399 protein-coding genes, 6 rRNA genes, 3 pseudogenes and 7 riboswitches (1 of these 415 running past the window's edge) are annotated in these 461,373 nt (G+C 47.3%); of the genes and pseudogenes, 104 read left to right on the forward strand and 304 right to left on the reverse strand.

Annotation, left to right across the window (positions count from 1 at the left end):
• Window positions 1-266: 266 nt before the first annotated feature.
• The 3 genes from MKY28_RS21960 (at window position 267) to MKY28_RS21970 (ending at window position 3,703) form a co-directional block, all read left to right on the forward strand.
• Window positions 267-473 (forward strand): DUF2536 family protein, encoded by a 207-nt coding sequence (locus MKY28_RS21960; RefSeq protein ID WP_076329555.1) that lies wholly within the window; start codon window positions 267-269, stop codon window positions 471-473.
• Between the two features lie 315 nt (window positions 474-788).
• Window positions 789-1,652 (forward strand): GNAT family N-acetyltransferase, encoded by an 864-nt coding sequence (locus MKY28_RS21965; protein WP_340937014.1) that lies wholly within the window; start codon window positions 789-791, stop codon window positions 1,650-1,652.
• A 395-nt stretch (window positions 1,653-2,047) separates the two neighbouring features.
• On the forward strand, window positions 2,048-3,703 hold the full coding sequence (locus MKY28_RS21970) for a leucine-rich repeat domain-containing protein (protein WP_340937015.1): 1,656 nt from the start codon (window positions 2,048-2,050) through the stop codon (window positions 3,701-3,703).
• Window positions 3,704-3,812: 109 nt separating this feature from the next.
• Here MKY28_RS21970 and MKY28_RS21975 read toward each other — a convergent pair whose 3' ends face one another.
• Window positions 3,813-4,394 carry a TetR/AcrR family transcriptional regulator gene (locus MKY28_RS21975; protein ID WP_017690637.1) on the reverse strand — a complete coding sequence of 194 codons (582 nt, stop codon included), beginning with the start codon at window positions 4,392-4,394 and terminating at the stop codon, window positions 3,813-3,815.
• 149 nt (window positions 4,395-4,543) lie between these two features.
• Between MKY28_RS21975 and MKY28_RS21980 the strand changes: the two genes are divergently transcribed.
• Complete coding sequence (locus MKY28_RS21980) at window positions 4,544-5,485, forward strand: ketopantoate reductase family protein (protein WP_101314752.1); 942 nt, start codon at window positions 4,544-4,546, stop codon at window positions 5,483-5,485.
• A 125-nt stretch (window positions 5,486-5,610) separates the two neighbouring features.
• On the opposite strand, the pseudogene MKY28_RS21985 reads toward MKY28_RS21980, so the two are convergent.
• The 19 genes and pseudogenes from MKY28_RS21985 to MKY28_RS22075 form a co-directional block, all read right to left on the reverse strand.
• Window positions 5,611-6,021 (reverse strand): annotated as a pseudogene (locus tag MKY28_RS21985) (class I SAM-dependent RNA methyltransferase); the annotation flags it as partial.
• Between the two features lie 32 nt (window positions 6,022-6,053).
• Complete coding sequence (locus MKY28_RS21990) at window positions 6,054-6,296, reverse strand: AIPR family protein (protein WP_340937017.1); 243 nt, start codon at window positions 6,294-6,296, stop codon at window positions 6,054-6,056.
• Between the two features lie 371 nt (window positions 6,297-6,667).
• The gene (locus MKY28_RS21995) at window positions 6,668-7,702 is read right to left on the reverse strand and encodes a hypothetical protein (protein WP_340937019.1); all 1,035 of its coding nucleotides are present in this window, start codon (window positions 7,700-7,702) and stop codon (window positions 6,668-6,670) included.
• Window positions 7,703-7,748: 46 nt separating this feature from the next.
• Window positions 7,749-8,702: a class I SAM-dependent methyltransferase gene (locus MKY28_RS22000; RefSeq protein ID WP_340937021.1), complete on the reverse strand. Its 954-nt coding sequence runs from the start codon at window positions 8,700-8,702 to the stop codon at window positions 7,749-7,751.
• A gap of 5 nt (window positions 8,703-8,707) precedes the next feature.
• The gene (locus MKY28_RS22005) at window positions 8,708-9,556 is read right to left on the reverse strand and encodes an FkbM family methyltransferase (protein WP_339197009.1); all 849 of its coding nucleotides are present in this window, start codon (window positions 9,554-9,556) and stop codon (window positions 8,708-8,710) included.
• A 40-nt stretch (window positions 9,557-9,596) separates the two neighbouring features.
• Window positions 9,597-10,409: an ABC transporter permease gene (locus tag MKY28_RS22010; RefSeq protein ID WP_017690645.1), complete on the reverse strand. Its 813-nt coding sequence runs from the start codon at window positions 10,407-10,409 to the stop codon at window positions 9,597-9,599.
• A gap of 4 nt (window positions 10,410-10,413) precedes the next feature.
• Window positions 10,414-11,223, reverse strand: coding sequence for an ABC transporter permease (locus tag MKY28_RS22015; RefSeq protein WP_017690646.1), 810 nt, complete (start codon window positions 11,221-11,223; stop codon window positions 10,414-10,416).
• A complete protein-coding gene (locus MKY28_RS22020; protein ID WP_340937022.1) occupies window positions 11,201-12,205 on the reverse strand; it encodes an ABC transporter ATP-binding protein in 1,005 nt (334 codons plus the stop codon). Before MKY28_RS22020 ends, MKY28_RS22015 begins: the two co-directional genes overlap by 23 nt.
• A gap of 32 nt (window positions 12,206-12,237) precedes the next feature.
• Window positions 12,238-13,416 carry a radical SAM/SPASM domain-containing protein gene (locus tag MKY28_RS22025; RefSeq protein ID WP_036668361.1) on the reverse strand — a complete coding sequence of 393 codons (1,179 nt, stop codon included), beginning with the start codon at window positions 13,414-13,416 and terminating at the stop codon, window positions 12,238-12,240.
• A 42-nt stretch (window positions 13,417-13,458) separates the two neighbouring features.
• Entirely contained in the window at window positions 13,459-14,553 is a 1,095-nt protein-coding gene (locus tag MKY28_RS22030; RefSeq protein ID WP_036668363.1) for a radical SAM protein, read from the reverse strand.
• Between the two features lie 27 nt (window positions 14,554-14,580).
• Window positions 14,581-15,696: a UDP-glucuronosyltransferase gene (locus tag MKY28_RS22035; protein ID WP_340937025.1), complete on the reverse strand. Its 1,116-nt coding sequence runs from the start codon at window positions 15,694-15,696 to the stop codon at window positions 14,581-14,583.
• Window positions 15,697-15,740: 44 nt separating this feature from the next.
• Window positions 15,741-17,099: a hypothetical protein gene (locus tag MKY28_RS22040; RefSeq protein WP_340937026.1), complete on the reverse strand. Its 1,359-nt coding sequence runs from the start codon at window positions 17,097-17,099 to the stop codon at window positions 15,741-15,743.
• Window positions 17,096-17,347: an acyl carrier protein gene (locus tag MKY28_RS22045; RefSeq protein ID WP_036668367.1), complete on the reverse strand. Its 252-nt coding sequence runs from the start codon at window positions 17,345-17,347 to the stop codon at window positions 17,096-17,098. The genes MKY28_RS22040 and MKY28_RS22045 overlap by 4 nt, the downstream gene beginning before the upstream one ends.
• A 21-nt stretch (window positions 17,348-17,368) precedes the next feature.
• Window positions 17,369-18,301, reverse strand: a complete 933-nt coding sequence (locus MKY28_RS22050; protein ID WP_327196763.1) for an NAD-dependent epimerase/dehydratase family protein — start codon at window positions 18,299-18,301, stop codon at window positions 17,369-17,371.
• A 377-nt stretch (window positions 18,302-18,678) separates the two neighbouring features.
• On the reverse strand, window positions 18,679-19,734 hold the full coding sequence (locus MKY28_RS22055) for a hypothetical protein (RefSeq protein WP_340937027.1): 1,056 nt from the start codon (window positions 19,732-19,734) through the stop codon (window positions 18,679-18,681).
• Window positions 19,735-19,783: 49 nt separating this feature from the next.
• Entirely contained in the window at window positions 19,784-21,277 is a 1,494-nt protein-coding gene (locus tag MKY28_RS22060) for a class I adenylate-forming enzyme family protein (RefSeq protein ID WP_340937028.1), read from the reverse strand.
• Entirely contained in the window at window positions 21,274-21,489 is a 216-nt protein-coding gene (locus MKY28_RS22065; RefSeq protein ID WP_164783195.1) for a phosphopantetheine-binding protein, read from the reverse strand. The genes MKY28_RS22060 and MKY28_RS22065 overlap by 4 nt, the downstream gene beginning before the upstream one ends.
• Before the next feature lie 1,402 nt (window positions 21,490-22,891).
• Window positions 22,892-24,673, reverse strand: coding sequence for a 23S rRNA (uracil(1939)-C(5))-methyltransferase RlmD (rlmD, locus tag MKY28_RS22070; protein WP_340937029.1), 1,782 nt, complete (start codon window positions 24,671-24,673; stop codon window positions 22,892-22,894).
• Window positions 24,674-25,218: 545 nt separating this feature from the next.
• The gene (locus MKY28_RS22075) at window positions 25,219-26,100 is read right to left on the reverse strand and encodes a diacylglycerol kinase (protein WP_017690659.1); all 882 of its coding nucleotides are present in this window, start codon (window positions 26,098-26,100) and stop codon (window positions 25,219-25,221) included.
• A 525-nt stretch (window positions 26,101-26,625) separates the two neighbouring features.
• Between MKY28_RS22075 and MKY28_RS22080 the strand changes: the two genes are divergently transcribed.
• Window positions 26,626-27,342, forward strand: a complete 717-nt coding sequence (locus MKY28_RS22080) for an NPP1 family protein (RefSeq protein ID WP_340937030.1) — start codon at window positions 26,626-26,628, stop codon at window positions 27,340-27,342.
• 181 nt (window positions 27,343-27,523) lie between these two features.
• Here the strand turns inward: MKY28_RS22080 and MKY28_RS22085 are convergent, their stop codons facing one another.
• On the reverse strand, window positions 27,524-27,940 hold the full coding sequence (locus MKY28_RS22085; protein ID WP_340937031.1) for a DUF4395 domain-containing protein: 417 nt from the start codon (window positions 27,938-27,940) through the stop codon (window positions 27,524-27,526).
• A gap of 71 nt (window positions 27,941-28,011) precedes the next feature.
• Window positions 28,012-28,938 (reverse strand): ketopantoate reductase family protein, encoded by a 927-nt coding sequence (locus MKY28_RS22090; RefSeq protein ID WP_340937032.1) that lies wholly within the window; start codon window positions 28,936-28,938, stop codon window positions 28,012-28,014.
• Between the two features lie 168 nt (window positions 28,939-29,106).
• Between MKY28_RS22090 and MKY28_RS22095 the strand changes: the two genes are divergently transcribed.
• Window positions 29,107-29,676: a TetR/AcrR family transcriptional regulator gene (locus MKY28_RS22095; protein WP_340937033.1), complete on the forward strand. Its 570-nt coding sequence runs from the start codon at window positions 29,107-29,109 to the stop codon at window positions 29,674-29,676.
• A 146-nt stretch (window positions 29,677-29,822) separates the two neighbouring features.
• Here the strand turns inward: MKY28_RS22095 and MKY28_RS22100 are convergent, their stop codons facing one another.
• Both MKY28_RS22100 and MKY28_RS22105 read right to left on the reverse strand, forming a co-directional pair.
• A complete protein-coding gene (locus MKY28_RS22100; RefSeq protein WP_340937034.1) occupies window positions 29,823-30,608 on the reverse strand; it encodes a sirohydrochlorin chelatase in 786 nt (261 codons plus the stop codon).
• Between the two features lies 1 nt (window position 30,609).
• Window positions 30,610-30,900, reverse strand: coding sequence for a YerC/YecD family TrpR-related protein (locus MKY28_RS22105; RefSeq protein WP_017690665.1), 291 nt, complete (start codon window positions 30,898-30,900; stop codon window positions 30,610-30,612).
• A 454-nt stretch (window positions 30,901-31,354) separates the two neighbouring features.
• On the opposite strand from MKY28_RS22105, the gene MKY28_RS22110 reads away from it, so the two are divergent.
• Window positions 31,355-31,990, forward strand: a complete 636-nt coding sequence (locus MKY28_RS22110; RefSeq protein WP_340937035.1) for a tyrosine protein kinase — start codon at window positions 31,355-31,357, stop codon at window positions 31,988-31,990.
• A gap of 133 nt (window positions 31,991-32,123) precedes the next feature.
• The gene (locus MKY28_RS22115; RefSeq protein ID WP_340937036.1) at window positions 32,124-33,212 is read left to right on the forward strand and encodes a DNA alkylation repair protein; all 1,089 of its coding nucleotides are present in this window, start codon (window positions 32,124-32,126) and stop codon (window positions 33,210-33,212) included.
• A gap of 394 nt (window positions 33,213-33,606) precedes the next feature.
• Here MKY28_RS22115 and MKY28_RS22120 read toward each other — a convergent pair whose 3' ends face one another.
• The 5 genes from MKY28_RS22120 to MKY28_RS22140 form a co-directional block, all read right to left on the reverse strand.
• Window positions 33,607-34,068 carry a DIP1984 family protein gene (locus tag MKY28_RS22120; RefSeq protein ID WP_076320034.1) on the reverse strand — a complete coding sequence of 154 codons (462 nt, stop codon included), beginning with the start codon at window positions 34,066-34,068 and terminating at the stop codon, window positions 33,607-33,609.
• 128 nt (window positions 34,069-34,196) lie between these two features.
• The gene (corA, locus tag MKY28_RS22125; protein WP_340937037.1) at window positions 34,197-35,156 is read right to left on the reverse strand and encodes a magnesium/cobalt transporter CorA; all 960 of its coding nucleotides are present in this window, start codon (window positions 35,154-35,156) and stop codon (window positions 34,197-34,199) included.
• A 349-nt stretch (window positions 35,157-35,505) separates the two neighbouring features.
• On the reverse strand, window positions 35,506-36,495 hold the full coding sequence (locus MKY28_RS22130; RefSeq protein WP_036606054.1) for an inorganic phosphate transporter: 990 nt from the start codon (window positions 36,493-36,495) through the stop codon (window positions 35,506-35,508).
• A 14-nt stretch (window positions 36,496-36,509) separates the two neighbouring features.
• Window positions 36,510-37,130: a DUF47 domain-containing protein gene (locus tag MKY28_RS22135; protein WP_017690670.1), complete on the reverse strand. Its 621-nt coding sequence runs from the start codon at window positions 37,128-37,130 to the stop codon at window positions 36,510-36,512.
• A 317-nt stretch (window positions 37,131-37,447) separates the two neighbouring features.
• Window positions 37,448-38,521: a DUF3048 domain-containing protein gene (locus MKY28_RS22140; RefSeq protein ID WP_340019217.1), complete on the reverse strand. Its 1,074-nt coding sequence runs from the start codon at window positions 38,519-38,521 to the stop codon at window positions 37,448-37,450.
• Between the two features lie 337 nt (window positions 38,522-38,858).
• Between MKY28_RS22140 and MKY28_RS22145 the strand changes: the two genes are divergently transcribed.
• Together MKY28_RS22145 and MKY28_RS22150 are read left to right on the forward strand one after the other, a co-directional pair.
• Window positions 38,859-39,401: a DoxX family protein gene (locus MKY28_RS22145; protein WP_036606056.1), complete on the forward strand. Its 543-nt coding sequence runs from the start codon at window positions 38,859-38,861 to the stop codon at window positions 39,399-39,401.
• Between the two features lie 155 nt (window positions 39,402-39,556).
• The gene (locus MKY28_RS22150) at window positions 39,557-39,769 is read left to right on the forward strand and encodes a hypothetical protein (RefSeq protein ID WP_017690673.1); all 213 of its coding nucleotides are present in this window, start codon (window positions 39,557-39,559) and stop codon (window positions 39,767-39,769) included.
• Between the two features lie 177 nt (window positions 39,770-39,946).
• Here the strand turns inward: MKY28_RS22150 and MKY28_RS22155 are convergent, their stop codons facing one another.
• From MKY28_RS22155 to MKY28_RS22165, 3 genes are all read right to left on the reverse strand, one after another.
• The gene (locus MKY28_RS22155; RefSeq protein ID WP_017690674.1) at window positions 39,947-40,732 is read right to left on the reverse strand and encodes a DODA-type extradiol aromatic ring-opening family dioxygenase; all 786 of its coding nucleotides are present in this window, start codon (window positions 40,730-40,732) and stop codon (window positions 39,947-39,949) included.
• A gap of 102 nt (window positions 40,733-40,834) precedes the next feature.
• A complete protein-coding gene (locus MKY28_RS22160; RefSeq protein ID WP_036606057.1) occupies window positions 40,835-41,665 on the reverse strand; it encodes an alpha/beta hydrolase in 831 nt (276 codons plus the stop codon).
• Between the two features lie 253 nt (window positions 41,666-41,918).
• The gene (locus MKY28_RS22165) at window positions 41,919-42,152 is read right to left on the reverse strand and encodes a hypothetical protein (RefSeq protein ID WP_047840502.1); all 234 of its coding nucleotides are present in this window, start codon (window positions 42,150-42,152) and stop codon (window positions 41,919-41,921) included.
• Between the two features lie 188 nt (window positions 42,153-42,340).
• Here MKY28_RS22165 and MKY28_RS22170 point away from each other — a divergent pair, with 188 nt between their 5' ends.
• Window positions 42,341-43,378 carry a hypothetical protein gene (locus MKY28_RS22170; protein WP_340937038.1) on the forward strand — a complete coding sequence of 346 codons (1,038 nt, stop codon included), beginning with the start codon at window positions 42,341-42,343 and terminating at the stop codon, window positions 43,376-43,378.
• Window positions 43,379-43,404: 26 nt separating this feature from the next.
• Here MKY28_RS22170 and MKY28_RS22175 read toward each other — a convergent pair whose 3' ends face one another.
• Together MKY28_RS22175 and MKY28_RS22180 are read right to left on the reverse strand one after the other, a co-directional pair.
• Window positions 43,405-44,310: an AraC family transcriptional regulator gene (locus MKY28_RS22175; RefSeq protein WP_340937039.1), complete on the reverse strand. Its 906-nt coding sequence runs from the start codon at window positions 44,308-44,310 to the stop codon at window positions 43,405-43,407.
• Between the two features lie 287 nt (window positions 44,311-44,597).
• Window positions 44,598-47,759, reverse strand: a complete 3,162-nt coding sequence (locus MKY28_RS22180; RefSeq protein WP_340937040.1) for a copper amine oxidase N-terminal domain-containing protein — start codon at window positions 47,757-47,759, stop codon at window positions 44,598-44,600.
• Between the two features lie 316 nt (window positions 47,760-48,075).
• Between MKY28_RS22180 and MKY28_RS22185 the strand changes: the two genes are divergently transcribed.
• Window positions 48,076-49,044 (forward strand): hypothetical protein, encoded by a 969-nt coding sequence (locus MKY28_RS22185; protein ID WP_340937042.1) that lies wholly within the window; start codon window positions 48,076-48,078, stop codon window positions 49,042-49,044.
• A gap of 149 nt (window positions 49,045-49,193) precedes the next feature.
• On the opposite strand, the gene MKY28_RS22190 is transcribed toward MKY28_RS22185, so the two are convergent.
• The 24 genes from MKY28_RS22190 to MKY28_RS22305 form a co-directional block, all read right to left on the reverse strand.
• On the reverse strand, window positions 49,194-49,796 hold the full coding sequence (locus MKY28_RS22190) for a GNAT family N-acetyltransferase (protein ID WP_340937044.1): 603 nt from the start codon (window positions 49,794-49,796) through the stop codon (window positions 49,194-49,196).
• The gene (gene ilvA, locus MKY28_RS22195) at window positions 49,796-51,088 is read right to left on the reverse strand and encodes a threonine ammonia-lyase IlvA (protein WP_036606060.1); all 1,293 of its coding nucleotides are present in this window, start codon (window positions 51,086-51,088) and stop codon (window positions 49,796-49,798) included. The genes MKY28_RS22190 and ilvA overlap by 1 nt, the downstream gene beginning before the upstream one ends.
• A gap of 292 nt (window positions 51,089-51,380) precedes the next feature.
• A complete protein-coding gene (locus tag MKY28_RS22200) occupies window positions 51,381-52,271 on the reverse strand; it encodes an alpha/beta fold hydrolase (RefSeq protein ID WP_340937045.1) in 891 nt (296 codons plus the stop codon).
• 366 nt (window positions 52,272-52,637) lie between these two features.
• Window positions 52,638-54,929 (reverse strand): beta-glucosidase family protein, encoded by a 2,292-nt coding sequence (locus MKY28_RS22205; protein ID WP_340937046.1) that lies wholly within the window; start codon window positions 54,927-54,929, stop codon window positions 52,638-52,640.
• Window positions 54,930-55,146: 217 nt separating this feature from the next.
• Window positions 55,147-55,752, reverse strand: a complete 606-nt coding sequence (locus MKY28_RS22210) for an alpha/beta hydrolase (RefSeq protein WP_036668429.1) — start codon at window positions 55,750-55,752, stop codon at window positions 55,147-55,149.
• Between the two features lie 14 nt (window positions 55,753-55,766).
• On the reverse strand, window positions 55,767-56,717 hold the full coding sequence (locus tag MKY28_RS22215) for a ring-cleaving dioxygenase (protein WP_445255229.1): 951 nt from the start codon (window positions 56,715-56,717) through the stop codon (window positions 55,767-55,769).
• Window positions 56,718-56,970: 253 nt separating this feature from the next.
• Window positions 56,971-58,053 (reverse strand): hemolysin family protein, encoded by a 1,083-nt coding sequence (locus MKY28_RS22220; RefSeq protein ID WP_036606063.1) that lies wholly within the window; start codon window positions 58,051-58,053, stop codon window positions 56,971-56,973.
• Between the two features lie 284 nt (window positions 58,054-58,337).
• Window positions 58,338-59,675 carry a hemolysin family protein gene (locus MKY28_RS22225; RefSeq protein ID WP_340027613.1) on the reverse strand — a complete coding sequence of 446 codons (1,338 nt, stop codon included), beginning with the start codon at window positions 59,673-59,675 and terminating at the stop codon, window positions 58,338-58,340.
• A gap of 719 nt (window positions 59,676-60,394) precedes the next feature.
• Complete coding sequence (gene purD, locus MKY28_RS22230) at window positions 60,395-61,660, reverse strand: phosphoribosylamine--glycine ligase (RefSeq protein ID WP_340027614.1); 1,266 nt, start codon at window positions 61,658-61,660, stop codon at window positions 60,395-60,397.
• A 130-nt stretch (window positions 61,661-61,790) separates the two neighbouring features.
• On the reverse strand, window positions 61,791-63,338 hold the full coding sequence (gene purH / locus MKY28_RS22235) for a bifunctional phosphoribosylaminoimidazolecarboxamide formyltransferase/IMP cyclohydrolase (protein ID WP_091019800.1): 1,548 nt from the start codon (window positions 63,336-63,338) through the stop codon (window positions 61,791-61,793).
• 294 nt (window positions 63,339-63,632) lie between these two features.
• Window positions 63,633-64,250 carry a phosphoribosylglycinamide formyltransferase gene (gene purN, locus MKY28_RS22240; protein WP_307414985.1) on the reverse strand — a complete coding sequence of 206 codons (618 nt, stop codon included), beginning with the start codon at window positions 64,248-64,250 and terminating at the stop codon, window positions 63,633-63,635.
• Entirely contained in the window at window positions 64,250-65,290 is a 1,041-nt protein-coding gene (purM, locus tag MKY28_RS22245; RefSeq protein ID WP_340027615.1) for a phosphoribosylformylglycinamidine cyclo-ligase, read from the reverse strand. The genes purN and purM overlap by 1 nt, the downstream gene beginning before the upstream one ends.
• 440 nt (window positions 65,291-65,730) lie before the next feature.
• Window positions 65,731-67,209, reverse strand: a complete 1,479-nt coding sequence (gene purF / locus MKY28_RS22250; protein WP_340937047.1) for an amidophosphoribosyltransferase — start codon at window positions 67,207-67,209, stop codon at window positions 65,731-65,733.
• Window positions 67,194-69,437: a phosphoribosylformylglycinamidine synthase subunit PurL gene (gene purL / locus MKY28_RS22255; protein ID WP_036668395.1), complete on the reverse strand. Its 2,244-nt coding sequence runs from the start codon at window positions 69,435-69,437 to the stop codon at window positions 67,194-67,196. Before purL ends, purF begins: the two co-directional genes overlap by 16 nt.
• Window positions 69,415-70,104 carry a phosphoribosylformylglycinamidine synthase subunit PurQ gene (gene purQ / locus MKY28_RS22260; protein WP_036606071.1) on the reverse strand — a complete coding sequence of 230 codons (690 nt, stop codon included), beginning with the start codon at window positions 70,102-70,104 and terminating at the stop codon, window positions 69,415-69,417. The genes purL and purQ overlap by 23 nt, the downstream gene beginning before the upstream one ends.
• Window positions 70,105-70,108: 4 nt before the next feature.
• The gene (purS, locus tag MKY28_RS22265) at window positions 70,109-70,354 is read right to left on the reverse strand and encodes a phosphoribosylformylglycinamidine synthase subunit PurS (protein ID WP_017690695.1); all 246 of its coding nucleotides are present in this window, start codon (window positions 70,352-70,354) and stop codon (window positions 70,109-70,111) included.
• A gap of 595 nt (window positions 70,355-70,949) precedes the next feature.
• Window positions 70,950-71,822: a phosphoribosylaminoimidazolesuccinocarboxamide synthase gene (locus MKY28_RS22270; RefSeq protein WP_340937048.1), complete on the reverse strand. Its 873-nt coding sequence runs from the start codon at window positions 71,820-71,822 to the stop codon at window positions 70,950-70,952.
• Window positions 71,823-72,073: 251 nt separating this feature from the next.
• Entirely contained in the window at window positions 72,074-73,372 is a 1,299-nt protein-coding gene (purB, locus tag MKY28_RS22275; protein ID WP_036668399.1) for an adenylosuccinate lyase, read from the reverse strand.
• Window positions 73,369-74,571, reverse strand: coding sequence for a 5-(carboxyamino)imidazole ribonucleotide synthase (purK, locus tag MKY28_RS22280; protein ID WP_036668401.1), 1,203 nt, complete (start codon window positions 74,569-74,571; stop codon window positions 73,369-73,371). The genes purB and purK overlap by 4 nt, the downstream gene beginning before the upstream one ends.
• Window positions 74,568-75,053, reverse strand: a complete 486-nt coding sequence (gene purE, locus MKY28_RS22285) for a 5-(carboxyamino)imidazole ribonucleotide mutase (RefSeq protein WP_339258764.1) — start codon at window positions 75,051-75,053, stop codon at window positions 74,568-74,570. The genes purK and purE overlap by 4 nt, the downstream gene beginning before the upstream one ends.
• A gap of 194 nt (window positions 75,054-75,247) precedes the next feature.
• A riboswitch (purine riboswitch) is annotated at window positions 75,248-75,349 on the reverse strand.
• 270 nt (window positions 75,350-75,619) lie between these two features.
• Window positions 75,620-76,054, reverse strand: a complete 435-nt coding sequence (locus MKY28_RS22290) for a universal stress protein (RefSeq protein WP_047840488.1) — start codon at window positions 76,052-76,054, stop codon at window positions 75,620-75,622.
• A 222-nt stretch (window positions 76,055-76,276) separates the two neighbouring features.
• Entirely contained in the window at window positions 76,277-76,540 is a 264-nt protein-coding gene (locus MKY28_RS22295) for a DUF1294 domain-containing protein (RefSeq protein ID WP_017690702.1), read from the reverse strand.
• Between the two features lie 126 nt (window positions 76,541-76,666).
• Window positions 76,667-76,804, reverse strand: coding sequence for a hypothetical protein (locus MKY28_RS22300; protein ID WP_017690703.1), 138 nt, complete (start codon window positions 76,802-76,804; stop codon window positions 76,667-76,669).
• A gap of 74 nt (window positions 76,805-76,878) precedes the next feature.
• Window positions 76,879-79,008 carry a DNA topoisomerase III gene (locus tag MKY28_RS22305; RefSeq protein WP_340937049.1) on the reverse strand — a complete coding sequence of 710 codons (2,130 nt, stop codon included), beginning with the start codon at window positions 79,006-79,008 and terminating at the stop codon, window positions 76,879-76,881.
• A 370-nt stretch (window positions 79,009-79,378) separates the two neighbouring features.
• Here MKY28_RS22305 and MKY28_RS22310 point away from each other — a divergent pair, with 370 nt between their 5' ends.
• Window positions 79,379-81,313, forward strand: coding sequence for an amidase family protein (locus MKY28_RS22310; protein WP_340937050.1), 1,935 nt, complete (start codon window positions 79,379-79,381; stop codon window positions 81,311-81,313).
• Window positions 81,314-81,487: 174 nt separating this feature from the next.
• On the opposite strand, the gene MKY28_RS22315 is transcribed toward MKY28_RS22310, so the two are convergent.
• A complete protein-coding gene (locus tag MKY28_RS22315; protein WP_340937051.1) occupies window positions 81,488-82,495 on the reverse strand; it encodes a ketoacyl-ACP synthase III in 1,008 nt (335 codons plus the stop codon).
• A gap of 300 nt (window positions 82,496-82,795) precedes the next feature.
• Between MKY28_RS22315 and MKY28_RS22320 the strand changes: the two genes are divergently transcribed.
• Complete coding sequence (locus tag MKY28_RS22320; RefSeq protein ID WP_340937052.1) at window positions 82,796-83,350, forward strand: NADPH-dependent FMN reductase; 555 nt, start codon at window positions 82,796-82,798, stop codon at window positions 83,348-83,350.
• A 181-nt stretch (window positions 83,351-83,531) separates the two neighbouring features.
• Here the strand turns inward: MKY28_RS22320 and rrf (MKY28_RS22325) are convergent.
• From rrf (MKY28_RS22325) to guaA, 6 genes are all read right to left on the reverse strand, one after another.
• A 5S ribosomal RNA gene (rrf, locus tag MKY28_RS22325) occupies window positions 83,532-83,648 on the reverse strand.
• A 74-nt stretch (window positions 83,649-83,722) separates the two neighbouring features.
• A 23S ribosomal RNA gene (locus tag MKY28_RS22330) occupies window positions 83,723-86,648 on the reverse strand.
• A 313-nt stretch (window positions 86,649-86,961) separates the two neighbouring features.
• Window positions 86,962-88,514, reverse strand: a 16S ribosomal RNA gene (locus tag MKY28_RS22335).
• Together the 16S, 23S and 5S rRNA genes form the textbook arrangement of a ribosomal RNA operon.
• A 774-nt stretch (window positions 88,515-89,288) precedes the next feature.
• Window positions 89,289-90,665: an NCS2 family permease gene (locus MKY28_RS22340; RefSeq protein WP_047841443.1), complete on the reverse strand. Its 1,377-nt coding sequence runs from the start codon at window positions 90,663-90,665 to the stop codon at window positions 89,289-89,291.
• A gap of 171 nt (window positions 90,666-90,836) precedes the next feature.
• Window positions 90,837-90,936: riboswitch (purine riboswitch) on the reverse strand.
• A 401-nt stretch (window positions 90,937-91,337) separates the two neighbouring features.
• Entirely contained in the window at window positions 91,338-91,589 is a 252-nt protein-coding gene (locus MKY28_RS22345) for a hypothetical protein (RefSeq protein ID WP_338707740.1), read from the reverse strand.
• A gap of 241 nt (window positions 91,590-91,830) precedes the next feature.
• Window positions 91,831-93,369 (reverse strand): glutamine-hydrolyzing GMP synthase, encoded by a 1,539-nt coding sequence (guaA, locus tag MKY28_RS22350; RefSeq protein WP_340937053.1) that lies wholly within the window; start codon window positions 93,367-93,369, stop codon window positions 91,831-91,833.
• 168 nt (window positions 93,370-93,537) lie between these two features.
• Between guaA and MKY28_RS22355 the strand changes: the two genes are divergently transcribed.
• The gene (locus MKY28_RS22355) at window positions 93,538-93,738 is read left to right on the forward strand and encodes a hypothetical protein (RefSeq protein WP_076320370.1); all 201 of its coding nucleotides are present in this window, start codon (window positions 93,538-93,540) and stop codon (window positions 93,736-93,738) included.
• Between the two features lie 10 nt (window positions 93,739-93,748).
• On the opposite strand, the gene MKY28_RS22360 is transcribed toward MKY28_RS22355, so the two are convergent.
• The 4 genes from MKY28_RS22360 to MKY28_RS22375 all read right to left on the reverse strand — a co-directional run bounded on the left by MKY28_RS22360 (window position 93,749) and on the right by MKY28_RS22375 (window position 99,754).
• Entirely contained in the window at window positions 93,749-96,112 is a 2,364-nt protein-coding gene (locus MKY28_RS22360; protein ID WP_340937054.1) for a DUF4129 domain-containing transglutaminase family protein, read from the reverse strand.
• Window positions 96,099-97,364 carry a DUF58 domain-containing protein gene (locus tag MKY28_RS22365; RefSeq protein ID WP_340937055.1) on the reverse strand — a complete coding sequence of 422 codons (1,266 nt, stop codon included), beginning with the start codon at window positions 97,362-97,364 and terminating at the stop codon, window positions 96,099-96,101. Before MKY28_RS22365 ends, MKY28_RS22360 begins: the two co-directional genes overlap by 14 nt.
• Window positions 97,361-98,350: an AAA family ATPase gene (locus tag MKY28_RS22370; RefSeq protein ID WP_076217185.1), complete on the reverse strand. Its 990-nt coding sequence runs from the start codon at window positions 98,348-98,350 to the stop codon at window positions 97,361-97,363. The genes MKY28_RS22365 and MKY28_RS22370 overlap by 4 nt, the downstream gene beginning before the upstream one ends.
• A gap of 102 nt (window positions 98,351-98,452) precedes the next feature.
• Entirely contained in the window at window positions 98,453-99,754 is a 1,302-nt protein-coding gene (locus tag MKY28_RS22375; RefSeq protein ID WP_340937056.1) for a polysaccharide deacetylase, read from the reverse strand.
• A gap of 240 nt (window positions 99,755-99,994) precedes the next feature.
• On the opposite strand from MKY28_RS22375, the gene MKY28_RS22380 reads away from it, so the two are divergent.
• The 6 genes from MKY28_RS22380 to MKY28_RS22405 all read left to right on the forward strand — a co-directional run bounded on the left by MKY28_RS22380 (window position 99,995) and on the right by MKY28_RS22405 (window position 106,124).
• Window positions 99,995-100,642 (forward strand): DedA family protein, encoded by a 648-nt coding sequence (locus MKY28_RS22380; RefSeq protein WP_340937057.1) that lies wholly within the window; start codon window positions 99,995-99,997, stop codon window positions 100,640-100,642.
• A 133-nt stretch (window positions 100,643-100,775) separates the two neighbouring features.
• Window positions 100,776-102,290 carry a spore germination protein gene (locus tag MKY28_RS22385; RefSeq protein WP_340937058.1) on the forward strand — a complete coding sequence of 505 codons (1,515 nt, stop codon included), beginning with the start codon at window positions 100,776-100,778 and terminating at the stop codon, window positions 102,288-102,290.
• A 20-nt stretch (window positions 102,291-102,310) separates the two neighbouring features.
• Window positions 102,311-103,513, forward strand: coding sequence for a Ger(x)C family spore germination protein (locus MKY28_RS22390; RefSeq protein ID WP_340937059.1), 1,203 nt, complete (start codon window positions 102,311-102,313; stop codon window positions 103,511-103,513).
• Between the two features lie 6 nt (window positions 103,514-103,519).
• Entirely contained in the window at window positions 103,520-103,756 is a 237-nt protein-coding gene (locus MKY28_RS22395; RefSeq protein ID WP_047841432.1) for a hypothetical protein, read from the forward strand.
• 18 nt (window positions 103,757-103,774) lie between these two features.
• The gene (locus tag MKY28_RS22400) at window positions 103,775-104,899 is read left to right on the forward strand and encodes a GerAB/ArcD/ProY family transporter (protein ID WP_340937060.1); all 1,125 of its coding nucleotides are present in this window, start codon (window positions 103,775-103,777) and stop codon (window positions 104,897-104,899) included.
• 97 nt (window positions 104,900-104,996) lie between these two features.
• Window positions 104,997-106,124: a GerAB/ArcD/ProY family transporter gene (locus MKY28_RS22405; RefSeq protein WP_340937061.1), complete on the forward strand. Its 1,128-nt coding sequence runs from the start codon at window positions 104,997-104,999 to the stop codon at window positions 106,122-106,124.
• A gap of 91 nt (window positions 106,125-106,215) precedes the next feature.
• Here the strand turns inward: MKY28_RS22405 and bcp are convergent, their stop codons facing one another.
• The 4 genes from bcp to MKY28_RS22425 are packed head-to-tail and all read right to left on the reverse strand — an operon-like array spanning window position 106,216 to window position 109,359.
• Entirely contained in the window at window positions 106,216-106,680 is a 465-nt protein-coding gene (gene bcp, locus MKY28_RS22410; RefSeq protein ID WP_036668208.1) for a thioredoxin-dependent thiol peroxidase, read from the reverse strand.
• 45 nt (window positions 106,681-106,725) lie between these two features.
• Window positions 106,726-107,511, reverse strand: a complete 786-nt coding sequence (locus MKY28_RS22415; RefSeq protein WP_036668209.1) for an ABC transporter permease — start codon at window positions 107,509-107,511, stop codon at window positions 106,726-106,728.
• A 5-nt stretch (window positions 107,512-107,516) separates the two neighbouring features.
• Entirely contained in the window at window positions 107,517-108,311 is a 795-nt protein-coding gene (locus tag MKY28_RS22420) for an ABC transporter permease (protein ID WP_036614077.1), read from the reverse strand.
• A gap of 1 nt (window position 108,312) precedes the next feature.
• A complete protein-coding gene (locus MKY28_RS22425) occupies window positions 108,313-109,359 on the reverse strand; it encodes an ABC transporter ATP-binding protein (RefSeq protein WP_036668210.1) in 1,047 nt (348 codons plus the stop codon).
• A 212-nt stretch (window positions 109,360-109,571) separates the two neighbouring features.
• On the opposite strand from MKY28_RS22425, the gene MKY28_RS22430 reads away from it, so the two are divergent.
• Together MKY28_RS22430 and MKY28_RS22435 are read left to right on the forward strand one after the other, a co-directional pair.
• The gene (locus MKY28_RS22430) at window positions 109,572-110,615 is read left to right on the forward strand and encodes an LCP family protein (RefSeq protein WP_036614081.1); all 1,044 of its coding nucleotides are present in this window, start codon (window positions 109,572-109,574) and stop codon (window positions 110,613-110,615) included.
• A gap of 130 nt (window positions 110,616-110,745) precedes the next feature.
• A complete protein-coding gene (locus tag MKY28_RS22435; protein WP_340019192.1) occupies window positions 110,746-112,065 on the forward strand; it encodes a glutamate-1-semialdehyde 2,1-aminomutase in 1,320 nt (439 codons plus the stop codon).
• Between the two features lie 211 nt (window positions 112,066-112,276).
• Here MKY28_RS22435 and MKY28_RS22440 read toward each other — a convergent pair whose 3' ends face one another.
• Window positions 112,277-113,671, reverse strand: coding sequence for an aminotransferase-like domain-containing protein (locus tag MKY28_RS22440; RefSeq protein WP_340019191.1), 1,395 nt, complete (start codon window positions 113,669-113,671; stop codon window positions 112,277-112,279).
• Window positions 113,672-113,830: 159 nt separating this feature from the next.
• On the opposite strand from MKY28_RS22440, the gene MKY28_RS22445 reads away from it, so the two are divergent.
• The 4 genes from MKY28_RS22445 (at window position 113,831) to MKY28_RS22460 (ending at window position 118,697) form a co-directional block, all read left to right on the forward strand.
• The gene (locus MKY28_RS22445; RefSeq protein WP_340937062.1) at window positions 113,831-114,766 is read left to right on the forward strand and encodes a DMT family transporter; all 936 of its coding nucleotides are present in this window, start codon (window positions 113,831-113,833) and stop codon (window positions 114,764-114,766) included.
• 220 nt (window positions 114,767-114,986) lie between these two features.
• Window positions 114,987-116,093 (forward strand): GerAB/ArcD/ProY family transporter, encoded by a 1,107-nt coding sequence (locus tag MKY28_RS22450; RefSeq protein ID WP_340937063.1) that lies wholly within the window; start codon window positions 114,987-114,989, stop codon window positions 116,091-116,093.
• Complete coding sequence (locus MKY28_RS22455) at window positions 116,074-117,543, forward strand: spore germination protein (RefSeq protein ID WP_340937064.1); 1,470 nt, start codon at window positions 116,074-116,076, stop codon at window positions 117,541-117,543. Before MKY28_RS22450 ends, MKY28_RS22455 begins: the two co-directional genes overlap by 20 nt.
• Window positions 117,540-118,697: a Ger(x)C family spore germination protein gene (locus tag MKY28_RS22460; RefSeq protein ID WP_340937065.1), complete on the forward strand. Its 1,158-nt coding sequence runs from the start codon at window positions 117,540-117,542 to the stop codon at window positions 118,695-118,697. Before MKY28_RS22455 ends, MKY28_RS22460 begins: the two co-directional genes overlap by 4 nt.
• 86 nt (window positions 118,698-118,783) lie before the next feature.
• On the opposite strand, the gene MKY28_RS22465 is transcribed toward MKY28_RS22460, so the two are convergent.
• From MKY28_RS22465 to MKY28_RS22530, 14 genes are all read right to left on the reverse strand, one after another.
• Window positions 118,784-119,200 (reverse strand): sensory rhodopsin transducer, encoded by a 417-nt coding sequence (locus tag MKY28_RS22465; RefSeq protein WP_340937066.1) that lies wholly within the window; start codon window positions 119,198-119,200, stop codon window positions 118,784-118,786.
• Window positions 119,201-119,856: 656 nt separating this feature from the next.
• Window positions 119,857-121,065, reverse strand: a complete 1,209-nt coding sequence (locus MKY28_RS22470) for a rhamnogalacturonan acetylesterase (protein ID WP_445670933.1) — start codon at window positions 121,063-121,065, stop codon at window positions 119,857-119,859.
• A 105-nt stretch (window positions 121,066-121,170) separates the two neighbouring features.
• Window positions 121,171-122,010, reverse strand: a complete 840-nt coding sequence (locus MKY28_RS22475; protein ID WP_076333843.1) for a carbohydrate ABC transporter permease — start codon at window positions 122,008-122,010, stop codon at window positions 121,171-121,173.
• A 2-nt stretch (window positions 122,011-122,012) separates the two neighbouring features.
• Window positions 122,013-122,915, reverse strand: coding sequence for a carbohydrate ABC transporter permease (locus MKY28_RS22480; RefSeq protein WP_036614094.1), 903 nt, complete (start codon window positions 122,913-122,915; stop codon window positions 122,013-122,015).
• 139 nt (window positions 122,916-123,054) lie between these two features.
• Window positions 123,055-124,338: an ABC transporter substrate-binding protein gene (locus MKY28_RS22485; RefSeq protein WP_340937068.1), complete on the reverse strand. Its 1,284-nt coding sequence runs from the start codon at window positions 124,336-124,338 to the stop codon at window positions 123,055-123,057.
• A gap of 221 nt (window positions 124,339-124,559) precedes the next feature.
• The gene (locus tag MKY28_RS22490) at window positions 124,560-126,113 is read right to left on the reverse strand and encodes a response regulator transcription factor (RefSeq protein WP_101315100.1); all 1,554 of its coding nucleotides are present in this window, start codon (window positions 126,111-126,113) and stop codon (window positions 124,560-124,562) included.
• Window positions 126,088-127,875, reverse strand: coding sequence for a sensor histidine kinase (locus MKY28_RS22495; protein ID WP_076254942.1), 1,788 nt, complete (start codon window positions 127,873-127,875; stop codon window positions 126,088-126,090). Before MKY28_RS22495 ends, MKY28_RS22490 begins: the two co-directional genes overlap by 26 nt.
• 250 nt (window positions 127,876-128,125) lie before the next feature.
• Entirely contained in the window at window positions 128,126-129,448 is a 1,323-nt protein-coding gene (locus tag MKY28_RS22500) for a stalk domain-containing protein (RefSeq protein WP_340937069.1), read from the reverse strand.
• A 388-nt stretch (window positions 129,449-129,836) separates the two neighbouring features.
• Complete coding sequence (locus MKY28_RS22505) at window positions 129,837-130,127, reverse strand: hypothetical protein (protein ID WP_076216730.1); 291 nt, start codon at window positions 130,125-130,127, stop codon at window positions 129,837-129,839.
• Window positions 130,128-130,356: 229 nt separating this feature from the next.
• A complete protein-coding gene (locus tag MKY28_RS22510; protein ID WP_197997992.1) occupies window positions 130,357-131,220 on the reverse strand; it encodes an inositol monophosphatase family protein in 864 nt (287 codons plus the stop codon).
• Between the two features lie 107 nt (window positions 131,221-131,327).
• Window positions 131,328-132,329 carry a UV DNA damage repair endonuclease UvsE gene (uvsE, locus tag MKY28_RS22515; RefSeq protein WP_074093415.1) on the reverse strand — a complete coding sequence of 334 codons (1,002 nt, stop codon included), beginning with the start codon at window positions 132,327-132,329 and terminating at the stop codon, window positions 131,328-131,330.
• A gap of 155 nt (window positions 132,330-132,484) precedes the next feature.
• Complete coding sequence (locus tag MKY28_RS22520; RefSeq protein ID WP_036614107.1) at window positions 132,485-132,808, reverse strand: hypothetical protein; 324 nt, start codon at window positions 132,806-132,808, stop codon at window positions 132,485-132,487.
• A 30-nt stretch (window positions 132,809-132,838) separates the two neighbouring features.
• On the reverse strand, window positions 132,839-133,939 hold the full coding sequence (locus MKY28_RS22525) for a D-alanine--D-alanine ligase (RefSeq protein WP_340937070.1): 1,101 nt from the start codon (window positions 133,937-133,939) through the stop codon (window positions 132,839-132,841).
• Between the two features lie 137 nt (window positions 133,940-134,076).
• Complete coding sequence (locus tag MKY28_RS22530; protein WP_445670906.1) at window positions 134,077-135,075, reverse strand: amidase domain-containing protein; 999 nt, start codon at window positions 135,073-135,075, stop codon at window positions 134,077-134,079.
• Between the two features lie 383 nt (window positions 135,076-135,458).
• Here MKY28_RS22530 and acnA point away from each other — a divergent pair, with 383 nt between their 5' ends.
• Window positions 135,459-138,173 (forward strand): aconitate hydratase AcnA, encoded by a 2,715-nt coding sequence (acnA, locus tag MKY28_RS22535; protein ID WP_036614112.1) that lies wholly within the window; start codon window positions 135,459-135,461, stop codon window positions 138,171-138,173.
• A gap of 110 nt (window positions 138,174-138,283) precedes the next feature.
• Here acnA and MKY28_RS22540 read toward each other — a convergent pair whose 3' ends face one another.
• The 7 genes from MKY28_RS22540 to MKY28_RS22570 form a co-directional block, all read right to left on the reverse strand.
• On the reverse strand, window positions 138,284-138,598 hold the full coding sequence (locus MKY28_RS22540; RefSeq protein WP_339285386.1) for a hypothetical protein: 315 nt from the start codon (window positions 138,596-138,598) through the stop codon (window positions 138,284-138,286).
• Between the two features lie 35 nt (window positions 138,599-138,633).
• Complete coding sequence (locus MKY28_RS22545) at window positions 138,634-139,032, reverse strand: hypothetical protein (RefSeq protein ID WP_253505535.1); 399 nt, start codon at window positions 139,030-139,032, stop codon at window positions 138,634-138,636.
• A 214-nt stretch (window positions 139,033-139,246) separates the two neighbouring features.
• Complete coding sequence (locus MKY28_RS22550) at window positions 139,247-139,456, reverse strand: hypothetical protein (protein WP_340937073.1); 210 nt, start codon at window positions 139,454-139,456, stop codon at window positions 139,247-139,249.
• Window positions 139,457-139,469: 13 nt separating this feature from the next.
• Window positions 139,470-140,030, reverse strand: coding sequence for a VanZ family protein (locus MKY28_RS22555; protein ID WP_340937074.1), 561 nt, complete (start codon window positions 140,028-140,030; stop codon window positions 139,470-139,472).
• Between the two features lie 28 nt (window positions 140,031-140,058).
• Entirely contained in the window at window positions 140,059-140,922 is an 864-nt protein-coding gene (locus tag MKY28_RS22560; protein ID WP_340937075.1) for a M15 family metallopeptidase, read from the reverse strand.
• 98 nt (window positions 140,923-141,020) lie between these two features.
• Complete coding sequence (locus MKY28_RS22565; protein ID WP_340937076.1) at window positions 141,021-142,109, reverse strand: HAMP domain-containing sensor histidine kinase; 1,089 nt, start codon at window positions 142,107-142,109, stop codon at window positions 141,021-141,023.
• Entirely contained in the window at window positions 142,102-142,797 is a 696-nt protein-coding gene (locus MKY28_RS22570; RefSeq protein ID WP_036614121.1) for a response regulator transcription factor, read from the reverse strand. Before MKY28_RS22570 ends, MKY28_RS22565 begins: the two co-directional genes overlap by 8 nt.
• 84 nt (window positions 142,798-142,881) lie before the next feature.
• Here MKY28_RS22570 and MKY28_RS22575 point away from each other — a divergent pair, with 84 nt between their 5' ends.
• The 4 genes from MKY28_RS22575 (at window position 142,882) to MKY28_RS22590 (ending at window position 146,231) form a co-directional block, all read left to right on the forward strand.
• Window positions 142,882-143,832, forward strand: a complete 951-nt coding sequence (locus MKY28_RS22575; protein WP_340937077.1) for a helix-turn-helix transcriptional regulator — start codon at window positions 142,882-142,884, stop codon at window positions 143,830-143,832.
• A 73-nt stretch (window positions 143,833-143,905) separates the two neighbouring features.
• A complete protein-coding gene (locus MKY28_RS22580; protein ID WP_340937078.1) occupies window positions 143,906-144,724 on the forward strand; it encodes a zinc ribbon domain-containing protein in 819 nt (272 codons plus the stop codon).
• A 466-nt stretch (window positions 144,725-145,190) separates the two neighbouring features.
• A complete protein-coding gene (locus MKY28_RS22585; protein ID WP_155985120.1) occupies window positions 145,191-145,358 on the forward strand; it encodes a hypothetical protein in 168 nt (55 codons plus the stop codon).
• Between the two features lie 183 nt (window positions 145,359-145,541).
• Entirely contained in the window at window positions 145,542-146,231 is a 690-nt protein-coding gene (locus MKY28_RS22590; RefSeq protein WP_340937079.1) for a hypothetical protein, read from the forward strand.
• A gap of 381 nt (window positions 146,232-146,612) precedes the next feature.
• On the opposite strand, the gene thiC is transcribed toward MKY28_RS22590, so the two are convergent.
• Both thiC and MKY28_RS22600 read right to left on the reverse strand, forming a co-directional pair.
• The gene (gene thiC / locus MKY28_RS22595) at window positions 146,613-148,397 is read right to left on the reverse strand and encodes a phosphomethylpyrimidine synthase ThiC (protein ID WP_340938014.1); all 1,785 of its coding nucleotides are present in this window, start codon (window positions 148,395-148,397) and stop codon (window positions 146,613-146,615) included.
• Between the two features lie 417 nt (window positions 148,398-148,814).
• Window positions 148,815-148,928, reverse strand: a riboswitch (TPP riboswitch).
• A gap of 149 nt (window positions 148,929-149,077) precedes the next feature.
• Window positions 149,078-149,821: an IclR family transcriptional regulator gene (locus MKY28_RS22600; RefSeq protein ID WP_017690772.1), complete on the reverse strand. Its 744-nt coding sequence runs from the start codon at window positions 149,819-149,821 to the stop codon at window positions 149,078-149,080.
• Between the two features lie 359 nt (window positions 149,822-150,180).
• Here MKY28_RS22600 and MKY28_RS22605 point away from each other — a divergent pair, with 359 nt between their 5' ends.
• Window positions 150,181-151,206: an alpha/beta hydrolase gene (locus tag MKY28_RS22605; protein WP_036614129.1), complete on the forward strand. Its 1,026-nt coding sequence runs from the start codon at window positions 150,181-150,183 to the stop codon at window positions 151,204-151,206.
• A gap of 156 nt (window positions 151,207-151,362) precedes the next feature.
• Window positions 151,363-152,643 (forward strand): Fe-Mn family superoxide dismutase, encoded by a 1,281-nt coding sequence (locus MKY28_RS22610; RefSeq protein ID WP_340937080.1) that lies wholly within the window; start codon window positions 151,363-151,365, stop codon window positions 152,641-152,643.
• Window positions 152,644-152,790: 147 nt separating this feature from the next.
• Here MKY28_RS22610 and MKY28_RS22615 read toward each other — a convergent pair whose 3' ends face one another.
• From MKY28_RS22615 to MKY28_RS22650, 8 genes are all read right to left on the reverse strand, one after another.
• Entirely contained in the window at window positions 152,791-153,015 is a 225-nt protein-coding gene (locus tag MKY28_RS22615; protein ID WP_036614132.1) for a hypothetical protein, read from the reverse strand.
• Window positions 153,016-153,085: 70 nt separating this feature from the next.
• Window positions 153,086-153,940, reverse strand: a complete 855-nt coding sequence (locus MKY28_RS22620) for a lipoate--protein ligase family protein (protein WP_340937081.1) — start codon at window positions 153,938-153,940, stop codon at window positions 153,086-153,088.
• Between the two features lie 189 nt (window positions 153,941-154,129).
• Window positions 154,130-154,723 carry a GTP cyclohydrolase I FolE gene (folE, locus tag MKY28_RS22625; RefSeq protein ID WP_036614134.1) on the reverse strand — a complete coding sequence of 198 codons (594 nt, stop codon included), beginning with the start codon at window positions 154,721-154,723 and terminating at the stop codon, window positions 154,130-154,132.
• A 57-nt stretch (window positions 154,724-154,780) separates the two neighbouring features.
• Window positions 154,781-155,044: a YneF family protein gene (locus tag MKY28_RS22630; protein ID WP_017690778.1), complete on the reverse strand. Its 264-nt coding sequence runs from the start codon at window positions 155,042-155,044 to the stop codon at window positions 154,781-154,783.
• Window positions 155,045-155,209: 165 nt separating this feature from the next.
• On the reverse strand, window positions 155,210-156,241 hold the full coding sequence (locus tag MKY28_RS22635) for an HD-GYP domain-containing protein (RefSeq protein WP_017690779.1): 1,032 nt from the start codon (window positions 156,239-156,241) through the stop codon (window positions 155,210-155,212).
• Window positions 156,242-156,256: 15 nt separating this feature from the next.
• Entirely contained in the window at window positions 156,257-158,137 is a 1,881-nt protein-coding gene (gene queG, locus MKY28_RS22640) for a tRNA epoxyqueuosine(34) reductase QueG (RefSeq protein ID WP_340937082.1), read from the reverse strand.
• A 172-nt stretch (window positions 158,138-158,309) separates the two neighbouring features.
• Complete coding sequence (gene lepB / locus MKY28_RS22645) at window positions 158,310-158,894, reverse strand: signal peptidase I (protein WP_340937083.1); 585 nt, start codon at window positions 158,892-158,894, stop codon at window positions 158,310-158,312.
• Between the two features lie 347 nt (window positions 158,895-159,241).
• Window positions 159,242-159,667 carry a GNAT family N-acetyltransferase gene (locus tag MKY28_RS22650; protein WP_017690782.1) on the reverse strand — a complete coding sequence of 142 codons (426 nt, stop codon included), beginning with the start codon at window positions 159,665-159,667 and terminating at the stop codon, window positions 159,242-159,244.
• Between the two features lie 420 nt (window positions 159,668-160,087).
• Here MKY28_RS22650 and MKY28_RS22655 point away from each other — a divergent pair, with 420 nt between their 5' ends.
• A complete protein-coding gene (locus tag MKY28_RS22655; RefSeq protein WP_036614138.1) occupies window positions 160,088-160,699 on the forward strand; it encodes a superoxide dismutase in 612 nt (203 codons plus the stop codon).
• A gap of 136 nt (window positions 160,700-160,835) precedes the next feature.
• On the opposite strand, the gene MKY28_RS22660 is transcribed toward MKY28_RS22655, so the two are convergent.
• From MKY28_RS22660 to acpS, 6 genes are all read right to left on the reverse strand, one after another.
• Window positions 160,836-162,557 (reverse strand): glycoside hydrolase family 3 protein, encoded by a 1,722-nt coding sequence (locus tag MKY28_RS22660; protein WP_340019170.1) that lies wholly within the window; start codon window positions 162,555-162,557, stop codon window positions 160,836-160,838.
• Window positions 162,550-163,899 (reverse strand): MFS transporter, encoded by a 1,350-nt coding sequence (locus tag MKY28_RS22665; protein ID WP_340937084.1) that lies wholly within the window; start codon window positions 163,897-163,899, stop codon window positions 162,550-162,552. The genes MKY28_RS22660 and MKY28_RS22665 overlap by 8 nt, the downstream gene beginning before the upstream one ends.
• A gap of 15 nt (window positions 163,900-163,914) precedes the next feature.
• A complete protein-coding gene (locus MKY28_RS22670) occupies window positions 163,915-164,700 on the reverse strand; it encodes a tyrosine-protein phosphatase (RefSeq protein ID WP_338707710.1) in 786 nt (261 codons plus the stop codon).
• Between the two features lie 157 nt (window positions 164,701-164,857).
• On the reverse strand, window positions 164,858-165,514 hold the full coding sequence (locus MKY28_RS22675) for a TetR/AcrR family transcriptional regulator (RefSeq protein ID WP_340937085.1): 657 nt from the start codon (window positions 165,512-165,514) through the stop codon (window positions 164,858-164,860).
• Window positions 165,515-165,749: 235 nt separating this feature from the next.
• Window positions 165,750-167,114, reverse strand: coding sequence for an A/G-specific adenine glycosylase (gene mutY, locus MKY28_RS22680; protein ID WP_338707708.1), 1,365 nt, complete (start codon window positions 167,112-167,114; stop codon window positions 165,750-165,752).
• A gap of 29 nt (window positions 167,115-167,143) precedes the next feature.
• Window positions 167,144-167,542 (reverse strand): holo-ACP synthase, encoded by a 399-nt coding sequence (acpS, locus tag MKY28_RS22685; RefSeq protein WP_036614140.1) that lies wholly within the window; start codon window positions 167,540-167,542, stop codon window positions 167,144-167,146.
• A 250-nt stretch (window positions 167,543-167,792) separates the two neighbouring features.
• Between acpS and MKY28_RS22690 the strand changes: the two genes are divergently transcribed.
• Window positions 167,793-168,608, forward strand: coding sequence for an alpha/beta hydrolase family protein (locus MKY28_RS22690; protein WP_340937086.1), 816 nt, complete (start codon window positions 167,793-167,795; stop codon window positions 168,606-168,608).
• A 126-nt stretch (window positions 168,609-168,734) separates the two neighbouring features.
• Here the strand turns inward: MKY28_RS22690 and nadE are convergent, their stop codons facing one another.
• The 3 genes from nadE to MKY28_RS22705 form a co-directional block, all read right to left on the reverse strand.
• Window positions 168,735-169,544 carry an ammonia-dependent NAD(+) synthetase gene (nadE, locus tag MKY28_RS22695; protein WP_017690787.1) on the reverse strand — a complete coding sequence of 270 codons (810 nt, stop codon included), beginning with the start codon at window positions 169,542-169,544 and terminating at the stop codon, window positions 168,735-168,737.
• A gap of 139 nt (window positions 169,545-169,683) precedes the next feature.
• On the reverse strand, window positions 169,684-170,118 hold the full coding sequence (locus MKY28_RS22700) for a BrxA/BrxB family bacilliredoxin (protein ID WP_017690788.1): 435 nt from the start codon (window positions 170,116-170,118) through the stop codon (window positions 169,684-169,686).
• Window positions 170,119-170,340: 222 nt separating this feature from the next.
• A complete protein-coding gene (locus tag MKY28_RS22705; RefSeq protein WP_340937087.1) occupies window positions 170,341-172,017 on the reverse strand; it encodes a two-component system sensor histidine kinase NtrB in 1,677 nt (558 codons plus the stop codon).
• A 213-nt stretch (window positions 172,018-172,230) separates the two neighbouring features.
• On the opposite strand from MKY28_RS22705, the gene MKY28_RS22710 reads away from it, so the two are divergent.
• Window positions 172,231-173,499 carry a BaiN/RdsA family NAD(P)/FAD-dependent oxidoreductase gene (locus tag MKY28_RS22710; protein WP_036668236.1) on the forward strand — a complete coding sequence of 423 codons (1,269 nt, stop codon included), beginning with the start codon at window positions 172,231-172,233 and terminating at the stop codon, window positions 173,497-173,499.
• A gap of 143 nt (window positions 173,500-173,642) precedes the next feature.
• Here the strand turns inward: MKY28_RS22710 and MKY28_RS22715 are convergent, their stop codons facing one another.
• The 3 genes from MKY28_RS22715 to MKY28_RS22725 all read right to left on the reverse strand — a co-directional run bounded on the left by MKY28_RS22715 (window position 173,643) and on the right by MKY28_RS22725 (window position 176,139).
• Window positions 173,643-174,026 (reverse strand): hypothetical protein, encoded by a 384-nt coding sequence (locus MKY28_RS22715; protein ID WP_127550857.1) that lies wholly within the window; start codon window positions 174,024-174,026, stop codon window positions 173,643-173,645.
• Between the two features lie 112 nt (window positions 174,027-174,138).
• Window positions 174,139-175,386, reverse strand: coding sequence for an ABC transporter permease (locus MKY28_RS22720; protein ID WP_340019165.1), 1,248 nt, complete (start codon window positions 175,384-175,386; stop codon window positions 174,139-174,141).
• Window positions 175,387-175,407: 21 nt separating this feature from the next.
• Window positions 175,408-176,139: an ABC transporter ATP-binding protein gene (locus MKY28_RS22725; RefSeq protein ID WP_340019164.1), complete on the reverse strand. Its 732-nt coding sequence runs from the start codon at window positions 176,137-176,139 to the stop codon at window positions 175,408-175,410.
• 186 nt (window positions 176,140-176,325) lie between these two features.
• On the opposite strand from MKY28_RS22725, the gene MKY28_RS22730 reads away from it, so the two are divergent.
• Together MKY28_RS22730 and MKY28_RS22735 are read left to right on the forward strand one after the other, a co-directional pair.
• On the forward strand, window positions 176,326-176,619 hold the full coding sequence (locus MKY28_RS22730) for an AbrB/MazE/SpoVT family DNA-binding domain-containing protein (protein WP_340019163.1): 294 nt from the start codon (window positions 176,326-176,328) through the stop codon (window positions 176,617-176,619).
• A 1-nt stretch (window position 176,620) separates the two neighbouring features.
• Complete coding sequence (locus tag MKY28_RS22735; protein ID WP_076329864.1) at window positions 176,621-177,013, forward strand: type II toxin-antitoxin system death-on-curing family toxin; 393 nt, start codon at window positions 176,621-176,623, stop codon at window positions 177,011-177,013.
• 80 nt (window positions 177,014-177,093) lie between these two features.
• Here MKY28_RS22735 and MKY28_RS22740 read toward each other — a convergent pair whose 3' ends face one another.
• The 3 genes from MKY28_RS22740 to MKY28_RS22750 form a co-directional block, all read right to left on the reverse strand.
• Window positions 177,094-179,034: a hypothetical protein gene (locus MKY28_RS22740; protein ID WP_340937088.1), complete on the reverse strand. Its 1,941-nt coding sequence runs from the start codon at window positions 179,032-179,034 to the stop codon at window positions 177,094-177,096.
• A 49-nt stretch (window positions 179,035-179,083) separates the two neighbouring features.
• Window positions 179,084-180,433: a hypothetical protein gene (locus MKY28_RS22745; protein WP_340937089.1), complete on the reverse strand. Its 1,350-nt coding sequence runs from the start codon at window positions 180,431-180,433 to the stop codon at window positions 179,084-179,086.
• A 207-nt stretch (window positions 180,434-180,640) separates the two neighbouring features.
• Window positions 180,641-181,972 carry an MFS transporter gene (locus tag MKY28_RS22750; RefSeq protein WP_340937090.1) on the reverse strand — a complete coding sequence of 444 codons (1,332 nt, stop codon included), beginning with the start codon at window positions 181,970-181,972 and terminating at the stop codon, window positions 180,641-180,643.
• A gap of 347 nt (window positions 181,973-182,319) precedes the next feature.
• On the opposite strand from MKY28_RS22750, the gene MKY28_RS22755 reads away from it, so the two are divergent.
• A complete protein-coding gene (locus MKY28_RS22755; protein ID WP_017690799.1) occupies window positions 182,320-182,781 on the forward strand; it encodes a MarR family winged helix-turn-helix transcriptional regulator in 462 nt (153 codons plus the stop codon).
• Window positions 182,782-183,240: 459 nt separating this feature from the next.
• Here MKY28_RS22755 and MKY28_RS22760 read toward each other — a convergent pair whose 3' ends face one another.
• From MKY28_RS22760 to MKY28_RS22770, 3 genes are all read right to left on the reverse strand, one after another.
• The gene (locus MKY28_RS22760; RefSeq protein WP_340390569.1) at window positions 183,241-184,746 is read right to left on the reverse strand and encodes an MDR family MFS transporter; all 1,506 of its coding nucleotides are present in this window, start codon (window positions 184,744-184,746) and stop codon (window positions 183,241-183,243) included.
• Window positions 184,747-184,793: 47 nt separating this feature from the next.
• Complete coding sequence (locus MKY28_RS22765; RefSeq protein WP_036614167.1) at window positions 184,794-185,366, reverse strand: GNAT family N-acetyltransferase; 573 nt, start codon at window positions 185,364-185,366, stop codon at window positions 184,794-184,796.
• A 199-nt stretch (window positions 185,367-185,565) separates the two neighbouring features.
• On the reverse strand, window positions 185,566-185,862 hold the full coding sequence (locus MKY28_RS22770) for a hypothetical protein (protein WP_076254765.1): 297 nt from the start codon (window positions 185,860-185,862) through the stop codon (window positions 185,566-185,568).
• Window positions 185,863-186,047: 185 nt separating this feature from the next.
• Here MKY28_RS22770 and MKY28_RS22775 point away from each other — a divergent pair, with 185 nt between their 5' ends.
• Window positions 186,048-186,545, forward strand: coding sequence for a GAF domain-containing protein (locus MKY28_RS22775; protein ID WP_036614172.1), 498 nt, complete (start codon window positions 186,048-186,050; stop codon window positions 186,543-186,545).
• Between the two features lie 151 nt (window positions 186,546-186,696).
• Here the strand turns inward: MKY28_RS22775 and MKY28_RS22780 are convergent, their stop codons facing one another.
• The 7 genes from MKY28_RS22780 to MKY28_RS22810 all read right to left on the reverse strand — a co-directional run bounded on the left by MKY28_RS22780 (window position 186,697) and on the right by MKY28_RS22810 (window position 195,008).
• Window positions 186,697-187,509 carry a MerR family transcriptional regulator gene (locus MKY28_RS22780; protein ID WP_101315046.1) on the reverse strand — a complete coding sequence of 271 codons (813 nt, stop codon included), beginning with the start codon at window positions 187,507-187,509 and terminating at the stop codon, window positions 186,697-186,699.
• A 369-nt stretch (window positions 187,510-187,878) separates the two neighbouring features.
• On the reverse strand, window positions 187,879-189,303 hold the full coding sequence (locus MKY28_RS22785; protein ID WP_340937091.1) for an aldehyde dehydrogenase family protein: 1,425 nt from the start codon (window positions 189,301-189,303) through the stop codon (window positions 187,879-187,881).
• 246 nt (window positions 189,304-189,549) lie between these two features.
• A complete protein-coding gene (locus MKY28_RS22790; RefSeq protein WP_282319500.1) occupies window positions 189,550-189,972 on the reverse strand; it encodes a universal stress protein in 423 nt (140 codons plus the stop codon).
• A gap of 18 nt (window positions 189,973-189,990) precedes the next feature.
• Window positions 189,991-191,211, reverse strand: coding sequence for an MFS transporter (locus tag MKY28_RS22795; protein WP_036614180.1), 1,221 nt, complete (start codon window positions 191,209-191,211; stop codon window positions 189,991-189,993).
• 230 nt (window positions 191,212-191,441) lie between these two features.
• A complete protein-coding gene (locus MKY28_RS22800; protein WP_101315043.1) occupies window positions 191,442-191,894 on the reverse strand; it encodes a helix-turn-helix domain-containing protein in 453 nt (150 codons plus the stop codon).
• A gap of 191 nt (window positions 191,895-192,085) precedes the next feature.
• A complete protein-coding gene (locus MKY28_RS22805) occupies window positions 192,086-192,442 on the reverse strand; it encodes an SdpI family protein (RefSeq protein ID WP_076254810.1) in 357 nt (118 codons plus the stop codon).
• A 205-nt stretch (window positions 192,443-192,647) separates the two neighbouring features.
• On the reverse strand, window positions 192,648-195,008 hold the full coding sequence (locus MKY28_RS22810; protein WP_340937093.1) for a heavy metal translocating P-type ATPase: 2,361 nt from the start codon (window positions 195,006-195,008) through the stop codon (window positions 192,648-192,650).
• 345 nt (window positions 195,009-195,353) lie between these two features.
• Here MKY28_RS22810 and MKY28_RS22815 point away from each other — a divergent pair, with 345 nt between their 5' ends.
• Window positions 195,354-195,725 carry an ArsR/SmtB family transcription factor gene (locus tag MKY28_RS22815; RefSeq protein WP_036614212.1) on the forward strand — a complete coding sequence of 124 codons (372 nt, stop codon included), beginning with the start codon at window positions 195,354-195,356 and terminating at the stop codon, window positions 195,723-195,725.
• 151 nt (window positions 195,726-195,876) lie between these two features.
• On the opposite strand, the gene MKY28_RS22820 is transcribed toward MKY28_RS22815, so the two are convergent.
• The 11 genes and pseudogenes from MKY28_RS22820 to MKY28_RS22870 form a co-directional block, all read right to left on the reverse strand.
• On the reverse strand, window positions 195,877-197,037 hold the full coding sequence (locus MKY28_RS22820; protein ID WP_036614215.1) for an AI-2E family transporter: 1,161 nt from the start codon (window positions 197,035-197,037) through the stop codon (window positions 195,877-195,879).
• A gap of 309 nt (window positions 197,038-197,346) precedes the next feature.
• Complete coding sequence (locus MKY28_RS22825; protein WP_051449565.1) at window positions 197,347-198,381, reverse strand: LLM class flavin-dependent oxidoreductase; 1,035 nt, start codon at window positions 198,379-198,381, stop codon at window positions 197,347-197,349.
• A gap of 159 nt (window positions 198,382-198,540) precedes the next feature.
• The gene (locus tag MKY28_RS22830) at window positions 198,541-198,852 is read right to left on the reverse strand and encodes an ArsR/SmtB family transcription factor (RefSeq protein WP_036668255.1); all 312 of its coding nucleotides are present in this window, start codon (window positions 198,850-198,852) and stop codon (window positions 198,541-198,543) included.
• Between the two features lie 113 nt (window positions 198,853-198,965).
• On the reverse strand, window positions 198,966-199,547 hold the full coding sequence (locus tag MKY28_RS22835) for an NAD(P)H-dependent oxidoreductase (protein ID WP_036668256.1): 582 nt from the start codon (window positions 199,545-199,547) through the stop codon (window positions 198,966-198,968).
• 167 nt (window positions 199,548-199,714) lie between these two features.
• Window positions 199,715-200,158 carry a MarR family winged helix-turn-helix transcriptional regulator gene (locus MKY28_RS22840; protein ID WP_327196762.1) on the reverse strand — a complete coding sequence of 148 codons (444 nt, stop codon included), beginning with the start codon at window positions 200,156-200,158 and terminating at the stop codon, window positions 199,715-199,717.
• 160 nt (window positions 200,159-200,318) lie between these two features.
• Window positions 200,319-200,996, reverse strand: coding sequence for an NAD(P)H-dependent oxidoreductase (locus MKY28_RS22845; protein ID WP_036614223.1), 678 nt, complete (start codon window positions 200,994-200,996; stop codon window positions 200,319-200,321).
• 211 nt (window positions 200,997-201,207) lie between these two features.
• Window positions 201,208-202,953: a methyl-accepting chemotaxis protein gene (locus tag MKY28_RS22850; protein ID WP_340937094.1), complete on the reverse strand. Its 1,746-nt coding sequence runs from the start codon at window positions 202,951-202,953 to the stop codon at window positions 201,208-201,210.
• 195 nt (window positions 202,954-203,148) lie between these two features.
• A complete protein-coding gene (locus tag MKY28_RS22855; protein ID WP_340937095.1) occupies window positions 203,149-203,607 on the reverse strand; it encodes a DUF523 domain-containing protein in 459 nt (152 codons plus the stop codon).
• A 59-nt stretch (window positions 203,608-203,666) separates the two neighbouring features.
• Window positions 203,667-204,950, reverse strand: a complete 1,284-nt coding sequence (locus tag MKY28_RS22860) for a hypothetical protein (RefSeq protein ID WP_340937096.1) — start codon at window positions 204,948-204,950, stop codon at window positions 203,667-203,669.
• Window positions 204,947-205,525 carry an RNA polymerase sigma factor gene (locus MKY28_RS22865; protein WP_340937097.1) on the reverse strand — a complete coding sequence of 193 codons (579 nt, stop codon included), beginning with the start codon at window positions 205,523-205,525 and terminating at the stop codon, window positions 204,947-204,949. Before MKY28_RS22865 ends, MKY28_RS22860 begins: the two co-directional genes overlap by 4 nt.
• Before the next feature lie 231 nt (window positions 205,526-205,756).
• Window positions 205,757-206,492, reverse strand: a pseudogene (locus MKY28_RS22870) (class I SAM-dependent methyltransferase).
• 162 nt (window positions 206,493-206,654) lie between these two features.
• On the opposite strand from MKY28_RS22870, the gene MKY28_RS22875 reads away from it, so the two are divergent.
• Window positions 206,655-208,010: an MATE family efflux transporter gene (locus MKY28_RS22875; RefSeq protein WP_340937098.1), complete on the forward strand. Its 1,356-nt coding sequence runs from the start codon at window positions 206,655-206,657 to the stop codon at window positions 208,008-208,010.
• Between the two features lie 156 nt (window positions 208,011-208,166).
• On the opposite strand, the gene MKY28_RS22880 is transcribed toward MKY28_RS22875, so the two are convergent.
• From MKY28_RS22880 to MKY28_RS22935, 12 genes are all read right to left on the reverse strand, one after another.
• Window positions 208,167-208,520 carry a FlxA-like family protein gene (locus MKY28_RS22880; protein WP_340937099.1) on the reverse strand — a complete coding sequence of 118 codons (354 nt, stop codon included), beginning with the start codon at window positions 208,518-208,520 and terminating at the stop codon, window positions 208,167-208,169.
• Between the two features lie 272 nt (window positions 208,521-208,792).
• Window positions 208,793-208,909: ribosomal RNA gene (gene rrf / locus MKY28_RS22885) — 5S ribosomal RNA — on the reverse strand.
• Between the two features lie 73 nt (window positions 208,910-208,982).
• Window positions 208,983-211,908 (reverse strand): 23S ribosomal RNA (locus MKY28_RS22890).
• A 310-nt stretch (window positions 211,909-212,218) separates the two neighbouring features.
• Window positions 212,219-213,771, reverse strand: a 16S ribosomal RNA gene (locus MKY28_RS22895).
• Between the two features lie 536 nt (window positions 213,772-214,307).
• A complete protein-coding gene (locus MKY28_RS22900; protein WP_340937100.1) occupies window positions 214,308-215,528 on the reverse strand; it encodes a TraB/GumN family protein in 1,221 nt (406 codons plus the stop codon).
• 1,108 nt (window positions 215,529-216,636) lie between these two features.
• Complete coding sequence (locus tag MKY28_RS22905) at window positions 216,637-217,062, reverse strand: MarR family winged helix-turn-helix transcriptional regulator (RefSeq protein ID WP_340901849.1); 426 nt, start codon at window positions 217,060-217,062, stop codon at window positions 216,637-216,639.
• Window positions 217,063-217,154: 92 nt separating this feature from the next.
• Window positions 217,155-217,499 (reverse strand): DoxX family protein, encoded by a 345-nt coding sequence (locus tag MKY28_RS22910; RefSeq protein WP_036668601.1) that lies wholly within the window; start codon window positions 217,497-217,499, stop codon window positions 217,155-217,157.
• A gap of 573 nt (window positions 217,500-218,072) precedes the next feature.
• Window positions 218,073-219,368, reverse strand: coding sequence for an ABC transporter permease (locus MKY28_RS22915; protein WP_076329709.1), 1,296 nt, complete (start codon window positions 219,366-219,368; stop codon window positions 218,073-218,075).
• Entirely contained in the window at window positions 219,361-220,263 is a 903-nt protein-coding gene (locus MKY28_RS22920) for an ABC transporter ATP-binding protein (RefSeq protein ID WP_036668607.1), read from the reverse strand. Before MKY28_RS22920 ends, MKY28_RS22915 begins: the two co-directional genes overlap by 8 nt.
• 20 nt (window positions 220,264-220,283) lie before the next feature.
• On the reverse strand, window positions 220,284-221,180 hold the full coding sequence (locus MKY28_RS22925; protein WP_047840261.1) for an ATP-binding cassette domain-containing protein: 897 nt from the start codon (window positions 221,178-221,180) through the stop codon (window positions 220,284-220,286).
• 15 nt (window positions 221,181-221,195) lie between these two features.
• Window positions 221,196-221,585, reverse strand: a complete 390-nt coding sequence (locus MKY28_RS22930) for a GntR family transcriptional regulator (RefSeq protein WP_036613231.1) — start codon at window positions 221,583-221,585, stop codon at window positions 221,196-221,198.
• Between the two features lie 89 nt (window positions 221,586-221,674).
• Window positions 221,675-222,388: a hypothetical protein gene (locus tag MKY28_RS22935; protein ID WP_036613234.1), complete on the reverse strand. Its 714-nt coding sequence runs from the start codon at window positions 222,386-222,388 to the stop codon at window positions 221,675-221,677.
• Between the two features lie 200 nt (window positions 222,389-222,588).
• On the opposite strand from MKY28_RS22935, the gene MKY28_RS22940 reads away from it, so the two are divergent.
• Window positions 222,589-222,918: a hypothetical protein gene (locus MKY28_RS22940; protein ID WP_100526983.1), complete on the forward strand. Its 330-nt coding sequence runs from the start codon at window positions 222,589-222,591 to the stop codon at window positions 222,916-222,918.
• A 110-nt stretch (window positions 222,919-223,028) separates the two neighbouring features.
• On the opposite strand, the gene MKY28_RS22945 is transcribed toward MKY28_RS22940, so the two are convergent.
• The 9 genes from MKY28_RS22945 to MKY28_RS22985 form a co-directional block, all read right to left on the reverse strand.
• On the reverse strand, window positions 223,029-223,400 hold the full coding sequence (locus MKY28_RS22945; protein ID WP_339299073.1) for a hypothetical protein: 372 nt from the start codon (window positions 223,398-223,400) through the stop codon (window positions 223,029-223,031).
• 142 nt (window positions 223,401-223,542) lie between these two features.
• The gene (locus tag MKY28_RS22950; RefSeq protein ID WP_036613174.1) at window positions 223,543-224,007 is read right to left on the reverse strand and encodes a DUF420 domain-containing protein; all 465 of its coding nucleotides are present in this window, start codon (window positions 224,005-224,007) and stop codon (window positions 223,543-223,545) included.
• 26 nt (window positions 224,008-224,033) lie between these two features.
• Window positions 224,034-224,966, reverse strand: a complete 933-nt coding sequence (gene ctaG / locus MKY28_RS22955) for a cytochrome c oxidase assembly factor CtaG (protein WP_340937101.1) — start codon at window positions 224,964-224,966, stop codon at window positions 224,034-224,036.
• Window positions 224,967-225,074: 108 nt separating this feature from the next.
• Complete coding sequence (locus MKY28_RS22960) at window positions 225,075-225,395, reverse strand: cytochrome C oxidase subunit IV family protein (RefSeq protein ID WP_340937102.1); 321 nt, start codon at window positions 225,393-225,395, stop codon at window positions 225,075-225,077.
• Window positions 225,396-225,398: 3 nt separating this feature from the next.
• Window positions 225,399-226,025, reverse strand: coding sequence for a cytochrome c oxidase subunit 3 (locus tag MKY28_RS22965; protein ID WP_047840264.1), 627 nt, complete (start codon window positions 226,023-226,025; stop codon window positions 225,399-225,401).
• Window positions 226,022-227,872, reverse strand: coding sequence for a cytochrome c oxidase subunit I (ctaD, locus tag MKY28_RS22970; protein WP_370511460.1), 1,851 nt, complete (start codon window positions 227,870-227,872; stop codon window positions 226,022-226,024). Before ctaD ends, MKY28_RS22965 begins: the two co-directional genes overlap by 4 nt.
• 71 nt (window positions 227,873-227,943) lie before the next feature.
• Entirely contained in the window at window positions 227,944-228,996 is a 1,053-nt protein-coding gene (gene coxB / locus MKY28_RS22975; RefSeq protein WP_036613183.1) for a cytochrome c oxidase subunit II, read from the reverse strand.
• Between the two features lie 565 nt (window positions 228,997-229,561).
• A complete protein-coding gene (gene map, locus MKY28_RS22980) occupies window positions 229,562-230,323 on the reverse strand; it encodes a type I methionyl aminopeptidase (RefSeq protein WP_036613186.1) in 762 nt (253 codons plus the stop codon).
• Window positions 230,324-230,456: 133 nt separating this feature from the next.
• Window positions 230,457-230,645: a hypothetical protein gene (locus MKY28_RS22985; RefSeq protein ID WP_017690840.1), complete on the reverse strand. Its 189-nt coding sequence runs from the start codon at window positions 230,643-230,645 to the stop codon at window positions 230,457-230,459.
• A gap of 399 nt (window positions 230,646-231,044) precedes the next feature.
• Here MKY28_RS22985 and MKY28_RS22990 point away from each other — a divergent pair, with 399 nt between their 5' ends.
• On the forward strand, window positions 231,045-231,320 hold the full coding sequence (locus tag MKY28_RS22990; protein ID WP_036613189.1) for a hypothetical protein: 276 nt from the start codon (window positions 231,045-231,047) through the stop codon (window positions 231,318-231,320).
• A gap of 192 nt (window positions 231,321-231,512) precedes the next feature.
• Complete coding sequence (locus tag MKY28_RS22995) at window positions 231,513-231,851, forward strand: DUF4870 domain-containing protein (RefSeq protein WP_036613192.1); 339 nt, start codon at window positions 231,513-231,515, stop codon at window positions 231,849-231,851.
• A 96-nt stretch (window positions 231,852-231,947) separates the two neighbouring features.
• On the opposite strand, the gene MKY28_RS23000 is transcribed toward MKY28_RS22995, so the two are convergent.
• From MKY28_RS23000 to MKY28_RS23010, 3 genes are all read right to left on the reverse strand, one after another.
• Window positions 231,948-232,760 carry a DUF418 domain-containing protein gene (locus MKY28_RS23000; RefSeq protein WP_179087977.1) on the reverse strand — a complete coding sequence of 271 codons (813 nt, stop codon included), beginning with the start codon at window positions 232,758-232,760 and terminating at the stop codon, window positions 231,948-231,950.
• A 720-nt stretch (window positions 232,761-233,480) separates the two neighbouring features.
• Window positions 233,481-234,842 carry a nucleobase:cation symporter-2 family protein gene (locus tag MKY28_RS23005; RefSeq protein ID WP_076329702.1) on the reverse strand — a complete coding sequence of 454 codons (1,362 nt, stop codon included), beginning with the start codon at window positions 234,840-234,842 and terminating at the stop codon, window positions 233,481-233,483.
• Window position 234,843: 1 nt separating this feature from the next.
• Complete coding sequence (locus tag MKY28_RS23010; protein WP_036613196.1) at window positions 234,844-235,431, reverse strand: xanthine phosphoribosyltransferase; 588 nt, start codon at window positions 235,429-235,431, stop codon at window positions 234,844-234,846.
• Window positions 235,432-235,488: 57 nt separating this feature from the next.
• Here MKY28_RS23010 and MKY28_RS23015 point away from each other — a divergent pair, with 57 nt between their 5' ends.
• Both MKY28_RS23015 and mscL read left to right on the forward strand, forming a co-directional pair.
• A complete protein-coding gene (locus MKY28_RS23015) occupies window positions 235,489-235,635 on the forward strand; it encodes a hypothetical protein (RefSeq protein ID WP_157116037.1) in 147 nt (48 codons plus the stop codon).
• Between the two features lie 96 nt (window positions 235,636-235,731).
• Window positions 235,732-235,831, reverse strand: a riboswitch (purine riboswitch).
• A 271-nt stretch (window positions 235,832-236,102) separates the two neighbouring features.
• A complete protein-coding gene (mscL, locus tag MKY28_RS23020) occupies window positions 236,103-236,597 on the forward strand; it encodes a large conductance mechanosensitive channel protein MscL (RefSeq protein WP_340027718.1) in 495 nt (164 codons plus the stop codon).
• A 242-nt stretch (window positions 236,598-236,839) separates the two neighbouring features.
• On the opposite strand, the gene MKY28_RS23025 is transcribed toward mscL, so the two are convergent.
• A complete protein-coding gene (locus tag MKY28_RS23025; RefSeq protein ID WP_017690846.1) occupies window positions 236,840-237,142 on the reverse strand; it encodes a hypothetical protein in 303 nt (100 codons plus the stop codon).
• A 79-nt stretch (window positions 237,143-237,221) separates the two neighbouring features.
• Between MKY28_RS23025 and MKY28_RS23030 the strand changes: the two genes are divergently transcribed.
• Window positions 237,222-237,917: an NUDIX hydrolase gene (locus MKY28_RS23030; protein WP_340937104.1), complete on the forward strand. Its 696-nt coding sequence runs from the start codon at window positions 237,222-237,224 to the stop codon at window positions 237,915-237,917.
• Window positions 237,918-238,186: 269 nt separating this feature from the next.
• On the opposite strand, the gene MKY28_RS23035 is transcribed toward MKY28_RS23030, so the two are convergent.
• Both MKY28_RS23035 and MKY28_RS23040 read right to left on the reverse strand, forming a co-directional pair.
• Window positions 238,187-238,993, reverse strand: a complete 807-nt coding sequence (locus MKY28_RS23035) for a TrmB family transcriptional regulator (RefSeq protein ID WP_340937105.1) — start codon at window positions 238,991-238,993, stop codon at window positions 238,187-238,189.
• Window positions 238,994-239,066: 73 nt separating this feature from the next.
• Window positions 239,067-239,879 carry a zinc ribbon domain-containing protein gene (locus MKY28_RS23040; RefSeq protein ID WP_340937107.1) on the reverse strand — a complete coding sequence of 271 codons (813 nt, stop codon included), beginning with the start codon at window positions 239,877-239,879 and terminating at the stop codon, window positions 239,067-239,069.
• Between the two features lie 349 nt (window positions 239,880-240,228).
• Here MKY28_RS23040 and MKY28_RS23045 point away from each other — a divergent pair, with 349 nt between their 5' ends.
• The gene (locus MKY28_RS23045; protein WP_340937108.1) at window positions 240,229-242,808 is read left to right on the forward strand and encodes a UvrD-helicase domain-containing protein; all 2,580 of its coding nucleotides are present in this window, start codon (window positions 240,229-240,231) and stop codon (window positions 242,806-242,808) included.
• A 245-nt stretch (window positions 242,809-243,053) separates the two neighbouring features.
• The gene (locus MKY28_RS23050; protein ID WP_278297065.1) at window positions 243,054-243,422 is read left to right on the forward strand and encodes a hypothetical protein; all 369 of its coding nucleotides are present in this window, start codon (window positions 243,054-243,056) and stop codon (window positions 243,420-243,422) included.
• A gap of 90 nt (window positions 243,423-243,512) precedes the next feature.
• Here the strand turns inward: MKY28_RS23050 and MKY28_RS23055 are convergent, their stop codons facing one another.
• Complete coding sequence (locus tag MKY28_RS23055; protein WP_340937109.1) at window positions 243,513-244,583, reverse strand: Gfo/Idh/MocA family protein; 1,071 nt, start codon at window positions 244,581-244,583, stop codon at window positions 243,513-243,515.
• Window positions 244,584-244,630: 47 nt separating this feature from the next.
• Window positions 244,631-245,107, reverse strand: coding sequence for a GNAT family N-acetyltransferase (locus MKY28_RS23060; RefSeq protein WP_340937111.1), 477 nt, complete (start codon window positions 245,105-245,107; stop codon window positions 244,631-244,633).
• 249 nt (window positions 245,108-245,356) lie between these two features.
• Between MKY28_RS23060 and MKY28_RS23065 the strand changes: the two genes are divergently transcribed.
• Window positions 245,357-246,421, forward strand: a complete 1,065-nt coding sequence (locus MKY28_RS23065; RefSeq protein ID WP_340937112.1) for a copper amine oxidase N-terminal domain-containing protein — start codon at window positions 245,357-245,359, stop codon at window positions 246,419-246,421.
• 603 nt (window positions 246,422-247,024) lie between these two features.
• On the opposite strand, the gene MKY28_RS23070 is transcribed toward MKY28_RS23065, so the two are convergent.
• The 11 genes from MKY28_RS23070 to MKY28_RS23120 all read right to left on the reverse strand — a co-directional run bounded on the left by MKY28_RS23070 (window position 247,025) and on the right by MKY28_RS23120 (window position 262,184).
• Window positions 247,025-247,426, reverse strand: a complete 402-nt coding sequence (locus tag MKY28_RS23070; protein ID WP_091038316.1) for a RidA family protein — start codon at window positions 247,424-247,426, stop codon at window positions 247,025-247,027.
• A gap of 234 nt (window positions 247,427-247,660) precedes the next feature.
• The gene (locus MKY28_RS23075) at window positions 247,661-248,635 is read right to left on the reverse strand and encodes a M15 family metallopeptidase (RefSeq protein ID WP_340937113.1); all 975 of its coding nucleotides are present in this window, start codon (window positions 248,633-248,635) and stop codon (window positions 247,661-247,663) included.
• Between the two features lie 407 nt (window positions 248,636-249,042).
• Window positions 249,043-249,855, reverse strand: coding sequence for a hypothetical protein (locus tag MKY28_RS23080; RefSeq protein WP_340937114.1), 813 nt, complete (start codon window positions 249,853-249,855; stop codon window positions 249,043-249,045).
• A gap of 46 nt (window positions 249,856-249,901) precedes the next feature.
• Entirely contained in the window at window positions 249,902-253,105 is a 3,204-nt protein-coding gene (locus MKY28_RS23085; RefSeq protein WP_340937115.1) for a DEAD/DEAH box helicase, read from the reverse strand.
• 227 nt (window positions 253,106-253,332) lie between these two features.
• Window positions 253,333-253,752, reverse strand: a complete 420-nt coding sequence (locus MKY28_RS23090) for a chemotaxis protein CheW (RefSeq protein WP_164783412.1) — start codon at window positions 253,750-253,752, stop codon at window positions 253,333-253,335.
• Window positions 253,753-254,377: 625 nt separating this feature from the next.
• The gene (locus MKY28_RS23095) at window positions 254,378-255,325 is read right to left on the reverse strand and encodes an aminopeptidase (protein ID WP_340937116.1); all 948 of its coding nucleotides are present in this window, start codon (window positions 255,323-255,325) and stop codon (window positions 254,378-254,380) included.
• A gap of 93 nt (window positions 255,326-255,418) precedes the next feature.
• Complete coding sequence (locus MKY28_RS23100; RefSeq protein WP_340019111.1) at window positions 255,419-257,410, reverse strand: alpha/beta fold hydrolase; 1,992 nt, start codon at window positions 257,408-257,410, stop codon at window positions 255,419-255,421.
• A 60-nt stretch (window positions 257,411-257,470) separates the two neighbouring features.
• A complete protein-coding gene (locus tag MKY28_RS23105) occupies window positions 257,471-258,037 on the reverse strand; it encodes a TetR/AcrR family transcriptional regulator (RefSeq protein ID WP_036607516.1) in 567 nt (188 codons plus the stop codon).
• Between the two features lie 489 nt (window positions 258,038-258,526).
• Window positions 258,527-259,825 carry an ABC transporter substrate-binding protein gene (locus tag MKY28_RS23110; protein WP_036607334.1) on the reverse strand — a complete coding sequence of 433 codons (1,299 nt, stop codon included), beginning with the start codon at window positions 259,823-259,825 and terminating at the stop codon, window positions 258,527-258,529.
• A 641-nt stretch (window positions 259,826-260,466) separates the two neighbouring features.
• Window positions 260,467-261,303, reverse strand: coding sequence for a carbohydrate ABC transporter permease (locus MKY28_RS23115; protein ID WP_036607337.1), 837 nt, complete (start codon window positions 261,301-261,303; stop codon window positions 260,467-260,469).
• Window positions 261,303-262,184 carry a carbohydrate ABC transporter permease gene (locus MKY28_RS23120; protein ID WP_340937117.1) on the reverse strand — a complete coding sequence of 294 codons (882 nt, stop codon included), beginning with the start codon at window positions 262,182-262,184 and terminating at the stop codon, window positions 261,303-261,305. Before MKY28_RS23120 ends, MKY28_RS23115 begins: the two co-directional genes overlap by 1 nt.
• Before the next feature lie 143 nt (window positions 262,185-262,327).
• Here MKY28_RS23120 and MKY28_RS23125 point away from each other — a divergent pair, with 143 nt between their 5' ends.
• Both MKY28_RS23125 and MKY28_RS23130 read left to right on the forward strand, forming a co-directional pair.
• Window positions 262,328-264,157, forward strand: coding sequence for a sensor histidine kinase (locus tag MKY28_RS23125; RefSeq protein WP_340937118.1), 1,830 nt, complete (start codon window positions 262,328-262,330; stop codon window positions 264,155-264,157).
• Window positions 264,158-264,162: 5 nt separating this feature from the next.
• Window positions 264,163-265,791, forward strand: coding sequence for a response regulator (locus MKY28_RS23130; RefSeq protein WP_340937119.1), 1,629 nt, complete (start codon window positions 264,163-264,165; stop codon window positions 265,789-265,791).
• A gap of 75 nt (window positions 265,792-265,866) precedes the next feature.
• On the opposite strand, the gene MKY28_RS23135 is transcribed toward MKY28_RS23130, so the two are convergent.
• Both MKY28_RS23135 and MKY28_RS23140 read right to left on the reverse strand, forming a co-directional pair.
• A complete protein-coding gene (locus MKY28_RS23135; RefSeq protein WP_036672096.1) occupies window positions 265,867-266,061 on the reverse strand; it encodes a hypothetical protein in 195 nt (64 codons plus the stop codon).
• A 72-nt stretch (window positions 266,062-266,133) separates the two neighbouring features.
• Window positions 266,134-267,099, reverse strand: coding sequence for an arsenic resistance protein (locus MKY28_RS23140; RefSeq protein WP_340937121.1), 966 nt, complete (start codon window positions 267,097-267,099; stop codon window positions 266,134-266,136).
• A 224-nt stretch (window positions 267,100-267,323) separates the two neighbouring features.
• Here MKY28_RS23140 and MKY28_RS23145 point away from each other — a divergent pair, with 224 nt between their 5' ends.
• A complete protein-coding gene (locus tag MKY28_RS23145; protein ID WP_017690869.1) occupies window positions 267,324-268,082 on the forward strand; it encodes a tryptophan-rich sensory protein in 759 nt (252 codons plus the stop codon).
• 117 nt (window positions 268,083-268,199) lie between these two features.
• Here the strand turns inward: MKY28_RS23145 and MKY28_RS23150 are convergent, their stop codons facing one another.
• The 4 genes from MKY28_RS23150 to MKY28_RS23165 all read right to left on the reverse strand — a co-directional run bounded on the left by MKY28_RS23150 (window position 268,200) and on the right by MKY28_RS23165 (window position 272,297).
• Window positions 268,200-268,574, reverse strand: a complete 375-nt coding sequence (locus MKY28_RS23150) for a RidA family protein (protein WP_340937122.1) — start codon at window positions 268,572-268,574, stop codon at window positions 268,200-268,202.
• A 148-nt stretch (window positions 268,575-268,722) separates the two neighbouring features.
• Window positions 268,723-269,379, reverse strand: coding sequence for an oxidoreductase (locus tag MKY28_RS23155; RefSeq protein ID WP_445670934.1), 657 nt, complete (start codon window positions 269,377-269,379; stop codon window positions 268,723-268,725).
• 136 nt (window positions 269,380-269,515) lie between these two features.
• Window positions 269,516-270,673, reverse strand: coding sequence for an MFS transporter (locus MKY28_RS23160; protein WP_235193865.1), 1,158 nt, complete (start codon window positions 270,671-270,673; stop codon window positions 269,516-269,518).
• A gap of 208 nt (window positions 270,674-270,881) precedes the next feature.
• The gene (locus tag MKY28_RS23165; protein WP_340937124.1) at window positions 270,882-272,297 is read right to left on the reverse strand and encodes a sensor histidine kinase; all 1,416 of its coding nucleotides are present in this window, start codon (window positions 272,295-272,297) and stop codon (window positions 270,882-270,884) included.
• A 240-nt stretch (window positions 272,298-272,537) separates the two neighbouring features.
• On the opposite strand from MKY28_RS23165, the gene MKY28_RS23170 reads away from it, so the two are divergent.
• Complete coding sequence (locus MKY28_RS23170; RefSeq protein WP_036607365.1) at window positions 272,538-273,191, forward strand: phosphatase PAP2 family protein; 654 nt, start codon at window positions 272,538-272,540, stop codon at window positions 273,189-273,191.
• Between the two features lie 4 nt (window positions 273,192-273,195).
• Here MKY28_RS23170 and MKY28_RS23175 read toward each other — a convergent pair whose 3' ends face one another.
• From MKY28_RS23175 to MKY28_RS23200, 6 genes are all read right to left on the reverse strand, one after another.
• Entirely contained in the window at window positions 273,196-274,707 is a 1,512-nt protein-coding gene (locus MKY28_RS23175; RefSeq protein ID WP_036607368.1) for an HD domain-containing phosphohydrolase, read from the reverse strand.
• 191 nt (window positions 274,708-274,898) lie between these two features.
• On the reverse strand, window positions 274,899-275,882 hold the full coding sequence (locus tag MKY28_RS23180; RefSeq protein WP_340937125.1) for an anti-sigma factor: 984 nt from the start codon (window positions 275,880-275,882) through the stop codon (window positions 274,899-274,901).
• Window positions 275,879-276,475 carry an RNA polymerase sigma factor gene (locus MKY28_RS23185; protein WP_036607374.1) on the reverse strand — a complete coding sequence of 199 codons (597 nt, stop codon included), beginning with the start codon at window positions 276,473-276,475 and terminating at the stop codon, window positions 275,879-275,881. The genes MKY28_RS23180 and MKY28_RS23185 overlap by 4 nt, the downstream gene beginning before the upstream one ends.
• A 1,133-nt stretch (window positions 276,476-277,608) precedes the next feature.
• Window positions 277,609-277,920 carry a hypothetical protein gene (locus MKY28_RS23190; protein WP_017690878.1) on the reverse strand — a complete coding sequence of 104 codons (312 nt, stop codon included), beginning with the start codon at window positions 277,918-277,920 and terminating at the stop codon, window positions 277,609-277,611.
• Window positions 277,921-278,183: 263 nt separating this feature from the next.
• Entirely contained in the window at window positions 278,184-278,291 is a 108-nt protein-coding gene (locus MKY28_RS23195; RefSeq protein ID WP_017690879.1) for a hypothetical protein, read from the reverse strand.
• A 43-nt stretch (window positions 278,292-278,334) separates the two neighbouring features.
• On the reverse strand, window positions 278,335-278,439 hold the full coding sequence (locus MKY28_RS23200; RefSeq protein WP_017690880.1) for a hypothetical protein: 105 nt from the start codon (window positions 278,437-278,439) through the stop codon (window positions 278,335-278,337).
• A gap of 442 nt (window positions 278,440-278,881) precedes the next feature.
• Here MKY28_RS23200 and MKY28_RS23205 point away from each other — a divergent pair, with 442 nt between their 5' ends.
• On the forward strand, window positions 278,882-280,006 hold the full coding sequence (locus MKY28_RS23205; protein WP_340937126.1) for a PsbP-related protein: 1,125 nt from the start codon (window positions 278,882-278,884) through the stop codon (window positions 280,004-280,006).
• 179 nt (window positions 280,007-280,185) lie between these two features.
• Here the strand turns inward: MKY28_RS23205 and MKY28_RS23210 are convergent.
• A pseudogene (locus MKY28_RS23210) lies at window positions 280,186-280,359 on the reverse strand (thiamine-binding protein); the annotation flags it as partial.
• A 242-nt stretch (window positions 280,360-280,601) separates the two neighbouring features.
• Here MKY28_RS23210 and MKY28_RS23215 point away from each other — a divergent pair.
• Window positions 280,602-281,123 (forward strand): stalk domain-containing protein, encoded by a 522-nt coding sequence (locus tag MKY28_RS23215; RefSeq protein ID WP_256720230.1) that lies wholly within the window; start codon window positions 280,602-280,604, stop codon window positions 281,121-281,123.
• Window positions 281,124-281,257: 134 nt separating this feature from the next.
• Here MKY28_RS23215 and MKY28_RS23220 read toward each other — a convergent pair whose 3' ends face one another.
• Window positions 281,258-281,584: an MTH1187 family thiamine-binding protein gene (locus tag MKY28_RS23220; RefSeq protein WP_076319483.1), complete on the reverse strand. Its 327-nt coding sequence runs from the start codon at window positions 281,582-281,584 to the stop codon at window positions 281,258-281,260.
• Between the two features lie 773 nt (window positions 281,585-282,357).
• Between MKY28_RS23220 and MKY28_RS23225 the strand changes: the two genes are divergently transcribed.
• Together MKY28_RS23225 and MKY28_RS23230 are read left to right on the forward strand one after the other, a co-directional pair.
• Window positions 282,358-284,676 (forward strand): ribonucleoside-diphosphate reductase subunit alpha, encoded by a 2,319-nt coding sequence (locus MKY28_RS23225; RefSeq protein ID WP_074093315.1) that lies wholly within the window; start codon window positions 282,358-282,360, stop codon window positions 284,674-284,676.
• 209 nt (window positions 284,677-284,885) lie between these two features.
• On the forward strand, window positions 284,886-285,917 hold the full coding sequence (locus MKY28_RS23230) for a ribonucleotide-diphosphate reductase subunit beta (protein WP_036607380.1): 1,032 nt from the start codon (window positions 284,886-284,888) through the stop codon (window positions 285,915-285,917).
• Between the two features lie 111 nt (window positions 285,918-286,028).
• Here MKY28_RS23230 and MKY28_RS23235 read toward each other — a convergent pair whose 3' ends face one another.
• A complete protein-coding gene (locus tag MKY28_RS23235) occupies window positions 286,029-286,433 on the reverse strand; it encodes a toxin-antitoxin system TumE family protein (RefSeq protein ID WP_340937128.1) in 405 nt (134 codons plus the stop codon).
• Window positions 286,408-287,115 carry a hypothetical protein gene (locus tag MKY28_RS23240; protein WP_340937129.1) on the reverse strand — a complete coding sequence of 236 codons (708 nt, stop codon included), beginning with the start codon at window positions 287,113-287,115 and terminating at the stop codon, window positions 286,408-286,410. The genes MKY28_RS23235 and MKY28_RS23240 overlap by 26 nt, the downstream gene beginning before the upstream one ends.
• Before the next feature lie 212 nt (window positions 287,116-287,327).
• Here MKY28_RS23240 and MKY28_RS23245 point away from each other — a divergent pair, with 212 nt between their 5' ends.
• Both MKY28_RS23245 and MKY28_RS23250 read left to right on the forward strand, forming a co-directional pair.
• A complete protein-coding gene (locus tag MKY28_RS23245; protein ID WP_340937131.1) occupies window positions 287,328-288,302 on the forward strand; it encodes an SMI1/KNR4 family protein in 975 nt (324 codons plus the stop codon).
• A 21-nt stretch (window positions 288,303-288,323) separates the two neighbouring features.
• Window positions 288,324-289,358 carry a phosphotransferase family protein gene (locus MKY28_RS23250; RefSeq protein ID WP_340937132.1) on the forward strand — a complete coding sequence of 345 codons (1,035 nt, stop codon included), beginning with the start codon at window positions 288,324-288,326 and terminating at the stop codon, window positions 289,356-289,358.
• A gap of 184 nt (window positions 289,359-289,542) precedes the next feature.
• On the opposite strand, the gene MKY28_RS23255 is transcribed toward MKY28_RS23250, so the two are convergent.
• The 17 genes from MKY28_RS23255 to MKY28_RS23335 all read right to left on the reverse strand — a co-directional run bounded on the left by MKY28_RS23255 (window position 289,543) and on the right by MKY28_RS23335 (window position 307,371).
• Window positions 289,543-291,354 (reverse strand): S9 family peptidase, encoded by a 1,812-nt coding sequence (locus MKY28_RS23255; RefSeq protein WP_340937133.1) that lies wholly within the window; start codon window positions 291,352-291,354, stop codon window positions 289,543-289,545.
• A gap of 107 nt (window positions 291,355-291,461) precedes the next feature.
• Window positions 291,462-292,268, reverse strand: a complete 807-nt coding sequence (locus MKY28_RS23260; protein ID WP_340937134.1) for a 4'-phosphopantetheinyl transferase family protein — start codon at window positions 292,266-292,268, stop codon at window positions 291,462-291,464.
• Between the two features lie 30 nt (window positions 292,269-292,298).
• Complete coding sequence (locus MKY28_RS23265) at window positions 292,299-293,522, reverse strand: M16 family metallopeptidase (protein ID WP_340937135.1); 1,224 nt, start codon at window positions 293,520-293,522, stop codon at window positions 292,299-292,301.
• On the reverse strand, window positions 293,515-294,822 hold the full coding sequence (locus MKY28_RS23270; protein WP_340937136.1) for a M16 family metallopeptidase: 1,308 nt from the start codon (window positions 294,820-294,822) through the stop codon (window positions 293,515-293,517). Before MKY28_RS23270 ends, MKY28_RS23265 begins: the two co-directional genes overlap by 8 nt.
• A 25-nt stretch (window positions 294,823-294,847) precedes the next feature.
• On the reverse strand, window positions 294,848-295,825 hold the full coding sequence (locus tag MKY28_RS23275; RefSeq protein ID WP_339196795.1) for an LpxL/LpxP family acyltransferase: 978 nt from the start codon (window positions 295,823-295,825) through the stop codon (window positions 294,848-294,850).
• Window positions 295,826-295,827: 2 nt separating this feature from the next.
• A complete protein-coding gene (locus MKY28_RS23280) occupies window positions 295,828-297,009 on the reverse strand; it encodes an arginase family protein (RefSeq protein ID WP_340937137.1) in 1,182 nt (393 codons plus the stop codon).
• 27 nt (window positions 297,010-297,036) lie between these two features.
• A complete protein-coding gene (locus MKY28_RS23285) occupies window positions 297,037-298,425 on the reverse strand; it encodes an MATE family efflux transporter (protein WP_340937138.1) in 1,389 nt (462 codons plus the stop codon).
• Window positions 298,426-298,443: 18 nt separating this feature from the next.
• On the reverse strand, window positions 298,444-299,412 hold the full coding sequence (locus MKY28_RS23290) for a hypothetical protein (RefSeq protein ID WP_340937139.1): 969 nt from the start codon (window positions 299,410-299,412) through the stop codon (window positions 298,444-298,446).
• A complete protein-coding gene (locus MKY28_RS23295; RefSeq protein WP_340937140.1) occupies window positions 299,405-300,562 on the reverse strand; it encodes an acyl-CoA dehydrogenase family protein in 1,158 nt (385 codons plus the stop codon). The genes MKY28_RS23290 and MKY28_RS23295 overlap by 8 nt, the downstream gene beginning before the upstream one ends.
• Window positions 300,562-301,284, reverse strand: a complete 723-nt coding sequence (locus tag MKY28_RS23300) for a hypothetical protein (protein WP_340937141.1) — start codon at window positions 301,282-301,284, stop codon at window positions 300,562-300,564. The genes MKY28_RS23295 and MKY28_RS23300 overlap by 1 nt, the downstream gene beginning before the upstream one ends.
• Window positions 301,285-301,299: 15 nt before the next feature.
• Entirely contained in the window at window positions 301,300-302,256 is a 957-nt protein-coding gene (locus MKY28_RS23305) for a 3-oxoacyl-[acyl-carrier-protein] synthase III C-terminal domain-containing protein (protein WP_340937142.1), read from the reverse strand.
• 20 nt (window positions 302,257-302,276) lie between these two features.
• Window positions 302,277-303,155: a hypothetical protein gene (locus tag MKY28_RS23310; protein ID WP_340937144.1), complete on the reverse strand. Its 879-nt coding sequence runs from the start codon at window positions 303,153-303,155 to the stop codon at window positions 302,277-302,279.
• Window positions 303,155-303,415: an acyl carrier protein gene (locus MKY28_RS23315; RefSeq protein WP_036672144.1), complete on the reverse strand. Its 261-nt coding sequence runs from the start codon at window positions 303,413-303,415 to the stop codon at window positions 303,155-303,157. Before MKY28_RS23315 ends, MKY28_RS23310 begins: the two co-directional genes overlap by 1 nt.
• A gap of 18 nt (window positions 303,416-303,433) precedes the next feature.
• Window positions 303,434-304,720 carry a diaminopimelate decarboxylase gene (lysA, locus tag MKY28_RS23320; protein WP_340027755.1) on the reverse strand — a complete coding sequence of 429 codons (1,287 nt, stop codon included), beginning with the start codon at window positions 304,718-304,720 and terminating at the stop codon, window positions 303,434-303,436.
• Complete coding sequence (locus MKY28_RS23325; protein ID WP_340937146.1) at window positions 304,721-306,109, reverse strand: preATP grasp domain-containing protein; 1,389 nt, start codon at window positions 306,107-306,109, stop codon at window positions 304,721-304,723. It abuts the gene before it with no gap.
• A complete protein-coding gene (locus tag MKY28_RS23330; RefSeq protein ID WP_340937147.1) occupies window positions 306,048-307,058 on the reverse strand; it encodes a 3-oxoacyl-[acyl-carrier-protein] synthase III C-terminal domain-containing protein in 1,011 nt (336 codons plus the stop codon). The genes MKY28_RS23325 and MKY28_RS23330 overlap by 62 nt, the downstream gene beginning before the upstream one ends.
• Window positions 307,059-307,179: 121 nt before the next feature.
• Window positions 307,180-307,371: a hypothetical protein gene (locus MKY28_RS23335; RefSeq protein ID WP_091018551.1), complete on the reverse strand. Its 192-nt coding sequence runs from the start codon at window positions 307,369-307,371 to the stop codon at window positions 307,180-307,182.
• A 185-nt stretch (window positions 307,372-307,556) separates the two neighbouring features.
• Between MKY28_RS23335 and MKY28_RS23340 the strand changes: the two genes are divergently transcribed.
• Window positions 307,557-308,807 carry a helix-turn-helix domain-containing protein gene (locus MKY28_RS23340; protein ID WP_340937148.1) on the forward strand — a complete coding sequence of 417 codons (1,251 nt, stop codon included), beginning with the start codon at window positions 307,557-307,559 and terminating at the stop codon, window positions 308,805-308,807.
• Between the two features lie 128 nt (window positions 308,808-308,935).
• Here MKY28_RS23340 and MKY28_RS23345 read toward each other — a convergent pair whose 3' ends face one another.
• Window positions 308,936-309,139 (reverse strand): hypothetical protein, encoded by a 204-nt coding sequence (locus MKY28_RS23345; protein ID WP_340937149.1) that lies wholly within the window; start codon window positions 309,137-309,139, stop codon window positions 308,936-308,938.
• A gap of 135 nt (window positions 309,140-309,274) precedes the next feature.
• Window positions 309,275-309,694 (reverse strand): metallothiol transferase FosB, encoded by a 420-nt coding sequence (fosB, locus tag MKY28_RS23350; RefSeq protein ID WP_100526939.1) that lies wholly within the window; start codon window positions 309,692-309,694, stop codon window positions 309,275-309,277.
• Window positions 309,695-309,849: 155 nt separating this feature from the next.
• Here fosB and MKY28_RS23355 point away from each other — a divergent pair, with 155 nt between their 5' ends.
• The 4 genes from MKY28_RS23355 (at window position 309,850) to MKY28_RS23370 (ending at window position 315,538) form a co-directional block, all read left to right on the forward strand.
• Window positions 309,850-310,749, forward strand: a complete 900-nt coding sequence (locus MKY28_RS23355; protein WP_340937150.1) for a glucose 1-dehydrogenase — start codon at window positions 309,850-309,852, stop codon at window positions 310,747-310,749.
• Window positions 310,750-310,873: 124 nt separating this feature from the next.
• Window positions 310,874-312,484 (forward strand): gamma-glutamyltransferase family protein, encoded by a 1,611-nt coding sequence (locus MKY28_RS23360; RefSeq protein WP_340938020.1) that lies wholly within the window; start codon window positions 310,874-310,876, stop codon window positions 312,482-312,484.
• 367 nt (window positions 312,485-312,851) lie between these two features.
• The gene (locus MKY28_RS23365) at window positions 312,852-313,859 is read left to right on the forward strand and encodes a BMP family lipoprotein (protein ID WP_340937151.1); all 1,008 of its coding nucleotides are present in this window, start codon (window positions 312,852-312,854) and stop codon (window positions 313,857-313,859) included.
• A gap of 26 nt (window positions 313,860-313,885) precedes the next feature.
• The gene (locus MKY28_RS23370) at window positions 313,886-315,538 is read left to right on the forward strand and encodes a methyl-accepting chemotaxis protein (RefSeq protein WP_340937153.1); all 1,653 of its coding nucleotides are present in this window, start codon (window positions 313,886-313,888) and stop codon (window positions 315,536-315,538) included.
• 1,000 nt (window positions 315,539-316,538) lie between these two features.
• Here MKY28_RS23370 and MKY28_RS23375 read toward each other — a convergent pair.
• The 4 genes from MKY28_RS23375 to MKY28_RS23390 form a co-directional block, all read right to left on the reverse strand.
• Window positions 316,539-318,218, reverse strand: coding sequence for an NAD(P)H-hydrate dehydratase (locus MKY28_RS23375; protein WP_340937155.1), 1,680 nt, complete (start codon window positions 318,216-318,218; stop codon window positions 316,539-316,541).
• A 202-nt stretch (window positions 318,219-318,420) separates the two neighbouring features.
• On the reverse strand, window positions 318,421-319,053 hold the full coding sequence (locus tag MKY28_RS23380) for an NAD(P)-dependent oxidoreductase (protein ID WP_149846246.1): 633 nt from the start codon (window positions 319,051-319,053) through the stop codon (window positions 318,421-318,423).
• A gap of 319 nt (window positions 319,054-319,372) precedes the next feature.
• Complete coding sequence (locus MKY28_RS23385) at window positions 319,373-319,801, reverse strand: GNAT family N-acetyltransferase (protein ID WP_340937159.1); 429 nt, start codon at window positions 319,799-319,801, stop codon at window positions 319,373-319,375.
• A gap of 28 nt (window positions 319,802-319,829) precedes the next feature.
• On the reverse strand, window positions 319,830-320,648 hold the full coding sequence (locus MKY28_RS23390; protein WP_036672166.1) for an imm11 family protein: 819 nt from the start codon (window positions 320,646-320,648) through the stop codon (window positions 319,830-319,832).
• Window positions 320,649-320,828: 180 nt separating this feature from the next.
• On the opposite strand from MKY28_RS23390, the gene MKY28_RS23395 reads away from it, so the two are divergent.
• Window positions 320,829-321,716: a hypothetical protein gene (locus MKY28_RS23395; RefSeq protein WP_340937160.1), complete on the forward strand. Its 888-nt coding sequence runs from the start codon at window positions 320,829-320,831 to the stop codon at window positions 321,714-321,716.
• Between the two features lie 893 nt (window positions 321,717-322,609).
• Here the strand turns inward: MKY28_RS23395 and MKY28_RS23400 are convergent.
• Entirely contained in the window at window positions 322,610-325,321 is a 2,712-nt protein-coding gene (locus MKY28_RS23400; protein WP_340937161.1) for an S-layer homology domain-containing protein, read from the reverse strand.
• A gap of 364 nt (window positions 325,322-325,685) precedes the next feature.
• On the opposite strand from MKY28_RS23400, the gene MKY28_RS23405 reads away from it, so the two are divergent.
• Together MKY28_RS23405 and MKY28_RS23410 are read left to right on the forward strand one after the other, a co-directional pair.
• Complete coding sequence (locus MKY28_RS23405) at window positions 325,686-328,007, forward strand: helix-turn-helix domain-containing protein (RefSeq protein ID WP_340937163.1); 2,322 nt, start codon at window positions 325,686-325,688, stop codon at window positions 328,005-328,007.
• A gap of 293 nt (window positions 328,008-328,300) precedes the next feature.
• Entirely contained in the window at window positions 328,301-329,899 is a 1,599-nt protein-coding gene (locus tag MKY28_RS23410) for an extracellular solute-binding protein (protein WP_340937164.1), read from the forward strand.
• A gap of 90 nt (window positions 329,900-329,989) precedes the next feature.
• On the opposite strand, the gene MKY28_RS23415 is transcribed toward MKY28_RS23410, so the two are convergent.
• The 6 genes from MKY28_RS23415 to MKY28_RS23440 all read right to left on the reverse strand — a co-directional run bounded on the left by MKY28_RS23415 (window position 329,990) and on the right by MKY28_RS23440 (window position 337,070).
• Window positions 329,990-330,229 (reverse strand): YezD family protein, encoded by a 240-nt coding sequence (locus tag MKY28_RS23415; protein ID WP_036607453.1) that lies wholly within the window; start codon window positions 330,227-330,229, stop codon window positions 329,990-329,992.
• A gap of 156 nt (window positions 330,230-330,385) precedes the next feature.
• Window positions 330,386-331,261, reverse strand: a complete 876-nt coding sequence (gene cysW / locus MKY28_RS23420) for a sulfate ABC transporter permease subunit CysW (protein ID WP_192135517.1) — start codon at window positions 331,259-331,261, stop codon at window positions 330,386-330,388.
• A gap of 67 nt (window positions 331,262-331,328) precedes the next feature.
• Window positions 331,329-332,165 (reverse strand): sulfate ABC transporter permease subunit CysT, encoded by an 837-nt coding sequence (gene cysT, locus MKY28_RS23425; protein ID WP_127547780.1) that lies wholly within the window; start codon window positions 332,163-332,165, stop codon window positions 331,329-331,331.
• Between the two features lie 87 nt (window positions 332,166-332,252).
• Window positions 332,253-333,332, reverse strand: a complete 1,080-nt coding sequence (locus MKY28_RS23430) for a sulfate ABC transporter substrate-binding protein (protein WP_036607530.1) — start codon at window positions 333,330-333,332, stop codon at window positions 332,253-332,255.
• A gap of 481 nt (window positions 333,333-333,813) precedes the next feature.
• Entirely contained in the window at window positions 333,814-335,691 is a 1,878-nt protein-coding gene (locus tag MKY28_RS23435) for a rhamnogalacturonan lyase (protein WP_445670907.1), read from the reverse strand.
• 323 nt (window positions 335,692-336,014) lie between these two features.
• Window positions 336,015-337,070: a lactonase family protein gene (locus MKY28_RS23440; protein ID WP_340937165.1), complete on the reverse strand. Its 1,056-nt coding sequence runs from the start codon at window positions 337,068-337,070 to the stop codon at window positions 336,015-336,017.
• 202 nt (window positions 337,071-337,272) lie between these two features.
• On the opposite strand from MKY28_RS23440, the gene MKY28_RS23445 reads away from it, so the two are divergent.
• Entirely contained in the window at window positions 337,273-338,133 is an 861-nt protein-coding gene (locus tag MKY28_RS23445) for an AraC family transcriptional regulator (RefSeq protein ID WP_340937166.1), read from the forward strand.
• 145 nt (window positions 338,134-338,278) lie between these two features.
• Window positions 338,279-338,962: an S-layer homology domain-containing protein gene (locus MKY28_RS23450; protein ID WP_076329675.1), complete on the forward strand. Its 684-nt coding sequence runs from the start codon at window positions 338,279-338,281 to the stop codon at window positions 338,960-338,962.
• A gap of 115 nt (window positions 338,963-339,077) precedes the next feature.
• Here the strand turns inward: MKY28_RS23450 and MKY28_RS23455 are convergent, their stop codons facing one another.
• The 3 genes from MKY28_RS23455 to MKY28_RS23465 all read right to left on the reverse strand — a co-directional run bounded on the left by MKY28_RS23455 (window position 339,078) and on the right by MKY28_RS23465 (window position 340,432).
• Window positions 339,078-339,704 carry a nitroreductase family protein gene (locus MKY28_RS23455; protein WP_076329674.1) on the reverse strand — a complete coding sequence of 209 codons (627 nt, stop codon included), beginning with the start codon at window positions 339,702-339,704 and terminating at the stop codon, window positions 339,078-339,080.
• A 65-nt stretch (window positions 339,705-339,769) separates the two neighbouring features.
• Entirely contained in the window at window positions 339,770-339,952 is a 183-nt protein-coding gene (locus MKY28_RS23460) for a hypothetical protein (protein ID WP_047840337.1), read from the reverse strand.
• Window positions 339,953-339,967: 15 nt separating this feature from the next.
• A complete protein-coding gene (locus MKY28_RS23465) occupies window positions 339,968-340,432 on the reverse strand; it encodes an RrF2 family transcriptional regulator (protein ID WP_047840338.1) in 465 nt (154 codons plus the stop codon).
• A 430-nt stretch (window positions 340,433-340,862) separates the two neighbouring features.
• Here MKY28_RS23465 and MKY28_RS23470 point away from each other — a divergent pair, with 430 nt between their 5' ends.
• On the forward strand, window positions 340,863-341,594 hold the full coding sequence (locus MKY28_RS23470) for an MBL fold metallo-hydrolase (RefSeq protein ID WP_340937168.1): 732 nt from the start codon (window positions 340,863-340,865) through the stop codon (window positions 341,592-341,594).
• Window positions 341,591-342,163, forward strand: coding sequence for a TetR/AcrR family transcriptional regulator (locus tag MKY28_RS23475; protein ID WP_340388728.1), 573 nt, complete (start codon window positions 341,591-341,593; stop codon window positions 342,161-342,163). The genes MKY28_RS23470 and MKY28_RS23475 overlap by 4 nt, the downstream gene beginning before the upstream one ends.
• A 1,199-nt stretch (window positions 342,164-343,362) precedes the next feature.
• Here the strand turns inward: MKY28_RS23475 and MKY28_RS23480 are convergent.
• Genes MKY28_RS23480 through MKY28_RS23490 form a run of 3 tightly spaced genes read right to left on the reverse strand, consistent with a single transcriptional unit; the run spans window position 343,363 to window position 347,125 of the window.
• Window positions 343,363-344,493 (reverse strand): hypothetical protein, encoded by a 1,131-nt coding sequence (locus MKY28_RS23480; RefSeq protein WP_340937169.1) that lies wholly within the window; start codon window positions 344,491-344,493, stop codon window positions 343,363-343,365.
• Window positions 344,494-344,547: 54 nt separating this feature from the next.
• A complete protein-coding gene (locus MKY28_RS23485) occupies window positions 344,548-345,990 on the reverse strand; it encodes a glycosyltransferase family 2 protein (protein WP_340937170.1) in 1,443 nt (480 codons plus the stop codon).
• A complete protein-coding gene (locus tag MKY28_RS23490; RefSeq protein ID WP_340937172.1) occupies window positions 345,971-347,125 on the reverse strand; it encodes a HEAT repeat domain-containing protein in 1,155 nt (384 codons plus the stop codon). Before MKY28_RS23490 ends, MKY28_RS23485 begins: the two co-directional genes overlap by 20 nt.
• Window positions 347,126-347,342: 217 nt before the next feature.
• Here MKY28_RS23490 and MKY28_RS23495 point away from each other — a divergent pair, with 217 nt between their 5' ends.
• Entirely contained in the window at window positions 347,343-347,828 is a 486-nt protein-coding gene (locus MKY28_RS23495; protein WP_036607484.1) for a CcdC family protein, read from the forward strand.
• A 120-nt stretch (window positions 347,829-347,948) separates the two neighbouring features.
• Here the strand turns inward: MKY28_RS23495 and MKY28_RS23500 are convergent, their stop codons facing one another.
• The 5 genes from MKY28_RS23500 to MKY28_RS23520 form a co-directional block, all read right to left on the reverse strand.
• Window positions 347,949-348,962 (reverse strand): NADP-dependent oxidoreductase, encoded by a 1,014-nt coding sequence (locus MKY28_RS23500; RefSeq protein ID WP_036607487.1) that lies wholly within the window; start codon window positions 348,960-348,962, stop codon window positions 347,949-347,951.
• A 174-nt stretch (window positions 348,963-349,136) separates the two neighbouring features.
• Window positions 349,137-349,883, reverse strand: coding sequence for a type I methionyl aminopeptidase (gene map, locus MKY28_RS23505; protein ID WP_036607489.1), 747 nt, complete (start codon window positions 349,881-349,883; stop codon window positions 349,137-349,139).
• Between the two features lie 646 nt (window positions 349,884-350,529).
• A complete protein-coding gene (locus MKY28_RS23510; RefSeq protein ID WP_036672183.1) occupies window positions 350,530-350,778 on the reverse strand; it encodes a hypothetical protein in 249 nt (82 codons plus the stop codon).
• Window positions 350,779-350,938: 160 nt separating this feature from the next.
• Window positions 350,939-351,760 (reverse strand): serine/threonine protein kinase, encoded by an 822-nt coding sequence (locus MKY28_RS23515; protein ID WP_340937173.1) that lies wholly within the window; start codon window positions 351,758-351,760, stop codon window positions 350,939-350,941.
• 135 nt (window positions 351,761-351,895) lie between these two features.
• Window positions 351,896-352,582 (reverse strand): hypothetical protein, encoded by a 687-nt coding sequence (locus MKY28_RS23520; protein WP_051447040.1) that lies wholly within the window; start codon window positions 352,580-352,582, stop codon window positions 351,896-351,898.
• 546 nt (window positions 352,583-353,128) lie between these two features.
• Here MKY28_RS23520 and MKY28_RS23525 point away from each other — a divergent pair.
• The gene (locus MKY28_RS23525; protein ID WP_091018489.1) at window positions 353,129-354,082 is read left to right on the forward strand and encodes an L-lactate dehydrogenase; all 954 of its coding nucleotides are present in this window, start codon (window positions 353,129-353,131) and stop codon (window positions 354,080-354,082) included.
• Between the two features lie 164 nt (window positions 354,083-354,246).
• Here the strand turns inward: MKY28_RS23525 and MKY28_RS23530 are convergent, their stop codons facing one another.
• From MKY28_RS23530 to MKY28_RS23555, 6 genes are all read right to left on the reverse strand, one after another.
• On the reverse strand, window positions 354,247-356,955 hold the full coding sequence (locus MKY28_RS23530; protein ID WP_340937174.1) for a PAS domain S-box protein: 2,709 nt from the start codon (window positions 356,953-356,955) through the stop codon (window positions 354,247-354,249).
• Window positions 356,956-357,596: 641 nt separating this feature from the next.
• Entirely contained in the window at window positions 357,597-358,331 is a 735-nt protein-coding gene (locus MKY28_RS23535) for an ABC transporter permease (RefSeq protein WP_340937175.1), read from the reverse strand.
• A gap of 1 nt (window position 358,332) precedes the next feature.
• Window positions 358,333-359,049, reverse strand: a complete 717-nt coding sequence (locus MKY28_RS23540; RefSeq protein WP_340937176.1) for an ABC transporter permease — start codon at window positions 359,047-359,049, stop codon at window positions 358,333-358,335.
• Window positions 359,046-359,960 carry an ABC transporter ATP-binding protein gene (locus tag MKY28_RS23545; protein ID WP_047840345.1) on the reverse strand — a complete coding sequence of 305 codons (915 nt, stop codon included), beginning with the start codon at window positions 359,958-359,960 and terminating at the stop codon, window positions 359,046-359,048. The genes MKY28_RS23540 and MKY28_RS23545 overlap by 4 nt, the downstream gene beginning before the upstream one ends.
• Before the next feature lie 80 nt (window positions 359,961-360,040).
• Entirely contained in the window at window positions 360,041-361,576 is a 1,536-nt protein-coding gene (locus MKY28_RS23550) for a HAMP domain-containing sensor histidine kinase (RefSeq protein WP_340937177.1), read from the reverse strand.
• A gap of 26 nt (window positions 361,577-361,602) precedes the next feature.
• Window positions 361,603-362,286, reverse strand: coding sequence for a response regulator transcription factor (locus tag MKY28_RS23555; RefSeq protein ID WP_340937178.1), 684 nt, complete (start codon window positions 362,284-362,286; stop codon window positions 361,603-361,605).
• Between the two features lie 227 nt (window positions 362,287-362,513).
• On the opposite strand from MKY28_RS23555, the gene MKY28_RS23560 reads away from it, so the two are divergent.
• Window positions 362,514-364,268: an alpha-glycosidase gene (locus MKY28_RS23560; protein ID WP_340937179.1), complete on the forward strand. Its 1,755-nt coding sequence runs from the start codon at window positions 362,514-362,516 to the stop codon at window positions 364,266-364,268.
• A gap of 140 nt (window positions 364,269-364,408) precedes the next feature.
• On the opposite strand, the gene MKY28_RS23565 is transcribed toward MKY28_RS23560, so the two are convergent.
• From MKY28_RS23565 to serS, 30 genes are all read right to left on the reverse strand, one after another.
• The gene (locus MKY28_RS23565; protein ID WP_051449824.1) at window positions 364,409-364,921 is read right to left on the reverse strand and encodes a helix-turn-helix transcriptional regulator; all 513 of its coding nucleotides are present in this window, start codon (window positions 364,919-364,921) and stop codon (window positions 364,409-364,411) included.
• Between the two features lie 54 nt (window positions 364,922-364,975).
• Window positions 364,976-366,190, reverse strand: coding sequence for a YhgE/Pip domain-containing protein (locus tag MKY28_RS23570; RefSeq protein WP_340937180.1), 1,215 nt, complete (start codon window positions 366,188-366,190; stop codon window positions 364,976-364,978).
• Window positions 366,191-366,378: 188 nt separating this feature from the next.
• Window positions 366,379-367,317: an L-serine ammonia-lyase, iron-sulfur-dependent, subunit alpha gene (gene sdaAA, locus MKY28_RS23575; RefSeq protein ID WP_340937181.1), complete on the reverse strand. Its 939-nt coding sequence runs from the start codon at window positions 367,315-367,317 to the stop codon at window positions 366,379-366,381.
• On the reverse strand, window positions 367,307-367,996 hold the full coding sequence (gene sdaAB, locus MKY28_RS23580) for an L-serine ammonia-lyase, iron-sulfur-dependent subunit beta (RefSeq protein ID WP_074093257.1): 690 nt from the start codon (window positions 367,994-367,996) through the stop codon (window positions 367,307-367,309). Before sdaAB ends, sdaAA begins: the two co-directional genes overlap by 11 nt.
• Before the next feature lie 138 nt (window positions 367,997-368,134).
• Window positions 368,135-368,271, reverse strand: a riboswitch (glycine riboswitch).
• A 4-nt stretch (window positions 368,272-368,275) separates the two neighbouring features.
• Window positions 368,276-368,400: riboswitch (glycine riboswitch) on the reverse strand.
• 134 nt (window positions 368,401-368,534) lie between these two features.
• Window positions 368,535-371,468 (reverse strand): hypothetical protein, encoded by a 2,934-nt coding sequence (locus tag MKY28_RS23585; RefSeq protein ID WP_340937182.1) that lies wholly within the window; start codon window positions 371,466-371,468, stop codon window positions 368,535-368,537.
• A gap of 77 nt (window positions 371,469-371,545) precedes the next feature.
• Window positions 371,546-372,577: a phosphotransferase enzyme family protein gene (locus MKY28_RS23590; protein WP_340937183.1), complete on the reverse strand. Its 1,032-nt coding sequence runs from the start codon at window positions 372,575-372,577 to the stop codon at window positions 371,546-371,548.
• Between the two features lie 184 nt (window positions 372,578-372,761).
• On the reverse strand, window positions 372,762-373,517 hold the full coding sequence (gene pstB, locus MKY28_RS23595) for a phosphate ABC transporter ATP-binding protein PstB (RefSeq protein ID WP_036616781.1): 756 nt from the start codon (window positions 373,515-373,517) through the stop codon (window positions 372,762-372,764).
• Between the two features lie 12 nt (window positions 373,518-373,529).
• A complete protein-coding gene (gene pstA, locus MKY28_RS23600) occupies window positions 373,530-374,417 on the reverse strand; it encodes a phosphate ABC transporter permease PstA (RefSeq protein ID WP_026081329.1) in 888 nt (295 codons plus the stop codon).
• A gap of 2 nt (window positions 374,418-374,419) precedes the next feature.
• On the reverse strand, window positions 374,420-375,355 hold the full coding sequence (gene pstC / locus MKY28_RS23605) for a phosphate ABC transporter permease subunit PstC (RefSeq protein WP_017690972.1): 936 nt from the start codon (window positions 375,353-375,355) through the stop codon (window positions 374,420-374,422).
• 115 nt (window positions 375,356-375,470) lie between these two features.
• The gene (locus MKY28_RS23610; protein ID WP_340937184.1) at window positions 375,471-376,397 is read right to left on the reverse strand and encodes a phosphate ABC transporter substrate-binding protein PstS family protein; all 927 of its coding nucleotides are present in this window, start codon (window positions 376,395-376,397) and stop codon (window positions 375,471-375,473) included.
• Window positions 376,398-376,883: 486 nt separating this feature from the next.
• Window positions 376,884-378,809: a PTS fructose transporter subunit IIABC gene (locus tag MKY28_RS23615; RefSeq protein WP_340019046.1), complete on the reverse strand. Its 1,926-nt coding sequence runs from the start codon at window positions 378,807-378,809 to the stop codon at window positions 376,884-376,886.
• Window positions 378,810-378,824: 15 nt separating this feature from the next.
• Window positions 378,825-379,703, reverse strand: coding sequence for a ketose-bisphosphate aldolase (locus tag MKY28_RS23620; protein ID WP_340019044.1), 879 nt, complete (start codon window positions 379,701-379,703; stop codon window positions 378,825-378,827).
• A 17-nt stretch (window positions 379,704-379,720) separates the two neighbouring features.
• Window positions 379,721-381,586, reverse strand: a complete 1,866-nt coding sequence (locus MKY28_RS23625; RefSeq protein ID WP_340019043.1) for a BglG family transcription antiterminator — start codon at window positions 381,584-381,586, stop codon at window positions 379,721-379,723.
• Between the two features lie 308 nt (window positions 381,587-381,894).
• Window positions 381,895-383,187, reverse strand: a complete 1,293-nt coding sequence (locus tag MKY28_RS23630) for an arsenic transporter (RefSeq protein WP_340019042.1) — start codon at window positions 383,185-383,187, stop codon at window positions 381,895-381,897.
• A gap of 180 nt (window positions 383,188-383,367) precedes the next feature.
• The gene (locus tag MKY28_RS23635; protein ID WP_340019041.1) at window positions 383,368-385,461 is read right to left on the reverse strand and encodes a methyl-accepting chemotaxis protein; all 2,094 of its coding nucleotides are present in this window, start codon (window positions 385,459-385,461) and stop codon (window positions 383,368-383,370) included.
• A gap of 173 nt (window positions 385,462-385,634) precedes the next feature.
• A complete protein-coding gene (locus MKY28_RS23640; RefSeq protein WP_340019040.1) occupies window positions 385,635-386,693 on the reverse strand; it encodes an EAL domain-containing protein in 1,059 nt (352 codons plus the stop codon).
• Between the two features lie 212 nt (window positions 386,694-386,905).
• The gene (locus tag MKY28_RS23645) at window positions 386,906-389,179 is read right to left on the reverse strand and encodes a bifunctional 2',3'-cyclic-nucleotide 2'-phosphodiesterase/3'-nucleotidase (protein ID WP_435303348.1); all 2,274 of its coding nucleotides are present in this window, start codon (window positions 389,177-389,179) and stop codon (window positions 386,906-386,908) included.
• 478 nt (window positions 389,180-389,657) lie between these two features.
• Window positions 389,658-390,074 carry a pyridoxamine 5'-phosphate oxidase family protein gene (locus tag MKY28_RS23650; RefSeq protein ID WP_017690978.1) on the reverse strand — a complete coding sequence of 139 codons (417 nt, stop codon included), beginning with the start codon at window positions 390,072-390,074 and terminating at the stop codon, window positions 389,658-389,660.
• A gap of 462 nt (window positions 390,075-390,536) precedes the next feature.
• Window positions 390,537-390,995 carry an NUDIX domain-containing protein gene (locus MKY28_RS23655; protein ID WP_340937185.1) on the reverse strand — a complete coding sequence of 153 codons (459 nt, stop codon included), beginning with the start codon at window positions 390,993-390,995 and terminating at the stop codon, window positions 390,537-390,539.
• Between the two features lie 86 nt (window positions 390,996-391,081).
• On the reverse strand, window positions 391,082-391,855 hold the full coding sequence (locus MKY28_RS23660; RefSeq protein WP_340937186.1) for a LamB/YcsF family protein: 774 nt from the start codon (window positions 391,853-391,855) through the stop codon (window positions 391,082-391,084).
• Window positions 391,855-392,886: a 5-oxoprolinase subunit C family protein gene (locus MKY28_RS23665; protein WP_340937187.1), complete on the reverse strand. Its 1,032-nt coding sequence runs from the start codon at window positions 392,884-392,886 to the stop codon at window positions 391,855-391,857. The genes MKY28_RS23660 and MKY28_RS23665 overlap by 1 nt, the downstream gene beginning before the upstream one ends.
• Entirely contained in the window at window positions 392,883-393,599 is a 717-nt protein-coding gene (gene pxpB, locus MKY28_RS23670) for a 5-oxoprolinase subunit PxpB (protein ID WP_340937188.1), read from the reverse strand. The genes MKY28_RS23665 and pxpB overlap by 4 nt, the downstream gene beginning before the upstream one ends.
• A 73-nt stretch (window positions 393,600-393,672) precedes the next feature.
• A complete protein-coding gene (locus tag MKY28_RS23675; RefSeq protein ID WP_340937189.1) occupies window positions 393,673-394,251 on the reverse strand; it encodes a histidine phosphatase family protein in 579 nt (192 codons plus the stop codon).
• Window positions 394,248-394,838 carry a DUF1572 family protein gene (locus MKY28_RS23680; protein ID WP_340937190.1) on the reverse strand — a complete coding sequence of 197 codons (591 nt, stop codon included), beginning with the start codon at window positions 394,836-394,838 and terminating at the stop codon, window positions 394,248-394,250. Before MKY28_RS23680 ends, MKY28_RS23675 begins: the two co-directional genes overlap by 4 nt.
• 67 nt (window positions 394,839-394,905) lie before the next feature.
• A complete protein-coding gene (locus tag MKY28_RS23685; RefSeq protein WP_036616752.1) occupies window positions 394,906-395,235 on the reverse strand; it encodes a DUF952 domain-containing protein in 330 nt (109 codons plus the stop codon).
• Window positions 395,236-395,286: 51 nt separating this feature from the next.
• Window positions 395,287-395,844: a GNAT family N-acetyltransferase gene (locus tag MKY28_RS23690; protein WP_340027788.1), complete on the reverse strand. Its 558-nt coding sequence runs from the start codon at window positions 395,842-395,844 to the stop codon at window positions 395,287-395,289.
• Window positions 395,845-395,872: 28 nt separating this feature from the next.
• The gene (locus MKY28_RS23695; RefSeq protein WP_340937191.1) at window positions 395,873-396,280 is read right to left on the reverse strand and encodes a ribosomal maturation YjgA family protein; all 408 of its coding nucleotides are present in this window, start codon (window positions 396,278-396,280) and stop codon (window positions 395,873-395,875) included.
• A gap of 4 nt (window positions 396,281-396,284) precedes the next feature.
• Window positions 396,285-396,836: a GrpB family protein gene (locus tag MKY28_RS23700; RefSeq protein ID WP_340937192.1), complete on the reverse strand. Its 552-nt coding sequence runs from the start codon at window positions 396,834-396,836 to the stop codon at window positions 396,285-396,287.
• Between the two features lie 392 nt (window positions 396,837-397,228).
• Window positions 397,229-398,335, reverse strand: coding sequence for an Ig-like domain-containing protein (locus MKY28_RS23705; protein ID WP_340937193.1), 1,107 nt, complete (start codon window positions 398,333-398,335; stop codon window positions 397,229-397,231).
• Window positions 398,336-398,608: 273 nt separating this feature from the next.
• Window positions 398,609-399,907, reverse strand: a complete 1,299-nt coding sequence (serS, locus tag MKY28_RS23710) for a serine--tRNA ligase (protein WP_340937194.1) — start codon at window positions 399,905-399,907, stop codon at window positions 398,609-398,611.
• 387 nt (window positions 399,908-400,294) lie between these two features.
• Here serS and MKY28_RS23715 point away from each other — a divergent pair, with 387 nt between their 5' ends.
• A complete protein-coding gene (locus MKY28_RS23715; RefSeq protein WP_340937195.1) occupies window positions 400,295-401,530 on the forward strand; it encodes an MFS transporter in 1,236 nt (411 codons plus the stop codon).
• A gap of 423 nt (window positions 401,531-401,953) precedes the next feature.
• On the opposite strand, the gene MKY28_RS23720 is transcribed toward MKY28_RS23715, so the two are convergent.
• Entirely contained in the window at window positions 401,954-402,463 is a 510-nt protein-coding gene (locus tag MKY28_RS23720; protein WP_340937196.1) for a hypothetical protein, read from the reverse strand.
• Window positions 402,464-402,637: 174 nt separating this feature from the next.
• On the opposite strand from MKY28_RS23720, the gene MKY28_RS23725 reads away from it, so the two are divergent.
• From MKY28_RS23725 to MKY28_RS23755, 7 genes are all read left to right on the forward strand, one after another.
• Window positions 402,638-403,024, forward strand: a complete 387-nt coding sequence (locus tag MKY28_RS23725) for a VOC family protein (RefSeq protein WP_340937197.1) — start codon at window positions 402,638-402,640, stop codon at window positions 403,022-403,024.
• Window positions 403,025-403,040: 16 nt separating this feature from the next.
• A complete protein-coding gene (locus MKY28_RS23730) occupies window positions 403,041-403,796 on the forward strand; it encodes an NAD-dependent epimerase/dehydratase family protein (RefSeq protein WP_340019026.1) in 756 nt (251 codons plus the stop codon).
• A gap of 144 nt (window positions 403,797-403,940) precedes the next feature.
• Window positions 403,941-404,053, forward strand: a riboswitch (TPP riboswitch).
• 306 nt (window positions 404,054-404,359) lie between these two features.
• Window positions 404,360-405,400, forward strand: a complete 1,041-nt coding sequence (locus MKY28_RS23735; protein WP_338707625.1) for an ABC transporter substrate-binding protein — start codon at window positions 404,360-404,362, stop codon at window positions 405,398-405,400.
• Window positions 405,401-405,624: 224 nt separating this feature from the next.
• Window positions 405,625-405,915, forward strand: a complete 291-nt coding sequence (locus tag MKY28_RS23740; RefSeq protein ID WP_017690996.1) for a thiamine-binding protein — start codon at window positions 405,625-405,627, stop codon at window positions 405,913-405,915.
• Window positions 405,915-406,673: an ABC transporter permease gene (locus MKY28_RS23745; RefSeq protein ID WP_036616724.1), complete on the forward strand. Its 759-nt coding sequence runs from the start codon at window positions 405,915-405,917 to the stop codon at window positions 406,671-406,673. The genes MKY28_RS23740 and MKY28_RS23745 overlap by 1 nt, the downstream gene beginning before the upstream one ends.
• 38 nt (window positions 406,674-406,711) lie before the next feature.
• Window positions 406,712-407,620, forward strand: a complete 909-nt coding sequence (locus tag MKY28_RS23750; protein ID WP_340019022.1) for an ABC transporter ATP-binding protein — start codon at window positions 406,712-406,714, stop codon at window positions 407,618-407,620.
• Between the two features lie 81 nt (window positions 407,621-407,701).
• Window positions 407,702-408,532 (forward strand): TatD family hydrolase, encoded by an 831-nt coding sequence (locus tag MKY28_RS23755; RefSeq protein WP_340937199.1) that lies wholly within the window; start codon window positions 407,702-407,704, stop codon window positions 408,530-408,532.
• A 320-nt stretch (window positions 408,533-408,852) separates the two neighbouring features.
• On the opposite strand, the gene nfsA is transcribed toward MKY28_RS23755, so the two are convergent.
• The 14 genes from nfsA to MKY28_RS23825 form a co-directional block, all read right to left on the reverse strand.
• Window positions 408,853-409,596, reverse strand: coding sequence for an oxygen-insensitive NADPH nitroreductase (gene nfsA, locus MKY28_RS23760; protein WP_340937200.1), 744 nt, complete (start codon window positions 409,594-409,596; stop codon window positions 408,853-408,855).
• Complete coding sequence (locus MKY28_RS23765; protein WP_340019019.1) at window positions 409,589-410,188, reverse strand: TetR family transcriptional regulator; 600 nt, start codon at window positions 410,186-410,188, stop codon at window positions 409,589-409,591. Before MKY28_RS23765 ends, nfsA begins: the two co-directional genes overlap by 8 nt.
• A gap of 155 nt (window positions 410,189-410,343) precedes the next feature.
• Window positions 410,344-411,504 (reverse strand): YhgE/Pip domain-containing protein, encoded by a 1,161-nt coding sequence (locus tag MKY28_RS23770; RefSeq protein ID WP_340937202.1) that lies wholly within the window; start codon window positions 411,502-411,504, stop codon window positions 410,344-410,346.
• 352 nt (window positions 411,505-411,856) lie between these two features.
• Window positions 411,857-414,343, reverse strand: a complete 2,487-nt coding sequence (locus tag MKY28_RS23775) for a heavy metal translocating P-type ATPase (protein ID WP_445670935.1) — start codon at window positions 414,341-414,343, stop codon at window positions 411,857-411,859.
• A gap of 216 nt (window positions 414,344-414,559) precedes the next feature.
• Entirely contained in the window at window positions 414,560-414,760 is a 201-nt protein-coding gene (locus tag MKY28_RS23780; protein ID WP_017691004.1) for a copper ion binding protein, read from the reverse strand.
• Window positions 414,761-414,820: 60 nt separating this feature from the next.
• The gene (locus MKY28_RS23785; RefSeq protein ID WP_017691005.1) at window positions 414,821-415,219 is read right to left on the reverse strand and encodes a metal-sensitive transcriptional regulator; all 399 of its coding nucleotides are present in this window, start codon (window positions 415,217-415,219) and stop codon (window positions 414,821-414,823) included.
• A 124-nt stretch (window positions 415,220-415,343) separates the two neighbouring features.
• Window positions 415,344-415,832 carry a GNAT family N-acetyltransferase gene (locus tag MKY28_RS23790; RefSeq protein ID WP_340937203.1) on the reverse strand — a complete coding sequence of 163 codons (489 nt, stop codon included), beginning with the start codon at window positions 415,830-415,832 and terminating at the stop codon, window positions 415,344-415,346.
• 123 nt (window positions 415,833-415,955) lie between these two features.
• A complete protein-coding gene (locus MKY28_RS23795) occupies window positions 415,956-416,141 on the reverse strand; it encodes a hypothetical protein (protein WP_017691007.1) in 186 nt (61 codons plus the stop codon).
• 589 nt (window positions 416,142-416,730) lie between these two features.
• Complete coding sequence (locus tag MKY28_RS23800) at window positions 416,731-417,489, reverse strand: nucleoside phosphorylase (protein ID WP_340937204.1); 759 nt, start codon at window positions 417,487-417,489, stop codon at window positions 416,731-416,733.
• A 1-nt stretch (window position 417,490) separates the two neighbouring features.
• Complete coding sequence (locus MKY28_RS23805) at window positions 417,491-418,162, reverse strand: sulfite oxidase-like oxidoreductase (RefSeq protein ID WP_340937205.1); 672 nt, start codon at window positions 418,160-418,162, stop codon at window positions 417,491-417,493.
• 46 nt (window positions 418,163-418,208) lie between these two features.
• A complete protein-coding gene (locus MKY28_RS23810; RefSeq protein WP_076332630.1) occupies window positions 418,209-419,132 on the reverse strand; it encodes an ABC transporter permease in 924 nt (307 codons plus the stop codon).
• The gene (locus tag MKY28_RS23815; RefSeq protein WP_017691012.1) at window positions 419,116-420,183 is read right to left on the reverse strand and encodes an ABC transporter permease; all 1,068 of its coding nucleotides are present in this window, start codon (window positions 420,181-420,183) and stop codon (window positions 419,116-419,118) included. Before MKY28_RS23815 ends, MKY28_RS23810 begins: the two co-directional genes overlap by 17 nt.
• Window positions 420,180-421,679 (reverse strand): ABC transporter ATP-binding protein, encoded by a 1,500-nt coding sequence (locus MKY28_RS23820; protein WP_127551676.1) that lies wholly within the window; start codon window positions 421,677-421,679, stop codon window positions 420,180-420,182. Before MKY28_RS23820 ends, MKY28_RS23815 begins: the two co-directional genes overlap by 4 nt.
• 332 nt (window positions 421,680-422,011) lie before the next feature.
• The gene (locus MKY28_RS23825; RefSeq protein WP_017691014.1) at window positions 422,012-423,043 is read right to left on the reverse strand and encodes a BMP family lipoprotein; all 1,032 of its coding nucleotides are present in this window, start codon (window positions 423,041-423,043) and stop codon (window positions 422,012-422,014) included.
• A gap of 276 nt (window positions 423,044-423,319) precedes the next feature.
• Here MKY28_RS23825 and MKY28_RS23830 point away from each other — a divergent pair, with 276 nt between their 5' ends.
• The 3 genes from MKY28_RS23830 to MKY28_RS23840 all read left to right on the forward strand — a co-directional run bounded on the left by MKY28_RS23830 (window position 423,320) and on the right by MKY28_RS23840 (window position 427,718).
• On the forward strand, window positions 423,320-424,741 hold the full coding sequence (locus MKY28_RS23830) for a hypothetical protein (protein ID WP_340937208.1): 1,422 nt from the start codon (window positions 423,320-423,322) through the stop codon (window positions 424,739-424,741).
• 242 nt (window positions 424,742-424,983) lie between these two features.
• Window positions 424,984-425,574, forward strand: a complete 591-nt coding sequence (locus MKY28_RS23835; protein ID WP_340937209.1) for a DUF5317 domain-containing protein — start codon at window positions 424,984-424,986, stop codon at window positions 425,572-425,574.
• Between the two features lie 311 nt (window positions 425,575-425,885).
• Window positions 425,886-427,718, forward strand: coding sequence for a bifunctional diguanylate cyclase/phosphohydrolase (locus tag MKY28_RS23840; RefSeq protein ID WP_340937210.1), 1,833 nt, complete (start codon window positions 425,886-425,888; stop codon window positions 427,716-427,718).
• A gap of 133 nt (window positions 427,719-427,851) precedes the next feature.
• On the opposite strand, the gene MKY28_RS23845 is transcribed toward MKY28_RS23840, so the two are convergent.
• Window positions 427,852-428,019 carry a hypothetical protein gene (locus MKY28_RS23845; RefSeq protein WP_017691019.1) on the reverse strand — a complete coding sequence of 56 codons (168 nt, stop codon included), beginning with the start codon at window positions 428,017-428,019 and terminating at the stop codon, window positions 427,852-427,854.
• A 305-nt stretch (window positions 428,020-428,324) separates the two neighbouring features.
• Between MKY28_RS23845 and MKY28_RS23850 the strand changes: the two genes are divergently transcribed.
• The 4 genes from MKY28_RS23850 (at window position 428,325) to MKY28_RS23865 (ending at window position 432,899) form a co-directional block, all read left to right on the forward strand.
• On the forward strand, window positions 428,325-429,155 hold the full coding sequence (locus MKY28_RS23850) for a sensor histidine kinase (protein ID WP_340937211.1): 831 nt from the start codon (window positions 428,325-428,327) through the stop codon (window positions 429,153-429,155).
• Between the two features lies 1 nt (window position 429,156).
• On the forward strand, window positions 429,157-429,813 hold the full coding sequence (locus MKY28_RS23855) for a response regulator (protein WP_036616682.1): 657 nt from the start codon (window positions 429,157-429,159) through the stop codon (window positions 429,811-429,813).
• 207 nt (window positions 429,814-430,020) lie between these two features.
• A complete protein-coding gene (locus tag MKY28_RS23860) occupies window positions 430,021-431,736 on the forward strand; it encodes a copper resistance CopC/CopD family protein (RefSeq protein ID WP_340937212.1) in 1,716 nt (571 codons plus the stop codon).
• Between the two features lie 386 nt (window positions 431,737-432,122).
• Window positions 432,123-432,899, forward strand: a complete 777-nt coding sequence (locus MKY28_RS23865) for a YcnI family copper-binding membrane protein (protein ID WP_340937213.1) — start codon at window positions 432,123-432,125, stop codon at window positions 432,897-432,899.
• A 227-nt stretch (window positions 432,900-433,126) separates the two neighbouring features.
• On the opposite strand, the gene MKY28_RS23870 is transcribed toward MKY28_RS23865, so the two are convergent.
• The 8 genes from MKY28_RS23870 to MKY28_RS23905 form a co-directional block, all read right to left on the reverse strand.
• A complete protein-coding gene (locus tag MKY28_RS23870) occupies window positions 433,127-433,399 on the reverse strand; it encodes a hypothetical protein (protein ID WP_017691024.1) in 273 nt (90 codons plus the stop codon).
• A gap of 51 nt (window positions 433,400-433,450) precedes the next feature.
• Window positions 433,451-434,743 carry a hypothetical protein gene (locus MKY28_RS23875; protein ID WP_340937215.1) on the reverse strand — a complete coding sequence of 431 codons (1,293 nt, stop codon included), beginning with the start codon at window positions 434,741-434,743 and terminating at the stop codon, window positions 433,451-433,453.
• 31 nt (window positions 434,744-434,774) lie between these two features.
• The gene (locus MKY28_RS23880) at window positions 434,775-435,056 is read right to left on the reverse strand and encodes a hypothetical protein (protein WP_017691026.1); all 282 of its coding nucleotides are present in this window, start codon (window positions 435,054-435,056) and stop codon (window positions 434,775-434,777) included.
• A gap of 397 nt (window positions 435,057-435,453) precedes the next feature.
• Entirely contained in the window at window positions 435,454-437,670 is a 2,217-nt protein-coding gene (locus tag MKY28_RS23885) for a peptidase domain-containing ABC transporter (protein ID WP_051447441.1), read from the reverse strand.
• Window positions 437,663-441,010: a type 2 lanthipeptide synthetase LanM family protein gene (locus MKY28_RS23890; protein ID WP_340937216.1), complete on the reverse strand. Its 3,348-nt coding sequence runs from the start codon at window positions 441,008-441,010 to the stop codon at window positions 437,663-437,665. The genes MKY28_RS23885 and MKY28_RS23890 overlap by 8 nt, the downstream gene beginning before the upstream one ends.
• Before the next feature lie 104 nt (window positions 441,011-441,114).
• Window positions 441,115-441,297: a type A2 lanthipeptide gene (locus MKY28_RS23895; protein ID WP_074093209.1), complete on the reverse strand. Its 183-nt coding sequence runs from the start codon at window positions 441,295-441,297 to the stop codon at window positions 441,115-441,117.
• A 277-nt stretch (window positions 441,298-441,574) separates the two neighbouring features.
• Window positions 441,575-442,957 carry a sensor histidine kinase gene (locus MKY28_RS23900; protein ID WP_340937217.1) on the reverse strand — a complete coding sequence of 461 codons (1,383 nt, stop codon included), beginning with the start codon at window positions 442,955-442,957 and terminating at the stop codon, window positions 441,575-441,577.
• Complete coding sequence (locus tag MKY28_RS23905; protein ID WP_340937218.1) at window positions 442,957-443,670, reverse strand: response regulator transcription factor; 714 nt, start codon at window positions 443,668-443,670, stop codon at window positions 442,957-442,959. Before MKY28_RS23905 ends, MKY28_RS23900 begins: the two co-directional genes overlap by 1 nt.
• Window positions 443,671-443,823: 153 nt before the next feature.
• On the opposite strand from MKY28_RS23905, the gene MKY28_RS23910 reads away from it, so the two are divergent.
• The 4 genes from MKY28_RS23910 to MKY28_RS23925 are packed head-to-tail and all read left to right on the forward strand — an operon-like array spanning window position 443,824 to window position 446,620.
• Window positions 443,824-444,744 (forward strand): ABC transporter ATP-binding protein, encoded by a 921-nt coding sequence (locus tag MKY28_RS23910; protein WP_370511453.1) that lies wholly within the window; start codon window positions 443,824-443,826, stop codon window positions 444,742-444,744.
• Window positions 444,744-445,493: an ABC transporter permease gene (locus MKY28_RS23915; protein WP_076319552.1), complete on the forward strand. Its 750-nt coding sequence runs from the start codon at window positions 444,744-444,746 to the stop codon at window positions 445,491-445,493. The genes MKY28_RS23910 and MKY28_RS23915 overlap by 1 nt, the downstream gene beginning before the upstream one ends.
• A gap of 12 nt (window positions 445,494-445,505) precedes the next feature.
• The gene (locus MKY28_RS23920) at window positions 445,506-446,237 is read left to right on the forward strand and encodes an ABC transporter permease (RefSeq protein ID WP_036616664.1); all 732 of its coding nucleotides are present in this window, start codon (window positions 445,506-445,508) and stop codon (window positions 446,235-446,237) included.
• A gap of 29 nt (window positions 446,238-446,266) precedes the next feature.
• Complete coding sequence (locus tag MKY28_RS23925) at window positions 446,267-446,620, forward strand: YxeA family protein (protein WP_036616662.1); 354 nt, start codon at window positions 446,267-446,269, stop codon at window positions 446,618-446,620.
• An 85-nt stretch (window positions 446,621-446,705) separates the two neighbouring features.
• Here MKY28_RS23925 and MKY28_RS23930 read toward each other — a convergent pair whose 3' ends face one another.
• Window positions 446,706-447,962 carry a DUF445 domain-containing protein gene (locus MKY28_RS23930; protein WP_076253896.1) on the reverse strand — a complete coding sequence of 419 codons (1,257 nt, stop codon included), beginning with the start codon at window positions 447,960-447,962 and terminating at the stop codon, window positions 446,706-446,708.
• A 333-nt stretch (window positions 447,963-448,295) separates the two neighbouring features.
• Here MKY28_RS23930 and MKY28_RS23935 point away from each other — a divergent pair, with 333 nt between their 5' ends.
• The 3 genes from MKY28_RS23935 (at window position 448,296) to MKY28_RS23945 (ending at window position 450,764) form a co-directional block, all read left to right on the forward strand.
• On the forward strand, window positions 448,296-449,123 hold the full coding sequence (locus tag MKY28_RS23935) for an aldo/keto reductase (RefSeq protein ID WP_340019005.1): 828 nt from the start codon (window positions 448,296-448,298) through the stop codon (window positions 449,121-449,123).
• A gap of 274 nt (window positions 449,124-449,397) precedes the next feature.
• Window positions 449,398-449,916 carry a sigma-70 family RNA polymerase sigma factor gene (locus MKY28_RS23940; protein WP_036673127.1) on the forward strand — a complete coding sequence of 173 codons (519 nt, stop codon included), beginning with the start codon at window positions 449,398-449,400 and terminating at the stop codon, window positions 449,914-449,916.
• Complete coding sequence (locus MKY28_RS23945; protein ID WP_340937219.1) at window positions 449,913-450,764, forward strand: hypothetical protein; 852 nt, start codon at window positions 449,913-449,915, stop codon at window positions 450,762-450,764. Before MKY28_RS23940 ends, MKY28_RS23945 begins: the two co-directional genes overlap by 4 nt.
• Window positions 450,765-450,914: 150 nt before the next feature.
• On the opposite strand, the gene MKY28_RS23950 is transcribed toward MKY28_RS23945, so the two are convergent.
• Entirely contained in the window at window positions 450,915-451,376 is a 462-nt protein-coding gene (locus MKY28_RS23950; protein WP_017691032.1) for a cupin domain-containing protein, read from the reverse strand.
• Between the two features lie 257 nt (window positions 451,377-451,633).
• Here MKY28_RS23950 and MKY28_RS23955 point away from each other — a divergent pair, with 257 nt between their 5' ends.
• Window positions 451,634-452,485, forward strand: a complete 852-nt coding sequence (locus tag MKY28_RS23955; protein ID WP_340937220.1) for an AraC family transcriptional regulator — start codon at window positions 451,634-451,636, stop codon at window positions 452,483-452,485.
• Between the two features lie 151 nt (window positions 452,486-452,636).
• Here the strand turns inward: MKY28_RS23955 and MKY28_RS23960 are convergent, their stop codons facing one another.
• Window positions 452,637-454,250, reverse strand: coding sequence for a glycoside hydrolase family 28 protein (locus MKY28_RS23960; RefSeq protein ID WP_340937221.1), 1,614 nt, complete (start codon window positions 454,248-454,250; stop codon window positions 452,637-452,639).
• Between the two features lie 481 nt (window positions 454,251-454,731).
• Here MKY28_RS23960 and MKY28_RS23965 point away from each other — a divergent pair, with 481 nt between their 5' ends.
• From MKY28_RS23965 to MKY28_RS23980, 4 genes are all read left to right on the forward strand, one after another.
• On the forward strand, window positions 454,732-455,460 hold the full coding sequence (locus MKY28_RS23965) for an amino acid ABC transporter ATP-binding protein (protein ID WP_051449904.1): 729 nt from the start codon (window positions 454,732-454,734) through the stop codon (window positions 455,458-455,460).
• A gap of 39 nt (window positions 455,461-455,499) precedes the next feature.
• Complete coding sequence (locus MKY28_RS23970) at window positions 455,500-456,330, forward strand: transporter substrate-binding domain-containing protein (RefSeq protein ID WP_036673119.1); 831 nt, start codon at window positions 455,500-455,502, stop codon at window positions 456,328-456,330.
• A gap of 101 nt (window positions 456,331-456,431) precedes the next feature.
• Window positions 456,432-457,154 (forward strand): amino acid ABC transporter permease, encoded by a 723-nt coding sequence (locus MKY28_RS23975; RefSeq protein ID WP_036616642.1) that lies wholly within the window; start codon window positions 456,432-456,434, stop codon window positions 457,152-457,154.
• Between the two features lie 111 nt (window positions 457,155-457,265).
• Window positions 457,266-457,916: an amino acid ABC transporter permease gene (locus tag MKY28_RS23980; protein ID WP_339190173.1), complete on the forward strand. Its 651-nt coding sequence runs from the start codon at window positions 457,266-457,268 to the stop codon at window positions 457,914-457,916.
• 524 nt (window positions 457,917-458,440) lie between these two features.
• Here MKY28_RS23980 and MKY28_RS23985 read toward each other — a convergent pair.
• The 3 genes in view from MKY28_RS23985 to MKY28_RS23995 are tightly spaced (at most 58 nt apart) and all read right to left on the reverse strand, a layout consistent with a single transcriptional unit that may run on beyond the window.
• Window positions 458,441-459,778, reverse strand: a complete 1,338-nt coding sequence (locus MKY28_RS23985) for an FAD-dependent oxidoreductase (protein WP_340938030.1) — start codon at window positions 459,776-459,778, stop codon at window positions 458,441-458,443.
• Window positions 459,779-459,836: 58 nt separating this feature from the next.
• The gene (locus tag MKY28_RS23990) at window positions 459,837-460,691 is read right to left on the reverse strand and encodes a carbohydrate ABC transporter permease (protein ID WP_340937222.1); all 855 of its coding nucleotides are present in this window, start codon (window positions 460,689-460,691) and stop codon (window positions 459,837-459,839) included.
• Window positions 460,675-461,373: the 3' portion of a carbohydrate ABC transporter permease gene (locus MKY28_RS23995; RefSeq protein ID WP_340027812.1), read on the reverse strand. It continues 216 nt past the right edge of the window; 699 of the gene's 915 nt are visible here — the last part of the coding sequence; the start codon falls outside the window, past its right edge; it ends in the stop codon at window positions 460,675-460,677. Before MKY28_RS23995 ends, MKY28_RS23990 begins: the two co-directional genes overlap by 17 nt.

Consider the following 461,373-nt stretch of genomic DNA (forward strand, 5'->3'; position numbering starts at 1 on the left):
TTGCAATTCACATTATGCTGTCCTTGCTTCTTCACTTATACCATGCGAATGAACTTCCTTCAAACAGCAGTATCTGTTATTACTTCCATTAGATCTTCAGATTAACGGAACTTCGATGATTTCAAAATTGCCCTTTCCCGATTTTATCACGTCTTTATTAGATTTTCAGCCCGATTGCTCTTGCCGAACTGGAAAAGCTCCTCTAAAATGAAGCTCGACAGGCTTTTAACCTGCAAATCGAGATTTTAAGGAGGCCTGGATGATATATGGAAATTTCACTGGATATGATCAAAGACAAAGTCGAATGCTTGCAGGCTTATGACTTCCGTGAACTGGAACGAGCGATCGAAGAACGAATCGGAATGAACAAAGCATTAATGCTGCGCGTGAAGCAAGTTCAGCATCAAGTAACGTTTGACCCTTTTCGCAACAAGATGTTATATAGTGCAATCGTACATTTTGCCGTAAATTGATGGACCAAGATTTTCAATAGTGAAAAACAGTTCACTGACGCAATTGCATTTAAGCATATCCTATAAAGCATGCAAAAAAGAAGACGCGAATTCGCTCGCGTCTCTTTCCATATCAAACTCCACTTTCTCTTGTTAAAACTCCTGCTTAAATAACATCGCCAAGTTTGTTTAAAACGCGTTGTTAAAAGAGGATTTTTGTCACCTGTAATTGTCACCTGTAATCATACTTTACATAGTTAAATACGGGATCGTACCACTTTACAAACAGTCATTTTTGAGGATTAAGGGGAGAATACCATGCAAGAATTAATATTTATGAAGAATTATAAAAACAATGAAGTACTGCGCAAGAGTTTTTTCGAGCTTGCTATCAACACGTTTGATATCAATTTTGAAGATTGGTATCAACAAGGATACTGGGGCGAGCGTTACATCCCTTATTCATATGTCGATGGAGACCAGGTTATTGCCAACGTTTCTGTTAACATCCTTGAGCTCATCATTCACGGTGAGAAGAAAAAAGCGATTCAAATCGGCACGGTGATGACACATCCTGATTATCGGGGGAAAGGACTCTCTACACGTTTAATGAATAAAGTTTTAGAGGAGTACGAGAACATGTACGATTACATGTACCTTTTTGCCAATGAATCGGTGCTTGATTTTTACCCCAAATTCGGGTTTAAGCCTGTGGAAGAACACCTTTTTTCAATGAATTATACGGTAAAAAAATCACCTGAGCCTGCGAACATCCGAAAACTAAATGTAACTAACGCGGAGGATTTACGTCTTATTCAAAAATTGGCATCGGAAAGATTGCCTGTTTCTCAGCATTTCGCAACCCATCATGCTCAAGGAATACTCATGTTTTATTGCCTGAATGTCTTTAGTGATGATATTTATTACTTGGAAAACGAAAACGTCATTGTTATTTATCAGAAAGAAGACAATCATATTGAGCTCTTCGACGTTGTTAGCTTAAACGAAATGAATATGAAAGATATCTTGGATAAGATTGCAGATGAAGATACAGAGAAAGTAACCTTTCATTTCACTCCAGATGCAACAGATGATATCGTTCTAAAAAGTTCGATCACCAATGAAGGTTTATTTGTAAGAACTCATGGTGAACATCTCTACCCTGTGCACGTTAAACATCCGATTACATCTATTGCTTGATGATTTATTTAATAAGACCTACCACCTGACCATATTAAAAAAAGATCAAAAAGGAGCAGGATTCCCCTGCTCCTTCGTTATGTGAAACTTCTTTCTCTCATCAAACGTAAATTCACAAGGTATAATGAAATCAAATGACCGTTCAGCATGATCTTATGACCATCATAATGAAGGAGGGGACATTCGTGGCGTTTATCCCGCTAAACTGCCCCAATTGCAACGGAAGAATTGAATACAAGAAGGATGAGGTTTTAAAGTGTCCCTATTGTGAAACAGAACTTTTATTGAAGCAAAATCATGTCTATTACGTAGACCAGACCATTAATCATTACCACGGAACACCCCCTAAAGCACCGCTGAAGCAGACTGCCTACGTAAAGGTAATGCTGATACTGATGTTAGTCCTAACTGGCGCGATCGGTACATATTTTTATTATAGTAATAGCCCCACCCATCCAAAAACAGAAGCCAATCTGTCTGTGCGAAAGATGCCCGAAAGCGAGGTTCTGCTCTCATTTTTGCGAGATATCTTCGATAAAGGGTCCGCCTTGCCAACAGAGGAGGAATTGGCTCGTATTCGCTATTTAACCGTAGAGCATTCGGAGAATGATCAGTGGAAGTTTACATATAGCCTCTCCGATCCCTTCAGCGATGAACAGGCCGAGAAGATCACTTATATTACTCAGGACAAGAAACTGAATAGCCAGCGGATTGATCAGCGAGATTTTGAAGCTTTTAAGGGACTGACGGCATTGGACCTGACGAATACCTATGAAATATCCCAGACGGACCAAACCACTCTGGCCCATATGCCGGGATTAAAAAGTTATGCTGGCGCTTTTAACGAATCCTTCAGTACATTTTCGGGCTACTTTGGCGACAAGTCTAAAATTACGGAGCTTACCACTCAGCTTCGCAGCAATCAGGAATTGGCTATGTTGCTGGAATTCCCCAATCTGAACTCTTTATCCATTACCTATGTGGATGAGTCCGTAACAGATTTTCACTTGTTAAACCAATTGCCAATCAAGTCCCTGTCGCTCACCTTTGTCGATGAACTCGGATGGTTGTCGTCCATGACCGGGTTATCATCCTTGTCTATACAGTACAGTGAAACCACAGACCTGCAGCCGCTGTATGCCTTGACCCAGCTTCAGGAGCTTCAGTTGTCCTATTTAACGAATGTAAAGTCCATCGACTTTGTGCAAAATATGCCTGCTCTACAAACGTTAGATATTGAAAATGTAAACTTCTCCAGTCTGGAGCGCTTGACCGGCAAAAACTCTATTACTACACTACGCCTGGCTTCTCTAAGTGAGCTTGGCTCCGTAAAGGCCATAAACAGTCTGCCCTCTTTGCGGGAATTAACGTTGTCCGGCTACTACGAGAATGCGGAAGCGCTGACACTGCCTAAAGTAGAGCGAGTGGAAATTCCAAGCTCCTTTCTCCCCGGGCTAAAGGCCCCGGCTACAACCAGTCTGACACTCCGTGGCGGAAGTGGGGAATTGAACTTGGCTGCGCTGGGGAAATTCCCGAAACTGGAGCAACTCTCGCTCTGGGAGATCGATGAAATAACCCGTCTTGCCACCCTGGACGGCTTGTCCCGCCTAGAGACTTTAAACATTTACGACTCGTCACTGTTCAAGGAAAGCGATGCCCTATTTCGTTTGAAGCAAGTGAAATCTTTGGTGTGCTCCGAGTGTAGGCTGAACTTTGAACAAAAGGCGGCCGCGGAGAACAGCGTACTTGAACATTTGATCTTAAACCAGTCATATTTTAGCATGAACAATACCTCTGTTACTGAAATTGATCAAATGATGCCTTACTTTGCCAAAATGTCCGCTCTACGTTCCTTCACTCTGCAAGACAGCAACTTGGCTTCTCTCGAATTCATGAGTAACTGGCAGGCCATAGAAGAGCTTCATCTCGAGAACAATGCCATTTCCAATATCGAGACCCTAAGCCAGCTGCCTGATCTGAAAAAGGTATATCTATCCGGTAATTCCGTACAAAACAAATCCGTGCTTGGTGCGGGTGTGCATGTGTATTAGACTACTATAATTAATGGATGATATTGAAACAAAGACAAGAAGGGGTTCGAGAATTATGTATAAATTCTCGAACCCCTTCTGTTTATGTTTAGCTTTCTAACCATCATCGCTACACTCCAGAACGCTGCGGATTGACCGTGCCAAAGATATGATACGGTGTTATCCCCTTTGAAAATAGACTATCGATCAGTTTGATCAATTCCTCCGACGATAGATCTTTGTCGTTGCGTATCCAAAGACGAAACATAGATATTAATGTTGAAATGTAAAACTCAATGATATATGGTGCCAAGACATCATCTGTTGGAAAATCCACAATCAATCGCTCAAAGGGAATTTCTCTTTTCAAGCGTTCCACAAAATGAACAGAACCATAGTCGCCCAATATAGCTTTAAGAACTGAAATCTCCTCTGCATTTTCTAAGCATTGAAGTGCATCTTGAATAGTATGTGTAGAAAACTCTCTGCCTGCCATTTCCTCCTTAATGGATTTCAAAATACGCTCTTCAACGCAGTCCAACAACTCATAGATATCTGTAAAGTATTGATAAAATGTACTCCGATTATATCCTGATTGGTTAGCAATCTCTTGAATAGATATTTTTTCGATGGGTTTTTGGCTATATAAATCGCAGAATACATTTATGAATGTCTGCCTTGTTTTGTCCGTAATTTCAGGTTGCTTTTTCATTATTTGCCTCCGTTTGCTGTTCGATCAATTATCCGACAGATATTAAAAATCTGATGGTTGATGACCGTATAGTGAATCAATACAATAATATTATACAACACGTTGTTGGATCATCAACAAGGATGAATATTGATTATTAGGAGGCTAAGATGAGAATTTTATTTTTCGGTAGAGGTGTAATATCAACCCAATACGCGTGGGCTTTCGAAAAGGCAGGCCACACCGTTGAGTTTTACGTTAGAAAAGGGAGAAAAGAAACCTTCGGAAGTCATATAGCGCTTGAAATGTGGGACGCACGAAGAGCGAAACGGTTAATCAAGGAAAACTGGAAAGTCAAGCTGCATGAGGAGATAAGCCCAAATTACGATCTTATTATTGCGAGTGTCAACACGAAACAACTTCCCGAAGCAGCACAATTACTATCGACTACCGCGGGTAACACCCCGATCCTTATATTCAATAATATTTGGCAGGATTTAAAATCATCGATCTTGCCCTTGTCTATGAACAATGTTGTCTTTGGTTTCCCAGGAGCAGGAGGCGGCATTGAGGACAATAAGCTTAGGGGCGGCTTCTTAAAAACGATATTTCTGGAAAAACCACGTGTAGGCACGGAACAGATAAACAACAAGGTCAAAGAACTATTTGAAAGCGCCCATTTTAAAATCAATTGGATAAAGGATATGCAAAGCTGGCTATGGAATCACTTTGCCGTGAATGCGGCGATGGAGACCGAGGTGTTAAAACGGGGAAGTTTTCCAGCACTTATGAATCATCGTGACTCATTCGCAAATGTTGGTAAGAATATGCGGGAAATGGCACCTGTACTTAAAGCAAGAGGCGCAAAGATGGACGCGATTACTCTACTGTTGACCAAAATTCCATCAGCACTTCTCGGCACGCTGTTTAACAAGGTTATTTTTACAAAGGGCAGCTTACCGCGACTTTTCATTGAATACAACAATAGTAAAGCCGGTTTTGCAGTACTTGAAGTTGTGAGAGAAGCAAAAAAGTTAGGTATACCTTCACCACGTCTTACTGAGGCATTTGCAAACACTGAGCAACAACACAAAGCTATTGAAAAAGGATAAACTGGAAAACTTGATATTGTTCAGACCAACATCAACTCTACTAATGGTTATAACAACTATAGCCCGAGCTTTAGAAGCTTCGGGCAAAGTAATTTATTAAAACAGGTAAATGTAGCTTCAAAACACTACACCCTAACCAACATCGCTACACTATCCACATGCACCGTATGTGGGAACATATCCACCGGCGTTACCTCAACCGTGCGATATCCACCATCCTCAAGCACACGAAGATCACGTGCCAACGTACTCGGATTACAGCTCACATACACCACTCGCTCTGGCTTCATCTCCAGGATCGTTTCAAGTAAAAGTGGATCACAGCCCTTGCGCGGTGGATCAACAACGATCACGTGGGCTTCAATGCCTTGTTCTTTCCAGCATGGAATAACGTCCTCGGAAGCACCAACTTCGAACTTGACGTTACGCATCTCGTTCAGCATCGCATTACTACGCGCATCTTCAATCGCTTTGGGCACGATCTCCACCCCGTATACCTGATCCGCATGTTGCGCCAGGAAAAGAGAGATCGTTCCACTCTGTGATGTAATCTGCGAAAGAAGCAAAACTATTGCGCCCCCTTGGATACAACATCTGGCTTTTTAAGCCAAGAATTTTCACTCTTAGATAGAGAGGTTTTTTCAATGAGTTGAGTTTTCGGATTTTCGAGCTGAAATTTAGTTTTTTCTGTTTTTGTCAGATATGCCTGTTCGATGAGATATTCTCCACTTACTCTTTCATAAAACCAATGTGTTCTGCGTTGTGACCCTCCTATATTTGGAGCCCACACACGCTGTGAATTGCTTTTCATTTCTTTATAATATGGATTATTTGAGAAAAAGTCCTTACATTTTGCTCAAAAAGCCTCTGTCCGAATTAATCATAGATCTTTACAAGATCATCACCTGTCATAAATGAAAGATAAGACGGCCTCGTTGAACTAACGGGACACGGTAGTTCATAGGGAAATACATCTCAACTATTAGTCTTTCCTGACCAACAGTGAGTAACACTCCACATGACTAGTGTGCTGTAACAAAATCAAAACAAAAAAAACGGCATCTCAGCCGTTTGTGTTTAAAGTGTTGATGCAGACAGCGGCGGCGGTTTTCATACGATGAAAAGACACATGCACAGTATGCCTGTTGATGCGGCTCATTTCTAGCAATATTAGATGTGATTTTACCTGAAAGCCTTTAACATTAAAAATAATTGATTATGAAAATGTACTTCATTCGTATATATTTTTGTAAATAAACCAATGCACTTGTCTATGATTTCCCCAGTGAACTTTTGGGACATGATGGCTTTATTCGAATAGATCCTTACTGTCTTCCAGTCATGAATAATTTGGTCCAATAACGGGTCAAGCGTATGTTTTGCATTGATATGATCAATGTTGTACTTATAGAGAGTATTTAACCTGTATTTCTCAGAACATTTTCTATAAATAGTACTGCTCAGTGTTTCTATAATCGTTTCATTTTTTATAATGAGCTCGTAATTTTCTGCCAACAACAGTATATTATTCAAACTTTCCGTTATTTCATTTTGATACCTGCACATATTTTCTACGAATGTATTGATGGTTGTGTGTGCTAAATTCTTATTGTTCAAGATCTCATGATTACCGGGGGGCACTAGCGCATATTCCCAAAAATAGTCTGGCATCTTTACGTGTTCCGAAGTCATACATGACCATTTAAATTCTGAAAATGGCAGAGAATATTGTCTGTATTCTGTAATATCATCAACCGTATATATTTCCTCGTTCGTAAGATTGAAGCCATAGACAAAAACAGGGTGCAGTCCATGTTTTTTGTTATAGTAAAAGTCTCTCCCGCGTTGATAAAATAAATCAATAAATATGGAAATCGGATGACCACTTGAAATAGAGTTTATGATCTCATCTTGTAACGTATCTAGTTCAGGGGATTTTTTACGAATAGAGATCCCCATTTCCTCAAGGATTTGATCTCCCTCCTCAAGATCCAACACCTCTAACTTGAAATATCCTCTTGTTTGTATTTTTTGTTTATCAAATCTATAAATACTAATAACATTATTCAAAATCGGCAACTCATCTTTTTTAAAATATCTGGCAAGCGTTAACAACAAATTGTAGCCGCAATTAAAATAAGGAAAATTATGATGAGGATACATTTTTGTCATGCCGTCGAAGGGCTGAAAGGTGTCCAGGGAAATAATTTCTTCCATACAATATTTCTCCTATACTAAAATTATTGTTGATATTACGGCTATATTACCTCTTAACAAGGTTCATCATACGGTATTGCCGCGTTCCAGCCTTCATCTCTTCATATTTCTTCGAGCCGGGCAATGCGATGAATTCATTGATATCTCCAATATTCGTGCTCGCTTTGGCGTTGCTCGCAATCCCTTGTGTGCCAGTACGCTGCTTCGCACTCTCATCACATGATAGAAGAACATTCGAAGTCACATCCTGATTGCGGATTACAGACAGGCCTGCTTCCTCTAACAGCCTGATGTTCTGCGCTACCTGATCTCCCAGCATCAGCTCCGTATACAGAAATACGCCGCCAACTCTCATTATCCGGTACACCTCTTCATAGAATCGTGATCGGTTCGGATAGGCATGTGCGGATTCCATATTTAACACCACATCGAAGCTCTCGTCTGCAAACGGTATATTCTCCGCATCGCCGACGAGATAAAAAGATTCACCCCCTCGGGATTTGGCATTGCAATAGGCAATATTCGCCGGGCAGATGTCGAGACCGACAATAGACAGCGGCTTGAAATATTTAGACAGAGCTGCTATGTTCCCTCCCCTGCCGCATCCGATGTCGATCATCTGCCGCTCCCGAATCGCCGTCCTGCCCACTGTCTCAAGCAGCAGCTTGACCGAGTTTCTATTCCATGCATCGTCGGGCTCAATCACCGCATGTTGCTCATTCCCGTGCGGGACGTAACCATAATTTAAGAAGGTTGCGAATCGGCCTATACCGGACAACGCAAGAGAGTGCGAAATCTCGCTATAATCCCGAATTTCAGCCTCTTTCCGGCTCCATTCGGAAGGGTGGACAAACTGCTCACGCCGGTCGAGCATCGATACATAACGGTCATCGTTCGTATATACCGCATCGCAGCTGCAGCATTGCAGCAATGCCTCCGACTGGACCAGCACGCCCTTGCAGCTGGAGCATACCAACCTTGCATGTAGATGTTGTAGCATGACTATCACCCAGCCGACGTATGCATTTGATTCAACGCGTACACATTATAGTAATTTGGTATATTCAAATCTGCGTAGTAATCGATCACGGCATAGAAGCCGTTGGTTTGGAAGATGTTCTCGAGCCTGCTGATCTGCTCTCCGTCCAGTCCGTGTACCTCCATTACAATTTGCCTGATTTTGCCCCAATCTTCCGGTTCGATTCCTTCCAGCACCTCGAACTCACTTTTTTCCACGTCGATTTTGAGCAGATCAATTTGGTTCAGATCATAAAAACGGATCATTTCGGATATCGTAGTTAGCTTGCAACGATAGATTTGTTCATTCAGAAGCTTCGGCGACATAAGATGATCAACAAAGCGGTTTAGCATTCGCCGGTCAGCGAAATTATCTTCGTAATGGTTGATTAACCCGTATCGGAGATCCTGATCGTGGTTCTCCCTGTATTTGATCTGGACAGAGTCCGTGGACATCGTAGGAAAATAGGCAAACTCCGCTTCCTTGATCTCATTGGAAAGCCCGACGTTAACCGTCGTTACGCGAGGCAGCGAGCTCGTATTCATCTTCAAGAGTTTAAACGTCGGAGGCAGTGGCTCAAAGGCATACACCCTGCAGTCGCTCTTGCTGCTGACATATAGGCTGAACATGCCGATATTAGCCCCGACGTCCAGGACCGTGCCATGATCCGGAAGCGTAATACCGTGCTTGAAATACATCTCCTTGTGGAAAATCTCGTTGTAGAGAAACTCGGTCTCTCCTTCGTTGTTTTGATAGATTTCAATCCCGTTGTGCAGCCGTTTCTTTGTAATGGCCTCTGTCTGCAATGGATGACGCTCATGCTCCGTCTTGCTCATTCAATTCACCTTCTCAACAATTTGTTTGTAGGGCATTTCTCTAACTGCTGGCGCTTTCATAGCGTTTGACGGCCAGCTTCCAGAACAGCCTGACCACTAGAAGCGATATAACGGGAGCTACAAAAATCCATATCCCAAGGAACAAGTCCAATCGATCGATCAAATAAACCGACGGCATGTTGGTGATGAACAAGATCGGCACAACATACAGCCCTATTCTCCGCAGCCATTTGGGGTATATGTACATCGGCATATTGTTCAAATCCCAACATTTGTCGAGTATTTCGAAGATCGAACCGGACTTCACCGTCCAGAAGGCAAGGATTTGCGGAAGTAGAAGCACTGAATAGGTCACGATCGTGCTACTCAAGATCACGCCGATATATCCGGCCACGTGGATCAAGCTTGGCTCGATGTCAAGACGCCGCCAAGCCAGTACGATCATCGTGATCCCGGCGATCAGGTTCGGGATCGGAAACGCGAAGTTAACGTGCCGGAATGAAATCATGAACTGCAGCGAAAGCGGCTTCGTCATATACAAGTCCAGCGTCCCGTTGCGGATATGGCCGGCGAATCTATAAAAGTTATCCATAAACAGTCCTGTATAGATTGCGATCATAATCGTATAGGTCCCCGTGAAGATCAACATCTGGTCAGGAGAAATGCCATTGATTTCGATCCCGAGCTGGAAAACGAACAAGATATAGATCAGCTTGGAAAACAGAAATACGGTCTCCATGATCAAACCGGAGTAGAAATTCGCTTTGTATTCCATGTAACCGACCAAGCTGTTCTTTGCGAAAATAAAGAACATACGTACATGCTTCCGAAACTCCGTCAAGCTGATACTCACAGATCTAACCTCCAACGGCTACATATTTCCTCATCCCGGAATCCCACGACAACTTCGAAATCATCATAAGAACAATTACCCAGACCGCTTGTAAGAGGAGTCCGCGCACGATTTCATGAATCGCCATGCTGCCATTGATGATGTTAACTGGGAAGAATACGACATATTGAAACGGTAAATAGCTGGAGATTCTGGCAAACGTATCTCCGAAAATATTAAGTGGAAAGATGGCACCACTGAGCAGATAGACGCCTTGGTTGAACGCGATATAAACGCCCCAAACCTCGGTAATGATGAACGCGAGAGCACTAATCGAATAAAAAAGCAGGAAGTTGATGAGCAGTCCGAACAGAATGCTGACCAGGAACATAACGATCTGCACCCCTCTAAGCTGAAACCCCCAAATCTGAGTAAAAACGATCATCAGTATGACGAATAAGACAAGGACGACCCCGATCTGAACCGTTTTCCCACCGAAAAAATTGCATATCCGATAGCTGAAATAATGAATGGGCTGAGCGATAAATTTGCTCAGTCCACCCGTCTTGATATCATTCGCGATTTCCCCTTCGAAGCCGGCAGAAACCAGCTTGGAGACGACGCCGGACAACACGGAATAAATGATGATCTGTGAATAAGTATAGCCATTAATAATCTCTTGCGGCGAACTGCGAAACACGGCTGTCCAGAGGAAGCATTGGACGAGAATGATGAAGCCGCCGCTGATGATACTCATAAAGAAATCGGTCCGATACTCCATCGCATTCTGAAGCGCAAGGATGTACGTCCTTTTATACTTCTGTAAGGCTTTCATGTCTGACCCCATCTTTCTGATACAAGCTTTCGATGCCTCGCTCGACAGGTATATCTTCAACTGTGAAATCGAGGATCGGGAACCGGTCCAGCATCATCTTGGAAAGCCGCTGAAGGTCATGCTTATCGATCTCCATGACGGCATTCATGCCGTCATGTTGCATGATAGCGCCATAGTCGCTTAGCGCTTGCCTCGGCACTTCGTCCGTAAATTGCAGCTTGATGATCTTTTTTGCATGAAACAGCTCGTTCACACGCCGAAGATCGCCGTCGTATACGATCTTCCCTTGATTGATGATGATTGTTCGTTTGCATAAATCCTCAATATCCGCCATATAGTGGCTTGTCAGAATGACCGTTGCTTTCGTCTGCTGGTTATAATACTTCAGGAACTCCCGAATGCGCTTCTGCGAAATCAGATCGAGTCCGATTGTAGGCTCATCCAGAAAAATCACCTTAGGCCGGTGGATGAGCGACGCAATTAACTCCATCTTCATCCGTTCCCCCAGCGAAAGCCTACGTACCTGAATATTGAGCAGATCTTTAACATCAAGTATCTCCGTAAGCTCATCCAGGACAAGGTTGTAGGGCTTATCCTCGACCTCATAAATGCATTTGTTCAGGTATAACGATTCGTTCGCCGGTAAATCCCACCACAACTGCGATTTCTGCCCCATCACGATCGAGAACTGCATCTTGAATTCTTTTTTTCGCTCCCAAGGGACATAGCCTAATACCGTCGCTTGCCCGCTTGTCGGATACAAGATGCCGGACAGCATCTTAAGCGTAGTTGTTTTGCCGGAACCGTTCGGGCCTAAAAACCCGACCATCTCGCCTTGCTCGATTACAAGTGATATCTCGCTAACCGCTTCTTTGATCAGTGATTTCCGCTTCACTAAATTTTTTAGCGATTTTTTGAAACCCAATTCTTTTTCGTAGTATTTGAAGCTTTTGGATAAGCGTTCCACTTGGATAATGCTCACTGGTTCACCTCATTTATGCTCATGTAGAATAGTTAAACACCGTGCAAATGCAAGACACTGCACTTGGAACATGCCGGTGTCAGTCGTTCATCCATCATTTCCCTTATCCTTCTGTAGGTCATGCCGTGCCATAATTCCTGTACGGACGCTTCATTTAATTTGCCGATCTCGAACTCCTTGAAAAATTTGCATGCAACAATCGTTCCATCGGGCGTAATATCCATCCGGTTCGAGAGAGCCAGGCACTTCTTGTTCATCGTGCCTTTACTCTTCACCTCTTTGCCGAGCACGAAATCTTCGATCTGGTCATAATCCAGATTCGGCTGGTAGCGTAAACGCATTTTCCAGACCCGATTATTCACCCGGTCCAACTCGCTCATCAAAGCAGGGATACGCTCCGGATCGAGCTTGTAGTTAAAGGCGTGCCAGCTTCGTTCGCCCTTGTGCTCGCTCGCCGGAAGGAAGTCGAACTTCTGGTCAAAGTAATCGTCCATTCCCTGCGTGCATTCGTCCGAGATGTACCACGGGAAGCAGACCATGACCATATCTACACCGACGTCCTCCAGAAATTCCAGCAGATCGTAAAGCTTGTCGGTCATAGCATCGTTAACGACGGTATGGATCGTAATTTTGCCCCTGAATCGGTTTTCCTTACGCAGCTGGACTAGCATCCGAATAGCATCTATCGCCTTGTTGAATACCCCTTTGCCGCGAAGCGCATCATTCTCTTCTTCGAATCCATCAAGTGCAATGAGCAGCTCCAGATTGTCGGAGATTCTCAGCAAGGCGTCCAGCTTTCGCTCGATCAGCATCGCGTTCGTGCAGATCGTCGTCTCGCGAGGATGGGCTTCAAGTAAATCGGCCAAACGGTCGAAATGGCTGTATACGAGCGGCTCGCCGCCCCAGATATAGAGTCTCGACTTGGCTGGTTCCGTCTCAAGGATCAGCTTCTCCAGCAGCCCGTAGTCGAGCTGTTCCCGCTGCTGCTCCGGTGTCATAAAGTGATGGTATCCGGTGTCGTTCCATTGATAGCAATGCTTGCAGCGCAAGTTGCATTGGTTCGTCAGTTTAATCCCGACCGACTCTGGCAACGGTGTCGCGTAACCCGCTATTTTCTCCATGTTCCGCTTTGTTTCCACCGTATTCTTGATAGTACGTTTCAATATTTGCAAATCCTTTGGGGAATGTTTAATCTCTGATTTTGGATTCATATCAACACACCCTTCTTAAACTTATTAGGTTATTCACATGAATCAATAGATATAATACCTTGAACAAGCCGTACAAATCGGAAGCATATTTTTTTTCATATACGCGCGATAATCTTTGTACTTGTCACTACTCCAGATATCCAGCAAACTCTCTTCGTTCACGTTGCCGAAGGTCAAATCATAGAAGGCATGGCAGGGCGAAACGTCGCCCCTTGCCGTAATCTCCGCATAAACCCATGGAAGGGAGCAGCGATTTCGTTTATCAGCCATCTGATGGAATTGCCCCGAGAAATAGTTACTCAAATTTTGTTCATCTATCGTCTTCGGATAGGTGATCACATGGATGCGGTTTTTCAAGCAATACGCTTTAACATTATTGAGCTGTCTCGTCAATTCCGGAATATCGATCTGGCTGAACGAACTTGTGTCCCGCCAGACCATCCCCTTGGCATAAGGAGCTTCATGCACGTCGAATTTGTCACTAAGAACCTCCACATATTGGGCATACTGCTCTTCCGTTGCATAGAGCTGCACTTCCATGCTGATATGGTCCAACATCGACAAGTCGATATGCTTAAAGAAAAATTCCTCAACGTACATATAGTTCAAGGGCGTAATGATAAAGGATACACCCATTTTCGGAAATTGCTTGCCCTTGCTTTCCCGAAGCTCATAAAGCTTCTCGATCCCCTTGATTACTTTCTTGAATACGCCTTTGCCTCTCTGCTTATCGTTGATTTCCTCAGGGCCGTCGAGCGACATCCAGATCTTATTTGGAGCAGTCTCGACAAGCATCTCGGCATGCTGCTCAAGCAATGTGCCGTTCGTGGGGAAGTCCGCTTTACTTCCATAGTGATTGATCATGGCGAGAATGTCGCTCAGCCAAGGGTACATCAGCGGCTCGCCGCCGAAGAAATCGTAATACGGCTTGCCCGGGCTGCACTCGACGATGATCTTTTTAATGAGATCCGGATCCAGATGCGCTAACGTTTTTTTGCTTTTGTAGGGACCTTCGAGTCCCCACTCATAGCACATCTTGCATCGTAAATTACACTCCTCCAACAGCTGCATGACGATCCATCTCGGATAGCTTGTCTTTGTCTTATCTTGGACGACACTCAATTTGTTTACGCTCATCGCATAACCCCTTCTGCCATTGAAATCTTACCCCTTCGTTAACGCGACTCTCGCACAATAATGATCCACATAATTCGTCCGTTCTCCGGGTCTGTTCATGATGGCTTGATGCATCTCCCTAAGGACCTCTACGGAAAAATCCATCTCCCGCCACTTCTCGTAGCGTATTCCGAACCCCAGTGATTCCCACAATTCCAAATTGCTAAGCTCGTGACTTCCGAACGGCTCCAGCAGAATAAGAGGGGTTTCGGATGCAAGCGAGTCGATTAATGTGCCCGCTCCCGGCTTGGCTACGATAGCCATCGCCTCCGAAGCGATATCGAATAACCAATGATGATCAACCTCAGCGGCGTATGACTTCGTGTCTTCTCCCGTTATTTCGATGTATGGCGGAAACTCGTGCAGGCCGTTCGCACTCTTCACCCATGCACACCATTTCGGATCATTCATCCAATATCGGTGATCGGGATCGGGCTTCGCTTCCTTCCAATCGTAAGCTACGATATCAAGCCCATAGTTATGGCCGACAAGCTCTGGAATTGTACTTTGATAAGTGCCCATCCCCCAGCCGCCGCCATGAACAACAAGCCGCCGCTTCCTTGAGTCGAAGGGCAGTGGCGTACGATGAAGAACTGGGATTTCGCATCGAATCTCCATCTTGTCAGTGTCATAGAGACAAGCATTGTAATAATACTCGTCATAGCGAGAATGAAACTTCTTCAAGCTCTTCCAAGACGGGGCCAGATCTGAATCGACGTAGAGCAGGTCTACATGAATTCGATTCGGCAGCATCTTCTCCCTATACAAATCCAGAATATAGATCCAGTGTCCGGATAACGATATGAATTCGTACCGGTCTTCCGCTTTCCACGCCTCCAGCAATAGCTCGACCTGGGCATAATCAATGCTGTTGCGTATATCCATCGGCATTCGGGCCGATAAATTGGCAAGTGCGAAATTATTGTGGTAAGCCTTTCTGCTGTCTACAATATGTTCCATCTTGTCTTGCTCCAAATAGCTTTCGAACACGAGCACTTCCGTCGCGATATCCCTTTTCTCGAAATCACTTGCAGCTAACAGACCGGGAATATAGAAACCCAGACCGAAACCCGAGCATAGAATCGTCACTTTCCGCTTACCCATAAAATTTCTTCCTCCATTCATGGCTTTAAGCGCTTCGGACTGCATCAGCGGGCGATCTTGAAGGATAACGACGACAGCACCTCCTTAACCTTAGCGGTCAATCGTTCGTTATCCCATTCCCCCTGGATCAACGAATAATATAATCTGCCTTTCACCTGCTTATTCCGGATCCCCTTGCACTCGCTGACGACTTTGTTAATAAGGAGCGTATTCGCGCTTAACGGTAAAATACCGAATCCTCGATCAGGCTTATATAGAACACCCTCGCGGTCCAGCGATTCAAGCAATTGATCGAATGATACATCGCATGCAAACTGTAAAGTCGCATGCGTCATGCTCCCGGCCGTGTCGTGCTTCTTCAGGTAGCGGTCAACGTAATGCTTGATCAGACTCATCGATCTTCTTGCATTCACCTCAACAATCGGAACGATGCGGCCGTCTGTCAACAGCATAGAATCGACGCATACGTCGCCGTGATAACCCGACCGATAAAGCTCGCGAGCCGCCCGTTTCATTACATCAAAATACTTCGCTTCCTGCAGCATATGAAGCAACCTATCGTCTGCTGTATAGGAGCCTTGGTAAGCGAAATTGTGATTAACCAACTGCTGCACTGAGATATGTCGGTAAGTACCGTCCGAATCGATGTGGAATTGGCAAGAAAAATCCAATTCCTTGCGGAGGAACGGCTCAATAATAAACCGAACCGTTTTTCCCTTGCTACACTGATCGGCGACATAGGATGTGACTCGCTGCAAAATCGCTTCCGACTCAATCAGCAAATTCCCTTTCCCGGATACCCCAAACTCATCTTTGATCAGGAAGGGTCCTTGATTCAGCAAAGTCAAGCCGCTTGCCAGCAGCTCTTCGGGAGAATAGACCGTCTGGCTGTCACACCGAAGATCAAGGCGACGGTTCAATTCGGTTGAATACAGCTTCGAATTGACAGTCTGAACCGTTTCGATAGCTGGAAAATCTTGTTCCAGCCCGTAACGCGCTGCAGTACGATCTACCCCCGGAATGACGGCAAAGGGCGACAACCGGGCGCCGTCCAGCAAGTAGAGATCCATGTCACCCATTCGATCGGCTGATGTGAGCAGGTCGAATATATTGGCGGTTCTGCCTACGCTTCCTACATCAGGACTCTCGAGATCGGTTGAATTGGAAAGAAATTTAAATCCGATCTCATGCAAATACTCTTTATGGCAAACGTTCATTCGATAGCGAGTAATGAGCTTATCCTGCGCCTCGCAAAATGGGAAGAGCAGCTCATCCATGGCCATCACGATATTCTCCATTTCAGGATCGTGAAACGACGGCAGTTTGGCTAGATTAGGGTCGCGCCAGAAGCGTTCCGCGTCAAATGTCCCGATAATGAGCTCGAACTTGCGTCTATCGTTCATACCGGCGCTGTTTTCTGCAGCTCCGAGATATAATTGCAGAAGGTCGTTACCGACTCCATAAGATTGAAGTCGAATTGTTCAAAATCGATTTCAATACCGAAACGCTCTTCCACCTGTAGTACAAAAGTAATTAGCTGTAAAGAGTCCAATCCCCCGTCTTCCATGATGTTCGAATGCTCGTTCAAACTGTTTGCCAGTTGGGCGTCTTCCTTGATTTCGCATATCATCGCTATGATCTGTTCTTGCATAGGTACCTCCCGTTTAATGGATTATTGACCCTGGTAATAATGGATCGTTCTAGCGAGTGCATCATGCAAACTGATCGCCGGTTCCCAGTCCATAATCGTCCTTGAAATGGTAATATCCGGCTTCCTTCTCCTTGGATCGTCTTCCGGCAGCGGGAGAAACTCTAACTGCGCGTTGGACTTCATTAGCTCCTTCAATATTTGGGCGACTTCAAGTATGGTGACTTCCTCCGGATTCCCCAAATTGATTGGCTGTTCATACGTGGTGCTCAGCAGTCTCACAATCCCTTCCAGCAAATCGTCGATATACTGAAAGCTCCTCGTCTGTCTGCCGTCGCCATAAATCGTAAGGTTTTGCTTGGACATGATTTCATTAATGAAATTGGTAATCACGCGTCCGTCATGTAAATCCATCTTCGGACCGAATGTATTGAAGATCCGAATGACCCTTACCGGTATACCGTATTTCCTGTTCATCCAGTAGGTGATCGCCTCTGCATACCGCTTCGCTTCGTTGTAGCAGCTTCTTGCTCCAACCGAATTCACGTTGCCATAGTAGCTTTCCGGCTGAGGGTGAACAGTGGGGTTACCGTAAATCTCGCTTGTTGAAGCCAAGAAGAACGCAGCCTGCTTTTCTTTGGCCAGATACAGCAGATGCATCGTCCCTTCGCTGTTGACCCTCATCGTTTCGATCGGATAGGACAGATATTTGGGCGGACTGGCAGGACTGGCAAAATGCATCACCCAATCGACAGGGCCTTCAATTGCGAGCGGATAAATGACGTCATGCTCGATAAACTTGAAATTTGGCGACCGTAAGAGATTGTCTATGTTTACAGTAGACCCGGTCAGAAAATTATCGACGCCGATAACGGTATGGCCTTCCCGCAGCAGCCTCTCGGCAAGGTTGGAACCGATGAAGCCTGCGACTCCTGTTAATACAATGAATATTATGATCCCCCCCCTTGCTTAAGGTTTGTGAAACCACTATTAATTCAATCGAACAGATATGGTTCTATGCATGAATCACAAGATGTTGGGTCAAATACCAGGAGAGATTCTTGAGGTGAGTGGATTCGCTGTGGTTGTGCCGGAAAAAAGCGCTTGAAGCAATGCGGATCGTTGAAAGACAAGAAGGCAATAGGCTGTCAGCAAACGGAATCTTTAATACAAGAGCAACGGTTTGGCTTACTCAACACGCTGTCTCCCAACGATTATAATCCCGGCATCACTCCTTCCATAAATATGCCCGGATCACCACGGGCTTCGCGCTAAAGCTTCTATTCGGGTGCAAGAAGAGATATCCACAACTGACATCATCTGCTCCCTCAACATTACTGAATAACTACCTTCTTCAGCCATCGTTCAAGGAATATGGATTCTTCATTTTCTATATTCGTAATCAGCGTTTGTAAACTTTCGGAAATACTAGTATCCTTTGTCAAATTATATTTAATCGCTAGATTCACAAGGATTTTTGCTTTAAGTTCAATAGCTGTGAATTCATCTATATGCTCTTGATTTGATTCAATTAAATGCCGATTAGCGTACAAGTACTTGAGTCTTAGCGTCATTATCTTCTTATGATCATAAAGTAAATGAAAGGGTCTTATATCAAACATAACCTTATGTTCCAATGTCTCTTTCGCATAATTTAATAGAGTTGTGTATATTTGCATGCCGAAGTCAAGATTATCCCTGTCGCCCCCATAGTTGAACATCTCCCAATACTCCGGTGTTTGCTTAGTGAAATAATTTCTTATAGAATTCACTAGGGTATCTGCACTGAATTTATCCTGATATTGATCATTGAATGTATACAGATAAACCATTTCTCTAAGGTAATCATGATTGGTTGTTAGATGATTTGTGTCGAACGCAAGATTGAAATCATTAAATGATATCTCAGCCTGACTATACACCCCGTTCTTAAAAAAATCGGAAACATACAACATCTCTCTATCCAAATCATAGCCGTAAACAAATATGTCATGATGCAATTGAAGTTTATTGTAGCGATCGCTTAGGGGCACGTAGAAATAATTGATCATGGTGTGGACATAGTTATTAGCATTAATATTTTCTACAATAAAATGAATAACAGAGTCCCATTTAGTTGTTACAGTATCTCTATGTATCTTTTGAGTAGTAATCCATTTGCACGCATCCGAAGGCCGCAGCTCATAAGTCACAGGAAAATAAAAATCTCCCCAATGATGTTTATAATCTTTGTTAATAAATAATTGAATATAATTGCTAAATATCCATGGATGTGCGCACTCGTAATGGGTAAGTATGGACAAGAGATGAGCATGTTGCGTATAGGTTGTAATCATCGGATAACTGACCGGCAATATTTCTCTTCCCAATGTTTGAGTTGAATTCTTCAACCTTTCGTTCACCCCTCGTTATTTGGTTAAATGGCTTAAGGATGCCGAATCAGTATATCTCATTTAGCAATAAGCGCTTCGTACTTGCCCTGTCCAGTTTTCCTGTTTTTGTTTTTGGAATATTATCTATAATCCTCCATTGTCTAGGCACTTTATACGATGATAAATGCAAGTTGCAATGTCGTGTCAGTGCATCTATATCAATCAGGCATTCATTAAAAACTTTCAGAAATGCGATAGGCACTTCGCCTAACAGATCATCGTGTACACCAACAACCATGACCTCCTCCACTTCTTTCAAACCGTACAAAAATTCCTCGATTTCTTCCGGATAGATATTGATACCGCCGGATATAATGATATTCTTCTTTCGGCCTGTGAGTATAAGACACCCTGATTCATTCCAATATCCCAAATCTCCTGTTTTTAACCAACCCTCAACAATGGTAGCGTTCGTTAACTCCGGGTTTTTGTAATAACCGAGCATCACATTCGGGCCCTTGACCCAAATTTCTCCGATAGCAGCTCCTTCTACCTCATTCTCTTCTTCGTCAACAAGACGAATAGAAACGTCATTTATGGGTGATCCACAGGATAAGTAGCGCTCTCCCCGTTCCATCATGCTTACCCGCGGAGAAGCTTCGGTCAATCCATAGGTTTGAATAATGTCCGCATGAGGAAATACAGTCTGAAGATGGTCTACTAATTTCGCAGGAGTCGCCGCACCGCTAATTACAATAAATTCAATGGAATCAAAGGCACTCCAGTTCTTTGTCTGATGGAAATCGGAAACAAAGTGCATCAATTGCGTAGGCACCGCTGAGAATGCCGTGACCGCCTTATTCTGAAACAGTTTAAACGCGGTGCGCGGCAGAAAGGGCAAGCTGATAAGTTTAATTCGGGTTCCATATAACATACAAGAAATCAATTGCGTGACAATCGTAGAACTGAAATGAACGGGCATCGTTACAAGAAACGAATCTTGTTCTGTATACCCCACCTTTCCGCCATGTGCCAACGCATTCGTTAATACATTCCAATGGGATAACATAACGATTTTAGATTTTCCGGTTGTGCCCGATGTAGGAAGGAGAATCGCACATTGATTGGGATCGGACTGATTGGTTAACGAGATCGATTCGAACGAAGGCATTGGTTCTTGCGATAAATCCTGAGCGGTAACCCAAGGTATGTCGCAATTTAAATGCGCTGGCTGTGCAGATTTGCTGATAACCAATTTGGCGTCACTGGCAATTAAAATATTTTCAATTTCAGTATTGGACGCCGAATAAGGAACCGGTACTAACACATAACCGCAGAATTGAATGCCCAACGCCGCAATAATGAACAAGGGCTCATTATTTGTGTATAATGCAAGATGGCTTCCGGACTCAAGCTCAAAATTCTTGTGGATATATAGAGCAATCAAGTAAGCTTCTGTCATCACCTCTGCGTAAGTCCATTGCTGCTTTAGATCTTCAAGGATAATATGATCTTGGCGATCAGAGGCCTCCAGAAATAGACGCTGAATGATCGTCATCATAGCGTTTTCACAGTCAAATAATTAAGGATTAATCCAGCCGTGGAGAACTTCTCAAATAACAGATCTTCATCAGGGATCGAGATGTTAAACTTCGATTCCATTAAAACAATAAGCTTGATGAAGCCTACTGAATCGATCCCTTGGTCCAACAAACGGGTATCGTGGCCTTCCGGATACTCGATGTCCAGCTCAGCAAAAATTTCATCTCTCAAGATAGATTCTAATGATTTAGACATCATATTCCCCCGTTAGATAATCTTTAGAAAGGCTGATTAAAGAGGATCGTATACGTGATGAGCAAGTGAAAGTGATTTTGAAGAAGAATAAGTTCATAACGTTGGAAAAGGTGAATTTGCACTGAAAGAGTTGTTTGCAGAGATGCTGCAATTCATGTTGGAGGTGGAATATGACACGGTGCAGGACATAAAAAGCTCGACGCGATGAGTACAACGACGGAAATACTTGAGGGTTCCCTCGTCAACATCTCAAAGCCTAAAAAAAAAGCATTTTCCCAAGCAATGAAGCGTTGCTGAAAATGCTCTACAAAACTACGATGAATGTCACTCGTAAATGGACAGAGTGTATATAAAACTGGGAGTAAGTCCCCAATCAACTCTCCATTTTCTTCCTCGACGGGATCAAACTATACTGCGTAAAGTTTTTCTTGGTAGCGTTTACACTAGTAGATTTACAGCACCAAGCGCCCGATATATTTAATATAATTACAAATATACCAATTGTCAACAGTTTTGAAAAAGCCCGTTGATGCCCTCTGGAATTCCATTCGTCATCTGGTTGTTTCTCTCATTTGTGATTGTTTCAAAATGTGTATGGTAAAGGGAAAATATAGTTAACGCAACCATTCCAGTCATAAAGAATACGCCCAATACAATAAACATTGTCAGAATGCTTCATAACCACAATGTCGAAGTGTTTTGTCTAGGGACTGTTAAGCTTACGAGGAAACAGACGAGCGGAGATATTGATAAGGAGAACGGCTCGACTTCAAACTGGAATCGCTCACGAACACGATACAGAATCACGTGTATCAGCGTCCAAAGCTGAGTTAATGAAGTTTGCCTCGCTTTGACGTCCAATCGAAATCAGTTATAACTCTAGCACATGGGTAAACACGGTTTCCAGTAACCTCTTTCATCAGTTCGGAAAGAAAGAGGTTACTGGTACGAAAGTATGGCTGTTGGCCAGCGGCGAGCCACATGAAGATGATATTTTCACGAACCGCCCTACAAGGCTTCTCTACCCACATTTGGCTACAAGCGTGATGATAAGAAGCTTCTACTTGATGAGATCTATGCCCCTATAGTTCAAGAAATTCCACCTCTATCTGTATTAGGTTTAGGGTGTGTACAAAATCAGTAATTACTTCATTATTATAGATACAAAAAAAGACACGGAAGAACAACTCCGTGCCTATATAAAGTAATTATCCCACTTCACCGAATTTCAAATTGAAGGTCAACAAGTCTTTAAGCAGGCACTTCAAAGACTTATTCAAAAAATTGAAGTTATTAACGACGGTTCAATCAAAGCCATACATTATATATTTCCTGTCCTCAATCCATAAGGAAGTTGGAACAACGAGAGGCGTAGGAATTAATCCTGCCCCTTCCATTTTAACATCGCCACCGATTCCACATGCACCGTATGCGGGAACATATCCACCGGCGTTACCTCCACGGTGCGATAGCCGCCATCTTCCAACACACGAAGATCACGTGCCAGCGTACTCGGATTACAACTCACGTAAACCACGCGTTCCGGCTTCATCTCCAGGATAGTATCGAGCAAACGCGGGTCGCAGCCTTTTCGTGGTGGGTCGACAACGATGACGTCAGCTTCGATGCCTTGTTCTTTCCAGCGCGGGATGACGTCCTCAGAGGCACCAACTTCGAACTTGACGTTGCGCATCTCGTTCAATAGAGCATTGCTCCGCGCATCCTCGATCGCTTCAGGCACGATCTCTACCCCATACACCTGATCCGCATGTTGCGCGAGGAAAAGAGAAATCGTTCCGATGCCGCAATAGGCATCAATTACCGTCTCTTTGCCGCTCAGTCCTGCGTACTCTACCGTTTTCCCATACAGTACTTCCGTCTGCACTGGATTCACCTGATAGAACGAACGCGCCGAGATCGCAAACTGCACATCACCGATATAATCATAGATTACATCACGGCCCCACAGGACGCGGGTTTCATCGCCAAAGATAACGTTGGTCTGTTTCTTGTTCACGTTATGGCAGATGCTCGCCACATGCGGAATCGCTTCACGGATACTGCCAATCCATTCGTCTTTGTACGGAATGTCTCGACCATTCGTGACCAGTACGAGCATCATCTCGCCAGTACGGAATGCCTTCTTCACAACCACATGGCGCAATAAGCCGCGACCTGTCTCTTCGTTGTAGGCGCTAATACCAAAATGACTGCCGATCTCTTTAACCTTTGCGACCACTTCGTCATTGTGTTCATGCTGAATGAGGCAGCTCTCCATATCGATGATCCGGTGACTTCCTTTAGCGTAAAAACCACCTACCAGACCACCCTCGGCAGCTCCAATTGGCACCTGTGCCTTGTTCCGATATCGCCACGGCTCGTCCATACCCATCGTAGGCAGTACGCGAATCGCGTGTTCTGTATCTTCTTCGTTCATGACACCTTCGAGACGAAAACGAATACGATTACTTCCAATCATTTGCGCTTCAGAAGATGCTTGTCCAGGTTCAGTTGTCTGATTCGCATCATCTTCCAACCGTTCCACCAACTTAGCCTCATCAACTGAGGCGTCATCTTGCGCGTTGGATGCCAACGTCTCCGCATCCTCCACCATCACGTTCAACTTGCCAATCCGCTGCAAATTATCGACCACCAACTGGCGTTTCCACGCAAGCTGTCCGGCATAGCTCATATGCTGGATTTGGCAGCCGCCGCACTGATCATAGATCGGGCATGGCGCGGATACTCGATCTGGACTTGCTTTCACGATCTCCAGCAATTTGGCGTAGCCGTACTGCTTCTTGGTTTTCATCACGCGCACACGCACGGTTTCACCTGGAAGCGCACCCTGCACAAAGAGCGTGTATCCATTCGCACGACCTACACCCTCACCGTCATGGTTCATGCCAATGATGTCGATGACGGTCTCTTCATTTTTGCTAACGGGCAGTCCTTCGATTGGTGCAGATTCACGCGCTCTCCCTTTTGGACGAACGGCAGAAAGAGATGCGCCTTGTGGCCGCACCTCTTTTCCCTGCTGACGTGTAGATGGACGAGATGATTGACTTGGCTGACGGGACGCTGAAGCGTTCCCTTGCCCCTGAGAGGCAGCCGAATTCCGGCGGTTTTTTCCACGACCGCTGCGGTTCGTATTAGACAACGTACATTCACTTCTTTCTTCTTATATGGTATCACATCAAAAAATAACGTTCCGAATTTCTAATGAACTTCAGAAACGTTATATCATCTTCGGATGGTGTTTTCCGACCTTTTTCGGTCATTTTCTCCAAAATAACGACGCTGAGATTCGTTAAATTCGCAGATTCGGCAATTTCGCCACATTAAGGTTTTCTGAGTTCGTTAGCCGCCAGTCGGCACTCGACCAAACTGTTACATTCAGCACGATGTACCACATCGCAGTACCATCGAACTAGACCAGCACTCTTAACCTTCACTGTTCATTATTCACCGTTCAATGTTCACGTTCACTCAATCACCACAATATGCCCTGTATCAGCTCAACGCATGGTGACCACATGAGATTATACGCGATCCCACTGCATACAGCAACTGGAAAATGCACTTCCATCTCGCCTTACGGCAGAGCTGAATCCAACTCTCCTCACCACTTATGCGATGCTATACAACAACCACTGCGGCATTGACACTTTCCGCAAGCGACCACATTCTCCGCCAAGTTAAAGTTTAACGATACAACATCAGATGATGACGCAAATTCGTAAACGTAGCTGGCAGCGTGCCGCCCAACTCTCCATCGAGGTTCAACTGCACATAGCCCGGCGACGTAACTTCCATATGACTCGTCTGGAAATGAACCACTTTCTTGTCGTTCAGATGCTCCCCACGCAGCGCGAGCGTTACGAGGCGAATCATATCAGCCAGATTACATTTGCGGACACCGATCACATCGAACAGACCATCATCAATGGTTGCTCCTGGAGCCAACTTCTCAAAACCCCCGACCGAATTGGTATTGGCGATGAGGAATAACATGAATTCATCATGGATCTCTTCCTGACCGTCGGCACGAATAATCAGCTCCTGTGGAGACAGGCTCGCCATTTTCTCAATACCCTTCATATAATAGGCCAGTTGCCCAATCATCGTTTTCAGACGACTCGGTACTTCATAGGTCAGTTCAGTCAATGATCCGCCACCGGCAATGTTGATAAAATATTTATCATTTGCTTTGCCCAGATCGAGCGGGCGAAGTTGCTGGTTAATGACCAGATCCACGTAATCTTCCCACTGTCTCGGAATGCCGAGTGCACGTGCAAAATCATTTGTTGTTCCCAAAGGAAACACACCCAGCGGAGGACGGTTCTCCCGCTCGGCCATACCGTTAATCACTTCGTACAACGTACCATCGCCACCAGCAGCAATAATCATGTCATATCCGCGCTCAATCGCGAGTTCGGCTTCCCGGGTTGCGTCACCTTCACCCGTTGTTGCGTGACATGAAGCTTCAATACCACCTTGATCCAAACGCTGCAAAATATCAGCCAGACGTTTCTTCATTTCTTCCCGGCCTGAGGTCGGATTATATATTAAGCGAGCTTTTTTCATCTCATACGCCACCTATTCCACATTATCCATGAGTCTAAACGACCTCATATTCTTACGTTGCATCAGTCCACAAAAGGGCATATTTTTTACACAATAATGAACTTCCGTTAATGTTGCTCTAATCTTTCGTCTTACCTATATCTATGCATCAGGAATTCCGTCTCATTCCAAAGCCTTTAACTCCTATCATATCATCAAATGTAAAGATGTCCTAGCCTGTAATCCATAAGTATATTTTAACATATCCATACCCACTAATCTGCCTATTACCCAATAAACCTCACGCACCGATCCTGAATCTTCTCCACTACCTTTTATGTAAAATAGTCTCATTAATCAACCATTCTGCCCGCTTGGGCAGGAATTAGTCTTCGATTTCGATGATCTACATATGATTATGACATAGATATGCTACAAATTTACAAATCTTAAGATGAAAAGATAAATAACATAAACCTTTTTCCAATATAGTTTTAGTGAACCCTCGACTTAGCACCACATCATACCCTTGAAGGAGAATTGTAAATGAAAAAAATCGTGTTAATGCTCATGGTTTCGCTTATGGCATGTATTCCTTGGGTCACCGTTGTTGAAGCAGCAGAAATCAATCATGATCAGGTTGTCGGATTTCAGGAAGTCTCACCAGTCACCGTAATGCAACAAGCAGCCAAGCGTTTTCAGCCGTTTTTGAAGGTCTATCATGGTTGTGTGCCTTTTCCCGCAGTGGATCAACAGGGCAATACCAGCGCTGGCTTGAATACGTCCGGGTCATCGAATGGGAACTGTAGCTCAAATACAGGGCAGATCTACTCCCGCTCCGCATGGCACAATGGGGTGTGGGCTATCATGTATTCGTGGTATTTCCCCAAAGACTCCCCTTCCTCTGGACTCGGCCATCGTCATGATTGGGAAGGAATCGTCGTGTGGGTCGATAATCCGGCAGTTGCCAATTCCAAAATCCTCTCTATCGCATATTCTGGTCACGGCCAGTTTACCAAAGTTACACCGAGCAATAACAATACACAAGGTAACCATCCGTTGATTTCCTATAATAGTACCTGGCCGCTGAACCATGAGCTTGGCGTTACTAATGCTGTTGGCGGAACTCAGCCTTTAATCGGATGGGACGATCTGACTTCTGCGGCACGAAATGCACTCAACACGACAAACTTCGGTAGCGCCAACGTGCCTTTCAACGATAACAATTTTACCAACAATTTAAATAAGGCCTGGTTCAGATAAAAAAAATCCCCTTCAAGTGGCAGCTCACTTGAGGGGGATTTCATTATAATGCGATCGTATCCCGATCGCCATATAGGTCCAGCTAAAAGCTTGCCGCAAGAAAGCTCCTCGGAACATGACTCGTCTTTATCCTTACTCGAAGAATAAGTTATTCTGTCATCGTATCGCTCATCAGATAACCTCAAAATCCGATTTTTCTGCCTGCACGCAGCTGTTTATACCAGAAATAGACGGTGCAGCCTACACAATAACCCAGCAGCGCTGCGCTTGCAGCCGCGAGAAGCATAACGGAGAATACATAACCTGCGGCTACCCAGCCAAGCGAGAACGAGATGAGTGCCAGAGTCAGGAAGAGCACGGCCAGAATATTGTTGAATCGCTGCAGCTCCACCGCCTGCGTCTCTGTACCTTTACCAGTCAACACAGCTTTCCCAATCTGCACAAACAGATTAAGCTTGCCACTGGAAGCCAGACCAACCACCTGAATGACCCACAGCGCTCCCAGAACTACAATTGGATTGAACACAAACGAGAGTAAAACAAATAATACAATACCGACCTGATTTGCTTTCACATAACGCATGGGCACTTCCCGCATCTGTATATCTCCTTATCCCCATTTTATTAGTTGGTTTTATTGTAGTCGGTATTGGGTTAATGAGCAACACTTCATTTTAGGGGAGTAAAATCTCTTTTCAGCACATCCCAATGGGGAGTCGGGGTGCCTGTTATCTTTTTCCAATCGTTAAATGCATTATTTAACGCCTCAATCTCTCCAAAAGAACCCGCGACCAGCTTATGAACCGGAAGCATGCTATAGATCTTCAACAGAAGGTACAACATCCGTTGATGCTTGCGAATCAATCTGCCCTGAATCTCCGGTATAATCGTTATGCCCATAGCCTCAAGTACGCTAAAGCCTTCATCCATCGCCCCAATCATATGTTGGATTTGCTTTCTGTTCCCGTCCAACTTGATCAACTCACGCTCCTCATTAAAGCTCACCGCATTAAGCATCAGAATGGGGATGATATGGCTTTTCAGCCAGGCATCAATATCGCTCAGAACATTTAACTTGTATTTCACATGTTGGAAAGCTTGATCCAGCAAAGGTTTAAAGCCTATTTCACCGTCCAGACTGCCAATTACCATTTGTCCGCTGCCTCCACCGACCGATAACATGCGGTCCTTTTCCCGCTTCCCTGCACTCACATGGAATCCAAACGCGACCTGTTTTGCTACCCTGCTGTTTTCCTCCAAAAAGTTTTGCATGCTTCGTGCATCTGCGTTGTTTCCCACAATCACAATATTACTGCTCTGATTGTCTGCCAGGACAGGTAACACTGAAGGAAAATCGTTATATTTCATGACAACAAAAATCAGATCATATTGGTCATCCACTTCCAACGTTCTGGCTACCCGAACCTGATCAACTGTCGTTTTGAATTGAAAAACATGCCGGATGACGATTCCATCCTTCTCCAGCTCTTCTGCCCGCTTCCCTCTAGCCAGAACAGTAACATCATTGCCACCGCGCACCAGAACATGCGCCAGTTGACTGCCCAAAACACCTGCACCATACACTAATATTTTCATTGGTTATCCCTCTATTTCATATTTTATCAATATTCGTTGTTTTATCAACATTTGTTGATAAAATAAGATTAACAAAGCACCTACTGTGCTTCAATCGTTAAAATATCCGTTTTTGTTGAATAATCAACGAATGATTCCTTATTGTTGAAAACCATCATAGGAGGGGCCATGGACAGACGAGTACTCAAGACACGAAAGGCGATAATCGAAGCTTTTGTGGGGCTACTGGAGGAACAGGATTTCGAGCAAATTACGATAAACGAAATTGCTGATCGGGCTAATGTAAACCGAGGAACCATCTATTTGCATTACGCTGACAAGTTCGACCTGTTGGATCAATGCATTGAGACCTATTTGCAGCGGTTGTTGGATGCCTGTATGATCGAAAGCCCTACTACAACACCCGTTACGGCCAAGGATGCGTTGCTCCGAACCTTCTGCTATCTGGAACAACATGCCACAACCTATACCACACTTCTTACTAAAAAAGGTATTCCAGCATTCCGTAGTAAGTTGATGACATTGTTGGTCCAGGGAGTACAGGACCAAATGGATGCTTGTGGAATTCAGGAAGGTATGAAAAAAGAGATTACCATACAGTTTCTTGCTTCCGCTGCAGTCGGTATCCTGGAGTGGTGGATTATGAATTCCATGCCTTATCCGGCCGAGGAGATCGTTGACCAATTAATAGGTTTACTGGAGCTACATCTGAATTTGCACGCACCCATTAATGGATAAATGAATCCTCGCTCAAGTGATCTACAACAAACAAAAACCACGTCCTTCGACGTGGTTTGATTGTTTATGAAGCTATGGAGTTCAAATCAATTGATACTGCATTACTACGAGCGATGCGATCACACACCTATGCCAAAGCGATCACTTCAAGAAGAAGCTTTAACTTCATTACATCTCTCCAGCAAAATCTGGATCTGGCGCTCCAGCCACTGCCCAAGCAATGGATGTGGCAACAATGTCTCACCGCTGTACACATAGTTCAGTTCTTGCAACCGACCCGGGATAACGTTCCTCGTGAAATAACCGGCACTCAAAAACAGCGGCGCCACAATGACTCGGTTCCCCCGCTCTTCGCTCCAGTACTTCACTTTGTCGTACACACTCTCCGGATTCAGCAATGCATAATCCGTATGGGCTACATCACTAACTTCCTGCACACGCTCTGCAAGGGAAGAAATTCCGGCTTCCCAACGCTCGCGAAAACCATCATGAATACTCCCATGGCCAACCAGCAGAATCGTTTCTTCCTCCGGTTGCTGCGACAGTACTCTGACTTTGTCCCACACCATCACGGCAATATCCGGATCGTTATCCACCGGATAACCGAAGTGAACCCGAGCCTTCACATCGAACGGTTCCAGATCCGTTTCGCGATCAGGTGTTTTCTTTGCACCAATGGCATATTCAATTTCATCCACATGTGTACTCCCGGACGAAACAAATAGAGGTACGACCAGAATATCGGTTACGCCTTGTGCTTCCAGTCGGTTGATACCGTCTTGGATCAGGCGTCCTTCCACAAGTTCAAGAAAACCGGCTTCAACCGGTAATGGAACAGGCAGATTCAACCGGGAGATCGCGTCATCGACGGATTCCACCCAGGTCTGCTCCTGTGAACCGTGACTGATGATGAGTACACCCGGCTTCTTCATGTTAGCGTCCCAGGCGTTCCAGCGTCATTTTATAACCATCATTACCGTAATTCAGGCAGCGTTTCACACGTGAAATTGTAGCTGTACTCGCACCTGTCTCTGCTTCAATCTGGTTATACGTATTGCCTTTACCCAACATACGAGCCACTTCCAGCCGCTGAGACATGGATTGGATCTCGTTAACTGTGCAGAGGTCATCAAAGAAAACATAACACTCTTCAATATCTTTTAGCGTCAAAATAGCCTCGAATAGTTGTTCAATGCTTTTATCATTTAGCTTTTTCAGCTGCATTTCATCATCATCCCCTAGCGGTTACTGTGTACCTACATTGTACTCACCCTGAGTTGGTATTTCAAGCGTTACCGATTTCACGCACTACAGAATAAAAATACATGTTACCGCTTACAAATGGTACTATTGTCCTCCCCTCGCGTACATCGGGCGAAATTACCGCGCTTTTTCCCAGTTTTCACCTGTATATATCCGATTACTTATGTAGGATTTCATTCCTCCTAAATGTGACAATTTTGTGTCTAAACTACATTTTACTCTTCGTGAACCTGCCATCTTACATGCGCCCAAATCCGCAAATATCCCGTTTTCCGGGATACCCGCCTACGCCGTCTCTCCGCGAATGACATACAGTATAACAAAAGGGAGTTCCACAAGGGTCTATGATGTACATCTGTCATGCAACTCATGGAACGCAATTCCGAAATCCAACATAGAAGGAACGTGATCGTTCATGCCACAGCATTATTATCACCGCCAGCCAGCACCAGGGCAGCGTCCGTCTTCTCATGCTCATCGGCAGGCACATACTTCTGCCTATATGCCGCCCGGTGTGGTTCCGCGGTCTTTGAATGAAACCCAGATCCAACCGATGTATCCTGGAGTAGAGCCCCATTACCCGAGCTTCGGTGAAGTCGAAGCTTCTGCAGTCGTACCCTATGGGCAAGGTGTGGCTGGCGGGAACTTTTATGGAGGTGCAGCTCAGGTTCTTCCCCCAGCTCCGGTACCGGCGCCTGCTACTGGCAGTTCCGGCTTTTCATTAGCCAACATCGGTGAGTTAAAAGGAATGATCGACCGCTTCGGGGGTATTGATGGAATCATGACTGGAATAGGCAAAATGCAAAAGGTCGTTGGTGGTATCCAGCAGATGGCTCCGATGATGAAGCTTGTTATGGGCATTCTGCCTTTTGGAAAAGGAAAAACGGATAGCAGCGCGGCCGATGCAGACTATGAAGAATATAAGCCGTCCCGCAAACGCAAAAACAAACGTCGGAACAAAGCAACGAATGTTCCACGTCGCCGTAATACGACTCCAGTCCGTCGCAAATCCAATTCCACGAAGCGCCGTCCCAAAAGTCGCAAAGGTTAAAAAAATTCAGGCACCCCCATACAGAAGGTGGGTGCCTTAACACCGTTCATCCGTATACAAATAAATTTCAGGAACTCACGTTCTTATTTCTGTAATTTGAGGTATACTGGATAGTAACTAAAGGAGGCGGACCATGGAACTTATCAAAGACAAATACACTCCCGCATTAATCGATCGGACCGGCGAACAGATGCGTCAATTCTACCCTAAGCTGGATACACAGCAATTTCATGAATTGGTTTTCGCCGAAGGCTGGGAACAGTTGGAATTCAAAGCGCGCATTCGCAGAATCACACTGGCTTTGACCCAGGTACTGCCGGACAATTATGAGGAAGCATTACATATTATCGAACAAGCCGCCCCTACGATGAGAGGCGTTGAATATCTGTTTGTACCGGATTTTATCGAAGTGAACGGACTTGACCCAGAAGATTACGAGTTATCCATGAAGTATCTGACCCTCTTCACACCTTATTCCAGCTCGGAGTTCGCGGTACGCCCGTTTATTGAACATTATCCAATCCAAACGATGAAACATATGATGGCGTGGGCAGAGAGCAACAACGAGCATATCCGCAGACTTGCCAGTGAGGGCAGCCGGCCACGTTTGCCATGGGGTGCGAAACTCCAGAACTTTATCACTGATCCAACACCTGTACTTCCGATTCTCCATGCATTGAAACAGGACGAGTCCCTCTATGTTCGCAAAAGTGTCGCCAATCATCTGAATGACATCTCCAAGGACCACCCTGAACTGGTTATGGATCTGGCCACGACCTGGTACGGACAACATGCACACACAGACTGGATTGTCCGGCATGCCAGCAGGTCATTACTGAAGAAAGGACATAGCAAAGCACTGAGTCTTTTTGGTTATAACGAGCAGGATTCGATTCACATTGAGCAGCTTCAGCTTGTCCAGGATACGATTAGCATCGGCGAGGATCTTCATTTTTCGTTCAATGTCGTTAATGAGAGCGGAGAGTCACAGATGCTGCGAATTGAATATGAGATGGGTTATATGAAGGCCAACGGCAAGCAGGCCCCCAAACGGTTCAAATGCTCCGATAAAATGTACCCGACAGGCAGAACCAAGGTAGCCACCAAACAATCCTTCAAATTCATCACAACGAGAAAATACTATGCCGGTCTGCATACGCTTACCATTCTTGTGAATGGCAAAGAAGGAGCTACAACTTCTTTTGTTCTTGAAATGGAGTAAAAGGAAGTCATCATAAGTTATACACAGCTTGTTGAAGCGGAATAGTTATTCACATGTGGATACATTTTTTCAAAACTTCTAATGGAAGAATCAGAAAGGCCACCTGGCAAACATCATCTCCCGACATTTATTACTGCCCGAGATCATGGCCCAGTGGCCTTCTTCATATGTAGTTCAAACTGCAATTCCCCTTACCCACCCTCACCGCTATCCAAAGACCTGCATATGGTCGTAACAATTAGAAAGATACACGATACATCCATGCTGCGCATTCTTGTAACAATATTGGGCTAAATGATGATATGGGTTAGACATGGCCCAGCGTCTACCAGGTTTCCAACTTCCCGTTGGTGGGTTATGCTCGCTTCATTTGGATAGGGTTACCGACGCAGTTTTATTCCTCGATTAAGTCTATGGTCCAGTTCTTCTCCTGAATTTTAAAATCCAGTTCCCGGTAGGATTTCGAAAGGCTATCCACTTTATGTTGAATATCTGCTATGTTCACGGTTCGCTCATACTTCACTTCAGAACGACTGTACCGATCCTGGCGAATGGACGCATGCTGCAAAACTTCGTTAAACGATGCTCTTTCTTGCATGATTCCATCCCGCTCTGCAAGGGCATCAGCAAGCGTAACTCCAGCTGTGAAGTCAGTCTGTGCATTGGTCTTATTAATTTTCTTAACCAATACCGTCAGGCTCCGGATCGTATTCTCCAGGTCAATCATAAGCAACTGTGGGTCCTCTGCTGGCTGTTCACCTTCCTGAACTTTAACTACGCGTTCCAGACGTTGCTTGAGCTGAGCTATCTTCTTCTGCTCATCTGCACGCAGTACAAGAGCCTCTGCCAATCTCATCGTATCCCATCCTTCCACAATGATATGTATGGATAATTCATCCAGAATCTATTCACATATCGTTATATTTTACCTGTGGATACACGTTATTACAAGTTTATGTTACTAACATCTGATTACACTGGTTCTCACTTAAACCAGCCCCGTTTTACAAACCAGGCCACCATGCTTCCGCCAAGCACAAACATCAACAGTAACACCGCACCATACCCAAACTTCCATTGAAGCTCAGGCATATAGGCAAAGTTCATGCCATAAATACCCGCGATCAGTGTGAGCGGCATAAATACAGTCGTAATCACCGTGAGTGTCTTCATGATCTGATTCATCCGGTTGGAGTTCAGGGAAATATAACTATCGCGCAGGTCAGCGGTCATCTCCCGATCGGCTTCAATCATGTCCGTCAGCTTCAATAAATGGTCATAGATATCGGTAAAATAAGCCGTATGTTCGCCTGTTCGTTGTACATGCTGGGAATTGACCACCCGATAGAGCAGATCCCGCATCGGTACTACCGTTCGTCTGAGCTTCAGCAATCGAGTCCGCAGATCAAACACCTGGTTCATCAAGTCTTCAACTGACTCCTGTCCACCCCGGTTCTCCAGTTCGGCCAGTTCATCCTCAATGGCAAATAGAGACGGAAAATAATGATCGACCAGCTTGTCCATCACCGTATAGGCTGCTGCCACCGGACCTCGCGCCCAGATGGTTCGTTCATGTGCATGGTGCAACAAGCGTTCCCACCCTTCATCCACTTCCTCCAATACGCCATGATGAAAAGACACTAGGAAGTTTGATCCGAGAAACAAGTCAACCTCCTCGGCTTCCAGTGTGGACGGGTTCAGTGCATGCAGCACAAGAAACTGCAGATTATCATAATAATCAAGCTTTGGCCGCTGCAAGACATGCAGACAGTCCTCAATAGCTAAAGGGTGAAAATGAAAATATGTATCCAGCAAACGACTTTCCTCTTCCGTTGGCTGGTTAAAATCGGCCCATACCCAGGCGTAATCGTTCAGATCCAGCTGTGTAAGTGGTACGTTAACGGAGACTTGATGTTCTCGTGTAATGGCGAGTGTACGAATCATAAATTAGACCACGTCCTTGTCCTGTATCTTTACGTCATTGTACAACTTTAACCATAGGTACGTCTCCCACGTGTCCAAAATATCCACAGACGCATTCAAACTCGACAACAAAAAAAGCCAACCCTGTTGGCTTCTCTCATTTCCCTATCCACAGTTCCCTGTATCCACAGGAATATCTTCTTTTGGTTTATCATTCCACGGATGGCTATCCACATATCCAGCCTGTCCACACGTTCATGCACAGGCGTCTCTTGATTTTGGTTGTATAATTGTCCACATATCCCGATATTCACACAGTTATGAACAGATGGTCTGGTAACCCCGAATTCGTTCGGGATAACTTCTCTTTTTAGAAAATAATCCAGTAGAGCAATCCTGCCAGTCCCGCAGTAATCGGAATCGTAATGAACCACGTAATAATGATACGTCCAGCAAGTCCCCATTTCACCGCAGAGAAACGTTTCGCGGAACCCACACCCAGAATAGCTGAGGTGATCGCGTGCGTTGTACTAACTGGAAGGTGAAGCAACGTTGCTGTGAAAATAACGGAAGCAGCTGAAATATCCGCAGCAAAACCATTAATCGGTTCAATTTTAAAGATTTTGGTACCCATCGTTTTGATGATTTTCCAACCACCGATGGACGTACCCAGAGCCATCGCTGTTGCCGCTGAAATTTTAACCCACAGCGGAACATCCAGATTATCCTGCACACCTGCTGCAACCAGAGCAAAGGTAATAATACCCATCGCTTTCTGTGCATCATTCGTACCATGCGTGAATGCTTGCAGTGCTGCCGTGAAAATCTGTACCGTACGGAAACCTTTGTTCACGTTATGCGGACTGCGTTTGGCGAAAATATATTTGAGAATCGTCATGACCACATAACCGATGGCAAACGCGATCAGAGGTGATAATAGCAAACCTCCAACGATATCAATGAATCCGCTCCATTTCACTTTATCAGATCCTGCGCCAACGAGCACGGCACCTGCAAGGGCTCCAATAAGTGCATGTGATGAGGAAGACGGAATACCAAACCACCATGTAACCAGGTTCCAGATAATCGCTGATATCAAGGTGACTATGACGACCTCTATCCCGTTATCCAGCGTGGTGGGGTCGGTCACACTCCCCCCAATCGTCTTCGCAACACCTGTGAACATCATCGCACCGACAAAGTTCATCACCGCTGCCATAAGAATAGCTCGACGCGGCGTCAGTGCTCGAGTTGAGACCGAAGTCGCAATGGCATTGGCCGTGTCGTGAAAACCGTTGATGAAGTCAAACGCCAGTGCAAGGAAGACGACTATACCCAATACCCAAATCGTTGTTTCCATTATTCTCTGGCTCCTTAAGAATTACGCATAATGATGGATTCAAGCACGTTCGCTACGTCTTCACAAGCATCCGTTGTTGTCTCAAGACGTTCGTAAATTTCCTTACGCTTGATCAGTTCAATCGGATCAGACACGGTAGCGAAGAGATGTTTGATACACATGCGCAGCACTTCGTCGCCTTGGTTTTCCAGATCATTCAAACGAATGGTATACTCACGGATCGCGAGCAATTTTTTCTGGGACAGCAGATGGATCGCCTTCTGAATTTCGTAAGCCGATTGGCGCAAAATTTCAGCAAACTGTATGACGAACTCATCATCTGGATCTGTCAGTTGGTACATATAGAAACGGGAAGCCGTTGCTTCGAGTCCGTCCAATACGTCATCAAGTGTTGTTGTCAGCTCCATAATATCATCGCGTTCAATCGGCGTGATAAATGTTTTGTTGAGTTCTGTAATGATCGTATGCACGTAATCATCACATTTCGACTCGTACTTCTTCATTTCATTAGCAAAAAGAGTCACATCCTGAAGGTTGGAAACATGCTGGGAGAAATAATCTGCCGCTTGAACAACCGTATCTGCCATATTCTCCAGTGTCTCAAAAAATATATCCTTCTTCTTCTTAAGCTTCATAGCTCTATCCCCTTTACGAGAAAAATTGCCGACAACCGATGAAACATGAAATGACAACCTTTGATATCTTATCATATTTGTTTCATGGTTTGTACAAAAGGTGTGATCCTTTTTTATATTCTTATCACATTAATCTGAAATGAATCTTAATTATTTGGAATAATGGTAAATTCAAGTCAAGATTTTACACTGCGTTTACAATTCGACATCAAAATTCAAAATCGACACGATTCTACTTTTCACGCTAAGGACAAATATAATGCCTTTTCGACGACAAAATGAATACATGTTTCATTGTTTTCTTTCATTACATCCTTTTATTGCTGCGCAGCCAGCTTCACATGACTGGAAAATTCCGGTTGATTGGGAACAATGCTGATAAAGGTTTTACCCGGTACAAGAGCAACTTCACTGCCACCTTGAACAAACCGTATAATATCCCCCTGCTTCTTCACCCACTGCCCACGAATCATCTTGCCCTTCTGAAAAAGCATGGCTTCCCCGCCCTGTTCCAAATTAACGGACAACCGACCTACATTATCGAGCACCTTGTGATCTGCACCTGCCACAATGATGTTTGCTGCACCAAGTTGAGTCCCATTATCCAGATCCTGATCTGCCTTGCCATTCACCATTCTCATATATCGTCCGCTAACTTCATCATAATCATACGTCACCCGGTAACTATCCAATAAATAATGGATATCAAATTGCTTCACTGCCTCTCCTGCGGATGTCGCGCCTTCTTCGTTATAATTGTATACCGGCGACTTGAAATCATGGCTGTAACCCTTGATGTCTGACCCTTCTCTCAGCTTGTCCGCTGAAGTATACAGATTATGTGGGGCTTTACGATCCGAGGAACGCCAGAAGTAAGGTCCACCATTCGAGATTTCATCCATATGCTGTTTCTGCTGCCTTTGCAAAATGGAATACGCCTCCGGACTGCCTCCGGCGTGAACAAGTACCCCATCATAACTCTCGCCGAGCTCAATTAGATATGGACGTATACTGCGAACGGGTCCAACCGTCTCCGCACCGCCTCCACTCTGGAAGATGGCTATGAAACGGGTAATGCCTCCCTCAGCGAGAACTTCAAGAATGATATCGGCTGAACTTAGACCCGATTGGGGCCGAGCTGCGGGTGCATTATTAATCATTACGGCGAGTGGTCGACGCGTAATCGCTTCATCTACAGGCATACCCGTCAGAGGTGCTGTATAGAGAGACGTGTTGGTTTCCTCCACGTGTTCTTCTTGTACAGGTGCAGGTGTCGGTTCTGGCTGAACTGGCATCTGCGCCACCTCCTGGTTTTGGCAGGCAACAAGACTTAATGAGAGAATAAACAGAGATGCAGCCGATGCTGCTTTGTTCCATTTAAAAAGCTTCAATATAGGACCTCCTGAACGATATGGCCTGGTTCTAAGTTGTGATATATGTCTCATGTGGGCAACCATTTCACGTATTTCTTTCCATTTAATCACACCCCATCCGATTTGTCTGCGCCTAGAAGGCCTTGATACAGCTTGAAATTCACATTTGAAACAGCATATAGCCAGAAAAATATGTCCTAAATGTGAACTTCTCAAACCTTACTTAAAATTTGAACTAGATTGTGATTTTAATCACAAACAAAACGACTTTTGAACTATACAATAAAGACATCAAAGGTGATCACTTAGAAAAACAAAAACAACACACACTAGATTCCATGAAGGAGTGGTTCATATGTTCAGCACAAACCAATGGCTTAGAGAAAACAAAGTAGCAATGTGGATTTTGACAGTACTTCGGGTGTATATCGGTTATGATTGGATGACTCACGGATGGAGCAAATTGACTGGCGGATTCCAAGCTGGCGGGTTCTTGGCCGGTGCGGTAGAAAAAGCAACAGGTGATCACCCGGCTGTCCAAGCTTGGTGGGCAACGTTCCTTGAGAAATTCGCAGTACCAAACGCAGGACTCTTCGACTTCGTTATCCCATTGGGTGAATTCCTTGTAGGTTTGGGTCTCATCCTCGGTTGCTTCACTACACTAGCAGCACTGATGGCTATGGTCATGAACTTCGCGTTCCTCTTCTCGGGAACAGTAAGCACGAATGCTCAACTGGTTGTAATGGAAATCTTCCTTGTCGTTGCTGGTGCAAATGCAGGTAAAATCGGTCTGGATCACTGGGTACTGCCTTACCTTCGCGGATTGTTCACTCGTAACAACAAAGGAAATCTTCCTAAAGACACACCAACGATTAGCCCTACTCAAAAAACAGCTTAAGCAATCATTCATAGAATTCTCGGCCCTGCTCCCAATCCCCCTGGAGAGCAGGGCTTTTTACTTTTCAAAATCAGCCTGAATGCCTGACTGACTTGCCCATCCACAGAAAATCGTATTATGATGAAATAAAGTTGAACTTCAAAGGAGTACACGATATGCCGACCCAGCGACGTCTCGAGACCGATGCGGACTTCCAGGAAGCCATGAATATGAAGTATAAGGTTCGAGTTTTTAAAGATAATCACCAGATTGACTCCGGTGGCATCATTATCCGTTTTGACAGCAACACCGTAGTGGTACAATCCAGTGTCAGTGAACTCGCTTATCATTCGCGTACAGACTGTGAATTGTTCGAAATCCGCAAATAAAGATCTATTGCATGAATAAGCATGAATAAGTCTTTGTATTGAAAAAAGGTTACTGTAGCCCTTCAAGGGTGTACAGTAACCTTCTTTTGTTTATATATTGTAATTGTATGCATTAATACACGTTATCCGTACGAAACTGGCTTCAAGCACCATAATCAGGCTGTTGTCTGTTCCAAGTTACACGCCGTCTCCAAACTGCCAGCAGTTTAAACTGAGCGTTCCATAAGGGTAAGACTGGAATAGACGCTTCGCTGATCGGGACATATCCGCTGTACCCATGGCGTAGAACAAAGGTGCAATGTGTTCTGTACCATACGACGGAACCGCCGTACGTGCATGAGGGGCTTTTTTCTCATATTGAAACAGTTCTCTTGTGTTCCACTGCTGCAAGCGCTCCCCGATCCAGTTATCAAACTCCACCGCCCACTCTTGTGGTTCATCCGTATTGCCCAGCAATCGCAAATTGTGAACCGTTCCACCGCTGCCAATGATTAACACATCATCATGACGTAGCTGTTCCAGCATTCGGCCAATATCATACTGTTCCTGCGGCGTACGCAGCGAGTCTACAGATACAGCAATCACAGGAATGTTGGCCTCGGGATACATATGGAGCAACGGTACCCAAACGCCATGATCCAGCCCTCGGCCTCGAATCGGCTGATGTGCCAGATTGCTGCGGGTGAACAAAGCACATATCTCGTTCGCTAAATCTGGCTGCCCAGATGCAGGGTATTCCATCGTATACATCGTAGAAGGAAATCCGTAAAAATCATGCAAGGTCTGATGTGTATCATCCATCGTCACGGACGGTTCAGGACAATCCCAATGCGCCGTAAATACGACAATGGCTTTCGGAGCCGGCAGCCTGTCTCCAAGCTGGTTCAAGAAGTGAGTGTAGTCATTGCTCTCCACCGCCAGAGCGGGAGAACCATGCGCAATGAAAAGTGCGGGTAATGTCATTGCTGCCAACCTCCAGACACGGATAGAATGCTTACTCCTCTATTTTACCCTTAAGAAGGCGCTTTTCCAAGCGGACATCCCAAACAGTTGTAATCCTGCCACTTATATCATCCAGTGCTGCCAATCCTGCTCGATCTTCTGACGTTCGCCAAGCCACTCTCTGGTACGCGTAATTAGCTGTTCCCGCTCTTTACCTGAAGAGAAGGTGTGATCGCCCTGGAAGATGATCTCCTTGTCACAGCGGCCCTCTTGGCGCATCCAGAATACCTTTTGATACAGGAATGCGTAGTCTACAGGAATAATCTCATCTGACGTGCCATGTACGACGAGTACATCTCCGCTAAACTTAACTGCTTCTTGGAATGGCTGTTGTTCAGCAAGAGACTCGAAAAACGTCGGTGTGAATTTGTATCCCAGATAATCAGCCGCACCCAGTTTCACGCCTTCATCGTATACTTCCCGTCCCGTAATCTTCACGATATCATTGAATGGATAACCCACGGAGGACCACATAACCAGGTTTTTGACACGTTTGTCACGTACAGCAGTTAGTAATGCAACGGCACCACCCAGACTATGACCAATCAGCGTAACACGCGTAGGATCTACATCACTGCAATTCACCGCGTAATCCAGCACCGAACGGGTCTGCAGCACCATGGATTCCAGTCCCTCCGCTCCGTACTCCCCACTGCTCTCTCCGCAACCGATATAATCGAAACGCAAGACCAGATAACCGTCTTCAGCCAGCTCCCGTGCAGTCTTTACAAACAAACGATCCACGCCGATCCGGCTACCAACGAAGCCGTGGCAGATGACCGCCAGAGGGACCCGTTGCTGACTCTTCTCCTCCTTGATATCTTTCACGACCGGATAATGAATCGTGGCTGTTAATTCTTCCTGTCCATGACGGATACTGATTTGACGTTCCATACCGATTTCCCCTTTCCACTCTTAGCCTGTTAACTTCCATTTATTAAATGTATATAATCCGATAAGTTTAGTGTGTATTAAGATGTTATTCATATATTATCATCCCGTAACCTTCAAGTCAACGTAAGTAAGGACCCTTTCTACGTCGACTACCAATCTACATTTTATCGGATAATAAGCACAAAAAAATGAGCCACGCTGATGACAGCTGGCCCGGATATCATTTGGAATTCAAACAAGTGTTGCAGGATCGTTATTCGTAGCTTCTACGGAACATCTCGTGGGTCTCCACCCGTCCATTCCACTCATGCTCATGACCCGAATCACTATTGTCCCAGAAACTTCTTCCCTTCAAATTGCCATCTGTCAGTTCTTCTGCATACTCCGTATCCTCCAGGTTCTCTTCAAAGGATACAACCTCGTCCACGACTCCACGGGAGTTGCTGTTCAGTAGCAGCTTTCGCGTCAATTCTGTTTGTTTATCCATAACAAGCACACTCCAATCTTGGATTTCTGTTGGAAATGCTACTATTGTGATGGAATCGGCTGCTCTTTATGCATACTTCACACAATCGTTAGATCTGGGAGGCATGAGGGTATTTTTTCACATGAACGGGGGAAAATAAACGAACAAACATAGGCAGCATATGCCTCGGAATCCTTCTGCCGAAAGGAATGAATTCATGGAACATCTACTGGAATGGATTCAACATCACGGTAAACTGGTGCTGTTATGCACCTGTGTTATACTGGCCTGTGTATGGATATGGGTCCACCATGAGCAGCTTTTTTATAAGGAATGACTTTGCGAAACGAGAGACCTTCCCGTATACTAAAATACCGTCAGGGTCTTCAGACAATTTGGAAGATCAGAACGTGTGTAGACAGGGGGAGCAATCATTGGGGATTTCCTATAAGAAGCTTAAAGAAATACAGAATCGGCAAATAACTGAAATGAGTCGAATGACACCTGAACATGTGAAACTGTATGACGAGATCAGCACAATTGCGCGTCATGCGCCAGCGGACGAGAGAACACAGGAAGAGTGGATACTCTCCGCAGGAAAAGCAATCGTACAGGCTCAGCGGGATAACAAACCCGCTCGCGAGTTATACGGACCTGATCTGGAACAAGACATCCATGCACAGCTCGGGATTACAAATACAGCACCGGAGAAGACGGCTGCCGTTGAGGTGGGTAAATCCAGCCCAACCCGTGATAATAGTTCAACAGCTTCATCGAAAAAGAATGCCAACGCTGTAGGACCACAGCCAACTGAGAATCCAGAGCCTGTGAAACGGACACCAAAGTGGTATGCCATGATCGCTTGGGCGGCTTTGTCTTTTGTCATGTTGATTCAAGGATGTGTGGGATTGTTCGTGGGTTGGACTGGCGGAGATACGGAGCCGTTCCAACACATCAGTCTGTTCTCTCTGATCGTTGCGGCAGTTGGCGGTATTGCATTGGTGGAGATGCTTCGCCGTCTTGCTGAGCGACCGGACGATGAAGGAGCGGACAAGAACACCGTACCTAAGGTTAACCTTAAGGGAATCATCATCTACATCGTCATCGTGGTCCTTGTGCTGTTTGTAGGCTATCCACTGCGTGATAAACTTCCGGTATTTGCACTGGCTCCGTGGGTGAGTGCAGTGATCGGAGTTGTGGGACTTGCAACGGTAAGGCCTTTATTTGGGCAAAAGAAAACAGCATAACACGTTATATAATCGATTAAGGGACTTCACGAACTCGTGAGGTCTTTTTCCATTTGGAGCTGGTTCCGATGCTTGATTCCTTTACCCGGTGTTTCTCCAAACTCCCGCTTGAACATCCGGATAAAATAGTTCACTTCCATCCCTACGGTCTCTGCCGCCTCTCGTACACTTGCTCTTGGATGCTTGTCCAGCCATTCCGAAGCCTTCTGCAAACGTAATCGTTGCATATATTGATGTCCTGTCACGTCATAATGCTGGTGAAATAATCGATTGAGATGCTGCACCGAATAACCCACTGCGTCAGCGATGTGCTTCAATAACAGGTCATCCTGATAGTGCGTATGCATCAATGCTACTGCTCGGATGAGTGCATCCTTGCTCGGATCGGGCTCCCGATTAGAGTGTTTTACAGTGCCATCCTGTGCCCTAGATGTTCCAATACCTCCTATGCCGACATCAGATGGTATTTTCGATTGTGCTAAATCCAAAATGAGCTGGTAGATCAGGGTTGATGTGTCCCACATCTCCGTTGCTCCTTGATCCAACGCGTGCCAGAGATTGGTCATGCGTGACCAGATGATTTCAAAACCGGGGATATGGCAAGGCTCGTTCTGAAGCAAACCCGTGGATTGTAATACCGATCCAGCCGATGCACCGCCAATACCGATATAACCCAGTTCCCCTTTGGATTTGGAATGAGGCACATACTCATGCGCAACCTCGGGTTCCACGATGAATAACTGCCCTGCTCCTATCGTCCATGTCCCTTTTCCCGTTATCTTGAACTGCCCTTCACCACCGCGTGACAAAAACAACTGATACACCGGAAATCCATTCGGTCTATGCAGAACTTTCTCTTCCTGCGTGCCCACACAATACAGGTACAGCGGCAACCGGGAATCCGGCAGGCCCGTCAAACGAAACGCAAGCATTCCATCATTCCTTTCGGCTCATAGGCTTTTACATAAGGTGAACTAAAGAAAATTACACGGGCCACTCCGTTTCGTGTAAATGTTTAGCTCGATCTATATAGCCAACTTTCCTTTATTATCCATTATTTGTTCTCGATGTAACAATGGTCTTAGGAACCTTTTTGGCGACAAGATTTTCATAAAGCAAGTCTGAAATTCACGCCAGACGTTTGTTGTTCATACATAATGAAAACACCCTTTCCGGATGGAAAGGGTGTTCGAGTGTGTTTCAGTGTAAATCTTTACATTCAGCTCTGTGGGGGTGTTTGCCCCTCACTTGAGGCTGGTGGATTGGTAGAAGGCGTCGGCTCCTGTGTTGGCGTAGACTGAGCTTTTTCAAGCTTGAATGTATCCGATGGGCCTGAAAGTGTATGTTTATTCGTTGTTGTATTTGCAGCAACTGAAAGAATATACACCTTGTACTCGCCTCCTTCCACCAGATTGGCTCCAGTTGAATCTATAGCTGATTTCGTTAAAGTAACTTCAACCGCTGCAGGATTTCCAATTGGGTAGCTAGTGTTAGAGCTTGCTGTAGTAATATCCAAATTATCTGTTCCTTTAACAATAAAGATTCGGTATGCAGAAATCCCCGTTTCAGCAGTTGGTTTAGTAAAGGTAAGCTTATAACTCGCTTCGGTTACAGTACTTGTATTTTGAAGGCCTGTAATAGTAGCAGTTTGAACCACATTTGCTTGTGTAAAGATATTAAACTCATTGGAAGCAAGGGACAGATTGGAAGCACGTGATGTACTGTCCGAAACGGACAAGACAAACACTCTGTATTTCTGTCCAGCTACAAGGGCACTACCATTAATATCTCGATGTCCACCGTTTAGTACTACCGGACTGCCTGCATTGTTTTTGTTAATTTCAATAAAAGAATTAATTCCAAGAGCAGAACTTGTATTGAATCCACTCACTTGGTTAGCAGGCACAATCAGGATACGATAATTGGAGATATTGGTCTCGTTAGTTGCCTTATTGAAGGTTATTGTTACATCCGAAGGCGTTCCAGACTGTCCTTGATCTTTAACGGTTGCATTCACATTACTCGCCACTGCTACAGCGGAATTTGAAGTCAGTGTCACTATACCAGAGGTTGACGATATTGCATTCACTAAAGACGTGTTATTATTAACAGCCATCACGTACACTCGATAGCCTACATCATTACGGATCAAGTCACCATCCACTGATCTCGAACCATTAGACAAAGTAATCGTCTGGTTGCTTCCAGTTCTACTTACATACGTATAATTCGAGCTATTCACTGTATTGGCTACGTTCAGATTGAAGCTGCCTGCATTTGCATTTTTCACTACAAACACCCGATAATGATTCACATTTGTCTCATCTGCGGATTTAGTGAACGTCACACGCAGATCACGTCCATCTCCAGTATCCCCAATATCAGTTGCAACCACATTGCTCGGAGCTGTTACAGCCGCGTTTGCCGACAATGTAATCTGGGAAGAGTAACCAGACAAAGCATTTTGACTGGAGTTTCCGTTGTTGTTCACCGACAGAACGAATACCCGATAAGCAACATTATTGCTAATGGTATAACCATTGGTATCTACCGCATAGTTTGGAAGCGTAACGGACAGGTTACCACCCGTTTTGTTCACCTGCGTATAGTTGTTTGACGCATTAGCTGCGCTTAGTGTGAAGCTGCCCACATTAGCGGAACGAACTACATATACTCGGTAGGCAGAGATTCTGGATTCATCCGCAGCTTTGTTGAAAGAAACCCGCAGATCACGCCCATCACCGTAGTCACTAATATCCGCAACAGCTAGGTTGCTGATAACTCCCGCGTTACCGTTCGTTGTAAGTCTCAGCACAGTGGAGGAAGCTGACAGCGCATTGGTGTATCCATTTTGCTGATTGCCCACTGCCATCACGTAGATGCGATAATCTTGCAGATTCGTTACGTTATAACCACTTGTATCCTTCATGGATGAAGGCAATGTCGTTGTAATGTTGTTGCCTGTTTTGCTCACCGTATAATACAGACTGGAGGACAGATTGCTTGCTGTCGTCAGATTGAAACTGCTGGCAACCGAGTTACGCACCACGAAGATGCGATAGTTCGCTACCTTGGACTCATCTGATGAACGGTTGAAACTCACCTGAATGTCACGACCATCTCCATAATCCGAGTTATCCTTCACCTGCGTAACTACTGGAGACGTTGCTGTGTTCACGGACAACGTAAGTGAAGATGATGCTGCGGACAGCTTGCTGTCTGTTGTTGTATTAGTGCTTACCGACAAGATGTAAACTACATATGCTGTACCGCTTTTGATCAATTCGCCGGACGTATCCCGTGTCGAAGAAGTCAACTGGCTTTTCACTGCGGTACTGTTTCCTTTGTATATGATCGTGGAGTTTGCACTGGACACTTTGTTCGCTGCAGCCAGATTGAACGCAGAAGAGTCCTTCGCTTTAACAACAAAAGCACGATAATACGTAATGTTCGATGTCGTGCTCGGCTGCGTGAAGTTAATCTCCAGATCGCGGCCATCGCCATAGTCACTAATATCTGCAGCACGCAGACTTGTAACCGCCTGTACGGTGGATTTCACATTATTGAGCTTCAATGCTTGGGAAGACCAGTTCAATGCATTTTTATAATTATTACTGCTGTTACCAACAGTCAGTACATACAGGCGATACGTTTCATTGCTGTTAAGCAGATCCCCGTTTACGTCACGTGTCTGTGCATTAAGTGTCAGTTTCGGGTTGCTGCCATTTGGTGTAACAGATGTATAGTTCGCAGAAGGTACGGCAGTTGCTGAGGACTCCGTAAAGCTATTCACATCGCGAGTTTTCACCAGCATAATCCGGTAAGCAGATACCGCCTTCTCTGAAGTTGGACGTGTGAAGCTCACGGTCAAGTCACGACCATCTCCGTTACTTCCGGATACCGAACCATAGATGTTCCATGCAGCATATTGTGTCTCATCTACTGGAGGTGTTGCTGTTGTCTTGATATCTACACGCTGATTGCGTGAGTTCCAGAATACTTTTTCTCCAAAAGCTTCACTGACAAAACGAATTGGAACCATCGTGTTGCCCTTAATCGTGTTTGCAGGTACATCCAACGATATCGCTTCCCCGTTGATGTATGCCGTTTTGGAACCAAGTGTCAAAGTAACTTCCTGATCGTCGCGCGTTGCAACAATCGTTTTGGTTCTGTTCGTGTATTGTACCTTCGCATCCAATCCTTCAAAAATCGACCGTAGCGGAACCAGTACGCGTCCACCTTTCATGACAGGTGCCTGAGCAGATGATAACTCTGCATCATTAATATATATACTGATCCTTGCGGCTGCATCCATAACCGACGTTGGAAGTGCGGACATCAGCATGGCCGATACAGCCAGTGCTGACATTACCTTCTTCACTTGTTTTCCTCCCGCTTTCCTCATATCCCATATCCCCATTCTCGCATTTAGTTAACATCGAAATAGATTCGCTGTTCTTTTCATTAATTCCTGTATTTACCTATGCACAACTAAGACGTTCCGATCAGCTCAAAAGTTTCCAGTTGTACAAAAAATATTTTCTCAGAATTCTCCCTCTATCTTCCACCCTCCAAAAGTTAAAAATAACAGAAGAATTTGTCACCATTCCGCAACCACATCCTGCACCAATTGGGTTAATGTATAGTGACTAGTGAACAACACCTATCATTTTCTCAACTACGGGAGGTTCATATCTATGACATCATCGTTCCAATCTGCCAAACGTAAAGGCATGCGCACCTTCATTACAGCCACCACCATCCTCATGTTGCTCCAAACGGCTGTCGCTCCCTTATCCGGAGTCGCTGCTGCCGCTTCTTCCAGTACAGATACCAAAGTCACAACTGCCAGTTCAACAACGATATATAAAACATTTCAGTCCATGCTCTACAAAAAGAACGGCTTGCCTGCCGCTGATATTTATCTCGAATCTCATATCGATCAAGTTACGACTCATCATGCAACCCTGATGGTCTTACAGCTGGAGAATGCCCGCAACAAGGCGTTAACAGCCATGACGGACCGTCTACTGGTGCCTAATGTTCAAGACAAGATGATCAAAGCCTACAAGTGGAATGATAGCTTCACCAAACTCATGTCCCGCACCAACGACGCCAGTCTGCGTGCACTGCTCCAGCAAGCACGGGATAGCGGTTATCGCCTGGTTATGCTGGAAGGTTCCCTCTATCCGATCATGAATTATATGGCTTTTCAGAAATATATCTCGTACGTGAAACCAGACATCAAACAATATATTAATATCATGGCAGTTGAAACCAGCAACCTTGCCGCCGATGATGGTGTACTGGTCATTGGCTATCAGGAGATACTCAATCGCGCTTTGAATCAGGAACGATTCCTGAACGAATATCCGAAGTCCAATCGATTACAACAGGTGAAAAATCTGATGAATAACTATACCTTGTATACGTTTTATGGCCTGAATAATACGCCTTTATTTGACTATGAAACGAACAAAATGACAGCCAATGCCCAGAAAGGTTACAAAGCTGTCTTACAACGTAACTCATCCGAAGACAGTTCCTTCCTGACCAAACTTGAAAAGTTCATGGACATCGTAACCGAAGCCAAATTCGAGAAAACGACTGCTGTCGAGAAATGGCTGGAGCAGAATGTGCCGGTAAGCGACTATGCAAACTATTGAGTTAATCCGCTCCCACGGTTAACATCCTGTTCAAATTCAGGCTAAATCCCAACAGATAACCACAACAAAAACCGCGACAGGATTTGCTCCTGTCGCGGTTTCTTTTTGCTTCTATAGTCAAAACTGACTCAACCCGTCAGCTCCCTGCACTATTGAATCGGTTTGACCATATGATTATACTCATGTCCTGCGATGACAATCACATCGTCTTTGACATATCCCTGCCGTTCATAGAGCCTTAGCGCACGGCCGTTGTCCCGTTCTACAATCAGGGAAACCTGTGAGTGACCCAGATCTCTGCCCTGCTGCTCAAAAGCAGCCATCAGTGCCCGGCCGATGCCCTGCCCCTGATAAGCTTCACTTACCGAGAGAGTATCCAGATAATACTCCCCCGGACGGGTTTCTTTAACCAAAGCATACTTCTCATCCCGGCTTCGTCCAGGTCGATCCAGAATCGGCTGGTCCAGACGATCTGCTTCTCCGCCATCATAGGCTACCAGAATCCCCGCAATCAGCCCATCCTGCTCCATCACTGTCACATGACGATAGCTAATCCGGTTGTTTTCCTGCACATAAAACTCCTGCAAAATCTGCATCGCCTTCTCATGATCCGCCTCACCCGCAAGCGCGTATGCAATGTCTCCTATCGCCTGATACAGTAACGGAATAACCTGATCTGCATCTTCTATGCGCGCAGGTCTGATCAGAGGAGATGTTTCTTGGTGGTCTGATTGCATACTGGAATGATTCATCAGATTAACATGTTGAACAGATTTAGATTTTTGTTCAGCTCGGTATAGGCGATACCTTTGCGGTTCATACGTTCAATGAGCGGGTGGTAATCTTCCTTGTACATCAGCTCGATGCCCACCAAGGCGGGGCCATTTTCCTTATCATGCTTTTTCGTATATTCAAACCGGGTGATATCATCATTTTTCCCTAGAACTTCCTCCAGGAATTCACGTAAAGCTCCTGCACGCTGCGGGAAATTAACCATGAAATAATACTTCAGACCTTCATAGATCAGGGAACGTTCCTTGATCTCCTGCATCCGGTCGATATCGTTGTTACCGCCACTAATAACACAGACCACCGTCTTGCCCACGATTTGCTCACGATACTGCTCAAGTGCCGCAACAGCCAAGGAACCGGCAGGCTCGACAACGATCGCATTTTCATTATATAGTTCCAGAATAGTTGTGCAGGCTTTGCCTTCCGGCACTTTCACAATGTCATCAAGTATACTGTTGCAGATATCAAAGGTGAGGTCGCCCACACGTTTCACCGCTGCGCCATCCACGAATTTATCTATATCATCCAACGTCACAACCTGTTTGCGGAACATCGCTTCACTCATGGAAGCTGCCCCAAGTGGCTCAACTCCAATGATGCGTGTCTCTGGACTCACGGTCTTCATGTAGGTTCCCACGCCGGCTGCCAGCCCTCCGCCACCAATCGTCACGAATACATAGTCGGCATTCTCATCGAGACTTTCCATGATTTCCATCGCTACCGTACCATTACCTGCAATAATCTTCGGTTGATCAAAAGGATGGATAAACGTCATGCCCTGTTCGTCACATGCACGCATTGCTTCTGCGTATGCATCGTCATACGTATCCCCGATCAGCACCACTTCAACGTTGTTTCCACCAAAGCGACGCACCTGCTTCACCTTCTGGTTCGGTGTTGTACTCGGCATAAAGATTTTGCCGTTAATTCCAAGGGCATTACAGCTAAAAGCAACACCCTGAGCATGGTTGCCCGCACTTGCACAGACAATACCCTTCTCCATCTCGGCTGGTGTCAGACTGCGAATCATATTATAGGCACCCCGAATTTTGAACGAACGTACCACTTGAAGGTCTTCCCTTTTCAGATACACATTACAGTTATATTTGGCCGACAATACAGCATCCCGCTGTAACGGCGTTCTTACAATGACCTCACGCAGCACATGATGTGCGCGTACGATATCTTCCATGCCAACACTGGCACGACCGGGACTTGTGGTTCCCGTTGGTTCTTGTTCAACTGGTTTCATGTTGTCTCCACACTCCGCTTTTATGGTCTATATAAGTTGAACTAAAGTTTATTTACACTGACACTACAATGACAGAATAACCCTCCAATCGCTGTTATCCCCAGATTTTTTCGATTCCCTTTTCTCAAGGGAAAAATCCGGTGATAGCGTATGCTTCCGATGCAGCTTTCTTTCAGAAAGCTTTTAGACGAACGCTTCGCTTTTTCAGGTTCTTTCTGTCCTCTCCGTTATCGTGTAAATCATTAATTCAACTTATCTAGCAATGTCGCGCACTGCTTTTCTTTGTATTGTATCACTTTTGTTCTGTTCTTGCGCCTAAGCTCTCATCATTTATCATTCGTATAATTTCATCAATAATGACCTGAGGGTCTGTATACATAACCATATGTCCCGATTGATCGGCCCCAATCCATCTCGCATTGGATAGCTGGCTCACCGTCTGGCGATGCGCCGTGATGAGGGCAGGTCTGATTTTCCCCTCTCCCTTGCCCGGGTTCGTACCCGAGATCACGCTAACTTCCAGATTACCCAGAGCCGGAGGATGTTCCAGGAGCCCTGCCATATCATCCAGAAATGTTTTGCCTTCTGCAAGCATCGTGCTGGCTGCCCGTACAGTGAAATCCTCCTTGAGGTGATCCGCTGCCACATCGTCAGGCTGAACACTTCCAGCTTTGCTGCCAAGCATCTTATATAAGCCAGTCCGCGCCATGATTGGAATAATGAAACCATTGATGGCAAAGCTCTTTCTAGTAAGCTTGGAAAAATACATTTCGCAATGCTCGTCTGATGGATCTACCAGGATAATGCCACGTAATCGAGATAGATGTGCAGCTGCCGCAGCCCGTACAATCGGACCTCCCCAGCTATGTCCAACCAGAATGAATGGGCCCGGGCCCAGAGCTGTCAGCAGTTCTCCAAGATCCCCTGCAATGCGTTCAAGGCTGCGGGGAGCCGAGTCGACATCACTTCGTCCCGCCCCTGCCCTGTCATACACAACTGCACGTGCATGCTCAGCAATGGCTGGTGCAACCAGTCCCCAGTTTGATCTGGAGGCGCCCATACCGGACTCAAATACAACCGTCAGCTCTCCTGTTCCCCTGGACATATAATGTAGTTTGCGACCATCACGGGTCCGAACAAACGCACTTGAACCAAACGTATGTGAGCTAGGGTTAGGATTCATATTCCCCTCCTGATTACGTGCATAATCATCTATCACCGAATCTAATTGAAAATGATTATCAATTACTTCATTATAGAATAATCCATGCTTTACGACAACCATGTTGCTTCAGCAAGTTACAGCAGTCCTGTCACCTCTGTCACGTTGCAAGGATCATCCTCCATACACCGTTCCTTTCCCCCTCCTTTTTCCTTATGCAAAAAGAAAACCCGATCCATGATCGGATCGGGTAACTGTCCCAGCCACTGTGCCGCTGATCCTCACATGCACATTCTTATGGCTTCGTGCGCAGTTCCTGCACGTATCGCATAATCGTAATCGCTTAATCCAAGGATGGACGAATACTCGGTTTAAGAGCACAGCCCCTTATCCCCTAATACCATGATCCTTGTTGTTCAGCTGCTCCAGAAGTTCATTCATCGCTTCTTCCGTCATGGCCCCACCGCTAAACGCAACCAGTGCTCGCAGCGGCATATATTTCATCATCGCATCCATCATATCTGCATGATCCCCGGCATCATCACCGCCGAACCCACTGGCTTCCTGGAATTGTTGCAAAGCCTGGTCCAGTAGCTGTTTATGGGCCGGATCACGCTGGATATCACCCAATGTACTATTACGCGTATAGGTTGGAAGGAATGTCGCTGTAGACTCTACATTCACACGTGTGTGCACATGAATGTCCCGTGAGGAACTGCCTACCTGAATCTCGAACTCTCCGGTCTCCACATGCCAGTCCTTCATATCTACGTTGTAATAGGCGAATGAACGTTTGTTTAGTGTGAAGCTCACCACTTTGGACTCTCCAGGTTCAAGGGCCACCTTCGCAAATCCTTTCAATTCTCTTACAGGACGAATAACTGTGCTCTCTACATCGCTGACATACAACTGTACAATCTCTTTGCCCGCTCTGTCACCGGTATTGGTGACCCTTACTTGCACATTCACCTCATCCTGATCGGTCAATTCTGTGCGATCTACCTTCAGATCAGCATATTCAAATGTCGTATAACTCAGTCCATAACCAAACGGGAACAGTGGCTCCAGCTCTTTTTTATCATAATAGCGATAACCAACAAAGATACCCTCCCGGTAATCGACACGATCCCCTTCACCCGGGAAATTCAAATAAGATGGATTATGACTGAGTTTGGCAGGGAATGTCTCTGCCAGTTTACCGGACGGATTCACCTCTCCATACAGCAGATCAGCTATCGCTCCACCAACGGCCTGTCCACCAAGATAAGCTTCAAGCACCGCTTGCACCTGCGGCAACCAAGGCATCTCCACTGGAGATCCGTTACTCAGCACCACAACCACACGTGATTGTACTTTTGCAATCTCTTCAATCAGACGAATATGATTGTCAGGCAAACGCAAATGGGCACGATCATACCCTTCGGATTCATAACGATCCGGCAATCCAACAAACACAACAGCGGTATCCGCTGACTGTGCTGCCTGAACAGCCTCATGCATCAATGTCTCATCCACATCATCCGCTTCAATCCGATAACCTGGGGCATACGAGAAGGTTACACCTTCGCCAGCCACCTGTGTCATCTCTTCCACAATATCATCCACTTTGGTCGGATTAATGTGGGAACTTCCCCCGCCCTGGAAGCGAGGTTTACGCGCAAATGCCCCGATTATCGCCACATCGCCTTCACGCCCAAGCGGCAGGATACCTTCTTCATTTTTCAGCAAAACCATACTCTCGGCTGCCACCTTACGCGCAAGTTGGTGATGCTCATCCTTGTTATATGTAGCCCCATCTTGCTTTTGATCAACGGCATTAAAGATCAGCGTAAGCAGACGCTCCACCGCCCGATCCAGCTTGTCCAGCGGCAGTTGTCCGCTTTCTACGGCATCGATCACTTTACGCTCACCGATTCCACCACTTGTTGGCATCTCCAGTTCCAGTCCTGCTGCAAGGGCATCTGCACGTTCATTAACCGCACCCCAGTCTGATACCACAAGACCTTCGTGACCCCATTCGTCTTTCAGAATATCCGTAAGCAACCATTCATTCTCACCTGCATACGTACCGTTCACCTTATTGTAAGAACACATCACCGTCCACGGCTGTCCATCCTTCACTGCACCTTCGAAGCTCGCCAGATAAATCTCACGCAGCGTCCGTTCATCCACCACCGCATCAATCGACATACGCCGTTCTTCCTGATTATTAACTGCAAAGTGTTTGAGAGACGTACCCACACCCTGGCTCTGCACACCTTGAATATGACCGGTAGCCATCTGCGTAGATAACAACGGATCTTCGGAAAAGTATTCAAAATTACGTCCACCCAATGGGGAACGTTTAATATTTACACCCGGTCCAAGTAATACCGCTACATCCTCGGCCTGACATTCCTCTCCCAAAGCCACCCCGACCTGACGCGCCAGCTCCTTGTCCCATGAACTAGCCAATCCTGCCGCAGACGGGAAACAGGTTGCAGGCACACTCGACGTTAGTCCAAGATGATCCGCACTCCCATCCTGCTTGCGTAGTCCATGAGGTCCGTCCGTCACCATGATGGATGGAATGCCAAGACGCTCCACCCCTTTCAGATGCCAAAAGTTCAGTCCCGAGCACATGCCCGCTTTTTCTTCCAGTGTCATCCGCTGTACCAGTTCCTTGATGTTACGTTCCACATTAACCCCTCCAGTTCATGATGTTGATACATAGCTATATCAATAAGCATACAAGGTTATCTACCACACATTCAAATGTTTACCCGGTTAGTAACGGTTACATAACACCAGTCAATCATTTCTTCTTCCTGACGATGATCAAAATAAAAAGGAAAAACAGCCCGATCTTCACGATCAGGCTGTCTCTATACGTTTCATAACCGTCTATCCACCCAATTTACGCCTGAGTCTTAAACCAAGCTGCCGCAGCTTCTGCCTCAGTACGAGTCAACTGATGACCCTGACGCTCCCAATGCGTGTTTACATCGGCACCTGCACCGCTGAGCAGCGAAGCAAGTTCCTCGGTTTCACGTCTTGGTACAATCGGATCGTTCTCGCCCGCACCAATGAACACAGGCAGACCTTTCAGATCCGGCAGTTCGAGTCCGCGCAACGGTACCATCGGGTGATGCAGAATTGCACCTTTGAATACATCTGCTTGATGGAAGATCAAGCTTGCCGCAATGTTGGCACCGTTAGAGTAACCCAGTGCATACACATTGGACCGATCGAACCCATATTCCACCGCAGCTGCATCGACAAAAGATCCCAGCTCTGCCGTACGAGCAATCAGATCTTCTTCATCAAAAATGCCTTCGGCCAGGCGGCGGAAGAAACGGGGCATCCCGTTCTCCGATACATTACCCCGCACCCCAAGTATGCCAGCTCCTGGTGCGATCATCTCCGCCAGACCGATCAGATCATTCTCGGTTCCGCCTGTGCCATGAAGCAACAGGATTGTTGGCGCATCCGGCTGAGCACCTGCTTTATAGATATGTTTCATTGTATTGGTTGTGGTCATGATTTGGACTCTCCTTTCCATTCACGTACTTCAATTCGTGGCAACAATTGTTCAATCTGCTCACGCTGTGGTTCATACCATTCAGGCAACATCAGTTTCTCACCCATGCTCTCTGCTGGTTCATCCCGTGCAAATCCCGGAGGATCCGTAGCCAGTTCGAACAGTATACCACCCGGCTCCCGGAAATACACAGCGTTGAAGTATTGACGGTCAATGACTGGCGTTGGATGATATCCGGATTGTTCAAGATCCTGCTGAATTTGTTCATGTTCCGCGTAATCTTTGGCACGCCATGCAATATGGTGAACCGTTCCGGCTCCGCCAATCCCGCGTTGGATACCTGTGGACTGAATATCGATGATCTGACCAATATCGCCGCTTGCCTGAAGACGAAGGAGTCCGTTCTCTTCACCGACTTGCTCCAGACCCAGTTTGCTCACCAAGACGTCCATGGTTTTCTCAGGAACGTGGCTGAACAATACGGCTCCGCCAAATCCTTTGATGGCATGCTCCGGTGTCACACCGTTGAAACTCCAGTTGCTTTGCTGACCGCCTTCACGCTCAACCAGTTCAAGCAACAGACCGCCTTTGTCGAAGAAACGAATGTACTGCTCACCAAATCTGGTTTTATTTTCATATGGAATATCGAAGGAAGCAAGACGTTCTTTCCAGAAAGGCAGGCTTCCTACAGGAACCGCATATACGGTAACTCCAGTCTGACCTGACCCAATGACACCTCTTCTTGAATTCTGCTGTGGGAAAAAGGTAATGATTGTGCCCGGTGCACCCTGCTCATTCCCGTAATACAAGTGATACACGTCCGGTGCATCAAAGTTTATTGTTTTTTTCACCAGTCTGAGCGCCAACACAGCTGCATAAAAATCAACGTTTTTCTGCGCATCGTCAACAAAAGCTGTAATATGATGAATTCCTGAAGTTCTGAACATAATCTCCACTCCCTTGGTTTTAGTTGTATCATAGGTTGTTTTTGCTTCTTTTATTTATTGGTTTCTGTTATTTATCTTTAAGTTAAGATTCTTTAAATTTATATTAATCCATTGGACCTCAATATGCAAGCTTTTATTTTAAAATTAAGATTTAATACAAAAAGCAGGACCCGATCACTCCGGGAACCTGCTTAGCGTATAACGATTGATTAGGTTGCTTCGTATTCCTGTATTACTTTTGCATTACTGCTTCTTAAACCAGTTTCATTCTTTTTGGTGGATTCACCAAATCTTTATGCTCGTATTCATCCTTGATATCTCCGACAATCTCTTCAAGGATATCCTCCATCGTAACCATACCTACCGTAGCACCTGCCTCGTTTTTCACGGTTGCAATGTGTACACGGCTTTGCTGCATCTGGATCAGTACATCCTTGATTGGAGAACGCTCGGAGAAACTCGGCGTATTGTGAACAAATGTCTCCATATTGAAATCTCTGCCCGCAGCCACACTCGTCAGCATTTCTTTTGTATTAATAAAGCCAACAAAATGAGCCTGATCCCCATTTGCAATAACAGGGTATCGCGTGTATTCATGTCGATTTAGCGTCTCAATGATCTGATCAATCGGCATTTCCTTATTCAGAGTAACAATTTTATCTCGTGGAATCATAATCTCCTGAAGCAGACGCTCATCAAAAGCAAAAATGTTTTTGAGATAGTCCAGCTCCGTCTGGTTGATCTCGCCACTCTCGTAGCTCTGTGCCATAATCAGCTTCAGCTCTTCTTCGGAGTGAACGGTATCATGCCCGGCAGGTTTTACACCAAATATGCCAAGCAACAGACGAGCAGCTCCATTTAGCGCGTAGATGAATGGATTCATGATTTTACCGAACCAGTACAGTGGTGGTGCCAGCAACAGCGTCATTCTCTCTGCAAACTGAATCGCCAGGGTTTTCGGTGCCAATTCACCAATAACCACGTGCAGGAACGTAATGATCGCCAGAGCAATACCATAGGAAAGCACGGTAGACAATGCCGCTGGTACTTCCATTCGCTCAAAGAGCGGATGCAGCATTTTCTCAACAGTAGGTTCACCCAAGGCTCCCAATACCAGCGCCGTGATGGTAATCCCCAATTGACACGCCGACAGATAATAATCCAGGTTGTGCGCCACTTTTTTGGCCAGTACTGCCTTTTTGTTGCCTTCCGAGATCAATTGATCGATTCGGGACATCCGTACTTTAAGAATTGCAAATTCGGCTCCAACGAAAAAGGCTGTCAGACCTATAAATACGGCTACTAAAAATAAATTCAAGGCTATTATTCCGTCCAATGATTTCCCTCGGGTTGAGGGATTCACCTCCATTAAATTTTAAAATAAGGTTTGCACGAGTGACGTTCCGGTGACGGCTCGTTCTTCCGATCGCCATTGCCTCCAAATTTTCCTGATTATTGTTTTCAAAGGTTTAAAATTGGTTTGCAAACGCGAACGCTACGCTTCTTCAGGATCGATTCCGTCCCCTACACTGCTACGTTGCCAAAACGTTTTAAATTCTGAGGGCAGTAGCCAAATAGGCAGTCAAACCCTAGATTACAGTCAGATCGAACCAACCAAGATCACGCCAGATCGCTAGTCGCTTCCTCGACCTGCGCGCCGTTTACCCGCTCCAGAAGAACTTGTTTGATGTGATAGTTTTCGGTATCAACAACGGTCCACACATAATCGCCGTGTTCTACCGTGTCGCCTTTTTCCACACCTACACCCTTCTGGTACTGGATCCATCCAGCAACGGTATCCATCTCTTCATTACCTTCAAAGCTAAGTCCGAACTGCCGCTCCACTTCATCCAAAAGTACCCGACCATTAATGAGATATTGATTCTCTCCGGTCTCCTGAATATCGGCCACCTCATCGGCATCGAATTCATCGCGAATCTCACCGACAAGTTCCTCCAGAATATCCTCCATCGTAATGATACCCGAGGTACCCCCATATTCATCCACGACCACGGCCATGTGTACACGTTCCTGCTGCATTTTAATCATTGCATCCTGGATACTTGTAACTTCGGAAACAAATGGGATCTCACGAACGAACTCGCTTAGTTGATACGATCTTGCGGCTACCATGTCAGGCAAAATCTTTTTCACATTCACAACGCCGATAATGCGGTCCTTGTCCCCATCCTCGATGACAGGGTAACGTGAGTAGTTATGTTCATCCAATATAGGAATAATATCGTCATAGGTCATATCCTGATCTAATGTCACCAGTTCTGTACGAGGTACCATGATGTCTTTGGCATCACGTTCATCGAACACAAATACATTTTCCAGATATGAAAGCTTGGTCTTGTTGTTCTCGTCACCTTCATAACTCTGGTTCATGATGATTTTGATCTCATCCTCCGAGTAGGCTTGATCATGTTTGGCAGGCTTCACACCGAATCCTCGCAGAAGAACACGTGATGTTCCATTAAGCGCCCAGATGAACGGATACATGATTTTACCAAACCAGTATAGCGATGGGGCGAGCATTAATGTCAGTTTTTCTGAAAATTGAATCGCCAACGTTTTCGGTGCCATCTCACCAACAACCACGTGCAAGAACGTGACGAGGATAAAGGCGATCGCATAGGAAGCAATCGACGAGATTGAAGCAGGTACATCTAAATAATTGAATACCGGATATAACAATCTCTCAACCGTCGGTTTTCCGAGCGCTCCCAGTCCCAGAGCAGTGACCGTAATACCGAGCTGACAGGCTGACAGATAATAATCCAGGTCCGAGACAACTTTTTTAGCCAATACGGCCTTTTTATTGCCCTCCGCGACCAGTTGATCCACTCTTGATGTACGAATTTTGACTACAGCGAACTCCGATGCTACGAAAAATGCAGTCAATGCAATCAAGATAATAAGTAAAACGATATTCAATATGGTAATTATGTCCAATGATTTCCCCGGTTCTCAGGGATTCACCTCCAGAGATAGTTACAGCGTGATCCGTTAACTGTGTTAACCATTCATCAACTGTTAGTCTTTCAACACGACGTCTGCCTTATATAAAATTGATTTCAATGATATCTTTTGTATAAGTCTTACGTTTGACCTTGTAAAATTACAAAACAGGAATTCAAGATGAAGTCAATGACTTGCAGAAACTTCTTCATTCAAATCGGGTTACCCCTCATGCTGTCAATTGTTCCTCGCTTAACTCCACCTAGATTCGCCATTTGGACAATTTACAATATCGCCTACCCAATAGATATCCACCTCCCCTCGTACTCATTCCTGTTTCCGAAAAGTATACCATGTTTCCCGCTCAACCATCCAGTTGCACGTTATGGTTTGCCACAAGCTTACAGTATAATGTTCACAAATTAGTCTCTATGTATGTTACGTACTTTATATAATATGATTGATATTACCTCATAATGTGATATTGTTCACATGTCTAGTATAGTCCAATTTATAAAAATACTACCCCTTACTTTAGGGCATTAAACATGCCGGATCTCCCTGATTTAATCCCGTTTTGAATCTTCCCCATATTCTTTCCCGTATAAAACAAGTCCGGCCTTATGCACAAGATACATCTATATACGTATCAAAGAGCCCGCAAGATGCAAATACCTTTCCGGTATACATCTTTACGGGCTCTTATATTCATTCTATACGAGTGCTTTGGCAGCAATATCCGTTCGCTGATGTTTACCATCAAAGTGGATACGCTCCGCCTGTTCATAAGCTTTGTTTCTAGCTTCGGCAATATCCGCACCAAGGCCAACTACACCCAGGATCCGTCCACCATTCGTAACCCAGTCTCCTGCTTCACTACGTGCTGTACCTGCGTGGAATACCACGGCATCTTGCACTTGATCCAGTCCTTCAATGACTACGCCTTTGGCATAAGGACCCGGATAACCTCCTGAAGCAAGTACCACACATACAGCAGCTTCATCGCTCCATTCAATCTCAATGTCAGCCAGCTTGCCATGAACGGTTGCCCAGAAAATATCGAACAAGTCGCTCTTCAAACGTGGCAAAACAACCTGTGTTTCGGGATCACCAAAACGTGCGTTGAACTCAATCGTTTTTGGTTTACCATCTGGTGAAATCATCAGCCCGGCAAACAATACACCCTGGAATGGGCGTCCCTCGGAAACCATCGCTTTGGCAGTTGGTTTGATGATCGTCTCCACGGCTTCCTCAATAATAGAAGCAGGGATATGTGGCAAAGGTGAGTATGTACCCATACCGCCTGTGTTTGGCCCCTGATCATTGTCGAATACAGGTTTGTGATCCTGTGCTGCGGCCATTGGGCGAACCGTCTCCCCATCGACAAAAGCCAGAATCGACATTTCCTGTCCTGCGAGGAATTCCTCGATAATCACTTTGGCTCCTGCTTCACCAAATACTTTGTCCACCATGATACTGCGAAGTGCCTGATCAGCCTCATCACGAGAATAAGCTACCGTCACACCTTTGCCCGCAGCCAATCCATCTGCCTTGATGACAACCGGGATTGCTTGCTCATTCAGGTATGCTTGAGCTTGTTCGTAGTTGTCGAATTTTTCATAGGCTGCGGTTGGAATGTTGTATTTGTGCAGCAGATCCTTCATGAACGTTTTACTTCCCTCGATCTCTGCTGCATTACGACGAGGTCCGAATACCGGAATACCTGTCGAATCAAATGCATCCACGATCCCATCCGCAAGCGGATCATCCGGACCAATAACCACTAAACCTACTTTAAGCTCTACAGCAAGAGCCGTTAGTTTATCGAATTCATTTACCGCAATGGCATGACACTCAGCGAGCTGAGCAATGCCTGCGTTTCCAGGTGCACAGTGAATCTTGTCTACCTTTGGACTCTTTGCCAATGCCCAGATGATTGCATGTTCCCGGCCACCGCCGCCTACTACCAGAATATCCATTCGCTCTGTTCCCCCTCCGTGCATAACTGGATTTGTTACGCTAATGCGTGTTAAAAAACCTAAAAAAGAGGGGGTGTACCATAAGTCATAAGTATGACTGGCGACACCCCTTATTTAAACCTTTTTCGTTCTAGTGTTTGAAGTGACGAACGCCTGTGAAGACCATGGCAATTCCGTATTCATTGGCTACTTTGATGGACTCTTCATCTTTGATCGAACCACCAGGTTGAATCACGGCTGTAATTCCGGCTTTTGCTGCCAGTTCCAGCGTATCACCCATTGGGAAGAACGCATCGGATGCCAGAATAGCACCTTTTGCTTGCTCGCCCGCTTGCTCAATCGCAATTTTGGCTGCACCCACACGATTCATTTGTCCAGCGCCCACACCCACCGTCATATCATTCGCAGCAAGTACAATCGCATTGGATTTCACGTGTTTAACTACTTTCCAGCCAAACAACAGCTGTTTCAGTTCTTCTTCCGATGGCGCACGATCCGTTACCACGTTCAGTTCACTCGCTTCGATGGAGTGTACATCGGACTGTTGCACGATCATGCCGCCGTCGATAGACGTTACCACGAATTGGCTCTCCCGTTTACGAGCAGCATTCAACTCACCCGTTTTGAGCAAACGAATGTTTTTCTTCTTCGTCAGGATATCGAGAGCCTCTTGTGTAAAGTCAGGAGCAAGTACGATTTCCAGGAAAATCTCGCTTAACTTGCCTGCTGTGTCGCTGTCGATAATGCGGTTCGCTGCTACAATGCCACCAAAGATAGACGTTGGATCTGCAGCATATGCCTTGCTGTAGGCTTCATAGATACTTGCGCCAATTCCTACGCCGCATGGGTTCATATGTTTAACCGCCACAACTGCCGGTTCTTCAAATTCTTTGACGATCTGCAATGCTGCGTTCGCATCGTTGATGTTATTATAAGACAACTCTTTGCCGTGCAATTGCTCGGCTGTTGTCAACGTATCTTGTGCAGCCAGCGGTTTGCGGTAGAATGCCGCCTGCTGGTGTGGATTTTCGCCGTAACGCAAATCCTGGAGTTTTTCGTAAGTAACCGTCAGACGCTCTGGCAGTGGATCGCCATTTACGTTGGACAGGTAGTCGGAGATGAGTGCATCGTAAGCCGCCGTATGACGGAACACTTTTGCCGCAAGCCGTTTGCGAGTTTCGAGAGTGGTATCTCCATCGTTGCGCACTTCCTCCAGCACTTGGCTGTAATCAGATGCGTCTACAACGACACTGACAAAGGCATGGTTTTTGGCTGCCGAGCGAAGCATCGTTGGACCGCCAATATCGATGTTCTCGATGGCATCTTCGTATGCTACGTCCGGTTTCGCAATAGTCTCTTGGAATGGATACAGGTTCACGACAACCAGATCGATATAGCCGAGACCGAGTTCTTCCATCTGGCGTGTGTGCTCTTCGTTATCACGCACAGCCAACAACCCACTATGAACTGCCGGATGTAATGTTTTGACACGTCCGTCCATGATTTCCGGGAATCCGGTCACATCCGAAATTCCGATGACAGGTACGCCTTCCTTCGACAACAGGCTACTTGTACCTCCTGTCGAAATAATCTCCACACCCATTTGCGACAGCTCGCGGCAAAAGTCCACGATGCCCGTTTTATCCGATACGCTAACCAGCGCTCTTTTGATACTCACAATATGCTCCTCCTTTAATGTCCCATGGCTTCGCGTTTCCTGACGAAACACAGCCGATTTATTTCCCGAGAAATATCACAAAATGCGTACCAATATTCGACTTCTGTTATATAAGTGGAACCAAGATGTTTACACGGGACACTCCGATGACAGAACAACCTTCTAATCGCTGTTATCCCCAGATTTTTTGATTCCCTTTTCTTAAAGGGAAAATCCGGTGATAAAGGCGAACGCTTCGCTTTTTCAGGTTTTTTCTGTCCTCTCCGTTAATGTGTAAAAAAAATTCAACTTATATCAAACCGGTTTGTTAACAGTCACGTGACGTCCGTCTAATTGAACCAGACCTTGCGCGAACCAGGAAACAACTTCAGGGTATAACTGCTGTTCGGCCGCGTGAATGGAACGGCTGATTGACTCAGGCGTATCTTCTGGCAAAATGGGAACGGGATGCTGGGCAATAATCGGTCCGGTATCCATGCCTCCGTCCACAAAGTGCACGGTCACACCCGTAACTTTCACACCGTATTCCAATGCCTGTCCAATCGCATCCTTACCTGCAAATGCCGGTAGCAAGGACGGATGAATGTTAATCAACCGCCCTGCGTAACGATCCACCACAACGGAAGTCAGCAATCTCATATATCCAGCAAGAACGACCAAGTCGATCTTTTTGGATTCAAGCACTTCCACGATCTCTGCCTCATAGGCTTCACGGGAAGCATAATTTTTCGGAGTAAACAGATGACATTCCACGCCTGCGTCCTGTGCCCGCTGCACAACACGTGCAGATGGTTTATCACACACGAGCAGATCAACGGATGCATTCAGCCCACCATTCCGTACTGCATCGACCAATGACTGAAAGTTAGTCCCTTCACCCGAGGCAAATACAGCTATGCGGTAGTTCGCCATTAAACATCCGCTCCCGTGAAGGTTACTCGCGCATCTCCTTCAGTAACACGGCCAATGATGTACGCTTCTTCACCAGATGCTTTCAGTTGTTGTAGCGCTTCTGATGCATCTGCTTCATTAACGACCAGTACAAGCCCAACACCCATGTTAAATGTGGTGAACATGTCACGGTTCGAGACAGCACCCTTTTCCTGTAACAGGTTGAAGATTGGCAGGATCGGCCAAGAGCCGTAGTCAATATCCACATTCACACTGCTAGGCAACATACGTGGGATATTCTCGATGAAACCACCACCTGTAATGTGTGCCATGCCTTTTACTTTTACCTTTTCCAGCAGGGACAACAGAGGTTTAACATAGATCTTTGTAGGTTCCAGCAGAGAATCGCCCAGCTTACCACCCAGTTCCGCTACTTCATCATGCAGATCAAGTCCCGCATCTTCCAACAAAAGTCTACGTACCAGCGAGAATCCGTTACTATGCACACCGCTGGAAGCCAGGCCAATTACTGTGTCGCCAGGAGCAATGGTTGTACCATTGATGATCTTCGCTTTGTCCACGATGCCCACCGTGAATCCGGCAATATCGTATTCGCCTTCACTGTACATGCCCGGCATCTCCGCCGTCTCGCCACCGATCAACGCACAACCAGATTGATGACACCCTTCAGCGATACCCGCAACAATAGCTTCAATTTTCTCAGGAATGACTTTGTCACATGCCAGATAGTCGAGGAAGAAGAGTGGTTCTGCACCCTGTACCACAATGTCGTTCACACACATCGCTACCGCGTCGATTCCGATGGTATCGTGACGGTCCATGGCAAATGCAATTTTCAGCTTGGTGCCTACGCCATCCGTACCGGATACAAGCACCGGCTCATCGTATTTATCTTTGTTCAAACCGAACAGGGCACCGAATCCACCCAGATCTGTCATCACTTCCGGACGGAAGGTACGCTTCACGTGTTTTTTCATCCGTTCAACCGCTTCATTACCTGCCGCGATATCAACGCCGGCCTTTTTATATGCTTCGGACAAGTGGAATCATCTCCTTTTTTTTCGCCCCACCTAAATCCTCCCGCCCGGGAGGACCCCATAGGACCTTGGCAGGCCCTCTGGACACCCGCCAAAAAAGCGGTGCAGAGGTGGCTGGTGTGATCTTGCTATGGTTGGTTCGTGCGTGATCTCGCGGGATTGTTCGCCGATTCCGTTGGCTGCAAGCCATCGGTCAGCGAACCCCGCTCAGCTACGCTGCGGGCAAGCCCGCTGGGCAGCTGCTTCGCCTGGCTGCCTAACCCCTGTTGCTCCGCAAGGCGGGGCTTAAGGGCTCGGGCTAGGCCCGGGGGCAGCTGCTTCGCCTGGCTGCCTGAGCCCCTGTTGCTCCGCAAGGCGGGGCTAAGGGCTCGGGCTAGGCCCGGGGGCAGCTGCTTCGCCTGGCTGCCCTGGCCCCTGTTGCTCCGCAAAGCGGGGCTATAAGGCTAACAGCTGCAGCCGAATTTTTCCTCGCCGCCAAAATCGAGGCGGGTTGGGTAATCATGATCAAAACATGCGAGACATAGTCCGCCTTTAGGATCATCCTGATTATCTCCCTGAATCGATGCAATCAGTCCATCGGGACTGAGGAACTCCAGGGAGTCCGCATTAATTTCACGGCAAATTTCTTCCACCGACAACTGTGAAGCAATTAATTCACGGCTGTCAGGCGTATCAATACCATAGAAACACGGGTTTTTGAAAGGTGGTGATGTAATGCGCACATGAACCTCGGTAGCTCCTGCATCACGCAACATGTTCACGATCCGTCGGGAAGTTGTTCCCCGTACGATGGAGTCGTCAATCATAACCACACGTTTGCCTTCCACAACACGACGCACAGCGCTCAGCTTCATCTTCACGCCCTGTTCCCGCAATTCCTGGCTTGGCTGGATAAACGTACGTCCGGTGTATTTGTTCTTGATCATACCCATTTCATACGGAATACCTGTCTGTTCAGCATATCCAATGGCCGCCGAGATGCTGGAATCTGGTACCCCCGTAACCAAGTCCGCATCCACAAACGACTCAATCGCCATCCGGCTTCCCATCCGTTTACGGGCCGCATGCTGGTTCGTACCATTCATATCACTATCCGGACGAGCAAAATAAATATATTCCATCGCGCATAATGCCTTGCGGTGTATGTCATGATCAAAGCGATCCTCATGTAGACCATCTGCATCCAACACAAGTAGTTCACCCGGTTCAATGTCACGGATTAACTCTGCGCCAATTGTTTCCAGTGCACACGTCTCAGATGCAAATAGATATGCATCTCCCAGCTTACCCATCGTCAGCGGACGAAGTCCGTGCGGATCGGAAGCCACGAGGAGTTTGTCATTGGTCATGATCAGAAATGCATAACCACCCACAATGCGTTGGAACGCCTCTTTTGCCGCTTCCACAAGCCCTTTGGAGGATCGTGCAATTAGATGCGCAATGACCTCGGTATCACTTGTTGTTTGGAAAATGGACCCGCTCTGCTCCAGCTCGCGCCGGATCGTTGGTGCATTCACAATGTTTCCGTTGGTCGCTACCGCCAAATCGCCATCACGGTATTTGAATACCAGAGGCTGTGCGTTCGTCAATTTACTGTCACCACTTGTTGAATAACGGACATGTCCAATGGAAATATCCCCGGTCAACGTCTGCATCAGGTCTTTGGTGAACACTTCCTTCACCAGACCCATGCCGCGATGATAATTAAACTGGCTGCCATCACTCACACACATTCCTGCACTTTCTTCGCCCCGATGTTGCAGCGCATGCAGTCCATAATAGGAGAGCGAAGCCGCGTCAGGGTGTCTGAACACCCCGAACACGCCGCATTCTTCCTTCAATTTGTCGAGTCCTTCCTTGCCGGACCCTTCATTATAATAATCGCCTGTCCACAACGGTCCTGTCGTCAGTTCATGAGACATGGAATCGCATCCTCCCAGACCTGAGCCAAACCTCCTACAGGTTCGCTCACGGCTGATGTTCCGTTCAATTCAATCGTCAGGTTACTTCCTTCTACACGTCCAATCACAGCTACAGGTACACCACGCTCACGTACAAATGCTTCAAGTTTACCCGCTTGCTCTGGCGTAGCCGACAACAAGATACGGGATTGGCTCTCACTGAATAGGGCGTGATCTGCACGCAATGCAGTCTCGACATTCACCTGTGCTCCTACGTTACCGCTGATGCAAGACTCTGCGAGTGCAACAGCCAAGCCGCCTTCAGACAAGTCATGTGCCGAGCGAACGAGACCGGATTGAATAGCTTCCAGCACGGTGCTGAGCAATGCTTTTTCCGTTTGCAAGTTCAGTTCTGGTGGACGACCTTCCGTCTGACCATGAACCGCGTATTGCAGCTCGCTGCCACCCAGTTCAGCTTTTGTTTCACCGAGGAGGATGATGACATCACCTTCGGATTTGAATGCTTGTGTCGTGATATGATCCGTATCATGAACGAGACCTACCATACCGACAACTGGCGTTGGATAGATGGAGCCTTTGGCATTTTCGTTATACAAACTTACGTTACCACCGATGACCGGCGTATCCAGCACACGGCAAGCTTCTGCCATACCGTCTACCGCTTTCTCCATTTGCCAGAAAATATCCGGCTTCTCCGGGTTACCAAAGTTCAGGTTGTCCGTAATCGCCAGTGGCTCAGCACCGGAACATACAATGTTACGCGCTGCTTCACTTACGGCAATCCGTCCACCAACTTCAGGATCAAGGTACACATAACGTCCATTACAGTCCGTTGTCATCGCGAGACCTTTGCGTGTGCCACGAATCGTAACTACGGCTGCATCCGAACCCGGACGAACGGCAGTGCTTGTACGCACCATGTAGTCATATTGATCATAAATCCATTTTTTACTTGCTACTGTTGGTGATGCCAGCACTTGTTTCAGTGCTCCGCCGAGATCCGACACTTCGTCATAACGAAGCGTGTCGATGGAAGCACTTTGCTCGTAGTAGGCAGGTACAGAAGAAGGTTTGTCATACACTGGACATTCGTCAACCAAAGCCGTTACCGGCATATCTCCGACCACTTCGCCGTGGTGGATCAATTTCAGACGACCATCATCCGTTACTTTACCAACTTTGGCACAGATTACGCCCCAACGTTCAAAGATTTCCATCGCCTGCGCCTCATCCTTCGGCTCAACGACGAACAACATCCGTTCTTGGGACTCAGACAACATCATCTCGTAAGGTGTCATGCCTTCTTCACGCTGTGGTACCTGATCCAGATACAGTTCCAGACCGTTACCCGCTTTACTTGCCATCTCTGCACTCGAACATGTCAGACCAGCGGCACCCATATCTTGAATTCCCAGCACGATTCCCGTGTCGATCAATTCCAGACAAGATTCCATCACCAGTTTCTCCATAAACGGGTCACCGACCTGAACGGCTGTCCGTTGGGACTCGGATTCTTCCGTCAATTCAACCGATGCAAAGGTTGCTCCATGAATTCCATCACGGCCTGTTGGCGGACCAACATAATACACAGGGTTACCTACACCTTTAGCTACGCCGCGCTGAATCTTGTCATGATCAATCAGACCCACACACATGGCGTTAACCAGTGGATTGCCTTCATAGCTCTCATCAAACATCACTTCGCCACCAACGGTAGGAATACCGATACAGTTACCGTATCCAGCAATACCCGCTACCACATGTTCGAACAAATATTTAACGCGATCGCTCTCCAGCTTACCGAAACGAAGGGAGTTCAGTATGGCTACTGGTCTTGCACCCATGGAGAAAATATCACGAATAATGCCTCCCACACCTGTTGCCGCACCTTGATATGGCTCAACCGCGGAAGGATGGTTATGGCTTTCAATTTTGAATACAACGGCCTGGTTATCACCGATATCCACGATACCGGCACCTTCACCAGGTCCCATCAGGACACGTGGTCCAGTGGTTGGGAAACGGCGCAGCAATGGCTTGGAGTTTTTATAAGCACAATGCTCGGACCACATTACACTGAACACACCAATTTCCGTGTAGTTTGGCTTACGCCCCATGAACTCACAGATCAGCTCATACTCGCTGTCAGATACGCCCATTTGTGCGTAAAGTTTATGTTCTGCGACCTGTTCTGCTGTTGGTTCCTTAGCGGATAGCTGCTGCGTCATGCCGATCCCTCCATGCTTTCAAAATAGATGTAAACATACGTTTGCCGTCTTCCGAACCAAACAGTGAATCCACTGCACGCTCTGGATGCGGCATCATGCCGACCACGTTTCCAGCCTCGTTACAGACTCCTGCAATATCACCCAGAGAGCCGTTCGGGTTGGTACCATACGTAAATACGATCTGGTTGTTCGCTTGCAGACTCGCCAGCGTCTCCTCGTCGCAATAATAGTTGCCTTCACCGTGAGCAATCGGGATGATAATCTCTTCGCCGGGTGCATAGTCACGTGTAAATGGTGTATCTGCGTTCGCCACTTTCAATACCGTATCGTGACAACGGAATTTCAGGGAAGTGTTACGGATCAATGCACCTGGAAGCAATCCCGCTTCCGTCAGGATCTGGAATCCGTTGCAAATACCCAAAATATATTTACCTTGTTCAGCAGCTTTCGCTACCTCGTTCATTACCGGTGCAAAGCGGGAAATCGCTCCGCAACGCAAGTAGTCACCATAAGAGAAACCACCCGGAACTAAAATACAATCATAAGCCGAAAGATCTGTAGCCGTGTGCCATACATAATCAACCTCTTGTCCAATCGCATCTTCCACTGCCTTGTAACAGTCGATGTCGCAGTTGGAGCCAGGGAACACAAGAACTGCAAATTTCATGAGATTAACCCTCCAATTCGTAGCGGTAATCTTCAACAACGGTGTTGGCCAGCAGCTTTTCACACATGACTTTCAAACGTTTCTCCGCTTCCGCACGATCTGTTGTATCCAGGTTCAATTCCATGACTTTACCGATCCGTACACTTTCCACTTCATTGAATCCCATGGAATGCAGGGCTCCTTGAACAGCTACGCCTTGCGGGTCGAGTACGCTTTGCTTAATAGTGACATATACGGTTGCTTTGATCATGATCCTTATGTTCCTCCTCAGTAATGAACGGGATAAATGCTTTATGCTGTTAAAAATGGGGGTCTGGCGCTTGCTCCGGGGCGGATTGTTCTTCCGGTCGCTTGTTGTCCCCCGGTTTTTTGATTGTTTTGAACCGCTGTGCGGTCAAAACCCGGGGACAAAGGCGAACGCTATCGCTCCTTTAAGAACAATTCCGCCCCTCCGCTAGTCCATGTGACGTTTTTTAAAGGCCTAAACCTTTACGTTGCACGGTGTGTAATGGTCTAGACTGACCATTACGTGAAACTAGTGAATGGTCTTTAAGTTACTTTAGTAACCTTATTATTTTTATATTTGTAGACTTCCTGTATATGAAGAGAAGTCTTGGTCTTCAATTGCCTCATCCCCCAGTTTGTCACTGGCGGAGGGAAAGATTTGAGCTAGAGAAACGAAGTGCTCGCCTTTGCAACCGGAATGTTTCCTTTTGAAAAAAGGATTCCAATCAAAACATTCCGGGGGCAACAGCGATCGAAAGCCAAACTTCCCCATAGCCTCTCGCTCAAACGTTAGCTTCCTCAAACTTTCCCATAGCCTCTCACTCAAACGTTAAACTTTATTATTTCGTTAAACGGTTATAAATATCGACGTATCTTGCGGTTGTTGTCTCTACTACCTCTTGTGGAAGTGGATCAGGTTTGCTGTTCTTGTCCCAATCGGTTCCGGCGAGATAGGTGCGCACTGGCTCTTTATCCATACTGTCGATCTCGATGTCGAGTTCATAATTCTCTTTGGCCCAGAAGCGTGAAGCATCTGGGGTGAAGATTTCGTCAATCAGGATGACCTTGCCATCCACGATGCCGAACTCGAATTTGCAATCTGCCAGAATGATGCCACGCTGATCACAGTAATCACGGGCGAATTCGTACAGGTGCAGGCTTTTTTCCTGAAGCTCAACTGCGAGTGCGTCTCCCACCAGTTCTTTCATGCGATCCATTGGGATGTCCTCATCGTGACCAACATCGTTTTTGGCTGCCGGTGTGAAAATAGGAACTTCGAGCTTGGCGTTTTTGCGAAGTCCATCAGGCAGTTTAATGCCATTCACTTCACCACTCGTCTCGTATTGTCTCCATCCCCCACCCGTGATGTATCCACGCACGACACATTCAATATCAATGCGTTCTGCTTTGCGGGTTACCATGATGCGGTCTTTGAGCAATTCAGGGTCTGTGATGAGATCACCCAGTTGATTCACATCGGTATGAACGACGTGATTCTCCATCATGTCACCCGTCAGTTCGAACCAAAAGCTGCTGAGTTTATTCAGTACGTTTCCTTTCTCGGGAACCGCCGGGTCCAGCACGTAATCAAATGCCGAGATTCGGTCGGTAACCACGATTAGAAAATGTTCACCCAGATCGTACAATTCACGTACTTTTCCTTTATATAACAGAGGTGCTTTAACGAGATCTGCCGCAGTGGACAGTGCCATGGGCTCACCTTCTTTCAGGAGATGTAAAGTATACGTCCAATTCCCCTCATCACGCGGGGCCACTCCGAATGCAGAATAACCTTCCGATCGCTGTTATCCCCGGATTTTTCTGATCCCTTTCTCAAGGGGGAAATCCGGTGATAAAGGCGAGCGCTTTGCTTCTTCAGGTTTTTTCTGCCTTCTCCGTTCCAGCGTGAACACATAATCAACCTATACTTTTAGAGAGTAGAATAATTCAAAACCTTAATATATTAGTCGTTCAAGCCGAGCTTTTTGAAGATGGTGTCAACGTGCTTCAGGTGCCATGACGGGTTGAATGCATCTGCGATTTCTTCTTCGTTCAGCACTTCCGTAATTTCCGGTGTGGATTTCACGATATCCTGGAACTGGCGTTGTTCTTCCCATGCTTGCATCGCACGTGGTTGAACGGTATCGTATGCTTGCTCGCGGCTGAAACCTTTGTCGATCAGCTTTGTCATGATGCGACCGGAGAATGGTACCCCGTAGGTGCGCTCCATGTTGCGTTTCATGTTTTCAGGGAATACCGTCAGGTTCTTCACGATGTTACCAAAACGGTTCAGCATGTAGTTCAGCAGCATCGTTGCATCCGGTAGAATGATACGTTCTACAGAAGAATGTGAGATGTCGCGCTCATGCCAGAGCGTTACGTTCTCGTATGCGGATACCATATGTCCGCGAATGACGCGGGACAGACCGGAGATGTTTTCACTACCGATCGGGTTACGTTTGTGTGGCATCGCAGAAGATCCTTTTTGACCTTTAGCAAAAGCTTCTTCCACTTCACGGAACTCACTCTTCTGTAGCGCACGTACCTCTGTAGCAAACTTGTCCAGGGACGTTGCGATCAACGCCAGTGTAGCCATATATTCTGCGTGACGGTCACGTTGCAATGTTTGAGTCGAGATCGGCGCAGGTTTCGTGCCCAGCTTCTCGCAGACAAACTCTTCAACAAACGGATCGATGTTCGCGTATGTTCCAACTGCGCCTGAGATTTTGCCGTATTGTACATTGTCTGCTGCATGGCGGAAACGCTCCAGGTTCCGTTTCATCTCTTCATGCCACAATGCCATTTTCAGTCCAAATGTCGTTGGTTCCGCATGCACACCGTGCGTACGTCCCATCATTGGTGTGTGCTGATAAGCCAATGCTTTTTCACGAAGAATTTCAATGAAATTCACGATATCCTTTTCCAGAATCTCATTCGCTTGACGCAATACATAACCTAGAGCCGTATCTACGACATCCGTGGAAGTCAGTCCGTAGTGCACCCATTTCCGCTCCGCACCCAGACTTTCAGATACCGTACGTGTAAATGCGATAACGTCATGACGTGTTTCTTTTTCAATCTCATAGATGCGATCGATGTCAAAAGATGCGTTCTGACGAAGCAATGCAGCTTCTTCCTTAGGGATAACACCCAGTTCGGCCCACGCCTCACATGCACAAATTTCAACTTCCAGCCACGATTGGAATTTGTTCTCTTCGGTCCAGATGGCTCTCATTTCGGGTCTGCTATAACGTTCAATCATGAATTTGTATTCCTCCAGAGATTAGTTTGTTCAATCCATTGCAATCCTTCTTCAACATCCTGACAGAGCAGATTCACATGCCCCATCTTACGTCCTGTTTTTGCTTCGGTTTTACCATATATGTGAAGCTTGGGAATCACACCGAGCTCTATCGCTTCTACATCAGGTTGCCCTGTTCTGGCGATAATGCCTTCCAGATGTTCTCCAAGCACATTGACCATAACAACCGGACTCAATAACGAAGTGTCCCCAAGTGGTAACCCGCAGATGGCACGGATATGTTGTTCGAACTGAGAAGTCGCACAAGCTTCCATCGTATAGTGACCAGAATTATGCGGTCTTGGTGCCAGCTCATTGACGTACAGTCTTCCATCCGCCGCTACAAACAGTTCCACAGCCAGCAGTCCAACAGCCTTCATCGATTCTGCCACCGCTGCTGCCAGCTTTTGCGCTTCAATCTGGATATCTGCGGCAACTCTAGCCGGTACAATTGAAGCATGCAAAATGTTGTTCACATGAATGTTCTCCGCTGGCGGGAACGTTTTGATCTCCCCATTTGTACTACGCGCTACAACGACCGATATTTCGCATTCAAACTTGATGAATTGTTCCAACACCAGTTCCGCACCAGTAGCCGCAAGTTCTTCGTATGCCGCAACAGCCTGACTTGCTTCCCGGATGACCCGTTGACCTTTGCCATCGTAGCCTCCAGTCACCGTCTTCAGTACACAGGGCACTCCAAGTTCGCTAACAGCAGCAAGCATCGTATCCGCACTTATGATTTCCCGATAAGGCGCGACTCTCACTCCGGCGGCTTCGATCGCACGTTTTTCACGCAACCGATGTTGTGTGGTGTACAGTAACGCACTTCCTTGCGGAACGTAAGACTCACGTTCAAGCAGCCCAGCCACTTCTGCATCTACATTTTCGAATTCATACGTAATGACATCGCATTGCCGAGCCAGTTCAAGTGCAGCTTTGGCATCGTCATAACCAGCTTCAATCTGACGAGCAACTTGACCACAAGGTGCATCCGCAGCGGGATCAAGAGTAACGAATCGATACCCCATTGCCGTTCCTGCGAGCGTCATCATCCGTCCGAGCTGTCCGCCTCCAAGAATGCCGATGGTTGTTTTCCCGGGCGGCAGGACTTTTTTTAGCTCTCCTGCTATACCGGATTGGTTCCCTGCTCTATTCATAGTTCTTCACTACTTTCGAGTACTTCTTGTTTGATGCGCTCTCGGCGAGCTTCAGAGCGACGTTGGACATCCGGGTCAAAAGCACCGATTATTTGAGCTGCCAGCAATCCTGCATTCGTTGCCCCTGCCTTGCCAATCGCCACAGTTGCGACGGGAATACCACCAGGCATCTGAACAATGGACAACAAGGAATCGAGACCGTTCAATGCTTTGGATTGAACCGGTACGCCAATGACTGGAAGCATCGTTTTGGCGGCAACCATACCAGGTAGATGTGCTGCCCCGCCTGCCCCTGCAATGATCACCTTAAATCCTCGATCAATCGCCTGCTCTGCGTATTCAAACATCAGATCCGGTGTACGATGGGCGGAGACCACCTTTTTCTCATACCCAATCTCCAGTTCGTCCAGCACCTCGCACGCATGTTTCATCGTTTCCCAATCCGACTTGCTGCCCATAATTACAGCGACTTGCAGTGACATGAATACATCCAACTCCCGTCTGCGCTTTTTTGATTACATCTGACTATTAAGGAACTCTTATTACGTGTGAAATGAAAAAATCCGCTACCCGCGAAAACATCACATTTTCTCCGGACACCGGACTCCAAGAAATACGTATCCCTCATTTGGGCATGCCAAAAGGGGGCTTGCTGTCCGCATCTGGTTGCATGCGACTCTCAGCCGTATCTCCTCGTAGTCCGGAAATTTACGGTTCCCGGGTAGATACTTCCGGGCCCTATTCCCGGCGTTATACGAGCAAATATCTATCAAACTATCTTCGTTCATTTTTGTAATCTCTTATTACACATTTCGTTCCTACTCGACCTTATTCTTACCTGATCGACACATCTAACATTCTAACAATCCCCTACAGCTAATGTCAACTTAAAGACGAACATTTAACATATTGACAAATATAATGTTCGGGAATTGCTTCTTTAAATTCGCTTAACCATCCATTTCATCCCATAAAAGAAAGCCGGCTCCTCTTCAATCTCTCGAAGACAACCGGCTTCCTGCTTTTCAGTGCGTACACACTTCATCCATTATTTTACGATCAGTACTGGAACCTGCGCATGCTGCACCACATTGTGACTGACACTACCCAGGACAAATTCCCGAATACCACCCAGTCCGCGGCTACCAATAATAATGATATCAGAATCATTTTCTTTGGCAAAATCAAGCAACACTTCCGCTGCCGCTCCTTGAATCAGATCCACATTGGCCGTTACACCCGCAGCCTGAATTCGTTCTTTCGCTTCATCTGTTGTCTGCACAGCCAGATTGTAGTAGTCATTATTAAGTGAAGGTGGCAGTGGAGCCAACCCCTCACCGATGAATACACGCGGGAAATCAAAAGCATGAATGACATCCAGTACTGCATTTGGGGACACTTTAGCTAGCTCAATCGCACGATCAAGTGCTTTATTTGAAGCTTTGGAACCATCATAAGCCACTAATATTTTGGAAAATAACATGTGAATCCCGTCCCTTCCTTTATATGTAGAGCACGCGAAGCAAGCATCGGTCTGACATGTAATAAACTAACAGTTAAATAACAGAACCATGTAACTCCTTAAACGTTCCAGAGCCACAATGAACCATTTATACGAATGAATTTACATATCAGACGAATTAATGATACACCTTTCACTTCAGCGTAAGTCTTGTTCGAATGGTTACGCATGTGTTCCATGTGTTCATTGAATAAAGTAACCATAGATTACCGCATTCAAGAATAACAACAATGGAATGCCAATGGTGAAGCTTGGATGTTTAGTCTTATGCCTTTTCCGATACATCGCGATCCAGACTCCCAAAGCACCGCCTATAAATGCTAATAAGAATAACGTCCGTTCAGGTGTACGGTCACGACGCTGTTGTGCACGCCTCTTATCATCCGACATCACCAGATAACCAACTACATTAATAAATAAAAACCACAATATAAGTCCGGTTTGCATATAATTCTAGCGATCCCCCTGTCCCGGGACATCTCCCTGTCTCCATTATAGTCCTCATCAGAGACATGTTCAACGCACCGGATAGGGAACCGCAATTTTGTGTAATAACGCTAACCTCGCTCTAACCTAGGACTCCTGTTTTGGAATACCGTTCAGGCTTGGTGCTCTTTTGGCTGCTTTGTCCGGGCGCACAGCGATACTCTCTTCCCGAATACTGTCTTTGTTTTGCTGGTTATGAATTTTCTCTGGTTTGTTATGCGGCATGTAGGTATCACCTCCTTGGCTTACGTTGCCTGAAAACGGAGGATCTTATACGACTTCAACTACCCTCAAGCGTGTTACTCTCCCTTTTTCTCCATAGCCGCCTTCAGCAGATCTCCAAGGTTAGACCCAATGGACTCCTGCTTCGCATATTGTTTCACCAGCTTTTGCTGATCGCGTTTGTTCACATGCTGTTTGTCCTTATCCAACGTTTCTGTAATACCACAAGGTAGACATTGTACGTATAACCCCGCCTTACCTTCTTTGATTTCCATCTTTTTGTGGCACTGCGCACAACGACGATTGGAGAGTCTCTTTTCTGCCGAACGACGATACCCGCAGTCCTCGGTAGGACATACAAGAAACTTGCCGCGCTTGCCCTTCTTCTCCAGCAAACGTGCATTACAGTCCGGACAATGGCTATTGGACACATTATGCGGCTTGTACTCTGCTTTGCTGCCTTTTACCGTAGACACCAACTCTTTTGCCATGGATCGGATACTATCCAGAAACGGCCCCGGTTTCCCTTGCCCACGAGCGATGCGTTCCAGTTCAGCTTCCCAGCGGGCAGTCAGATCCGGTGAACGAAGCTGCGGGGCAGCCAGTTCAATCAACTGTTTCCCTTTACCGGTTGGATGCATGCTGTTGCCTTGACGATCTATTGTATCGGAACTGACCAGCTTCTCGATAATATCCGCACGTGTAGCTGGAGTGCCGAGTCCATGCTTTTCCATCTGGGAAAGCAAAGCAGCTTCGGTATACCGTTTGGGCGGCATCGTCCGTCCACTTTTAATATGGCAACGCTGAACCGTCACGGACTGCCCTTGCTGCACATCTGGCAAAAGCGCACGCTCATGGTCTGCTGCATCATCAGTACGGTCATCGTCATCATCGCTGTAATCACCGCCGTATACTTCACGCCATCCACTTTCTTTCGCCGTTGTACCTTTAACATGGAAGGAGTCATTCCCCACCTGAACCGTGATTGCAACCGAATCGTACTTCGCTGCCGGATAGAACAGGCTGATAAAACGACGTACGATCAGATCGTACAGTTTGCGTTCCTCTGGATTCAATTGATTCAAAAGCACCGTCTGCTCCGTGGGGATAATCGCATGGTGATCCGTAACTTTGCTGTCATCCACAATACGTTTGGTGATATCCAGATTTTTGCGCAGCAAAGGACGTGCCAAAGACGCATAAGGTCCAATGGCTACACTATCCAGCCGTTCTTTCAACGTAGCTGTCATGTCCGAAGTGAGGTATCGACTGTCCGTACGCGGATACGTCACAAGCTTGTGCTGTTCATACAGACGTTGCAGGACATTTGATGTTTGCTTTGCAGAGAAACCATATTTCCGGTTGGCATCCCGTTGCAGTTCCGTCAGATCATATGCCAGTGGATGCGGCTCTACTTTCTCGCTTTTCTTCACTTGGGCAATCGTGCCCTTGCGCCCATCTACCCGTTTCTTCAATTCCTGCGTTTCCTGAGGGTCAAAGATTCGCGAATCTCCCCCAGTTGCCCGCCACACAGCCTGAAAATCTCCCAAATCTGCCGTTAACGTCTCATACTCCTGCGAGCGGAAACCGGTAATTTCATTTTCCCTATCCATAATCATGCCTAATGTCGGGGTTTGTACACGTCCAGCAGATAACTGTGCATTGAAACGAACGGTTAGTGCACGGGTCACGTTAAGTCCAATCATCCAGTCGGCTTCCGCCCGGCAGCGTGCAGATTCATAAAGACGGTCGAACTGACTACCTGGTTTCAGCGAAGCAAATCCGTCTTTGATCGCCTTATCTGTCTGGGATGAAATCCACAGGCGTTTAAAAGGTTTTTTCCACCCTGCCATCTGCATGATCCAACGGGCCAGCAATTCTCCCTCACGGGCTGCATCCGTCGCAATGACAAGCTCACCCACATCCTGACGTTTCATTAACTGCTGCACGGCTTTATATTGATGATTGGTCTCTTTAAGTACTTTCAATTTCGTACGATCTGGCAGAATGGGTAGGTCCTCCAGATTCCATGTTGCATACTTTATGTCGTAATCCTCGGGTTCAGCTAATCCAACCAGATGTCCAAGCGCCCAGGTAACGATATATTTCGGGCCTTCCATATAACTTTTATGTTTATCACGCGCACCCATAACTCTGGCTATTTCGCGTGCTACAGATGGTTTTTCTGCGAGTACCAATGTCTTCACTTCATATCTCTTCCTCTCTGGTAGAACGTTATGTCTCTTTTATCACTATCTTTTCATTATATCATTTCACACTAAAGGTATGCTCTGTCATCTCTACTTCCTAACTACTCGCCTCCTGTAACCTCATGTTTAATCAACATATCGAGTTCGTGTTATATTTCTTTACATTATAATATGTAATAGTTTTTCTGAGTACATGTAAACAGAAGCATGAATAAGTATTAACACTGTAAAGTATTGATGTATACGTTTTTTTGGATAAATATAAACCTTGTAAGATTACCTGACATAACTATACAATGTGTCAAAAGCATAGAAACAGAATCGCTGCTACACACATCAATGAGACACAGGAAGGGAGCGTGGATGCATGACTTATCATGGATCTGTATTGAAAAAAAGTGGGGCTTTGTTACTGGCAGGTGCTGTTGTTGCCACAACATGGGGAGGAACGGTACCTTCGGCATCAGCTGCAACGGCAACGCCTACGAGTAAAACAACAGTAGCAGCTGTATCCAAAGGAAAAGCGCCTGCTACTCCGGCAGCATTTGTTCAGGCTATGGAAGAAGCGGCTACACTTGCAGGTGTTCCTTTTACCATGGACAAGCTCTCCGGCACAACCGTACAACGTAAAGATGCTGCGGTCGCCTTGCAACAATGGCTCAAGCTGGATTCGACTACCGAATCATTCAAGGATGTCCCGGATGAAGCCACTTTCGCAGGTGCTGTTGGTGCATTGAATACTGCTGGGCTAATGAAAGGTTATACCGATTCCCTCTTCCTTCCAAACGCTGTACTTACCGAGAATGACCTCTCCATACTGAAAGACCGCATTTATAACTACATAAAACCGTTTGTCCTGGAGGAAGCAACCATCATGGATCTCCAGACTGCAATGACGCAAGGAAAACTGACATCAAAAGAGCTGGTTCAGAAATATCTGGACCGCATTGACAAATACGATGATCAAGGTGTAAGCATCAACGCCGTATTAACGCTGAACCCGGATGCGCTCAAAATTGCGGAGCAATTGGATGAAGAACGTGCAGCTCAAGGTGCTCGCGGGCCTCTGCATGGCGTTCCCATTCTGGTCAAAGATAACTTTGATACCAATGACATGCCGACAACCGCAGGCTGTATCTGTCTGAAAGATTCCATTCCAGCTCATGATGCTGAACAAGTGAAGAAACTCAAAGCAGCTGGCGCCATTATTTTGGGCAAAACAAACCTGCATGAATTCGCATTTGGCATCACGACATCCAGCTCATTGGGTGGACAAACGCTTAACCCATACGCCCTGGACCATTATCCAGGTGGCTCAAGCGGTGGAACAGGTGCAGCCATTGCATCTAACTTTGCCGCAGCCGGCATGGGGACTGACACTGGTGGTTCGATCCGAATCCCATCCAGCTTCAACAGCCTTGTGGGTATCCGCCCAACCATCGGACTGTCCAGCCGTGAAGGCATTATCCCATTGGCTTTGACACAGGATGTAGGTGGGCCTATGTCTCGTACGGTTAGTGACGCTGCAATCATGTTGGATGCTACAGCCGGCTATGATAAAAAGGATGTCGCTACAGCCTACGCGGTTGGCAAAATTCCATCCAGCTATACAGACTTCTTGGATGTAAACGGACTGAAAGGTGCACGCATCGGTGTGGCCACAGAACTCATCCCAAGTACCAAAGCTGAAGAAAAAGCCGTTGCTGACGTGATCAACACCGCTGTGGAAGAACTGAAGACACTGGGCGCTACCGCAGTTCCCATTTCCATCCCGAACTTGACTGAGATCAACAAATACCCAAGTCTCAGCGGATATGAATTCAAGTTCCAACTGAATGACTATCTAGACTCATTGGGTGCAAACGCTCCATATCACAGTCTGTCCGAGATCATCGCTTCCGGAGAGTTCGACAAATCTCAGGAGCAATCCCTGAAGACTCGGGATGCACGCCAAACGTTGGAGACTACCGAATACAAGGACATCGTCCTGAAACGTACCCAAGTTACACGTGAGTCCCTGCTGAAAGTTATGGCAGATAATAATCTGGATGCCATCATCTATCCTACGTCCACACAAGCCGCTGGTGTTATTGGCGAAGGACAAAACTCCGGTGGTAACAACCGTCTGAGTCCATTCTCCGGCTTCCCGGCCATCACTGTACCTGCCGGTTTCACAACTGATGGTTTGCCCGTAGGCATGGAGTTCCTGGGTCGTGCCTTTGATGAAGGTACCTTGATCAAGCTGGCTTACAGCTACGAACAAGGTACACATCACCGCCAAGCGCCTAAGCTTACGCCGTAAAATATTTACGGGATTAAGCAGTTCCGGTTAACACAAAAAATAATTGCAATCATATCACTTTTTTGAAACGAGTTAACCCACTAAAGAGACCACCTTCTTCATGACTGCATGAAGTTTGGGTGGTCTCTTTTATGTTCTCTATTTATTTTTGTATTGCATACCGTCGTATGTTACTCATTCCTGAACCTTGTCTGGCACGCTCCATTTCAGCACCAGACCTGCGTACGTCAGACCACCGCCAAAGCCAAAGAGAGCTACGTTCTGTCCTTCTTTCAATTTCCCTTCATCCACTGCAAGCTGTAAAGCAAGCGGAATGGAAGCAGCAGATGTGTTCCCCCGATACTCGACACTGGTTAAAGTACGTTCCAAAGGAACCGGACCACGTTCGCAAACAGCTTCAATCATTCTCATGTTGGCACTATGCGGGACAAACCAGTCAATCTGGTCAGGGCTTAATTCAGCTTTCGTTATAAGTTTACCCAATTGCTCTGGAATCGTCCGTACAGCCCACTTATAAATCTCTCGCCCATTCTGAACTAAACAACCTTCGCCCTGTAAAGGCACACCATTCATCTCCGAAGACAGACCACTCTTATAGAGATGTACACCGCCTTCTCCATGTGTACCTGATATGGCTGCCATAAAGTCACCCTCAGCAACCGATGATCTCTCCACCAAGAAGGCCCCCGCTCCATCACCAAACAATACACAAGTCGTGCGGTCTGTGTAATCCGTAATTTTGGATAACGTCTCTGCTCCAATAACCAGTACTTTGCGGTACATTCCACTGGTCACCAGACTGTCAGCTAGTTGTAGCCCGTAGGTAAAACCTGCGCATGCAGCATTTAAATCCAGTACACCCGTGTGTGGGATCTTAAGACTAGCCTGTACTCTGGATGCGGTACTTGGGAAAGCATATTCAGGTGTACTTGTAGCCACAAGGATCATATCCACATCTTCTACACTTACATCATAACGACGTATCATATCTTCTACAGCCTTCGTAGCCAGGTCAGATACAAATTGATCTTCAGCTGCAATTCGCCGTTCTCTCATACCAGTACGCTGTACAATCCATTCGTCACTTGTCTCGACCAATTTCTCCAGATCAGCATTCGTTAATATTCGATCCGGTACATACGTCCCCATTGCCGTGATGGTTGCCTTTGATTGATGATTCATACCGGTAGTCACCTCACTTGTTTTTTATCATTATAGCACTAAGTCTTAGTACTTGGTACTAATTTTATAAAATATTTATGATGATTCTTTCGTTAGTTGTTTATATTAAGTGATCTCTTCATCCTATTACCCAGAGTAATACAAACTATCGCATGCATTTTTGATGAAGAATTGTGGATATCTCCTGATTAACATGAAGAATGTCTTAATTATATGCGTTTTCTATAGACAGTTCATTGCAACAGGAGGAAAATAAGCAAATTGCCCTACATTACTAAAGAATAGAGTTGATCTATATCCATGAAAAAAGAATTAAATATCCTTGCCATTTCCGGAAGTCTCCGCAATCAGTCCTCCAATACGTTACTAATGCACGCCATGATTAAGCTGGCTCACACTAACCTTAAGTTTGAAGTATATGACGGATTAAATGATCTGCCGCATTTTAACCCTGACCTCGATGTCGAGGAGGGTCCAGTGTCCGTACAGAACTTGAGAGCCCAACTTAAGCATTCGGACGGTGTCCTTATCTGCACGCCAGAGTATGGAAATGGCGTTCCCGGGGTCTTAAAAAACGCACTAGATTGGGTTGTATCTTCTGGAGAATGGCTCAATAAACCCACCATTGCCATCGCTGCTTCCCCAAGCCCCATGGGAGGTGACAAAGCCCATGATTCCTTATTGCTGACACTAAACATGATCAATGCACAAGTTCTACAGGAGGGCTGTATAACCATTCCTCATATTACATTGAAAATGAACAAACAAGGCGTCATCATTGATTCAGAAACCCAGCATGCATTGCAGAACTCCCTTACAATCCTTGGGGAGGCTTGCAACCAAATGAAAGTATAGACAGATGTTGTACTTAAATCGATGATAGAGAAATGAACCATTTAAAGTTATTTAACATTCTCATAAATATTGAAATAAAAAAACAGCCTTGGTTATTTACCAGGGCTGTTAAGGTTTATACAAGTATTTAGGATTAAAATAAAAAAGACACACTCGATGTGATCAAGTGTGTCTTTAGATTGCTTGGCGGCGTCCTACTCTCCCAGGACCCTGCGGTCCAAGTACCATCGGCGCTAGAGGGCTTAACGGTCGTGTTCGGGATGGGTACGTGTGGAACCCCTCCGCCATCGCCACCAAACGCGTAGCTTACATTTCAGAGATCGTTCTCTGAAAACTAGATTCGAAACGAAACACGCGAATTACAACTTGCTATTGGATAAGCCCTCGACCGATTAGTACTGGTCAGCTCCATGCATTGCTGCACTTCCACCCCCAGCCTATCTACCTCGTCGTCTTCAAGGGGTCTTACATACTGGGAAATCTCATCTTGAGGGGGGCTTCACGCTTAGATGCTTTCAGCGTTTATCCCGTCCGTACATAGCTACCCAGCGGTGCTCCTGGCGGAACAACTGGTACACCAGCGGTACGTCCATCCCGGTCCTCTCGTACTAAGGACAGCTCCTCTCAAATTTCCTACGCCCACGACAGATAGGGACCGAACTGTCTCACGACGTTCTGAACCCAGCTCGCGTACCGCTTTAATGGGCGAACAGCCCAACCCTTGGGACCTACTTCAGCCCCAGGATGCGATGAGCCGACATCGAGGTGCCAAACCTCCCCGTCGATGTGGACTCTTGGGGGAGATAAGCCTGTTATCCCCAGGGTAGCTTTTATCCGTTGAGCGATGGCCCTTCCATGCGGTACCACCGGATCACTAAGCCCGACTTTCGTCCCTGCTCGACTTGTAGGTCTCGCAGTCAAGCTCCCTTATGCCTTTGCACTCTTCGAATGATTTCCAACCATTCTGAGGGAACCTTTGGGCGCCTCCGTTACTCTTTAGGAGGCGACCGCCCCAGTCAAACTGCCCACCTGACACTGTCCCCGCACCGGATTACGGTACCAGGTTAGAACCTAGATACGATCAGGGTGGTATCCCAACGTTGCCTCCACGCAAGCTGGCGCTCACGTTTCAAAGGCTCCCACCTATCCTGTACAGATCGTACCCAAATTCAATATCAAGCTGCAGTAAAGCTCCATGGGGTCTTTCCGTCTTGTCGCGGGTAACCTGCATCTTCACAGGTATTAAAATTTCACCGGATCTCTCGTTGAGACAGCGCCCAAGTCGTTACGCCATTCGTGCGGGTCAGAATTTACCTGACAAGGAATTTCGCTACCTTAGGACCGTTATAGTTACGGCCGCCGTTTACTGGGGCTTCGGTTCACAGCTTCGGATTGCTCCTAACCACTCCCCTTAACCTTCCAGCACCGGGCAGGCGTCAGCCCGTATACTTCGCCTTACGGCTTCGCACAGACCTGTGTTTTTGCTAAACAGTCGCTTGGGCCTTTTCACTGCGGCCCCCTCGTGCTATTCACACTACCGGGGCACCCCTTCTCCCGAAGTTACGGGGTCATTTTGCCGAGTTCCTTAACGAGAGTTCTTCCGCGCGCCTTAGAATACTCTTCTCGCCTACCTGTGTCGGTTTGCGGTACGGGCACCATCACCTGGCTAGAGGCTTTTCTTGGCAGTGTGAGATCATGACCTTCGCTACTATAATTTTCGCTCCCCATCACAGCTCAGCCTTACAATGTGCGGATTTGCCTACACATCAGCCTTACTGCTTAGACGGACATCCATCAGTCCGCGTCACTACCCTACTGCGTCCCCCCATTGCTCATAACGGCTTACGGTGGTACAGGAATTTCGACCTGTTGTCCTTCGACTACGCCTTTCGGCCTCGCCTTAGGTCCCGACTTACCCTGAGCGGACGAGCCTTCCTCAGGAACCCTTAGGCTTTCGGCGGATCAGATTCTCACTGATCTTTTCGTTACTCATACCGGCATTCTCACTTGTATAATGTCCAGCGCTCCTTACGGTACACCTTCAACCCTTATACAACGCTCCCCTACCCCTGATGCAAAGCATCAAGCCATAGCTTCGGTGGTGTGTTTAGCCCCGTTACATTTTCGGCGCAGAGTCACTCGACCAGTGAGCTATTACGCACTCTTTCAATGATGGCTGCTTCTAAGCCAACATCCTGGTTGTCTGTGCAACTCCACATCCTTTCCCACTTAACACACACTTGGGGACCTTAGCTGATGGTCTGGGCTGTTTCCCTTTTGACAATGGATCTTAGCACTCACTGTCTGACTCCCGGAAGTAAGTCTATGGCATTCGGAGTTTGACTGAGCTTGGTAACCCTTGCGGGCCCCGCACCCAATCAGTGCTCTACCTCCACGACTCTGTTTTCCGAGGCTAGCCCTAAAGCTATTTCGGGGAGAACCAGCTATCTCCGAGTTCGATTGGAATTTCTCCGCTACCCCCACCTCATCCCCGCATTTTTCAACATGCGTGGGTTCGGGCCTCCAGTGCGTGTTACCGCACCTTCACCCTGGACAGGGGTAGATCACCCGGTTTCGGGTCTACGTCCACGTACTCATTCGCCCTATTCAGACTCGCTTTCGCTGCGGCTCCGGCTCTTCACCTTAACCTTGCACGGGAACGTAACTCGCCGGTTCATTCTACAAAAGGCACGCCATCACCCCTAAAACGGGCTCTGACTTTTTGTAAGCACACGGTTTCAGGTTCTATTTCACTCCCCTTCCGGGGTGCTTTTCACCTTTCCCTCACGGTACTGCTTCACTATCGGTCGCTAGGAAGTATTTAGCCTTGGCAGATGGTCCTGCCGGATTCATACGGGGTTTCACGTGCCCCGCACTACTCGGGATCCGTCTCGGAGGGAACAGACTTTCAACTACAGGGCTTTTACCTTCTTTGGCGGGCCTTTCCAGACCTCTTCGCTTAACCGGTTCCTTTGTAACTCCATGTGAGACGTCCCACAACCCCAAAGAGCAAGCTCTCTGGTTTGGGCTTCTCCGCGTTCGCTCGCCGCTACTGACGGAATCACTATTGTTTTCTCTTCCTCAGGGTACTTAGATGTTTCAGTTCCCCTGGTATGCCTCACACTAACCTATGTATTCAGTTAGGTGTAACTGGAAATTACCCCAGCTGGGTTTCCCCATTCGGACACCCCCGGATCAAAGCTTGCTTACAGCTCCCCGAGGCAGTTTCGTTGTTCGCCACGTCCTTCATCGGCTCCTAGCGCCTAGGCATCCTCCGTGTGCTCTTAGTAGCTTAACCATTTTGTTCCGGTTTCGGTCGCTCGCTTCCCTTGGTTTGGACTGCGTCCAAATCCAAAAGTCGCTCTCACCCGATACCCTCACAAAAGCAATTTGACTACCGTTTTTATTGAAACTTGTTTAACACAAGTTCAGCTAAAAAGGAATGTTCTAATTCGCGTTTGTTTCGTTTCGATATCTAGTTTTCAAAGAACAAGCTCCATGCAAAAGCAAGCTGTTTGAGAGTTTGAGCTCTCAAAACCGAACAACGAGTGAGTGTTTTGCAGCTAAGCTGCGTATTTGAATGTTTCCACTCGGGAAACGATTCTCCATAGAAAGGAGGTGATCCAGCCGCACCTTCCGATACGGCTACCTTGTTACGACTTCACCCCAATCATCTATCCCACCTTCGGCGGCTGGCTCCTTGCGGTTACCCCACCGACTTCGGGTGTTATAAACTCTCGTGGTGTGACGGGCGGTGTGTACAAGACCCGGGAACGTATTCACCGCGGCATGCTGATCCGCGATTACTAGCAATTCCGACTTCATGCAGGCGAGTTGCAGCCTGCAATCCGAACTGAGACCGGCTTTGTTGGGATTGGCTCCATCTCGCGATTTCGCAGCCCGTTGTACCGGCCATTGTAGTACGTGTGTAGCCCAGGTCATAAGGGGCATGATGATTTGACGTCATCCCCACCTTCCTCCGGTTTGTCACCGGCAGTCTATCTAGAGTGCCCACCCGAAGTGCTGGCAACTAAATATAAGGGTTGCGCTCGTTGCGGGACTTAACCCAACATCTCACGACACGAGCTGACGACAACCATGCACCACCTGTCTCCTCTGTCCCGAAGGAAAGATACATCTCTGTACCGATCAGAGGGATGTCAAGACCTGGTAAGGTTCTTCGCGTTGCTTCGAATTAAACCACATACTCCACTGCTTGTGCGGGTCCCCGTCAATTCCTTTGAGTTTCAGTCTTGCGACCGTACTCCCCAGGCGGAGTGCTTAATGTGTTAACTTCGGCACCAAGGGTATCGAAACCCCTAACACCTAGCACTCATCGTTTACGGCGTGGACTACCAGGGTATCTAATCCTGTTTGCTCCCCACGCTTTCGCGCCTCAGCGTCAGTTACAGCCCAGAGAGTCGCCTTCGCCACTGGTGTTCCTCCACATATCTACGCATTTCACCGCTACACGTGGAATTCCACTCTCCTCTTCTGCACTCAAGTCACCCAGTTTCCAGTGCGATCCGGGGTTGAGCCCCGGGATTAAACACCAGACTTAAATGACCGCCTGCGCGCGCTTTACGCCCAATAATTCCGGACAACGCTTGCCCCCTACGTATTACCGCGGCTGCTGGCACGTAGTTAGCCGGGGCTTTCTTCTCAGGTACCGTCACCTTGAGAGCAGTTACTCTCCCAAGCGTTCTTCCCTGGCAACAGAGCTTTACGATCCGAAAACCTTCATCACTCACGCGGCATTGCTCCGTCAGGCTTTCGCCCATTGCGGAAGATTCCCTACTGCTGCCTCCCGTAGGAGTCTGGGCCGTGTCTCAGTCCCAGTGTGGCCGATCACCCTCTCAGGTCGGCTACGCATCGTCGCCTTGGTGAGCCGTTACCTCACCAACTAGCTAATGCGCCGCAGGCCCATCCCCAAGTGACAGATTGCTCCGTCTTTCCAGTTTTCTTCAGGCGAAGAAAACAATTATTCGGTATTAGCTACCGTTTCCGGTAGTTGTCCCAAACTTGAGGGCAGGTTGCCTACGTGTTACTCACCCGTCCGCCGCTAACTATCCGAGAAGCAAGCTTCTCTTCAAGTCCGCTCGACTTGCATGTATTAGGCATGCCGCCAGCGTTCGTCCTGAGCCAGGATCAAACTCTCCAATAAAGTATTGAAAAGAGCGATAAGCTCATTTTGAATCTGACGAGATTAAAAATCTCATTTGTGCTCCAGTCGATTCAAGCCAAGGCTTGTCTCAAACTTTCGCGTTCATTCTGCAAGCAGAATGTTCACTCACTCGTTGTTCAGTTTTCAAAGATCAAACTTGTTTTCGTTACCGAATGTTGTTCTCTTCAGCAACTCTTATATAATATCATGTCCGAACCAACTTTGCAAGCTCTTTTTTTAAGTTTCTTTCGAAGCTTATTTCATTCGCTTGCCGCACCGTGTATCTCGTGTTTTTTTGGCCGGAAATAGAATATACCATGTACAGTTATGGAACGCAAGTCTTTTTTTAATAAACATTAAATTCTTATACAATGAGTACCCTGTAGACCTTTTAACAAGTATCTCCTTATAGCCGGCTAATTGATACATCTGCGCACTAACTTTAATGATCGGAGTAATTAACTAACATACGCAAAAAGGTTTTTCATATGATTCCTAATCCAATTATAGAGAAATCAAGTTGTATACAGTACAGACTCATCGCGTTATAGAACCTATTAACCGATGATTTCATCGGTTAAACAACCAACAGATCATAAATCATTATACTCATTCCTTCTATATAGAAGGAAAACATTTTTGAGATTCATTTTACTCAAGAAAAGAATACAAAAAAAAAGCGAAAGCTCCGGGTTTAAATCCCCTGGCTTCCGCTTCTTTCATATATAAGGTAAACAACTTATCTCCGTATTCTTCATTAAACCTAATGTACGCTTACTCCCCGCCAATAAATACGTATCGGCAAACTACAATGAGCGCCAAGATCCACATAAGCCAGTGAATTTTCACTTTACGCTCTGTAACCAAGTTACTGAACACCGCCAGAATCACATAAGATACGATACCTGCGGAGATCCCGTTTGCGATTCCACCTGTGAAAGGCATCAATACAATGGTAAGGAATGCAGGGAAAGCTTGCAGGAAATCATCCCACTCAATGCTGCGCACTTGACTCATCATAAGTACACCCACGATGATCAATGCCGGAGCCGTCGCAGCGGATGGAACAACCAGCGCAAGCGGTGCGATAAACAGGGCCAAAATGAACAACAAACCTGTCGTTACCGAAGTCAGTCCTGTACGTCCACCTGCCTCAACACCTGAAGCACTTTCAACGTATGCCGTAATGGTACTTGTACCCAGTGCAGCACCTGCGCTGACACCAACTGCATCGACGAGCATCGCTTTACCGATCGTTTTCTCGCCTTTTTTCTTATCCTTCATAATCCCCATACGTGTTGCAGTACCTACCATCGTACCAAACGTGTCGAACAATTCAACGAAGGTAAAGATGAAGATGATCTCGAACAATCCGAGACTGATGGCACCTTTCAAATCCAGCTGTCCAACCGCCAGATCACTGAAGTTAGGCAACCAGCTTGCGCCTGAAAGACCACTCAGATTCGTAACTCCCATCGGAATACCAATCAGCGTTGTTGCTACGATCCCGATCAGCAGAGCACCTTTGACGCGCATAACCATCAGAATAGCAATAAGGAGCAAACCAATCAGGGCCAGCAACGCATCGTGATGTGTTACAAAGTTGCCCAATGACAAGTTAAAACTGCTACCCGGAATCGGCTGACTCAGATCTGCGTCTGGTGCAACATTAACTGTTACAGCCACGAGATTAGCAAGTTTGAAACCAATAATGGTAATAAAGAGACCGATACCAACCGTAATGGCCATTTTGATTGACTGCGGAACTGCAACAAGCAGCATTTGACGAATCTTCGTCACGGTCAAAATAATGAACACGATACCGGAAAGGAATACCGCTCCGAGAGCTGCTTGCCAAGTAATCGCTCCATTCGAACTTAGAACGACAGTCATGAAGTACGCATTCAGCCCCATACCTGGTGCAAGTGCGATCGGAATATTCACGAACAATCCCATAATAATAGTCATTAATCCGGCGCCGACGGCTGTTGCAAAGAATACTGCATTATCCGACATCCCCGCACCGGCTTGTCCCAAGAACAACGTATTTACAAAAAGAATGTAAGCCATTGTCATAAACGTAGTGAGACCCGCAACAATCTCCGTTCTAACGTTTGTTCCGTTTTCTTTTAATTTAAAGAAACGATCCATAATTACTAACTCCCCCTTAGAGATGTTGAAGCCATATTGAAAAACGACAAATGACCCTGATGAAGATTCTTCACCCAGGGTTCAGCTGACAAGGAGTGGCATGATGCCTTTACTAAGAACAAAAAAAATTCTAATGTGCGTGATGTCCCCGCAATCATGTAGAATTCATGTGCTTAGCCTTCTCCTCTTCGTAGCCAGATCATTAGGGTGATCTCGTAGAGACTCCCGGGCCAATCCCCAGGATTATACGAATAAGTATGCGCTATTTGTTTGTTTCCCATCACTATTTTAGGAGGGCAGTATGTTTTTGTCAATGAGAAAAACGAATATTAATATCACGCTTTTAGAATATCGTTCGTATTATTTAACAGATTGAACCAGTTCAGCGGTTTACAACCCAATTGAATACGCTTTTTTCGGTGTAATCTCAATGGGATATGTCCATTCTTTCAGACTGAAAGTTCCGCAGGATAACATAAAAAGCTAGCCTGATCAAAGAGCAGAAGCGCTCTAATCAGGCTAGCTTATATTTCTGATGCGTTTTAGCAATCAGGTGAATGATGATCTAGGAATAACGATATCTCGTATTCCGAAGACTTATACTCATTAGGTATATGGAGCAACTTGCGACATGTTCCGGAGCATTTTTTTGCCGGATCAGTCCTATGTTAATTATATCTCTGTCTGCGGAGTATTCTGTATATCTTGTTGTTCCTGATTTGTGTTTGTTGTTGAGTCAGAGGATAACTCCTGGTTACTGGACTGGTCGGAAGAAGCATCCGCTGCCTCTAAATTCACAAATGGAAAGTCCCCCGAACCGGAGGCCAGATCTTGCATACCTGAACCGCATCCTGCCAGCATCACCATCAGAAACGCACTTCCAATGCCCATCTTCCATTTGCTCATATAGTCGGTTTTACGCATACATTCAATTCTCCTTTCAGTAGCCATATAGCTCTTAGTATGTACTTATTGTACAGGCCCGACCTGAAAGGATCATGAAGTGAACTTTAAAATGGAATTAATTTTGAGAGTATATTATTTGTAAAAGTACCCCAATGAAAATTTGATCACAATATTCTTATTAATAAAAAAACGCCCTTTTATTTGCGAAATACCGCAGATAAAAGAGCATTTTTAAAATCTATCGTTAAGAGTCTATACCCTATTCCCACTCGATCGTTGCAGGTGGTTTGGAAGTTACGTCATAGACGATACGGTTTACGTTATCAACTTCGTTAACGATCCGTACGGAGATTTTCTCCAGCACATCCCAAGGGATACGTGCCCAGTCAGCTGTCATACCGTCGATGGACGTTACAGCACGGATACCTACAGTGTAGGAATACGTACGCACATCACCCATAACGCCGACACTCTTCATGTTCGGCAGGGCTGTGAAGTACTGCCAGATTTCGCGGTCGAGACCGGCTTTGGCAATCTCTTCACGCAGGATGTAGTCTGAATCACGAACGATGGTAAGTTTCTCTTCGGTAACCTCACCAAGAACACGGATCGCAAGACCCGGACCAGGGAACGGCTGACGGTGTACAATTTCGTCCGGCAAGCCACACTCAGTACCGACTTTACGTACTTCATCCTTGAACAACGTGCTCAGTGGCTCGATCAGTTTGAAGTTCATGTCCTCAGGCAGACCGCCCACGTTGTGGTGGGATTTGATGGTCTGTGCAGTCGCTGTACCACTTTCTACGATGTCCGTATACAGTGTACCTTGCGCCAGGAATGCAAAATCATCGAACTGCTTGGACTCTTCATCAAATACGTAAATAAACTCGTTACCGATGATTTTACGTTTTTGTTCTGGATCATCCACGCCAGCCAGCTTGGACATAAAGCGCTCCTGAGCATCAATTTTGACAACTTTCATGTCGAATTTGCCGACAAACGTCTCCATTACACTTTCTGCTTCGCCTTTACGCAACAGACCGTGGTCGATAAACATACATGTCAGTTGATCACCAATGGCTTTGTGAAGCAATGCAGCTACAACGGAAGAATCTACACCGCCGCTAAGCGCACACAGTACTTTACTGTCGCCAACTTTTTCACGAATGTCTTTGATCGTGTCATCGATGAATGTCTCCATCGTCCAGTTGCCTTCGCAACCACAAACTTCGAACAGGAAGTTACGAATCATGTCGTTACCGCGAACAGAGTGACGTACTTCCGGATGGAACTGAACAGCATACAATTTACGTTCATCGTCACTCATGGCAGCGATTGGCGCACTTTCCGTGCCTGCATCCAGTTTGAAACCTGGAGGAAGTGTAACCACGTGGTCACCGTGACTCATCCATACGGTATGTTCGCCTTCAATGCCTTTTGCCAGTGTAGATCCAGCGGCAAACTCAAGGTCTGCTTTACCGTACTCTCGCTTCTCGGAACGTTCTACTTTACCTTCGAGCTGCTGGGCCATAAGCTGCATCCCGTAGCAGATACCGAAGATCGGCAAGCCCAGGTCATAGACAGCCGGGTCCACGTGTGGAGCATTCTCAGCGTATACGCTGGACGGACCACCTGAAAATACGATCCCTTTTGGTGCTATTTCTGCGATCTTTTCCGCCGGTGTATTATACGGCAAAAGCTCGCTGTATACGCCAAGATCCCGGATTCTTCTGGCGATTAACTGATTGTATTGACCCCCGAAGTCAAGGACAACTACAATTTCATTCTGTTTATTCATAACCGTGCCTCCCTCAATTCAATGAAACTAATTATACGCAACGACAAAACATACCGTCAAGGAAAGGCGAAACTCCTTTTTTCGACATATCAAAACAGGATTACCAAATGCCTCTAAATATGAAATTTCGAACAGAAAAGCTTGGCAGCAAGATGCTGGTTCAAGTGTATGATCGTGGAAAGACGCCTCGTTCGCAGCGCAGCGCGAAAGGCGTCTTATGTATGGCATGCAGCGATGAACCAAACGCTTCATTTAGTTAACAATGCGCCAGCAATGGAGATCTTCATCTGCCCACAAGTGGCCAAGCTCTATTGGAAAGCGATAGCGACTGTATGGCAGCTGCTTCGAATCTTTGGTGTAACGTTGTGACACCCTTGTGTTACAACGCCTGCAACCGCCGGGCCAAACGAAGTGCCCGGCGCAGGAAGTTCAGACTGTCCGCGCGCAGCGGACGGTCTGGCCCGTACAGCAGCCGTTCCCAGTCGGCTGCAAACCGCGCGATGTCCACGCCGTCCGCGCCTGCGGCCAAAGCCGGTGACGCTGCATATTCACGCAGCGTCATACCCGGCGGCCGCGGGCCGTACCGGCGCGCGAGCGCGGCCCAGACCGGAGCGGCGGCACGCAGCAGCCGCTCGCGGTCCGGAAAGCTTCTGCGTGGCCACGCCAGCAGCAGCCTGATCCGCAGTGCGGGGCGTAGCCGCCGCATGCGGGCCAGAGCAGCGACGCCCAGCAGGGCTGCTGCCACAAGGGCTGCCGCGAGCCATGGCTCCGCGGCAATGGCCCGTGCGCGGGCGAGCAGCCATGCGCCCGCGTAACCCAATCCGCCGCTCATATACGGCGGATTCTCCGCAACAGGCTGTGGCCCGGCGAGTGCTACGACACCTTCGCCCGCGCCTTGCGCCATGGTGAAGCCCGGCGTAGCCTCAAACGGCATCCAGCCTGCACCCGGAAAATATACCTCTACCCAGGAATGTGCATCTCCCTGTGAAATCACATACTGACTGGGCACATCCGGGTCAGCAACTCCGGGGCCAAAACCTTTAACCCAGCGTGCGGGGATGCCCTCTGCACGCAGCAACACAATCATGGCTGTGGAGAAATGATTGCAATACCCCTGCCGGGTGACGAATAAAAAATCGTCCACAAAATCTGTTCCACGCGGTGGCATACGGGTATCCAACGTATACTCGGCATGAGCAGCCAGATAAGTCTTGACGGCCTGCACAGCGTCATACCGGGTCTCACTGCCTTGAATGATTTCCTTGGCAAGCGTCTGCACTCGACCAGGTAGTGATGTAGGCAATTGCAGATAATCCCTCCGGATGGCTGCCGGATCTTTCCCTTTATTCGTTTCCTCAAGCAGACGTAACTGTTCAGGTGTTGCGACAGGGACCATGACGTCTGCCGAATAATGTTTAACTATCTTATCGTACCCGGAGCTCGCGAGCCACAATGTTGCCGAATCGCGATTAGACAGCAAAGAAAACATGTTTTCCTGATTATCCTTGTTCTTATCCTGGAACGATACGTTAACCGGTATGCCCCCGGTAAAGAGAGGATTTGGTCCTTTCCACTCTCGCTGCATCGTGACGGTTTGGCGAATGCGACTCCAATAGTTTGAATTCTCCCAACCATCAGCACGCAGCATTCCGGATGGACTTGCCGTTTCGAAGCTTTGACCCGGATCACTCCAAGTACTACCGTTATAATATGAACGGGTCTCCCCTCGCCAATACGTCACTTTTGGACTCTTTGCTATAAAAAAGATGGAGTTGCCCTGCACTAACGGTGCTCCCATAGGCGCGTCCGCTGTGCTATATCCCGTGACTGCCGTTGCAGCAGGGATACTACTGTGCTGTGTATAACCTGCCCAGCGAGCTATGCGTTCACCCATCTGCTCCAAAGATATGCGTTCCGGTTGAGGAATGGAAGCAAACTGGCCAGGTAACGCGGAGAGAAACACCATACCTGCGGAAACAACGATAGTTACTGCACTCCAACGGCCATAGGGGCTACCGCGATAACTCGGAGTAGTGACTCCTCCATTGAGACGTAATAGCTGAAGCAGAGCCTGAATAAGAAAAGTCCATAGGACAGACCTTATTACAGAGGCATACACATCCAGCCCCGCAAAGGATTCAAGCAAAAGCAAATAAAGCAGCGTTGCACTGCCAAACAGCATAACGCTTCGACGTAACAATACAAGGGATTGCACAGAAGCCATGAGCATGCTCCAGCCGCACATCATGAACAAACCTCTCGTTTCTGTACTAATCGAGTGGAATCGCCAGTTATTTATAAACGTGTCCATATCCGCTGAAAATATTCCCGGATATGCGACGGCCCAACGGACAGGATCACTTCCTCCGTACATCAGACATAAAGCAGCGACTGCAATGAACAATCGGATCAGCACTCCGGTGATCCATCCTGTACGAATTAACCCCGCGAGCAACAATGCTCCCGTTAATCCCGCCATTACGGACAAGAACCGTTCACTGCCCTGCTGATCTGATGATGTAACCGGATATATCCACTCCAGAGACAGTATAAGTAAAATGGCCGAAATAAAAATTTTGTACAGGACAGGTACGCTAACATATCCCTCATCCTTTATGTCCGTCACAGAATTCTGGTTCACAGTTTTATATACAGAATAGGCCGATTCTATTCTCGTACGGTCCGTTGACTCTAAGTCGGCCACAGTGGAATTGGGTTGCTGGTTACCATTACGCTCCCACATCCGTTACCTCCACCTTTCCCAATGAAGATAACGCAACGTCTGTAACCGCGTGGATCGGCACCCCGCTGTGACGAAGCCGCTCCAAGCTTAAGCTGTCATATCCCAATCCATTCATCAATCTATCCGTTGATCCTAATTGGTCCTGGTTCGCTTCAGTCAATTGCACCTCTACACGATAACCCGACCCGATTGCAGTTATGATCCATTCGGCCAGAACCTGATCCATCTTACCTGTGAGAACCACAATTCGCGACCCGCTCGTCAGTCCATCCAGCATCTCCGTTCGAAGCGAAATAGAGCCTGATTGTGCTTTGGATATTCGTGCCCCCGCTAACTTGTCCAGTCCATGATTCTCATCATCTGCATGGAACGGCCCATGTTTCCATTGATCTTGTGCATCATAGTTCTTATCGCCGCCTTCCATCCACAGATGATAAGGAATGTCATCCCGTTCAGCGGTATGAATCCAGCGGGCAGCTGCACGAACCACTCGTTCAAAAGCAGGTGCATCCATGTTCTCCCGTTGTTTTACGTCATAACCCGACGCGCCTTCATACACAAGGATGCCGAGCGAAGCCAGATCCGTGGTATCAGGCAGAAAGGTCTGAAGTTTTCCCGTTTTGGCTGTACTTTTCCAATGAACTCGTCCCAGTGGGTCACCCTGCTGATATTCACGGAACTCAGGGCTACGGTTACCCTGGCTATTTCTTCGCTCTGACAGAGTCCCTTCGATCATCGCTGCGAATTCTACCGAATCACCCTTCCCCCAAGCTGTTGCTTGAGGAACAACAATCAAGGGGGTACCTCCCGCGGTCTCTGCGGAGAGGGTATTCCAGCCAAACATATCACCCCAGTACAATCTGCCCGTATCCCATCTGTAGACTCCTCTGCGTAACCCGGAACATTCATATTGATAGGAAAATTGTCGCCGTGTTCCCGAGAAAATCAATTTGCGATGAACACCTGCAGGTGTGTTCTCACACAGAACGATCCATAACAATGGAATACGGCAATTGAATTCCAGTTCGACTAGAACCCGTACCTGCTCGCCTGCCTCAATCCGGTTCGTGTGTATTTTCCGACGGATGTGAATACGCCGTGGTCCGAACCAATGGAGAAGCAGACCTCCTGTGAACATCAAGAAAGCTATAACGGATAGAAACAACGCCGCTTTGCCCCCATGCCACTGATACAAGGAAGCAAAAGCCACCACCAAGACAGCACTCACAATCCGTTGTCCCAGCGCAGTCATTGCCTCCGTCCCCTTCCCTGTGATGCCATCTGTACAGGTACCGGGACCGATGACAATGCTTCTTCAATGACCTGCACTTGCCCCCAAACCTCCGCTCTGTTCTGGGCCTTCAATTGAATACGGTGGGAAAGGACAGGCACAGCTACCTCTTTCACATCATCCGGAATGACATAACTGCGCCCTTGAAGATAGGCAAATGACTGCGCCGCAGCCATCCAGGCCAGTGTTCCACGCGGACTGATGCCAAGTCTGACCGCCGGAAGGCTGCGAGAGGCTACAGCAACGGCCACCAGATACTGTTTGACGACCGGATCAACATGTACCTGTTTGACTTCACGCTGCATGGCTACGACCTCTTCAGCAAGCAGGACAGGGCGAAGTTCATCAAGCGCTTCTCTACCTTGCATGCGGGTTAACAATTCCAATTCCTGTTCCGGATCGGGATACCCCAATCCAATTCTCATGATAAATCGATCCAGCTGCGCTTCAGGCAGACGGTACGTACCCTCGAACTGCAACGGATTCTGTGTCGCCAGCAGAAAGAACGGGCGTGGCAAGGCATAGGTTGTGCCATCAACCGTAATACGTCGTTCCTCCATTGCCTCCAGCAGGGCAGACTGAGTGCGTGGTGAAGCGCGATTTATTTCATCAGCCAGGACAACGTTGGACATGACAGGTCCGGGCCGAAACTTGAATTCAGCTGTATGTGGATGATAGATTGAAGTGCCCGTAACATCTGCCGGCATGACATCGGACGTGAATTGAATCCGGCCCATGGAGCAGTCCAGTGCAGAAGCAACGGCACGAACCAGCATCGTTTTCCCGGTACCCGGCACATCTTCCAGAAGTACATGCCCCCCACTGAGCATTGCAGTGAGGACATAACGAATCTCTGTTTTTTTGCCAATAATCACACTCTCAACACGCTTCATGACCCGGTTTAACAATTCAACAGCATGTTCATGTTCCATTCGGATATAAGACATTTCTCTGATCTCCTTCCGTTCATCAGCATTCCTGAACCATAGTAATCTATGATTCAGTGTTGCCCGGAAGTAGAGAGAATAGTCCTGCAAGAATGACTTTCTTCAGATCATTTTATACTTAAATATGTTGTTCATTGCCGAAATGGATCTGGAAGTGCCCGCCTTTACCGTCCACTCTGCTTCATTACTGGTAAAGGAATTCACCCTCAACCCCATCTGCTCCAGTAGCTCACGTAACGGAACCCAGATGGTTCCACCTTGACTCTGTACTGCTCCCGTTTCAATTGCCCCGGTTGTAGTCAGTGTTCCACTCACACTGTCTGCATGAATCGTTCTTTCCTTCCATACTGCTATGGCCGTCCTTGTTTCAGAGTCCCAGCGAGTGCTGCCCCCGAATTTTTTCATGAAAGTACGCAATGGCACCATGATTCGCTGCCCCTCCATGCGGAACTCGCCCGGTTGCAAGGTAGCTGCAGCCAAGCCCACCTCTACCTTCAGCTTCTTGCTTGCAAGCCATAACGTCGCGTTCGCTTCTACATGCTCTGCGATCCAGGCCTTTCCTGGCGCCTTGCGGGCCTTATACTTACCATCTGGATGTACACGGAATTGAACTGGTTGATCCGTACTCTTTATGGTGTCAAAACGATATCCATGATCACGATAATATTTGATAATACCCGGAAGTGCTTTTACCGTTTCAGCATGTGCACCACCGTCATGCATCAGGACAACGACCGAACGTGCCCCCGCAGGTACTTTGGTCGAATTGCTGAGGATCTCTTTGGCCGGAACACCTTTACGCTTGGAATCTCCACTATCGACGTTCCAGTCCATGACGGTGTATCCACCCAGTTGGAGCAAATCAAAATAACTCTGGTCAAAGTGTCCATATGTACCGCCTGGTGCCCGCACCAGATTCGGACGGAACCCGGTTATACGCTCCAGCACTTCCTCTGTCTGCTTGATCTGTTTCCAGAACACTTTAAAATCACTGTACAGCTGTTCGTATTGATGATTAAACGTATGATTGCCCAAAGCATGTCCATCCTCCACAAGCCCCCGGATTAACTCGGGATAACGTTCTGCCTGCTCACCCAGCACAAAAAATGTAGCCAAAACCTTCTCTTTGCGCAAAATATCCAATACTTCACGGGTATGGTTACCCGGTCCATCGTCAAAACTCAGATAAACTACCTTGTCTTGAGTATTCTTATCTTCCGGGATTGGATCACCTAAGCCGGAAGCAGAAGATGCATATGCCGTGCCTGCATATACAGCAAATGCACATAACAATATCGCAATCCGCATGAGAATGACATGCCATTGTCCAGATAAAAACATATGTATGGTTGTTGCAGAGTTTCCCCCATTTTCCTTGATTCTCAATTCCGGTCTCTGTACCATTTACGAATCGACCTCCACCGTCTCTAGTAATTTGCTGATAGACTTCAGCAGATTTGTTAGAATTATATGGAGGCTACATTGAAAAAAGACGTGATTTTGTTTAATATTTTTTCACAATTTGCTATGTAGCCTGATTGATTCTTCGCTTCAGATTAGGTAGCATAATGAACAGGCAGAACACATTAAAACACCTTGGAGAGTATTCATGCTCCCACCCCGTATTCAGGAGAGTGAAATCTATTGGAATTGCTTGAGAAGATCCAACATCTGTTTGGGTCCTACGGATACAGCGTATTGTTTTTTGGCTTGTTGCTTGAATTCATTGCACTTCCCTTTCCTGGTGAAACAACGATGGCTTACGCAGGGTTTCTCTCCTACAAGGGGCATCTGGACTTCGGAATCCTCACCATACTGGCTTTTCTGGGAACAACGATTGGCATGACCATCACTTATTTTATTGGAGCCAAAGCAGGACTGCCCTTTATAACACGATACGGAAAATGGTTTCTGATGAAGCAGGACAAGCTCGATAAAACGCAAAAGTGGTTTGCCAAGTATGGTAATGCCTTAATCTTCATCGGTTATTTCATTCCGGGTGTAAGGCATTTCACCGGGTATTTCGCGGGCATAGCCGTTGTTCCCTTTCGCAAATTCGCTCTCTACGCCTATTCAGGCGCACTGTTCTGGGTTGTATTGTTTCTGGGCATTGGCAAAATATTTGGCCCTCAGTGGAACGCCGTATTCCATCTGGCACATCAATATGCAGCATATATCGTGGGAGGAATCGGCCTATTGCTCATCGTAGCCGTGTTCTATCGTTACCGCAAAGCATGGGCAGCAAGATCCACCGTATCCAAGCCAGCCCCTGTTCGACAAAGACAAAAGTAAATTCGGACAAAAGTCCATCTATAATAAGCAGGCAAGGAGTTGCGAATAATCGCAGCTCCTTTTTTTTGTGATAATCCGAATTCATCCAGGTCATACTAACTTGAAAATATAGGGTGTATAGGGAGGTGAAGGCATGAGTGAATCGTCGCTGGAACGCCAAGATCAGAGGCAAATCTCTCCGGATCTAAGCGAAAATATGGAATACTGCAAGCAAGTGATGGGGAACAGCAACGACTTGATGATGCGCCCTCTCCAGTGTTTACATAAATGGCCTGCAGTCATGTTGTACATTGATGGATTAGTGGATGTGCAGATTCTGAATCATTCCATCCTGGAATCCCTATTAAAGACACATGAACTTCCGGATTTCTCTGCAGATGATGAGCATCTGAGCTACCTCCAGAATGACATTCTGGCTGCGAGCAATGTAACATTTGTGGATGACATGGAAGATGTGCTTAATGCTCTCCTTTCCGGTTCGGCCATCCTGCTGCTCGAAGGCTGTGCACGAGGATTGAAAATTGCCGCAGCCGGTTGGGAAGACCGTGCTGTTGGTGAACCCATCTCACAGACCGTTGTTCGAGGTCCTATGGAGGGATTTAATGAAAATTTGCGTACAAATACATCGTTAATTCGCAAACGGATTCGTGACCCTCATCTCTGGATCGAAGAAAAGGAGATTGGTCGTATCACCAAAACAAGGGTTGCGGTCTTATATCTGAAGCATACCGTTGATCCAGAAGTGGTAGAGGAACTAAGGCGCAGGCTCGATGAGATCGATATTGACGGGATTCTGGAGAGCGGGTACATCGAGGAACTTGTACAAGACGAAACCAGAACGTTATTCCCCACGGTTTACAATAGTGAACGTCCAGATACGGTTTGTGCTGCCTTACTTGAGGGCAGAGTAGCCATCATCGTGGATGGTACGCCTTTTGTGCTGCTGGTTCCCGCCTTGTTCGTGCATTTCTTCCAATCGCCGGAGGATTACTATCAACGGGCCGATATCAGCACATTGATTCGCTTGATTCGTTATCTGTCCTTTTTTATCGCTTTACTAGCACCATCCTTCTATATTGCCATCACCACCTTTCACCAGGAAATGTTGCCCACCAATATGCTCATTAGTCTGGCGGCTCAACGTGAGGGCGTTCCTTTTCCCGCATTCATTGAAGCCATACTGATGGAACTGACCTATGAAATTTTGCGAGAAGCAGGTATACGTATCCCAAAAACGGTCGGTCAGGCCGTTTCCATTGTCGGAACACTGGTGATTGGCCAAGCAGCCGTAGATGCAGGAGTTGTCTCCGCTGCAATGGTTATTATCGTTTCCATAACGGCCATATCCAGTTATGTCATTCCAGAGAATGGACTTTCTATCTCTGTCCGAATTTTGCGATTTGTATTGATGATACTCGCGGCAGCTTTTGGTTTCTACGGTATTCTAATTGTTCTGCTCATTACGGTTACACACCTGTGCAGCTTGCGTTCTTTTGGCGTACCGTATATGTCCCCCTTTGCACCTCTAATTCAGAAAGATCTGAAAGATACGCTGTTTCGTGTACCCTGGTCCCATATGAAAACACGTCCATTCTCTACGGGTACCCCGAACAAAATCCGACAAGCTAGCAAAAAAATGAAGCGTTAATTCGGTAAGGAGAAGAACGTATGAACAAGTGCTTCCGATTAATTGTATGCATTGTATTCCTGCTCCCTCTCCTTACCGGATGCTGGGATCGCCAGGAACTGAATGAACTTGGCATTATGCTGGGTCTTGGTGTAGACAAGGATGGCGATTTGATTAAAGTGAGTGCTCAGGTCGTTGTGCCAAATGAAGTATCCTCCAAATCAGGGGGAGGCAATGGTACTCCTGTGACGCTGTACGAAGCGTCCGCGCCCACGCTGTTTGAAGCAATTCAAAAGCTGACCGAGACAAGCCCACGCCGTATATTCATGGCACATATCCGTGTACTGGTGTTCAGTGAAGAATATGCCCGTAAAGAGGGCATCTACGATGTTATGGAAGCATTAATGCGAGAACCTACTGTCCGGCCCGATTATTACGTCATGGTTGCTCGAAATACTACAGCTTCCAAGGTATTGGACACACTTACTCCATTAGAGAATTTACCTGCAGAGAAGTTATTTAATTCCCTGGACGTGTCTGCCAAGACCTGGTCTCCTACAACGACTGTAACCGGTGATCAGTTGATGGAATATATGCTTACTTCCGGAATACAACCCGTAATCACTGGTGTAGAGGTTTTTGGAAATTCAGAGAGAAGCGGAAGCAAAGACAATATTGCGACGATTAAGTCCAAAGCTCGTCTAGTTTCAACAGGATTGAGTGTATTCAAAAAAGACAAACTGATTGGCTGGTTAACGGAAGATGAATCCAAAGGGTACAACTATATCCGCGACAATGTCGTATCTACCATAGGTCACCTGCCTTGCCGAAAAGGAGGAAATGTGACTTTTAAAACCCTTCGCACCAAGACTCAACGAAAAGCAAAGGTCATTGATGACCAACCTGTGATCCACATCAAAATTAAAAATGTATCTTCCATTGGTGCAGTAGAGTGTGGAATCAAAATTGGTTCGATGAAAACACTCAAAGAGTTGGAAAAGGACAGTGAGGAGCGATTGATAGAACTGATGGAAAAATCCGTGAATTCAGTGCGGCGAAAGTTCCATATTGACATTTTTGGATTCGGTCAGGAAGTTTATCATGCCGATCCCAAATTTTTCAAAAAGATTGAGAAGGATTGGGATCAATATTTTGAGAATCTGGATGTTAAATATGAAGCCAATGCACAGATCAAACGTGTAGGTACACTGGATGATTCATTCAAGGAGGATTTGAAGGAGTGAGACCGGATGTTAATTACAATTACTGTCATTGTCATAGGGGGCCTCGTAGGCATGGTTGATCTTCCAGGTCTCATCCGTCGCAAGGAATGGAGGGAAACAGTTGTGTACAGCGGAATGCTCGTCATAGCCACAGGGTTCAGTGTGATTGCAGCCAACCTGTGGGATTTCCCCAGTCCGCTCTATATCATCATGTGGATCTATGAACCTGTTAATCAATTCCTGGCACATCTGACGGGAACCTAGAAAAAGGAGAGGACCATTATGCTGGAACAGGGGCGCCTTGGAACAAGACAATTGACCACTCTCATCTTTATGATGGTGGTCGGGGATATGATGCTGATCTACCCCTCGGTCATCACGTCCTATGCCAAACAAGACTCCTGGATTTGTGCTTTTATAGGCGTTCCTCTGGGGATGGCACTGATGGCCATGTTCCTGAAGCTATGTAGCATGCACCCAGAAAAAAATCTGGTGCAGATGGCACGAAGCATTCTAGGGTTCTGGCCAGGTACTTTCTTTTCCTGCTTTTACCTGTTCTTTTTCATTATTGGTGCTTCCACGCATACGAGAGAAGTCGGCGATTTCATGACCACTCAAATCTTCCCGTACACTCCCATTCGCATCATCATTCTGATGTTTGTCATCGTGATCGCCTGGGGAGTGTCTCACGGATTAGAGACGATGGGGCGAAGCAGTGAACTACTGATGCCCGTCGTTATTGTGTTTATTGTCGTCCTTGCAGTCTGCCTGCTTCCTCAGATTGATACTAGAAATTTGAAGCCAGTAAGTGATACGGGTGTTGTCTCTATCTCGCAAGGCATTCTGGTAAGCATTATATATCCGATCGGTGAAGTCGTTCCCATCATGATGATACTACCCTATGTTGCCAAGCAGGCTCATCGAACACGGGACGTAATTATTGCAGCTGGTTTAGGCAGCTTGGTATTGGCAACGCTCGTTACCATATCTCTGCTGGTCTTGGGTGCCTTTCTTACGCAACATAACATATATGCTTCTTTTGTTTTGTCCCAGAAAATTAGTATTGGGAGCTTTTTTGAACGTATTGAAGCCATTATGGCTTCTTCCTGGCTGATCTCTACGTACTTCAAAGCGATGATATACTTATACGCCTTTATTGTTGGTTGTGCGGAACTGTTCAAGCTTAAGCAGTATCAGATGCTGGTACTCCCTGCGTCCTTACTTGTGTTCGGATTAGCCAATCTGATCTCACCAAGCATTACTTTTATCGTGATCACCATTGTTCCATATTGGGTAGACTGGGATACCACACTGGGGATCATTCTGCCGGGCTGTCTTCTGCTGATACAATTGCTCAAGTCTTACAGAACATCATCGGTTACTCCAAACAATTCCTCACAGGAATGAGTGCTTTTTTTGAGGGAAGGAGCCTGGTATAGATGGAAAAATGGAGTTCATCCATGAAAGTCATCCATGCTGAATATAGAGAAGGAGAACGGTGTCTATGTTAATTAAGGAGAAAATCACCATTAGGCAATTTGCAGTCCTTACCTTTCTCGTCATGATTGGGGACATGATTCTACTCTACCCCTCCGTGGTTACTGCTTCGGGTCAACAGGATGCGTGGATCTGTTCTCTTATCGGTCAACCGATCGGCATGCTCATCATGTGGGTGCTATACAAACTTCATCAGACGCATCCTGATCTTTCTCTTATTGAAATCTGCCAAAAAATACTTGGCCGGTGGGCAGGGTCTGTTTTGGCAGCTGCATATCTATTTTATTTCGCCATAGGCGCTGTCATATGTATCCGTGAAGTCGGTGACTTTATGACCACACAGATCTACCTTCAGACCCCCATCCGAGTCATTCTAATTATCCTTATGTGCGCTCTGGTCTGGGGGCTTATGCATGGTTTGCATACAATAGGAGGAAGCAGTGAAATGCTGACCCCAATCGTTGTTGCATTTATGATTCTATTATTTATGGGGCTGATGCCCAAAGTAAACAGTTCAAATCTACAGCCTTACTTGAACACCCCTTGGCTTCATCTGATGCAATCTATCATTAGAGGAGCATTCACTTCCTTTGGTGAACTCATCGTGATCACCATGGTTCTTCCTTATGTGATGTCCGGGCCTCACATCAAACGGGACATGTTACTCGCTACTTTATGCGGAGGGCTGTTGCTAACCACACTGTTGGTCATTTCACTGATGATATTTGGCCCCTTTCTGACCCAGCATGACATCTACATCTCCTATACCCTGTCCCAGAAAATTAATATCGGGAATTTTTTCGAGCGAATTGAGGCGTTCATGGCAACCGCTTGGTTAATTGCTACCTATTTCAAGAGTCTGCTGTATATGTTCTCCTTTGTCGTTGGAACAGCTCAGCTATTTCGGTTAAAGACATATAAACCTCTCATCCTGCCATCAGCGATGTTATTGTTCGCGTTAGCTGTACTGATTTCTCCCAATGTCATTTTCTACACCAATACGATCATGCCCGCTTGGGTGGATTGGGATATCACGGTAAGCTTTATTATTCCGCTATTCCTACTGCTTGTGCATCGGCTTCGTTCGGGCAAGAGCAAGAACAATTCAACCAATCATAAACGATTGCCCACCTAAAAAGGCTGTGTTCACGGTAAATTCCGCGAAGCACAGCCTTTAATGATGAAACGGTTAAGATGTATTTATTCACACATGTCTAGTTCATTAATTACAATGTCTTCAAAGCCTCAAGCGCAGCCTCGATATGTCCTTTGACCCGAACTTTGGACCAGTCCTTGATCAATTTCCCCTCTTCATCAATCAGAAAAGTGGAGCGAACCATACCCATGTACTCCTTGCCATACATTTTCTTCAGCTGCCATACACCGTATTGCTCGGCTACAACGTGCTCTTCATCCGACAACAAGGTGAAAGGCAGTCCATATTTGGCGATAAACTTGTCATGTTGTTTCATCGGATCGGTGCTGATTCCGAGAATGACCGTGTTCAGCCCTTCAAATTCAGCATGTCGATCCCGGAAATCACAAGCTTGTTGCGTACAGGACGAGGTCATATCCTTGGGGTAAAAATAAAGCAGTACCCGCTGTCCGCGGTAATCCGAAAGCTTTACTGATTCTCCCGTACTGGACGGAAGCTCAAAATCCGGTGCCAATTCGCCTACATTTAACGTCATGTCAGTTCCTCCCTAATCTCCCCCATGAAATGCTATAGGGCGTTATTATGAACCTGCTCCGCGATACCGCTTCACGCCAAAATTCCACAACAGCAAGCCCATCGAGCCAAACACCAATCCCATCACAGGTGTAAGCAGCGCCATGCGATGCATCTCGGACCTCTCCAGGAACAACGCTGCGGGATAGATCCCCACAAAGGCAAACGGAATGATCCAGGTTAACAGCACCTGAATAGCACGGTTATAGATCGTTACCGGGTAGCGTCCATATCCTTGAATGTTATACATCAACGGCAGGATACCTGTTGGCGCGTCCGAATAAAAGGACAACGAAGTCAGGGTGGTATAGATGCCGGCATAGATCATGACTGAGCTGAGTGCCAAAATAATTAAGGCAGGGATATGCCACCACTCCAGCATCAGACCCATCTCTGCGCCACTGAAGATCATGATGATCAGGCCGATAAACGAACCCATGAGTGCAGGCGGATCTACATTTTCAAGCAATATCTGGAACAGGTTATGTGCAGGACGTGTCAGGATCCGATCCATCTCACCTTTGACGATGTACCGCTCACTGAATCCCCACAGATTGATAAAACAACTGAAGATGCCATAGGGCACCATAAAATATCCATAAACAAAGAGCACTTCACTCTCACTCCAGCCGCCCAGGTTATCCGTATGGCGAAAGACCACAAAGATAAAGATCAGGTTAGTTGCCTGGAACAGCAGATCCGATAGGATCTCCACCCAGAAATCAGCACGGTACGTGAGTCGTGTTTTCATGTAATTCTTCAAATATTCCCAGATCAGACCCATATAGTACATATCTGTTATCCCCCTTGCACGAACAGACGCTTGCGCGCCTTACGCCAGATCAATACCATCGGAAGCAGCAGTACGGCAAACCAGAACACCTGAATACCGAGTACACTCCAGATGGCGGTACCTTCCACTCTTCCAGTGAAGACGGAACCGGGCAGATACGTAATGGCCTGAAAAGGCAATACTTTCATCACCGCAGACATCCAGCCTGGATACAGGCTGATCGGGATGATTAGACCGGAGAACAAATCAACCACGACGCGTTTCATACGCATCATGCCTTCATTGTTTTCCACAAAGAATGCCGCCAGTCCCGTTATCACATTAATCTGGGAATTAATGAGGAAACTGAAGAACAGCATGACGAGAAAGCCAATCCACGCCGATGGCGCCGTAGGCAATTCAACCGGGAACAGCAGAATGGCAATGAGCATCCCCGGAATCATGAGCAGCAGGAAGCGGAAAATACCTTCGCCAAGACCCTGCATCATTTTGACCATAACGTAATTGATCGGCCTGATGAATTGAATCGCAATGGAGCCATCCCGTATATCTGCGGCAATCTCCCGGTCCAGGTTGTTAAAGTAAAAGGCACGTGCCATCCAGGATACAGCGATGTAAGTGGTCATCTGTGCTGCCGTGAAGCCGCCGAGTTCACCACTGCTACCGTAAATGGCTTGCCAGGTAAAGTAATACACGCCGATATTCAGCGTATATATCAAAATGCCGGAGTAATAATTCACCCGGTATGCCAGCATCGTTAGAAAACGGATGCGCATAAAATCAATAAATGCACTATTCATCTCAGGATACACCCACCGCTTCTTTCCCTGCTCCCACAATCTCGGGACGCTCGGCGGAACCGGATTGGTAAATACTGCGCACAATCTCATCCGTGTTAATCTCGATAATCTGAATATCGGTAATATCGGCTTGTCCAACGACACGTCCGAGTACATCCGAAACGTTCAGTTCCAGCGGAATCCATACGGATGCGGACAATTCATTCTCAACCGTCCAACGTACAGGCAACGCAGCAGTCCATTCCTCCATCTGACTGATGTTGTGAGCTGAACCAAACTTGAAGCGGATCTCCCGCTCCTTACCCCACTGGGACTTGAGATGATCCAGACCTCCATCATAAATGATGTTGCCTGCATCAAGCATGATGACCCGGGAACACAGTGCCTCAATGTCCTGCAAATCGTGGGTTGTGAGCAGTATGGTCGTTCCATGCTCCTTGTTCATGTCTTTCAAGAAATCCCGAATTTCCGACTTCACCACAATATCCAAACCAATAGTTGGTTCGTCCAGGAAAACAATACTTGGATTATGCAACAAGGCTGCCACTAACTCGCAGCGCATGCGCTGACCGAGACTGAGCTTCCGTACCGGACGGCTTAGCAGGTCCTGAAGCTGCAACCGCTCAACCAGTTCATCCAGCCGTTTGCGGAAATCGACCTCTCCGACACGATATACTTTGCGCAATAAATGGAAGGATTCGATAACGCCAATATCCCACCACAATTGACTGCGCTGACCAAAAACAACACCGATATTCTGTACAAACTTCTCCCGTTCCTGATACGGAACATATCCACCAACCGATATTTGCCCTGAAGTAGGCACCAAAATGCCGGTCAACATCTTGATCGTTGTTGATTTACCGGCACCGTTCTCCCCAATATATCCGCATATTTCACCCTGCGGAATCTGAAACGAAATATCATTTACAGCCAATACCTCTTGGTATTGACGTGCAAACAGGTCCTGAAACGCGCCCTTCAGCCCACCTCGGCTTTTCTGGACGCTAAACGACTTGCGCAAATCTTTGACATCAATCGCCAGCATGATTATACCTCACTTGGATTTTGTTGAAATTGCTTGTAGCCCAAAAAGAAATTATAATGGTATCAGTCAAAATTCAGCAAGCTTTAAAATAGTCTGGAGCCGCGTCCTGCCCTTATGTTGGGAAAAGACGTGTTCGGAAAGCTCCGACTAGTTCTTACTTGAATACTCGAACTCGTTTTTTTATTTCATCTCAAATACAAAGGAGAGCTAGCATGACCAGAAAGACGAAGAGAACCATATGGATTTCTCTTGCCGCCTTCGTGTTAATTATTGGAGGAGCATCGGCATATTATTTCGGTTCTATTCTCAATCAGTTGGACGGTTTGGCAAAGGACGGCGACGATTCACCATTTGCAGGCATCGAAAATGTGGAGAAAGTAAATACGCCTGACCCACCAAAATGGGAAGGCTCAGAAACGGTAAATATTCTCGTTATGGGTGTCGATGCACGTGGATTGAAAAAAGGTGAAGTTCCTCGCTCCGACAGCATGATGGTTGTATCGCTCGACCCACTGACCAAAAAAATCAATCTGTTCTCCATTCTGCGCGACACTTACGTCAATATTGACGGATATGGCAAGGAGCGGATCAACACCGCTATCACCCATGGCCCTAATGCAGCGATGCAAGCTGCCGGCGACCTGCTCGGCATTCCTGTACAGTATTATGTGTATACGGATTTCCAGGGATTCATCAAATTGGTGGATGCCGTTGGCGGTGTTGATTTTGATGTGGAGAAAGACATGCACTATACAAGTAAAGCAGACAATAACGAATACGATATTGATCTCAAAAAAGGATATCAGCACCTAGATGGCGAGACAGCGCTCATGTACGTTCGTTTCCGTCATGATGCCATGTCGGATTTCGCTCGGTCCGAACGTCAGCGTGAGTTGCTGAAAGCTGTAACAGCGAAAATGCAGTCAACAACTACCATTGCCAAACTGCCTGCCATTCTGGAACAGGTTAATCCTTACGTAGATACAAATCTCACGCTTTCCGATATGTGGAAGCTGGGTGGACTCGGATACCAGAGCAGCATGAACGGCAGTGAGCAGATTCCGCCAATGAACCTGCTGAAAGAAGAACGTACAGCAGGCGGTGCGCAAGTATTGACGGTTACCAATGAAGAGAAATTGAAGCAGCATATTCAGGATATTATTCACCCGCCTGCTACAACGGATGATAGTACAACCAGCACCGAAGATAAAACAGCCAGTGGTGACGATCAGAAGTCAGAGCAACCGGCTCAGTAATCTACACATGCAGAGGGCAGCCATTCGCTGCCCTCTCGTTGTGCCCGGCTATACTATTATGAGAAAATCATCATATCTTTCTGTGGTTTGTTTCTTTATCATATTTTGAATTACGAAAGGAAGTTATCTTATGAATACATCACGTTCCCGTTCCGAACTTCTATACGCAGAAGCACTTGAGCATATTGTAGGAGGTGTTAACAGCCCTTCACGCTCGTTCAAAGCCGTTGGTGGTGGTGCACCTGTATTTATGAAAAAAGCCCAAGGGGCCCACTTCTGGGATGTCGATGACAACCGTTATATTGATTATCTGGCCGCTTACGGTCCAATTGTTACAGGACATGCCCACCCGCATATTACACAGGCCATTACGGAAGCAGCGGCAAATGGCGTGCTGTACGGTACCCCGACTGAACTTGAGATCAAGCTAGCCAAAATGTTGAAGGAAGCTATCCCTTCCATGGATAAAGTTCGTTTTGTAAACTCCGGTACGGAGGCGGTCATGACTACGATTCGGGTCGCTCGTGCCTACACCAAACGCAACAAGATCGTAAAATTCGCCGGATGTTACCATGGTCATTCCGATCTGGTGCTTGTAGCTGCCGGTTCAGGCCCGTCCACGCTCGGAATTCCTGACAGTGCGGGAGTTCCAGCCAGTATTGCACAAGAAGTCATTACTGTGCCCTACAATGATCTGGAAGCCCTGAAGGATGCTTTGGAGCGCTGGGGTGATGATGTTGCCGCGGTCATGGTTGAGCCGATCGTTGGGAACTTCGGTATGGTTATGCCGGAGCCTGGCTTCCTGGAAGGTCTCTGTGCCATGACACGGGCCAACGGCTCCCTGGTTATCTATGACGAAGTCATTACGGCTTTCCGTTTCCATTACGGTTCTACACAGACATATGCCGGACTCGATAACCATGCGGAGATTGAACCGGATCTGACGGCTCTTGGTAAAATTATTGGTGGCGGCCTGCCAATCGGTGCTTACGGCGGACGCAAACACGTTATGGAGCAGGTTGCTCCGCTTGGGCCGGCTTATCAGGCGGGAACGATGGCTGGTAACCCTGCATCCATCTCGGCTGGTATCGCATGTCTGGAGGTCCTGCAAGGCGCGGGTGTATATGAAGAGATGGAACGTCTTGCCATCGACCTGACAGCGGGTCTGCAAGCTTCTGCTGACCGTCATGGGATTGCACTGACGATCAACCGGATTCGCGGTGCGTTCTCCACTCATTTCTGTAACCATCCGGTTACGAATTATGATCATGCTCAAGACACGGATGGAGAGCTCTTTGCTTCCTTCTTCCGTCACATGCTGAACCGTGGCATTAACCTGGCTCCATCCAAATATGAGGCGTGGTTCCTGACCACGGCTCATACAGACGAGGATGTTCAGGCTACATTGGAAGCCGCAGAAGCTTCCTTCAAGGCGATGGCTCAGGAATAAATTAGATATTTCCATTCACAATGTAGCGTACAAGATGCATCGTTGATAGATAGCAACTCAAGGAAAAGGCGTCCAACAAGTGATCAACTTGTGTGGACGCCTTTTGTTATTATATACAGACAGTGGTGAGTGGCCAATACGACTAGATAGATGCTGAGTGTAACAACTATATGCGTATTATTGTAATGGCCTTGCTGTTATAGCTTTGTCTTTATCTCTGCCTGATCTGAAGTTTCAAAATTTCCTCCCGGATCTTCTGTATCCCTTCTTCGATTCGCTGCTTCGGCACATTGGAGATGTTCAATCGCAGCATTTGATCCTCATGCACCTGATATGTACCTTCCGGATAATACCGTTCTGTCGTATCAGCGATGACTCCGCGCTTTTGAAGCCGGGACAGCAGAACACGAAGCGGCATATCACCCGCTAAAGGTAATACGGTATGCTCCCCTCCTGTTCGAGGAGCGTCCATAAATGGAGCAAAGTCTGGATATGAGTCCAGTTGCTCATGCACCGTGTGCATCCGGGCAGCATAGCGGTTACGAATCACTTTCCTGTGATGAGCAAACATTCCGCTGTGGACATAGATCTCCAGAGCAGCTTGAGACAGAACAGAAGTGTCGATATCGAGCATTTTTTTGTAAGCCCCAAAAGATTGAATTAGTGGTGAGGGCAGAACAGCTACACCAATGCGCAGACCTGGAAACAAAATTTTGGAGTAACTCTTCAGGTAGATGACCCGGCCTTCGGTATCATAGGACCATAGCGGGTCCTGTTTCGTATTGTCCTCCAGATCAGCCAGATAATCGTCCTCCACCAGATAGACATCGTACCGCTGTGCAAGCCGGATTAGTTTCTTTTTCTCAGCAACAGTCAAAGATGTGCCAATCGGATTGTGAAAGCGCGGCATGACATAGAAAAACTTGATATCTTCCTCAGCGAACTGACGTTCAAGTGATGCCCAATCCAGCCCGTCCAGAGCACGTCTCACACCGGCAATCGGCACATTTAATCCACTCAGTAGGGAGGGCATATTATGATAGGTCGGTAGTTCAAGCAGTACTTTTCTCTTTCCATTGGGGAAAGGCATCAATGCAAGTACAGCCAGTGCCTGTTGCACACCTGACGTGATAAAAAACTGCTCCGTTCTCGCAAACACCTGATAATCCGCAAACTGCTTCTGCAACAGCAGAATAAGCGAAGGTAATCCCTGATCCGTGCCATACATAAATAACTCTGCCTGCTTCTTCTCCATCGCCTGATCCACACAGTGACGAAAGTCTGCATAAGGGAACACCCTTGGATCGGGAGCAGCTGAAGCAAAGTCCAACGTTCCCTGCCAGTCCATGTCCTGAGCACCTGTCCCGTTCTGTACGGCATAATAACCGGATTGAGGTATGGCATACACCAAATGCCGCTGTTCCAGCCACTCATATGCACGAATAGCCGTGCTTACACTGCATTGATATTGTTCTGCTACAACTCGAACTGCTGGCAGTCGAATGCCCTTATCTGCCCACTGGCGACGATCCTGCTGCTGCATCTGTTCCTGAATCCATTGCTTTAACGCTTCGGCAATCACTTCGTATTTTCTCAATGCACCCATCCCTCTCCAACAACTGTACCGATACAGTTTAACCTTTTATCTATTGTAGCACGATGCACCTGGCAGTATATTGAATAAGGCCAGCACATGCCTCGAACCTGACATAATTCAGGATAATGAAAGATAAAACGCTATGACTACTGTATTGGAGGAGCATTCATGAACACAACACACACTCGGGGATACGCTTATATCGCAGCTATATTGTACGCAGCTATTATCGGTCTATCTTTTTTATTTGTTAAAATGACCGTCACGGTTGCACATCCAATCGATGTGCTTGCCCACCGATTCGCCCTGTCGCTGATCGTTGTCAGCATTCCTGTCATTTTTGGCTGGATCAAAATCCGACTGAGCCTTCGTGATCTGTGGCGAATCATTCCACTGGGGCTTTTATCTCCCGTCTTATTTTTTGCCTTTCAAGCCTTTGGACTTGTCTCTTCCAACTCATCGGAAGCGGGTATTATTCAGGCCATGGCCCCTGTATTCACACTCGTTCTCGCTTCAGTTTTCCTGAAAGAACGCACATCCACGATGCAGAAGCTATTCCTGCTTCTATCTGTTGCTGGAGTGGTCTTTATTTTCATGATGCAAGGAAGCGGCGTATCTATGAGTAACCTGAAGGGCATTGCATTATTGCTGCTATCCACGGTCTGCTTTGCAGGTTATGGTGTGCTTGCGAGACCACTGACCCAGAAGTATAAACCCATGGAATTAACCTGGGTCACACTGATGGTTGGCTGTATTGTATTTAACGCCGCTTCCCTGATCCGACATGCATCCAGCGGTTCCATGATGGACTATATCAAACCACTTGGAGATACATCCTATCTGGGTGCACTCGCTTATCTGGCAATTCTCTCCACCATGATCTCCACCCTGCTCGCGAGCTATGCCCTGACCCATCTGGAGGCTTCGCAAATGAGTGTATTCAGCAATCTGTCCACGCTCATCTCCATCGTAGGAGGTGCATGGATATTGCATGAACCAGTGGGTAGCCATCACTATATTGGTGCATTGTTGATTATCGCCGGTGTGTTTGGCACCAATATGAGCGGTCGCAAACATAGGCTGGTCAGTGGGATAAAAGCATGATTCCCCATATTGAGACAGCGCGGAAGTTGGTTCGCCGGTTCAACGAGTTATACGCTCCCATCCTCCCCAACCCCCGCATTTTGACTGGAGAGCGGCTCGGGAAACGATCTTAGAGGTAAAAGAAGCCATGGGTATTTGTTATTTCGACTGACGGTATGAAGCGCTCCAATCACGTTAACACTGCTGAGGACAGTCTACTGGGAAAAGGGGACCCCTCAGCATGAAACGAACACAACCTTCTTTTTTACAAGCTATGATGTTGATCATGTTGTCCGTTGGCTTGATCAGCCATGTTCTGATTATTCCTGCCCTTTTGGCTGCGGCCAAAAGGGATTCTTGGATTTCCGTCCTGTTATCAGCCGGACCATTTCTGATATTTGCGCTAATGCTCGCCTATGTCTCTCGTTTCCTCCAACATCAAAACCTGCATGAATGGTTAACATCCCGTCTCGGCAAGCCTATCGGTCTGTTCTTTCGAGTTGGTAACAGTCTCTTTTTTCTGAGCGCAATCTATTTCACCCTGCACGAAACCACGACTTGGGCCAAAACAAATTACCTGACAGAAACGCCAATATTGGTAACCAGTATTGCTTTGATGACTCTCTGTGCCTACGCTGCGTATAAAGGTATTCGCTCACTGGCATTTACGGCAGGATTGATCCTTCCACTGGTGGTACTGCTGGGCTTCTATGTTGCCATTGTGAACACTCAATATAAGGATTACAGTCGTCTACTGCCTGTGTTAGAACATGGCTGGCATCCAGTGCTGAATGGCATGATTTACAGTCTTGCAGGCATGTTTGAACTGCTGTTCATCTGGTATATCCAGCCTCACCTCACCAAACGTATACGTGTATGGCAGTATCTGATGCTCGCACTCATTCTTGTGGGACTGACAGTCGGCCCACTCATCGGGGCGATTGTGGAATTTGATCCTTTTGAGGCTGCCAAAATGCGATATCCCGCCTTTGAAGAATGGCGAATCGCCTCCTTGGGCAAATACATCGCCCAGACCGACTTCTTTTCCATCTACCAGTGGCTCGCAGGCTCGTTCACCCGTATTAGTCTCGCCATGTATATTGTAGTAGAAATATGGAATATTAAGAGCTCCACCAGAAGACTCATCAGTTGTATCTCATTAGGTGCTTTCTTTATTCTGATCATGTTATACCCTCTGGATGATATGACCTTCGAAAAGCTTCTGGTCGAATACATATTCCCGTTCAATCTCGTATATCTGAGCGGACTTGCGATTATCGCGACGACGGTTGCCTTTATCCATTCACGCCATCAGAGGAGGAAACATCATGGAGCATCAAGCGATTGACACCACGTCCCATGAAACACTGCTTGCCTCTTTGAAAGAGCAGTTCGATCCATGTGCAGATGTCGTTATTCAGACCTTTCCTGTCAAAGATGAATCTGATCAGCCCGTAATTTTGCTCTATTGCGATGGTCTGGTCGACGGTAAACAAATTAACCAATTTATTATTCCCCGTCTGGAACAGCACTCTCTGATCATTGAGGAATCACATCCTAAAGAACTGGGATTAACCTTGAATCCGTTGGATGACCTCACAGATACTAACAAGCTTAATATGTTGATATTTAGTGGACAACTACTGATCATTTTTGGTAATGGTGTGCAATCCTGCAGTGTGGATATTGCTGATATCCCGGGACGCAGTCCAGAAGAATCAGCCATTGAAACATCAGTTAAAGGCCCGCGCGATGGATTCACCGAAGAACTCACTACCAACGTGGCCCTTATACGCAAACGAATGAAAACATCTTCGATGTGTTATGAGAAATATGTCAAAGGCGGTCGTACCCAGACAGCCATTGGACTTCTATATGTAAAAGATATTATCAACCCAGACATTCTGAAAGAAGCTCGGCACAATCTGGATCAGATTGAGATTGACGGCATTCTGGGTACCTCAATCATGGAGCGAGCTGTCATGGGAGGGATTCGGAGTATCTTTCCACTTACAGATAATACCGAGCGTCCTGATTTTGTCGTTGATTCCCTGTTAAACGGTCGTTTTGCCGTTCTCATTGAAGGTTCTCCTGTAGCGGTCATCGCACCAACTACACTTTTCAATCAATTGAAGTCTCCGGAGGACGAAAGTACACCCTTTTTTATCGTTACTTTTGAACGGATATTACGTATTTCAGGACTGCTGATCGCCTGTTTCTTTCCTGCCTTCTATATTGGCCTGACTAGCTTCAATGTGGAACAGATTCCCCTGCCTCTTCTGGCAACGATTGCTGGCACTCGAATGGGCCTGCCCATGCCGGTGACACTGGAAGCGTTCCTAATGATTTTTATGTTCGAGCTATTCAACGAAGCAGGGCGTAGATTACCACGTGCGTTGGGGCAAACGGTCAGCGTTGTCGGCGGGCTTATTATTGGAGATGCTGCCATTCGCGCCGGGATTACGTCCCCTACCATTATTGTCACGGTAGCGATCTCGGTCATCTCTAGTTATATTCTCGTGAACACTGTGCTAAGCGGGGCTACTGCCCATATCCGGATCGGGATGTTACTCATCTCTTCCATTCTTGGATTATTCGGTTTTATGATCGGACTATTGGCCCTGTTGGTGCATCTCGTATCCTTGGAATGTTATGGCGTATCCTATCTGTCACCTGTATCTCCCTACATTCCCGGAGACTTCACTCAGGCCGTATCCATGCCACCTTCCATGAAAAGAACCAAGCGCCCAGAAGCACTTCATACACAGGATTCTACCCGTCGGAGGAAACGTCCGTGAAACGATGGGTATCCATAAGCGGCCTTCTTATAAGCTGCTTAATCCTGCTAACCGGGTGCTGGGATTCCAAAGAGGTGCAAAGTATAAACTTCATTACGGCGATAGGAATTGACTATGTAGACAACCAGTATATTGCGTATGCCCAACTGATTGACTTCTCCAGTATTGCAAAACAGGAAACACCAACTTCCCGGGAGACAAGGGATATCTGGACTGGACGGGGCGAGGGTACAACACTGAACATGGCTATTAACGACTTGTATGAAACGTCACAGCAGCTAACGCTCTGGACTCATGTGAAAGCTATTGTTTTATCCAAAAGAGCCTTGGATGGTCGACTGGAGGATATCTTTAATACACTTCTTCATTCAGGCCAATTGAGATATACTCCCTGGATCTACGCTACAGAGCATAACATTCCGGATATACTCTCTCCCTCTGCATTGTTGAACCAATCCGCCCAGACCATTGAATTATTTGAGCCTATGAGACTATACAAACAGCATTCCGCTTACGAACCTATCCGGCTCCACCAGCTTCTCGATGGATTACGGGAACCCGCTTCCGTCGTTCTTTTACCCTCGGTGTCAACGAGGAACGAGACTTGGTTCAACGGCGATAAAACGCCCCCCCTTGTTAGAATGGATGGATTTTATGTGATATCCAAAGGCACAAGTCAAGGTAGAGTTGCAGGAGCAGACGCAGATGGTACACGATACGTAAATTATGAGCGTGTACATCAGTACCCACTATATGTATATGCGAATGGTGGGAAAATTCCTGACTTAACTTTGATGCTTCATCATCCCAAGACGAGAATCACGGCAAGGAAGCAAGGTGATGGCGTAACATTTGATCTGGCGACTACGGTTAAAAGTTCCATCATTGAGGACCATGGAGCCCCGCGTACGCCTCATGCCATGGAACAAGAAGCGGAGAAACAGATCGAATCCCAAATCCGAGATACGTTTGAAAAAACCAAGGAGCGCAAGATCGATTCATACGGTCTTGTGGAACACTTATATCGCCACAACCTTCCCTTATGGAAACAGGAAGTCTACAACCGGGCGGATCCACTCCAACGTTTTAAGCTTGGAAATGTGGAGGTTCACGTGGATATCCTGAATGCGAGCACGTATAAATACAGCGAATAAATGAAGAAATAGAAGCCCCGTACCTGCATTGAATGCAAGGTTACGGGGCTTCTTACCATCTCCAACTATGCTGTCGATTGGGGAAGTTATCCTAATGGATACGCCATGACACTCATCAAAGCCAATTCAGGCTGGGTCGTGTCCAAACGACTGTACTGGACGATAACGGGGATATTGCTCGAAACCGTAATCGCATAAGGTACGCCCGGCGGAATAGACTGCTCCCCGGATCGTAGCGATGCAGTGCGAATATGCTTCGTCCTTCTCGCTGGCACTTCAGCGACAATACCTTCGAGTGGTTCTCTGTCTTCAAAGTAAATCGTGATATGCAGCTCCGCATCCGTGGCACTGGTGTTCAGTACACAGATGCTCTCATGACTCTCCAATGTGCCCCGGCTCTCCGGGGGAATGTAACCATCCGGAATGACCCAGTAGGTGTGACCTGTAGTTGCTGAAACATTCTTACGGGCAGATGTGCCTGATTCTGTCTGGTCAGGTGTCATTGAAATACCTCCTCCTTTTTTTGCGAGTGCAATATAGGTTAAAAATGCGTGGGCTCGCGGGGCAGTCGCTTCGAAGGGCGGATCGGGCTACAGGCCGCTGTTGGCTCGGGATTTCTTGGGCTCATTCGCGGGGGCAACTCTTAAAACCTGTGGGCTCGCGGGGCAGTCGCTTCGGCGGGCGGATCGGGCTGTGGGCCGCTGTTGGCTCGGGATTTCTATTCAATTCCCCCTCAGCAGGGGAAATCCCGCTCCAAAGGCGGACGCTTCGCTCCCTCTACCCGATTCCGCCCTCCTCCGCTGCTACGCTCGCCTGTTTTTTAAAAGATTATTGCCTTCGCTCTTTCGCTGGGCAACTTTGCTGGCTCGTTACTTCGTTTAACTCGCTACAGCTTTTAAACCCTGAATAGCTCGCAAGGCAGCCGCTTTGGCGGGCGGATCGGGCTACAGGCCGCTGTTGGCTCGGGATTTCTATTCATTCCCCCTCAGCAGGGGAAATCCCGCTCCAAAGGCGGACGCTTCGCTCCCTCTACCCGATTCCGCCCTCCTCCGCTGCTACGCTCGCCTGTTTTTTAAAAGTTTATTGCCTTCGCTATTCGCTGGGCAACTTTTGCTGGCTCGTTATTTAATTAACTCGCTTAATCATTAAGGGCATGAACCTACCGCAGATACATCTGCAACGGTTGCAATTGCAACTCGCGGATGGCTTCTGCTACCTGCTGGGCAAGGCGACGGGCGCCTCGTTCCTGAAAATGCGTGTTATCCTCCACGCCTGATGGGAAGTTCACATACTCGCCTGGCAGTACCCACATAAAGTCTTCCTTAGTGCCTTCAACACCCGCTTGCTCGAACAGAAGACGGCTGCGCTCAGCCAGATCGATCAGCGGAACATCTTCCTCTTCCGCCAGCTCACGCACGGCGATGATATAATCGCCGTGGGTATCGGTCAATGTGCCATCATCCGCAAAATAGCGACGATGCACCGGGGTGATGAGCACTGGACGAGCCTTGGCTTCGCGTGCAGCGTCGATATACTTTTTCAAATATTCCTTATATGTTGTGAATGGGTCCGTCCCACGTTCAGGGTCCGGCTTCTCATCGTTATGTCCAAATTGAATAAACAGAAAATCTTCAGGCTTGATTCGCTCCAGAATGGCGCTTAATCTGCCTTCATTAATAAAGCTGCGGGAACTTCTCCCTGACTGGGCGTGATTATCCACTGCAACATCATGTTTGAACTGTGCAGGCAACAGCTGGCCCCAACCACAATATGGATATCCACTTTCCGGCTGATCCGTTACAGTTGAATCCCCGGCAAGGAATACGGTCATGGTCTGATTCGCAAGAGTAACCTCCAAAGCATTAATTCTCGGTGCAGGGCCGGAAAATGACAGACGAAGTCTGCCGCCGCGAACAACAACCGAGAATCTAACCTCTGCGTATTGGCCGGGAAGTGTGCGAATGGTTGGCAGTACAAGCCTGCCTTCACCAGCTTTCACGCGTGTCACTGTCTCAGCCAATTCATCCCCTGCAACAAGTAATACTTGGTAGGTTCCGTCGGGAACATCCACGATGAACGATGCTTTGAGTGGAATACAGAAACCTGAACGCAATCGGGCAGACATGGTTGTCTGCCCCGGATTGTTATGATGTTGTTTCGCGGGATCCGACACATCGTCATCACGAATGCGTTGTTTCTCATACACCAGAGATCCTGCCTCGAATCCGTATCCTCCGTGTTCCTCATATGTGGTTGTTGCAGTTACTTTCAGATAATCCCCTGTCTCATCTGCTCTTCCCAAGTCCGGTCCAAAGTTAAACTTCCAGCTGGTCACGGACACTGCCTGGCCCTCTGCCGCTGCCTCCATGGCAACGGCCTGACTACCCTGAGCTTTATTCAAAAGCGATAACCTCCTTGGTTAACTTTCGTAAACGTTCATTCGGGCGAAGATACGAAGACACAGTAATCTGGCTTATCCTTTCAATCCGCTGGTGCTCATCCCTTGAACAATTTGTTTCTGGAAGATGAAGAACACAGCTACAACCGGAACCAGACTGACGATGGACATGGCGAACATTGCACCCCAGTTGGAAGCAGATTCGCTATCGAGGAACATTTTCAGCGCCATCGACACGGTGTATTTATCAGGCGAGTTCAGGTACAATACCGGACCGAGCAGATCCTCCCATCTCCAGTAGAAGGAGAAGATGGCTGCAGTCGCCAGAGAAGACTTGATCAGCGGCATAATAATCTGGATATACAGTCTGAACTTGTTACACCCATCGATGGTTGCAGCCTCATCCAGCTCCTTCGGAATCGTTCGAATGAACTGTACCATCAGGAAGATGAAGAACGGCATTCCGAAGAATGTAGGTACAACGATTGGAAGAATTGTATTCAGCCAGCCGAGTTTCGTGAAAATGATGTACTGAGGAACCAATACCACGTCATGTGGCAACATCAGTGTTAACATCATCAAGGAGAACCAGAATGTACGTCCCTTGAAGTTAAGTCTGGCAAAACCAAAAGCGATCAGCGATGACGATATTACGGCACCGATCGTGGAAATAACCACGATTACAAGTGAGTTGGTGATGTAATCCATAAACGGTCTTCCAGCTGTGCCTTTCCAACCATCCACATAGTTACTCCAGATCCACTCGGTAGGAAACAGAGTGTCCGCAGTGACAAAGATCGTACGGCTTTCCTTGAATGAACTGAATAGCATCCATAGGACGGGATAAAGCATCAGGAGGGCAAGAGCTGCAACGAACAGGTGATAAATAGGCCATTTCACATTTCTCCAAACCATCGTTACTTCCCTCCTTCAGATTCGTAAAACACCCAGTACTTGGATGTTAAGAATACTGCTACTGTAAGTCCACCAATCATAAGAAGCATGATCCAGGCCATTGCCGAAGCATAACCCATGTTGTTAAACATAAACGCCTGACGGAACAGATATAGAGAGTACAGCATCGTACCGTCCATTGGACCGCCTTCGCCTTTGGAGATAATATAGGCAGGTACAAACGTCATGAATGCTCCAATCGTCTGCATAATCATATTGAACAGGACGATCGGGCTAAGCAGTGGCAAGGTGATGCTGAAAAATTTCCGTATAGGGTTCGCGCCATCCACACCTGCTGCCTCGTACATCTCAGTAGGGATATTTTTGAGACCAGCCAGGAAGATCAGCATGGACGAACCAAACTGCCACACAGACAGTGAGATGAGCATAACCAGGGACGCATTCGGGTCACCAAACCAGCTGATAGGTCCGATCCCGATTGCCGTTAGAGCACTGTTGATAACACCCTCATTACTGAAGAGGTTACGCCACATAATGGATACGGCCACACTACCACCGATTATGGATGGCAGGTAATACAGCGTCCGGTACGTTCCAATCATACGAGAGCCAGTGTTTAGGACCATCGCTACGAAGAGGGCAAAGATCAACCTTAACGGTACCCCAATGAATACATACAGAAACGTCACTTTGACCGAGTTCCAATATTTCGGGTCATCAAAAAACATTTTGGTGTAGTTATCAAGCCCAATCCACCGCGGAGAAGTGAACAAGTTATAACTCGTGAACGACATATATAAGGACACAAACATGGGGATGAGTGTGAAGCCCAGGAATCCAATAATAAACGGGCTTATGAACGCATATCCAGTTAAGTTTCTACGTAACGACGAATACTGCCTCAATGGAACGAACCTCCTTCATGGATCAGCTTGCTCCCTCATCCTGGCTTCGGTCATCTGGACGGGGAAAGGCCCTCGCATTTGCGAGTAGCCCCATTCCCGACCATCCCTGAAGTGGGACGAGCAAGCCATCATTCAACTGTTATTTATTGTTCGCAAGTACAGATTCGGCGTTCTTGCGGAATGTTTCTGCTGCTTGTTCAGGTGTAATTTTGCCAAAGTTCAACTCTTCAACCACATCTGCCAGAGCAGAGATTACTTCAGGTGAACCAACCGGTGGCGGAGAACTCATTGGTGAAGCCTTAGGCTCCATGGCTGCTACGAATTCAAAGACCTGTTTTGTTGCGTCACTCAGCTCAGGTGCGATAGCTTCTTTGATTGCTCCTGAAATTGGCACACCGCGCTCACCTTTGATCAGTTTGTTGGCTTCCACGTCATTCACCCAGAAATCAATGAATTTAGCTGCTTCTTCCTTCACTTTGGAGTTGGACGTTACACCCCAATACATACTTGGTTGCATATATAGTCCTTTTTCCATATCTGGTCCTGGCATTGGAGCAATTTCGAGTGGACGGTTCGCTACCTGTTGCAAGGCTACGAACTGATTGGACCATTGCCATACGCCGATTCCTTTTTCCTTCACGAGATCCGATTCCTCAATAATGCCTTTCGTTTGGTTGGCTACATCCGGCGTAGGTGCTGCGCCCTGCTCGATCATGCGGCGCATGAGTCCGAAGAACTCCACAAACAATTGATCATCATCATAACCAAGACCTGTTCCTTCCGCATTATAAAGCGACAATCCTTTGGTACGCAGGAAGTAGTGGAAGAAAATATCCGGAGCTATCCCTCCATCCAAATACAGACCTTTATCCGCGGTTTGTTTACCCAGTGCTTCGTACGATTCCCAAGTCATGTTGTCAGGGATTGCATCCACGCCTGCTTTTTTAAGCAAAGCCGGATCATATTGGAAGCCCAAAACGTTAACACCGGCAGGTACACCGTATTGTTTACCGTTAATTACACCTGTGCTGATAACATTCTCGGACACATCGTCCACTTTGATCTGGTTGCCCAGATAAGGCGCTAGATCCTCAAGCTGACCATTCTGTGCATATTGGCTGATGTAGGAAATATCCATCTGAACGATGTCAGGCAACTGATTTGCCGCTGCTTGTGGTGCGAGCTTTTTCCAGTAGTCATCAAATGAAGCATATTCCACGTCGATTTTGACATTCGGGTTTTTCGATTTGTACAGGTCGATGACCTTCTGTGTATATTCATGCCTTGCATCCGAGCCCCACCAAGCGATCCGCAGGGTAACTGAGTCATCTCCAGATGCTCCTTCAGTTCCTCCACCTGAGCTACATGCCGCTGTAAACACGAGCAAAGCAGCCATCATCAGGAATATTGCCTTTTTCACCATGCCAATCTCCCCTTTTATGTTGATATGGTTGTATGAAAGAGTTATCTTCTCGTTTCTGATAACGCTTTCACAAACTTGTTAATGTCATTTTCGCAAATGTACGACCATAGTTGAATACACAAAACCGTCTTGTTGGTTCAAAAAACAGAGGAGGACAACAGCCCCCCTCTCGGCGCTGTTCGTCCTCCCCAGACATGAATCACATGATTGGAAGTCCATTGTTATATGCCGATTCTGCGGAATTCCGTAGGTGTCATACCAGTCCACTTTTTGAACACCTGACTGAAATATTGTGAATTCCCGCCAAATCCGAACAATTCAGCAAGCTCGAATACTTTCACATCTCCGCCTCTGCGAATATGGTCACATGCGCGTTCAATGCGCAGGCGATTCACGTAGTTGGAGAAATTCTCTCCTGTGACTTTTTTGAAAATCTTGCCCAGGTAATCTGGATTCATATAGAGCATCTGATGAGCTACTCCATTGAGCGAGAGATCTGCCTCTCCAAAATGACGATCCACAATATCCATCATCTTCTCCACGGCTGAAGACTGGCGGCTGATATGGTTTTTGTAATAACCGGAAGTTAATCGGGCTGTACTGCTTGCAACAAAAGACTTCAAACCAGATAACGTATCGATATGCGGCAGTTCTGCCATACGCTGGGTGAATTCCGTTGCCTCCTCAGGTGGACAGACATGCACCATCGCCGAGTAGAGCTGCACTACATAAGAGCGAGTCACCTCGATTTCCAGCTGCTGACGTGATAATAGATCAAACAGACGCTCCACCTCTACCGCTGTTTCCTCGGTATTGCCCGATTTGATCAACTGACACAGTTGCTCGGCATCCTGTTCTACATGCAATCCGTCGCATTCTCCGGCCAGTACCAGATCATTCTTCGTAATCAGCTTGCCTTCACCGATAAAGAAGCGATGGTTCAGATACTGCAACGCCTCACGAAACAACCGCCGCGACTGAATCATTCGATCTGCTTCACTCAGCGCAGCGGTCACTTCCAATTTATATAGTCTGGTGAATGCAGCCCTAACCTCTTCAATACTTTCTTTCAGTCCGGCCGGATCAGCTGAATCCGCGAGCAGAATGAGGAGTTTGCCTTCAATGGTTGTGCTTAACAGGACATGTGGGAGCAGGTCACTGGCAATGTTTTTGATCGCAAATAAGTGACTGTAATCATGTTCATCCACAATTCGGAACAACAGTAACCGAACTGCGTTCTCTTCAAGCTCCAGATCAAACAGCTCCTGATAATACTCAAGATCAACCGGCCCATAGGTGCGGTTGGTCATGAACTCCAGCAGAAATTGCTCCTTCACATGTGGAAGGACACGCTGCAATCGCTGTTTCATCTCACCAGCAACATGCTCCTTCACCTGGGCATCCTGATGTTCCTGCAACAGTTCAGTTAACGCATCATGGATCTGATTCTCGTTGCAGGGCTTGAGCAAATAATGCTTCACACCATATTGCATCGCTCTGCGAGCATATTCGAACTCCTTGTAGCCGGATAACATAATGAAACGTACTCCAGGGTATGCTTCAGATGCCTTCTCTATGAGTCCAAGACCATCCAGACCTGGCATGGAAATATCCGTAATGATAATATCGGGTCTCGACTGCCCAATTTTGTCCAATGCTTCAATCCCGTTCCTCGCCGTACCCACCAATTCCGTACCTGCTGCGGCCCAATCGACCACTTGAGAAATTCCCTCCAGAATGACACGTTCATCATCTACGAGCATCACTTTGTACATCGTCATCGTCCTCTCTGATCCAAGGTATGCTGATCGATACTACAGTTCCTGATCCGGGCTTGCTGCTCATCACCATTCCACCTTCATCGCCGAAGGTCAGTCTGATTCGTTCCTGGATGTTAGATAACCCAATGCCCTGTCCTCTTGTCTGAATACGTCCTTCGTGTAGTTGTTCCAGGAATTCCGGTGTCATCCCCGGACCGTCGTCCTCGACTTCAATAATCACCTTATCTCCCTCTGCTCTCGCCCGGATCCGAATCCGGCAAGGGTCAATGCTTGGTTCGAGTGCATAATGTATGGCGTTCTCCACTAACGGCTGTAATGTTAACTTCGGTATCCGCGCCGTTCCTACCTCTGGGGCAATCTCCATATCGAAGTCCAGTCTTTCCTCAAAACGCGTGCGCTGAATCGTCACGTAACTGCGGACAATGTCCAGCTCTCTTTCCAGCGTGATCCACTTCTCGGACATGTTCACAGAGCTACGCAGCAGAAATCCGAGGGCCTCAACCATTTCCGAGATCTGTCGTTGCTTCTGTACTTTAGCCAGCCAGTTAATCGATTCCAGCGTGTTGTATAGAAAATGTGGATTAATCTGCGCCTGAAGCGCTTTCAACTCCGTCTCACGAATCACCAGTTGCTTCGCATAATTCTCATCAATCAATTCACGTATCCGTTGAAGCATCATCTTGAATGTGCGATGCAGCAGCCCAACCTCATTCTGTGGAGATATCGGAACATTGCCGAGAGCAGCCTCCTCCAGCTTATCCAAATCACCTTTTTCGATATTACGCATCTTTTTGATCAACTGCGCAATCGGATGGGTAATACTGCGAGAGAATCTCGCTCCAATGATAAGCGCTGCCAGAAAAATCATGATGAAGATCACCGTAACCAACTGTTTGACAAACTGGATCTTTTTAAACATCTGGTCAAACGGGGTTGTGTACAAATAGGTCCAATCCGTATAGGAAGAATGAGCACGAGCTACAAAGTGTCTCCCCTGTTCCAACATGGCAATTCCATAGGGCTGGGTGCGCTTCAGTTCAGACTCAATCTCGGCTTCACTAACCGACGATTCTGTTGGATAGATCACTTCTTTTCCATCCGTAATGAGTAATTGGGAGTCCTCAGCCGGTTCTTGCATCTGGTCCTGTACAATTCGATCCAGCCGGACGCGGATGATCAGTGTGCCGAGGTCCTCCAATGTAAATGCTCCGCCAATAAAGGATTTCACCTGTCGAACCGACAAGAGTCGGGACTGTTTATCCCCACTGGTATGCCATGCATTGGAGCCCGAGTATTGCTGTCCCAGTGCAACCAGTTCCTTTTGCTTCGACTCCGAAATTCCCTCCCGATTGCCTGCGGCCATAACGTTATTATCATTATCGATAAATAGCATGGAATAGACGTATTTTTCGGAACCGGCATATGCGACTAACCTGTTAGTAATTTTTTTACGCAATCCATTTTTCTCGTAACCCGTTTCGGCCTTTTTCAGTTGGAGCAGATATTGCTGAAGCGGCTCGTCCGACATCACCTTGAAGGAGAGATTAGAAATTTCACGAAGTTGATTCTCAATACCTACCGAAGACATATTGAGGACCTGCGAGGATTTCTCATAGATCTGGCGGTCATAGATGCTGAACACATATCGGAGTACGGACGCATAAAACGTAAAGCTGATCAACATCAAAAGTCCGATGAGAAGAATCGTTTTGTGATGAATCGGCAGTGTTGTGAAAGCGTTCTTAATTTTGTTCATCCTAAGCGCTCCTTTGGCTTGCGAGGGGTGCCTGTCATACTATGCATTAGTGGTTTTATTGTAAGTTATTTTCATATTTACACATCCATTGGTCATCTGACAAGATATATTTATGCAACATTTTAGGTCATTAGAGAAGGTATACATCTGTGTCAGCAACTCAAAAAGAACACAAAACAGCCAGAATACCTTGAACAGATCAAGGTATTCTGGCTGTTGAATAACATCATGTTAAAGTATGAAATACAATTTACGGATTAACAAAAACAGTTTTCAGCTTCGCTACATATTGCACATCAAAGCCAAGACCTTCAGCCACCATGGCAAGTGGTACATATGTTTTGGACTCTTTGCCTACCTTATTCAGGAATGCAGGTGTATCCACAGTAACCGATGCTCCATTTACCTTCACAGCATTGGCACCAATCTTCACAGCAACCTTTCGATCTCCATATGTAATGGTTGCGGTTGAAGTTTTGTTATCCCACACCGTAGTAGCCCCGACAGCGTTTACGATGTCTTGAATCGCCACAAAGTTTTTGCCGTTACGGATAATCGGTTTGTACGGAGTGTTTAATGTTTTGCCACTCACAATAATGTTCATCGGCTCACCTGTCGCAGGTGTAGTCAGCTTGGTGTAGTCGCCCCAGATCGTTTTGGCAAATACTTCGGCAATGGCCGCATATCCAAATTGGTTCGGGTGGAAATCACGATCTTTGATCATATGTGTCATCGTGCCTTCACCACCAACAAACTCTTTGGCCACGTGTGCGACTTTGACATCAGTACCCTGAGCAGTGAATTGTGCTGCAATGCCATCAATGGTCTGTGTGAAACCTTGAGATGCCTCCATCAGTTTGGCATAAAGTGCCTTGCCTGCTACTTCTGGCATCGGTTGATACTGATCGGCGATGACAATTGTAGCTGTCGGATTAATTTCATGGATATCATTAATCGTTGCACTTACATTAGCTGTATATGTTGCGAGTAATTCTTTTACCTTCACTTGCAGATCCTGATCACTCAGTTTGTCTGCTGTACCGAGAAGCTCAGATACATCATTTCCCCCAATGGTAATTGCAACCAGATTGGCCTGTGCTACACTCTCACGGATTGCAGCAGTATTGGCCCCGATCTGTCCCGCTCTTGGATCAGGAAGACTTGGTTGAATGGCTTCAGAAGTCAGCGTTTTGCCATCCTTAATTGCAGTAGTAAAGTTTTTCAGGCCACTGGTTTTCAATCCGGCAATCCCGTAGTTGTCCACCTGTGTACGTCCATGCAGCAAACCTTGCTCATGCAAACGTTCTACATAACCATAAGGCAATTCTTTTGTGTTGGGCTCATAACCTACCGTTATGGAATCTCCCAATGTGACGATGCGGAACTCCTTAGTTACGGCTACTGCATCTTTCTTCGCTGTCAGCGAAGTCTCGTTTGTACCCGCTGGCAATACACCGGTTTTGGTGTCAGCCGCGTGTGCAGGCAATGCAGATGATGTAAAGAGCAGCATTCCTGCCAACATGCTTACCGTTAAACCGGCAGCTGTATTTTCCCATATACGTTTACGCTTCATTCAGGTAACACTCCTTCTCGCAAATCTATAATTACACTAAATGTACGTGTTCAAAAAGGTCGGTTTTCAGTACCGAGAAGATGGGATGAAGCTAGAAATGGAGTAGCGGAGCGTAGGAAAACTACGTGAGCAAACGGACATTTCGGCTGAATTCCATATTCGATGCTGATGATGCCGTTAGGCATCCTTCGTAATCAAAAGCGGACTTTTTGAACAACCTCACTAATATATAGTACATTGGTCATTCCAATGACATAGGTTGGTGTTACTCTATTCTATCATTTTAAAGTAGGCGTTGTCCTCTCTACTGAGAGCACACATGAAATAACAGACTCCCTGAAGGGGAGCCTGCTACTGGTTAAACACAGCTATGACGTTCAGTGATTAGTTAAGATTGCGGCTTATTTGAGTCTTCAGCAATCAAATGACCCTTGTCGCTCTCCGGTTTGTTCCCGGTAGCTCGCTCCAGATATCGATCATAACGATCATCCACTTCACGTGCCATCTTCCGGTACTTTAACGTTTCCTCAACAATTGGATCACGTTCTGTCTGGATTCGCACTTCATACTTGGGAGGAATCAGCTGGCGTTCACGCTGATCGGTGTCGCCGGACTCTTCCATGTCCCCTTCCGTCAGCATATCACTGAGCCGTCGTTCCAGTTCTTTGGATTCATCCATTGTTTTCGCTCCTTTAATTAAAGTCATACCTGCGTTACCTATACTATTGTACTTTCACTTCGTGTACAGAATCATCTTTCGATCGCTGTTATCCCCTGATTTCTTTGATTCCCTTTTCCAAGGGAGAAATCCGGTGATAAAGGCGAGCGCTCCGCTTCTTCAGATGCTTTCTGTCCCCTCCGTTAATGTACAATTACAGGTTATTAAAGCATGGATGAGTTGAATAAACTCACTCCAAACCCGTCGCCTTCGCTTCTTTCAGCACATCCGTCAGTGCGTCATGGATTTTGCCATTGCTGGCAACAACATGGTTTACAGACAGTTGGTAAGGCGTTCCGATGGTATCGGTCACCTTGCCACCTGATTCTTCAACCAACAGTGCACCTGCGGCAATATCCCAAGGTTTCAATCCAACTTCGGTGTAGGCGCTGAGACGTCCTGCGGCAACATATGCCAGATGGAGGGCGGCAGATCCGCCTGCACGCAAGTTACGAACTTGCGGAGCAAGCGCCTGTACAGCGGCCATATTTAGTGGCAACGCAAAGGTTGTGTCTGCCGGGAATCCAACCGCAATCAGGCTCTGAGCCAGTTCTTGTTCACCAGATACAAGCATCCGGTTTCCGTGAACATATGCTCCTTTCCCTTTTTCCGCAACAAACATTTCATCACGGGAAGGGTCGTAGATCACGCCGACAATGACTTCACCATTGTGAGCCAATGCGATGGACACCGAATAAAACGGAAATCCGTGTACAAAGTTTGTCGTTCCATCCACAGGATCAACAATCCACAGGAACTCTTCTTCCTCGGCCTCTTTCAGTGCTTTTGCCGAAGCTTCCGGTCCCGGTTCGACGCCTTCTTCACCCAGAATGGCATGGTGGGGAAAATGCGTAAGAATCAGGCGGCGGATCATCTGCTCCGCTCCTTTATCCACTTCGGTCACCAGATCTTGGGGTGAATATTTGGTGCCAAGTTCAGCTACCGTCCCAAGACGGCTTTTGATCCATTCGCCAGCTTTGGAAGCTGCATTAATGGCAACGGCAGTATAGCTTTTGCTTGTCACGACATAAGGTGTCTTTTCCTTCTCATTCAAAGCGTTCACTCTACTTTCTATATCAATCTACGAAAAGTTGAAATACTTGTTAAAAGTATACGCCCCACAGGTCGTAAAGTTTCTCGTTGCCCAGGCCCCTTTTGGCACTACGGATGAATGATGACGGTAGACTCGTCCACCCACTCCACACCCTCTTCGTGATAGAATGCCAGCTTCTGCATCAGTTGCACAAGAGCCTCATCCTTGCGTTTGGCCTCAATCATCACGTCAAGTCTTGGGGTGTCTGCTGCGATATGACGCAAGAAATCGAGCACAGGCTCTACCTCCACACCATCGGCATGACCTCGCAGATCCTTCTCACTCTTTGGACTGGAGACATGGATTTTGGGTGGCAATGGCTGATCAGCCGGTGAATCTGCCTGGGCAAGCGGTGACTGCCAGGTCTTTAGAATATCAGGCCACAGATCCCATGCCTGTTCTCCTTCGTTGTTCACCCAATGGTGATGGATATCAAGTACCATGGGCAATCCCAAGCGCTGGCACACGGCAAGTGTCTCAGGCGCATTGAACGTTTTGTCATCATTTTCGAGTGTGAGCCGCTCCTGAATGTCCCGATCCAGCTTCAAAAAGTTTTCTTCAAAACGAAGCGCCGCCGAAGGCTTGTCCCCGTATGCACCACCAATATGTATATTGTTCTTGGCAGTGGCATTCAGCCCCATGGCATCCAGCATCCGAACATGATGACGAAGGTCGCGAATCGAGTTGTGCAGAACTTGCTCGCGGGGGGTACTAAGTACGGTAAAATGATCCGGATGAAAGGACACACGCATATGATTTTCCTTCACAAAATCACCAATGGCCGCAAAGTCCTGCTTCAGCGCCGGGAACGGGTCCCAGTCATTCAGGTCCTCGTGTGTTGCCAGTGGAATCAATTTGGAAGAGAAGCGATATACATGAATATGGCTACCCTTGTTGTGCCTGAGCAAACGTAATGTATTGTGCAGGTTCTCGGCTGCAATCCGTTCGAGCTTGCGGATCGCCGCTTCCCTGTCATCGATTTTGTTAAAACTCGACATGGTCATGGTCCGGGAAGGCGAGGCGTTCTCTATAAGCACGGACATTGCCACGTAACCAAAGCGTACGAGCATGAATCTCTTCCTCTCTATTAGGGCGGAGAACCTGCACGGCATATTCAGCCGTCAGGATGTACCGTCACTGTATATAACCAAGTTTTACCCTAAAAGAGTGACCATAATCGTATTCTGGCAAATCCGTCCTTCCAACCCGCACTTACAGTCAATAACTACTCCTGTGCTTGCTCCCCAAAGAACATCTCATCCGCAAGGGCAGTCTGAATGCGTGATTCTTCCTCAGTCAATTTGCGGATGAGTTGCATCTCCACCTCGGTTACCTCTTGCCCCTGGAAGTTGATCTCCGCAATGGAAACCACGATCTTGACGATGGCTACAGCCACGTTATCCGGTGTGTATGCAATCACTTTCTGGCCGGTAGGAAATACCCGGAAGCCCTGTTTGACCATTTTGCCGCGTCCGTATTCAAGCAGTTCGAACAGCTCCTGCTCATTCTTGAACTTGCATACGGAATTGAATTCAGTCTGAAATCCCATGCATATCCCTCCTGATCTTGTGGTCGCAGGCTACGCCTGGACGCCGTTCTCGTAATTCAGTGCCTGCTTGCGGTTGTAACGCTCCAGTGCCAGCTCAATCATGCGATCCAGCAGTTCGGCATACGATACACCTGTCTCACGCCAAAGAAGTGGATACATGCTGTATGGTGTGAAACCAGGCATGGTGTTGACTTCATTAATAAGCAAAGCGCCGTCATTTTTCCGAATGAAGAAGTCCGCACGTGAAATGCCGTTACCTTCAATCGCACGGAACGCCTGCAAAGCTGCCTCGCGAATGCGATCTGCGGCCTCTGGGTCCAGTGGAGCTGGAATCAGCATCTGTGATTGACCATCAATATACTTGGCTGCATAGTCATAATACTCACCGGAGGATACGATCTCACCTGGAACGGAAGCCATGGGCTCGTCATTGCCGAGGACACTGACTTCAACCTCGCGTGCTTCAACGAACTCCTCAATGACAACCTTCGTGTCATACCGAAGTGCAAACTCGACAGCTGTCTTCAACTCATCGCGGTTACGTGCTTTGGAAATGCCTACACTGGAGCCCAGATTTGCCGGTTTGATAAAACAAGGATACCCCAGCTGATCTTCGACCTGTACGATCATTTCGTGCTCTGTCTGCTTCCATTGTGTCGCGTTAAAATACGTAAAGGCACATTGGTCAATGCCAGCCTGTGCAAACAGCTTTTTCATGACCACTTTGTCCATGCCGCCAGCAGAAGCCAGTACACCTGCACCTACATATGGCATATCCGCCATCTCAAACATGCCCTGAATGGTACCATCCTCTCCAAACGTACCATGCAGCAGAGGGAACATCACGTCCAGCTCTTCTGCTCCGCCATACAAACGGCCAAACAGGGCGTTCAGCGCATCCTGCGTTCCACCCGCCGATTGCTCCAGCTTCAAGTCTTCAATCTGCGCGAACGGCGCATGCATGACAGGTCCTTTTTTCCACGTACCCTGCTTGGAGATATAAAAAGGAACCAGTTCATACTTTTCATAATCAAATGCGTTTGTTACAGCAAACGCCGTTTGCAGCGACACCTCATGCTCGCCCGATTTTCCGCCGTACACGACGCCTACTTTTAATTTATCCATACTCATGTGTACCCTCCGATTATCTGTGCCTGATGCTGTCATGCTTGCATGCTCAGCACCCTTGTTATTCTGCTTGCATTATCTGGTCTTATTTTACACGGAACTGGATGTCTGCGTCACCGCATCCCGAAAATCTTTCGTCATCAAAACTCATCTGCAATATGAAAAAGCCGGTATACCGTCCGCTCCGTCCAAGCGTAAGAATCCCGGTAATCCCAAAAGCGGTGACGGCTGCTAACCGTATGTGCGTTAACAAGCGGCATACCGCCTGCATCAAACGCGGTCACAACGGTGCTGTGCTGAAATCGTCCATCTCCATCCCAATCGTAGAGAATAACATCGCCGAGCATCAGCTGCTCAGGACGCTCCACTTCTGTCGCGGTCAGACCCCAGCTGCTGCCTGACAAATAACGCTCCAGACTGTTGGAAACTGCCCAACTGTAACTCCACATTTCGGAGCCGTTCACATACCCCTTATACCACCAGCCGGCTTCTCTTCTACCAGTATAGTGGATGGGTGCGCCCCCTGCAAAGAGACATTGGGACACGTAATTGGTGCAATCTACATCAAATTCCTCAAATGTCGGATTCCCCGCATTCCACCACCGATCTGCATAGGCAACCGCCAGATCTCTGCGATATGACTGTTGCCGTGAGCTTCTTCCTTGACCCAACACTTCCCGATTCAGCAGCGGCCGATTCATCGCCTGTACAAAATCAGCTTGTTGAAACGGACGTCCTTCCCCAGCAGGGCGACGCTCCGGCACTTCTCGCTCGACCCGTCCAATGATCCATCCACCACCCTGCCGCAGAAAGGTTAACCGCTCCCGCTCAATCCGGTCCTCCCGGTGGGTGATCCCGCTCTTCTCGTAGAACAGCCTGCTGTACAATTGTAAATCCACCACTGCTTCTTCCTGGCCATCCATAAGCGTGCGCACAAGCTTGGCGCTGGTCTCGCTGCGAAGAGGCACGGCGCGCCGCTTACGATACCATTCGTCCAGCCTTGCCATACGCTCTCCCCGTTCCACCACGAAGTCAGGATCGGTAACGATCCGTTCGCTGGTCTGTGGACGGTAGTCGATCTCACAGCGATTGTACTGGTTCACGTAAGTATATAAGGCACTCTTCCATTCCCGTTCCAAGCCTGTGTCCCCCTTTGGCATGAGTTCTGTCTGGAATATTTCATTGCGTTTATAAACTCCTACTATTCATATGAAAGGGTCTTCGGTTGTATGTACACGGCTCAGGAGGGAGATCCGAAATTCGGCAAATACAGGTACACAAGATATCTTATTCCTGCTCGCTTCACGAAAACGCCTTCATCGGTCCAAAAGCTTGCTTGATCAGGCAAAAAGACCTTTACGTACGGAGGTGAAAACGGTATACTTAAAACTAAAGTTATGATTATGAAATTACGTTTCATCTGATGAAACTAACGAACAAGAACACGGAACGATGAAGGCCTGTTCTTCACCTAAATGAACGTTTTCTTCATCTCACCGACACATCCCAAGGAGGTACATGTATGTCAGCAAAGAATCATTTCTCCGCCGCTCGCAGTCTTGAGGTTGGAGGCAAGTCTTACCGCTACTACAGTCTCGATGCTCTTCAGGAAAACGGCCACGGCGATCTTTCCAGGCTTCCTTTCTCCATTAAAGTGTTGCTTGAAGCAGCAATTCGTCAATTCGACGGACGTGCTATCACCGAAGAACACGTAAAACAACTGACCGGCTGGGCAGATGGCCGTGACAATAACAAGGAAATTCCATTCATCCCTGCACGTATCGTTCTGCAGGATTTCACCGGTGTACCGGTTGTCGTTGACCTCGCTGCAATGCGTGATACTGTGAAAAAAGCAGGTGGCGATCCAAAACAGATCAACCCGCTCGTACCGGTCGATCTCGTTATCGACCACTCCGTTATGGTTGATGCTTTTGGTACCAACGATGCACTTGATTACAATATCAAAGTTGAGTTTGAGCGTAATGAAGAGCGTTACCGCTTCTTGCGTTGGGCGCAAACGGCATTCAACAACTTCCGTGCAGTTCCACCATCCACAGGGATCGTTCACCAGGTTAACCTGGAGTATCTGGCTTCCGTGGCAGCAACAAAAACCGTGGACGGCGAAACCGTTGTATTCCCGGATTCCCTCGTAGGTACAGACTCCCACACCACCATGATCAACGGACTTGGTGTTGTTGGTTGGGGTGTTGGTGGTATTGAGGCTGAAGCAGGTATGCTGGGCCAACCGCTTTATTTTGTAACACCGGACGTTATCGGTTTCAAACTGACAGGCAGCCTGAGCGAAGGCGCAACAGCAACGGATCTGGCACTGACCGTTACCCAATTGCTTCGTAAAAAAGGCGTTGTTGGTAAATTCGTAGAGTTCTACGGACCAGGTCTTGCCAACATCGGTCTGGCTGACCGTGCAACAGTAGCCAACATGGCACCAGAATATGGCGCAACGATCGGTTTCTTCCCTGTTGATAGTGAAACGTTGAACTATTTGCGTAACACTGGCCGTCCTGACGAGCAGGTAGAATTGGTTGAAGCTTATTACAAAGCTCAAGGCATGTTCCGTACTTCAAGCACCGTTGATCCTGAATTCACAGATGTGATTGAACTGGATCTCGGCTCTGTTGTACCAAGTCTTGCAGGACCAAAACGTCCACAAGATCGCATCGAGCTGACACAAATGAAAGAAAGCTTCAACAGCATCATTCGCACACCTGTAGATAAAGGCGGCTACGGTCTGAGCGATGAGAAAATCGAACAATCCGTACCTGTGAAGCATCCGGACGGTTCCAACAGTGAACTGAAGGCAGGCGCTGTTGTGATCGCGGCGATCACAAGTTGTACGAACACTTCGAATCCAAGTGTTATGGTTGGAGCGGGACTACTGGCGAAAAAAGCAGTTGAACGCGGCCTGACCAAACCAGGATATGTGAAAAGCAGTCTGACACCAGGTTCCCTTGTGGTTACCGAGTACCTGGAAAAAGCAGGTCTGATCACGTATCTCGACAAACTCGGATTCAACGTTGCGGGCTACGGTTGTGCAACATGTATCGGTAACTCCGGCCCACTGCCGGACGAAGTGAGCGAAGCTATTGCTGAGAACGATATGACCGTAGCGGCTGTATTGTCCGGTAACCGTAACTTCGAAGGCCGTGTACACGCACAGGTTAAAGCCAACTACCTGGCATCACCACCACTCGTTGTGGCATATGCACTTGCGGGTACCGTAAATATTGACTTTGAAACCGATCCAATCGGTTATGATACGAACAATGAGCCTGTATTCCTGAAAGACCTCTGGCCTACCTCCGAGGAAATCAAGGATACCATCGCTAGTTCCCTGAACGCTCAGATGTTCCGCAACAAGTACGAGAATGTATTTACAGCCAATGAGCGTTGGAATTCAATTTCTGTACCGGAAGGTGAACTGTACGAGTGGGATCCGAACTCCACGTACATTCAGAATCCTCCGTTCTTCCAGGAGCTTGGCGACAAGTTGAACGATATCGCAGATATCCGTTCTGCACGCGTTATGGCATTGCTTGCGGATTCCGTAACAACGGATCACATCTCGCCAGCAGGTAATATTGCACCATCCAGCCCGGCTGGACTGTACCTGAAAGAACATGGCGTAGAGCGCAAAGACTTCAACTCCTACGGTTCACGCCGTGGTAACCATGAAGTCATGATGCGTGGTACGTTTGCCAACATTCGTATTCGTAACCAGGTGGCTCCTGGTACAGAAGGCGGTATCACGAAGTACCTGCCAACGGACGAGGAAATGTCCATCTACGATGCTTCCATGAAGTATCAGGATGAAGGACAGAACCTGATCGTTATCGCAGGTAAAGAGTATGGTACAGGAAGCTCCCGTGACTGGGCGGCAAAAGGAACATTCTTGCTCGGCGTCAAAGCCGTTATCGCAGAAAGCTTCGAGCGTATTCACCGTAGTAACCTGGTCGGCATGGGCGTAATGCCATTGCAATTCCAGGAAGGTCACGGCTGGTCCAGCCTTGGTCTGAACGGACGTGAAACGTATGACATTACTGGCCTCAGCAATGATGTGAAGCCAGGACAAGAGTTGAAAGTTACCGTAACTCGTGAAGACGGTACACAGTTCGAATTCCCTGTCATCGCTCGTCTGGACAGCATGGTTGACGTGGATTACTACCATAACGGCGGTATCCTGCAAACTGTATTGCGTCAAATGATGAAAAAAGCTTAATGATATAAATCATTAATGTGATGAAGTTATACAGAAAAGCTCCCTGCCACGTGCAATCAGCACGTGGCGGGGAGCTTTTTTTTGCTTTGCTTTTTATACTCGGGATATGTTTAAAAATCAATCTTCAAGCCAACTTCCGAATCATCAGGTGGCTCAGCTATACGATATATACCTCTGCATTTTAATTTCTCTACGTTAATCCAGTCTACAAACTCATCTCCTCCGTAGCATCTTACAAAAACGGCATATTCCAGCTCACCCTCATAATTAATGGACTCTATGTATTCTGTGAATGGATGTTTCCCCTCTATACTCTGCAAAAAATCTGAAAATTCAATTCTCCACTCTTCCATCTTCTCTGCATATTGATCGGGGACATAATAGTAGAATCCATCTGGCGTATAATACGAAATTTTCATTATCATCTTGCAGACCTCCTATTAGTATGTCGTGTAACGGTCTAGAGTTTTAAGATCTCTATACCTTCTTTTAGAAATGATGAGACAAGCGTATGATATTCAATTCCATATGCTAATTCCTCTTTGGTTTTATGTATAAGATAATAGGAATATTTCTGCATCAACTCATGCTCGTTTAACTCAATGGGAAGGTTAATAATCTCAACGTCTTCCGAATTAAAATGATAACGATACCCTCTTTCTGACCTTCCTACGTTTATCACTGTTTGGATGACCATTAATTCATCACGTGTGACATTATTTATTAAAGCCGATCTTCTCTGTTCCATACCAAGTATGATCTCTTCAGCCTGTTGATCAATCTTAGCTTCAGCAATTTCAGTTTCAATTTGCATAATGGCTTTCATTGTTCCTGCTAGTTGTATAGCTAATGAATACAATGTATGTCCTCCTTTTTTTGTAAGAAATAGGTACTAACGCATCATCTCTACTCTACCTCATTTACGATGTTACTCGCAAAGTTCACTGATCCTATCCTAAATTTGAGACCTTATGAAACACTAAAAAACTCCTCGTAAAGTGCACTCTGCACGTTACGGGGAGCTGTGGTTTCAGTATGTGTGTGTCCTCCGTTGCTTCAAGGCCAACTGCCTTTTAATGCCCAATGTGATGTGCGGCTTGATCTAACAGTTGAATTGTGCCCATGATCAGAAACAAACACGACAGAGCAATTAACGAGCCGCCAACCCATCTAGACATGATCACTCGCTCCGCAATCTGTTTTTCCGAAGCATCCGTTACCTTGTGTGGATACACGAGAAATATTAGCCCTGCGCTAATGAACAGTACAGCCATTATAATCAAGTTCTTCCCCTCCTTACACGTGACTTTCCTTAGAATTCAACTTTTTCGTCGTCACGTGGGATTCTCCTCCCACCAACACCTTTTTCAGACCCATAGCCATAGTGAAAACAATATATCCAATCAAGCCGCCGAGTGTATTAAGCATCAGATCATCCACATCGAATATGCCCATGCCAGTCACTAACTGTGTCACTTCATAGCCCAGACTGAGCAGCAGGGACAGCAGGAGCACCTTTACTCCAGAGAATAACTTGTTGCCCGTCAACACAGGGATGAAGATGCCCAGTGGAATAAAGGCCAATATATTGCCTACTAGATGGATTGCGGTACCCGGACGATGCAATGACAGGCTGTTCCAGTCTCGTGAGATTTCCTGAAATGGTGTCAGGTTCACGGTTCGTGTATGGACCAGATCCGGTTGTTGCAAGAACGCCATCAGTCGATCCTTCACGATGCCAAAATCGACCGGGCTTCCTTTAAACAGGATCAGCTTCGTAAGTAGATATACATAGATAATGAAAACGGCAATCCAAAGGATGTAATGTTTGCTTTTCTTCTGGTTGTTGTGCTTCATGCTACTCCTCCTCCTTTGTGTTGCCCTGTTATTTCTTTACGGTGACGATGACGCCATCCATGTTATCACCCGATATTTCAGTTTGGCCTTGCTCAGGTATGTAAACAGTTGTATCTCGGGTGGCCCGATAATAGCGGATATGATACTGCTCTTCCTCTACTTCCACAGTAATGTTCTCTTTCTCTTTAAGCATATCGAGATACTCTTCCAGCACCAGATTATTCTTATACATGACAGCACTGTGCGGCAGCCCTACATATCGAAAGTGCCATGGTTCATACTGAATACCGGTGATGCGCACTTTATCCTTTGGGTAACGTAAAATAAATCCGTATTTCCATGCATTCTTCTCCAGCCAGGCACCCTCTGGTGCTTCATTCATCGCAGCCAAGCTCGAGCCGATATCCAGGGATAACCCAAGATTGTGCTCACTGTGTCCCGCAGGAAGCGCATAGTCTGAACCCTTTTCCCGATATAACTCGTCCTGCTTCGCAAAGTCCCTGTAACCGCTACTGACGAGAAAATATCTGACTCCCTCTTCGCCTGCTACTTCAACCATCCTCTGAAACTCCTGCGCCACCTGTCGTGATAACATGATTTTCTGATCCAGTATCCCATATCCACGAAGCAGATCATCCTCATGTGCCACATATACAATATCGGATTTAACTCCTTCCGGGTGAACGGGGTATTGCTTATCAACTAGTAACAAGTTGCCCTTATGTACCTGATCCTGAATGTTTCCGGTGACGGATACGGTATAACCTGCGGGATTTTCACGCGTATTCTGAATCTCGATGGGCAACTCATCCTTCTGCTGAATCCATCCCGGTGATTGCGTAACAATATATCCGATCAAAATGATACATATCAAAAAGCCCCACTTCTTCATGCTTGTTCCTCCTTTTACCTCATACATCAAGGATAGACAACACAACTTAAAGAAAAAGCAGGGCAATTTTAAAGTTTTTCTTAAATTTGACGTCAACCTTATTGGAAGACGGGCAAACGAACTTCGAATAACGTCCGTACCACGTCGCTCTGGGCCGAAATTGTACCGTCATGCTGCTCCACAATATTGCGAGCGATAAACAGTCCCAGGCCTGTCCCACCCTCCTGAGGGGTCCTGGCACGATCTCCGGTGTAATACATATCGAAGATATGTGGCAATTCCTCCGGACGAATATGTCCACCATAGTTAATCACCTGAATGATGACCTGTTCTGCATCCCGATATCCATTAATATCTACGTACATGCCATCCTTGCCATGCCGTGCGGCGTTAATTAGCAGATTCTCGAACACACGAGCCAGCAGCTCGCCATCACCGGAGACCGTAAGGTCAGTGTCTATTTTTAGTCGGGCGACTAGTTGGTTCTTTTCAAATACAGGATAGAGTTCTTCGTTCATCTGCTTCAGCAGTTCGCTAAGATCCAGCTGTGTCTTGTTTATAGGCAACATGCCATAATTCATACGGGTAATTTCGAACAAATCATCAATCAGCTTCTCCAGGCGCTGTGATTTGGTGAATGCAATCGACGTAAAGTGCCGTACCTGCTCCTCCGTTAACTGATCATCCTTCATGAGCAGATCCAAATATCCAAGCACAGACGTCAGCGGTGTTCGCAGGTCATGCGCCAGATTGACAACAAGCTGGTCCTTACTATTTTCAGCAAAATCCCCTCGTTCTACTGCTTCCTTTAGCTTCTCACTCGCCAGATTCACATCCTCTGCAATCGTACCTAATTCGTCCTTGGATGAGATCTGTACACGATGCTGAAAGTCTCCATTCGCCAAATGACTGATCCCTGTAGAAATATCCTTGAAATACGTCGCGTAGGGCTTGGTAAACCAGAAGAAAAATAGAATGGCGAGTGGGATAAATAAAATCAGGAAGAAATAGATATCCCCGATACTTCTCATAAAATGACGATATTCAGCGAGCTGATCTTCTGCACGGACACCCGAATAATAGGCTTGCATAAGCTTGTAAATCCCATAGGTAATTGCACCAGAGGCAAGCATGCTTAACCCTAGCAACATAATCATGGTTGTACGAAAACTTCTTCGTTTAGTCATTAAACGTGTACCCCACACCCCAGATGGTTTTGATAAACTTGTTCTTGTTCACATCTTCCCCCAGCTTTTTGCGCAGGGTCCGAATATGGACCATCACGGTATTCCCACTCTCGTAATAGGCTTCTCCCCAGACCTGTTCAAAAATGTTCTCAGCACTGAACACCTGCTTGGGGTGGCTCGCGAGCAGATACAGAATGTCAAACTCCTTCGGTGTTAGTTCCACTGGTTTGCCGTAGAGTGTAACGCGATGTTGATCTGGCGTGATAATGAGCCCACCCTTCTCCAGAATGGACCTCTGAACAGGTGCAGACTGGCTGAATTGCAGAGAACGACGCAACTGGGAGTTAACCCGGGCAACAAGCTCCATCGGATTAAACGGTTTGGTCATATAATCGTCCGCGCCCATCACGAGTCCCGTAATTTTGTCCATATCAGACGTTTTGGCACTTAGGAAAATGATCGGTAAATGATGCTGCTCCCGAATTTTACGGGTCACCTCATACCCATCCATGCCAGGCATCATAATGTCCAGAATCGCCAAATCTATCGCTTGGGTCTGAACAGCTTGAACCGCCGCCTTCCCATCAAAGGCCTTAATGGTGTGATATCCTTCTTTTTGTAAATGTAAAGCAACCAGATCAGCGATCTCAACTTCATCGTCTGCGATCAGAATCGTAATTCGCTTCATTGCTTATTCCACTCCTATGTGTGATGCTCAACAATATAACATATTTGAATCCAACAGATAAACCAATGAAAGGAATCCATACATATGAAACTGGAGCGTTTATTAGCCATCGTGGTGTTGCTGATCAATCGTGGACGGGTACAAGCCAAAGACTTGGCAGATATGTTCGAAGTATCAATCCGGACCATCTATCGGGACATCGATACATTGGGTCAAGCAGGCATCCCCGTGGTGACATATCAGGGGGCAAGCGGTGGGATTGGTCTGGCAGAGGGTTACCGTCTGGATCGAAACGTATTAACAGACAAGGACCTCGCCTCCATCGTCACTGCACTGCGCAGTGTATCCACTTCCCATACTAATGCGGCGCGAGAGCTTCTGGTCGAAAAACTCAGCAGTATCGTACCTGAATCCAAAAATGACGATTTTCAGGCCAATACCAATCGATTCATCGTGGATTACTCAACTTGGACGCATCCCGAAGCGCTGAAAATCAAGCTTGAACTTATCGAACAGGGTATGGATCAATTACGCCCCGTAACCTTCACCTACTGCAGTGCGGAAGGTATCCATACTCACCGAACTGCCGACCCTCATACCATAGTACTCAAGAAGCATTCCTGGTATCTGTATGCTTTTTGTCACGAGCGGAATCAATTTCGCATGTTCAAGCTTGTGCGCATGCAAGATGTCACACTTGCTAATGAGCACTTCGAGCGTAAAGTCATCAACCCACAGGACAGACCCTGGCAACAGGAATGGAGTCGTCCGGACAATCAAGCTAGGTTAACCTTGAAATTCCATGCTCGCGTCCGTCATATTGCGGAAGAATGGTTTGGGATCGAGAATGTCATGCCTGATGGGACTGGGTATTACATCAGCCAGGTTGCTTTTCCCGAGGATGGCTGGTTATATGGGTTCATTCTGGGCTTCGGCGCGGACGTTGAAGTATTGGATCCTCAGCATATTCGGGATGAAATCTGCCGTATCGCGGAGCAAATTGTACAAAATTATATACCTCCGACTCAAACCTGACAGACAGCTGTCCAGTTCCTACCCGTATACTTCAGATATATTCAATCTGTACATATATGAGGAGGAACTAATCATGAACGTAACTGTATGTCAAAGCTGCGGAATGCCGCTCACAACCCCTGCCCAATTCGGAACGGAAGCAGATGGAAGCACAACCCGTGAGTACTGTATCTATTGTTACAAAGAGGGCAAGTTTGAGCAGCCCGGTATGTCACTTGAAGGCATGACCGAGATGTGCACTGCCATTCTGAAGGACGAAGGCATGGATGAGGAATCCGCTCGTTCGATGCTGCGTAACCAGCTTCCTTTTTTGAAGCGTTGGCGCACGAATACAACGGATAAGCATGCAGAATCTCTCACTGAAAACTCTACTGCTTCCGCTAATCCTGGTCAGGTAACAACAGATCATTCGTTCTCTGCCCAGCCCGTTCGTTATGTCACGCTCCCTGGCAAACGTATTGCCGGCGTATCCGCCCGCACAACCAACGCCATTGAAATCAGTGGCAAAGGTTGTATTCAGGGACTCTGGAACAATTATTTTGCCTCAGAGCACCTCCCTGCACCTGAAGTTGTTCGCTATGGTTGTTACACTGATTACACCGATGGGATAACCGGAGAATACACCATACTGGTAGGGCATGAGGTCAGTCCGAACGAATCATTGCCTGAAGGATTGGATGACATTCTACTCCCTCCTGCAACTTACGCCGTATTCACTTCCAGAAAAGGACCGATGGCAGAGGTTGTTGGCGAAGCTTGGGGAGCCGTGTGGGCATGGGACAAACAAAGTGATCGTACGTTCACCGGGGATTTTGAATTATATGATGAACGTAGCCTGAATCCCGAAAGTGTACAAGTGGATATATACATCGCTGTTCGCCAAAGTAGATAAAACCAACACGATACCACCTCAGACAGAATCCAAGTTTCCTCGCATCCTTCTTCATATCACGTAAGCTGCCGGGTTCGCTCGGCAGTTTTTTTGTTATATCCGGAACTACATTACCCCCTAAACAACCCGACCATGGTACCAAGTTAGTTAGCATGCTTTGCATCATTTAACCAGATAATATGCCTCATAAGCGGGTACCATTGACTTCCTTAAAATTGGGACTATTCACATAACAACCGATTCGATCCTCCCATATCAAACCTTTCAAATCAGGTCCTTTACTCCTGAATTTTCCTAAAAACGTTTACATCTCCTTAAAACCGGGTAAAATCACTACAATCCAATTGGAATTACGCTTTAAACTCTTTTATTTCGTCTAACAAGTCACATGTACCTATATGCGCACCTGGCATGGTAACCAGTCGAAATACATAATCCAAAAAAACGCATCAAAGGAGGAACCAAGATGATCCGCATGCCTATTCAGCAAATGATCCCGTACCATCACCAATATCCGCGCAACACGGCGACCACTGCTCCTAAAAAGGAGAATGAGAACACTCAAGGTCTATCCTTTCATGAAATTCTACAGCAAAAAATGGCTAAGAAAAATACTTCTCCTTCCCTTAGATAAAAAATGGACACCGGACCGACCCTAGTCGAATCCGGTTATCGACCGTCTTTCCGCAGCTTGGCGGAAGGGCGGTTATTGGCGTTGAGCAATAAACGACTGTACAGTTCTCAGGCATGTTTCTATAATGGTTTAAATATCTAAAAGATCCATGACATATACGAACTGTAAAAGGGGACTTAGCACATGATCACCATTGGTTGTTTTCACGCTCATTATTCCAACATCGCCTTAATTGAAGAGACGCTTGCTCCTTATGAAGTTGAATTGGTCCATTACGTCGATCCAGGTCTGGACCGTCTTAAACATGATGCTGACTTTTCCGAGGTTGTCATTCACGAGAAGGTAGCCCAGACTCTCCAATGGATCGCTGAGTGTCATGCCGATGCCATTCTGGTCACCTGCACCCTGTTTGCGACAGTACTGGAGCAGGAAGCGTCACAGGTCCCTGTGCCTGTGATCGGCATAGATGATCCGTTATTGCAGGAGATGCGGCGAGTACCAGGAGATTACATAATAGCATTCACCAACCCGGCAACCGTTGAAGGAACGATGGCACGGTTGAATCAGGCATTACAGCAAGAGGATGAGAATGAGCAACTACACGTTGCCAAGACATCTCAGACGGAAGCGGTGTGCATCCCTGGGACATTTGAGTTGATTATGCGTGGAGATCAGCAAGGGTATCTCGAAGCGGTACGTGAAGGCTTACAGCAGATTGCTGAGCAGTATCCGGGTAAAACGGTAGTGGCATCCCAGCTGTCTATGGCTCCCGCTGCTGCACAGGTTACAATAGATCGCGGTATTCCAATCCATAGCCCGCTGGCATTGCTTGCGGCGTATTTGGAGAAGAATTTGGGACTGACTCGAGAGTAGATGCTGATTTGGAGTGAAGTAACAAGTTCTATCTGAAACTATGCAACTATGAACTCACTTACTTAGTAACACCACAAATTAACGAGGTGAACTAATATGCGATTCCTCTATATTGTTTTACTGTTTATAGTAGGTTTTTCCTGTTCCGCATTTCTATACGGAGGAGCACCAAAACTCAGTGATGCTCTTTTATTCGTTATCGCAGGAATTCTGTATAAGATATGGACCACACTTAATCACAAAGCTAATTCTGATAAAGGCTGAGTAAGGTTAAGAATACATACATGACATAAAACTAAAAAAAGCCGTTCTTCTCTGCAATGACAGAGAGAAACGGCTTTATCTCTATTTCAGACTGCCCAGCTTGCGCTGTACCGGCGCCTAGGAGCGTGTCCGATATTCCTCGGCCTTTTCCTGCATCCCGGCAGCTACAGCCTCATTCTCGGACAATCCTTTATCAGCGGCAAAGGCACGAATGTCCTGCGTAATGCGCATGCTACAGAACTTTGGTCCGCACATGGAGCAGAAATGAGCTTCCTTGGCCCCTTCTGCTGGCAGCGTCTCGTCATGGTAGGATAATGCCCGTTCCGGGTCCAGTGACAGGTTGAACTGGTCCCGCCAGCGGAACTCAAAGCGTGCCTTGGACAATGCGTCATCGCGGCGTTGAGCACGCGGATGGCCTTTCGCCAGATCGGCGGCATGAGCTGCGATCTTGTAGGCGATGACCCCTTCCCGCACATCATCCTTGTTGGGCAGGCCCAAATGTTCTTTTGGCGTAACATAACAGAGCATGGACGTGCCGAACCAGCCAATCATGGCTGCCCCAATGGCGGACGTGATGTGATCATATCCTGGCGCAATGTCGGTCGTTAGCGGCCCAAGTGTGTAGAACGGTGCTTCTTTACAGATTTCCATCTGCAAGTCCACATTCTCCTTGATTTTATGCATCGGCACGTGACCCGGGCCTTCGATCATCACCTGCACATCATGCTTCCATGCGATCTGCGTCAGTTCCCCAAGCGTAGCCAGTTCCGCCATCTGAGCTTCGTCATTCGCATCGTAGATACTGCCTGGACGAAGTCCATCTCCCAGCGAAAACGCCACATCATACCTTTTCATAATCTCGCAGATTTCTTCAAAATGGGTGTACAAAAAATTCTCCTGATGATGCGCAAGGCACCATGCTGCCATAATGGACCCACCTCGAGACACAATGCCTGTCATCCGCTTGGCGGTCATGGGGATATAACGCAACAGTACACCTGCATGAATCGTAAAGTAGTCCACGCCCTGCTCTGCCTGCTCAATGAGTGTGTCACGGTACAACTCCCAGGTCAGCGCTTCCGCTTCGCCATTCACCTTCTCCAGCGCCTGATACAGCGGTACCGTACCAATCGGCACAGGTGAATTACGGATGATCCATTCCCGGGTGGTATGAATGTTTTTGCCTGTGGACAGATCCATCACCGTATCCGATCCCCATCGTACCGCCCAAGTCATCTTCTCGACCTCTTCCTCGATGGAGGAAGATACGGCAGAGTTACCTATGTTGGCATTGATCTTCACGTGAAAATGACGACCGATCAACATCGGCTCACTCTCCGGGTGATTGATGTTGGATGGCAGAATGGCCCGTCCACTCGCCAGCTCCTGCCGCACAAATTCCGGCTCCACGCCTTCACGAATGGCGGCGAATTCCATCTCAGCCGTAATGACTCCCTGCCTCGCATAATGCATCTGAGTCACGCAGCGTCCTGGCTGTGCTCGCAGCGGTTTGCCACGCAATCCGGGGTACTCTTCAGCGCCAGCTCTCTTCCCTCCGGGCTTCAGTCCGTTATCCTCCGGTTTAACTGTACGGCCTTGGTAAGCTTCGACATCGCCACGCTCTGTGATCCAACGTGTGCGCAGAGCTGGCAGACCTGCACGGATATCGGCGTGAAATGCGGGATCGGTCATCGGGCCGCTCGTATCGTAGACACGCAGCGGTTCGTTATGCTCCACCCCTTGGGGAGTATTCGTGTCATGAAGGGCTATCTCACGTTCCGGTACAGCAATGTCCGGCCGTGAGCCCTGAATGTAGACTTTGCGGCTGCCCGGAAAGGGCTGAACCCGTCCGGCCGCCCCTGTTTCTTTTTCCACCTGCTGATCGTTATGTTCCTGTTCCATCCCTTGTTGTCTCGTTTGATTTCCTGTACTCATGTTCGCTTGTCTCCTCCTCAGTGTTCGTCGCTTGTTTGGTTGGTTTCATCATTAGGTCGCTTACGTACCTGTCCAAATCATGCGCAATGCAGAGAAGAAAGAGCGATCCTACACCAGACCAGGGGAGACACTTTTCATGTACAGTTAACAACAGACGGAGGCTGCCACAAATCATGAATCTATGGTGACTCCTCTCCTTATCCAAGCCCACTTTCGCAGGTTATTGAAAAAGAAGCCCATAAAATCCGCGCTATATCGCCCGTTCCCTGTATATAAAAAAGCCGGTCCCCGAAGGAACCGACTTTTATGTCCATCACCAATAATGCACCTTTACGCAGCTCCTTAACGGAGCCCTACAAGGGTCACATCATGTGGTGGTTGTGGTCATATCGCCGATTACTTCCCTACGCTGGTATGATCCAGATCAGGTGCAAAGGGTCCGGAATCTCTTGCGATTCCGTCTCAGTCCGGACAATTCGGACTCCCCCAGTAACGTTAATAAGTTGCGGCTTACATAAGCCGCCGTTCATATTCAATGAAGCTGGCCCCGTTGAGCCGTCCATTACAGAGTAGCGCAACCGGAACATAAAAACAACCTTTATATTCCAAATGATCAAACTCTATTGGAGAAAAAACTTACCTCAACATCAGGATAACATGAGCCCCATTTGCGTAGCAGCATCCTTCAACACAGGTGCGTATTCATGCAATGTCTCCTGCGAAAGTCGGCTGACAGGTCCTGAGACCGAGAGCGCAGCTGCAATATTGCCTCTGCGATCCATAATCGGTACAGATACCGCGGCAGCTCCCGGCTCACGTTCCTCGTAACTTGTGGCATATCCGTTATCCCGGATATCTCCCATCTGCGCTAAATACACCGCGGGATCAATAAACACCGGCCATTCCGGCCCGTTCATCAGTTCTTCACGATCCTCGTCCGTGGCAAACGCCATCAGGACTTTGCTGGAAGCCCCCACAGACAGCGGGAGTCTAACACCAACGGGAGCAACTCGGCGGATCGCCTGATCACTTTGCACAGCCTGAATTCGAATCCGTTCACTCCCATCACGCAGGTACAGACTAACGGTTTCCCCCAATCGATCTCTCAGTCGCTCCATCGCAGGCAACAGCAGAATAGCGGGATCATCACTGCGGGACATATGAGCTGACAGCTCCCAGATTCGGATGCCAAGTCGGTACTTCTCTGTTGCTGCATCGCGGATCACGAACCCTCGATCCTCCAGCGTAGCCATCAAACGGTGCACTGTACTTTTGTGCAGGCCAATCTGGCTGGCAATTTCGGTGAGTCCCAGATCACTGCGTGTGGTAAAACATAATAATATATCCAGCGCCCGTTCCACAGCCCGGACGGTTAACTTGCGATCTTCCATGGCATAATGCCCTCCTCATGTTTCATCACATGAAACTTGGTTACATAAATTATATGAGAAACGGTCTCATCTGTAAACCAAAAAGAGCCAAAATCAAAATAGGCCAACGTGTAAATTTTTCCTTTTTATAAGACTTAATCCCCTGTAATTTACACACTAAGGTAATGTTACCCATATATCTTAAGAACTATATAACAATTGCGTAACAAATGCCCTCAATCAATTGACTTTGACTATATTGGAACATACGATAAAGATATATTACATTAAGATATCGCTCTGAAGCAGGCTCTGAAATCGACGCAATTCTCTTTACATGTCGTTGTTATCTTCAACTGAACTTCAAAGGAGGGGCATTCATGTATCAATCATCCCAGAGCGAAGCCCCGCTGCAAACAAAAGTGTCCGATCTGCCCTCTTCCCTATCACCGAGGCTGATTCGGTTCAAACATATTATCGTAGCGTTGCTGCTCTCCGTTGTATTTTTTCTACTGTTTTGTTTTATTGCACTGCATGGTTATATCGCATGGGTATTATCCAATCCAACGGTAGCGCCTGTCTTCTCCAATCCGATGCAAGCCAAGAACATGAAGTATGAAGACATCACGTTCCCGGCAGCGGATGGCAGCCGCACGATGCAGGGATGGTATATACCTGCTGACAATGCTGCAAGCAAAACGATTATTTTCAGTCACGGCTATGGTGCCAATCGTGAAGAAACATGGGTACCCATGTATGACCTGGCACATTATGCCCATCAACTTGGGTTTAACGTGGTCATGTTCGATTATGGCTTCGCCTCACAGGTGAACAAAGCTGTAGCCACAGGTGGCAAAGCTGAGTCACAGCAACTGCTCGGTGCGATCCAGTTCGCCAAGCAACGTGGTGCGCAGGAACTGGTTGTCTGGGGCTTCTCGATGGGTGCCGGTACAGCGTTACAAACCGGACTGATTACGAAGGAAGTGGATGCAATGATTCTGGACAGTGCGTTCCTGCTGGAGCCAGATACGCTGTACCACAACATTCACAACCAGATCGATCTGCCACGTCAGCCTACACTGGAGATCATGAAACTGTTGTTCCCTGTTCTGAATGGTACCGGATTACAACAGATTCCATACCAGGAAGTGAAAAAGGAAGATTATCCGTTCCCGATTTTCTTCATCCATGGTACAGAGGACGAGAAGGCGCCTTATCCAATTGCGGAGCAACTCGCCGCCAACCAGACCAATCCGTACTCGGATGTATGGATTGTCCAGGATGCGCATCATGAGTTGATCTTCCGGGAGCATCCAAAGGAATATCTGCGCCGTGTCTCAACTTTCCTCAGTCATGTAACGAAAACAAGCAGTGACGATGTGCAAAACACGAATAATGGAGAATAACCAAATTTCAATCACCGAACTTTTCGTTGATTCCAGAGCCCTCAGGGGCTCTTTTTTTTTCACTCATAGGACAACAAGCTCGGAGAATATACTCTTGGGACGCATGAACAGAGGGTCTGCATGCAATGAATTTCATCTGAAGGAGGTTCAACATAGATGAACTGGTATGAATATGGTCACCTGCTGCCTCTGCGGACATTGGAGGAAATCCGTTTCTGGAAAGAGCAGGAGAAAGAACATACACTCGTCATTCGTGCCCTGGTTCCTGATCTGGAGCCCCCATACGTCAAGCTACTGGAGGAATGGGAGGTTACCTTTGCAAACAGTGAGCGAGTAGCCAATCAGCTTTTAAAACAGCTATTGCCCGCAACCCATCCACCAGCCCCCTACATCGTTCGTTGTATCGATCAACTTGTGGCGGCAGCTCGTAAGCAATCGAGGGAGTTCATCAAACAGCTGTATGTTCTTCTGGAGCAAAGTGCTGCTGTGCAAGCTGTACCGCTTGCCAAAGTACTCATTCTGCATTTTATCCGCGAATCGGAGTATTTTCTGGGCGTTTTGGATACGCTTGGCCAACCGGGCATCTTGCGTGAAACGGATTCGGAGCCATCACTTTTTCTGGAAAATGCGTTGCATACGTCAGAGTCAGGAAGCGTCCATCGCCAAGCTTCAGAAGCTCCAACTTCTCCAGAGGGAAATATAAATGCACCTGCGGCTTCAGCTCAGATCCAATCCGCAACCATTCAAACGCCTTCTACCGGAACAACACAAGCCACACCCAGCTCTACAGCACCTCCTGTAAAAGAAAAGCCGGTTCCCATTGGAGGACACACACTGCCGCCTCTCCCCTATGCGTACAATGCGCTGGAGCCACATATTGATGAGCTGACGATGCGTATCCATCATGATAAACACCATCAATCTTATGTGGACGGACTAAATGTAGCAGAGAAGAAGCTGGCGGAATCGCGAAAAAAGAATAACTTTGAACTCATCAAACATTGGGAACGTGAACTTGCCTTCAACGGGGCAGGCCACTACCTGCATACGATCTTCTGGACAATTATGAACCCTGCTGGCGGCGGCAAACCTTCCGGTATGCTCGCAGAGCAGATCAAGCGAGATTTCGGGAGTTATGAAGCGTTTAAGAATCAATTCACAGAAGCCGCGAACAAGGTGGAAGGCAGTGGCTGGGCGATGCTTGTCTGGAGCCCGAGAGCACATCGTTTGGAGATTTTGCAGGCGGAAAAACACCAGAACCTGTCCCAGTCCGATATCGTACCACTCCTGCCACTGGATGTGTGGGAACATGCCTACTATCTGAAACATCAGAATGAACGCAAAAAGTATATCGAGGATTGGTGGAATGTTGTCCACTGGCCCGCTGTGGCCGAGCGTTACGAAACGGCACGCAAGTTGTTGTGGCCGCCTTATTAAGCTTGGGGTTAGATGGATTAGAGAAAAAAGAGATATCTCCAGCCGAATGACTGAAAGATATCTCTTTTTGGTGTATACAAAAAAGCAAGCCTCCTGTAAAAGAGACTTGCTTGTATTTTGAGAGACTTCCTATTTCTAAATGTTCACTTAAGAAGCACAGCCCTCGCACGCCACATAGTTGTCGCCAACCTGTTTGCTAATGGAGATCAGATCGCCCAGCTTGATATCAGACTCATCTGTAAACTCCAGATCGGCTATACGTGCAACGATCAGTGCAGCAGCCTCTTCCTTGCTTGTTGCCATTTGGCTGAACTCGGATTTTTCGCCTGTTGATACAACCTCATATAAATACGTATATCTCAATGTGTCCATCCTAACACTCTCCTTCCGAAATCACATCATATCATCTCTATTAACCAATTCCAAGCCCTAGTAAAAAGTGTTAATCGTAACGTAGCTTCATCTGCTCAGCTATCAGGCGTACTTCTTCAGAGCCAACGCTAAGCACCCTGCTGGTCTCCGCCTGTGGATAGCGATCGCGCAGTGTTCGAACCAAAGCCGCAGTATATGCCGCAGCTGAAGGTACACCTGCCAATTCTTTCAGACTTGCCATCGTGCCAGGCTGAACATCGGGATATCCTTCACTCGCCCCACCTGCTGCATGCTGATAGAATTGTCGCACATCCACTGCCAATTGATCACCCTGACCGTCCACGATGATAAAAGCCGTAATGATATACGCCTTTGCCTGCCTGCGCTGGGCAATACCACAGAATTTTAGTCCACCTACACTGACATCATAATCTCCCGGGCAAAAAGCACCCTGAACCTCACCAGTTTGCGCCTGATTCGACCACGGCGTTAGCGACTCGGCAATAATCGAAGCCATCTCTCGGAAATCATCATGAATATTGATGGCATGTCCGGGATTAGGCAGAATCAGCGACACATTAACTACCCCTGGATTCAAGGGTACTGCCGCTCCACCGGAAGGCCGAACACAGACCGCCGTCCCTTGGCTTCTAATCTGTTCCATCGCTTCTACAGCCTGTGGCAACCTGCGGTCACGCAGACCCGCTACAAAGGCATCTGGGTGTCTCCATATATGTGCAACAGGTAGATGCCCTGCCCCAACCCGCCTGCACATAACTTCTTCCCAAGCAAAAGCTTCGAGTACACTACTCCCTTGTCGCAAGAGTGGTGTCTCCCAGATTTGCAGACGCAATGTAGCCTGTTGATCTGCCTGTAGTCCCTTTTCCGGCTGAACCGGTTGATCTGAATGGGAAGGTACACTCATTGTTCCATTACCTCCGGCTTCACGAATTCATATGTATCCAGTATATAGGAATGACAACGCATATATAAATAAGCCGGTTCCCAGGGAACACGGCTTATTTATATCATATCCTATGGCTTAGAAACTGCTGCTTCCAAAACCAAAGGAACTTACTCATCCGGCTTGTCCAGCGAGTGGACATACCTGATCTTAATCTTTCATCAAAGACAAGAACTCCGCACGTTGTGCCGGATTCTCACGGAAAGAACCACGTACAGCAGACGTTACCGTCTTGCTTCCCGGTTTCTTCACGCCGCGGGAACACATGCACAAGTGCTCGCCTTCCACAACGACCATAACACCATGAGGTTCAACGGCCTCTGTCAGAATGTCAGCGATCTGTGAAGTAATACGTTCCTGAACTTGAAGGCGACGTGTTACTGCTTCGACCAGACGAGCCATTTTGCTCAGACCAACGATCTTGCCACTTGGTACATACCCAATGTGCACCTTGCCGAAAAACGGCGCCATGTGGTGCTCACACTGACTGTAGTAGACAATATCCTTGACGATAACCAGTTCTTCATGATTCTCGTCAAACGTGACACCGAGCACATCGCGCGGGTCTACTTCATATCCGCCAAAAATTTCTTCATACATTCGGGTCACACGTGCAGGCGTTTCAAGCAGCCCTTCACGTGTACTATCTTCTCCGATCAATTTCAGGATCTGCTCTACATGATACTCGATCTTCTCCCGATTGTCGGATACTTTTGAATTCAAATAATCTTTAACGCCAGCCACTGCCAAACGCCTCCTTTCGAACCACAATAAGGTAAGCAGTTATTCACTTCACTGCTATTATTTTCGGCGGCCCGAACTTTTACGCGCAGGATGCTGTTGCGGCTGAGGCATTTTCGCTCCTGGCTGCTGATTCTTCATCATCTGCTGGGCACGCTGCATTTGCTTGCCATTCAGGTTGTAGCCCATTTGCTTCGCCATTTTCTGAAGCATGTCCGGATTGCTTTGCATTTTCTCAAGTTGTTTACGCAAGTAGAACACCCCGATGAAAAATCCCCCGACCAGACCAACAATCAATGTAATAATCGGTATAACAATATCCATCTCTTAGACACCTCTGTATGCATTCTAAAAAGCCTGATAATCCGTGTCACTTCATGATGTTTGACACACATGTTGCAAACCTGACACAGAGCGGATTTCCTGAAAGTATCATAGCATTTCCGCACGCCTTGAGCAAACGGATTTTCCAGTTGAACCGCACACAAGCTACGTCATGACAGCTTCAATGAAAACGGTTGTATGCTGAGCCAGATCGATTTCAACCACATCCAGAGAATAACGCGTACTTCCGCGTGCCACCCTGATCACAGGTCTGCCGGGCAATCCCCGATGTTGACGCACAATGACTCCAGTCTCTTTGGTGGACAGTCGTACCGCTGTACCATTGGGATACACGGATACACTCTTGTTGAACTCAATCAGAATGTCCCGATCCAGCTTTGTACCAGACAACGCCATCATCTCTTCACAGGCCTCATGTGGCATCAAACTGTCCTTGGATAAACCATTAATGAGATTATCATAGATATTAGCCACACTAACGATTCTCGCAAACAGATGAATGTCACTTCCCTTGATCCCTCTCGGCATGCCTGTACCATCTACATGCTCATGATGTTGCAGGGCTGTATGGGCGACCAACAGACTGAACTCCCGTTTGTTCTTAATCACTTCGAATCCACGCCATGTGTGATGCAGCGAAGAATTTGCAGCAGAGCCACTGCCAGGAGGTTCCCCCACTTTGCCAATATCATGCAATAATGCACCCACAGCAAGGTCCTTCAGTTGATTATAATTGAGTCCCATATTCAGTCCGATGACCGAAGACAACAAACATACATTCATCGCATGAACATACTGTGCATTGTCTTTGGTACGAATATCGGTGAGCTGCACAAGCATTTCACGCCCGTTCAGTACATCATTCAGCAACTTTTCTATACTGAGGGCAACTTTCCTCGGACTCCAGTCTTTCCCGGATCGAATGGATTCGAGTGTGACACTCATTTCGTTAATTATTGCCCGTTTCGTGGTTTCATCCAGAATGTCTTCTGCATCCACATCTTTATACGCTTCATCCTGGATGTATAACATGGTCACGCCAATACGCTTCAGCGTATTGACCATGTATACGGTGAGCTGGACCCCGGCAGACAGCAGTACCGTGCCGTTACTGGAATATACCGTCTTGCCCAGAAGCTCCCCCGCTTCCACGCTCTCCACGTTTACATACTTCATGAACGTCCCCCGCTCTTACGATAGCTGCTCCAATGCGAGCAATTGCTCCTTGGTTTGCAGACCGCCTACATAACCCACCAGGGTACCGTCTTTACCACTGATACGGTGACAGGGAATAATAATCGGAATCGGATTCTTGCTAATGGCGTCCAGAACTGCACGAACAGCCTTGGGTCTGCCGATGATTTCCGCAACCTGTTGGTGTGATGAGGCCTCTCCATAAGATATATCGGACAGAACTTGCCATACTTGTAGCTGGAATGGTGTTCCAAGCCGATCAAGCTGCAAGTCGAACGTTTTTCTCTCCCCTGCAAAATACTCCTTTAACTGCTTTGCAGCTTCGCTGAGCTTCTCTTCATTCTTCTCATATCGATACTCGCCAATCCAGATGCGGGCCCATTGTTGCAGATGAGCTTCGCGTACGTGAAAGGCGCCAAAATCGATGTGACACAACCCTTCATCCGTCGCGCATAACGTAAGAGTACCAATCGGTGTCAGTACCTCATCGTAGTATACGGGCTTGCCATGAAGACCTGTAACGGCTGAAGGTTTCCACGCTGCGGCTTCCGGTTTGTCAGGCTGTGCAGACTGCTCACTACCCGGTTCAATCCCAGCTTCCATTTTCAAATCCTGTTGTAACGCACGTAAGGAATTTTTCTCATTGTTCTGTTCCTCTGGCTGCTTCTCACTCACTTGCCCAGCCTGTGGCTGTTTGGGTAAGGTCTCGGACGAACTCAGTCGCTCCTCGGCCTTCTGCAGCATGCTTAGTACGTTCCCATCTTGTTCGTTAGCGGCAGCTTCCCCAATTGCTCTCATGGCGTCTTCTCCTCCAATTCTGCTTAACGCCCAGGCTGCAGTTCCCCGCAACTCGGGGCGCGGATCACGTTTTAATACTTCTGTAAGTTTGGGTACAGCACTTTTGTCTTTGAAATTGCCCAGGGCAATAACGGCGTTGCGTTGAATCGGTTTTTTACCCCGCCAAGCGGCGGAACTCTGACCGAAACGTTCCTTGAATTCCCGGTTACCGATGTCCAGCAGCGGCAGCAGGAGTGGCTTCACAATCTCCGGATCGGGGTGAAACTCGGGATGGTGATCCCAGTTCTTGCCCCGGTTCTTCGGACAGACAATCTGACACGTGTCACAACCGTACAGACGGTTGCCTATTTTCAGCATAAATTCTTCATCCACGAACCCTTTTGTCTGGGTTACAAAAGAAATACAGCGCTGTGCATTCAACTGTCCCGGCCCCACCAATGCTCCTGTAGGACAGGCATCAATACATTTTGTACATTCACCGCAGTCCTCGGTCACAGGTGTGTCTGGTTGAAAAGGAATATTTGTCACCAGTTCTCCGAGAAAAATCCATGAACCAAATTTGGGTGATATAATGGCACAGTTTTTGGCGCTAAAACCAATCCCCGCACGCTGGGACACCGCACGATCCACCAATGCTCCGGTGTCTACCATGCTTTCGATCATGGCTTCAGGTACGCGTTCCTTTATAAAATTGACCAACTTGTCCATCGCTGCACGCAGGACCTGATGATAATCCTGACCCCAAGCCGAACGGGCAAAAATGCCTCGATACGCACCAGGCTCCGATTTCGGCGGATTCACCATTTTGGATGGGTATGCCACGGCTATTGCAATAAGTGAAGCGGGCTCGCCATCTTTTAAGGCGGGGTGCACCCTTTTTTCAATATCCGGCTCTTCAAAACCTGAAGCATACCCTTTATCCCGCGACTGCTCCAGCAGCGACTTCAGGGAAACAAAGGGATCAGCCGAAGCAAAACCGATATCATCAATGCCCAGTCCGGGGCCAGCTGCCTTGATCTCCTGTTTTAACTTCTCCCATACGGAGGCATCCTGTGCTGCCCCGGTCTGTACGCTCGTCATTTCTCTTCCCTCTCTTCTTCCGACACTTATTCCGTAAATAGTGAACGCCCGCCTCACGGTAAGAGGACAGGCGTTAATTTCTATATATGCCTTACATACTTGAATTCAAACGGAACCAACTCTATATGGTTTAACGCAAAATGCAGTCTGAAGTTGTTGTCCTGTAATAATTTTACAATTTCTTCAATTCAGAAAACGGCCAGAAAATAAATTCAGCCTTGCCTACAATCTGGTCGGATGTAATACTGCCAAACACTCGGCTATCCTTACTTTTGCCTTCATGACGATTATCCCCCATCACGAAGAAATGATCCGGCTCCAAGGTGATTGGGCCAAAATCTGGGTCCTGCACCTCAATATCGGTGTACGTTTCCGCTTGTTGCTCGCCGTTCACATATAGATGGTGATCCCTAACTTCAATTGTATCTCCCGGAAGTCCAACGATCCGTTTCACCAGAAAATCCTTCTTCTCCACACCTTCGCTTGGATCACGAAGTACAATCACATCTGATCGGGAAGGATTACCCAGATGGTATACGATTTTGTTGACGAAAAGGCGATCTCGCTCAACCAGTGTCGGCTGCATGGACTGTCCCTTGACCATTGACAGATTAAACACAAACAGGTTCAGCAGCATCATAATTACAAAAGCAACAACAATCGTTTTGACCCAGTCCCACAGCTCGACAACCCAGAATTTCCCCGGTTGTTCAGGCTTTGACGGTTCATTACGTTGCTCGGAAGTCACATGTTCCATTGAATGATTATTGGAATTCAAAGGGACACCTCATTTATTAAATAGTTGAATTAAACTTGTAACATGGTAACCATACTCCCTTTCAGTCTACTTCATTTGGGAGAGTGAAACAATTGGTTATGAGCACCAATACCTTGGTTATCGTGAATACAGCCGGGATAGTCAGGGTGATTTAAATAGAATTCAGGGACTCCGAAGCATGTTCAGAAAATGAGGAAACCAGAGGAATATGACGTGAAGAACACTCATATAAATAGAAAGGCACATCCCTCACGTTCTTACACGTTAAAGAGATATGCCTAATATGAAATGAAAATCTTTTTTTTATTTCTTTTTAAACATGCAAACTAAGCTTTGGACAAAATACTAAGAGTCTGGAAAGCGCTCATAATCTGATTGGCACCGTAACCCATTGCTTCATATAGAGGCATGGCTACTTTGTTGTGCTCATCACCCGCCACCCATACTTGGCTGACTTTACGCTGCTGGAACCGCTGTTCCATAGCCTCGACAAGTGTTTTGCCGACTCCACGGCGACGATAGTCTGGATGTACCGCAATACGGTAGATACAACCCTGGTTGTGATCAATCGTACCGATCAAAGCGCCTACGAGGTCTCCCTCTTCTTCCGCAACCATGATCAGGTCAGAATCCCATGACAATTGACGGGCAAACGGGCCCATCGTGTTCTCATAACACTCTTCCGATAGTGCAACCTGGAGAAGCTCCGTCATCTGGCTTGCATCACTCAACTGAAAGGAACGAACGTGCATGTCTTAAATCTCCCTTTTCGTTAGCTTAGATGAGGTTTTTTACAAAAAGGGAATCCCTTTTTACCAAAAACCCAATGTTCATATAATGACAAAAAACGAGAAAATACCGCTTCTTCGTCAATTAAACCATACTTTTCTCCATAAAACACGCATTTTCTTTTGAAAGCGCTTAATTGTAACCGTTTACATACGAATATTAAACTTTTAATCTATTTAAACGCCTGAAAACACATAAATAGTTGCATAAAGGGTAAAATATGTTTGTTATCTCTGGCCCATCATTAGATCAACGCCTCGGGGGACTTAATAAACAAAAATGTTGCTTAATTAGCTCGAATGCGGTTTAATATTAGTGGCAAGGGTATTATTACATATGTACCTGTTTTCAAAAAAACCTAAAATCTCAGGAGGTATTTCATTATGACTTTTCAATTACCAGCACTTCCTTACGCTAACGACGCACTGGAACCACATATCGATGCAAAAACGATGGAAATCCACCACGATCGCCATCACAATACTTATGTAACTAACTTGAACGCAGCTCTGGAAAGCGCTCCTGAACTGCAAGAAAAAAGCTTGGAAGATCTGATTGCTAACCTTGACAGCGTACCTGAAGGCATCCGCACAGCGGTTCGCAACAATGGTGGTGGACATGCTAACCACAGCCTGTTCTGGGAAATCATCGGACCTAACGGCGGCGGCGCTCCTACAGGCGATATCGCAGCAGCTATCGATAGCGAACTGGGTGGCTTTGATAAATTCAAAGAAGATTTCGCTAAAGCAGCTACAACTCGCTTCGGTTCCGGCTGGGCTTGGCTCGTAGTTGGTAAAGATGGCAAGTTGTCCATCACTAGCACACCTAACCAAGACAGCCCTCTCTTCGAAGGTCTGACTCCGGTTCTGGGTCTGGATGTATGGGAGCACGCTTACTACCTGAACTACCAAAACAAACGTCCTGACTACATCGCCGCTTTCTGGAATGTAATCAACTGGGATGAAGTGAACAAACGTTACGCTTCTGCAAAATAAGACGTTTTCACCGCAATTTTGAACAAACCATTAAGGATCTGAAATAAATCGCCCCCTCAACATTCATTATTCTCCTGCCTGGATGAATAACCAATGTTTAAGGGGGCTTTTTTGGGTGATATCCTCTTCAGCAGAATTAAAGGCGGGCGTCCCAGCTTCCGCAATACGGGTCCACCGGACTGATGCCTTCAAAAGGGGTTTCCCCTATCAGCTTACTTACAACGGCTCGTACCGTATCCTCGCTGGCTGAGTATGCATTAATAAATACCTTTGCTCGTGGAACATCATATAAATGATACGGGTTCGCAAAGGATACAAACACCGTTGGCAGTTCTTGGATAAACCATGGCAGATTCTCAATGAAGGGTTCAGACCACTCTAGCCGAATCGAAGGTTTGAGGCTAGAGCTTGGCATATTCAAGGCGTAGATTACAAGATCGGTGCGTTGACGAACTGCCTCCACACTTTCCATGAACGCCGCATGTTGCTGCCGTCCCGGTTCGAATAATGTCACCTCAAATCCCTGCTCTCTAAGATGCTTCGTCATTGTATCCGCGATTGTTGAAGAATAGAAGCCCTCATTTTTCAATAGGGAACTGTTCGATTCAACTGGGACGAGTAACACACGCTTCGTAGAGATAGGGTGGAGTGGCAGTATAGCGTCTATATCCTTCACCAGTGTAACCGCTTTGTCTGCCGCCTCCTTCGCCCACTCCCGATGCTCTGCGCATCCAATAACGGATAATGCACCCTTATGCGGGACGAGCGCTTCACGGGGCTGCTTATGAAGACCAAGCGAGGCTTTCAAAGCTAGAATTCGTGTCACCGCCTCATCCAATCTCTCCAACGTTAACTGTCCCGATTGAATGCCCTGGTACATATAACCTATATCTTCCCTGACATCTCGTGTAAACAAAAACATGTCACAGCCCGCTGCAATACATTGCGGAACCGCCTGTTCTCTCGGTAATGCCATCGTAAATCCGGCCATCATTGTTGAATCGGATACAATTAGGCCTTGGAAGCCAAGCTGTTCCCGGAGCAAACCTACCAATAGTTCCCTGGATAGGGTTGCTGGCATAATCTCTTCATCGCGCAGCTTGGGATTCAGCTTTTTTGAATAGGCGGGAAGACGAATATGACCAGCCATAACCGTCTTGGCCCCCTCTTCAATCAAACCCTTGTATACCTGCCCAAAGGTTGTATCCCATTCCTCTATGGTAAGGGTGTTTACCGATGTCAGCAGATGTTGGTCCCGACCATCAACCCCATCCCCTGGAAAGTGCTTCACCGAAGCTGCAAGCCCATGAGCCTGCAACGATTCAGTATACGCCTGAGACATGACAAGTACCGTATCGGCGTTTGAACCGAAGGTGCGGGTGTTCGTGACCGGGTTGCGGAAGTTCAAGTCAATATCAACCACAGGAGCAAAGGACCAATTACAGCCTACAGCCTTGCCTTCGCGGGCCGCAATCATGCCGAGACGCCGCGCCATCTCCGGTTCACCCGTCGCTGCTACCTGCATGTTATTAGCAAATACAGTGCCGTCTATGGCAATTCCGCCCCCTCCGTTTTCCAGATTGGCTGCAAGCAGCAGCGGAATCGTTGACCGTTCCTGAAGATAACGATGGACATCCGCAATGGACTCCTTGTCTTCTGGACGAAACATGAATCCCCCCGGCTGTATATCCTCCAGGAAACGATCCAGCATGTCTCTGTGCCCAGATATTCCGTGCATGCAAAATAACTGTCCTACCTTCGCCTCAAGGGTCATCTCTCCAAGTGTACCCTCCACCCATTGAATATCCCCTTCGTCCAAGTAAAAAGGATTGCCTCGTAAAAGGTTATAATTAAGCACCAATGACGCCTCCTTCTCCCTCATCAAACCGGGATTTGTCTGCCGCTGTCCGGCGCAATTTAATATCAATCAATATCTGGTCATAGAAAGGCTCCGTCAGCTTGTATTTCAGGAAAGGCAAAGCGGCAAGAATCATAAGAACACCGGGAATTACACTGAAAAACAAGCCGATTGAGGTCACCGTACCGGGAGACTGTGCCTGATTTGGAACATAACCTGTCATAGCCAAAGCAAATGCTCCAAGGGACCCGCCCATTGCATCGGCAAACTTGGATCTAAATGTATTTGTCGAGAAAATGGTAGCCTCTGCCCGGTCTCCTGTCCTCCACTCGCCATACTCCACCGTGTCAGCAAGCATGGATGACATGGCAATTAGTGACATACCAATCATCAATGTTCCAAGGATGGACCATACGAATAGCATCGTCACTCCATGCCCAAACAAAAACAGCAAAATATATGACAGACCAAATCCGATGTTTCCGACAACTGCCGTATTACGCTTACCTATTTTCTTCATCACTACGATAGAGAGGAAGGCACCTGCCAAGATAGGCACAATGCTAACCGCTGTATAAAGGGCGATTAAGTTCTCCTTATGAAGAACGTATTTGAAATAGTAGATCGAAAAGGCACTGCGTAGGTTCATGGTCATATCAACAATAAAGAGGGATAGTAACAGCATAAGCAGGGGTACATTGCTGCGCAATAAGGTCCATGCAGCAGCAATTTTGAAAGTTTCTTTCCTAGGAGTATGAATTTTTTCCTTAACCGTGAAAAAGGTCAACCACATGCACAGCATACATACCCCACTAAAAAGAAGGGCAGGAACAGTCCATGATCCCGTTGCCTTCACCAGCGGAATCGTTAAAGCACTGGAAACTATTGCACCAATAATCGCCATAATGCGTGGAACGACAACAACCTTGGTTCGTTGCCGAGGATCGTCGGTAATTACGGCGGTCATGGACCAATAGGGCACATCGAGAAAGGTATACGCTATGCTCCATACGGCATAAGTAACAAAGGCATAGATCAGCTTGCCGTGGTCGCTCAGATTAGGTTGCATGAACAAAAACAGCGTCAGCACCGTCAAAACTACCGGAGTAAACAGCAGATAGGGTCTGAACTTCCCCCATCGTGTATGAGTATTATCCATAAAAATGCCAAACAACGGGTCAGCAAATGCATCAATTACCCTTACAACTAATAACAATACACCGGCGGAAGCAGCCGCAATGCCCAAATAATCCGTATAAAACATTAACAAGTAGCTGACCGTGAGTGTATAGAGCATATTTTGGCCAAGGCTTCCCATCCCGAAAGAAATGGCCGTCTTCATGGATACCTTCATCGCTTATTCGCCTGCCTCTTGTTCGATTAGATACCAGGCTTGCAGTTGTTCACGCTCTAAATCGCTGACCCCTAGACCTTCCAGCAAATAATTGTCCGTAGAACCGTATACCCGAACTATTTCATCAATGGCAGCCCTTAAATATTCAGGCTTAATTCCCATGAAGCTTTGAATGAGGGATACATGCTCGGGGTTCTGTACTACTTCCTTGATTTGATCTATCCATTTTCGGTTAGCTTCTTGCCGATATTGAGACGACTTCATATAATCTTCCATAATCGTCTCGAGAGGAGCATCAAGGAGTAGGAGAATGATAGCCGAAGCGAAGCCAGTGCGATCTTTGCCTGCCGTACAATGCCAAAGTACCGGACGCCCCCCGGACTGAAGGATTGTGCGAATAAGCAAACGATATGCTTGTTTCGATTGTTCATCCGTTACGAATTGCTTATAAACTCCCAAGAGAGGGTCCTCTGTCAAGCGGTGATTCATTAGAGCAGGCAGAAGCTGATCCAGGCTCTGTACGGCAACAGCCCCGCCCAATGCCGGATTGCTGAACATCTCCACACCTTCGATCGGCGGGTTAGGATGCTGCTCCTGTTCTTCCTTTGAACGCAAATCACAGATAAAAGACAGCCCCAAATTTTGCAGATATCGTATATCCTCCAGGCTCAAATCAGAAATTTCGCCCGAACGATACAAATGGTTGGTCTTTACCACTTTTTTACCCTGATTCACAGGGTAACCGCCTAATTCTCTCAAATTAATACGATGCATTAGATCCTGATTCATATGTTTTAATAGGCTCCCTTCAAGTGGTTAACTAATAGTAATTATATATTAACAGGCAGTTAATACCCTTAATACTAAAGAGCTAATGTTAACTGCGTATTATCGTATTATTGATTATTTGTAAAAGAAAAATGGCATCCATTAAGGATGCCACCGATCATTGAAAACGTGAATTCGATTGTAAATAAGCAATAATCATCGCAGCCATCTCATGAAGCACCCGTTCTGGATCAACCTTCTGATCAAGGTGCAGCAACTCGCCCCGCAAAGCCATGCGCTGGAGGGTCGCATTCACAACATTACTGATCATTGCCGTAGCCACATCTACATCAATTTCTGGGCGAATGGAGCCGTCAAGCTGGCCCTCCTCCAGCCATTTGCTAAATGGGGCCTTGTCCTGATGAAGATAGCTACGGTATCTTTGCTCAAGCTCTGGCGTCGAATAATTATCCTTATAGCGTGTATCAAAAACGGCGATAAATTGATTGCGCTGCTTGTGTTCTTCAAAATGCAGCAGTATGTAGTCAAACATTGCCTGAAATTTCATTAATCCATTTACCGTTGATGGAACGTGATCATTCATCGCAACCTTAAATTGCTCCAGAATGCGAATCTGGATCTCAAAAATAATCTCATCAATGGATTTAAAGTACTTATACAATGTTACCCGGCTAATGCCACACCGCTCCACAATGTCCTGGATGGTGACTTTTGAAAATTCCATCTCCATATAGACCGCTTCCGCAGCCGCTATGATCTCTTCCTTTCGTTTGCCGCGATGTTCATCCAACTGTTTTCTCCAGCTATCGTTCATGAATTCACAGCCCTCTCTCTCCATTCTAATTCATCCCGAGTCTGCCATCTGTTTGGCTTCCACCCTCGCCTCGATAATTGTACACTGTCTGTGACCAGCATATTAGAGAAAAGACGTGACTGGGTTGATCATAAATGGCGACCAAGACTCCAGCACACGTCTCATACTTACAAAAAGGAATATAAGGAACAGAATAAACTCAGATTCTCCATCCTGCTCGTTAGCCCCTTCCCATTCAGGGATTTATGTTGTCGTAGTTACCTGCAAAGTATTGACTGATTAGCTTCAGGAAGATATTCGGGAATGCCAGCTTGTCCATATCTTCCGGACCGATCCAGCGGTAGGTCAAGCCATCGCCTTTACCTGTCAGTGTCGGCGTGCTCAGCGCTAGGTCACTAACATCAGATGGTGCCAACATCTCTCCATCGTTAAGCGATGTTGAGATGTTCTGCGCATTAGGCGTGCCTGGCTCCGATGGATGCATTGTGTCTGACTCAGGTGACACAGCTGATAATGAGGCTGTGCCCTCCCTTGTTGCCGCCTGTGCATCGTAGGCGGCTCTGGCTTCCGCTGCGATCAGCGGAAGCTCACTGCTCTGGTCCTGCTCGGTACACTTGTACACCTGCAGGCTCCAGACAATGTGGCTGAACACATGCTCCGCATGGGTAGCCAGCCCTTCCGGGCGGGCAGCGAAGCCTTCCGCCCATAGACTGCCGGCCAGCAATGCCATGGCCGGCTCATCCGCCAGCGGCGCCGCCTTCTTGCTCGCTGCGGCGGGCGCCGCGAGCACATGCGGCAGCTCCCACATGCGGGCCAATAGGCCCGTGTCTGGGCGCTGGCGCACAAGCACTTGGCCGCGATGAGCACCGCGGCCCTCCACAATCGCGACCAGCCGCTGCTCAGGGCGCGGCGGCTTCGCCTTGGTCTTGACCGGCAGTGTAAGCTCTCTTCCGGCGATACGGCCGGAACATTGCTCCATGACCGGGCAAGTCAGGCAGTGCGGCGCTTTGGGTGTACACACCAGCGCGCCAAGCTCCATCAGCGCCTGATTGAAATCACGCGCCCGCCCTTCCGGAATGAGCTCTCCTGCGAGCTCTTCCATCAACACCCGGGTGCTGCCCTTCATAATGTCCTCATCGATGAGGAAGTATCGGGACAGTACCCGCATGACATTGCCATCTACCGCAGGTTGCGGCTGATTGAAGGCAATGCTGAGAATGGCCCCGGCAGTATACGGGCCCACCCCTTTTAATGCAAAGACAGCCGGCTTGTCCTGCGGCATCTCGCCTCCGTGCAGCTCCATGACTTGTCTCGCAGCTGCCTGAAGATTACGTGCACGGGAGTAATAACCGAGTCCCTCCCAATTTTTCAACACATCCTCTTCGGGTGCCTCCGCTAACGCTTGCACGGTCGGGAAATTTCCGATAAAACGATTGAAATACGGAATTACCGTATCTACCCGAGTCTGCTGAAGCATAATCTCCGATACCCATGTAAAATACGGATTGTTGTGGCGACGCCACGGCAAATCCCGTCGGTTGACCATATACCAGTCCAGCAAATTCACGCTGAAATGTTGTTTCTGTTCCTGTAAACCCATATTTCCGTCCTCTCCTATTGCCAAGCTAACTACTTTTCCATCTGTTCCACGATCGCAAAGGCCGCTGCCAATTCCGTCTGATGTGTAATACTCAAATGAATGTCATATTGCTTATCATATGGCAGCTGCAGACGTTCCCAGGCTTGACTGGACAGCGAGGCCACGGGACGTCCTGTCCCATCAGGCAGCACCTCAATGTCAGTGAAGCCCATGACACCACCAATACCGCAGCCAAATGCCTTAGACACCGCTTCTTTCGCTGCAAATCGACCGGATACAAACTCCGTCATCCGCTTCCCTCGACGAACCGCGATCTCCCGCTCTGCTGGCGTTAAAATTCGTTTTATGAAAGCTTCCGCATGGCGACCGGACAGCAGCTTCCGCATACGTCCAATCTCCAGCACATCATTGCCTATGCCATATATCATCAACGCTTCACCCGCTTAATCTTTTATACTGTAAGAGGTTATTCAAAAAGTCCCATCTTCTCGGTACTGAAAACCGCTCTTTTTGAACCTTCATTGTAAAAGATCTCCATTCAATCACATGATCCGTAACTCTCCGAACACGTATTCTATTGTAGCAGGAGGGACGATCAGAAGCGAGTACCTATCCGCATTACCATATATGCTAAAATATGAATCAGGAATCGTCTGAAATTCTTAGGAGGTCTGAATAATGCCCATAACTTTTGAATTGCCCACTGACGTAGATGCGATCATTCGCGGAGACTTTTTCCCTGCACAACAACCCGCTCAAGGTGTCATCATTCTGGCTCACGGATACAAAGGCTTCAAAGACTGGGGCATGTTCCCCTATGCAGCTGCACAGCTAAGCCAGACGCATCATGTGCTGACCTTTAATTTCTCTCACAACGGTATCGGCGAATATCTGGAGCAATTCTCTGAACTTGAAAAGTTCGCAGTGAATACCTACAGCAGGGAGCTTGCCGATCTGGCCCTGGTATTGGAACATGTGGCTACACAACCTGAACTCACTGGACTTCCTGTATACCTGGTTGGTCATAGCCGCGGTGCGGGCGTAAGTCTCGTCTATGCACTGGATCATCCCGAGCAGGTGGCAGGTGTCATCTCCTGGAATGGCGTAACCAATCTGGATCTCTTCACAGCGGAGCAAAAAGAAGAAATGCGTACGCATGGCCGCAGCCATGTCGTTAACGGACGAACAGGCCAGCAGATGCCACTGGACGTGGCTATTCCGGAAGACCTGGACAAGCATAGCGAACGTTACGCTATCATTGACCGCTTAGCTTCTTCACCTGTGCGAGTCGCACTCATTCAGGGAACAGAAGATCCACAGCGTCTGCGGGACGGTTCTGCCGCACTGGTTCAATCCCGCCCTGATATCCCATGGCACCAGATTCCAGAAGGGAACCACACCTTTAATACGGTACATCCATTTAAAGAAACCACTCCGCAACTGGAGCAAGCCATCACCCAAACCCTGCAACAGATCCAAGACTGGAATAGCTAACTCATCTTTAATATAGTAGTCACCTGGATTTTTGCGGTTTCTTGTTCCACATAACAAAAAGAGTCACTGCGTGAGCAGTGACTCTTTTTGCATTCCCTATATAAAGATCATGCTCATCCACCCGTATTAGATACCAGGAATGGCATTGCGTTTGTGATGTGTGCGCGTATAGAACGCTTCGAGGCGCTCTTGTGCAGCCGGATCAATCTGTTTGCCTTCGAGATAGTCGCTGTTCGCTTCATACGAAATTCCCAGCTCATCTTCGTCCGTCTGACCTTCCCATAGCCCTGCTGATGGTGCTTTGTCCAAAACAGCCTGTGGAACGTTCAGATATGCTGCCAACTGGCGTACCTGACGTTTGTTCAGAGTGCTCAGTGGTGTGATATCCACAGCACCGTCGCCCCATTTGGTATAGAAGCCTGTAATGGCTTCAGAAGCGTGATCCGTACCTACAACGAGCAAGTTCTCTTCAAACGAAAGCGCATATTGCATAACCATACGAGTTCTCGCTTTGACATTACCTTTGCCTTGGTGAGTCATATGACGTGGGCTACCCAAGGATTTGAAACCTTGCTCCACCTCCAGCGCAATCTCGTTAACTGCATCTTCGATATTGGTTTCCACGACATGCTTCAGATCGTATGCTTTGGCTACAGCGTAGCTGTGGTCGATATCGGATTGTTCACCATAAGGTTGGAACACACCAAGCGTTTTGTACTCTTGGTTGTTCTCTTGCGTAAGCTCGTCCGTCGCTTTTTTGCAAAGCGCCGTAGCCACTGCACTGTCAATACCGCCGCTGATCGCAATCAGCAAACCCTTGGCACCCGCATTTTTCACATACGTCTTCAGAAAATCAACACGCTTGCGTACTTCCTCTTCTTCATTAATGCTTGGTTTAACCTTCAATTCAGCGATGATCTGTTGTTGCAAACTCATCGTTCACACACCCCGTTTCTAAATGAATGAAATTTGATGTTCAGCTTGAAAGGTCCGAATGGTTCAATAACCTTATCTATCCAAAATGAAACGCCCCGGCATCGGTGATCCGAAGGGCGGGGCGTTCTATTGGAGCGAATTAACGGCAGTAACGGTCAAATGCACTTTTGAGATCAGCCGCAATATCCTCTGCAGAACGGTCTTCCACTTGATGACGCTCGATAAAGTGAACGAGTTCTCCGTCTTTCATCAGAGCGATGGACGGTGAAGATGGAGGATACGGAGCAAAGAATTCACGTGCTTTTGCAGTTGCTTCTTTGTCCTGACCAGCAAATACAGTGTACAGGTGGTCCGGTGTAATATCGTGCTGCAGTGCTTGGGACACACCTGGGCGACATTGACCTGCGGCACATCCGCATACAGAGTTAATGACAACCAGCGCTGTTCCTTTTGCATCAGGAAGACTTGCTTCCACTTCTTCAGGAGTACGCAACTCCTGGATTCCTAGACGAGTTAAATCATCCCGCATCGGTTGAACCATATCTTTCATGTATTGATCAAATGACATCGACATTCGGTTTCACTCCTTATAAATGGTTGTTCTATGATCTCGATAAAATTAAAGGCCAATAAACTCTCCAAAACAACGTTACATTCATATCGAACATTATGGATGTAATGATGTGCTATTCCTATTATACATCCATAAGCAATGAAAGCAAGATTCAGAAACCGCCTGCGGAAAGGCTTCTTCCATAATATTATGTCTCAATGTCTGGCAATATATGCTGAATGACTAACGTTCAAATGCCACTTTGAAGGTTGTGCCCTGGCCTTCCTCCGATTCCACAGTAATGGTTCCATTATGTCGTTCCACAATACTCAGGCACATGGACAATCCAAGTCCGGTTCCCTTGGCTTTTGTCGTATAGAAAGGTTCAAACAGCTTTTCCTTCTTCACTCTGGGTAGACCAGGTCCTGTGTCACGTACACACAGTTCCACCTTATCATCCACTATCCGTGTCTCCAGTGTAAGCACACCCTTCTCATTCATGGCTTCCATCCCGTTACGGGCCAGGTTCAACACCACCTGTTTGATTTCCTTAGAATTGAGATGCAGCTTTGGCACATTATGGGCCAACATGAGTTCTATACTCTGACCACGCAGGTTCGCATCCGCCCATAACAACGGACTGAGTTCATGGATGATATCGTGCAGCTGGGATTCTTCTTTCTCGGCAATACGATTCTGAGCCAAAGACAAGAAATCATTAATGATACTATTGGCCCGGTCCAGCTCTTCCAGAACGATCCGGTAATAGTGATCGAGGGAATCAGGACTCTTTTCCTGCATGAGTTGAAGAAAGCCACGTACAACCGCCATTGGATTACGCACCTCATGCGTAATGCTTGCAGCCATCTGCCCCACCAGACTGAGACGATCCACATTATCCAGTTCACTTCGCAACATCTCAAGCTCCGTGATATCCTGGATGATCAGCATGGCTCCTGTAACTTCTCTCGCAGACTCTGTTGAAAAGGCATAAATCGGTACGGTTCGGGATTGAAATACATGTGCACCGTAACGAACGGTCAACCCACTAATCTCACCATGAACGATAGCTCTGCGAATGCTTTTATCCATCTTGTCCGCCTGACCTTGTTCAACAAATTGACTGGCAGGCTGTCCAATGAGATCAGGCGTGGAGGTACAAGGTAGCTGCTCCCTTGCCGTTTGCTCCATCATCTCATTGACAAACATCACTGTGCCTTGTTTATCTACGGTGGCAATGGAGAGAGGCACTGCGTTCAGAATCTGATGAAGTTTCTCCGTTTCGGCTATGTATCGCTGGTGGACTTCCGAGAGATGCTGCTCCAGCCCGCGATAGTGCTTCATCCGTTCCAGCCATAGCAGACTCAGACTGCCCGCAACAATGGCTCCAGCGGTATATCCAAGTGCTGTAAGTATCATGTAGGTCGCAGAGTATGTGGATTCATTCTGGAGGGATGCGATCCATAACAGACTCGTTACAATCAGTTCCATTGTAATCAGGATGATGAGGATCGCCATTTTGCGTGAAGGTGTATTATGCTTGAATCGTTTGGCAGACAACCATACAATAGGATAGAGAAGAATGCCCGTATGAAGGAGAAATCCGTACAGATCATAGGGATGCGCAAAAAGAAAATAGAAGAGAATATGTAGAATGGACAGCGTTACGCCTATAGCGGACTTACAATACAAAATAACAAGTATTACAGGTACGATGCTTAGTGATATGGGTACGGCCACCGGGCTTGCATAGAGCGCAAACAGCAGACACAATAACATGCTCAGGGCACTTGTCACAGCAAAACTGGTATGAACAGTTCCGGCATGTTCCATTCTGGCAATAGCCCGCTTGGAGAGTACCAGGCGGAATAAGGGAATCAGAAATACCGCCGACCCTGCCAGCAGTACTTGTAAAAGCATGTCCTTTAACGCAACCACAATGCCATCTCCTCCTCTGCCTGCACATTCCCTCATGTATTTCTGATTAAAACATAGGCGACAGTATATTACAATATATCCCTTAAGACTGCGCAATAGAACTGCTCATAACTCCATTATATTTCAGAAAAAGCCAGGAGTAGACACATTTTTCGTAAAACAGACAAAATCAATGAAAAAAGAGGGTAATAACATATGTATGATGTCATTGTAATTGGTGGTGGATCTGCGGGCCTGATGGCTTGCGTTGCTGCTGCCGAGCATGGAGCCTCCGTGCTTCTGCTGGATAAAGGAGATCAACTGGGTCGTAAACTCGGCATCTCTGGCGGAGGTCGATGCAATGTAACCAATGCCAAGGAAACGGATGAACTCATCCGACATATTCCGGGTAATGGACGCTTTTTATATAGTTCGTTTCAGAATCTGGACAACCAGGGAATCATGCGTTTCTTCGAGAATCTCGGAATTGCCCTGAAAGAAGAAGACAACGGCAGAATGTTCCCTGTAACCGATAAAGCGAAAACAGTTGTGGATGCGCTGGTTGGCAAAATTGTCTCCCTCGGCGTTGAGATTCGCACCAAAGAACCGGTCAAGGAAATTATTCAGAATGGTCAGCAGATACAAGGTGTTAAATTGATATCCGGTAAAACCATTCTTGGGCGCTCTGTCATCATCGCTACCGGCGGCAAGTCCGTACCCCAAACGGGATCTACCGGAGATGGTTATCCTTGGGCTGAGGCTGCGGGTCACACGATAACGGAGTTATATCCGACCGAAGTGCCCATTGTGTCTGGAGAGAGTTGGATTCAGTCTAAAGAACTGCAAGGTTTGTCTTTAAGGGATATCGCTCTATCCGTAGTAGATGCCAAAGGAAAAACAGTCATCTCTCATCGCGGGGATATGATCTTCACGCATTTTGGCGTGTCAGGACCGGTTGCACTGCGCTGCAGCCAATTTATCCGCAAGGTTCAGATGAAGTCTGGAAACCCACAGGTCATTATGAGCATTGATCTGTTCCCGGAACTGTCCTTAGGTGCATTAGAAGCACAGGTGCAACAGGTATTGGAACAAGAGTCCCGCAAAGCTGTCAAAAATATTTTAAAAACATGGGTTCCTGAACGTATGATTCCCTTAATGATGAAACGGGCAGAGATCAGCGATGACCTCACGTTCCACCATTTCCCCAAAGGTATGTTAAGCAACTTGTGTGGGCTAATGAAAGCTTTTACCTTCCGTGCAGACGGAACAAGATCGCTCAAAGAAGCCTTTGTTACTGGGGGAGGAATCCACTTAAAGGAGATATACCCAAAAACAATGGAATCCAAGCTGCTGCCTGGACTATTCTTTTGCGGTGAAGTTTTGGATATTCACGGCTACACCGGAGGGTATAATATCACCGCTGCATTCTCCACGGGATATACGGCTGGCATGCATGCGGCTGAATATAAACACGTTACATCATAATAGTGTATTACACCTTTTAACCCGATAATGAATTAGCTCAGATGCCAAAAACCCCGATATCCACTATTGTGGACGATCGGGGTTTTTGGGCATTGTTCCATTTTAGAAAAATTGGCTCGAACTGCTCTTAGCTTGTGATGCTCCTATGCTTTCACACTGCCTGAGAATCCATCAGCCGAATCATCGTATGTTGGGTCATCGCTATAGTTATGTCTGCCTTGCTCCGTCTGGCTTCCCTGGTTTTGGCTCGCATAACCCTCATTCCAGTCTTCATTCACGAGATGAGCCGGAATCGATATATTCTGAAACTGATCCAGCTCTTCCGTTTGCGAGGCAAATACGGCACTTCCTCCATGAGATTGTACAATCTCTACGGCAGACTGAGGATCTTGGCGATCTGTAGGGATGTACAGTTCCAGCGGCCCGGACTGATACGGCTTATATCCCAACTCCTCCAAGGTTGCCCTGGCGGCATTCAACGCTGAATCGTCTGAGAAGTGCACCTGTAGTTCGCTATTATCCATCATCGTCTCTTCCTCCTTGCTACAGCTAATCTCTCATCATCCATAGATGAGATTCTTCTTCTATAGCATGGTCAGTTATAGCGCACGATATGCTCCGAATTAGAAAGGAATTCCTTTAGCCCCGGGTCAGCCGGACCCATCCGGCAATAGATAAGACACAGAGTCCGAAGGCCACCGCACCTGCAGCTGTCAGAATACCCACGATCCAGCCGAGCCAGGCCAACCCCAGCGTGAATCCCATAAGAATACCAATCGGGATGAACAACATCCGAACCATCATTGAACCTGCAAGATGCAGCGCCTCCGTGTCATACGTTATAAGCTGAACATAGTCGGACGTGGCAAAAACATCCCAGGAACGATAAAACATCACCGTCAACATGATGATTAATAACGCACACACAATGACATTGACCGGAAAAGGTGGTAATGCAACTGCTGCGATGGATAGTCCGCCAAGCTGCAGATACAATTTCATCGTGGCCGAGTTTCGGAAAAATGCCTTGAATGCAATCTCCGCTGTCCGATTCGCGATGGAACGATTACGTAACAGTTTACGCGGTTTACGGAAGATGATGGACCGTGTTCGTGGGGCTTTCGGCTTGCTCACCGCCCGGCTTAACATTAGAGCTGGAAGCTGCAGCCTGCTCCGCAGATCCTCCCGCACATCCCCTTCAAACGTTCCCTTCATCAATAGCCTCATCTGTCCAACTGTAATTAGAAGAAGCATGATAATTACGATTCCAAAACTGATTTTCCACGTCTGTCCATGCATCCATGATGTCGCATGAATGGTCATGTAACCCATGCCAATGACGAGAGGGATCATCTGAATCCAGCGTCGCCATCCTGTATATCGAACCTTTGTCATATGTAGTGTTATGACTTGGAATGAAGCTACTGCACCAAACCAGACAGCCATAAGTGCAATCTGGAGATTCGACATCTCATATACACGGGACCACAGGGGTGCGGTCAGCGCTGTAATCAGGATCATTTTGCCCAGATGTTGCAGACAGGACCGGTAGAGCCCTTGCCTCATTAACGTGCGCATCCACAACGGCCTTGATTTCAAAAACAATACATCCGCTTCCTCCACAAATATCAACACACCCCCGGTAAGCATAACGACGTCAATCAGCCCAGTCAGTACGGGGAGCGGTAATCCTGTCGCCCATGCAGGCAGTGATTTGGTCCACAGACTCGTGTACCATCCAATCAGATAGAGCAGACCCGGAACAAGCAGGTATACCCACACTGTCCAATCCACGACGAGTCTGAGATTTTTCATCTGTTCCTTGAAATGCTCTTTGCGTCTTCGTCTGTATAAACGAAGTGGGGTATAACGGTGGGAAGTTTCCATTCTCTCTCACCCTCTCTCTATCTAAGACGTCAGTACATCGAAACAGTCAAACAAAGAGGCTTCCGGCAATCCTGCCGCTTCACGGATCTCATCCAATGTTCCCTCGGCAGCCGATCTGCCCGAAGCAATCAGAATAAACCGGTCGCAGATTCGTTCAGCGGTATCCAGTACATGCGTAGACATAAGCACACCCGCGCCGCGGCGACGTTCATCATCAAGTAATTTTAGAAAATCCTTGGTTGCACGAGGGTCCAGTCCGATGAACGGCTCGTCCACAATATAGATATCCGGTGAAGACAGAAATCCGATCATCAGCATCATTTTCTGCCGCATGCCCTTTGAGAAACTGGCTGGAAGATCATTCCGAACATGGTCCATACCGAAACGAACCAACAGTTCCTCCGCTCGGGCAACAAAAGCTTCTTCCTCCATTTCATACGCCGCTGCCGCCAGATCAAGATGTTCCCATAAAGTCATATATTCATAAAAAACCGGTTGCTCCGGGATATAGGCATAACGACCATCTCCCCCAATCGTCACTTCATAGTTCGCATGTTCCAGCAGACCAAGAAGCGTTTTGATTGTGGTACTTTTGCCCGCACCATTGGGTCCGATAATACCTACCAGCTCTCCTCGCCCCACATTCATTCGAATATTGCGTATGGTCGATTGTCCCGGCTCGTATCCTGCCTCTGTAATATGTACGTCCAATATGGACTCCTGTACTTCCGTACTGTTATATTCCGTTCCCATATCATTCACTCCCTGTTCTGATCAGGCGTTTATTTCATTCTTTATGTTTTATTGTAATCGAGTTGCGGGTTGTATGTTTGATCATTTTGAAGCACAAACCATGTTATAATGTTATTACATACTAATATTAATACATACAAATGTATTACTTTCATAAGTTGGATCATACTATAGGAGGAATATATCATGAATGGTGGGGCTCAGATGAAAGAGGAGCATTCCAAAAAAAAAATTCTTTCTCGCAAAATAGGCAAAATGGGAAACAGCTTGGGCATTAGCTTGCCTAAGGTTTTAATTGATAAGCTCCATGTTTCTCAGGGCGATGAGATTGAATTTATTGAAAACAGTCAGGGAGAAATTGTACTAAAAAAGGTTAAACAAATGAAAATACCCGAAAATGTAAGACCCGAAGTACTGGAAGCCTTCTTCGACGTTTTCGAAGAAGATGAGGATATCCTTAATGATTTAAGGGATCGTTAAGATGACCATATTCCTTTCCATTGAAGAAGTAGTAGCCGCTCACCATTTTATGATGAAGAAGATGAATGATACAGCACAAGCTGGGATTAAGGATTCTGCTCTGTTGGATTCTGCGATAAATAGACCTCTCCAAAGTTTGTTTGGAGAGGATGCCTACCCTTCCATATTTGATAAAGCTACTGCCTTATTAGAGTCATTGGTTAAAAACCACTGTTTCTATAACGGAAATAAACGTACAGCTTATCTTGTAACCAAGTCCTTTCTGCGAGTGAATGGCTACCATTTGCAGATGGAACGTAAATATGCCGTAGAATTTATGGTCAACATTGCCGAAGGCAAGTATACATTTGAAAAGATAGTGCGCTTATTAGAAGAACATTCAGAAGAACGCTAACTCATATGTCGTAACAATGCAAAAAAAGAAGCAGGGGTTCCGGAGTCCCTGCTTCTTCATATTAAAGTGAAAATCTCATATTACCGATTTGTTTCCACCACGGAAGTAGTTTCACTCTCTGCATCCACGTTCAGACCGAGATCCAAGGCTCCACGGCTTTCGCTCGCGTAGTTGCTGTTTACGTTACGCTCACTGTCTTTCACGCTGTGGTTGCTTTCAGTTTGAGTCATCGTTGCACCCTCTCCTTCTGCTTTCGCGTTCAGACCCAGATCTAGTGCTCCACGGCTTTCACTCGCATAGCTACTGTTCGTGTTACGCTCGCCGTCTTTCACGCTGTTAGTGCGTTCAGATTGAGCCATCGTTGCACTCTCTCCTCCTGCTTTTGCGTTAAGATCTAGATCCAGTGCTCCACGGCTTTCGCTCGCATAGCTACTGTTCGTGTTACGCTCGCCGTCTTTCACGCTGTTAGTGCGTTCAGATTGAGCCATCGTTGCACTCTCTCCTTCTGCTTTTGCGTTAAGACCTAGATCCAGTGCTCCACGGCTTTCGTTCGCAGTGCTACTGTTTACGTTACGCTCACGGTCATTCACGTAACTGTTGCGTTCGGATTGAGCCATCGTTGCACTCTCTCCTTCGGCATTCACGTTCAGACCGAGACCCAGCGCTCCACGACTTTCGCTCGCATAGCTGCTGTTAGTGTTACGCTCGCTGTCTTTCACGCTGCTGTTGCGTTCGGATTGAGCCATTGTTGCACTCTCTCCTTCAGCTTTTGCGTTCAGACCCAGATCCAGCGCTCCACGGCTTTCGCTCGCATAGCTACTGTTCACATTACGCTCGCCGTCTTTCACGCTGTTAGTGCGTTCAGATTGAGCCATCGTTGCACTCTCTCCTTCTGCTTTTGCGTTAAGACCTAGATCCAGTGCTCCACGGCTTTCGTTCGCAGTGCTACTGTTTACGTTACGCTCACGGTCATTCACGTAACTGTTGCGTTCGGATTGAGCCATCGTTGCACTCTCTCCTTCGGCATTCACGTTCAGACCGAGACCCAGCGCTCCACGACTTTCGCTTGCATAGCTACTGTTCGTGTTACGCTCGCCGTCTTTCACGCTGTTAGTGCGTTCGGATTGAGCCATCGTTGCACTCTCTCCTTCTACTTTTGCGTTCAGACCCAGATCCAATGCGCCGCGGCTGTCGCTCGCATAGCTGCTGTTCGTGTTACGCTCACGGTCATTCACGCTGTTGTTGCGTTCGGATTGAGCCATCGTTGCACTCTCTCCTTCTGCTTTTGCGTTCAGACCCAGATCCAGTGCTCCACGACTTTCACTCGCATAGCTACTGTTCGTGTTACGCTCGCTGTCTTTCACGCTGTTAGTGCGTTCGGATTGAGTCCATGTTGCACTCTCTCCTTCTGCTTTTGCGTTCAGACCCAGATCCAGTGCGCCGCGGCTTTCGCTCGCGTAGCTACTGTTCGTGTTACGCTCGCTGTCTTTCACGCTGTTGCTGCGTTCAGATTGAGTCCATGTTGCACTCTCACCTTCGGCATTCACGTTCAGACCAAGACCCAGCGCTCCACGGCTTTCACTCGCGTAGCTGGTGTTCACGTTCCGATCATCGCCGCCTCGTGAATAGTCGCTCATCGTTGTACCTTCTCCCGACACATTGGCATTCAGGCCAAGGCCCAGCGTGCCAGAACTGTTACGCTCAGCAGTGTGATTGGAAGAACGATCATTGTATCGGTTTATGCTCTCTGAGGATAAGCCGGCATTAAGGCCAAGATCCAAATTCAATGCTCCAGTTGCACTGGATGAACCTCCGTAGCTACCATGGTTTCCGTAACCTGTGTCACGGTGTCCTGACAGAAGAGATCCCAGTTCCAGGCGCAAACCTGCATTTAGATCCAGATTGCCACTGCTGTTATTGCTATAGCTATCTGCGTAAGTTGCCTGCGAAGCTCCCAGCAATCCAGCTACCAACGTACCCGACAATACCGACAATTTTACCCAACGATTCACTTTTTTCATGATTATATACACTCCTTCTCGATTTTGGTTGAATTAACGCCATTGTTGCCTAAGAGAAAGAGGTATATTGCGGCGGCCGCCCCGGCGGTGCCTGTGACCATTGACTGAACCCATCGAGCCGTTCCATTCGGAAGGCAAAATCGTAATCTGGCGTAACCAGACCCGTTGTTGCTCCCGGAAGTGCAGCGGCTGGAGCGGTTGCTCCACCTCCAGTTACACCGGACGAACCGGAGCTTGTCCCGGCGGAAGCATTAGCTGCTCCGGGAGAAGTTACTGCAACAGACCAACTGGTTGGTCGTTCTGTGCGAGGCTGCAATGGAGATGTTGCATCGACATCATCTTGTTTCAGATCGGCTTCCTGGTTACTCTGCACTTGTTCAGTGACAGCTGGGTCAGCAGATGTCTCATCTACGAGGAATAACTCGTTATCGGGAAAACCTGCATTAACATCGGAATCCTGCGTCAGATCGGTTACTTCCACAGGCAATGCCTGCGGGACAACAGGTTGTTCTGGACGTACTTCTGGTTCCGAGGCGACTTCAATCACTTTGCCCGTAACCTGTACTGCGTCTTGTCCTTCCTCGTTGTTCTGAGATGAGACAGGATTTGCGAGCGCACTCGTATTGGAAGTTTCAACATTCGGTGTTTTGATGAGCGTCGGCTTTTCCGGAGTGACTACAGGCGGTTCCGGCTTCACACTTGGAATCTCCACCTTTTCCTGATCAGGATTGAGTTTAGCGGATACGTCTACAACTGGAACTTCTGCTTTCACAGAAGGCAACTGTACATATCCCTTACTCAGATCCACACGGGATGAAGAGATATTGACCGAAGTAACTTCAGGTACATCCACCTTCACGGAAGGCAATTCAACCTTACCCTGCCGAAGATCTGTTTTCACAGCAGACGTCTCTGCCTTGATCACATCGGGTACCTCTGCGGTAACGCCAGGCAAGGAAGCTGTACCTTCGTTGAGGTTCACCTGACTGCTTGATACATCGGCTTTGATCACCGGTGTATCCGCCTGTACAGACGGCAGTTCGACGGTTCCCTTCTTCGCATCAATCCCAATCTCTGATGTTCCGGCCGATCCAAGCGGTGTATCTACTTTCAGCTCAGATACACTCAGCTTACCTGTCGATTCATTCCCTTTGATCGAAGGAACTTCAACATCCAGCAGTGGTGTGGATACCGATACTGACGGAGTCAGGTTCAACCCGCCATCCGAATCACGTGAAAACAAACTGAGCGACAATCCGCTGGAAGGTTTTTCAGAAGATACCTGAGCCTCGTCTGCGTATACATGTGACGATCCAAACCCCAGCATCAAAGTCCCGGCAAGTATTGCCAGTGGTATGCTTCCAAGACGCACAATCGATTTTGGTAACTTTACATTCAAGTTGCTTCACCCCCTTTCCGCTAATGCGTTGGTGGGACAAGGCATATGAGTTTTCCCCTAGGAATAATTAGAATACAGGGATTTCTGCCTGTTCCTCATTAAACGTGAAGGCGTTTACTCAAACGCTTTATAATCAAAAACTTAAAATTTGAAGTAAATTCAAACCTTCATTTCAACTGTTCTAACCTGAGCAGATCCGGCCTGTTTTCAGTCGCCTGCAATCATGGTCTTGGCTTCAATGGAGCCAGTCAGATCGGCTTTTTCCCCGCTACGTTTCATCAAATAAATCAAACCAAGCAGGGTCATCAAAATGCCTGAACAGACAAAAGCCGGCACTACACCAAATGAGGTGACCATAAATCCGCCTACCACCGGGCCCATAATATTACTGGCTGTCATCACGCTGCCTACCGTTCCAAATACCCTGCCTGTCATCGCCTCAGGTGTTTGTTCCTGCAACAGGATCTGAAAGGGGACAATCGCAAACCCAATTCCGACACCTGCCAGGGCAAAGAGGGATACTAACAACAGATTGGCACCTAGCCCGGCGTGCGGCCAAATCCCAACAATAACTCCGGCTCCGCCGATAACCAGACCCATAAGTGTGGTACCCAGACCCATTTTCAAAACATGCCCTGCATGCTTCCACTTCCGTACACTCATCGCTGCAATTAATGTACCTGCGCCACTTGCTGCCACGCACCATCCCAGCAGATCAGTTGAAATTCCGGGAAGTTGTCTGAATAACACCACAGTCTGTGAATCGGCAAATTGCAGAAAAAGTATGGCTGAAGCAAGCAAAATCAGAGACGTTCCTACATGAGGGAGAGATGCAAGCATGCGGATACCCTCCAGTGTTTCTTTCCAAAAATAGCCTTTTGAGCGGTTGCGAACATCCCCAGCTGGCTCTTCCTCTACTTCTGTTACGTTATGAATTGCGGTTTGGATCACCCGAGTTCCAGGAATCCACAATAAAATGATGCCGGAGATCAGAAAAGACGCTGAATCGAGAACAAAACACCAGGTAATGCCAAAAGCGGCTACCAAAAGTCCGCCAAGCGCCGGACCAATAATTTTGGACATCTGTTCGATCACCGAGCTGATGGATACAGCTTGGGCAAGCTGTTCGCGAGGTACAATTTCCTTCAGCTTTCCGTTTTTGGCCGGAGAGAAGATTACATCGAACAAGGATTTGAGGACAAGCAGTATGTAGACGTGCCAGATCTGATCAGCAAAAATTAACGCACCCACGATGATAATCCGTGCACCATCGGCTACAATCATCAGCCATTTTCGGTTCAGGCGATCTGCAAGTGTGCCTGCGAATGGCCCTGTCAACAGAATGGGTAGTGCTGCGGAAAGTGTGACAAATGTAATCTCCCAAGGCGTTGCATTCCAGCGGATACCCACGAGGGTCAGAATTGCGAGCAGATGCAGCCAATCACCCAGATTGGAAATAGCCTGTGCCACCATCAATGTTACAAAAGATCGGTTATTCTTCAGCGGTCGTTGTCCTTCAAACGTTAAATCACTTGTCATCCTTCTTCTCCTCCATCATCTTCCAATTCATAGTATGAACTCATTATATAGAGCAGCCCTTGACTCGACCTCCTGCCAGAGGCGGAGAAAAAGCGACATCTGAAGGATGATTTTTCAGCATGATGAATGATCAAATTTTAAATGCTAAAAATGCAAATCTTGTGACATATCGCATGTTTTTCGTAGAAATAGAAGTTTACAATTAAACCATGGCGACAACCTGAATCGTCAAACATAAATAACCAACTCATATAAGTTGAAATACTCTTTTACATGAACAGCATAACGGAGAGGACCCCTCTTCATCATTTCAACTTATAAAACTAATCTGAAAAGGCGGGATCAGCATGCTGGAATTACAAGAAATCGGAACCGAACGTTCACTTCATCTGTACCGCACCTTGGCCCAGACATTCAAGAGCGTGAATGAACACGCTGTATCCGGAAGCAAAGTGCATGGCTTCAACCCCACCGCATACGGGGTGCTCGAAGTGTTATATATGAAAGGAGCTCAGCCGATTCAACAGGTTGGCGCACAACTTCTGCTGCAAAGTGGTAATGTGACCTATGTGATCGATAAGCTGGAGCAAAAAGGATTGTTACACCGCAAACATTGTCCGCAAGACAGACGTATCATCTTTGTGGAACTGACCGAAGAAGGACAGCGCACCATGGATGACATCTATCCAGGCTATGCGTTGAAGATTGATCGGGCGGTAAGTGGACTAAGTGAGGAAGACAAGGAATTGCTGTCCGAACTCTTGGGAAGGCTTGCACATTCCGCAGACCGTTTATCAGCAAGCAGCTAGAGCGTATCTTAAAACCTGTCGAAAGCGGGAGCGTAACTGAATGTTCTGGAGCAGATATGGAGCGGGAGCGCTAACGCTAACGAACCTGTGACGTCTTATTCAGGGGTTTGAAGCGCTCGCAGCATTTTAAGGAATCTGACACACGCTATCTTTGAATAAACAGCCGTTTACAACGTGTTTTTCAGGTGATTTCGGGAAATAAGTTGTCTCATGTTCCTTACAATTGAGAAACAGGAGCAGAAGGTCAAATAAGACGTCCTCCGTTCCTTAGAAATTCGTCTGGACGATTCACCAGAATCAGCCAGCCTGTACTTCAAAATGCTTTAGACCCGGACATCCCCCAACGTATCACTTGCATGAGTTTGAAAATATACTCTAATCCACTGCACATGTGCCATCAACAAAAATAACCGGATTTGCCTGACATCGGCGAATCCGGTTTTTCGTATACATCCACTTTTACTTTGAGCCTTGTGGCTGCGTTGGAGCATCTGCATCTTCGGGTACAATTAAACGTTTGCGTAAAGCAAGCGTCGTTACCCACGAGACCAGTGCAATGACAAACATAATGACAAACAGGGAATGCAGGCTTCCTTCCAGAACGTTACGCAGCAACGCCCATTTGTCATCCGATAGGGCAGCATCCGTATGTGGAGCGAGCAGTTCATTCAGATCATTCTCCGAAATTCCAGCCTCCGCCAGATTCTGTTCACTGGATAACGTCGAGATCCGATAGTTTAACCACGTGCCAAAAGCCGCTGCACCAATCGTCTGTCCCAACGTACGCATGAACGTATGCAGTGCCGTAGAGGAACCACGTTCCTTATACCCTACAGACGACTGCGCAATAATGGTGAAGATCGTAAACGCAAATCCGAAGCCGAGACCATAAATAAAGGTCAATATAAAGAGCACAGCCTGCGGGGATGTCCCGCCCACCAGAAAGAGTCCACCCGATCCAATCGCAATACCGGTTAACCCAATCAATGCGGTCATACGTGATCCAATTTTCATTAACAGACGGCCTGCCATCACACTACCAATGAGCCAACCCACCGACATCGGTGCGAGCAACAGCCCGGATTCCGTCGCATTACCTCCCCGAACCCCCTGCACCCAGAGCGGCAAATAACTGGTCAGGCCGATCATCAAAGTACTGGTCAGCAGTCCGGCTATATTCGCCACACGGATGTCCCGAATTCGGAACAAATGTAGTGGAACCATAGGGGCCTGAGCTCTTTTTTCCACCACGAAAAATAAAATAATAAACAGAGCGGCGACCACACTCAGCACAACAATCAACGGAGAACTCCAGGCATAATACTGCCCACCCGCCGACAGGACAAATAACAATGCGGTAATGCCCACCGTGAAGGTCAGTGCACCGACATAATCAATCTTGGCCGTACGTGGAGAGATATCTTCCTTCAGATAACGAAATACAAACCACATCGCGAGCAGACCAAACGGCACATTAAAACCAAAGATCCACTGCCAGCCGAGATTATCTACAAAATAACCACCAAGCAGCGGTCCCGCCAGAGAGGAAATGCCCCACACGGAGCTAATCCATCCCTGGATTTTGCCACGTTCTTCAATCGCGTAGATGTCCCCAATAATCGTAAATGTAACAGGAACTACCGCACCCGCACCAATCCCTTGAATAGCACGGAAAATAATCAATTGCTCCATGTTCTGCGACAGACAGCACAAGAGTGAACCCAGTAAAAATAACGCACAGCCAATCAGAAATACAGGCTTTCGTCCATACAAGTCACTGATTTTACCGAAAATGGGCGTACTCACAGCCATCGTCAACAGGTATGCGGTGAAAATCCAGCTCAGCAGCTGTACACTCCCCAGTTCACTGACAATGGTCGGCCCTGCCGGACCAATTACGGTGCCTTCAATCGCTGACAGAAATGTCGCGAGCAACAGCCCCGTCAAGATGAAACTGCGCTTCAAACCTCCGGTTGCATTCACACAAACCCTTCTCTCTTCGTTTCTCTCTTTTATTTACCTCGCTTGCGAAGGAACTCATCATACAACATGGAATACATCACCATATCCTTATATCCGGTGGACGTATGTTGCACCTGTCGCAGCAATCCTTCACGTGTGAAGCCGCGGTTTGTCAGGAACTCGCCGGAAGCCAGATTACGCGGATCAACCAGCGCTTCAATTCGATTAAGACCCATGGTCTCATATCCAAAGGGCAGCAATGCGGAGAAAGCCTCCGTCATATAACCATGTCGCCAATAATCACGTCCCAGCTCATAACCAATCTCACCCCGGAATGCGCCTTCAAGCTGCCATGTGTTAAAGCCACAGCTGCCGATGAGCTTGCCTGTTTCTTTAAGTTCGATCCCCCAGCGGATCGCATCCTCTTCTCCTGCCATTTGGTTGAGCAGTCCAATCATGTCCGCCGCTTCGCTTGTCCCAATCATGGGTGCAAGATTCATGTAACGGGTCACCTCGCGATCTGACCAGCATGCGAACATCTGGGCCGCATCCCGGCGACGCATTTTACGCAGACGAAGCCGCGCAGTCTCCATTTCGGGAATTCTTCCTTTGCATTTATACATATAAAGACACTCCGATCCGATCTATCTCCGCAGACCATAATATTCACTAGTCATCTAATCATAACCTGCGCCGAATGGCAACTGTTCAGTCATGGACACACGTCAAAAAACCGGGCCAATTTCGCTCCCGGTCTTGTTGTACGTATGGAACTATTCAAGTTTGAGTGAATTACGGAATCATGGCTTGTCCTAATGAATTTTAAGCTTTGGACGTTTTCTTGCCCTTCCCCAGTAATTCATCGCTAACCCGGCCAAACACAGCCGTGATTTCCTTGAATTCTTCGATGCCAGTCCCGGTCAGGCTCCATTGGTCCCCGTGGGCGGTCAGGAAGTTCTCCTGTGTCAGGTGTTCAAGCTCCTGCTTGATCTCCCGCTCTCCAACGCGATATCCCCGTTCTTCCAATAGGGGCAGTGCCTCGCTAACGTTCAAATCCTGATTTTGCGCGAAATGTAGTAGATGAATCCGTACAAAAAGATTCTGTACCTCTGCATGCATAAGCCAAGCTCCTTCCCGGGTTATAGCCCTCCGTGGTTGCTAAGTAATTACCCCGCGCAAGAAGCTGAGAAACAGGAGGATTCTTCAGGTATTCCCTTCCCTTTCCGAAATCCTCCGCTTGACTAACCGCATCCTCTGCACTATCTTGAAAATAAGTACCATTTTGCTCGGGAGGGTGATTTACCATGTTTCAAGCTGTTTCCTATGAAGGAACACGAAGTGAGCAGCACACCGCCGTCCTGGGACAGTTAAGTGCTCTGATCCGCGATGAACCTAGTGCGATTGCCAATCTGGCGAACGCTGCTGCGCTGCTCAATGTATTTATGACCGACACCAATTGGGTCGGCTTCTATCTGTATGATGGAAAAGAACTGGTCCTCGGACCATTCCAAGGACTGCCTGCCTGTATCCGAATTCCACTGGGACGTGGTGTATGTGGCACATCTGCTGCGGAAAAACGTACCCTGGTCGTTGATGATGTTCATGCCTTCCCAGGCCACATTGCCTGTGATGCAGCATCGAACAGTGAGATCGTCGTACCGATTATCAAAAACGGCGAGCTGTACGGGGTGCTGGATATCGATAGCCCGATCAAAAACCGTTTTGACGACGAAGACCGCGTCTTCCTGGAGAAAGCCGTAAGCCTGCTCACAGAGCAGTTGGAGGCAACCATACCTCTTTAGGAAATGATGAATAAGGTGATCGGAGTCTCATCACACACGATGATGAAGAACCCGTAATAACAAAGAGCGCAGTCCTCTCAGAGGTCTGCGCTCTTTGTTATCCATTATGATTCACACCCATGTTCTTGCTCGCCCATGTTACTTTATGCATTTAGGATAAATCATGTTCCGCTTTAATCATCATCCCATCCCGCAGGAATTCAGCCAGCCTCGGATGGTAACCATCATACATCTGACGGAAATTTTTATGCTCTACATACAGATTGGCCAAATCCCGATAGATCTCAGCGGTGGGTGTATAATAACCTTTGATCCATTCAAGATGCCTGCCAATAATCTGTTGTACTTTCGCACTACCGGGCTCCAATCCATCCTCAATGGCCTGTTGCAAGTCCAGATGAACTTGATCAATTTTCGCCTGGGAATCCAGATAATCTTCTTTTGACTTCATCTCCTGATTTTCAGGCAATGTGGATGAATTGGAAGATTGGATGTCGGACCTCTGAGCATCGTCTGTCTGCACATGGTTCATATCATTAGTGACTACAGCTTCAGAACCCGATTCATTCAGCAACTGGTGACGCCCCTTATTTACAAAACCGATATAAAGATCATGTTCATCAATTTCCTGTTCACCTTGCAAATGAGAGATCGTTTTGTCCAGTGTCTGAATCAATCCATGCAGACGGAGTGCCTTCTCCAGAATATCAATGCGATGTTGCTTCATGATGCGTATGACATCCTGAGGATTATCCCGGAGCATCGGGGCAATCTCATTCTCCTTCATACCTACTTCCTTACAGAAAAGGATTTGCTGGAGTCTCAACAATTCCTGCTTTTCATAATAGATGTCCTCATCTACATCCCCAAATGCCGGATTCAGAAGACCTGTCTCCGCATACTGGCTCAGTTCGTTCAGACTTACGCCTGACATTCCCGATACGTCAACCATGGAATATGCCATTTGAATACACCTCCTGCCTGTCCTGCAACTCCAGAGTTCAGGCTTAATTCATACTGCATTGTATTTGAATAATGAGAGAATATAAGACTTTCGGCAATGCTGTACCGCTTCATTCCGCTCGTGCTCTGGATGGGTACATCATGCTTCAGTGATATGAGCGGCGGTTGGTCAGTTATGTTGCGGTATGTTAACTATGTTATACCCGTCTCATCAGATGTGAACCCGCAGTCGGCGAAGAATCCGCATGTATTTTTGAAAACTTTTTCCATGATCTTCATATAAAAAAACCTGTGCCATTATTCTGGCACAGGCGTGTGTGGTTATGTTTTCATTGGCATACGGTATATTGAGTAAAATAATGGAAGATACTCACCCTTTGTTAAACATAACAAATTTCAATTCCGTCATTTCCTCTACAGCATATTTTACACCTTCACGTCCGATACCACTCTGTTTCACCCCACCATAGGGCATGTGATCCACTCGGAACGTCGGAATATCATTAATCATAACTCCGCCTGCTTCAATCTGATCGACAGCATGGAGGGCGGTATGGATATCGTTTGTAAATACGCCTGCCTGAAGCCCGTATATCGAATCGTTAACATGTTCAATACCCTCTTCAACGGAAACTACCGTATTGATCACAACGATGGGTGCAAACACTTCCTGACAGGATACCTTGGCATCACGCGGAACGTTAATCAATAACGTTGGACGAAGAATGCCTCCTTCAGCTTGACCGCCTGCTGCCACCTCAGCCCCTGCCTGTTTGGCTTCTTCAATCCAGTCGAGTGTACGCTGTACATCCTTGGAGGTAATCAGCGCAGAGACCACCGTATCCGGGCTCAGCGGGTCTCCGACCACCACTTGTTTAGCCGCTTCAGCGAAACGCCGGATGAATTCTTCCGAGATGTCACGATGTACGTAGATTCGCTGTAGCGAGATACATACCTGTCCCTGATAGGTGAAAGCTCCCGTCACACATCGAGGAACCACTTTATTCAGGTCTGCGTCCTTATCCACAATGACCGCTGCATTCGACCCAAGCTCCAGTGTCACGCGTTTGAGTCCTGCTTTGCTACGAATGCTCGTGCCTACCGCTGGACTGCCTGTAAACGTAATGTGAGCAACACGGGGGTGCTCCACAAGCACATCACCAATCGTTTTGCCCTCACCGCTCACCACGTTCAGTGCACCATCCGGCAATCCGGCTTCCTGAAGCAGATTAGCGATGTAATAGGAAGACAGAGGCGTCTGCTCCGCAGGTTTGAGAACAATCGTATTGCCCGCTGCCAGCGCTGGACCTACCTTGTGGGCTACCAGATTCATTGGAAAATTAAACGGTGTAATCGCACCGATGACACCTAGAGGTTGCCGCATCGTATAACCGATACGTCCTTCTCCACCTTTGGCTGCATCCATCGGAACCGTCTCTCCGGTCAGTCGCTTGGCTTCCTCAGCGGCAAAACGATACGTTTCCACCGTCCGGTCAACCTCGGCCAGCGCTGCGGTAATCGGCTTCGCCGCTTCAAGCGCTATGATTCGCGCTGCTTCTTCCTTGCGTTCTTCGAGCATGGAGGACAACTTGTACAGAATATCTGCACGCTGATGTGCAGGCATCTGGCGCATTGCCTTCCCAGCCTGAACGGCAGCTGCAATAGCAGCCTCCGCTTCCTCGGCTGAAGCCGACGAGACTTCTGCGAGCGTTTCCCCGGAGTATGGTGCTTGAAGTGTTTTATAATCTACGGATTCGGTGGGTTTGCCACCGATAAACAGATGTTGTTTTTTCATATGTTGCATCCTCCATCCTTTTAGAACCTATTGAACTAGAGAAAAGAATATTACACTGCCACTTCGATGACAGAACAACCCACCAATCGCTGTCTCATGTAAAAGTTCAGTTTAATTTATATAATCTATTTATACACTATTTCCGTGCCATCAACCCACTACGGTATTCGGCAATCATAGCTTGTAACGTACCTGATGAGCCATTGTGGCGATCTTGAGCTATTGCATTATAAAGGATTTCACAACCTATTTAACCGTCAGGACGGGGCATTCTGCATGTTTTAACACGCCATGACTGACACTGCCCACGATCATCTCTGCGAGCATGCCTTTCCCGCCGGTACCCATCACAATCATTCCACAATCTCTTTCACGCGCCACACGGCAGATCTCATTAACGGGATCACCTGCAATCAACAGCGTTTCATATGCAACGTCACGCCCTGACAACTGATTAGTCACAGGTTCTATAATATGTTGCCCTTCTTCGGCAATCCGAGCTTCCAGATCAACACCCAATGCAGGTTCATTGATCGAAATGGCAGGATTCACGTGCACGATCAACAGACTTGCGGGATGTTTCATATCTTCAGCCAGGATCAGAGCTTGTTCCAAAGCCTTATGAGCATGATCCGAACCATCAACAGCAACCAATATACGTTTCAACATTGCAATTCCTCCTGTGAATTAATGAGATGTAATGGCGGAATCGATATCCCGCAGATGATGACGGCGCACCAGCAGTACCACGACTCCAACCAGAACCATTAATGCACCAAAATAAAACGGCGTTTCCGGCAGGAACCACTCGGACAATTTACCCGCAAGCCATGGAGCAAGTGCACCACCCAGGAAACGAACGAAGCTGTATGCAGCAGAAGCAACAGAACGCTCTACAGGTGCAGCTTCCATAACAGCCGTTGTAATTAACGTGTTGTTAATCCCAAGGAAAATCCCCGCTACAATGACTGCCACAATAACGGTAGTTGGTGAACCCATCACCGTACCTACTGCCATAACAACCAGATCAATCGCGAACAATGTAAGCATGACACTCATGGACGGAACCGATCCGAATCGGCGTTGTAATCTTGGTGCCACGAATACCGACGTAATCGCCAGCATCAGTCCCCAGCCAAAGAATACATAACCCAAGCCGTGCTCATCCAGATTCATGACATATGGTGAATAAGCCATCAAGGTAAAGAAACCAAAGTTATACAGGAAGGCGGTAATCGCCAATGTTTTCAGTGAAGGATAACTTAATGCTTTAAACGGATCGGACAAAGAACTGCGTGTTTTCGGTTTGGCCATCTTGGGCAACATAAATGTAATGCTGATAAAGGCAATCGCCATCAGAACAGCCACCCCATAAAACGGGCCACGCCAAGAGATGGAACCTAGCTCACCACCAAGCAGCGGTCCAACCGCAATCCCGAGACCAAGCGCTGCTTCGTACAAAATAATCGCTTTGGCTGTCCCCGACGTGGACAGTCCCACAATGGCAGATAACGCCGTTGCGATGAACAAGGCATTACCCAGTCCCCAACCGCCACGGTAACCAACCAGTGCACCTACCGTGTCTGAGGTACCGCCGAGGAACGAGAAGATAATAATCAACAATATACCGCTGAGCAGCGTCCACTTCACACCAATCCGGCTGGATACAACACCTGTAATCAGCATCGCTACCCCGGTTACAGCGTTATAACTGGTAAATAGCAGTGACACCTGGCTTTTCGAAGCATGCAGCTGATCTGCAATCGCGGGCAGGATCGGGTCAACCAGCCCCAGACCCATAAAAGATATGATACATGCAAAAGCAACCGCCCATACCGCTCGCGGCTGGGATAACAGGCCCCCACGTGATGACGGCAATTCGTCCGGTAATGATGGCTCTCTTTTCATACGTAATTCCTCCTGTGAATAATTTATGTGGTTAAGCTTTATATTTGAAAACGACCGTGAAAATAATGAAAACATTCTATACATTTTCAGAATTAGAGGTAACAAAACGGCACAAATGACACCGAAACATCCGGTGTTTGTACAGGATCGCTACAGGTACTATGGTGCTCACTCCATGTAGCGATTATGTGTATACAGTTTTGTTTATTTGAAAATAGATGCTAATTCGGTTAGCCGTCTTCATCACCCTGCGGATCATGTGCCTGTAACTTCTGAATACCACTCCGAACGCGTTCACGCAGCTCTTCCAGTTCAGTCTGTACGGCATGTATGCTCTGAAGTTTCTGCTCAATCAGTTGCAACTGACCATCCAGCGTTGTTTCCATCGCGGTAAGCTTCTCGATCCGTTCTCTTACTTCGGTCGTCTGCTGGTAGTCAAAACGTTGTTCGTTCAAGGCATCTGCCGTTGCCACATAGGTATGTAACTCCTGAAGGGAGAATCCAAGTACCTCTTTGGCGCGAACCACCTTTTTCAGATAATCGATATCCTCCCGAGTGTACAACCGCGTCCCGCCATCTGTCCGCTGAGGTGAAGGCATGACACCAATCTCTTCATAATACCGAATGGTTCGCTTGGTCAAACCACATTCCTTGGCTACGTCGTCGATTTTATATAAACTCATTTCCCTCACCTCTTCCATATGTCTATAATGTTATGTACATAATTATATATAATATTAACGTTAACGTCAACGTTAGATTTTGTGTATGAAGTCTTAGCGAGTTTAACATCCTCTACAGTTTTCTATTTCAACAAAAAAAGACCCGCTTCACACGCGAGTCCTCTTCTCTAAACCTATTCCCTAATCTTACCTTAAACGTTCTGCTCATTCTGTTGCTGTTGAGCACGCTGCATTTGCTTCAACCGGCCTTCAACTCTGGTAAACAATCTGAACGTATAGAATCCTGTAGCAACCAGACTCAGAACCAAAGCTCGTACATCTGTAAGCCAGAAACCGATAATGCCGAATATCGTGATAATCACACCAAATTGCATCATCAGATTGGCGCTATAACTTTGCGCTTCGTCCCATAACTCGGGATTACTCATTGCACGCGGGGTCCGATAACCATATATTCCGTTAATCATTTTCGGTGGTTTTTTGAACACCATCAACCCCAGAATGAAATAACACACTCCAATGATGATCCCTACTACTGCTCCTGTCAAAACGTTCTCCCCTTCACTGTTGTCTTCCATAGACCTGCTCACACTGACACTCCGATGACAGAATAACCTGCGATGGTAGCTTCGCTACTTCAGGTCATCTCTGTCCTCTCCGTTCTCGTGTAAATGTCTAGTTAGACTTATCTACATAAAAATATAAAAACGGCTCTACGTATATACGAAGAGCCGCCTGGATCGTTTCGTAAACTTAGATATTCTTCACACGAAGTACACGCATGGCGTTCAGGACAGCTAGCACCGTGACACCGACATCCGAGAATACCGCTTCCCACATGGTAGCTATGCCAAACACACCGAGTAACAGGAAGATCGCTTTAACTCCCAGAGCAAACGCGATATTTTGCCACACAATCATTCGTGTACGCTTAGCAATGCGGATTGCACTCGCTAGTTTCGACGGTTCATCGGTCATGATGACCACATCTGCTGCTTCAATCGCGGCATCTGAACCAAGTCCACCCATGGCCACACCCACATCGGCGCGTGCCAGCACAGGTGTATCGTTGATACCGTCACCGACAAACACCATTTTCTCCTTCGGAGATTTGGCAGCTTCCAGTTGTTCCAGTCGCTCGACTTTATCCTGTGGCAACAATTCAGCGTAGACCTCATCCACACCCAGCTCACGTCCTACCGCTTCACCTACGGCTTTGGCATCACCTGTCAGCATGACCGTTTTGCGGATGCCGAGTTTCTTCAGCGCCTGAATGGCTGCGGCTGCGTCATCCTTCACTTCATCGGCAATGATCAGATGACCAACATACGTACCAGCTTCAGCCACGTGGACTATCGTTCCGGCTGTCTCTGGTGTGGTATAGGATATACCCGCCTGCTTCATTAATTTGGCGTTGCCTGCCAGCACTTCCCGACCATCGACGCTCACCTTAATCCCATGTCCGGCAACTTCGTCATAACCTTCCACACCTTGCGTGGGAATGGCTTTGGCCCAAGCTGCGCGAATGGATTCGGCAATCGGATGATTGGAATTGGCTTCGGCAATAGCTGCAAGCTCCATCAGTTCTTCTTCCGTGCGTCCACCTTCGGGATGAATGGCTGTTACTTTGAATACACCTTTGGTTAGTGTACCCGTTTTATCAAAAACAACAACTTTCACATCGTTCAACGCTTCAAGGTAGTTACTGCCTTTGACAAGAATCCCGTTACGTGAAGCTGCTCCGATACCACCAAAGAATCCAAGTGGAATAGAGACCACCAGCGCACAAGGACATGATATAACCAGGAAGACCAATGCACGATAGATCCAATCGGCAAATGTTGCACCACTAAGTATCAACGGCGGAACAAATGCAATCACGGCTGCAAGGATAACAACAACCGGTGTGTAATAACGGGCAAATTTACTAATAAAATGCTCTGTTTTCGCTTTCCGGCTGCTCGCGTTCTGCACCAGGTCCAGAATCTTGGATACCGTTGATTCACCAAACGTTTTAGTCACTTCAATTGTCAACATACCATTTTTGTTCACAAATCCACTCAGTACATCACTTCCGGACTCCAGCTCACGAGGTACGGATTCACCTGTCAGAGCAGAAGTGTCCACCATGGAACGCCCAGCTCTAACGATACCATCCAGCGGTACTCGCTCTCCTGCTTTCACGACAATACGATCACCAATTCGTACGTCTTCTGGAGATACACGACGGGTCTCGTCACCCGAACCCGTCAGGATATTCGCGTAGTCCGGGCGAATGTCCATGAGCGCTTGAATCGACTTGCGTGACCGATTAACCGCCATGCCCTGAAACAGCTCCCCGAGCTGATAAAAGAGCATGACCGCTACCCCTTCCGGATACTCTCCAATAGCAAAGGCACCCAAGGTAGCGACGGACATCAGGAAGTATTCATCGAATACCTGACCGCGGATGATGTTTTTGGACGCCTGGAGCACGATATCTCCCCCGGCAATCAGATAAGCGAGCGCATATAGAGTAAACTGTGCCCAGCCCTCCAGTGGCGACCAGATTGCAGCTGCGAGCAGCACAGAACCTGCAGCAAGACGAGCAAGTAACACTTTTGTCTGTCCTGCACCATGTTCATGTGAGTGGCCTGCATGGGCATCATCATGGGTATGGCTGTGATCATGCCCAGCATGACTCCCGTGCTCATGTGTATGACCATGTTGATGTTGATCATGAGTATGCGAGTGTTTGCCGTGTGAATGTGAATGTCCATGATTATGTCCAGTATGGTCATGACTGTGGTTATGTCCAGTATGGTCATGACTGTGGTTATGCGCACCAGCTGCACTCCCTGTATGGGTGTGCACATGTCCGTTCACGTGTTTTCCTTTTTCCGAGATGCGAATATGCGGCTCCAGCCGAAGCACTTTGCGCTTTGCTTCTTCCACTACCTGTTCATCCATATCGGAAGTGGTGTGCAGCGATAATGTTTTGGTAACAAAATTGACAGAGCATTCGTTAATGCCCTTAATTTTTTTGACGCCATTCTCGATCTTTAATGCGCAGTTCGCACAATCCAATCCATCAAGTAGCAGTTCCCTTTTCACCTGTTCCTGTCCGGTTCCCATGTGAATTCTCCCCTTTGCAGTACAAAAACGATGTTATATTTCAATTGTATTCAATATATGAGCACTCATTCATATGTTTGGTTACCCCTATTATATGCACGCCTAAACATGAGTGTCAACAATCGTTGTTGATTTTTCATACAGATTATGCTAATAGTAATCATTTCGCTTTAGGCGGGTTTTGGATATAATAGAGCTATAGTTAAACTTTTGCATAAATCCGAACCAGTGAATTCCAATCAACAACAATTAGATCGAAATGGTTTTATTCGTCTAGTTGTTGTACTTACCAAATGGTTAAATCGAATTATGCAAATGTTGAGTTAACATAGGCGGTGATAGGAAATGGAACAACCGGTTAAAGCACCAAGCGAATGTGATGCAGCCTGCTCAGGTACTGAAGCCGACGTGCAGACGATTCGTACTTCACTCATAGATCGGGAGACCTCTTCCGAGATGGCAGATTGGTTCAAGGCATTCAGCGACCCCACACGTCTACGTATTATTGATGCGCTGTTACAGAAGGAATTATGTGTTCATGACCTGACGGTTCTGCTCGACATGGGACAGTCGGCCATTTCACACCAGTTGCGTTCACTCCGCAACATGCGGATCGTCAAGCGGCGCAAGGAAGGCAAGACCGTGTACTACTCTCTGGATGATGCTCATATTGAGCAGATTTTCCTGCAAACGCTCCAACATATTAAACACAGCTAGGCAGCAGCCAAGCTTGTTCATGCAGAAGAACCCCCGCCTCTCGGCTATATGCCGATGGACGGGGGTTCTTCTTGGTAAGGGTACCGTTTTATACAGGATACAAAGTGACTAAATCTTCTGATTAACTATCCATTGGAGCTTGCCACTTCGGTTATAAAAGATTGTTCTTGTTCGGGTCGTACAGGCCCGATCTGTCCTTAAACCAGTTGAAGATATGTGATACACATACTTTCAGCACCGCGTATCCTGGAACAGCGAGCAGAATGCCCACGACTCCAAACAGATTACCCGAAGTCAGAATGACAAAGATAATCGTGATGGGATGAATCTTCAGCGTTTTGCCCATGATCTGTGGTGAGATGAATTTACCCTCGATTAACTGCACGATTGTCCATACAGCAACCATCTTCAGCAGCATCACCGGCGAAGTAACCAGGGCCACTATCAACGCAGGTGTAATTGCAATTGCTGGTCCCAGATACGGAACAACACTTGTAAACGATGCGATAATGGCAAGAATCAGTGCATAATCCAGACCAATGACCATATAACCGATGTAGAGCAGAATACCGATGCAGAAGCTGACGATAATCTGTCCACGAATGAATGAACTGATCTGGTGATTGATGTCTTCCAGCACATGCATTGCACCTGTACGGCTCTTGATCGGCAGGAAAGACAGAATTTTCGCTGGCAGCTTCTTGCCGTCTTTCAGCAGATAGAACAGAATGAATGGAACCGTTACGATGGACAGTACGGTCTCAGTGAAAGCTCCGAGGAATCCGCCCAATTTGGTCCAGGTCGAGTTCAGAATTTCAGTAGCCTTTTGGGAGATTGTTCCCCACCAGTCCTGCGAATTCAGATTCACCGTTTCCTGGAACTGACCGAACAATTTACTGCCCGTAAGCTCCTCAAACTGCTGTTTTACCGTCTCACTGTAGGTTGGGAAATTTTCAATCAGCCCCACAATCTGGTTACGCACAACCGGAATGACTGCCAGCACTACGACGGTCAGAATGCCTCCAATCGCAAGATACAGGATTAGAATGGACCAGCCGCGCTTAATTTTCCACCGCTCCATCACATCCACAATCGGATTAAGCAGATAGTAGAGTATGCCTGACAGAATAATAGGTAGCACAATTGTTTTGATGAGTACTGCGAGCGGATGAAGAACAAAGGATACTTTGGTCAGAACCATCACGTTCAGTCCCACCAACAGCAGAATTAGCAGAAATAGGACAAACTTGTTGTTAAGAAAAAATCGCTTGAACCGCTCCGGCCAAACGCGGGGTTGCTCAGGTTGCTCCATAGGCGTGTCGTCCTCTCTTATGACTCTTAATCAAAACTAAACTATAAAGCTAAATAAATGCCCACACACGAAAAAAATACCTTGTACAAGCCAACATATGTATAACACTCTGGATTTATACGTATGGTGCTGTTTAACCGTTTCAAATTAAACCGGTAAAGTCATTTTACCCCAAAATGAGTCTTCTGCCCCACACGAATCATTTGCAAATTCTCCCTATTCAAAAACGGCCCGCCTCACTGGGAGACGAACCGTAAATTTATAGCTATACCCTACCAATAAGCCAGCTTTTATGCTGAAAAATGAAGATTAAGCTTTTCCTGCTAATTGTGCGATTAACTCATAGGAATGCAGACGTGCCTTATGATCATAGATCATCGACGTAATAATCAGCTCATCTGCCTGCGTCTGCCGAATGAAAGATTCCAACTGTCCACGTACGGTTTCTGGTGAACCATTAACAGCTGCCTTCAGCGTCTGCTCAACACCAGCTTTCTCACGATCCGTCCATTTGCCTTCCATCTCTGCCGGAGGCTGTACCAATCCCGTTGTGCCGCGAATAATGTTCAGGAACTGCTGTTGCATCGTTGTACCCAGCCATGCTGCTTCCTCGTCTGTATCCGCAACAACGGCGTTAACACCAACAATCACATGTGGCTCCTTCAAGCTATCAGATGGTTGGAAGTTGTTTCGATACGTTTCCAGTGCAATCCGGGTGTAATCGGGCGAGAAGTGGCTGGCAAAAGCAAACGGCAATCCCAGCTGACCTGCCAGACGTGCACTGAAATCACTGGACCCCAAGAGGTAAATTGGAATATTTAATCCTTCTCCAGGAACTGCGCGAACAGGCGCATGATAAGATGTCGCCGAAGCATCAAAGTATGCTCTGAGTTCTGCCAAAAGCTCAGGGAAATCTTCCCCACTGTTCAGATCTTTACGTAGTGCAAGCGATGTACGGCGGTCACTACCTGGTGCGCGACCCAGTCCCAAGTCAATTCTGCCAGGATAAAGGGATTCCAGAGTACCAAACTGCTCAGCGATGACAAGCGGTGCATGGTTAGGCAACATGATGCCTCCTGAACCCAGACGAATCGTTTTGGTTCCACCAGCCAGATATCCAATAACAACCGAAGTTGCGGAAGAAGCAATACCCGGCATGTTGTGATGTTCAGCTACCCAGTAACGGTGATATCCCCAACGCTCTGCATGCTGTGCCAGATCAAGACTGTTGCGCAAAGCATCAGCAGGTGTTGCACCCACAACGACGGGGGCCAGATCCAAAATGGAAAGCTTAACGTCATTAATATGTTCTTTATGGGATGAAGCCGTATTTTCAGTAGTCATTATCATTTAATCTCCTCGATGATTATATTTTTGTATATCCAGATATATAGATTAATTAAATCGCAATTGGATATGGTGATGTGTTCATAATCTAGCCGTTTACATCCGGACGGAATCCCTGCCTGCATATGCATCCTAGCTTCCGTTCCGGCATCCGGCTTATAACTCGTTCTGTACGTACTCGGCAAACTGACGGATTGTCTCCTCGTTGCGCCGATAATACGTCCATTGTCCTCTTCGCTCGGAGAGCAGCAACCCTGCCTTGAGCATAGTCAGCAGATAACTGGAGATAACCGACTGAGCCAGTCCAGCCTTCACTTGAATCGTACCAACACAGATTCCGTTCTTGCCACCATCCGGATGCTGAGATAGTTCCAGCGGTGGGAAGTGTTGCTCCGGGTTTTTGAGCCACAACAAGATTTGTCTACGTGTCTCGTTCGATAATGCTTTAAATATAAGTATAGGTTCCATGGGTAAATTATACCCCCTTTCATCCATTTTGCAAACACATGAACAAACAAACCGACTCATGATCGAGTCGGTCTGGTATCATATGGAATCCGTATCTGGATTCAACATCCATATTAGAAATTGGTTGTAATCGTCTGTTTAACCTGATCCAACATGGCTTGATATGCGGGGGCATCCAGGTATCCAATACTACCGAAGAGCAGATGATCTACGGCTTCAATACCTACAAAATCGAAGATACCTACGTCTGAAGTTAATTTCAGTCCAGCGGTCATGCCAATCTGATCATAAATTTCACTTGGTGTACCATGTGTATTGATGATGAGTCCTTTTTTGCCTGTCAGCAATTTCTCGATTCCCGCTTCACCTGCTGCATATGCAAAACCATAGGCGAATACACGGTCAACATATCCTTTCATAATGGCAGGAAGACCTGTCCACCAGATCGGATAGATGAATGTGATAACTTCTGCATCCGTAACAAACTGTTGCTCTGTTGCGATATCCTGTGGTGTCTGTCCTGCACGCATGGAAGCTGTGTCAGCTTCAGTCAGTACGGGTTGGAATCCAAGTTTGTACAAGTCACGAACAACCACTTCATGGCCTTGAGCTTCGAGAGCTTCTACAGCAGTATTGAGGATTGCGTTATTCAAGCTGTCTGTGTGTGGGTGAGCATATACGATAAGATGTTTCATGGTGTGAATCCCTCCAGGTTTGGTTTGAGTTAGGTTGCGAAAATGGGGTTACATTGATACGCTCCCGCATACATAGATATCTATGTATATGGGCAAAAAAATATTTGGGCTCCTCTGCCTCCACCCCAGTCAAATCTGAAAGGGTTGCAGACAGAAGAGTTCATTCATTATAACTTTCGGACAATAATGGATAACAAGCTCTCCAATTGCTCCGACTGTTCATCGGACAAGCCACTATAGATGATGTCATTAATCTGCTCTGATACCTGATGGAAGATCGGTTCGAGTCGCTTCCCCTGTTCGGTTAGGCGAATAATCGTCACCCGGCTATCTTCCGCACTCTTGTTGCGTTCAACATAGCCAAGCTTCTCCAGCTTGTTGACCAGTACCGTTACCGTTGGTTGCGTGCGTTGAACACGTTCAGCCAACATCTTGATCGACAGCGTCTCTTCCCGGTACAAGAACATCAATACATCTCCATGAGAAGGAACAATCCCTGTTACCTCATGCTGTTCCAATTCGTGTACAATCCGTTTGTTGACATGGTCTCTGATTCTTGCAATCAGTGCAATTGCGTTGTATTTAGGCATGACCTCATTATACATAGACATCTATGTAATTTCAAGTTCTTTTTATAAAAAAGAAAACAGCCCTTTCCATCCTGCTAACATGTGGAAAATATCGGGCTGTTTCGATTCTACTTTGATCCTGATCTATAATGTTAGATCTTAGCTAATCGTTTTTTGAATTCATGTTGGATTCATGCTGAATTCAGTTAATCCATTGCGTGATTTTCTCAACGGATTGTCGGGACTTCTCACGCTGGGGCTCCTCTGCCCGATAACCGAAGGCTGCCATCATGGAGACGCCCCATGCGCCATTTTCCAGCAAGCCCTCTTCTTCCATAATACGGTGGACGCCCTCACGGCTGAAACCTTCGATTGGACAAGAATCAATCTCGATCTGAGCTGCCGCCGTCATCATGTTGCCGAGTGCAATATAAGTTTGTTTAGATGCCCAGTCAAATAATGATCGTGGATTATCAAGAATCTTCTGGTTATTTTGAAACTTTCCATAAGCCTCACTTGTTAGCTCAAATACGTTATTTGGCATTCCCTTTGTTTCCTTCAACATGTACTCCGCATAGGGAGAATTATAACTGGCATCTGACCGGGCCAAAATAACAACAAAATGGCTTGCTGTAGCCAATTGCTTTTGAGCGCCGGAAGAGACTTCGGACAGACGCTTACGCAGGTTTGGATTTTGTACAATCAGAAACTTCCACGGTTCAAGGCCAATGGAACTTGGAGATAATCTGCCTGTTTCCAATATAAATTGGAAATCCTCATCCGAGATTTTGCGGGTATCATCAAATATCTTTGTTGCATGCCGGAAATGATACGCCTTTAAGATGTCTTCCTTTGTCTTTGACTTTGCTGTAACTTCCATGGAGCTCCACGTCCTTTAATATATTTTTTTTATGTTGAACAATAATGTTAAAGTGGTTTCATCTCAAGTATTAGTTTAGGACCTATGTGTATAAATTAAAAGTACGCACATTATTGTTTCTTGGTTTATAAAAGTAAGTATTGAATGAAAGACAGCAATAATCCACTGGGCACATACATGGCCCTAGTGGATTATCTATGACTCTTTTCTTTTAAATCTTGAAATCTTGAACCAGCTTATTCAGATTTAATGCACTATCCTTGACTTGATCAGATTGTTTAACTACTTCCACAGATTGCGCAGCAGAAGCGACCATGTGTCCTGCGATTTCCTGACTGGATGCGGCTGATTGTTCACTGGCTGATGCAATTTCGTGAATGGAGCCCACTAGTATTTTGATATTTGCAGTCACTTGTTGTGAGGTTGCATTGAGATCTTTAACTGCATTGGCATGATCAAGGGAATCGACATAATACTGTTCAGCTGTATCCTCCAATAATTTATAATCTTTGCCAACCTGATTGAACATAAAGGATAGCAACTCTTTAGCATTCGAGGACAGATTGGTCACAGACTGCATAACTTCTTCCGTGACCTGCTGAATTTGATCGGCAGCCTGTCTGGAATCATCAGCCAACTTTCGAATCTCGCTTGCAACAACCGCAAAACCTCTACCTGCTTCTCCAGCCCTTGCAGCTTCAATGGATGCATTGAGTGCAAGCAGATTAGTCTGCGCCGTAACATCCAAAATGGATTGAGATAATATACCAATCTGATCTACAGCTGTTGCACGTTCCAGCGCTTCTGACATCTTCTTACTCGTATGATCATACATGTCTATGGCTGCTCGGCTCGATTCGCGGGCTTCCTGCTTCAACTTTTCAGCCTTCGTGCTGGTCACATAGGCGGACTCTGCTTGTTTAGATGTCTGTTCCGATATATATTCAGCTCCCTGTTGCATCTCCGCAGCCGAATGATTCATATTTTCCGTATGGGCTGAAGCCTCTTCCATTGCAGCCGAGAGCTCTTCAACTGTAGCTGATACTTCACGAATTCGTTCATTCAGACCAGCCATGTTCTGGTTGGTAAGATCGCTAACCTGGTTGATATGATGAGATTCCTGAACTACACCACGAATGACATTTGTTGTGGAATCGGTCATTGTACGAATAGCTCGTGCGATGACACTTATCTCATTATTTCCCTGTGTTAGATGCGGATCTAAGGATGCCGTTAAGTTGCCTTGTGTTATTTCTTCACAATAACGGGTGATAGCTTTCATTCGTTGACGTATACTGCGAATCACTACAAATGAAATAAGAATGAGTGCTGCAAGTGAAAACAAAAGAACCGAACCGAGCACCAATGCTCGCTGCTGAATTACTTCCTGTGTATCCGCATAGAGCTTGGCTGACTCTTCTTCGTTATGCGCACTCAACAGGGTGATCGTCTCCACAATCGCTGTACTGCTTTTGTTAATTCTTCCTCTCTCATCACTATCGTAGGTGCCCGACATCTTTTTGGTATCCATGATTTGCTCAATATCCTGATAATATGTATCCATCTTTGCTACCAAATCTGCAAATATCTCTTTTTCTTTGGTATCCAATGTTCTTGCTGAAAATTCATTCAAACCATCCGTGATACTCTTCTTACCTTTCTGAACCTGATCGTACTGTTTGTCGGTATACTCTGCATTATCAAGAACCTTTGTATAATTGGCGCGCATATTATAGAAATTACTTTTCAATTCAAGAACATTGGTTTGATGCTGGAAGCGGTCATTATAGAGGATGCCTTGTCCCGTTTTTGCTTCGTTCATTCCGAAAATCCCAATCAGAAAAACAGTAAACAAGCCGATTAGACTAATCACAGTCATGATGACCATCGTTGTTGTTAATTTCATATCTTTGAGTTTATTTCCTTTCTTATTTTTTGGCTTAGACTGAATTGACATGATTATTCCCCCACTTTAAATAGTAGATAGCCTTATATATCTTATATCTATATCGTATGTATCCATATTGTTTGTTAGCATTTCAGGAAAATCGACTTTATTCATTTGATGAGAAAAGTAATGGGAGACAACAAAAAAGCCGCCAGGATATAATCCAGCGGCTTTTCTGTGAATATGAAACGATATCTGTTCGACCTATAGTTGCTCCATCCACTCATTTTCAGAAATGACGGTATATCCTTCTTGTCTCAACAATGCTGAGGTGACACCTTCTCCAGTTACCTTTTGATTGGCAAAATTCCCATCATAGATCATCTGTGTACCACAGGACGGACTAAACTCCTTCAGTACCACACAAGATACATTCAATTCTCGCGCCCATTCGAGCGTCTGATAGGCTCCCTTAATATACAACTCTGTGACGTCCTTGCCACTTTTCTCGATCACTTTTGCAGTGCCTGCCAGTACGTCCTTGCCCGTGCCACCGATAATTTCAGCTGGTTCCCGTGGAGTGGAGAATCCGCCAAGCAGCTCCGGACATACCATCTTAGCCTGCTCCTGCTCCACCAGCTCCTGAATCTTCTCATCCAGGCTCGCTGTTCCATTGTAACGGCAAGCTACCCCTGCCAGACATGAACTCACCAAATATTTCATCGTTATCTCCTTATACACATTCCATCTATGAAGTAAATTGTAACATATAAGATCAAGCTCTATAACTCGCCTCTGGTGATCATCTTGATCCGTCCATCTTCCCTGTATTCAACCTGAAAAACATCCTTGCTCGACTCCAGTTCAAATGTGACCATGCCTGGATGGTCAGGATTACGGTGAAGTTTATACGCTTGAAGATCCATTTTAAATATTTTTTTAATTATAGGTTCTACTTCTCCTCTAAGAAGAGACTCCTGTATGTTATATAGTTCCTGATAATAAGCCTCTATTTCTTCCCAGTCTGCAAAGTCTTGCTCATAGTGATTAGCATCCCCAACCGTATAACCCATGCCCGCTTTTCCTTCGGTCATCTGTACAAAGTAGTTATCTTTAAAGGAAAAAAAGACTGTATCCTTACCGAGTTCATCATCTTCGCTTCGGCTTGCTCTTACCAGATCAAGATTGGCTTTACCAGACAGAGCCTCAATCGCGTTTCTGGCATCCGTCAGCGCTGCCTGGGATACTTGATCAGGTCTAAGGTCGCCTGTGATCGAGACAGCCTTGTCCTGCTGCCATACAATCTCCCCATAACCATCGCCAGTCTCATTCTCTAACGCTAATGTCGTATGTGATATCGGCTCCAATTCCCCTTGCTTCATACTCACAAAACGTTGGACTGATGCAGGTTTAAGCGTTGGAGTAATGCCTATACTTTGCAAAAGCGATGGAACTTGACGCAGATAACGGTGTTCCAGCTCGCTTGGCTGCATCTCACGTCTCATTCCTACTTCACGCAGATTTCCTGTTGTCGCATCGAGCCATATCTGTGCATACTCCTTCTCACTTTCATTTCCAGCCTCTACATATATTCTGCCGGACACAGGCAAATCTTCCACTTTCGTAATCTTCAGCTGTTTACCCAGATCATCTCGCATCGTAGTCGCAACATTTTTTTTCATTTTGTCGGTTAGCAGATTTGTGTTCAAACCATCGGATAACTGTAACGCTGCTGTCGGATAGACCTGCTCGATCACGGGTCTCACCAGCTGTCCATCATCCCAGATCCATAGGAACAATCCAGCAGCAATAACCAACGCACCCGTGCCGGCAACAAGAGGCCCTCTTCTAGGGCGACGCTTGTGTGACGCGTTGTTCACTTGCAGTCTAAACAGCCTGGATAACCTGGAACTCTCCTCTGGCCTATCTCCCTTGCTTTCCTCTTCCGACTTCTTCATCCACTCCACCTGTTGAAGCACCTTTCGCTTGTGATCCTCTGTAAAAGGAGACGAAGCAAACGGTCCCTTCCGGATTTCCTTTTCCCATTGCTCATCCTTGTGTCTCATTTGCTTCGCTCCTCCCATTGTTTCCGTACCTTTTCCTTACCTCGGGATAGTCTGGATTTTACTGTGCCTAAGCTGATTTTCAACATCTCAGCAATCTCACTCGTCGTAAGCTCATATTTCAGATTCAGCAAAAGAATCTCCCGAAACTTCTTTGGCAACGCCAGAACAATATCCCAGATTTCATGGATATGCTCCTTACGCATCACTTCCATCTCGGCCGAAGGATGTGCAGGCTGCTCTGCAATCATGACTCTTTGGTTCGAACCCCCACGCTCTGTCTCAATGGGTAACGTCTCTCCCCACAGACTGTTACGAAAAAATCTGGATTTTTGATATGTAAAAGTGGTGTTCCTAGTAATCGTCAACAGCCATGTTTTCAGTGAGCAATCTCCACGATAATGAGCGATCCCCGAGTACGCCCGAATAAATACCTCCTGTGACAATTCATCTGCCTGTTCGGCACTTTTGGTCAGAAAATAAGCGTAATTCCAGACGTCATTTCCGTAGTCATCCATTATGCTACTAAGTGTGTAATTGTCTATGGTCTGAGCCTGTGCCAGTAATTGATCATCCAACTTTTGTTCACCTCACTTAATATGACTGAGTCTAATGTGGTTTCGTTCCCTGTTTTGGACATTATTTCTTATTTATTGTAGCAAAATAAAAAAACAGCATGTTCAACATCGTTGAACACGCTGATCCCTTCAAGTTTACTTAGTTAATAATCTCTATCAGAAAGCTTTTAGGTGAACGCTCCACTTCCACAGTTTCTTTCTGCCCTCTAGTCTAACGTATCATTTTCATCGTTATGCTTTCACCGCAGCAATCATCAGAAACATCGGTCTCCGATTCTCGTCTCTCATGCTTGGAACCTGTTCCATCATCTCCAGCGATGGCTTGGATTCAGCTACCTGTTGAATAGCAAACCCTGCCTTAATCAGTTCATTGAGATGTGTTGCCAGTGTGCGATGATATTTAACCACATCCTGATTCAGAAAGTTCGCCACACGTTTCCCTTCATCATGGTAATCATCCACGGGCCAGTGCAGGATTTCACCTTCGGGTCCGTAATGCCAATCCTGCGCAACGCGAGCGGTGAAGATGGGATGTTCGGAAGATAGTACAAATGTGCCCCCTTCTACGAGAAAATCATTGATCTTAGCGTACACCGTGTCTAACCGTTCAATATAATGCAAAGCAAGTGAACTGATCACAACATCGAATTGTCCCGGTGCAAAATCAATATCTTCAATTGCCAGCTGCTTGTACTGGATCTGCGGGTCGTCCGTCATTTCACGAGCACGCTGAAGCATATTTTCAGACAGATCTACACCGATCACTGAACTCGCTTGCTGCTCTCGCGCATACCGGCAGTGCCACCCAAAACCAACATCCCAAATCCAGCACACGCTTGTCCTTCAAATCAGGCAAAAGAGTCCGCAGTTCATGCCACTCCCCCGCTGCATCCAGCCCTTGAACGGAACGAGCCATCTTACTGTAGTTATTGAAAAATTCAGCTTCATCGTATTTATTTTGTTTCATCAAGAGATTCCTCCCGCCTTATAAATATCCACCTACTCTATCACATAAACGATATTTAAACGCAAAAGTTGCCAAGAGAATTCATGGCGTGTTATCATACAGAACGAACGTTCAGTATTATTAAATACAGAATGAACATTCAGTTTACTAACGGAGGTCATTATGAATACGAATTGGACGCATCCATTGGAAGGGCAATCTGTAGGTAAAGCTTTTATAAGTTACCTCGTGCCTTCTGTATTAGGGATGCTGGTAGTTGCTTTTAATTTTATTATCGACGGCATTATGGTTGGACACAAACTGGGTTCTACCGCAATGGCCGGGATCGGCATTGCCTCACCTGTCTACACGCTCTTTGTTGCCATGTCGCTGTGGATTGGTATGGGCGGGGCAACGTTGTACTCCAACGCTATGGGTAGAAAAGATATCACTTCAGCCAAACAAATTTTCACCAAATCCATTATGCTCATTATGTTAGTTACGGTAGCCATTGGATATGTTGCATTTACATTCAAAGACAAACTGGTATACTCCCTCGGTGCGAACGCCGAGACCTTCCCGTTTGCTTCAGACTATATGAATATCATGTTATTGTTCGGGTTTGTTTTCACCATTGAGAATGCACTCTCTATCTTTGTACGAAACGATGGGAACCCCAACACGTCGATGTACGCTCAGATTACGTTTGCTGTAGCCAATATCATCATCAATTATATAACATTGTATGTACTCGAATGGGGTGTACGCGGTGTGGCCCTCGGTACAATTGTATCGGCGTCTCTTGCGCTACTTGTTCTGTTCACTCACTTTTTCAAAAAAACAAATAATCTCACGTTCACCCGGTTCAAGTGGAACAACAAACTGCTGGCTTCCCTGCTGCTCATTGGTTTCCCCAGCTTTCTGGCTGAACTTGGCATGTCGGTCTTCTCTGTCTCTCACAATATCTCCATGGACCGCATTGCAGGCACCGATGGTGTAGCGTCCTTTACCGTGTTGAACTACATTCATGGTGTGGTACTGTTAGCGTTCCTGGGTCTGGCGTCTGCTGCCCAACCTCTGATCAGCTATTATCACGGTGCGAAACAGATTAAACGGGTACAACAAACGATACGTTTAGCTACCAAAACGGCTCTAGCATGCGGTCTATTGTTACTGGCTGTTGTTCAGATCGGTGCACCTTATTTCGTGCAAATCTTTGGAAACTTCAGTAGTGGCGTAACGGATAATGCCGTTTACGGATTACGTATATTTACATTTGCCTATGTGTTTATGGGTGTTAACTTTGTCATGAGCACCTATTTCCAATCTGTAGGTAATGCCAAAATGGCCATCTGGATTACAGCTGCGCGTGAAATGATTATCATGATTGCGTTGATTGCAGTCCTGCCTTCATTCTTTGGTGTCACGGGTGTGTGGCTTGCCGTACCGCTGTCCGAAATGCTGGTTCTCGCAACCATAGCCTTGTACTATAGAAAACAATCCCTTACGGATCGAATAAACGCGTTGCGTCCTGAGTAATGTTAACAGATAATAACAGCAACAGATAGAAGATCAATGGAACGTAGATAAACTGTAGGTAGACCTCATAAATAATCTAAAAAACTAATATACAAAGCCCTGCACGATCAATATAGATCGGTCAGGGCTTTTGTTTTATCCTAAATTTAGATGGAATTAGATACGTATATCAAATCGACCATTGCTGTCTGTCGTTGCGTTTGCAATCTCCTTAGGGGTAGCTACTCCCATTCCATTGGATGGTGGTTGGGCAGGTGGAGCCTCCTTCGTAGCAGTTGTACCGGCTCCTTGAGAGCTTTGCTGTGCAATCTGGTTCGCAATTTGTTTGATCTGCTGTTGAAGCTGTTTGGTCTTTGTCTCCTTAGTCTGTTCATCGTCCTTGCTGGATTGCACTTTCTCCAGCTGAGCCTCAAGCTTCGTCTTTTGTTTCTCCAAGCTGCTTGAATTGTCCGAACTCGAAGATGTCGATATGTATGATGTAGTGGAGCTGGCTGTAGAAGATATATTCATTATGATTTCCCCCCTCTTTACTTAGCTTCACTATACCCTATCCCACTGAAACGTACGTTAAATTCAACTGAAAGGTTGCTGAAGGAGCTAAGAATCAGAAGTCGAACAGAGGGAAGTATGTATATCAGCATTAATAGTCTGATCAATAATATTGGAAGTCTTCATATAAGTGAAGAATCTTAATTTCGTCTCATCTGTAAGTTAGTTGTTTGCCAGTGTAAAATAGTAAAACAAAAAGACACACTTGATGATATCGAGTGTGTCTTTAGATTGCTTGGCGGCGTCCTACTCTCCCAGGACCCTGCGGTCCAAGTACCATCGGCGCTAGAGGGCTTAACGGTCGTGTTCGGGATGGGTACGTGTGGAACCCCTCCGCCATCGCCACCAAACGCATAGCTTACATTCAGAGATCGTTCTCTGAAAACTAGATTCGAAACGAAACACGCGAATTACAACTTGCTATTGGATAAGCCCTCGACCGATTAGTACTGGTCAGCTCCATGCATTGCTGCACTTCCACCCCCAGCCTATCTACCTCGTCGTCTTCAAGGGGTCTTACATACTGGGAAATCTCATCTTGAGGGGGGCTTCACGCTTAGATGCTTTCAGCGTTTATCCCGTCCGTACATAGCTACCCAGCGGTGCTCCTGGCGGAACAACTGGTACACCAGCGGTACGTCCATCCCGGTCCTCTCGTACTAAGGACAGCTCCTCTCAAATTTCCTACGCCCACGACAGATAGGGACCGAACTGTCTCACGACGTTCTGAACCCAGCTCGCGTACCGCTTTAATGGGCGAACAGCCCAACCCTTGGGACCTACTTCAGCCCCAGGATGCGATGAGCCGACATCGAGGTGCCAAACCTCCCCGTCGATGTGGACTCTTGGGGGAGATAAGCCTGTTATCCCCAGGGTAGCTTTTATCCGTTGAGCGATGGCCCTTCCATGCGGTACCACCGGATCACTAAGCCCGACTTTCGTCCCTGCTCGACTTGTAGGTCTCGCAGTCAAGCTCCCTTATGCCTTTGCACTCTTCGAATGATTTCCAACCATTCTGAGGGAACCTTTGGGCGCCTCCGTTACTCTTTAGGAGGCGACCGCCCCAGTCAAACTGCCCACCTGACACTGTCCCCGCACCGGATTACGGTACCAGGTTAGAACCTAGATACGATCAGGGTGGTATCCCAACGTTGCCTCCACGCAAGCTGGCGCTCACGTTTCAAAGGCTCCCACCTATCCTGTACAGATCGTACCCAAATTCAATATCAAGCTGCAGTAAAGCTCCATGGGGTCTTTCCGTCTTGTCGCGGGTAACCTGCATCTTCACAGGTATTAAAATTTCACCGGATCTCTCGTTGAGACAGCGCCCAAGTCGTTACGCCATTCGTGCGGGTCAGAATTTACCTGACAAGGAATTTCGCTACCTTAGGACCGTTATAGTTACGGCCGCCGTTTACTGGGGCTTCGGTTCACAGCTTCGGATTGCTCCTAACCACTCCCCTTAACCTTCCAGCACCGGGCAGGCGTCAGCCCGTATACTTCGCCTTACGGCTTCGCACAGACCTGTGTTTTTGCTAAACAGTCGCTTGGGCCTTTTCACTGCGGCCCCCTCGTGCTATTCACACTACCGGGGCACCCCTTCTCCCGAAGTTACGGGGTCATTTTGCCGAGTTCCTTAACGAGAGTTCTTCCGCGCGCCTTAGAATACTCTTCTCGCCTACCTGTGTCGGTTTGCGGTACGGGCACCATCACCTGGCTAGAGGCTTTTCTTGGCAGTGTGAGATCATGACCTTCGCTACTATAATTTTCGCTCCCCATCACAGCTCAGCCTTACAATGTGCGGATTTGCCTACACATCAGCCTTACTGCTTAGACGGACATCCATCAGTCCGCGTCACTACCCTACTGCGTCCCCCCATTGCTCATAACGGCTTACGGTGGTACAGGAATTTCGACCTGTTGTCCTTCGACTACGCCTTTCGGCCTCGCCTTAGGTCCCGACTTACCCTGAGCGGACGAGCCTTCCTCAGGAACCCTTAGGCTTTCGGCGGATCAGATTCTCACTGATCTTTTCGTTACTCATACCGGCATTCTCACTTGTATAATGTCCAGCGCTCCTTACGGTACACCTTCAACCCTTATACAACGCTCCCCTACCCCTGATGCAAAGCATCAAGCCATAGCTTCGGTGGTGTGTTTAGCCCCGTTACATTTTCGGCGCAGAGTCACTCGACCAGTGAGCTATTACGCACTCTTTCAATGGTGGCTGCTTCTAAGCCAACATCCTGGTTGTCTGTGCAACTCCACATCCTTTCCCACTTAACACACACTTGGGGACCTTAGCTGATGGTCTGGGCTGTTTCCCTTTTGACAATGGATCTTAGCACTCACTGTCTGACTCCCGGAAGTAAGTCTATGGCATTCGGAGTTTGACTGAGCTTGGTAACCCTTGCGGGCCCCGCACCCAATCAGTGCTCTACCTCCACGACTCTGTTTTCCGAGGCTAGCCCTAAAGCTATTTCGGGGAGAACCAGCTATCTCCGAGTTCGATTGGAATTTCTCCGCTACCCCCACCTCATCCCCGCATTTTTCAACATGCGTGGGTTCGGGCCTCCAGTGCGTGTTACCGCACCTTCACCCTGGACAGGGGTAGATCACCCGGTTTCGGGTCTACGTCCACGTACTACATCGCCCTATTCAGACTCGCTTTCGCTGCGGCTCCGGCTCTTCACCTTAACCTTGCACGGGAACGTAACTCGCCGGTTCATTCTACAAAAGGCACGCCATCACCCCTAAAACGGGCTCTGACTTTTTGTAAGCACACGGTTTCAGGTTCTATTTCACTCCCCTTCCGGGGTGCTTTTCACCTTTCCCTCACGGTACTGCTTCACTATCGGTCGCTAGGAAGTATTTAGCCTTGGCAGATGGTCCTGCCGGATTCATACGGGGTTTCACGTGCCCCGCACTACTCGGGATCCGTCTCGGAGGGAACAGACTTTCAACTACAGGGCTTTTACCTTCTTTGGCGGGCCTTTCCAGACCTCTTCGCTTAACCGGTTCCTTTGTAACTCCATGTGAGACGTCCCACAACCCCAAAGAGCAAGCTCTCTGGTTTGGGCTTCTCCGCGTTCGCTCGCCGCTACTGACGGAATCACTATTGTTTTCTCTTCCTCAGGGTACTTAGATGTTTCAGTTCCCCTGGTATGCCTCTGCATAACCTATGTATTCAGTTATGAGTAACTGGAAATTACCCCAGCTGGGTTTCCCCATTCGGACACCCCCGGATCAAAGCTTGCTTACAGCTCCCCGAGGCAGTTTCGTTGTTCGCCACGTCCTTCATCGGCTCCTAGCGCCTAGGCATCCTCCGTGTGCTCTTAGTAGCTTAACCATTTTGTTCCGGTTTCGGTCGCTCGCTTCCCTTGGTTTGCTTGCGCAAAGCCAAAAGTCGCTCTCACCCGATACCCTCACAAAAGCAATTTAACTACCTTTATACACTTGACTTGTTTGCACAAGTTCAGCTTAAAGGAATGTTCTAATTCGCGTTTGTTTCGTTTCGATATCTAGTTTTCAAAGAACAAGCTCCATGCAAAAGCAAGCTGTTTTGAGAGTTTGAGCTCTCAAAACCGAACAACGAGTGAGTGTTTTGCAGCTAAGCTGCATATTTGAATGTTTCCGTTGCAGGAAACGATTCTCCATAGAAAGGAGGTGATCCAGCCGCACCTTCCGATACGGCTACCTTGTTACGACTTCACCCCAATCATCTATCCCACCTTCGGCGGCTGGCTCCTTGCGGTTACCCCACCGACTTCGGGTGTTATAAACTCTCGTGGTGTGACGGGCGGTGTGTACAAGACCCGGGAACGTATTCACCGCGGCATGCTGATCCGCGATTACTAGCAATTCCGACTTCATGCAGGCGAGTTGCAGCCTGCAATCCGAACTGAGACCGGCTTTGTTGGGATTGGCTCCATCTCGCGATTTCGCAGCCCGTTGTACCGGCCATTGTAGTACGTGTGTAGCCCAGGTCATAAGGGGCATGATGATTTGACGTCATCCCCACCTTCCTCCGGTTTGTCACCGGCAGTCTATCTAGAGTGCCCATCCGAAATGCTGGCAACTAAATATAAGGGTTGCGCTCGTTGCGGGACTTAACCCAACATCTCACGACACGAGCTGACGACAACCATGCACCACCTGTCTCCTCTGTCCCGAAGGAAAGATACATCTCTGTACCGATCAGAGGGATGTCAAGACCTGGTAAGGTTCTTCGCGTTGCTTCGAATTAAACCACATACTCCACTGCTTGTGCGGGTCCCCGTCAATTCCTTTGAGTTTCAGTCTTGCGACCGTACTCCCCAGGCGGAGTGCTTAATGTGTTAACTTCGGCACCAAGGGTATCGAAACCCCTAACACCTAGCACTCATCGTTTACGGCGTGGACTACCAGGGTATCTAATCCTGTTTGCTCCCCACGCTTTCGCGCCTCAGCGTCAGTTACAGCCCAGAGAGTCGCCTTCGCCACTGGTGTTCCTCCACATATCTACGCATTTCACCGCTACACGTGGAATTCCACTCTCCTCTTCTGCACTCAAGTCACCCAGTTTCCAGTGCGATCCGGGGTTGAGCCCCGGGATTAAACACCAGACTTAAATGACCGCCTGCGCGCGCTTTACGCCCAATAATTCCGGACAACGCTTGCCCCCTACGTATTACCGCGGCTGCTGGCACGTAGTTAGCCGGGGCTTTCTTCTCAGGTACCGTCACCTTGAGAGCAGTTACTCTCCCAAGCGTTCTTCCCTGGCAACAGAGCTTTACGATCCGAAAACCTTCATCACTCACGCGGCATTGCTCCGTCAGGCTTTCGCCCATTGCGGAAGATTCCCTACTGCTGCCTCCCGTAGGAGTCTGGGCCGTGTCTCAGTCCCAGTGTGGCCGATCACCCTCTCAGGTCGGCTACGCATCGTCGCCTTGGTGAGCCGTTACCTCACCAACTAGCTAATGCGCCGCAGGCCCATCCCCAAGTGACAGATTGCTCCGTCTTTCCAGTTTCCTTCAGGCGAAGAAAACAATTATTCGGTATTAGCTACCGTTTCCGGTAGTTGTCCCAAACTTGAGGGCAGGTTGCCTACGTGTTACTCACCCGTCCGCCGCTAACCATCAGAGAAGCAAGCTTCTCTTCAAGTCCGCTCGACTTGCATGTATTAGGCATGCCGCCAGCGTTCGTCCTGAGCCAGGATCAAACTCTCCAATAAAGTATTGAAAAGAGCGATAAGCTCATTTTGAATCTGACGAGATTAAAAATCTCATTTGTGCTCCAGTCGATTCAAGCCAAGGCTTGTCTCAAACTTTCGCGTTCATTCTGCAAGCAGAATGTTTACTCACTCGTTGTTCAGTTTTCAAAGATCAAACTTATTTCGTTGCCGAACGTTGTTCTCTTCAGCAACTCTTATATAATATCATGTCCGAACCAACTTTGCAAGCTCTTTTTTTAAGTTTCTTTCGAAGCTTATTTCAATCGCTTGCCGCACCGTGTATCTCGTGTTTTTTTGGCCGGAAATAGAATATACCATGTAGAACACACACTTGTAAAGAGTTAATTTCAAAACATATCAAATCCACGATCTAACCATATTAAGGACCTTCAATCTACCATGAACTCTTCAGTTCAATTTTATTATCCTGCAGCTTAATCTTCTTTATTTAAATCTGTCTTTCTTCTATATAAGAAGGTAACCCTCTCAACTCTCATATTCGAGACGAAAGGGTTACCTTCTATAGTAATCTATATTTATTTCCGTTCTACTTTATATCCTTTATCCTCAAGCAGTTTCACGATGCCGTGATCGCCCAAGTAGTGTGCCGCACCAACAACAATGAAATACTCCTCACCTTTGCCGTTTTTCAAGTAACCATCGATTTTGTCCGCCATACCAATGTTACGATCAACCAGCATTGCTTTGTTATATTCCTCGTTAGTGGAGAAGCTGTTTGTCAGTTCAAGCAGTTGCTCGTCATTACCCGTTTTCCACATCTCAGCCATTTCTTTCACACTGTTATCCAACACGTCGAAGTTTTCGATTGTCGCTTTCAGTGTTTCCTCTTGTGTTTCTTTGGAAAAGTCGTTAAACATGCCAAGTTGAGATTGATAACTCTCCAACTCAATAACTGGAAGTTTGCGCTCGATCGCTTTCTGGATGAAATACAGATCCACTCCTGCTGACGCTTCGTATCCTGCCGTTGTGGACTTCAAACTTGCAAGTGTGCTCTCTACTACCCAAGGCTTAAATGCATCCAAGGCGTTAGACTCCAGACCATTTTTCTTCAATACATCACCCAGCTTAGTATACGTTTCACTGGAAATGTGGTCTTTCAGTGTTGTTCCATCTTGATACGAACCCAGACTTAGAACCAGCTTTTGCTGCTCTTCGTCAGCGGCTTTGCTAATATCAATCTCTACCCCGAGATAATCTGCTTCGGCAAAAGCTTCTTCAAACTCCGGACGCAGTGGGTAGAAGCTCTCATCCGCAATATGCATGGACCCTACCAGATAGACCGTGTTGCCATTGCTTTCAACTTCCCACATGAAGCCACGTCCACCGGTTTGCGCAGTTTCAGTTGCTCCACCTTTGGATACCAGTAGCACGGTGCGCGTTGCAGCATCCCAGCGAACTTCATAACCCGCTGCATCACCGACGATGCGGATTGGAGCATACGTTACACCGTTGATACGTGTAAGCTTGCTTTTGAGTGTAATCGTTTTGCCATCTACTACAGCCGTGATCGTATCATCTGTCGCAGTTGTTAGCTTCACATCCATAGCATCCAGCGTGGTCCGCAGTGGAACCAATGTTGTACCTTTCTCCAGGATCGGCGCTCCTGTAGCATATTTCACAGCTTGGTCATTAACCTTGACGGAAGTTTCTTGTGGAGCAGCCATGGCTGGTACTGCAGACGCGAGCAATCCTACCGAGATTGTAAGAGACAAGAGCATGCGTTTCCAATTCTTCATGTTATGTAATCTCCTTTATTGAATATAGTTGCCAATCCATTTTTTAATAGAATAGACATACTTAGATACTACGGTTAAAGATGGGAAATGGTGCCACTACAAAACTGGAGTAGCACTCCCTTCCTTCATTACTCTCATTAAAGTAAGAAACCATAAAACGAAACAATCATATAGGTTCAATGTTAGATATTCGCAAAGTCTGAGCTATTTCAAGATAAATAGATACTGATCAGTTCTAGGAAAAAGAATGCTATAGAAACCTTGGGATTGCCCCACAGCTTCACTCCATATGCGACGAAGAAAATAGCGATAGCTAATTTAGAGATGCTTTGGTAGTTGCCCTGCTCTGAAAAGGCTGAACTGCTAAATACAATTGAAAGTAGTAGTGTAGTCAGGATCGATCAATGCTTTAAACCACAGAGGTTCCCTCAAAAACTGTATATGGAACCCTTTTAACTGCTGCATGATCATCGACCCTCTCCTGAACTCGATTTATTATGACCACCGACACAGGACACCACTTGTCATAATTAGTGAGAAAAAGTCATCAATAAAGCTTATCTATCAGGACATATTTTCATGATAAGTAGGAAAAAGCGCAAAACTCATTTTGCATCTTCATGCATGCTAATATATACGGATTTTTGCGATATTTTATCTTAATTATACATAGCAAAAAGACCACTATCTAGTATTAGATAACAGTCTCATTTTAGAATACTTTATTCATTTAAATTAAAATCATTCCGTCTTCTATTCTTCTACAGAAACATAAATACTTAATCGTATGCGAATTGCCGCTATCTCAAAACCAGTTAGAATCATAATCCAGTGATCTTTCCTCCCCTTCTTTCTCTAGTAATATGTTCAGGAAAACATCAAGCAGCTCCTATCAGCTTGAGTACAACTAAAAATATTGCTGGGATAATCGAATTGATGGAATTAAATATTCAGTGAACGATGATATTCGACCATATATTTCTGATAGCTCCTTCTAAAGTAAGTAGAAGCTGGATCCTTATTCTTGCTGCTTCATTTGGAAAAAATCTCACAAATTTTGTGCTTCGGCATGTAGTTGTCATGATTCATCCTCTGGTATAGAGTCTAACTAATCTTCTTGCACATTTCGGTACAGTTTATCTAATATCGTTTTTAACTGATTTAATTCATCGTGTTCCAAACCTCGTGTAACATAGTCATGCGCGTTTTTAACTGTTAACAACAGCTTTCCTTTAACTTCTTGACCTTTAGAGGACAAATATAAATAATGTGAGCGCTTATCTTGATCATGAACAATACGTCGAACCATGCCCTTGCGTTCTAAAGAATGTATCATTCTCACTACCGTTGTTTGATCCCGATCGATGGCCTCCGCCAGCTCTTTTTGAGTCATAGCTTTATCTATATCAAGACAGGAGATAATGCTCCACTGCTCCGGTGTCACCTTGTAGGGCTTTAATTGTTTCGTAAAATAGTTTGTAAGCTTGACATCTGTACGATGGATCAAGAAGCCGGTAATATTATATAATTCCATTGCAGTAACCTCATTTATCATTTTCTTAAATCAAATATAGTCGATCTCTCAAAGGTTACACATGAAATCCGTCAAAAATTCGTTAATTTCGTTTAGAAAAAATGATACATGGATACAATCAAGCTAAGTATGAACAAAATGAGTGCTGGAATGGCCTTCTGAATCGGATCTTTAGCTAAGACTATTAAAGTAAACGCTCCAGCAAGCATTGTTCCGGCTAGAAGCAAACCAGCTAAAATTGCTGCGACAGGCATCCAGATGCCAACGATCATACCAGCTGCCCCCACAATCTCGAACGACCCAGTCAAAACATTAAAGAACGATGGCAGTCCAAAACGTTTAAACTCATTGGCCATTTTACCGGAAATAATTTTGCTTCCTGTAAAAAGGAAAAAACCACCTAATAGAACCTGTAAAACTGTGATAAAAATGAACATATCTACCCCTCTTTCATAAAGTTATGCATATGAATTTAATATATGCTATAGCATGTATTTTGTTTGAAATTTTATATATTGTCAACCCTAAAATAAAGCTTTATAGATTATAGCCCTCTTATATCCTTTTAATTTTTCTTAGATTATCGTTCCAAAGGAGCTTTCTTTTTCACATATCGTTAATATTTCTAGCATGGATAATTCAATTTCTGTTCTTTGTTGAACTGTGGTAAATTTCTCTGTAATCAGCCGATTAAAAGCCTATGCTTCTTACTTTCAATAAATTTAGTAACAAACAAAGGTAATTTACTTAACTTATTGTCAATTCGACCCACGGAATGTAATTTAGCTTGTTTATACAAAAATCAACCATCCCAAATTAAATATAACTTCTAAGTAATTATTCGTTCTTGACTGTTTGTATCGAACACCATTAAACAACATGTAGCGCGTTCAACATTAAATTGGCCACCAATGGCTACAAGCTAATTTAAAAAAGAGATATGCATATTTATGAATAAATATGCATATCTCGCTAATTATGACGACGCACAACACCTTCAAACACTCAACCTAGATCTTATATGCCTTCATGGCTTTAAACAATTCCTTAAAGGTTGGACGTTTACCGTACATCAACACACCTGTGCGATAGATTTTGGCTGCAAGCCATCCGAAGATGATAATGGATACGATGAGAATGGCTAAGGACGTTAGAATCTCCCAAGTTGGCGCAACTCCTGCGCCAATTCGTACCAGAATCGCGGTCGGCGACGTGAATGGAATGAAGCTTGCGATTTTCAACAACAGAATGTTCGGCGTAGAAATACTGAAGATCGCAATATAGAAGGAAACAAGCGACAACATCGTAATCGGCAGAACAGCCTGACCGAGTTCTTCAGTACGGCTTACCATTGAACCAATGGCAGCAAACAACACGGCATACAGGAAGTAACCCAGAATGTAGAATATGAGTCCGTACACAATAACCGCAATATTCACATCACTTACACTCATATTGAAATCACCTAATACTGCGCGGTTATGCGGCAACAAGATATTTCCGGCAACCACCGCTCCGAAGATCCCGATTTGCAGCATCCCCACCATGAAAATCCCGATGATTTTACCAAACATCTGACTGAGCGGTGATACACTCGTAATCAATATCTCCATAATACGCGAGCTCTTCTCAGCTGTGATCTCTGAGGCAATCATGTTACCTGTCATCATCGTTGAGGTAAACAGCAGGATGATCAGCAAGTACACCACAATATAGTTAATCGGGCTCATTTTACCTTCAGACTCAGTACCTGCTCCGCTCTCATCTGTACTCAAACTTTGCTCAGTGAGCTTCACAGGTGTTGTAATCAGTTCCTTCTGCTCCGCTGTGAGTACATCCTTCACAACCACATCCAGCTTCACACTCTGCAACGCTGCTTCAATGGATGCAATGATCTGAGGTGATACGTCTTCTGCTGAATATAGAATGGGCTGCGGGAACTCTTGCCCGGAAACAGCTTCAAACTTCAGATAACCATCGGTAAGTCCTGCTTCCACATCCGCCGCAAGAGCAGCCTCATCTTTGTCACCACTGGCAATGAATCGATAGGCCTGATCTCCTTGAGCCGCAGAGAAGCTCTCCAGTTTCTCGGAAACTTCAGGCTGCCCTGTACTCAAAAGACCAATATTTACAGGATTACTGCTTGAAGCTCCACCAATGGAACCCCCATTAAATAAGGTAATGAAATACGGGACATTGAGTCCGATTGAAATTAAAAGTGCAAGTACAATGGTCGTCACCATGAATGATTTCGTTTTAACTTTGTTTTTGAATGTAAAACCCGTAATCGTTCCCATTTTATTCATTCGACTCACCTACCTCACGAATAAAGATTTGGTTAAGCGTTGGTTCCTTCAGTTCAAAGTGTTCCACTGTCGTCTGAGTCATGGCTGTTCTCAGAATCTCTTGAGCCGCTTCCACCTGACTAATATGTATCAGGTACCCACGCTCATTCCGCTCGACTTTCTTCACACCAGACAACTGTTCGAGTCCTTCCACACTACCAATCGTGCCCAGGAATACCTGTTCACGCGGATACCGGCTCTTGATCTCCTTGATCTCTCCTTGTACCACCGTGTTGGAACGATGCAGAATGGTGATCTGACGACACAACTCTTCAACGTGCTCCATACGGTGTGTTGAGAACAGAATGGCCGTGCCTTCGTCTCGCAATTCTTTGACGGTGGACTTGAGTAATTCCACATTCACAGGATCCAGTCCACTGAACGCTTCATCCAGAATGAGAATCTGCGGTCTATGCACTACAGCCGCGATAAAGCCCATTTTCTGCTGATTACCTTTGGATAACTCCTCGATCTTCTTATCGTAATACTCAGGTACCTCAAACCGATTCAGCCAGTACTTGAGGCTCTGATCTGCGTCCTTACCATTCATGCCACGAAGTCGTGCCAGATAATTAATCTGTTCGCTGACTTTCACCTTCGGGTACAATCCGCGCTCTTCCGGAAGATAACCCATAATCTGTTGCAGCTCCGTATTATAGGGCTTGCCGTTGTACAGGATATTCCCTCCGTCCGGGTGAATCAGTCCAAGCACCATACGCATTGTGGTTGTTTTACCTGCACCATTGGCTCCGAGCAGTCCGTAAATCTCCCCCTCTTTTACATTGAGCGTGACTCCATTAACGGCTGTTTTGTCTGCATATTGCTTGACGACTTGCTTCAATTCCAATCGGTTCATCATTTATCGTCTCCCTTCGGTTATTTCCACTGTACGGGTGCATACCCGGCAATCCAGAATGCCAGCACTTCATCCAATTCCAAGTTACGGATTCTCAATACCCGGTTATTGGACAGCTCCAGCCTCTCCTGCGCCTCGCTGACCCGGGTTGTAATTACGCGAACCAGACCTCCCTCTTCTATAGAAGATTCCACAACACCAGGAATACTTTCTGGCCTTAAATCTCCTTCATACCAGACTTCTTTCCACTGATCGAGCACCATATCTTTCTCGGCCATCCCCAGTGACTGACCACGGTGCATCAATACGATGTAATCCGCAAGCCTTTTGACTTCGTCTGCAATATGTGTGGCAATCAGAATCGTGGTGTCTCCCCCCGCCATGAAGGTACGGAACTGCTCAACCATCACTTTCCAGGCAAAAGGGTCCAATCCTGATGAAGGCTCATCCAAAAGCAATAGTCTTGGGCGAGCTGCAATTGCAGCTGCAATCTCAAATTTTCGCCTTTCTCCCTTGGACATCTTGTTCAGCTTCACATCAACAGGTACTTCCATATCCTGAATCAGTTGGTCGAACAACTTCATATCCCAACGAGGGTACCAGTACGCCCGGAAATGGGCCGCTTCTTGTGCTGTTATCCGGTTCTCTTCTGAACCAGCGTTATCTGCCACAAAACCAATCTGTTGTCTCAGTTCAATGGGAAGTGGCCCATCATGTTCCTGACCAAACCATATAATCTGCCCAGCATCTGGCAGCACCACTTGCTGTAACATGTTAAGAAGGGTGCTTTTGCCTGAACCGTTGTGACCGAGAATAGCCACTATATACCCTTCCGGGATGGTCAGATCAATTGGGCCAATAACTCTGCGTTTTCGCATTTTGGATACGCCGTTCAACTGGATTGCTATGGGTTCCACGTATGAATCACTCCCTTACTTCACGTAAATAGCCTTCAGGACTTCCCGGAATAGGCTCTCCATCTCTTCTTCCGTACAGCCTACCGATTTCCCGGACTGCACCGCTGCCTGCATCGCTTCCTGTGCGGCCTTTAATCTATAATTTTCTCTGTCACCGGCTTCTACCTGGGCCACAAATGTACCTGTCCCCTGCTTCGTACGAAGCAAGCCTTCATTCTCCAGATCCTGATAGACCCGTCTAACCGTAATAACACTGCAATTCAGTGCTCCGGCGAACTCACGAATGGACGGCAAATGTGTTCCCTCCCCCAACTGACCCGTAATAATTAACGATCTTAACTGATTTTCAATTTGGTGGTATAAAGGTTCAGCGCTATTTTCATTAATTTGAATGGGTATTTTCACATCTTGCACCTCGCCCTCCGGTACACTCCAGTCTGTTACCTGACCGTGCCGGTTTCATCCTGTATTCGTACATAAGCTCAATTCTCATTTTAATTCAAATCCCGATGAACCAGCTTCTTCAGCGTAAAACGACTAGACAGCCATAATCCCGCCACGCCAGCCACCAGAGAAATCCACATGATCGGGGAAAGCAGCCCCCATGATTTACTTCCATCCATTACAATCCGTAATCCGTAACTGCCTGATATTCGAATCAGTATGGATATGCCAATGGCGAATGGTATAAAAAGCATACTGAGAAGCAAGTATTTCTTGCCACTGTTCAGAAACTCTCCGTAAATATAGAACCCTGTTACCAAAAGGCCATAACCTGTACAGGTAAGGCTAAAGGCCAGATACTGATCCCATCGGAATCCTTCGACATGAAGGTTAACCACGTATAATGATCCGTAGAAAAAGATTCCATTGTACGTAAACGCCATCAGAGACTGCTGTAGCCTGGACCACATCACCACTTGTTCAGGGATGGGAATTCTACGATAGTAGGCCAGCATCTGCGTATAAGAATCTTCCTGTATGTAACGGAAGGAGCGCCTGCAGAACATAAACCCTTGAAATGGCAACATGATTAAAAAAAAGGAATCCACTACTGGATTAATAATATCTGTCTGTTGTTGTCCTAAAAACATCACACCGCTCATGCCGCCAGTGTATATCATGAATAATGCAGACCATAGCCATTGGAGCCTATCCTTACTCATCTGGCTGCGGGTCAACCACCACGCCTGCTTCCATTCGTTCATATGCATGCCTGCCTTTCACCTGTCATTCACTCATGTTGCTTACTGTGATTACTGTATATATCAATATACACAGTATACAGACCTATTTCTCATCCCGTCAACCCCTAATTTTCCTGAATCAGGAAGACGGGATGGGACACAGTACGAATTTACGTTAAAATAAATTATAGTAACGAATCATAGAAAGGAAGGTTACAGCTATGGATTGGCTGGTAGAGATCGGATTTGTCCTCCTTTTCCTTATCGTCGTAATCTGGTTGGTCCTCCGGGATGAGCCTCATCGTCATTCTGCCAAAAAAGGCAGACACCGCATCCGCCGTAACAACGGTTATACCGACTCTGCTTCGGGATATCCGGTCATTATGGGAGATGACTCCTACGATCGACATGCTAGACACACACCGGATCACAAACATCATGATTCGGATTCTTCAGGAGGCACACATTCTCATCACAACAGCGATAGTGGTAGCAGCAATGACAGCGGTGGAGATAGTGGCGGCGGAGACAGTGGGGGTGGCGGGGATTAAACATCATTCCCCAATCACAAAAGAAGGGCTGTACCCATTATTGTGTAAACACAATTCGGGTACAGCCCTTTGCCGCTCTCTAGCACCTGTTAGAAGAAGAGGCCTTACGATTAAACGAGGTTATAACCACTAGGCAGACTGCGATCCCTGCGGATTGCGCGAATCTGAGCCAGCGTTAACCGTTGATTGGTGGAGATCAGGGATTCCACGTCATTGCCACGGATCAGATCATCCAAATCTCTCAAGTTGGTGTTGCCTCGGAAGACACGGAATCCACCTTGGAAGTTAGGACGTGTAAACACAACCAGTGTTGCATTGGAACTTGTTGAGAAAAAGCGCAGGCTCTCCACCCCATCCAAAATATTGTCCAGGTTACGAAGACCCGTGTTACCACGATAGATGCGGCTTCTCCCTCTGTAGTTCTCTTCTGAATACACGGTAAGACGTGGATACGTCTGACTAACGTTGACTATTTTTTTCATTTTGTTTCCCCCTCTCGAACTCATTCTATGAATGAATGAGAGAGGAAGCGTGGACGAATGATCTGCTAGATTCGTCCATTTTCATATTTTCAGAAGAGAGTAGTGACGCACGCCCGAGTAACCGGAGGTTATATCTCTACTTTTATACGCCGAGGATAACTTCCCATACCGGACGTGTATGACCACCAGGATATAAGAGATATAAAAGAACATACACAACAACACCTGTTAGCGCTGACCCAAACCAGATCATGGACGTGAACTTGCCCCAGCGGCGATGTGTTCCGAACTTCTTTTTGAACCCCAGCACCAATGTGGAGATGCCGAATATCGCTGCCACGGTAGCGAGGATAATATGAAAGATCAGAAATATCCGATAAAAGATCTCCAGATCCGGGTCCCCGCCCCAAGCTGTATTACCCACGAACACTGTACGAGACATATAGATCACAAAGAAGATTAGAGCTGCAATCGCACCTGCTACCATGGCGGACTGATGAGCCTCACGTTTACCCCGAATAATCAGTACCCATCCAATCCCCACCAGTACTGCACTAATCACAATGAAAGAAGTACTGATCGTTGGTAGCCAAAAATACATATCCATCGTGTGTTCCCCCTCTTGTCAGAACATTACTTCATTAATTTGGCAGCCGGATTGAGCGGCCCCCCTGCGCCTCCTGCAGGATAAGAATCATCATCATCTTCCTGCTTCTCTTTCCGATACCATTGGAAAAAGACATAGGCTAACATCGAGGCGAAGATTCCTTCCTGAATAAACTTCATTACAATGCCACCGACCTGCTGATCTTCCTTCGCGGAAGACAAAAAGTTGAAGAACGCAGGCCCACCGAATGAGCGAAGTAACGCCGTAGAATCTCCAGACACACAATACCGCATTGCTTCAGCCCATACGGCCGGGTTGCTGTACGTCTGATACAACGGCTCGGCCGCAAAAATAATCAATCCACACGCAGGCGTGAGCAGTACCATATTCAGAAAAATAAAACCAATCTTGGATAACCCCGATGCTTGTCTGCCTTCTGGTAACGGATTCAGCAATGTCCACCACATGAGCATCGAGGTGATGAACAATGCAATATAATACAACCGGTGAACGGTAAAATTCAGCATGACGTAATCATGTACAATCGGTAGGTGATACAGCGAGAACAGCCCGTTAAAGAGCACTGCCGCAACGATCGGATGAGCCAGGAACGATAGCTGGCGTGTAGGCAACCAGCGTACGATTTTGCGCCATACCCAGATCGGCAAACCTTTCATCATCAGCGGCGGAGCTACCAGATAGGAGAACGCCATGCTCACCATGTGGAAGCTAAACATCACGTGACCAAGCAGATTAAAGGGTCCAGCTTGAGCCAGATACAGGACAAACAGCCCTGTAATAAACATGATTTTCTGTGCAGCAGTCGCAGGCTCTGCATCCTTTATTTGCTCACTTAACGGTCCCACAAGCACCAGATAAGCCGCAGCAATGATCAGAAATAAAGCCAGTATAAGCGGACTCCATAAATCGTTGAAGCTAAAATATTGCAACCCGAGCATACGGGAAACCTCCCCGTGACCTGATTTGGTTGTTGCCTTCATTACTTTGTGAAGATTCATTCGCCAAAAAGGGGAAAAGACGGCGGCAATGCGCCGCCGCCATCTCTTTTACCACCAGACCCAATAGAGTGCCATAATGATGCACGTAAAGGCTACAAAAAAGCCAAATGCCATGAACAGAATCGGCATTAAGTGCCCATTGTCCTTCAAGTGCATCCAATAACCCAATTGAACGAATACTTGAAGAATCGCCATGACGAGCAAAATAATAATGATAAAGGTTGTGTTGACCCCTCCGGCAGAAGCAGCCGCAAACGCAATCAGCGTAAGAATAATGGAGAAGATAAACACCACGACGTGTTTCTGTGGCCCTTCCGTCCGGTGACGGTGTTTCACAGGCTGTTGATCTGTCTTATCCTGTGCCGACATGTGCTACCCCACCTTTCCGAGCAGGTACACGACCGTAAAGATGAACACCCATACCACGTCAATAAAGTGCCAGTACATTGCGGAGACGTATACTTTAGGTGCGGTTACGACCGTCAATCCTTTTTTGAACAGCTGACCGATAATGATTCCGATCCACACAATACCAAAAGCAACGTGGGCTCCGTGGAACCCGACCAGTGTATAGAATGCTGAACTGAATGCACTCGTGGTCATGCCAAACTCTTTATGTTTCACATACTCGTAGAACTCGTAAATTTCCAGTGCGAGAAATCCCATACCCAGTACTACCGTGATGCCAAGCCACAACGCCAGTGCATCTCGCTTGCCCTTATGCATGGCCTGAATCGCAAATACACTCGTCAAACTACTGACCAAGAGAATGAACGTTGCGGCGGCCACAAGTGGCAGGTGGAACAGTTCATTCGCCGTAGGTCCATCATTGGTTTGGCCACGAAGAGCCAGGAAGGTAGCAAAGAGTGTACCGAACAGTACCGTCTCGCCGCCAAGGAACAACCAGAAGGCGATAAGCTTGTTACGGCCTTCCAGCGTTGCTTTCTCCGGTTCATGCGGCAATTTGTCATTCACCGGTTCGGCATGTGAGGTTGTCATGTTCTAGCCCCCTTCTCATCCTGATCCTCCGGTTCAATATGCCAGCCATGATCATCATAAAGTGAACGAAGTGCCATTGCTCCAAATGTGATTACGAGACCAATAATAACTACAATATAATTGTTGAAAATGACATTCATAAATGCATTACCAAATTCATCATTGCTGAACATCAAGCCGAGTCCGGCGATAAAGATACCTACTGACATTACAAACGGCAACGGCGTTGCTGAAGGCATATGAATCGAACCTACAGGTTCTGCCGGTGTCATCTCCGTATGTCCTGCCATTTTTTCCTTCCAATATGCATCAATTCCGCGTACCAGCGGCGTCTGCTTGAAATTATATTCCGGCGGCGGAGATGGAATAGACCATTCCAGTGTACGGCCGTCTTCCCACGGATCGTTTGGCGCGCCAGCCGGTTTTTTCATTGTGATCACGATGTTCACGAGGAACATGATAACCCCAACACCCATTAGAAACGCACCGACGGAGCTGACCAGATTGAGCAGGTCAAAGTCCTGATTCGGCAAGTATGTAACGATCCGGCGCTGCATCCCCATCAGACCGAGGAAATGCTGTACAAAGAACGTTAATTGGAAACCGATCATAAATGTCCAGAACGTCCATTTGCCCAGTGTTTCGCTGAGAATACGTCCGAACATCTTCGGCCACCAGTAATGCAGTCCCGAGAACAATCCAAGTACGAGTCCCCCTACAATAACGTAGTGGAAGTGAGCTACAACAAAGTACGTATCATGGAACTGGAAGTCTGCCGGAGCAGATGCCAGCATAACGCCTGTAACACCACCCATAACGAAGGTTGGGACGAATCCAACAGCAAACAGGTTTGCCGCTGTAAAACGGATCTGTCCACCCCACATCGTAAAGAGCCAGTTAAAGATTTTGATCCCGGTAGGTACGGCAATCAACATCGTGGAGATGGAGAAAAGCGCGTTGGCTACATTACCCAGACCTGTTGTAAACATGTGATGCGCCCATACCATGAAGCCCAGGAAGGCAATCAGGATGGTGGCAAATACCATGGAGCTATATCCGAACAACCGTTTACGCGAGAAGGTCGGGATAACCTCCGAGATAATACCAAATGCCGGCAAAATCAGAATGTATACTTCCGGGTGCCCGAAGATCCAGAAGATGTGCTGCCAGAGTACCGGGTTACCGCCACCTGCGACATCGAAGAAATTCGCTCCCAGTATACGGTCAAACGTCAAAAGTACAAGCCCTACCGTGATGGCAGGAAAAGCAAAAAGGATAATGGCAGATGTAATAAATGTCGTCCATGTAAACATCGGCATCCGCATGTAGGACATGCCTGGAGCACGCATTGTAATAATTGTTGCGAGAAAGTTAATGCCCCCGATGAGCGTTCCCAGACCCGCGATCTGAAGACCGATGGTGTAGAAATCCACACCATGCGTTCCACTGTACTCACTGCCCGAAAGCGGGGTATATGAGGTCCAGCCCGCATCCGGTGCTCCGCCCATAACCCAGCTCAGGTTCAGCAACAATCCACCAAACAGGAATGTCCAGAAACCCAACGCGTTAAGAAACGGGAAAGCAACGTCCCGCGCCCCGATCTGCAAAGGCACGACAGCATTCATAATGGCAAAAATAAGTGGCATGACACCAAGGAAAATCATCGTTGTTCCATGCATTGTAATCAATTCGTTGAAGACCTGTGCCGATACAAAATCATTCATAGGCTTCATCAGTTGAATCCGAATCAAAATGGCTTCAATGCCGCCGATTCCAAAGAAAAATCCACCCGCAACCAAATAGAGAATGGCGATTTTTTTGTGATCGACGGTGGTGATCCAATCCATCAAGCCCCTGTACCTCTTGACGCTATGCGCATGAGCCAAGGTTGTGTACCCCCTTCTTCGTCCTTGCTGTTCTATTCATAGTCCAATTTGTAGTTGGCCAGATATTCGGCAATTCCGTCGATTTCTTCATCCGTCAACCCAAGATCTTTGGGATTCGGCATGGTATTGCCCGGCTTCACGGATTGTGGATCATGGAGCCATTCTTTCATGTTATCCAGTACCGGATTACCTTCTTCCTGTCCCTCGCGAGAATTCAGCAAAATGCCTGCGACAGATTCCTTGCCGCCGATTCCCGTCAGGTTAGGTGCAACCGGTCCACCTTGATCACCAACAGCGTGGCAAGAAAGGCAGTTTGTTTTGAACTTTTCAGCCAATTGAGTGTCTTCAGGAAGGACTGCAGGTGCTTTCATCTGGTTCACCCATCTGTCAAAGGATTCCTGACTCACTGCTTTTACCTTAAACTCCATAAAAGCATGCGATCTGCCACATAATTCGGCACATTTACCACGGTAAACGCCTTCATTCGGTGCAGAGAAACTGAACTTGTTAAGTGTTCCATCCGGGTTTGTGTCCATTTTGCCCGCAAGTGACGGCACCCAGAAGGAGTGAAGCACGTCAGCGGTTTTTAATTCGAATGCAATTTTTGTTCCGGTCGGGATGATGAGATCTTGAGCGGTGGTTACGTCATATTGAGGATAAGTGAATTCCCACCAGTACTGATGCGAGGTGACTTGGACCTTAAGTGCATTTTTGTCATTGGACAGATCTTCGCCTTGGGCAAAAATCGTTTGGACCGTCGGTACTGCCAGAACAATAACCAGCAATAACGGAATGGCTGTCCAGATTACTTCCAGCTTGAAATTACCTTCAACCTGTTCGGGCATCTCAGTCTGCCCGGCTCGTCTACGAAACCGGATCAGAACATAGGCCGCTATGGCAAATACAATGATGAGCACCACGATCATAATCGCGATGGATAACTTCATCAGATCATATTGGCCTTGCGCTACAGGACCCTGAGGTTTCATTACCGACAAGTCTTCCCGCCCGCATGCGGATAGCAGCAAAGAGAACACCGCCAGCAAGGGGAGAATTCGCTTTGCAACCTGCCACTGTTTCATCATTGATCTACCCCACTTTTTTACGTTTTCGTAGATTACCGTTGTCGTTCGGTAGAAAGGCAACAAAAGGTACGTTTCAGCACGATACGCATAATCCTCTTCATCATACAGAACGCTTAGAAAAATAACGCTTCCAGTACTCCCGTGATTTCCTGCTCAGGGCATGTCTGCGCATTCTTCCAATTCATTCTATATGCTTCAATCACTTATTAAATATAAGTTGAGGGTATGATTTTGTCAATCTTTGGACACATGTTCACAAATTGTTCACTTTATGTAAAAAACCGCTCTACAACTTGATTTGCAAACGATTTCAGTTAAAAGTATTACACTCTACATTTGAAAATTTTTGCCAAATTTCGGTGATAAAACTCGATTTATTGGTGATTTTTCTCACATTGAAAACATGTGCTATTATGCAAAAGAAAGATCAGAATTTATGGAAAACCTCTTCCATATCCATTCAGAAGACATGCCTATCGCTCCATACCGCTATCTTCAAGCTCAAAACAGCATGGAGCATTTGGGAGAAAGTTCAACTCAAGTCCTCTTCTTCTCTGATTTCATCTCACGTGCCATCGGTCAGAATCAAGGGGCCATTCCCAGTAATCGCAACCGTATGCTCATACTGGACCCCCCAGCTGCCATCTACCGTCCTTACCGTCCATCCATCGTCATCCCACACAACGGCCCCAGAACTGCCTTTTGTAAAGATTGGTTCAATCGTAATAACCATACCCTCCGTGAGCATCGTGCCCGTTCTGCGTTTGCCATAAGGCAACACATTTGGGGGTTCATGAATATATTGACCAATCCCATGACCAATGAGAGGCTTCACAATTCCGTACCGATACAATCTGGCTGTTCGTTCAATGGCACTTCCAATATCTCCGAGTGTATTCCCTGGAACTGCCTGGGCAATCGCCCGCTCAAGTGCCTTCTCCGTGCGCCTCATCAGCTTGCGAATGGATCTGCTTGTTTCACCAATTCCATATGTCCAGGCCGAGTCAGCAAGCCAGCCGTCTTTGTTCACCACCATATCGATGGTCACTACATCCCCACTCGCCAACTCCTCTTCCCCAGGAAATCCGTGGCAGACCACTTCATTAACAGAGGCACACGTCGCGTAAGGATATCCTTTATACCCTTTTTGCTCCGGTGTGGCTCCTCGTGCTGCCAGAAACTCTTCCACCCGCTCATTAATCGCTGCTGTCGTGATACCAGGGACCATCCACTGCTCAATATGCTGGTGACAGCTCCACAAAATTCTTCCTGCTTCCCGCATGTAGCCAATCTCTTCTTTGGTTTTCAAAATAGGGTCCACATGCATTCATCCTTCCCGCTGTAGGTGTACTACCATATATATGCAGCAGGAACGCAAAAAAAACCGCCTTCCGGAGCTTAACGCCCGAGAGACGGTTCTATTCATTATCGGAACAGTATAATCAGAGTTGTGTGTTGTTTCAGGACACGGAAGAATCCATCTTGACAAGCTCATGCTCAACCACAGAAGTCAATTCTTCCTCATATCCACCCGTAATCCGGTATTTTCTCACGTACTCCTTCACGAATTTTTTTGGATCTTTAGGACGGAAAATCCGAGTCATTTCCCTCAAACTTTCTTTGACCTCATTGTGACCTTTCGTTGCCATTGTAATTCCCTCCCAAAACGTTGAAAGTGAATGCTCCGTTTAGAGAATGCCGAATAAGTCTTAAATGCCATCCATGAAGTTGTGTGCGCGGCTTAAAGCAAGCTTTAGGTCGGGAACCTCGCTAGAAAGCAAGTACCTGACACTATAAATACCCGATATGATTCGGAATGAATCATAATCTTATTGTAGCATATTCGGAAGTATCTTACGACTTGACGATTTCCTCTAATAAATATAACGGTTTTCATGCCCAAAAAGTTTAATTCCGAATCATATGTTAAGATTGCCACCATTCTATACGGAATTAATATATCCAGCATAACACCGAACTATTCGGGGGATATTATCACGGACAACCCATACAGTTAAATTACTGGTATCCAAAGGAGGCGTCGTCTCATGGACCGCAAAGAACAAGATATGCTGCCCCTTTCTCATGAAAAGGTGGAAGTAGACGGAGTTTACATCAATGAAGCCGGACGTGAGGAACATCTGCACCGGGGGCAACATTTCCCGGCCGATCCCGTTCTTGGCAAGTCGGAATGGAAACTGACCGAATATGCATATGATAATCATCACGAAGGAAGAACCGATGAGCGGTTGGTTCCCAAAGAAAACGACACCGATAAAATGGGCAAGATTACAAACCCTCGCAGACAGATCGAGGGCGGATAACGATTTCGTTTAAAGCAACGTTTAATCGTAAACGATAACAGGGGCAGAGTAAGCTGTACAATGGCTTGTTCTACCCCTGTTTTCTTTTTCCTATGTGTTGATCCCCATCCGTCACAGGCAAATAAATTCATCGGTTCAGTTCTGTCCATCTCTCTCATAACCTAGTTAAAAAGGTCAAAGGAGGCTGGACCGATGTCCCCCATGAAATCGTCTAGCGGTCTGGATGAAAATATTGCCGGCATGCTTTGTTATCTGTTTACCTTTGTAGGTGGGATTGTCTTTCTCGCTGTGGAGAAGCGGAGCCGGTTCGTGTTATTTCATGCGCTGCAATCTGTAACGGTCTTTGGCATCATTATGGTTGGGCATGTATTATCGGCTTTCCTTCCGTTGTTCGGACCACTGGTGGCATCGCTGTTATCCCTGCTTGGTGTAGTGGTCTGGCTTATTATGGTCGTTTCCAGCCTGCAGGGGAAATGGTTGAAGCTACCGTGGGTTGGCGATTTTGCAGAAAAACAGCTGCGTCATCTGTAACTTCAGGCAGAAGGTATACGTGTTCCAAAAAGAAAAGACGATCCATTTCCGTTCAACCGGATGTGGATCGTCTTTGATTATAACGAGGGAAACGAGTCAACCTCTCACCCCCGTATCATGAACACGTGGCTCAGAATGCTTTTTACGGATCGGAATGAAACTTAGATAAGTACCACATCTCCATACCCATTCCAGCGGCCCATACTGGAACCAGCGCATCCACAGATTACTCGCGATGACTTGTACAATAACCATGCCAATGCACACAAGGGTAGACACCGTATACGACACAGCAGCATCTGCAAATATGAGTTGGTATACCACTAACAAAATGATGGTCTGTGCAATATAATTGGTCAGGGCCATTCGTCCGAATGCATGCAGGGGACTTAACATTTTGGAAAAGGTCATGTTCTGGTTCAATCTCAGTAATGTACTTAGATAAAAGATGGATACCACCGGACCAATTGCCACACCGATATGTTCTAATCGAAAAGCAGCATCCATATTGGCTTGCTCAGCAACAGGCAGGCTCGCACCAATCACTTCGTATAGAAACGGACTCATCGCATCCGGAGGAGCAACCCACCACATGATACCGATCCCCACCGTAGAAGCGATGAATGAAATGAACCAGATTCTGCCCAGATACGGGAGTCCTTTCTGGATCTTCTCCATCAGTTGATATTGACCTGCTGACAATCCCAGTATAATTAAAAAAGGAATCGTTAGCATTTTGACACCTATCGCGGCGGCTGCAATAAATCCCACCACACCGATCACCAAATTCACAGTTCGAGGTGCCCAATATAACGGAATGACAATCAGCCCTATGATAGCATAAAGAAATAAAGCTTCTCCAGCCTGATACTGTTGATGAATATATCCCAGCGCTAATAAAATAAGCATCCTGCGGATATAGAGAAACAGCTTGGTATGACCTTTGGGAGCTGACCGGCTTAGAAAAAGATAAAATCCAAGGCCAAATAAAAAACAGAAGATATCGTAAAAACGTGCCTCCACCAAAAAATATAATGCTCGTTGGATCCAAAAATCTACACGAGTATCCGGCTTCAACATAACCCACAATGCCAATACATTTACGAATGGTAGGCCTATCAAGGAAAACCCTCGAAACAAATCCAGAAACTTCATTCGATCTTGTTTTAATACAGGTTGATAATTCATCGTTCCTCCCAGTGAAATTATTGTTATGTAATCAAAAAGCGATTGGATCGCTTATCTCTTGGGTGTATATCCCCATGCATGATAACAGTCTATCCTTCATTCAACTTGGCTTGCCATCGAATTAGGTGAATAACTTCTTACATCCGGCATAAGGTCTTGTTCCTGTATTGTTCCTGTACAGCGGCACATTGTGATAAACAAAGCAAAAAACACCGAAAACACGACTCTGTTGAGCCTGTATCTTCGGTGTTTCACATATAAAGAGGGCTTGTTCATGGGATTGAATATTCATATTCATAGCATAAATGATGTATGTCATAAACCATTCATGCTGTATATCACCATGATTAACCTGATTCATTATTTATCTTGTGAATCGTCTATTTATAACAGTTAACATAACAATACTGCTGGATAATAATCCTAGCCTAATTCGGCTATTTAAGCTGACTTGCCCGTCTCTCCGAGGATGGCATCTGCCTGTTGTTCAGCCATCTTGGCAGCCGTTTCCTTGGTACCCAGACCATTAAACAGCAGGTTCATGAAGATCGCCGTGAAGCTGCCTGCAATGATACCATTACCGAGCATAATCTGAGCCCAGGCCGGTGCACCTGCGAACAACTCAGGTACAACGGTAACCCCAAGCCCCATACCTACAGAACAAGCGATGACAAACAGATTTTCATGTCGGTTCAGATCAACCTGACTGCCGATAATTCGAATGCCTGATGATACCACCATGCCAAACAAGGCCACCATGGCTCCGCCAAGTACTGCCCCTGGAACGAGCTGTGCGAGGGCTGCAATTTTTGGTACAAATCCAATGACCACCAGGATTCCACCAGCCACCACAATGACATCACGTGTCTTCACACGTGTCATCTGTACCAGTCCTACATTTTGCGAATACGTTGTATACGGGAACGAGTTGAAAATACCACCTAACACAATGGCTAGACCCTCTGCGCGATAACCGCGCGCCAGATCCTTGGAGGACAAGTCCTTGTCCAGGATTTTGCCCAGAGCCATAAATACACCTGTGGACTCGGCCACACTGACAATCGCCACCAGAATCATCGTCAGGATCGGTACAATCTCAAATGTCGGTGTACCGAAGTAAAACGGCTGAACAACGTGGAACCAACTTGCATCGCGAATAGGGGCAAAATTAACCTCGCCCATAAACCCTGCCGCAATCGTACCTACAAGCAGACCAATCAATACTGAGATGGAACGGATAAAACCGGTTGTAAAACGAGTCATTAGAATGATAAAGAGCAGCACGCCAAAACCGAGCATGAGATTAACTCCGCTGCCAAAATCTTCTGATCCCTGACCGCCGCCCAGATCGTGGAAAGCAACGGGAATCAAGGTTAAACCGATGATCGTAACCACCGAACCCGTAACCACGGGTGGAAAGAGCCGAATAAGCTTCCCAAAGATTCCGGAGAAGATCAATACGAACAGCCCTGAGGCAATAATCGCTCCGTAAATGGCAGATACTCCACTGTTCATCCCGATTAGGATCATCGGAGACACAGCCTGAAATGCACAGCCGAGCATAACAGGCAGCCCTACGCCGAAATATTTATTTCCCCATACCTGAAGCAGTGTAGCCACACCACATGCGAGCAAGTCAATGGCAATGAGATAGGTTAGTTGTTCCTGTGTAAAACCCAATGCATTACTGACGATCAATGGAACGACAACAGCCCCTGCATACATCGCAAGCACGTGCTGTAATCCGAGTGAGAACGTTTTGATTGGATGCCGATGCCGCTGAAAAATACGTTCGCGTGCCATATTAGTTCGTGCCCTCCTCGTCCGCAAATGTAACCTGTCCATCCGACAGTGCCCCGATGCGAACCAATGATTCCACACGGTATCCTGCTTCTTTCAGCAAGCGACCTCCCGGCTGGAATGCTTTTTCAATAACAATACCGATACCCACCACTTCAGCTCCAACCTGCTCCACAATGCGAGCCAGACCAAATGCTGCTTCGCCATTCGCCAGAAAATCATCAATGATCAGTACGCGATCACCAGGCTTCATGAACTTCTTGGCAACGGTAATTTCATTGGTCTCTTGCTTCGTGAAGGAGTAGACCTTCTCCACCAGAATGTCTTCCGTCAGTGTGAGCGACTTCTGCTTCCGTGCAAAGATCAGCGGCACGTTCAGCTCCAACGCAGTCATGATGCCCGGTGCGATCCCTGACGACTCAATTGTCAGCACACGTGTGATATTCTCACCTTCAAAGCGGCGAATGAATTCTTTACCTACTTCCTTCATCAAAACCGGGTCCATCTGGTGGTTCAGGAATGAATCCACTTTGAGTACTTGCTCGGACAGGACAATACCTTCCTGTCTTACCTTGTCTTTTAACAATTGCATTGTAATTCTTCCCCCTGAATGCCCTCCGCACAGAAGCTCACACGCTCTTCCAATCGCATGGTAAAAAAGCAAAAAGCCCGCCTTTTCACACGCTGCGGAATAACCGGAGACGGGAAAGACGGACTTGTACGTATATGGACAAGCCGTATGGATGCCGCAAGTGTACTGGATGGACAGAATGACAGGAGTTCAATCCTGCTCTGAGAAACCTCAAACAGTGTAATCAGAAACAGATAAAAGCCACTTGAACCTGCTCTTCAGTCAAACTGTCTGAGAATGATCTCATGCCAACCCTACAAAACATTGCAACATCTTTCCCGTAGTCCGATCATTCCGGTGATCAGGTAGAGACATGCAGGCCTATTCCTGCACATATACGAGTAACGGCATATTTAATTTTTTGGCTCCATGATTCGTTACAATGTATGATCGCGAACCTGAATGTAAAAGGTTAAACATAACTGACAATGTTAGAAGTATACCGAATCGACGGCGTGAAATAAAGAAGTATTTTCATGGAAGTTGCGGAAACTTGTCTTAATTTGCAAACAGGGGGTGATTGGAATCTATTTTTTATGTACAATATGAGAACGGAAGCGCGGATCTGAACGGAGAATGGATGGAAACGCGGCCTACATTTTGAATTGAATGATCAAAGGAGATATGCAAACATGAAAGGCGTACTTAACGAATTCAAGGAATTTGCCGTCCGCGGCAACGTCATCGATCTGGCGGTCGGTGTCATTATTGGGGCTGCTTTTGGTAAAATCGTCACATCCCTTGTGAATGATATCATCATGCCCCCGGTTGGAAAACTGATGGGTGGAATCGACTTCAGTCAGAAAATCATCAACCTGGACGGGGATATTAAAACAGCAAACGGACAGGACATCACCACCCTCGCTCAAGCCAACGAAGCTGGGGCTACCGTGATTGCTTATGGTCAGTTCATCAACGTCATGATTGATTTTCTTATCGTTGCGTTCTGTATCTTCATGCTTGTGAAGGGCATCAACTACATCAAAAGCAAAGAACACAAAAAGCCCGAGCCGCAAAAAACGACCAAGGCTTGCAAGTATTGCCTATCAGAAATTCCAGCCGCGGCCACCCGCTGCTCGCACTGTACTTCAGAGCTCGAAGCTGAAGGCACCGGTACTCTAGCATAATCACGATGAAGGTTTAAAGACGCACCGAGTTGAATTACGGATATAAATCCTGATGCGGGGGACAACCTCTTACGTGCTAGGGTTTATGTATGAAAAGCTAGCCATATGGGCTTCATTAACTATGGGTTGCGTAGCTTAAAGGTTTGAAGGTTCCACCGTAAAGGTGGGGCCTTTTTTTGTGCCTAACATACATGTATTACATATGCTCCCCCATGAATTTCATTTGCGGCCATGCTCATGAATTAGAAGCGGCGTGGCAACAAATGCTCCAGGATCGACTTCAGATCTTTATCTTCTTTGTAAACTTCTTCCCCAGTATCAAGCTCTGTCACACGAATATATTCAAAGTTTGCCGAAGCATCCACTGGCTTGAACAACAATTGGGCCTCATCTTCCAAACGTACATTAAATCCCATATCCTTAAACATGCTGCTTAACTGACTGTTAGCCGGTTCCTGACCTTGCCCTACAAATATAAGTCCTCTAAGACTTTTACGTTCCTGAGGTTGCGGATAAATCACCTGAAAGTGTACAATGCATTCCATACGATGGTTCCCCTTTCGTTTAAAACATACTTTGTGAAATTTTGAACTTTAAAATCTGCTATATAAGGAGATACGTTTCATGACCCCAGAACGTTTCGACATTTATGACGATCAGCAAAATTGGATCGGCACTTCACCACGCAGCGAGGTCCATGCCAAAGGATATTGGCACCGTTCATTCCACTGCTGGATCGTGCGTGACGAAGGCGAGCAGCGACGGGTTCTTTTTCAGCGGCGGCGTGATATTAAGGATACCTTCCCCGGATGTTACGACATTACAGCAGCAGGCCATCTCACCGCAGGTGAACAACTGCAAGACGCCAGTCGTGAGCTGGAGGAAGAACTGGGTGTTTATACTCCATTCGAGGCACTAACCTATCTACTCACGGCTACACAGCAGCTCCAAGGAGAGGTGCGTGGTGTCCCATTCATAGATCGGGAATTCAGCGCCGTCTATGGATTATGTCTGAACCAGCCGCTCGAAGCCTACGTTCTGCAGCCTAGCGAGGTGGATAGCCTGTATGAAGTGCCGCTGGATGACCTACTCGCTTTGTTTCGTAATGAGATCGACGTCATTCAAGCTACCGGAGTTCAGACTCAGCCATTGATATCACCGCCACATTCCATCGGTCATAAGGACCCGTCAAGCAGTGATCATGCAGCTGATGAACCGGAACGTATCGTTCGCGAGATTCGGGCAACGGAATTTGTACCCCATGGTACAGCTTATTATACGGATGTGCTCGAAGCTCTATATCACGTGCCAAAAGAGTGATCATGTGCGATCCTGTTCAACCCGATCCTGTTCAATCGAATGTTCATAGCTTCATTTTCTCAAAAATAGCGTAACTTCATACCTTTACTATCGACTTGACTGGAAACAGATGCTGTGACGAACATCACTGTCATATCTCAAACCAGCACAAACAGGCGTCTGCCTTCGGGCAGCGCCTGCTTTATGTACACACGTATTCGTTTCGTCAAGATAGGTACCTATGTGCTGGCATGTTCACTCCATCAGAGGTGAATTAGTCGCCGATCTGTCTAGCTCTGGTCACCCTCTCCTGAAGGAGAAGACCAATAACGCGCAGAGAGTTCTTCGTACCGGTGCCCATAGCGGGACTCCAGTTCCTCCCCCATATCCTGTTCCAATTCGTACAACACCAGCTCTTGAGCAAAATGATTCAGCAGCAGTCCGGTCATTACCGGATGCTCCGTAACTAGTGCCTGTGTGGCGCATGATTCACCGCGCATGCCCAGCATGCACCAGCGGCGATCGACCACCAGGGAAAATTTCCGACCATTACCTGTACCATACATAGGCAAACCCGGCCAAGGGACAGGCTGATCAAGCATGCCTTCGCCACCATCACACGACCATAACAGCCGCACACCCCGAGCTTCAGCCTGCTGTAAGTCATTACGTAGCAACTCTGCCTCTTCACGCCAAACGTCTACGACAATCTCATGCTGAGCCTCGGCCAATTCACGGCTCAGATTCTCAAACACATTTTTGTCACCTTCGACGTTATAGAAGACAGGCTTCTCCGGTTCACTCTTGGGCATGCTGCTCTGGACATAATCCAGCGAGGTACGCATTTGATCGGAGATCATACGTGTCATCTCCTCTGGCTTCAGCACACTATACTTCGCTGGTTCCCCCGGACTACACCGCAAGAACCCACGCTGCTCCAGCCGTTGCAGGGTCGCATATACATTGGAACGGGACACGCCCAGCCGCTTCGCAACCTCATATCCTGAGGCTGATCCCTGACGAGCGAGTTCCACCATAATTTTAGATTCCATCTCGGTAAATCCGAGATGACGCAAATGATGCAGCAGTTGGTCCATATTCCCGTCCCCCCATGCTGTCAGCAACCCGCACTGCCTCACACTGATGCGGCAGTGCTTCTACTGCATCAGATCAAATCTGTTCGGCACCACAGCGCGGGCACCACTTCGACCCTTTGGGTAGCTCGGCTGCACAAATCTGACAATTCACCATTTCGCGTGACACTTCGGTCTGTACGTCCACCGTATTCACGATCGGGTTGTTTTCTTTCCAGTAGCGGATGCGTTCGTCCAGTTCCTGCTGACGCTCACGTTCCCGTTGCATCTCTTCATCTCTGCGACGTTCCCACTCGGCATCAAACGCTTCCTTTTCTTCCTGGGTAAATTCCGTACTGTTATATTCCGATTCCGTTTCCAGATCCGCTATGGACGGAATGACCGTATGGTACGGCTCGTCTTCCTCCAGTTCCAACTCAGGTGGCGCATCGTAGAAGTCCGGCTCTGGAGTTGGGTTCTGAGCTACAGCTGCCTCCTGTCTTGCGGCTGTGGTGGCTCCTGCAACTCCTGCTGCTACTTTAGGCGCTGCTGTCTTGAGTTCACCCAACTTGCGTCCGCATTTAGGGCAGAAGTTGGCATCCAGGGAAGCGACGTGTCCACACTCGCACAACCGTTCGTTCTTGAGTTGTGCAATCTTGTTGCGCAGACTATCAATCTCGTCCTGCAATTCGTCGCAGAGCTGCGACAGATCCACCATCTCTTTTTCTGCACGCGTCATATCCTGTGCCCGATAACCCTCATAGAAGATGCGACCCATATCTGTAAAATGGACTTCCTGTTCCTGTTGCAAGCCCACAATCTGGTTGTTCAGTTTCCCAATCTCAACGGCGTGTTGGGCACGCTCTGTTGCTTTGTTCGCTCCGTCTTTGATGCGCTGAAGCAGTTTCATGACCATTCCTCCTCTGTCCCGTCAAAACCAATATTATCATTTCTATTTAGTAGTAAATTAGCATATTACATCTTTCATGCAAAATGCTCAGGCATATAACTTATACGATATCATGCCAAAAAGTTGCGTAATCTCGTGCAGGTGCCCGTTTTATACCGATACTGGATGAAATCGGGGGCTTTCGTCAAGACCATATGTTCGGGTATAATGAAGCTTTGGCCCTACTTAACCGCCTGATTAGGCGACTAACTCTATCATACCAATTTACAATGCGATTGTGAAAAGGGCAAATGGTTTACTTTTAGCCGGGATAGTTATATCCCTGAATGCATACAGAGGTGGATGAAACATGTTAAGTCCGAACTCAACGTTCTACCCCCGTCCGCTCGGGGTTACCCCGGCGGCGTCCCTGCCCCAGTCCCCGTCTGCTCCGCTGGAGACCAGTCGGCAACTCGTGGGTAATGATCAACAGGATGCCTTTTATTTTCGTTCTCTGGAAGAGGCGGGCATCAAGCTAAATGCACCACAAATCTCGGCAGTCCGTCACGGCAGAGGACCGATTCTTACGCTTGCCGGAGCTGGCTGTGGCAAAACGACTGTGCTGGCTGCAAGAGCCGGCTACCTCATAGAGGTCAGTGGCGTACATGCGGGTAGTATCCTGCTGGTGACGTTCACCAACAAGGCCGCCACCGAGATGAAAGACCGCATTGCCGCATTGCCAGGTATACGCCCGGCAGCCGCGAGAGCCGTACAGGCTCGCACCTTCCACTCTTTTGCGCTGACATTGCTGCGTCATTACGGTGTGCAGGAAGAGATCTTTGGCGAGTCGCGTGCTCAGCACACCGTACTGAAGATGCTTCTTCGCCAAAATGGCATGAGTGAAGCCTTCCAGCCTGAAAGTCTGCTGGCCATGCTGTCCGCGTGGAAGATGCAAGGATCGGAAACCACCGACCTGCCCGAAAAGTCACAGGAAGAACGCGACGCCAAGCGTGTCCTGCTAGGTTACGAAGCCTGGAAACAAGATCGGGGCAAAATGGATTTTGACGATATTTTACTGCGGGCAGCCGCCTTGCTTCGTGACCCTGCTGTTCTGGGGCCACTTCAGAAGCGTTTCCAGTACATTATGGTAGATGAGTTCCAGGATACCAACCATCTACAGTATGAAATTGTGCAAAAACTGGCTTCCGCCCACCGCAACCTGATGGTTGTGGGAGACGATGACCAGACGATCTATACCTTTAATGGCGCACGCCAGGAATCGATTTTGGAATTCGATAAAGTATACCCCGGTGCACGCATTGTGACGCTGGATATCAACTATCGCAGTGATGCACGCATTCTGGGACTCGGGAGTGAATTGGTCGCCCGTAATAAACGTAGACGTGATAAACGGCTGCGTGCCGCCGGAAACCGCGGAGATGCGCCTCGCTTCGCTACACCTTCCAATGCAGAGGAAGAAGCGGCGTGGGTTGTAAACCAGCTGTGCCAGCAGGTTGAAGAAGGACAACACACCTATCGCGATATTGCGATTCTTCACCGGACAGCAAGTAGCAGCCGGGCTGTATTCGAGCAGCTTGTTTTGAAAGATGTACCTTTTGTACAGCATGGTGCTTCTCCGGTGTTCTATGACCAGTCTCTCATCAGACCCCTGATGGATCATTTGCGTCTGTCTCTTGATCCACGTGCCATGGATGCTCTCCCAAGTGCGCTGGGACCGCTCTATGTATCACGGGATGCAGGGCTGGAGTGGATTCAGCGTTGTGAACAACAACAGGCGAAGAAATATCCGCTCATCCATCTGGTGAAATGGGAAAAGCTGAAACCATTCCAGCAGGAACAGGTCAAAGAACGCATCAAACTGATCAAATCACTGCACAAACTAAAACCCATCATCGCCATTCAAGAGATGCGCAGGCAGTTCTACGACAAGTATATGGAAAGTGGTGATCCCAGCATCTTCACCCATTATAAGGAAACGATGCTGGAAACTCTGGATGAATTCGAAGCTGCTGTCAAAAAATTCGAAACGGTAGAAGAGTTCATCCAATTCGCGGATGAGCTGTCCCGCAGACACCGTGAGATGGAATCTTTGCGCCGTGCGCAGGATAGTGACGCGGTACAGCTGATGACCATTCACCGGGCCAAAGGATTGGAGTTCCCTTGTGTGTACTGGATTGGAGCCAGTGAAGGCATTGTGCCTCACAGTACCGCACTACGTCAGGATATTCCTGAGGATCAGAAAGCTGCGCTTGCTATGCAGCAGACAGATGCCGAACTGGACATGGCGCTGGAGGAAGAACGCAGGCTCGCCTACGTTGCCATCACACGGGCCAAGCAGTACTTGTATGTCACCTCCCCCGCAAGCCATCACGGAAAACCAGCGGATGTGTCCCGCTTCCTGCTTGAAGCCTTCGGTATGGAAGTACCGGACAAACGCAAACCTCGTGAGGAGAGCCGGACGAGCAGTCAGACTTCATATGGTAAAGGCAACGGACAGTATGCCCGCTCGGGCTCGGGTGCCCGTTCCGAAGGTCGGGATTTGGCACAGCGCCGAGCCATCAGCCACAATGACCGTCGTGACTATGAGGTCCACAACGAACGTGATGAGGATCGCCTCGGTGAACGGCGTGGTAGTGGGGAGATTCGCAACCATAAGGCATTCAGCACCACTGGTGTGAGACCGACAGCTGCGAATTCCTCCAGTTCACAGTCGCACACTTCAGGTTCAGGGAATGCTGAGCGTACGGAGACCGTTGCGGTCTGGAAGTGCAGTTCATCCACCTGTAAAGCTTGGCTAAGACAGAAGCCGGCTGTGCCTTCAAAAGCAACCAAGAAGGCATCCTCGGGCCCTCCCGCCTGTCCCCTGTGTTCAGGATCGATGGAGGCCGGCACCCGCCAGGTGCCCGTAACGGGGAGATTTGGGAAATAACTCAAAGGAAGAGGTCCCTTATGGAGTTAGAGATGAACCATCACTCGTGTCAGTCAGTATTACAGTAGATGGAATTGATTTTTTGAACAAAGTCGATTAGAAGGAAAAGGTAATGGCTGGTCATATGTGACTGAACATGTGGATGAGTAAATAACACACGAGCATAGTAGCTCGTTTCAGGGCGCTTTTTGCTGTTTATTAACAGTAGAAGCGTCTTTTTTCCATTTCAGAATGGGGGTTGGAATATGCAGGACGGCAAACAACATCTGTATGTATCGGTAACTCATAACCTGATTGAACGAACAAAGAACGAATCTACACCCTTTGAGGTGTTGGTGGATGACGAACAGTTGGGCCGATTGAAAGATCTGATGAAGGTGCTGGAGGATGACGATGCTTATACTTTGCAACGGGCGCCGGTACCCTACAAATCAGCAGACCACGATGAGGCAACAGAGCAATTTTCGGATGGCATGACCTTGCTGTACACCTTTCTGTATGACCATGGCACGCCGGACTCCCGGCAGGCGATTGAGAGCATGAACGTTCTTCCGAGGCTGCAGGATACGGATTACGATGATCCGGGGTACGAGAATTCACCACTGAATAAATGACCTGATGCCAAAAAGCATGCGTAACCGCAGATCACGCGGAAGACGCATGCTTTTTAATATGCCGAAGGACAACTGCCATGTAAAATGAACTCAATCCAGACGAATCTCCTGCCCTTTCTCAGCGGATTCGTAGATTCCGCACAACATGCGCGTGGAAGCCACACCATCCGCAATTGGGCTGATCGGCTCTGTACCGTTCAGGCAGCAATCCACAAAGTGGTCAATCTGGTTCTGGAATGCACTATGAATATGGAGACCCGTATTGTCCGTCTGGAGTTCAATATTCAGGATGGTATTATTTTTCTCCGTGACGATCAGTGTCTCCGGCTCCAGTTCGAACCCACCACGCTCGCCGTATAATTTCACCGAAGATTCATCTCCGCGTGCATGCAGGGTAAAGCTCACATCCACCGCCAGCGAAGCCCCGTTTTCAAACCGAATAAGTGCATTCGCCATATCTTCTACGTCATTCACAGCTGCGCTGTAGTCGGCTGCTTTGTAAAAAGAAAGATGTTCGATATGGGAACGATTGCCCAACTTCCGATACGTATTACCACTGACCGAAACAGGTTTCGGCCTGCCCATGAGGTACCAACATTGGTCGATAATATGTACGCCCAGGTCAATCAGAGGGCCGCCACCGGAACGGCTTTTGTCAGCAAACCAACCGCCCGGATTGCCGTGACGCCGCAGAATGGAGGCTTTGGCATAATACAGTTCACCAAACTCCCCGGCATCAATGAATCTGCGCATCATCTGCATATTGTTATCATAACGCCGCACAAAACCAACGATAAACGTACGTCCGCTCTTCTTCACCGCTTCTTCAATCCGCAGTGCATCTTCCACATTGGTTGCCACCGGTTTCTCCAGCAATACATGCTTGCCTGCCTCCAGTGCAGCAATGGCAAATTCCGCATGTGTATTATTCCAGGTACAGATACTGACAGCATCCACATGCGGGTCCTCCAGCATCTCCCGATAATCGGTATACACGGATTGGGCATCATACTTCTGTGCCGCAGCTTTAGCCCGTTCTTCGTTCAGATCGCAGATCGCATAGATGACGGCATCCTCGTTTTTGGCATAACACCTCATATGAAGATCCGAGATTGATCCTGTACCGATCATTCCGATGTGCAACATTTGTTTCGTGCTCATCATCGTCCTCCCTTCCTTTTCCACAGCTTACACAACATCATTATTGTCTAGTCTGCCCGCAGCATGCCTTCGTAAATACCCGGCGTTGAATTTTCAATCTTCACGGCACCCAGCGTCCGGGCATAGAAATCCACAGGTCCCGCTGATCCGATAATCGCATACCCGTAACCGTCCGCCTTCATCGCATGCATAGAGGCCAGTAACAGGGCTGTGCCTACACCTTTGCCCCGTGCATCCTGGCTCACACCTGTCGGTCCAAAGAAGTTGCGACATGTCGCTTCGTAACAGGCAAATCCAATCATTTTCCCATGCTCAACCGCAATATAACAGGACACCGGCTGACGCGCAAAAGCGACCTCACATTCATCCACCCAAGCCTGACTAAAATGTGACCTCACCCAATCCAGTACAAGCTGTTTTTCTGGGGCAATGGCTCTTCGAATCACAATGGAGGATTCCTCCAGCGCTCTCAGTCCACTCTCTTGCTCCGGCAAACGATAGAGCGCTACCAACATATCACTCATCTAATCCGTTCCTCCTCGTACTTGAATGTGAAATAGGACAAAGGTTTGGCCACTTACCTGAAATTAACCTGATCCTGCTGCGGATAACCTGCAATACAAGCGATATTTCTAATTTAAACTAACCTACCGCTTACATTCATTGCATTTCAACTGCAACACTTAGACGATTTGTCCCGTCTATTAACTTGAAGCGCGGCCCTAAGGAAGATTTTACCGCGTCAGTACACAGATTAGAAGGGATGAATATTGATGAACAACAACATGAAAAAAGTAAGTGCACTGATGGCCCTATCCATGGCATTGGGTGGTGGAGCCGCTTATGCAGCAACACTGGACAACACAAAACCAGTCCATCAAACATCCGTTTCAGCAGATAGTAACGCAGTGAGTGTAGTAAACGTATCCGTGAATGGTGCAGCCATCTCTGATGGTTATTGGAACAAAGATGGCAAAGTAGCCATGATCCCGCTGCGTGATCTTACCGACGCACTGGGTATTGAACTGGAATGGAATAAAGAAACTAAAACTGCTGAGCTGACTCGTGGTGCTCTTTGGACACAGGTAATCACAGGCAAGGATCAATATTCTGTGAATAAAATGCTGCTCACGCTGGGTACAGCGCCCGAAATCACAGGCGGCAAATTGTATGTACCGGTTTCTTTTGCTGAGAAAGCACTGCATGGACAAGTGAACACAACGGGGAATCAAGTGACTATCTCTAGTGAAGAGGACGTGAAGACGGTTACTGAACGTGGTGTAATTACCAGAATCTCGAACCAAGATAAATATAAGTCCATCCAGATTGGCGGTGCAGGTACGGATGGTATTGTGCTTAATCTGAGCGATGAGACAAAATTCATCTCAGTTGAGGGGAAAGAGATTGCACTGACTGATCTGGCCATTGGCATGAACGTGGAAGCTGAGCATTCCCTGATCACCACCCGCAGCCTGCCACCACAAACGCCGACCTATACAGTCACTGTGCTGGATGACGCTGCGGAATCACAATTGAAAGACGTTCTGGGGACAGCTGGTACGATTGAAAATGTAACAACAGCTGAAGGCAGCATCTCACAGATTGAGATCACAGGTACACGGTTAACAGAAACAGCTCCTGACCATGTCGTGCTGAACATTGCTAAAGACACGCTGATCGTGAACCACGAAGGTGAAACGGTGAAAGCTGAAGAACTCACCAAAGGCGCTAAAGTCATTGGGTTCTACAGCCCTGTGTTGACACGCAGCCTGCCTCCAATCGGAACAGCTTGGAAAGTGGTTGTTGAAACACCTGCAGCAGAACTGGAAGCGAAATAATACGATTGGAAAAACGTCTGGCTGAAACACATGTTATATGTTGTTGCAGACGGCCGTGTGCATCGCTTAGCGCGGGGTCATGAGTGTGGAGCGTCATAATGACCAGCCATCCGCATGTAGCTCCTGGCGCGCGGTGTAATGAGTTTGGCGCATCAAGAGCTCAGCCGTGCGGTCAGGCGGCGAAGTCAATTCAAAACAACCTTATCCGCTTGTCTTTTGACAGGCATGGATAAGGTTGTTTTTTTGGTTTTGGTTTTTTAGAGTGTGTCTACAAACTGCTTCAAACTGAAGGGTATCTGAAACTTGTCCGGAGCAGACACATGCGATGTGCACTGCATACGAAATACATTGCTTACCGAATGTAAGAGCAAGCGGAGTTAACGCTAACGAATCTGAGGCATCTTATTCAAGAATTTGAAGTACCCGCAGAAATCTAAGGAATCTCAGGCACGCTATGTTTGAATAAATAGCTGTTTATAGCATTTTTATCAGAGGAATTTGGGAAATAACGTGTCTGAAGTTCTTTACATTTTAGCAAGAGGACCTGAGGGCCAAATAAGACGTCCTGTGTTCCTTAGAAAATCTTCCGGATAACCGTCAGAATCAATCGGCTTGGACTTCATCTTCAACAATCGCTTCCACTTCAATCTCAACCATCAACAAGGGATCAATGAGTGCGCTAACTTCAACCATGGTGGCTACAGGCTGGATTTGTCCAAAAAATTCACCGTGTGCCTTGCCAACTTCCTCCCATCTGGAGATATCGGTCACAAACATCCGGGTTCTCACCACATGCGACATGTCAGCCCCCAGTTCTTTCAGTGCATTCTCGATCGTCTGCAAAACGAACCTTGTCTGTGCATACGGATCACCTGCCCCAACAACTACACCATCTTGCATCGCGGTTGTACCCGCCACTTCAATTCGGTTCCCTACACGGATGGCACGGCAATATCCCACCAACGGTTCCCATGGGGAGCCGGTAAAAACCTGCTGTCTGCTCATTCTCTCGTCCCTCGCTTTGGTTGTATTTGTCTCTTCAGATTAAACATGAATTATATCAGTCCCCCATCATCTCGGACAATGGAATCAAGTTTAATTCTATCTTAAATCCATTAACATTTTTGCACAGAAAAAAATCCCCTGAATGACTGCCCATTGGTTAGATCAAGGACGGTTCATTCGGGGATTTATGAGAAATAGTATCTTGTCTTTTTCTTTAAGGATGAAACATCCAAATTACAACTTGATATTAGCCTCATCGAAGTATTCTTCTAGAGTTAACCCACTCTTCGCCACATCCGGTGCCAAATCTGTACCGATGTACCGGATATGCCAAGGCTCATAGACGTAACCTGTGGTATCTTCTTCACCTTGCAGATAACGGATGACATATCCGTATTCTGCAGCGTGTTCAGCCAACCACTGGCCTTCCTTCGATGTGCCAAATACCTCTTCCAGCACATTGCCCACACTCGGGCTGGATACATCAATGGCAAGACCGGTCTGATGTTCGCTTCGGCCTGGCACAGAGCTCACGCGATCCGTGTATTCTTGACCTTTAGTTTTGACATTATTGTTGTAGATGGATACCTGACGCTGATATGAACGATAACCGGACACTGCACGAAGCTCAATGCCATCCGCTTTTGCACCTGCAAACAACTTCTCCAGTGCCTCCGCAGCTTCCTTGCGCATATGTCGCTTCTCGTGTGGTTCGTCGAAGGAGAACGGTACATTCGGCTCTACCAGATCGTCCGGCTCGTAACCGTCAGGCAGACTCCGTTGTTTGTTCACAATGACGGTCATAGACTCGGCATTGGTCACCACGGATTGTGCATCAATCGTCGTTTGCAGTGCGCTGATACTGCGTTTCTCCAGCAATGGGTCTTCCGCTGTCGCCCCGTTACCATTGTCCGAAGAGCCCTGCTCTCCGCCCGCTGAAGCATTCCCAGACTCGCTATCCGTGCCTTCACCGCTGTTGCCAGAAGATGATGTGTCATCCCCGCCAGCATTGTCGCCATCCGTTCCTTTATCCTCCGTAAAATGAACCGTTGTGCCGTCCGTCTCCTGTTGTGTGTTACCTGTTCCATTCGGATTCTGGCTTTCCTCTGTGCCTGAACCGTTCTGGCACGCGGTAAGCAATGCTCCGCATATCATCAATGAGGACAGCATAACCACCATGCGGCGCTGTCTTCCTGTAGTTGATTTCATGTAAAAACTCCTATCGCAATAATATAAATGTTATATAGTTCTCAGCGTGCAATGTTCCCTGCGACAGTATACCTTAATTGGGAGCGAAGCTCCACCGGTAAAGACCTCCTTTAGAAGAGATCCGAATGAACTTATACGGGCTGTACAGCCTGTATGATCGTTTTTTGGACTTTTAGAGCAACATCCCCGTGCTGTACACAATAGAATTGAAATGGGAATATACCTTCATATATCCAATATGCAAAAAATTGATTATACCGAGATGCACTTTACTAATGAGCATTAACATTGTTGGATAAAGACAAAATTCATCTTGTACCGGGAAATGATGTAATTCGAATAATGCAACATGCTGCAATAAAAACAAGCAGGGGTGATCTGAGATCTCCCCCGCTCTGATGGGTGCATCATTTGGTTGCTGGGCTGTCCGTCTTCTTCTGGACAGCCTGCCACATCCGCGCGGCTACACGCTCGCGGATCAAATCCAGCCCTGCGGTGGCCGGCACGCCCGGCAGCAGCGCCGTCAGCTCCGGCAAGGCCGGCGGCTTGCCCGGCTGCGCGAGGCGCACCTCAACGGCGCCAAAGCCCGGCCCCGGCTGGTGCATGGCGCCGTCCGCGGCGGCCTCGGCAATCCACTCGCCGACGGCCGCGCCGCCTTCGCCGCCCCGCACTTGCGGGCGGCCAGCCGTTTCCGCTGCGCGGCCGGGGCCACTGGGATCATGGGCGAGTTCCTCCGCCCATGCCCCCAGCACGCCGGCGAGCAGCGCTTCGCGCGGCAGGCCGGCGTGCGCCAGTTGCAGCAGCGGCTCGGCCGCGAGGCGCGCGGCTACGGCGCGCTCAGCGGCCGCGGCATGCGCGCAGCCCGGGCGGCCGCAGGTGCACGCCACGGCCGCACTGGCCGTTGCTGCGCCTGGCGAGCCATCGGACGCTTGCGTAGCCGGCAGCAGCCCGGCGAGCTCCTCGGACGCCGGGCCGCCGCGCAGCAGGGCGTACAGCGTCAGCGGGCGCTTGCGCAGCTGAGCCAGTACAGCCCCGCGCTGGGCTTCGCTCAGTCGCGCGGGCGTTCCCGTGACCGTGAACATGCCTGCGGCCGATTCGGTCTTGCCCTCAGCAGCGGAAGCGGAAACGGAAACTTCCTGGTCCGCTTCCGCTGCTGTATTTACTTCTGCTGTCCATCCACCGGGGGACATATGCAGCTCGATCTTCCATTTTTCGCTCACAATAATCCCCCTTTCTCAACATCTATATTCCCCTGAATGTTCAAGGTCACAGCCACGTCTCACCCTGAAGAGAAATCAGGCCACGCAGTTCATCATCCGACATCTCAGTCAGCCAATTCTCACCCGAACCAACGACCTGCTCGGAGAGTGCCTTCTTACTTTCGATCAGCTCATCAATCCGTTCCTCCAGTGTTCCCTGACAGATCAACTTGTGAACCTGCACATTGCGATTCTGCCCGATTCGGAATACACGGTCCGTCGCCTGGTTCTCAACCGCGGGATTCCACCACCGATCATAGTGAACAACATGACTCGCCCGTGTCAGATTCAGACCTACACCTCCGGCACGAAGAGATAGAACAAACATGGACGGCCCCTCTCCTTTTTGGAAAGTCTCCACCATATCATCTCTTTGCGCCTTCGACACACCACCATGCAGGAAATAAGGTTCTTCCTCATATCGCTGTTTCAACCTCGATACCAGCAGATCTCCCATAGCAACATACTGCGTGAAAATCAAGGCAGATTCCCCGTTATCACGGATGGCGTCCAGCAGTTCAAGCAAACGCTCCATCTTACCAGATGCCTCAGCCTTGCCATGGTCTTTCCGAGTGCTGTCCGCCAGCACCGGATGATCACAGATCTGCTTGAGCTTGGTCAGAGAGGACAGAACAATTCCCTTACGGGCGATGCCATTTCTGCCATCCAGACCACCCATCAGATCGTCCACCACACGTTGATACAACACCGTCTGCTCCGGGGTCAGAGAACAATAGGATTTCAGTTCAAGCTTCTCTGGCAGATCCTTGCGAATATCCGGATCACTTTTCAGCCTGCGCAGCATGAATGGAGATACCAAACGATGAAGCTCACGCAAGGATGCGGCATTTTCTTCAGATGGTCCCAGTCCCGTATAACGCTGACGGAACGATGAAGCGGTGCCCAGATACCCCGGATTGAGGAACTGAAAAATGGACCAGAGTTCGCTCAGTCGGTTCTCTACAGGCGTTCCTGTCATCGCAATACGATGAAGTGTAGACAGACGCATCACGCTTTGTGCTTGCTTGGTACGGTAGTTCTTAATATATTGTGCCTCATCCAGCACAATGGTGGACCAGTGCAACGAAGCCAGATCCGGGCCATCTCTGCCTGCCAGATGATAGGTCGTCAGTACAATGTCATGCGTCTGCGCTTCTGCCTGGAATTCGTTCCCGTGCAGCCGTTGTCCGCCATGATGAATATATAGCGACAGATCCGGGGCAAACCGCTTCAGCTCACGCTGCCAGTTTCCAAGCAGCGAGGTAGGACACACAATAAGTGCAGGCAGATGAACAGGCCGCTCATTCGTGTGCTGATACGCCGGGAATGCATCATCTGATCCATTCAGCAGCTCATTCTCACGGGCTTCCTCTTCAGCTGCCTGGCGTTCCTCGTGTTTGCGATCCAGCAGACAGGTAATTACCTGAATCGTCTTCCCAAGTCCCATATCGTCCGCGAGACATACGCCAAAGCCCAGCTCACGCATCGCGGATAACCATTGGTAACCTCGTTCCTGATAAGGTCTGAGTTCACCATGCAATTCTGCCGGAACCTGACGAGGCTCAATGCTGCGAAGCACCTGTCCATCGAGCAGGAAAGCAAGCATCCCATCAGATTCGGCACCAAAGACGGAGAGGCCCTTCCATGCGGAATCCTCCCCTTCATCCGCTGCCAGATGCAGCCATTCGGAGAGTGGCATATATTGTTCTTCTTCTTTTTTCATATAACGCAGGACTTGGCGAATCTCTTTTGTATCCACTTCAATCCATTCGCCACGGAACATAACATACGGAACTGTGGATTCAGCCAGTGCTGCCAGTTCCTCCGCCGTTACCGGTTTCCCATCCAGCATAGGCTCCGCTTTGAAAGCAACCAATTGTTCCATGCCAAGTGCCGATGTGGCTCCAGGCAACCGTTCTGTTCCCCGATTCAACATCTGCAGACGCAGTCCCGCACGACGTTTCCCGGCACGACTCCACCTTGAAGGCATGAGAACGGTTATCCCAGCCTTCTGCAAACGTGGAACCGCATGTGTGAGAAACTCAAAGAAACCCTGCTGCTCCAGCTTAATTTCCTCCGGACGAGCGGTAAGCAGCGCCGTCTCCAGTTCAGGTGCCATTTCTGCCGCTTGCCCGAGTGCCATCAATAATTGCTCTGCCGCCGAGGTATATAACACCTTCCCCCGGTCCAGATCTCGCTCTGGATGTGCCCAGATCGTCCGTGCAGGCAACCTCAAGCTTGGTTCCTGCTCACTGTCCGCCCAAAAGCTGATTCCCCAGATCGTTTCATGTTCGCCCAGCGGTGGCTCCAAGCGGAGCACCAGCTTCAATTGGCCTTCAGCAGGTGCCATCTCTTCTGCTCCCACGATTGGCATTGACGTTCCACCAACTTCTTGCAACGTATGAATAAACGCTGTCATATCGTCCGTCGGCCCTTGCACCGTCACAGGACGGAACATCGAGATCAGACTGTTCCACCAGAGTTCGGCTACTGGCGAAGATCCGCGTCGATATGGGGTGCGGTAACGGGACAGTTCACTGTCCATGCCCTCCAGTTCACTTGTCACTACAGCATGAATCATGCCACTCATGAATGAAAATAATACCGCAGCCCCTGCTTCTTCACGCGTTTCCGGTTCCAATGAAGCATAAGCTCCAGGAGCAGCCAATCCAATCGGAGGCATCGCTTCAGCAAGATCGCGGAAGCGTTCGATGTCCTCCTCCTGCTGCAAGCGTGGTCGCCATACGCCTGTTAATGTCTCTTGTCCGGTCCGTCGCCGTGCTCCGGTCTTTGCTGCGAATTCAGCCGATGGAGCAATTGCTCCCCGCAACAGCAGCTCCTGTGTGAACTGCGCCGCCTTGATCCAGTAACGCATCTCTTCTCCAACCTGAATTCCGGCTGTATTTAACAAACGGTCATCCCATTGCAGCAGCAACCTGAAGGCATCCTTTGGCGAGACTGCCAATCCTTCCAATGTGCGTCCCAGCAGTTGACGCCGCTTCGTGTTCTTCGCTTCAGCCGTGTTCCTCAGCGGATTCGGCCAGCGCAGCTCCGCAAGACGCAGAGCGGCAGGCTGAAACAGACGACCCCCGTCGCCAAAATTCAACCTTCTTACCACGTGGCTCCATGCATCCACACGTGGTTCCGATGTTTCACCGGAAAAACAAAAAAATACGTCACCAAGCCATACTCCATACAGCGATTGCATCATTAAAGTCTCCCGTCATCCCTTCGCATTGTTACTCTCCATCATATACGAAAATGACCGGATTTAAAAACCTTTGCCCATAAAAAGTGGTTATTTCGATGGTTAGGGCGTGTCTGAAAACGCCTTAGCGGCACAAAAAAATGTCCCTTCTCCCGAAAAGCGGATGAGGAACATTTGGGTAAACCGAAGGATAATACTGAATATTGAAAGAATTACGGATTGTTATACTCCTATGATCTGATCAAGCTGCCCAGTAATACATCGAGGTTCAAAATACCTGCACGATGATCTTCACAGAACCCGATTTTGTCAAAAACGCCAAGCATGAAACGACGGTGTTCCTCAGCTGGTTCCTCGAAACGATCGTAACTTACGACAGAATCGACCATATCTACGATCAGCGGTACAAATCCACCTTTGTAAGGCACCACAATAATACGTGTAGAAGAGGTATCCTCCTGGTCTGGCATGCCTAACAATACACGAAGACTCACCACCGAAACGACCTTACCGTACAGCGAAGCAAAACCTCGGATCTCCGGGCTTCCAAATGGAACTGTTGTCACCTGTACCATTCTGATGATCTCATGAACTTCATCAATTCGTAGTGCAAAGATCTGGTCTCCTACCGAAAAATTAATATATTGCATTCCCTCGTCCATAGTTATCCCCATATCCTCTCATTCCGTATAATCAGACTACTTTCGTCCCACTAGATGTTACTTTGGTGTATCGGTTATTTTTGACCAAATGTTTAGGCTTCAGATCAATTTTGCCAACTTCAACAGACGTTGCATTACGGTTGCTGTCTCCGCTCTGCTCATTTGCCCTGTTGTGGAGGGTGGTGGAAATCAGTCGTTTTAATATTGAGCGTAAGTAACCTGACATCGGATTGAAAAATTATATTCAAAAAAAAGACCAAAGATCAGCTTTATGCCGATTTTCGGTCTTTTTTATCCCCATATATTATGGATCTGTTTCTATGTTTTCAAATACTTGGAACAAAAAAGCGTTATTACTGTGGATAACTTGTTTAATTACTCCAAAACGACTGTTTTATCGCATGAAAATACGAGTTATACCTGATTTGTGGATAAGTTGTGCACATATTGCACACATGCTGTGGATATCTTTGGCGTTTCATGTGGATATTCATTAATTTAATGTGGACATGTTGTGTATTTGTTTGTAAATCTGACGTAAAATCCGAATTTCCGCTTCAGTTATCCATTACTGTGGACACGTTGTGGACATGCCCAATTTCCTTCGCTGTAGTTATTCGACCAATTCACCCTGACGCATGATCAGCCTGTCATCGATGTACACGTCCGGCTTTTGTACAACTGCATCAATATGAACACCTGCGGCAATCGTTCCACCAAATGTGTTATTGCTGCCAAAGGCCACATGAATTGTGCCGTACACCTTCTCATCTTCCAGCACCACACCCGTGATTCGTGCCTTGTTATTGGTACCGATCCCGAATTCGCCGAGAAAACGACCATCCCCCTCACCCAGCGTTTCCAGTAATTGAGCCCCATCAGGTCCTTCAGCTGACACCAACCGTCCTTCACTAACGGTCAATAGCATCGGTTCACGGAGTGCCCCAATTCCAGCAACGGAACCATCTACAACAATACTGCCCTCGCCCTTGCCCTCAACGGGAGCAATATAAGCTTCTCCTGACGGCAAGTTGCCCGATTCACCAGGGTTCAAATACATACCTGTGCTTGGTACACCGTTACGATCTTCAATGGAAAAGGAAAGACTATGGCCCTGCTTCTCTATTCGCACATGGCGACCTGCGGTTAATAGAGCCGTTACCTTCTCGGTCAACGCCTTTACTTGCGAATATTCAGCTGTAATGGCTCCGTTCATAAACATATCCTCTGTCATGCCAGGCATGGTTGCCACTCGGGTCCCTGAAGCAGCGGCTTTTTTGCGTGCTTGGGTATGTGTTACTGAATATTTTGTTACACACACGGCTACATCTGCTCGAATCATGGCCTCTGCAATTGGCGCAGGTGGCTCTTCGCCGGATCTGCTACGTTCCTCCATGATTAACAGGACTGATTCTGCACCAAGTGCTTTGCCTGCCTCATAGATGGATTCAGCCAGATCCCGTTTCATATCGTCTGCGACAACTACCAGATTCTCTCCGCTGCGCAGTCCGAGACATTCCGTTAGCACATTTTTACTGATTTCCACACGTTGCTTGCTCATACATTCATCTCTCCTGTCTTTGGTTCAGCTCTCAAGAGTCGACTTGACCCTTTCGACAATTGGCACGGGATTCCTGCATGTCCAAACCTGAACTCACCTCAAGGTATCGGCCCATTCGGCGAGGATTGCAGCTGTTTCCTTATACTGAGTCGTCGGAAAGTAATGTCCATAGGGTACATCTATTCGTTTGACCTGTGAGTTCATATCCTGGGGATAGTGATATTCCCGATCTTGATTGGCCCATACAACTAATGAATTCTTGGCATAATGCTGACTTTCCATTTTCGCCCACAACGTTGATCTGGCGCCTTTCCTCTGACCCGAGTGGATCCACCGCAACAATTCCGCATTCGCTCCCGCAATTCGAGGGGATTGGAGACTGGAACGTATTCTCTTGCCCATGGTATGGGCCATAACACTGCTGTCGCCTACGCCGCTATGTGAACTGAACATTTGATTCCAACTTTTCTCCGATCTGCCACGCAGCAGGGAGCGCATCACCCCTCTTGGCAAACGGGAGACCCATCTTAGCACATTCGGATTCGAATTGTTGGCAACTGGCTGAAGCAAACCTAACCGAATGTTTGTCCGCCCGCTACGCATCTGTGCCTCAGCTGCAATAGCAGCCCCTATCGAATGCCCCACCAGCTTCACCGGACCTTCAAACTCACCAAGAGCCGTAAGCAGTGCATCCACCTGACCTTCAAACGCTTCATCCCCCTGATGCACCGGGGACCGTCCGAATCCAGCGAGATCGATTAACCATACCGGGTTCCCCGTCCGGTCCCTAAGCTGTTTTCCTAACGGTAACATCTCATCCGCAGATTGAAGCAAACCATGTACAATAATCCAAGGCTCTCCCTCACCCTCCCAACCAAGCATAGCCATATTTCCACTTCGAGACCGAATATAATCTGTCGGAAAATCCTCAGGTAACGGCGTATACCGAAAACGATAGTCTAGATCGGCTGTAACCAGCGGAAGCTGTTCCCGGATGTCCGGCCAGGATTGCCCCATACGTGTGAACAGAGCCTCCGTCTCTTCAACCGGGAATGACCTGTTGGTAATAAAAGCAACCGACTCCGCTGGAACACCACTGATGCGTGAACCACCTAACTTCATGATCCATTGAATCCATGGTAGTGGCACAGCCCCTTTGGGCTTGGGTACGTCCAATTGCTGCGCCAAGAGTTGCAGCAGTTCCTTCATATTGGGACTGTCTTCCTTCCGCGCCAACAGTGGATAAGTTCCTCCGACTGGAGCAGCTTCCCTGGATAGAAAAACAAGCGTCTGTGCAACAATGTCATTCTCCACAAGCGGTAACCAATAGGATGAACCTCCCGGCACTACCGGCATAAGTCCTTTCTGAATCGCCTGAATGAGCAGCCCAATCCCACCCGTTTGCTCGGTTTCACCGGTGGGACGTGGTCCAACCACTGTGCTCGGATTTACAACGGATAAGGGATAGTGATGCTGTTCTGCATGCTCGCGAATAAGCAGATCGGCATGAAACTTCATCTCTTCATATGCACTTTCATTGTTATCCACATGCTCAACCTGTAGATAATTCCCCTGTTCATTTCGCTCTCCATAAGGACTCATATAACCAACAACGTGGATAAAGTGTCTCAATCCATGAGTACGGTGGATTTCCTGTGCAAGCTGCGCCACTTCTCTGGCCCCGTTCATAAATATCTGCTCGGCTACTGTTCGTCCCAAAGTGACGTCCATCGTTCCTCCCGCATGCATGATCACATTCGCTTCAAGAGCACGCTCCCGATCTGGTGCAGTAAGGCCAAGACCCGAAATGGACAAATCACCTTTAATAAAGGTAATCCGGTCGAAATCCTTCACTCCATAAGCCTTCAGCACAGTTCTGGCTCGCTGTTCCGAACGAACCAGCAAGAGCAATTGTGCGTCTCCCTGCGTGAGTTGTTTGACCGTTTCTTTGCCGATAAAACCTGTGCTTCCTGTCATAAAAATGGTGTTACTTTCCATATCAGACTTACTCATTAGCTGATTCATGTTTGTTGAATGTGCTGCTGTGTTTTCTTCATTGGATACACGGTTAGTATGTACAATCATTGTGTTACGGCTCCTTTTAGTACTATATAGTACTAGTTACATTCAAAAAAAGAGCTTCGATTAACGAAGCATCTGACAAAACGTACGTGCCGATTGTTCTATAATCCCAACATCACGGGCAGTTCCTGCTAGGATTAGTGAACCCTCCAGTGCTGCAATAAACAACAACGCAGCCGGTCCCGGTTCGATCTCTTTGCGAAATTCACCGCGATCCAAACCTTGCTGAAACAACTTCTCCACCATAGGTCTAAGCTCACGAAAGAATCTGGATATGCTTTCCTTCACTTGGGGTGCACTGTCCGGTGTCTGCATATATAACGTAACAAAAGGACAGCTCCCTTCGTAATTTCGACCCTCAATACCTGCCGACAGTAATGCCATAAACGAGTAGATACGCTCCTCCACTCCTCGCTCACGCTGACTGAGCAGCAGATACAGCTCCGACTCATACTGGGCAATCCAGTATTGAACCACGGCCTGGAGCAGTTCCTCCTTGTTTTTAAAATGATAATAAATATTTGACTTGGATACCCCACTCACTCGCACGACTTCATCCATGCTAACGTAGCTGTACCCCTGACGCAGAAATAATTGTGCCGCCACTTCAACTGCCTTGGTCCGGTTCACCGGATTGGTACTCTTGGATTTGGCGGGTCCCGTGTTCATTTTTTGATTTGTCATATTTAGAACTATACAGTACTAGTAAGATGAAAACAAGTATTTCTGTTAACAAAAGAGGATCTCCCACTCCAACTACTCCATACTTGTCCACATTTAGAGTGTTATACACACAGGATATCCACATATAGTATTAACTCTGTGTTAAATATGTCATTAGATCGTTAAACTGCTTTTGGGTTATCCACATTTCAGGAATATAGCTGACTTTGAACTTTTCAGAGAGCGCTATTGGCTCCTCGGAAAACAAAAACAGGTTTGCCAGAATAAGATTTCTGGCAAACCTGTTTCCAATTGACTTATATATTCGATAGACTAACTTTTTCTTTGGTAACCTGTGGATACTAGTTAATGTGGAGAACCACCCTAAATTGAAGCTTCGGTCGGATCATCCTTTTTAATCAATATGACCAGATAGTATACCGTCCATGATCTGGATTATTTTTTCAGACTATCCCAGTTCTGTTGCAATGCGTCGAGCAATCCGGCTTTATCCGATTTGCCTGCAACGTAAGCCTGAATTGTGCTGCCATACTCTTGTGGAACCCCTTCAGGGAAACGGTTGAAGTTCCAGCTGAGTGTTTTATTTTCCTGGCTATACTTCATGATCTCTGTGGCGAGGTCACCCAGATCCTCTTCGGATGCCGTGATGGAACTGAACGCCGGAATGAATTTGAATTCTTTCGTCATGTATTGTTTCCCGATATCCGAAGTTACGAGCCACTCCAAAAACTCTTTTGCTTCCGGTTTCACTTGAGAGTTCTTGTTCACAACCCAATAGTTCGGTACACCGACAAATAATTTGTCATTAGGTTCATTGTTAATTGGCATTGGCAGGATACCCAGATTCAGATCCGGATCGATTCCATCGATCTGTACTTGAGTCCAGTTCCCTTGTTGCATCATCGCCGCTTCTCCACTCGCAAACAACGTAACTTGCGTATTGTAGTCGGTTGTCAGCGGGTTTTTGTTGCTGTATTTCAGCGTTAAGTCGAGCAAGTTGATCCAGTCGGCGAACACTTGGTTGCCAGGAATTTTCTCCGTACTTTCGTTGAGTCCCTGGATGAATTTCACCGGATCTGCCTGATTTGCAAATGCGACGTTTACGTTATGATTGCCCAGCACCCACCACTCCTGATATCCGTTCGAGAAAGGCGTAATGCCCGCGGCTTGAAGTTTCTGTGCAGCTTGATCCAATTGTTCCAGTGTCGTTGGAATTTCAGTAATACCTGCTTTTTGGAAGAGGTCTTTGTTATAAATGAAACCATAACCCTCCAGCGCGAGCGGCTGTCCGTAGAGCTTACCGTCTTTGGTCATTGGCTCTTTGGCTACTTCGAGTGCATCCTTGGCCCATGATTCTCCAGACAGATCTTCCAGATATTCAAGCCATGTATCCAGCTCACGATAACCACCTACGTTGAAAATGTCCGGTTGTTCGCCAGCGGCAAACTTGGCTTTTAATGCAGCACCGTAGTCACTGCCGCCACCTACAGTCTGAATGTCCAGTTTGACGCCTGGATGGGAGGATTCATATTCCGCTTTGAGACGATTGAGCGCTTCTGCAATTTCGACTTTGAATTGGAAGATTTTAATGGTTTTATCTCCAGCAGCAGCCTCGCCACCACCTTGAGCATCCGTGTTGACCGGACTGCCACTCTTGTCTCCATTGCCACAACCCGCGAGCATTACCGAAAAAGCAATCAGCATAAGCAACGTCAACTTGGTCATTCTTTTCATACATACACTCTCCCTATAGTAGTTTCAGTATAACAGTTCCACTAATGAATATTTACACTGGCACTCCGATGACAGAATAACCTTCCCTTGAAGCGTGTTTTCATTCTAACGAACCGAGCGCACGTTATTCGCACCTATTTGCACAGGTTCCCATTATAACGAATCACAGCGACGTTATTTCGTCGATTTGGTCGAATTTTAAGCCTCTGACGCTGTTTTGTAACCGAATAACGTTTCAGAGATTCGTTACAATTTGTATTCCTTGATTATCCACCTATTAAGATGCGCTGGATTCGTTAGCGCTTTGAAAAAGGAGCATACCATCACTCTGTACAAAAAGTTCCTGGCTCTACAAGCGTCTTTCTTGGTCTTTTCTCTTTATCGGTCTTTTCTCTTTATTGCTCTTTTCCCCAGGAGTCATGCCCAAGCTATGCGGGCATGACTCCCTTTGCACACCTCCATGCGAGGTGGGAGCAAAGGGATCAGGATGCGATGGAGGAGCGGAGCGTTCGCCTTTGATACTCGGTGGCTTCCTTGCCCTAATACATTCAGGCCACCGAGGAGCAACAGCGACCGAAAGCGCAACTTGATCCCGCGGCGACCTGCACTCGCACTCCGCCACAGCGACCCTTCCCTCGCACTCACCCTTTAACTGATCCAGCCGTAATCCCCTGAATGATGTACTTCTGCATCAGCAGGAAGAAGATAATGATCGGCATAATACCGAGCACAAGTGCCGGCAAAGCCAGATCCCATTGCTTCGTATATTGACCGAAGAGTGCAAAGGTCGCAATTGGGATCGTACGCAGGTTGGAGCTTTGCAGGATCAGGGATGGAAGCAGATAATCATTCCAGATCCAGAGTGTGTTCAGAATGATGACGGTTACATACATCGGTTTCATGAGCGGAAATACGATACGGAAGAACACTCCGTAGACCGAGCTTCCATCCACACGAGCCGCTTCCTCAATCTCCAGTGGGACGGATTTTACGAATCCGTGGAACAGGAAGACAGACATCGGTGCCCCGAAACCGAGATAACAGATAATGAGGCCGCCAAGGCTGTCGATCAATCCCAGATTACTGGTTACAGTAACGAGTGGAATCATGATAGACTGGAACGGAATCACCATCGCGGCAATGAACATGCCGAACAAAATACGGTTGAACCGGGTATCGCTGCGGACCATTCGGTACGCGGCCATGGAACTGATCAGCACAAGCAACAGATTGCTGACCACAGTAACGATAAGCGAGTTCATCAGCGCGGACGGGAAGTTAATTTTCTCCCAAGCGTTAGCATAATTGCCCCACTGAAATACTTCCGGCCATGCAGCCGAATTGGTGAGTAGATCACCGAAGGTTTTGACCGAATTCACAAACAGGAAGTAAAACGGAACCAGGAATAAAAGTCCAAGGAGTACCATGACAATCTCGGTTACAATGGTACTGAAGCGGTAATTTTTCGTCGTCTCCATTAGGCTTCTACCTCCTTGCTCTTCGTCAGACGTACCTGAATCATGGTGATGATGGCAACGATTAGGAAGAACACGAGCGCTTTGGCGGTTCCGATGCCATATCTGTTATTCACAAAGGCTTCATTGTAAATATTAAGTGCAACCGACTCTGTCGATCCGAACGGTCCACCTTTGGTCAGTGACAGATTGAGATCGAACATTTTGAATGACCAGGAGATCGCCAGGAACAGACAGATCGTTACACCTGGCATAATGAGCGGAAGAATGATGCTCCGCAGTACCTGCCAGCGACTTGCGCCATCAATCTCGGCGGCTTCCAGCAGATCAGGGGATACATTTGTCAGAGATGAGATGTAGATAACCATCAGATATCCTGCGGTCTGCCATACAAACACAATCACGATTCCCCAGAAGGCGGTTGGTTCGTCTCCCAGCCAAGGAAGGTTGAAGAAGGACCAGCCGGTTACATCGCCTACTGCTGAAAACCCTTTCACAAATATGAACTGCCAGATAAAGCCGAGCAACAACCCACCGATCACGTTAGGCATAAAAAAGATCGTACGCAGAATGTTTCTCGTCTTGAGCGGTTTGGTCAGAAAATACGCCAGGAAAAAACCAATCACATTGGTCAGTACCACACCAACCACGGTGAAGCGCACCGTAAACCAAAACGCCGTTTGGAACTTGGGATCATTCGCAAACACATGCACGAAGTTATCAAACCCTACCCAATTAATGTTCTCGGATACCCCGTTCCAATCCGTGAAGGAATACACCATGCCAAGCAGGAAAGGGACCACGATGATGAGAATAAAAAACACGATGGAGGGACCCACGAACACAAGCTGCTGTAACAGCTGTGAAGATTTGCGATGCTTCATATCGTTCTCCCCTTCTATAGATGGATGAAATTGGTCTCTTTTTCTATTAAACCCCATTATCGCCGAGGGAAACACCGACCCTTGTGAACAGTTGGGGGTAAAATATTGTCCTCTCTTAACCTGCAACCAGAAGGGGTGTTCCGATGTCCAAATACTACAGTATACGCACCAAATTGATTGCCTTTATGCTCATTGCTACCACCCTTCCGCTGCTCGCGTCGATCAGCATGACGTTTATCCAGACCAAGACAGCCCTACGGGAACAGGCTGTGGAAGAGAACAAACGCCTGATCTATCAAGCTTCCACCAATCTCAATAACTATGTGGATAACGTGGCCAGAGCGTCGCTCGCTGTGTATAACGACCCGAACTTTCTGCGTAACTTGGCAAAAATTCCTGGTGATTATCGTGCGGTGGCCGAAGTGTACACCACTTTGCAGACAATACGCGCCGCTGTGCCGGATGTATTCCAGCTGTATTTGCACTCTTTTGCCGCTAATCAATCCACCTTAATTACAAATCCCTTTCCAAAGCGGGAGGAACGCAAACAGGCCTATTCCGGCTCGCTTCATGGAAAAACAGGCGGTGACAGCCCGGATATCTGGGTGGAATCGGCCCACATGAGTCACACGTACGGATTCAAGGCCGCCTCCCCCGATGACCCTGCAAGAACAGTCATTACCCTGCATCGGGTGATCAAGGATATTCCGTCCACCGAGCGTCTGGGTGTACTCGCCATTGATCTGAATATGAATACCATTGCAGCGATAACTGGCAGGTTGTATGATCCGGCTAAGGAACAGATCTATGTGGTGGATGGTCAAAATCAGATCATTTACCAAGGCCGTTCCGAGGTCAACCATACGGATACACTACAAGAGGAAACGGCTAGTGAACTGAATATCGCACGATCTAGCGCAGGTACAGCCCAGAATGTCGCAGGACATTTTGAACAGGATCGTTCCATGTATGTATACCAGCAACTTGGCAGCACGTACGCTGACTGGACCATCGTCAAACAGATCCCAAATGAGACGTTATATGCCAGAGCGACCACACTCACGTGGAATAACGCGATGATTGCCATTGCAGCACTTGTATTGGTCATTGTTGCAACCTTGTTCATCTCCATCCGAATCACCGGTCCGCTCAAGCAACTCATGCGGTATATGAACCAGATTCAAGCCGGGCGTCTGCATGTGGATATCCATCTATCCAGCCGAGATGAATTCGGGGTGCTCGCTCGTCATTTCCGGGATATGATGGATACGGTAAATAATCTTATTTTGCGGGAATATCGACTCGAAATCGCCAATAAGACGAATCAACTCAAAGCGTTGCAAGCGCAGATTCATCCGCATTTTCTATATAACACACTGCAATCGATCGGTACACTTGCCCTTCAACAGCAGGGACAACGGGCGTATATACTACTCTCTAGCCTGTCCAAAATGCTGCGCTACAGCATGCGGGATCAGACCTGCGTGACCTTACGCGAAGAGGCGGAGCATGCCCGATTATATCTGGAACTACAGCAGGAGCGGTTTGGTGACCGCCTTGAGGTGGATTTGGATTTTGCCGAAGATACTCTATCTGTCGAAATGCCAAGAATGACGTTACAACCTTTAATTGAAAACTATTTCAAACATGGAGCAGATATTCAGCCTGGCAAAGGTCACATATCCCTATCCAGCCGCCGGATCAACGATCATTGGATTGAAATCGAACTGAATAATAACGGTCCCTCCATACCTGAAGAAAAATTACTGGAGATCTGCGGATGGCTACATCCAAGTCATACAACAACCGGGTTATCCACACAAGAATCCGACGAGTCTGAATCCATCGGTCTACGAAATGTAATACGCCGACTTCAATTGAACTCACATCCCGGTCACTCAGCCAGGCTTGAGATCAGCAATCGGGAACCCAATGGTGTGAAGATCACGGTTAAACTATACGCGGGAGAGTGAACAACATGAAGGCACTGCTTGTAGATGATGAAAAACATGTCCGCGATGCCATAAGGTTGCTTGGTCATTGGGAAGAGTTTGGCATTGATACATTACTTGAAGCAGCAGACGGGGATGAAGCCATCGCCGCCATCACGGCACATCAACCTCAAATCATACTCAGTGACATGCGGATGCCGGGCAAGGACGGTATGGCATTGCTTGAATGGATATCGGCTCATGCCCCACACAGCAAGGTGCTGGTTATCAGCGGATATGATGATTTTGAACTTGTGAGGCATGCAATCAGGCATGGTGGCATGGACTACCTCCTGAAACCTGTGGAAGCAGATGAGCTGAATGCATCTCTATTAAAGGCCGTTACAGCTTGGGTAGAGGAAGACGCCATTCGGATACAATCCACCAGGCAATCCATTGTTGTTAATCGAATGCGCCCCCACTACCAGGATCGTCTGCTCACCGAACTTGCCGTCGGAAGAGGCAGCAGCCCTTCACACATGCAGCGATTGCAGGATGAGTTAAATCTCCCCTGTCTAATCCCTGTCTGTAGTGTCGCTGTCACCAGCCTGTCCCATCTGGATGCAGATTGTCTGGCAAAATACCGCAGTCAACCGGACCTGCTTGTGTTCTCGGTGCTCAATATCTGTGCCGAGATGTTATCCACACCAGACGAAGGCGTAATGTTTCGTCAGTTGGATCAACCGGACGAGGTTGTTCTGCTGCATTGGGGTCCATCCACTTCATTGGAACATATTCTGGACAAGGTCAATCATGGATTGGAACAGACGATTCAGCGCCGGCTTCATTTTGGGATCTCCACCTGCGAGTCTTATCCTGGCGGAATCTCAGCGGCCTATCTGGAAGCAAGTTCAAGGCTGTGGCGACGTAATGCTGTGCAAATTAAACAGCGAATCCATGCCTCAGTGGAATCATCAAATGGGAATAAAATCAGGCGTTTAACCGCCCATGAAGAACCCCTGCGTATGGCAGCCATGAGTTGCCGGGCTTCCAGTGTATCTGCTGCGGTCGCCGAGTGGCTTGACCCGATTACTGATCTTGCGGTTGTCAGTGCTGAGCAGATCCAGCAATGGATCGATGAGCTGGAATGGATGCTGAGCCGCTGGCTTGATGATACGGCAGGTTCGTCATTCAAAGAGGAAGAAGTGACGGAGGAACAGTCTATTCCCTTTGCCGAGTTACCTTTGGACGCTGAAGGATTGTTATCCCTCCCCCTGCTTCGTTCATCATTGGAACAACGACTGCTTGCGGCCGGTAAGGCGCTCACCGCTCATCACCACGCCAATCCTGATCCCATGAGTGAGATTGCACGTTATATGGACGCCCATTATCAGGAGGACCTGTCCTTACAGCAGATTGCCGCACGTTTCTATCTGAGCCGGGAGTATATCTCACGCAAATTCAAACAGCAATTTGGTCTGAACTGGTCGGAATATCTGGGCAAACTGCGAATCAACAACGCCAAGCTGTTACTGCAAAATCCTTCCCTGCGTGTCGCCAAAATCTCGGAGATGGTTGGATTCCAGGATGAAAAGTATTTCAGCAAAGTGTTCAAAAAGATGGAAGGCATCACGCCAGCGGAATATCGTAAAACATTATTGGAGGCTGGAACGTAGGAGCTTCAACTCAAAAAGGACCCCCAACGGAGTCCTTTTTTGCTGTTTATTTTGGAACACGAAAATTAGCCTATATCATGACGATTTGTTGGCTCTTTCTTTTCTAAGATAGGATACGATCCGAAAGATTGCAGCTACAGCTATACCCAAGTAGAGATAATAAACTTTATTTCCCGTTGTATGAGCTGCTATGGGAAAAAAGACTACGATGAATGGTACCAGTGCAATATCCAGGTAGAACATGATCTTCCGGTAAGTAAGGATACTCATAACCCCCTTTTATTTACCAAAAATGGTTTTATTAATTATATTAGATCATAACATATATACACCCTAGTACGCTCACCGATCCCGCAAAATCACCGCAGGTACAAGTCGAACGTAGACTATCTCCCCTGCAAGCTCCACCATCGTCTGTGTAACAATAACAGCCGCAGCAATGGTTGCCCATTCTGGTGGGAGTGCCAGCGCTAGCGGCAGAACAACCAGCGAATTCCGTGTGGCTGAACTGAAAATCAACGCCCGCCCGGCGGCTGGATTCAATCGAAACCCCTTAGCAATGATCCGAGATATCCAAGGCATAATGATCAGAAAAGAAACGTAGATCGGGATCACGTTCACGATAATCGCCATATCATTGTAGACTTTGCCAATCTGGGAAGCGACAACCACGATCAGCGCAAGTGCCATCATCGGAACCGGGAGCCATGCCGTCCCATTCATGACCCGCTCCCCGCTCACCTTACCTCTGGAGAAAACTTGTGTAACAACAGCGAGCAGCAGTGGAATAACGATCAGGAACAGAAAAGCCTCTACAAACGGCCCTACCTGCATGATCTGCGCCACCTCGGTACCCATCAATAGCCATAAATAAAACGGTAACAGTATCATTTGTATAACAAATAAAATAGGTGTTGCGGCGAGCATCAGTTTCTCATTGCCCCTGCCCAGCTGCGTGAACACGATGACATAATCAATACAGGGCGTTAACAGTACCAGATAGACTCCGATCAGAACGCCTGGCGATTGCGGAAAGACAAGTGTGAGCACCCATACAACTACAGGTACTACGATAAAATTAGCCACCAGTAGCGCCACCATAAATCGAAGATTCGACCAGGACTCTTTTAACTGTAAAAAGGGAATCTGTACAAACATGCTGTATAACAGAACGGCAAGAACCGGGGACACGGTGTAGTGTAAAAAATTCCCCCATACCGGATTACTCAGCCCTATCGCTGCTCCTAAGAACAATGCAACTACATAGAACCAGGCTTGCTGTTGCTCCATCGTTTCTCTTGTGAGCATTCTCTTCCTCCTCTTCTAGTGGGACATCGTGGGCATGGACATATTCCTGCTTCGTTTCGCGTACATTGGGACAGAGTACCATCCAACATAGCAGCTGAGCACAAGGATCTGAAAGGACAACTTGTGAATTTTTTGCGGCTGTTATTAGAATGTGCAAGAACTGGGTATATTCATTGTAGACTGACCCGTGGTTCATTCATTCGTTAAACCAAGGAGGAAACACAATGTCACGTAACAATCCGTACAAGTGGTTAAACGCCATTGGTTTTATCGCTGTAATTATCGTGAACTATCTCTCCAACGCTCTGCCGATCGGGGGCAAGACCAATAAAGAAGTATCGGATATGTATCCTGTGCTGCTCACACCTTCTGGCTATGCCTTCTCTATATGGGGTCTGATCTACTTGCTGTTGGCAGGGTTTGTGATCTATCAGTTCGTGCCCGCTTCCTGGAAAAGGGATTCGATTACCCGTCTCGGGTATTGGTTTCTGGCAAGCTGTGCCTTTAACGTCGCCTGGATTTTTGCTTTTCAAAACTTGCAGACCGGTCTCGCTTTACTGATTATTGTACTGCTTCTGTTGTGCCTGATCATGCTGTATGTAAAAACACGTACCATTACGGTTCCAACCACTGCTGAGATCTGGCTTGTGAAGCTGCCATTCAGCATCTATCTCGGATGGATTAGCGTGGCAACGATTGTCAATGCAGCTGTACTGTTATATAAAATTGGCTGGGATGGTTTTGGTATCAGCGAACCAACCTGGACGATCATCATGCTGATTGTGGGTATGGTGCTGGCTGTACTCGTTAGCTTCCGTTATCGCGATAGCATATACCCACTTGTATTCACATGGGCGTATATCGCCATTGCACTTAAACAAAAGGATGTCACTTCCGTATATTATACGGCAATCATCATTGCGATCGTACTGGCCATCTACGCGGTATGGCTGTTCTTCGCCCGTAATCAGGATCGCGATTGAGTAGTTTCCATCATATATAACGCTTAAATATAACGAAAAAACATAAGCAAAAAGCCGATTCTGGTCATTCGACCTGAAATCGGCTTTTTATGTATACCACAGCGAATGAAGGTTGTCCTATTTCAGAGCAATAACTTCAATCTCCACCAATGCATCTTTTGGCAAACGAGCAACTTCTACTGCACTGCGTGCAGGGTACGGCTGTTCAAAGAACGTGCTATACACTTCATTCACAGGAACAAAATCGTTCATGTCCTTCAGGAACACCGTCGTTTTCACGATTTTATCCATACTTGTACCTGCTGCTTCAAGGATAGCCCTCACATTGCTCAAAGACAGACGTGTCTGCTCCTGTACATCTGCGCCGAATTCTCCCGTTTGAGGATTCAGGCCAAGCTGTCCGGAAGTGTAGATGAAATCGCCTGCATCAACGGCTTGACTGTATGGACCAATGGCGCCTGGCGCCTGATCGGTAGAGATTGGTTTTTTCATGGACGAGTTCTCCTTCATGTTCGTTATCCTGCTGCCGTATGGAGTCAGGGTTCGAACTCATTTTTGTTGCCTATTATACCACGATCTACCTCAAGCGAGAAACGCTCCTCCCTATCCACATGAAGTAAACAGCTCGTTCAAAGGTTTCTTAGCCCCCGTCCACACCAAGGACATGAATGACTTCATTCGAATACACATGGTTTCCTTTGGCTTGCACCAACGCAATATTTGTCATGGCCTGTGCAATGGTTGCGGCGTGGACCGCCCGGTATTTGTCCGCTCTGCCTTTCATCCAGCGATCCAGAAACTTCATGGCATGGGCAGCCATCTGCTCACCAAACCGCTTCTCGTTTCGATCTCCCAGAATTAAGGAAGGGCGGAAGATATGCAATGACGGAAAACCGATATCGGACAATGCATCCTCCATTTCCCCTTTGGTCCGACTGTAAAAGACCCGGGAACCTGCACTTGCTCCCATGGAGGAGATCACCAGCATCTGTAATACACCATGTTGCTTCGCAATCGTAGCTGCACGAACCGGGTAATGATAGTCCACCTGACGGAAATTGTCCTGACTGCCTGCTTTTTTGATCGTTGTACCCAAACAACAGTACAGGTCATCGATTCCGTCGAATAAGTGGTCGTGGCTCTCCAGCTGTTCCCAATCCACCACATGCTGTTCCAGTTTGGGATGTTGCAGCTCAAGCGGACGTCTAACCAGAACGCGAACCAGGCTGTATGCCGGGTGCTCCAGCAGATTCTGAACCAGTAATTCGCCTACAAGCCCGGTGGCTCCAATCACCATGGCTTTCCGTTCGAGACGATTCAAATACATCCCTCCACTTCGCCATCTTTTTTGAAGTCATACCAGATACATATGATCAATCTAAATATTTACAAGGTTGTTCTGTCATCGAAGTGCCCGTGTAAATATTCAATATCTATTTTAACAGTACACGACGTCCAAGGGTAAATGTCAGAATCAGCATCACGACACCAACCCCCATCTGAAATCCATAGGCTGAGATCCAGGCCAGCGCATCGGACCAGGTTTCCATCTTTTCATACAACCAGCCACCCAACAACGGCCCGAGAAACGAAGTGACTCCGGTCAGAGCCGAATACACCGCGACAAACATCGGTCTTTCACTTTTGGGTGTGTCTCCGATCGTAAAGTTAAATGCCAGCTGGTTGAATCCACCTACACCGATCCCAAGGAAAATATGAGATAAAAATAGTGCGATCAATACGGGCATGAACGACATTAACCCCCACGACAAACAGGAGAGTGCAATGACTGGCAATGTCCAAAATAGGAGGGTTTTGTTGCTGAATCTGGCATTCAGATTGCCCCAGACATAGAAACCGGCCATCATAACCAGCGTCTGGACTACCGTGATCAGGGATACCGTCTGATAATTGATGTTCAATAAATCGAGCATAACATAGGAATAAAGCGGAACAATCAAGGTCTGGATCAATAACCATGAAGCCAGGAACAGCGTTGCTTTCAGGAAAGAACGATCCTGGAACGGCTTGATGAACATGCGCCAGAAAACCTTTTCGGTAGAACGTTCAAAGGGAACGTCCGGATAGAAAAAATAGATGACTGTATTGGCAATAGCACATATCCACACCGGAATAAACAGGATCAGAAAGCCCATTTCTCCAGGGTAACGATCCAAAACAATACCGCCTGCAAATAAGCATACGCTTCCAAGAGCATTCAGAATCGTATTTCGAATTCCAAAATAACGCCCTCTCACCTTAGCAGGTACGATATCGCCAATCAGTGAAGTCCAGATCATACCGCCGATGGTATTTGATATAAAAGCAACCGTATACACGCCAATATATACACTTACCCACCACTCTTTGGGGAATATAAACGGGATCAGTCCCGTTGCACTCCACAAGATGCGATGTGTGCCCACAAATAACAGCAGCATGCGTTTACGGCTGCGAATACGCTGCATCCAGTAAGCTGCTCCGATCTGGGCAATGTTCACAAACGTCGTAATCGCGAGCACAAAGCCGATATGTCTCGACCCGGCCCCAAGGTACAGCAGAAATCCGGTTAAAAATGGGCCTCCCAGCAAGGTCTGTAAAATAATTGCCGGTACACCCTCCCATGTTGCAATCGATAAATTCGTGCGTTGTGTCGAACCCTTGCGCCGTGGTTTGCTTGCTAACGGGGGAGGGTTAACGTTGACCGTCTTCTGTATGGGGATACACTCCTTAGACCGGGTCTCAAAAGCCGGTCGATGCTAGTTGTCATCCCAAATTCTACTCACGGCGCGAAGGTTGTCAACTCATTTTTTCACGGTCCAACGGGAGATAGAGATGGAAGGTGCTTCCTTTACCTTCAGCGCTCTCCAGTTCAATCGATCCCCCCAGTAATCTCGCTAAATCCCGACTGATCGACAGGCCTAGTCCGGTACCGCCAAATTTTCGACTAATCGACCCGTCAGCCTGTTGAAATGCTTCAAATATGGAATGATGCTTGTCCTCAGAAATGCCAATACCTGTATCCTGAACGGAGAAAATAAGCCATCGATTCTGAATACCTGCATTCTTAATCTGCTTGGTGCTTACGGTCAGCGTGACCTTCCCTCGGTGAGTGAACTTGATGGCATTGGACATCAGATTCCGCAAAATCTGTTGAACCCGCTGGGGATCAGACCATAGCGTCTCGGGCAGTCCCTGTTTTTTGTCCAGAACCAACTGAATACCTTTTTTCTCGGCAACAAGCTGAAAGTGGCTCATGGCATCTTCTGTAAGTTGTGCGACACTGATATCCTCCAGTACAATATCCAACCGCCCCGCTTCTACTTTGGAGAGATCCAGAATATCGTTAATGAGCGTGAGCAGTTCCTGCCCGGAGTGGTCGATCATATTGGCAAAACGTACAATATCCTCCTGATCCATCGTGTCGGCATTCTCGCTGATCATCTGGGCAAAGTTAATGACACTGTTCAGTGGTGTACGCAGTTCATGGGACATATTGGCGAGAAATTCGGATTTATACTGTGAGGCAATCATCAATTGTTTCGCTCGATCCTCCAGTACAATCTGGGCTTTCTGTAACTCTTCCTTTTGCACAGACAATAGCCGGTTTGTACTCTGGATCAGTAAAATACGATTCTGTTCATTCTGAAAATCACGTAAAATAAATGCAAAAATAAGGCTCAGCAAAATACCTGTAGGGAGTGTATAAGGCATAATATGTGAAAAGAAGTATGTAGCCGGGATCACACCAACGATAGCAATGTTTACACTATTGACCACATTGACGATAACTGTAACAAGGATTCCTTTAATAATCAGCCTGTAGTTGCTGCGTCTCATCCATATATTCAGACCTGCACATATCACGCCCAAAACAGACATGTTAAGAACTGCCGCCAATGTAGCATCCGTGATGCCAAAAGTCAGCCTCGACAGCCCAATTCCAATACCCACGATAATTACGCTATAGGGTTGTCTATACGTTAGAACGGCTACAATTAAAGGAACATATCGAAGATCAAAGACCACTTCATCGGTGAGTTGAAACCCAAAAACCGTACTGATCCAACCTGCAAATATAAGGACAAGCACGGAGCTGATCTGCTTCACTCGGGAAGAGGTACGTATTACGACATATTTATAGAACACACTAGCAAGATATGCAATGGTAATAAGCATCCCCATATTCAATACGAACATTTTTGAAAATTGCATTCACTCACTCCTGTTGTACCGACTTTACTGGCCAAAGTGCCTTCGTCCGTATGTGTCTCTATCATATCATGCCCATTGAAACTTCCGCATTCCTTCTTCGTCAAAAAAATACACAAAAATACACAAATCAGGATTCAATTTGTGCGCTGGTCGTAGTAGAATATATTGTTGTTTAAATTTGAATTAGTTATTTGCTGGGGTCATGCTCCTAGGGAGCATGAATGAAAGGAGTAAGGTGTTGTGCAATTGTTAAAAAGCAAATCCTATTGGCTGTCATTGAGTTTAATGCTGTCTTTGGCCGTCATGGGGCTCTTCTATGATATTCTTAATAGTCCAGAACGCGGGTTCGTAGTGCTTGATTCGCCGCTTGACCGGATCATTCCTTACGTGCCTGGCATGTCCATTCCATATTTGGGCTGGTACCCGTTTGTATTCGGTGTGCTCGCTTACCTGTGTGCCAAGGATCGCCTGACGTATTACCGCGTCTTGTTATCCATGAATATCTGTGTCTGGATATGTTATCTGATCTACTTCAACTTTCAGACCATGGTACCGCGCCCGGAACTTACGGGTACAGGCCTGGGAGCATCTGTCCTCGGATGGCTCTATAGCCAGGATCGTCCTTATAATTGTTTTCCAAGTATTCATTCTCTTCACTCTTATCTGGTTATGCGTGCTGTTCTCTCGGTTCCAAGCATCCGCAAACCCATCAAGATTTTGGTGGCCGCCGGGGCAGCAACCATTATAGTATCCACGCTAATGATCAAACAACATGTGATCTATGACGCCTTGGGTGCGGTCATACTCGGCGAATGTGTTCTCACCATCATAACAGGCCTCGCTCTTCACCGGAGACGCAGAAAAGAATCGAAGTGGACAGAGGGAATCAGCTGATCCCTCACTTCGATGGTTTCTGAAGATGCTGTTGTCGTCTCCATTCATCAATAAACAAACCTGCAAAATAGGGGTCCCATTGGGTCCCTTTTCCTTCTTCCAAAATCGTTAGCGCTTTCTCATGACTCATCCCATTCCGGTATGGTCGATCAGACGTCATGGCATCAAAGGCATCCGCTACCGCAATGATGCGGCCAAATAGCGGAATCTCATCGCCTGCCATCCCATCCGGATACCCTTTGCCATCATATCTCTCATGGTGAGATCGTACACCAGGCAGAAAGTCAGCCATGGCATCAATGGGTTCTATCTGGAGCAGAATACTCTCTCCCTGCACGGGATGTGTCTGAATAATTGCGAATTCTTCATCGCTTAGTTTTCCATCCTTCAGCAACACCTCATCAGGTATGCCGATTTTCCCGATATCATGAAGCAGGGCTGATTTGTACAATAAATCCGCCTGTTCCTCACTCATTCCGCTCAGCTTACCAATCATCAGCGAATACTCTGCCACACGCATGGAATGTCCTGCCGTGTACTTATCTCGGGCATCTAAAGCAGCAGCCAGCGTAGAAAAATAACTTTGCAACAGCTGTCGATTGCGTTCCTGTCTCATCTCCAGCCGATTAATCATCATATTAAAACCGGAGATCAGTGCCGAAAACTCATCCGCATATAGATCCGGAGCTCGTCTGCCAAGATCTCCCCCCTGAATTCGGTTCATCTCATGCGTCAGTTCAGCAACTGGATCACGAACATCACGAATCAACAGCCAGCTTCCCACCAGCGCAAACCCCGCGCCCAGAACAACGATGAGAATTCCCCACAGTATGTACTCTTTCGCAAATTCACTGTCCATATACTGAAGTCTGATATATGTAGCCAGGAAAAATAGAAATAGAGGAAATAAGCCAATCAGTGCCGTACTTAGCTGAAATTTACGCTGGATCGATACCAGGATTCGCCCTCCCAGTGAAGGTTCCATCCCGTATTGGACTTTGCCTCGATGTCGAATCTCAAGTAACAGGGGTCTAATCGCCCGCACCGTTAAGTAATACTCAATCAGCGCATGCATGATGGCAATCAGAAAGGCACACGCAGCGGCCACGACAGTATAGAAGTAAGGAAATTCAAGCCACCCTGTGGATATCATCCATAATGTTAATCCGGCTGCCGGAAGTGAGAAACCAAGCATGTGCGGACCCATGATCCGATATATGGTCTGTCCCGGAAAACGATGAATTTTCTCATACATGTGGTTCAATTCGTCTCTCTCGTGATGCTCGGAAGTGAAAAATTGTCTTATGGGGCCTAGCTGCACCCACAGCGTAATTAATTCTGCAACCAGCATGAACAAGAGTGAAATCAGTACAATGAAGATGAGCCGAACAAATTGAATATTGGGTATTTGCAGAGTAGATACCATAACTACTGTACCGACAACAAAAACAGCTGCCAGTGAACCGATCAGATAATTGCGTATCAGGCGAAAGATAAATGAACGGTATGCTTCCAACTGAACCCCTCACTCTCTATGTGCAACCAGTTCTCCCTTGAGATACAGGGAGATTAAGGGTATTGCCTTCTATTTGTTTATCGGTTGCTCCGACTAAAAAAATTAATAAAATCCAATGGATGGGCATCAGAACTGGAAAACACAAAAAGGCTGCTCCACGACGGAGCAGCCTTTGGTGATATATCCTATATTTATCCTTTAATCTTGGCAGCCAGAATCATTGTACCGCGCGGCTCATCTCCCATTGCATCCGGTTCAAGCGTGATGGCAACCGTATCATAGTCGTTGGCCGAATCCAATGTGTAGTATACTGCTCCCGTTCCGTCACGACTAAGGAAAGTACCCGCATTCTGAGGGGTATCTCCTTTGATCAACCAGACCTGAAAAGCCTCGTTGCCTTCCAGGTTCGGCAGGTTCTCAGCCTGCACAACCAGGTGAGTGCCTTTGCTGTCAATAACGATGGTTGCGAGACCCTGAGCTACAATGTCCTGCGTTGCAGGATTCAGCTTCACTGCCTCGCCGGTCTTCATGCCCTGTGCGGGCTTCAGAGCTGATGCCAGCTGCTCTTGCAGCTGTGCATTCTGCGCCTGTGCCTGCACCAGTTGCTCTTGCGTAGCCGACGAGCCCGCCGCTTGCTGCGTCAGCGAGTCGATCTGGCTCCGCAGCTGCGCCGTGTACACGCCCAGCAACAGTGCCGCGGCCGCAAGGCCGGCACTGGCTATGCGCCAGGCGCTGCTGTTGCGCGCACGCGCGCGCGCTTGTGGCTGCCATGGCTGTGCCTGGGCAGCCTCTTCCACCCGGGCCGCAGGCACCGCCGTTACCGGCGGCAAGCCTGGCCCGGGCTGCGCCGCACGTTTGTGCTGCGGCGCAAGATCTTCCTGAAGCACCACGGGTGCTTCAGGCTCTGCAGGAGCAGCCGCTGGCTTCGCCTCGGCGCTCTCCTGCACATGTCCGAGCACGTTGCCCAGCACACGTGCTCGCATGCCTTGCGGCGGTGCTACAGGTTCCGCCGCCAGTGGCAGGAAGCCAGTCACTTCCTGCAATTCCCTTACCTCCTGGCGGCAAGGTTCGCAAGTTGCCATATGCGCTTCAAACGCCGCCACTTCCTCTGCTTCCAGTCCGCCCAGCACATACATCGGTGCCAGATCAGACCACTCCTCATGTCGTTCTATCATGGATGTATGCCCTCCCTTCCCGCGTCCGGATGCAATTCAGCATCGGCCAGCAACTTTTGGAGCTGTCGCATGGCAAGCCTGACACGGCTCTTTACTGTACCCAGCGGAATCCCGAATCGGCTGGATACTTCCTGCTGGGTTAATCCCGCATAATAAATCGATTCTATAACTTGTTGCTGATCACCGTTTAGTTGGGACAACGCCTCTTTAATCCGGGTGCCTTCCCATTTACGCTGCACTTCTTCTTCCGTATTCGTATGTTCATCGGCATAGGCCGCCAGTGTCTCGTGTTCAACTGAAGTAGTCGCTGCCCCTTTCGATTTCCGCCTCAGCATGTCCACTGCTATGTTACGCGTGATCGCAAACATCCATGTGGTCAGCTTCCCCTGTGAGGCATCGTATCGTTCAGCATTATTCCAGACCCGCATAAAAAGCTCCTGAACGGTCTCTTCTGCCGTCATGGGATCACCAACGATCCGATAGGCAAAAGAATACACCGCTCGCTCATAACGGTCATATAAAAGCTCAAGTGCGGAGGCATCACGTTCCGCGATCTGCCGCATTAACCTGCTGTCCTCCATCGATTCAGTCATGCGAGGGCCCCTTTCTGTTTCTTCCCTCTTATTATAACCTACGCAGAATCTTTTGAAGAGGATTACCCCTATGAAGAAATAGTTTGAAAAATTTTCTGTATCTTTTCAAACTAACCTTTCACTTTCCAACTTAAAAGCAGTCCGAAAACATGCTGCTCTGGTCACGCTTTCCTTTTTATTGCAGATAATTACAACCTGTGGTATACTATAAGAGTTGTATTAAACAACCTCATATGATTTCTGTCTTCTTTAAACCCCGGAATATTTTCTTCATGCTGCGACCGCAGCGAACTCTAAGCACAATTAACCTATGAAGATTGAAGAACCTGAATCACAATAACCCGGTAGTACAGAGTTTCACAAGATGTTCCCATTCACACTGGCGCGGTCATCGGAGCCGCAAGGACAAAAGAGAGGTAGGGCTTTTGTTGTTTTGGATATCACTTATTCTTGAGAAGATTGAAAACATACACAAAACACCCGGAATTGGGTTCCGGGTGTTTATCCATGTCTACATATCAAATTTAGCAACATCTACAGACTGTCGGACACCGTTCCTACATTAAGAAAAGTCCTCCTTCCACTTTTCAGACTAACCAGATAAATTCGGCTCTGCTTTTAAAACTTTTCCATTCTCCCACTGACTGCACTCCTCGATACTTCCTTACTTCCTTACTTCCTTACTTCCTTACTTCCTTCTTCAATTGTGCAAATAACGCCGGCCTCTAAAGCAACTGTTTACGCTCACCAGACGCTAACGAATCCTGCACACCTTATATTGAGGATTTCTATGCTATGTAAAATCTAACGAATCTCAGCCACGTTAATCCATGCCACTTCATGAATATAGGCTCCAAACATGCCCAGGTTCAGATAATAAGACGTCTACGATTCGTTAAACTTGTGAAATGGGAAAAATGCATGGAATAGAGGCTGTGGAGTTCGTTAAAGAAAGTAATCCCAACGCTCCTTCGCCTCTAATAAAAAAGGACACCGCAGGATGAAACCCTACGCTGTCCCTTTCTGAATCATAGGTACGTTATGCCCCAACATGGAACTCAAACTCGGAGTTTATTTGGAGCACCTATCGCAACGATCCACGATCAGCAAAGTCTCCTTGCACTCCCAAAGACTTAGATAAACATCGTTTTGGAGATGATGACCAGCAAGATGAACAGTACAAGGATCGTACCCATGGAACCCCAGCTTCCGCCGCCATGACCATAGGATACTCCACAACCCTGTTGATAACCGTGCATCATTGGAGCCTGATTGGCATGGTGTCCGTATCCATAGCCATATCCCATTGGCATTGTTCCACAACCATATCCATACCCATGCATTTCATGACCTGTGTATTGGTATCCTTGCATATGCTCATAACCTCCCATATGTCCGTATACGTGTCCCTGTCCGTTCGGTGAATTCGGTTTTACTTCGCTCATTGTTCATTCCTCCTTAACATTTGCCTACACCCCTAAGCTATGTATTCAGCCTACCTCTGGACCGGGCTATCGCCCTCATTTTGACAAAATGGGCGTTTAGCCATGAGGTACCTTCCCCATTTTCGAAGCATACGCCGTCCTTCCATTTCTTGAATTCCACCAATTCTTCCATTCAACCACAAGCTATCTTATCTGCCTGGCTCTCCACCATGCTTGTCCTCTAGAAAAAAAACCCCACCGGTTGCCCGGCAGAGCTCGCCAAATTATACCCAGAAAGATTTAGTGATGATTACGAGAAGAATGAACAGAACCAGGATTGCTCCAGTCGATGTCCAGCCGCCGTATCCTACGCCTTCAACTACGTTGCTCATGCAGAACCCTCCTTTACAAATATATTAGGGTCCAAGCGGTTTATTAGATCAAGAATGCTTTAGAGATGATGACCAACAAGATAAAGAGAACCAAGATCGCGCCAGTCGATGTCCATGCGCCGCCGTATCCACCTACTACTCCACTCATGTAAACCCCTCCTTTGATTTGAGGTACAGTTCACTATATGCACCAATCACACATGGGACCGGGCTCAGGTCGAAAATGGGCTGTTTTTTTACCGACTATTCGTTAATTTCACCTACATAAAGGGTTAGTTCTTAAGTCGGAATGTTATGTTCATATATGTTTAAGTCATAAATAAATCCCACGGTTATATCAACCAAATGTATGTACTATCACTCAAAATAGATACCCATACGGTATATTATTAGCTTTTAACTTGTTAAATACAGATAAATTATCTTTTTAGTAATTATGAATACTGAAATCTTTATTTATGTTATTATTTTACTAATAAAATAGAAAGGAGTTTCCATGCCCACCACCTAAACCAGATTATCCCAAACGAAATGATGACCTTAGAAAAGAACCCAACCGATGGGAAGCACATTAGGAGAAATTAGACATAATGAAGAAACTTATTACGATTTTGGCATTAGCCACATTGCTTACTGCTTGTGGTAATTCAGAAACAAACACAACAACCAATAGCCAAACGTCCGAAGCATCCAAGGCAACTGAAACTGTCTCAACAGAAGCAAAAGCTACGAAATACACTACATATAGTGGAGAAGGATTTTCTTTTGCATATCCTGAATCCTGGAAAAGCGTAGATACAAGTCAAATGAATGCTCCATCCATTAAAGCTGCTTTTTCAGACCAATCTTCATCAGTCACATTTGCAGATAATATGAATCTGACGATTGAGGCCAGCTCAACCGGTTCAATTAATCCTGAAGAATACGCCAATAATATAGTGGATTATTACACACAAAGCGGTTCAAGCATCGGCATTTCCGATTATAAAAAAACCAGCTACACAAACAAGCCTTATAAAGAATATAGCGCTGGTGTCTTGGAAGGAGCCTATAAGCATTCCTCGGGTACAGATGTTATCCTTGTGCAGTATCTGATTCCGACCAATACAGAACTCTATACCATGACGTTAACCTACGCCAAGGATACTTATAATCAGGATGAGATCAAAGATATCCTTAATTCCCTGAGCATTACTGCTCCTCTGGAGCAAACAGCACCAACTGCAACGACTGGAAATTCATCTGTTACGGCATCAGCTGCGGATTTCTTTAATGAGTTAACTCCGTACATTACAGAAGACACAGCCTTTATGGAACAGGCATCTTATGATTTCTTTGGTAAACATAACGATGTATTCCCTGCCATTACGGCAGAACTAAGCAAAAAGGTACAGGGGCTCGTTGACTCCAATGTAACGACCCGTCATCTGAATAAAAATGTAGCCAACTATTACAATACTTTCGTACAAATTAACGGGGAAGTCATTTCCGTTGAAGAAGATAGCTCTCTCGGAGCAACCTTCTCTATCGTTCATGTCATGGATGAGAACGGAAACGATATTATAGCGTTGTACCCTGCAACGACTGGAGATCTGCTTGACGGCGATTACGCTACTGTGATCGGTGCTCCAATTACCAACTTCTCTTTTGAAAATGTTGGCGGTGGTTACACCAACGCCACTTTGATTGGAGCCTCATTGGTAGTTGCAGATTAATTAAAATGTTAAATGAGTTTACAAAAAGACCAGCTTAATGAACGTTAAGCTGGTCTTTTTGTCTTTCAGTTTATAGATGTCAGAAATTCACGTTAACTACGCAGAGACACAATCTAACCTTTAATTAATGACTTATAACATACCGAATAACGGTATATACGGATGTTTATACTAAACCATTAATTCGGACGCGCCTGAAGTGACGTCAGTTTATCCTGAACCGATTGTAACTTCTGTATACTTGAGGCATCCGGTTTATCACGACGGTCGTCAATTTTGACGGATGTGGAAACGCGCTGAGCTCCTGACAAAAACGGTGCTTCATGCAGAGCCGCAATCGCTGTAAAGATCTCGTTAAGTGTGTCTTCACTATTATTGCCTAACCCCTATTCATATTCGAAATTGGTGATTTTAGACTGAATTAATTCATCCTTATTATAATTTCATAATAATTGTTCAAATTATCAGTGGTTCAGCAAAATTTGAGTCGTAAGAAGCAAAAAAATAATAGTTTCCACCCGTGTCAACGCTTCCTAATTAGGGTATTATTCTCAGGTATAATACAATTACATAGGAGTTGATGATCAAGGTGAAAATGAAAAAGGTTATCGTTGCTTTATCTATAGGGATGTTGGTTGGTTCTTCTTCAATGGCTGTGGCTGCTACCTCACAAAAAGTTCAAGCAACTTTGGCAAACTTTAAAGTTATTGTTAACGGTCAGTCCAAGACTGTTACGTCAGATCAATTGCTTTATAAGGGCAATACGTATTTACAACTTCGTGAAGTTGCCAAGATCCTTGGCTATGAAGTTAATTACACCAGTGCGTCCCGTTCCATTGAATTTTCTGCGAAGAGTCAATCTCAAGCAGATTGGATTAGCCTGATTGATCTATCCGCATCTAATGGATATAAAGTTGCTCTAAAAGGAGATTCGGCGGATGTTTACAACGTCTCAAAAAATCTAAAAACCATCCTTAGTGTCAACGCCAATGGTCTTAAGGAAAACGAGGAAAAAGTTGTGGCGGATCCCTCAGGTAAAACAATCCGCTACAAAAAATTACAGGGTTCCCTAGTTCTGAATCGTGGAGATCTAAAAAAAGCTGGTTTGATCCAATAGTCTAATAAACAAAACAATCCTCGGTGAGAGAATTTCAACGAGGATTGTTTTGTTTTTCTTTACGTAAAAATATCGATAGTTCCATTTCTAATATATGAAGAATTTGCTTCTCTTTCAGAACAATTGATTAATTGTTAATTAGGTCTTGCCTGAAGTGACGTCAGTTTATCCTGAACCGATTGTAACTTCTGTAAACTTGAGGCATCCGGTTTATCACGACGGTCGTCAATTTTGACGGATGTGGAAACACGCTGAGCTCCTGACAGAAACGGCGCTTCATGCAGAGCCGCAATTGCTGTAAAGATCTCGTTAAGCGGTCCCTCAATAATGGTGCTCATGGAAGTTAACTGATATGTAATGCCCCGTTGATGTTCCAATACCTTTTGCATGTCCGCCACATAACTGCTTAGACTGGTTGTACCCGTTCCGATTGGAATTACAGTCACTTCTGCTATTGCCATTTTGCTCCGCCTCCTCTGGGCCCCGTGAACAACCGCTGCCGCTGATTTTAGTCGATTTTTGACTATTTTTATTCTACCAGTTGAATGCGTTACAATTCAAACTGACGTGATGACGTCATTCAAATTGTTCAAAAATTTTTTTTGATAAATCTTCAAATCTTCCAGTCCTTTTCCTTTGCGGATTCCTGGCTTAAATGGTATACTCGGAATTACGTTTTACTGTATCGGCCCACTTTACAAACACAATATGTTGGGTTACAGTATGTTGACAGCTACAAAATGTAGTAACACTAGATTTCTCCGCTTCTATTAGTCACCTTCTGCATTCTCGCGAAAAACAGGATGAAATCACCTCCAAAGGCACGTCCCTGTAGGTGTAAATCGCTTTCTCGAAACAGAGTTGACATGGAGGTTAACGGGGCTGTTTGGACTGCATCCGGTATCCTCAAACTACAGGCACATCTGCAATAGACCAAAGCTTACATAAGCACCCTTTTCTGTCGATATCCAGAACTTCTAAGACAGTAAGGAAGCCAGAGCATCCATGGGCATTTTCAGCCGCGAGGCGGGAGAATGCTTTTTATATGAGCATGTTCTGAATTGTGCTGTTTTGTGCTCCTCAAGTTGAGCGATTTAAGACATGAACTTGTCACCGCCGTTTCAGTCTGCCAAAAGCAACCTTTACCTTTTTCTCATCGTAAGACAACACTCAATTCTTTATATAAAGAATTTCTCCAATTTATCTCTTTAACATGCGAAAGCGAGGAATATTCATGCCACAAGTTGTGACCAAGCCGAACAACCGCCAGCTTGCCTTTGATGATATGCGCATCTCGGTATATGCCGACCGTACTCTGGAAGGACTGGAAATGCTGGACAAGGAACGTCTGGTACGTGGGGTAAACAGCAAGCTCCGCCGTGATGAAGTTACCGGAGACGAAATCAGCAACGCTTTTATCATGAGCGCACTGGAATTGGTAACTAAAGAGGAGCCTAATTGGAAATTTGCAGCGGCACGCTCCCTGCTCACTTCCCTTTACAAAAAAGCGGCTACCAACCGCAGATACAAGTCTTACCCGGACGAGCCTTATGGCGCATTTCACCCTCTTCTTGTAGATCTCGTGAAGAAAGGTATCTACCGCGAAGAATTACTGGAATGTTACACCAAAGAACAGATCGACGAACTTGCTGAGTGCATTGACTACCGCAACGATCTGCTCTTCGATTATATCGGCTTGCTCACACTGGCAGAACGTTACCTCGCTCACGATTTTGACGGAAAAGTAATGGAATTGCCGCAAGAGCGTTACATGGTTATCGCCATGTTCCTAATGCACCAAGAGCCTGCCGAGAGACGTATGGATCTCGTCAAGGAAGCATACTGGGCCATGAGCAACATGTACATGACTGCAGCTACTCCTACGATGTCCAATGCAGGTAAAAAAGTAGCCGGTCAACTCTCCAGCTGCTTCATTGATACGGTGGACGACTCACTCGAAGGTATCTTCGATTCCAACACGGATGTAGCTCGTCTGAGCAAAATGGGGGGCGGCATCGGCGTTTACCTCGGCAAAGTCAGAGCTCGTGGTTCGGATATCCGTGGTCACCAAAATACAAGTTCCGGTGTAATCCCTTGGATTCGCCAACTAAACAATACAGCGGTCAGCGTAGACCAGCTCGGTACGCGTAAAGGTGCCATTGCCGTGTACCTGGACGTTTTCCACAAAGACATTCTGGCCTTCCTCGATCTGAAGCTGAACAACGGTGACGAGCGTATGCGTGCGCATGACGTATTCCACGGCATCTGTCTGCCTGACTTGTTCATGGAGCGGGTATCCACTCGCGGCGAATGGAGCCTGTTCTGTCCGCACGAAACAAAGAAAGTGATGGGCTGGAAGGACGAGAATGGTCGTGCACTCGGACTGGAAGATTTCTATGATGAGTCCTTTGGTGAAGGTGCGTTCCGTGATAAATACGAAGAAGCGGTGAATCACCCACTGCTGTCCCGGATTACAGTACAGGCGATCGACATCATGAAGCGTGTACTGAAATCCCAACTGGAGACAGGTACGCCATACATGTTCTACCGCGATACGGTTAACCGCTCGAATCCTAACCGTGCACACGGTATGGTATACTCCTCCAACCTGTGTACCGAAATTATGCAGAACCAGTCTGCCACTGTAATTGAAAAGGAAGAACTCGTAACCAAGGATGGACAAACTCGCATCGTGATTTCCAAAGTGCCTGGCGACTTTGTTGTCTGCAACCTGAACTCCATCCATCTGGCACGTGCTATACCTCATAATGTATTGGAGCGTCTCGTTCCAATTCAGGTGCGCATGCTGGACAACGTTATCGACATTAACAACATTGAAGTGTTGCAAGCCCAATATACCAACAGCCAATATCGCGCAGTCGGTCTGGGAACGTTTGGACTTCACCACCTGCTTGCTCTCGAAGGCATTCATTGGGAGTCTGACGAAGCTGTAACGTATAACGATAATCTGTATGAAAAAATTAACTACCTGCTCGTAAAATCCAGTATGGAGCTGTCCAAAGAAAAGGGACATTATCCGAAATTCAAAGGTTCCGATTGGGAAAGTGGTCATTACTTCGACCAACGCGAGTACACATCAGGTGAGCGCGTAGGCGAGTTCGTGACAACCGAACAGTGGAAAGAACTTCAAGCCGAAGTACGACAAAACGGTGTACGTAATGCCTGGTTGTTCGCCATTGCACCTAATGGTTCCACGTCCATTATTGCCGGTTCAACGGCTAGTATTGATCCGCTCTATGAGCTGTTATCTTATGAAGAGAAAACAACTTACAAAATTGCCAATCCGGCTCCGGATCTGTCCGAAAAAACAAGCCCTTATTACCAAACAGCGTTCCAGGTGGACCAACATGCTTCCATTAATATGGCGGCTGCCCGTCAGCGCCACGTCGATCAGGGACAAAGTTTCAACTTCTACGTTCGACCAGATATTAAAGCAACAGAATTCCTGGAATTGCATCTGCACGCCTGGAGAGCCGGCATGAAATCAACTTATTATGTTCGTAGCCGTGCATTAACGATTGAAGAATCTTGATTTTTACGCAATTTACGCTTTATCCATGATAGAGAAGATTTACTAGATTTGAGGTGACCACCAGGGCATCCTGTTTTGATTGCAAAATGGCGTTGCCCTGGTTCTTTTTTACCTAAAACACGATCACAGCATCGCAAGATGTTGATATAGATGATTTCCCAAAGTTCTGTCGGCAGAACATTATGAAATTTCAAGGAGTGAACGGAACAATGCAAGTACAGAAAATTTTTAACACCGAAGCCCCTAACCAATCAACCCGTATTATTGAAGGTGAATGCTCCGGTATCCTGAACTGGAACGACATTCGCATGCCTCATATGTACAAATTGTACAAAGTACTGCTGCTCAACCACTGGATCGCAGACGAGATTCCAATGTCCAAAGATGCTTCCCAGTTTGCTCAACTGGATGAGGAAGAGCAACGTACGTTCAAAATCAACATCTCCCTGCTCGCGGTACTTGATTCAATGCAGACGATGTTTGTTGGTGACGTAAAACGTTATTTCACCGATTCTTCACTCGAAGCGATCTCGGCCATTATCGGACAACAGGAAGTCGTTCATAACCAATCGTACTCCTACGTCCTGTCTTCGATCGTATCTGATCGGGAGCAAAAGGAAATTTTTGAATACTGGAAACATGATCCAGTCCTGCTTGACCGTAACCGTTTCATCGCAGACATTTACCAAACATTCCGGGACGAGCCGTCTCCACAGACGTTCTTCCAGGCTATGGTCGCCGATCTGGTACTCGAAGGTATCTTCTTCTATAGTACGTTTGCCTTCTTCTACAACCTGGCCCGTGACCAGAAAATGATGGCAACCAGCCAGATGATCTCGTATATCCAGCGGGATGAAAACCAACACTGTTACTTCTTCGCTGAAGTGTACAAACAGTTGCTGGTAGACTTCCCTGAACTGAACACACCTGAGAACATGGACTACGTATACACAACAATCCATCGTGCCGTTGAGCTTGAAACCAACTGGGCACACTACACACTCAGCAACGTACGTGGTATTGACCTGAACGAGTTGGAAGATTACATCAAGTACATCGCCAACAAACGTCTGCGTCTGATGGGTATGGAAAAAGCATATGAAGGTGTGGATGTAAACTGTATGCCTTGGATTAAACCATTCTCTGATGAAGCACTGAATGCAACCAAAACCGACTTCTTCGAAGCTAAATCCCGTAACTACGGTAAAGTTGGCGACGATAACGGATTTGACGATTTGTAATAAAGAATAGATTATAAAAAAAACAACACTCCTTGAACTGTGGCTATAATGCCTAAGTTCAGGGAGTGTTGTTTAATTCGTATGTACAAACATCATATCAGCGTTGAACTATTATAATTTAATAGAGATATTTCTTAATCTAATAAATTCAAGAATCGTATATAATTCTTGAAATTTTTCATTATTCAATCTTCTTTCATTTGCCGTATGAATATGAAACGGGTCATACATCATGATATTAGCAGGTGTTTCATCAGGATGATAATGAGCATGGAATTTCATAATCAACTCTTTTTGATCATCATACCAATCATACCAATATAACTCGATGAATCCCCCGTTTCGATCTATCTCCTCTACACAGTACATCTTCGATAAATCATTAAAGACAATTGTTTTACGAATAGTTCTAGCACTGCTTGGAAGAGCCTGGGCACCATCTCGAATCTCCATAATAATATCTGAAAAATCATTCTCAATAAAACGAAAATTACTTTTCGGTATCTTTAAAGCCAAGACGCTGCCTCCCCAAATGGTGTTTCCAAACTTGTGCATCGGTTTCTTCTTCAGGTGTTAAGTTCAATTTAGTTCCGAGTGTCCGTTCGAATTCCCCTTTGTATTTATCTTCATATAAGGCAATTTGCCCTGTGTGGTAATCCAGGTCACTGACTCCTATTGTAGATTGGTGTTCTGCCTCTTCCTTTTTCCACATAGTCACAATGTCTTTAATTGTCGTTCTCTTACCTGATCCATACACATATGTAGTATCGTCTGGGATGAGATTATGTTTGTTGGACCCGGCTCTTTGAATTCCCATAAAACGGCCTTGATCAATCCAGTTAAAAATCGTCGTAATACTCACTCCAAAAAATACAGATAATTCTTTAGGAGTATAAGAACGTACAGCTTCAATAGAAGGAACACCACTGTCTGTAATTCCTGTCGGTACATCCACTGCTTGACTTAACGCATGTTTGAGAAGAGTAACATACTTTTCTCTAAAAATATCAGCATCTTCAAAGATAGATTCATCCAGGTTACGAACAAATTCAGCATTATTTTTTACTGCAAGTGCCAGCACTTTGAACAGTAAAATACTATTATCCGAATTACTTAAGCTCTGAACTAACTCAGAAGCAATCTCATCCGTGTTCTGACTAAATATATTCTTCTCAACTCTTGTGATTCCCATATCCATCTCACCTCACACTCCTAGTATAGGATAGTAAAGTTTAACTTTCAACATCATACTTAAACAAAGTTAAACACAACTTAAACTTTATAGATCAAACTTAAAGTATACTTAAACAGTATGCTACGAAGAGCTTGATTTATACATTCTCCAACCAACACATACTTATTATATAATGAAAGAGATTCATACCCCTCCTACGGAAGTGAGGCCTATTCATGGAAAGAGAACTGCTGGAACAAATCAACTTGTGGCATGACCAGGACCAATTCAGTCTCATTATTGAACATATTGAACGAATCCCCGTCTCAGAGCGGGATTATGATCTGATTGGTCAACTCGCCAGAGCTTATAACAATGATGCACGTTACCGCGAAGCCGTTCAACATTTGTTGTCTGTCCAGGAGCAAGGGGTAAACGACCCGCTCTGGCAATACCGTTTGGGTTATGCATACTGTCATATAGCGAGTTATGAACAGGCATTACTGGCTTTTGAGAGAGCTGATGAACTTCTGCCCCATGATGAATCTACCCTTGAATTCCTTCGCGAGATTCGTCCCGAAGCGGACAAGATGCTTCAAGATCGCCAGCGTCATGAAGAGGAACTTGCCGCATTCGAGCAGAGCGGTATACAGAACCATCTAAGAGCCGCTTCAGGGACTTATGATCCCGCAACGTTCTGGGTACAGAGTGATTATGCGCAGGACAATCATGTATCAGAACCTTTTGATGAAGAAGAGATTTTGACTATTGAGAAGGAATTGGGTTACAAGCTGCCCGCTTCCTATATTCAACTGATGAATACGCAAAACGGCGGTATCCCTGCGCTCACTGTATTTCCCACCAAAGAAGCTACTTCCTGGGCTGAGGATCACATTGCCATTTCAAGCATTATGGGAATTGGACACGATAAAATATACGCACTCGCTGGTGAGCTGGGAAGTCGGTTCATGATCGAAGATTGGGGATACCCCGACCTGGGGATTGTGATCTGTGATTGTCCATCCGCTGGTCATGATGTTGTTATGCTGGATTATCGCTTCTGCGGCCCTGAAGGTGAACCCTGTGTAGTTCATGTCGATCAGGAAAATGATTATGAGATTACATATCTTGCGCCCAATTTTGAAGCTTTCATCCGTGGATTGGTCGATGAGGATACGTATGACCTGTCTGACGAAGAGAATGAGGACTAAAACCCAGGAGGGTCCGGCCATATGACAACCCGTATATATTTTGGTTCCAATCAACTTGGCGAAGTGGCCGCAGTTCCATTGCAGGATGCGCTGAATGAGCTTGACCTGGGAACCCTTGAAGATTATCAACGAACGGATAAAGGGGTTATGGGTCAGACACTGCTCATTCGCTCTTCCCGTGGAGAGTATATTCTGAAAGGCAATCCTTTATATGCAGGACAGTTACAGGAAGAAAAGTTCTTTGTAGAACAACTGGCAAAACATACGGCCATCCCTGTCCCTGATCCATATTTGTTACATGAAGATACCCATCTGCTAGGCTGGAGTTATGCCATAATGCCACGCCTGCCCGGGAATCACCTGTATGATCCAGCATTCCAGGCTTCACTGTCACAGCAAGATCAGGAAGAGATCGCCTGTATGTTTGCCCATACTTTGGCTGAACTGCACCGCTGGAAGGTGCCTGATGCCGGGGAATATGATCCTGTAGCGCAGCAGATTGTTTCCTTTGCAGGCGATTATCTGGACTGGTTGTACGGAACCATTCGTCACTGGTTACATGATGCGGAACAGTACTCGGTGATTACGGATGAAGATGTTCAGTGGGTGGACGAGCAATTCAAGAATGCTGAACCGGCATTTCGGTCCAGGGCTGTTCCGTGTTTTGTTATGGGAGACTTCAAGGTCGAGAATATTCTGATTCAAAATCTGGACGACCGTTCTTCAGGGTGGCAGATTAGTGGTTTGTTCGATTTTACAACGGCCTATTTCGGAGACGGTACAGCCGACCTAACCAAAATATCCACCAGGTATGTTCGTGAGGGTCAACCAGAACTGGCCGCACAGTTCCTTCGCTGCTACCGGGATCTGGTCTGTGCAACAGATGCGGAGAAATGCCAACACTTCCGCACACGTCTCAGCATGCATCTGCTCTATCAACGTATCTTGTGGTGGGGGGAAGCCAAAGCGACAGGACAAGTGACGTGGGCAGCCGACCTGCCTTTTGCACAGTGGGCGCAGCAGTCCATCAATTCGATTGTCGCATTGTTAGATTAGTAGATTAGTTAGTAGATTTGGACAGGTCGCTCAATGGATAGCGGCCTTCCAAACTAACGTATGTATCGTTCCATACATAGCGCCCAACATGCGGGCGCACGTATAAAACCGCCAGAGATCATCCTTGATCTTTGGCGGTTTTCCTCATCTCACTATATTTAAGTCAACGATGGAATCTCTCAACTTAAGCTTGTGCAACGGGTGACTCCTGATGTTTCTGCAAAAACTCCAGCATCCGGCGGTACACAAGAATCTCGTTTGTTTTCCTGGAGAAGCCATGACCTTCATCATCCAGAATGATGTATTCCACATCAATTCCCTTCGACTGGAGCGCAGCCACGATCTGATCGGATTCGGCCTTCACGACCCTTGGATCATTAGCACCCTGAATGACCAACATTGGGTTCACCATCTGATCGAGATACGTAATTGGTGAATCCTTCGTTAAACGTTCGCGGTCACGGACCGGATCACCCAGCCAGTTATCCATCATCGGTTTCCAGTCTTCCGGTACGAATTCCAGGAATGTGAACAAGTTACTTGGCCCAAAAATATCGACCGCTGCCCGAAACAGTTCCGGATGGCGACCTGCCAATAACAGGGTCATATATCCCCCATAACTTCCACCTACCACAAACAACCGCTCTGGCGAGGTAATTCCCTGATCAAACAACCAGTTGATGCCGGCAACACAGTCCAGTCTTGGGCCTTCTCCCCAATCCCGCTCAACCAATTTGACGAATTCCGCACCATACCCGGTACTGCCCCGGAAGTTAGGTGCAAAGATATGATAGCCCTGAGCGAGCATCATCTGGAACATCGGCCGAAAAAACTTTGCTTCGGAAGATTGCGGCCCACCATGAGGCCAAAATACGGTGTAACCATTGGCCTGCTCTGTTTTTGCTTTGAACAAGAGAGCTTCAATCTCCAGTCCGTCGTAGGAGTTATACTGAATAACGTCAGGGTACACGAGATCACTTGGGTCCAGTCCGGTTACCCGATTGGCAGTCAGCGGCTCCCAGGACTCAGCACCTGCTATTTTGCCATAAATGTTATGCGGTTGGATCGCTCCACGTCCAAGGATATACACATTGCCAGCCTTCGTAACGTTCACCTGCTCTATCGTATCCAGTGGCATCTCTATGCGCCGAGGCTTATCGTCATTTTTGCCCAATACGTACATACGATTCTCTGGCCCTGTAAGTGTCCAGAAATATAAGGTCTCGGAAGCCTGATGCCAGCGGATGAACTCCACATCTTCCCCTTCGATTCTGCACAATAAGCGGAATTCGCGGGTATCGATACGGTATTCAGCCACATAGGCGTATGCGGAGTCATCATTGGTAATGAACAGAAGACGATTATCATCTGCAAAAATCAGATCGGATACCTGACTATAACGTTTTGAAGCTGGCAGAATCACCATTTCTTCATTGTTACGATACAGATGCGCCGTCTGATACGTATTGGAGTACATTTTTAAAATAACATAACTCTTCTCGTCAGGACTTACAGCAACCAAGCTGCTAGTAACCTCTTCTCCACTGTATAACAGTTCATCTTCCCCTGTCTCCAGATCGATGCGGCGTGAATTCAGATAATTCGGATTACCCGCGCTGGTAACATAATAGAGACGCTGTCCATCCTCGGACAACTCAGAAAAATAACAGCGATCATTCGGTTCCGCCGGAACCACAGGCAGTGGAACACCACCCTCGGGTGGGAGTGCATATAGATGATAGTTCTCATCTCCATCCCGATCAAACGCGGTAAGAAGATGACGCCCCTGCGGGTCTGCTTTGATAACTTGACTGCTCTGATTCAAGTACGTTAAAGGATACGGGTATCCTCCAGGCAAATCCATCGCCCAAATATTCGGCTGACCGTTCAGATTGCTGTCCATGAACAAACGTTTCTCGTCTGCCGATACGGCAAAATGTGAAATACGGTACGTCTGAAAATATTGCTCGACATCCGGTTTAGGGAACTGAATCATGACAAACCTCCTTGGAATTGAACCAACGAATTTAACATTGGTAAATTAAGGTACCATTTGTCCATATTATAGGTAATGCCAATGTTTAGACAATAGATATGTAAGATTTAATTACCAATTCCCTCGTAGCTTTGTATATTATTATCCATATTCATCCAGCGTATGAGTGGTATCTCCCTCCCTGTCACGCATAATGATGCGGAGTAGCTTTTGCCCATTTTCAGAGACTGCAGCACATAATTCTGTCCGGCCCATTCCAGCACATGTTCATGATTACGTATAGCCTGTACCGTATTCAGATTTCTCCACTGTCCACATAAAGATTGACCGGAAGCCTTGATCCAGGCCTCCTTGCCTGTGAGGACTTTCCACAGCAGGGAAGAAGAATCCTCCCCGGAACATATGGCTTCCAGCACATGATCCCGCTCTTCTTCCGTCAGGAAACGTTGGATGATGGCTTTCTCTCGCAATAACGGACGTACCCATTCCACATCAACGCCAAGCTCGTTGTTAGTGGATGTAACCGCCAGTACACACAACCCATTCGTATGCGAAAGGCTGAATTGCGGACCTCCCACGAGATAAGGCTTTCCGGAAGTGCCGTATTCAAATCGAATATCCCGTGCCTGAAGCTGCATGTACTGTGCCAGTACTCTTCGTAAGAAATCCCTTGAAATCATCCAGCAATGAGCCTGTAGACGTGAGGTTCTGCTTATTCTGACCATACGTTCATGTTCTTCTGAAGTCATTGCATCGGAGTCTATGGCAGCCGCGGTCTGCAGTTGATCCTCGCTTATGGGCAATGTCTGTGTCCAAATGTGGACCTCCGGTTCTTCTGAAAATGGCGTGAACGTATCATTCCCTTGTTCCCTCATTGCCAGAAGGCTGCTGATTGTTCCGGTGCTGAAATCCATAAGGCCCTCCTCCCTATGCGGTGTTACATGCTAACGTATAACAACCATCCGAAGACGAGCAGACGTTGCAATAGTTCTGAGACCACTCCTAACCTCTTCTTCTGTCAATTCAAGTGCATACGTGCCAAGCTGTATATAATCCAGTCCGATCACCTCATATTCGGAGACGTGCATGCATCGCTGTTTTAACGAATCCATGTCTGCATAATACTTGCTTAACCACTTCATCCGTGCATAGTTGAAGTTGGATAGGGACAGCGTTCCGTTCTGAATATGCTCACACATCTCCTCAACCCGGTTATATAAAGAAACGGGATCAGCTGAATACCCACAAGCGTTCGAAAAGGCAAATTCCTTACGATAATAGTGGTCCCATTCTGCACCTTTATGAAGCAGACCCAACTCCATACATTCGGCGTAGAAATCGGAAGTTTCACCCAGTAAAACTTCAATGCCGATCATGCAAGCGACTTGCTCTTTTAAATGCATCCCATCTTTGGCACGGAACCCATACCTTACAAGTGGCAAGGACAATCCGGATTCAATCTCCCGATATTGCTTATTGGAGTCATCACCCAAATAGTCGAGTGTAACTTCTGGCAGGTAGGCACCATCCAGTGGTCCCATCGCAGGGAATTTTTCCAGCATATCTGTAATGAACTCCGCTTCAACCGGACCGGCAACCGCTATCGCCATGCTCCCTGTGGCATAGCGAGTGTTGTAGGCATGATTCAGCTCATCTGCTGTCATTTGGTACAGACTATCCGGTGTACCTGCAACATCCAGCGTGATGGGGTGATTGCTGCCATACATCATCTGGGTCAACTGCTGCAAAGCTCGCCAGGAGGGCTGGTCTGCATACATGGACAGTTCCTGATGAATGGCGGACCGTTCCTGTTCCATATGCATCGGGGTGAAATAGGGAGCAGCGAGCATGCCGGAGAACAACGCCAGACTTCGTTTCAAATCACCTGTGCAGGCCATTTGATAAGTCGTTACATCGTAACGCGTCAATGCAGATGTCGAAGCTCCCATAGTATGAAATAGCGGCTTGACGGGCCGTTGATCCGGATTGTAGAACATCATATGCTCAAGGAAATGTGCTCTGCCAGGCAGGGCTGCATCATGGATTGAGCCATAGGACACGGACCACGAAACAAAAGTATGATGGAACTGGGGTTCGGGGAAAATGTGGACCGACAGACCATTGGACAAGCGCCTGCGGACAGGTGCGATATTCACAATACTATTCATGAGTCACCTCCTGCACTGGTGCGGAATATTCACTCTCAGGATACAAAATCCAGGTGACAGCCTTTTTCATGCCAGAGGCTACCTCGGCCACTTGTTCCGCAGTAACGCAGGATATGGCTTCCAGGAATTGCGGAGTTGTCATCTGGACCCGGTTGAGCATTCGATCGATATGAAGGTTGACCACCTGCTCAGGCAGATCGTATCCCACCTGTACATAATGCATCACATTCTGAATCGCTCTATTCAGTTCCACTTCCTGAATGTCTCCGCTGCATATCCTCAGCCATTCAGCATCTATCGCTTCAAGCACCTCTGTCACATATTCACTGCTTGTTCCCGTTGTCACATGAAGCGTCCCCCGATAATCATCCAGTGTGCTGTAGATCTGATACACCCATTGCTTTCGTTCACGAAGCTCGGATTGAAGCCTCGACGCAGGCGTAGCGCCAAACAGGGAATGAAACAGAAACAGTGCAGGATAATCCGACGATCCATACGTCAACCCGGTGGTGAAGGTCACATTAATCTTGCATTGCTGAACATCCATCAGTTCAAGCATCATCTCGCCTTCCTCCCCGCGCTCAGTAGGTTGACCATGCCCGATCACAGATGGGATAGCTCCCCCCTCAGCCGTGACAAGCAATGGCACAAAGGTCTCCATGACCTGAGCTATCATCACATCCGACTGGAAATCACCGATCACATGAATATGTAGTGGGCTACAAAGCACCTCCCGGTACCATTGCTGAAGTTCACCATCACGCACACAATGTTGCAGTTGCTCAACGTCGGCATCCCTGCTTCGTTCCGCATACCCAAGCCATTCCAGACTACGCCCCTGTACCACCTTGTCCCAATTGGAAACATCATAGCCAGCATGATGTTCTGCCCAAGCAAGTTCCTCCTGGATCTGCACTTCATCAAAATCAAATCCGCCCTTAAGGCTCGGTTCGAACATCATGTCTGCGAGCAGCTTCAACGCATCCAGCGTCCGCATTTCCGTCCCCGGCAGCAACCCTGCAGGGATACGCAACCGGATGGATGCGAGTTGAGTCTCCCCCTTCTGCTCCAATTCGCATCTTAGCTCATCGGCATACATGGACCATAGTTGCTGCTGTAGCTTTCTTTTGCCGAGTGAATCCTGCCTGAAAAGCAGCCGCACAATGACTGCAAATACAGCTGAGGGAATCCTTCCCTGTTCGTTAAAGATACCCAGGTGGAGATAACAATTAGCGTATTGGCTTGTTGGCATCACATGGACCGATAGACGATTGTACTGCTCCGTAATGAAAGACTGCATCCTTGCCTCCCCCCTTATCTGACGGTTAACCCAAATTGTAGATCATGCCACTCGCGGTGTTCAGTCCAAGCTGACCGAATCCCTCCAGCGGCTTGGAGAACCAGTCCACCTGACTCTCAGCTTCCGCTGAATGAAGATTAGTCTCATCCTCTTTCCAGTGAATCACTTGCTGATGGTGACGGTCCCAGAATCTCCATAATGCAGGCTGCTTCAGCAGTTGATTGCGAAACGGCTCATATACACGTCCTGCTGATTCATGAATATCCCCTTCTAATATGAAAGGCGGCAAGAAGACAATTTTGGAACGAAAATCTTCAGTCAATGTCATGAAATAGGGGCATACAGGCTTGCGTGTCTTGGCTAAAATACGAAAAATACCGCTCCTCGTCCGGATGCGTGAACTCAGGAAAGGAAGCTCCACTGCGCGATTATCCGCGTTGAACCCGGTCTGACCATCTACGAAAAGGTTGAATGAACCTCCCTTCCGCAAATGAGAATACAATCGTATGCCAATCATCTCATCCTCGGCATTCAACAGATCAGCACCTGCAAACTGCCGTAGGGTATTCCAGGACGACAGCTTCTGTTCTTGCTCTACGGTGCCCTGCTCAGCCACCAGATAGAAGGGTAATCCGGACTTCATGTGGCCTGCGCGAATCTCCTGTCCGATGGTGATCATATTATGCCGGACGAATCCGTAATGCCAGGTCAACAAGGCCCCACCTTCCTGCAGCGTCGCTTGCAGATGTTCAAGCCCCTCGACTTCATCCCAATCCATAAAGGAGTAAGGGTTTTTTTTGTGTTCATCAACCGTCCGCAAAAAAGCCAGATAATCCATCCAGATCAACTCCGGTGACGTTTCCAATTGAAGAGGCGAAAGTTCCTTAACAATATTCATTAGCGCATAGAAGAATCCCAGTCGAATTCCGTCTGTCTTTTCCCGATACAGCTCCTCCCTGACCTGTTCCCGATGTAACGTATATAATGTACGAAAATCCTTCATACTCACACCTCCTTTAAGCCCTTATTCATGGATGCTCCCGCTCCCGACAGCATTCCTTCCCTGGCTGCGCTAGTTCTAGAAGACAATTCAAACCGCCGACGATTCCGGTCGATGCCATCCACCATATAGGCCAACATCCGAAGCGCCAGCTCATATTGTCCGGGAATGTGCCGATCTGATTGCACACCCTGTCCCTCTACCATATCCATCCCTTGATAAGCTATCGGTACTTCCAGCGCTGCAATAACACAGTCTCGAATGTTCTGCCACGTCGGTCCTGCAGCAATCGGAAAATCAACAAACGGGAAGCTTCCCGGATCAAGGGAATCCAAGTCAAAAGTTAAATAAGCCGAGTCGACATCGTACTTCTGCCTTACCTCGTTCAGAACATGGCTCACCCTCTCGGGTGTCATATGCTCTGCTGATATTTGAATCAAGCCAGAATGGCTGTACATCTGATCTGCTGAGCGAAGACCACGCAGGCCGATCTGTACAACAGCAGCAACCGTACCCTGCTCTAGCAGATGTCTTACAAAATTGGAGTGACTGGGATGCTCCTGATGAATGGCATCGATACCGCAATCATGATGGGCATCGAACTGTACCAGCACCCTTCGACTGCCCGTGGCCTTTGCCATCATCTGAAGCACAGCATGCGTAATAGAATGGTCTCCGCCAATGCAGCATAATAGCGCCTGTTGATCCAGCGCATGATCCAGTGCGGCCGCAAGCCCCTTTTGATAAGGAACAGCTGTATCCGCCTCCGCTTCATTCATAAGACAAGTACCCCAATCCTGCATGGCTACGCTCTCAAGCAATCGTCTCCCACTTCCAATATCGTACAAGCTCGAATTCCCGGACTCTTGTAACGATGGATAGATGACCTTTTTCCACGATTCTACGCGTAACGCATGCGCAAGTCCGGCAACGGAGGAGTTTAACATGCTTGTCCCACCAGAATGAGGGATACCCAGGATCCCCAGTTGAGGAGCCCGATGACCGATGAGAGGCTCATACAAAAAAAAAGGCGCTTCCGCAGGTTCCACCCCCGGCAAATCCGGGGGGCGTTGTGGCTCCAGCTCTTTCGCAGGTTCCAGCTCATAAAACTGGCTGAACGTTTCATCCGCAGCGATCCACGCATCTGCAATGCGACGTACCAGATAAGCAGGTTCTGATGTTGTCATGCAAAAACCTCCTGTACGTAGTTAGAGTCAAGTCTGTGTGGAATAGCTCTTATTCGGCAACGTCGCTTCACCTTCTGGACTGATGTCCTTATCCGCAGACGACTCCACATATTCCCGCTTCAGCATTCGCATGAAAGGCAGCAAGAACGACGACATGCCGACCACATTCATGCCAGCAATCACCGCATAGAAGTAAGTAACCTCATTGAAAGCCCGAGTCAGTCCCCAGCCAAGTGCGATAATAATCAGAAAATACACCGCATTCAGGAGTATGGCCTGATATCCGCGCCCGCTCTGTTCCATCGTCAGCAACGTTGTCATCATGGGACCCATGCCAATATAGGAAAGAGCTACGATGGACAGATACCGTGCTGCTTCGGCTCGGGTTGCCGCGTCTTCGATCAGAAATGCGATAAGCGGATCTCGCCAGATCCAGACGGCAACGGCAATGATTACGTATAGAGCAAAGGATTGCAGCAGACCTTGGCGATAACTTGCATAGGCCCTTGGCCGGTGTGGTGACTGCAAATTATGATTGATGATAATGCCGATGGCCGATCCAATCACGATACCCGGCAGAATCGCCATCGTCTGAATTCGATAACCAACGCCAAAGCCAGCAACCGCCCCTTCGCCAAAGTGACTGACAATTTTATTGAAAAAAAATGTACTCAGAAAAATCATGCAGTACGAGATGAACACAGGAATACCGACATGCCTGAGGGCCAGCAGATGTTTTTGGGCAAAAGCAAAGCGTTCAAAGATCATTTCCCGACGAATGAACAGAATCAGCAGGGAGATGGCCAAGGACAAGACGGAAGTGATCAGGTTGGCATAGATGATGCCCTTCAGATCCAACCCAAAGACCGACACAAATGTATACACAAGAGCAATGTTTAGCATCGCCATCCCAACCGCGTTCCACGACGCTGCCTGTGCCCGGCCCAGCCCTCGTAACGCCGCACTGGTCACTGCCGCCAGGACGGCCGGGATGCTCACTGCCATCATGCCCCATACGTACTGCGTAAACATGGGCCCAATGTCGGCAGGCACACGGTAAAACCATGAAAGCACAGGGGTCATTAACATCACAATTCCCCCGGTCAGAATGGCAAGCAGCATTGCACTGCCCATCATGTGCACGAATAGCTGGGTAAATACACGAGAGCCCCCGGCACGACTGCGCGCTACCGCTACCTGAACAGACAGTTGCATCGCTTCGATGATGGCAATCATGACAAATGAGACAGGAATATACAATGAGAGCACATATAATACATTTTGACTCGTATGACCCAAGAAAAATACATTGGCCAGTTGTGTAATCACGTTAACCAGAGAAGCGAGCAGCATCGGAACGGCCGTACGGAATAACAAACGATGGATCGAGCCGGCCGTATAATCGATCCCCTGCATGGGGTTCACCTCCATAATTCATGAAGTCTTGATTTCTTGATTTATTGTAAGCCTGTTGAGGATCGGCAGACGTATCACATGCACGCAACAAGCAGATATCACCCGATCGTCATCCCACGAGACCAGCATGACTCGATCATCCGGCCTGATGATACCCCGCTCTAGCTTATCTGCCAGCTGTATCCATACATCACCGCTCTGATAATCGGTTCGTGGTACGCAGATGGTCTTGGAAGGGGAAATATGCAAAACAGAACTGCCATTGAGACGTAATCCCAGTCTCGATTGAAGAATGACATGCACGGCTGCATGGCTATCCATCCATTCGCGGATCATGCCAAGTGCCTCGGATGCAAAAGCCGTGGCATCATCCGATCTGATGATCCGTTTTCCCGCATAGTGTATCTGCAACGCTCCTTGACCAAGGGATACCTCAAGCGCCACCGCCATGTCGCCCAAATCACCCTTAGGTTCAGATGGTTGACCATATCCAATCTGTCCATCGTCATGGAGAATTCGCTGCTCCACCAACACAATCGCAGTCCGTTCGTTAGGAAGCATGCTCCAAAGAGCAACCTGAATGGCCTCGGTGCCTGCGAGCGCACCCATATGGGTAATACCAAGTGGATGATTAACTCGCCACGGAGCCGTTTCAAGCATTCGGGCAAGTGGAGCATTCAATGCATGTCGTTCGGGACAAGTCTGGGCAAGGATCAACCAATCCCAATGCGGCTTTGTGGACAACTGCTCCAGCACCATAAGCGCAAGATCACCCGCTGTCACCCGTCTCCCGTCTGCCATAAGGGAGCGAGTCAGTGTTCCCACGCGACCATAATAGTGATCCTCCATGTATATGTGCGGCGATACGTAAACATAATCATCCGGTGTTGGCCAATCCAGCGTGTACAGATGATCCTCCGCAGTAAGCCAGCAAATATGATCCACATAGATTGGTACGCCAATATCATCATGAAGTGAATCAGACATGCTGCATCTTCCCGTTGGCATACGCCTGAAAAACGTTTATCTTCTGAATGGACGTTGTGCCTTCCATGAACTCAAAGGCCCTTGCATCGCGATACCATTTGTTCAGCAGAGGATGCTCCAGTAAGGAACCTGGCCCCATCATCTCCAGTGCCCATTCCGTCGCTTCTTCGGCAACTGACGCAGCCCGTATTTTACTGAGGGAAGCCAGATATCCCTTATTCGCATCATGGTCAATCTCTGCTGCTGCATTCCGAATCATGCTGCGTAGCGCGTGCAGACGCATCTCCAGTCGCTCCAATTCTGTCTTTTCACGTTCTGTGAAGATCGTTCTGTGCTCCACAACATAATCATAAGCAGCCTGTGCAACACCAAGCGCCAATGCCGCCACACTAGGGCGCATCCGGTGGAATGTACGCAGTGCTCCCCACAGTCCACGCTTGGTTGGGCTTAAATGACGACCCAGAATATCTTTCTCTTCCAGTGGGAAAGCCTCGAATTGCAGATGGCTAAGTTGCAGACCACGAAGCCCCATCGTGTCCAGCGGGGTTGCTGTGAAACCCGGCAGGGAAGGATCAACTATAGCCACCTGAATGCCCAGAGGCGTACGATTGGTCTGGGCAAATACCAGTCCAATACTCGCCCGGTGTCCGTTCCCAATGTAGAATTTATGTCCGGTTAGCTCCATTCCTCCATCCGGATGTCGCGTAATCCGCGTGCTGATCTCGGTTGCATCTGAACCCTTCTCCGGCTCTGATAAGGCAAAAACAGCCCAGGCCGGACCTTTCAGAAAGTGGCTATAAAATCGCTCCTTCTGTTCCTCATCGCCCAAGTCAATCATGACGATGCTGGACATGGAAGGACCAGGTCCTCCCAGAAAAACGCCCGCATCTCCTGCGGACAACTGCTCGATCGTAATGACTCTTTCCAGCGAAGAGAGTCCATAATATCGATCCTGACCTATGGTTACAATCGGCTGACCGCCATACTCCGGGGGAATCATCATATGATTGATGGCCTGCAGGGCAGACGTGTGCAAAAACTCGGTGAGCCGGTCTGGCTCCCGGTCAATCGTCAGGCCGATCTGACGAAGCTCCGCAGCATACTGCTTCATCACTTGCTCAAAAACCGCAATCGTTGATGGAGTAATCATCAATATTCCTCCTTAGCTGGCAACAGCATGTTTTTCACCAGTTGGCCTGCATATGTATATGCAGATACGCCATGCCTCAAAAAACCGAAACCGCCGCCAAGACGTTGAATCTGTCTGAAGGCTTCGTCCAATTCCTGATGTATCCACGCATGGACCCGGACCGATGGAAGACCTGGATTTTCCGAGAGGAAGCGGTCTTCAGGCAACGTTTCCGCCATGTAGAGCGTTGTCAGGATGTCAGCGACCATGCCTTTCACGAGCTGGTGCTGAAACGTGGATTGCCCGCCCGATATTCGCACCGACAAATGCTTGCGAACCTGCTCCAATCCAGCCTTGCACAGCTCTACGCGGAACTCAAGCAGGCGTGTTCTCAGCTCATTCGAGGTCACTTTCTCGCCTGATATCTCAGCCTTCTCACCCTCATTCGGCTGTACCCGGTATAACAGTAGTCCGGAGGGCTCCAGCATCCGATCCTGTACATGAACGGCATGTAGTTGGTTCCAACGATACAGCCCAGCTGATTCTTCATGCCAAAGTAAAGCATCTTGTTCAATGAGATGAGCGGTCGCGAGCACGTATGGACCTGTTGCCAAAAGCACTGGACGATTGTTCACCAGCAAGGTTTTTGCCTCCAACATTTCCGATATCGGAGCAACGGGGTTACCTGCTGCCTTTGATCCGACGGGCTTAGCATCTGGGCCCTGGAATTCAATAACGTGCATTGTCATTCCTCCTGTTCATTCTTCTTCGCATCCTCCATGCTCCACCAGTGCAAAACCAAAAAAACTGCCGAGCCCGATACTGACCATGATGGAGCGCCCCTTCCTGCACACCCAGTTCTGCTCCAATCCCGAACTCAGGTTAATGAACGGGTCTGTGGAAAAGGTATGTCCGATTCGCTGAATGTTATCCAGATATATTCGTTCAAGTCCAACTCCCGTACGTCGCGAGAATTCCTTCCAGGTAGTCCAGTTCACATTATGGGGAAAAATATGATCCACATCTTCGAAACTCAGGCCTTGCGTTGACAGCAGCTCTTCCATCCCTTGAATGATATGGTCCACATACAATCGGTTAAATGCCGAGATCTCATCGGCGGTTGCATGATAACCAGTATGGAACTGGGTATCTCGCAGCACATGCGCCGCCTGAACGACATGCTGACAGCTCTCTCTGCTCAATAGAACAGCTACGGCAGAATCACCCAGAATGGCCGATTTGCGCAGATAGCGCCATTCGGGAGGCAAAAAATTGAATTGATCCGCACAGATCAACAACACATTCCGAATGTGAGGCTGCGTTTGCGAGATTCGCTCAATCCATTGAAGAGCGGCTATCGACGATGCACAATTCATTTGGGATATGCCATAGAACGGTACATGTTCCAGCCCGAAGCGCTGGAGGACACGCTGCACAAGCCTGTAATCGCTCGGTGTCTGCACCTGAAAGGAATGGACATAGAGAACAAGGTCGATTCCGGAAAGGGCAGGTCTGGTCTGGAGCCGTTCCACAGCCTGTGCGATCGTATCGTCAAGCATCTGGCCCGATTCCGTTACAGGCACACCTTCCAGGCGGTGGTACTTGCGCAGAAACTGAAGCTCACCTTTCCCAAGCTCCAGGGCAGCCAGCACCTCTTCCGGCTGCTGAATCTGTTCAGGCAAATAGACGCCAATATCCACAATACCGAACCCCAATGTTCTCCCTCCTTCTGCGATTAGTGTCCATCCATACGCCATTCACAAGTTCGGATCAGCAAGGCATGAATAAACGAATCCGTCTGCTCCAGATGCATAAGACATATGTACTCGCCCCCGTCCTTCTCCTCCAGTAACTCCTGTAATGCGAAGAATGGCGCTGCACTCCAGCGCGATGGATCATAATAACTCTTCGATCCACATTCGCTGTACCAGGCAGCCTGATTGCAAAGCTGCTCCAGATCAGGATGGATGAGCAGGTTAATCTGATTCCGGTGAATGGATGCCTGGGCACATAATCGATCCAGTACCATCTCCGCAGTATCGGCTACGGAATGCTCGGCATGTCGCATCTCTACACCAAGCAGGGAAGGTCCTACGCCTGTCATCCGATCAAGGTATATTGCTGCAGCCGTGTCCGGTCCAGTCGGTGAAACAAGTTCCATCGTTTCATAGGGGAGAGCCGTCTGGTCCATAACCAGCAGCATGCCTTTCATGTAACCTTCTCTGCCCAGATAATGCTGAAGCATGTGGAGCGCCGCAAAAGGAGCACCAAAACCAAGATCATTTACAGCAAAACTGATAAAACGGGCCTGATAACGATCCATCAAATAATTCACAATTGATATATCCGGGCGGGTATTCGGAAAATTGTATGCCAGCAGCAACACATCCACATCCTGCATGACCCGATCAAGTCCCGTCTCTTCCAGCAGTTCCACACTCATCTCGTGATAGGCATTGTTGTTACGACCCTGCAAAAGTTGAACGTCGTACTTGATAGGAGTACCCGCGAGCATGTCCTGATGAAATCGCAGCAGTTCCGGATGATCAAACGGAGGCTTCTTCTCCGAGAACAGCCTGACTCCCATCTCCCGTATGGCAACAGGCGAAGCCATCAGGCCGCAATGAGCTGCTTCTCAATATAAGCAGCCAGGGAGCCTACCGTATCAAATACATCGGGCTCCAGATCATCCGGGTCAATCTCCAGACCTTCAATCCGGTCCTCCAGCGTCATCAACAGTTCCAGAACAGAGGTCGAATCCAGATAGAGTTCGTCAAATAAAGATGTGCTTAATTGAATATCCTCCCTGGCTTCCGTATTCAACACTTCAGCAAGGGCACCTTTGATCTCTTCAAGCAATACTGCAGTTGTCATGATCATCATCTCTCCTCATCAATTGGTTATTGCTGTGTGGGACACTTGAATCAAACGTTGCTTGGACAGTAGATCCTGCGGAGTATCTCGCTCACGGATCAAGTGAGCCTCCCCAGCGACAATCAGCACTTCCGCCGGACTTCCGTGACTCAAAAAGTGTGTGGGAGAAGCCGTTGGTCCGTAGGCTCCCGAATGAAAAACACCGATTAGATCGCCCCGTTCAACAGGAGGAAGCAATACCCGTTTCCCAACAACATCATTGGGCGTACATAAGGGACCCGTAATATTGTATTCGGCTACAGGGGACTCCCCATAACGCGTCAGGGAGGCAATCGGAAAGTTACGCTTCACGTAAGAACCTGTGCCCACCGCCGCCATATGGCAGTTCGTTCCACCATCGGTTACGACGAAGTGCTCTCCATACGATTGCTTGACGTATAGAGCTCGACTGACCAACATACCGCAGGTGCCTACCAGATATCGCCCAAGCTCCATGAACAGCCGGGTGTTTGTATGACTATGCCGAAACGATTCGAACATTGGATTCAACTGTTCTGTCAGTGTGGCTATGGATAGGAACTGCTCACCTTCATGGTAGGGCACGCCCAATCCCCCGCCTACATCGACCATACGCAGCGTGATATCCAGCTCGTTCTCGATTCGATCAGCCAATTCCAGAATATGGCGGGTATTCTGAACGATCGGCTCTACATCCAACATGCGGGTTCCCATGTACACGTGAAGTCCCATGATCTCCACATGGGAGAAGCTCTCGAACTGCTCTTTTCCCTGGAGCACACTTTGTTCATCCATACCAAACTGACGTGGTTTGCCACCCATAGTTAGTCTGGAGCCTTTAACAGAAAAAGATGGATTCACTCGCAGCGCCACCGGCACGATTCGCCCCTCACTTGCAGCGATGCTCTCAATGCGCTCCAGCTCCTGAAACGATTCACACACGATCGCATATATGCCCAGACGTATGCATGCCGTAATCTCGTCATCGCTTTTTCCCGGTCCTAGAAAAATAATGCTTTCTGCTGCTACTCCAGCCTGTACAGCCGTATGCAATTCGGCCAGGGAACATACCTCTGCCTGTGCTCCCATCTCCCGGAGCATGTGTACGATCGAAATATTGGGATTGGCCTTCAATGAATAGAACAGCTCCACTTGAGGCGTAAGCAATCCCCTAAGCTCCTGATACACCTGCTGCAACACATCCCCGTCATATACATACAGCGGGGTCCCGAATCTCTCGGCGATGTCCGAAACAGGCAACTGCTGAATCTGATATTCCTTAGACACTCACATCACCTCGTTAATGGAAGATAGGACGGCTTCTATCGCTTCGTCGATCACTCCCAGCCGTTCAGGGGAGGACGCAATAATCACGCCATACAGACGTCCGGAGAACAAGGTCCCCTCACTTCTGAATGCCGCATTGACTGTGGCAAAATTATTGATCAATAATCCTTCGCCGCGTTCCGGTTCGAACATCAACGTACCCAACCGGGAACGAAGTATTCCGTATTCCAGCGGGTGATTGAGCCGGAGCGTATATTTTTTCGCCAATCCACATTGATCTTCGGGCAGCCATTGATGCTGAATGTTGGTCTGATAGGTAGACATATTAAACCTGGCATTAATCTCAAGATTGGGCCAGATTGTACCGTCCTCGTCCAGAATGGCGTCCATGCCGGCAATGCCGTAGTACCCATCTCGATACAGAGCTGCTCCAATTCGTATGGCTGCTTCGCGAATAACCTCAAGTTGAGCATCGTTAAGCCGCGAAGGCATGAGATGCCCCTGATGCACGCCTTGCTCTACCAACGATTCCTTGACGTCAAGAAACTCAACTCCGCCGGAGCGATCGATGAGAATCTGGTAATTTAGGTCACAGATTTTATCAATCCATTGCTCAAGCACGTAGTTGATTTGCCGTATTCCCTTTTTGCTTGCCTGCTTCTCCAGCATACTCATGCATTTGTGAAACCTGGCTTTATCGGTGATGACGGTAATTCCCTTGCCTGATACACCCATGGAATCCTTCAGCACAAGGCGTCCACCCTGCTCTAGAACGGCCTTTAGCTGATCGAAACCAGACACCAGTTCATCCAAAGACGTGCATTCAACACCTGGAATCTGGCGAATGCCCAGCTCCGCGTTGAGACGGCGGGAATACCCCTTGTCATTCACCTTGCGGAAGATATCTGAAGATGGAACAGCCAGCGGAATGCCGGTCCGTCGGGAGAACTCCTCTTCCTGATCCGAGGTTCCAAAGGGAACCAGATAAACATTCGTTCCAGCAGCCTGTGACAGCTCTCTCAGCTTGTCCATTGTCCTTGGACAATTCAGAAGATTCGCGGTAATGTTCAGTGCCGGATCATTGTGCTCCACCGTTATGCATCGGGAGCGACCAAACCCAAGCGCCTGTGCATCTGCCATGAATCCCTGATTCGGCGGCCCCTTGAGCAGGATAATATCGTTCTCTCCGGCGAGGAAAACACCCAGTTCCTCCATCCGATTAACGACATCCGCAGCCGAGCCTATGCTTAATGAGGGCAGCTTGAGAATACCCGTTTCACTCCAGTACTCCTCCACCTCAAAATTGTTCAGATAGACAAAAGTAACGTCATGCTGGCCCGTTAACGCCCACTTGAGCTTGCTCGAAAAATCCGTCAATACGGTGGTCAAGGCCATCCCCTCCTATTCCTGCATACTGCATCACTGCTACGCTGAATGTAACCCCAAGTCCGACCGTAACAAGCAGATAATACTCCTCTGGTTGCAACAACTTCTGCTCTAGAATGGCTTGCAAATTAATAAATGGGTCCGAACAGAAGCAATGCCCGATCTCCTGCACATTGGACGTATATATGCGTTCAAGGGGATAGGATAAACGGATAGCCACCTTCTTCCACGAGGATAGATTCACATTGTGTGGGACGATGTATCGAATATCCTGCAGCGTCAGACCCGCCTGCTCCACGGCTGTAACAATGGCTTCACATAACCGAGGCGTGTAGATTTCCTGAAACTCCCTTAGAATCTGCGGGGTTCCCGTTAGTACATTACAGAATTGGCCCAGGGTAACACTCGTGAGTCCGACGACACGACTTCCGTTGCCCTTGTTACCCACCAGCACGGCGGCTGATGCCTCTCCCATCACGGTGGTATTGGGGATTAATTGCACAACGGGACTAAAGGTTTTTTCACCTGTCAAAATTAAAATATGATCATCCGCTTCCAATGAAGGCAGCAATGTCTCGGCAACATTCAGGGCAATTAAGCCCGATGCACAGTTCTGCTGCGTAAGCGAAAACGCGATGGCATGCTGCAACCCGTAAGCCCTTTTCAGGGCTTGCAAAACTTTCATAGGAAAGGGGAAATTTTCCTGAATTGTGTGGCAATAAATGATATACTTAATCGAGTTAGGAGCGATCTCCGGGTTATTTACCACCTGGGTTAATACGCGCCCAAGCAACGAAGCCAGATCTCCATCCCTGTCTTGCCGAACCTGTTTCAAACCATGAATTTTTTCCAGTACCTTCGTCTGGGCATTATTGAGTCCCAGCACCTCGTTCAGTTCCCTGATCGGCACAATGTGCTCCGGAATGTAAGACCATATTTGCTTGATATGCATCGGCTTCAGACACCTCGTTATCACTAACGTACGAATCTCACTGAAATATAGGGAGATAAAGAGCTTCCGCAGAAGCTCCCATCTATGAATCTAGCGTAATACGATAAGTAAGTAGGAAAAATCAGGCACGAGCCGCCGCTGCACGAGCTGCTACAGCACGAGCCGCTACAGCACGGGCTTCAACTGCGCGAGCGGAAACCGCGCGTGCACTGACTTCACGTGCCTCGCCCAGTCCACTCGTTTCCAATTGTGCTGCTTCAACTTCTTTGCGCTTTAGTTGCTCCAGTGTAATGGGAGTCGCTTTAATGACCATTCATATCTCCTCCTTTCATCTTGGATACTCTGATTCTATAATCTCCCAAATTGCATTTAAACTGTAAATGGGGGTAAATGAACCTCTCACTCTCCTTACCCCTGCTTCTGGACACACACGATAGACCCAACATACCAATCAGATCTCCATTCCAATCAAACTATATCAAGGGACGGTGAACGATCATGCTCGGACCCAAAATCCGGCAAATCCGGGAGCAGCTTGGACTGTCTCAGAAGCAACTGGCAGGTGAGGATATGACGCGTTCTTACATCAGCCTTATTGAAAAAGGCAGAGCCGTTCCCTCGCAGCGTATGTTGAAAATTATTGCCAGGAGACTTAATACACCCATGGAGTTTTTTTTGGGAGGAAGTGCAGCAACAGATACGGATATTGGGGAGGCTGTACTGGACAAGGCCAAAGCCTGTTATGCCGAGCAGAATGATTCTGCCTGCATCCGCATAGCCCATAAAGTGCTGACGTTGACGGAGGATATATCGGATCAGTCAGAAGCCTACCTGCTCATTTTACGAAGTCACAACAGACTTGGGGATTATCGACAAGCCTTGGATGAGGGGGAAACTGCAGCATTTACGGTCATTCGAACAGGTGACAGGGAACGTATTGTTGAATATTATCTGGAAATGGGGAGAGCGGCTTTTCATGCAGAGCTGTTTCATGCTGCCCGGAAACATTATGAACAGGCGTATACGTACAGCAGCAGACTCAAACATCTACAGGAAGAACACATTCAATCGCTGACCTTTCTTGGCACAACCCATTTAAGACTAGGCAATGTGAATGAGGGGTTGAACTACTATCTCAAAGCGGAGAAGGAAGCCCAGATGGCGGGACAACCGGAACTGTATGGCGAGATTACGCTGGGTTTGGGCAAAGCATATTATATGTCCGAACAGGACGGACACATGCTGTTAAGTTATGACTGGACCAAGAGATCCGTACAGGCCTATAAACAGGCGAGCAGCGAATCCTACGTTCTGGCACTTCACAACCTCGCCGTGATCCAGCTTCATATGGGGCAAAAAAAAGAAGCCCTCCCCTTGCTGGATGAATGCGCACGAATTTACGATAAACGCAATCTTCCCCACAAGAAGGCTTCCATATTAGAGGAAATCAGTAAAGTTTATTTGGAACAGCGTGAGCCAGAACAGGCAGAGGCCATCATCAAAGAAGCCCTCCAACTGCTGGATAAGCAAGATGAAGGGATGCTTCGTGCCAAACTGTATCGCTTGCTGGGTATTGTATTTCATGAGAAAAACAACAGCAATGAAGGTTATTACTTTCTAAGAATGAGTCACGATCTACTTAAACGCATCTCTGCAAACCGCGAGGCTGACATCAGCCAACAACTTCTTCTGCTAAGCCTTCAGGATCGTAAAATGAACTACGACGACTATAAGTCATTGATCAAATAAAGCGGATGCGTTCTTCATCTAACAACTGAGTACACGGGAAAACAAAATGATGGAGTTCAGGGTCTCTCCAACAGAGGCCTTAATTCCGGGAATCCACGGTGAAAGGGCACAGGATCATCTTAAACCGCTCATCGAACAGGTACAGGATCATTCAGCTCCAGCAGCTTTTCCGTAGATACGGCATGCTTATGTCCCTGCTGACCACTAAACTTAGCTGATCCTGCATATGCCTCCGAAACATGAAGCTGTCCTGCAATAAAAGGTAGAAGCATGATAGTAACCATGCAGAGTTCACTTGCCGTTGTAACGAATTTGCTTCCTTTACTCTCCATGCTCATCTCTCCTCACGTCTATAATCGGGTAGCATAGTCCACCATCGATTCCTGGCAACCTAAGACGTATTTTACGGATAATCGCAATGACTTTAAATATGTTAATCCCCATTTACCTCCACTTGCACAACCCTTTCACGGATAAAAGGTCATATGAGCTTTGTCTTCACGATAATAATCCAGCCTTTGCTTCATCGTACCTGTATGCAGTTCAAACAAATGACCATCCGGATCGGTAAAATATACAGATAATGCATCCCGCGGATCTCTGGGCCTTCCGGGAAGAATGTCGGCCCCCGCTGCTCGCAGCTGCTGCACAGACGCGTCGAACTCCTCTTCTGTAACGGTAAATGCAATATGGGTATAGGTTCGTTCCGTATAGTTGCGAATAACATCCTCCTGATTCAAGGCGATCCACAGACCGGCAAGCTCAAAATACGCCAGTTTGCGTCCTTTTACCTGAATCTGGGCACCGAGAGCCTGCTCATAAAAGGTAATGGCCCGCTCCAGATTGGATACGGAAAAACACAAATGATTGATTCCCTGAATATTCATGTGGCTCCTGACACCTCCATCGATTTAAGGATCTATCCTTATTATGGTATATTCTGTGCAAAAAACAACCGCTCTGCTGTTTCCCCCCGCACCTTCTTCTGGGCGAATGCATAGGTTATCCGTATCAATGAACGTTCGAGGAGGATGTAAAGCGAATGAATCCTGTCTATCCTTTTTATGGTGAGAAAACGGTATGCAAGGAGCAAAAGCTGGCATTTCCACCCCAGCATCAGGACCAGCAACCCGGTCTGGAAACCCTGATGGTGCCTGAACCGATCAGTGAAGATCCTGCCTATATCGGTAGCTGCAAACTCCAAGGTAAAGTTGCCATTATTACGGGTGGTGACAGTGGAATCGGCCGGGCGGCCGCCATCGCTTTTGCCAAGGAAGGTGCGGATATCGTCATTGCTTATCTATATGAACGGACAGATGCCGAAAGGACTCGTGAACGGATCGAAGAACTGGGACAGCGCTGTCTCTTAATCGAGATTGATCTCCGCTTAAAGAAAAACTGTGAAGCCGTCATTCGCACAACCATGGAAACCTACGGGAAGATCGATATTTTGGTCAACAATCATGGCGTACAGTATGTGCAGCCAAGCATCGTTGATATTACAGAAGAACAGCTGTATCACACCTTTCAGACAAATGTGTTCGCCTATTTCTTTCTGATTCAGGCCGCTCTCCCCCATCTGTGCAGAGGTGCATCCATTATCAATACGGCTTCCATCACGGCATACAAAGGCGATATCCAACTGATCGACTACTCTTCTACCAAAGGAGCCGTCGTATCGCTGACTCGTGTACTCGCCCAATCGCTCGCTGCACAGGGAATCCGTGTGAATTCCGTTGCTCCGGGACCCATCTGGACACCGCTCATCCCTGCCAGTTTCTCCGCTGAGGATGTGCAGGTATTTGGAACAGATACACCCATGGGTCGAGCTGGTCAGCCTTACGAACTGGCGGCAGCTTACGTCTATCTCGCCTCCCGCGATTCATCCTATGTCACAGGTGAATGCATTCATGTGAATGGCGGCGATATGGTAACGACTTAGGCTGTTGTCAGGTTGGATTTGGCAGGTGTGGCAGGATATCGGTTGTCCAGTTGCGAAGAGGGTTAGGAGTATGATCCGGTTATGCCGGAACCTGACATCTAGCGACAAGGAGCTGAACAACCTGATGAACTTCGATCCACTCTACCAACCGTACCCCTCTTATCGCGTGCCTGTGTATGCGAAACAAGGCATGGTCGCCACGTCTCAGCCACTGGCTGCACAAGCTGGCCTGGATGTATTGAAAAAAGGCGGCAACGCCATTGATGCCGCCATTGCAACTGCGGCAGCACTCACCGTGCTGGAGCCTACGTCCAATGGCATTGGCGGCGATGCTTTTGCCCTCGTCTGGACCGAGGGCAAACTGCATGGCCTGAATGCCAGCGGCCCTGCGCCTCAGGGCATATCCATTGAGGCGCTTCAAGCGGCAGGCTATACGGAGATGCCGAAGCTTGGGGTTGTTCCGGTGACGGTGCCTGGCGCACCGGCGGGTTGGGCTGAGCTGAGCCGCCGTTTTGGGCGGCTCACGCTGGCGGAAGCGCTGGAACCGGCCATCCGCTACGCGGAGGAAGGTTATCCGCTTGCGCCTGGGCTGGCCCGCCACTGGGCAAGGGCAGCCGAGATCTATGCACGCCAGGGTGATGCGGAGGCAGGGCGTGCGTGGTTTGAGACATTTGCTCCAGGCGGGCGTGTTCCCGCAGCTGGAGAGATGTGGCGCTCGCCGGATCACGCGGCGACTTTGCGCCAGATTGGCGAGAGCGAAGCGCGAGACTTTTACGAAGGAGAACTGGCAGAGCGCATTCATTCCTTTATGGCAGAGCACGGTGGTTATCTGACCAAAGATGATCTGGCGGCATTCCAGCCCGAGTGGGTTGATCCCATCTCCGTCTCCTATCGTGGTTACGATGTATGGGAGATTCCGCCGAATGGACAAGGATTGATTGCTCTCGCGGCGCTTAATCTGTTGAAAGGTTACGAGTTCGACGAGAAAGAATCTGTTCAGGCATATCATCAGCAACTAGAAGCCATGAAGCTGGCATTTGCCGATGGGGAGAAATATATTACTGAAGAACGCAAAATGGGTGTGACGGTGGAGGAACTGCTGTCCGAGGCATACGCGGAAGAACGGCGCAAACTCATTGGTGATACCGCACGAGCACCTGAGGCAGGTGATCCACGTGCAAGTGGAACAGTCTATCTGGCTACGGCGGATGGTGAAGGCAATATGGTTTCGTTTATCCAGAGTAACTATATGGGCTTCGGCTCTGGATTGGTTGTTCCGGGGACAGGCATTGCTTTGCAGAATCGCGGACATAACTTCTCACTGGACCCTAATCATGCGAACGCCCTGGAGCCGGGCAAACGAACCTATCATACGATCATTCCGGGGTTCCTCACCCGTGGCAGTGAAGCAGTTGGGCCATTCGGTGTCATGGGTGGTTTCATGCAGCCGCAGGGTCATGTGCAGCTGGTTATGAATACGATCGATTATCACCTGAACCCACAGGCCGCCTTGGATTCTCCGCGCTGGCAGTGGACGAAGGGCAAAACAATTCTCGTGGAACCGGGTTTCCCGCAGCATATCGCTCAGGCACTCGCCCGCAAGGGACATGATATTCAAGTGGCAGTTGATCCATCCCAGTTTGGACGCGGTCAGATCATCTGGCGCAACCCGGACAATGGCGTATTATGCGGGGGTACGGAAACCCGAGCGGATGGCTCGATTGCGGCTTGGTAAAACTCGCGTCATTTTTATAATAGGATGATCACCTTATCATTCGTATAAGGTGAAATTTCAAGGCACAACAGAGATGATTCATGTCATCTCTGTTGTGCCTTTTTTCGACTTATAACATCAGTAAACAACATACTGTAGATATTTATGTACCCTTTTAACCAGAGAAATGTAAAAATAATGTGTAATTCATGAAAAATATTTATTTTTTCGTAAATTTTCACTACATACCATAAATCACAGTGCCTTTCTGACCGATATAGATAAAGGGAAATACTCACCATACGTGTCATCATGTACACGTCATTCCCTGGAGCTAAGGAACCATGCAAAACAGAAAAATGCGACTACAGAAATGAGGGTACCACACATGAAAACAAACAAGAACAGACGCGCAGGTCTAGGTCTCACCCTAATGATGATCCTGACGGTACTGATCCTGGGGGCATGTTCAGCCAACAATACAACAACGGTAACAGACTCAAGAACAAAGGTTGGGATCGTGCTTACGGAAGTGGGTCTGGGTGACCGTTCTTTTAATGATGCTGCTTTTGATGGACTGGTTCAGGCCAGAAATGAGAAAAGCATTGTCTTTGACTATCGTGAACCGGGCGACAATGCCGAAGCTGCATTTGAAGAGTTTGCGCAAGCCAAATTCGATCTAATTATCGGCCTGAGTGATGCTGTCCAAGCGGATATGGAGAAAGTTGCAGCCAAATATCCTGACCAGCAGTTCCTCATGATTGACAGTCAGTCCGAACTGCCTAACATTGCCTCCATTTCATTCCGGGCGGAAGAAGGAAGTTATCTGGCAGGTGTTATTGCCGCTATGGCTTCAACGGAAGATCATGTTGGCTTCCTTGGTGGACTAGAGATACCGGTCCTTCGTAATTTCGAGCAGGGTTTTAAACAAGGTGTTCTGGCTGTCAAGCCGGATGCAACCGTTGATGTCGTCTACGCAGGGGACTTCGGTGATGCCGATCTCGGTGAAAAATTGGCTGCACAGATGATTCAGGAAAAGGGCGCTGACGTGATCTACGTTGCTGCCGGTCTCACAGGCGTAGGCGCACTGACGGAGATTCAGAAATTAGGGAAATACGCCATCGGTGTAGATACCGATCAATTCTTTTTGGCGGAAAAATCCATTCTTACGTCCATGCTGAAAAATGTGGATGTCTCTATCTATAATGCCGTTAACACGTTTGTTAAAAACAATCATACCTTCCCTCAAAAGGAAATCGTGGAGGGGCTGGCGGAGAACGCCGTGGGTCTGACTGCTCTACATAATATCACGCTCAGTGATGAACAACAGCAAACCTTCGAAGATCTGAAGGCAAAGATCTCTTCCGGTCAAATCAAAATTAAGCTTGATCAATAACCCATCGGATACGAGGAGGTACGCACATGAAACTACAGGGAAAACTGATACTTAATGCTCTAATTTCACTACTTCTATGCCTTGTGCTAGTCGCTTATATTATCATGCAATTGCTCAACATGAATGCCAAAAATCAAAATCTGGTACCCGCCATGCTCAAGGTGAGTGAACTGAACGCCAATCAGATTCAGACCCAGCAGGCGCTGGATGTCTACTCATTCTCCATGACAGCAGGAAACCAGGACGCCGTACTTCGCTTGCTGGATGAAGGTCAAACGATGATTCAGGAACTTACGGACGGATTGCTCGAAACAGATCAGCAGTTACAACTTATTCAGTCCATCGAGACAAAATTAGAAGCTCTCAAACAGGGAGCCACCGAAGCGATGAGTGCGATGAACAGTGCGGAAGCGAAACGTTACAGCACTCGGGTTCGGGGCATACAGAATGATATCTATTCGTTGGATGAGATGACTCGGGATCGTTATGATCAATATACCGTCGATTTGGAACGTGACATTCAGCAAACGTGGCAAACCGCTCTGGTAGGAGCCATCGTATTGCTTGTCGCCGTAATGCTGTTTAATATGTATACTTCACGTCAGATCGCCAAGCGTATTCGAACACTCAAAGACGCTGCGGGACAAATTGCGGACGGTGACCTAACCGGACAATTACCGGAATCTCGGGGCAAAGATGAGCTCGATGACCTGAGTCGCTCCTTCGGTATCATGACTCATAATATCCGCGGCATTATTCAATCGATTGGTGAAGCGGGTCATCGTGTCGATCTGATGGCGCAAGATATTGACCGTGGCAATGATACAGCCCAAGCGATCGTGCAGCAAGTATCACGCACCACGGAGGAACTCTCGATTGGCAGTCAAAAGATTGCCGAGGATCTGAGTGAAACGGTGATGGTTGTGGACAAAATGCAGTCTACCTTCAATAGCAATCTCGAGTCCACTTCCCAATCGGTGATCGATGGTCGTGAAGTATTAACTACCGTTGAGGAAGGTAATAAGGCTGTAGCGGAGCAACTCCGCTTAGCCGAAGTGAATCGTATGGCGATGGCCGAGGTGGAACAAACGGTGCGGGAACTGGAAGAAAGCGCGGTTCGAATCACTACGATGACGGCATATGTATCGGAGATTGCCAAACAAACGACCATGCTCTCGTTAAATGCCTCCATAGAGGCTGCTCGCGCTGGAGAAGCCGGACGTGGCTTCGCTGTTGTTGCGGGCGAGGTGAATAAACTCGCCGAACAATCTGCGCAATCGGTCAAACATATCTATGCGGCTGTGGGCGAGATCACAACCTCCATGGACAAGGTGAAGAACTCTGTAGCACAAAGCATGCAGTTATTCGGCGAACAGGAACAAGCCACTGGCCAGACTCGCGAATCCTTCTCTGCTATTCGTGAAAGTGTGGAGCGCATTAGTACCGGCATTCATCAGCTTGCTGAGGACATGCAACAATCCAATGAACTCAGTACACAGGTGCAACAGGCCATCGAAAATATCAGTGCCATCACCGAGCAGTCGGCTGCCAGCAGTGAAGAGATCACCGCCTCCACGTCGGAACAACAACGTTCCTTCGCTGATGCAAGTATCAAGGTGAAGTCATTGCGTGATATTAGTGCAGAGATGCATCAGGAACTGCTGCGATTCCGGCTGTAAGCAGGATGCCGCGAGAACTTGGGCCAGACGTAGGTCGGATGTCGTTTAGATGCAGATTATAGGCATGTTATGGGCAGGTTATAGCCGAGCCAGGATCAGGTAGCATGAACATACAAACAAATAAAGGGGAGCCTCCGTCATGCATCATGACAGGGCTCCCCTTTTCAGTAACTAATCATTGTTTCATCCAACCATTAATTCGTTTCAAAGATATGAAAGTATATAGATTGAACTAAACATTTACACAAAACAGAGAAGACAGAAATAACCTGAAAAAGCGGCGCTAAAAGCTATCTGAAAGAAAGCTGAAACGGAAGCATATACTTCGCCTAAAAGCTTTTTGAAGGAAAGCTGCTTCGGAAGCATACGCTTCGCCTAAAAGCTTCTTGAAAGAAAGCCGCTTCGGAAGCATACGCTTCGCCTAAGAGCTTTTTGAAAGAAAGCTACTTCGGAAGCATACGCTATCCCGGATTTCCTATTTTATAAAAAAACTGGGGATAACAGCGATTGGAAGGTTGTTCTGTCACCGGAGTGTCCAGTATAAAAATTCTTTAATTCAACTTATATAGATAACAAGGCATCAGCGTTTCAGATCCAAACGTTTAACGAACTGAGCAAACCTTATTGGGCCATTAATTGCATGTTATAAAATCTAACGAATCTCAGGCACTCTATTCTCTAATTTAGTCCAGGTTTTCAGGTGTTTTCTCTGAGATACACAGAAATAACGTAAATGAGGTTCGTTAGCTTTTGCTCCTCGATGTAAACCGTGGTATAAGGTGTATCAGGTTCGTTAGGGCAATGGGAATTGGGTAGTGAGTACTGAGCAATGGACAATGGGCATCGGGCATTGATCATTTAGCATTGAGCAATGGACATCGTGCACTCATCTACTTTTGATGCGCTGGTGCGCTAGTTCGTTGGATCACTTGCAGTTTAGAAATGATTAGTCATAGGCAGTAACCCAAAACCATGAGCTTGTCCCACACCTGCCACATCCTCACAGTGCATCGATAATGTCTCCGGCCAGCAGGGATGATGGGTCACCGCGCAGCAGTGCTGCACGTTCAGCGGCCTGTCCGTGGAGATATACGCCGAACGCGGCGGCTTGCTCCGCGCTGAGCCCTTGGGCAAGCAGACCGGCGATGATGCCGGTCAATACGTCTCCGGCACCGCCAGTCGCCATGCCGGCGTGCCCGGTGGTGTTGATGTACGCCTCGCCGGACGGCGTTGCGATGACCGTTCGTGCTCCTTTGAGCACAAGGGTCACGCCCTGCTCGCGGGCGTATTTTGCAGCGTGCCCAATGCGGTCACGCTGCACCTCTGGGGTCGACATGCCCAGCAGTCGGCCCATCTCGCCAGGGTGCGGCGTCAGAATTGTCGCCGCACTTCGCTGGCCCCAGTCGCGAGGCCCATGTGGGCCAGCGTCTGCCAGCATGTTGAGGGCGTCCGCGTCGATGACGAGCGGACGATCCGTATGTTGCCACAGACGGCGCAGCCAGTCTGTGTCGCCCTTGAAGCGGCCGAGGCCGGGGCCGGTCGCGAGCACGTCGCGGCTCTCCGCGAGACGCAGCACGGCGTCGGCGGAAGCCGCGTTCCATTCTCCGCTTTCGCCATCGGCGGCGGCAGCGAGCATGAGCTCGGGCACGGTGCCGATGACATGCGGCAGCAGTGCCGCGGGCAGCGCCCATGTGGCGAGCCCGCAGCCTGCGCGCAGCGCGGCCTTGGCCGAGAGCAGGCCAGCGCCGCTCATCGGCAGACTTCCTGCGGCCAACAGTACGTGGCCGTAGGTGCCCTTGTGGCCGTCCGGTGCCCGGAGACGGCCTGTATCCACGCGCAGCGCACCGCGCAGCACCTCGTCCGTCAGCAGACGGACCGAGGGGCCATGCTCTGGCGCAAGCCGCGCGGGAATGCCGATGGCGCGCACCACAATGCGCCCCGCGGCAGAAGCGCCCGGGTACTGCACCAGCCCGCGCTTAAGCAGCGCGAGGCATACGGTCACCCGGGCTTGAATGCAGGGCTCGTACACCTCTCCGGTGTCGGCGTCCAGCCCGCTTGGCACATCCGCGGACACGACCGGCTTGCCGCTGTCGTTCGCCGCCTCAATCAGCGCCGCGTAAGCTCCCCGCGGCGCCCCCCGCGAGCCGGTGCCCAGCAGCGCATCCACGATGCCTGTGCACCGGCTGAAGTCCACGGCTTCGCGCCCGTGGACAAGAGCAGGGATGCCAAGCTTCGCGGCGGCATCCCGTTGCACTGCGGCTTCGCCCCGCAGTGCATCAGGGGCATCGGCGTAGACCAATGTCACGCCAAGCCCTGCTTCAACCAAATGGCGCGCGGCCACCAGCCCATCGCCGCCATTGTTGCCCTTGCCGATCAGCATGTACCACAGCTGATCTCCCGGGCGCTCCATCACCAGCGCCGGATCGGCGATGATGTCGCCACCATAACCTTGCCGATCGCCGGGCCCGGTGTGTGCCCGCCTAGCATCGGTCTGGCTGCTATAGCCAAGCTGCACTGAATCCGCAAGCCGGCCTTCTGCCTGCCCTTCCCGGCACAGCTTGATCACTTCCTCAGCAATGGCTCGGCCTGCATTCTCCATTAGACTGGCAGCAGGAATACCCAGCTTATGAATGGTATACTCGTCCACAGCTCTCATCTGTTCAGCGGTTACGATAAACAACGTTCATCCCTCCCCGTGACAAGCTCATCTCATACCTATAAGCAACAACATCGCCCCTAAACGCTGTATCCTGTATGTGTATCGCTATCTTTCCCTTTACCTCATATAGTTACCATGATGCGCTTCATGCATCATTGGAAGCTCTATCGATCCGTGTACGAGACCTTCAGATTAAATCATCCATTCCAAAGCCTGTTTACACTTAATAACCTACCGTAAACCGAGCTTGGATAAATTGCGGATCGTCCAGTTCGTCCACCAAAGCCGCTGCAAAATCGCCAACGGAAATCGAGCTTTCCCCGATATCATCCGTAATCACACGGTTCATGCCAACCCGGAACTGGCCTGTGCGACGTCCTGTTGTGATTGTCGCAGCAGGGCTCATGTAGGTCCAGTGAATACCTGATGCTTCAATCAGTTCATATGCATCTGCATGTGCTTTCGCCAGTGGTTTGACTTCTTCCGGGAATCCAGGCGTATCCATCAGCATATCACCGGAATCGGTTAGCAAACTTCCCGCTCCACCAACTACAACCAGACGTCCTGCTTTTGCCCGGCGCACACCCTCGATCAACGAACGTGTCACTTCCAGCATCTCTTCTTCTCCACCGAATTTCGGCCCATATGCACTCACAACCACTTCTTGACCCGCTGCAAAATCAGCCACCTGATCCGGGTTAAGCAGATCTCCCTGTTCTACACGCAAACGCTCATGAACCATTTCAACCTTCGAAGGGTCACGCACCACCGCTGTCACTTCATGCCCACGATCCATCAGCTCCCACAGTATCATCTTGCCAATCGCTCCGGTTGCTCCAAAAATGGCTACTTTCATATGAATTCCCTCTTTTCTGTAGATATCATCTTGTCAACTTACCGTTATTTTAATACTTAATCCTATTGTTATATACCTTAAACGGCTCACGCCATCTTAAACCGGATGTGAGCACTTGTAAACCTATCTCTTACAGCTTATATGTAGAAAAAACAATCTTCACTGCGTGATCGAAGGAAACACCGCCATTCAGAAGCATCCCCTCTCCTCCCCATCAAGCAATACGGTTCATGTAAAAAAGCCGCTAATGCGGCTATACGGAGATGATTTCATAATCATATGAAGTGTAGTCTCGCATCAAAATTCAGTTTTCATTCCGCTAGGCAGTCGGCCCTTCTTCTCCCTGCCTCCACCACATGCCCTCCGATTTTGGGCTGGTATATTCAAATCCAAATTGAGCATACAGACGATCAGCCGGAACATCCGCCAGCAGACTGGCCAAACCGCGAGCAGGCACAACGTCACGCAGATAATTCATAATCTCGCTCATGATCAGCTTTCCATAACCCATTCCCTGAACATCCGGGTGTACGGCAATGTCAACGACCTGAAAGAAGCAACCGCCATCTCCAATCACTCGCCCCATACCTACCAACATATCCTCTTCACGCAGACATACGGCAAACAGACTATTCGGTAGTCCAATCTCCGCCCCTTCCCTGCTCATTGGACTAAGACCCGCGATCTGCCGCAGGGCAAGATACTCCAATGCTGCGGGTGGTGTGTGTTCAATATTCACATGATCCATGAATTGTGCCCCTCTCCAACAAAATAAATTATTCTTTTATTCTGTCAACCACATGCCAAGACTTCAACAGCAAAACCGGCGGGATATATACAGGCATAATCCACTGGTAAGACAGATCTTGAAGCAACTGACCTAGCCATAACCTCCCTTGATAATCCAGCCGAATCCTCCACAGACCGCTAGCCATGGTTTCTCCCTGATCTACAAGTTCACGGGCATCATCATAGGAATACTCTTCTCCTTTATTTCGTTCAATTTCTTCAAGAGCTGCATCATATCCCCGTTGCTGCTCTTCTTCCATTTCATTTGTAAGGTCAGAATCATATATCACGGAAAAGTTAAGCCCTTTGAGCTTACGCTCTTCAATCCATTCTTTAAACTTTTCTGTAACAAAAACCTGAACACCAGGAGTTTCCTTAATCTTGAACATACACGTTCCTTCCGGTATTTTGGCAGGATCGAATACAAGCTTGTTAAACCGTGCCCAAGACCCATCTTTGAATCTACCAATATCAGAACGATGATAATCAACACAGTCCAATATATTAGTAACATTTAGTATGAACAATTCCATATTATCATTCGTTATGGGCAAAAATTCTACTTCGCTTGTTAATAAACTCTCTTTCTCCATCATCTCTTTAACTCTTTTTGAGAACACAGGTTTACCGATATGGTAATTCGGAAAATCCTTGTATGATTTTTTATAAAGGGTTTCTAAACCTATTGTTGTCCATCCTTTTATTTTAGATTGACCGTGGAAATCACTATTAATTGGATGATGATCATCTTCCACTGAAGCTAGGACCTTCGTTTTCGTATCATGATTAAACCTATAAAATTTCATTTCTCCCCACCTTAAAATCTTTCTATTATAATTACATCTGTGTCACTGAGCTACTCTAAGTATCATGACTTTAACATATGAATTCTGCTTGAATTCATCTACTTCCTGTGTAATAGTGAGAGAAAGCTTACGTGAAGCGTGTTTCATGATACGTGAAGTTGGTGCAAAGGAGGAACAAGTGTGTTTCAACGTTGGATTGAAGATCTAACATCGCGCCCAGGCGCTGTGGCTGTACTGTTTGGAGTCATGGCTTTGCTTCTGGGGATATACATATGGTCTGCCACTGAAGTTCGCCGCAGCCACGAAAGGCGAATGAGAAGGATACGAGATACATTATACATAAGTACAGCCCTCTTGGGACAACTTACCATCCAGGAAAATCGGAATTATGAACGATCGGAACACGAACATGACGATCTGATAACAGCAATGTTAGCCTGCAAAGCTGCATCTTACCTATCTCCTCAGCTACAGGACCAGATCCGTGACTGTATTAAGGATCATGATCCTGCCAGAATCGGACTGATGCACAGAGCACTGGAACGTGAATGCACCGTATTATCGGATGAACTCAGCCGGGAGACTCATGCAGATCATTGGGACACAGCGGTCTGGACCATCCTTCGGCCTGTAGCCGAACCAGCCGCACTGGCGGCTACAGGGTTTCTGGTTATAGATCTGGTATTTCGTCAGCGGATGTTGGACGTGCCTGTGGACTCATGGGACAGCATCTTGCCATGGATTCGCGCAATTTCCCTGATGATCACCATAATATATGGTTACCTGCTCTGGGCCAGCCCACGCCGGGATAGGTCAAGTACAGTAACCAAAATGCTCTCCTTGCTGATCGCGCTATGCTCGTTGCTCCATCTGATTGGACCTATTGCTGCGCCCTACGCCCTTGGATTACAGCTGATTATATTCACTTCGGGTTTCGGGTTGACTGGGACACGCTCTCGAAGTGATCGCCCCTACGCAGGACATACGGATCTGGAACCAACGAAGCGAGTCTCTACGGAACTGGAAGGAAATACACGTCGTACATCTGATACCAGCACTGACGAATAACTAACGCATCCAGCCACTTCGGTATGATTAAACTTAGATACCCACCTCGATGATACGAGACTCGGCCCTCCCTCGGCTGGATTTTCACAGATCAGGTCGTGTCTCCTTACTCGGCATTATACGATGATGGATGTCAGTGTCCCAAAATTATCGAGCTCCCGTCTGGCTGATCCTATTGAGTAACCAGTCGATTCTCTAAGGAACACAGGACGTCTTATATTACCTCTACAGCCTCTTTCAAAATTGTAAAGAACCTCAGACACGTTATTTTCCAAAATCGCTCGATAAAAACGCTCTAAAACGCCGTACATTTCGATATAACGTGTCTCAGATTCCTTAGATTTCTGCGGGTGCTTCAAACCCTTAAATAAGACGCCTCATATTCGTTAGCGCTCAACCCCTGCTCATGCTCTGTTCCAAACGGGACTGAGAGGAAACCTCGTGTCCCTCTCGTACGAAGCGAAAATTCTCATTGGTAGTGGAAAATAGGAAAATCGCTTTTGCGACGTCCTAATTGCTTGCTCTTACATTCAGTATTTAGCGCTTGCCTACTCCGGACACGTTCAGATACACTTCGGCTTTCAGCACGTGTTGAAAACATCCCCTATATCCAACGTATCTGTACGCAAAAAGGGCTTAAACTACATTGTAGTTTAAGCCCTTTTCTATAATCTTTTCTTGCGAAGAATTGAACGATATAAAACGAACTTTAATAATTACACAAAAACGGAGAGGGCAGAAATAACGTGAAGAAGCGAAGCTACAAGTTTTCTGTAAGAAAACTACTTCGAAAGCATTCGCTACGCCTAAAGCCTTTCGGAAAGTTATTCTGTCATCGAAGTGGCATGTGTGACATTCTTTAGTTCACTTTATATCATGGATAATTACTTCACTTATTTGGCTACAACATGTGCAATGACGCGGCCTTTTTCGTACGTGACAGTCACGTCATAACCATCTGCCGTTACACTGTCGAATTCACCTGTAATTCCATTAGCGGTGATTAACGTAATATCTTTGGAACCTTCGATCTTATAGTTGGACAAGTCGAGTTTGAGACTTCCTCCATCAATATAGAGCTTTCTGCCAACATTCAGCTGACTGTTGTTGTCAGTCACTACCAATTCCAACGTACCGTTATCCATGGTAAAGTTTCTATCTAAGTTGAGTGCTCCGTCGACATCAACGACAACTGTTCCATTTTCTACATACAGATCACCTGTACCAAAAGCAGTTGCAGATTCAGCTACCAGCGTTCCTGCTTGCAGCAATGTTCCGCCAGTGTAGCTATTTTCCCCTGTCAATGTAAGGGTTCCTGTTCCCTTTTTCGTGAGCATTCCACTACCGGTGATATCATTTCTCCACCAATCTTCTGCATTGAAGCGCCCTTTGGAAGCGTCCATATCCACAGTTACATTGTTCAAGAATGCGCCGTAGCCATCCGCAGCCGTGACCAGATCAATTCTACCCCAGCCCTTGGATTCATCCAGAACAGGATATCCAGAGTCAATGGATGTTGTATACAATACTTGTCTGCGTTGCTCATCTGTTAAATACGGTTGACGTGTTTCTAACAGGGCTTCTGCTCCTTGCGGTACAACTGGAGCCAAACCTTTGGTTCCGGTTTGTGGTAGACCGTAAGTCATCTTTTCTCTATAGAAGGCTTTATTGGCATCATGATCTTCCCATTTGTGTTCATCGTAAGCACTCTTGAACGTGTAATCCTCAGTTACGGTGTGTGCATACTCATACAGACTCATATTTTTTTCCTTGGCTGCAGCTCCAAATACTTCTCCTGCATTCTCATAACCTTTCTCTAACACATCTTTGTTCTCAGCCTTATTAAGTGCATATGCAGCCATGGCTGTGGATTGTATTCTTCCTCCTATAACATCAAGCGGTGAGTGCATCCCCGTTACGATTCGATTCTCGCCCAACTGAGCTGCTCTCGTTAACAATTCAGTGAATCGTTCTGGTGTAGCGTATGCCAAAGGAAATACGGATAAGTATGCTGCACTGGTATGTCCGCTCGGAAATGCACCATCTTTTCCTCTTCCATCCTCAGCGATTCGTTTGACATAAGTTAACGCAGGAATAAGCTTAACGTTAGTTTCGTATTGCTGGTAATGTTTTTCTCCTGTTGATTTGGTGCCGCCTGAAGCCAAAGGTACTTCTTTTTTCTCACCTTCGCCCAAGGTTTCCCATACAGGCAGTCCTTTGCTGTCAACAACTTCTTTCACTTCTCCATTGGAATTCATTCTCCACGGTCTAGGGGAAGAGTAGAAATATTTAGAGGGATTAGATGAGGCAGGAATTTTAAATCGAACCAGATCAACTAAATGAACCAAGTCTGCAAGTTCCGTCTTTGCTTCCCAATCTCCAATGCCTTGGCTTTCATCTTCCACTGTTTCTTCGGTCAATACCACATTCATCTCGTCCACCGTTCGTTCAACGTTTGTCTTTGGCTTGATGATATCTACATACGTGTTAGCCAACGGACCAAAGCCCTCCATCACGCTATAGATCTTATCTCTTTGGTCATCATAATAGGCTGCCAATGTCTCTTCACCTGTGCGATTTTGCGTGACCTTTTCTACATATTTGATATTGGCTTCCCAAGTTGCTTTGTTTCGGATCTCTTCATTTGCATATGTTTTCTGATCAGCAACAGCTACGGTTGGATCATTCTTAAAGCCGTCATAATATGGAGTCGGTCCATCTCCATACTTTGCATTTTTCCCGTCAGCTCCAATTTTAGTTGCCGCTGTTCCATCTCTCCAATCCGCTAGGTTCATGGACCATACTTGATCAAAACCGTCTAAAATATCAATAAACGGATTGGTTTCCGCAATATTTTTCAAGGTGTCGTCTCCGGCATTGGCTCCGTGCTTCACGGCGGATAACCGAGCTTCATCTGCTGGGGGATTAACATTCAGAACGGTTGCCGTTCCTTTTGGCTTAGCTGGTTTGGCAGCTGTAGTAGCATCTGTTTCCACAGCTTTAACGAGCGCAGACACCGCTTCGGCACGAGTAATGGAATTAAGCGGTTTGAAGGTTCCATCTGCATATCCGGAGATAATTTTCGTTGCTGCCGCTCCACCTACAGCTCCCTTGCTCCACGCCGCTATAGACGATGAATCGCTAAATACATTCACTGCTGTTTCATTTAACTCCAGATTCAAAATGCCAGCGATCACTTTAGCTGCTTCTTGACGGGTGATCGGATCTTGCGGCTTCATTGTGCCATCGGTGTATCCATCTATATATCCATTCGCATTTGCAATAGAAATTGCTTCGTAATACCATGCACTCTCAGACACATCATTAAAGGTAATTTTAGCTTGTCCGGAATATCCAAAAGCACCGTTTACCAAATTCATAAATTCTGCTCTTGTAATATACGTATTCGGTTTAAATGAATGATCCAGGTAACCTCGAATTAATCCTTCATCACCCCATGCTTGAATATTTGCTTCCGCCCAGTGTCCCTTAATATCAGAGAACTGAATCTTCTGATCGGCTGCAAAACTTTTCTCTGCAAATGTCGGACCTACCATAGACAACATTAGAAGTAATGCCAGTGACTTTTTAAGTGGTTTTCTCATGGCTTGCAAATACACGCTCCCGTTATGGTAAATTATTTTTTTGCTTCTGCATCTGCAAATGAGTAAGAAAGACTCTATACAGATGTCTGATCTGCCGTTACTGTAGCATTAGGGAGCGTTTCGCATCTATAGAACAAATTCCGTTTTATATCAAAATCGTACGTTCCGGAGCTTATATGCCAAGAAAAATGGAGCTAGATACTACATTTATCAATTAAAATACCTACTTTTGTAAACGCTTTATTAACTGAAAGTAAATTATGGAGTGGGAGTTTGTTAAATTTCGATCAACATGATTTCTAGTCCTCGGCCTGCTATATAATGATGAAGTTGTTTAGAAAAGAGACATGAAGGGGGAAAAAGAATGCATAAGCCATTTCAAACTGTAAGATCCAAGATGGTTCTTTCCTACCTTGCTGTTGTTCTTGTCATTGCGCTTCTTTTCGGCTCCATTCTATACCTCTTCTTCTCCCATCAATACAGCAAAGAGATTCGAATCAATAATCAGCTGTCACTGAAAAGCACTGTCAATACTATTGAGAGCTCCGTTATCCAGAAGGTGAATCAGGTCTATCTGTCCCTGGCACTCGGTAACGCCGCTAGTATCGATTTAGATAGCTTAAAAGGAAACCATAGCAAAATCCTGGACATCGAACAGTCCCTCAAAAATATGGTGCAAAATTATTCCGATCTCATTGAAGCTATTCATGTGTACGATACGAAGAACCACTTCATCGTCTCATCTGTATATGGGCTATTGCTCTATGAGGACACGCCTTCGAGTATGGATCATACGACGGATTGGATTGCTGCGATGAAAGAGACTCCAGAAAGCTCCTTATGGATGAAGACTCGCATGGTGCCTCAGGATGCTTATATCGAATCACGGGAACAAGGCAAGATGAGTCCTCTAATTTCCTATGTCCATAGTTACCCGTTTCAATCGTCTGGACAAGACAGTAAGGCCATGATTGCGATTGATATCAAAGAATCAGCGATCAGTCAGATCATTAAAAATATGCTCCCTGCTGACTATGCGAATACATTAATCATCGATCAGGATGGAACTGTCATATCTGCCGCGGACAAAACGTTGATAGGCAGCTCCACGGAGGAGAATCTGACGCAGTCGCTGCTAACCTTTCATTCTTCAGATGCGAGCTTCACACCTGTATTTAACTATGACTCTCATGTCGTTACCCAAGATCAATTTAAAGGAAATGCATGGAGAATCTACACAACCACACCTAATGAAAGCTTTTATTCTAAATTGGATAGCTTGAAGGAGATTTCGGTTTTTCTCGGTTTATTGGCTGTTGCGGTTGGGATAGCGATGTCGTCCATCTTTACCAGGGCCAACTATAGTCCTCTTAAACGAATCCTGAATAACATCAAGAGCCGGATGGATAGCCCAACCAGCTTAAAGCAGGACGAATATCGGTTCATCGATACAACGTTTAACAGTCTGTCCAATAAAGTTGATAGTCTTGAAGAAACCTTACAGGCCAATCACAGAATGATTAAGCATAGTATCATGCTCAATATGTTAAATAACCGATTTACACCCGAGGAACTTACGGAACAGCTCCAGTCTATTCACATTTCAATGGCCTACTCTCGCTTCCGTTGCATCGTCATTGACCCTGTTAATGAGAAGTGGAAGGATCTGCAACCACGACAGTTGCAGCATACGTTGTATACGATGATCCAGCAACTGGAGATCGCAGAAATGGATGGAACTCAACTGCTGGCAGAGGAATTGCAGGATCACAAAATAGCAGTAATCATCTGTACCAACCAACCCGAAGAACCGCTCTCTGATCACATTGTAGACTTTATTCACGCTGAGGCGAGCAGCAAATTTGGTCTGGAATTTGTACTATCGTTAGGCGGATGGGTAGAGCACTTCACGAAGATTCACACAAGCTATCATCAGGCGAATACCCTCATTCGATACAGCTACTTCTTTCCCGAGCAGTCTGCCATTCAGGATCTTGATCTTCTGAACAGGGAAGCCAGCAGTCTGGAGATCCCGGAGTCATACCTCGTAAACTTTGAAAAGAAATTGCAAACTCGGGATGTGCAAGGTACGGTCCAGGCTATTCAGGAATTGGTCGCGACATTAAAGGAAGGCCCCTATTCCGCCGAATACAGTCGGATCATCTTATTAAAAACGGTATCTATTTACGCTGAGTGTATTAATCAGGTGCGCCTGCAACCCGCCGAGGCAAGTTCATTGAATATGTACAAGCAATTTTCATTGTTCTACAATATCAACCGATATTCGGAATGGATGATTCATCTCGTGACCGAATTTGTGATGCAGATGGAGAAGCGAAGCGAGGTACGAAGTGTGGATACCATCTCGGCTGTCAAAGCCTATATTCACGAGCACTTATCAGGCGATCTCACGCTGGATCATGTCTCAGAGCAAGTATTCATCAGCCCTAAATATCTGAGTAAACTTTTCAAGGAAGAAACCGGGATTGTTTATTCCGAATATGTTACGAATCAGAGAATGGAACGCGCACGGGAACTCATGACACAGCGTGAAATTACGGTTGAGCAGGTCGCAAGTACGGTCGGTTACCGCACCCCTGCCTATTTCATTAAGAAGTTCAAAGAAATTCACGGCTGTACACCGAAAAATTTCATGCGCAGTCTAATGGAGCAGGGATCTATATAGGGTCAATTTAACATTTACACAAAAACGGAGAGGACAGAAAGAACCTGAAGAAGCGAAGCGTTCGCCTAAAAGCTTTCTGAAAGAAAGCTACTTCGGAAGCATACGCTATTCCCGGATTTCTCCCTTTAGAGAAGGGATCAAAAGAAATCTGGGAATAACAGCGATCGGAAGGTTGTTCTGTCATCGGAGTGTCCGTGTAAATATTCTTTGATTAAACCTATATAGAATTTGAAATCAGGAAAGGAGCTGCTATGAACCTTAACCTTTCAAGAAAGCTATGTCTATATTCTGCAATGTTTCTTCTTCTCGTATTTACAAGCGGATGTACCGTTCTAAACAGAGAAACAGCACAAGTGCAACAGCAAGACCATCTAGCAAGCCCTGAGAAGGATACAGCACCGCAGTATACGATATCCTGGACCATGCATCAAAATATCCCTGTTCCCGAGGACGCGGAAATGATTACATATATTGAGGATCGGTTTGATGTCGATCTGGAGGTGTGGAACCTTGAGAACAAGCGGTACGAGGAACTGCTGGATCTGGAGCTTGCTCAAGGCAAAATACCGGATCTGTTCCGGATAAGACAACCGCAAGATCTGCTTAAGTATCAAATGCAAGGGGTCTTAGCGGAAATTCCCCCGGATGTCCTTGAACAATATGCGCCAAATATCGTACAGCGCATTCGCGATTATGATTCACGTTATTTAGAGTATGGAAAAATAAACGGTGGCTTATATGGAATTCCGGCCATTAATCAAACCAACATCTATCGAACCCCTGTTGTATACCGAGAGGACTGGCTTAAGCAGCTTGGTCTGGAGGTGCCAAAGACATTAGATGAATTTGAAACGGTTATGTATGCTTTTGCCAAAGATGATCCGGACGGAAATGGTAAACAAGATACGTATGGCCTATCCAGAGAGGGCTTAAATGTCGTGTTTGGTGCCTTTGGACAGTCCGTTTTCACCGAGCAACTGTATTTTAATGAAAAAAACAACCAACTCGTGATCGGTGCTTTGGAGCCTGAGATGAAAAAAGCATTGGCTTATATGCAAAAGTGGTATCGGGACGGAATTATCGACCCTGAGTTCATAACCGGCGAAAATAAAGGCGGCTATAAACATCTATCCCATGCTTTTATTAATGGAAAAATTGGAATGACCTCGATGGGCAACTATTATCATTGGAATCAAGAGGGAGACTACAGTATCCTTAATGAAAATGGCCAAGAAACCCCTGTGGGAGCCTCGTTCAATGTTAATGAGCTGTTACAGAAGAACGTAACTGCAGAGGTTGTATTTGGTTCTCCTGTTATTGGTCCTGATGGACATAGCGGTTCAAAAGGGAACAATCTGCTGATGAATTTTATTGCTATAGGTGCTGAGGCTGCGAAGGAGCCGGGAAAACTGGAGAAAGTTTTGGAGATACTCGATTATGTAAGTGCCAACCCCGATCCGGAGGAGCAGATCAAAATGGAGTATGGCCTTCCAGGAAAACACTGGAATTGGAGCGCTGAAGATTCAAACTCGTTCCATTTACTTTACCCATACAACAGAATGGAGAATTATATTAATATGATTGGCTCAAGTATCGGTATGACGGTTCCAGGTACACCCTCGGATAAACGTGAACAGTGGGCTGCATCTGCAGGGTTGACGGAGAATGGTATCTATAATCGCCTGGAGGTTGCAACCCCTGCCCTGATTCAATATTCATCTGAATTGATTCGCATGAGAGACAGAGCGTACATCTCCATCATCACTGGCGATCAGCCTGTGGGGTATTTCGATACCTTTGTGGAAGAATTCATGGATGCAGGTGGGCAACAGGTACTGCTCGAAGCGAATCATTGGTATAAGGAGCATATGGAGACAAGTCGTGCCCAATAGGTAGGATGGTTTGGAACATGCATTTCCCATGAGTTTCTGGATTTTACATGTGTTCCTATGCACCTATCTTCGCTTCCCTCACGTCACTCTCTATCCCTTCGCACTCGCATTTGATCCGCGTAGTGAACGGGCTGAACTGCTTCGTGCCGTGCTTCCGGATTTGGAGGCGCTGCCTGAGGGCGTGTTTTCAAAACGCTTACGTTCGGTCCGCTCCATCTGCACAATCTGACCTTCGTGCACCACGATATGCAATGAACCAAACTCCATGTCATTCAGCTGTCCGGCAATTCGGTCCAACCATACCTCATCCACTTTTAACGGCTTAGCCATAGAGCCGCCTCCTCTTCTCGGGCTACTGCCCGCCATATTCCTAAGTGCGCTGTCATCCAACGGATTTATAAATCATTCTTATCCAACCTATATACTTGGTTTATACATTAGCAGGGCTTCCAGTAGCTGTCAATCTGTATTTTCTTCTTCTCATAATCACTTTTCTGAAACGGCTTTGTGTCCAAGCCAGCTCTTGAGCAGCAACGTGGCAAGAGCCAGAATCAGGAGCAGGGAAGCTACGGCAAACGAAGCCGAAAATTGATATTCGTTATATAAAATTTCGACATGAAGTGGTAACGTATTGGTCTCTCCGCGAATATGCCCGGACACCACAGATACGGCTCCGAACTCGCCCATAGCGCGGGCATTACACAGAATAATACCGTACAGCAGTCCCCATTTGATGTTGGGCAAGGTTACACTCCAAAAGATTCGCCATCCGGAAGCACCTAGCGTAACCGCCGCTTCTTCTTCCCTTGTTCCCTGGTCCTCCATAAGAGGAATCAACTCCCTCGCTACGAACGGGAAGGTAATAAACAACGTTGCAATCACAATGCCTGGCAGCGCAAAAATGATTTTAATATCATGTTCGGACAACCACGGCCCTAACCACCCATTCGAACCAAAGACCAATACAAAAATCAACCCGCCCACCACAGGCGAAATTGAAAAAGGAAGATCAATCAGGGTGATCATGAGTCCCTTACCCTTGAACTGGAACTTGGTAATGACCCATGCAGCGGCCACACCAAATATCGTATTCAGCGGTACGGTAATCGCCGCAACTAATAACGTGAGTTTCAGTGCAGACATGGCATCCGGCTCGGTAAGAGCCGCGATGTACACACCCCAGCCCTGCTTCAACGCCTCCATGAGCACAATGGCCAGTGGCAAAATAAGCAGCCATATGAGTACCAGGCTTGCCAGTCCAATCAACAACCATTTGACCCAGGGAGCTTCCGTTGTTGCACGGTTAGTTCCACGGCTGGTCTTAACGGGTGGAACAGGGCTCAGTGGAACAGAACCCGCCATATGCTGCACCTCCTTTGGTTTGGGTGAGTGACGTCTTTTAATATCCTTATTCCACCATGCTTCATTGTCATGCTCTGCCCGCCTTTCGGCTCCAACGCTGCAAGGAATTAATAATCAGCAGCAGGATGAAAGAAACTAGAAGAAGCAGCAAAGCTACAGCTGTAGCGCCTGCATAATCGAACTGCTCCAGCTTGGCCATGATCAGTAAGGGAGCAATCTCCGTTTTCATCGGCATATTGCCTGAGATAAATACAACCGAGCCATATTCGCCAATGCCTCGGGCAAATGCCAGAGCAAAACCCGTCAGCAGCGGTGGAATCAGATCTGGCAACAGAATCGTGCGGAATATCCGCCATCTTCCTGCCCCCAGTGTAGCAGCCGCCTCTTCCACCTCTGCCTCCAGCTCCTCCAACACCGGTTGCACCGTGCGAACTACAAATGGAATTCCGATAAACATCAGCGCCAGCGTAATCCCGGCCTGTGAATAGGCGAGCTTGATGCCCAAAGGCTCTACAAACTGCCCAATCCAGCCATTGCCGGCATAGATCGCCGTAAGAGCAACCCCTGCTACCGCTGTCGGCAAGGCAAAAGGCAGATCAATGACCGCATCAAACAGCCTTTTGCCCGGAAATTCATACCGAACAAGCACCCATGCCAGGAGTAACCCCAGCACGAGATCAATCAGCGCCGCTGCACCTGCGGTCAGGAAGCTGACCTGGAAGGAAGCCAGCACCCTGGGATTGGTCGCAACCTCAATCATGGTTGCCCACGTCAGCCCTGTTGAGTTAAATAACAGCGCAGCCAGTGGAATAAGTACAACCAGGCTCAGGTAGAACACACTGTAACCCATCGTTAATCCAAATCCCGGCAATGTGCGTCTCCGCGCCACAACCACCTTGCTCATGCACGTTCATCCTCTCTGCCTTCAGCCGGTAAGGCTGGTTGGCCGCTCACAGCGCGATTGATCGGGTGTTCATTGAACAGAGCAACCTTAGCTGCCTGGAACATAGATCTGGTCGAAGATACCGCCGTCATTAAAATGTTTGGCCTGAGTATCCCGCCATGTACCGAATACATCTTTCAACGTGAACAGCTCAAGTGCCGGGAACTGATCTTTGAATTTTTCCTCCACGCTGTCCAGCGTTGGGCGGTAATAATTTTCTGCGGCAATCGTCTGTCCTTCTTCACTGTACAAATATTTCAGATAGGCATCCGCCACGTCGCGGCTTCCTTTTTTGTCTGCATTTTTGTCCACAATCGCAACCGGTGGTTCGGCCAAGATACTAACCGATGGCACGACAATATCGAATTTGTCCGGACCCAACTCTTTTACCGATAGGAAAGCTTCATTTTCCCAAGCAAGAAGCACATCCCCAATGCCACGTTCAACAAAAGTTGTCGTAGATCCGCGAGCACCCGAATCCAGCACAGGCGCATGTTTGAACAATTCACCAACAAATTCCTTCGCCTTCTCTTCATCATTGTTATTATGCTTAAGGGCATATCCCCATGCCGCCAGATAGTTCCAGCGCGCTCCGCCGGACGTTTTGGGATTCGGGGTGATGACTTGGGTATCGCCTTTGATCAGATCATCCCAGTCCTTGATGCCTTTTGGATTGCCTTTACGTACAAGGAATACAATCGTAGAGGTATATGGAGAGCTGTTATGCTCGTATTTGTCCTGCCAACCCTCGTTAATCAGACCTTTATCTTCAATCGCATCAATATCGTATCCCAATGCCAGCGTCACCACGTCTGCATCCAATCCGTCAATAACAGAACGACTCTGTTTACCCGATCCCCCATGGGACTGCTTGATGGTCACTTCCTGGCCTTTCTCTTTCAACCAATGCGCCGCAAACGCTTTGTTATATTGCTCATAGAGTTCCCGCGTTGGATCGTAGGAAACATTCAGCAGTTCGATGGCCTTGGCACCTTCTGTGCCGCCTTCCGCTCCCCCCGATGTTCCTGCCGCACTGGACCCGCCGCTATCCGATCCGCATGCTGCCAGAACTCCTGTTAATACCAGTGCCAGACCAACCAAAATACCCTTATGAATTCTCTTTTTCATAAATAACACTCCCCCGATATAGATCTGCATGACTACCTCAGGCCGGCTGAACAGGATCAAACGCCCCGTAAAAAACAAGAAGACGGAGGAACCCCCGCGCACTTCTCCCCATAAAGTCATGCCGGCTTAAGGCCGTGCATGCTCCATCTGGAAAGGATGCGCTGCGGTGTTCCTCCGTCTATACGGTGAGAACGTTATTCTGTTCAGGTTGCATGGTTGCATCTGTCTGTAAAATGATCGTTTTCACAATGAAAACAGATTCATTTTTATTATTCCTACCTGTTTAGTAAGTTATATACGTATAATAAAGGCAGTCTATATACCTGTCAAACGTTTTTTCCGATTTTTACCGGATTTCTGGCCTATTGGTAAAAAAAAGAGGAACAACGAACCAGCGTCCGTTGCTCCCTTCAGCGAATCCCATACTTCGCTGGCTATTGTAAACATGAACGGAATTGGAAGGCCATACCTTGTCCATTCCTCATCTGCCCGCATACCGGATATTGGGTACTGGTGGTGTGCTCATGCCTTCTCCCAGATAAAAACCGGTGTGTGGCGGTTGGTTGTAGGCTACATTTTGCCAAGCGACGCCAAGACGGTACACCGGATCATGCATCAGCGTATAGATGCGTTTGTCCGTAACTGCTGTTGTGGTATAGATCCGCAGTGCTGAGCTGTCATTCGTCCGCCATACCACTTCTTCTCTCCAGTCCCCGAACAGATCGGCCTGCAGATTCGGCGTAGACTTGGTTCCGTTATTGGAAGATACGCCGGAAGCGGTGAGCAGGTTCATCGTTGTGCTGTTAGCATAGTTCCACTTATCGATTCGGTTGCTGTCCAGCAGTTCACGGAGCAGATCCCCATCCCACCAGATGCCAAAATTTGTGGAGGACGGTAGGGTTGTCCCGAGTTTCTGCCCTTTGGCTGTATACAGACTGCCGTCTGCCCATACTTCAGCGCCTTTATATCTTGGATCGATATCTGCCGCCATGCCGCGTCCAATATCCTTTGTTGTTTTGACTCCCCAGATTAACTGGCCTGTACCTGCATCACGGAACTCCACTCCGGCATTGGACGGTGTCTCATGAACCTGAAATACCTCAAGTCCAGGGCGGTCCGGGTCGAGGTCACTCAGATGCATGGCATCGCCATGATGAAGTCCTGTTGTGTACAATCCTTTGCCGTTATCATCCACTGCCATGGCACCATAAACGATCTCGTCTTTCCCATCTCCGTCTACGTCCGCCACACTCAGATTATGATTGCCCTGCCCGGCATAACCCGAGTTACCGGAGGTATTGGAATCAAATGTCCATTGTTTGGTCAGCTGTCCATTCCGCCAGTTATAAGCCACGAGCACTGTGCGGGTGTAGTACCCACGCGCCATGACCAGACTTGGGCGCTCTCCATCCAGATAAGCAATGGCAGCAAGGAATCGGTCCACCCGATTGCCGTAGTTATCCCCCCAACTGGATACATTGCCACGCGCCGGTTCGTAGTTCACCGTGGAGAGTGCTTTGCCAGTCTGCCCATTGAAAACCGTCAGGAATTCGGGACCAGACAACACATAACCGCTGGAATTGCGGTAATCCTTGCTTGCATCCCCGATGACCACGCCAGTGCCATCCTTGGTGCCATCGGCTGTTTTCATCGCAACTTCGGCTTTGCCATCACCTTCGAGATCGTACACCATGAACTGGGTGTAGTGAGCACCCGCACGGATATTTTTGCCCAGACTAATTCGCCACAGGCGTGTCCCGTTTAATTTGTAGGCATCGATAAACACTTCCCCGGTATAACCACTCTGGGAGTTATCCTTAGCGTTGGAAGGGTCCCACTTCACAATCAATTCATACTCACCATCACCATCAAGGTCACCTGCACTGGCATCATTGGCACTGTAGCTGTAGGCTACTCCATCGGGTGTTGTCCCACCTGCGGGTACACTGAGCGGTACAGATAGATAGTTATTGCCCCATACGCTTGCTGCCGCTGAAGCAGCCTGCTCCGTTCCACTGACGACAGCGCGAACCGTATATTTGGAACTGCTTGTCCCGCTTGCATCCTGAAGGTTGGTGCTGTTTGTTATGGGCGTAGCGTTCACCTTGGTTCCATCCCGATAGACGTTAAACGATACATTCGATCCTTCCGTTCCCAGAAGCCGCCAACTGACAAACACACCTGTCCCGGTCTTCACAGCCACCACACCGCGATCCAGATATTCCATCTGCCTTGCTCCCGCTGCATGTGTTACCGCCGTGTTGCCCAATCCAAGCGAAGTGACCAGTAACGCGGAACTTAGCAGTGATACTCCGGCTGTACGTAATGTGCGCTTCCACAATGATGAACGATTTCCCATAAACAATTGCCTCCCCAATTGGTTTGGTAAGCCCGATGCCCTTGTAGCGCCATCTTTTATGTAAGCGATTTAATATATTTATTTTAAATTAAACATATAATTCCATCTATAGGTCTAATTTAGTAATTGGATGGTGGTACATGAAAAAAACCAAAGGATTTCTCCTTCGGTTAGCCGTTGCCCATTCTTTGAATTGCTTCATTCGACTGGAATCGCAATCAACTGACTCACGGATATGAGGCGATTCCCATGTTCTCATAAAAAGCCTAAAAAAGCTGTAAAACCATGTGTTTCTCCATGATTTCACAGCTTATAGACAACTTTTATACCACAGGCGCAATACATACCGGACGAGGCAGTTCCAGCTTGAATCCGTTATGCGTCAGACGTCCGTCTTCTTCACTGATCTGGAAACCTACGAGGTTATTGCTGCCCTGATTCGCCACGACCAGAATCCCGCCTGGCAAAATATTAAAGTTACGTGGTGTCTGCCCAATCGTGGACGTCCACTCTACAGCTTCCAACTCACCGCTCTCCTGGTCAATATGATAAAGTACGATGCTGTCATCTCCCCGATTGGATGCATACAGGAAACGTCCACATGGAGATACACGGATGTCTGCAGCCGTACCCTCTCCTTTATGCCCTTCTGGAAGTGTGGAAATGTGCTGTACCGTAGTGAACTCCCCTCTGCGCTCATCGTACAGGAATGCCGTAACCGTGTTGTCCAATTCGTTGATTACATATGCCCACTTCGAGTTGGGATGGAACACAAGATGCCTTGGCCCTGCGCCCGGTGGCTGATCCATCTCACGATGGGTAACCAGACGTCCCTCTTCCAAGCGATACACAATGATCTGATCCAGACCGAGGTCACATACGACAGCATACTGCCCGGACGGATCGGGTTGAATGGAGTGTGCATGCGGCCCTTCCTGGCGTTCTTCGTTGATTCCACTTCCCGTGTGCTCCACCCATGCACTCATCTCACCAAGCGTCCCCTGATCGCCAACCGGGTATACATTTACACTGCCGCTGCTATAGTTGGATGAGAACACCCACTGACCATCCTTGGAGATAGACACATAACATGGAGAAGCCCCTCTGGTCTGTTTTCGATCCATCAGGTGCAGCTCACTCGTTGCCGCATCTCTCCGATAGACCAACACTTCTCCCTCGTCCGTCTCACTCGCCACATACAGACAGTTTCCATCCGGGCTTAACGCCAGATAAGACGGATTATCCACACCATCCATGTGATTGACGATTCGCATCTCTCCTGTATCCGCATTCAACGCACATAGGAATATTCCGGGTTCATCCGCTGAAGCATACGTACCTGTATAGAAAAGCGTTTCCTGAGTTGTGACTGGTTCCATAACTAAATCTCTCCCTTATCTTGTATATTCACTGTTCTGATTCTTCCCACTGGTATGTACTTACCCAATTCACGGGCAACTGCTTCACCTCCTGTGAGCGCTCTCATATCTGGCATTGACTCCCTTATCGCCTCTCACCATAATACAAAGTATGAGACCTAACAACAGACCACCCCTACAGCGTAAATCTGACGGATTTCGTATGCAAAAACTCATTGTGCTTCCAGACTCCCTGCTGCAAGAAACCGCAGCTTATCCGGTCACGTCAGGATTATATGTTACCGATATCGGTTACTTTCACGAAGCGGAGCATCATTACCGTGATCGTCCCGATGGTTGTGAATCACACATTCTGATGTACTGTGTCCAAGGCACAGGCTGGTATACGTTGGATGGCAGCAAGACATATGATGTCAGCCCGGGAAACCTCGTTATATTACCTGCACATGTCCCTCATGTGTACGGAGCCAACGCAGCTGAACCATGGAGCATATTCTGGATTCATCTACGCGGGAAACACGCTTTATCCTACATAGAACCCTTGTTAACTCATCATATTACTACCATGCCACCGGCCAAGGCTCAGAAATGGCTTGAGCTGTTCCATGAATGTTACGGCGCACTTGAGACGGGTTACTCCATGCAGACGATGACGTATGCCTCCCAGATTATTGGCTATATGCTGGGCATGCTCGCTTATGGACCGGAGACGACAGGAACAGATGGTGGGATCGTGAGCAGCAAACGTGCGGCCGAGCAATCCGTCCAATATATGCTGGAGCACCTGGAGAATGGAATCACCCTCAAGGAACTGGCAGCACACGCGCGGCTGTCTGTCCCTCATTACTCTCAGTTATTCAAGCAAGCTACGGGGCATTCGCCCATCGATTATTTCCTGCGGCTGAAGATTCAGCATTCCTGCCGCTATCTGGATTTTACCGATTGGACCGTGAAGCAGATCAGTTCCGAGCTTGGATTCAAAGACCCGTACTACTTCTCCCGTCTGTTCAGCAAAATGATGGGACGTTCACCCACGGATTATCGAAATAAATCCAAAGGTTAGAGGCAATGCCTTCACTTAGCCCTTTCTGAATGATTATGAATTTCAGTTGGAAAATTGCAGCAACCTTTTGAACAGAAGGGTCGTCTATAGGGCAAATAACTTTTATATAAAGGGATCATCCCTAGAAAAGTGAGGCGAACCTATCATGAAAAAAAATATACTTGCTACATTAACTGCGGGAGCTCTGCTCACGCTGTCTCTAAGTGCAGGCCCGATCAACGCTGCGCAGGCCCAATTCACGGATATTCAAGGTATCGCAGGAGCAAACAAAATCGAATCTCTCCATAAAGATGGATTCATCAAAGGTGTGAGTGACAGCTTGTTCAAACCTGAACTGGAGTTAAATACCGCTCAAGGCATTCAACTGATTGCGGACGGCCTGAATCTGAATCTGGACACGATTCGTTTTATCAAAATGCCGGTACCAAGTGACTACTTCTCTGCTGTAAAAGATGGCGTATGGTACAGTGATGCATTTATCCGCGCACAATATAATGGCATTCAGATGTCACAGGGTATCGATCCGTCCAAACCGCTTACTCGTGAACAATTCACACTGTTCCTGATGCAAGGCATCGAAGCCAAAGGCGGTCTGCCGATGATTAATATCAAACCTGTGGACATTACCGACGAACAGGAGCTGACGCCAGAGTATCAAGGTGCCATTCAGCGTTCACTCGTTCTCAAAATCAATGAACTGGATGCCGACGGAAACTTCAATCCCAAACAAACGATTACTCGCGCCGAAGCAGCAGTGATGATGTATAACGCAATCGAGTACATGGAATCGTTCCATGCACCACAAATCCCGGAAACACCTGAGAAGTAATACTTCCTTGGTGGAAGCAGTATGCCAAACAGCCGCACCTTCCCTCAACAGGAAAGTGCGGCTGTTTGTATTATACCTATATCACTGATGCAATCATCAGATTTAACTTTCTAACTTAGAAAGAACCTTTAACAACTACCTCAGACAACGGTAAACGTCCTGATGGGCGAGCTGGCTGTGCAGCTTTACCTACAGTAATCAACAACGTTGGCACAAATCGTGCAGGAATGTTGAATGTTTCCATCAGTTTTTGTGGATTATATCCACCGATTGGACATGTATCGTAACCCAGGGAGCGTGCAGCAATCATAATATTTTGGGAAGCAAAGGATGCATTGCGGATCGCTTCATCGCGAGCGATTTGCGGGCTTTGGTAAGCACCGTTGATCTGTCCAACCAATGCGTCACGAACCTCTGCAGTCAGTGCGCCTGCTTCAACAGCTTGATCGTAGATTACGGTGTTACGGTTTGCTTCCAAATCTCCAAGAACAGCAATCGTAACTGAACTTTCCACGATCTGACTTTGACCGTAAGCAACTGGCAGCATTTTCGCTTTGTCTGCTTCGGATTCAATCACGAGGAATCTCCAGTGTTGCAGGTTCCATGAAGATGGTGCTTCCGCAGCTGCTGTCAGAATCGCATTGAGATCAGCTTCAGGCAATTCAAACCCTTTTTCGTACTTTTTGACAGCATGGCGTTCGCTAATAACGCGAAGTGTTTCATTTTTTTCAATGCCTGACATGTGTTCCACTCCCCAGAATCTAGTTTGTTTATACTTCTTTTACTTTCGCAAGGTGATCTCGAAGTTTACTCTACCAGGGATTTTCCTTCCGAAAATAACATCAGCGCAGACGATCTCTCCTCATCTGTGTTCAGGTTATGCCCGGAATCGCTTGAGAACATCAATGGATCTTTCACCGGAGCATACGCCCATGCCGTAACTTGTCCACCATGCCTGACTAAACCAAGACCATATTCATGAAGGACCATTCGTTGTGGACTCCGTCAGGACTTCTCCTTTGCAGATAATCCCTTCAGCGATAAGTTCAACGTTTCCCCATGACCTATGCGTTCTTTCACATCCTGAATGGATATACGATCAAAATAAGCGCTGAGCGCCTCTTCGCCTCCGTTATATATGTTCCCCATCACATCCTGCATATTGGAAGATACCACGCACGATGAACCGGACTCCCCTGAGCACCAGTTGGGACCGAGTGAACCACCAGCTACCAGTCTGTACAATTCTCCAAGCTTGATCTCTTCACTCGGACGGCTAAGCAAGTACCCACCATGAGCACCTTCCTTGGTCGTCAGGTAACCATGCTTGCGCAGAACACTAAGTACCTTACGGACTCTGGCCGGGTGTGTACCCACACTCTGGGACAAATCTTCACTATTGGCCATACACTCATCTCTCATCGACAGAAAAACAAGACAATGCACCGCTATGGTAAATTCACTGTTCATAACTTACTCCTTCCCGGCTTACAACACCGATGAACTCCAACTCAAGGTAAGTATAACTGTCATTATATGAATAACAGTTATGTTTGTCAACTTTCACCCAGCGTGGAGATCAAACGTGATTTTTCCTGTTATACCAATACTTACAGCTCATCAACACAATTAAGCTAGGATTAACATCCCGTCTTCATTTTAATCCAAAAAGAACAAAAAAGTGAGCCTTCCGCTACGCGAAGGGCTCCAATAAGATAGACATATGAAAGGGCTTACGTGATTATTATAATCGGTAATCTTCAATTTGAAAACGCTTTTTTTGTAAAGTGCATCATTATTTTAAATTTTTTTTATTTGAATAGATTAAACAACAGGTGTTGCCAAAACTAATCTCATTAGTTATTATACTAATACCATTAGTTTTAAGGAGGGTTTAACGATGCGTATTACCCGAGAATTTGATGTCGTTCAAGTTACGTTTTTCCCAAGACTCTTCCCTGTGAACGTATACCTGGTTGAAGAGGACGATGGATTAACCCTGATTGATGCCGGAATACCGGTCAGTCTTAAGGGGATTTTGGCAACTGCCCAGTCCCTTGGAAAGCCCATTACCAAGATCATTCTGACTCACGCGCATAGCGACCATATTGGTGCCTTGGATCGTCTCACAGAGGCACTGCCCCAAGCCGAGGTCTTCATCTCCAGACGGGATGCCCGGCTACTGGCGGGTGATACTTCCCTTCTTCCCGGTGAGCCACAAACCCCGGTACGCGGCGGCGTGCCTAAGCCCAAAGCGGTGCGCACCCAGCCAAACCACTTGCTGGATGACGGTGACCAGATTGGTTCACTGGTCGCCATTGCCTCACCAGGACATACGCCGGGGCATATGTCCTTCATGGATACGCGCAGCCGCGTGCTCATCGCTGGCGACGCGTACCAGCTGCAAGGCGGCCTTGCCGTATCCGGCCGCGTGCGCCCGCTCTTCCCGTTCCCCGCGCTGGCGACGTGGAACCGCGAAGCGGCTCTGGCCAGCGCGAAGCGCCTGGCGGAGCTGGAACCGTCCGTGCTGGCTGTAGGCCACGGACGGATGCTGCGCCAGCCCGCGGCCGCCATGCGCGCGGCAACCGCTGATGCACAGCAGCGGTTTGATCTTGCCGGGGGGCAACTATGAGCCCCCGGCAAGGGCTGGATCGCGGCGCTCTGCTCAGCGCCGCCACCCAGCTTGCTGACAGCGACGGTTTTCAGGCGCTGACACTGGCCGCGTTGGCACAGCGGCTGGATGTGCGCTCGCCGTCGCTCTACAACCACATCAGCGGACTTCCCGGGCTTCGCCAGGAAATGGCGCTGATGTCCGTACAACAGCTTAGCCGCGCATTAACCGCGGCTATCGCTGACCACACTGGCGATGATGCCATTCAGGCCATCGCTGCGGCATACATTGGCTTCGTTCGCGAGCACCCCGGGCTCTACGAAGCCTCATTTCATGCCCCGGACCGCGAGGAGCCACAGCTCGCCGCGGCCAGCACAGCCACGCTGGAGTTGCTGCTGCACAGCTTGCAGCCCTACCCGCTCACCGAAGCGGAAGCATTGCACGCCGTTCGTGGTTTGCGCAGCCTCTGCCATGGATTTGCCTCCATTGAGGCACAGGGCGGCTTCGGCATGGACTTTGATCCGGACGAAAGTCTGCGTCTGACCGTATCCGCCTTCCTGCACGGACTCCGGCATCTTCACCAGGACTAGTTAAGCCACGCATTGCATCATGAAAAAGGACTGCAGAGGATCTGCAGTCCTTTTTCATTGCCGTGTACTGGGTACATCCCATAGATTTGGCAGTAATAATGTTATAGTTATGCCAATGACTTTTAACACATTAACATCCACTTTGAATTCATCTTTCATCGGCTTGTGTTTTTTATAATTTCTTTCTTTACAATTTCTCTTAATACAAAAGAAAAAGGGGCGCCTCGGTTGCGTGATGCCATGATCGGTGCCCTCTGACCAAAATCTAACGAAGCGAGGACACTCTATAACGGCAATTAGAGCGAATAGCAACAACTAACAAACTCCACACGTCCTATTTCGCAGAAAACTGGCTGCGGGACAGGAATAACGAGTATATTCCGTCATTTAAACTGTCTGTGATTCGTTACATTTACCAACGTACAAAATTAGGACAAATAAGATGTGCTCAGTTCGTTAGAATGTGCTACGTACGGTGCTTCAGATCACGATGCCATAGACACTCGTCCACTCATCATATTGGCGCATAAGTCCAGACACACATTGTGTTATGGTCTCTAAATACGGAGTGTTCATGCTCCGAATTGCGTTGATCATGCGGGTACATAGCTAGATAAGGATCTTACCTTGCTCGTAATGCACATGGTAGTACATGTTATATTACTATTCATGTATAGATCACGCTATAGTTCGTGCACACATTGGGGCGATACTCGATACGGAGCTTACCCTGGTCGTGATACACATGGCAGTACATGCTTTATTACTATTCATGTATAGATCACGCTATAGTTCAGTGCACACATTGGGGCGATACTCGATACGGAGCTAACCCTGATCGTGATGCACATTTTAGTACTTGTTTTAGTACTTGTTTTAATACGTGTCCTAATACGAATCATTTTATAACTCACACTACATGTACGCCGCAGTGTGATAATTATTGTTGAGGATCTGGCTACAACTCCCATTGTTCAGGGCGGTAAGAGTCTGAAACAGTCTGAAACGTATTCAATCTACCCAGTCCCAGTCCCATTTCACCTGGCAATCTGATCCTTACTTGATACGCCCTGTCTCTCAACCACACTTTTGCCACTCACAACACGCACTTCTCTATTATGTACATCTCCCGTTCCTCTCGAAAGGTGGAATGGACTTTGGCTTCCCTTTTTCCATCGAAACGGTTCTCGATAATCTATCTATGGCCATTGCTGCCGTCCGTCCTGCACTTCATTCAAAATATGCTTCATCACGGGCACGTACACTTTCCAGTAGAACATGTCCGGAATATCTTTCTGATCTGGCGTAAGTTTGGACCGGACGACCTCCCATCCACGGATTCGGCGCCAGAAGGAATAATGCTTCATCTCTCCAAAGGACCCTGCCATGTAATACGACCGATTATAGTCGTCGTACCGGACCAGTGCAGCAAATTCCGCAGGAATTCCTGCATCCACCAGCTTCTGCTCACCTGTCTCCGTCAGATCCGTCTTATACCAGGCCAGTATGGAGTTCTTCTCTTGCGGCACAATGATATCGAACCAGCCACTATAATGTATATCCTGGGTTATGCCGCTCCAATCACTGCCTTCCGGTGTAAATGCAATCTGTATATTGCCTGTCTTCACATCCGGACCTTTCGCCAGTACCATGACCTGTCCATCCATATGGATCAGCAGCATACCCGCTCCGTGATAAGACCATTTCTTCTTCTCTTGCTGCTCATAGTTCGTCCGAATCCAACGGGGTACTTCTTCTATACTTTGCAGATTAGATACCGATTTCCCTTGCCATCCACTGCTGTCCACACCCAAGATGGGGTATAGTTGCTCTCTGGTCATCTTGGAAGCCGTATTTGCCAATGCACTGTATTCGGCAACAATCGTTACCCCTTTATACGCAGCCTCGCGGATTTTCTGCACATCGTATATCGTTAATCCTTCATAGATTCCGCCTTGTTTCCCTTCACTCTTCTGTGCAGACAGACTACTCCGATTCGCCGTCAGATAGATCAGATCCGTATCTGTCACCTCATCAGGCAGTAGTTGCTTCATCCGTGGAAGCCCGTTCTGAAGATCATAGCCGTAATAATCCTCTTCATACGAGTAGTATTCCCCTGTGTGCTGTACAATCTTCTGTTGATTCAGAAGCCAAACCAACCCCTTGTGCCCCTGATAGGACAAGTCCGGTCTGCTCTTGTCAATAATCATGATGTTCAGTGGAATCGGGGCCTGGGATTGCCACATAATCCAGGGGACAACCAGCACCACCGATACCACTGTAAAACAAGCCAACGTCCACATCGTGGCTGGCCTGTAACTTTTTTTCATGAAGCGTATTCCTCCTTGCTCTGTTCCAAGGTATTGTCAGGATCGATCGTTAGATTACCCTAATCCATGTCTGCTGTCCTTTTCCTCTGCCTTCCGCAATCCCATAGCCTGCAACATGCCATATATACGGGATATGTTATTCAGCGGTCTGAACCAGAACGTCTCCGTACATGCATACAACAACAGACGTGTCACCTCTCGGGACGTATATGCCTTGCGTGAACACCATATTTCGAACATCACCACACTTGCGGACAACAAGGAACCATAGAGGGTCAGTAGCAGAACGAGAATGATGCATAGGTTAATATCCACCCACTGTATCCCTATGCCTGCAATGAACAGCACGATCGCTCCCAGCTCCAACACAGGCCCCAACAATTCGATCAAAATAAAATACGGGATGGATACCATCCCCATCCAGCCATAGGCCGGATTGAAGATCATGCTCCGCTGAGTCCATAGACTGCTTGCAAGTTGCATGTGCCAACCGATACGCTGTCTGCACAGCTGACGCCATGTACCGGGTACTTCTACCCTGCAGATCGGATCGGGAATATATATAATACGGCCACGTTCCCGGATCTGCTTCATATGTTTCTGCAACCGCATCACCAGTTCCATGTGAGCGACCTGGTCATCGCGCTTGTACCCACCAACTTCCATCACCCGGTTCTTTTTGAATATACCGAATACTTCAGACGTAAATAAAAGCACATTAATATTATAACGAACAAGTCCCACACCGCTAATCAGAAAAGCACGCACGTATTCAATGGTCTGCATTACAAACAACGTACTGCCCGTCCTTCTTGCGCCGTTGTGGGTTAAATCCGTTTGATTCGTATTTCTGGAGGCCATGAGATCTACTCGTCCACTACAAGCAACGACCTCTTCTCCTGGGAGAGCATCCATAACGGGCTTCATAATCTTCACCAATGCATCCCGTTCCAGAACTGTCCTGGGTCCAACAGAGGCGATATAAGGATATTGCGAGATATTCAGACCGGCATTCAGGGAGTCCATTCGTCCCCCATACGCCTTGTCGATCACAACCAGACGATGATGTAATCTGGATTGGTAGACACATTTAATCTGAGCCGTCTCCTGACCGAGTCCCGAATAATGAACTTTACTCCGAATGGGCATCAGATCATAGGTTTCTTTTAGACGCCGCATGGTCTCATCCTCTGATCCATCATTAATGATAATAACCTCATAACGTGCATACTGCATATCCAACAGACAGCTGATTCGCTGTACGATCGTATCCTCGCTATTCCGCACCGGAACAAGCAGGGATACCGCAGGAGCCAGTTCTTCATCCAACATCTCATGATATTGCAGCGGGTCCAGATCCCTCTGGCGGATCAATGTGCGAGCGGCAGCAACGACCAGAACACTACACATCACAATTGCTAACACCAGATAGATAAATATCCCCTCGTAACATGCCAAAACAAAACTCCGCAGCATCTCAATCCATCTTTCGTCCATACTGCATCCTTTCCAGCGTTTCCTCCGCTATCTGCCTTGCATATCTATCCGGATGGTTTACAGCCGTATCCCGGAGCTCTTCAAGTCCCTGCTCGTACCGGGCAAGAGAGTTCGCCGCTTCCTGTCGGATCTGAAAAGAAGGATCACCCATCATTACCTTCAGTCTAGGAATAAAAGCATCCGCATGAACAGTACCCATAAGCTGGGTCACTGTTAGTCTTTCAGAGCGTTGCCTCTCCTCACCAGATTCGTTCCATACCAGCAATAGCCCCTTCAGCAACTCTTCGCGACCTCTGCTCACTTGAGCCAATGCCTGATAAGCGTGGGTACGCAGCAACGCATCCTCTCCAAGAATGAGCTTCTCCAGTAGAACAACGGCACCCTCCGTCTGGTCATCTCGAATACGAATGGCATGGACGATATTAGACTGGACCTGGTAAGGTACATCCTTAAAATGATCCTTCATACGAGTCCAGGATGAATCGGTAAGCAACAGCAGAATCTGCAGATACTGCGTATCGGACCATTCATATTGCTCACGCATCAATTCCTTCACGATTCTGAAATAACCGGTTCTGGCATATATGCGCAATATGATGAAGCGTTCAAGCGGCGTACAGGAAGTAACCCGCAACATATCCTCTAACCTGGGCAGAAGCTCTATCATATGAAACTGTTCAATATATAACAACGTGTTGACCCGTTCACTCCACTTTCCCGTCTTCAGAACCGACCGGTATGAACTTCCAAAAACTTGCCAGGATAACAGACGAACTCGCAGAATCTCGTGCTCTTCCGGACCTTGAGCAAGCCGTTGCAATAACAGCTGCTGCAAAACACTCTGTTGATCTCCACTCATATTCAGTAAGTCAGCTTTCACTTCTCCTTGGCCCAGATACTGCTGTAACACCGAATCTTCGGAAAGTAATTCCTGCATCAGTACCGTCTTAACCTTTTCCCTGCGTCTACTGCTATATTTCATCCATAAGATGTAACTGTAGATAACCAGCAAAAAAGCTAGTACACTTGCACATATGAGGCTGACCACATGTACTAACCAATCTGTATTACCTGCAAGCCACCCTCTATGATGTGAGCCGATAAGCTTGATATACATCCATTGTTGTCCAATCATTGCATGATTTCCCCTTAATCGAATAAACGGCCTTACAACGGGCACAATAATACAAAATTTTCAAATACACCCTGTGAATACATATCGGGTATATGATACACTAAGCTTTCTATCGGCTTTCTGCGTTTGTGATATAATAGGAACTGAAAATTCCGGCAATTCGTATTGGCTTCCGGATCTCCGGATAACATATTATTCCAGAAAGAGGGAGTTCTACGTGGCTCAAATCAGTCCGTACTACCTGCAAATCGGAGCAACCGTGGGCATGCTTGTCATGGCACTGCTTGCCATCTTCATCCGCATGAAAGCCAGTCACAGACCGGTGACCATTCGTAAGATCCTTATTCCTCCGCTCGGCATGAGCACAGGATTTCTCATGTTTGTTGTTCCGGCAACACATGTTCCTCTACTCTGGGCATTCTTTGCGTTTCTGGTGGGCTGGTTCCTCTTCTCCTATCCCCTCATTCGCAGTACACGGTTTGAACGAGTAGGTGAAGAAATTTTTGCCACACGTTCTCGCAGCTTTGCTTTTATCTTGCTTGGATTGCTGGCCGTACGCCTGATCCTGCATGAAGTCATTCAGCGATATGTAAGTATTCCGCAAACAGGCGGATTGTTCTTCCTGCTGGCTTTTGGCATGATTGTACGCTGGCGTGTATATATGTACAAACACTACAAAGAAGTGCTGGTCGCCGAACACTAGTCACCCTACATAGACCACGCACAGATTTACAGATAAAAAAGACACGTTCTGCTGCACCCTCGGTGTGCAGAACGTGTCTTTTCGTTTTCAACCTAATTGTACATGTAAACCATTCAATATCTATTCAGGATCTGCAACCTTAACCAGTTGCTTGCCCAGATTATCTCCTGAGAAGAGACCCATGAATGCTTCCGGCGTCTGTTCGAACCCGTCCACAATGTTTTCTTCATACTGGATATGACCTTCCTTGATCCATTTCGCCAACTTGGCGCGGCCTTCCTTGAAGGATTTCGTATAGTCACCCAGCAGGAAACCTTTCATTAATGCTGTATTTGTTAACAGCAACGTCTGTGGTCGCATCCCGATATCCGGCTTCTCCAGATTATAGGACGAGATCTGACCGCATAACGGAATACGTGCATTCCGATTGATGTGGCGCAAGACTGCATCCGAGATGTCACCGCCAACATTGTCAAAGTAGACATCTACGCCGTCCGGGCAAGCCCGTTCAATGGCCGCTGACATATCCTGCTCCTTCTTGTAGTTCAACACCACGTCGAAGCCCAGCTTTTCTTTCAAATAAGCGCATTTCTCATCAGAGCCTGCAATACCAACCACGCGTGCTCCCACAATTTTACCAATCTGACCTGCAATCATGCCTACCGCTCCGGCTGCTCCCGATACAACAACCGTTTCGCCGTCCTTCGGTTTGCCGATGTCCTCCATACCAAAATAAGCCGTCAGACCCGTCAGGCCCAGCGCACCCAGGTAAGCCGTGATTGGTGCTTCTTCGGTATCAATTAGCGAAAGATCAGCCGTATTCACTGCGGCATATTGTTGCCAGCCCCACATACCGGATACGAGGTCACCTTTGCGCAGATTCGGTTCCGAAGATTCCACAACCTGTCCAATGGCTCCACCCTTAATCACTTCATTTAACGCGTATGGTGCAGCATAGGATTTTGTATCTTTCATGCGGCCCCGCATGTATGGATCAACCGACAAATATAATGTACGTACCAGGACTTGCCCAGCTTCCGGTTCAGGAAGAGGTGCATCAATGAATTTGAAATTCTCTCTGGATGGGGCACCTTCGGGACGAGAAGCAAGTACGATCTGTTTATTTAAAGACACCAAAATTACCTCCTTGTTGCCAAGTGGACGCAAGGTTAACCCTTGTCAGCTGAGATCACTTACCACTGGCTCTGTGTTATCACTTCTTAATAGTTTAAACCGAAACAGGCGGTTCACAAACGTGGGCCGCCTTGAAATATGCAAATATCGTCACATTGTAGCTGCTTTTGGCTATTATTGTGCTGTCAAAATCACTGGACCATCCGCCGTAATCGCAATCGTATGTTCATACTGGGCAGACAGACTTCCATCCAAAGTACGAGCAGTCCATCCATCTGAATCCAGCTTACTTCGGAACGTACCAATATTCAGCATCGGTTCGATCGTAATAACCATGCCTTCCTTGAGACGCGGACCCCGATGAGGCGGACCGTAGTGAGGGACTTGTGGTTCCTCATGCATCTTCTCACCAATGCCGTGTCCGATAAACTCACGCACAACCGATAGGCCTTCACCTTCTGCATACACTTGAATCGCATTGGAGATATCTCCGATCCGGTTGCCCACCACGGCAAGTTCAATGCCTTTGTACAGAGAGTTTTTGGTTACATCCAGCAGATGTTGTGCTTCCGGAGTCACTTCACCTACGGCATATGACCAAGCCGAATCCGCCAGCCAGCCATTCAGATTAACGACCATGTCGATTGTAACGATATCGCCGTCTTTCAGTGCATATTTTCCCGGAAACCCGTGACAGATCACATCATTAACCGACGCACATGTCGCATATTGGTACCCGTTATATCCCTTTTGTTCCGGCGTAGCGCCATTTTTCTTCATAAAAGCTTCTGCAAACTGGTCGATCTCCTGTGTCGTAATGCCTGGACGAATCATCTTTGCAATTTCTCTATGGCATGCGGCGAGAATTTCTCCGGCTTTTTTCATATATTCAATCTGTTCTTTGGTCTTTATTGTAATCATAACAACTGCTCCTGTCCGTTAAAATCTTATCCTGTCCTCTATTGTAACGCTAAACGCTCAAAATAAAAAATTCCGCGCAATCAGCAACATCCTATTATACGCCAAGCTCCTGTCCATTGAATACAATTATCCATGAAAAAATCGAAACCCCTCCATATCTGGCCACGTATATGCTTAAAACAGCTGAAGTCGAAAGGGTGAAAGCTCATGTTCAAAAAGATTATCGGCAAACTTATCGATTCCAAATCTTCATCTCACCGCAAACGTCATAGCTCCTCCGACAGGCGCTCATATAAACGTCACAGTAGTTCCTCAGGCAAGCGTTCCTACAAGCGCTATTCTTCTTCGGATGTGAAATACCGGGATAGCCGTAGTGGCTCCGGGTATTACAAAAGCAGAAAATACAGCTCCAGCTAAGCGGCTTTCACGACTGCTTTTAAAGAGTAATGATCACACCAGCTTATTAGACGCTACAATAAATGAATATGTAATAAAGGGGTGTTCGCCAGCCATACTTACGGCCAGCAGAACACCCCTTTACCCTTTATTGTTTCTATATAAGTATGTATCAATTTTGCTGAGTAAAACGAACACTTCCGATTTGAGCGAGAGTCAGCCTTGCTGAAGGTGTCCACTGGATCAACATCTATAAATTCCCTTTTTCAATTGCGTCAATTATATCATCTGTAGAGTAGACCCTACCCGAAGAAATATCTTTTTTGGCTTGCATAATTAAAGCTTTGAGCTCCAGATCACTTTCTATTTCTTCCTGAACCACGTTTTCCAGCGGCTTGATTAAATAATGCTTACCTTCAATATCCACAATGGTGTCTTTTTTGCTATGAAACCATGTTTTGAATAATTCGGCATGATCGCCTTCCAGTTTTTTAAGCATAAGATGAATCGCCTCCTTCAACGTGTAATTGTTATCCATTATATCATTTAACCCACTGTTTTGATACGTTTTGCATTTTCAGCAAAAAGGAAAAAGACCCCTGAAGATATAATACGAAGAGGTCACGGATAACAAATATAGGTCCGCCTATAGAGCTTATTCATTGTAATTTCAGCAACACATTCTCAATTTCTGCCTGTAACTCCGTCGCTCCACCCTCATAACCTGGACGGAGTCCAAGGAGTCGCTCCAGCATCTGGTGCAATTCCGGCGTAAGCTTCAGTTCCTCCTGCCAACTGGCGGGTTCACGGCCCTTCTCTGGCTCATAAGCCGAATACATCATAAAGAGAAGAAAGTGGCCGATATCCTGCAAATCATGATCCGGTGTAGCCGGCTCATCTTCAGGCTCAGGGACTTCACGCATACGTCGCTTTAGCTCCGGCAACAACGGCTCCCCCAAGCGTCTCGCCAGGCCAAAGTCAATCAGATGCACCGTCCCTCCACGTAAAATAACATTGGGAATCCGCACATCTCCATGAATATATCCCTGCTCATGCACATGAGCCACCGGAGCCAGCAGTTGACCTGCCAATTCCAGACATTCCCGCTCCGTATATCGAAGACCTTGCTCAAATATGCAATCTTCCAGCGTCTGTCCACGAATATACTCCGTAACGATATAACTTCGTCTCCCGGATATGAACATATCCAATAGATCAGGGATCGCCGGATGATGCAGACGTCTCATCACGTCCGCCTCCCGCTCCAACAGGTGCGCAGAGAGTCTGCCCTTGCTAGGTTTGGACTCCTTCAACGCCACTTCCCTGCCGTTCTGGTCATCTGTACACAGGTATGTCAGCCCATAACTCCCCATACCCAGCAATTCCTGTATTGTATAACGCTCACCAATGGTCGTGCCTTCCCGTCGAGGACGATCCGTCCATAGTCCGAGCAATCTTTGCCAACTTCGTCGCAGCTCCACAGATCCTCCCACGCCAGCTTCCTAATCCACCCAGTCTTTATCTATACTGAGCAGTTCGTTGCCAGTCTTCATGTTGTATGGAGCTTATTATATCAGGCCCATAATGCAAAATCACGATGGGTAAATGCCTGTTGCTCAAGCTTCCTTATGCTTCTTGGGCAGGAACCCAAACAACATACGCAGGGATACTCCTTTGGGTTTGCGTTTCCTTCCCTGAAAACTGCGCAGATTGGTTACGAGTTCACGATCCCGCTCCTCTTCCAGCTTCTCGTTCATCCATAGACGCTGTTTTTCCATCTGTTCCTGAAGAGCCATATGTGTATCAGCCAGATGCTGAAGGGTCAGCTCCAGTTCATCGACCCGCTGTTGCAGCAACTGTACCCGATCATCCTGCTGTTGTTCTACAGCACCATAAGTCACCTCACTTACCAGTTGCCCCAGACCTTCATAGGATCTCAGATTACCCATTATTTCAGGTTCTTGAGGGAGTACAGATGACATGACTGTCGCTGCACATTCCGTCTCTGACAGACCTTCAATTCCCACCACCGGGACATCTACTTCTACTACAGCTACAGGTACTTCTGGAGCCAATACAGTCACCACAGCATCAGCCAGGGGTAGATTATGCTCTCTGAGTTCAGTCATCAGGCGTTCAATGCACTCGATGTCGTCGGACTTAAATAGTCTGGATTTGTTGGCTGACCGTTCGAACCGGTATCCCTGTTCTTCCAGTGCCGCCGCATATTTACGAAGAGTACTGGCACCTATGCCCAGGCTCTTGGCCGTTTCCGTCGTTGCTCCTGCTTCTTCAATCATCATTAATTCCCTCCCGGAATGAAGTCTTTTGGGAATCAATTTCATAATACCTTTAGTTAGTTATGAAATTGATTCTTGGATAAAAACATTATGGCTTCAGCGTTCCTTTTTTTGGAACCGTCATCGGATCGGGGCAACCTGTCTCATGGATCAAGTATGCTTATCTTTTGCTTGTCCGTATGTATTCGTCAGCTTCTCGGTAGATCCCTTTGGCGGTTTTGTTCTGTTTCTGCGGATTCCTAAGAAGTTTTGTCAGGTATATGATCCGCACAAATAACCCCCCATCCGACAACAAACATGAATGCTGTCATGTCGAATGACACAGGTGCAAACGCCGTCAAATCTTGTGATTATGGATTATTCATGTCAATTTTGTTAACTCCGTTACTCCAATACGCTCCCGCGATAGCGGATATCATTGCTGCACAGCTTTTTCATGTGTTATCTTATGTAACGTAGAAGTGGATTCCAGCATAAAATAAAGGACTATACTTAACATAGGACGCATTAGTAACGATAAATTTCAATCTAAATGGGGGCTGAACGGCAGTGTTAGGCAAATCAGGCAAAGTAGCGGTGATCGGGGCGGGTCTTGTCGGTTCGAGTTGTGCGTATTCCATGATTAATCAATCGATATGCAGGGAAATTATGATGGTGGACCGGACGTATGACCGTGCTGTAGCACAGGCACTGGATTTTTCCCATTGTATGGACTTCACACATAACCGCACCAAAGTATATGCAGGAACGTATGCCGATTGTGGCAATATGGATGTTATTATCTTAACCGCCGGGGCGAATCCCAAGCCAGGACAGACACGGCTGGATATTCTGGAGGAAGCGGAATCGATTGCCAAAGACATCGTGGTCCCGATCATGAACAGTGGATTTAACGGGATTTTTGTCGTCGCTGCCAATCCGGTTGACATAGTAACTTATATGGTATGGAAATTATCTGGTCTTCCGCGTGAGCATGTCATCGGCACAGGGACGTCCATTGACTCTTCAAGGCTCAAAACGCTGCTGTCTGAAGTCTTCTCCATCGATCCACGCAGTGTGCACGGTTATGCTCTCGGGGAGCATGGAGAATCCCAGTTCGTGGCCTGGTCGCATGTGACCATCGGTGGCAAACCGATTATGCACATTATGGATCAGCACAAGGAGCGCTTCAAACATCTGGATCTGGACGATATTGCACGCAAAACAAAGGATGCCGGCTGGGAGATCTTTACCCGTAAAGGCTCTACCCAATTCGGGATCGGCAACGCCCTCGCGCATATCACTCGTTCCATCCTCAATGACGAACACAAGATCATCGCCGTATCGGCTATTCTGGACGGAGAGTACGATCAACATAACGTCTGCGTCGGTGTTCCTGCAATCATCGGTGGCAATGGCATTCAGGAGATTATCGAATTGAATCTGGATGCAACGGAACGTGAGAAATTCAACAATTCCTGTGAAATCCTATCAGGTAACATCAATCGTCTGACACTGGTATAAGCCATTCGTGTACAACTCCACACTGTATGCTTCGGCTCAACTTCAAAAGCCTGCCGACACAAACATGCCAATAACACTCCATCAGTGGAGTCTTATTGGCATGTTTGCGCTTATTATTTTTCACAGCCAGATGAATCAATTTCATAATTGATTTGAGTAGTTGTTCAATTTGGTGCAAGCTGAGGTTCGTCCCTTGGCCCCCATTGCTGTAACACCCGCTTCAACTCACTCAGCATAACCGGTTTGCTAATGAAGTCACGCATACCCATCTCCAGGCAAGCTTCCTTGTCTTCACGTTTGGCATTGCCTGTAACTGCGATGATTGGAGGTATGCGATCCTGTGGAATTAGGCGGTGTAACAGGTCTGTCGCCTTCAGTCCATCCATCACAGGCATATGAATATCCATCAGGACAATATCATAAGCATTCTGAGAGATGGCATCAATTGCCTCCACACCATTAGTACATACATCTGCGTGGTATCCGAGCTTCTCCAGATATTCTCGCAAAATCTTCCGGTTCACCGGATGATCCTCCGCCACCAGAATACGCATGGCCACCTTATCACTTTGACGTGTGCGATCATGATGGAACTGACTTGCTGTCTGTTCTGCTGAAGCATCTACACTCGCCGCAGGAACAGCAAACCGGAAGGTTGAGCCTTCCCCTTCTATGCTCTCGACACTGATACTGCCCCCCATGATCTCCACGAGTCGCTTGGAAATGACCAGTCCCAGTCCGGTACCACCATACTTCCGGTTAATCACCGGGTGTAGTTGAGAGAAGGACTGAAACAACTGATCCAGCTTGTCAGCGGGGATGCCAATTCCCGTATCTTGCACCGCAAAATCAAGAACACTGTCTTCAGGCTTTCTACCCTTGATAATATCCACGGCAACCTCAATGCTTCCCTGATCTGTGAACTTGAGCGCATTGCCAACCAAGTTCACCAGAATCTGCCGGATACGTATGGCGTCACCAACCATGAACTCAGGGATGCTCGGATTGAGACGATATCTGATCTCCAGATGTTTCTCATCTGCAAGCGGTTTAAACAGTTCGGCAACCTGTTCCAGCATCTTGCGTAATGCAAATGGTTCATAAGCCAGTGCCATTTTCCCGGATTCCAGCTTACTGAAGTCCAAAATATCATTAAGGATGTTCAGCAGAGCATCACCGCTGTCTCGAATAATCTCGGCATATTCACGCTGTTCTTCCGATAAATCGGTACCGATCAACAATTCTGTCATCCCCACGATCCCGTTCATCGGTGTCCGGATCTCATGGCTAACCATCGACAGAAATTCCGACTTGGCCTGAGCTGCCAGCTCAGCTGTCTCTTTGGCACGTACAATTTCACGTTCGCCAGTCACATCATTAAATACAACCACCGCGCCCTGAATCTGTCCCTGTTCAATAATCGGCGTCACCTGATACTGCACCAGAAAGCTGCTGCCATCTTTACGCCAGAACACATCTTCCTTGATTGAACGTATCTGTCCATCCAACACGGTCATGTGGATCGGGCATTCTTCTTGTGGCAAATGACTTCCGTCTGCACGGGTGTGATGGATGATGGGATGTGAGTTTTTGCCAATGAATTCTTTCGCCTCATAACCGAACATCGAAGCTGCTGCTGGATTCATAAACATGGTGATTCCATCCGCATCCAAACCAAATATTCCTTCTGTAACCGTGTTGAGAATCAGCTCATGTTGCTTGCTGAGCTCCTGAATCCGTTCCGTGTATTCCTTGCGCTCGGTAATATCGGACACGATCCCATAGACGCCCACCATTTCCTTATCCACAATAATGGGCACATTCGTAACAGATACTTCAATCTTCCGACCACTTGAATTAACGACTCGGGTCTCATAATATTGCGGTTCGCCTTGCTTCACCATGTCAAAATAATGTTTGCCATGTTGCACTTCGCATTTATCCAGATTGGATAAAAAAGATTGGCCAATAAGCTTATTACGCGGAATATCCAACATTTGCACCAGTTTGCTGTTCACTGCGCTGTATTTACCTTCCAGATTCAATGAATACACAGCTGCCGGGTTATGTTCGAACAACGATCTGTATCGCTGACGGCTTTCCCGAAGACGTCTTTCCGCATCCTTATGCTGGGTGATATCCCTGCTGATGCTTACAATCTGGACACTCTTGCCACGCTCTCCAGCCACAGGTTTCGCCAATGTCTCCATCCAGATATAATGTCCCTTCTTGTGCAACACACGCATCTTGCAACCATTGCCGATCTTGGAAAGATCCATAGGGTCCGGATAATCTCCCGAATAACAATAATCTTTGAAGGACTTTCCTATGACTTCCTCCGGCCTATAACCCAGTAAGGTGTACACGGAAGGGGAAACGTATAACAACTCGCCATCCGTAGCACAAGTTGTAATCAGATCTTGTGCATGGTCAGCCAGCACCTGATATTTCTCCTGTGCCTCCTTAAGCTCACGTTGCACTTCCAGGATATCGGTAACATCTTTGGCAATGCCATAGATTCCTACAACTTCTTTTCCCTCCGTTATAGGCACATACGTTATCTCTGCCTGTTTCAGGGAACCATCTTTATGATAAAAAGTAATGGGATTACTGACTGAACGTCCAGCCAGTACCTCTTTAATGTATTGTTTGCGTGAATTTTCACTGTCCGGAGGACAGATCTCACTCTGATTCATACGAATCAAGTCATCCAGTGTATACCCAGATATCCGCTCTACCGAGGGATTAGCATCAATATAGTTTCCATGGATGTCCATTACATAAATGGCATCCGGATGGTTAAAAAACAGTGATTGGTAAGAACTTCCCTCAGAAATAATGCGCTTCAGGGTTTCCGTTTTATTAATATCCAAGGCTTACCCCTCTTTTCTCAGCCAATATCTTCATCTAACAGCAGGGATTAATTACCCCTTACAAAAATGGGCCTACCCTCGAATAACCATGTAAGCCTGCCTAGAAACAGCTTTTTTTATTTTACCAGATTCTCGTCTCATTTTGCTTGCAATCTATGATTCAATTCACACGATGTGTGAGGTAATACTTGGAATTTTGATTTACTTAGGAGGTGCCTGCAAAGGCAGACATTTTATACAAAGATCAAATTAAGCCTCTAACAAGCTTGAAGTTCAAGTCCAAGTCAGCCGATTCTGGCGGATGGCTAAACGATTTTCTAAAGAACCCAGGACATCTTATTTGGCGTCCATGTGCTTTTTTTATATTTTAAGGAACATCAGACACGTTAATCCCCATAATCTCCTGTCATATACGCTGCAAACGGTTGTTTCATTGGATATAACATGTCTCAGGTTCCTTAGATTGCTGAGATCACTTCAAATCCTTGATTAAGACTCCTCAGGTTCGTTAGCGAGCTAATCATTCATGATGGGTGGTCAGACATTAGAAAAAATCCTCCTGAAGCCTACATACAATAGAGTTTGCATGTTTTGCTTAAAGAGGATTTTGATCTACGATAACCAAGGGTGTAACAGATTATTCAGATTTCTTTTTTTGCAAAATACATCATGCCGATTCCAATGAAAATAACAGCACTGCCTCCAACAACCGCCAGCATTGTGATCAGTGGAACATTGTAGGCTCCGAAACCTGTGCCGTCCACGGGTGTCATCAGAATCATCGGTTGTGCCCATGGATAATACGGCCCATATGTCGCCGAGTTTACAATGAGAATATTCGGTATGGTCAGTGCAAAATTCAGTGCGAGCGGTGCGGCGAAGCTGCTCCACACTAATGAAACGAACATCTGCAGGGCAGCCAAGGGTACACAGGCCAGCAACCCAAGCAGCAGTTTGCCTACCAAGAATCCCCAAGGTACTGGCATCGTAATGCCATGAATCATGCCTGCCAGCAGAATGGACAACAGCAACAATGCTTGCGTACCCGCCAGAAGCATGAGTACAATCGTCAGTTTACCTGCATATACACCTGAACGTGTGAGCGGCAAAACCAGCATCTGCTTCCACCCTCCACCTGCATGTTCAAAACGGCAGACAAAGGACGTAAACACGCCAGTCAGCATCGGTAACAATAACAATCCGTGCAGGAAAACCATCGTGGTCATCAATACCTGCCAATTGCCCGATGGCGTGGACAACAGTCCGATGAGCAGCGCAATGAGTGGACTCAGCAGAATCAGGAGCCATATGGGCGATTTGCTCATTTTCAATCGTTCAGCGGACAAGATTCGGAAGTACGTTGTCGCAAAGCTCATATCAGGCCACATCCTTCCGGCTAAAATGCATCATACCCAGCAACAGGATTAATAACCCTAGACCTGCCCCCATGCCTGCATACAGGTATGGATTAGGCCCATTCCAGGCCATCTGTGCCCATGCGAGCGGAAAGATCGGTGAGATACTGAGTGAGAACATACCCGTTATCGCGAGAACGATGCCCAGGGTGACGGGAAGCGCCTGATTCTTGTTAACCATCGTGAGCCACAACTCCAGTGACAACACCGGAAGTGCACCAGCCAAAGGCAATAGCCCCAGCTTGATCGCATGTGTCCAAGGTATTTCGCTGGCATGGAATCCGAGGATCAGACCCAGACCTACAATTCCTGCGGTTAACAGCAGGCAGGAGATCACCAGCAGCATACAAGCAAGCAGGAACTTGGCTAAATACACGGCTGGTCTGGAAATGGGCATCGCGAGCAACTGTTTCCACGATCCCTGTTCATGCTCAACATTGGCGATCATGGAGCTGAGAATGGTTGCTCCCAGCATCAGAGACAAGGGCACAAAGACAACCACATTGCCGAGCAATCCGCCCCACAGGTTATCTGCATATTGCTCTTTCAGATAGTCTAGCCGTAAGCCAAAATTAAGCGCCTGCATTGCTGTCAATCCAAGAGGGGCCAGAAAGACAAGAAACCAGATCCCTTTCCCCCGAATCTTGAGCCAGTCTGACGATAATGCACGCCCGGTCATATGGAAGCCCCCTCGCCAATGACCCGCATGAACAGATCTTCCAGCGACTGACGCTGTTCCTCTACACGATACACATCATGATCCTGTTCAATTAATCGGCGCACAAGCAGTGCCACTGAACTGTTATCCATATAAGGGAACGTTAACGCAGCACCTTGTTGCTGACCAAATTGTCCCTGTTCTCTCGCCAGCTTCATAGCCTCTTCCGGCTCGGAAACCGTTAACCGGATAGAGCTACCCGTCTGACTATGCAGACTTGCGATAGTATCCTGAAGCACCATCTTGCCTTCACGGATAATACCAACACGACTTGCCATCTGTTCGACTTCACTCAGCAAGTGGCTGGAAACCAGAACGGTAATGCCATGTTCCAGAGGCATGCGTTTGATCAGTTCCCGAATCTCCTGAATACCGGCAGGATCAAGCCCATTCGTTGGTTCGTCCAGAATCAGCAGCTCCGGTTCACCCAGCAAAGCGCTGGCAATACCCAGACGTTGCTTCATCCCAAGGGAATACCCCTTCACTGAACGTTTGGCATCCTTGGTCAGATCTACAATGGACAGCACTTCAGCAATTCTTGATTTTGGTACATTGATGATGCGGCGCAAAGTTTCCAGATTCTCTACTGCGTTCAGATGGCCGTAATAGGATGGGTATTCGACCAAGGAACCCACACGGCGCAAAATATCCATGCGATCCTTGCGGATATCCTTGTCGAAGACACGGATCACACCTTTGGTTGGTTTAATCAAGCCGAGAAGCATGCGAATCGTTGTTGTTTTGCCGGCGCCATTGGGACCGAGGAAGCCGTAGATATCTCCCTTTTTAATATGCAGATCAAGTTCACGGACCGCTGCACGGTCCCGGTATGTTTTCCATAGATTAGCCGTTTGAATAATATTTTCACTCACTGTATGATCACCTCAGAACTATCGTAACCTTCCAAGGTTAAAGCCAAAGTAGTCTCTAGTTTAAGTTTAGTTTAAAAAAGCTATTTCAGCGGTTTGTTGTTTCCCTGTTTCCCCTTACCACTGTAGATATATGTCTGGACACCCGTATCGGAACTGTCTACCCTCTTGCGCAGACCCATCTCACGGATCAACAGGTCTACAATGGACAAACCCAGACCTGTGCCTTTTGTGTCGGCATTCGGTTGCATTCCCGGACCCCGATCCTGAATAACGATGGCCGTCTCACCCTGAATCTCCTGAGTTGATATACCAATATATTTCCCGCTGTCGGCATGACGGATCACGTTTTGGAACAAATTATCAAGAATACGACGCATGCCCTGTTCATCCATATGCCAGATCAGCGGTTCCTCCGGGAGGTCAATATCAATCTCAAATTGCTCCTTCTCCCAGACTGGGTACCAGGCGGCCGCCGTTTCCCTGACGATCCGCAGTATATCTTTCTCTTCCAGCTTCAGTGTATATTTCCCACTCGTGAGCAAATTGTAGGATAACATGTTGTCAATGAGCCCGCCGAGGTCCTCCATCTTTGCTTCCATGCGATGTAATGAACGGTCACCTTGCTCGCTCAGCTCTTCCTTGTGCAAAGCATGCATATGTCCACGAATCACCGTTAGCGGGGTACGCAGATCGTGGGAAAGCCCCGCAATGAGACGTTTGCGCAATTGTTCTTCCTCGCGTTCACGGTGGCGGCTGTCGGACAGTTGATGCACCATCTGATTGAAGGCTTCCTCTAGTTGACCAATCTCGTCTGACCGGCGGATATCTACCGGAAGCGGGAGGCCTTCCTTGCCTGTGGTCATCATGGCCGTCTGCAACCGAATAAGTCGTTTGCGAATGCGTGCGAAGAAGAGAATCGACATAACGATGAAGATCAGAAAGATAAGGGTCATTACGATACCAAGATACAAGAGTTCCATCGGCCAGTTACTCTGATTCATTTGCAGAAGTGACCGCGGCACTTCAATGATCATGAATCCCTGTCCTTTGTCCTGCTCAGCTCCGCCAATATATGCAACTACGGTCAGTGGATCGCGAAAGGAAGCTACTTTCATGAATTGCACCGTATTGTTTACATTCCATAAGGCTGGAATATAAGTCTCTGTCGTTTGCCCGGAATCCAGTGACCATCTCAATGTCGTATCTGTCCTGCCATCCGGCGACGTGGATTTCAGAAGCGTTACATCTTCACCACCAAGAATAAAGAGGGTCTCACCACTCACATTCACACGATACATGGAAGATTTGGGATACGAGTCATGTAATTGCTCCAACCGGGCCTTAATCTCTTCATCCGAAGCACCATCCAAGTTCTTCGCTTCATGTGACCAGAGGTTACTGATCTTAGTAACATCACCGTAAGGAGCGGCACGGTTCATATTCGTGTCCGTGTTATTCACTACAACAATATATATAACGGATATGATCGGAAGCACAACGGGCACAAATAATACAGCCGCCAAGATCAGAATGATGTATCTGGACATCAAGGACCGCCCAAAGCGAAGCTTGCGCCGCCCGGATTGCTTTTGCTCCATGCTTCGTTCTCCCTTCATGATCTTCCGTTCTCTGAACCACCGAATCATGGCTTCTTCACACGATATCCCACACCACGGACTGTCTGAATAACTACTGGATTGGCCGGATCAAGCTCCAGCTTTTCGCGTAGATGTCGAATATGTACCATTAAAGTTTTGTCCCCATCCAGATAGGGCTCGTTCCAGACGGCTTCAAAGATCTGCTCTTTGGTTCGAATCATGCCCATATGTCGTAGCAGGTAGGCGAAGATGTGGAACTGTTTTCCCGATAAAATAATCTCATCTCCCGTCTCCTCATTGACGATCCGGTTGTCCTTCTCATAGATGGAGAGATGATCCAGCTTCAGGGCTGTATCCGATGAGACCGCTGTTCCTGCCTTACGCAGTTGTACTTCAATCCGGGCAGCCAGTTCATCGGGGTGAAATGGTTTGGTCACATAGTCATCGGCAAAATCAAGACCGTGCAACTTATCGTCAATGGACGTTCTGGCCGAGAGCATGACAATGGGCACGGCGGGATGTTCTTTTTTCAGTCGCTGGCCCACCGTAAATCCATCCAGCCCAGGCAGCATGACATCAAGAATAATGAGTGAACAACCGACAGCAGCCTCCGCTGCACCTTCACCACTGCCGAGCCATACCACCTCATAACCGCGCTCCTCCAGATCGGCTCTGACCCAAGTCGCAATTTCCGTATCATCTTCAATATATAACAGTTTGGTTTTCATCCGAATATTCGTTTCCTTTCTGCCCCCAATGGGTTAATGATATATCTGAGCATCATCATGATAAAAGCTGTCTATATCATATGGATTCATGTCTTGTTGAGCAAATGTTGAAGTCCTTTACGTTACCATACATGCTAATTATAGCTTATCCATTAACGTGGGGAATGTCATATTAATCAAGTCTACCAAGTACATATCAGTGCTACACCTGACGGGAGGAAATCATTATGTTGCTGGAAGCTATTTATCATCAACCGAAACGAAACTGGGCCTATGCCTATGACCAAGATACAATCCATCTGCGCCTGCGTACCAAAAAGAATGATATGACCGAGGTACATGCCCTGACCGGGGATAAATATGCGTGGGATGCAACCAAAGCGCTGGTTCCCTTAACCAAGTTTACCTCTGACTCCATGTTCGATTACTACGAGGGTGAGGTGAAACCTCCCTACCACCGACTGAAATACTCTTTTCTGCTCAAAAACGGAGACGAACAGATCTGGATGACCGAGACGGACTTCCAGGAAAAAGAACCGGACGATCCGGGTCGTATGTTCCAGTTCCCTTATATTCATGCCCAAGCTGTATTCACACCCCCTGCGTGGGTTAAGGATGCGGTGTTCTATCAGATTTTCCCTGAACGATTCGCCAACGGCAACCCGGATATTAGTCCGGAAAAGGTAGAGCCGTGGGGTGGTGAGCCGACACCTTTCAATTTCTTCGGCGGTGACCTTCAGGGCGTGATCGACCATCTGGATTACATCAGCGATCTTGGCATTAATGCGATCTACTTCACCCCCATCTTTGAAGCCACCACCAATCACAAATACGATACCGAAGACTACCTGCGGGTAGACCGGCACTTTGGTGACGCAAATACCGTGAAACGACTGGTCGAGCTGTGCCATGAACGTGGAATTCGCGTACTTCTGGATGCTGTGTTCAACCATTCCGGGAAGACATTTGCGCCGTTTGTGGATGTGCAGAAGAACGGAGAACAATCCAAATACAAGGACTGGTTCCATGTACATGAATACCCGCTGGACGTGAAGGACGGCATTCCTACGTATGAGACCTTCGGATTCGAAGCGCATATGCCAAAGCTGAATACGGAGAATGCTGAGGTTAAGGCCTATCTGCTGGAGGTTGCCGAGTACTGGATCAAGGAAGTGGGTGCGGACGGATGGCGGCTGGATGTGGCAGACGAAGTGGACGATGCATTCTGGCGTGATTTCCGCCGTGTAGTCAAAGCAGCTAATCCGGATGCCTACATTCTGGGCGAAGTATGGAACGAGTCTTCTTCCTGGCTGCAAGGCGACCAGTTCGATGCGTCCATGAACTATCCGTTTACCGATGCCGTGAATGCTTTCTTTGTGAAAAATACGATGCACGCCGAACAGTTCGCAAACTCCATCGGGCGACAGTTATCCCGTTATCCGCTTCAGGCCAGCGAAGTGGCGTTCAACTTGCTGGACAGCCACGATACCACGCGGCTGCTCACACTGTGTGAAGGCGACCAGCGCAAGATGAAGCTGGCTGCGTTATTCCAGTTCAGTTATATGGGTGCTCCGTGCATCTATTACGGAGACGAGATTGGCATGGACGGCGAACATGATCCGGGCTGCCGTAAATGCATGGAATGGGATGAAGCGAAGCAGGACCGAGAGCTGTTCGACTTTTATCAGAAACTGATCTCCCTACGTCATGCTCATCCTGCCCTGCGTGCAGAAGGCACCGTTCGTTTCCTGCAGGCTCGTCCCGATGGCAGCCAACTGGTATTTGAGCGACAAAATGAGGAGGAACGCATTCTGGTTCTGTTCAATCGATCAGAAGAGACGGCTATTGTCGAGCTGGAGGCCGGTGACGAGGAATGGACCGAGTTATTCGGCGGAAACCATCGTACGGCCAAGGAAGATGGCGTACTCGCCATTGAATTGCCCGCGTATGGATATGCTGTACTGAGCACTAGTCTCATATAAACACCAAGCTATACTTGCTCATATGCAAGACTGGAGTCTGTTCAGTTCATCGGCATATCAAACGAAATAGGCGCTCCCAGATCTGTTCCTGATCTGTGGAGCACCTATTTGATTTTGACGTTATTCATTATGGCCATGGATTACTCTGGCCGAACCAGCTGTTCCTTGAGCAACTGGATGGTGGCCTCATATTGTACAAGCCCCACTTGCAGACACAGACGCTGTGCAGGCGAAATACGTTCGCCGAATTCCTCCATCTGGCGCTGAAGTTCAGCGTATAACATTTCCTTTCGCTTCAACTGGCTGGATATCCAACCCGTTACGGTATCTTCATCCGCCAACTCTCCGAAATACAACCGCATCAGAAAATCAGAACGAAATACCTCAGCTTCCAAAGGACTCATTAAATAGGCGTGAAATTGCGCTGCTCCTTCAGGGGTCAATGAATACACGTTCTTATCAGGTTTCCCTTCCTGCTTCACCGATTCCTTAGTCAGCAATCCTGACTTTTCCATCTTCGCAAGTGTAGGATATATGGTGCCGAAACTGGCATCAAAGAAAAATGAAAAATATTGTTCAAAGTACTGCTTGATCTCGTATCCGGAACTTGGCTGATTGTGCAGTATTCCGAGGATGACATGCTGCGTGTTCATCGGTGTACCGCTCCTTTCCATTCCCCTTAACGTATCACAATCAGTACCCCTTGTTCAATGATCAGATGACGAAACGGTTGCTTTCAGAGCAACAGGCACAGCAGCAGGCTGGTCCTCCCTACGAGCTTCAGAACGTACCGGGCCGGAGCGTCTGATCCAGATGCAAAGCGCACCCAGAGTCAGTGTTACACCACCGATTACGGCGAGCAACATCGCATCCCGGCCAATTCCGTTTCCTCCGAGCACAAGGTTCATCATCCCTTCTACGGCATAAGTCGCTGGCGGATAATGACCGATCCCTTGGTAGAAGTCAGGCATTACATCTCGCGGAATCGTTGATCCCGAGGACAGCATCAGCAGAGGCAACAGCGCACTGTTTAACCAAGCCCCAGCATTGCCAAGCAACAACAAGCTCAACTGAGCCATGAGTATAAAAGATATGGTGACCAGCAACTGGAACAGCCATAACATGAACCAACCGGCTGCTGACGATACCCCCATAACGTGCATCATCCCCGACCCAACGAGCGAGACAATAAATGCAGCACCAACATTAACGATGTTGCGCGCCCAGAAACGCTCCCATTTCCCTGCCCTGTTACTCAGTTCACCAGATACTTTCTGCAGATTCATGCCAAGCAACATCGCTCCAGTAAACGTAGCCGTTACAATCAACATCGGTACCATGGAAAAAGAAAAATTATCAACAGGATTCAGTCGCTCCACTTCTGCCTCCACGCGTGAAGACAACCCAAGCGCCAGCGCATCGGACTGATCAGCAGTCATACCGGACTGATTCAGCACTCCGCGAATGCCATTCTCTTGTACTTCACGGTTCAACGTCGCTGTAACTTGTGCGGCTACGTTCTGCATCACACTTTTCACGGTAGCCACGTTTGATTCGTTCATCACATACTTCACTGTCATCGGTTTTGACAAGTCTTCTGCCTGTTGCATGAAACCTGATGGAATCTCAATAATCATGTACACATTCCGATCCGTTAACATCTGTCGTGCTTCTTGCATCGATTCAGATGGTTTGATCTCGAAATTCAGACCTGCCGCCAAAGACTTAGCCACTGGTTCAGCCGCTACCCCATCTTCATTCACGATGGTGACAGCCAATTGAGTCATTCTTTCGTTAACCTGGTCGTATCCGCTAAGCCAGATGATGTTAAAAAAAACCTGAAACAGCACAGCCGTAATTAAACCTACAATGGTGGCTCCGTTTTTCAAAAACAGTAGACTCGTCTGGAAAATACCTTTCATTCTATCCATCTCCTTTAGTTTTGTTTCGCTCTTTTATATATCGTATTGATATATGACAGTTGTTAATATATCTAATCGATATATAAATCGTCAATGTTTTTTTGTTTTTCTTCGTTGGAAAAAGACAAAAAAAGCCGATACATCTCTTCACCAGGAAGATTTGTACCGGCTTTTCATATCAATCCGATTTATGCCTTAGTTTGTACGTCATTTTCAGCAGGGGACTCAGCCTCAGGCTCGGCACGCTTTGCCTTTGGTTTAGCCAACTTCTGCATCATTTTGCGGCCGGTAGGTGTCTGGGCCAGTCCACCTTGGGCTGTCTCCCGGTGACGGCTCGGCATCGCACTGCCTACTTCCAGCATGACATCGATGACTTCGTCTGACGGAATGGCACTACGCACTCCGGCCAGGGCCATGTCAGCCGCAGCCAGCGCCGTAACTGCACCCAGTCCATTACGGACGATGCATGGGATTTCAACAAGGCCTGCGACCGGATCGCAGATAAGGCCCAGTGTATTTTTTAACGCCAAACCAACGGCATGAACGACCTGTTCCGGTGTACCTCCACGCAGTTCAACCATGGCACCCGCAGCCATGCCGATAGCGGAACCCACTTCCGCCTGACAGCCACCCTCGGCTCCGGAGATAAATGAATTGTTCGCGATAACATAACCAATTGCTCCCGCACAGAACAACCCGTTCACCAAATGTTCGTCCGTCCAGCCAAATCGCTCCTGTGAACTGATAAACACACCCGGGATGATGCCGCAGGAACCGGCTGTTGGTGTAGCCACGATCCGACCCATGGAGGCATTCACTTCAGATACACACAGGGCATACGCCATGGCAAGTGCGGAAGCATCTCCTGAGCAAGTCTCACCCTTGCGAATGTACTCGGCCATTTTTTTGCCGTCTCCACCTGTTAATCCACTGCGTGATGTTGTATCTTCCGTTAACCCTTTGCGTACCGCTTCCTTCATCACCTGATAATATTCAGACATCTGCTTCACAACATCCGCTTCCGGTGTATTGGTCTCCTGAACTTGCTCCTCGATCATCAGCTGAGCAATGGTTTTGGATTCCGCTGTACAGATCGTATTCAGTTCGTGCAAATGTTTAAACCGCATCCGAATCAACTCCTCTCTTCAAATCAATGACACGAATGTCCAGCACATGATCGAGTTCCCTTAGACGCTTGAGCATATCAGGATTAGGCACACCATCCATTTCCATCGCGGTAAGCGCTTCGCCATCACGGGCTTTCCGGTCCACCTGCATGTACCCGATGTTAACCCCGGATGAACTGATCGTGGACGTTACCGATGCAAGCACCCCTGCTTTGTCTGCATGTCGCAGAACGAGTGTTGGAAACTCACCACTAATCTGAACACGAAAATCATTCATCGAATGCACCGATACGCTTCCACCACCAATGGATGCACCGATTAAGGAGCAGGCACGTTCTCCATGCCACAACTCAATTTTGACCGTATTTGGATGAGGAGCAGGTAGGCCACTTGTATAAAACTCAACCTCCATGCCCGCTTCCTCTGCGTATTGCTCTGCATCCGGGATACGCGGATCGTCTGTGACATAATCCAGCAGACCACCGATCAGTGCCAGATCTGTTCCGTGCCCCTGATACGTATCTGCAAATGAACCGTACAGCGTCAGCCGGGCACGATCTGGCGTACATCCTAGCCACTGTCGAGCAATTCTCCCTAACCTTGCCGCTCCAGCTGTATGTGAACTTGAAGGCCCCGTCATCGATGGACCAATAATTGAGAAAACATCTTTAAATCGCACTTGTAACCCTCCATTATTAATCATGATTCATATTTGTAAAATGTATTCGTCATTTCGATCCAGGAGTTTCATCTACAATGTCCCTTTTTTTGGATATGATGACATCAAAAAAGGACAGAAGAAGGCCTTAGGCCCTCTCTCTGTCCTCGATACCTGAGAGTTTCACGATCAGCAGTGTCTCACGACAAGGGTGCACTGCCTGCGATTACAGACAAGTTCACCGGGCTGACTGATCATATACCCCTTGGGTGGCGCAGTTCGCGCACTCTCCAGAGTTGCGTCCAACGATGGTACATTTACCTGAGAGATTAACCACTGCGCCGGGTGCGCAGCAGCTTGCTCCTTCGGTGCCTGAGCACTAGCCATTGTGCTCGGCTAATCCAGGTCTCTCCCGCTCGTTATCATCCGCTGTATTATCTTAATTCGATTCGAATTGGTATATTTCTAAATTTTTGATCAAGTATACCCATAGAGTAATGTACAACATCATATATGTCAACAAAAGTAACGTGTAATTATCATAAGTTCGATGTCTATTTTAACTGAAACGAATAGCATTCAGATTTCTCACTTCCGCTGAGGCACTCGTGACGTTGCTAGTTGTCGTAAATTGGATACTTATCGTGTATGCATTAGTCGTTGTAGTCGGGGATGTATCCACGTAAGTGTTGGAGGAAAGAAACCTCAACGTTCCCGAAGCATTACCGGTTCGTGAGAGTTGCAATTGATTAATTAACACTCCGTTACGTCTCAGATTAATGTTATACGCAATACTCCAGTTAGACCCTACAACTATTGCTACTTGTGTACTATTATCGATTTTCACGCGTTGACCTGCCACTACAGGTACATTAAGTGTCTGAATCGTCGTTTCAGCTACTAATGAAAGACCCAACGCCGTGGTCTGGCTATCAGCAAACAAGGAAGAATCCGCAGGGGCAGAAGCTGCTGTCGATCCAGTAGCTCCTGTTGCGCCAGTGAATCCGGTCGCTCCCGTTGCTCCCGTTACACCAGCCGTACCGGTTGTTCCCGTCACGCCTGTCGCACCTGTAGCCCCAGTGAATCCGGTCGCTCCCGTTGCTCCCGTTACACCAGCCGTACCGGTTGTTCCCGTCACGCCTGTCGCACCTGTAGCCCCAGTGACTCCGGTCGCTCCCGTTGCTCCCGTTACTCCGGCCGTCCCGGTTGTCCCTGTTACGCCTGTCGCACCAGTTGCTCCAGTGACTCCGGTCGTTCCCGTTGCTCCCGTTACTCCGGCCGTCCCGGTTGTTCCGGTCACGCCTGTCGCACCTGTAGCCCCAGTGACTCCGGTCGCTCCCGTTGCTCCCGTTACTCCGGCCGTCCCGGTTGTTCCAGTGACTCCCGTCGTTCCCGTTACGCCTGTAGCACCTGTAACCCCGGTACCTCCAGTTGCCCCTGTTACGCCTGTAACACCAGTGACTCCGGTCGTACCCGTCTGTCCTGTCACCCCCGTATCTCCAGTAAATCCGGTCGCACCCGTTACGCCTGTCGCGCCTGTAACACCAGTACCTCCTGTTGTTCCTGTCAATCCGGTTGTACCTGTAACACCGGTGACCCCTGTCGTTCCCGTCAGTCCTGTCACTCCCGTATCTCCAGTAACTCCAGTCGCTCCCGATACTCCTGTTGCACCTGTGACACCTGTGACACCAGTGACTCCAGTCGTTCCTGTTACGCCTGTCGCACCTGTAACCCCAGTACCTCCGGTCGTCCCCGTTACGCCTGTCGCACCTGTAACCCCAGTACCTCCGGTCGTCCCTGTTACGCCTGTCGCACCTGTAACCCCAGTACCTCCGGTCGTCCCCGTTACGCTTGTCGCACCTGTAACACCAGTGACTCCCGTCGTTCCTGTCATGCCTGTTGCACCTGTAACCCCAGTATCTCCAGTCGTTCCGGTTACACCTGTCGCACCTGTAACACCAGTGACTCCCGTCGTCCCCGTCTGTCCTGTCGCTCCCGTATCTCCAGTGACTCCGGTCGTCCCCGTCTGTCCTGTCGCACCTGTTATACCAGTGACTCCTGTTGCTCCCGTCAATCCGGTTGCACCTGTAACACCAGTATCTCCAGTCGCCCCTGTTACGCCTGTTGCACCTGTAACCCCGGTACCTCCAGTCGTGCCTGTAACACCAGTGACTCCCGTCGTCCCCGTCTGTCCTGTCGCTCCCGTATCTCCAGTAACTCCAGTCGTCCCTGTAACGCCTGTTGCACCTGTAACTCCGGTCGCACCCGTTACGCCTGTCGCGCCTGTAACACCAGTACCTCCTGTTGTTCCTGTTACGCCTGTTGCACCTGTAACACCAGTGACTCCGGTCGTTCCCGTCAGTCCTGTCACTCCCGTATCTCCAGTAACTCCGGTCGTTCCTGTTACTCCGGTTGCACCTGTAACACCAGTGACTCCGGTCACCCCTGTTACACCTGTCGCACCTGTCGCACCTGTTGCACCTGTATTTCCAGTAACTCCGGTCGTCCCTGTCGCACCTGTAACACCAGTGGCTCCTGTCGTTCCTGTTACTCCCGTTGCACCTGTAACACCAGTGACTCCGGTCACCCCTGTTACTCCCGTTGCACCTGTAACACCAGTGACTCCGGTCACCCCTGTTACTCCCGTTGCACCTGTAACACCAGTGACTCCGGTCGTTCCCGTCAGTCCTGTCGCTCCCGTATCTCCAGTACCTCCAGTCGTCCCTGTTACGCCTGTTGCACCTGTAACACCAGTGACTCCGGTCACCCCTGTTACACCTGTCGCACCTGTCGCACCTGTATTTCCAGTAACTCCGGTCGTCCCTGTCGCACCTGTAACACCAGTGGCTCCTGTCGTTCCTGTTACTCCCGTTGCACCTGTAACACCAGTGACTCCGGTCGTTCCCGTCAGTCCTATCGCTCCCGTATCTCCAGTACCTCCAGTCGCCCCTGTTACCCCCGTTGCGCCTGTTACTCCAGTATCTCCAGTCGTTCCCGGTACACCTGTCGTACCAGTTGCCCCAGTCACTCCAGTTATTCCCGTTGCACCTGTAGATCCAGTATCTCCGGTCGTTCCTGTCACGCCTGTTGCACCTGTAACACCGGTGGCTCCAGTTACACCTGAAATACCACCGCTGTATGCCCCCAGTAATTCCTCAGATACGAGACGATGAGCGGTGACCAGTTCTCCATTCTGGTTTTTCCCCCAGACCGAAATCTGCACATCCTCCACAGTAGCATCATCCGTTGTAAAAACAAATTCAAACCCGTCCAAATCCGCATAAAAATCCTTGGTTATTACCTGATTAGGCAAAACATTGAAAAACTCTTCGATATATAATGTACGTACGCCTACCAAATAATATCCTTGAACAAGAACTGTATAAATACTAATTGTATTCCTATTATCCAGCCTTATCGTAATTCTCTGGGTAGGACGCCCATTTCCCGCAACAACATTATTTTCAATGGGGCCTGTTGATAAAACAGCCATACATGGATGCCTCCTCTGCCAGCCTTCGCCGGGTCATGATCATCCTTTATGTATATGTAACAAACAAGTAGATGTCGTCACAACTCATAGAAAATACGCTCATTTTGTACATAGGGTCTACAATACTTGCTGCATAGCTTCGGCATGCGATCTTTCATCCATTCGTGCCTCGACTCATTCGCCATCTGAAAGGCATAATAACCCAGTGTAAAGATCAACATAAACCCTTCCATTAACCGGATATCACGATCCGTCAGTGGTGCGATCTGTTGGGTATAACCGGATAAAAATATGTCACGTTCCTCCCGATTGAACATAAGTGCTGCCCCTCCGGCATCAAAAAGATAATAACCATAACCGTGTAGACAAAAATCAATCATGGAAATTCCCTGCTCCGTTATCAGCAGATTGTTGCGAGTAATATCCCCATGAATGATCCCCCATGTCCCTGCGTGTTGCGGGTATGTTTCTAACTGCTCATTAATGTTCTCAAACGTCTCACGAAGCAGATCAAAGTCTTCCGTTGTAAAAATCCCCAGTCGGACACCTTCCTCTAGCTGCCCTAGCATGACCAAGTTCTCATGGCTATTGCCATATGCCGGCCGCACCTTTGTTCGATCTGTCTGATTCTGCTCACGCCCATATTGATGAAGCATCTGCAGTTGTGCCCCCAGATCATAGATCTGCTCTGTTGTCAGGCGTTCTCCCTGCTGGATGTCCCTTCCCTCAATCCACTCCAGTACTGTACAGCAGATTTCTTTACCCGCTTCACTTTTCCATACCGTGGCCCAGTCTCCCGATACATTCCGTACCGGATGCTGCATGCGCAATGCTGTCGTTGCGTTTAACTCATGAAGCAGGTTCATCTCTGCCTCCAGCGCAGGAAGCGTATGCTGAATGCCGGTCATACTTGCATATGCGGCTTGATGGATACGTAGCAGATACTTCTGCCCACTTGCTTCATCAACGACATGATACGTCAGATTCTCATTATGACGAATATATGAAACGACAGGTTTCTCAATAGTGTAGTTCTGTATAATCTGAGCTGCCATATGGTCGTAAGACATCTGATCCGTAGTGATTATCAACATCTCCTTCGAAGTCATGTAAACGTTCTCTTCACACTAAATATCGTAGCATAATGTTTATCCCGCATACAGAAAATCCCACTAAAATTATAAATTAAAAAAGCACAACCCCCGAACAACCGTCCAGGCACTGTGCTTTCTTTTGTCTCTATTATTTCTCTATCTCTCTGTCTATTGCTCTATGTTACACTCCATGATCCAATTAACCAAAACGACCCATAATGTATTCTTGCGTCAGACGATTGTCCGGGTTCGTGAAAATATGCTCTGTATCCCCGTGCTCAATCATGCTTCCCAGATAGAAATAAGCTGTGTAATCCGAGATTCGTGCCGCCTGCTGCATGTTATGGGTAACAATAACAATCCGTAGCTCCTTCTTGAGCTCGGTAATCAACTCTTCAACTTTACCCGTAGATACCGGGTCAAGTGCAGATGCCGGCTCATCGAGCAGCAGAATCTGTGGTTCAACAGACAAAGCGCGAGCGATACACAGGCGCTGCTGTTGTCCCCCAGAGAGAGACAGAGCTGACTCATGCAGTCTGTCTTTTACTTCGTCCCAGAGCGCAGCACGGCGCAAGCTTTTTTCCACAATTTCATCCAGTGCCTTCTTACTCTTCGTACCGCGGTAGCGGGGGCCAAACGCGATATTGTTGTAGATGGACTTATGAAAAGGATTTGGCTTCTGCCACACCATGCCAATCTTCTGGCGAAGCTTGATTACATCGGTTCCAGGCTCATTCAGGTCGTTACCGTCCATCCAGATATGTCCCTCTGTACGGGAACCGGCAATCTCGTCGTTCATTCGGTTCAGCGACCGGAGGAACGTGGATTTACCGCAACCAGACGGTCCAATAAGAGCCGTTACGCTTGCTTCAGGAAACGTCAGGCTAATCTGCTTGACCGCCTGGAAATGTCCATAATATATGCTTAACTGTTCCGTACCAAAAGGTATGGCCATGTTGGTTCCTCCTTATTTCGAAGCTGTCATGCGGCGGAATACAACCCGACCGATCCAGCGTGCACTTAGATTGAACGCCAGCACGAGAATGACAAGCACGGCGGATGCCCCTGCTGCCACTTCTTTGGAATCTGGCCCAATACCTTCACTATTCACTTTCCAGATATGGACAGCAAGTGTCTCTGCCGGACGGAAAGGATTAAGCGGTGATCTTGGACTCGTCGGATTCCAATCTGTAAAGTCCAATGGTGGACTACTCATACCTGCGGTGAACATCAGCGCTGCTGCTTCACCAAAGATCCGGCCCGATGCCAGGATCGTACCCGTAATCAAGCTCGGCAATGCCACAGGCAGTAGAATGGAAGTGATAATCTTCCACTTGGACAGTCCAAGCGCCAGACCTGCTTCTTTCTGTTCCTTCGGAACGGCACGGAAGGCCTGCTCCGTAGTCCGTACCATCAGTGGCAAGTTAAAGATCGCCAGAGCCAAGGCACCCGAGATTAGGGAGAAACCAAGACCAAATTGATTTACTAGCAGCAAGAGACCAAACAAACCAATAACGATGGATGGGAATGATGACAATACTTCAACGACCAGACGAATGAAGCTGGTAATCTTGCCTGGTTTGGCGTATTCCGCCATGTAAATCCCGCCGCCCCATCCGAGTGGAATGGTAACAATCAAAGTCAGGACAAGCAAGAATACGGAGTTGAAGAGCTGTGGACCGATCCCGCCGCCACCCTTAAGCAACTGTGGTGCGCTTGTCAGGAAGTTCCAGCTAATATGCCCAATGCCTCTATACATGATGAAGCCAAGCAGACCGAGCAATAGAATAACAATGAACAGGGCTAGTACAACGATAACGGATGTTGCAATTTTATCTACCGTCTTTGCCTTCATTTTCATACCCGGTTTCTCCTTTCAAGCAGGCGAACCAGAATGACGAAGACAAATGTCATCACCAACAGGACAAGCGCCATACTCCACAGTGCATTGTTATGAACAGAACCCATCGTGGTGTTACCCATGCTGAGTGTAATTACACTTGTTAATGTTGAAGCTGATTCGAGCAAGGATGTTGGAACATGCGGTGCATTACCGATAACCATCTGTACAGCAAGAGCCTCACCAAAGGCACGGGCCATACCCAAAACGACACCTGTCAACAAAGCTGGCAAAGTTGTTGGAATAATGACACGGTAGATGGTTTGCCAGCGAGTGGCACCCAGTGCATAGGAGGATTCACGCAATCCTTTTGGCAACGCGGACAATGCATCTGCCATAATACTTGTCACCGTAGGAAGAATCATTACCGCGAGAACAAGACATCCGGCTGCAATCCCGACGCCTGTTCCACCAAAGATACTGCGCAACAAAGGTACGATGACGCTCAGACCGATAAATCCGTATACAACGGATGGAATTCCGGACAAGAGTTCAATCGCAGGCTGCAAGATCTTTTTGCCTTTACCCGGAACAATCTCTGTCATGAAGAGCGCTGCACACAGGCCAAGCGGACTTGCGATCAATGCTGCAAGCAAGGTTGTAATGAAAGAACCTGTGATGAACGGTAATGCCCCGTAGAACGCAGGTTCTCCGGTCGGATTCCACGTTTTTCCACCAAGGAATTCGCTGATGCTTATTCCATTTTGGAAAAATGTGGATAGCCCCTTAGACGCTACAAAATAAACAATGGAAAACATGACAACGATCAGGAAAACGACACAAATCGACGTATAGATCCGTCCCGTCCACTCTTCCCAATAATGTTTCTCTTTTAAGGGCCGGCGCGGTTTCAACTTGTTATTCATTACCGTTCCCCCTTCGGTCTGTTCCATAACAACCATCCTTCTATAGTAGAATTAATGCAAAATATGGGATTATTTTAGAGCAAACCGCGTAAAGAGGCGGGACCTAAGTCCGCCTCTTTCGCTGTATGCGCAAGTTCAAAGATTACTCAACCACATTACCTGCTGCATCGCGTTTTACTTTCATACCTGACATTGGAATGTATCCCAGTTCTGTCACGTCATTTTGTTGAATTTCGTCACTCAAGATGTAGTCCAGGAATGCTTGTGTTGCTGCATCTGGCTTACCTTTCGTGTACATGTGCTCGTAAGCCCACACTGGATAAGTTCCTGCTTCTACGTTCTCAACTGTTGCTTCTACACCTTCGTATTTCAACACTTGCAAGCTGTCATCCAAGTAAGACAAGGCGAGGTAACCAATAGCACCTGGCGTTTCAGATACCAATTTTTTTACGTTACCAGAAGAATCTTCTTGAATCGAACCTTGGATATCACCCATTTTTGCACCCAATGCATACTTCTCAAAAGTTGCACGAGTACCGGAACTGCTCGGACGGTTTACAATAACAATTGCTTTATCCGAGCCGCCAACGTCTTTCCAGTTTGTTACTTTACCGGAGAAGATGTCGATCAGTTGTTGCTTCGTCAAATCTTCTACACCTGCATCTTTGTTGCTAACTGGTGCCATAGCTACTACTGCTACTTGATGATCAACCAATTCTTTTACTTTGGCTTCGTCTTCCAGTTTCTCTTCTGCAAATACATCAGAGTTACCGATTGTAGCTTGTCCGTCAGATACTTGTGTCAAACCAGTACCACTACCGCCACCTTGAACTTGAACCGTTACGTTCTTATATTCATCAACTGCCATAAATTTCTGTCCAGCTTGTTCTACCAGAGGTAGCAATGCTGTCGATCCGACTGCCAGAATGTTACCGCTAAGCTCAGTAGCAGCTTCTCCTGATCCATTGCTTGCGGCACCCTCTGTACCAGCGTCATTTTTCGATCCGCATGCTGCGAGTACCAGTACGAACGTTAAGGTCATCAAAATAAACGGCAACTTTTTAAACATGTTTTGTTTTCCTCCCCCAATGTAGTGATGGCGTTTTGTGAATTTGTTTGTTCACCATCAACTCTTTACTCATTGTAGTTTCGGTATGTCATCTTAAAATCAGTGTTTTGTAAACGCAATGTTAAAAATATCGGCTGTATATTGAAATATCTGGGATTCAATTTGGCGCTGAAGTGTCGCTACGGGAACGGACGTTGTTTCAATCGCTGTTATCCCCGGATTTATATGATTTACTTTTTCCAAGGAATACATCCGGGGATAAAGGCGAACGCTTCGCTTTTCCACAATCGTTCCGTTCCCTTCGCTGTGTCAGTGCTCGTTGAATCTCAGGCATTTCAATCTCCTGCCTGGGAAGTATGCAAAGAAGGCCTGCCCTATAAAAGGCTGGCCTTGTGTAAATACTTAATGTAGATATTGAATCAATCCGTTATATAGAACAAACAACTGCCTCACAGCCAGTGCATGAGCACCAGCTGGTTAGAGAATTTATGCAGATTTCATAGTTGTTAAGGCTTTTTTATCTGACGGGTCGCTTGAATTACTTTTTGGTTGATATACAGGTTTCTTTAACAATCCAATCATACAAGCTGTAATGATGGAACCAACTAAAATACAGACAATATACAGTAATGGATTACTTGCCGCAATGGGAATAACAAAGATTCCACCGTGAGGAGCTTGTAACGAAATACCTAGAGCCATGCTCATTCCTCCACCAATCGCTGCACCTACAATATTGGATGGAATAACTCTCAAGGGATCATTTGCAGCAAACGGAATCGCGGCTTCTGTAATAAACGACGCACCCATAATATAAGCGGCTTTGCCTGCATTACGTTCTTCGATTGAAAATTTATTCTTGAATAATGTTGTAGCTAATGCAATACCCAGTGGCGGAACCATACCTCCAACCATCAGAGCAGCAGAAGGTTCAAAGATTTGATTGGCGAACATCGCCAGTCCAAATGCAGATGCTGTTTTGTTAATCGGCCCTCCCATATCAGATGCCATCATTCCTGCCAGAAGTGCTCCTAATAAAATAGCATTAGAACCTGTTAAACCATTTAGCCAACCTTGTAACGACTCATTGATCCAAGCCATCGGACTGTTGATGACAAAATACATAATCAAGGCGGTTATAAATGAACCTACTAATGGCAAGATCAGCACAGGTGACAGGCTTTGCAGTGAGTCAGGAATGCCTTTGACTAATTTTTTCAGAGCTATGATCGTATAACCGGCGATAAATCCAGCCAGCATACCTCCCAAAAATCCGGAACCTCCGATAGTTGCCAGCATCCCACCAATCATACCAGGTGCCAATCCTGGACGGTCAGCAATACTATATGCAATATACCCTGCTAATACAGGAACCATCAATGCAAAAGCAGCACTACCCCCTGCTGTACTTAAAAAAGCGGCGAAAGCATTATAGTCCGGGCTATTTGGGTCAGCCGCATGAATACCAAACATAAACGAAAGCGCAATCAATATACCGCCTGCGACTACAAAAGGAATCATAAAGGATACACCATTCATAATATGGCTGTATATTTTAGGCTGCTTTAAGCGTGTTTTTTCTTTTGCTTCTTTAAGATTACTGTTGCCTTGATTCAAAACGACACCTTTTCCAGCAATCGCATCTTCAATTAACTCTTGTGCATGATGGACTCCATTTTTGACAGAGGTTTTGATCACTGAACGATCGCCAAAAACATCCATATCGACTTTAACATCTGCCGCTACAATAATACCATCAGCTTCAGCAATATCTTCAGGAGTCAATTGATTTCCAACACCTGTTGATCCATTGGTTTGCACTTTAATGTGTACACCGAGTTCCTTGGCCGCATTTTTCAATGCTTCCGCGGCCATAAACGTATGGGCAATTCCTGTAGGACAGCCTGTAACTCCAACCACTTTTTTGCCTGCATACTTTTTAGGACTATGAAGCGCCTGCGCATCTTGTTCTTCTGCCTGTTCAAATAAACGGACAATCTCTTCTTGATCTCGAGCAAGGATAAGTTTCGCTCTAAATAGTTCATCCATCAAAAAGGTCGAAATTTTGGATAATGTTTGCAAATGCTCTGATGAAGAGCTTTGATCGACTGCAATCATAAAAAATAAATTACATGATTCGGTACTATATTCAATACCGCTTAATGATCTGCCCATAATAATGGCAGGGGACTGTACTCCAGTAGACTTGGCATGTGGAATGGCTATTCCGAATCCCACTTCTGTAGGAACCTGTTCTTCACGTGCCCAGATATCTTTTTTAAATTGCTCAATATCGCTTAAATAGCCGTTATCGTTTAACTTTTGCGACAATTCATCTATTAATTCTGCTTTGGTCGTAGCGGTGACATCTAATATGATATTTTCTGGTTTTAAGACATTAGAAATCTTCATGATGGATCTCTCCTCTTAAATTTCTCCCAGTTTATAAAGGCATGCTTTACCTGTAGAACCGAACAGATCCATTTTTTTCTTCACCAGTTCTGTTGCCGCTTTGGTCGCCTCAGGCATCAGTTGATCCGGTTCATATGCATTCGGATTCGCATCGAGTGTCACTCTTAATTGGTTGTAGAATGCTCGCTTCATATCGGTTGATAAATTGATCTTCGCTATCCCATGCTTCACTGCTTCTCTAATCTCTTCATCAGGATTATCTGATCCACCATGCAGCACTAACGGAATTTTTACTTTTTCATGAATTTGTTTCAAACGATCGATTTTGATCGAATGATCTTTGGATTGAGGATAAATACCATGTGAAGTACCTACAGCGACAGCAAGTGTATCGATACCTGTTTGTTCTACAAAAATCGCCGCTTCTTCTGGATTCGTATACAAAATCTCGTCAGCTCCACCTTCCGAGCTGCCTTCATTACTCCCAATCGTACCTAGTTCACCTTCTACAGATACATCGACCAGATGAGCCAGTTCAACCGCTTCCTTGGTTGCCGCAATATTCTCCTCAAAAGGTAAATGAGATGCATCCATCATGACTGATGTATACCCATTGCGAATCGAACGCGTAATATCTTTGATCGTCGCTCCATGATCCAGATGAATAACAAACGGCACTTTAGACTTGGATGCCGCTTCTCGCACATAGGCTATAAACCCATCAGTGACTAGATCAATTTCATTCGGGTGAATCTGCATAATTGCAGGCGAATTCTGCTCCTCTGCGGCTGTAATGACCACTTTGACGAACTCGCTATTGGCTACATTAAATGATCCGACTGCAAATTTATTTTCATACGCTACTTTAAGTAAATCTTTCATATTAATTAACATTTGAATTCCTCCTAGATTTATTTGGAAGACCAGACTTCCAAAAATTCATCGTAATTGGTGATATGAAGTAGTTTGTCTGTCATATTGGTCTGTTTAAACACATCGTAAATTTCTTCGAAAAATTTGGTGTTATTCACCTTCTGATTTTTCGGCGGAATAAACAGAAAAATGATCTGCGCCATCTGATCACCCCATAGCATTTTCTGCTTATTAATCGCTACCAGTACACGTAGTTTTTTGTTATCTCCACAATCAAATGGATGGGGCATCGCGACCAAATTCCCAATATTGGTACTCGACATTTTTTCTCTTTCCACAATACTGGTATATAAATGCTGAATATCGCCTAGTTCTGTAAGTTTTTTTAGCAAATCAATTGGATTGTCTTCATTTAGGAAAAAAACATCATCTGGTGATAAATAATATTTGAGTAGTCCACGATTTAACTGAATCGAAATATTTTTCATATCATCACTTGTAATCATTTCACTTACCAGAATGATATTTTGTACATTTAACTGCTGTTGTTCCGCAATCTCGCTCGTTGTGATAATCGTTTCAATTCCTTCGGGAAGAAGATGTATTTCATGATTAGCTAATAGACTATCGATTCTAATATTCGGAAAATAGAGATTAATCTTACGCTCCAATAGCTTGCCGACTAATAGATTTTTGCCATAAATAATTGCAATCCGTTTTCTGTTATCTTGAGAGTTCTCAATAATGCCCATAATGTGTAACGTCAAGTAACCGATTTCATTTTCAGGTATTTTGATATTTAAACAAAATTGCAATTCTTTTGCCAACACAACTGCGACATTATAAGCATTGGTATATTCTGATTTTATTTGAGCAATAAAAGGATTTTCGACAGGGAAATAATACTTTAATGGGTATAATAATTTGGTAATATGAGCTAATAATCGATCAAGTAACTCTTGGTTTTTGTAGCTGATGAATCCATATTGCTCCCCAACTTTTTGGATCACTGATTTGATTTTTTGTTCCATTTCATTCACGTGTTCATGCCCGATTTCTTCATTTTTTTTAGGTAAGATCTGCAATGCGATCAGCAGGTAACCTAAATACTGATACTCATATTCATCAAAAGGGATATCCATTTCTTGAGCCAGACGGATCAAAATAGATTGGGCTATTTTTAATTCTTCAAAGCTTGTATGATCCAACCTCATATCCTGTTCAGTTATTTTTTGTGCAAGACTTACTCGTTTAAGACTGATCAAAACATTCACACAGATCGAGAATAATTCTTGAAAACTTAGCAATAAATTATACTTGGCCACCTCTTCTTCAATACAAGCGTAGATAAAATGAATAGAAGATCCGTTGAACCAATCGCCAAAATAGTATTGCAGTGCTTCGTCTATCGGCATGTGTTTAAGACAATCGGTAGTGACTAATTTTTTGAGCAAAATCCGTTTCTCAACTTCGCTTCCTTTAAGCCGGATACCTTGGAAAATAATCGCTTCAATTTCGATGTTCTGCTTTTCTGCTTGAATCGTTTGCACTAATTTTTGCACGTCTTTACGGATCGTTTGAGTCGAAAAATAAAGCGTTCTAGCCAGATCCTCGTACGTAATAAAATCAGTCTGCGATAACAGTGCTTTGATAATATGAAATGCTCTTTCTTCGTCATCATCTTCATTTTTATACAGGCTGGATAAATCCCCGACTAATTTGTATCCTTTGCGAGTATTGCCAATAACCATTGCTTTATCTAAATAATTTTCATTTATTTCTTTGATGTCATTGCGAATCGTTCTAGTCGTTACATTAAATAGATTAGCTAATTCGCTTCCACTCACAAAATCATGCTCAGATTGTTTTAAATGCTCTAATAGCTTAATGTAACGTTTTCTCATTTGGCTTTCCTCCTTACACACATACTAATGCAAGCGCTTTATATCCACCAAGCCTATACTCTTTCCTAATAGTTAGGAAGTGATCGTGTATTCGTTTATGATACCCACTTTTTTTAAATTCTAAGTTAGTATTCTATTTAAGAATCGTTTGGGAAGGAAAACAGAACACAAAAAAACCAACCTTCTAAAAAGGTTGGTTTTTTTGTATAGTACCACTACATCCATAACAATAAGCGCGATCCGTACAACACTACCTACTCCAGACACTTAACGGTCTGTGCTAGTTGAAAATGTAAAATACGATTGCACTAACCTAAAATCCAGAGCCACAACGCCAATCCGGCCAACGTGATCAACAATGTTGGGATCGTGAGGACGATGCCTGCTTTGAAATAGTAACCCCATGTAATCTTTACACCTTTGCGGGACAACACGTGCAGCCACAGCAATGTGGCAAGTGATCCAATTGGGGTCATTTTGGGACCCAGGTCGGAACCAATGACATTGGCATAGATCAATGCTTCTTGAATGATACCTTCGGTATGCGCGCCCTGGATGGCTAGCAGGTTAATCAACACGGTCGGCAGATTGTTCATCACCGATGATAATACAGCAGCGATAATGCCCATCCCGAGCGAAGCAGCCAGCAGACCATGCTCTGCTATGGCATCCAGCCAGCGGCTCAGATGATCCGTTAACCCTGCATTCCGCAGTCCATATACGACGATATACATGCCCACCGAGAACACCACAATCGACCATGGCGCTTCCTTGATTACCCGTTTCAGATCAACAGCCTCGCTCTTGCGTGCCAACAAAGCGAACAGCAACGCAACGGAGCCAACGATAACCGACACGGGAATCGGCAGAAACTCACTGGATGCATAGGCAACCAATAACAGCCCAAGCATGAACCAGGCGATTCGGAACATCCGTGGATCACGTATTGCTTCCTTCGGGTCACGTGCCGCGGAGATGTCGTAGCGAAGGGGTATGCTTTTGCGATAAAACAAAAACAACATCCCCGTACTCGCTACGATTGAGAACAGATTGGGCACAACCATGCGTACAGCATACTCCACAAATGTAATGCCAAAGAAATCGGCCGACACAATGTTAACCAGATTGCTAACGACCAGCGGTAACGACGTGGTATCGGCGATAAATCCACTCGCCATCACAAAAGCCAGCACCATGCGTTCATCAAACTTCAATGCACGCACCATGGCCAGCACAATTGGCGTCAGAATGAGCGCGGCACCGTCATTCGCGAACAAGGCAGACACCGCGGCTCCCAGCAGAATGGAGTAGAAGAACAGTCTGCGACCGTCTCCTCCAGCCAGCCTTGCCATATGAAGGGCAGCCCATTCGAAGAAACCCGTCTCGTCGAGAATGAGAGAAATCATAATAATGCCGACAAAGGCCAGCGTTGCATTCCATACAATGGATGCCACATCCGAGGCATCGTTTAAGCTGACGACTCCACACAACAGGGCAAGTAATGCCCCACCCGAGGCAGTCCAACCGATACCCAATCCACGAGGTTGCCAGATCACCAAGGTGATCGTTACTACAAAAATCAGTATTGCTACGTATACCATAGAGCCTCCTGCTGTACCCTGTATCAATATATTATTTCGTTAATTCAATCTTATACTGTAAGATTACACCGCTCTATGCGCGGAATGACCAGACGATATATTTATACAGGGCAACAGGAACATTGTCTATCTTTATTTTCTTTTAATATAAATTGTGTGGTAAGTTATGGTGTTCCAATGTTAGGATTTATCGTTTCCCTTATCCTTCGGTGTATCCTCTACCATCTTGAACATGCCAAGCAGTCCTTGTAATTGTTCCGCCATGCTATTCAGATGTGCCGAGGATGATGCAATCTCTTCTACCGATGCCAGTTGTTCTTGCGAAGATGCCGACACGGATTCTGTATTCGCAGCCGATTCCTGGGTCACATTCGAAATATCACTCATCGCCTTGGCAACGTGGGATGCACCGCTCTCCAGTTGTTTCGTTGTTGCGGACAAGTCATCCAATGTATGAACAGCATCTTCCACCGCCTCCCGAATCTGAGCAAAGGATTGTCCTGACGTATTCACGGCCTGAATTCCTTCTCCTACCCGGGTCTGAGCCGCATTCATAGCGATTAGAGCGGCATCCATGTCCTGACGGATATTATGAACCACCTCACCGATCTGCGCTGCCGAACTTCCGGATTCTTCTGCCAGTTTGCGTACCTCACCGGCTACAACTGCAAACCCACGGCCCGCATCCCCCGCTCTTGCCGCTTCAATAGAAGCATTTAATGCGAGCAAGTTTGTTTGTTTGGAGATGGATGCAATGACATCAACCATGCTACCAATCTCAACGGAACGGGCATTCAGAGATTGAACCACCGTCCCCAGCTGCTCCACCGTTTCCTGGATACTGTTCATCTGCTCCACAGCCTGTCCTGCTGCCTCATTCCCAGATGAAGCCGCTCCGGACGTATGCCGCATATTCGCCGTAATCGACTGCACACGCTCCGACATCATTCGAACATCTTCTGCCATTCGGCTCATCTGTCCCGATCCGTCTTTCACGCTGTTTACCTGCTGCTCTGCACCTTCAGCCAGTTCCTGAATGGCCAGTGTTGAATGTTCAATCGCTTTGGTAGTTTGTTCTGCACTGGCAGACAATTCTTGAGAAGAAGCAGATACCTGCTCTGTCGTTTCCTGTACGCCCAGAATCATCATCCGCAGGTTATCGACCATACGTTCAAAATACTTCGCTAGTTCTCCGACTTCATCTTTACGCCCTGTTTCCATTTTCACGGTCAAGTCACCTTTACTCACGGCTCTGGCAGATTCCTGCAGTCGTTTAATTGGACGCAGCATGGAGCGTGTAAACCATATAATAAAGAGGAGTGTAAGGAACGTAGCCGCCAGAATAACAATAAATGTGGCCATGCGAATATCCTTACTTGCATTAGTTACTTCACTCTTGAGCATCGTGCCTGCAATTTTCCAGCCTGTTGCTTCATTTGTTGAAAAAATCATCATCTTCGGCTGATCGTTGAACACGTAATCGAATTGACCTTCTGGACCTTCATACATCTCATCCAGCAAGCCACTCGTTTCCGGCGTACCTGCATCTGCTACAGGGGATACGACATAGTTTTTGTTTGCATCCATAATAATGACGTAGCCTTCTTTGCCCACCTTAATGGATGTCTGCTCTTGCAGGTCTGTCAGGTCCAGAGATAAACCGATGACACCGGATTGATCCTTTAATGTTTTGGAGATAAACACAACTGCAACACCATCGGTATTAACAGATACAGCTGATACAACAGCTGTACCTGGCTTTTCCATCGCTAGTTTGTACCACTCCCGCTCCCTAGGGTCAAAAGCATCTCCCCGTGTGCTGCTCGCTGTTGGTTTACCTCGAACCATGACTCCGTCTGTTGTTCCTACAAAAATATTCATGGCATCGGGATGCAAGCCCAGATATTGCTCCAGTTTCAACTGAAGCTCGGGACTATCGTTCTCCCCTTTGATCAGGGTCGGATCAAGAGCATCCGCGAAATAGTTAATGTCATGAATCTTGTAATTCACTTGGCTTTCTACAATGGTATTGGCAGTGCTCACACTTTGCATGGCACTATCCACTAATTGTCCTTGTACGCCATCTTCAGCCATCGTTAGTGTGATTAAGCCGACTGCCAAGCTTGGCAGGAGTAGAACGGCCAGGAAGGAGACCAATAGTTTGTTCCTTATATTCCAGACAAAACCTTTCTTTTTCTTCTTTTTATTTTGACTATGTTTTGGTTTGGCAGGTTTCGCTGCTTTCATTGGTTTATTATCCTGAGTTTCACTCATGTCTTTCTCCCCCTCAAAATGTAAAAATGCCCTCTTTCTTTGTATGTATGGATCAATCTAAAAGGCTTATCTTATATATCGGCTAAATGAGGGTATTTATTTGAGAGAAAAATGTGCAGGCACGCCAAACAAGCCACCTCTGATCAGAAGCGACTTGTACAAGGTACAGGTTACTAATTATTCCATGAATTAGATGAAGTATTAGAGTAAGGACCGCCTGGGGGTTGCGCAGAGGGTTTACCAAAATAGTAGCCCTGTGCAAGCTCAATACCTATGGAACGACAGAATTCAAACTCTTCCATTCGTTCGATCCCCTCGGCAAGGACTTGCCCTCCAAATCGACTCGACATCTCAACAATATGAAGAATTTTCTCTTGTTTGGTCGAATCCTGATCACAACGATCAATAAGACTTCGATCTATTTTGACAAAATCCGGTTCTAACCGATTCATCAACTCTATTGTCGAATATCCGGCACCCACATCATCCAGTGCAACCGACATTCCACGGGAACGATATACCTCAAAGATTTGCTGCAAGATAGGCATATGCTGAATCTGCTCTGTTTCCACGACTTCAAACACAAAATCTTTGGGGTCCAGCGAAAGGCGTTCAATCGCTTCAAACGTATGTGTCAGACAATATTCGGGATTGTATATGGAGGAAGGCAGGAAATTTACGAAGCGTTTGACACCATGCGGCAGAAAAAGGGCACTGGTCTCAATAGCAGTAATACGCGCCAATCGATCCAGAAAAGAATGTAGTCCGGTCTCACGCGCAACTTCAAATAATTCATAGGAACTAAAGGATTTTCCATTCTCAGCAGGACGAAGCAAAAACTCATATCCGATAATCTGCTCCGATGCATCAACGATGGGTTGCATATGACTGCTGAATTGATGCTCCAGAATAATGGAAACAAGCTCCGCATGTTTGAAACGGGACTCCTGCATGGTTAGACTAATCCAGCTTTCTTCATTAACCTGTTCGTAAATAGGCATAATCTGAACGGTTAGGGAATCACGTAATGTCGGATCAATTTCGCCGATCTCTTTTATTAAATTCTGAACCGTCTCAAGATTCGAAAAATCCATCCACATCATGTCATCCGACGTCTCGATAAGTCTTCCCGGCGTTTGTAGCGCTTCCAGCAAAGCGGGGGAAATGGGACGCAAGTACAAGGTACCTTGGCCCTCTATAGGATAGATTGGACTGCAGCCACTGCAATTCATGTAGGACCCCCCTTGCCAATTTAGATTCCATGTCCATTAATGTTCACTTGTATATACCCAAAGTTTGTAAATATTATATCATGGGTCTTAAAATTAATCTCTACTGTTTTGATGACTTCCTGTATGACGGTTCTTGGAACAAATATATTCAAATTTGCAGAAAAAAAGACCGACAGTCTGATGACTGTCGGTCTCCCTCAACTTATTAAACTTTAAGAAGCGGGAATCACGATTTTCTGTCCAACTTTCAGGTTATGCACATTTGAGATTTGGTTAGCTGTCGCAAGCTTGCGCCAGTCTACACCATATTTCAAACCTATGCGGTACAAGTTATCGCCTTTTTTCACCACATATACCACTTTGCCGCCCGCTGGTTTCTCAGGCTGTGGCTTGGTCGTTGGTTTGGTTGGAGTAGTCGGCTCCGTAGGTTTAGTTGGCTTTGTAGGTGTTGGAGCAGGCTCCGTACCTGGTTTCGGAGTTGTTGTTGCTTCTCCAGTCAATTTCATGCCGTATTCAGCAAAACCATCATCATTTGTACCAATGAAAGACATCGCCGGGTTTGCTTCAACCAGATCTTTTGCATCCGGGGAAGAAGCAAACACAACTTCAAGATCGTTCAGCGCTGCTGCGGTTAACCCAGCAGATGGCTTAATTGGTGCCAGGGACCAGTTGCCGTCCGCTGCCGGATTAATCGTTTTATTCTCACGGATGTAGTCGATGATCACTTGACGGTTCTCATCCGGTGCAGCCAGAACGATACGTTTACCGTCCGGGTTAGCCAGCTTGGACGAAGAAGCACGGTAGTTATTCGTCGCTACGATGAATTTTTGCGCTGGGTCAATCGGTTTACCGTTAAAACTCAGATCCTTGATCCGGCTTGCCGATGCATTTACAACGGTTGCTTTGCCGTCATACTTGGCTGGTTGTGTCACATCAATCTGATACGTTACACCATCGATAACATCGAAGTTGTACGTTGGGAAGTCATTGTTGATCAGTTGTTGTTGTCCACCTTTAGCCGGGTCGATCTGGTTGAACTGGCCTGCAGACCATTCCAGCCATTCTTTCAGTTCTGCGCCGTTAACCATTACAGCATGTACCGTATTTGGATACACGTACAGGTCAGCAACGTTTTTGATGGCAATGGTGCCTTTAGGAATATTCGTGTAATACGAAGCGCCTGAACGTCCACCGGCTTTGAACGGTGCACCTGCGGACAATACAGGGATTTTCTCATATTCCGTACCTTGCATATGTTTTTCGACATACCATTTCTGTGCATTCGTTACGATCTGAATGGATGGATCATCCTGAACCAGAGCGAAGAAGCTGTTGATAGGTGCAGTCGTTTCGCCCACCGGACCACGAACATACTCCAATGTACCTTCATGCTCTTCATGAACCGCATCAATGATGTCCTGATCCGCATCTACCAGTGGCTTTTTGTTGGCTGTGTCATAGATTGGGCGAGCCTCCGTTTTGGAATCTACCACTTTCCATTTGCCATCAACCAGTTCCAGATCCAGGTCGATGATACCAAGATGATCACCCCAGAACCCTGGCTCTACAGCAGGAACGCCATTGATTGTCCCTTTCTCAAGGTCTACCCCTTTTTTGCCGGCAAAATCAGCACTTGGGAATACTTTGTGAGCATGTCCAAACAGAATGGCATTAATGCCTTCTACCTGGCTCAGGTACAGTACGGAGTTCTCCATCAGATCCGTTTGAGGGATATCCTCAAATCCGGAGTGAGGGATGGCTACAATAATGTCGGCACCTTCAGCCTTCATTTTTGGAATGAATTTTTTCGCGGTAGCAATAATATCCTTGGCGATTACTTTGCCTTCAAGGTTAGCGCTGTCCCACTGCATGATTTGTGGCGGTACAAATCCGATCACACCCACTTTGATCGTATGTTCTTTGCCAGTCTCATCCGTTACTTTTTTATCCAAAATCTCATACGGTGTGAAATAGTTCTTGTCATTTGTCTCATCATCATCACCATCGTCTACATAGACATTGGCATTAATGTAAGGGAAGTTCGCTCCCTCCAGCGTCATGTCTAGGAAGTCCAGACCATAGTTGAACTCATGGTTACCGATGTTACCTGCATCATAATCGAGCAGATTCATCGCTTTATATACAGGGTGAGTCTCACCCTTTTTCAGTGGATCAATCTTCGCAACATAGTCTCCCAGCGGGTTACCCTGAATCAGATCACCATTGTCAAACAGCAAGCTGTTCTTGGCTTCATCACGCGCTTTTTTGATCAGTGTAGCTGTTTTGGCGAGTCCATACTGGTCTGTCTCTTTGTCGGAATAATAGTCGTAGTTAATCAGATTGTCATGAATATCTGTTGTCTCCATGATCCGCAGTTTAACTTTGGCAGCATCCGCAGCCGACACAGGTACCGGAAATACCGCAAGCACGTTTAATGCAACCAAAGCGGCAGTCAGGCTTGATAATACTTTTTTTCTCATTTTCAAAATAACCCCTCCCGGTTATGTACATTGAATCATGCATTAATAGGCAAACGAAGAGCGCAGAAAAAAGATAGATTTCATGGGTTGTGCGTACTGACGCTCTGATGACATGCATCGGAATTTCAGGTAAGTTTATCTCACATGAACATCTATTTATGTCTGTGCTTGTCGTTTACATTCCAAATCATAACGCAATGTTCAGTCATTGAAAAGCATTATTTTTTTACATTACCCGCACATACCTAGGTAAGTTTACATTATCATGCGTGATTTCGACATTTTTTTCAACATTTTAGTAGGTATTTAGTGCTTATTATCTTTGAAATACGTATATTACATGTGCCTTACATGTATATCCAATTCAGCGTTATTCATCCATACCAAAAACCGTGAAACCTTAATGGCTTTCACGGTTGGATTAAACTCTGCGCGTATTTTCGCATAAGGACGCTACTTTGCAGAGGTTATGTTCATATTCGGATTATTGTTCCCACACATGATGTTCATGATCTTTCCCTGTATATTCGATACGAGCCGGGGTGATGTCCAGAATGACATAGTTCGGATCATTAGGTCCATCGAACCACGCCTTCAGTTCATCGTTCCACACTTGCTCACGCAAGCCTTCGTTCTTTGTCACTTCACAGGTTCCTTCAATCTCAACTACTTCCTTGGAACCACCAGCCTCATAACCTAGTAGCAGGCTAACATTCGGATTATTCTCCAGTTCCTCTACTTTGTGTGTACGGCGGTTCGTTGCCAGATGAATGTTCAGTCCATCGTTGAAAAGCGCCATATAGCGGGATTTCGGTTTACCATTCTCCACAGTGGAGAAGCTGCAAAAAGGGTTGTTTTCCAATGCTTTTACAATGTTTTGTTCCAATTCAGTCTGGTTCATGGGAAGTGCTCCTTTCGGTTTGGGGGGATGTTGGAAGAACTCTTGTAGGCGGCCGTTGCGGGTACGGATCGTTCTTTGGATCGCTATTATCCCCAGATTTTTTTGATTCCCTTTTCTCAAAGGGAAAATCCGGTGATAAAGGCGAACGCTTTGCTTCCTCAGAATCGATTCCGTCCCCTCCACTACGTCTACTGTTCTCCCAATTTGAGGAGTGGGTAAGCTAAAGTTCAAACAGAAACCTGTACTTAACTTTGCAGGTTTCGTTTCTTTAGGTTTTATCCGCTCCGTTGCTGTGTATAAGTACAGTCAACTTACGTTAGGTGTAATAAGCCTGTACTTATAGTGTACCCACCTCACCTATGGTGAATCCATGAACCGATACGCTAACGTGACAAAATTGGAAAAGTTCTTTATAAAAATGTTTACATAAAGGGGTTAGCACGATATTTCTTCTTGGCTGATTTAATTCAAATCTCCAAGATAGATTGAAGAAAAGCCTGATTTAAGAAGCAATTCGCCAATTGTTTTTGGATATAAACGAATGTTGGACAGGTCTTCAAGGGCAATCCATTCCACGGCGACTTGGTGGTCATCTGGATTGGAGCCTTCAAAAACGGTTGCCTCCGGATCGATCAGGCTACACGCAAAATAAAATTCAACCTGATGGATATCTGCATCCCACTCGGCGAATTCATGATTTTTACCGATATACTCCCGGATATGTAACAGCTCTCCCACATTCACGGCCTGACCAATCTCCTCCAGACATTCACGTGCGACCGCATCCTTGAGTTCTTCACCTTTCTCCTGTCCTCCACCTGGGAACACATAAGCGGTACCATATTGGTCTTCCAGCCGGATGACCAGCAATCGTCCATCCTGTACAATGACAGCTTTCGCCGAGTTGCGTATGGGTTTCATTCTGTTGATCCACTCCTTGTCATTCTAAAATTTCAAAGTTCAATCCGAACAACCTGATACTACTATTGTTCTGCTGAACATTCGTATCATCCCGTGGTATGCGCAGATAACTTAATGCCTTCCGATTCCAGCACACGACGAATCTCTTGAGCAAATGCGAGAGCGTTCGAACCATCACCGTGGATACAGGCAGTCTCTGCCTTAATGGGAACCAACGTACCATCCGTGGATACAACCACGCCGTCTTTCACCATCCGAAGCACTTGAGCAATCGCTTGTCCCGATTCTTCAATGAGGGCTCCAGCTTGGCTGCGAGGAGTTAACTTTCCGTCCGTCCCATAGGTTCGATCCGCAAACACTTCGCTCACACTACGCAGACCGATGCGATCCGGGGCATGAATCAGCTCACTGCCCGCCAGACCATACAGATACAGTTCAGGCTGTACTTGATAGATCGCCTCGGTGATGGCTTCAGCAAGCTTCGCATCTTCTGCGGCCATATTGTATAAGGCACCATGTGGTTTTACGTGATGCATTCGCCCTCCGCTTGCCCGGACAAAGGCATCCAGCGCACCAATCTGATACACCACCATGTCATATGCTTCCCGTGGCGTAATGTCCATACGTCTTCTGCCAAACCCTTGCAAATCCGGCAACCCGGGGTGGGCTCCAATTGCCACCTGATGCTCCAATGCCCTCTCCACCGTCAGCCGCATTGTAGCCGGGTCCCCTGCATGAAATCCACAGGCAATATTGGCTGATGTAATCAAAGGTAGAATCACCTCGTCCGATAGCGTGCGATATATACCATAACTTTCGCCCAGATCACAATTGATATCCAAGGTTTTCGAGGTATTCATTAAGTGCCCCCCATTCCTGCCATTCTTCTGCGTATCAACTTATCCATGAACTGCATATTGATTTCCTGTTCCATATACAACTGTTCGGCTTGATCATGCGTAATCTTTTTAAAAGAAATTTGGGTTCCTAGCCTAGCCTGAGCCAGGATTGGCATATCCACCCGAGCTACCTGTGCAATGACAGGATAACCTCCAATCGTCTGATGGTCCGCCATCAAAATGATGGGCTGACCATCAGGTGGCACCTGCACCGTGCCATAGGTAACGGCTTCAGACAGCCGATCCAGGGGCTGATCCAGCTCCAGTATGGAGCCTTGCAAGCGGTAGCCCATCCGATCGGATTGCGAAGAAATCACGTATTTTTCGGCATAGAATTGTCCCAGACTTGCCTTACTGAACAGCAAACTATCCTTGCTCTCCATCACACGAATAACAGGTTGCCCATAATAGTCAGGTCTTTCACGTTCAGATAAAAGCCACGCAGGCGCCAATATTCGGTGGTCCCGCTCACTCTCCTTTACCTGCTGCTCCATACGATGCATCCAACCTTGCGCTTCGACAGAAAGTTCACCATTGGATAACAGATCCCCCACGCGCAAGGCTCGGCCCTCCACACCGCCAAGACCTGTCTTGAGGTCTGTACTTCGACTGCCCATCACTTCAGGCACAGCTATTCCACCCGCAATCGCCAGATATCCACGCAAACCATGACGACATTGACCAAACTTCAGTACACTTCCAGCCCGCACCAGCACCGGACGCCACAAGGGTACAGGCAGATGATCCACCGTTGCCGTCAAATCAGCTCCACATAATGAGATAAGCTGGCTCTCCTGAAATCGAAGCTCTGGCCCCGTCATCGTCATCTCCAGCACTGCCGCATGTCGGGAGTTGCCCACAAGCATATTGGCTACTCTGGCTGCAAAGGTGTCCATGACTCCCCCGGGATGAATACCATACCGGCGATAGCCGGTTCTGCCTTCATCCTGAACGGTAGATAACAGGCCAGGGCGAATCACTTCAATACTCATCGTTCGCCCTCCTTCTGCTTCAACGCCAGATACTCCTGCATCGTAATCTGTTCAAATCGAACCCGATCACCTGCTGCCAGCAAACTCGGTACGTTCTCTTCCGGCCGAAACAACCGGAGTGGCGTTCGTCCAATACATTGCCATCCCCCGGGTGTGTCCACCGGATAGATTCCCGTCTGTTTGCCACCGATACCTACTGTGCCCGCCTCAACCCGAAGCCTTGGCGTTGCACGTCTGGGCGTAGCGATCTGTTCAGACAACCCACCGAGATACGGAAAACCCGGTGCAAATCCAATCATATGTACGAGATAATCCCCGGATGTATGAATCGCAATAACGTCCTCTGCGGTCAGTCCATGCTCACTGGCAACATAGTCCAGATCAGGGCCCCACTCGCCACCATAACATACGGGAATCGTGACCGTTCTGGGTTTGTCTTGTATGGATTCCTTCATTTGATTCAACTGCTGAAGCAGAATATGGCATAACTCGGGGTACGGGGAGATGAACGGATCATAAAATACTGTAACGGACGTATATGAAGGCACCCATTCGATCATGGCCGGCAGAGTGCTTTTTTCCAGCAAAGCACATACAGACATCACTCTGCGCTGCACAGCGTCAGACAATTGATCTCCACACTGGATGATAACCGCTGTCTCACCCAGCGGAGATAGGATCTCCTCCGTCCATGCATACGTCAATTCGGTCATGCGCCATCTCCCCCTTTGTCCACAAAGTTTGCTAGCGTTTTAACGTCAGGGCATCCATCTATTGAGACTCTCTCTAAGAATCCAAATGCACGCTGCAATTGTACAGTTCGCATTGCCACACATTCTCATTCTTGGCGATCCGGGTTATGGATGTGTTGGACAGCTTCACGCTAATATCAAGCTCAGGCACCAGACCTCGCAGTGTATTCCGCAGGACGGCCCCATGACTGACAACGATCACTCTTCCATCGGGGTGCTGCTGTACAATATCTTCAAGCACCGCACTGCCTCGAACAGTCCCTGCATCTGCAAGCTCCCGTCCAAGATCCAGAGTACTCCAGTCCGCTCCCCACTTGGCTAACCGTTCCTCTTCCGTCGTTCCTTCGACCTGTCCTCCGCCCATCTCGCGAAGTCTAGGGTCCAGATGAATCTCCTGAATGCCCAAGCGATCACCAATGATGCGAGCTGTCTCACTTGCACGTTCCAAGTCACTTGCATAGATGGCATCCCAGGATTCTTCGGCCAGTCTCGCGGCAAGTAATACCGCCTGTTCCCTTCCTTCCTGATCCAGCGGATTATCCGTCTGTCCCTGTGAACGTTTTTCCTTATTCCACGCTGTGCTTCCATGGCGAATCAATGCAATTTGAGTCATTGTTGTTCCTCACCTTTTTCTATATGAAGTTCATCTTCTGTAAAATGTTTGCGTGCCTTCGGCTTGGCAAATTTGCCGCCGTTATATTGATCTGACCCGTTTCTCGGAATCGAGAGACTGTCCCAAGCTGTTTCTTTAAGCATTTTCGCGGCAAATACTATCTGCCCGACATGATACGGATAATGTGCTAATTGCCGAATAATGGCCTCCATCACGGTATGACCTTCATTCCGAATATATATGATATGAGACAATTGTTCCGGGGTAAACGAGCGAATGGACTCGAGTAGACAATTCCAGCCTTCCTCCCATTTGGCGAGCAACTCTTCCCGGGATGCAATATCATTCACGAACTCGGCGTCCCGTTCACGCCACGGTTTCTCACCATCTGTTGTCAGTACATCCGTCCAACGGGACAGCATATTTCCCCATAGATGTTTTACGATTACCGCAATGCTGTTCGCGTCTTCATTCCAGGATTGAAACAATTGCTCGGAATCCAGTTGTGCCATGGCTTTTTCCCCGAGCTGCTTGTAATACAAGAATTGCTTCTCGGCTGTCTCCAGAAAAACCTGATTCATATCCATCCGTTAACCACCCTTCGAAAAAGTATAATGCCCCAGATCACGTCCAAATAGAAGCGTCACATGTTATTTATTCAGGAAATGAAAACGTACCGTCTGCATTCGGTTCAAATGGAATGACTTTGCGAACCGCATCCAAATTGAGCTCTCCATAGATATGTGGATATAGTTCATTTAATTCGTAGAGATCCTCATACACCAGTTCTGGCTCTAACGCCTTCTCATCAATACTAAGTAATAATAGATCCGTGCGGCCTGCATAATATTGCCCGGCTACCCATGGAATCTGTTCCTTGGTGGAACAATGAATGAATCCGTCCGTTTCCAGGCTATCTGGTGCATACACACTCCCCTTTGACACTTGCTCCCACAACGAACGAGAAATAATACTATAGATCATGGTTCTGCCTCCTTCAATTTCTGCGATGTACCCTATGAGTCATTGGAAGTATTATAGATCATCCCGGATACGGGAGTACAATTTTTGATCCGTAAATACACCTTTGATCTTCAACTGTTTGCGTAGCAAACCTTCGTACGACATACCCAGCTTCTCCATTACGCGTGCAGAGCCTATGTTGCCTGCATTACATTTCCCCTCCAACCGATTGCAGTCCAGTTCCCGAAAGCAATAATCCACGATGGGTTGCATCGCTTCTGCTGCGAGCCCCTTACCCCATTGACTGCTGGCTATCGCGTACCCTAGTTCACCACTCTGCATGGGTTCGTTAAGATGAAAAATGCCACCCCTCCCGATCAGGGTCCCTGTTTCCTTCAAAACAAAAGCCCAGATATGTACCGTTTTCCGTTCATAATTATCCAGTACCCGCTGAATATATTGAATTGAATCCTCCACCGTCTCATGGTAGTTCCACAAGCTTTGCTGACTCACTCGCGGATCAGAGGCAAACGCATAATATTCATCAAGATCATCCATCGTAAGCCGCCTCAGCTTTAACCGCTGTGTTTCGAATTCGGGCAATTCGGCAAAAAGTTTTTCTACATTCATTCAGCACACCTCCATGATTCACTTGAGTTCATGATCCAGCCATCTTATTTCTCAGGAAATAACGATCTATCATAACCATGCACAGAATACCGACCGTATATCGAATCAGATCAATTACCAGAAACCCATGTCCCAGTATAAGCGCACCTAATACGGTAGAGCGTATCTCAATCAGCCAAGGCGTCTGGATCAACTGCGAGAACTCAATCATCCAGCTGAATACACAGCTCAAACACATCGCCCATACCAAGCTGCGATGAGGCCACACCATGCGTACTCCGAAATAAATCATGCCCGCCCAACATGCATCTCCGAAATGTTCATGCACCCAATCCGGCAATCGATCACCAAAGTGTCTGGATGCGAGTCCTGCCGCCATGGTCATCATGACTGCGAAGAAATAGTTCATCCTGTCTCTGATAAGTACGCTTTTCAATCAATCACACGCCTTCATCAAGCACTTGTAAAATAAATTGCGTTTTGGCAGCGGTATACGATTCCCTATCTTCCTTGTTCTCATCAGCAAGCTTTGTCTTCAGGACGGCGTAAGCTTCCACCAGATCTGGGCGTTTTCTCAGCACATCCCGAAACCGAATTTGACGATCCCAGCGTTCTTCTCCCGGGCGCATAAGATGAAGGTGTACAGCTCTCTTGCCATCCTTAACCCTGACCCAGAATCGTCTGTACTCCCGTCCATCCAGTTCAGGCGGAACGTAGTTCCAGCCCAACGGATTCAGCTGATCCGCAATCAGATCCATGTCGTCCCATGACTGTACCTCTGCCATCAGATCAATAATGGGCTTGGCAGGTAATCCGGGAATGGATGTGCTTCCGATATGCTCGAATTGATGGATATTAAACTGCTGTAGAAGACGTTTGAGTTGTCGGATTTCATTCTGAGCCTGCGCATCCCAATTGGGGTTGGCCGGAGCAATCTCTACCGACTCTGTCGCCCAGGCAGGCCAATTTTCCGGTTGCATTGGATCTTTCATTCAGGTATCTCCTCTTCACCATGACATTTTAAATGGTAACCTTCTCTGTATTTTTCATAGGTGCGTTGCTTCATGCGCTTAATCGTAGTACTCCGTTGAAATGTAAGTATGGAACTTAGGGATAAAAAAAGATACTTCAGGTAAGCCAGATCACTAGAGTTAGAGTTAGAGTCTGAGCTTATAATCGAAGCTTTCATATTCATCCCATCCAATCCCCTTATATAGTTGTTGAAGCAGAAGGCATTTCAGATACATATTTCTATATATCCAAAAAAGGAGCGTATGTCTACGCCCCTTGGTTGTCTGTTACCTTGATGATATTGATGATTTTAACGATGTCATGTACTTATTTTATCTTTGAATTGATGCAGAGCACTTCATTATATGAAGATTTATTTCACCGTAACAGGGATCGTCACTTTTTTGTTGCCCCACTTGGCCGTGATGGACGTTTTCCCTTTGCTTACAGCCACGATCTTGCCATTTGTAACTGTCGCTACGCCCGGCTTTGTGCTGCTCCACACCGCACTGTTGGTCACAACAGTGGTTTTGCCCGTATCATACTGTGCCATCACACTCAGTGTTGTGCTTCCCTGTGGGGACATAACCAGTTTTTTCTGGCCTGTAATCAACTTTTTAAGCAAAGGTACAACGGTAACCTCTGCCTTTATTGTCTGATTTTGATAAGTTCCTGTCAAGGTGGCTTGTCCCTCAGTCAGCGTCTTGACTGCTCCATTTTTCACGATAGCTACATTTGTATTGGAAGAGGTCCATATGACCTGTTTCGAAAGGTTAATGGTTTTGCCGTTCGCGTAGGTCCCGATAACCTTCAACGCTTTGGACTTCTTGATGTTCAGCTGCATTGTGGCAGGGGTAACCTCGACTTTGGTAATTTCGTCCGTCACAGCAACAGGGACTTTCACAATCGTTGTTCCGTATTTGCCTTGCAGCAATACTCTGCCGGGTGTAACCCCTTTGATTTTACCGTTTTCCAGCACAGCCGAAGAAGTGGATACGGACCACACAATCTCAGACGTCACATCCTCTTCCTTACCATTCGCACGGGTAATACTTACTTTCGGAAGGGTGCTTTCACTGCCTTTAACAAAACTGTAGGATTTCGGTGAAGCTTTGATGCTTTTGATCTTCTCCTGCACTTGGACAGCCAACTGGGCTTTAGACCCGTCTACTTCTGCAAAAATGGTTGCTTCGCCCGCGGCTACAGCCTTGACTTTGCCTTTCACCATCGTCGCGACTGCTGCATTACTGGTGGACCAAGTCACGCCTTCGGTAACATCCTGCTTGTTATCAAAACCCTCTACCGTTGCCATCACCTGAAGTGCAGCTGTTTCTGAAACACTCATCTTCTGCGGGTTGCTATTGGTTATTTCAATCGATTTCACGTCACCAGTAGCCGCCAAGGCCAACGAAGGGACCAGTACGGTTAATGCAATAATTAGAGCAAATGTGCCTCGAAGCGCCAGTTTAATTCTATTCATTTTTAATTCCCAACTCCCATAATCCAATATTTTACTTCTATTATATTATATCGGATATGAATTGCATAAAGTTGAATAACATAAGTGAGAGTCTTGGAACAATTCATGAGATCAGCGTGTAATCGTTATAAAAACCTTTGAATCTAGCCCAACATAGTAGGAAATTGGTTTATGTAAATACTATTTCAGTTGAAAAAGGGATGTCCATCGTCACATGCAACATGACGTGTGGAACATCCCCTTTTTGAATTCCTAAAGCTTTAACTAACCTCTTTACTTCACTTCATCCTGCTCTGGCAAAATCAAGCTCTCGGCACCGCCCATATAGGGCCGCAGGGCTTCCGGAATGTGAATGCTTCCATCCTCCTGCTGATGATTCTCAAGCAAAGGAATCAGGATACGCGGCGATGCCACCGCCGTATTATTCAAGGTGTGACAGTAGACCAACTTGCCTTCGGCATCGAGGCAACGAATATTCGAACGGCGCGCCTGAAAATCATGCAGATTCGACGACGAATGCGTTTCTCCATATGCACCGCGGCTTGGCATCCAGGTCTCGATGTCATACTGTTTGTACGTTTTCTGCGACATATCTCCGGTACATACAGCGACAACACGATACGGCAGTTCCAGTAATTGCAGCAATTCTTCGGCGTGTCCTGTAATCTCTTGCAACATGCGCTCCGATTCTTCTGCATCAGGGGCACAGAGAATGACCTGCTCAACTTTGGCAAATTGGTGCACACGATACAATCCGCGTACATCCCGTCCGCCGGAGCCAACTTCACTGCGGAAACACGTCGATACCGCGGCCAGCTTCACAGGCTCTTGAACATCGACAATCTCATCCGCATAATACGAGACCAGCGGCACTTCAGAAGTTCCCACCAGCCACTTGTTCTCTCCTTCGAGTTCGTAGACCTGATCTCGACCAGTTGGGAAGAATCCGGTGTTCACCAGCGCGTCCTCCCTGACCATCAGCGGTACCTCCATCGGTGTAAACCCATGCTTCAGCAACAGATCCAGCGCAAGTTGCTGTACTGCCCGATGTAATAACAGGCCAGCGCCTTTTAATACATAACTTCGCGTACCGCCAATCTTAACTCCACGAGGAATATCGATCAGATCATGCAACTCCCCAAGTTCCACGTGATCTTTGGTGTTATACTCGAACGTTGGCACCTCTCCCACACGTCGTAGCTCTACATTGTCTGCGTCCGACAAGCCATTGGGGGTATCCGGGGACACGATATTGGGTACCAGCCATTGTAGCTTGGTTACTTCCTCCTGCACAGGGGCGAGCCTCGCTTCCACCTGTTCCAACTGTTCATTGATCTGTTTCACCTGAGCCCGCAAACCCTCGGCCTGTTCCCGATTCCCGGCTTGCATGAGTCTGCCAATATCAGCAGATAACGTATTGCGCAATCTGCGTCCTTCTTCCGATTCCTGCAAAAGTGCCCTGCGTTCCTCATCCCGCTCTAACAATGTGCGAATGTTGATCTTGATTTTTTTCCCGTCTGCCGCTGCCTGAACCTCTTCTGCATGTGCCCGAATCCATTTCATTTCTAACATAGTCACCGTCTCCTTTGGCTGTAAAAATACAAAGAGCGCCCTCATCCCTTGGGACGAGGAGCGCTCTGCTCGCGGTGCCACCCAACTTGCTGAATCAGGATATCCTGCTTCCAGCCTCTTGGTCCGCGATAACGGGCGGTTCCGGTTAACTTGGGGAAATATCGCTCCCCTGGCGAAAACGCCTCCGAGTTGGATGCTCTTCAACGGCATGGTCCGATCTGTAATTGTTGGTCTCAGTATATACGAACGCCGGACCAGATTGCAACCTTCTGTATCGATCAGGAATTCATGGCACAACTTAACATGTCCTGTTATGATAGACTTTGTCTTCAAGATTGCGCTTTATTGTGATCCTCAATTTATGTATATAAGTAGAAGGAGTTCTTTATGAAAAAATTACTTTGGATCGGATGTCTGTCCTATTTCCTGATTGGACTTGCCCACGTTGTGCTCGGTTCCATTCTACCGGTTGCACTTGAACATTACGGCAAAGATTATAGCCAAGGCGGAACGCTGATCTTTGCCCAATTTGCCGGATTCCTGGGTGGTGTATTGTTATCTCCATGGCTGAACAGACGCTTTGGTAAACGGGGAGGCCTGTTAATCGCCACAGCGTTGCTCTGTATTGCAGAATTATCCTACATGCTGCTGCCACCATGGGGCTGGATGTTCGTCATTGCACCCGCTGCCGGCTTTGGATTCGGAATGGTTGAAGCTGTTATTGGGACCATTATCATCGCTGCAATCAAAGACAATACAGCCGTTGCCATGAGTCGACTGGAAGTGTTATTCGGGATCGGAGCGATGGTCATGCCGCTCATTGCCAGCGGTCTGATTGCTGCTGGATACTGGCGCCTGTCATTTCTCGTTGTTGCCATCTGCGCAGCGCTGACCTTTGTTTTCTGGGCGAAAGGATCATTCGGTGAACTCGATAAGTTTCTGGAGCGACAGAGTTCAAATCATGCTTCCGTAAATACGCACTCTGCAGGGACATCGGGTGAGATGCATCCCGCATCTGCAAGTACATCCAGTCCAACCTATCGTGGCCGTAACAGGACTCTTCTGGTATTATTCGTCCTGTTCTTCTTCCTCTATGTTGGCACAGAGATGAGTCTTGCGAACTTCATGCCGGCGATCCTGATTGAGAAAATGAACATGAAGGAAGCCGGAGCAGCCCTTAGTGTCACCTGTTTCTGGATTGCCATGTCCGTGGGACGACTCTTCGCCGGATACATCGCAGAGAAATTCCAATACCGCGTATATGTCCTGTACAGTTGTCTTGCATCTGTTCTCTTGTTAATGCTATTTCCATTTACAAACCAAATCTGGTCTGCATTTCTCATCATCTTACTGCTTGGACTGGCGATGTCAGGGATATTCTCCATTGCCCTTGTCTTCGCCAGTAAACTGCTGCCCGGAACAGAAGAATCCACACCCAGCATTTTGATTGCCTCAGGTGGGGTTGGTGGTGCCATTCTGCCTTTGACTACAGGATGGAGTCTTGATCATCTGGCCGTTAATCAGTCTGCATGGATGCTTGCGATCTTTGCAGTTGGCCTGCTTGTCATTAGCGTAATCACGTATCATTGGCAGAACAAACATATAGCCAATTCTGCGACTTAACAGTTCTGTGTCGATCCAGTCCTGAGGATTAGAAATACCTATTAAAGAAATTGTAATGTCTACTGTCATGACCTGACGGTGGGCATTTTTTTGTAGTGTTACTCTGTTCTAACGAACCTAACACACGCTATTCCCCTCCATTTCTGCATATTTGAAATCTAACGAATCCTAGAGACGTTATTATAGATAATTAGCTTCAATTAAATGCCTCGTTTGGAGGTTTTTTTGCATAATAACGCCGCAGAGATTCGTTAGATTTTTCATTCTCTAAAAACTGGCCTAATAAGATGTTCTCGATTCGTTAGCGCTGTAATCGTGGTGGAAAGTATCCTATCTTTGCCTCAGATCACCTTTCATTACAGGTAATAATACGATCTGTTCATTTGCACAAGATTGCCCAGGAAATACTTATGGCCAGCCAAATCACACACTTTTGTTAACGACAGGCAATACGGGCTCGTTATCCTTGATGAATTTACCGAATACATATCGGACGAGTGGTCCCAAAATGATTAACTGATATGGAAGCGCCAGGCTGAAGTTACGAGCGATTGTATGGAGATACGTACGGAATATGGATGACCCACTTAATTGATCCGCAAGATATGCCGAGATCATTCCATACATGGACATGATCAGAACCATGCCAATCACCATAAAAAATGACATAACGAGCACACCCAAAATCTTGTTGGACTTGTCGAAGGGCAATGAGAATGCAATCTTTCTCGCCACAGGGCCAACTATGAAAGACTCCACCAGAAACGCGATGACAAAACATAATATGAATTGAAGCAGTATCTCAATCGGGGACATCTTGCCGAGTAACCCACTGTGCCATAGATTGAAGAACATCATGACCAAGACCATTCCTGTACACATCATTAATCCGAAAATAATTTGTTCCCTCTTGCTTGTTGGCAATTCTCTCATCCTCTCTGTTTACCTTCGTAATTATAGAGATGAGGAAACCCTCCACATAAGTGAACATTCTGTGAACAGTTATGGTTTTTCCAAATTAAAATTGGATTTGACAACCATGTAGTACAGCTCTATGATATCCCTTAAAATGGTAGAAACATTCACTACATAAGGAGGTTTTTGATTGTGAGTTTTCAAAAGCGCATTGACCACGTCGGCATTGCCGTGCGTGATCTGGAGACCACGCTGCGTTTCTATACGGAGATTGTTGGTCTTGAATTGAAAGACCGGGTAACCCATACTAACGGCGTCATTCAGCTCGCCTTTCTCGGCTTCAATGGAAGTAACGAGACTGAGATTGAGCTAATTCAAGGATACAGCGACAAGCTGCCTTCCGAAGGTACGGTGCACCATTTTGCGATCCACGTGCATGATCTTGATTCTGAGTACCAACGCATCCAATCCACCGAAGCCGAATTTATCGACGGAGAGATTATCACACTGCCTAACGGTTATCGCTATTTCTTCATCTATGGACCTGAAAAGGAATGGATTGAGTTCTTCCAGCGCTAAGAATTGGAGTTGATTTATGAACATTTTAATTACCGGCGCAGCCGGAAAAATTGGACGTGACTTGTCCCAACACTTGTCAGAGGCATTTCACCTGCGACTAACGGATTTAAATATCGACAGACTGCATACGTATCAAGGGACCGGCCATGAGATCATGACACTGGATGTGACAGACCCCGAAGCCTGTCAGCATGCTTGCGAAGGCATGGATGTGGTTGTACATCTGGCGGGAGATCCTTCCCCGAATGCCGGATTTTATGAATCGTTGTTGGACATCAATATCAAAGGTACATTTAATGTATTCCGTGCAGCTAAAGACCAAGGTGTACGAAGAGTCATTCTTGCAAGCAGTGCACAGACGATTGAGGGGTATCCCATTGATGCTCAAGTCTATCCGGACATGCCAACACGCCCACGGAATTTGTACGGGGTTAGCAAATGTTTTGGAGAATCGCTCGCTTCCTATTTTGCGTATACCGAAGGTTTACAAAGTGTAGCAATACGTATAGGTGCATATGATGATTTTCAACCGGACGGACCAGTGCTGGAGGCAAGGGATATGAGCGCATATATTAGTCCGGCTGACTTGTGTGATTTGATGTTCAAAGCAATTACAACTACCGATCTGGAACCCTTCACCATACTGCATGGGATCTCGAATAATCGGTTTAAACGATTGAATCTGGAAACCACTCAGAAACAGGTAGGTTATGACCCAAAATCCGATGCTTTTGCACTCAGTCAGATTGCCTTATATGATTCGCCACGATAATTATTGAAAATAACACATCCAAGCAGGCTGTTATACATATGTATAACGGCCTGTTTGATAACTTATACGTGTCCCTATCCAGTTCATGACTGGACACGTTCCACCCGCTGGCCTATAATTACACCTAGTAATGCCCGTAACTTCATAGTTTCCCAGGGGAGTCGGAATTGGCCGGCTGAGAGTGTATCCCACCAAGATACTAACCCTTAGACCTGATCTGGATCATGCCAGCGTAGGAATCGGAGTATATCGAAATGGCACAGCCCTATGGCTGAACGCCACCTCTCTAACGCCTGCACGCGTCCCGGAATACGGGGCGCTTTTTTTGTTACTATCAGAAAGTATAAGACTGGAAGCATCACCTTCCTGATATTGCAAGAAAAACTGCCGCTAAACGCGGTCTGGCTTCCTTGAATGACATCGATGGACGTTTTACTTGTTCAAAAATAACGTCATCCAGATCTCAACTGGTATAAATCTGTCGATTTATGCAAGATGATTGGATATGAAGCCAAGGAGTACCCCGTGCCAATCGGCCGGACATACCGAAGGAGAGACCACAGATGAAATGGCGTAAAACGATGGGATTGTTGCTCTTATGCGTGCTTATGGTGACTGTAGCCGCATGTGGTGGCAAAGAAGCTGCCCCAGCTGGGCAGAACGGCAACACAAATACGGAAAGCAGCAACGAAGGTGACACTGCCGCCCTGAAAGATATTAAAGTGGTGCTCGACTGGACACCAAATACGAATCATACAGGCCTGTATGCAGCTGTAGATCAAGGTTTTTATAAAGCCGCAGGCTTGAACGTTGAGATTGTACAACCAGGTGCCGGTGGCGCAGATACAATGGTTGCCTCGAATGAAGTGCCTTTTGGCGTAAGTTATCAGGAGAGTGTAACTCAAGCCCGCACACAGGGTGTTCCATTGGTCTCCATCGCAGCAGTTATTCAGCATAATACATCTGGTTTCGCTGCTCCGGCGGATCGGAATATCAAGTCACCGAAAGATTTTGAAGGTAAAACCTATGGCGGTTGGGGTTCCCCAGTCGAAGAAGCCGTGATGCAATCCATTATGGAAGGCGACGGAGCCGATGTATCCAAAGTGAAAAACATTAACATGGGTGATGCCGACTTTTTCACCGCAGTGAAACGGGATATCGATTTCGCATGGATTTTCTACGCCTGGACAGGTATTGAAGCCGAACTGCGCGGAGAACCGATCGACATGTTATATGTGAAGGATTATTCAGATGCACTGGATTACTACACGCCTGTACTAGTAACAAACGAGCAGACGATCCAAAACGACCCTGAGTTGGTGAAAGCATTCCTGAAAGCCACTTCAGAAGGATATCAATACGCAATTGATCATCCCGAAGACGCAGCAAACATTCTGATCAAGGCCGTACCGGACTTGGATAAAGACTTGGTACTGGCAAGCCAGAAGTGGCTTAGTCCAAAATACACGGATGACGCCCCGCGTTGGGGTGAGCAAAAGCAGGAAGTGTGGCAGAACTACACCGACTGGATGTTTAGCAAAAAACTGCTGGATGAACAGATCGATGTGAGCAAGGCATATACGAACGAGTTTTTACCCCAATAAAATTTCTCATATAAAACGAACTTAATATTTACACGATGACGGAGAGGACAGAAATAACGTGAAAAAGCGAAGCGGTCGCCTTTATCACCGGATTTTCCCTTTAGAGAAAGGGAATCAAAAAAATCTGGGGATAACAGCGATTGGAAGGTTATTCTGTCATCGAAGTGGCAAGTGTAACAGTCATTAGTTCATTTTATTTATCACGAAAGGAGCCGTGATCTCTCATGGCAAGCACACTACTTAGTATTCAGGTTATCCCGAAAACGCCAAATGGCGAGAACTCTTATCCTTACGTTGATCGCGCCATTGAAGTTATTCAGCAATCCGGCCTGAAATATCAGGTGAACGCGCTCGACACCACGATGGAGGGGGAACTAGAGGAACTGCTGGAAGTTGTCCGTAAAATGCACGAGGTACTCGTGGAGGCTGGCAGCCCAAGCATCATCTCCCAGATCAAAATCGCCCATAGCCCTACCGGCTTCAGCATGGATACCCTGACGGAGAAGTATCGCTAATGCCTGCCTATTTCAAAAGTGTATGGCCGCCCATTGTGGCGGTTATTCTCTTTATAGCGATATGGCAGGGAGCCGTCTCCCTCTTCCATATTGAGAAATGGATGCTGCCTGCACCGTCCGACATCGCCCGCGAAGCGGCAACCCAGGCCGAACGGCTTGGCATGCACGCTTCCGCAACCATTCAGTTAACGCTGATTGGATTCGCCGCTGGAACAGCGGTTGGATTACTGATTGCGATGGTACTGCATTTGGTCCCTTTTCTCAAGTCAGCCCTGTATCCTTTACTTATTCTTAGTCAAAATATTCCGACCATCGCGCTCGCGCCGCTCCTGTTAATCTGGTTCGGATTCGGGCTACTGCCCAAGCTGATTACGATCATTCTGGTCTGCTTCTTCCCCGTTGCAGTGGCGGCCATGGACGGCTTGACCCGTACTGACGCGGCGATGATGAACTATATGCGCATGGCTGGTGCAAAGCGTCATCAGATCTTCTGGAAGCTGGAGCTCCCCCATGCGCTGCCATCCGTGTTCTCCGGTGTCAAAATCGCCGCTACCTATAGCGTGATGGGTGCCATCATCGCCGAATGGATCGGTGCAGACAAGGGTATTGGTTATTATATGATGTTGCAAAAGTCGGCTTATCGTACGGATCGCCTATTCGTAGCGATCATGATTATTGTCGCGCTCAGCTTGCTGCTCTTCCTGTTCATTGCCCTGCTGGAGAAGCTGCTCGTGCGCTGGCGGCCACAGAAGCGGTAGTAAAGCAAGTAATCTGTATATTAGGAAGTGATGACCATATGAATCGGCAACAGGACGAACAAGTCCATCATGGACGAGGAGCACACGCGATGGAGCCAACGCACGGTGAAAAGTTTAACTCGGCTACGCCTGATCGACCTGCCAACACGACTCCTGCTCCGGTTCCACCTGCACTGGACGTTGTTAATGTTCATGCATCATTCCGTGAACGGCGCAGCAAGCTACCGGTTCTGAACGGCCTGTCCCTGACTGTGGAGCAAGGCGAGTTTGTTGCTATCGTTGGACCTTCTGGCTGTGGCAAAAGTACTCTGTTCCATATCATCGGCGGTCTGCTGAAGCCACAGGAAGGCCAAGTACTTATGAACGGTCAGAATGTAACCGGACAGCGTGGCAAGATCAGTTATATGCCCCAACAGCCTGCTCTTTTCCCGTGGCGCACCATTGAAGATAATGTACTGCTTGCTGGTGAAGTAGCCTCAAGTGCACCCCCTCGGGCCGAAGCACTTGAGGAAGCTCGTAAGTGGTTAAGTAGCGTGGGTCTTGCCGGATTCGAGCAGGCGTATCCTCATATGCTGTCGGGCGGAATGCAGCAGCGTGCTGCATTTCTGCGTGCCCTTCTCAGTCCGCAGGAACTCATGCTGCTGGACGAACCCTTCAGCGCACTGGATGCACTGACACGTAGCGACATGCAGCGCTGGCTACTTGATATCTGGGAACAGAACCGCCGCTCGGTGCTGTTCATCACCCACAATATCGAAGAAGCATTGCTACTTGCAGACCGGGTCTATGTATTATCCAACCGACCTGCAACGGTGTTGCACGAGGTACATGTTCCTTTTGATCGCCCAAGACGAGAAGAAATTACGGAGGAATCCGCTTTCCTGGAGCGTAAACGGCAGATTGCTCAGTGGATGAGAGAAGAACAGCAGAAAGCCCGCCTATCATAATAGCGCGGGTTTTTAAGTTATTTATTTCCTTTAATGGGTGATCCGCCATAAGAAATTCTGCGTAACATAGTTAGAATATAAATGAACACAAGGAGGAATTCCCTCGTGCATTCTCAAGCTTTTGCACCATTAATTGATGCTCATATTCACTTCGATCAGTATACCCCTGACGAACAACGCGAGATGCTGCTATCGTTTCCGTCTCAGCAGGTCGAGGCAGTCATTGCCGTGTCCATGAATTTCGCTTCTGCCCAGGCCAATCTGGAGCTTGCCAAACAACATCCACGCACCATCTATCCAGCCTTCGGTTTCCATCCGGAACAGGAACTGCCGTCCGTTGCAGAAATGGACCTTTTCTTCCAATGGATCGAGAAGCATATGGGACAAGCCATAGCCATAGGAGAAGTTGGCCTTCCCTATTACAACCGTCTGGAAGCGGAACAGGCAGGGCAGAGCTTCGATCAGAGCGGGTATATCAAGCTGCTTGAACGTTTCATCCAACTTGCCAAAAAGCATAACAAACCACTTGTCCTTCATGCGGTATACGATGATGCGGATATCGTCTGTGATCTGCTGGAGCAATATCAGTTCCGACGCGCCCATTTCCACTGGTTCAAAGGATCTCGCCAAACTGTAAGGCGCATGGCGGACAATGGCTATTTCATTTCCTTCACGCCGGATATTCGGTATGAAGAAGAGATTCGTGAACTCGCCCGGCAATATCCATCGGAACAAGTGATGGCCGAGACCGACGGACCGTGGCCCTTCGAAGGACCATTTCAGGGACGAATGACACACCCGGCCATGACCAGACAGGTCATCCAGGCATGGAGCGAAATCACTGGCATGGGAACCGAGCGGGCCGCCCGGCTCTTTTATCAGAACACAAAGCGTTTCTATGGCTTAACTTGAGTACAATCAGGTAACAGCAAGCGCACTCGCTTGTCCTGCCAGCACAGCACAAAGAAGCCAGTCGGCTTCGCCACCGACTGACTTCTAATTTACTATATATATCAGTTGAACTAAATTTTTACACAGGAACGTAGAGGACAGAAATAACCTGAGGAAGCAGAGCGGTCGCCTAAAAGCTTTCTGAAAGAAAGCTACATCGGAAGCATACGCTATAACCAGATTTTCACCTTCACAAAATTGGATCAAAAAATCTGGGGATAACAGCGATCGGAAGGTTGTTCTGTCATCGGAGTGGCAAGTGTAACTACCTTCAGTTCAACTTATCGCTTCAAGAATCCTTTGCCTTCCAGGAAAGGTCTCACTTGCAACCTTGTCGGCTCAGTCAAGCGCTTCGCCATCAGTTCGGACCATGGAGTCGTTCGTTCACCGTTAGTCCGTGCTTTCATGTACGCCGTCGTTGTCTCATCATACTGCTCGACACCTTTGATGCTCTGCTCGGCATTATAACGATTACGATGCAGAACTGCATTAAGTGGCAGACGCGGGCGAATTCCCGTTTCCTGATCTGCAACACCAATACACATGCCATACACCGGATATACCCCTTCCGGCAATTCCAACAGCTCAGCAACTTCCTCAATCCGGGTACGAAGCCCGCCAATATATACGATTCCGAACCCTAGTGACTCCGCTGCAAGAGCGGCGTTCTGGGAAGCCAGTGCAGCATCAATTGTGGCTACCATGAAATTCTCGGTTGAATCGGCATACGATTCCTTCTCAGGAAGATGACGTTTCGCAGCATCACTCAGCCGATACAGATCAGCACACCATACAAGAAACACCGGACATTCATTGACATAGGCCTGGTTGCCTGCCAATTCAGCCAGCTTGGCCTTTTGCGCTAAGTCAGTCACAGCAATTACGGTATAGGCTTGCACACTACTTGAAGAGGAAGCCATCTGCCCTGCAGATACAATGGCTGCAAGCTGCTCATCACTTACCGGGTCTGGCTTGAATTTGCGTACAGAGCGGTGTTTCATCATCAAATCAATGGTTTCATTCATGGCTGTTCACTCCCAATCCTCGTAGTACGAACTCAATTGTCTGCTCAGCAAGCTCGTCTGTATTCATATCCTGATAATCAAAGCCAAATCGTGAATTCTTGGCCCGTTTGTGCGCCAAAGCCACACCCATAACCTGAAGCATCGCATAAGATACGGACTCGACCTGGAACAATCCCTGGTCTTTTCCTTCTTGCAGCAGTTCCCTCACTCGGGTCCATACAGGGTCTAGAAAACGAAATACGGTAGCTGTACGATGTGTCCGCAGTGTAATTTCAAGCTGCACAATATCGCTCATCTCCCGATCCGTCATCGTGAACTTCACAACTTCACCAATAATTCGTCGGATACCTTCCACAGGCGAGGACATGGACTCTTCAGCCAGCGCGTTCATCATATGCCCAGGGAAGAAATGCTCAAATAATGCTTCGAACACCTTTTCTTTGCCGCCAAAATGATAAGACACCAGCGACACATTGGCACCTGCCTCATCACATATTTGACGAACACTCGTCCCGTCATACCCCTGCTGTGCAAAAAGCTTCTTGGCTGCAAGCAATATCCTCGTTTTGATATCCAACTCCGGTTCAGTCATTCCGTCCCGCTCCCTCTTGTCCGTTCATCTCATTCGCTCCAGCTCAAGGACTGGAGCCAGCGAATCATTTGTCTATTATATTACACCAAGCACCCCGATGAAAATCATCGGGGTGCTTGTCCTATCCTATGATGCAATGGTATACATCTGCTGTATTAGTTGTTTGCTTGAGCAGGGCTTGGAGCCATAGCTGGCATGCGTTGTTTTTTCAACAACGTCACGACCAGTGACAACGCAACGGCAACCAACAGTACAATCACGATAGAGCCCGCAGCAGACTGAACTCCTGGGCCTCCCAACTGCACGCTCAGAATACCCTGAACGGCGTATGTTGCAGGCAGGTACTGCCCAATGCCGCTATAGAAGCTGTTCAGCAATTCACGCGGTACCATAGCACCGGAGGATACCAGTTGCAAGGACAGTGAGATGATGTTGAACAGACTTCCCGCTGGTCCGAAGCAGATCAGGAAGAACTGGGAGAAGAACATGAACGTGCACAGGAAGAGCGCCTGGAACAACCAGAAGGCAACGAATCCTTGTGCAATCTGTCCTCCCAGTGCCACGATCAGCGATGATCCCAGCAAGGAAACAACCAATGCGGAACCCACATTAATAACTACTCTCGCGCCAAACAAAGTCAATCGGGAATAGGTAGATGACAGCATACCCATGGCTGTCTGGAGGTTCATCCCCATGATCATGGCACCTACATAGGAAGCCAGTACCATCATCATTGGCACCATCTGATTATTCATCCCGTTAACCGGGTTAATGGACGTTGTTGTTCCTTCCACTCGGGTAGTCAGGTTTGTAGCGGCTTCAGCAGCCTGATCGGCAGGTGCACCTGAAGCGGTTAACACCGTCTGTACCCCTTGTGCTGTAGCTTGTTTGTTAATCGTGTTTGTCACACTTTGTGATACACCTTGCATCATGCTTTTGATCGTAACCGGGTTCGCTTCATTAATGGTGTATTTAATCTCGGCGGTTGAGCCAGCCGTTTGAAGCAATTCGTTAAATCCAGCCGGTATATCTAGCACCATGTGTACCTTGTGATGATTCAGCTGATCCAACGCTTCAGCCGCACTCAGATTGGATACGGTGTGAAAAGGCAGTGTTCCTGCGAGCGAATCTGCGATTCCTTTGGACATTTCGCCGTCCTCGTTCACAATCGCAACCGTCAATTCTTTCGCACGGTCATTTACTCCAGAATATGCGGTCATCCAGATCACGCTAAAGATCACTTGGAACATAAGTGCTGTTACGATCCCTACAATCACTGGCGGTTTTTTAAACAATGTACGTAAAGCCTGTAACATAAAAGGTGTCCTCCATTACTCAAATAGTTCTAATTTGATTTAAACAGTTGTTTGAATCAAACGATCGTTTAAATTTTATGTGAATATGTCCATATTGTCAACTCATTTTTTGAAAAATTCAGAAAACGTAAGCTTTATTCATGAATACAATTGATCCATTTTCACAAAAGAACATTATGCTTTCCTTTCTCCGTAGAAAAGAACATCTATACCAACGATTTAGGCTTACTTTCTGGCGACTCAATTATATTTTTCTCAACAAAAAACACGGTCCGCCGCAGCGAACCGCGTATTTATTCATCCTCACTTCATTGACAATGAGGCGTTGAATATATCTCCAAACAAAGGTCGGTCAGTCATTTCTCTTCAGCTTCATGCGTTGTAGACGCAGCGAATTCAGTACAACCGATACGGAACTGAACGCCATCGCCGCCCCTGCCAGCCATGGAGCCAGGAAGCCAACTGCCGCAATGGGAATACCAATAACATTGTATCCGAGTGCCCAGAACAAGTTTTGTTTGATGTTCCCCATCGTGCGCCGGCTCATCTCAATGGCATCTGCAATGCTGTTCAGATCACCACGCATCAACGTAATATCCGCCGCTTCCATCGCTACATCCGTTCCTGTTCCTATGGCCATCCCAATATCCGCTGTAGCGAGTGCCGGAGCATCATTAATGCCGTCACCTACCATCGCGACTTTCAGGCCACTCTCCTGAAGTTTCTTCACTTCCGCAGCTTTACCCTCCGGCAGAACCTCAGCCAGAACTTTACCGATCCCTGCCTGTTCTGCTACAGCGCGAGCAGTCCGCTCATTGTCTCCCGTGATCATAATGACATCGATCCCCATCGCTTGAAGACGACCGATGGCTTCACGAGAAGTATCCTTGATGGTATCAGCCACAGCCACAATCCCTGCCCACTGACCATCCACCGCAACCAACATCGCTGTACGTCCCTGCTCTTCCAGTCGGTTCATCTGCTGAACGGTTTCCTCTGAGACATTCACCTGTTCATCCGCAAGCAACCGGCGTGTGCCGACCAGAATCTCCTGCCCTTTTGCTGAAGCTCGCACGCCGTATCCCGGTATGTTCTCGAACTTCTCTGTTGGAGTTAGCTCCAGACCTTTGGCACGAATGCCTGCAACAATGGCCTCTGCCAGCGGGTGCTCGGAACTCTGTTCGGCCGCTCCCACTCGCTCAAGCAGATCAGATTCCGTCCAATTCGGAGCCGTGATAACATCGGTAAGGACCGGTTTACCTTGGGTTACTGTACCTGTTTTGTCGAGCACCACGGTCTGAATCTGTTGTGCCGACTCCAGATGTTCGCCGCCCTTGAACAGAATGCCATATTCAGCAGCACGTCCTGATCCAGCCATGACAGAAGTCGGCGTTGCCAGCCCCAGTGCACATGGACAGGCAATAACGAGCACAGCAATCGCTTTTTCAAGGGAACCGGCGAAGTCACCCGGACTTGCAAACAGATACCAGATCAGGAATGTCAGTGCGGCTATGCCGACAACAATTGGTACAAATATGCCTGAAATAACATCTGCGATCCGCTGGATCGGTGCTTTGGAACCCTGAGCTTGCTCGACTACTTTGATGATTTGAGACAAAGCCGTGTCCGAGCCCACTCGGGTCGCACGCAGTCGTAATACCCCGTTTTTGTTCAGCGTAGCACCTGTAACGGGATCTCCTGGCTTTTTATCCACGGGAAGGCTCTCTCCACTAAGCATGGATTCATCTACTGAGGATTGCCCTTCTTCAACGATACCATCCACCGGGATGCTATCACCCGGCTTCACCAGAACCAAGTCACCCACCGCAACATATGCGGCAGGAACCATAACTTCCTGTCCATCCCGGATGACACGGGCTTCACGTGGAGCCAGTTCAATCAGGCTTTTGATCGCCTGTGAAGAGCGACCTTTCGCCACAGCTTCGAACCATTTTCCAAGTAAAATTAACGTAATCAGAATTGCACTTGTCTCATAATAGAGTTCTACCGAAGGCATGGCGGCTGTGCTCGTTCCCATTGCCCCATGATCCATGGTTGTAGAAGGTAAGTACCCACTCGATAACGTCAGATAGAGACTGTAGAAAAACGCTGCGCTGGTACCCAATGCGACAAGAACGTCCATATTGGCACTGCGGTTACGTAGGGCTTTGTACGCCCCCACATAGAATTGCCATCCAATCACGAACTGTACCGGCGTTGCCAGCAGTAGCTGGAACCAAGGGTTCATGAACAGCTCTGGGACATAGATTCCGGATGTGAACGAGAAATGCCCGACCATTGCCCACAGCAAAGGAATCGATAACAACGCAGATATCATCCATTTCCACTTTTTGCGTTGCAGCTCACGTTCACGAACCGATGTGGTCTCTTCTTGCGTCAATTGCAGTTCAGCACCGTAGCCCATCTGCTTGATCTTGGCGGTAATATCCGAAGGTTTCAATGCACCAGCGGCATATTCGATATGTCCTGTTTCCAGCGCCAGATTCACATTCGCCTGAGATACCCCCGGTAGTCGGGAAAGACCTTTTTCAATCCGGGCAGAACAGGCGGCACACGTCATACCGGTGATGTTAAGATCAACCGATTCGGACACCGTCCCGTAGCCAAGCGCCTCTACTTTATCCCGCAACGCGTTCACGTTGGTTGTCTTTGGATCATAAGATACGGTTGCCTGTTCGATGGCAAGGTTCACATTGGCCTGATGTACCCCTTCCATGCGGGACAAGCCCTTCTCCACTCGCGTCGAACATGCAGCACAGGTCATCCCCGTGATGTGCAGTGTTGCCTTCAGTCCTGGTGCGTCTGCCATAGGTGGCATTGGTGTGGGTTCGGATGATCTATCCATTGGTTTATTCGTTGAGTTATCCATCATGTCAGCTCCTTTCATGTCGATTCAATTTTTTTATGTTGTATCCATTATACCCCCAAGGGGTATATATCAGACAGAAAATTAGGCTTAAACCTGACTCTTGAGAAAAGGTACTCTGACCTCTTTTTCGCCCATGAGCATGTTCGGTTTAAGCCTGTGATCCCGTTAGACTACATCGTATCCCTGATCTTCAATCGCAGCTTTGATCTGATCCACGTTCACCGTCTGCTCATCATATTCCACAGCTACTGTTCCCGCTGCCAGATCAACCTTACCACTCGCACCGGTATTCTTCACAGCTTCTTCAACTGATTTCACACAGTGATTGCAAGACATTCCCGTAACGTTCAACGTAACATTAGACATTGTAAATTCCTCCTTGGGGTATATTAAAATGATAGATTTGAATTGGTAAATAAATTCAGCTTACTTCATTAACTTCCGCATCGTAACCAGCAGTTCATCCACAACCTCATGTTCACCAGCCTGAATACGCTCAACGATACAACTCTTCATATGGCCTTCAAGCAAAAGTTTACCTACTGAATTAAGAGCAGACTGAGCCGCCGCAATCTGTGTCAGCACATCATCACAGTACGTATCCTTCTCGATCAATCCCTTGATCCCGCGAATCTGACCTTCCACACGGTTCAAACGAGAAACCAGGTTACTCTTCATCTCCTGCGAATGGTGACTCTTGCGCACATGCTTCCCATCACTGCCCTCGGCATGACAAGATACTGCTTCTTGGACTGTAGCCAAAGCTTCCGTTGAATCTGACTTGGAGGATTGCAAAGGTTCCTCGGGATGGCTCTGATGATCCATCATGAACACCCCTTTTCTTTCGTTCTTTTCTAAGAGTAACATACCCCATGGGGGTATTCAAGGATATTCTGATATTTTATTAAAAATGGATTGGCTTATTCGGAATTAAATAGAGCGATGTATCTTACATGGTATACTCCATCCTGCTGCTGCGGACGACCAGACCCATCTGTTCATAGAAAGTCTGTGCCCCAGAGTTAAACGTCGACACGGATAATTCCACGCTGTCTGCCTGAAGCTCTCTCCCTAACTCGATGAATGCTTGTAGTAACTGTTTGCCTGTTCCTTGGCCCCGATGCTTGTTATCCACTACAAGTTCATGGATGTACAACATCTTGCGATCCACCATCAATGGGTTATCCTGAATTACACTTAACTGCGCGCTCCCGTAACCCAGAATCAAGCCCAATTCGGAAGACTCGGCAACATACAGGTAACGCTTGTCCGTTTCCAGCAGTTCGGTGAACTCCTTTTTCTCCATTCTGGTCTCTAACGCTCGGTATAGATCCGGCCGCGCCTCAACATGCATCCGGTGCAGCTCATCCATCAACAATGACACGCCAGAGTAGTCCCTCATTTCTGCCTTTCGGATGTTAATCTTCCCCATACTCATCCCCATCACTCTTTCGTCTACTGAATTTTACATTATTATACAACCAAAAAGCAGATACCATAAGGGTACCTGCTTCGCTAAATTTATCTTCATTCCATCAAGCCCATATGATGCTCATGTTGTTTATTTTTTCGAAGAAGCATTTCCTTCATTAAAAGCAACAGGTGATGGCTTCGCTGCCCATTCATCCGCTTGCGGCTCAATGTCTACTCCGCTCAAAATCTTCTTTTTCTCCATCAAGGAATCCCCGTCTTCATCCAACTTGTTGCGAATTTCCGCCTCGTCCTGAGGTTGATTGTTCTGTGTCATCATAGAGTCCTCCCTTTTTTCGTATTCATGTTGATGTTCCTTTATATAACGTGCCCACTTTCTGCATTATCATTCTCAGCGAGCGACAGCCATCAGAGCTAACGAATCGTACACACCTTATACCGACAAATATAGGGGGATTAAAAATGTAACGAATCTCAGACACGTTATATCACGGTAATTCAACAGAATGGATCGAAAAAGGGGTTTATCCAAGCATTAGCGTGCCTAAGATTCGTTAGAATTTCACACTAGCGATTTACGCCCAAATAAGACGTGCTGAGTTCGTTAGAAATATAAAATACAGATAGCTATATCGCTTTTTTGGCACTGTTTATCACTGTTTAGCACTGTTTATCATAACCAAGTGGATACAACACATCATTTATGTCCCACTCTCCTTTAAACTCTCGCTTTTTTAGGAAAGTCCATATTCACCTAAAAATCTTAACTGTAATGTTCCAAGCACTCCTACGGTCAAAAAAAGGCATCCTGCTGGTCAAATTCATGACCTTACAGGATGCCCTCTTTCCTTATGGTCCACCTCAGGTGGACGCTTAACCGATTTTGATTTATTTCTGGCTTTGTATTACGCCTGATCCTGGCGAGCAAGCGCGGCTAGTGCGCGTAGCGCTGCATTAATCTCGCGCTCCACCGCTTGTCCAACCGCATCCGTATGCGGATCATACTCGGCTGCCAGGTCGCTGTCCGCGAATCCATCGATCGCGACAATGGCTCCGGCGCGAGCGCCACGCAAGGTACTAACGATGTAGAGCGCCGCAATTTCCATCTCGGCTGCAAGTGCTCCAGCCTGCTTGTACTTGCGGTGTGGAATTTCTTCCACGCCTGCAAAGAACGCATCCAGCGTTACGGTGATACCAACGCCCACTTTGCCTGCAAAGGTTGCAGCATCCGCGCTTTCTTGCTCACGAGCAGCTTCGATCAACGCTTGTGTCACCCCAATGTCCGCTACCGCTGGAAAACCATCCGGCACCAGTTGGCGAGTCAACCCGTCCGTACGAACAGCGGCTGTACTCACTATCACACTGCCTGCCGGATAATCGGCTGTATACGATCCCGCTGTACCTACCCGAATCAGAGTTGTTACACCCGCCCGAATCAATTCCTCGAAGCAGACAGCTGCTCCCGGTGAACCTACACCATGGCTAACTACAGCCATCTGTACTCCTTCATACAAGCCAACAAACGTACGATACTCCCGACTGAACGCCAGTTCTCTCGCCTGCTCCAGCTTGCGGGAAATCTTCTCCGCACGTGCCGGATCACCACAGACGATGGCGTATGCCGGCATGTCTTCCGAATGAATCTGCAAAATAGGCATCAACATATCAATCAAACTCCTTCTTCGTCCACTCGTCTTCGGGAATCGGCAGATCTTCACCCGAGAAGCGTTGTTCCTTGAACGGATCGGCAAAATGGTGGAAACCATTCACTTCCCAGAATCCGTTACGGTCTTCTGTCATAAACTCCAGACCACGTATCCACTTCGCACTCTTCCAGAAGTAAAGTTGTGGTACAACCATACGCAGTGGAAAACCATGCTTGGGTGTTAGTGGCTCACCGTTATATTTGAATGCAAGCAATACATCATCATGCATCAATTCTTCGAGCGGTACATTTGTCTCATAATCATGATCTGCATGAATCATGACGTATTTTGCCTCCGGCTTAACCCCAAGAAGCTTCGCAAAATCGGAAAAACGAATACCTTCCCACGGCGTATCGAATTTCGACCAACGGGTAACACAGTGAATATCACTCACCGTGTTCACCTGTGGCATCGCCTGCAACTCAGCTAAGGAGAACACCTTCTCCTCTTCTACTTCGCCGAATACCTTCAAGTCCCAGGTGGACAGGTCATATTCCGGCACTTCCCCTTCATGCAGAATCGGGAATTTCTCCGTCAGCATCTGTCCTGGCGGCAGCCGATCTCCGTGATCGTTACCTGTTTTGGGTGCCGGGGTTTTACTTTTTTTCAAACGTTCAGCCTTGTTATGCAAGTGGAATTCCTCCTTCTTTTACTGTCTCTAACATAGACATTCAGAATTAACGCGAGCTTCCGCCCGCTTTCAGTGCATCCTGTGCATAGGTACGGTCTTTGAAAAAGAACATCGCAACCAGCGTCACAATATACGGCAGCATCAACGTGAAATGCGTTGGCAGGGAGAATCCTTGCAGACGAATACTCAATGCTTCCATGAAGCCAAACAGCACACTGGAGCCCATGACCCCAAGCGGATTCGCTTGTCCTAACATTGTTGCCACCAGCGCGATAAAACCACGACCAGCGGTCATGCCTTCGGTAAACATCGTTACCTGACCGAGCGACAACTGTGCGCCAGCCAGAGCACACAACACACCGCACATCAGAACGGCACCATACTGGATGCCACGTACCTTGATCCCGATGCTCTGTGCTGCAATCGGATTCTCCCCAACAGAGCGCAGGCGGAAGCCGGATACACTTTTGAACAGATAGAATTGTAGTCCGATCACGAGCACAATACCGAGGTAGACCAAGGGACTATGCCCGGATAATACATCGCCCACCCACGGGATGTCCTTAATCAGCGGAATATCCCACTTGGGAAGTCCCACCATGTCTTTGTCGTAGTATGCACCTTTTACATCAAAAATCGCACGCAGTGCAAAGGTCGTCACCCCCGCAGCCAGGAAGTTGAGCGAGATCCCGACCACGATGGCGTTAGCCTTGAGATTAATGCTTATAAAGGCAAAGAGCGCCGAGAACAACATCACAATAATAATGGAAAAGAGTACAGCCAACAGCACATTGCCAAACAGATAATTACCGACAATGGCGGAGAATGCACCGATTAGAACCAGTCCTTCAAGACCCACGTTAAAGAGACCTACACGAGAACATAAAGCCCCACCGAGCGCTGCAAGCAGGATTGGAGTCATAATCCGCAAGGTTGAGCCAAACATGGCTGCATCAAACAGTTGTTGCATTGGACTTTTTCTCCTTTCTCCGCTTCAGGAATGAATAACCGATCTGAGCTGATACAAATAACGTCAATACAGCCTGGATGACACTGCCAACTTCCAGCGGCACATCCGTGTTCCGTTCCATCCCCATGGCACCTGTCTGTAACGCAGCCAGCAAAATAGCTGCCACAGCTGTACCGAGCGGATGCGAGCGGGCAAGCAGCGTTGCCATAATGCCGCTCCATGCGTAACTCGCCGATGACAATGAGCCATCAAGGAAACGGTACTGTGTACCGAGCACTTCTCCCGCACCTGCCAGTCCAGCAAGTCCACCACTAATGACCATGGACAGCATCATCATGCGAATGCGACGAACACCACCGTAGGTTGCAAAGGACGGGTTGCTGCCGAGCATACGGATTTCATAACCGGTCACCGTTTTATGTGTGAACCAGTAGATCAGAATAGCCGCTACAATGGCAATAATGAAGCCGGCATGCAGCCCCATGCCTTGGAACAACTTCGGCAACCAGATACTCTGATCAATCATCGGAGTCTGTGCCATCGCTGCAGATCCAGTCCGATCCTTGAATGGATAGGAGACCATGTATCCGCCAAAATAAATGGCAATATAGTTAAGTAGTAAGGTTGTAATCAACAGATTCATGCCGAAACGAGCATCCAGCCAACCTGCAAACAGGGACCAGATTCCTCCGGCAACAATACCTGCCACAATCGCAGCAATACACACAAACCAACCTGGCCCTGGCAGATAGAGCGCCGTGAGCGCGGCACTAAGCCCGCCAAGAATCATCTGGCCTTCGGCTCCCATATTGAAAAATCCGGCACGGAATGCCAATGCTACGCCAAGCCCCGCCAAGATGATTGGTGTGGAACGAGCCAACGTATTGGTGAAGAAGTAGAAGTTGCCGAAGGCACCTTTCCACATCTCCGCATACGTATCCACCACATTACCGCCAACGATCAGAATCGCCACAGCCCCTGCAATCAGACCGATGAATACGGCAAGCAGCGGCTGGACGAGTCCGCGAAGTGTTTCTTTTACCCGATTCATATCCGCTCTTTCCCTCCTGCCATTAACAAGCTGATCTGTTCCTCAGTTGCTTCCTCTGCTCTCAGTTCTCCGGCAATTTCGCCTTCATACATGACAATAATCCGATCAGATAATTGCAAAATTTCGGACAACTCCGATGAAATGAGCAGAATACCCGCGCCCTCGCTACGTTTGCGCAGCAATTCAGCATGGATTGTCTCCATCGCTCCGATATCCACACCACGAGTCGGTTCGGCTGCAATCAGAAACGGTGTATCCTGTGCAAATTCACGGGCAGCAATCAGCTTCTGCAAGTTTCCTCCAGACAGAAACTGTGCCTTGGTCTCCGCAGAACCTGTCTTGATGCTGAACTGTTGGATCCAGCTCTCTACCATTGTTCTTGCTGCTTTGGCTTTGATAATGCCGCGTGACTGCAAGCGATGATGGTGTCCCATTAGCCCGTTCTCGCGAACGCTCGCATCCTTGGCTGCTCCCCACATGTAGCGATCTTCCGGAATATGAGCAAGTCCATGCTCCCGGATGCGCCGTACTGGCCAGTTGGTTGTATCCTGCCCGGAGAGCACAACGCGACCACTATCCGCCTTACGCAGTCCGGCAATGACCTGAATCAGTTCCGACTGGCCGTTACCCGAGATACCTGCTATACCAACAACCTCACCTTTTCGAACCTCCATGTGGATGTCCTTGAGTGCCGAACGATCCTTCGCTCCGGACAGATTAACCCCTTCCACCTGAAGCACCGCTTCCGCTGGTACCGATGGCTGCTTGTCCATACGCACAAGTTCACGACCAACCATCAGACGGGACAATTCCTCCACATGTGTATCCTTCGCTTCCAACGTACCTGTCACCTGACCATCCCGAAGTACCGTGATCCGGTCGGCTACATCCATGACTTCTTGCAGCTTGTGCGTGATCAGTACAAAGGTTTTGCCCAACTTGGCGAGTGATTTCATGTTCGCCAGCAGTTCCTTCACTTCAAGCGGTGTCAGTACCGCCGAAGGTTCATCCAATATAATGATGTCTGCGCCCTGATGCAGCACCTTGAGAATTTCAACACGTTGCTGCATGCCAAGCGGGCACTCGGACACTTTTTTCCACGGGTCAACCGGCATGCCATATTGTCTGCCAAGCTCATTTACCTGGGCCGCTGCCTTTTTGCGGTCAAATGCGCCTGCCTTAGCCGGTTCGCGTCCGATCACGATGTTCTCCGCCACCGTAAAGGAAGGGAACAGCATGAAATGCTGGTGCACCATGCCGATGCCACTTGCCATCGCCTGGGACGGCGTAGCAAAGCTTACCTCACGTCCACGGACTTTGATTGTGCCTGACGTGGGCTGTTCCATACCGTACAGCATACGCATTAAGGTTGTTTTACCGGCCCCGTTCTCACCGACAAGGGCATGAATCTCTCCCTCACGCAAATTAAAACGGATGTCCCGGTTAGCGGTGAAGCCGCCGTACTTCTTCGTAATCTGCTCCATCTCCAACAGCATATCTCGCGTTCGCTCCCCTCAGTTCAACTTAATAAGGTTACACTCGCCACTACGATGACAGAACAACCTTCCGATCGCTGTTATCCCCAGATTTTTTGATTCCCTTTTATAAAGGGGAAAATCCGGTGATAGCATATGCTTCCGATGTAGCTTTCTTTTAGAAAGCTTTTAGGCGAACGCTTTGCTTCATCAGGTTATTTCTGTCCTCTTCGTTACCGTGTAAACGATAAGTTGAACATATACTGGTCATTTAATAGCAGCAAAACCGGCTGCCTGATCGGGCAGCCGGCTGATCATTTCCATCATTCATTCATTGAAAAGAACATTCAAAACTATTGTTGCAATGGATCTTTGACTACGATTTTGCCGGATACGATATCATCTTTGATTGCTTTAACCTTATCGATCACTTCTTGTCCGACAAAAGCATTCAATGGAGATTCACTATCACGTGTAACGTAAGTCAGGCCTACACCGTCTTCTTTCAAACCGTAGTTTACTGCACCTGCTTTGAAATTGCCTTCTACGAAATCTTTCACAGTCTCATAAGCAACCGTATCGGTTGACTTCAATTGAGACAATACGATATGTTCCGGGTCTTCAACCGTACGGTCTGTATCCTGACCGGAAGTGTAGAAGCCTTTTTCTTTGGCTGCTTCGAACACGCCGAGATCACCTACAGCGGATGCGCCAGCGATGAAGTCAGCGCCTTTTCCGAATTGTACCAACGCTAATTCTTTTGCTTTGGCCGGGTCATTAAACCCACCTACATAGTTCACGAGGAATTCTGCATCTGGATTCACGGATTCCAATCCAGCTTTGAAACCTTCCGTATATTTCTTGATCAATGGTACATCCATTGCTGCAATCATGCCGACTTTGTCTGTTTTGGTGGACAATCCAGCAGCTGCCCCGAGCAGATACGCCCCTTCATATTCACGGAAACCAACGCTACGAACGTTAGGAAGATCAACGGTTGTATCTACAATCGCAAAGGACTTGTCTGGATTCTCTGCAGCAACTTTCTTCAATGCATCTTCTGCCTGGAAAGTTGCTGTAATAATCAGATCATAATTCTCGGCAACCGCAGCACGCAGATTTTGTTCAAATGCTGCCGGGTCTGTCGATTCAATCGTCTTGGTATCTACTTTGAATTCTTCTCCTGCTTTTTTGAAACCTTCATCCATCTGTACAAAGAAAGGGTTAACCCCTATTTTTTCGGGAAGTACGAGGGCCATCCGAAGAGATTTCTCCGAATCACTGCCTTGGGCGGATTGTTCGTCTTTGGAAGCCGAATTCCCACAAGCTGCCAACAAAATAGCCAACATGATGATCGATAAGACGAACGATAAACCTCTTTTCATTTTGAAAATACCCCTTTTCAACATTCTTTTTTCTTATCCTAGCGGATACTGTCGATCCTTGTCAATAAATCTTTGAGCGTATACACTCAAATAGAATATAATTGACAATTCGCTTTCTACCAAGCTTTGGAAACCGTTCTGTATCAAGCTTTTTTTCGTTGACATCCAGCGCGTCTCCGTGCTAAAGTCAATCCAATTATTCTATTCTGATAGGAATTGTCAGAATTATAACCCAAAGCTGATTATTTTCCAACCCATTTTAAGGAGGCTATTCATTTGAAAAAAATCACCCAGATCACGTTGGCGGCCCTACTCGCCGCTCCGGTAACACTCGGCAGCCTTAGCTTGCCCGCTTCTGCTTCTGCAGCATCTGCAACTCCGGCTAAACCCACCACCTCACAAAGTGTCAAAGGACCGGTAGCTCAGGCGCCAGTTGCCTATACGGAAAGCGCAGCGGATTTTGCTCAATTCTTGCAAGCGAAATACAACATTCAATTGCCGCAACAGATTACCAAAGGTGATTTCATTCAAGCCATTGCAGCCGTAACGGATGCAACTCAAACAAGTGACAGTGAAGCCAAAGCTCCTGTCTTTACCGATCTGGCCTCTGGTGATTCTTCTTATGATGCTGCCGTATCCTTATACAATAATGGGGTTCTTACGGGTACAGAAGTACGTACCAAGGATCAACTGAGCACTTATGCAGCAGTCTTCATCGCGGTGAAAGCAGCCGGATTCAAGGAACTGGCTTATACATATCCTGCAGAGAAAACAGCCAAAGCGCTTGCCAGCGTTGGCATTAGCCCGAACCGTGTTCAGGGACAAGCCGCACAGGAACTGGCTGCTGCGATCGATACAGGCCTGATTCCTGAAAGCCTATACCCCGCTCTCCTTAAGGGTGGCGTAGCAAGTAAAGATTTCGCTGATACTTTGCTTGGACGCGTACTGGTCAGTCAAGGGAAATACAAACATGAGATTGGACGTTCCGGCGATGCGGACATCTATTCCAAATTGTATGCTGCATATCGCACAGCGGATCTGATCGAATCACCTGAGCTGAGAAAGATTGTGGATCAGGCGCTGCGAGATGATCTCGTAACAGGTTATAATCTGAAGGATAGCCGCTTTGATTCCAACTTTATCGATGAACTGACACTTACTTACGGCCACGATAATATTCAACATGCTGTACAGTTGGTCGGTTTGTTGCGTAGCGAAGGTATTGATGCTGATGTGCAATTCCAGCCGAAGACATCTGCCTTCATTTATTTGAAGGAATGGGGCGAGCCGAAGGAAACGCCAGACTATAAAGTGACACAGATCGAGAACGGTAACTATATTGCTTCTGCGAAAGAATATGATATTCAGTTCGAGTTCAACAATGTGGCAGACAAAGTTCGCTTCAACGACATTGTGCTGAAATATGCCAAAAAGAACAGTGACAGTACATCTCCACTGATTCTCAGCTCCTGGTGGCAACCGCTGTATTATTCACCAACCGCATTGGCGAACTACCCTGTCATTTCCAATAATAAGATCGCGCTTGGCAATTACTATGCTCAGTCCTTCTCTCTGAAAGAAAATGCCAAATCCATTCGGGAAGGTTTCCTGAAACTGGCACCTGATGCGGACATTACGACGTATGACTTCTGGGTGGACCAGCCTTTCTTCAACTATCTGAACGGTGGATCTGAATAAAATAAATTCCGTCTTCAACCGAATTAAAGCTCGTATTTTGGCACCATAAGCAGCCGTCCTTACCGAATTTTACAGGGGTTTCGACCCCTAGATTCGTAAAGGCGGTTTTTTGTTCAGCATTTTGCAAATTTCTTCTACAAAATCATTTTCCTCATGCAGGAATTACCAATATAAGGTCGAATCCTTTATGTACACAAACACGCAATCATATTGCATATCTCCGCACGAACAGGAGTTACTCCATGGTATATGACGGTATTCTACTAGGCTTGATCGTTGGATTTTTTCGGGGCGGGTTGCGGCATGGGCTCAACCAGTTTGCAGCACTCAAGCTGCGAAGTGGCTGGATTTTCCCTATATTGCTGCTAATCCAGTTCTTTATTTTCTATCTCCAGGAACGATTCGAATGGGTGGCATCCATTAATGGATATCTCTTTGCTGCCGTCTACATTACAGGGCTCGTTTTCCTGTGGCTCAACAGACACCATACCGGTTTCATGCTCATCTGGATTGGGGTATTTCTCAATTTTGCCGTTATGGCTGTAAACGGTGGGCGCATGCCTGTTTCTGTGGAAGCCTCCGCTGTACTCGGACCCTACTATGTAGACATGCTCAGGGAAGGCGGCGCCGTATCAAAGCATTTTATGATGGATGCATCTACAAATCTGCCTTTTCTCGGTGATATCATCCCACTCTCCAGCCCTTATCCACGGACTCAAGTCATCAGCATTGGTGATGTGGTTATGAACGTGGGCATCTTCCTTTTTATCCAGTACATGATGGTGAATCGGGACAAAAAGGCTGTGCAACCTGCTAAAACTCATCAGGCTTGAAGAGAACCAGGTAGACTCCAAGGAAGGGAGGTCTTCTCCATGAAAAAATTTGAAGGTGTGAAATATTCCCGCATTGTCATCAACGCAATCATCGTGGCTTCTGTCGTTGTAGCATTAACTTCGGGATACAAGCTGGGCGGCTAGTATCCATACCGCCAAACAAGACAAACAGGCTGCCCGCGGCCTGTTTTTTCTGTCTGGATTTTTGCCAGGCAACTTGGTATGTTATACATCTATATAGTATATCCGTATACAATAACACCAACTATATACACATCAAGAGTAGACTAAACTCAAGCAGGAGATTTTTTATGAACTTTATTCGTAACCTTATCCATAAGGCAGATCGAAGCAGTCTGTATGTTATTTTGCTTAGTTGTACCGGGATCGGTGTTTTTCTGTACATGAACAAGTGGTCTTACCTTCATATAACCACGGCGGATTGGGTTATGGTCTACACCATGCTGGGTGCGGCGTTAATTCTGGATTATTTCACGTTCCAGATTCCACCCAAAGGCAATCAGCAATCCATGGATTCATCGGTATACCTTGCCTGTATATTCATGTTTGGCGGAGCTTTCAGTTTATCTGTACTGCTTCCTGTCTCCATCATCCTGTTAATCAAAGAGCGCAAGCTCACCTGGTGGAAACACATTGTTAATTTCAGCATCTACAGTCTCATGATTACAGGAGCAGCTGCCGTGTTTGAGTGGACTGGCGGGCAATCCGGAACTCTGGACGGCTATAACCTGATTCCTTATTTTGCAGCGCTCGCAGCCTACTTCATCATCAACACGATCACACTTGGCTTATTCTTTCATTTCTCAACGAAGGATGCATTACAGCAGATGAAGCGGGCATTCGTTACCGAATCCCTACTGGTTTATTTATGTACGCTGATTCTGGCGCTTGTATTGACGATTCTGGTTGTGCATAATGGCGTACTCGGTCTGTTGTTGTATCTAAGTCTCAGCATTCTTCTGTCCCACGCATTCAGGCAGTTGTTTGTCATGTATCAGACCATTGAGGAGAAAGCTAACACGGATCAACGCACAGGTCTGTTCAACCATAGTTATTTTGAAAGTATGTTGGAAAATGAACTGACTACCGCTCGTACGCAGGGAACACCGCTCTGTCTGGGACTTATTGATATTGATGATTTCAAAAAGTATAACGATCGGTTTGGCCACCTTCAAGGTGACAGTCTGCTGGCCCTGCTGGGGGATTTTCTGATGCGAAAGACGGAAGGCACACCTGTTACCGCCTTTCGTTATGGAGGGGAAGAGTTCACTTTGCTCATGCCAGGCATGGAGTTGGACGAATCCTACAGGTTCATGAACAAGCTGCGTAAACAACTGAATGACACGCCGTTTGAAGGCGTTGAAGTGTTTCCACACGGTTGTCTCTCCTTCTCTGCTGGCGTCGCGCCCTATCAGGTGGATATGTATAACAAATCCCAGCTTGTGGATCAGGCGGATAAAGCACTGTATTATGCGAAGAAACAGGGCAAGAACAACGTGCACCGCCACGGCAGCAATGATGGCATGGAACACGAGATTGATCTGGTACAGGACGTTCGTGACATCGAACAGCAGCTCAATCTGTTCAGGTACAAAGATATGGATACGTTTAAACATTCCAAACGGGTCTACAAATATGCACTGGATATCAGTGAATTACTCGCACTGGACAATGCGGAAAAACGTCGCTTCGTGCTGGGAGCACTGATTCATGACATCGGAAAACTGGAGATTCCTTGGTCTATTCTGAACAAAAAGGACAAGCTCACCGCAGAAGAATGGGAAACGATCAAAGGACATGTCACCTGGGGCAAAAAAATGGTGATCACGAACGATCGCTTCGCCGATCTGATTCCGTATATTGAACTTCACCACGAGCGCTATGATGGCAAAGGCTATCCTTACGGCCTGAAGGGTAACGAGATTCCCCGGCTCTGCCGGATGCTGACCGTGATTGACTCCTTTGATGCCATGACGACAGAGCGGCCGTATCAGGAAACCAAGAACGTGGAAGAAGCGATTCGGGAGCTGCGCTCATGTTCTGGTTCACAGTTTGATCCGGAGCTTGCCGAGTTGTTCATTCAATATATTGAGAAAAGAACCGCTCAGCAACAGTTGCAGTAAAATAAACAGAACTTCTTCTATAAGCCCAGAAAAAGTAAAAGCGCTATCCCCGGTCTGATCGGAGATAGCGCCATTTTCATTTTCATGGAATGAATCGTACACCAGACAACTTCATTCTCGTGCAGATTCTACATTAAGATTTGGTATTCAGCTCATGTGAGGTCTGATGCAGCTCTTTAATCATCTGCTGCAAAAACATGTTGTCTTGGCGACTGATACCGTGCTGATTGTCTTGAACAAGCATCTGATGAATGTTCTTTTTGAGCAATTCACTGCGACGTTCCAATACTTCTTGACTCATGTTGTTGCGTCACTCCTTAACATGTTTTGTAATGAATTCACGTTCTATATTAAGTATAGAGGACCTTCTCCGATAGGGAAAACGGACTCAGCCTTCCTCAGCTGGACACACCAACCCTCACCTAGCGTGACAACATTTCACCCCTTGTCGTTCTTAGATATCCTTCTAAATACTCCCTGATCCTCCCCAGCTTTCTCCAAAGACACAGACTAGGGTCTTGGACAAGCTTGCGTTATAATAATCCCATCCCTGTATAAATAAAGTACCTAATTAAGCTAATCCTAGATCAAAGGAGTTCTGCATTCATGTCCTATAAACAAATTAAATGGATGATTCTGCTGATCCCTACATTCACGGTTGGCATCTGGGAATACATTCGCCATCAGTTTCTGATGCCGTACCTTTCGATGGATGCTGGAAACTGGTTAACCCCCGTCATCGTTTACCTCGTCAGCGTGACACTGCTCAGCCGATTGTTCCACATGCTCGAAGGTGCCAGGGCTGCTCTCGAGCAGGAACGTGCAGCAAAAGCAGCGCTGGAAGCTCGTGACCAATTGGCACGGGAACTTCACGACGGCATATCTCAGTCTCTTTTCCTGCTCTCCGTGAAGACCGATAAAGCAGGCCGTAGTCTAGCAGGGAGCGGACATGAGCATGAGATCCAGGAGATTCAAAAAACCGTGCATGAAGTCAATACATATGTAAGGCAAGCTATTGCCCAGTTGCGTTTTGTTCCTTCCTCTACGGTAACATCAGAAATTATTTCACTGCATGCGCAGGTCGAAGTGCTCGTCAAGGAAACGGTACCTGGTGCACAGATTCATTGGGAACTCAAGGGTGTAACGTTCTCTGCCAAGGAACAAGTAGAACTGCTCGCCTGTATCCGGGAGGGACTACTGAATGTACGCAAACATGCGCAGGCTACCCGCGTTCAGGTTCACGCGGAAGGTAACCCAATTGCCTGGTTCATTTATATTCAGGATAATGGGAATGGACTAAGTGGAGATCCTCTTCATCTGAAGGATCGGTACGGACTGCGAATTACGAAGGAGCGTGCTGCCGAGATGGGTTGGTCTTTCACCCTCGATTCAAGACCGGGGCATACACGAATGACGATAGGAAAGGAGCATGCTTAATATGGAACATGTACGTGTATTGGTTGTTGATGATCATGCGCATGCGCGTGAAGCGATCTGTAGCATTTTATCCGAGGACAGCCTGTTTGAAGTGATTGGTACAGCTTCGAATGGACAGGAAGCGCTGGAGCTCACCGGACAATGGATGCCCGACCTGATCCTGATGGACGTGCAGATGCCGGGCATGGATGGGCTGGAAGCCACCCGTCAGATCAAGCTGCGATTCCCTTATGTTATTGTTGTTATGGTCACGGTATCGGATGATGTGACGTTTCTGTTCGAAGCACTGAAACAAGGCGCTCAAGGCTATTTGCTCAAAAATCTAACGCCTTCCACCTGGCTTGAATACCTGCGCGCCATCGTCAGTGACGACGCACCGCTCAGTAAGGAACTGGCCTACCGGATTTTGCAGGAGTTCCCCGCACCACGCAGTGAAGATGTGCAAGATAACCCGCTAACGGCGCGGGAACTTGAGATTCTGCAATGGGTATCCGCGGGATACACCAATCGGGAGATTGCCGATCAACTCGGTATTTCAGACCAGACGGTGAAGAATCATCTCAAAAACATTTTGCAGAAGCTCCAGCTTGAAAACCGGGTACAACTCACCCGCTACGCACTAGAGAGCGGGCTTGCAGGACGTAAACTTCGCAAATAAACATTGTTAATTCGGAGTCAATGATGCTTCCGACATAGGTGAGAAATGACATAGCATTCATGCTTTTGTCACAATTATGTAGACCAAATCGTTTTTTTATAGCCCAATGTAGTCATACGCAGTCATTTTGGACAAAGTTATAATGGGATAGATTGTGTTTAAGGACCATGAATGACTACAAATCTATAACCTGAGGGTGATGATTTTTTGATTTTTACACGCTTTACCCTGAAATGGGGCAAACGGCACTGGGCATTGGTCACCTGTCTGTTGCTCGTATGTTGCCTTGTTATGCCCCAGTGGGCATCTGCCCATGCTTATATTGTTAAGGCTTCGCCAGGAGAAAATGAGATCCTCGTAGCCGCTCCGGAGCGGCTGACGCTGGAGTTCAACGAATCCTTGCAGACGGCCTTTTATGATATCAAAATTACCGGACCTGACGGCAATCAGGCAGACGATGGAAATATAAAGATCGATGTGGATCGCCCTCATATTCTGGAGACTGGCCTGCAGGCTGGACTCGGGAACGGGACTTATGCCGTTAACTGGAAAGCTGTATCTGCCGATGGACACCCGATTCAAGGGGCATATGTTTTCCATATCGGTGAACCATCCGGTTCTCCTGCCGGACTGAGTGATCTTACATCCGGTTCCGGTTCAACAGGCGGGCCGCTGAAATGGATCGTATCCCTGACAGACTGGATTCAGTATCTTGGATTGTCTGTCATTCTTGGGACACTTGCATTCTTGCTGCTGCGAATTGCACCGACATCCATGACAAGAGAACCTATGGACGTTCCGGGTAGCTACAGATTGTTATGGATCAGCTATGCTGCTGCTTCCTTTGCCGCTCTGGTCAGCCTGCCACTGAATACGTTATATGAATCTGGTGTGGCTCTTAACGAATTAAGCTGGGCACTGATTGGAAGTGCGCTCAAACTGACGTCTTTTGGCCAGATCTGGATGTTACAGATACTCATTGTAATGCTGCTGGCCGTCACGATTCTCTCCGGATATGATCGCGATCGATCCATCCGTGCTCGCATCTGGTCTTCTTACGGGTCACTCTTGCTCGTGCTTGGATGGCTGTTCACGCATGCCATGACGGGACATCCGGCTGCGGCGGATCAACGTGCTCTCGCGATTGCCATGGACTTCGTGCATCTGATCGGTGCCGCTTTCTGGATTGGCGCACTAACTGCCATGGCGATATGTTTGCCTCCACTGGCGGATAAGCTGCCATCGAAGGTGCGAGGAGAGGTCTACTGGGTTGCTATTCGCAGGTTTACCGCCTGGGGAATTGGCGCCGTAGCCGCTCTGGTTGCTACAGGGATATACAGCAGTCTGATTATTCTACCAGCACCTGTGCTGACTTCCTTGTTCACTACAGCTTATGGCCTTGTCCTGATCGGCAAGATCGCCCTGCTTATTGTGATGCTTGTCTTCGCGTGGCGTCATGCCAGATTGGCAAGAGCAGCAACGGGAAGCAGATTATCCGGCAGCCTGAAAGCGGAACTTGCCACCGGTGCTGTCATTCTCGCTCTTGCTGCCGTACTGACACACCTGTCTCCAGGACAACCCGCTGCGGTCGGACCGTATCAGGAGACAAAGACTACAGAAGACGGCTCGGCGATCACACTTCAGGTGAGTCCCAATATAACGGGAGAGAACCAATTCGAAGTTGATGTGAAACGGGCAGATGGAAGTATCGTTAACGATCTGGAACAGATCACACTGTCACTCACACATCTGGACATGGATATGGGGATCTATGAGATTACCATTCCGAAAAACGACACCGGTGTGTACAAGGCTGAAGATTACATCTCCATGCCTGGACGATGGAATATCAAGGTACATCTCCTGACCAAAACGTTGGATGCACTGGATGCCGAATTTGAGATCGACACCGCCAAGCCATAGTTACACAACGTTTATATTGAAAAGTGACCCAATCTAAAATTAGTGTTTCTACACACTGCAAATGTAGTGAAGGGAACGAAATTGATTCTGGAGAAGCGAAGCTAAAAGCTTTCTGATCTACACGAGAACGGAGAGGACAGAAATAGCCTGAAGAAGCGAAGCGTTCGCCTTTATCACCAGATTTTCCCCTTTGAGAAAAGGGAATCAAAAAAATCTGGGGATAACAGCGATCGGAAGGTTATTCTGTCATCGAAGTAGCAAGTGTAAGCTTTTAATCACTCGAAAGAACCAATCGTAACCGAAGCGGTGTCTTTGCAGAACGTAGACACTCATTTAAGAAAATGGGCCGCATCATATATGATAAGAACTGAGAGGGGTTATTTATTTTGAAGAAAACATCATGGATTTCCAAACTAACATCCACTATCGCAACAGGTACCGCAGCATTTATGTTATTCGCCGGATTCGCGAGCGCTCACGTTACCGTTAGCCCATCCGTTGCACAGACAAGTGCATGGCAGACGTACACGATTAAGATTCCATCCGAGAAAGAACTACCTACAACCAAAATCACCATGAAAGTTCCGGAAGGTGTTGCATTCAAGCAATATCAACCACTGGCAGGCTGGAAAATCACTACAGAGAAGAACGATTCCAATGAAGTAACATCGATTACGTGGGAAATTGACGGCGATAACGAGGGTATTATCGCAGGACAATTCCAGCAGTTCAACTTCGTTGCACAGAACCCTAAGGCGGAAGCTGAAGTAGCTTGGGATGCATTCCAATACTACAGTGATGGCAGCATCGTAGAATGGACAGGCCAACCAAGTGACGCCAACCCGCACAGTATCACAACGATTAGCGAAGATCCAGCTGCTGCTGGTAATGCTACGGCAGGTGGAGGTCATGCCAACGATGGACATGATAGCGCAGGTACAGAAGGCGCCACTGGAGATAATGCAGCTACCGACGATAGCAAAGCAAACGATGACACCACGCTGGGCGATGCACTCAATGACACCGTTACAGGTGAGCCAAACAACACGGATACAGACCCGGGTACCTTGAAGCTTCAACAAGCAACATTGATTGTATCCATTCTGGCCCTGATCTTGTCCTTCTTGGGGATTGCGTTGGCTACACGTCGCAAAAAACGTTAAGAACTAACTTACAGTTTTACGAAAACCTGAGAAAAATTCAGATAACAAAAAGCCTATGGCATACGGGTTCAAACCCGATATGCCGTAGGCTTTTTAGCTATCATCATTTTGATTGGCTACCCATGTTCTTTACAATCCGTGGTTAAGGCACTAATCATGCCGCTCCACGGTCACACTCTTATCCACGCTGATTACCATCCGCAATTTGGCATCAGCCTTACCACCCTTTAGCGTTCCTGATCCGTCTGGATCATGATCTCAATGTATTGCAGCAAGCTTTTCTTCTGCTGTTCAATGGATTGAATACGTCTGGACAGGCCCGCAAAAAACTCTTCAATCTGCTGTCTTGTATGATCTGCGGACTGGCCTTTCCAATCGTTCAGCCGACTGTATAGCGCCCGCGCTTCTTGCTCATCGGCTTGCAGACGGGCAAGCAGCTGTGTAAGTTCTTTTTCCGCAATTCGAAGATCATTTAATTCCACCAGCAATTGTCCACCCAATCGCCTTCCCCTCCCCCATGTACGTGATATCGACATCAACCAAACTGGTTCCTAATTAAAATGAACCGGACTCTCATCCGCCTGCCGGAAAGCATCCGCCTTCTCATCAATAAAGTTCAGGAACTGGCTAGTGTGTTTCATATGCCATGTGCCAAGCTCATGAATGGATGCGTCCAATTGGGTGACAATTGGCTCCAGTCTGCGACTGCGGCTCGTATGCAGATATTGGGCCATGCGGGTTCGCACCTGATTCAGCTCCGCATTGCACTGTTGTGCATTTTGCTTCCACCGTGAAGCAACACTTTTAAGTTCTTCCGGCGTTACCTGAATTAGTCCGGAAGCTCCCCCCACTGAGCCAACACCTGCAACCATCTTGCTAGTCTGCACACCAAAGCTACGCATAACATCCGCAAGCTCCGTCATGATATTGGAAGGTTCACGGGGAGTTTTATTGATTTTCTCACCAGTGGTAGGGTCGTATAGATCATTGGAAATATAACCATTCTCGAACTGATACTGCTTCAGGTCGTGGTATTCCTTCCCACCAAAGGTGTTACCCATCTTATCTCCCATGCTCATGTTGTCATTCATGTCCTTGTAATTAGAGTTGATGTAATACATGGAACCCACATGACGATCATAGCCACCAAAGAATCCACTGGCGACAAAGTCACCCGGGTGACCAAAGTTTACGATCTGATTATCGAATCCACCCTCTTCTGCCTTACGTTTCAGTGATGGAGTCAAGCTGGATATTACAGATGGCGCACTAAAGGTTACTGCCATCATTCCCGTATGCGCTGCTGCATACTGAGCATTTCCGCCGCCTAATGAATGCCCGGTCAGAGAGAAGTCCAAATTCTTGTATTTGTTCTGCATATCCTTCGCGTAGTCTTCTGCTTCGTACATTTGATTTGGAAAAGGATTCAGCTTTTTATCAATCTGTCTATCCAGCTCACCCACCGCATTATCCAAATGAGTCAGCCCGGTGACGTCTTTTACCTTTTGAATTCCACCTGATAACCAATCGGGTGTGAAATCGGTAGATTGTTCAATTTTTCTGCCCAGTTCGGGGATCGCAATCTGACCATCCGCCAGAAAATCAGGCCCTTTACGATCCCATCCGGCGCTTCCTTCTGTTCCTCGGTAAGAAATGACCGCCTGCCCCGTTTCCGGATTGTAAAAAGTCACTGCGTCAAACCCGGAATAACCGTTGCCATGCGTATCCTCAAGCACTTGCCAGCCGGGTAGATTCGCATATTCAGTACCTGCTTTGGCATTTTCATAAGCCAGTTCCGACATCAGACGGTATGTTTCATCATCAATTCTTGGTGTATCCCCCATGTTATGTTCACCTCCCAAAATTCAATACAATCTACTTGGCAAAAGGATCGTAGCCTTTCTCAATGATGGCTGCCTTGATGGCAGGACTCATTCCAAAATTTTTGATTTTTTTATCATTATAGTCATAGGAAATAGTGAACTCCTGATCCTCCTGCTCTACTACATGCCCTTCCATTGCAATCGAGTCCAGTGCCATTTCGGGTAGCAACTCCTTGCTTGTAATGACAACGTTCATCTCATACTTGTCTTTGAAATATTTGACCGCTTTTGCTTCTGCTTCTTGAAAAAGTGCCTGTTTCTCACTTTCTTTCATGTTCTGACAGCCTCCCAAAATAAAGATAGATAGCACAATTAGTAAGAATACACATACCTTTTTTTGTATTGGCCTCATACCAATCACCTTCTTCTTATGATTTCAATGTATATGTGCACCCAATGAATCAGGATCATTCACCCATGCCTTCTGCTTCTGTTAACTGAATCATAGTACAAAATCAACATGACCACATCGGCTGAGAGCATCGTTTTTATGTATCTTTCTTCCTAATATGATTCATACGCGTGTTCGCGTGTATATTACCCGATTTCCTGAATTTTGCATCAGTTTAGCTTCTCGGATTTTCCATATATAACAAAAAAGCATTCTCTTCAACACATATTGTGTAGAAAAGAAAGCCTTTTGTCTTCCGTCAACATCATCCTCACTAGCCTCATCCATACTGTCTGGCCCCGGTTTCATCCAGTTGTTCACACACGAGATCATTGTAGGATTTACACCGTCCAATCAATTCATCATGTGTTCCAGCATCCACGAGTACACCCTGATCCAGTACATATATGGTGTCCGCGCTTCGAATGGTACTGAGTCTGTGAGCAATGATAATCTGGGTGCATTTCAACATATTCAGATTATGGGCAATCGTCGCTTCTGTAACAGTATCCAAAGCACTAGTTGCCTCATCCAACAGAAGAACTTTGGGTCTGCTTACCAATGCTCGCGCGAGAGCGACACGTTGCTTCTGCCCTCCAGACAGATTCGAACCCGCTTCAGAGATCAGTGTGTTATACTTCATTGGCATCTTCTCAATATCGTCATGAATATCCGCCAGCTTCGCTGCGAACATTACATCCTCCAGCGTTGAACCCTCTGCATGTAGCCTGATGTTGTCATACACGGTGTTGTTAAACACAAAGTTATCCTGAAGCACGATACTGATCTGGCTGCGAATATCCTGCTGCTCCAGTTCTTCTACAACCACGCCGTCAAAATAGATATTACCCTGTGTGGGCGTATACAGCCCTACCAGCAATTTCGCCAAGGTACTCTTTCCTGAGCCTGATTTGCCAACCAGAGCGACCCTTTGCCCTGCTTTAATCGTAATATTAATATTTTTCAGCACATCTTCCCCGTAGTCGGTATACCTGAAACTGACCTGATCAATTGTAATATCCCCATTCAGCTTTACATCTCGGAGGGTCGGTGTTTTCTTCTTGAATTTATTACTTTCCTCGGCTTGAATGACATCATAGATTCGATCCAGTAGCGCATCCGCCATCACGAACTCGTTCAGCATCAAAGCAAGCGAGTTCAGCGGCCCCAGAAACAGCGCGGCCAGGGACTGGAATGAAACGAGCATACCAAGTGTCATATTCCCCTGCATAATCTGATATAGTCCCACCAGCAGAATGAGCATCGGAGTCATAAAACTCAGCGTATTCGTCACGGTATTTACTCTTGTCTGAAAAATAGCTTTTTCCTTGACCGTTGCGAGCTGACGCATGAATAGTGCTCTCCATTTTTCCCCGGTACGCTCTTCAATCCCAAGTGATTTGATGGTCGAGATGCCTTCCAACACTTCCGTCATGAATGATCCAGCCAAACTTTGGGCAACAATTTGGGTCTGTGTCAGTTTCTTAAATCTGCTACGTGTGTATACAAAAACAAGAATTTGAACCAGTCCAACACCAAGCAGTGTAAAAGCGATCAAACGGGACTGAATTACAATATACGTGAAGGTCACAACAATTAAAAATAGATTGATCAGCGTAGAGATCATCTTCTGGGACAAAATCTCTCGAATGGTCGTATTGCTATTAATCCGCAGCATCAAATCCCCGCGCGAACGAATTTCAAAATATTGATAAGGCAGTTTGAGCATATGAGAGACAAAGTTTGTCGTCAGTTGGGAATCCAACAATTCCTGAAGCCGTACGATGCACATATCCTTCATATAACTGAAACCGATCTGAAATAGGGTTAACAGCACAATGCTGGTGATCAGGACAGGAAATAACGAGTAGCCCTCACCGCTAGTGGCCGCATCAATCGAAACCTGCATCAAGAACGGAAAGGCCACCGAAACCAATTGCAGCCCCAGAGCAAGTAGAACGGTCCAACCAAAATATTTTTTGTTACTGCGAATCAAATCCTTGAAGTACGCCACTTTACTAATCTTTTTCTCGGACAAGGGTACAAAGCCCTCATCCGGATATACGAGCAAAAAAATACCTGAATATTTCTCCGCAAACTCCTGCGTACTGATAACCAGCCTTCCCAAAGCCGGATCAACAATAATGAAGTGCCCACTCGTCTTGATCCGCTCAAGCACGACAAAATGATTGTCCTCCCAGAAACAAATGACTGGCAGAAAATCATTGTTAAGTGATTCAACAGGCGCTTTTTTGGCTATCCCTTTCAAGTGATAGGTCTGAGCAACCTCTTTCATTTTGAGCATGGAGCTACCATCCCTGCCGTTTCCCAGCATTGCAAAACGTTCCCTCAGATCGGTGAAATCAGCTTCATAGCCATGATATGCGAGTAACATGTGCAAGCAACTGGGACCACAATCATATTGATTCATTTGCAGTTTGACAGGGATTTTGCGTTGTCTCTTCCGGCGCAGACGGAATACAGGCCGTTCAGGCATGATGCTGCCCCATATGGGATGACTGCTCCATAGTAGTCATCTGCTGCTGAGCGGACGCCGTTTCCATAGCGTATGTCTGAGCCATATCCCTTATCCCCTTGCCCTTTGGTCCTTCCATCATCAGTACTGAAGGCAGGTCACGATTGTACAGTCGGAGCAATTGATATCCAATTCCGGCAAGCCCTAGCATCAGTCCTGGGATTTGCTGACGACCCGGAATGCCGCATCTCCAATGATGGTTATCACGTCTCACCTGTGTCACAATGTAATTTGCCATCTGAACCGAGAACTCCCTCAACTCTTCATCCTGCAAGTAATCGGCTGCGAGAAGGAACAGCTCCAGATTGCCCATATCCCCATGGCAGAGCGAATAGCTAACTTCTGTAAACCCTTCTTCCATCGTCTTGGCTAACGCCCTGCGGATATCTGTCTCTATCGTATCCATAGCTCCCAATGACCTCAATTGCTGCGCTATCCCTACGCGGGCGATCCCTAGACCGGGTGCGCCATTACACCAGTACATAACATAGTGTTCTTCCGGCATGTTGCCATCGGTGAACCGCAGATCTTTCCAATTGTTTACTTCAGGGCTGTAGAGGGCTTCCTCATACTTCAGTCCTTCCATACAAGTTTCAAGATAGGCTTTGTTGCCTGTAGCACTGTATAGACGAGCCAGACTCAGACAGATACCTGAGTTGCCATGTGCAATACCGCTAAGTGGCGTTTTATTGATCGCTGACGTCACCCAAGCCATACCTTGATCCATCGGCTGGGCAAGATCCAGCAATCGGTCTGCGCATCGCACAGCCACATCCAGGGCTTTTTGCGATTTGAAGCTCGTATACATGTCCACACATGCCATCAATGTGCCCGCACAACCTGAGATCACATCCAATTGCTGATCACTATCAATCATATCGTCCAAGATATCGAGTAATTCCAGCGTATCCGGGTTGATCCCCGGCTCGGAACATACGTTAGCTTTATGCACCAGCAGATAGAGAAGCGACCCGTAGCCAGTGAACAATGAGATGTTTTTGTCGATGTTTTTGCGAATCATTTCCCAGGCAGTCTGAATGCACAGATTAACCATCTGCATATATTTGTGGTCACCTGTCTCCTGACTCAGATACAGATAGAAATAGGCAATACCGGTTACCCCGTTATATAACCCCAACTCGGAAGATTTGTAGATCAGCTTCTCGTCTGCATCCATACCCATACTGATCCATGACACCGAAAGACCTTCATCTCCCATAATAGCAATATCTTTTATGTACTCCCCAATCCTCACGGCTTCTTGCAAATATTCTTCTTTGGTCATGTGTATTTGATGTTCATTCAATATTTCCGGTCGGACGCTTTCCGTTCTTTTCTCCATGGCGAATGAGCGTTCCAGGACATATTTAGTCTGAATTGTACGCTCGGTAAACTCCCATTGCATATCCATGTCTTTGGGATTCATCGCCCGCACTTTATCCGCGGTCTGCGTTAAAATATCGGAGGAAAACACGCCGTCAATCGCTTGGTTGTCGTAGTGGTGGAACAACATTTGCTCACCGATAAACGTCTGGAACATGGGTACATCGCCGTGCAATAGATCATGGCACTCATATCTCACCAGTTTTTCACGATCACGATCCTGCCGCACAATCATCCACATCATGTCGAACAACAGATTCTTATCCAACCCGTCTCTGAGATATTTCGGATGGGAACTGGCTTCAATCAGCGTAAAATACGTAACGGTCGGACGAACAATGGTACGTACAGCACAACCATGGAAGTCATTGCGGACTGTTGAGATAAATGACTCCTTTTGCTCCATAATAGCACTGTATATGCGATAGAAACCCTCCTTCAAACTTTGGATATATCGCTCAGGTTTAATGGGTGTATGTTCATATGAAGGCAAATGACTAAATCGACTCACACTCACCTTGCTTCGTTGGATTCTCATGGTATCGGTGTTTTTATCATGAATCTCATACGTATTGAGTACCTGATTAACATCCCCTGCAAGTCCGCTCAGATCACTGTGATACAAAGCGTTGGAATCCAACGTTGGTAACATGCTCGTTTTTAACACGGAATCATTCAATATCGAAAGGGTCTTCTCCAGCGCTGTATAGTGTGCCTTCTCCTCCTCATATTTGAAAGGTTGATTATGCAACAGTGATTCCAGATCGACGAAGAAGGGATGCTCGCCCTGAGCAACAATGTTCTCCATATGCATGTCTGTTGCATTAACGGCATACAAAATAGCGAGATACTGCCCCTGCCGTTCAAAAAAGCGTTCCGCTCCCTCCAGACTGGTGACTTCCTCATAGGGAATGAATTGCTGCCAGCCATATTCGGTGCGATCCAGCGATTTGGCAATACGGAAGGGTAATCCTATTCGCTGATCGTTAAACCATTGCAACAGACTGGCAAAAGCGGTGTCGATGGCCATGTTCCTAGGTTTGTACATGACATTGACCCCTTCGGCAAATGCCAACCGCAATACACTAGCTCCACCGTTATGGGAATCCCCGAGAAATACGATATCCTCCAGCTTATCCAGCTTGAAATCAAAAAAAGATTCCAGTTCACGACGATCTCTTGTCAGCCGCTCCAGAACACGCATCATATTCAGACTGATCCGAAGAGTGTGCTCGACAAGTCCTCGTGCAAGAACAGGATATTCCAGTAGTAAGGAGATAATCTGATCTCTGGACTGCATGTTCTGGTTCACAAAGTGCAGATACCGCTGCCGGGAATCCTCACCTCTCAATTCATCTTGCAATCTCGCTTTATTTAATTCATAGATTAGTGTCTTGGCAGACATGTGGAACACTTTATCCGAGACGGTCTTCAGAACAAGGCCAGTAACACGTCGTTTGTCCAGCCATTCATATCCATCATTCAAGCCGTCCGTCATGATCTGAATGGATCGTTGCAGGAAGGGTCTAGAAAACTCAAAGAACGGGATTTCTTCCGTATTCCCCTCAATAAAATATTCGATCTCCAAATGCTCATTCTCCAAAAATGTGCTGCAGAGTTCCTGATGCCAAGGCATCTGCACAAAGTCGTACATGAAGCCTGTATCGTTAAACATAGCCTGCACCGTCTCCATATTCATGGATTCAGCCCGGAAGCGATTGGACAATAGCTCCTGGTCTTGAAAAAACTTTTCAAGCCATTTCTGCATTCTTCCTGAATCCGTTTGCTCTACAGGCATGTCCACATTCGGAACGTCGGGAACTTGTGCAGTATATCGCTGCACAAACTGTTTGTATTTCTCTGTTAAGTAGAGTGCATCACTCCAGCGGGAGTCATGTAATCGCTCCTGTATGCTCATCATTTCATTCCCCTTCTATTGGATGGTTTGGTGTCCAAAATCTCACATAAAAAAATCAAGCACATAACTGAAATCAGCTATGTGCTTGAAGATGAGAGTAAAATTTAACAACAAGTAAGCCAGGAAGAAGGTGAAACCGAATTATAATGACATTCATGACTTACCGTACAAAATACACCGCCACTAGCTTGAGCATCAATTACAGATACAGCCCCTGTAATGACCATAAGCTCGTCATCACTGATGTCCTCGATTGCTCGCAATGCTTCGAGATTGAATTGTTTCATTGAAAAAACCTCCATTCGAATTTTTTTATATGTATAGCTTATAAAAAGCTAAACACCAATGTTGAACTCAACTGCAGGATATTGTAAAATATTTAAATTATGTAATTATTTTCTATATATTCATTCTAGCATAATTTGCTAGTTTTTGTAAATCCATTTTCGGGATTTTACCACCATTTTACAAAATAAATCGCATTTACTAGAATCACAACAAAATTGTGTTATTTCGTTGTTAAATGCACAAATTTTTAAACACCTGTCCAAGACAGGTGTTTTTCTAAGTAGCAGGCAACTGCAAAGCAGCTCTAAGCCCTTCCCCGCTATCACTCTCAAGAATAAGCTTTCCCCGATGAGCCTGCGCAATCCTTGATACCATTGGAAGCCCCAAGCCATGTCCCTGACGGGAAGGCCGTACGCGCCCTGCCGCATAGGGGAGAACCACCACATCGTCCAGATACTCTTTTGGAATTCCTTTTCCATCATCTGACACCACAAATTCACAACATACATCCTCAGCTGCACGCATCGTTTCCAGCACAATTGCACACCCCTCCGGGTTATGCGTGATACTATTTTGTAACAAATTCGTTACTGCACGATACAATAATCGTTCATCCCCCATAACATGAAGACTCTCGTCCTGAACATGAAGCGAGATTGGATAACGCTCATCCAGTCCATTATTCAAAAAATCCGACACAGCCTGCCTTGCTAGTACTGAGAGTCGAATCGACTTCAACTGTAGAGGCTGCATCTCATACTCCAGCATGGATACCAGGTTTAGATCACTGACCAGTGACCGCAGGCGTTCACCCTGGCGACGAATAATGGATGCCTGCTGTTTGTGCTCGGCTGACAAATCCGATTGCTCCTCCAACTCACTCGCGTAACCCAGAATCATGGACAAGGGTGTCCGTATATCATGAGAAATGCCTGCGATCCAGTTGGATCGAGCTTCATCTCTCGCTTTTAGAGCATCATCCTTGTCCTGAAGCATACGGGATGTTGAATTGATGCTTTGAGACAGATCATTAAATATACCTTTGGTTTCGACGTGAACAGGCTCTTCCTTTGCCAATGCATGAATGCCATGGATTAACGGTCGAATACTACGGATCACCCGCGCTCCAATGAGTATGGATACTAGTAGAGCAAGAGCCACATTACACACCAACAATAGTATGATCCGAATAGGCAATGACTTGAGCCACTCTGCCAGAAAGTCGAACTGGTATTTTCCGTACGTATTCTTAGGGTAGCCTACGACCAATAATCCATCTTCACGTTCCCATACGTACACCGGGTATTCCTTAAGATAGTATCGCGCGAACTTCGCAACATCCGTCACATTATAAGAGCGCGGGATTTCAGCCGGAAGCCGTTCGCTCCACTGTACCTTGCCCTGGGGATCGAGCAGCATTGCCCAAGCCTGATATGTATCCAGCAGTTGTATTCCATCGCTGTTTAGCGCATAGTCCCCCTGCTCGCCCTTACTCAGGCCACTGGCCATCTGTTTCACAACCGCACCGGGGGAAGGACCCTCATGAATTTCCTTAAAGATCAGCGAACCTAGCAGAATTAGATTGAACAATAACAGCACCACAGATACCAGAATGGTAGATCCTACAAACTTTCTTAGAATTCGAACAACGCCATCCATCACCTAGACTCCTGAGCCATCAGTTTGTAACCAAGTCCCCGAACGGTTAGCAAAAATACCGGTTTGGATGGGTCTTCCTCAATCTTCTCCCGGATTCGCCGAACATGCACCATCAGGGTATTCTCATACCCATAACTCTCGTCTCCCCAGACGGCTTGACACAGGGCATCACTGGTTACAATTCGGCCCTGATTCTCATACAACTTGATCAGTATGGCATGCTCCTTAGCTGTCAATGGAAGCTCCCTGTCTGTCCTCTGTACAACAGCGCTCTCCAGATCAATGGTTTGTCCACCCAAACGAAATACAGGCAATCTCTCCACTGTGTTGGAAGCATATACCCGCTTCAGAATAGCCATAAGCCGGAGAATCAACTCTCTTGGGAGAAAGGGCTTGACCATATAATCATCTGCTCCAAGCCCCAGACCGAGCAGTCGATCCTCATCTTCACCACGTGCAGACAGGAACAGAACAGGCATGTCCGAGAATGACCGGATCGAAGAGAGCAGAGAGAACCCATCTCCATCCGGAAGCATCACATCCAGAATAGCTGCATCCGGCTTTTCAAGTCTGCATACCGCCAAAGCATTCACGAAGTTACCAGCCGTATAGATCCGGAAAAAACCTTCTTTCCGTAAAAAACGTTCAATCATTTCCCTTATTTCGGGCTCATCATCTACGATCAATATTTTCTTATTCTTCAATAATTCCATTGATATCACCCTTTTTATTATACATCATAAAGGCATTAATCCTATATTTTCCATTTCCATTTAAGGTAATTGTAAGGTTATCTTCAGCTACGAGCAAGAAGCCTGATCTATATTTAGAGCAACAGAGACATTAGTGAAATGGAGTTGAGATCAATGATAAACAGTTCCCCCATCGTGGAAACGCATAACCTGTCCAAATCTTATGGCGGTACTAACCGCGTACATCAGGTCAATCTGGCAGTTGAGACGGGACAGATTTTTGGCTTCCTGGGTCCTAACGGAGCAGGCAAAACAACCACATTAAAAATGCTGTTGGGTTTGATCAAACCTACCGAAGGCACTGTAAAGGTGTTTGGCAAAGATCTGAATAAACATCGCCCTTCCATTCTGAATCAGACAGGTTCACTGATCGAATCTCCATCTTATTACGGCCACTTGACTGGACTTGAGAATATGAAAGTCATGCAGCGACTACGGAACGTACCGAATAAAAATATTGATGAAGCTCTCAAAATTGTTCGACTTGAAAATCAAAAACATAAACAGGCCGATCAGTATTCGCTGGGGATGAAGCAAAGACTCGGTATTGCCATGGCCCTGCTTGCCTTTCCAAGCCTGCTTATTCTGGATGAACCTACGAACGGACTTGATCCGTCCGGGATAGGTGAGATCAGGGAATTGATCAAGTCCCTTCCAGGTCAATACGGCATAACAGTCCTGCTATCCAGCCACCTGTTATCAGAGATCGAACAGATTGCTACCTCAGTCGGCATTATCAGTGATGGCAAACTTCTGTTTCAGGGAAGCATGCAGAGTCTTCAGGCCAATAACAAGGCTACCATACGTTTTCAGACGACGGATACGGCAAGGGCGGAAAAAATCCTTTTGACTCAAGGCTACATGCCTACAGTCCAGGGCAAACAACTGGTGTTCGACTACCTTCGTGACGAAGAAGTCTCGCAGATGAATAAAGTGCTGGTACAACACGATATTCCTGTGATTCGTATCGAGGAATACAAGAAAAGTCTGGAAGGTATATTCCTGGATCTGACCGGAAAGGAGCGGAGCCTGTAATGAAAGCTCTATCCTTAGAGTATTTTAAAATCCGCCGCAAAAAGATCTGGGTCATGCTATCTCTTTTTCTGGCCGCTGAGATGCTCTGGGCCTCCATGTCCATGAGTATCTCCATCTCCCGAAGTGCAGCCAATGCGAGCTGGGAAGCCTTGATCTTCAGCATCGCTTCCATGAACGGTCTGTTTCTGCCCATTATATCGGCTATCGTTGTATCCCGCATCTGTGATATGGAGCATAAGGGGAACACCTGGAAGATGCTAATGACGACCAACACTGGACGTAATCATGTCTACACAGCCAAATACATATGTGCGAACAGCCTGATCCTTTATGGTATCCTTGCGCAAGCTGTGTTCATTGTCGGTTTCGGTTTATCCAAAAATATTTCCGGTCCGCTGCCACTTTCCCTGCTTGTGCAGTTCGCTATAGGCACAATGCTAACTACACTCGCCATCACCGCTCTTCAGCAATGGTTGTCTCTTACAGTACGCAATCAGGCTTTTGCGTTATGTCTGGGTATGCTGGGCGGATTCATCGGAACAACATCGGGGTTGTTTCCAGCAGGTGTACGTCACCTTTTCATCTGGTCTTACTACATGGATCTGAATCCAGTCACTTATATTTACAGCGCATCTTCGGGTACCTATGTATCGGGTATGCTGCCTGTCGGTCTTTTCTTAGCCGCCTTGTTGATGGCTGCCATCTTCTATTTTGCAGGGAATATTCATGCTTCAAGACAAGAGATTTGAGGAGGGGAACACATGCTGAGGAGCATTTCCGCAGAATGGCTTAAACTTCGGCATTCCCGGATCAGCCTGGTACTGGCCATTCTGCCTATTATCAGTCTGCTTATCGGATGCTTTAACTTTTATTTCAATCAAGCGGCTTTACAAAACGGGTGGTACAGCCTGTGGACACAGGTCAGTTTGTTTTACGGAGAATTCTTCCTGCCCATCCTGATCGCTATCTGTTGTGCCTTTGTATGCCGCCTGGAACACAGCAATCGCAACTGGAATATGATTCTGGCTTCTCCAGTGTCAGTCACCAGCCTATTTGTTGCCAAGTTGGTCATTGTTGGCATATTGATCTTCTCGGCTCAAGCCTTCTTCATGCTCATGTACTGGGCAGCAGGCAAACTGTTCGTCATTCCGGGTCCGTTCCCGATGGAGACCGTCGTATGGAGCCTGCGAGGATGGTTTGCCGCTATCTCTATTGCTGCACTGCAACTAGGGTTGTCGATCCGGATAAGAAGCTTTGCGACGCCAATTGGCATCAGCCTTTGTGCAGTCTTTCTGGGACTAGGCATGTATGTGCTGAAAATCGGCATGTTATTCCCCTACTCCTTGTTAACTATAGGCATGGGCGTTCTGAGTCAAAAGGGACTGACATCCTCGGAGAATATCGTCTTTCTTTTCATGAACAGTCTCTTTATCCTTCTGTTTGCTACCTGGTCGATCCGCCGCCTGAAATATAAAGACATCGCATCGTCCTAAATTTACCGAGATCAAAGGAGGACAAGAACATGAAAAAAGCATTCACTATTCTCGCATTGGTACTCGTTATTCTGACTTGCCTGTGGCTCTTCTTCATGGACCCTGCTAAATTGACTCCCGATAACCCTGCCGGCAAAACAACCTACTATACCACTGTGAATCAGACTACAGTCAACAAGGATGACAATGGCAGATATGCTTATGAACTGATCGGCTATACAGACGAAGGAAAATCAAAAACACTAAGCTTCTCCACCAGTAAGCTACTCAAAAATGGGGCCTATCTGAAACTATATGTATCCACGCTGCGTGGTGTTACACACTGGGAAGAGGTCACAGCGGACGATCTGCCGGGGCAAGCCAAGCAGTTAACCTCTAAATAGAAAAAAGATGCGTATCTATATCTCCATTGATATTTGCATAACAAAGAGAGCCTTGCCCCATTACTTCAAGGGTGGCTCTTTTAGGTTATGCCAATGCCATCTGCAGCGCAGTCAGCGCAATCCCGATAACAAATCCGGTAACGGCTCCGTTGATCCGAATCCATTGCAGGTCCTGTCCAACCTTATCCTCAATCATCGAAACCAAAGTGGCATTGTCCATTTTGTCCACATTTTCGCGTACCAGTTTACCGATTTTGGAATGATTTTTCTCCAGCAGTGTTGTGACGCCATTTACGATCTTGGCATTCATGCCTGTCATCAACTCGTCATCTGCCCGCAGATCAACCAATACCCGCTCAATGGCAGGCAGTGCATACGTATCTACATACTGGCCATCTTCCATCGCCGCGAGCGCCTTGTCTCTCAGGTCGGTGAGTTTGTTCAGCACCGTTTCCTCTGCGTTCCAGCCCTCCAACATATTGTTCTTCCAACTGTTGATTCCATCTTGCATAGCCTCACTCATTGCCAGACGCACCGTCTGGGTACGTACCATATCAAGCACCTTGTATCTTAGAGCACTGCCTTCACGTTTCATATCCTCTACCCGATCGAAGAGATATCCTTGTAAAATACCACCCAGACGCTCCTCGTTCATATAACCAAGGAACGCATTCATCGCAAACTGCATCAATCCGTTCATCTGAATGCCGCTGATGGCTTTCATGCCGCTTTCACCCAAAAACATGATCGTCTCGGGTTTAACCAGCCACTCCTCGGCTTGCTTCAGTCCGTAGTCCAGCGCTTTGGCGTCGTAACCCCGCTCTGTCATCTGGTGGGCAGCCCGTTCCAGAATCGGACCCAGATCAAAGGCTCCCGCTTGTGACTTGATCTCACGTGCCACGAGCGGAGCAATCTGCTCTAACGGCAGACCAGCCAGAATTCGTTTGCAGAGTGTATCAATCATTATCTTGATCCCGTCACTGTGAAGCTCACGGGTCAACGTATCGAGCACCGTCTCTGCTGCTTTGAAATCTGCAATTTTCTCGGTAATGCTGTCTTTGTTGAGCAAGTTATTCTCTACTGCGGAGACCAGACCTTCCGTCATTTTATCGCGATTTTTCGGCAGCAATGCCGTGTGTGGAATGGGAATGCCGAGGGGGTGCCGGAATAATGCGGTAACTGCGAACCAGTCCGCTAGTCCACCCACGAGTCCCGCTTCAAATGATCCTACCAGCAACTTGCCCACAGGGACGCCCTGGAACGGCAAGGATGCAGCAAATCCTGCTCCCATGACCACGAGAGACCAGGCTGCTGCTTTTTTGGTTTGTTTAGGTTTAGCCATTGTATTCTTGCTCCTTTATCGTTAGTCGTACGGTCTGGTCTGTACCCGATTCCGTACTTCGTCTGTTCTTATGTAAACTCTCCAATTACAAAGTCTTGACTTCCATATTTCGTATACTTCATCTTATCACCCACAAGCGTCAAAACCAAACCTCTGGTTGAAGAAAAAGGATAATAGCGGCGTTTACTTCGTAAAATGGATCACTCCCTTTTCCAAGACCAGGCAGATTTTAGTATAATCATTCAAGACGGCCCTTCGATATCGATTGGCTACTGAACAGCAGGGTAATTACATAGTGGAACAATGAATCAATAAGAGGAGGAATTTCGGACCATGAAACACGTGCAAGACACAACCACGCTCTATAACGGAGTCAAAATGCCATGGCTGGGTTTTGGGGTATTCAAAGTTAAAGACGGAGACGAAGTCGTTCATGCTGTCAAAACAGCCATTCAAGCTGGTTATCGCAGCATCGACACAGCCAAAGCGTATAACAACGAAACAGGTGTCGCTCAGGGTATTCGTGAATCTGGAGTAGCTCGTGAGGATCTGTTCATTACCACTAAAGTATGGAATAGTGATCAGGGATATGAATCCACGCTGGCTGCCTTCGAAGCCAGCATGGAACGACTCGAACTGGAGTATCTGGATCTCTATCTCATCCACTGGCCGGTTAAGGGCAAGTACAAAGATACATGGCGAGCGCTGGAGAAACTTCATAAAGAAGGACGCATCCGGGCGATCGGTGTGAGCAACTTCCAGATTCACCATCTGGAAGACTTGATGATCGATGCCACGATCAAACCAGCAGTTAATCAGGTGGAGCTTCACCCACTATTGATTCAGTCAGAGCTTCGTGAGTACTGCAACAAACATCAGATTCAGATCGAAGCCTGGTCTCCGCTCGGACAAGGTCATCTGATGGATCATCCGTTGCTGAAGGATATCGCAGCCAAATACAGCAAGTCCCCCGCACAAGTAATTCTGCGCTGGGATCTGCAGAACGGCATCGTGACGATACCAAAATCCGTTACGCCTGAGCGTATTCACGCGAATGCTGATCTCTATGATTTTGAGTTAACTTCGGAAGAAGTAGAGCAGATTAACAGTCTGAACGAGAATAAACGCTTTGGTTCTGATCCAGACAACTTTAACTTCTAATATAAGCAAATTAATTCGATTACACCCGCCTTCGATCTTAGAAGAGCGGGTGTTTTGGTATGTGATGTTATAGGCAAACTATTCGTTGTTAAGAATGGAGGCGAGGCTCGTTATCCTCTTCAGGGCCGAAAGAATAAAAGTTTTTTGAACGTTTAGAACTATTTCTTCTCCTCATCAGTCTAACGAGTGTCAAGCGAACTCAAGCACTTATATAGAATCCAGGCCTGGAACGAGCGGTGACTTGAATATTTAGGTTGATCAGGGGGGATCAGGAGTGATTAGACTGAACCATAGAAAGACAAAAGAAGAACAGTTCAGCGAAAAAATAACAGAGATTCAAAATAAATTATATCGACTGGCATACTGCTATGTTAAAAATGAACAAGAAGCGCTGGATATCGTATCCGAAGCGGTCTATAAAGGGTACATCGCTTATGGAAAGATGGAGTCCATGACTTATTTTGATTCCTGGATGTCACGAATTGTGATTAACACAGCGATAGATCATATACGACGCAACCAGCGAGTGACCTATATGGAGGATCATGTTCAGGAGTTTGTGGCTCCAGAGCGAGGGGCATCCGTGGAAGAGAAAATGGATCTGTATGATGCACTGGATCGACTCGTGCCCGAAGATAGAGCCTATATTATATTAAAGTTCTTTGGTAATATGCGTTTCCGGGAGATCGCTGAAGTGCTCTCACTGTCGGAGAATACCGTTAAGTCAAAATTCTATCGGATTATCAACAAATTAAAAATGGATTTAATTGAAGGAGAGGTTGAGAACGTATGACAGGAAAAGATCGTTACGAAAATATTGAAATCCCTGCTCAACTTACTGACGTTATTCATCATGCACAGAAAAGAGCCACTGCTCGCAAGAATTCATCTCGAATGATTCGTTATGCCTCAGTCATAGTGGCATGTGCTGCTTTTCTCTTCGTGGTCAACATCCCTTCCGTAGCAAACGCCATGTCCAAAATACCTGTGGTTGGATCTATTGTTCAGGTGTTGCAATTTGGCGATGGCGGCAAGATTACCGATGGAGTAACTGTGGGATCGGAGGCAACCGAAAATACGCTTAAAATCAATTTTAGCACCGACGAGCAAAATCAGACTAATGATGCACCCCATTATAATGTGGTACACAAAGAAGCACCGAATCGTATACTCTTCACTTTTAGCGGTGCACGTTACATGGATATAAAGAAAGTCAAAGCCGACTTCATGACCCAGCCTTTAGTGAAAGATGTTTATGGTTCCATGATTTTAGACGACTCTTCCGTCGGATTCGTAGCTGTTTTAAAAGAAGGGGTACAGTATGCCGTAACGGAATTCAAGAACCCTGGATACCTGGAAGTGAAATTGACTTCCGACGGCAAACCGGTCACACCTCGGAAGGTATACTCTCTCCGCACAGAATCAATGCCTTTTGGAGAATCGATGGGTATAATTAAAGAATCCTATCCGGATGAGGACATCTCTTTCCTCAAAACGTCCACTGGTGAGTTTACAGCAGTTATTGGAGAATATCTTACCGCTGAAGAAGCTGAACAGAAGCTCAAAGAACTCGCTCAGCAACCGGATTATCATGAGGAGTTTTATGTGGACAGCTGGATGAGTAACGAGAATCCGAAGTGATTAGTTATTGCCAAAAGTGATGCTGATCCAAAAGGGAATCCTACATCCCCGAACTGGGTTAAACCTCAGCATACTTAATACGCTCAATCCAAAAAAATCCCGATTCGGATGCACTGAGCATCTCGGATCGGGATTTTCACATATCAAAACCTATTCGCTTTTGGATACCAGCTTGAAATCATCAAAGTGGAAACCTGGCGCTACTACGCAAGTTACCAGTACAGGCTCATCGCCCAGCGGACGCGCTGTCTGCCATACGCCGGCAGGAACGAGCACCTGTGGTGATTGCCCCGCAGCAATATCCATCCCCAGAACAAGAACTTCCTCGTTCTCCGGGTTCTCCCCATTGCCACCCAGCTTCAGTTCAACTGGACTGCCGCTGTGCCACAGCCAAAGTTCATCGGACAGAACCGTATGCCACTCGGAGATTTCATGTGCGTGTAGCAGGAAATACGTGGAACTTGCCGAGAATCGTGGACCGGAGTATGTATCCGGCAGAACGGACTGTGGAATCTGATAAGACGCCTTCCATTCTTCCTTATACCAACCGCCTTCAACGTGAGGTTGCATATTGAGCGCAGCAACCAATGGCGATAATTCATGTGTCGTCATAACCTGTTTCCTTCCTTCCAAATCATATTGAAGGCACTCCTTAACCAGAGTTTCGCCTCTCTCCCCCTACTCTAAAACATCATTCAAGTTTTGTCACCTTGACAGCACATAAGTGCCATGCCGAATTCATTCTCTCGGTATTTAACGATAGGATTAAAGAAATATTTCATTTCCAATGATAGCGTTTACAAAAAGATGGATGTTCCGTTATGATATGGATATCGTTGTTAATCCGTGAAGCAGAGGGGAGCTGTACCATGAGTCTCATAGAGGACCGGATTGGACCCAAATACCGAATCGGTGAACATTCATTTACCATTGAACATATGCGCAGACATGATGGGAATGGTATGCCACAACCTCACGCTCATCCATTCTACGAACTGTATTACTTACTTGAAGGTGAACGAGTGTATTCCATGAATGGTCAGATTCTGTCCGCCCGCAAGGGTGATTTCATTCTGATTAATCCACACGATGTACATACCACCTCCAAAGGAAATATTCCCGGCTTCGAACGGATATTAATCGGTTTTTCTCCTGCTTTTGCAACGGGGATGGAACTTGGCATATGTGGTCTGCTGCCTTTTAATTGTTCAAGACTCCTTCGCCTGCCTGAAGCGGAACAGCCCGAGATGGAGCGTATATTGTGGCAGATGCTGCAAGAATGCAAAGAGCGACGCCCTCACTATGAGATCGCCGTAAGAAGTCTGCTTGCCCAACTTTTGATCCGTATTCATCGGGTAGAGGAGGACATCCGGCAGTCATGCCCCGGTCCCTTGCATCCGATGCAGGACAAAATCAGTGAAATTGTCACTTATGTGAATAAAAACTATACCGAACCACTTACGCTGGAGGGTGCAGCCAATCGTTTTTATATCAGTCCATCCTATCTGAGCCGAATGTTCAGCCGGTTTACCGGGTTTCGATTTAGCGAATATTTGCGGGTTGTTCGTGTCCGGGAAGCACAACGAAGATTGCTGTCCACACAAGAGCGTGTCCAGATGATCGCTGAGAAGGTAGGATTTGAGCATACGGCTCATTTTAACAAAACATTCAAACAGGTTACCGGTACAACACCGCTGCGCTATCGTAAGGAACACCGGTAGATCATCAGATAACTTCATATAAAGCCGAGTGGGTAGCCTTGCTCCAGAGATTACGCATCCCTTATATCGTGAAGCACCACGATTACTGGATCTATGGCTACGCCACTGCGGCTGAGTTTGACCAACTTGTATAAACCTTATTACATAGCTTTTACCTGCGAATGATCACACCACTTCGTACCTCGGGACCCACAGAGATCTGACGACCGTCTGTGTCTGCATCGCCTTCACGACATACAATGCCTGCGGACTCGTGTCCTGTCACCATCAGAAGTCGGCCATCTGCACCTTTTCCCTGAATTCTCTCTAGCTCCGCCCCTTTGCACTGGTGCAAATGAACCAACGGACCTTCGGTGATCTGCGCTTGCAATTCAGCGATATGCAGATGTTTCGCATGAGCACATTGGATACCACTGCGAGCTTGCACGTTGTAACGCTGGATGATCACCCCATCCAAAGGCTGTTCCGGCAATCCACTCACAAGCAACGCAGTGTCGGCACCGGCACAGACCACATCCGATATTCGAATATCCCGGAACACCGGCGTCTCTTCGCTAATCTCCTGAGATAGATCACTGCCCCGGGCAGACCCTTCCTGATTTGCATAGAAAAAGGAAAACGAGATCGCTTCCATAATGATATCTTTCATATATATGCGCTCAATCTGAATGTCCTCAACCACTCCGCCGCGCCCACGTGCGCTTTTGAAGCGAAGTCCAATGTCCGTTCCGATAAACGTACAATCCGACACACGCACATGCCGCACACCACCGGACATTTCACTGCCAATTACAAACCCGCCATGACCGTGATACACCGTGCAATCCCGAATGGTGATGTACTCCGATGGAAGACCCAGTTCACGGCCTTCGGCATCCTTGCCTGATTTCAGACAGATCGCATCATCACCGACATCGAATACACTCTTCTCGACCACCACATGACGACAGGATTCAACGTCCAACCCATCTCCATTCTGAGAAAACCACGGATTTCGCACACTCACGTTACGAATGGTGACATGCTCAGATGCCCAGGGATGAAGATTCCATGCAGGCGAGTTCTGGAACGTTGGACCGTCCAGCAATACCCGTTTGCATCTGCGCAAACTGACCATGTTGGGGCGTAAAAAGTCTCTGACTTCTTCATAGGCAGCGACATCACGTACCTGCTCCTGATGCAATCGATTCGCAATGGTGCCGCCCTCAAGTGCAGCTGTGGTAGGCCACCAGATTTCTTCATCTCCACCGGATTGCTCTACAACACCACCAGAAGCGACCAATTGGTTCCATTGTGAAGTGGTCATTTTAGAGCGTTTTACTGGACGCCATGCCTCCCCGCCCCCATCCCATATCCCCTCACCAGTAATCGCAATATCCTCCAGTTGATCACCATCGATCGGGGATTGGCAACGTACCACCTGCCAGCCTTCGAAGCTTGATGCAATTAATGGGTATTGATCAAAATCTCGGCTAAATGTAACCATTGCCCCTGCTTCCACATGTAGTTCGATACGGCTGCGCATTACAATCGGGCCTGTGAGCCACACCCCGGCAGGAATTACGATTCTGCCGCCTCCTGCTTCAGCACATGAAGCGATGGCAAGTCGGAACATCTCCGTATTATCTGTTACACCGTCTCCAACAGCTCCATAGTCTGTAAGCTGAAAATCCTGAGCAGGAATGACAGGCAAATTAGCTTCATAAGCTCGAACATCGGACTGGGCACTTGCTCCTGTCGACATTGGGGAGTGATATGTATTCATCGTGCAGAATCATCCTCTCTACATGTAATGGAATTGTTATGGGATCAATACATCGCTTTTACTTTCCTTACTTAACGTTCAAACGGACGCTCTCTCACTCCATGATATCAATGGCATGACGTGTAGGGTTGAGCTTTCTTGCCATGTACACGTGGAACTTGATGCTATTTGTTTTGTTAATCAGAGTCATAAATCAAACATCACTTTCAGTATACTCTATACAACTATTCCAAAGGTTGGAAAACAACTAGGAGAATAGATTCATTTTTCTGTCAGGATTCGTCACAAGGGGTTTAATAACATGACAGATATATAACATATTTTCTGGCTATAGCCCTAGATAACCTATTACTTATGTCATGTTTTATCACAAACCAATTGCCATAAGCAGGATGACTATGTATGATTAAATAACTAGTTTCAATTTATTCCTTATTATTCCTTTTACACACAGACGTTGCAGAAAGGATGGGGTGTACTCTTGATTGAATTTAGGGGTGTCCAGAAGCATTTCGGTCATTTTCATGTCCTCAAGGATATCCATCTTCACATTGAAGAAGGAGAGGTCGTCGTCATTATTGGACCTTCCGGCTCCGGCAAAAGCACGTTACTCCGCTGTATTAACCGCCTGGAGACCATTACCGAAGGTGAACTTGTCGTCAGTGGGATTCCTCTACATCAGAAAAAGGTGGACATTAACCTCTTCCGCCGTGACATCGGCATGGTATTTCAACACTTCAATCTGTATCCTCACAAAAAAGTCATCGATAACATTACCCTTGCACCCATGAAGGTGCGTAAACAACCCAAAGAACAGGCAGCCGCAACGGCAATGAAGTATCTAACCCGGGTGGGCATTGCCGACAAAGCAGACAGTTATCCCTCCCAGTTGTCCGGTGGACAGCAACAACGGGTAGCCATCGCCAGAGGACTCGCTATGGAGCCCAAAATCATGCTTTTTGACGAACCTACCTCTGCTCTCGATCCCGAGATGATTGGGGAAGTCCTCGATGTTATGCGTTCCCTTGCCCATAATGGCATGACCATGGTCGTCGTTACCCATGAGATGGGATTCGCCCGTGAAGTTGCGGACCGGGTCATCTTCATGGACGAAGGCCGAATTGTAGAAGAGGCCAACGCTGCTGAATTTTTTGACAACCCCAGAGAAGAACGAGCACAGCAATTCCTGAGCCGTCTGATTCATCATTGAGAATAATCCACTATTCCATTTTGAAAGGGGTCTTTATTCATGAAGAAATTATTGAAATGGCCATCATTTATGCTTGTCCTCATTCTCTCCCTTGTATTGTCAGGTTGTAGTACAGGTACTGATACACCTTCAGCGAGCGGTGGTGGCGACGCCGAGGCGAAAGGCACGATTGAGCGGATTAAGGAACGCGGCAAGCTCATCGCCGGTGTGAAATACGATACGAAGCTGTTTGGCTTGAAAGATCCTGCAAGTGGCAACGTTGAAGGGTTCGATATTGATATTGCCAAGGCACTCGCCAAACAGATCCTTGGAGATGAGACCAAGGTCGAACTGAAAGAGGTCACTTCCAAGACACGTATTCCCATGCTGCAAAATGGAGACATCGACATCATCATCGCCACGATGACAATTACGGATGAGCGTAAGGAACAGGTAGATTTCAGTGATGTTTATTTCGAGGCAGGCCAATCCCTGCTGGTGAAAAACGACAGTGCGATTACCGGCCTGGAAAGCCTCAGCGGGGTGAAAGTACTCGCGGTGAAAGGCTCCACATCCGCTCAGAACATTCGCGAGAAAGCCCCGGATGCTGAGGTGCTTGAATTCGATAACTATCAGGATGCATTCACTGCTCTCAAAGCAGGTAAAGGCGAAGCGCTGACCACAGATAACATCATCCTCATCGGTATGCAACAAACGGATAACAGCTTCCAATTGGTTGGTGGTAATTTCACAAGCGAACCTTATGGTATGGCCATTCGCAAAGGCGACACTGCCTTCGTGGAGGAAGTCAACGCGCTACTCAAAAGCATGAAAGACAGCGGGGAATATGACACATTACATGAGAAATGGCTGGGCGCGAAGCCCGAGTAACCCGAATTAAGATAGGTAAGCGGCGAATTCGTCTGTTGGATGCGAAGCATGAGCAGACGTAATCGCCGTTTCTACATCTGGAGAACGGAGGCTTCGCCTATATGGGCACATTGGATTTCAGCGTACTAATGCGACACTCGGATCGTTTTCTGGAAGGGTTCCTGAATACCATTCAAGTGAGCATCATGGCTCTCATTGGCAGCTTTATCCTTGGCGCGATCCTGGCTATCTTTCGGATATCCCCTGTGAAACCGCTGAACTGGATCGGCACGGCTTTTGTGGAATTTATCCGAAACATCCCATTGCTGCTGGTTGTGTTTTTCTTCTATCTTGGACTGCCTGCACTAGGCATCTCGCTGGATGGGTTTGTCTCCGGTACTCTGGGTCTGACCATCTACACCGCCGCTTTCATTGCCGAAGCGATCCGAGCGGGCATTCAGACCGTGCCGCGTGGACAGCTGGAAGCTGCAAGATCCTCAGGCTTGTCCTATGTACAGGCCATGAACCTGATCATTCTGCCCCAGGCCATCAAGATTGTGTTGCCGTCCATCGGCAACCAGTTTATCAATTTGGTCAAAAACTCATCCATTCTTGCCGTTGTCGCCGGTATGGATCTTATGTATTTTGCCGACCTGGTTAACTCGGATACGTTCCAGCCGCTAAGTGTGTACACCATTGTTGCGCTGTTCTATCTGGTGCTGACGCTACCACTCAGCTTCCTGGTGCATTATATGGAGCGCAGGTTTGGACAGAGCGATGCAGAAGCGCGCAGCACCAAAGGCAAACCGAAAAAGAACAAACCAGCAGGTCAGGTCACCATGTAACAGATCGAATTGTACCTTACGTAGATTTTTAGGGAATATATCGGCTTGTCCATGCCTCATCTATTGATCTTCGATATTCCATTCCTGCATACAGAAGGAGGCTAATAAAATATGGACTTTAGCGGGGCCTATGCGTGGCCCAACCTTCGTTTCCTGCTTCAAGGATTCCTGATTACCCTGCAGGTAGCAGGGCTATCCATTATATTCAGCTTTGTGCTTGGCACTGTGCTGGGTACAATCCGGTTTACCCGTATCCCTGTTCTGTCACAGATCGTGGCAGTGATCGTGGATACGATCCGGAATCTGCCGCTGTTGCTCATCATTTTCTTCATCCACATGGTACTTCCACAGCTCGGGATTAAAATGTCCGTCTTCTGGTCCACAGTTGTTGGACTGAGTCTGTTTGAAGGCGCGATGATCGCCGAGATCGTCCGTAGCGGTCTGAAGTCTGTTGAGCGCGGTCAGGTGGAAGCTGCCCGCTCCTCGGGCCTCAGCTACATGCAGACCCTCGGTGGCATCATCATGCCACAGGCGCTACGCCGCATGTCCCCGCCGATGGTCAGCCAGTTCATCTCACTCCTGAAGGATACTTCACTGGCGATCATCATCTCTCTGCCGGAGCTGATGCACAACGTGCAGATCCTTGGCGGTCAAAGTTTCGATTACATTATCCCGGCCCTGCTGCTCGCAGCCGTATTGTATTTTGCCATCAACTACGCGCTGTCCATTGTCGCAAGACGACTTGAGGCACGGATGAATTGAATGACTGAATGAATGAAGCGCTGAGAATAAGGCATGAGATAATACGAAACATGAAGGAGCATGACGGAACCGAGACCCCATGATTGATCAGATATGAAGAAATGAACTTGAAGGAAAGAACCTAATAGATGAAAAAAATGAAAGCGCCCCAAAGGCTCCAAACCCACCTATGCAGTCGATTTGGAGTCTTTGGGGCTACATTTATGCTCATCAATTCACGAGCTTCCCACGCATTTCTAACGAACTGAGGGAAGCTTATTTAGCCTTTTTCGGGACATTTCCTAATCTAACGAATCGTAGACGCTCTATTCTTCCGATTCACCCCGCTTTTACCCCCTATTACAAGATTTTGAGTAAAATAACTTCACTGAGATTCGTTACATTTTTCATTTCAGCTTATAGCCCCATATTAGTCGTCTCAGGTTCGTTAAAACTTACGCCACCACTGCGAATTAAATAAACATCCACTCCCACTATTAATGATTCACCCGATTCGCCCAATTCGTCCACAATCAGCTCATCCGCTAGATCGCTGCTCCGTTGCGACGTAATTCCGCCTGTAACAGCTCGATCGGCAGTTCCACCGGGTCCAGCTTCATCTTCACTGTGAGTGCAGCCGCTGTTCCCGCGGCCTCCCCGGTAGCCATACAGCTTGGAGTCAACCTTGTCGTTGCATGCGCCTCATGTGTGGTGGAGATGCAGCGTCCTGCCGCCAGCAGATTGCGGATATTTCGAGAGATCAGACAGCGATACGGAATATCATATGCTCCATCTCCCTCTATAAAGGCAGCCACAACGCCTTGACCCGAAGGGTCATGAATATCAATCGGATAACCACTTCTGGCAATCACATCGTCAAATTTCCGTCCTGCAACTACATCCGCTTGTGTCAATGCATACTGCCCAATGATCCGTCTCGATTCACGAATACCAATCTGCGGCGCTACTGCCGAGATCGAAGCCCGTTCGAATCCAGGCACATCACGCTGCAAAAACTCAGCGATCATCAGCACCTGTTTCCGGCCTTCCTGCTCCGCAGAGGTCAGATCCTCGGCATCCGTCGCATCGAGCCCCTGCACCCGGGTACAATTAATCAGCACTTCATCCTCTGCCGGTCCGGTAAAAAACAACACCTGGTCGCGATTAATCGGCACACCTGCTTTTTTCCACTGGGAATAGAAACCACTCACCCCGGTTAACGGAATGCTGTCCAGTTCAGCAAAAGGAGTTTTCACATAGAAATCCTCCGGGTGCTCCAGCATATATCGTTTCACTCGTCCAAGATCGACACCACGCATGCGGAATTTCATGGTCATCGGCTGTGACTGATGGTCGCCGTCTCGTCCCTTTGCCACAGAAGCACCCGCAAGATAAGCCAGATCCGCATCACCGCTTGCATCCACAAATACATTCGCCTGGAACTCCTTTCTTCCAGACTTGTTGGTCACTCGCACCGCTTCCACCCGATCATCTACAACGACCACCTCGTCCACAAAGCTGTGCAATAACAGCCGGACACCAGCCTCCTGCAACATCTCTGCCGCAACCACCTGAAAGATGGCTGGATGGTACGGCGTGACGGTATGCACAAATCCAACCGTATCGCGCAGATGCCCCGGGGAGCCGCCACGTACCTGCAAACGATCCACAATCTCCTGCGCAATACCTTTAATAACCTGCTCACCGCGCTCCGTATGGAAAGTCATCCAGGGATAGACCATAGCGGCGGTTGACATCCCGCCCACGAATCCATATCGCTCCACCAACACTGTTCGTATACCCTGTCGTCCAGCCGCAATGGCTGCCGCGATACCCGCAGGGCCCCCTCCCACAACAACGACATCTGCTTCTTCCTTTTTCATGCTCATCCGTTCACGCAAATGTTGTCCCTCCTTCGTTCTATTGCACGTATTACACGGCTTACTCTTTCAGTCCCGTCATGGCAACCCCCTCAATGAAGCGCCGCTGTGCCAGAAAAAAAACAATTAACAGTGGCAAGGTTGCCATGACGGTGGCACTCATCAGATATTGCCAGGCTGTACCCACTTCATCTGTAAACAGGGATAATCCAAGCGGAAGCGTCATTAGATCACGCGAGTTAATGAAGATCAACGGATCAAAAAACTCATTCCAGATCGTCACAAACGTAAAGATTGTCAGCGTAGCCATACCCGGCTTGGCAATGGGCAGCATAATTCGCGCATATATTCGGAATCGGTTGCAGCCGTCCATCATCGCCGCTTCCTCCAGCTCCGTTGGCACCGTAATGAAGAACTGCCGCATCACAAAGATGCCAAATACACCACCCGCGCCAAAGATCGGCAATAATATCAGCGGAAGATGGGTATCAATCCACCCCAGCTGCCGCATGAACAGAAACATCGGAATTGCCGTCACCTCATGGGGAATCATCATCGCACTCAGCAGGATGAGAAATACCACATTACGTCCTTTAAACGGAATTTTGGCGAAGGCGTACCCAGCGAGGGAAGCAAAAAATACTGTTCCCAGCACAACCAACGCAGAAATGTAGATACTGTTCCAATAAAAACGGTGAAACGGAATCAATCGAAAGACATCGATGTAGTTCTGCAATCGGAATGGTTCCGGTATCCACTGCGGTGGATAGGTGAATATGCTCTGAGGTTCCTTAAATGATGTCGATATCATCCAGATAAATGGCACAATCATAATGAGGGAAATCAGGGTCAGCAACAAGTACGTCCCCAGAGTACTTCCTATCTTCCGCCCCGAAGGACTAGGCATCGCCTTCATTGAATACCCACCTCTTTCGGAGCTGCCATTGAAGCAGCGTCAGAATTAGCACGATAAAGAACAGTACATATGCGAGAGCAGAAGCATAGCCAAACTGAAATAATTTGAATGCTTTTTCCCAGATATAATAAACCAATACCTTGGTGCTGTTGCTCGGCCCGCCCTGTGTCATCACATAGATCTGCCCGAATACTTTGAGTGAACCAATCACAGTCATGACTACGGTCAAAAACACAGTTGGCGTGATCATGGGCAGCGTGACGTGAAAGAAGGTCCCCCTTTTGCCCGCCCCGTCTAATGTTGCTGCTTCGTACAGTGAACGCGGTACCTGCTGAATAGCTGCAATGAACAGCACCATATTCAGACCGACATTTTTCAGCACACTTGTCACGATAATCGCTGGCATTGCCAAATCCGGATTGTAAAGCCAGGCCGGACCTTTGATGCCCAGCATCAACAGAAGCTGATTAATCAATCCAGACTCTGTCGCATACATCAGCTTCCACACGATGGCCCATACGATCAACGAGGTCATGACCGGAACAAAGATCGCTGTTCGGAAAATTCCGATGCCCCGCAGATTTCTGGACAGCAACAACGCTAGCAACAGGGCGAGCACAATATTAAGCGGCACCAGCCCCGCTGTGAAATAAACTGTATTGGCGAGCACTTTCCAGAACAT

The organism is Paenibacillus sp. FSL R5-0473, assembly GCF_038004565.1.
Lineage (GTDB): Bacteria > Bacillota > Bacilli > Paenibacillales > Paenibacillaceae > Paenibacillus > Paenibacillus amylolyticus.

Coding starts and splice junctions, on each gene's coding strand:
- MKY28_RS21960 (WP_076329555.1), top strand. CDS start 267: ATGGAAATTTCACTGGATATGATCAAAGACAAAGTCGAATGCTTGCAG.
- MKY28_RS21965 (WP_340937014.1), top strand. CDS start 789: ATGAAGAATTATAAAAACAATGAAGTACTGCGCAAGAGTTTTTTCGAG.
- MKY28_RS21970 (WP_340937015.1), top strand. CDS start 2,048: ATGTTAGTCCTAACTGGCGCGATCGGTACATATTTTTATTATAGTAAT.
- MKY28_RS21975 (WP_017690637.1), bottom strand. CDS start 4,394: ATGAAAAAGCAACCTGAAATTACGGACAAAACAAGGCAGACATTCATA.
- MKY28_RS21980 (WP_101314752.1), top strand. CDS start 4,544: ATGAGAATTTTATTTTTCGGTAGAGGTGTAATATCAACCCAATACGCG.
- MKY28_RS21990 (WP_340937017.1), bottom strand. CDS start 6,296: ATGAAAAGCAATTCACAGCGTGTGTGGGCTCCAAATATAGGAGGGTCA.
- MKY28_RS21995 (WP_340937019.1), bottom strand. CDS start 7,702: ATGGAAGAAATTATTTCCCTGGACACCTTTCAGCCCTTCGACGGCATG.
- MKY28_RS22000 (WP_340937021.1), bottom strand. CDS start 8,702: ATGCTACAACATCTACATGCAAGGTTGGTATGCTCCAGCTGCAAGGGC.
- MKY28_RS22005 (WP_339197009.1), bottom strand. CDS start 9,556: ATGAGCAAGACGGAGCATGAGCGTCATCCATTGCAGACAGAGGCCATT.
- MKY28_RS22015 (WP_017690646.1), bottom strand. CDS start 11,223: ATGAAAGCCTTACAGAAGTATAAAAGGACGTACATCCTTGCGCTTCAG.
- MKY28_RS22025 (WP_036668361.1), bottom strand. CDS start 13,416: ATGAATCCAAAATCAGAGATTAAACATTCCCCAAAGGATTTGCAAATA.
- MKY28_RS22030 (WP_036668363.1), bottom strand. CDS start 14,553: ATGAGCGTAAACAAATTGAGTGTCGTCCAAGATAAGACAAAGACAAGC.
- MKY28_RS22035 (WP_340937025.1), bottom strand. CDS start 15,696: ATGGGTAAGCGGAAAGTGACGATTCTATGCTCGGGTTTCGGTCTGGGT.
- MKY28_RS22040 (WP_340937026.1), bottom strand. CDS start 17,099: ATGAACGATAGACGCAAGTTCGAGCTCATTATCGGGACATTTGACGCG.
- MKY28_RS22045 (WP_036668367.1), bottom strand. CDS start 17,347: ATGCAAGAACAGATCATAGCGATGATATGCGAAATCAAGGAAGACGCC.
- MKY28_RS22060 (WP_340937028.1), bottom strand. CDS start 21,277: ATGATGACGATCATTCAGCGTCTATTTCTGGAGGCCTCTGATCGCCAA.
- MKY28_RS22075 (WP_017690659.1), bottom strand. CDS start 26,100: ATGAAAAAAGCTCGCTTAATATATAATCCGACCTCAGGCCGGGAAGAA.
- MKY28_RS22080 (WP_340937030.1), top strand. CDS start 26,626: ATGAAAAAAATCGTGTTAATGCTCATGGTTTCGCTTATGGCATGTATT.
- MKY28_RS22085 (WP_340937031.1), bottom strand. CDS start 27,940: ATGCGGGAAGTGCCCATGCGTTATGTGAAAGCAAATCAGGTCGGTATT.
- MKY28_RS22090 (WP_340937032.1), bottom strand. CDS start 28,938: ATGAAAATATTAGTGTATGGTGCAGGTGTTTTGGGCAGTCAACTGGCG.
- MKY28_RS22095 (WP_340937033.1), top strand. CDS start 29,107: ATGGACAGACGAGTACTCAAGACACGAAAGGCGATAATCGAAGCTTTT.
- MKY28_RS22100 (WP_340937034.1), bottom strand. CDS start 30,608: ATGAAGAAGCCGGGTGTACTCATCATCAGTCACGGTTCACAGGAGCAG.
- MKY28_RS22105 (WP_017690665.1), bottom strand. CDS start 30,900: ATGCAGCTGAAAAAGCTAAATGATAAAAGCATTGAACAACTATTCGAG.
- MKY28_RS22110 (WP_340937035.1), top strand. CDS start 31,355: ATGCCACAGCATTATTATCACCGCCAGCCAGCACCAGGGCAGCGTCCG.
- MKY28_RS22115 (WP_340937036.1), top strand. CDS start 32,124: ATGGAACTTATCAAAGACAAATACACTCCCGCATTAATCGATCGGACC.
- MKY28_RS22120 (WP_076320034.1), bottom strand. CDS start 34,068: ATGAGATTGGCAGAGGCTCTTGTACTGCGTGCAGATGAGCAGAAGAAG.
- corA (WP_340937037.1), bottom strand. CDS start 35,156: ATGATTCGTACACTCGCCATTACACGAGAACATCAAGTCTCCGTTAAC.
- MKY28_RS22130 (WP_036606054.1), bottom strand. CDS start 36,495: ATGGAAACAACGATTTGGGTATTGGGTATAGTCGTCTTCCTTGCACTG.
- MKY28_RS22135 (WP_017690670.1), bottom strand. CDS start 37,130: ATGAAGCTTAAGAAGAAGAAGGATATATTTTTTGAGACACTGGAGAAT.
- MKY28_RS22145 (WP_036606056.1), top strand. CDS start 38,859: ATGTTCAGCACAAACCAATGGCTTAGAGAAAACAAAGTAGCAATGTGG.
- MKY28_RS22150 (WP_017690673.1), top strand. CDS start 39,557: ATGCCGACCCAGCGACGTCTCGAGACCGATGCGGACTTCCAGGAAGCC.
- MKY28_RS22155 (WP_017690674.1), bottom strand. CDS start 40,732: ATGACATTACCCGCACTTTTCATTGCGCATGGTTCTCCCGCTCTGGCG.
- MKY28_RS22160 (WP_036606057.1), bottom strand. CDS start 41,665: ATGGAACGTCAAATCAGTATCCGTCATGGACAGGAAGAATTAACAGCC.
- MKY28_RS22165 (WP_047840502.1), bottom strand. CDS start 42,152: ATGGATAAACAAACAGAATTGACGCGAAAGCTGCTACTGAACAGCAAC.
- MKY28_RS22170 (WP_340937038.1), top strand. CDS start 42,341: ATGAATTCATGGAACATCTACTGGAATGGATTCAACATCACGGTAAAC.
- MKY28_RS22175 (WP_340937039.1), bottom strand. CDS start 44,310: ATGCTTGCGTTTCGTTTGACGGGCCTGCCGGATTCCCGGTTGCCGCTG.
- MKY28_RS22185 (WP_340937042.1), top strand. CDS start 48,076: ATGACATCATCGTTCCAATCTGCCAAACGTAAAGGCATGCGCACCTTC.
- MKY28_RS22190 (WP_340937044.1), bottom strand. CDS start 49,796: ATGAATCATTCCAGTATGCAATCAGACCACCAAGAAACATCTCCTCTG.
- ilvA (WP_036606060.1), bottom strand. CDS start 51,088: ATGAAACCAGTTGAACAAGAACCAACGGGAACCACAAGTCCCGGTCGT.
- MKY28_RS22200 (WP_340937045.1), bottom strand. CDS start 52,271: ATGAATCCTAACCCTAGCTCACATACGTTTGGTTCAAGTGCGTTTGTT.
- MKY28_RS22210 (WP_036668429.1), bottom strand. CDS start 55,752: ATGAAACATATCTATAAAGCAGGTGCTCAGCCGGATGCGCCAACAATC.
- MKY28_RS22215 (WP_445255229.1), bottom strand. CDS start 56,717: ATGTTCAGAACTTCAGGAATTCATCATATTACAGCTTTTGTTGACGAT.
- purD (WP_340027614.1), bottom strand. CDS start 61,660: ATGGATATTCTGGTAGTAGGCGGCGGTGGCCGGGAACATGCAATCATC.
- purN (WP_307414985.1), bottom strand. CDS start 64,250: ATGGCGAACTACCGCATAGCTGTATTTGCCTCGGGTGAAGGGACTAAC.
- purF (WP_340937047.1), bottom strand. CDS start 67,209: ATGTCTCATGAACTGACGACAGGACCGTTGTGGACAGGCGATTATTAT.
- purL (WP_036668395.1), bottom strand. CDS start 69,437: ATGACGCAGCAGCTATCCGCTAAGGAACCAACAGCAGAACAGGTCGCA.
- purQ (WP_036606071.1), bottom strand. CDS start 70,104: ATGAAATTTGCAGTTCTTGTGTTCCCTGGCTCCAACTGCGACATCGAC.
- purS (WP_017690695.1), bottom strand. CDS start 70,354: ATGATCAAAGCAACCGTATATGTCACTATTAAGCAAAGCGTACTCGAC.
- MKY28_RS22270 (WP_340937048.1), bottom strand. CDS start 71,822: ATGGCACTGTCCACTGCGGCAGATCTCGTTAAAGCACCTCTGTTATAT.
- purB (WP_036668399.1), bottom strand. CDS start 73,372: ATGATTGAACGTTATAGCAGACCCGAAATGAGAGCCATCTGGACCGAA.
- purK (WP_036668401.1), bottom strand. CDS start 74,571: ATGAATAGAGCAGGGAACCAATCCGGTATAGCAGGAGAGCTAAAAAAA.
- purE (WP_339258764.1), bottom strand. CDS start 75,053: ATGTCACTGCAAGTCGCTGTAATTATGGGCAGCAAGTCGGATTGGGAA.
- MKY28_RS22290 (WP_047840488.1), bottom strand. CDS start 76,054: ATGTTATTTTCCAAAATATTAGTGGCTTATGATGGTTCCAAAGCTTCA.
- MKY28_RS22295 (WP_017690702.1), bottom strand. CDS start 76,540: ATGCAAACCGGACTTATATTGTGGTTTTTATTTATTAATGTAGTTGGT.
- MKY28_RS22300 (WP_017690703.1), bottom strand. CDS start 76,804: ATGCCGCATAACAAACCAGAGAAAATTCATAACCAGCAAAACAAAGAC.
- MKY28_RS22310 (WP_340937050.1), top strand. CDS start 79,379: ATGACTTATCATGGATCTGTATTGAAAAAAAGTGGGGCTTTGTTACTG.
- MKY28_RS22315 (WP_340937051.1), bottom strand. CDS start 82,495: ATGAATCATCAATCAAAGGCAACCATCACGGCAATGGGGACGTATGTA.
- MKY28_RS22320 (WP_340937052.1), top strand. CDS start 82,796: ATGAAAAAAGAATTAAATATCCTTGCCATTTCCGGAAGTCTCCGCAAT.
- MKY28_RS22340 (WP_047841443.1), bottom strand. CDS start 90,665: ATGGATCGTTTCTTTAAATTAAAAGAAAACGGAACAAACGTTAGAACG.
- MKY28_RS22345 (WP_338707740.1), bottom strand. CDS start 91,589: ATGCGTAAAACCGACTATATGAGCAAATGGAAGATGGGCATTGGAAGT.
- guaA (WP_340937053.1), bottom strand. CDS start 93,369: ATGAATAAACAGAATGAAATTGTAGTTGTCCTTGACTTCGGGGGTCAA.
- MKY28_RS22355 (WP_076320370.1), top strand. CDS start 93,538: ATGATCGTGGAAAGACGCCTCGTTCGCAGCGCAGCGCGAAAGGCGTCT.
- MKY28_RS22360 (WP_340937054.1), bottom strand. CDS start 96,112: ATGTGGGAGCGTAATGGTAACCAGCAACCCAATTCCACTGTGGCCGAC.
- MKY28_RS22365 (WP_340937055.1), bottom strand. CDS start 97,364: ATGACTGCGCTGGGACAACGGATTGTGAGTGCTGTCTTGGTGGTGGCT.
- MKY28_RS22370 (WP_076217185.1), bottom strand. CDS start 98,350: ATGTCTTATATCCGAATGGAACATGAACATGCTGTTGAATTGTTAAAC.
- MKY28_RS22375 (WP_340937056.1), bottom strand. CDS start 99,754: ATGGTACAGAGACCGGAATTGAGAATCAAGGAAAATGGGGGAAACTCT.
- MKY28_RS22385 (WP_340937058.1), top strand. CDS start 100,776: ATGAGTGAATCGTCGCTGGAACGCCAAGATCAGAGGCAAATCTCTCCG.
- MKY28_RS22390 (WP_340937059.1), top strand. CDS start 102,311: ATGAACAAGTGCTTCCGATTAATTGTATGCATTGTATTCCTGCTCCCT.
- MKY28_RS22395 (WP_047841432.1), top strand. CDS start 103,520: ATGTTAATTACAATTACTGTCATTGTCATAGGGGGCCTCGTAGGCATG.
- MKY28_RS22400 (WP_340937060.1), top strand. CDS start 103,775: ATGCTGGAACAGGGGCGCCTTGGAACAAGACAATTGACCACTCTCATC.
- MKY28_RS22405 (WP_340937061.1), top strand. CDS start 104,997: ATGTTAATTAAGGAGAAAATCACCATTAGGCAATTTGCAGTCCTTACC.
- bcp (WP_036668208.1), bottom strand. CDS start 106,680: ATGACGTTAAATGTAGGCGAATTGGCACCGGATTTTGAGCTTCCGTCC.
- MKY28_RS22415 (WP_036668209.1), bottom strand. CDS start 107,511: ATGTACTATATGGGTCTGATCTGGGAATATTTGAAGAATTACATGAAA.
- MKY28_RS22420 (WP_036614077.1), bottom strand. CDS start 108,311: ATGAATAGTGCATTTATTGATTTTATGCGCATCCGTTTTCTAACGATG.
- MKY28_RS22425 (WP_036668210.1), bottom strand. CDS start 109,359: ATGCTGGCGATTGATGTCAAAGATTTGCGCAAGTCGTTTAGCGTCCAG.
- MKY28_RS22430 (WP_036614081.1), top strand. CDS start 109,572: ATGACCAGAAAGACGAAGAGAACCATATGGATTTCTCTTGCCGCCTTC.
- MKY28_RS22435 (WP_340019192.1), top strand. CDS start 110,746: ATGAATACATCACGTTCCCGTTCCGAACTTCTATACGCAGAAGCACTT.
- MKY28_RS22440 (WP_340019191.1), bottom strand. CDS start 113,671: ATGGGTGCATTGAGAAAATACGAAGTGATTGCCGAAGCGTTAAAGCAA.
- MKY28_RS22445 (WP_340937062.1), top strand. CDS start 113,831: ATGAACACAACACACACTCGGGGATACGCTTATATCGCAGCTATATTG.
- MKY28_RS22450 (WP_340937063.1), top strand. CDS start 114,987: ATGAAACGAACACAACCTTCTTTTTTACAAGCTATGATGTTGATCATG.
- MKY28_RS22455 (WP_340937064.1), top strand. CDS start 116,074: ATGGAGCATCAAGCGATTGACACCACGTCCCATGAAACACTGCTTGCC.
- MKY28_RS22465 (WP_340937066.1), bottom strand. CDS start 119,200: ATGACACCTGACCAGACAGAATCAGGCACATCTGCCCGTAAGAATGTT.
- MKY28_RS22470 (WP_445670933.1), bottom strand. CDS start 121,065: ATGGAGGCAGCGGCAGAGGGCCAGGCAGTGTCCGTGACCAGCTGGAAG.
- MKY28_RS22475 (WP_076333843.1), bottom strand. CDS start 122,010: ATGGTTTGGAGAAATGTGAAATGGCCTATTTATCACCTGTTCGTTGCA.
- MKY28_RS22485 (WP_340937068.1), bottom strand. CDS start 124,338: ATGGTGAAAAAGGCAATATTCCTGATGATGGCTGCTTTGCTCGTGTTT.
- MKY28_RS22490 (WP_101315100.1), bottom strand. CDS start 126,113: ATGTACAAAGTGATGCTCGTAGATGATGAACGTGTCATTCTGGAGGGA.
- MKY28_RS22495 (WP_076254942.1), bottom strand. CDS start 127,875: ATGAACAAAATTAAGAACGCTTTCACAACACTGCCGATTCATCACAAA.
- MKY28_RS22500 (WP_340937069.1), bottom strand. CDS start 129,448: ATGAAGCGTAAACGTATATGGGAAAATACAGCTGCCGGTTTAACGGTA.
- MKY28_RS22505 (WP_076216730.1), bottom strand. CDS start 130,127: ATGGATGAATCCAAAGAACTGGAACGACGGCTCAGTGATATGCTGACG.
- uvsE (WP_074093415.1), bottom strand. CDS start 132,329: ATGCTCGTACGCTTTGGTTACGTGGCAATGTCCGTGCTTATAGAGAAC.
- MKY28_RS22520 (WP_036614107.1), bottom strand. CDS start 132,808: ATGGGATTTCAGACTGAATTCAATTCCGTATGCAAGTTCAAGAATGAG.
- MKY28_RS22525 (WP_340937070.1), bottom strand. CDS start 133,939: ATGAGTATGGATAAATTAAAAGTAGGCGTCGTGTACGGCGGAAAATCG.
- acnA (WP_036614112.1), top strand. CDS start 135,459: ATGTCAGCAAAGAATCATTTCTCCGCCGCTCGCAGTCTTGAGGTTGGA.
- MKY28_RS22540 (WP_339285386.1), bottom strand. CDS start 138,598: ATGATAATGAAAATTTCGTATTATACGCCAGATGGATTCTACTATTAT.
- MKY28_RS22555 (WP_340937074.1), bottom strand. CDS start 140,030: ATGAAGCACAACAACCAGAAGAAAAGCAAACATTACATCCTTTGGATT.
- MKY28_RS22560 (WP_340937075.1), bottom strand. CDS start 140,922: ATGAAGAAGTGGGGCTTTTTGATATGTATCATTTTGATCGGATATATT.
- MKY28_RS22565 (WP_340937076.1), bottom strand. CDS start 142,109: ATGACTAAACGAAGAAGTTTTCGTACAACCATGATTATGTTGCTAGGG.
- MKY28_RS22570 (WP_036614121.1), bottom strand. CDS start 142,797: ATGAAGCGAATTACGATTCTGATCGCAGACGATGAAGTTGAGATCGCT.
- MKY28_RS22575 (WP_340937077.1), top strand. CDS start 142,882: ATGAAACTGGAGCGTTTATTAGCCATCGTGGTGTTGCTGATCAATCGT.
- MKY28_RS22580 (WP_340937078.1), top strand. CDS start 143,906: ATGAACGTAACTGTATGTCAAAGCTGCGGAATGCCGCTCACAACCCCT.
- MKY28_RS22585 (WP_155985120.1), top strand. CDS start 145,191: ATGATCCGCATGCCTATTCAGCAAATGATCCCGTACCATCACCAATAT.
- MKY28_RS22590 (WP_340937079.1), top strand. CDS start 145,542: ATGATCACCATTGGTTGTTTTCACGCTCATTATTCCAACATCGCCTTA.
- thiC (WP_340938014.1), bottom strand. CDS start 148,397: ATGGAACAGGAACATAACGATCAGCAGGTGGAAAAAGAAACAGGGGCG.
- MKY28_RS22600 (WP_017690772.1), bottom strand. CDS start 149,821: ATGGAAGATCGCAAGTTAACCGTCCGGGCTGTGGAACGGGCGCTGGAT.
- MKY28_RS22605 (WP_036614129.1), top strand. CDS start 150,181: ATGTATCAATCATCCCAGAGCGAAGCCCCGCTGCAAACAAAAGTGTCC.
- MKY28_RS22610 (WP_340937080.1), top strand. CDS start 151,363: ATGAACTGGTATGAATATGGTCACCTGCTGCCTCTGCGGACATTGGAG.
- MKY28_RS22615 (WP_036614132.1), bottom strand. CDS start 153,015: ATGGACACATTGAGATATACGTATTTATATGAGGTTGTATCAACAGGC.
- MKY28_RS22620 (WP_340937081.1), bottom strand. CDS start 153,940: ATGAGTGTACCTTCCCATTCAGATCAACCGGTTCAGCCGGAAAAGGGA.
- MKY28_RS22630 (WP_017690778.1), bottom strand. CDS start 155,044: ATGGATATTGTTATACCGATTATTACATTGATTGTTGGTCTGGTCGGG.
- MKY28_RS22635 (WP_017690779.1), bottom strand. CDS start 156,241: ATGAAGTATGTAAACGTGGAGAGCGTGGAAGCGGGGGAGCTTCTGGGC.
- queG (WP_340937082.1), bottom strand. CDS start 158,137: ATGACGAGCGTACAGACCGGGGCAGCACAGGATGCCTCCGTATGGGAG.
- lepB (WP_340937083.1), bottom strand. CDS start 158,894: ATGGAACATGTGACTTCCGAGCAACGTAATGAACCGTCAAAGCCTGAA.
- MKY28_RS22650 (WP_017690782.1), bottom strand. CDS start 159,667: ATGCACGTTCGTTCCTTTCAGTTGAGTGATGCAAGCCAGATGACGGAG.
- MKY28_RS22655 (WP_036614138.1), top strand. CDS start 160,088: ATGACTTTTCAATTACCAGCACTTCCTTACGCTAACGACGCACTGGAA.
- MKY28_RS22665 (WP_340937084.1), bottom strand. CDS start 163,899: ATGAAGACGGCCATTTCTTTCGGGATGGGAAGCCTTGGCCAAAATATG.
- MKY28_RS22670 (WP_338707710.1), bottom strand. CDS start 164,700: ATGAATCAGGATCTAATGCATCGTATTAATTTGAGAGAATTAGGCGGT.
- MKY28_RS22675 (WP_340937085.1), bottom strand. CDS start 165,514: ATGAACGATAGCTGGAGAAAACAGTTGGATGAACATCGCGGCAAACGA.
- mutY (WP_338707708.1), bottom strand. CDS start 167,114: ATGGGTTTACAGGAACAGAAACAACATTTCAGCGTGAATTTGCTGGAC.
- acpS (WP_036614140.1), bottom strand. CDS start 167,542: ATGATATATGGCATAGGCAATGATGTGCTGGAGATTGGACGTATGCGG.
- MKY28_RS22690 (WP_340937086.1), top strand. CDS start 167,793: ATGCCCATAACTTTTGAATTGCCCACTGACGTAGATGCGATCATTCGC.
- nadE (WP_017690787.1), bottom strand. CDS start 169,544: ATGAGTTTGCAACAACAGATCATCGCTGAATTGAAGGTTAAACCAAGC.
- MKY28_RS22700 (WP_017690788.1), bottom strand. CDS start 170,118: ATGTCGATGTCATTTGATCAATACATGAAAGATATGGTTCAACCGATG.
- MKY28_RS22705 (WP_340937087.1), bottom strand. CDS start 172,017: ATGCTTTTACAAGTACTGCTGGCAGGGTCGGCGGTATTTCTGATTCCC.
- MKY28_RS22710 (WP_036668236.1), top strand. CDS start 172,231: ATGTATGATGTCATTGTAATTGGTGGTGGATCTGCGGGCCTGATGGCT.
- MKY28_RS22715 (WP_127550857.1), bottom strand. CDS start 174,026: ATGATGGATAATAGCGAACTACAGGTGCACTTCTCAGACGATTCAGCG.
- MKY28_RS22720 (WP_340019165.1), bottom strand. CDS start 175,386: ATGGAAACTTCCCACCGTTATACCCCACTTCGTTTATACAGACGAAGA.
- MKY28_RS22725 (WP_340019164.1), bottom strand. CDS start 176,139: ATGGGAACGGAATATAACAGTACGGAAGTACAGGAGTCCATATTGGAC.
- MKY28_RS22730 (WP_340019163.1), top strand. CDS start 176,326: ATGAATGGTGGGGCTCAGATGAAAGAGGAGCATTCCAAAAAAAAAATT.
- MKY28_RS22735 (WP_076329864.1), top strand. CDS start 176,621: ATGACCATATTCCTTTCCATTGAAGAAGTAGTAGCCGCTCACCATTTT.
- MKY28_RS22740 (WP_340937088.1), bottom strand. CDS start 179,034: ATGAAAAAAGTGAATCGTTGGGTAAAATTGTCGGTATTGTCGGGTACG.
- MKY28_RS22750 (WP_340937090.1), bottom strand. CDS start 181,972: ATGACAAGTGATTTAACGTTTGAAGGACAACGACCGCTGAAGAATAAC.
- MKY28_RS22755 (WP_017690799.1), top strand. CDS start 182,320: ATGCTGGAATTACAAGAAATCGGAACCGAACGTTCACTTCATCTGTAC.
- MKY28_RS22765 (WP_036614167.1), bottom strand. CDS start 185,366: ATGTATAAATGCAAAGGAAGAATTCCCGAAATGGAGACTGCGCGGCTT.
- MKY28_RS22770 (WP_076254765.1), bottom strand. CDS start 185,862: ATGCATGCAGAGGTACAGAATCTTTTTGTACGGATTCATCTACTACAT.
- MKY28_RS22775 (WP_036614172.1), top strand. CDS start 186,048: ATGTTTCAAGCTGTTTCCTATGAAGGAACACGAAGTGAGCAGCACACC.
- MKY28_RS22780 (WP_101315046.1), bottom strand. CDS start 187,509: ATGGCATATTCCATGGTTGACGTATCGGGAATGTCAGGCGTAAGTCTG.
- MKY28_RS22785 (WP_340937091.1), bottom strand. CDS start 189,303: ATGAAAAAACAACATCTGTTTATCGGTGGCAAACCCACCGAATCCGTA.
- MKY28_RS22790 (WP_282319500.1), bottom strand. CDS start 189,972: ATGTTGAAACGTATATTGGTTGCTGTTGATGGTTCGGATCATGCTCAT.
- MKY28_RS22795 (WP_036614180.1), bottom strand. CDS start 191,211: ATGAAAAGAGAGCCATCATTACCGGACGAATTGCCGTCATCACGTGGG.
- MKY28_RS22800 (WP_101315043.1), bottom strand. CDS start 191,894: ATGAGTTTATATAAAATCGACGACGTAGCCAAGGAATGTGGTTTGACC.
- MKY28_RS22810 (WP_340937093.1), bottom strand. CDS start 195,008: ATGGGAACCGGACAGGAACAGGTGAAAAGGGAACTGCTACTTGATGGA.
- MKY28_RS22815 (WP_036614212.1), top strand. CDS start 195,354: ATGGAACAACCGGTTAAAGCACCAAGCGAATGTGATGCAGCCTGCTCA.
- MKY28_RS22820 (WP_036614215.1), bottom strand. CDS start 197,037: ATGGAGCAACCTGAGCAACCCCGCGTTTGGCCGGAGCGGTTCAAGCGA.
- MKY28_RS22825 (WP_051449565.1), bottom strand. CDS start 198,381: ATGACTACTGAAAATACGGCTTCATCCCATAAAGAACATATTAATGAC.
- MKY28_RS22830 (WP_036668255.1), bottom strand. CDS start 198,852: ATGGAACCTATACTTATATTTAAAGCATTATCGAACGAGACACGTAGA.
- MKY28_RS22835 (WP_036668256.1), bottom strand. CDS start 199,547: ATGAAACATCTTATCGTATATGCTCACCCACACACAGACAGCTTGAAT.
- MKY28_RS22840 (WP_327196762.1), bottom strand. CDS start 200,158: ATGTCTATGTATAATGAGGTCATGCCTAAATACAACGCAATTGCACTG.
- MKY28_RS22845 (WP_036614223.1), bottom strand. CDS start 200,996: ATGGAAGTTACAGCAAAGTCAAAGACAAAGGAAGACATCTTAAAGGCG.
- MKY28_RS22850 (WP_340937094.1), bottom strand. CDS start 202,953: ATGTCAATTCAGTCTAAGCCAAAAAATAAGAAAGGAAATAAACTCAAA.
- MKY28_RS22855 (WP_340937095.1), bottom strand. CDS start 203,607: ATGAAATATTTGGTGAGTTCATGTCTGGCAGGGGTAGCTTGCCGTTAC.
- MKY28_RS22860 (WP_340937096.1), bottom strand. CDS start 204,950: ATGAGACACAAGGATGAGCAATGGGAAAAGGAAATCCGGAAGGGACCG.
- MKY28_RS22875 (WP_340937098.1), top strand. CDS start 206,655: ATGAATACGAATTGGACGCATCCATTGGAAGGGCAATCTGTAGGTAAA.
- MKY28_RS22880 (WP_340937099.1), bottom strand. CDS start 208,520: ATGAATATATCTTCTACAGCCAGCTCCACTACATCATACATATCGACA.
- MKY28_RS22900 (WP_340937100.1), bottom strand. CDS start 215,528: ATGAAGAATTGGAAACGCATGCTCTTGTCTCTTACAATCTCGGTAGGA.
- MKY28_RS22905 (WP_340901849.1), bottom strand. CDS start 217,062: ATGGAATTATATAATATTACCGGCTTCTTGATCCATCGTACAGATGTC.
- MKY28_RS22910 (WP_036668601.1), bottom strand. CDS start 217,499: ATGTTCATTTTTATCACAGTTTTACAGGTTCTATTAGGTGGTTTTTTC.
- MKY28_RS22915 (WP_076329709.1), bottom strand. CDS start 219,368: ATGAATAAAATGGGAACGATTACGGGTTTTACATTCAAAAACAAAGTT.
- MKY28_RS22920 (WP_036668607.1), bottom strand. CDS start 220,263: ATGAACCGATTGGAATTGAAGCAAGTCGTCAAGCAATATGCAGACAAA.
- MKY28_RS22935 (WP_036613234.1), bottom strand. CDS start 222,388: ATGAACGAATGGAAGCAGGCGTGGTGGTTGACCCGCAGCCAGATGAGT.
- MKY28_RS22940 (WP_100526983.1), top strand. CDS start 222,589: ATGGATTGGCTGGTAGAGATCGGATTTGTCCTCCTTTTCCTTATCGTC.
- MKY28_RS22945 (WP_339299073.1), bottom strand. CDS start 223,400: ATGAAAAAAATAGTCAACGTTAGTCAGACGTATCCACGTCTTACCGTG.
- MKY28_RS22950 (WP_036613174.1), bottom strand. CDS start 224,007: ATGGATATGTATTTTTGGCTACCAACGATCAGTACTTCTTTCATTGTG.
- ctaG (WP_340937101.1), bottom strand. CDS start 224,966: ATGCTCGGGTTGCAATATTTTAGCTTCAACGATTTATGGAGTCCGCTT.
- MKY28_RS22960 (WP_340937102.1), bottom strand. CDS start 225,395: ATGTCGGCACAGGATAAGACAGATCAACAGCCTGTGAAACACCGTCAC.
- MKY28_RS22965 (WP_047840264.1), bottom strand. CDS start 226,025: ATGACAACCTCACATGCCGAACCGGTGAATGACAAATTGCCGCATGAA.
- ctaD (WP_370511460.1), bottom strand. CDS start 227,872: ATGGATTGGATCACCACCGTCGATCACAAAAAAATCGCCATTCTCTAT.
- coxB (WP_036613183.1), bottom strand. CDS start 228,996: ATGATGAAACAGTGGCAGGTTGCAAAGCGAATTCTCCCCTTGCTGGCG.
- map (WP_036613186.1), bottom strand. CDS start 230,323: ATGCATGTGGACCCTATTTTGAAAACCAAAGAAGAGATTGGCTACATG.
- MKY28_RS22985 (WP_017690840.1), bottom strand. CDS start 230,645: ATGGCAACGAAAGGTCACAATGAGGTCAAAGAAAGTTTGAGGGAAATG.
- MKY28_RS22990 (WP_036613189.1), top strand. CDS start 231,045: ATGGACCGCAAAGAACAAGATATGCTGCCCCTTTCTCATGAAAAGGTG.
- MKY28_RS22995 (WP_036613192.1), top strand. CDS start 231,513: ATGTCCCCCATGAAATCGTCTAGCGGTCTGGATGAAAATATTGCCGGC.
- MKY28_RS23000 (WP_179087977.1), bottom strand. CDS start 232,760: ATGCTTATTTTATTAGCGCTGGGATATATTCATCAACAGTATCAGGCT.
- MKY28_RS23005 (WP_076329702.1), bottom strand. CDS start 234,842: ATGGCACGCGAACGTATTTTTCAGCGGCATCGGCATCCAATCAAAACG.
- MKY28_RS23010 (WP_036613196.1), bottom strand. CDS start 235,431: ATGCAATTGTTAAAAGACAAGGTAAGACAGGAAGGTATTGTCCTGTCC.
- MKY28_RS23015 (WP_157116037.1), top strand. CDS start 235,489: ATGGTAAAAAAGCAAAAAGCCCGCCTTTTCACACGCTGCGGAATAACC.
- mscL (WP_340027718.1), top strand. CDS start 236,103: ATGAAAGGCGTACTTAACGAATTCAAGGAATTTGCCGTCCGCGGCAAC.
- MKY28_RS23025 (WP_017690846.1), bottom strand. CDS start 237,142: ATGGAATGCATTGTACACTTTCAGGTGATTTATCCGCAACCTCAGGAA.
- MKY28_RS23030 (WP_340937104.1), top strand. CDS start 237,222: ATGACCCCAGAACGTTTCGACATTTATGACGATCAGCAAAATTGGATC.
- MKY28_RS23035 (WP_340937105.1), bottom strand. CDS start 238,993: ATGGACCAACTGCTGCATCATTTGCGTCATCTCGGATTTACCGAGATG.
- MKY28_RS23040 (WP_340937107.1), bottom strand. CDS start 239,879: ATGAAACTGCTTCAGCGCATCAAAGACGGAGCGAACAAAGCAACAGAG.
- MKY28_RS23045 (WP_340937108.1), top strand. CDS start 240,229: ATGTTAAGTCCGAACTCAACGTTCTACCCCCGTCCGCTCGGGGTTACC.
- MKY28_RS23050 (WP_278297065.1), top strand. CDS start 243,054: ATGCAGGACGGCAAACAACATCTGTATGTATCGGTAACTCATAACCTG.
- MKY28_RS23055 (WP_340937109.1), bottom strand. CDS start 244,583: ATGAGCACGAAACAAATGTTGCACATCGGAATGATCGGTACAGGATCA.
- MKY28_RS23060 (WP_340937111.1), bottom strand. CDS start 245,107: ATGAGTGATATGTTGGTAGCGCTCTATCGTTTGCCGGAGCAAGAGAGT.
- MKY28_RS23065 (WP_340937112.1), top strand. CDS start 245,357: ATGAACAACAACATGAAAAAAGTAAGTGCACTGATGGCCCTATCCATG.
- MKY28_RS23070 (WP_091038316.1), bottom strand. CDS start 247,426: ATGAGCAGACAGCAGGTTTTTACCGGCTCCCCATGGGAACCGTTGGTG.
- MKY28_RS23075 (WP_340937113.1), bottom strand. CDS start 248,635: ATGAAATCAACTACAGGAAGACAGCGCCGCATGGTGGTTATGCTGTCC.
- MKY28_RS23085 (WP_340937115.1), bottom strand. CDS start 253,105: ATGATGCAATCGCTGTATGGAGTATGGCTTGGTGACGTATTTTTTTGT.
- MKY28_RS23090 (WP_164783412.1), bottom strand. CDS start 253,752: ATGCAATATATTAATTTTTCGGTAGGAGACCAGATCTTTGCACTACGA.
- MKY28_RS23095 (WP_340937116.1), bottom strand. CDS start 255,325: ATGAGCAAGCAACGTGTGGAAATCAGTAAAAATGTGCTAACGGAATGT.
- MKY28_RS23100 (WP_340019111.1), bottom strand. CDS start 257,410: ATGATTGTACATACTAACCGTGTATCCAATGAAGAAAACACAGCAGCA.
- MKY28_RS23110 (WP_036607334.1), bottom strand. CDS start 259,825: ATGAAAAGAATGACCAAGTTGACGTTGCTTATGCTGATTGCTTTTTCG.
- MKY28_RS23115 (WP_036607337.1), bottom strand. CDS start 261,303: ATGGAGACGACGAAAAATTACCGCTTCAGTACCATTGTAACCGAGATT.
- MKY28_RS23120 (WP_340937117.1), bottom strand. CDS start 262,184: ATGAAGCATCGCAAATCTTCACAGCTGTTACAGCAGCTTGTGTTCGTG.
- MKY28_RS23125 (WP_340937118.1), top strand. CDS start 262,328: ATGTCCAAATACTACAGTATACGCACCAAATTGATTGCCTTTATGCTC.
- MKY28_RS23130 (WP_340937119.1), top strand. CDS start 264,163: ATGAAGGCACTGCTTGTAGATGATGAAAAACATGTCCGCGATGCCATA.
- MKY28_RS23135 (WP_036672096.1), bottom strand. CDS start 266,061: ATGAGTATCCTTACTTACCGGAAGATCATGTTCTACCTGGATATTGCA.
- MKY28_RS23140 (WP_340937121.1), bottom strand. CDS start 267,099: ATGCTCACAAGAGAAACGATGGAGCAACAGCAAGCCTGGTTCTATGTA.
- MKY28_RS23145 (WP_017690869.1), top strand. CDS start 267,324: ATGTCACGTAACAATCCGTACAAGTGGTTAAACGCCATTGGTTTTATC.
- MKY28_RS23150 (WP_340937122.1), bottom strand. CDS start 268,574: ATGAAAAAACCAATCTCTACCGATCAGGCGCCAGGCGCCATTGGTCCA.
- MKY28_RS23155 (WP_445670934.1), bottom strand. CDS start 269,379: ATGGTGATTGGAGCCACCGGGCTTGTAGGCGAATTACTGGTTCAGAAT.
- MKY28_RS23165 (WP_340937124.1), bottom strand. CDS start 272,297: ATGCAATTTTCAAAAATGTTCGTATTGAATATGGGGATGCTTATTACC.
- MKY28_RS23180 (WP_340937125.1), bottom strand. CDS start 275,882: ATGATAGAACGACATGAGGAGTGGTCTGATCTGGCACCGATGTATGTG.
- MKY28_RS23185 (WP_036607374.1), bottom strand. CDS start 276,475: ATGACTGAATCGATGGAGGACAGCAGGTTAATGCGGCAGATCGCGGAA.
- MKY28_RS23190 (WP_017690878.1), bottom strand. CDS start 277,920: ATGAGCGAAGTAAAACCGAATTCACCGAACGGACAGGGACACGTATAC.
- MKY28_RS23195 (WP_017690879.1), bottom strand. CDS start 278,291: ATGAGCAACGTAGTTGAAGGCGTAGGATACGGCGGCTGGACATCGACT.
- MKY28_RS23200 (WP_017690880.1), bottom strand. CDS start 278,439: ATGAGTGGAGTAGTAGGTGGATACGGCGGCGCATGGACATCGACTGGC.
- MKY28_RS23205 (WP_340937126.1), top strand. CDS start 278,882: ATGAAGAAACTTATTACGATTTTGGCATTAGCCACATTGCTTACTGCT.
- MKY28_RS23215 (WP_256720230.1), top strand. CDS start 280,602: ATGAAAAAGGTTATCGTTGCTTTATCTATAGGGATGTTGGTTGGTTCT.
- MKY28_RS23220 (WP_076319483.1), bottom strand. CDS start 281,584: ATGGCAATAGCAGAAGTGACTGTAATTCCAATCGGAACGGGTACAACC.
- MKY28_RS23225 (WP_074093315.1), top strand. CDS start 282,358: ATGCCACAAGTTGTGACCAAGCCGAACAACCGCCAGCTTGCCTTTGAT.
- MKY28_RS23230 (WP_036607380.1), top strand. CDS start 284,886: ATGCAAGTACAGAAAATTTTTAACACCGAAGCCCCTAACCAATCAACC.
- MKY28_RS23240 (WP_340937129.1), bottom strand. CDS start 287,115: ATGGATATGGGAATCACAAGAGTTGAGAAGAATATATTTAGTCAGAAC.
- MKY28_RS23245 (WP_340937131.1), top strand. CDS start 287,328: ATGGAAAGAGAACTGCTGGAACAAATCAACTTGTGGCATGACCAGGAC.
- MKY28_RS23250 (WP_340937132.1), top strand. CDS start 288,324: ATGACAACCCGTATATATTTTGGTTCCAATCAACTTGGCGAAGTGGCC.
- MKY28_RS23255 (WP_340937133.1), bottom strand. CDS start 291,354: ATGATTCAGTTCCCTAAACCGGATGTCGAGCAATATTTTCAGACGTAC.
- MKY28_RS23260 (WP_340937134.1), bottom strand. CDS start 292,268: ATGGATTTCAGCACCGGAACAATCAGCAGCCTTCTGGCAATGAGGGAA.
- MKY28_RS23265 (WP_340937135.1), bottom strand. CDS start 293,522: ATGAATAGTATTGTGAATATCGCACCTGTCCGCAGGCGCTTGTCCAAT.
- MKY28_RS23270 (WP_340937136.1), bottom strand. CDS start 294,822: ATGCAGTCTTTCATTACGGAGCAGTACAATCGTCTATCGGTCCATGTG.
- MKY28_RS23275 (WP_339196795.1), bottom strand. CDS start 295,825: ATGAAGGATTTTCGTACATTATATACGTTACATCGGGAACAGGTCAGG.
- MKY28_RS23280 (WP_340937137.1), bottom strand. CDS start 297,009: ATGACAACATCAGAACCTGCTTATCTGGTACGTCGCATTGCAGATGCG.
- MKY28_RS23285 (WP_340937138.1), bottom strand. CDS start 298,425: ATGCAGGGGATCGATTATACGGCCGGCTCGATCCATCGTTTGTTATTC.
- MKY28_RS23290 (WP_340937139.1), bottom strand. CDS start 299,412: ATGTCTGATTCACTTCATGATGATATTGGCGTACCAATCTATGTGGAT.
- MKY28_RS23295 (WP_340937140.1), bottom strand. CDS start 300,562: ATGATTACTCCATCAACGATTGCGGTTTTTGAGCAAGTGATGAAGCAG.
- MKY28_RS23300 (WP_340937141.1), bottom strand. CDS start 301,284: ATGCACGTTATTGAATTCCAGGGCCCAGATGCTAAGCCCGTCGGATCA.
- MKY28_RS23310 (WP_340937144.1), bottom strand. CDS start 303,155: ATGGCTTCGCCTGTTGCCATACGGGAGATGGGAGTCAGGCTGTTCTCG.
- MKY28_RS23315 (WP_036672144.1), bottom strand. CDS start 303,415: ATGACAACTGCAGTATTGCTTGAAGAGATCAAAGGTGCCCTTGCTGAA.
- MKY28_RS23330 (WP_340937147.1), bottom strand. CDS start 307,058: ATGCATATCAAGCAAATATGGTCTTACATTCCGGAGCACATTGTGCCG.
- MKY28_RS23335 (WP_091018551.1), bottom strand. CDS start 307,371: ATGGTCATTAAAGCGACTCCCATTACACTGGAGCAACTAAAGCGCAAA.
- MKY28_RS23340 (WP_340937148.1), top strand. CDS start 307,557: ATGCTCGGACCCAAAATCCGGCAAATCCGGGAGCAGCTTGGACTGTCT.
- MKY28_RS23345 (WP_340937149.1), bottom strand. CDS start 309,139: ATGGAGAGTAAAGGAAGCAAATTCGTTACAACGGCAAGTGAACTCTGC.
- fosB (WP_100526939.1), bottom strand. CDS start 309,694: ATGAATATTCAGGGAATCAATCATTTGTGTTTTTCCGTATCCAATCTG.
- MKY28_RS23355 (WP_340937150.1), top strand. CDS start 309,850: ATGAATCCTGTCTATCCTTTTTATGGTGAGAAAACGGTATGCAAGGAG.
- MKY28_RS23360 (WP_340938020.1), top strand. CDS start 310,874: ATGAACTTCGATCCACTCTACCAACCGTACCCCTCTTATCGCGTGCCT.
- MKY28_RS23365 (WP_340937151.1), top strand. CDS start 312,852: ATGAAAACAAACAAGAACAGACGCGCAGGTCTAGGTCTCACCCTAATG.
- MKY28_RS23370 (WP_340937153.1), top strand. CDS start 313,886: ATGAAACTACAGGGAAAACTGATACTTAATGCTCTAATTTCACTACTT.
- MKY28_RS23380 (WP_149846246.1), bottom strand. CDS start 319,053: ATGAAAGTAGCCATTTTTGGAGCAACCGGAGCGATTGGCAAGATGATA.
- MKY28_RS23385 (WP_340937159.1), bottom strand. CDS start 319,801: ATGGATCATGTGAATATTGAACACACACCACCCGCAGCATTGGAGTAT.
- MKY28_RS23390 (WP_036672166.1), bottom strand. CDS start 320,648: ATGAAATTTTATAGGTTTAATCATGATACGAAAACGAAGGTCCTAGCT.
- MKY28_RS23400 (WP_340937161.1), bottom strand. CDS start 325,321: ATGAGAAAACCACTTAAAAAGTCACTGGCATTACTTCTAATGTTGTCT.
- MKY28_RS23405 (WP_340937163.1), top strand. CDS start 325,686: ATGCATAAGCCATTTCAAACTGTAAGATCCAAGATGGTTCTTTCCTAC.
- MKY28_RS23410 (WP_340937164.1), top strand. CDS start 328,301: ATGTTTCTTCTTCTCGTATTTACAAGCGGATGTACCGTTCTAAACAGA.
- MKY28_RS23415 (WP_036607453.1), bottom strand. CDS start 330,229: ATGGCTAAGCCGTTAAAAGTGGATGAGGTATGGTTGGACCGAATTGCC.
- cysW (WP_192135517.1), bottom strand. CDS start 331,261: ATGGCGGGTTCTGTTCCACTGAGCCCTGTTCCACCCGTTAAGACCAGC.
- cysT (WP_127547780.1), bottom strand. CDS start 332,165: ATGAGCAAGGTGGTTGTGGCGCGGAGACGCACATTGCCGGGATTTGGA.
- MKY28_RS23430 (WP_036607530.1), bottom strand. CDS start 333,332: ATGAAAAAGAGAATTCATAAGGGTATTTTGGTTGGTCTGGCACTGGTA.
- MKY28_RS23435 (WP_445670907.1), bottom strand. CDS start 335,691: ATGGGAAATCGTTCATCATTGTGGAAGCGCACATTACGTACAGCCGGA.
- MKY28_RS23440 (WP_340937165.1), bottom strand. CDS start 337,070: ATGGAACCAGTCACAACTCAGGAAACGCTTTTCTATACAGGTACGTAT.
- MKY28_RS23445 (WP_340937166.1), top strand. CDS start 337,273: ATGCAAAAACTCATTGTGCTTCCAGACTCCCTGCTGCAAGAAACCGCA.
- MKY28_RS23450 (WP_076329675.1), top strand. CDS start 338,279: ATGAAAAAAAATATACTTGCTACATTAACTGCGGGAGCTCTGCTCACG.
- MKY28_RS23455 (WP_076329674.1), bottom strand. CDS start 339,704: ATGTCAGGCATTGAAAAAAATGAAACACTTCGCGTTATTAGCGAACGC.
- MKY28_RS23460 (WP_047840337.1), bottom strand. CDS start 339,952: ATGGTCCTTCATGAATATGGTCTTGGTTTAGTCAGGCATGGTGGACAA.
- MKY28_RS23465 (WP_047840338.1), bottom strand. CDS start 340,432: ATGAACAGTGAATTTACCATAGCGGTGCATTGTCTTGTTTTTCTGTCG.
- MKY28_RS23470 (WP_340937168.1), top strand. CDS start 340,863: ATGCGTATTACCCGAGAATTTGATGTCGTTCAAGTTACGTTTTTCCCA.
- MKY28_RS23475 (WP_340388728.1), top strand. CDS start 341,591: ATGAGCCCCCGGCAAGGGCTGGATCGCGGCGCTCTGCTCAGCGCCGCC.
- MKY28_RS23480 (WP_340937169.1), bottom strand. CDS start 344,493: ATGAAAAAAAGTTACAGGCCAGCCACGATGTGGACGTTGGCTTGTTTT.
- MKY28_RS23485 (WP_340937170.1), bottom strand. CDS start 345,990: ATGGACGAAAGATGGATTGAGATGCTGCGGAGTTTTGTTTTGGCATGT.
- MKY28_RS23490 (WP_340937172.1), bottom strand. CDS start 347,125: ATGATTGGACAACAATGGATGTATATCAAGCTTATCGGCTCACATCAT.
- map (WP_036607489.1), bottom strand. CDS start 349,883: ATGATTACAATAAAGACCAAAGAACAGATTGAATATATGAAAAAAGCC.
- MKY28_RS23510 (WP_036672183.1), bottom strand. CDS start 350,778: ATGCTTAAAAAACTGGAAGGCGATCATGCCGAATTATTCAAAACATGG.
- MKY28_RS23520 (WP_051447040.1), bottom strand. CDS start 352,582: ATGATGATTGAAGAAGCAGGAGCAACGACGGAAACGGCCAAGAGCCTG.
- MKY28_RS23535 (WP_340937175.1), bottom strand. CDS start 358,331: ATGAGCTTTGCGACAACGTACTTCCGAATCTTGTCCGCTGAACGATTG.
- MKY28_RS23540 (WP_340937176.1), bottom strand. CDS start 359,049: ATGACCGGGCGTGCATTATCGTCAGACTGGCTCAAGATTCGGGGGAAA.
- MKY28_RS23550 (WP_340937177.1), bottom strand. CDS start 361,576: ATGAAGGGAGAACGAAGCATGGAGCAAAAGCAATCCGGGCGGCGCAAG.
- MKY28_RS23555 (WP_340937178.1), bottom strand. CDS start 362,286: ATGAAAACCAAACTGTTATATATTGAAGATGATACGGAAATTGCGACT.
- MKY28_RS23560 (WP_340937179.1), top strand. CDS start 362,514: ATGTTGCTGGAAGCTATTTATCATCAACCGAAACGAAACTGGGCCTAT.
- MKY28_RS23565 (WP_051449824.1), bottom strand. CDS start 364,921: ATGAACACGCAGCATGTCATCCTCGGAATACTGCACAATCAGCCAAGT.
- MKY28_RS23570 (WP_340937180.1), bottom strand. CDS start 366,190: ATGAAAGGTATTTTCCAGACGAGTCTACTGTTTTTGAAAAACGGAGCC.
- sdaAA (WP_340937181.1), bottom strand. CDS start 367,317: ATGCGGTTTAAACATTTGCACGAACTGAATACGATCTGTACAGCGGAA.
- MKY28_RS23585 (WP_340937182.1), bottom strand. CDS start 371,468: ATGGCTGTTTTATCAACAGGCCCCATTGAAAATAATGTTGTTGCGGGA.
- MKY28_RS23590 (WP_340937183.1), bottom strand. CDS start 372,577: ATGACTTCGAAGGAGATGTTGATAATCACTACGGATCAGATGTCTTAC.
- pstB (WP_036616781.1), bottom strand. CDS start 373,517: ATGGCCATACCTTTTGGTACGGAACAGTTAAGCATATATTATGGACAT.
- pstA (WP_026081329.1), bottom strand. CDS start 374,417: ATGAAGGCAAAGACGGTAGATAAAATTGCAACATCCGTTATCGTTGTA.
- pstC (WP_017690972.1), bottom strand. CDS start 375,355: ATGGAACAGACCGAAGGGGGAACGGTAATGAATAACAAGTTGAAACCG.
- MKY28_RS23610 (WP_340937184.1), bottom strand. CDS start 376,397: ATGTTTAAAAAGTTGCCGTTTATTTTGATGACCTTAACGTTCGTACTG.
- MKY28_RS23615 (WP_340019046.1), bottom strand. CDS start 378,809: ATGAAGATTTCTAATGTCTTAAAACCAGAAAATATCATATTAGATGTC.
- MKY28_RS23620 (WP_340019044.1), bottom strand. CDS start 379,703: ATGTTAATTAATATGAAAGATTTACTTAAAGTAGCGTATGAAAATAAA.
- MKY28_RS23625 (WP_340019043.1), bottom strand. CDS start 381,586: ATGAGAAAACGTTACATTAAGCTATTAGAGCATTTAAAACAATCTGAG.
- MKY28_RS23630 (WP_340019042.1), bottom strand. CDS start 383,187: ATGGTATACGTAGCAATACTGATTTTTGTAGTAACGATCACCTTGGTG.
- MKY28_RS23635 (WP_340019041.1), bottom strand. CDS start 385,461: ATGAGTGAAACTCAGGATAATAAACCAATGAAAGCAGCGAAACCTGCC.
- MKY28_RS23640 (WP_340019040.1), bottom strand. CDS start 386,693: ATGAATTGCAGTGGCTGCAGTCCAATCTATCCTATAGAGGGCCAAGGT.
- MKY28_RS23650 (WP_017690978.1), bottom strand. CDS start 390,074: ATGAACCAGACTGAATTGGAACAAAACATTGTAAAAGCATTGGAAAAC.
- MKY28_RS23655 (WP_340937185.1), bottom strand. CDS start 390,995: ATGAAACCCATACGCAACTCGGCGAAAGCTGTCATTGTACAGGATGGA.
- MKY28_RS23660 (WP_340937186.1), bottom strand. CDS start 391,855: ATGAATACCTCGAAAACCTTGGATATCAATTGTGATCTGGGCGAAAGT.
- MKY28_RS23665 (WP_340937187.1), bottom strand. CDS start 392,886: ATGAGTATTGAAGTGATTCGCCCTGGCCTGTTATCTACCGTTCAGGAT.
- pxpB (WP_340937188.1), bottom strand. CDS start 393,599: ATGACCGAATTGACGTATGCATGGACGGAGGAGATCCTATCTCCGCTG.
- MKY28_RS23675 (WP_340937189.1), bottom strand. CDS start 394,251: ATGACTCAAATTGCATTGATTCGCCATGGAAGCACAGCGTGGAATAAG.
- MKY28_RS23680 (WP_340937190.1), bottom strand. CDS start 394,838: ATGGATATGAATCAGGTTTTTCTGGAGACAGCCGAGAAGCAATTCTTG.
- MKY28_RS23685 (WP_036616752.1), bottom strand. CDS start 395,235: ATGATCTATAGTATTATTTCTCGTTCGTTGTGGGAGCAAGTGTCAAAG.
- MKY28_RS23690 (WP_340027788.1), bottom strand. CDS start 395,844: ATGAATGTAGAAAAACTTTTTGCCGAATTGCCCGAATTCGAAACACAG.
- MKY28_RS23700 (WP_340937192.1), bottom strand. CDS start 396,836: ATGAAAGATCCAATGCAACCGGAAAATTGGCCTGCCTGGGCGACAGAG.
- MKY28_RS23705 (WP_340937193.1), bottom strand. CDS start 398,335: ATGAATAGAATTAAACTGGCGCTTCGAGGCACATTTGCTCTAATTATT.
- serS (WP_340937194.1), bottom strand. CDS start 399,907: ATGTTAGAAATGAAATGGATTCGGGCACATGCAGAAGAGGTTCAGGCA.
- MKY28_RS23715 (WP_340937195.1), top strand. CDS start 400,295: ATGAAAAAATTACTTTGGATCGGATGTCTGTCCTATTTCCTGATTGGA.
- MKY28_RS23720 (WP_340937196.1), bottom strand. CDS start 402,463: ATGAGAGAATTGCCAACAAGCAAGAGGGAACAAATTATTTTCGGATTA.
- MKY28_RS23730 (WP_340019026.1), top strand. CDS start 403,041: ATGAACATTTTAATTACCGGCGCAGCCGGAAAAATTGGACGTGACTTG.
- MKY28_RS23735 (WP_338707625.1), top strand. CDS start 404,360: ATGAAATGGCGTAAAACGATGGGATTGTTGCTCTTATGCGTGCTTATG.
- MKY28_RS23740 (WP_017690996.1), top strand. CDS start 405,625: ATGGCAAGCACACTACTTAGTATTCAGGTTATCCCGAAAACGCCAAAT.
- MKY28_RS23745 (WP_036616724.1), top strand. CDS start 405,915: ATGCCTGCCTATTTCAAAAGTGTATGGCCGCCCATTGTGGCGGTTATT.
- MKY28_RS23750 (WP_340019022.1), top strand. CDS start 406,712: ATGAATCGGCAACAGGACGAACAAGTCCATCATGGACGAGGAGCACAC.
- MKY28_RS23755 (WP_340937199.1), top strand. CDS start 407,702: ATGAACACAAGGAGGAATTCCCTCGTGCATTCTCAAGCTTTTGCACCA.
- nfsA (WP_340937200.1), bottom strand. CDS start 409,596: ATGAATGAAACCATTGATTTGATGATGAAACACCGCTCTGTACGCAAA.
- MKY28_RS23765 (WP_340019019.1), bottom strand. CDS start 410,188: ATGACTGAACCGGAGTTGGATATCAAAACGAGGATATTGCTTGCAGCC.
- MKY28_RS23770 (WP_340937202.1), bottom strand. CDS start 411,504: ATGTTACAGGCTTTACGTACATTGTTTAAAAAACCGCCAGTGATTGTA.
- MKY28_RS23775 (WP_445670935.1), bottom strand. CDS start 414,343: ATGCCACCTATGGCAGACGCACCAGGACTGAAGGCAACACTGCACATC.
- MKY28_RS23780 (WP_017691004.1), bottom strand. CDS start 414,760: ATGTCTAATGTTACGTTGAACGTTACGGGAATGTCTTGCAATCACTGT.
- MKY28_RS23785 (WP_017691005.1), bottom strand. CDS start 415,219: ATGGATCATCAGAGCCATCCCGAGGAACCTTTGCAATCCTCCAAGTCA.
- MKY28_RS23790 (WP_340937203.1), bottom strand. CDS start 415,832: ATGAGTATGGGGAAGATTAACATCCGAAAGGCAGAAATGAGGGACTAC.
- MKY28_RS23795 (WP_017691007.1), bottom strand. CDS start 416,141: ATGACACAGAACAATCAACCTCAGGACGAGGCGGAAATTCGCAACAAG.
- MKY28_RS23800 (WP_340937204.1), bottom strand. CDS start 417,489: ATGTTGATGCCTATTTTGCAGATTCATTCGGAAGACATGCCGGCATAC.
- MKY28_RS23810 (WP_076332630.1), bottom strand. CDS start 419,132: ATGCAACAACTGTTTGATGCAGCCATGTTTGGCTCAACCTTGCGGATT.
- MKY28_RS23815 (WP_017691012.1), bottom strand. CDS start 420,183: ATGAATCGGGTAAAAGAAACACTTCGCGGACTCGTCCAGCCGCTGCTT.
- MKY28_RS23820 (WP_127551676.1), bottom strand. CDS start 421,679: ATGCTGTTGGAGATGGAGCAGATTACGAAGAAGTACGGCGGCTTCACC.
- MKY28_RS23825 (WP_017691014.1), bottom strand. CDS start 423,043: ATGAAAAGAGGTTTATCGTTCGTCTTATCGATCATCATGTTGGCTATT.
- MKY28_RS23835 (WP_340937209.1), top strand. CDS start 424,984: ATGGTATATGACGGTATTCTACTAGGCTTGATCGTTGGATTTTTTCGG.
- MKY28_RS23840 (WP_340937210.1), top strand. CDS start 425,886: ATGAACTTTATTCGTAACCTTATCCATAAGGCAGATCGAAGCAGTCTG.
- MKY28_RS23845 (WP_017691019.1), bottom strand. CDS start 428,019: ATGAGTCAAGAAGTATTGGAACGTCGCAGTGAATTGCTCAAAAAGAAC.
- MKY28_RS23850 (WP_340937211.1), top strand. CDS start 428,325: ATGTCCTATAAACAAATTAAATGGATGATTCTGCTGATCCCTACATTC.
- MKY28_RS23855 (WP_036616682.1), top strand. CDS start 429,157: ATGGAACATGTACGTGTATTGGTTGTTGATGATCATGCGCATGCGCGT.
- MKY28_RS23875 (WP_340937215.1), bottom strand. CDS start 434,743: ATGGGGGATACACCAAGAATTGATGATGAAACATACCGTCTGATGTCG.
- MKY28_RS23880 (WP_017691026.1), bottom strand. CDS start 435,056: ATGAAAGAAAGTGAGAAACAGGCACTTTTTCAAGAAGCAGAAGCAAAA.
- MKY28_RS23885 (WP_051447441.1), bottom strand. CDS start 437,670: ATGCCTGAACGGCCTGTATTCCGTCTGCGCCGGAAGAGACAACGCAAA.
- MKY28_RS23890 (WP_340937216.1), bottom strand. CDS start 441,010: ATGAGCATACAGGAGCGATTACATGACTCCCGCTGGAGTGATGCACTC.
- MKY28_RS23895 (WP_074093209.1), bottom strand. CDS start 441,297: ATGAAACAATTCAATCTCGAAGCATTGCGAGCAATCGAGGACATCAGT.
- MKY28_RS23900 (WP_340937217.1), bottom strand. CDS start 442,957: ATGGATGGCGTTGTTCGAATTCTAAGAAAGTTTGTAGGATCTACCATT.
- MKY28_RS23905 (WP_340937218.1), bottom strand. CDS start 443,670: ATGGAATTATTGAAGAATAAGAAAATATTGATCGTAGATGATGAGCCC.
- MKY28_RS23910 (WP_370511453.1), top strand. CDS start 443,824: ATGATAAACAGTTCCCCCATCGTGGAAACGCATAACCTGTCCAAATCT.
- MKY28_RS23915 (WP_076319552.1), top strand. CDS start 444,744: ATGAAAGCTCTATCCTTAGAGTATTTTAAAATCCGCCGCAAAAAGATC.
- MKY28_RS23920 (WP_036616664.1), top strand. CDS start 445,506: ATGCTGAGGAGCATTTCCGCAGAATGGCTTAAACTTCGGCATTCCCGG.
- MKY28_RS23925 (WP_036616662.1), top strand. CDS start 446,267: ATGAAAAAAGCATTCACTATTCTCGCATTGGTACTCGTTATTCTGACT.
- MKY28_RS23930 (WP_076253896.1), bottom strand. CDS start 447,962: ATGGCTAAACCTAAACAAACCAAAAAAGCAGCAGCCTGGTCTCTCGTG.
- MKY28_RS23935 (WP_340019005.1), top strand. CDS start 448,296: ATGAAACACGTGCAAGACACAACCACGCTCTATAACGGAGTCAAAATG.
- MKY28_RS23945 (WP_340937219.1), top strand. CDS start 449,913: ATGACAGGAAAAGATCGTTACGAAAATATTGAAATCCCTGCTCAACTT.
- MKY28_RS23950 (WP_017691032.1), bottom strand. CDS start 451,376: ATGACGACACATGAATTATCGCCATTGGTTGCTGCGCTCAATATGCAA.
- MKY28_RS23955 (WP_340937220.1), top strand. CDS start 451,634: ATGAGTCTCATAGAGGACCGGATTGGACCCAAATACCGAATCGGTGAA.
- MKY28_RS23960 (WP_340937221.1), bottom strand. CDS start 454,250: ATGAATACATATCACTCCCCAATGTCGACAGGAGCAAGTGCCCAGTCC.
- MKY28_RS23970 (WP_036673119.1), top strand. CDS start 455,500: ATGAAGAAATTATTGAAATGGCCATCATTTATGCTTGTCCTCATTCTC.
- MKY28_RS23975 (WP_036616642.1), top strand. CDS start 456,432: ATGGGCACATTGGATTTCAGCGTACTAATGCGACACTCGGATCGTTTT.
- MKY28_RS23980 (WP_339190173.1), top strand. CDS start 457,266: ATGGACTTTAGCGGGGCCTATGCGTGGCCCAACCTTCGTTTCCTGCTT.
- MKY28_RS23985 (WP_340938030.1), bottom strand. CDS start 459,778: ATGAAAAAGGAAGAAGCAGATGTCGTTGTTGTGGGAGGGGGCCCTGCG.
- MKY28_RS23990 (WP_340937222.1), bottom strand. CDS start 460,691: ATGAAGGCGATGCCTAGTCCTTCGGGGCGGAAGATAGGAAGTACTCTG.